Source organism: Pseudomonas sp. WHRI 8519 (assembly GCF_040224055.2).
In the GTDB taxonomy this organism is placed as follows: domain Bacteria; phylum Pseudomonadota; class Gammaproteobacteria; order Pseudomonadales; family Pseudomonadaceae; genus Aquipseudomonas; species Aquipseudomonas putida_X.
This window is the reverse complement of record NZ_CP167996.1, coordinates 1079462-1540834: the sequence shown is the minus strand read 5'-3', so window position 1 is coordinate 1540834 and position 461373 is coordinate 1079462. Positions and strand designations below refer to the sequence as shown.

At 60.9% G+C, this 461373-nt stretch carries 389 protein-coding genes, 7 tRNA genes, 3 rRNA genes, 2 pseudogenes and 1 riboswitch (2 of these 402 only partly in view); of the genes and pseudogenes, 208 read left to right on the top strand and 193 right to left on the bottom strand.

The features are described 5' to 3' along the window. The 9 genes from ABRP30_RS06975 to ABRP30_RS06935 form a co-directional block, all read left to right on the top strand. Nucleotides 1-1010, top strand: the 3' portion of a protein-coding gene (locus ABRP30_RS06975) for a nucleotide sugar dehydrogenase (protein ID WP_349976071.1). The gene continues 154 nt to the left of window position 1, outside the view; 1010 of the gene's 1164 nt are visible here — the last part of the coding sequence; the start codon falls outside the window, past its left edge; its stop codon occupies nucleotides 1008-1010. A gap of 73 nt (nucleotides 1011-1083) precedes the next feature. Continuing rightward, nucleotides 1084-1467, top strand: coding sequence for a hypothetical protein (locus ABRP30_RS06970; protein WP_349976070.1), 384 nt, complete (start codon nucleotides 1084-1086; stop codon nucleotides 1465-1467). Between the two features lie 77 nt (nucleotides 1468-1544). Further along, nucleotides 1545-4730 (top strand): glycosyltransferase, encoded by a 3186-nt coding sequence (locus ABRP30_RS06965; protein WP_349976068.1) that lies wholly within the window; start codon nucleotides 1545-1547, stop codon nucleotides 4728-4730. Between the two features lie 247 nt (nucleotides 4731-4977). Further along, the gene (gene rfbB / locus ABRP30_RS06960; RefSeq protein ID WP_349976067.1) at nucleotides 4978-6078 is read left to right on the top strand and encodes a dTDP-glucose 4,6-dehydratase; all 1101 of its coding nucleotides are present in this window, start codon (nucleotides 4978-4980) and stop codon (nucleotides 6076-6078) included. Beyond that, a complete protein-coding gene (gene rfbD / locus ABRP30_RS06955; protein ID WP_349976066.1) occupies nucleotides 6075-6980 on the top strand; it encodes a dTDP-4-dehydrorhamnose reductase in 906 nt (301 codons plus the stop codon). The genes rfbB and rfbD overlap by 4 nt, the downstream gene beginning before the upstream one ends. A 9-nt stretch (nucleotides 6981-6989) precedes the next feature. Further along, on the top strand, nucleotides 6990-7871 hold the full coding sequence (gene rfbA / locus ABRP30_RS06950; RefSeq protein WP_349976065.1) for a glucose-1-phosphate thymidylyltransferase RfbA: 882 nt from the start codon (nucleotides 6990-6992) through the stop codon (nucleotides 7869-7871). Next, nucleotides 7871-8419: a dTDP-4-dehydrorhamnose 3,5-epimerase gene (rfbC, locus tag ABRP30_RS06945; RefSeq protein WP_349976064.1), complete on the top strand. Its 549-nt coding sequence runs from the start codon at nucleotides 7871-7873 to the stop codon at nucleotides 8417-8419. The genes rfbA and rfbC overlap by 1 nt, the downstream gene beginning before the upstream one ends. 101 nt (nucleotides 8420-8520) lie before the next feature. Further along, complete coding sequence (locus ABRP30_RS06940) at nucleotides 8521-9630, top strand: acyltransferase (protein WP_349976063.1); 1110 nt, start codon at nucleotides 8521-8523, stop codon at nucleotides 9628-9630. Nucleotides 9631-9682: 52 nt separating this feature from the next. After that, nucleotides 9683-10627 carry an NAD-dependent epimerase/dehydratase family protein gene (locus tag ABRP30_RS06935; protein ID WP_012313303.1) on the top strand — a complete coding sequence of 315 codons (945 nt, stop codon included), beginning with the start codon at nucleotides 9683-9685 and terminating at the stop codon, nucleotides 10625-10627. Between the two features lie 43 nt (nucleotides 10628-10670). Here the strand turns inward: ABRP30_RS06935 and ABRP30_RS06930 are convergent, their stop codons facing one another. From ABRP30_RS06930 to mtnA, 18 genes are all read right to left on the bottom strand, one after another. Then, nucleotides 10671-12290 (bottom strand): glycosyltransferase family 4 protein, encoded by a 1620-nt coding sequence (locus tag ABRP30_RS06930; RefSeq protein ID WP_349976061.1) that lies wholly within the window; start codon nucleotides 12288-12290, stop codon nucleotides 10671-10673. Continuing rightward, on the bottom strand, nucleotides 12287-15172 hold the full coding sequence (locus tag ABRP30_RS06925; protein WP_349976060.1) for a glycosyltransferase: 2886 nt from the start codon (nucleotides 15170-15172) through the stop codon (nucleotides 12287-12289). The genes ABRP30_RS06930 and ABRP30_RS06925 overlap by 4 nt, the downstream gene beginning before the upstream one ends. 18 nt (nucleotides 15173-15190) lie before the next feature. Next, complete coding sequence (locus ABRP30_RS06920) at nucleotides 15191-16576, bottom strand: class I SAM-dependent methyltransferase (RefSeq protein WP_241802916.1); 1386 nt, start codon at nucleotides 16574-16576, stop codon at nucleotides 15191-15193. A 166-nt stretch (nucleotides 16577-16742) separates the two neighbouring features. Then, a complete protein-coding gene (locus tag ABRP30_RS06915) occupies nucleotides 16743-17951 on the bottom strand; it encodes an ABC transporter ATP-binding protein (protein ID WP_241802915.1) in 1209 nt (402 codons plus the stop codon). Nucleotide 17952: 1 nt separating this feature from the next. Next, the gene (locus ABRP30_RS06910; protein WP_012313298.1) at nucleotides 17953-18753 is read right to left on the bottom strand and encodes an ABC transporter permease; all 801 of its coding nucleotides are present in this window, start codon (nucleotides 18751-18753) and stop codon (nucleotides 17953-17955) included. Nucleotides 18754-18865: 112 nt separating this feature from the next. Continuing rightward, entirely contained in the window at nucleotides 18866-20062 is a 1197-nt protein-coding gene (locus tag ABRP30_RS06905) for a glycosyltransferase family 1 protein (RefSeq protein ID WP_241802914.1), read from the bottom strand. A gap of 124 nt (nucleotides 20063-20186) precedes the next feature. Continuing rightward, entirely contained in the window at nucleotides 20187-21548 is a 1362-nt protein-coding gene (locus tag ABRP30_RS06900) for a phosphomannomutase (RefSeq protein WP_349976059.1), read from the bottom strand. A 130-nt stretch (nucleotides 21549-21678) separates the two neighbouring features. Then, entirely contained in the window at nucleotides 21679-23121 is a 1443-nt protein-coding gene (locus ABRP30_RS06895; RefSeq protein ID WP_267821874.1) for a mannose-1-phosphate guanylyltransferase/mannose-6-phosphate isomerase, read from the bottom strand. 310 nt (nucleotides 23122-23431) lie between these two features. Next, on the bottom strand, nucleotides 23432-24880 hold the full coding sequence (locus ABRP30_RS06890) for an MBL fold metallo-hydrolase RNA specificity domain-containing protein (protein ID WP_267821872.1): 1449 nt from the start codon (nucleotides 24878-24880) through the stop codon (nucleotides 23432-23434). A gap of 101 nt (nucleotides 24881-24981) precedes the next feature. Further along, a complete protein-coding gene (locus ABRP30_RS06885; protein WP_241802910.1) occupies nucleotides 24982-25245 on the bottom strand; it encodes a lipopolysaccharide assembly protein LapA domain-containing protein in 264 nt (87 codons plus the stop codon). Between the two features lie 20 nt (nucleotides 25246-25265). Continuing rightward, nucleotides 25266-25562: an integration host factor subunit beta gene (ihfB, locus tag ABRP30_RS06880; RefSeq protein ID WP_012313292.1), complete on the bottom strand. Its 297-nt coding sequence runs from the start codon at nucleotides 25560-25562 to the stop codon at nucleotides 25266-25268. 423 nt (nucleotides 25563-25985) lie between these two features. After that, on the bottom strand, nucleotides 25986-27662 hold the full coding sequence (gene rpsA / locus ABRP30_RS06875) for a 30S ribosomal protein S1 (RefSeq protein ID WP_012313291.1): 1677 nt from the start codon (nucleotides 27660-27662) through the stop codon (nucleotides 25986-25988). Between the two features lie 123 nt (nucleotides 27663-27785). Continuing rightward, nucleotides 27786-28472 carry a (d)CMP kinase gene (cmk, locus tag ABRP30_RS06870; RefSeq protein WP_349976058.1) on the bottom strand — a complete coding sequence of 229 codons (687 nt, stop codon included), beginning with the start codon at nucleotides 28470-28472 and terminating at the stop codon, nucleotides 27786-27788. Then, nucleotides 28469-30709 carry a bifunctional prephenate dehydrogenase/3-phosphoshikimate 1-carboxyvinyltransferase gene (locus tag ABRP30_RS06865; protein WP_349976057.1) on the bottom strand — a complete coding sequence of 747 codons (2241 nt, stop codon included), beginning with the start codon at nucleotides 30707-30709 and terminating at the stop codon, nucleotides 28469-28471. The genes cmk and ABRP30_RS06865 overlap by 4 nt, the downstream gene beginning before the upstream one ends. Before the next feature lie 331 nt (nucleotides 30710-31040). Next, nucleotides 31041-32135 (bottom strand): prephenate dehydratase, encoded by a 1095-nt coding sequence (gene pheA / locus ABRP30_RS06860; protein WP_039604669.1) that lies wholly within the window; start codon nucleotides 32133-32135, stop codon nucleotides 31041-31043. Next, nucleotides 32135-33220, bottom strand: a complete 1086-nt coding sequence (gene serC, locus ABRP30_RS06855) for a 3-phosphoserine/phosphohydroxythreonine transaminase (RefSeq protein WP_241802904.1) — start codon at nucleotides 33218-33220, stop codon at nucleotides 32135-32137. The genes pheA and serC overlap by 1 nt, the downstream gene beginning before the upstream one ends. 175 nt (nucleotides 33221-33395) lie before the next feature. Beyond that, nucleotides 33396-36167 (bottom strand): DNA gyrase subunit A, encoded by a 2772-nt coding sequence (gene gyrA, locus ABRP30_RS06850; protein ID WP_241802903.1) that lies wholly within the window; start codon nucleotides 36165-36167, stop codon nucleotides 33396-33398. 314 nt (nucleotides 36168-36481) lie between these two features. Further along, nucleotides 36482-37558 carry an S-methyl-5-thioribose-1-phosphate isomerase gene (gene mtnA / locus ABRP30_RS06845; protein ID WP_241802902.1) on the bottom strand — a complete coding sequence of 359 codons (1077 nt, stop codon included), beginning with the start codon at nucleotides 37556-37558 and terminating at the stop codon, nucleotides 36482-36484. Between the two features lie 110 nt (nucleotides 37559-37668). Between mtnA and ubiG the strand changes: the two genes are divergently transcribed. The 3 genes from ubiG (at nucleotide 37669) to ABRP30_RS06830 (ending at nucleotide 39903) form a co-directional block, all read left to right on the top strand. Then, entirely contained in the window at nucleotides 37669-38367 is a 699-nt protein-coding gene (gene ubiG, locus ABRP30_RS06840; RefSeq protein ID WP_349976056.1) for a bifunctional 2-polyprenyl-6-hydroxyphenol methylase/3-demethylubiquinol 3-O-methyltransferase UbiG, read from the top strand. A gap of 2 nt (nucleotides 38368-38369) precedes the next feature. After that, nucleotides 38370-39041 carry an N-acetylmuramic acid 6-phosphate phosphatase MupP gene (mupP, locus tag ABRP30_RS06835; RefSeq protein WP_241802891.1) on the top strand — a complete coding sequence of 224 codons (672 nt, stop codon included), beginning with the start codon at nucleotides 38370-38372 and terminating at the stop codon, nucleotides 39039-39041. Between the two features lie 121 nt (nucleotides 39042-39162). Continuing rightward, nucleotides 39163-39903, top strand: a complete 741-nt coding sequence (locus ABRP30_RS06830) for a YciK family oxidoreductase (protein WP_349976055.1) — start codon at nucleotides 39163-39165, stop codon at nucleotides 39901-39903. A gap of 40 nt (nucleotides 39904-39943) precedes the next feature. On the opposite strand, the gene ABRP30_RS06825 is transcribed toward ABRP30_RS06830, so the two are convergent. The 7 genes from ABRP30_RS06825 to ABRP30_RS06795 all read right to left on the bottom strand — a co-directional run bounded on the left by ABRP30_RS06825 (nucleotide 39944) and on the right by ABRP30_RS06795 (nucleotide 48106). After that, nucleotides 39944-40729, bottom strand: a complete 786-nt coding sequence (locus ABRP30_RS06825; protein WP_241802884.1) for a TenA family transcriptional regulator — start codon at nucleotides 40727-40729, stop codon at nucleotides 39944-39946. A 39-nt stretch (nucleotides 40730-40768) separates the two neighbouring features. After that, the gene (locus ABRP30_RS06820; protein WP_349976054.1) at nucleotides 40769-43225 is read right to left on the bottom strand and encodes an EAL domain-containing protein; all 2457 of its coding nucleotides are present in this window, start codon (nucleotides 43223-43225) and stop codon (nucleotides 40769-40771) included. Nucleotides 43226-43535: 310 nt separating this feature from the next. Then, nucleotides 43536-45368: an ABC transporter ATP-binding protein gene (locus tag ABRP30_RS06815; protein ID WP_349976053.1), complete on the bottom strand. Its 1833-nt coding sequence runs from the start codon at nucleotides 45366-45368 to the stop codon at nucleotides 43536-43538. Then, nucleotides 45361-45993: a DsbA family protein gene (locus ABRP30_RS06810; protein ID WP_267821852.1), complete on the bottom strand. Its 633-nt coding sequence runs from the start codon at nucleotides 45991-45993 to the stop codon at nucleotides 45361-45363. Before ABRP30_RS06810 ends, ABRP30_RS06815 begins: the two co-directional genes overlap by 8 nt. A gap of 4 nt (nucleotides 45994-45997) precedes the next feature. After that, nucleotides 45998-46930: a rhodanese-related sulfurtransferase gene (locus tag ABRP30_RS06805; RefSeq protein WP_267821850.1), complete on the bottom strand. Its 933-nt coding sequence runs from the start codon at nucleotides 46928-46930 to the stop codon at nucleotides 45998-46000. A 341-nt stretch (nucleotides 46931-47271) separates the two neighbouring features. Beyond that, nucleotides 47272-47571 (bottom strand): BolA family transcriptional regulator, encoded by a 300-nt coding sequence (locus ABRP30_RS06800; RefSeq protein ID WP_241802871.1) that lies wholly within the window; start codon nucleotides 47569-47571, stop codon nucleotides 47272-47274. A gap of 10 nt (nucleotides 47572-47581) precedes the next feature. Further along, nucleotides 47582-48106: a DUF2059 domain-containing protein gene (locus ABRP30_RS06795; RefSeq protein ID WP_241802870.1), complete on the bottom strand. Its 525-nt coding sequence runs from the start codon at nucleotides 48104-48106 to the stop codon at nucleotides 47582-47584. Between the two features lie 155 nt (nucleotides 48107-48261). On the opposite strand from ABRP30_RS06795, the gene ABRP30_RS06790 reads away from it, so the two are divergent. Then, on the top strand, nucleotides 48262-49656 hold the full coding sequence (locus ABRP30_RS06790; protein ID WP_349976052.1) for a class II fumarate hydratase: 1395 nt from the start codon (nucleotides 48262-48264) through the stop codon (nucleotides 49654-49656). 306 nt (nucleotides 49657-49962) lie between these two features. On the opposite strand, the gene ABRP30_RS06785 is transcribed toward ABRP30_RS06790, so the two are convergent. After that, on the bottom strand, nucleotides 49963-50925 hold the full coding sequence (locus ABRP30_RS06785; protein ID WP_267821846.1) for a DMT family transporter: 963 nt from the start codon (nucleotides 50923-50925) through the stop codon (nucleotides 49963-49965). A gap of 119 nt (nucleotides 50926-51044) precedes the next feature. After that, nucleotides 51045-52538: a polyphosphate:AMP phosphotransferase gene (pap, locus tag ABRP30_RS06780; protein WP_267821843.1), complete on the bottom strand. Its 1494-nt coding sequence runs from the start codon at nucleotides 52536-52538 to the stop codon at nucleotides 51045-51047. A 191-nt stretch (nucleotides 52539-52729) separates the two neighbouring features. Here pap and mnmC point away from each other — a divergent pair, with 191 nt between their 5' ends. The 5 genes from mnmC to ABRP30_RS06755 all read left to right on the top strand — a co-directional run bounded on the left by mnmC (nucleotide 52730) and on the right by ABRP30_RS06755 (nucleotide 60135). Next, nucleotides 52730-54703, top strand: coding sequence for a bifunctional tRNA (5-methylaminomethyl-2-thiouridine)(34)-methyltransferase MnmD/FAD-dependent 5-carboxymethylaminomethyl-2-thiouridine(34) oxidoreductase MnmC (gene mnmC / locus ABRP30_RS06775; protein WP_349976051.1), 1974 nt, complete (start codon nucleotides 52730-52732; stop codon nucleotides 54701-54703). Nucleotides 54704-54980: 277 nt separating this feature from the next. Beyond that, complete coding sequence (locus ABRP30_RS06770) at nucleotides 54981-56768, top strand: N-acetylglutaminylglutamine amidotransferase (protein ID WP_349976050.1); 1788 nt, start codon at nucleotides 54981-54983, stop codon at nucleotides 56766-56768. Between the two features lie 3 nt (nucleotides 56769-56771). Further along, nucleotides 56772-58517: an N-acetylglutaminylglutamine synthetase gene (ngg, locus tag ABRP30_RS06765; RefSeq protein ID WP_349976049.1), complete on the top strand. Its 1746-nt coding sequence runs from the start codon at nucleotides 56772-56774 to the stop codon at nucleotides 58515-58517. 144 nt (nucleotides 58518-58661) lie between these two features. Beyond that, a complete protein-coding gene (locus tag ABRP30_RS06760; RefSeq protein WP_267821835.1) occupies nucleotides 58662-59846 on the top strand; it encodes an osmoprotectant NAGGN system M42 family peptidase in 1185 nt (394 codons plus the stop codon). Between the two features lie 61 nt (nucleotides 59847-59907). Beyond that, nucleotides 59908-60135, top strand: coding sequence for a YheU family protein (locus ABRP30_RS06755; RefSeq protein ID WP_039603187.1), 228 nt, complete (start codon nucleotides 59908-59910; stop codon nucleotides 60133-60135). Between the two features lie 54 nt (nucleotides 60136-60189). Here the strand turns inward: ABRP30_RS06755 and csrA are convergent, their stop codons facing one another. Then, nucleotides 60190-60378, bottom strand: coding sequence for a carbon storage regulator CsrA (gene csrA / locus ABRP30_RS06750; RefSeq protein WP_241802856.1), 189 nt, complete (start codon nucleotides 60376-60378; stop codon nucleotides 60190-60192). A 120-nt stretch (nucleotides 60379-60498) separates the two neighbouring features. Next, complete coding sequence (locus tag ABRP30_RS06745) at nucleotides 60499-61314, bottom strand: SDR family oxidoreductase (protein WP_349976048.1); 816 nt, start codon at nucleotides 61312-61314, stop codon at nucleotides 60499-60501. A 205-nt stretch (nucleotides 61315-61519) separates the two neighbouring features. On the opposite strand from ABRP30_RS06745, the gene ABRP30_RS06740 reads away from it, so the two are divergent. Beyond that, nucleotides 61520-61672, top strand: coding sequence for a DUF3309 family protein (locus ABRP30_RS06740; protein WP_003252624.1), 153 nt, complete (start codon nucleotides 61520-61522; stop codon nucleotides 61670-61672). A gap of 70 nt (nucleotides 61673-61742) precedes the next feature. On the opposite strand, the gene ABRP30_RS06735 is transcribed toward ABRP30_RS06740, so the two are convergent. The 3 genes from ABRP30_RS06735 to ABRP30_RS06725 all read right to left on the bottom strand — a co-directional run bounded on the left by ABRP30_RS06735 (nucleotide 61743) and on the right by ABRP30_RS06725 (nucleotide 64740). Then, nucleotides 61743-63407, bottom strand: coding sequence for a cation acetate symporter (locus tag ABRP30_RS06735; RefSeq protein WP_241802854.1), 1665 nt, complete (start codon nucleotides 63405-63407; stop codon nucleotides 61743-61745). After that, on the bottom strand, nucleotides 63404-63715 hold the full coding sequence (locus ABRP30_RS06730; protein ID WP_267821830.1) for a DUF485 domain-containing protein: 312 nt from the start codon (nucleotides 63713-63715) through the stop codon (nucleotides 63404-63406). The genes ABRP30_RS06735 and ABRP30_RS06730 overlap by 4 nt, the downstream gene beginning before the upstream one ends. Before the next feature lie 164 nt (nucleotides 63716-63879). Then, entirely contained in the window at nucleotides 63880-64740 is an 861-nt protein-coding gene (locus ABRP30_RS06725; protein WP_267821828.1) for a glycine betaine ABC transporter substrate-binding protein, read from the bottom strand. Between the two features lie 197 nt (nucleotides 64741-64937). Here ABRP30_RS06725 and ABRP30_RS06720 point away from each other — a divergent pair, with 197 nt between their 5' ends. Further along, nucleotides 64938-66503, top strand: a complete 1566-nt coding sequence (locus ABRP30_RS06720) for a beta (1-6) glucans synthase (protein WP_349976047.1) — start codon at nucleotides 64938-64940, stop codon at nucleotides 66501-66503. A gap of 51 nt (nucleotides 66504-66554) precedes the next feature. Here ABRP30_RS06720 and ABRP30_RS06715 read toward each other — a convergent pair whose 3' ends face one another. Beyond that, on the bottom strand, nucleotides 66555-66923 hold the full coding sequence (locus ABRP30_RS06715) for a hypothetical protein (RefSeq protein WP_267821824.1): 369 nt from the start codon (nucleotides 66921-66923) through the stop codon (nucleotides 66555-66557). A gap of 195 nt (nucleotides 66924-67118) precedes the next feature. Between ABRP30_RS06715 and ABRP30_RS06710 the strand changes: the two genes are divergently transcribed. Together ABRP30_RS06710 and ABRP30_RS06705 are read left to right on the top strand one after the other, a co-directional pair. Then, nucleotides 67119-68417, top strand: coding sequence for a serine/threonine protein kinase (locus tag ABRP30_RS06710; RefSeq protein ID WP_241802847.1), 1299 nt, complete (start codon nucleotides 67119-67121; stop codon nucleotides 68415-68417). Further along, nucleotides 68410-69234, top strand: a complete 825-nt coding sequence (locus tag ABRP30_RS06705) for a VacJ family lipoprotein (RefSeq protein WP_267821821.1) — start codon at nucleotides 68410-68412, stop codon at nucleotides 69232-69234. The genes ABRP30_RS06710 and ABRP30_RS06705 overlap by 8 nt, the downstream gene beginning before the upstream one ends. 56 nt (nucleotides 69235-69290) lie before the next feature. On the opposite strand, the gene ABRP30_RS06700 is transcribed toward ABRP30_RS06705, so the two are convergent. Both ABRP30_RS06700 and ABRP30_RS06695 read right to left on the bottom strand, forming a co-directional pair. Next, nucleotides 69291-70439, bottom strand: a complete 1149-nt coding sequence (locus ABRP30_RS06700) for a patatin-like phospholipase family protein (RefSeq protein WP_349976046.1) — start codon at nucleotides 70437-70439, stop codon at nucleotides 69291-69293. A 66-nt stretch (nucleotides 70440-70505) separates the two neighbouring features. Beyond that, the gene (locus tag ABRP30_RS06695; RefSeq protein WP_349976045.1) at nucleotides 70506-71441 is read right to left on the bottom strand and encodes a lipid A biosynthesis lauroyl acyltransferase; all 936 of its coding nucleotides are present in this window, start codon (nucleotides 71439-71441) and stop codon (nucleotides 70506-70508) included. Between the two features lie 111 nt (nucleotides 71442-71552). Between ABRP30_RS06695 and minC the strand changes: the two genes are divergently transcribed. From minC to ABRP30_RS06670, 5 genes are all read left to right on the top strand, one after another. Next, a complete protein-coding gene (minC, locus tag ABRP30_RS06690; RefSeq protein WP_349976044.1) occupies nucleotides 71553-72305 on the top strand; it encodes a septum site-determining protein MinC in 753 nt (250 codons plus the stop codon). Nucleotides 72306-72405: 100 nt separating this feature from the next. Next, the gene (gene minD / locus ABRP30_RS06685; protein ID WP_012313198.1) at nucleotides 72406-73218 is read left to right on the top strand and encodes a septum site-determining protein MinD; all 813 of its coding nucleotides are present in this window, start codon (nucleotides 72406-72408) and stop codon (nucleotides 73216-73218) included. Between the two features lie 3 nt (nucleotides 73219-73221). Then, nucleotides 73222-73476, top strand: a complete 255-nt coding sequence (gene minE, locus ABRP30_RS06680; RefSeq protein ID WP_241802832.1) for a cell division topological specificity factor MinE — start codon at nucleotides 73222-73224, stop codon at nucleotides 73474-73476. A 200-nt stretch (nucleotides 73477-73676) separates the two neighbouring features. Next, nucleotides 73677-74312, top strand: coding sequence for an RluA family pseudouridine synthase (locus tag ABRP30_RS06675; RefSeq protein WP_241802831.1), 636 nt, complete (start codon nucleotides 73677-73679; stop codon nucleotides 74310-74312). 304 nt (nucleotides 74313-74616) lie between these two features. Then, nucleotides 74617-75906 carry a M18 family aminopeptidase gene (locus tag ABRP30_RS06670; RefSeq protein WP_241802829.1) on the top strand — a complete coding sequence of 430 codons (1290 nt, stop codon included), beginning with the start codon at nucleotides 74617-74619 and terminating at the stop codon, nucleotides 75904-75906. Here ABRP30_RS06670 and ABRP30_RS06665 read toward each other — a convergent pair. Together ABRP30_RS06665 and ABRP30_RS06660 are read right to left on the bottom strand one after the other, a co-directional pair. Then, the gene (locus ABRP30_RS06665) at nucleotides 75882-76688 is read right to left on the bottom strand and encodes a hypothetical protein (protein ID WP_349976043.1); all 807 of its coding nucleotides are present in this window, start codon (nucleotides 76686-76688) and stop codon (nucleotides 75882-75884) included. The two genes, ABRP30_RS06670 and ABRP30_RS06665, sit on opposite strands and share 25 nt — an antisense overlap. 51 nt (nucleotides 76689-76739) lie before the next feature. Continuing rightward, a complete protein-coding gene (locus tag ABRP30_RS06660) occupies nucleotides 76740-77171 on the bottom strand; it encodes a hypothetical protein (protein ID WP_349976042.1) in 432 nt (143 codons plus the stop codon). Between the two features lie 210 nt (nucleotides 77172-77381). Between ABRP30_RS06660 and ABRP30_RS06655 the strand changes: the two genes are divergently transcribed. Together ABRP30_RS06655 and ABRP30_RS06650 are read left to right on the top strand one after the other, a co-directional pair. Beyond that, a complete protein-coding gene (locus ABRP30_RS06655) occupies nucleotides 77382-77549 on the top strand; it encodes a hypothetical protein (protein WP_012313193.1) in 168 nt (55 codons plus the stop codon). 44 nt (nucleotides 77550-77593) lie between these two features. After that, entirely contained in the window at nucleotides 77594-79750 is a 2157-nt protein-coding gene (locus ABRP30_RS06650; RefSeq protein ID WP_349976041.1) for a mechanosensitive ion channel family protein, read from the top strand. A gap of 27 nt (nucleotides 79751-79777) precedes the next feature. On the opposite strand, the gene ABRP30_RS06645 is transcribed toward ABRP30_RS06650, so the two are convergent. Next, complete coding sequence (locus tag ABRP30_RS06645) at nucleotides 79778-80491, bottom strand: UTRA domain-containing protein (protein ID WP_267821804.1); 714 nt, start codon at nucleotides 80489-80491, stop codon at nucleotides 79778-79780. A 340-nt stretch (nucleotides 80492-80831) separates the two neighbouring features. Between ABRP30_RS06645 and ABRP30_RS06640 the strand changes: the two genes are divergently transcribed. The 6 genes from ABRP30_RS06640 to ABRP30_RS06615 all read left to right on the top strand — a co-directional run bounded on the left by ABRP30_RS06640 (nucleotide 80832) and on the right by ABRP30_RS06615 (nucleotide 86102). Next, entirely contained in the window at nucleotides 80832-81896 is a 1065-nt protein-coding gene (locus ABRP30_RS06640; protein ID WP_349976040.1) for an ABC transporter substrate-binding protein, read from the top strand. 109 nt (nucleotides 81897-82005) lie between these two features. Continuing rightward, the gene (locus ABRP30_RS06635) at nucleotides 82006-82812 is read left to right on the top strand and encodes an alkaline phosphatase family protein (protein ID WP_046787413.1); all 807 of its coding nucleotides are present in this window, start codon (nucleotides 82006-82008) and stop codon (nucleotides 82810-82812) included. Continuing rightward, nucleotides 82809-83648, top strand: coding sequence for an ABC transporter permease subunit (locus ABRP30_RS06630; protein ID WP_267821799.1), 840 nt, complete (start codon nucleotides 82809-82811; stop codon nucleotides 83646-83648). The genes ABRP30_RS06635 and ABRP30_RS06630 overlap by 4 nt, the downstream gene beginning before the upstream one ends. After that, entirely contained in the window at nucleotides 83638-84444 is an 807-nt protein-coding gene (locus tag ABRP30_RS06625) for an ABC transporter permease (protein WP_267821797.1), read from the top strand. Before ABRP30_RS06630 ends, ABRP30_RS06625 begins: the two co-directional genes overlap by 11 nt. A gap of 1 nt (nucleotide 84445) precedes the next feature. After that, nucleotides 84446-85435, top strand: a complete 990-nt coding sequence (locus tag ABRP30_RS06620) for an ABC transporter ATP-binding protein (RefSeq protein ID WP_349976038.1) — start codon at nucleotides 84446-84448, stop codon at nucleotides 85433-85435. Between the two features lie 13 nt (nucleotides 85436-85448). After that, nucleotides 85449-86102: an HAD family hydrolase gene (locus ABRP30_RS06615; protein WP_349976037.1), complete on the top strand. Its 654-nt coding sequence runs from the start codon at nucleotides 85449-85451 to the stop codon at nucleotides 86100-86102. A 115-nt stretch (nucleotides 86103-86217) separates the two neighbouring features. On the opposite strand, the gene ABRP30_RS06610 is transcribed toward ABRP30_RS06615, so the two are convergent. After that, nucleotides 86218-87180, bottom strand: a complete 963-nt coding sequence (locus tag ABRP30_RS06610; protein WP_349976108.1) for an NAD(P)H-quinone oxidoreductase — start codon at nucleotides 87178-87180, stop codon at nucleotides 86218-86220. Between the two features lie 142 nt (nucleotides 87181-87322). Between ABRP30_RS06610 and ABRP30_RS06605 the strand changes: the two genes are divergently transcribed. Then, nucleotides 87323-89404 (top strand): carboxy terminal-processing peptidase, encoded by a 2082-nt coding sequence (locus ABRP30_RS06605; RefSeq protein WP_267821788.1) that lies wholly within the window; start codon nucleotides 87323-87325, stop codon nucleotides 89402-89404. Nucleotides 89405-89547: 143 nt separating this feature from the next. Here ABRP30_RS06605 and ABRP30_RS06600 read toward each other — a convergent pair whose 3' ends face one another. From ABRP30_RS06600 to ABRP30_RS06580, 5 genes are all read right to left on the bottom strand, one after another. Beyond that, complete coding sequence (locus ABRP30_RS06600; protein WP_012313182.1) at nucleotides 89548-89916, bottom strand: hypothetical protein; 369 nt, start codon at nucleotides 89914-89916, stop codon at nucleotides 89548-89550. Continuing rightward, nucleotides 89913-90251, bottom strand: a complete 339-nt coding sequence (locus tag ABRP30_RS06595; RefSeq protein WP_349976035.1) for a helix-turn-helix transcriptional regulator — start codon at nucleotides 90249-90251, stop codon at nucleotides 89913-89915. Before ABRP30_RS06595 ends, ABRP30_RS06600 begins: the two co-directional genes overlap by 4 nt. A gap of 490 nt (nucleotides 90252-90741) precedes the next feature. Continuing rightward, nucleotides 90742-90912, bottom strand: a complete 171-nt coding sequence (locus ABRP30_RS06590) for a YhfG family protein (RefSeq protein ID WP_241802805.1) — start codon at nucleotides 90910-90912, stop codon at nucleotides 90742-90744. A gap of 73 nt (nucleotides 90913-90985) precedes the next feature. Continuing rightward, complete coding sequence (locus tag ABRP30_RS06585; protein ID WP_267821782.1) at nucleotides 90986-91426, bottom strand: YkvA family protein; 441 nt, start codon at nucleotides 91424-91426, stop codon at nucleotides 90986-90988. A 279-nt stretch (nucleotides 91427-91705) separates the two neighbouring features. Next, on the bottom strand, nucleotides 91706-92458 hold the full coding sequence (locus tag ABRP30_RS06580; protein ID WP_241802803.1) for an FKBP-type peptidyl-prolyl cis-trans isomerase: 753 nt from the start codon (nucleotides 92456-92458) through the stop codon (nucleotides 91706-91708). Nucleotides 92459-92805: 347 nt separating this feature from the next. Here ABRP30_RS06580 and ABRP30_RS06575 point away from each other — a divergent pair, with 347 nt between their 5' ends. Then, nucleotides 92806-94122 carry a hypothetical protein gene (locus ABRP30_RS06575; protein WP_349976034.1) on the top strand — a complete coding sequence of 439 codons (1317 nt, stop codon included), beginning with the start codon at nucleotides 92806-92808 and terminating at the stop codon, nucleotides 94120-94122. Nucleotides 94123-94184: 62 nt separating this feature from the next. Here ABRP30_RS06575 and pcaQ read toward each other — a convergent pair whose 3' ends face one another. The 4 genes from pcaQ to ABRP30_RS06555 all read right to left on the bottom strand — a co-directional run bounded on the left by pcaQ (nucleotide 94185) and on the right by ABRP30_RS06555 (nucleotide 102449). Then, entirely contained in the window at nucleotides 94185-95117 is a 933-nt protein-coding gene (pcaQ, locus tag ABRP30_RS06570) for a pca operon transcription factor PcaQ (protein ID WP_267821777.1), read from the bottom strand. A gap of 126 nt (nucleotides 95118-95243) precedes the next feature. Then, complete coding sequence (gene nirD / locus ABRP30_RS06565; protein ID WP_349976033.1) at nucleotides 95244-95606, bottom strand: nitrite reductase small subunit NirD; 363 nt, start codon at nucleotides 95604-95606, stop codon at nucleotides 95244-95246. Continuing rightward, complete coding sequence (gene nirB / locus ABRP30_RS06560; RefSeq protein ID WP_349976032.1) at nucleotides 95606-98158, bottom strand: nitrite reductase large subunit NirB; 2553 nt, start codon at nucleotides 98156-98158, stop codon at nucleotides 95606-95608. Before nirB ends, nirD begins: the two co-directional genes overlap by 1 nt. Nucleotides 98159-98459: 301 nt before the next feature. Next, nucleotides 98460-102449 carry a bifunctional nitrate reductase/sulfite reductase flavoprotein subunit alpha gene (locus ABRP30_RS06555; RefSeq protein WP_349976031.1) on the bottom strand — a complete coding sequence of 1330 codons (3990 nt, stop codon included), beginning with the start codon at nucleotides 102447-102449 and terminating at the stop codon, nucleotides 98460-98462. 292 nt (nucleotides 102450-102741) lie between these two features. Between ABRP30_RS06555 and map the strand changes: the two genes are divergently transcribed. Continuing rightward, nucleotides 102742-103539: a type I methionyl aminopeptidase gene (gene map, locus ABRP30_RS06550; RefSeq protein WP_349976030.1), complete on the top strand. Its 798-nt coding sequence runs from the start codon at nucleotides 102742-102744 to the stop codon at nucleotides 103537-103539. 88 nt (nucleotides 103540-103627) lie between these two features. On the opposite strand, the gene ABRP30_RS06545 is transcribed toward map, so the two are convergent. The 4 genes from ABRP30_RS06545 to ABRP30_RS06530 form a co-directional block, all read right to left on the bottom strand. Next, nucleotides 103628-103704: transfer RNA gene (locus tag ABRP30_RS06545), tRNA-Asp, on the bottom strand. A gap of 13 nt (nucleotides 103705-103717) precedes the next feature. Continuing rightward, nucleotides 103718-103793, bottom strand: a tRNA-Val gene (locus tag ABRP30_RS06540). Nucleotides 103794-103962: 169 nt separating this feature from the next. Further along, nucleotides 103963-104039 (bottom strand) — tRNA-Asp (locus tag ABRP30_RS06535). A gap of 13 nt (nucleotides 104040-104052) precedes the next feature. After that, nucleotides 104053-104128, bottom strand: a tRNA-Val gene (locus ABRP30_RS06530). Between the two features lie 216 nt (nucleotides 104129-104344). On the opposite strand from ABRP30_RS06530, the gene rdgC reads away from it, so the two are divergent. Next, nucleotides 104345-105265, top strand: a complete 921-nt coding sequence (gene rdgC / locus ABRP30_RS06525; protein WP_008098477.1) for a recombination-associated protein RdgC — start codon at nucleotides 104345-104347, stop codon at nucleotides 105263-105265. Between the two features lie 212 nt (nucleotides 105266-105477). Further along, entirely contained in the window at nucleotides 105478-105795 is a 318-nt protein-coding gene (sugE, locus tag ABRP30_RS06520; protein WP_349976562.1) for a quaternary ammonium compound efflux SMR transporter SugE, read from the top strand. A gap of 10 nt (nucleotides 105796-105805) precedes the next feature. Here the strand turns inward: sugE and ABRP30_RS06515 are convergent, their stop codons facing one another. Beyond that, entirely contained in the window at nucleotides 105806-107683 is a 1878-nt protein-coding gene (locus ABRP30_RS06515; RefSeq protein WP_241802796.1) for a 1-acyl-sn-glycerol-3-phosphate acyltransferase, read from the bottom strand. 198 nt (nucleotides 107684-107881) lie between these two features. Between ABRP30_RS06515 and ABRP30_RS06510 the strand changes: the two are divergent. Both ABRP30_RS06510 and ABRP30_RS06505 read left to right on the top strand, forming a co-directional pair. Beyond that, nucleotides 107882-108967, top strand: a pseudogene (locus tag ABRP30_RS06510) (methyl-accepting chemotaxis protein); the annotation flags it as partial. A gap of 39 nt (nucleotides 108968-109006) precedes the next feature. Beyond that, nucleotides 109007-109870, top strand: a complete 864-nt coding sequence (locus tag ABRP30_RS06505) for a methyl-accepting chemotaxis protein (protein ID WP_372490476.1) — start codon at nucleotides 109007-109009, stop codon at nucleotides 109868-109870. 65 nt (nucleotides 109871-109935) lie between these two features. Here ABRP30_RS06505 and ABRP30_RS06500 read toward each other — a convergent pair whose 3' ends face one another. Continuing rightward, nucleotides 109936-111237 carry an SLC13 family permease gene (locus ABRP30_RS06500; RefSeq protein ID WP_267821761.1) on the bottom strand — a complete coding sequence of 434 codons (1302 nt, stop codon included), beginning with the start codon at nucleotides 111235-111237 and terminating at the stop codon, nucleotides 109936-109938. Nucleotides 111238-111269: 32 nt separating this feature from the next. Continuing rightward, nucleotides 111270-112103: an amidohydrolase family protein gene (locus ABRP30_RS06495; protein WP_349976564.1), complete on the bottom strand. Its 834-nt coding sequence runs from the start codon at nucleotides 112101-112103 to the stop codon at nucleotides 111270-111272. A 167-nt stretch (nucleotides 112104-112270) separates the two neighbouring features. Between ABRP30_RS06495 and ABRP30_RS06490 the strand changes: the two genes are divergently transcribed. Then, the gene (locus ABRP30_RS06490) at nucleotides 112271-113008 is read left to right on the top strand and encodes a GntR family transcriptional regulator (RefSeq protein ID WP_267821758.1); all 738 of its coding nucleotides are present in this window, start codon (nucleotides 112271-112273) and stop codon (nucleotides 113006-113008) included. Between the two features lie 144 nt (nucleotides 113009-113152). Further along, nucleotides 113153-116629, top strand: coding sequence for a hybrid sensor histidine kinase/response regulator (locus tag ABRP30_RS06485; protein WP_241802791.1), 3477 nt, complete (start codon nucleotides 113153-113155; stop codon nucleotides 116627-116629). On the opposite strand, the gene rmuC is transcribed toward ABRP30_RS06485, so the two are convergent. Next, nucleotides 116601-117974 carry a DNA recombination protein RmuC gene (rmuC, locus tag ABRP30_RS06480; RefSeq protein ID WP_241803389.1) on the bottom strand — a complete coding sequence of 458 codons (1374 nt, stop codon included), beginning with the start codon at nucleotides 117972-117974 and terminating at the stop codon, nucleotides 116601-116603. The genes ABRP30_RS06485 and rmuC overlap by 29 nt on opposite strands. A 169-nt stretch (nucleotides 117975-118143) precedes the next feature. Further along, nucleotides 118144-118488: pseudogene (locus ABRP30_RS06475) on the bottom strand (sel1 repeat family protein); the annotation flags it as partial. A gap of 953 nt (nucleotides 118489-119441) precedes the next feature. Between ABRP30_RS06475 and ABRP30_RS06470 the strand changes: the two are divergent. The 3 genes from ABRP30_RS06470 (at nucleotide 119442) to ABRP30_RS06460 (ending at nucleotide 121806) form a co-directional block, all read left to right on the top strand. Then, nucleotides 119442-119663: a hypothetical protein gene (locus tag ABRP30_RS06470; RefSeq protein WP_241802790.1), complete on the top strand. Its 222-nt coding sequence runs from the start codon at nucleotides 119442-119444 to the stop codon at nucleotides 119661-119663. A gap of 248 nt (nucleotides 119664-119911) precedes the next feature. Then, entirely contained in the window at nucleotides 119912-120394 is a 483-nt protein-coding gene (locus ABRP30_RS06465; RefSeq protein WP_349976565.1) for a hypothetical protein, read from the top strand. A 146-nt stretch (nucleotides 120395-120540) separates the two neighbouring features. Then, nucleotides 120541-121806: an OmpP1/FadL family transporter gene (locus ABRP30_RS06460; protein ID WP_267821755.1), complete on the top strand. Its 1266-nt coding sequence runs from the start codon at nucleotides 120541-120543 to the stop codon at nucleotides 121804-121806. Between the two features lie 202 nt (nucleotides 121807-122008). Here the strand turns inward: ABRP30_RS06460 and ABRP30_RS06455 are convergent, their stop codons facing one another. The 15 genes from ABRP30_RS06455 to cobO all read right to left on the bottom strand — a co-directional run bounded on the left by ABRP30_RS06455 (nucleotide 122009) and on the right by cobO (nucleotide 134492). Next, nucleotides 122009-122560, bottom strand: coding sequence for a glutathione peroxidase (locus ABRP30_RS06455; protein WP_267821753.1), 552 nt, complete (start codon nucleotides 122558-122560; stop codon nucleotides 122009-122011). 46 nt (nucleotides 122561-122606) lie between these two features. Further along, the gene (locus tag ABRP30_RS06450; protein ID WP_267821751.1) at nucleotides 122607-122729 is read right to left on the bottom strand and encodes a hypothetical protein; all 123 of its coding nucleotides are present in this window, start codon (nucleotides 122727-122729) and stop codon (nucleotides 122607-122609) included. After that, nucleotides 122726-123928 carry an MFS transporter gene (locus ABRP30_RS06445; protein ID WP_241802780.1) on the bottom strand — a complete coding sequence of 401 codons (1203 nt, stop codon included), beginning with the start codon at nucleotides 123926-123928 and terminating at the stop codon, nucleotides 122726-122728. The genes ABRP30_RS06450 and ABRP30_RS06445 overlap by 4 nt, the downstream gene beginning before the upstream one ends. Nucleotides 123929-123991: 63 nt before the next feature. Next, the gene (locus tag ABRP30_RS06440) at nucleotides 123992-124396 is read right to left on the bottom strand and encodes a MarR family winged helix-turn-helix transcriptional regulator (RefSeq protein WP_241802778.1); all 405 of its coding nucleotides are present in this window, start codon (nucleotides 124394-124396) and stop codon (nucleotides 123992-123994) included. 42 nt (nucleotides 124397-124438) lie between these two features. Then, complete coding sequence (locus ABRP30_RS06435) at nucleotides 124439-125560, bottom strand: glycoside hydrolase family 5 protein (protein ID WP_267823901.1); 1122 nt, start codon at nucleotides 125558-125560, stop codon at nucleotides 124439-124441. Between the two features lie 163 nt (nucleotides 125561-125723). Beyond that, nucleotides 125724-126458 carry an adenosylcobinamide-GDP ribazoletransferase gene (locus tag ABRP30_RS06430; RefSeq protein WP_267821748.1) on the bottom strand — a complete coding sequence of 245 codons (735 nt, stop codon included), beginning with the start codon at nucleotides 126456-126458 and terminating at the stop codon, nucleotides 125724-125726. Nucleotide 126459: 1 nt separating this feature from the next. Beyond that, nucleotides 126460-127029 (bottom strand): alpha-ribazole phosphatase family protein, encoded by a 570-nt coding sequence (gene cobC, locus ABRP30_RS06425; protein ID WP_267821746.1) that lies wholly within the window; start codon nucleotides 127027-127029, stop codon nucleotides 126460-126462. Further along, nucleotides 127026-128081 (bottom strand): nicotinate-nucleotide--dimethylbenzimidazole phosphoribosyltransferase, encoded by a 1056-nt coding sequence (cobT, locus tag ABRP30_RS06420; RefSeq protein ID WP_349976566.1) that lies wholly within the window; start codon nucleotides 128079-128081, stop codon nucleotides 127026-127028. The genes cobC and cobT overlap by 4 nt, the downstream gene beginning before the upstream one ends. Then, the gene (gene cobU, locus ABRP30_RS06415; protein ID WP_349976567.1) at nucleotides 128078-128599 is read right to left on the bottom strand and encodes a bifunctional adenosylcobinamide kinase/adenosylcobinamide-phosphate guanylyltransferase; all 522 of its coding nucleotides are present in this window, start codon (nucleotides 128597-128599) and stop codon (nucleotides 128078-128080) included. The genes cobT and cobU overlap by 4 nt, the downstream gene beginning before the upstream one ends. A 1-nt stretch (nucleotide 128600) precedes the next feature. After that, a complete protein-coding gene (locus ABRP30_RS06410) occupies nucleotides 128601-130055 on the bottom strand; it encodes a cobyric acid synthase (protein WP_349976568.1) in 1455 nt (484 codons plus the stop codon). After that, nucleotides 130052-131044: a threonine-phosphate decarboxylase CobD gene (gene cobD / locus ABRP30_RS06405; RefSeq protein ID WP_349976569.1), complete on the bottom strand. Its 993-nt coding sequence runs from the start codon at nucleotides 131042-131044 to the stop codon at nucleotides 130052-130054. The genes ABRP30_RS06410 and cobD overlap by 4 nt, the downstream gene beginning before the upstream one ends. After that, on the bottom strand, nucleotides 131037-131945 hold the full coding sequence (gene cbiB / locus ABRP30_RS06400) for an adenosylcobinamide-phosphate synthase CbiB (protein WP_349976570.1): 909 nt from the start codon (nucleotides 131943-131945) through the stop codon (nucleotides 131037-131039). Before cbiB ends, cobD begins: the two co-directional genes overlap by 8 nt. Beyond that, a complete protein-coding gene (gene bluB, locus ABRP30_RS06395) occupies nucleotides 131942-132592 on the bottom strand; it encodes a 5,6-dimethylbenzimidazole synthase (RefSeq protein WP_241802769.1) in 651 nt (216 codons plus the stop codon). The genes cbiB and bluB overlap by 4 nt, the downstream gene beginning before the upstream one ends. After that, nucleotides 132589-133884 carry a cobyrinate a,c-diamide synthase gene (locus ABRP30_RS06390; RefSeq protein ID WP_349976571.1) on the bottom strand — a complete coding sequence of 432 codons (1296 nt, stop codon included), beginning with the start codon at nucleotides 133882-133884 and terminating at the stop codon, nucleotides 132589-132591. The genes bluB and ABRP30_RS06390 overlap by 4 nt, the downstream gene beginning before the upstream one ends. Next, the gene (gene cobO, locus ABRP30_RS06385) at nucleotides 133881-134492 is read right to left on the bottom strand and encodes a cob(I)yrinic acid a,c-diamide adenosyltransferase (RefSeq protein ID WP_267821733.1); all 612 of its coding nucleotides are present in this window, start codon (nucleotides 134490-134492) and stop codon (nucleotides 133881-133883) included. Before cobO ends, ABRP30_RS06390 begins: the two co-directional genes overlap by 4 nt. A gap of 117 nt (nucleotides 134493-134609) precedes the next feature. Continuing rightward, a riboswitch (cobalamin riboswitch) is annotated at nucleotides 134610-134830 on the bottom strand. Between the two features lie 192 nt (nucleotides 134831-135022). Here cobO and ABRP30_RS06380 point away from each other — a divergent pair. Further along, nucleotides 135023-136339, top strand: a complete 1317-nt coding sequence (locus ABRP30_RS06380) for a sorbosone dehydrogenase family protein (RefSeq protein ID WP_267821731.1) — start codon at nucleotides 135023-135025, stop codon at nucleotides 136337-136339. 12 nt (nucleotides 136340-136351) lie between these two features. Here ABRP30_RS06380 and ABRP30_RS06375 read toward each other — a convergent pair whose 3' ends face one another. From ABRP30_RS06375 to ABRP30_RS06355, 5 genes are all read right to left on the bottom strand, one after another. Further along, nucleotides 136352-136885, bottom strand: a complete 534-nt coding sequence (locus ABRP30_RS06375) for a C40 family peptidase (RefSeq protein WP_267821729.1) — start codon at nucleotides 136883-136885, stop codon at nucleotides 136352-136354. Between the two features lie 135 nt (nucleotides 136886-137020). Beyond that, entirely contained in the window at nucleotides 137021-137665 is a 645-nt protein-coding gene (locus ABRP30_RS06370) for a C40 family peptidase (protein WP_267821727.1), read from the bottom strand. A 126-nt stretch (nucleotides 137666-137791) separates the two neighbouring features. After that, nucleotides 137792-138499: a DnaA regulatory inactivator Hda gene (gene hda / locus ABRP30_RS06365; RefSeq protein WP_039601502.1), complete on the bottom strand. Its 708-nt coding sequence runs from the start codon at nucleotides 138497-138499 to the stop codon at nucleotides 137792-137794. 689 nt (nucleotides 138500-139188) lie between these two features. Next, complete coding sequence (locus ABRP30_RS06360; RefSeq protein WP_241802762.1) at nucleotides 139189-140262, bottom strand: AI-2E family transporter; 1074 nt, start codon at nucleotides 140260-140262, stop codon at nucleotides 139189-139191. 12 nt (nucleotides 140263-140274) lie between these two features. Further along, on the bottom strand, nucleotides 140275-141342 hold the full coding sequence (locus ABRP30_RS06355) for a DUF2066 domain-containing protein (protein ID WP_349976572.1): 1068 nt from the start codon (nucleotides 141340-141342) through the stop codon (nucleotides 140275-140277). Between the two features lie 317 nt (nucleotides 141343-141659). Here ABRP30_RS06355 and purM point away from each other — a divergent pair, with 317 nt between their 5' ends. The 4 genes from purM to ABRP30_RS06335 all read left to right on the top strand — a co-directional run bounded on the left by purM (nucleotide 141660) and on the right by ABRP30_RS06335 (nucleotide 144438). Beyond that, entirely contained in the window at nucleotides 141660-142718 is a 1059-nt protein-coding gene (gene purM, locus ABRP30_RS06350; RefSeq protein ID WP_349976573.1) for a phosphoribosylformylglycinamidine cyclo-ligase, read from the top strand. After that, the gene (purN, locus tag ABRP30_RS06345; protein WP_349976574.1) at nucleotides 142718-143371 is read left to right on the top strand and encodes a phosphoribosylglycinamide formyltransferase; all 654 of its coding nucleotides are present in this window, start codon (nucleotides 142718-142720) and stop codon (nucleotides 143369-143371) included. Before purM ends, purN begins: the two co-directional genes overlap by 1 nt. A gap of 8 nt (nucleotides 143372-143379) precedes the next feature. Next, nucleotides 143380-144090 carry a DUF3108 domain-containing protein gene (locus ABRP30_RS06340; RefSeq protein WP_349976575.1) on the top strand — a complete coding sequence of 237 codons (711 nt, stop codon included), beginning with the start codon at nucleotides 143380-143382 and terminating at the stop codon, nucleotides 144088-144090. Between the two features lie 165 nt (nucleotides 144091-144255). Beyond that, complete coding sequence (locus tag ABRP30_RS06335; RefSeq protein WP_241802757.1) at nucleotides 144256-144438, top strand: hypothetical protein; 183 nt, start codon at nucleotides 144256-144258, stop codon at nucleotides 144436-144438. A gap of 275 nt (nucleotides 144439-144713) precedes the next feature. On the opposite strand, the gene ABRP30_RS06330 is transcribed toward ABRP30_RS06335, so the two are convergent. The 7 genes from ABRP30_RS06330 to ABRP30_RS06300 form a co-directional block, all read right to left on the bottom strand. After that, the gene (locus ABRP30_RS06330) at nucleotides 144714-145253 is read right to left on the bottom strand and encodes a DUF2058 domain-containing protein (protein ID WP_241802756.1); all 540 of its coding nucleotides are present in this window, start codon (nucleotides 145251-145253) and stop codon (nucleotides 144714-144716) included. Between the two features lie 26 nt (nucleotides 145254-145279). Then, the gene (gene mazG / locus ABRP30_RS06325; RefSeq protein ID WP_349976576.1) at nucleotides 145280-146113 is read right to left on the bottom strand and encodes a nucleoside triphosphate pyrophosphohydrolase; all 834 of its coding nucleotides are present in this window, start codon (nucleotides 146111-146113) and stop codon (nucleotides 145280-145282) included. 61 nt (nucleotides 146114-146174) lie between these two features. After that, nucleotides 146175-148415, bottom strand: a complete 2241-nt coding sequence (gene relA, locus ABRP30_RS06320; RefSeq protein ID WP_267821712.1) for a GTP diphosphokinase — start codon at nucleotides 148413-148415, stop codon at nucleotides 146175-146177. A 95-nt stretch (nucleotides 148416-148510) separates the two neighbouring features. After that, nucleotides 148511-149869, bottom strand: a complete 1359-nt coding sequence (rlmD, locus tag ABRP30_RS06315; RefSeq protein WP_267821710.1) for a 23S rRNA (uracil(1939)-C(5))-methyltransferase RlmD — start codon at nucleotides 149867-149869, stop codon at nucleotides 148511-148513. After that, nucleotides 149870-150769: a cysteine synthase CysM gene (cysM, locus tag ABRP30_RS06310; RefSeq protein ID WP_241802752.1), complete on the bottom strand. Its 900-nt coding sequence runs from the start codon at nucleotides 150767-150769 to the stop codon at nucleotides 149870-149872. 117 nt (nucleotides 150770-150886) lie between these two features. Continuing rightward, entirely contained in the window at nucleotides 150887-152278 is a 1392-nt protein-coding gene (locus tag ABRP30_RS06305) for a sensor histidine kinase (RefSeq protein WP_267821708.1), read from the bottom strand. A gap of 3 nt (nucleotides 152279-152281) precedes the next feature. Then, nucleotides 152282-152998: a response regulator transcription factor gene (locus ABRP30_RS06300; RefSeq protein WP_267821706.1), complete on the bottom strand. Its 717-nt coding sequence runs from the start codon at nucleotides 152996-152998 to the stop codon at nucleotides 152282-152284. Between the two features lie 194 nt (nucleotides 152999-153192). Here ABRP30_RS06300 and ABRP30_RS06295 point away from each other — a divergent pair, with 194 nt between their 5' ends. The 4 genes from ABRP30_RS06295 to ABRP30_RS06280 all read left to right on the top strand — a co-directional run bounded on the left by ABRP30_RS06295 (nucleotide 153193) and on the right by ABRP30_RS06280 (nucleotide 158027). Continuing rightward, nucleotides 153193-155952, top strand: a complete 2760-nt coding sequence (locus tag ABRP30_RS06295) for a response regulator (protein WP_241802749.1) — start codon at nucleotides 153193-153195, stop codon at nucleotides 155950-155952. A gap of 215 nt (nucleotides 155953-156167) precedes the next feature. After that, nucleotides 156168-157157, top strand: coding sequence for a 2-hydroxyacid dehydrogenase (locus ABRP30_RS06290; protein WP_349976577.1), 990 nt, complete (start codon nucleotides 156168-156170; stop codon nucleotides 157155-157157). Between the two features lie 31 nt (nucleotides 157158-157188). Next, on the top strand, nucleotides 157189-157626 hold the full coding sequence (locus ABRP30_RS06285; RefSeq protein ID WP_267821700.1) for a hypothetical protein: 438 nt from the start codon (nucleotides 157189-157191) through the stop codon (nucleotides 157624-157626). Further along, a complete protein-coding gene (locus ABRP30_RS06280) occupies nucleotides 157623-158027 on the top strand; it encodes an META domain-containing protein (protein WP_241802746.1) in 405 nt (134 codons plus the stop codon). Before ABRP30_RS06285 ends, ABRP30_RS06280 begins: the two co-directional genes overlap by 4 nt. A gap of 201 nt (nucleotides 158028-158228) precedes the next feature. Here the strand turns inward: ABRP30_RS06280 and ABRP30_RS06275 are convergent, their stop codons facing one another. Beyond that, nucleotides 158229-158693, bottom strand: coding sequence for a TlpA disulfide reductase family protein (locus ABRP30_RS06275; RefSeq protein ID WP_241802745.1), 465 nt, complete (start codon nucleotides 158691-158693; stop codon nucleotides 158229-158231). Nucleotides 158694-158778: 85 nt separating this feature from the next. On the opposite strand from ABRP30_RS06275, the gene arsC reads away from it, so the two are divergent. The 3 genes from arsC to ABRP30_RS06260 are packed head-to-tail and all read left to right on the top strand — an operon-like array spanning nucleotide 158779 to nucleotide 160140. Then, a complete protein-coding gene (arsC, locus tag ABRP30_RS06270) occupies nucleotides 158779-159132 on the top strand; it encodes an arsenate reductase (glutaredoxin) (protein WP_349976578.1) in 354 nt (117 codons plus the stop codon). Continuing rightward, nucleotides 159129-159734 (top strand): NAD(P)H:quinone oxidoreductase, encoded by a 606-nt coding sequence (gene wrbA, locus ABRP30_RS06265; RefSeq protein WP_012313121.1) that lies wholly within the window; start codon nucleotides 159129-159131, stop codon nucleotides 159732-159734. Before arsC ends, wrbA begins: the two co-directional genes overlap by 4 nt. Next, complete coding sequence (locus ABRP30_RS06260) at nucleotides 159727-160140, top strand: DUF2069 domain-containing protein (protein ID WP_267821694.1); 414 nt, start codon at nucleotides 159727-159729, stop codon at nucleotides 160138-160140. Before wrbA ends, ABRP30_RS06260 begins: the two co-directional genes overlap by 8 nt. Nucleotides 160141-160173: 33 nt before the next feature. Here the strand turns inward: ABRP30_RS06260 and ABRP30_RS06255 are convergent, their stop codons facing one another. Continuing rightward, on the bottom strand, nucleotides 160174-160845 hold the full coding sequence (locus ABRP30_RS06255; RefSeq protein WP_349976579.1) for a DNA-3-methyladenine glycosylase I: 672 nt from the start codon (nucleotides 160843-160845) through the stop codon (nucleotides 160174-160176). Nucleotides 160846-160848: 3 nt separating this feature from the next. Then, complete coding sequence (gene ttcA / locus ABRP30_RS06250) at nucleotides 160849-161673, bottom strand: tRNA 2-thiocytidine(32) synthetase TtcA (RefSeq protein ID WP_241802741.1); 825 nt, start codon at nucleotides 161671-161673, stop codon at nucleotides 160849-160851. Nucleotides 161674-161935: 262 nt separating this feature from the next. Here ttcA and ABRP30_RS06245 point away from each other — a divergent pair, with 262 nt between their 5' ends. Both ABRP30_RS06245 and ABRP30_RS06240 read left to right on the top strand, forming a co-directional pair. Further along, entirely contained in the window at nucleotides 161936-162535 is a 600-nt protein-coding gene (locus ABRP30_RS06245) for a Yip1 family protein (RefSeq protein ID WP_241802740.1), read from the top strand. Between the two features lie 139 nt (nucleotides 162536-162674). Further along, nucleotides 162675-163169, top strand: coding sequence for a SprT family zinc-dependent metalloprotease (locus ABRP30_RS06240; protein ID WP_241802739.1), 495 nt, complete (start codon nucleotides 162675-162677; stop codon nucleotides 163167-163169). A gap of 128 nt (nucleotides 163170-163297) precedes the next feature. Here the strand turns inward: ABRP30_RS06240 and ltrA are convergent, their stop codons facing one another. From ltrA to ABRP30_RS06215, 5 genes are all read right to left on the bottom strand, one after another. After that, nucleotides 163298-164719: a group II intron reverse transcriptase/maturase gene (ltrA, locus tag ABRP30_RS06235; RefSeq protein WP_372490413.1), complete on the bottom strand. Its 1422-nt coding sequence runs from the start codon at nucleotides 164717-164719 to the stop codon at nucleotides 163298-163300. A gap of 474 nt (nucleotides 164720-165193) precedes the next feature. Continuing rightward, a complete protein-coding gene (locus tag ABRP30_RS06230) occupies nucleotides 165194-166516 on the bottom strand; it encodes a dicarboxylate/amino acid:cation symporter (protein WP_241802738.1) in 1323 nt (440 codons plus the stop codon). Between the two features lie 314 nt (nucleotides 166517-166830). Next, nucleotides 166831-168177 carry an ATP-binding protein gene (locus tag ABRP30_RS06225; protein WP_349976469.1) on the bottom strand — a complete coding sequence of 449 codons (1347 nt, stop codon included), beginning with the start codon at nucleotides 168175-168177 and terminating at the stop codon, nucleotides 166831-166833. After that, nucleotides 168174-168851, bottom strand: a complete 678-nt coding sequence (locus tag ABRP30_RS06220) for a response regulator (protein WP_241802736.1) — start codon at nucleotides 168849-168851, stop codon at nucleotides 168174-168176. The genes ABRP30_RS06225 and ABRP30_RS06220 overlap by 4 nt, the downstream gene beginning before the upstream one ends. A 125-nt stretch (nucleotides 168852-168976) precedes the next feature. Continuing rightward, nucleotides 168977-169582, bottom strand: coding sequence for a porin family protein (locus ABRP30_RS06215; RefSeq protein WP_241802735.1), 606 nt, complete (start codon nucleotides 169580-169582; stop codon nucleotides 168977-168979). A 129-nt stretch (nucleotides 169583-169711) separates the two neighbouring features. On the opposite strand from ABRP30_RS06215, the gene ABRP30_RS06210 reads away from it, so the two are divergent. Both ABRP30_RS06210 and ABRP30_RS06205 read left to right on the top strand, forming a co-directional pair. Next, entirely contained in the window at nucleotides 169712-170503 is a 792-nt protein-coding gene (locus tag ABRP30_RS06210) for a dienelactone hydrolase family protein (protein ID WP_267821687.1), read from the top strand. 63 nt (nucleotides 170504-170566) lie between these two features. Next, nucleotides 170567-171268, top strand: a complete 702-nt coding sequence (locus ABRP30_RS06205; protein WP_349976468.1) for a 4'-phosphopantetheinyl transferase superfamily protein — start codon at nucleotides 170567-170569, stop codon at nucleotides 171266-171268. A gap of 3 nt (nucleotides 171269-171271) precedes the next feature. Here ABRP30_RS06205 and ABRP30_RS06200 read toward each other — a convergent pair whose 3' ends face one another. Together ABRP30_RS06200 and ABRP30_RS06195 are read right to left on the bottom strand one after the other, a co-directional pair. Then, a complete protein-coding gene (locus tag ABRP30_RS06200; protein ID WP_241802732.1) occupies nucleotides 171272-172879 on the bottom strand; it encodes an ATP-binding protein in 1608 nt (535 codons plus the stop codon). Then, nucleotides 172876-173574 (bottom strand): response regulator transcription factor, encoded by a 699-nt coding sequence (locus ABRP30_RS06195; protein ID WP_349976467.1) that lies wholly within the window; start codon nucleotides 173572-173574, stop codon nucleotides 172876-172878. Before ABRP30_RS06195 ends, ABRP30_RS06200 begins: the two co-directional genes overlap by 4 nt. A gap of 682 nt (nucleotides 173575-174256) precedes the next feature. On the opposite strand from ABRP30_RS06195, the gene ABRP30_RS06190 reads away from it, so the two are divergent. From ABRP30_RS06190 to ABRP30_RS06140, 11 genes are all read left to right on the top strand, one after another. Continuing rightward, entirely contained in the window at nucleotides 174257-177136 is a 2880-nt protein-coding gene (locus ABRP30_RS06190) for a ribonucleoside-diphosphate reductase subunit alpha (protein WP_241802730.1), read from the top strand. 547 nt (nucleotides 177137-177683) lie between these two features. Continuing rightward, on the top strand, nucleotides 177684-178934 hold the full coding sequence (locus ABRP30_RS06185; protein WP_267821680.1) for a ribonucleotide-diphosphate reductase subunit beta: 1251 nt from the start codon (nucleotides 177684-177686) through the stop codon (nucleotides 178932-178934). Between the two features lie 1511 nt (nucleotides 178935-180445). Then, the gene (locus ABRP30_RS06180; RefSeq protein ID WP_349976466.1) at nucleotides 180446-181753 is read left to right on the top strand and encodes a metallophosphoesterase; all 1308 of its coding nucleotides are present in this window, start codon (nucleotides 180446-180448) and stop codon (nucleotides 181751-181753) included. 15 nt (nucleotides 181754-181768) lie between these two features. Next, nucleotides 181769-182782 carry a GTPase-associated system all-helical protein GASH gene (locus tag ABRP30_RS06175; RefSeq protein WP_349976465.1) on the top strand — a complete coding sequence of 338 codons (1014 nt, stop codon included), beginning with the start codon at nucleotides 181769-181771 and terminating at the stop codon, nucleotides 182780-182782. Next, nucleotides 182779-183768 (top strand): hypothetical protein, encoded by a 990-nt coding sequence (locus ABRP30_RS06170; protein ID WP_349976464.1) that lies wholly within the window; start codon nucleotides 182779-182781, stop codon nucleotides 183766-183768. Before ABRP30_RS06175 ends, ABRP30_RS06170 begins: the two co-directional genes overlap by 4 nt. After that, nucleotides 183768-184613: a hypothetical protein gene (locus ABRP30_RS06165; protein ID WP_349976463.1), complete on the top strand. Its 846-nt coding sequence runs from the start codon at nucleotides 183768-183770 to the stop codon at nucleotides 184611-184613. The genes ABRP30_RS06170 and ABRP30_RS06165 overlap by 1 nt, the downstream gene beginning before the upstream one ends. 2 nt (nucleotides 184614-184615) lie before the next feature. Beyond that, entirely contained in the window at nucleotides 184616-187252 is a 2637-nt protein-coding gene (locus tag ABRP30_RS06160) for a hypothetical protein (protein ID WP_349976462.1), read from the top strand. 222 nt (nucleotides 187253-187474) lie between these two features. After that, entirely contained in the window at nucleotides 187475-188374 is a 900-nt protein-coding gene (locus tag ABRP30_RS06155) for a hypothetical protein (protein ID WP_349976461.1), read from the top strand. 1092 nt (nucleotides 188375-189466) lie between these two features. Then, a complete protein-coding gene (locus tag ABRP30_RS06150) occupies nucleotides 189467-190582 on the top strand; it encodes an alcohol dehydrogenase catalytic domain-containing protein (protein ID WP_349976460.1) in 1116 nt (371 codons plus the stop codon). Nucleotides 190583-190627: 45 nt separating this feature from the next. Then, nucleotides 190628-191167, top strand: coding sequence for a cupin domain-containing protein (locus ABRP30_RS06145; RefSeq protein WP_349976459.1), 540 nt, complete (start codon nucleotides 190628-190630; stop codon nucleotides 191165-191167). Between the two features lie 22 nt (nucleotides 191168-191189). After that, nucleotides 191190-192107 (top strand): transporter, encoded by a 918-nt coding sequence (locus tag ABRP30_RS06140; protein ID WP_349976458.1) that lies wholly within the window; start codon nucleotides 191190-191192, stop codon nucleotides 192105-192107. On the opposite strand, the gene ABRP30_RS06135 is transcribed toward ABRP30_RS06140, so the two are convergent. Then, nucleotides 192102-192767, bottom strand: a complete 666-nt coding sequence (locus ABRP30_RS06135) for a GntR family transcriptional regulator (protein ID WP_349976457.1) — start codon at nucleotides 192765-192767, stop codon at nucleotides 192102-192104. The two genes, ABRP30_RS06140 and ABRP30_RS06135, sit on opposite strands and share 6 nt — an antisense overlap. Before the next feature lie 327 nt (nucleotides 192768-193094). On the opposite strand from ABRP30_RS06135, the gene mhpB reads away from it, so the two are divergent. The 9 genes from mhpB to ABRP30_RS06090 all read left to right on the top strand — a co-directional run bounded on the left by mhpB (nucleotide 193095) and on the right by ABRP30_RS06090 (nucleotide 204493). Continuing rightward, the gene (gene mhpB / locus ABRP30_RS06130) at nucleotides 193095-194039 is read left to right on the top strand and encodes a 3-carboxyethylcatechol 2,3-dioxygenase (protein WP_349976456.1); all 945 of its coding nucleotides are present in this window, start codon (nucleotides 193095-193097) and stop codon (nucleotides 194037-194039) included. 23 nt (nucleotides 194040-194062) lie between these two features. Continuing rightward, on the top strand, nucleotides 194063-194920 hold the full coding sequence (locus ABRP30_RS06125; RefSeq protein ID WP_349976455.1) for an alpha/beta fold hydrolase: 858 nt from the start codon (nucleotides 194063-194065) through the stop codon (nucleotides 194918-194920). 11 nt (nucleotides 194921-194931) lie between these two features. Then, on the top strand, nucleotides 194932-195726 hold the full coding sequence (gene mhpD, locus ABRP30_RS06120; RefSeq protein WP_349976454.1) for a 2-keto-4-pentenoate hydratase: 795 nt from the start codon (nucleotides 194932-194934) through the stop codon (nucleotides 195724-195726). 13 nt (nucleotides 195727-195739) lie between these two features. Then, nucleotides 195740-196678 carry an acetaldehyde dehydrogenase (acetylating) gene (locus ABRP30_RS06115; RefSeq protein ID WP_156867044.1) on the top strand — a complete coding sequence of 313 codons (939 nt, stop codon included), beginning with the start codon at nucleotides 195740-195742 and terminating at the stop codon, nucleotides 196676-196678. Between the two features lie 11 nt (nucleotides 196679-196689). Continuing rightward, complete coding sequence (gene mhpE / locus ABRP30_RS06110) at nucleotides 196690-197700, top strand: 4-hydroxy-2-oxovalerate aldolase (RefSeq protein ID WP_139657518.1); 1011 nt, start codon at nucleotides 196690-196692, stop codon at nucleotides 197698-197700. A 264-nt stretch (nucleotides 197701-197964) separates the two neighbouring features. Then, nucleotides 197965-199182: a 3-(3-hydroxy-phenyl)propionate transporter MhpT gene (gene mhpT / locus ABRP30_RS06105; RefSeq protein ID WP_349976453.1), complete on the top strand. Its 1218-nt coding sequence runs from the start codon at nucleotides 197965-197967 to the stop codon at nucleotides 199180-199182. A gap of 41 nt (nucleotides 199183-199223) precedes the next feature. Continuing rightward, the gene (locus ABRP30_RS06100; protein ID WP_349976452.1) at nucleotides 199224-200492 is read left to right on the top strand and encodes an OprD family porin; all 1269 of its coding nucleotides are present in this window, start codon (nucleotides 199224-199226) and stop codon (nucleotides 200490-200492) included. Nucleotides 200493-200905: 413 nt separating this feature from the next. Continuing rightward, complete coding sequence (locus tag ABRP30_RS06095; protein ID WP_349976451.1) at nucleotides 200906-202654, top strand: FAD-dependent monooxygenase; 1749 nt, start codon at nucleotides 200906-200908, stop codon at nucleotides 202652-202654. Between the two features lie 195 nt (nucleotides 202655-202849). Beyond that, a complete protein-coding gene (locus ABRP30_RS06090) occupies nucleotides 202850-204493 on the top strand; it encodes an acetolactate synthase large subunit (protein ID WP_349976450.1) in 1644 nt (547 codons plus the stop codon). Between the two features lie 15 nt (nucleotides 204494-204508). On the opposite strand, the gene srpR is transcribed toward ABRP30_RS06090, so the two are convergent. Continuing rightward, nucleotides 204509-205150 carry a solvent efflux transporter antirepressor SrpR gene (srpR, locus tag ABRP30_RS06085; RefSeq protein ID WP_349976449.1) on the bottom strand — a complete coding sequence of 214 codons (642 nt, stop codon included), beginning with the start codon at nucleotides 205148-205150 and terminating at the stop codon, nucleotides 204509-204511. Nucleotides 205151-205155: 5 nt separating this feature from the next. Then, nucleotides 205156-205935, bottom strand: coding sequence for a solvent efflux transporter transcriptional repressor SrpS (srpS, locus tag ABRP30_RS06080; RefSeq protein ID WP_349976448.1), 780 nt, complete (start codon nucleotides 205933-205935; stop codon nucleotides 205156-205158). A gap of 223 nt (nucleotides 205936-206158) precedes the next feature. Between srpS and srpA the strand changes: the two genes are divergently transcribed. From srpA to ABRP30_RS06055, 5 genes are all read left to right on the top strand, one after another. Continuing rightward, nucleotides 206159-207307, top strand: a complete 1149-nt coding sequence (gene srpA, locus ABRP30_RS06075) for a solvent efflux RND transporter periplasmic adaptor subunit SrpA (RefSeq protein WP_349976447.1) — start codon at nucleotides 206159-206161, stop codon at nucleotides 207305-207307. Nucleotides 207308-207320: 13 nt separating this feature from the next. Beyond that, nucleotides 207321-210470, top strand: a complete 3150-nt coding sequence (srpB, locus tag ABRP30_RS06070; protein ID WP_349976446.1) for a solvent efflux RND transporter permease subunit SrpB — start codon at nucleotides 207321-207323, stop codon at nucleotides 210468-210470. Further along, nucleotides 210460-211872 (top strand): solvent efflux RND transporter outer membrane subunit SrpC, encoded by a 1413-nt coding sequence (gene srpC / locus ABRP30_RS06065; protein WP_349976445.1) that lies wholly within the window; start codon nucleotides 210460-210462, stop codon nucleotides 211870-211872. The genes srpB and srpC overlap by 11 nt, the downstream gene beginning before the upstream one ends. 108 nt (nucleotides 211873-211980) lie before the next feature. Continuing rightward, nucleotides 211981-212274: an antibiotic biosynthesis monooxygenase gene (locus ABRP30_RS06060; RefSeq protein ID WP_349976444.1), complete on the top strand. Its 294-nt coding sequence runs from the start codon at nucleotides 211981-211983 to the stop codon at nucleotides 212272-212274. 13 nt (nucleotides 212275-212287) lie between these two features. Beyond that, nucleotides 212288-212581, top strand: coding sequence for a LysR family transcriptional regulator (locus ABRP30_RS06055; protein ID WP_349976443.1), 294 nt, complete (start codon nucleotides 212288-212290; stop codon nucleotides 212579-212581). A 412-nt stretch (nucleotides 212582-212993) separates the two neighbouring features. On the opposite strand, the gene ABRP30_RS06050 is transcribed toward ABRP30_RS06055, so the two are convergent. The 3 genes from ABRP30_RS06050 to ABRP30_RS06040 all read right to left on the bottom strand — a co-directional run bounded on the left by ABRP30_RS06050 (nucleotide 212994) and on the right by ABRP30_RS06040 (nucleotide 216297). Continuing rightward, nucleotides 212994-213998 carry an AraC family transcriptional regulator gene (locus ABRP30_RS06050; protein WP_349976442.1) on the bottom strand — a complete coding sequence of 335 codons (1005 nt, stop codon included), beginning with the start codon at nucleotides 213996-213998 and terminating at the stop codon, nucleotides 212994-212996. Between the two features lie 105 nt (nucleotides 213999-214103). Continuing rightward, nucleotides 214104-215213: an alcohol dehydrogenase catalytic domain-containing protein gene (locus ABRP30_RS06045; protein WP_349976441.1), complete on the bottom strand. Its 1110-nt coding sequence runs from the start codon at nucleotides 215211-215213 to the stop codon at nucleotides 214104-214106. Nucleotides 215214-215361: 148 nt separating this feature from the next. Then, nucleotides 215362-216297, bottom strand: coding sequence for a LysR family transcriptional regulator (locus ABRP30_RS06040; protein WP_349976440.1), 936 nt, complete (start codon nucleotides 216295-216297; stop codon nucleotides 215362-215364). A gap of 102 nt (nucleotides 216298-216399) precedes the next feature. On the opposite strand from ABRP30_RS06040, the gene ABRP30_RS06035 reads away from it, so the two are divergent. From ABRP30_RS06035 to ABRP30_RS06015, 5 genes are all read left to right on the top strand, one after another. Further along, nucleotides 216400-217164, top strand: coding sequence for an SDR family oxidoreductase (locus ABRP30_RS06035; protein WP_349976439.1), 765 nt, complete (start codon nucleotides 216400-216402; stop codon nucleotides 217162-217164). Between the two features lie 42 nt (nucleotides 217165-217206). Continuing rightward, nucleotides 217207-217731, top strand: coding sequence for a lipocalin-like domain-containing protein (locus tag ABRP30_RS06030; RefSeq protein WP_349976438.1), 525 nt, complete (start codon nucleotides 217207-217209; stop codon nucleotides 217729-217731). 86 nt (nucleotides 217732-217817) lie between these two features. Beyond that, a complete protein-coding gene (locus ABRP30_RS06025; RefSeq protein WP_349976437.1) occupies nucleotides 217818-218582 on the top strand; it encodes an SDR family NAD(P)-dependent oxidoreductase in 765 nt (254 codons plus the stop codon). A gap of 98 nt (nucleotides 218583-218680) precedes the next feature. Beyond that, nucleotides 218681-219913: an ethanolamine utilization protein EutH gene (gene eutH, locus ABRP30_RS06020; RefSeq protein WP_349976436.1), complete on the top strand. Its 1233-nt coding sequence runs from the start codon at nucleotides 218681-218683 to the stop codon at nucleotides 219911-219913. 86 nt (nucleotides 219914-219999) lie between these two features. Next, nucleotides 220000-220803 carry a LuxR C-terminal-related transcriptional regulator gene (locus ABRP30_RS06015; protein ID WP_349976435.1) on the top strand — a complete coding sequence of 268 codons (804 nt, stop codon included), beginning with the start codon at nucleotides 220000-220002 and terminating at the stop codon, nucleotides 220801-220803. A gap of 120 nt (nucleotides 220804-220923) precedes the next feature. On the opposite strand, the gene ABRP30_RS06010 is transcribed toward ABRP30_RS06015, so the two are convergent. From ABRP30_RS06010 to ABRP30_RS05985, 6 genes are all read right to left on the bottom strand, one after another. Then, nucleotides 220924-222669, bottom strand: a complete 1746-nt coding sequence (locus ABRP30_RS06010) for an MOSC domain-containing protein (protein WP_349976434.1) — start codon at nucleotides 222667-222669, stop codon at nucleotides 220924-220926. A gap of 218 nt (nucleotides 222670-222887) precedes the next feature. Beyond that, complete coding sequence (locus ABRP30_RS06005; RefSeq protein WP_349976433.1) at nucleotides 222888-224378, bottom strand: aldehyde dehydrogenase; 1491 nt, start codon at nucleotides 224376-224378, stop codon at nucleotides 222888-222890. A 12-nt stretch (nucleotides 224379-224390) separates the two neighbouring features. After that, entirely contained in the window at nucleotides 224391-225284 is an 894-nt protein-coding gene (locus ABRP30_RS06000; RefSeq protein ID WP_349976432.1) for a dihydrodipicolinate synthase family protein, read from the bottom strand. 71 nt (nucleotides 225285-225355) lie between these two features. Then, nucleotides 225356-226684, bottom strand: a complete 1329-nt coding sequence (locus tag ABRP30_RS05995; RefSeq protein WP_349976471.1) for an MFS transporter — start codon at nucleotides 226682-226684, stop codon at nucleotides 225356-225358. Nucleotides 226685-226868: 184 nt separating this feature from the next. After that, the gene (locus tag ABRP30_RS05990; RefSeq protein ID WP_349976431.1) at nucleotides 226869-228188 is read right to left on the bottom strand and encodes an FAD-binding oxidoreductase; all 1320 of its coding nucleotides are present in this window, start codon (nucleotides 228186-228188) and stop codon (nucleotides 226869-226871) included. 94 nt (nucleotides 228189-228282) lie between these two features. Beyond that, a complete protein-coding gene (locus ABRP30_RS05985; protein WP_349976430.1) occupies nucleotides 228283-229005 on the bottom strand; it encodes a GntR family transcriptional regulator in 723 nt (240 codons plus the stop codon). Nucleotides 229006-229344: 339 nt separating this feature from the next. Between ABRP30_RS05985 and ABRP30_RS05980 the strand changes: the two genes are divergently transcribed. From ABRP30_RS05980 to ABRP30_RS05955, 6 genes are all read left to right on the top strand, one after another. Continuing rightward, the gene (locus ABRP30_RS05980; RefSeq protein WP_349976429.1) at nucleotides 229345-230037 is read left to right on the top strand and encodes a GntR family transcriptional regulator; all 693 of its coding nucleotides are present in this window, start codon (nucleotides 229345-229347) and stop codon (nucleotides 230035-230037) included. A 126-nt stretch (nucleotides 230038-230163) separates the two neighbouring features. Further along, nucleotides 230164-231015, top strand: coding sequence for a glycine betaine ABC transporter substrate-binding protein (locus ABRP30_RS05975; RefSeq protein ID WP_349976428.1), 852 nt, complete (start codon nucleotides 230164-230166; stop codon nucleotides 231013-231015). A 74-nt stretch (nucleotides 231016-231089) separates the two neighbouring features. Continuing rightward, nucleotides 231090-232202 (top strand): glycine betaine/L-proline ABC transporter ATP-binding protein, encoded by a 1113-nt coding sequence (locus ABRP30_RS05970; RefSeq protein WP_349976427.1) that lies wholly within the window; start codon nucleotides 231090-231092, stop codon nucleotides 232200-232202. After that, entirely contained in the window at nucleotides 232199-233056 is an 858-nt protein-coding gene (locus ABRP30_RS05965; protein WP_349976426.1) for an ABC transporter permease subunit, read from the top strand. Before ABRP30_RS05970 ends, ABRP30_RS05965 begins: the two co-directional genes overlap by 4 nt. Then, nucleotides 233043-233894 carry an ABC transporter permease subunit gene (locus ABRP30_RS05960; protein ID WP_349976425.1) on the top strand — a complete coding sequence of 284 codons (852 nt, stop codon included), beginning with the start codon at nucleotides 233043-233045 and terminating at the stop codon, nucleotides 233892-233894. Before ABRP30_RS05965 ends, ABRP30_RS05960 begins: the two co-directional genes overlap by 14 nt. 67 nt (nucleotides 233895-233961) lie before the next feature. Beyond that, nucleotides 233962-235002, top strand: coding sequence for a GlxA family transcriptional regulator (locus ABRP30_RS05955; protein WP_349976424.1), 1041 nt, complete (start codon nucleotides 233962-233964; stop codon nucleotides 235000-235002). A gap of 45 nt (nucleotides 235003-235047) precedes the next feature. Here the strand turns inward: ABRP30_RS05955 and gabP are convergent, their stop codons facing one another. From gabP to ABRP30_RS05920, 7 genes are all read right to left on the bottom strand, one after another. Beyond that, nucleotides 235048-236454: a GABA permease gene (gabP, locus tag ABRP30_RS05950; protein WP_349976423.1), complete on the bottom strand. Its 1407-nt coding sequence runs from the start codon at nucleotides 236452-236454 to the stop codon at nucleotides 235048-235050. A 146-nt stretch (nucleotides 236455-236600) separates the two neighbouring features. Further along, the gene (locus ABRP30_RS05945) at nucleotides 236601-237503 is read right to left on the bottom strand and encodes a DMT family transporter (protein WP_349976422.1); all 903 of its coding nucleotides are present in this window, start codon (nucleotides 237501-237503) and stop codon (nucleotides 236601-236603) included. Between the two features lie 2102 nt (nucleotides 237504-239605). After that, nucleotides 239606-240361, bottom strand: a complete 756-nt coding sequence (locus ABRP30_RS05940) for a YkgJ family cysteine cluster protein (protein ID WP_349976421.1) — start codon at nucleotides 240359-240361, stop codon at nucleotides 239606-239608. Between the two features lie 137 nt (nucleotides 240362-240498). After that, nucleotides 240499-241080 carry an NAD(P)H-dependent oxidoreductase gene (locus ABRP30_RS05935; RefSeq protein ID WP_349976420.1) on the bottom strand — a complete coding sequence of 194 codons (582 nt, stop codon included), beginning with the start codon at nucleotides 241078-241080 and terminating at the stop codon, nucleotides 240499-240501. A gap of 80 nt (nucleotides 241081-241160) precedes the next feature. Next, nucleotides 241161-241742 (bottom strand): TetR/AcrR family transcriptional regulator, encoded by a 582-nt coding sequence (locus ABRP30_RS05930; RefSeq protein ID WP_349976419.1) that lies wholly within the window; start codon nucleotides 241740-241742, stop codon nucleotides 241161-241163. Nucleotides 241743-242844: 1102 nt separating this feature from the next. Next, nucleotides 242845-243339, bottom strand: coding sequence for an antitoxin Xre/MbcA/ParS toxin-binding domain-containing protein (locus tag ABRP30_RS05925; protein ID WP_349976418.1), 495 nt, complete (start codon nucleotides 243337-243339; stop codon nucleotides 242845-242847). A gap of 116 nt (nucleotides 243340-243455) precedes the next feature. Further along, nucleotides 243456-244358, bottom strand: coding sequence for a site-specific integrase (locus tag ABRP30_RS05920; protein WP_349976417.1), 903 nt, complete (start codon nucleotides 244356-244358; stop codon nucleotides 243456-243458). Nucleotides 244359-244777: 419 nt separating this feature from the next. On the opposite strand from ABRP30_RS05920, the gene ABRP30_RS05915 reads away from it, so the two are divergent. From ABRP30_RS05915 to ABRP30_RS05905, 3 genes are all read left to right on the top strand, one after another. Beyond that, nucleotides 244778-245083: a hypothetical protein gene (locus ABRP30_RS05915; RefSeq protein WP_349976416.1), complete on the top strand. Its 306-nt coding sequence runs from the start codon at nucleotides 244778-244780 to the stop codon at nucleotides 245081-245083. A 99-nt stretch (nucleotides 245084-245182) separates the two neighbouring features. Then, the gene (locus ABRP30_RS05910; protein WP_372490475.1) at nucleotides 245183-245944 is read left to right on the top strand and encodes an NAD-dependent deacetylase; all 762 of its coding nucleotides are present in this window, start codon (nucleotides 245183-245185) and stop codon (nucleotides 245942-245944) included. 123 nt (nucleotides 245945-246067) lie between these two features. Then, on the top strand, nucleotides 246068-247075 hold the full coding sequence (locus tag ABRP30_RS05905; protein WP_349976414.1) for a DNA-binding protein: 1008 nt from the start codon (nucleotides 246068-246070) through the stop codon (nucleotides 247073-247075). A 74-nt stretch (nucleotides 247076-247149) separates the two neighbouring features. On the opposite strand, the gene ABRP30_RS05900 is transcribed toward ABRP30_RS05905, so the two are convergent. Beyond that, entirely contained in the window at nucleotides 247150-248001 is an 852-nt protein-coding gene (locus tag ABRP30_RS05900) for a hypothetical protein (RefSeq protein WP_349976413.1), read from the bottom strand. Between the two features lie 265 nt (nucleotides 248002-248266). Here ABRP30_RS05900 and ABRP30_RS05895 point away from each other — a divergent pair, with 265 nt between their 5' ends. From ABRP30_RS05895 to ABRP30_RS05865, 7 genes are all read left to right on the top strand, one after another. Continuing rightward, entirely contained in the window at nucleotides 248267-248926 is a 660-nt protein-coding gene (locus tag ABRP30_RS05895; RefSeq protein WP_349976412.1) for a hypothetical protein, read from the top strand. 856 nt (nucleotides 248927-249782) lie between these two features. After that, entirely contained in the window at nucleotides 249783-251708 is a 1926-nt protein-coding gene (locus tag ABRP30_RS05890; RefSeq protein ID WP_349976411.1) for a transposase, read from the top strand. Continuing rightward, nucleotides 251701-252666 carry an AAA family ATPase gene (locus ABRP30_RS05885; protein ID WP_349976410.1) on the top strand — a complete coding sequence of 322 codons (966 nt, stop codon included), beginning with the start codon at nucleotides 251701-251703 and terminating at the stop codon, nucleotides 252664-252666. The genes ABRP30_RS05890 and ABRP30_RS05885 overlap by 8 nt, the downstream gene beginning before the upstream one ends. Next, a complete protein-coding gene (locus tag ABRP30_RS05880) occupies nucleotides 252629-254926 on the top strand; it encodes a hypothetical protein (protein WP_349976409.1) in 2298 nt (765 codons plus the stop codon). The genes ABRP30_RS05885 and ABRP30_RS05880 overlap by 38 nt, the downstream gene beginning before the upstream one ends. A gap of 1795 nt (nucleotides 254927-256721) precedes the next feature. Beyond that, complete coding sequence (locus ABRP30_RS05875) at nucleotides 256722-257258, top strand: Bro-N domain-containing protein (RefSeq protein ID WP_267821537.1); 537 nt, start codon at nucleotides 256722-256724, stop codon at nucleotides 257256-257258. Between the two features lie 361 nt (nucleotides 257259-257619). Continuing rightward, nucleotides 257620-257841: a helix-turn-helix domain-containing protein gene (locus ABRP30_RS05870; RefSeq protein WP_372490412.1), complete on the top strand. Its 222-nt coding sequence runs from the start codon at nucleotides 257620-257622 to the stop codon at nucleotides 257839-257841. Then, nucleotides 257841-259061 carry a type II toxin-antitoxin system HipA family toxin gene (locus ABRP30_RS05865; RefSeq protein ID WP_349976408.1) on the top strand — a complete coding sequence of 407 codons (1221 nt, stop codon included), beginning with the start codon at nucleotides 257841-257843 and terminating at the stop codon, nucleotides 259059-259061. The genes ABRP30_RS05870 and ABRP30_RS05865 overlap by 1 nt, the downstream gene beginning before the upstream one ends. 236 nt (nucleotides 259062-259297) lie before the next feature. Here the strand turns inward: ABRP30_RS05865 and ABRP30_RS05860 are convergent, their stop codons facing one another. Next, nucleotides 259298-260146: a hypothetical protein gene (locus tag ABRP30_RS05860; RefSeq protein WP_349976407.1), complete on the bottom strand. Its 849-nt coding sequence runs from the start codon at nucleotides 260144-260146 to the stop codon at nucleotides 259298-259300. 617 nt (nucleotides 260147-260763) lie between these two features. Here ABRP30_RS05860 and ABRP30_RS05855 point away from each other — a divergent pair. From ABRP30_RS05855 to ABRP30_RS05820, 8 genes are all read left to right on the top strand, one after another. Continuing rightward, a complete protein-coding gene (locus ABRP30_RS05855) occupies nucleotides 260764-262002 on the top strand; it encodes an OprD family porin (RefSeq protein ID WP_349976406.1) in 1239 nt (412 codons plus the stop codon). A gap of 143 nt (nucleotides 262003-262145) precedes the next feature. Next, the gene (locus ABRP30_RS05850; RefSeq protein ID WP_267821528.1) at nucleotides 262146-262952 is read left to right on the top strand and encodes an NAD(P)-dependent oxidoreductase; all 807 of its coding nucleotides are present in this window, start codon (nucleotides 262146-262148) and stop codon (nucleotides 262950-262952) included. Between the two features lie 26 nt (nucleotides 262953-262978). After that, a complete protein-coding gene (locus ABRP30_RS05845; RefSeq protein WP_349976405.1) occupies nucleotides 262979-263857 on the top strand; it encodes an SMP-30/gluconolactonase/LRE family protein in 879 nt (292 codons plus the stop codon). Nucleotides 263858-263922: 65 nt separating this feature from the next. Then, nucleotides 263923-264894 (top strand): TRAP transporter substrate-binding protein, encoded by a 972-nt coding sequence (locus ABRP30_RS05840; protein WP_267821524.1) that lies wholly within the window; start codon nucleotides 263923-263925, stop codon nucleotides 264892-264894. A gap of 68 nt (nucleotides 264895-264962) precedes the next feature. Further along, a complete protein-coding gene (locus tag ABRP30_RS05835; RefSeq protein WP_241802720.1) occupies nucleotides 264963-265490 on the top strand; it encodes a TRAP transporter small permease in 528 nt (175 codons plus the stop codon). Continuing rightward, on the top strand, nucleotides 265491-266771 hold the full coding sequence (locus ABRP30_RS05830) for a TRAP transporter large permease (protein WP_267821522.1): 1281 nt from the start codon (nucleotides 265491-265493) through the stop codon (nucleotides 266769-266771). Nucleotides 266772-266927: 156 nt separating this feature from the next. After that, complete coding sequence (locus ABRP30_RS05825) at nucleotides 266928-267848, top strand: DMT family transporter (RefSeq protein WP_349976404.1); 921 nt, start codon at nucleotides 266928-266930, stop codon at nucleotides 267846-267848. A 24-nt stretch (nucleotides 267849-267872) separates the two neighbouring features. Next, nucleotides 267873-268790: an aldose 1-epimerase gene (locus tag ABRP30_RS05820; RefSeq protein WP_349976403.1), complete on the top strand. Its 918-nt coding sequence runs from the start codon at nucleotides 267873-267875 to the stop codon at nucleotides 268788-268790. 2 nt (nucleotides 268791-268792) lie between these two features. Here the strand turns inward: ABRP30_RS05820 and ABRP30_RS05815 are convergent, their stop codons facing one another. From ABRP30_RS05815 to ABRP30_RS05750, 14 genes are all read right to left on the bottom strand, one after another. Then, nucleotides 268793-269689 (bottom strand): LysR family transcriptional regulator, encoded by an 897-nt coding sequence (locus tag ABRP30_RS05815; RefSeq protein ID WP_267821515.1) that lies wholly within the window; start codon nucleotides 269687-269689, stop codon nucleotides 268793-268795. Nucleotides 269690-269741: 52 nt separating this feature from the next. Continuing rightward, nucleotides 269742-271772, bottom strand: a complete 2031-nt coding sequence (locus ABRP30_RS05810; protein WP_267821513.1) for a pyridoxamine 5'-phosphate oxidase family protein — start codon at nucleotides 271770-271772, stop codon at nucleotides 269742-269744. Nucleotides 271773-271799: 27 nt separating this feature from the next. After that, complete coding sequence (locus tag ABRP30_RS05805) at nucleotides 271800-272423, bottom strand: glutathione S-transferase family protein (protein WP_267821511.1); 624 nt, start codon at nucleotides 272421-272423, stop codon at nucleotides 271800-271802. A gap of 129 nt (nucleotides 272424-272552) precedes the next feature. Further along, nucleotides 272553-273107 carry a UPF0149 family protein gene (locus ABRP30_RS05800; protein WP_267821509.1) on the bottom strand — a complete coding sequence of 185 codons (555 nt, stop codon included), beginning with the start codon at nucleotides 273105-273107 and terminating at the stop codon, nucleotides 272553-272555. A 73-nt stretch (nucleotides 273108-273180) separates the two neighbouring features. Next, nucleotides 273181-274170, bottom strand: a complete 990-nt coding sequence (locus tag ABRP30_RS05795; RefSeq protein WP_349976402.1) for an asparaginase — start codon at nucleotides 274168-274170, stop codon at nucleotides 273181-273183. After that, nucleotides 274167-275321, bottom strand: coding sequence for a hypothetical protein (locus tag ABRP30_RS05790; protein ID WP_372490411.1), 1155 nt, complete (start codon nucleotides 275319-275321; stop codon nucleotides 274167-274169). The genes ABRP30_RS05795 and ABRP30_RS05790 overlap by 4 nt, the downstream gene beginning before the upstream one ends. Before the next feature lie 10 nt (nucleotides 275322-275331). After that, nucleotides 275332-276228, bottom strand: a complete 897-nt coding sequence (locus ABRP30_RS05785) for a nitrilase family protein (RefSeq protein ID WP_349976401.1) — start codon at nucleotides 276226-276228, stop codon at nucleotides 275332-275334. Between the two features lie 149 nt (nucleotides 276229-276377). Beyond that, nucleotides 276378-278312: an FAD-dependent oxidoreductase gene (locus ABRP30_RS05780; RefSeq protein ID WP_349976400.1), complete on the bottom strand. Its 1935-nt coding sequence runs from the start codon at nucleotides 278310-278312 to the stop codon at nucleotides 276378-276380. 204 nt (nucleotides 278313-278516) lie between these two features. Beyond that, on the bottom strand, nucleotides 278517-280160 hold the full coding sequence (locus ABRP30_RS05775; protein ID WP_012313089.1) for an acetolactate synthase large subunit: 1644 nt from the start codon (nucleotides 280158-280160) through the stop codon (nucleotides 278517-278519). Nucleotides 280161-280442: 282 nt separating this feature from the next. Then, nucleotides 280443-280558 (bottom strand): 5S ribosomal RNA (gene rrf, locus ABRP30_RS05770). A 134-nt stretch (nucleotides 280559-280692) separates the two neighbouring features. Next, a 23S ribosomal RNA gene (locus ABRP30_RS05765) occupies nucleotides 280693-283584 on the bottom strand. 242 nt (nucleotides 283585-283826) lie between these two features. Next, a tRNA-Ala gene (locus ABRP30_RS05760) sits at nucleotides 283827-283902 on the bottom strand. Nucleotides 283903-283928: 26 nt separating this feature from the next. Next, a tRNA-Ile gene (locus tag ABRP30_RS05755) sits at nucleotides 283929-284005 on the bottom strand. Nucleotides 284006-284091: 86 nt separating this feature from the next. Continuing rightward, a 16S ribosomal RNA gene (locus tag ABRP30_RS05750) occupies nucleotides 284092-285628 on the bottom strand. The 16S, 23S and 5S rRNA genes sit together here with 2 tRNA genes alongside, the layout of an rRNA operon. A 457-nt stretch (nucleotides 285629-286085) precedes the next feature. Here ABRP30_RS05750 and ABRP30_RS05745 point away from each other — a divergent pair. Next, entirely contained in the window at nucleotides 286086-286982 is an 897-nt protein-coding gene (locus tag ABRP30_RS05745; protein WP_349976644.1) for a formate/nitrite transporter family protein, read from the top strand. A 362-nt stretch (nucleotides 286983-287344) separates the two neighbouring features. On the opposite strand, the gene ABRP30_RS05740 is transcribed toward ABRP30_RS05745, so the two are convergent. Beyond that, the gene (locus tag ABRP30_RS05740; protein WP_349976643.1) at nucleotides 287345-287668 is read right to left on the bottom strand and encodes a DUF2025 family protein; all 324 of its coding nucleotides are present in this window, start codon (nucleotides 287666-287668) and stop codon (nucleotides 287345-287347) included. Nucleotides 287669-287853: 185 nt separating this feature from the next. Between ABRP30_RS05740 and ABRP30_RS05735 the strand changes: the two genes are divergently transcribed. Further along, nucleotides 287854-289071, top strand: coding sequence for a GAF domain-containing sensor histidine kinase (locus ABRP30_RS05735; protein ID WP_349976642.1), 1218 nt, complete (start codon nucleotides 287854-287856; stop codon nucleotides 289069-289071). A gap of 14 nt (nucleotides 289072-289085) precedes the next feature. Here ABRP30_RS05735 and ABRP30_RS05730 read toward each other — a convergent pair whose 3' ends face one another. The 7 genes from ABRP30_RS05730 to ABRP30_RS05700 form a co-directional block, all read right to left on the bottom strand. Further along, nucleotides 289086-289952, bottom strand: coding sequence for an HlyD family secretion protein (locus tag ABRP30_RS05730; protein WP_349976641.1), 867 nt, complete (start codon nucleotides 289950-289952; stop codon nucleotides 289086-289088). Nucleotides 289953-289963: 11 nt separating this feature from the next. Then, complete coding sequence (locus ABRP30_RS05725) at nucleotides 289964-290170, bottom strand: DUF1656 domain-containing protein (RefSeq protein ID WP_241804917.1); 207 nt, start codon at nucleotides 290168-290170, stop codon at nucleotides 289964-289966. Then, the gene (locus ABRP30_RS05720; RefSeq protein ID WP_267821492.1) at nucleotides 290157-292145 is read right to left on the bottom strand and encodes an FUSC family protein; all 1989 of its coding nucleotides are present in this window, start codon (nucleotides 292143-292145) and stop codon (nucleotides 290157-290159) included. The genes ABRP30_RS05725 and ABRP30_RS05720 overlap by 14 nt, the downstream gene beginning before the upstream one ends. Before the next feature lie 179 nt (nucleotides 292146-292324). Further along, nucleotides 292325-292441: a cytochrome c oxidase subunit CcoM gene (ccoM, locus tag ABRP30_RS05715; RefSeq protein ID WP_008097462.1), complete on the bottom strand. Its 117-nt coding sequence runs from the start codon at nucleotides 292439-292441 to the stop codon at nucleotides 292325-292327. A 135-nt stretch (nucleotides 292442-292576) separates the two neighbouring features. Then, nucleotides 292577-292738, bottom strand: a complete 162-nt coding sequence (locus ABRP30_RS05710; RefSeq protein WP_012313081.1) for a hypothetical protein — start codon at nucleotides 292736-292738, stop codon at nucleotides 292577-292579. A gap of 78 nt (nucleotides 292739-292816) precedes the next feature. After that, the gene (locus tag ABRP30_RS05705) at nucleotides 292817-293146 is read right to left on the bottom strand and encodes an aspartate-semialdehyde dehydrogenase (protein WP_241804915.1); all 330 of its coding nucleotides are present in this window, start codon (nucleotides 293144-293146) and stop codon (nucleotides 292817-292819) included. Nucleotides 293147-293254: 108 nt separating this feature from the next. After that, entirely contained in the window at nucleotides 293255-293950 is a 696-nt protein-coding gene (locus ABRP30_RS05700) for a M949_RS01915 family surface polysaccharide biosynthesis protein (protein ID WP_241804933.1), read from the bottom strand. A 130-nt stretch (nucleotides 293951-294080) separates the two neighbouring features. Between ABRP30_RS05700 and rapA the strand changes: the two genes are divergently transcribed. Both rapA and ABRP30_RS05690 read left to right on the top strand, forming a co-directional pair. Then, nucleotides 294081-296927: an RNA polymerase-associated protein RapA gene (gene rapA / locus ABRP30_RS05695; RefSeq protein ID WP_349976639.1), complete on the top strand. Its 2847-nt coding sequence runs from the start codon at nucleotides 294081-294083 to the stop codon at nucleotides 296925-296927. Between the two features lie 197 nt (nucleotides 296928-297124). Then, nucleotides 297125-299389 carry an EAL domain-containing protein gene (locus ABRP30_RS05690; RefSeq protein WP_349976638.1) on the top strand — a complete coding sequence of 755 codons (2265 nt, stop codon included), beginning with the start codon at nucleotides 297125-297127 and terminating at the stop codon, nucleotides 299387-299389. On the opposite strand, the gene ABRP30_RS05685 is transcribed toward ABRP30_RS05690, so the two are convergent. Next, the gene (locus ABRP30_RS05685; RefSeq protein ID WP_349976637.1) at nucleotides 299289-300176 is read right to left on the bottom strand and encodes an NAD(P)-dependent oxidoreductase; all 888 of its coding nucleotides are present in this window, start codon (nucleotides 300174-300176) and stop codon (nucleotides 299289-299291) included. The two genes, ABRP30_RS05690 and ABRP30_RS05685, sit on opposite strands and share 101 nt — an antisense overlap. A gap of 159 nt (nucleotides 300177-300335) precedes the next feature. Next, nucleotides 300336-300650, bottom strand: a complete 315-nt coding sequence (locus ABRP30_RS05680) for a DUF2288 domain-containing protein (protein ID WP_349976636.1) — start codon at nucleotides 300648-300650, stop codon at nucleotides 300336-300338. A gap of 359 nt (nucleotides 300651-301009) precedes the next feature. On the opposite strand from ABRP30_RS05680, the gene ABRP30_RS05675 reads away from it, so the two are divergent. The 8 genes from ABRP30_RS05675 (at nucleotide 301010) to ABRP30_RS05640 (ending at nucleotide 309845) form a co-directional block, all read left to right on the top strand. Beyond that, nucleotides 301010-302125 (top strand): branched-chain amino acid ABC transporter substrate-binding protein, encoded by a 1116-nt coding sequence (locus tag ABRP30_RS05675; protein WP_349976634.1) that lies wholly within the window; start codon nucleotides 301010-301012, stop codon nucleotides 302123-302125. Between the two features lie 186 nt (nucleotides 302126-302311). Next, entirely contained in the window at nucleotides 302312-303235 is a 924-nt protein-coding gene (gene livH, locus ABRP30_RS05670) for a high-affinity branched-chain amino acid ABC transporter permease LivH (protein WP_008097482.1), read from the top strand. Beyond that, complete coding sequence (locus ABRP30_RS05665; protein ID WP_267821479.1) at nucleotides 303232-304488, top strand: high-affinity branched-chain amino acid ABC transporter permease LivM; 1257 nt, start codon at nucleotides 303232-303234, stop codon at nucleotides 304486-304488. The genes livH and ABRP30_RS05665 overlap by 4 nt, the downstream gene beginning before the upstream one ends. After that, nucleotides 304485-305252: a high-affinity branched-chain amino acid ABC transporter ATP-binding protein LivG gene (gene livG / locus ABRP30_RS05660; RefSeq protein WP_267821477.1), complete on the top strand. Its 768-nt coding sequence runs from the start codon at nucleotides 304485-304487 to the stop codon at nucleotides 305250-305252. Before ABRP30_RS05665 ends, livG begins: the two co-directional genes overlap by 4 nt. After that, complete coding sequence (locus ABRP30_RS05655) at nucleotides 305253-305954, top strand: ABC transporter ATP-binding protein (protein WP_012313071.1); 702 nt, start codon at nucleotides 305253-305255, stop codon at nucleotides 305952-305954. A 258-nt stretch (nucleotides 305955-306212) separates the two neighbouring features. Next, nucleotides 306213-307166 (top strand): IS110 family transposase, encoded by a 954-nt coding sequence (locus ABRP30_RS05650; RefSeq protein WP_372490346.1) that lies wholly within the window; start codon nucleotides 306213-306215, stop codon nucleotides 307164-307166. Between the two features lie 293 nt (nucleotides 307167-307459). Then, a complete protein-coding gene (locus ABRP30_RS05645; protein ID WP_241804907.1) occupies nucleotides 307460-308134 on the top strand; it encodes a COG3650 family protein in 675 nt (224 codons plus the stop codon). A gap of 103 nt (nucleotides 308135-308237) precedes the next feature. Continuing rightward, nucleotides 308238-309845, top strand: coding sequence for an NAD(P)/FAD-dependent oxidoreductase (locus ABRP30_RS05640; protein ID WP_267821473.1), 1608 nt, complete (start codon nucleotides 308238-308240; stop codon nucleotides 309843-309845). A gap of 118 nt (nucleotides 309846-309963) precedes the next feature. Here ABRP30_RS05640 and ABRP30_RS05635 read toward each other — a convergent pair whose 3' ends face one another. The 6 genes from ABRP30_RS05635 to dinG all read right to left on the bottom strand — a co-directional run bounded on the left by ABRP30_RS05635 (nucleotide 309964) and on the right by dinG (nucleotide 318122). Continuing rightward, entirely contained in the window at nucleotides 309964-310428 is a 465-nt protein-coding gene (locus ABRP30_RS05635) for a glycine zipper 2TM domain-containing protein (RefSeq protein WP_267821471.1), read from the bottom strand. A gap of 198 nt (nucleotides 310429-310626) precedes the next feature. Then, nucleotides 310627-311274, bottom strand: a complete 648-nt coding sequence (gene pdxH, locus ABRP30_RS05630) for a pyridoxamine 5'-phosphate oxidase (RefSeq protein WP_241804904.1) — start codon at nucleotides 311272-311274, stop codon at nucleotides 310627-310629. A 19-nt stretch (nucleotides 311275-311293) separates the two neighbouring features. Next, nucleotides 311294-312277: an OmpA family protein gene (locus ABRP30_RS05625; RefSeq protein WP_267821468.1), complete on the bottom strand. Its 984-nt coding sequence runs from the start codon at nucleotides 312275-312277 to the stop codon at nucleotides 311294-311296. Between the two features lie 99 nt (nucleotides 312278-312376). Further along, nucleotides 312377-313522 (bottom strand): serine hydrolase domain-containing protein, encoded by a 1146-nt coding sequence (locus ABRP30_RS05620; protein ID WP_267821466.1) that lies wholly within the window; start codon nucleotides 313520-313522, stop codon nucleotides 312377-312379. Nucleotides 313523-313628: 106 nt separating this feature from the next. Next, entirely contained in the window at nucleotides 313629-315896 is a 2268-nt protein-coding gene (locus tag ABRP30_RS05615) for a beta-galactosidase (RefSeq protein ID WP_349976239.1), read from the bottom strand. Between the two features lie 81 nt (nucleotides 315897-315977). Then, on the bottom strand, nucleotides 315978-318122 hold the full coding sequence (dinG, locus tag ABRP30_RS05610; protein WP_349976238.1) for an ATP-dependent DNA helicase DinG: 2145 nt from the start codon (nucleotides 318120-318122) through the stop codon (nucleotides 315978-315980). Nucleotides 318123-318220: 98 nt separating this feature from the next. On the opposite strand from dinG, the gene ABRP30_RS05605 reads away from it, so the two are divergent. Next, a complete protein-coding gene (locus ABRP30_RS05605) occupies nucleotides 318221-318685 on the top strand; it encodes a CopD family protein (RefSeq protein WP_349976237.1) in 465 nt (154 codons plus the stop codon). On the opposite strand, the gene ABRP30_RS05600 is transcribed toward ABRP30_RS05605, so the two are convergent. The 3 genes from ABRP30_RS05600 to ABRP30_RS05590 form a co-directional block, all read right to left on the bottom strand. After that, on the bottom strand, nucleotides 318674-318946 hold the full coding sequence (locus ABRP30_RS05600) for a DUF1145 domain-containing protein (protein WP_349976236.1): 273 nt from the start codon (nucleotides 318944-318946) through the stop codon (nucleotides 318674-318676). The genes ABRP30_RS05605 and ABRP30_RS05600 overlap by 12 nt on opposite strands. Before the next feature lie 19 nt (nucleotides 318947-318965). Continuing rightward, on the bottom strand, nucleotides 318966-319679 hold the full coding sequence (locus tag ABRP30_RS05595) for an OmpA family protein (protein WP_349976235.1): 714 nt from the start codon (nucleotides 319677-319679) through the stop codon (nucleotides 318966-318968). A gap of 87 nt (nucleotides 319680-319766) precedes the next feature. After that, a complete protein-coding gene (locus ABRP30_RS05590; protein WP_241804896.1) occupies nucleotides 319767-320459 on the bottom strand; it encodes an OmpA family protein in 693 nt (230 codons plus the stop codon). A 159-nt stretch (nucleotides 320460-320618) separates the two neighbouring features. Here ABRP30_RS05590 and ABRP30_RS05585 point away from each other — a divergent pair, with 159 nt between their 5' ends. The 11 genes from ABRP30_RS05585 (at nucleotide 320619) to pdeM (ending at nucleotide 332515) form a co-directional block, all read left to right on the top strand. Continuing rightward, nucleotides 320619-321113: a DUF6231 family protein gene (locus ABRP30_RS05585; protein ID WP_267821455.1), complete on the top strand. Its 495-nt coding sequence runs from the start codon at nucleotides 320619-320621 to the stop codon at nucleotides 321111-321113. Between the two features lie 3 nt (nucleotides 321114-321116). Then, complete coding sequence (locus ABRP30_RS05580; RefSeq protein WP_241804894.1) at nucleotides 321117-321593, top strand: YchJ family protein; 477 nt, start codon at nucleotides 321117-321119, stop codon at nucleotides 321591-321593. A 2-nt stretch (nucleotides 321594-321595) separates the two neighbouring features. After that, nucleotides 321596-322072, top strand: coding sequence for an LEA type 2 family protein (locus tag ABRP30_RS05575; protein WP_267821452.1), 477 nt, complete (start codon nucleotides 321596-321598; stop codon nucleotides 322070-322072). A 7-nt stretch (nucleotides 322073-322079) separates the two neighbouring features. Beyond that, a complete protein-coding gene (locus tag ABRP30_RS05570) occupies nucleotides 322080-322283 on the top strand; it encodes an SEC-C metal-binding domain-containing protein (protein ID WP_012313055.1) in 204 nt (67 codons plus the stop codon). A gap of 172 nt (nucleotides 322284-322455) precedes the next feature. Continuing rightward, the gene (locus ABRP30_RS05565; protein ID WP_349976234.1) at nucleotides 322456-324897 is read left to right on the top strand and encodes a penicillin acylase family protein; all 2442 of its coding nucleotides are present in this window, start codon (nucleotides 322456-322458) and stop codon (nucleotides 324895-324897) included. Nucleotides 324898-325003: 106 nt separating this feature from the next. Continuing rightward, nucleotides 325004-325342, top strand: a complete 339-nt coding sequence (locus tag ABRP30_RS05560; RefSeq protein WP_241804891.1) for a hypothetical protein — start codon at nucleotides 325004-325006, stop codon at nucleotides 325340-325342. Nucleotides 325343-325449: 107 nt separating this feature from the next. After that, the gene (locus ABRP30_RS05555; protein ID WP_241804890.1) at nucleotides 325450-326466 is read left to right on the top strand and encodes a ligase-associated DNA damage response exonuclease; all 1017 of its coding nucleotides are present in this window, start codon (nucleotides 325450-325452) and stop codon (nucleotides 326464-326466) included. After that, nucleotides 326463-328124: an ATP-dependent DNA ligase gene (locus ABRP30_RS05550; protein WP_267821446.1), complete on the top strand. Its 1662-nt coding sequence runs from the start codon at nucleotides 326463-326465 to the stop codon at nucleotides 328122-328124. The genes ABRP30_RS05555 and ABRP30_RS05550 overlap by 4 nt, the downstream gene beginning before the upstream one ends. 97 nt (nucleotides 328125-328221) lie before the next feature. Further along, a complete protein-coding gene (locus ABRP30_RS05545) occupies nucleotides 328222-329337 on the top strand; it encodes a succinylglutamate desuccinylase/aspartoacylase family protein (protein WP_267821444.1) in 1116 nt (371 codons plus the stop codon). Between the two features lie 68 nt (nucleotides 329338-329405). After that, nucleotides 329406-331859, top strand: a complete 2454-nt coding sequence (locus tag ABRP30_RS05540; protein WP_349976233.1) for a ligase-associated DNA damage response DEXH box helicase — start codon at nucleotides 329406-329408, stop codon at nucleotides 331857-331859. Further along, complete coding sequence (pdeM, locus tag ABRP30_RS05535) at nucleotides 331856-332515, top strand: ligase-associated DNA damage response endonuclease PdeM (protein ID WP_241804886.1); 660 nt, start codon at nucleotides 331856-331858, stop codon at nucleotides 332513-332515. Before ABRP30_RS05540 ends, pdeM begins: the two co-directional genes overlap by 4 nt. Before the next feature lie 13 nt (nucleotides 332516-332528). On the opposite strand, the gene ABRP30_RS05530 is transcribed toward pdeM, so the two are convergent. Together ABRP30_RS05530 and dcd are read right to left on the bottom strand one after the other, a co-directional pair. After that, nucleotides 332529-332756, bottom strand: a complete 228-nt coding sequence (locus tag ABRP30_RS05530) for a hypothetical protein (RefSeq protein WP_012313047.1) — start codon at nucleotides 332754-332756, stop codon at nucleotides 332529-332531. A gap of 98 nt (nucleotides 332757-332854) precedes the next feature. Next, on the bottom strand, nucleotides 332855-333421 hold the full coding sequence (dcd, locus tag ABRP30_RS05525) for a dCTP deaminase (RefSeq protein ID WP_145187793.1): 567 nt from the start codon (nucleotides 333419-333421) through the stop codon (nucleotides 332855-332857). A gap of 328 nt (nucleotides 333422-333749) precedes the next feature. Between dcd and ABRP30_RS05520 the strand changes: the two genes are divergently transcribed. After that, the gene (locus tag ABRP30_RS05520) at nucleotides 333750-333959 is read left to right on the top strand and encodes a cold-shock protein (RefSeq protein WP_016488765.1); all 210 of its coding nucleotides are present in this window, start codon (nucleotides 333750-333752) and stop codon (nucleotides 333957-333959) included. Between the two features lie 156 nt (nucleotides 333960-334115). Here the strand turns inward: ABRP30_RS05520 and apbC are convergent, their stop codons facing one another. Next, nucleotides 334116-335210, bottom strand: coding sequence for an iron-sulfur cluster carrier protein ApbC (gene apbC, locus ABRP30_RS05515; protein ID WP_267821432.1), 1095 nt, complete (start codon nucleotides 335208-335210; stop codon nucleotides 334116-334118). Nucleotides 335211-335366: 156 nt separating this feature from the next. On the opposite strand from apbC, the gene metG reads away from it, so the two are divergent. The 7 genes from metG (at nucleotide 335367) to ABRP30_RS05480 (ending at nucleotide 341074) form a co-directional block, all read left to right on the top strand. Beyond that, the gene (gene metG / locus ABRP30_RS05510; protein ID WP_267821430.1) at nucleotides 335367-337412 is read left to right on the top strand and encodes a methionine--tRNA ligase; all 2046 of its coding nucleotides are present in this window, start codon (nucleotides 335367-335369) and stop codon (nucleotides 337410-337412) included. 93 nt (nucleotides 337413-337505) lie between these two features. Continuing rightward, nucleotides 337506-338054: an Rnf-Nqr domain containing protein gene (locus tag ABRP30_RS05505; RefSeq protein ID WP_349976230.1), complete on the top strand. Its 549-nt coding sequence runs from the start codon at nucleotides 337506-337508 to the stop codon at nucleotides 338052-338054. Beyond that, nucleotides 338051-339034 carry an RnfABCDGE type electron transport complex subunit D gene (locus tag ABRP30_RS05500; RefSeq protein ID WP_349976228.1) on the top strand — a complete coding sequence of 328 codons (984 nt, stop codon included), beginning with the start codon at nucleotides 338051-338053 and terminating at the stop codon, nucleotides 339032-339034. Before ABRP30_RS05505 ends, ABRP30_RS05500 begins: the two co-directional genes overlap by 4 nt. After that, entirely contained in the window at nucleotides 339031-339633 is a 603-nt protein-coding gene (locus tag ABRP30_RS05495) for an RnfABCDGE type electron transport complex subunit G (protein ID WP_267821423.1), read from the top strand. Before ABRP30_RS05500 ends, ABRP30_RS05495 begins: the two co-directional genes overlap by 4 nt. Beyond that, the gene (locus ABRP30_RS05490; RefSeq protein ID WP_267821421.1) at nucleotides 339626-340150 is read left to right on the top strand and encodes an Rnf-Nqr domain containing protein; all 525 of its coding nucleotides are present in this window, start codon (nucleotides 339626-339628) and stop codon (nucleotides 340148-340150) included. The genes ABRP30_RS05495 and ABRP30_RS05490 overlap by 8 nt, the downstream gene beginning before the upstream one ends. Before the next feature lie 4 nt (nucleotides 340151-340154). Further along, complete coding sequence (nth, locus tag ABRP30_RS05485) at nucleotides 340155-340793, top strand: endonuclease III (RefSeq protein ID WP_267821419.1); 639 nt, start codon at nucleotides 340155-340157, stop codon at nucleotides 340791-340793. 104 nt (nucleotides 340794-340897) lie between these two features. Beyond that, on the top strand, nucleotides 340898-341074 hold the full coding sequence (locus ABRP30_RS05480) for a PA3496 family putative envelope integrity protein (RefSeq protein ID WP_241804878.1): 177 nt from the start codon (nucleotides 340898-340900) through the stop codon (nucleotides 341072-341074). Nucleotides 341075-341120: 46 nt separating this feature from the next. On the opposite strand, the gene ABRP30_RS05475 is transcribed toward ABRP30_RS05480, so the two are convergent. Then, nucleotides 341121-341747 (bottom strand): response regulator transcription factor, encoded by a 627-nt coding sequence (locus ABRP30_RS05475; protein ID WP_241804877.1) that lies wholly within the window; start codon nucleotides 341745-341747, stop codon nucleotides 341121-341123. Nucleotides 341748-342111: 364 nt separating this feature from the next. Between ABRP30_RS05475 and ABRP30_RS05470 the strand changes: the two genes are divergently transcribed. Next, complete coding sequence (locus ABRP30_RS05470) at nucleotides 342112-342618, top strand: hypothetical protein (RefSeq protein ID WP_267821415.1); 507 nt, start codon at nucleotides 342112-342114, stop codon at nucleotides 342616-342618. A 164-nt stretch (nucleotides 342619-342782) separates the two neighbouring features. Here the strand turns inward: ABRP30_RS05470 and ABRP30_RS05465 are convergent, their stop codons facing one another. Then, nucleotides 342783-344000, bottom strand: a complete 1218-nt coding sequence (locus ABRP30_RS05465) for an argininosuccinate synthase (RefSeq protein ID WP_241804875.1) — start codon at nucleotides 343998-344000, stop codon at nucleotides 342783-342785. 127 nt (nucleotides 344001-344127) lie between these two features. Next, a complete protein-coding gene (locus ABRP30_RS05460) occupies nucleotides 344128-345102 on the bottom strand; it encodes an OmpA family protein (protein ID WP_267821413.1) in 975 nt (324 codons plus the stop codon). 130 nt (nucleotides 345103-345232) lie between these two features. On the opposite strand from ABRP30_RS05460, the gene pyrC reads away from it, so the two are divergent. Then, on the top strand, nucleotides 345233-346279 hold the full coding sequence (gene pyrC, locus ABRP30_RS05455) for a dihydroorotase (protein WP_267821412.1): 1047 nt from the start codon (nucleotides 345233-345235) through the stop codon (nucleotides 346277-346279). A 59-nt stretch (nucleotides 346280-346338) separates the two neighbouring features. Beyond that, on the top strand, nucleotides 346339-346950 hold the full coding sequence (gene rnt, locus ABRP30_RS05450; RefSeq protein ID WP_372490474.1) for a ribonuclease T: 612 nt from the start codon (nucleotides 346339-346341) through the stop codon (nucleotides 346948-346950). 177 nt (nucleotides 346951-347127) lie between these two features. On the opposite strand, the gene ABRP30_RS05445 is transcribed toward rnt, so the two are convergent. Further along, nucleotides 347128-347730, bottom strand: coding sequence for a peroxiredoxin (locus ABRP30_RS05445; protein WP_012273884.1), 603 nt, complete (start codon nucleotides 347728-347730; stop codon nucleotides 347128-347130). Between the two features lie 213 nt (nucleotides 347731-347943). Here ABRP30_RS05445 and ABRP30_RS05440 point away from each other — a divergent pair, with 213 nt between their 5' ends. Beyond that, nucleotides 347944-348165 (top strand): bacterioferritin-associated ferredoxin, encoded by a 222-nt coding sequence (locus ABRP30_RS05440; protein ID WP_039601808.1) that lies wholly within the window; start codon nucleotides 347944-347946, stop codon nucleotides 348163-348165. Between the two features lie 199 nt (nucleotides 348166-348364). Further along, on the top strand, nucleotides 348365-348838 hold the full coding sequence (gene bfr, locus ABRP30_RS05435; protein WP_012313030.1) for a bacterioferritin: 474 nt from the start codon (nucleotides 348365-348367) through the stop codon (nucleotides 348836-348838). Between the two features lie 59 nt (nucleotides 348839-348897). On the opposite strand, the gene grxD is transcribed toward bfr, so the two are convergent. Next, nucleotides 348898-349233 (bottom strand): Grx4 family monothiol glutaredoxin, encoded by a 336-nt coding sequence (grxD, locus tag ABRP30_RS05430; protein ID WP_241804870.1) that lies wholly within the window; start codon nucleotides 349231-349233, stop codon nucleotides 348898-348900. Between the two features lie 91 nt (nucleotides 349234-349324). Then, on the bottom strand, nucleotides 349325-351433 hold the full coding sequence (locus ABRP30_RS05425) for a molybdopterin oxidoreductase family protein (RefSeq protein ID WP_349976225.1): 2109 nt from the start codon (nucleotides 351431-351433) through the stop codon (nucleotides 349325-349327). A 362-nt stretch (nucleotides 351434-351795) separates the two neighbouring features. On the opposite strand from ABRP30_RS05425, the gene argF reads away from it, so the two are divergent. Next, entirely contained in the window at nucleotides 351796-352716 is a 921-nt protein-coding gene (gene argF / locus ABRP30_RS05420) for an ornithine carbamoyltransferase (protein ID WP_046787764.1), read from the top strand. Then, on the top strand, nucleotides 352713-353822 hold the full coding sequence (locus ABRP30_RS05415; RefSeq protein ID WP_349976224.1) for an ABC transporter ATP-binding protein: 1110 nt from the start codon (nucleotides 352713-352715) through the stop codon (nucleotides 353820-353822). Before argF ends, ABRP30_RS05415 begins: the two co-directional genes overlap by 4 nt. A gap of 45 nt (nucleotides 353823-353867) precedes the next feature. Here the strand turns inward: ABRP30_RS05415 and ybaK are convergent, their stop codons facing one another. Further along, nucleotides 353868-354338 carry a Cys-tRNA(Pro) deacylase gene (gene ybaK, locus ABRP30_RS05410; RefSeq protein ID WP_267821399.1) on the bottom strand — a complete coding sequence of 157 codons (471 nt, stop codon included), beginning with the start codon at nucleotides 354336-354338 and terminating at the stop codon, nucleotides 353868-353870. 300 nt (nucleotides 354339-354638) lie between these two features. Between ybaK and ABRP30_RS05405 the strand changes: the two genes are divergently transcribed. The 4 genes from ABRP30_RS05405 (at nucleotide 354639) to glpD (ending at nucleotide 359602) form a co-directional block, all read left to right on the top strand. Beyond that, entirely contained in the window at nucleotides 354639-355490 is an 852-nt protein-coding gene (locus ABRP30_RS05405) for an MIP/aquaporin family protein (RefSeq protein ID WP_349976223.1), read from the top strand. A gap of 41 nt (nucleotides 355491-355531) precedes the next feature. Next, nucleotides 355532-357031 (top strand): glycerol kinase GlpK, encoded by a 1500-nt coding sequence (gene glpK, locus ABRP30_RS05400; RefSeq protein ID WP_267821395.1) that lies wholly within the window; start codon nucleotides 355532-355534, stop codon nucleotides 357029-357031. Between the two features lie 112 nt (nucleotides 357032-357143). After that, on the top strand, nucleotides 357144-357899 hold the full coding sequence (gene glpR / locus ABRP30_RS05395) for a DNA-binding transcriptional repressor GlpR (protein ID WP_241804864.1): 756 nt from the start codon (nucleotides 357144-357146) through the stop codon (nucleotides 357897-357899). Nucleotides 357900-358072: 173 nt separating this feature from the next. Beyond that, nucleotides 358073-359602, top strand: coding sequence for a glycerol-3-phosphate dehydrogenase (gene glpD, locus ABRP30_RS05390; RefSeq protein ID WP_349976221.1), 1530 nt, complete (start codon nucleotides 358073-358075; stop codon nucleotides 359600-359602). Between the two features lie 35 nt (nucleotides 359603-359637). Here glpD and ABRP30_RS05385 read toward each other — a convergent pair whose 3' ends face one another. After that, nucleotides 359638-363768 carry an NEL-type E3 ubiquitin ligase domain-containing protein gene (locus ABRP30_RS05385; protein ID WP_349976220.1) on the bottom strand — a complete coding sequence of 1377 codons (4131 nt, stop codon included), beginning with the start codon at nucleotides 363766-363768 and terminating at the stop codon, nucleotides 359638-359640. Between the two features lie 337 nt (nucleotides 363769-364105). On the opposite strand from ABRP30_RS05385, the gene ABRP30_RS05380 reads away from it, so the two are divergent. The 6 genes from ABRP30_RS05380 to ABRP30_RS05355 all read left to right on the top strand — a co-directional run bounded on the left by ABRP30_RS05380 (nucleotide 364106) and on the right by ABRP30_RS05355 (nucleotide 370614). Continuing rightward, nucleotides 364106-365023 carry a glutamate/aspartate ABC transporter substrate-binding protein gene (locus tag ABRP30_RS05380; protein ID WP_349976219.1) on the top strand — a complete coding sequence of 306 codons (918 nt, stop codon included), beginning with the start codon at nucleotides 364106-364108 and terminating at the stop codon, nucleotides 365021-365023. A gap of 142 nt (nucleotides 365024-365165) precedes the next feature. Then, nucleotides 365166-365912 carry an amino acid ABC transporter permease gene (locus ABRP30_RS05375; protein WP_267821387.1) on the top strand — a complete coding sequence of 249 codons (747 nt, stop codon included), beginning with the start codon at nucleotides 365166-365168 and terminating at the stop codon, nucleotides 365910-365912. Continuing rightward, complete coding sequence (locus ABRP30_RS05370) at nucleotides 365913-366584, top strand: amino acid ABC transporter permease (RefSeq protein WP_267821385.1); 672 nt, start codon at nucleotides 365913-365915, stop codon at nucleotides 366582-366584. Continuing rightward, nucleotides 366581-367315, top strand: coding sequence for an amino acid ABC transporter ATP-binding protein (locus ABRP30_RS05365; RefSeq protein WP_241804858.1), 735 nt, complete (start codon nucleotides 366581-366583; stop codon nucleotides 367313-367315). Before ABRP30_RS05370 ends, ABRP30_RS05365 begins: the two co-directional genes overlap by 4 nt. 69 nt (nucleotides 367316-367384) lie before the next feature. Beyond that, on the top strand, nucleotides 367385-369289 hold the full coding sequence (locus tag ABRP30_RS05360) for an ATP-binding protein (RefSeq protein WP_267821383.1): 1905 nt from the start codon (nucleotides 367385-367387) through the stop codon (nucleotides 369287-369289). 47 nt (nucleotides 369290-369336) lie between these two features. After that, nucleotides 369337-370614: a sigma-54 dependent transcriptional regulator gene (locus ABRP30_RS05355; protein ID WP_241804932.1), complete on the top strand. Its 1278-nt coding sequence runs from the start codon at nucleotides 369337-369339 to the stop codon at nucleotides 370612-370614. Between the two features lie 27 nt (nucleotides 370615-370641). Here the strand turns inward: ABRP30_RS05355 and ABRP30_RS05350 are convergent, their stop codons facing one another. After that, nucleotides 370642-371637 carry an alpha/beta hydrolase gene (locus ABRP30_RS05350; RefSeq protein WP_349976218.1) on the bottom strand — a complete coding sequence of 332 codons (996 nt, stop codon included), beginning with the start codon at nucleotides 371635-371637 and terminating at the stop codon, nucleotides 370642-370644. Between the two features lie 196 nt (nucleotides 371638-371833). On the opposite strand from ABRP30_RS05350, the gene metR reads away from it, so the two are divergent. Next, nucleotides 371834-372751: a transcriptional regulator MetR gene (gene metR / locus ABRP30_RS05345; RefSeq protein WP_241804855.1), complete on the top strand. Its 918-nt coding sequence runs from the start codon at nucleotides 371834-371836 to the stop codon at nucleotides 372749-372751. Here the strand turns inward: metR and ABRP30_RS05340 are convergent. After that, nucleotides 372735-373148 carry an NUDIX domain-containing protein gene (locus ABRP30_RS05340; protein WP_349976217.1) on the bottom strand — a complete coding sequence of 138 codons (414 nt, stop codon included), beginning with the start codon at nucleotides 373146-373148 and terminating at the stop codon, nucleotides 372735-372737. The two genes, metR and ABRP30_RS05340, sit on opposite strands and share 17 nt — an antisense overlap. A 115-nt stretch (nucleotides 373149-373263) precedes the next feature. Between ABRP30_RS05340 and ABRP30_RS05335 the strand changes: the two genes are divergently transcribed. Then, nucleotides 373264-377538, top strand: coding sequence for a DEAD/DEAH box helicase (locus ABRP30_RS05335; protein WP_349976216.1), 4275 nt, complete (start codon nucleotides 373264-373266; stop codon nucleotides 377536-377538). A 100-nt stretch (nucleotides 377539-377638) separates the two neighbouring features. After that, entirely contained in the window at nucleotides 377639-379258 is a 1620-nt protein-coding gene (locus ABRP30_RS05330; RefSeq protein ID WP_267821374.1) for an FMN-binding glutamate synthase family protein, read from the top strand. 40 nt (nucleotides 379259-379298) lie between these two features. On the opposite strand, the gene ABRP30_RS05325 is transcribed toward ABRP30_RS05330, so the two are convergent. Next, nucleotides 379299-380717, bottom strand: a complete 1419-nt coding sequence (locus ABRP30_RS05325; protein WP_349976215.1) for an amino acid permease — start codon at nucleotides 380715-380717, stop codon at nucleotides 379299-379301. A gap of 393 nt (nucleotides 380718-381110) precedes the next feature. Between ABRP30_RS05325 and ABRP30_RS05320 the strand changes: the two genes are divergently transcribed. The 3 genes from ABRP30_RS05320 (at nucleotide 381111) to ABRP30_RS05310 (ending at nucleotide 385631) form a co-directional block, all read left to right on the top strand. Continuing rightward, complete coding sequence (locus ABRP30_RS05320; RefSeq protein WP_267821370.1) at nucleotides 381111-384248, top strand: transglycosylase domain-containing protein; 3138 nt, start codon at nucleotides 381111-381113, stop codon at nucleotides 384246-384248. A gap of 89 nt (nucleotides 384249-384337) precedes the next feature. Continuing rightward, on the top strand, nucleotides 384338-384880 hold the full coding sequence (locus ABRP30_RS05315) for a PadR family transcriptional regulator (protein ID WP_267821368.1): 543 nt from the start codon (nucleotides 384338-384340) through the stop codon (nucleotides 384878-384880). Continuing rightward, nucleotides 384873-385631 (top strand): siderophore-interacting protein, encoded by a 759-nt coding sequence (locus ABRP30_RS05310; RefSeq protein WP_267821366.1) that lies wholly within the window; start codon nucleotides 384873-384875, stop codon nucleotides 385629-385631. The genes ABRP30_RS05315 and ABRP30_RS05310 overlap by 8 nt, the downstream gene beginning before the upstream one ends. Before the next feature lie 9 nt (nucleotides 385632-385640). Here the strand turns inward: ABRP30_RS05310 and ABRP30_RS05305 are convergent, their stop codons facing one another. Next, nucleotides 385641-386321 (bottom strand): Pr6Pr family membrane protein, encoded by a 681-nt coding sequence (locus ABRP30_RS05305; RefSeq protein WP_349976214.1) that lies wholly within the window; start codon nucleotides 386319-386321, stop codon nucleotides 385641-385643. A gap of 1 nt (nucleotide 386322) precedes the next feature. Continuing rightward, nucleotides 386323-386544, bottom strand: coding sequence for a VF530 family DNA-binding protein (locus ABRP30_RS05300; protein WP_012313003.1), 222 nt, complete (start codon nucleotides 386542-386544; stop codon nucleotides 386323-386325). 168 nt (nucleotides 386545-386712) lie between these two features. On the opposite strand from ABRP30_RS05300, the gene ABRP30_RS05295 reads away from it, so the two are divergent. From ABRP30_RS05295 to cmoB, 7 genes are all read left to right on the top strand, one after another. Then, nucleotides 386713-388752: a TonB-dependent receptor gene (locus ABRP30_RS05295; protein ID WP_267821361.1), complete on the top strand. Its 2040-nt coding sequence runs from the start codon at nucleotides 386713-386715 to the stop codon at nucleotides 388750-388752. 215 nt (nucleotides 388753-388967) lie between these two features. Next, nucleotides 388968-390314, top strand: a complete 1347-nt coding sequence (locus ABRP30_RS05290) for a carbohydrate porin (protein ID WP_267821359.1) — start codon at nucleotides 388968-388970, stop codon at nucleotides 390312-390314. 28 nt (nucleotides 390315-390342) lie between these two features. Further along, nucleotides 390343-392754: a glucose/quinate/shikimate family membrane-bound PQQ-dependent dehydrogenase gene (locus tag ABRP30_RS05285; RefSeq protein WP_241804845.1), complete on the top strand. Its 2412-nt coding sequence runs from the start codon at nucleotides 390343-390345 to the stop codon at nucleotides 392752-392754. A gap of 183 nt (nucleotides 392755-392937) precedes the next feature. Next, nucleotides 392938-395364 carry an endopeptidase La gene (gene lon, locus ABRP30_RS05280; protein ID WP_267821357.1) on the top strand — a complete coding sequence of 809 codons (2427 nt, stop codon included), beginning with the start codon at nucleotides 392938-392940 and terminating at the stop codon, nucleotides 395362-395364. A 167-nt stretch (nucleotides 395365-395531) separates the two neighbouring features. Then, the gene (locus tag ABRP30_RS05275) at nucleotides 395532-395924 is read left to right on the top strand and encodes a protease inhibitor I42 family protein (RefSeq protein WP_267821355.1); all 393 of its coding nucleotides are present in this window, start codon (nucleotides 395532-395534) and stop codon (nucleotides 395922-395924) included. A gap of 89 nt (nucleotides 395925-396013) precedes the next feature. Beyond that, nucleotides 396014-396757 (top strand): carboxy-S-adenosyl-L-methionine synthase CmoA, encoded by a 744-nt coding sequence (gene cmoA / locus ABRP30_RS05270; RefSeq protein ID WP_241804842.1) that lies wholly within the window; start codon nucleotides 396014-396016, stop codon nucleotides 396755-396757. Beyond that, nucleotides 396754-397710: a tRNA 5-methoxyuridine(34)/uridine 5-oxyacetic acid(34) synthase CmoB gene (gene cmoB, locus ABRP30_RS05265; protein ID WP_267821353.1), complete on the top strand. Its 957-nt coding sequence runs from the start codon at nucleotides 396754-396756 to the stop codon at nucleotides 397708-397710. Before cmoA ends, cmoB begins: the two co-directional genes overlap by 4 nt. Before the next feature lie 202 nt (nucleotides 397711-397912). On the opposite strand, the gene pdxJ is transcribed toward cmoB, so the two are convergent. The 10 genes from pdxJ to rpoE all read right to left on the bottom strand — a co-directional run bounded on the left by pdxJ (nucleotide 397913) and on the right by rpoE (nucleotide 407818). Then, nucleotides 397913-398635: a pyridoxine 5'-phosphate synthase gene (pdxJ, locus tag ABRP30_RS05260; RefSeq protein ID WP_372490472.1), complete on the bottom strand. Its 723-nt coding sequence runs from the start codon at nucleotides 398633-398635 to the stop codon at nucleotides 397913-397915. Between the two features lie 61 nt (nucleotides 398636-398696). Next, nucleotides 398697-399380, bottom strand: coding sequence for a DNA repair protein RecO (gene recO / locus ABRP30_RS05255; RefSeq protein ID WP_267821349.1), 684 nt, complete (start codon nucleotides 399378-399380; stop codon nucleotides 398697-398699). A gap of 53 nt (nucleotides 399381-399433) precedes the next feature. Next, the gene (gene era, locus ABRP30_RS05250; protein WP_046787792.1) at nucleotides 399434-400336 is read right to left on the bottom strand and encodes a GTPase Era; all 903 of its coding nucleotides are present in this window, start codon (nucleotides 400334-400336) and stop codon (nucleotides 399434-399436) included. Further along, the gene (rnc, locus tag ABRP30_RS05245; protein WP_012312992.1) at nucleotides 400329-401018 is read right to left on the bottom strand and encodes a ribonuclease III; all 690 of its coding nucleotides are present in this window, start codon (nucleotides 401016-401018) and stop codon (nucleotides 400329-400331) included. Before rnc ends, era begins: the two co-directional genes overlap by 8 nt. A gap of 161 nt (nucleotides 401019-401179) precedes the next feature. Continuing rightward, nucleotides 401180-402034, bottom strand: a complete 855-nt coding sequence (gene lepB / locus ABRP30_RS05240; protein ID WP_241804838.1) for a signal peptidase I — start codon at nucleotides 402032-402034, stop codon at nucleotides 401180-401182. Nucleotides 402035-402039: 5 nt separating this feature from the next. After that, entirely contained in the window at nucleotides 402040-403839 is a 1800-nt protein-coding gene (lepA, locus tag ABRP30_RS05235) for a translation elongation factor 4 (RefSeq protein ID WP_267821346.1), read from the bottom strand. 182 nt (nucleotides 403840-404021) lie between these two features. Continuing rightward, a complete protein-coding gene (locus ABRP30_RS05230; protein WP_372490471.1) occupies nucleotides 404022-405428 on the bottom strand; it encodes a DegQ family serine endoprotease in 1407 nt (468 codons plus the stop codon). 208 nt (nucleotides 405429-405636) lie between these two features. Beyond that, complete coding sequence (locus ABRP30_RS05225) at nucleotides 405637-406602, bottom strand: MucB/RseB C-terminal domain-containing protein (protein ID WP_267821341.1); 966 nt, start codon at nucleotides 406600-406602, stop codon at nucleotides 405637-405639. Between the two features lie 12 nt (nucleotides 406603-406614). Further along, nucleotides 406615-407205, bottom strand: a complete 591-nt coding sequence (locus ABRP30_RS05220; RefSeq protein ID WP_267821339.1) for a sigma-E factor negative regulatory protein — start codon at nucleotides 407203-407205, stop codon at nucleotides 406615-406617. A gap of 31 nt (nucleotides 407206-407236) precedes the next feature. Then, on the bottom strand, nucleotides 407237-407818 hold the full coding sequence (rpoE, locus tag ABRP30_RS05215; protein ID WP_003252049.1) for an RNA polymerase sigma factor RpoE: 582 nt from the start codon (nucleotides 407816-407818) through the stop codon (nucleotides 407237-407239). A 435-nt stretch (nucleotides 407819-408253) separates the two neighbouring features. Between rpoE and nadB the strand changes: the two genes are divergently transcribed. Next, nucleotides 408254-409858 (top strand): L-aspartate oxidase, encoded by a 1605-nt coding sequence (gene nadB, locus ABRP30_RS05210; protein ID WP_267821337.1) that lies wholly within the window; start codon nucleotides 408254-408256, stop codon nucleotides 409856-409858. Between the two features lie 51 nt (nucleotides 409859-409909). Here the strand turns inward: nadB and ABRP30_RS05205 are convergent, their stop codons facing one another. Continuing rightward, entirely contained in the window at nucleotides 409910-410368 is a 459-nt protein-coding gene (locus ABRP30_RS05205; RefSeq protein WP_241804827.1) for a protein YgfX, read from the bottom strand. Further along, nucleotides 410352-410606 carry a succinate dehydrogenase assembly factor 2 gene (locus ABRP30_RS05200; protein WP_008094993.1) on the bottom strand — a complete coding sequence of 85 codons (255 nt, stop codon included), beginning with the start codon at nucleotides 410604-410606 and terminating at the stop codon, nucleotides 410352-410354. The genes ABRP30_RS05205 and ABRP30_RS05200 overlap by 17 nt, the downstream gene beginning before the upstream one ends. A gap of 133 nt (nucleotides 410607-410739) precedes the next feature. On the opposite strand from ABRP30_RS05200, the gene ABRP30_RS05195 reads away from it, so the two are divergent. Both ABRP30_RS05195 and ABRP30_RS05190 read left to right on the top strand, forming a co-directional pair. Continuing rightward, the gene (locus tag ABRP30_RS05195; RefSeq protein ID WP_267821334.1) at nucleotides 410740-411681 is read left to right on the top strand and encodes a folate-binding protein YgfZ; all 942 of its coding nucleotides are present in this window, start codon (nucleotides 410740-410742) and stop codon (nucleotides 411679-411681) included. Between the two features lie 31 nt (nucleotides 411682-411712). Then, nucleotides 411713-412519 carry an HDOD domain-containing protein gene (locus ABRP30_RS05190; RefSeq protein ID WP_267821332.1) on the top strand — a complete coding sequence of 269 codons (807 nt, stop codon included), beginning with the start codon at nucleotides 411713-411715 and terminating at the stop codon, nucleotides 412517-412519. A gap of 39 nt (nucleotides 412520-412558) precedes the next feature. On the opposite strand, the gene ABRP30_RS05185 is transcribed toward ABRP30_RS05190, so the two are convergent. Then, entirely contained in the window at nucleotides 412559-413938 is a 1380-nt protein-coding gene (locus ABRP30_RS05185) for a sensor histidine kinase (RefSeq protein ID WP_267821330.1), read from the bottom strand. Further along, on the bottom strand, nucleotides 413931-414602 hold the full coding sequence (locus tag ABRP30_RS05180) for a response regulator (RefSeq protein WP_267821328.1): 672 nt from the start codon (nucleotides 414600-414602) through the stop codon (nucleotides 413931-413933). The genes ABRP30_RS05185 and ABRP30_RS05180 overlap by 8 nt, the downstream gene beginning before the upstream one ends. A gap of 200 nt (nucleotides 414603-414802) precedes the next feature. Between ABRP30_RS05180 and ABRP30_RS05175 the strand changes: the two genes are divergently transcribed. The 5 genes from ABRP30_RS05175 (at nucleotide 414803) to ABRP30_RS05155 (ending at nucleotide 420224) form a co-directional block, all read left to right on the top strand. Continuing rightward, a complete protein-coding gene (locus ABRP30_RS05175; RefSeq protein WP_267821326.1) occupies nucleotides 414803-416092 on the top strand; it encodes an OprD family porin in 1290 nt (429 codons plus the stop codon). Between the two features lie 31 nt (nucleotides 416093-416123). Further along, on the top strand, nucleotides 416124-417104 hold the full coding sequence (locus ABRP30_RS05170; protein WP_267821324.1) for a tripartite tricarboxylate transporter substrate binding protein: 981 nt from the start codon (nucleotides 416124-416126) through the stop codon (nucleotides 417102-417104). 119 nt (nucleotides 417105-417223) lie between these two features. After that, nucleotides 417224-417682, top strand: coding sequence for a tripartite tricarboxylate transporter TctB family protein (locus tag ABRP30_RS05165; protein WP_267821321.1), 459 nt, complete (start codon nucleotides 417224-417226; stop codon nucleotides 417680-417682). 3 nt (nucleotides 417683-417685) lie between these two features. Further along, entirely contained in the window at nucleotides 417686-419200 is a 1515-nt protein-coding gene (locus ABRP30_RS05160; protein WP_267821319.1) for a tripartite tricarboxylate transporter permease, read from the top strand. Further along, nucleotides 419193-420224 (top strand): AbrB family transcriptional regulator, encoded by a 1032-nt coding sequence (locus ABRP30_RS05155; protein ID WP_267821317.1) that lies wholly within the window; start codon nucleotides 419193-419195, stop codon nucleotides 420222-420224. Before ABRP30_RS05160 ends, ABRP30_RS05155 begins: the two co-directional genes overlap by 8 nt. Before the next feature lie 329 nt (nucleotides 420225-420553). On the opposite strand, the gene ung is transcribed toward ABRP30_RS05155, so the two are convergent. After that, on the bottom strand, nucleotides 420554-421246 hold the full coding sequence (ung, locus tag ABRP30_RS05150; RefSeq protein WP_267821314.1) for a uracil-DNA glycosylase: 693 nt from the start codon (nucleotides 421244-421246) through the stop codon (nucleotides 420554-420556). A gap of 125 nt (nucleotides 421247-421371) precedes the next feature. Between ung and ABRP30_RS05145 the strand changes: the two genes are divergently transcribed. Next, complete coding sequence (locus tag ABRP30_RS05145; RefSeq protein WP_349976210.1) at nucleotides 421372-422478, top strand: enoyl-CoA hydratase/isomerase family protein; 1107 nt, start codon at nucleotides 421372-421374, stop codon at nucleotides 422476-422478. A 31-nt stretch (nucleotides 422479-422509) separates the two neighbouring features. Here the strand turns inward: ABRP30_RS05145 and ABRP30_RS05140 are convergent, their stop codons facing one another. Beyond that, a complete protein-coding gene (locus ABRP30_RS05140) occupies nucleotides 422510-422950 on the bottom strand; it encodes a hypothetical protein (protein WP_349976209.1) in 441 nt (146 codons plus the stop codon). 211 nt (nucleotides 422951-423161) lie between these two features. Here ABRP30_RS05140 and ABRP30_RS05135 point away from each other — a divergent pair, with 211 nt between their 5' ends. The 5 genes from ABRP30_RS05135 (at nucleotide 423162) to ABRP30_RS05115 (ending at nucleotide 427028) form a co-directional block, all read left to right on the top strand. Further along, on the top strand, nucleotides 423162-424652 hold the full coding sequence (locus tag ABRP30_RS05135) for a diguanylate cyclase (protein WP_349976208.1): 1491 nt from the start codon (nucleotides 423162-423164) through the stop codon (nucleotides 424650-424652). Beyond that, nucleotides 424645-424875, top strand: coding sequence for a cysteine-rich CWC family protein (locus ABRP30_RS05130; RefSeq protein WP_349976207.1), 231 nt, complete (start codon nucleotides 424645-424647; stop codon nucleotides 424873-424875). The genes ABRP30_RS05135 and ABRP30_RS05130 overlap by 8 nt, the downstream gene beginning before the upstream one ends. 33 nt (nucleotides 424876-424908) lie before the next feature. Further along, nucleotides 424909-425601 (top strand): pseudouridine synthase, encoded by a 693-nt coding sequence (locus tag ABRP30_RS05125; protein ID WP_349976206.1) that lies wholly within the window; start codon nucleotides 424909-424911, stop codon nucleotides 425599-425601. Between the two features lie 344 nt (nucleotides 425602-425945). Continuing rightward, nucleotides 425946-426836, top strand: coding sequence for an alpha/beta fold hydrolase (locus tag ABRP30_RS05120; protein ID WP_267821301.1), 891 nt, complete (start codon nucleotides 425946-425948; stop codon nucleotides 426834-426836). A 118-nt stretch (nucleotides 426837-426954) separates the two neighbouring features. Then, a tRNA-Gly gene (locus tag ABRP30_RS05115) sits at nucleotides 426955-427028 on the top strand. Between the two features lie 92 nt (nucleotides 427029-427120). Here the strand turns inward: ABRP30_RS05115 and ABRP30_RS05110 are convergent. After that, nucleotides 427121-428188 (bottom strand): glycerophosphodiester phosphodiesterase, encoded by a 1068-nt coding sequence (locus tag ABRP30_RS05110; RefSeq protein ID WP_372490408.1) that lies wholly within the window; start codon nucleotides 428186-428188, stop codon nucleotides 427121-427123. A 113-nt stretch (nucleotides 428189-428301) separates the two neighbouring features. Here ABRP30_RS05110 and ABRP30_RS05105 point away from each other — a divergent pair, with 113 nt between their 5' ends. Continuing rightward, nucleotides 428302-429315: a DUF4917 family protein gene (locus ABRP30_RS05105; protein WP_349976204.1), complete on the top strand. Its 1014-nt coding sequence runs from the start codon at nucleotides 428302-428304 to the stop codon at nucleotides 429313-429315. 31 nt (nucleotides 429316-429346) lie between these two features. Here ABRP30_RS05105 and ABRP30_RS05100 read toward each other — a convergent pair whose 3' ends face one another. Further along, the gene (locus ABRP30_RS05100; protein ID WP_349976203.1) at nucleotides 429347-430576 is read right to left on the bottom strand and encodes an SAM-dependent methyltransferase; all 1230 of its coding nucleotides are present in this window, start codon (nucleotides 430574-430576) and stop codon (nucleotides 429347-429349) included. 99 nt (nucleotides 430577-430675) lie between these two features. Further along, a complete protein-coding gene (locus tag ABRP30_RS05095; protein ID WP_349976202.1) occupies nucleotides 430676-431293 on the bottom strand; it encodes a hypothetical protein in 618 nt (205 codons plus the stop codon). Between the two features lie 186 nt (nucleotides 431294-431479). Between ABRP30_RS05095 and bglX the strand changes: the two genes are divergently transcribed. The 6 genes from bglX (at nucleotide 431480) to ABRP30_RS05065 (ending at nucleotide 440011) form a co-directional block, all read left to right on the top strand. Then, nucleotides 431480-433771: a beta-glucosidase BglX gene (gene bglX, locus ABRP30_RS05090; protein ID WP_241804804.1), complete on the top strand. Its 2292-nt coding sequence runs from the start codon at nucleotides 431480-431482 to the stop codon at nucleotides 433769-433771. 82 nt (nucleotides 433772-433853) lie between these two features. Next, nucleotides 433854-435611, top strand: coding sequence for an ATP-binding protein (locus ABRP30_RS05085; protein ID WP_349976201.1), 1758 nt, complete (start codon nucleotides 433854-433856; stop codon nucleotides 435609-435611). Next, nucleotides 435605-436939 (top strand): sigma-54 dependent transcriptional regulator, encoded by a 1335-nt coding sequence (locus tag ABRP30_RS05080; protein ID WP_349976200.1) that lies wholly within the window; start codon nucleotides 435605-435607, stop codon nucleotides 436937-436939. The genes ABRP30_RS05085 and ABRP30_RS05080 overlap by 7 nt, the downstream gene beginning before the upstream one ends. Before the next feature lie 276 nt (nucleotides 436940-437215). Next, nucleotides 437216-438535, top strand: a complete 1320-nt coding sequence (locus tag ABRP30_RS05075) for an MFS transporter (protein ID WP_241804801.1) — start codon at nucleotides 437216-437218, stop codon at nucleotides 438533-438535. 388 nt (nucleotides 438536-438923) lie between these two features. Beyond that, entirely contained in the window at nucleotides 438924-439289 is a 366-nt protein-coding gene (locus tag ABRP30_RS05070) for a heme utilization protein (RefSeq protein WP_349976199.1), read from the top strand. A gap of 116 nt (nucleotides 439290-439405) precedes the next feature. Then, nucleotides 439406-440011, top strand: a complete 606-nt coding sequence (locus ABRP30_RS05065) for a flavin reductase family protein (protein ID WP_349976198.1) — start codon at nucleotides 439406-439408, stop codon at nucleotides 440009-440011. Here ABRP30_RS05065 and ABRP30_RS05060 read toward each other — a convergent pair whose 3' ends face one another. Beyond that, nucleotides 440012-440245 carry a hypothetical protein gene (locus ABRP30_RS05060; RefSeq protein ID WP_349976197.1) on the bottom strand — a complete coding sequence of 78 codons (234 nt, stop codon included), beginning with the start codon at nucleotides 440243-440245 and terminating at the stop codon, nucleotides 440012-440014. It lies immediately after the preceding gene. A gap of 57 nt (nucleotides 440246-440302) precedes the next feature. Continuing rightward, nucleotides 440303-440596 (bottom strand): antibiotic biosynthesis monooxygenase family protein, encoded by a 294-nt coding sequence (locus tag ABRP30_RS05055; RefSeq protein WP_241804797.1) that lies wholly within the window; start codon nucleotides 440594-440596, stop codon nucleotides 440303-440305. 202 nt (nucleotides 440597-440798) lie between these two features. Here ABRP30_RS05055 and ABRP30_RS05050 point away from each other — a divergent pair, with 202 nt between their 5' ends. After that, a complete protein-coding gene (locus tag ABRP30_RS05050; protein WP_349976196.1) occupies nucleotides 440799-441719 on the top strand; it encodes an AraC family transcriptional regulator in 921 nt (306 codons plus the stop codon). 12 nt (nucleotides 441720-441731) lie between these two features. Here the strand turns inward: ABRP30_RS05050 and ABRP30_RS05045 are convergent, their stop codons facing one another. Then, complete coding sequence (locus ABRP30_RS05045; protein ID WP_349976195.1) at nucleotides 441732-443369, bottom strand: 5-guanidino-2-oxopentanoate decarboxylase; 1638 nt, start codon at nucleotides 443367-443369, stop codon at nucleotides 441732-441734. Nucleotides 443370-443480: 111 nt separating this feature from the next. Between ABRP30_RS05045 and ABRP30_RS05040 the strand changes: the two genes are divergently transcribed. Next, nucleotides 443481-444356, top strand: a complete 876-nt coding sequence (locus tag ABRP30_RS05040; protein ID WP_349976193.1) for a LysR substrate-binding domain-containing protein — start codon at nucleotides 443481-443483, stop codon at nucleotides 444354-444356. Between the two features lie 106 nt (nucleotides 444357-444462). Here ABRP30_RS05040 and ABRP30_RS05035 read toward each other — a convergent pair whose 3' ends face one another. After that, nucleotides 444463-445332 (bottom strand): oxaloacetate decarboxylase, encoded by an 870-nt coding sequence (locus ABRP30_RS05035; RefSeq protein WP_241804793.1) that lies wholly within the window; start codon nucleotides 445330-445332, stop codon nucleotides 444463-444465. A 394-nt stretch (nucleotides 445333-445726) separates the two neighbouring features. On the opposite strand from ABRP30_RS05035, the gene ABRP30_RS05030 reads away from it, so the two are divergent. Beyond that, entirely contained in the window at nucleotides 445727-447178 is a 1452-nt protein-coding gene (locus ABRP30_RS05030; protein ID WP_267821267.1) for an MDR family MFS transporter, read from the top strand. A gap of 73 nt (nucleotides 447179-447251) precedes the next feature. On the opposite strand, the gene ABRP30_RS05025 is transcribed toward ABRP30_RS05030, so the two are convergent. After that, complete coding sequence (locus ABRP30_RS05025; RefSeq protein WP_267821265.1) at nucleotides 447252-447884, bottom strand: TetR family transcriptional regulator; 633 nt, start codon at nucleotides 447882-447884, stop codon at nucleotides 447252-447254. Nucleotides 447885-448140: 256 nt separating this feature from the next. On the opposite strand from ABRP30_RS05025, the gene ttgA reads away from it, so the two are divergent. From ttgA to ABRP30_RS05000, 5 genes are all read left to right on the top strand, one after another. Next, nucleotides 448141-449295 carry a toluene efflux RND transporter periplasmic adaptor subunit TtgA gene (gene ttgA, locus ABRP30_RS05020; protein WP_267821263.1) on the top strand — a complete coding sequence of 385 codons (1155 nt, stop codon included), beginning with the start codon at nucleotides 448141-448143 and terminating at the stop codon, nucleotides 449293-449295. A 3-nt stretch (nucleotides 449296-449298) separates the two neighbouring features. Then, complete coding sequence (gene ttgB, locus ABRP30_RS05015) at nucleotides 449299-452451, top strand: multidrug efflux RND transporter permease subunit TtgB (protein WP_267821260.1); 3153 nt, start codon at nucleotides 449299-449301, stop codon at nucleotides 452449-452451. Then, nucleotides 452448-453902 (top strand): AdeC/AdeK/OprM family multidrug efflux complex outer membrane factor, encoded by a 1455-nt coding sequence (locus ABRP30_RS05010; protein WP_349976191.1) that lies wholly within the window; start codon nucleotides 452448-452450, stop codon nucleotides 453900-453902. The genes ttgB and ABRP30_RS05010 overlap by 4 nt, the downstream gene beginning before the upstream one ends. 457 nt (nucleotides 453903-454359) lie before the next feature. Continuing rightward, nucleotides 454360-455613, top strand: coding sequence for an OprD family porin (locus ABRP30_RS05005; RefSeq protein ID WP_349976190.1), 1254 nt, complete (start codon nucleotides 454360-454362; stop codon nucleotides 455611-455613). A gap of 152 nt (nucleotides 455614-455765) precedes the next feature. After that, nucleotides 455766-456278 (top strand): DUF962 domain-containing protein, encoded by a 513-nt coding sequence (locus ABRP30_RS05000; RefSeq protein WP_241804786.1) that lies wholly within the window; start codon nucleotides 455766-455768, stop codon nucleotides 456276-456278. Between the two features lie 34 nt (nucleotides 456279-456312). Here ABRP30_RS05000 and pcaC read toward each other — a convergent pair whose 3' ends face one another. From pcaC to pcaF, 5 genes are all read right to left on the bottom strand, one after another. Next, on the bottom strand, nucleotides 456313-456711 hold the full coding sequence (gene pcaC / locus ABRP30_RS04995; RefSeq protein WP_349976189.1) for a 4-carboxymuconolactone decarboxylase: 399 nt from the start codon (nucleotides 456709-456711) through the stop codon (nucleotides 456313-456315). Between the two features lie 10 nt (nucleotides 456712-456721). Then, nucleotides 456722-457513, bottom strand: coding sequence for a 3-oxoadipate enol-lactonase (gene pcaD, locus ABRP30_RS04990; RefSeq protein ID WP_241804784.1), 792 nt, complete (start codon nucleotides 457511-457513; stop codon nucleotides 456722-456724). Between the two features lie 11 nt (nucleotides 457514-457524). Continuing rightward, entirely contained in the window at nucleotides 457525-458877 is a 1353-nt protein-coding gene (locus ABRP30_RS04985) for a 3-carboxy-cis,cis-muconate cycloisomerase (RefSeq protein ID WP_267821250.1), read from the bottom strand. A 9-nt stretch (nucleotides 458878-458886) separates the two neighbouring features. Continuing rightward, entirely contained in the window at nucleotides 458887-460176 is a 1290-nt protein-coding gene (locus ABRP30_RS04980) for an MFS family transporter (protein WP_267821248.1), read from the bottom strand. 188 nt (nucleotides 460177-460364) lie between these two features. After that, nucleotides 460365-461373, bottom strand: partial view of a 3-oxoadipyl-CoA thiolase gene (gene pcaF / locus ABRP30_RS04975; RefSeq protein WP_267821246.1) — the 3' portion only. Its footprint extends 197 nt past the window's final position; 1009 of the gene's 1206 nt are visible here — the last part of the coding sequence; its start codon lies off the right edge, out of view; the stop codon is at nucleotides 460365-460367.

Sequence of the window (461373 nt, the reverse complement as noted above, 5' to 3'; positions counted from 1 at the left end):
ACTATCTAAAAAATAAAGATTTAAATTTTCGAGCAACAACCTGCAAACATGAAACCTACGAAAAAGCTCAATATGTTGTTGTTGCCACCCCTACTGACTATGATCCAGACACCAACTATTTTGACACTTCAACTGTCGAATCAGTTATCAATGATATAGTAAGCATTAATCCACACACAACCATTATCATAAAATCTACGATTCCGGTAGGATTCACTGAACGGATTCGAGAAAAATATAAAACTAAGATCATCTTCTCTCCCGAGTTCCTGCGAGAAGGCAAAGCGTTACATGACAACCTTTATCCAAGTCGAATAGTAATAGGCGATACAAGCGGCGAGGCAATAGTATTTGCGAAACTGCTACAACAGGGCGCGATAAAACAGGACGTTGCGACTGTATTTACAAACTCAACGGAAGCAGAGGCTATTAAGCTTTTTGCAAATACTTATCTTGCAATGCGTGTCGCTTATATTAATGAGCTAGATAGTTACGCAGAGTCTCACGGCCTAAGCAGTCGACAAATCATAGAAGGCGTGGGCCTAGACCCTCGCATCGGCACCCATTATAACAACCCATCATTTGGTTACGGCGGCTATTGCCTCCCGAAAGACACAAAGCAATTATTGGCCAATTACAAAGATGTACCACAACACTTAATCCAAGCTATCGTCGACTCTAACACGACAAGAAAAGATTTCATTGCAAATTCGATCATCAAGCGAGAGCCACAGGTAGTCGGCATATACCGTTTAGTGATGAAGGCAGGCTCTGATAACTTCCGCGCCTCCTCAATCCAAGGCATTATGAAACGAATTAAAGCAAGGGGCATTCAGGTAGTAGTCTATGAACCGACACTATCTGATGCAACTTTTTTCAACTCTAAAATCGTGAACGACTTTGACGAATTCGTCAATAAGTCGGATGTCATATTGGCAAATAGAATAACCGCTGAGCTTTCAGGATATACCGACAAGGTCTATACTCGTGACCTGTTTGGAAAAGATTAAGCCTAACGCTGGAGCATAGGTTAAATAGTTTGTATTTCGTCTATGCTAATCTCAAAACTCGCGAGAATGTGAAATGTCTATCATATCTCTTCAAGAATTACCCGAGCACAACACCTCTCATTCAGGCGAGAATTCTTATTTCGCCAATGCTCAAGAGATTTTCAAAGAAAATGAAATGCTTAGAAGTAGCCTCTTTCAGCTTCAAGAACAATTTGAAAACTCTATTTCCGTACATCCAAGTAAAAAAAATCAAGATCTGGCAATGCTTGATTGCTCCCACAGTGAATCCTTATCCCATGAACAGATTATCATTGACCAATTACTTCACGCGCAAGAGCAAATTGAAGCCTATCATAACTTCTGTGGTGAATTAATAGCGGCGCTAGCACGTACGGAGGGCCTTCTGGATCGGGCACGCGACTTGATGCAAGTAAACCATGATGGTCAACGGCCTTGAGTGTCGAGACCACAACCTATTAATGGGCTAGATATTATACACATCAAGACCAGCCATGCCAGACATTGAAAATTATCATGACAAGCTCCTCCCACTTTGATGCCGTGTGGTATTTGGAAAAATATCCGGATGTATTAGCAGCCGGAATTGATCCTCACGAACATTTTATAATGTATGGAAAACAAGAAGGACGCTCGCCTCATTACATCAAAGCGGTGGATCTCGAAGCTAAGGTATTTGGTGGTTTTTCTAATCATGCAATTGCTGAGTTAGAAATCCTGTATAGGTCTGAAAACACCTCACCGTATGAAACTAGCTACGCAGCTTGGGCGTTAGGACGGTGGTTTTCGTCCATCCAGAATTGGCATAAAGCGACACCATACTTAAACTCAGCTTATGATGCTTCAAGCACAACTCTTGACAAGCTTCAAGTAGGCGTTACTCTCATAAATTCATTATTACAACTTGGTGATATAGGTAAAGCAGAACGCATTTTAAGTTCACTCTATAAATCAAACCCTCATTCTCCGGAATTATATCTATCCGCCGCCAATATTTTGGCCTCAGCTAAGCCGGATAAAAACTTATTAAACCGAAGATTGGCATGTATTAATGCAATTTATCTAAAGGCAGGTTTGCTGCCAGTTTCATTGCGTGAAAGGTCTGAAGCCTTAAGCTTCGAAAACCTCACAGCACCTCCAATAACAAAACTATCTTTTCCACATAAAGTTAGTGTATTGGTACCCACCTTCAATGCTGCAGACCATCTAAGTACAACTTTATCTGGCATTCTTAATCAGACCTGGGACAACTTAGAAGTAATAGTCGTTGACGACTGCAGTACCGATGGAACTTTTGAGCTAGCGAAAGAATTTTCCAACTTTGATGATCGCGTCAAAGTAACTAGAAATGATTTGAACCGGGGAGCGTATGCTGCTCGTAATACCGGACTTTCCATAGTGAGTGGGGATTTCATCACTAATCACGATAGCGATGATTGGTCCCATCCACAGCGTATACAAATTTTGGTCGAAAGCCTGCTAGAACAGCCTGAAAAAATGGGTGTGATGGCTCATTGGGTACGTGCAGATGATAATCTGTTTTTTCAAGCATTGCGGTTAGAAGACAGATTGATTCATGCAAGTGTATCTACGCTATTGGTTAGGCGCCAGGTTTTTGAAAAGCTTGGAGGTTGGGATGTTAGCAGAGTCGCCGCAGACTCAGAGCTACTCGAGCGCATTAAATTATCTTTCGGTTTCTCCTCAGTATATTCGGCTTACCCAGGTGTACCGTTGGTTTTTGCGAGGCATCACTTAAATTCCTTGACCAACGCCTCAGCGACACACATAAAGTCTCAATACTGGGGTGTCCGAAAGCTGTACCGCATGATAGCAGAACGCTGGCGAGCCCGCACACCCCAAGACAATCTATATCTTAGTGCTAATAGCCTATTCAATACCTTCAAAGTCCCCAATGCACTGAGCAGTCTTAGAGGCGTGCCTACAACATTCGACATTGTAATTTACGGAAACTTGAGCTTAGATAGCAAAAATTTTGACATTGCAATACACTTCATTGAAACCCTTTTTGCTACAGGTCGGACGGTAGCTGTTTTCCATTGGCCCAATTATAAGGCTGCAAGACTAACAGATATCGCCGATTACTTTCTTGATCGAATGCTGGAGGGATCTCTCTACATTTTATCACCCGGTGAACGGGCTATAACGGACAACCTACTAATTATCGATCAAGACATTCTCGCGGAATCACCTGACACACTCCCTTGCGTTGAGTTTTTCGGGTGCGAGCTTCTTGACCTAACTCGTTTAGATGACACATATAACCACTTCACAAAAATCTCTCATTCTGATTACAAACTCGTTGAGAATTCTGATCTGTTCTCTTCTTCGTGGTATTTAGAGGCCTACGAAGATGTGGCTCGAGCTGGAATATCACCGTTGGAGCATTACATGTCCCATGGTGCATTCGAAGGCCGTATACCAAGTCCAGTCTTTAATGCCGAGCGTTACCTGAGCTACTTCAAAGGCTTAACTCCCATTGAGGTGCCGGCACTTCTTCACTACTTAAAGCTAGGCAAGTACATGAGCCTAGACGCTAGCAATCCCGTTTTCAAAGGAAAAGAAGATAATAATAATTATCCATTCATTATGGTTTGCGGCCACGCGGCTAATACTCAGCTATATGGTGCTGAACTGAGCTTGCTTGATCTTATTGACGCATACTCCGCTTGCGAAGTAAATTTAGTTGTAACCCTACCTTCATCGATGAATACAAGCTACATCGAATGCATCAGAAGTAAAGTTCATGCCATCCATATCGTCCCATGCCAGCTTTGGACCGAACGGACCAATCCAGACGTTTATTTTGTAAGGGTGTATGAAAGCCTCATTAAGCAATATAACCTAAAAGTTGTCCACGTTAACACTATTACGTTGCGAGAGCCTATTTTAGCAGCCCAGAACTTGAAAGCCTTTTCTTTCATACACGCACGAGAATCAGTGCAGCATGACCCCGAGCTATGCAAGCTAGTAGGCTTGCACCCAGCCGAAATCATTAGCTATGTCTGCAAATCGACTAACTTTATCATTGCGAATTCTGAATTCACTGCTGGCATTTTTAATAATGCGCGCTCAACCTTCACCCTACCAAACATCGTTGACACCTATAAGTTTGATATTCCAAATAACATATCTAAAGACTGCATCAACATTGCCCTTATAAGCAGCAATCTACCCAAAAAAGGTGTTCAAGACTTTATTGACATCGCTGGCATTCTGCAGGCATCTACTCCACAAGCACGGTTTTTGATAATAGGTCCAAGAAATAATTTTATAGCTAACTTGCAGTCTGAACTCAAGCCTATGCCTACGAATCTTAAATTCATGGATTACATATCAAACCCCGTAGAAGCAATAAAGCTTTCAAACATAGTTGTCAACTTATCACACTTTGAAGAAACTTTTGGGCGTACCATCCTTGAAGCACTAACTGCAAGCCGCCCCGTTGTTGCTTATGATCACGGAGCTGTTAGCGACCTAATCACGCACGGAAGTGATGGATACCTAATTCCGCCACTAGATAAATACGCCGCAGCAGAAGCACTGAAGAAGCTGTGTCAAGATCCAGAGTTTATTTTATCAATGGGCGAGGCTGGACGAAAAAAGGTCTTTGGCAATTTTACGCGCAAACACATGATCAAAAAACTGAAGCAAATTTATGCAAGAATTGATATAAGCATTTGACAAAAACATAGATCAAATCCGGCATATAGAAAGCCCAGCTTATGAGATGAAATTGAGAATGCGCTTTAATAGCAATGCAAATAAAAGCAAGGTTTTGTCCATTTAATACCTGGAGCTTCGGCAAGTCAATTCGGTATCGATTTCGTCATTAAGTGATTTCGATGCTTAATATACTTACCACAAGCCCAATTAGCAGGTATTATAAGCGGGAACACATAAAGCTCTTAAGCTAAAATGGGGAATTCGAATGATTTTAGTCACAGGTGGCGCAGGGTTCATTGGATCAAATTTTGTTATGCAGTGGTGTGCTCAGAGTGACGAACCAGTCGTCAACTTGGATGCACTCACCTACGCTGGCAACCTTTCAAACCTTAAATCACTTTCCGGGAATCTGAGGCACCACTTCGTTCACGGCAATGTATGCGATGGTCCATTGTTGCACCAGCTTTTGGCGGATCACCAGCCACGAGCCATAGTACACTTCGCAGCTGAGTCTCATGTAGACCGCTCCATCACGTCGCCTGATGCATTCATCGAAACCAATGTCGTAGGGACGTTTCGTCTCTTAGAGGCAGCGCGCAACTACTGGAATAGCCTGCTTGGTCCTCAAAAAGATGCTTTCAGATTACTCCACGTTTCTACTGATGAAGTCTATGGGACGCTGGACCCAACAGACCCCGCGTTTACGGAGGCCACTCCATATAGGCCAAACAGTCCGTATTCTGCTAGTAAGGCGGCGAGTGACCACCTTGTCCGCTCTTACTATCACACCTATGGAATGCCGGTCCTGACCACTAATTGCTCAAATAACTATGGACCTTTTCACTTTCCGGAAAAACTGATACCACTGATGATTGTCAATGCGCTGGCTGGTAAGCTCCTGCCTGTGTACGGTAACGGCCAGCAGATCCGGGATTGGCTGTACGTCGAGGACCATTGCGCAGGTATCTGTCGTGTCTTGGAGGCTGGTGCCTGTGGCGAAACCTACAATATAGGCGGCTGGAACGAGAAAGCGAATATTGATATTGTCCGTACCGTCTGTCACTTGCTAGATGAAATGGCTCCGGCCTCCGAGCGCAAGGTGATCAATCAGAGCACCGGAAAGGTAGTAAAAAGTTACGATGAATTGATTACTCATGTAGCCGATCGTCCAGGTCATGATCTACGTTATGCAATCGACGCAGGGAAAATTGAGCGCGAACTCGGCTGGAAGCCAGTTGAAACCTTCGAGTCCGGTATTCGTAAAACTGTCGCATGGTACTTGAGCAATCAGGAGTGGGTAACCGGCGTCATGGATGGTAGCTATCGTGATTGGGTAGCCAAGCAATATGAGATTGGCAAAAAGTGAAGATTCTGTTGCTAGGTAAAAGTGGCCAGGTCGGTTGGGAACTTCAACGCTCCCTCGCTCCGCTGGGTCAGCTGATCTCACTTGACCGCCATGGCGACTTCGGCTTGTGCGGCGACCTAACCGACCTTGAGGCTTTGGCGATAACCGTCCGCAAAGTAGCGCCGGATATCATTGTTAATGCCGCTGCCTATACAGCCGTTGACAAAGCAGAGTCCGAAGCAGCGCAGGCAACGTTGATCAATACTGAAGCCCCAGGGGTTCTATCACTTGAAGCTGCGGCCCTTGGTGCTTGGTTGATCCATTTTTCCACTGACTACGTATTCGATGGTAGCGGTGCGACCTCGTGGTCAGAAGATGCACGCACCGGCCCGCTTTCGGTCTATGGCCTTACCAAGCTTGAGGGTGAAAAAGCTATTGCAGCGAGCGGCGCTCCTGCCATTGTGCTGCGTACAAGCTGGGTTTACGCCGCCCGCGGTCAGAACTTTGCAAAAACCATGCTGCGTCTGGGCAAGGAACGCGATCCGCTCAAGGTGGTATCCGATCAATTCGGTGCCCCCACAGGCGCAGAGCTCATCGCTGATGTCACTGCGCACATCATTCGCCAGATCTTCAGCCTACCCGATGCTAGCAATCTTGCGGGTACCTACCACCTGGCAGCGGCGGGCGAAACCAGTTGGCACGGCTACGCACAGTTCGTATTTGATTACGCCAGCAAAATGGGCGCTGAACTCAAGGTACATGCCGACCAAGTAGGCGCGATACGTACTGAGGACTACCCTGTTCCCGCAACACGGCCGCGCAATTCGCGCCTGAATTTGGCTAAACTGGAAAAGACTTTCAACCTCAAGATGCCGCCTTGGCAGCAAGGTGTGCAACGAATGCTGGACGAGATCCAGCTTTAAGGACGCTCAATGGCCCGCAAAGGAATAATCTTGGCTGGAGGCTCGGGCACACGCCTGCATCCTGCCACCCTGTCGGTTTCAAAGCAGCTGCTACCGGTCTACGACAAGCCGATGATCTACTACCCGCTCAGCACCCTGCTGCTGGCGGGTATTCGCGATATCTTGATCATCTCGACCCCGCAGGACACTCCCCGCTTCGAGCAGCTGTTGGGGGACGGTAGCCAATGGGGCTTGAGTCTTTCCTATGCCGTGCAGCCTAGCCCTGACGGGTTGGCACAAGCCTTCACCATCGGCGCAGACTTCATCGGTAATGATCCTTCTGCACTCGTACTCGGCGACAACATTTTCTATGGGCATGACTTCCAGTCGCTGTTGCTCAATGCAGACAGCCGTACTACCGGCGCCTCTGTCTTTGCATACCACGTTCATGACCCTGAGCGTTACGGGGTGGCGGAATTCGACTCGAACGGGCGTGTTCTGTCGATCGAAGAAAAACCCAAAGCACCGAAGTCCAGCTATGCGGTCACCGGGCTTTATTTCTACGATAACCAGGTCACGGGCCTTGCCAAGCAGCTCAAGCCTTCAGCGCGTGGCGAATTGGAAATCACCGACCTCAACAACTTGTATCTAAAGCAGCAGCAACTGCAGGTTGAAATCATGGGGCGTGGCTACGCTTGGCTGGATACCGGCACCCACGACAGCCTGCTTGAGGCCAGCCAGTACATAGCTACCATGGAGCGCCGCCAAGGGCTCAAAGTGGCTTGCCCCGAAGAAATTGCGTACCGCGCAGGCTGGATCAGCGCTGAACAGGTCGAGCGCCTGGCGCAACCGCTGTTGAAGAACGGCTATGGGCAGTATCTGCGCAATTTGCTTGAGGTTAAGGTCTTCTGATGCACGCTATTGCTTTGGCCATCCCGGACGTCTACCTGTTCACCCCCAAAGTATTCGGTGATGAGCGTGGCTTTTTCTTCGAAAGCTTCAACGCCAATGTCTTCAAAGAGGTCACCGGCCTGCAACCAGACTTCGTTCAGGACAACCACTCCCGCTCTGTGAAAGGCGTGCTACGCGGCCTGCATTACCAGCTGCCGCCACATGCCCAGGGCAAACTGGTGCGTGTGGTACAAGGTGAAGTGTTCGACGTGGCGGTGGATATCCGCCGGTCCTCCCCTACTTTTGGCAAGTGGGTCGGTGCGGTGCTTTCTGCGGAGAACAAGAACCAGCTGTGGGTACCGCCAGGGTTTGCACACGGCTTCGTGACTTTGAGCGACACCGCCGAATTCCTCTACAAAACGACTGATTTCTACTCGCCCACCAGCGAGCGTTGCATTGCGTGGGATGACCCTGCTATCGCAATTGAGTGGCCGATGGACTTCGCGCCAAGCTTGTCGGGCAAAGACCAGCTGGGACTGGCACTGGCAGACGCTGAAGTATTCAGCTGATTGCCACGCGGGGCAGCGTCTTCTTGCGCAGCCCCGCTGCATTGACAGGCCCCCGCGAGCAGTGCCAGCATTTCCTTTTTTTCCCGCCAGTGACCTCTCGCATGTCTGCCGCCCCTCCTTCAGCCGAACGGCTGTACACCCTGGATACCCTCAGAGGTATCGCCGCGCTTTGTGTCGTGTTCTGGCATTGGCAACATTTCTTCTACGTCGGCGACAGCCCGGCGGGCTTCGAGGGCACACGCCAGCCTTTTTTCGCGGCACTGACACCGCTTTATCAATATGGCGGCCTGGCCGTGCAGCTATTTTTCTCGATCTCGGGGTTTGTGTTCTTCTGGCTGTTCGCCCAGGGCATCGCCACGGGTAAAGTGTCGCTGCGCAGTTTCGCTGTGGATCGCTTCAGCCGGCTCTACCCGCTGCATTTGCTTACGTTTGCCGGGGTGGCGGCGCTTCAGTGGGCCTATTGGGCTAGCCACGCCAGCTATTTTGTCTACCCCTTCAACGACAGCTATCACGCCCTGCTCAACTTGCTGCTTGCGCCAGCATGGGGCTTGGAGAAGGGCTGGTCGTTCAATGCGCCGATCTGGTCGGTCTCGGTAGAAGTACTGCTATATGCGTCATTCTTCGCCATCTGCCTGGCGGGCCGTTGGCGCTGGTTGCTGGCCGCTGCGGCCTGTACTTTGGGCCTGCTGCTCTACCCCGGCAGCTACAAGATTGGTAGTGGTTTATTGTGCTTCTATATCGGTGGCATCGCCTACGCTATGCTTTGGCAATTGCGGCGTTGGGCCGGTAGCGGCGTCGCACTGTTGGTGTGTACCAGCGTGGCACTGGGAGCTTGGGCGTTGCTACTGCTCGCCAAATCGGTGAACACTTACCTAGTCATGTGCCTCTGCTTGCCTGCCACCTTGGCCATGCTGGCCGCCGCTGGCCTGCACTGGCCAGGGTTGTTGCGCAGCACTGGGTGGGTGGGTGATATCAGCTATGCGTCCTATCTACTGCATTTCCCGCTGCAAATAGCCTTTGCCCTTACGTTCGACAGTCTGGGTTACTCCCGCGAAATTTTCTATCAGCCGTGGATGATGCTGCTGTTCTTCGCTTTGCTGATACCCATGAGCCTGGCCTGCCACCGGTGGTTCGAGCGGCCCGCTCAACGCTATTTGCGCGCCAGCCGGTTGTCAGGCACTGGACAATCGGGCATGCGCGCACCCGCCTGAGGCCGCGCCTGGCACCTATAACGCTTTCTCTCATTCGAGCCTGGAACCTAGTATGTCGACAACCTTGACGCCTGAAGCACCGATCCTGATCACGGGCGGTGCCGGTTTTATCGGCTCTCACCTGACCGATGAACTGCTTGCCAAAGGGTATGCAGTACGAGTGCTGGACAACCTGTCCACGGGCAAGCGCAGCAACCTGCCGCTGTCACACCCTAACCTGCAACTGATCGAAGGCGACGTGGCCGACGCCGCGCTGGTGGCCCACGCCGTAAAGGGCTGTGCGGGTGTCGTACACCTGGCGGCGGTCGCTTCAGTGCAGGCTTCTGTTGACGACCCGGTCCGTACTCATCAGAGCAACTTCATTGGCACCTTGAATGTGTGTGAAGCAATGCGCCTTTGCGGTGTGAAACGGGTGGTGTTCGCCTCCAGTGCCGCAGTGTATGGCAACAATGGTGAAGGGGCCTCCATCGATGAAGACACGCCCAAAGCGCCGTTGACGCCTTATGCCTCCGACAAGCTGGCCAGCGAGTACTACATGGACTTTTACCGCCGCGAGCACGGGCTGCTCCCTGTGGTATTCCGCTTCTTCAATATCTATGGCCCACGCCAGGACCCGTCCTCGCCTTACTCGGGCGTCATCAGCATTTTCGCCGAGCGCGCACAAAAAGGCCTGCCGATTACGGTATTCGGGGACGGCGAGCAGACCCGTGACTTCTTCTTCGTCAGCGATCTTGTGAAGCTGCTGGTACAAGGGCTGGAGTCGGGGCCGGTGGCCGAAGGGGCCATCAATGTCGGCTTGAACCAGGCGACTTCTTTGAATCAGATCCTGGCAGCATTGGCGCAGGTCCTGGGCAAGCTGCCAGAGGTCAGCTATCAGCCAGCACGCGCAGGCGACATTCGCCATTCAAGGGCCAATAATCAGCGTTTGCTCAGTGGGTTCGAAATGCCTCGGGCTACCGCCATCGAGGTGGGGCTGGCGCAACTGCTCAAAGGCTAGGCGGGGCCAGCGGAACGTGCCTGTTGGCACGTTCCGCATGGGGTCAGGCTTGGGTTGGGGCAGTTTGTGCCTCAGGATCCCTCGCGTACTCCAAGAGGTATTCCAAGCTTAACGCTACCTGCGCGCCGCCGCGCGCCAGCAAGGCTGACTCCGTGTTGCGCGCAACCAGCAGATGGCGCTCATCCACCACAACCTGTTTGCCCAAGGCGCGGTAAGCTTCGATGAGCTTCATCGCGGCGTCCGGGTCTTGGGCTGTTGGCCCCGCCACCCACAGTACATCTGCTTGCTCTGGCGCAATCCAGTTCGAGGGAATGCAGCAGGGCTGGCTGGCAGGCTGCGGCCGGTTGGCAGGAACCGGGCACAGCGCCTTGAGAACGCTGTGGAAGGTTTCAGCCGATGGAGCGCCATGGCATGCGATCAGTTGTGGGGCCTCGCTACGTTCGGCGCCAGGGCCGGCCAGCAAGGCTTCGATACGGTCGATCTGCAGCTCGAAGGCATAGGCCTGGATGCGCTCACGACCCGCCTTGCCATGGGCTTCCAACACCGCCGGCTCTTCGATGTAACGGAGCAAGCAGCGCGCCAGCGCTTGAGCGTCGCCGTGGTCGAACAACTGACCGGTCACGCCTTCATCCACCAGCTCGGGTATGCCGCCTATCCGTGAACCCACCACCGCCAGGCCACAGGACATCGCCTCGGTAATGGTCACAGGTTGGTTTTCCGGGCACACCGATGGCAGCACGAACACATGCGCCTGGGCGAAGCGCTCGGCGATACGCGCATTGGGCAGTCTGCCCCAGAACTTGGCAGAAACCTTCGGCGCATTGTTGCGCAGTTCGGCTTTGTAGGTTTCAAGCATATGGCCGTCACCGACCATGTCGACATGCACCCGCTCTGGCGGCAGCAATGCCAGCGCCTTGAGCAAGGTAGGTACGCCTTTATGGCCACCCATGTAGCCGGTGAACAGCACATTCAGGCGCGGCCCGGGCGGTGGCGGTGAGGTGTGGCTGAACCGCTCGAGTTCGATACCGTTGGCGATAACATTCATACGCGCGGCAGGCAGGCCGTTGGCGATGTAGGTGTCGGCCAGGTAACGGCTGGGTGAAATGAAATGATCAACAGCATCCAATTGCCAGCGCAGGTAATCCTGACGCATCCGTTGCGGCAGCAGCAGGTCACCGTTGTAGATGTGCGAATGACATTTGTGGCATTGGGTGCTGTCTTGGCACAAGGTGTCCTGGGTGGTGATGCGCGTGCTGTTCATGCAGAACCCCCAGTGGTCGTGCAAGGTCAGCGCAATGCGGATCCCATGCTCACGCGCCAACTGCAGGATGCCCAAGGACAACCCGGCCATGTGGTGCGCGTGGATCACATCGGGGCGCCATTGAGCGATCAGGCGCAGAAAGATACGTTCGACGCCAGGGTGCGCGACGTTGTTGCCGGTTGGGGCAAAGTCCAGATAGGTCAACGACACCCGGGTAACCGGCATGCCGTCGAAAACCTCCTGCTCCACTGGGTAGCCAGGCAGCCCACGGCTGTTGTCCCCTGCCAGCACGCGCACCTCATGGCCACGCGCAGCCAGCGCGCGGGCCTGGTGGTGAGCGATGATTTCTGCACCGCCGATCACATGGGGCGGGAAGAAATTGGATATGACAAGAACCTTCATTGAACAAACCCTGGCGCCGCAGGCGGGTAAGTATGGACATCGTAACCTGGTAGTTCAGTAGCAGGCTCTTCGGTCAGGCCCAGCGCTGTTAGCGTTGCGGCTGGGGCGCCCTGTTCAACCAGCAGCAGGCCTTCGACACGGCCATTGATCAGTGAACGCAACGCATCGATTGACGCTGGGTCAGCTGCCTGTGCTGCCGACAGCACGATGAGGTCGACGGCGATTTCGTTATCACGCAGCTCTGCCTGGAGGACGGGCACTGCAACACCTACCGGCGCATCGATGCGGCTGAGGTTGGCGTGGCGGCTCACCTCACCAGTCAGCTCACCCTCCGCGATTTGCCAGGCACGCGTGGCTTCGTGGCCTATCAGGTCACGCAACCAAGGCGCGTGCTCCCCCAACAGAAGTGCGCACTGAGCCGGGCGTTCCGCCAGCAGACAAGCCAGCGCAAGTTGGCCAGGCTCATCTACCAGCGCCACTTCGGGGTCGATAAGCAGGTGCTGCCACTGCCGCGGCAAGGGTTTGCCAGCATGGCGAGTGGTGTGGCTGGCCAACTGCCGCAACAAGGCACGGGCATAGCTGCGCCAGGTCAGGATAGGACGAGCAACCGCTTCAGCAGCCAGTTGCAGATAGCCTTGTGGGTCACTCGCCAGTGCGTGGATTTGCGCAGCCAGTGCATCGGGGTTGGTCATGTCCACTGTGCGGCAGCCACCTTCGGCTGCCAGCTCCGCCATCACGCCGCCGGCATGGCACACGCAAGGACGGGCATGCCAGAGCGACTCGACAATAGGCATGCCATAGCCTTCTACCAACGAGGCGTAAACGCTGACGTGGGCCTTGGCGTAGTAGTCATTGAGGGTGGCGTCGTCTACCACACCATGCCAGGCAATGCGCGGGTCGGCCGCACTGGCCGCGCGCACGGCCTCAACGATGTAGTCAGCACCGGCGTAGCGATTGCCGATGAGGTCCAGCTGCCAGTCGAGGTCCGGATAATCACGGGCCAATCGGGCAACGGCTTCAAGTAGCACTTTATGGTTCTTGCGCGGTTCCAGGGTAGATACACAGAGGATACGCAGCGGCTCGCCCGCACGCGGCACCGAGGCCGGGGTGGTGGCGCGCGGGGAAGCAGTCAGCTCACCCGGGATCCAGCAGGTTTTCACCTGCGCGTGAGGCGCGATGCCTTCACGCGCCCAGAATGCCTGCAACTGGGTGCCCGCATCGGGGGAAATCGGCAGCACGCGGTCGGTTTCGGCCAAGCCTCGCATGTAGGCTGCGTGGTTGTCCCGGATGATGGTATCGGCAACCCACTCAGGATGGGTGACCGGGATGGCATCATAGAATATCGCCGCAACGTTCAGCCCCGCCTGGCGGGCAGCGGCGCGGCGCGCCGGGCCTTGGCGTTCGAAGACGATTTCACTTTGCAGCAGCCAGCCACCGCGCAAGGTGCGAGCGCCAAGACTGGCCAAGGTCTGCCGGCGGTGAGCAGGCGAGCGCGGCAGCTCGTAGTGTTCTGGATAGGGCTTGGGCCCGCCATACAACGCCAGATTGTTGTATTCACCTTCGGTGGGCAGCACATACTCGCGCAGCGTCTCGTCCCAGGTCACGAACAGAGGTTCGCCAAAATCCTGCAGCTTGCGCGTCAAGCTGCGCACTACCCTGGCTACGCCGGTATTGGCGGTATCGCGCAGGCAGGCACTGGTGTCGATCACCAACCGGGGGGCAGGCAGGTCCCGGATCGGGCTCAACGTGCCGAGCAGGTCCTCGTAGGCCTTGATCGTACGTTGCCAAGTGAACGTCTGCTGGAAGGTGTCCAGGTGGCTTTCCCATTCGGGCCCTGCCAACGCTTCACCGGCCAGCACCTGCAGGGCCTTTTCGGCCATTTCCTGCTCGTCGACGCACAGTTGACGGGGGTCGGCGACCACTTCAGGGTGCGCACCGATGTTCAGCACCAGCACTGGCTTGCGAAGCTGTTGCATCTCGGCCAGGGGCAAGTTGAACCCTTCCCAGCGCGACACGCTAAGCCCCAACTGAGCGCTGGCCATCAACGCGGACAACTCGGCATCGCTGGGGTGGCCCAACGGCAGGATATGCTCAACCAGGTCTGCCGGCAGTTTCAGTTCGTCTGCGGTGGCCAAGACGCAGAAGCGCGCCTTGGGATGCTCAGCGATGATCTTCCGGGCGATGGGGTAAAGCCCTTCGCTGTTTTTATAGTTGCCCGTTTCCCAGCGACCAAGATTGATGATCACAGGGCCTTCAACCGCTTCGTCTGCGGTTTCAACACGCGCAACCTGGTGCCCCTGCTGCCAGAGGCTCTGGTTGACACCACCGGTCAGGTGATCTGCGCCCAGGTGAATCATGGCAATTTCCACATCCGGGCCGGCGTCGGGCAGGCTTTGGGTGCGGGACACGAAATGGCTGATCGGCGTGACCACCCGTGCTTCGGGCAGGTATTCGCGACGTTGGGCACGCAGCCGCTCTTGTACCAAGCGGGCCGGGCCAGTCATATCTTCATAAGGAACACCACCGCAATCGAGCGCCACCGTTGGCACGCCCCATTGGCGCAATACCGCGATGGATGCATAGAACGGCCAGCCGCCAATCAGGGCTACGGTCCCCGTCACGTCTCGCCCTGCGGGTGCGAACAGTTGGCGATTGTCGCGCATCCACTGGGCAGTTACTTGGTCGAGCTCTGTATACGGGCCCAGATGCTCAGGCGGCGTGTGGATGTCGTCGGTGATGCGGCGCAGCACGTCATGGTTGGCGCGCTGGGCCACGAAGGTAATGTGCCAGCCTGCGGCCTTGAGCCCTTGAGCCAGCAACAGCAATACACGGTCGACGCCGAACCGGAACAGCAGGCGCTCGTTACAAATAATCAGATGCATGGGAGCACTCCAGCCCTATCAAGGCGCATAACCAATGGCTGCGTAATCCTGCGGCCCGAACAGCAAGCCGTTGAGCGGGCCTGTGATGGCCTCGTCACTGCCCTTGAGCAGGAGCGAGGGGTCAGCTGGGTGTCGACGGTCGATTTCAACACGCTCAAAACCACGGGCCTTCAGCAGAAACGCCACCAGCGCCGGCGGCAGCGGGTTGCGGTGCGTTGGGTCGACATAGAAGTTGCAGGCCCCGGTGATCAGGTTTTCTGGGTTCGGGGTTTCGAACAGTACCGCGCCACCGGGGCGCACAACCCGAAGCGCTTCGTCGATCAGGCGGATGAAAACGTCAAGCGGCAGGTGCTCGATGATGTGGAAAGCTGTCAGCCCCGACAAACTGTGGGCAGGCATGGCAGCCAGATACTCCAAGGCATCGCCCATGTAAACTTCAAGGCCGGCCTGCTTGCAACTGTCGATCATGGCGCTGTTGGAATCGACGCCGATCGCAGGGATGCCCTGCTCTTTGAGCAGTTGCAGCCACTCACCGCGCCCGCAACCGAGGTCCAGCACAGGGTGCGTGAGCCATTGCGGGTCGACCGGGAAGTAAGTGAGGTTGTGTTTGAGCCGTTCGCGGATCATTTCCGGCGAGCCGCGGAAATTGGCTTCGAACTCCAGATAGAGCTCAGCCGGCATGCCCGGCGCTTCAGCCACCGCAGGCAACGCTGCACCGCTGGCACTGGCCTGTGGCCTCGCCTGCAGTTCAGCGATGGTCATGGTCTGCTGGCGCACCAGTTGCTCCAGGCGCCGCATGCGTTCGATCAGGTACTGCTCGTTCTGCTGAATGGCCAGGCCGTAGGTGTAAAGGCTCTGGTTGGTCTGGTCCTGTACCTGTACGCCGACATTGCGCAGGCGGGTATTACCGTCGGCAATGTGCCACTCCAGAGCATTCAGTCGCTCGGGCAGATGACGGGTGACGGCCAGCACATGCATGACGCGAAGCGCCCCGGGGATACGCACCACCACTGCGCGCGCCAGGGTGATGAAGAGGTTTTTCAAGGTAGCCCCACCCGGGCGCTGACGCGCACGGGTGAGGAAATTCATGACCCGCGGATGGCCGAAGTATCTGCCCACCACCGGTAAGGCGCGCAATTTGCGGTACAGGCTAGGAGGTGGCGTCTGGGCTTGCGGGGCCTCGTCATTGGCGGGAGCGGTGGCCGCGACTTCCGGCTCCACGGGCGCCTGGGGGCGAGCCGGCAGCACGCCTTCGAGGTCGATCAGTTCGAAGCTGCGCACGATGTCGGTGGGCACGTCACTGGGCAGGTTGGCACTGCCGGCACTGGCCGTGACACGCTCGTACTCCCGACGGTTGACTTCAGCTTGGATCGTTTTCTGCAGTTTTTTAAGATCGATAGTCATTATGCATACGTGTTCAAACGGGTGGAGTGGCCAGCACCAGCGGTTCACCGCCCGGCACTGGCTGCGTACGTTACGGGAACACCAGAGGCGGGCATTCTACGCAGGTCATCTTGCCACCGTCGACGGCGGCCAGTTCCTGACAGCGACGCGGCTGCCCTCTACTCGGTCAGTCGAGCTTGAACTCTGCCTGCATGGCACACACGCCGGCGAAGTGCTTGTAACTGCTGTTGGCGATCACATTGAATACCACCGCCTTGTCCCACCAGTCGAAGTTATCCTCGATATGGTCGGCGCCACCGTGCAGGGCCAACGTCAGGCTGTAGCTGCCAGGCCCTACGTTGAACGCCGGAATGGTAACGGTCAGGTGCTGCTCCTTACCGGCCTCGACGCCCAGGTCACGCAGCTCGCCACGCAGCCAAGTGTTGGTCCCGAAGATGTCGTAACCCGTGCGGTCTTTGAACATGAAGCCCAGCGACAAGTCGTAAATCGGCTCGTTAGCGCGGATTTTCAGGTTCAACGTCAACGGCGCACCCACTTCAAGCATGGTGGCTGCCCGGCCATTGCTGCTGAGGGTAAGCTCTTCGATACGCGCCTTTCCGTTGCCTGAGCGCCCTGCGTAAGGCGCATTGACAGCTTGGGCCTGTAAGGAACCCTCTTCTTTTTTGGCAATCAGCGCGTTGTAGTAGTCCAGCACTTCGTCCGGGCGGCCATCCATCAACATTTTGTGATCACCCAGCAGGATGGCACGGTCACACAGGCTCTTGATGGCGCCGGGGTCGTGGGAAACGAACAACAAGGTCGTACCCTGCTCGCGGAAGTCCCGGATACGGGCAAAAGACTTGTGTTGGAAGTAGGCATCGCCCACCGCCAAGGCCTCGTCCACGATCAACACTTCCGGGCGCACTGCAGTCGCCACACTGAACGCCAGGCGCACAAACATACCGGAAGAATACGTGCGCACGGGCATGTCGAAGTAATGACCGATCTCCGCGAAGGCTTCGATCTCGGGCATCAACGCGACAATTTCGGCCCGCTCCAGCCCCTGCATGCGGCCGGCCAGCGCGACGTTCTGGCGGCCAGTGAATTCGGGGTGAAAGCCCATACCCAGCTCCAGCAACGCGGCTATGCGCCCCGTGGTGGTAATGGTGCCTTCCGTCGGCATGGCGGTACCGGTAATCATCTTCAGCAGCGTACTCTTGCCTGCGCCGTTAACCCCGATGATACCGACCGACTCACCCTGCCCTACCTGGAAACTGACGTTGCGGATGATCCAGTTCTGATCGCGCTTGCACAGCCCAAGCCAAGTACCCAGTGCGTGCCAGCGACCTTTGAGTTTTGGATAGGCCTTGCCTACCTGTTCTACGAGAATAGTCATATCAGATCTGATCAAGCAGGTCGTTGTAGCTGCGCTGATAAAGCACCACAGCCAGAAGGAAAACGATGACGGCAAAGCCGAATGGATAGGCCAGTTGCGACAAGCCTACCGGCTCGCCCAGCAACGCCTTCTGCGCCGTCAGCACCAGAGGGAAGATCGGGTTCCACGAAAGCATTGCCTGTACGTGTTCGGACAGAATACTGAGTGGATAGACGATGGGCGTTGCCCAGAACAGCGCCTGGAAGATCACGTCACTCAGCTGACCGATATCACGGAAAAACACGTTCAGGGTGGCTAGAAAAGCACCCAGCGCGATTCCCAGCAGCACAGTGGTAAGCAATACCGGTATCAAAACCAAGGCAGTGGTCATCAGCGGGAAACCTGATATGACCATGAACAGCACTACCAATATCAGCAGGATCAGGCTGTTGAGCGCTGCCGTGGCGATGACTGGAATGAACAGGATGAACTTGGGGAAGCTTGATTTCTTGATCAGGTTGGCATGTTCTAGGAAAACCCCCTTGCCACGCTGCACCAGCTCCAACAGCAGGTTCCAGGTGATCAAGCCTGCGCACAGATAAATGCTGTAGGCGTACTGGTGTTCGATACCGGGCATACGAGCCTGCATCAGGCGCGAGAAGATTACGGTATAGATGAACACCATGAAAATAGGGGGCACCACCAGCCACAAGGCGCCGAAGGTCGACCCGGCATAGCGGCTTTTGATCTCCCTCAGGGTGATCGCGAATATCAGACCGCGGTAACGCAGTACATCTTTCATTAGCGACAGCGGCGTATTCATTGTTCTGGACTCACCATGTACATAAGGCTTCCTGGTTGAAACACCCTCGCGGTGCGTAAGCAATGCAGGGCATGGGACATAAGGGCTTGAGAAGGCATGTCTAACGCTCCTCTCACGGGCTGACGGCCCGATAGACTGCTAATGTTTCCTGCGCGCAGCGCTTCCATGAAAACGCTGTGGCGCGAAGCTGGCCGGCATTGGCCACCTTGCTGCGTAATGGCTCGTCATTCAGAAGCGCAGCCAGTTGCCCAGCCAACTGGTCAGCATTCCCACGTTCCACCAACAACGCACTACCTTGGCAAAACTCTGCCATGGACGTATCCGCGGTACATATCACCGGTACCCCGCACTGCATCGCCTCAAGCACCGGCAGGCCAAACCCTTCGTACAGCGATGGGTAGGAGAAAACCGCGGCACCAGCGTACAGCGTCGGCAGGTCATCGCCAGGGACAAAGGATAACTGACGCAGGCCATGAGTGACTGTCAATGTCTTGATACGTTCATTCAGCTCATGGTTATGCCACCCAGGCGCACCCGCCAAGACTAACGGATACTCTTCGCGTAACCCCTGCGGCAGCTGGCACCAGGCATCGATCAGGGTATCCACACCTTTGCGTGGCTCCAGGGTGCCGACAAACAACACATAACGACCGTGCTGCAAACCATGACGCTGCAGCGTTGCACTGGTCTGCTCGGGTGTCTGCGGGTAATAGCGCGCCGATGCACCGAGATAAACGGTTCGTACCTTGTCTGCACTGACGCCGAAATCACCAATCAGCTCATCGCGAATCAAATCCGAATCAGTGATCAGGAAATCAGCGCGTTTGAGGGTGTGCGGTAACTGCGCCGTCAGCCATTCGACACGTTTGCGTGGATGAAACTGCGGGTAGTGAAGGAACGATAAGTCATGAATCGTCGCGATGCTGGGGCCTGAGTGCGGTTTGAGGATGAAGTTGGGCTCGTGGTAAAGGTAATGTCGGCGCTCACCGGCATGATAGCGGCGCCTGGCATCGACCAAGGCTTCACGGGCTCGATAAGTGAACGTCCAGCGCTTCAACACCTCTCGCAATTGCAACGTCATCTGCTGGCCAGCACCTGGTTTAACGTCACCGTCATCTTTCTGCGAGTAGCGGGCACTGGCCTCGATGCAATTGGCCAGCGCCTGCTCGGCGCTGTAAAAACGTGCACCCAGGAAGCAATCGATAACCTCGATATCCTCAAGCAGCAGCTGCTCAAGCAAATTGAACGTGTAATTACCAATTCCGGTAAGTGGCGGTAAAAGCGATTGGGTGTTGAACAGGAGCTTCATCGAGTCGGAGTTACCTGGCTGCGCGGGTCGGCGCGCACGTTTTCGAGAGTGCCGTCAGAGCGCTGAAGTGCTCTGACGGGGGTGACCGCCGACAAATGCCGGCTACAGGCTGATCAGTACGAAATCAGCCTGTGATCAACCCGGCAATTTCCGCCACGCGCTTATCCACCAGCGCGGTATCGCCACGAGATTCCACATTCAGGCGCAGCAGCGGCTCAGTGTTAGAGCCCCGCAAGCTGAAACGCCAATCGGCGAATTCGACACTGATGCCGTCGGTACGGTCCACGTTCGGCTTGTGCGGCAGGTAGAACGCCAGGATCTTTTCGATGGAGCCCTTGACATCGGCCACTTCGTAGTTGATCTCGCCACTGCACGGGAATGCAGCAATACGCTCGTCCACCAGTTGGGCCAGGCTCTTGCCAGTGACGCTCATCAGCTCGGCAACCAGCAGCCATGGGATATTGCCGCTGTCGCAGTAGGCGAAATCGCGGAAATAGTGGTGCGCGCTCATCTCGCCGCCATACACGGCGTCTTCGGCACGCATGCGCTCCTTGACGAAGGCATGGCCGGTCTTGCTCTGGATGGCGATGCCGCCCGCCGCTTCGACTTGCTCGATGGTGTTCCAGGTCAGGCGCGGGTCGTGGATGATCTTGCTGCCGGGGTGCTTGGCCAGCAGCATTTCAGCCAGCAGGCCGACAACATAGTAGCCCTCGATGAAACGGCCCTGGTTGTCGAAGAAGAAGCAGCGGTCGAAGTCGCCGTCGAAAGCGATACCCATATCGGCGCCGGTGTCGAGCACGGCCTGACGGGTCAGCTCGCGGTTTTCTGGCAGCAGTGGGTTGGGAATGCCATTGGGGAAGTTGCCATCCGGCTCACCGTTGATGATGGTGATGTCCAGCGGCAGGCGGGCTTTGAGCAGCTCCAGTACCGGGCCAACGGCGCCATTGCCCGGGTCGGCCAGCACCTTGAGCGGCTTGAGGGCCGACAGGTTGACGTAGGTCAGCAGGTGGTCGATGTAAGCGGTCTTGTCGAACGCTTCGCGCACGCTGCCAGGTGTGGCGGCCAGGGAGCCGAGGTCGCCGGCTTCCACACGCTGGCGGATGTCGTTCAGACCGGTGTCGCCGCTGATCGGGCGCGACTGCTCGCGCACCAGTTTCATGCCGTTGTAACCCTTGGGGTTGTGGCTGGCGGTGACCATGATGCCGCCATCAGCCTGGTAATGGCTGGTGGCGAAGTAGACTTCTTCGGTCCCGCACAGGCCGATGTCGATCACGTCGGCGCCGCCTTCAGTCAGGCCCTTCATCAGGGCACGGGACAGGCCGGGGCTTTCCAGGCGCATGTCGCGGCCGACCACGTAGCTGCGCCCGCCCAGCTGTGCCACCAGGGCGCGGCCAATGCGGTAGGCAATGTCGTCGTTGAGGTCGGTCGGCACTTGGCCGCGGATGTCATAGGCTTTGAAACAGCGGGTCTGGATAGGTGCGTACATACATCTCTCTCGATGCGGCGCCGCCTGGGCAGCCACCGTCTGGAAGGGGATGGTCGGCGATTGAATTGCCGCATGAAAATCGGCCCGTGGCCTCGGCGAGGCGCTCACGGGCCGACGGGAAGGCCTGATATCAGGCGTTGCAACGACCGTATTTGTCCTCGAAGCGGACGATGTCGTCTTCGCCGAGGTAGTCACCGCTTTGCACTTCGATCAGGACCAGGTCTATGACACCTGGGTTTTCCAAACGGTGCTTGTGGCCGGCACGAATGAAGGTGGACTCATTGGTGTTGAGCATCAGCTCCTGGTCATCGTTGACCACTACCGCCATGCCGCTGACCACGATCCAGTGTTCGCTGCGGTGATGGTGCATCTGCAGCGAAAGCGACGCCTTAGGCTTGACCACGATGCGCTTGATCTTGAAGCGCTCGCCGTCTTCGAGCGTGGTGTAGGTGCCCCACGGGCGATGCACGGTCTGGTGCAGCAAGTGGGCAGCGTGGCCGTCGCTTTTCAGGCGCTTGACGATGTGTTTGACGTCCTGGGCGTGGTCCTTGTGCGCAATCAGCAGCGCATCGGGGGTATCGACCACCAGCAGGTCCTGAACGCCGACCAGGGCAGCCAGGCGGTCTTCGGTGCTGACGTAGTTGTTGCTTGCGCCATAGGCCATCACTTCGCCTTCGAAGCGGTTGCCGTGCTCGTCCGGGGGGGTCAGTTCGCTGACCGCGTTCCACGAGCCGATGTCGCTCCAGCCGATGTCGCACGGAATGGTTGCGACCTTCTGCGAGCGCTCCATCAGGGCATAGTCGATGGAGATGTCGGGCACATTGGCAAAGCTGTCGGCATCCAGAGCCAGGCAGCTGTAGCCCTTGGAGGTTGAGCGGCGGGAGGCTTCGAGGGTTTGCGCAACAGCGTCGAGCACGTCCGGGGCGTGAGCCTTGAACTCCTCGATGACAGCACCGACCTGGAAGCAGAACATGCCCGCATTCCAGAAATAGTTGCCGGCCTTTACATAGGACTCTGCGGTTTTCAGGTCAGGCTTCTCAACGAAGCGCTCGACCTTCAGGCCACCTTCCAGCGAGCCACCAGCGGCCGCCTCGATGTAGCCGAAGCCGGTCTCCGGATACTGAGGTTTGATACCGAAGGTCACCAGCCAGCCTTGCGAAGAAAGGTTGATCGCCTTGGCTACCGCTTCGGCGAAGGCTTCTTCGTTCTGGATCAGGTGGTCGGCAGCCAGGACCAGCATGTGGGCCTGCGGCCCATGACTCTGGTGCAACTGCAACGCTGCGGCAGCTACCGCAGCAGCAGTATTGCGGCCGAAAGGCTCAAGGATATAGCCTTGTGCAAGGGCTTGGGTATTGATGGTCCGGTATTCGTCTTCAGTTTTGAACAGCAGTTCACGATTGGTAACGGTGAGCACTTCAACCACGCCGTCTAGACGGGCGGCACGCAGAAAAGTCTTCTGAATAAGATTTTGCCCGTCGGGCAGCGTCATGAACGGCTTGGGGTGAGCCTCACGGGATACTGGCCACAGACGGCTGCCAACGCCACCGGATAAAATTACCGGGATCAATTCCATATTCGAGTCCTTAACGGCCACTTGAAGTTGTCAACCTCAGGCAACCTGCATGTGTCTTATTTCTGACCGCCGTCACGAATGAGCGCAACGGCGCTAAAATGTACGCCTAGCGTGTTAATTTCCTGGCCATCCATAGGCTCAAGACGCAAGCATTGGCCTGTAGAATACCAGAGATTTTTCTTTGTAGCTCCCCTTGGATCTTACGGGCCATCGGCTCTCGGAGCACATTGCCAGCACCTGCAAAGGCAAAGAAACACGCTGCGCTGCGGCATGAGACAACACATCCCGTCAATGTTTCGTGAAGGCTCGTTCATTCGGGGATAACCATATCGGGACAATGTATAAGGTTACTGAAATGGCGCTTTAATGCATAAGCCAGTGCATTTTTTGCGCGACTTTCTCCATGTACTAATACAATTCTTTGTGGGGCATCAGGTATGCCGGCAGCATATTGAATCAAACCTGCCTGATCCGCATGCCCTGAATACCCCCCAAGACTGAATACTTTTGCTCTGATATCGTACATGCTCCCATCCAGATCAACCTGAACAAACCCTTCAGCCCCTTCAGTGGCTTGCAATACCGCCCCAGGCGTACCCTTGGCCTGATACCCCACAAACACCACCTCATGCCGCGGATCACCGAGCATCGCCTTGAGGTAGTTGACGATCCGCCCACCAGAACACATACCATTCCCTGCAATGACAATGGCTGGCCGCCCTGTGCTCTTGAGGTAGTTGACCACCTGCTGATGCTTGGCATGGGTATCGACACACAGCAGCTGACCGAAGCCGAGGGGGTCCCTGCCCTCCCCGAGCCGCTGCCTGGCTTCGGCATTCCAGTATGCGTGCAACTCCGAATAGGCCTTGGTTATGCGCTGTGCCAGTGGCGAATCGAGAATGATCGGTAAGCGGGACCAGTTCACCCCCAGCTCTGGCACACCCGCCTCGCTCACCTTGCTTTCATTGAGCAGGGAGTTGCGATGGAGGATGTCTTCGATCTCGTAAAGCAGCTCTTGGGTGCGCCCCAGGCTGAATGCGGGGATGAGGATGGTGCCGTTGTCCGCCAGCGCGCGGTCGATAACCGCCTCCAGCCGCTGCTGCCTGGCGTCGCGGGGCGCATGCAACCTGTCGCCATAGGTGCTCTCCAGCACAAGCACGTCAGCGCGCTCTGGCGGTTGAACGGCGCGCAACAACGGATTGCAAGGGGCACCAAGGTCACCCGAGAACACCACCCGCGTGCTGGGCTCTACCCCGGGATAACGCACATCACATTCAACATACGCTGAACCGAGCAGGTGCCCAGCACGCTGAAGGCGCACGGAACAGGTCACGCCCTGGCCTTCGACCACGGGGTGCCACTGCTCGAAAGGCAAAGCAACCACAAGCCGCTGCAACAGGGCGAGGTAGCGGTCCACTTGAACCGGGTCCGAGCTGATACCGAGCTTGTAGGCATCCTCGAGCACCAGGGGCAGCAGCTTGGCCGAGGGTTCACTGCACAGGATTGGGCCGCGAAAGCCTGCGGCCAGCAAGGCGGGGATACGACCGACATGGTCGAGATGGACATGGGTGATGATCAGCGCCTGGATACCGCCGATATCAAAACCGATTGGTGCCAGTTCGGAGCCTGGTGCAGCATCTGCGCCTTGCTCTAAACCACAATCGACCAGGAGGCTTTGCGTTTGATCAAGGTGAAGCTGGTGACAAGAACCTGTTACACCGCGGGTGCCACCATGATGGGAAAGGGAAGGATATTCCATGCTGCACGCTCGCCTGGTCCGAGAAAATGAAGCAGCTATTACTTCATTTCTAAAGGCCCGCGCACAGGTGATGAAATCCTAGATAAGAGTAGGAATTTTCCTCACTTCCCTTCCAGCGCTGCCTGTCGGGCCGAGGCGCGAATCTTGCGCTTGCTGCGCTGTACGCCGTAGGCACCCAACAGGGGGCCAACTGCAAGGCCCACTACCAGGGCGGCCAGCACCGGTACCGCAACCGGCAACTCGGGCGCCGACCAACCGAACAGCACGAGTGCCACGGTTTGCTGGTTTTCCAGCACGAAGAACAACACCACCGCCGCCAATAGCAGTACGAACAACGCCGCCAAGGCGCGCTTGAGGTTACGCATCAAACTGGCTCCTTCATCAGTCAGGGGTGCTCGTGCTCTTCTTCATTGACGCGATCACGCAGCTCTTTGCCGGGTTTGAAGTGCGGAACGAACTTGCCTTCCAGTTCGACCGACTGGCCGGTCTTGGGGTTGCGCCCTACGCGTGGCGCGCGATAGTGCAGGGAGAAGCTGCCAAAACCGCGGATCTCGATACGATCTCCGGTGGCCAGGCATTGGGACATCTGTTCAAGCATGGTCTTGATGGCCAGCTCCACATCCTTGGACGAGAGTAGCCCTTGATGGGTGACAATACGTTCGATCAGCTCCGACTTCGTCATATTTTTCCCTTCGTTATCAAGCAGCTAGATCATTGCTTAATCAGGTTGTAGCACGCTCGGAAGGATTTGAACAGGGTGGTTCTTGACTTAATAAAAAAATTCAAGATTGGAGTGTTCGGAAATAAGGCTGGGGGAGCTTTGTGGGGGAGCGCGGCGGGCCGGGATCTACAGGGGATGGCGTTAGGCTGGTGGGATTTCGGGGTTGGAATGGGCGGGCCGGAGGGTAGGCTTTTTATGCTGGGCATACAGAGCTTGGTTGTGCATTGGGCGATGCTTTGCGCGGCGGTGTCGACGTGGTCGGGCCTGCTTTGCAGGGCACTGCCGGCAAGCTGAGCTCTACCGGAGTAGCGTTGGGGTGGGGAATTTTGGGTATAAAAAAAGGTGGCCCGAAGGCCACCTTTTTTCACACCGATCAAACAGAACTTAGTTCTGCTTGGCCATTGCTTCGCGCAGCAGCGCAGCCATGGTGGTATCGGCAGCCGCTTCCGGAGCGTTTTTCAGGCTCTGGATGGCTTCACGCTCTTCAGCGTCGTCTTTCGACTTGATCGACAGGCTGATGACGCGCGATTTGCGGTCAACGCTGATGATCTTGGCTTCGATCTCTTCGCCTTCCTTCAGAACGTTACGCGCGTCTTCAACGCGGTCACGGCTGATTTCGGAAGCTTTCAGAGTGGCTTCGATGTCGTCGGCCAGGGTGACGATGGCGCCTTTGGCGTCAACTTCTTTCACGATGCCCTTGACGATAGCGCCCTTGTCGTTGACAGCAACGAAGTTGGAGAACGGATCGTCTTCCAGCTGCTTGATGCCCAGGGAGATGCGCTCGCGCTCTGGATCAACCGACAGGATGACGGTTTCCAGCTCGTCGCCCTTCTTGAAACGACGTACGGCTTCTTCGCCGGTTTCGTTCCAGGAGATGTCGGACAGGTGAACCAGGCCGTCGATGCCGCCGTCCAGGCCGATGAAGATACCGAAGTCGGTGATCGACTTGATGGTACCGGTGATCTTGTCACCCTTGTTGAACTGGCCGGAGAAGTCTTCCCATGGGTTGGACTTGCACTGCTTGATGCCCAGGGAGATACGACGACGCTCTTCGTCGATGTCCAGAACCATGACTTCCACTTCGTCGCCAACCTGAACGACTTTCGACGGGTGGATGTTCTTGTTGGTCCAGTCCATTTCGGAAACGTGTACCAGACCTTCAACGCCTTCTTCCAGCTCAGCGAAGCAGCCGTAGTCGGTCAGGTTGGTAACGCGAGCCTGTACGCGGGTACCTTCTGGGTAGCGCGCAGTGATAGCAACCCACGGATCTTCGCCCATCTGCTTCAGACCCAGCGAAACGCGGTTACGCTCACGGTCGAACTTCAGAACGCGTACGTCGACTTCGTCGCCAACGTTAACGATTTCCGATGGGTGCTTGATGCGCTTCCAAGCCATGTCGGTGATGTGCAGCAGGCCGTCGATGCCGCCCAGGTCCACGAATGCGCCGTAGTCGGTGAGGTTCTTGACGATACCTTTGACTTGCTGGCCTTCCTGCAGGGTTTCCAGCAGGGCTTCGCGCTCGGCGGAGTTCTCGGCTTCCAGCACGCTGCGACGGGAAACGACAACGTTGTTGCGCTTCTGGTCCAGCTTGATGACCTTGAATTCCAGCTCTTTGCCTTCCAGGTGGGTGGTGTCGCGCACAGGGCGGACATCAACCAGGGAGCCCGGCAGGAACGCACGGATGCCGTTAACGTCGACAGTGAAGCCGCCCTTAACCTTACCGTTGATAACGCCCTTGACCACTTCTTCGGCGGCGAAAGCTGCTTCCAGAACAATCCAGCACTCGGCGCGCTTGGCTTTTTCACGGGACAGTTTGGTTTCGCCAAAGCCGTCTTCGACCGCGTCCAGCGCAACGTGAACTTCGTCACCGACCTTGATGGTCAGCTCGCCAGCTTCGTTGTAGAACTGCTCGAGCGGGATGACGCCCTCGGACTTCAGGCCAGCGTGTACGGTAACCCAGTCGCCGTCGATGTCGACAACGATACCGGAGATGATCGCACCCGGCTGAAGATTGAGGGTTTTCAGGCTTTCTTCAAAGAGTTCTGCAAAGCTTTCGCTCATTTTAATTCCTGTAGATTCGGGCGAAACAGACGCCCATCGCCACACTCCAGACAATGTGGGTTTCGTTAAGTAAAGGAAAACGGGCAGGACGTTGACTGGTGCCCCTGCCTGCTTTCCTGACGATCAGACCAAGTCGCGCTGGGCGAGCTCGCTCCTGATACGGTGCAGCACCTGCTCGATGGACAGCTCCGTGGAATCCAGCTGTATGGCATCGGCCGCCGGCTTGAGCGGGGCCACTGCGCGCTGGGTGTCGCGCTCATCGCGCGCACGAATCTCATCTAGCAGACTCGACAGACTAACATCTTCGCCTTTGCCCTTCAACTGCAGGTAGCGGCGGCGGGCACGTTCCTCGGCACTGGCGGTCAAAAACACCTTCAGTGGCGCGTCCGGGAACACCACGGTACCCATGTCGCGGCCATCGGCGATCAGGCCCGGCGCTTCGCGGAAAGCGCGCTGGCGCTGCAGCAGCGCTTCACGCACTGCCGGTAGGGAGGCGACCATCGACGCCCCGGCACCCACCGTCTCGGTGCGGATGACATTGCTGACGTCCTCACCTTCGAGAATGATTTTTTGCAGCTTACCCGGCTCGGCGGCGATGAATTGCACATCCAGATGGGCGGCCAGTTTTTTGAGCAGCTCTTCGTTGGTCAGGTCGACACCGTGGTTGCTGGCGTTGAACGCCAGCAGACGGTAAAGCGCGCCGGAATCCAGCAGCCGCCAGCCCAGTTCGCGCGCCAACAGGCCCGCGACCGTACCCTTGCCCGAGCCGCTCGGGCCATCGATGGTGATGACCGCCGCTTGGGAATTCACGACTTGCCCTCTTCTGCCACGCGAATACCCACTTCGGCGCACAGCGCGAGGAAGTTAGGGAACGAGGTGGCGACGTTGGCGCAATCATGGATGCGGATGGGTGCGCTGGCGCGCAGCGAGGCAACGCTGAAGGCCATGGCGATGCGGTGGTCGCCGTGGCCATGCACTTCGCCACCGCCAATCTGGCCACCGTCGATGATGATGCCGTCGGGGGTCGGCTCGCACTTCACGCCCAGGGCGATCAGGCCGTCGGCCATCACCTGGATGCGGTCAGACTCCTTCACCCGCAGCTCTTCGGCGCCACGCAGCACGGTGCGCCCTTCGGCGCAGGCGGCGGCCACGAACAGCACCGGGAATTCGTCGATGGCCAGCGGCACCAGGTGCTCAGGGATATCGATACCCTTGAGCTTGGCACCGCGCACCCGCAGGTCGGCCACCGGCTCACCGCCGACTTCGCGCTGGTTTTCCAGGGTGATGTCGCCGCCCATCAGGCGCAGGATGTCGATGACACCGGTGCGGGTCGGGTTGATGCCGACATGTTCGAGCACAAGCTCCGAGCCTTCGGCGATGGAGGCTGCCACCAGGAAGAACGCGGCCGACGAGATGTCTGCTGGCACTTCGATGCGGGTGGCAGTGAGTTTGCCGCCGGACTGCAGCGAAGCTACCGGGCCGTTGGACTCTACCGCATAGCCGAAGCCGCGCAGCATGCGCTCGGTGTGGTCACGGGTGGGCGCAGGCTCGGTAACGGTGGTTTTGCCCTCGGCGTAGAGGCCAGCCAGCAGCAAGCAGGATTTGACCTGGGCACTGGCCATCGGCAGCGTGTAGGTCAGCGCTTTGAGCGCGTGGCCACCGCGGATGGTCAGCGGTGGGCGGCCGTCCGGGCCGGTCTCAACCACAGCACCCATTTCACGCAGCGGGTTGGCCACGCGGTTCATCGGGCGCTTGGACAGCGACGCGTCGCCGGTCATGGTCAGGTCGAACGACTGGCCGGCCAGCAGGCCCGAGAGCAGGCGCATGGAGGTGCCGGAGTTGCCCACGTAGATCGGGCCGGGCGGTGGCTTGAGGCCATGCAGGCCCACGCCGTGAATGGTGACGCGGCCGTGGTTCGGGCCTTCGATGACCACCCCCATGTCACGGAAAGCCTGAAGGGTCGCCAGGGCGTCCTCACCTTCGAGGAAGCCTTCGACTTCGGTCGTGCCTTCGGCCAGGGAGCCGAGCATGATCGAACGGTGGGAAATCGACTTGTCGCCCGGTACGCGGATTCGCCCGGTCAGGCGGCCACCCGGTTGGGCCAGGAAAATCAGATCGTTGGCGTTCATAGCGTCCACATAGGCCCGGCGGGCCAAGATTTTACTGAAATGCTCGCGGGCAACCCGAGCGCGGGTGAATACACCCAGCAACTGGTGCCCGTCCCCTGCATCGACCGCGTCGCGCAAGGCGTCGAGGTCGCTGCGAAAAGTGTCCAGGGTGCGTAAGACAGCCTCGCGGTTGGCGAGGAATATGTCATGCCACATGGTCGGATCGCTGCCGGCGATTCTGGTGAAATCGCGGAAACCACCGGCAGCGTACCGGAAGATCTCAAGGTTTTCATTGCGCTTGGCCAACGAATCGACCAGGCCGAACGCCAGCAGGTGTGGCAAGTGGCTGGTGGCGGCCAGCACTTCGTCGTGGCGCTCGACCGGCATGTGCTCCACGTCGGCATCCAGCGCACGCCACAGGCGGTCGACCAGGGCCAGGGCGGCGGGGTCGGTTTCGGGCAGGGGCGTGAGGATGACCTTGTGGCGGCGGAACAGGGTGGCGTTGGAGGCCTCCACCCCGCTTTGTTCGGAGCCGGCGATGGGGTGGCCGGGCACGAAGTGGCGCAGGCGCTCGCCGAACACTTCACGCGCAGCACGCACCACGTTGCCTTTGGCGCTGCCGACGTCGGTGATGACGGCGTTGCCCAGCTCCAGTTGTGCCAGGCGGGCGAGGAGCTTTTCCATGGCCAGGATCGGCACCGCCAGCTGGATGACGTCGGCACCGACACAGGCGGCGGCGAGGTCTTCTTCGCAGCGGTCGACCACACCCAGGGCCACAGCCTGCTTGCGTGATGGGGCGTCCAGGTCGACGCCGACCACTTCGCGGCACAGGCCGCTTTCACGCAGGCCTTTGGCGAAGGAGCCGCCGATCAGACCCAGGCCTACCACGACGAGGCGGCCGATGAGTGGTGCGGGTTTGTTGTTTGCTGCAATTACCACTGGTGCGAACCCTGTTCAGAAATCAGGACAGTCTGTGAGACCGCAGGGGGCTGCTGTGCAGCCCATCGCCGGCAAGCCGGCTCCCACAGGTACGGCGCAAGTTTTACGGTTTGAGCTGTGCCTGAGGGATGCTTTGCTGGCAATCGCCGGCAAGCTGGGCCCTACAGGTACGGCGCAAGTTTTACGGTTTGGGCTGTGCCTGAGGGCTGCTTTGCTGGCCATCGCCGGCAAGCTGGGCCCTACAGGTACGGCGCGAATTTTGGGCCTGCGCTGTACCGGTGGGAGCCGGCTTGCCGGCGATGGGCCGTATCACGGCCCCGGCGAGCTTGGATCAAAGCACCGCCTTTGGATACGAACCCAACACCTTCAGCGCCACAGCCTCTTGGCTGATCTTCTCCAACACCGCCTTGATCAGCGGGTCGCGGTGGTGGCCAACGAAGTCGATGAAGAACACATAGGTCCACTTGCCACTGCGCGACGGGCGGGTCTCGATGCGGGTCAGGTCGATGCCATTGTCATGGAACGGCACCAGCAGCTCGTGCAAGGCACCTGGCTTGTTGCTCATCGAAACGATGATCGACGTCTTGTCGTCGCCAGTCGGCGGCACTTCCTGGTTGCCGATCATCAAGAAGCGCGTGGAGTTGTCCGGGCGGTCTTCGATCTTCTCGGCCAGGCGGGTCAACCCGTACAGGTTGGCCGCCATATCGCCGGCGATCGCCGCCGAATTCCACTCGCCCTTGACCCGCTTCGCCGCCTCGGCATTGCTCGACACCGCCACGCGCTCCACATTCGGGTAGTGCGCGTCCAGCCATTTGCGGCACTGGGCCAACGACTGGGCATGGGAGTAGATGCGGGTGATGCTGTCGGTCTTGGTGCTTTCGCCCACCAGCAGGTGATGGTGGATGCGCAGCTCCACTTCGCCGCAGATCACCATGTCGTGCTCAAGGAAGCTGTCCAGGGTGTGGCTGACCGCACCCTCCGTGGAGTTTTCCACCGGCACCACGCCGAAATTGACGGCGCCGGCAGCCACTTCACGGAACACTTCGTCGATGGCAGCCATCGGCCGGCTGATCACTGCGTGGCCGAAGTGCTTCATCGCCGCAGCCTGGGTGAAGGTGCCTTCAGGCCCCAGGTAGGCGATTTTCAGCGGTTCTTCCAGGGCCAGGCAGGACGACATGATCTCGCGGAACAACCGCGCCATCTCTTCGTTGCCCAGCGGCCCCTTGTTGCGCTCCATCACACGCTTGAGCACGGCAGCTTCACGCTCAGGGCGGTAGAACACCGGCTGCTCGCCCTCGGCCAGCGAGGCGGTCTTGACCTTGGCCACTTCCTGGGCGCAACGGGCGCGGTCGCTGATCAGCTCGAGGATTTTCTCGTCAAGGCTGTCGATGCGTACGCGCAGCGCCTTGAGCTCATGTTCGGACATCAGCCGTGCTCCTTCTCGAATTCGGCCATGTAGGCCACCAGCGCCTCGACAGCGTCCAGGCCCAGGGCGTTGTAGATGGAAGCGCGCATGCCGCCCACCGAGCGGTGGCCCTTGAGGTTGAGCAGGCCACGGGCGTCGGCGCCTGCCAGGAAGGCCTTGTCCAGGCGCTCATCGGCCAGGCGGAACGGCACGTTCATCCACGAACGGGCGTTGTGGCTGATCGGGTTGGTGTAGAACTCGCTGGCGTCGATGAACCCGTACAGGCGGTCTTTCTTGGCGCGGTTGCGTTGCTCCATGGCGTCGACGCCACCCTGCTCCTTGAGCCACTCGAAAACCAGGCCCGAGAGGTACCAGGAATAGGTGGCCGGGGTGTTGTACATCGAACCGTTGTCGGCCGAGACCTTGTAGTCGAGCATGGTCGGGCAGCTGCTGCGGGCGTGGCCCAGCAGGTCTTCACGGACGATCACCACCACCAGGCCGCTCGGGCCGATGTTCTTTTGCGCGCCGGCGTAGATCAGGCCGTACTGCGACACGTCGATCGGGCGCGAGAGGATGTCGGAGGACATGTCCACCACCAGCGGGACGTCACCGGTTTGCGGTACCCAGTCGAACTGCAGGCCGCCGATGGTCTCGTTGGATGCGTAGTGAACATAGGCTGCGTTCTTGGTCAGCTGCCACTCGTTCTGCCCAGGGATGGCCAGGTAGTCGTAAGGCTTGGCGCTGGCGGCGACGTTGACGTTGCCGAAACGGCGCGCTTCTTCGATGGCCTTTTTCGACCAGATACCGGTTTCGACGTAGTCGGCAGTCCCGTTCTCCGGCAGCAGGTTCAGCGGGATCTCGGCGAACTGCTGGCTGGCGCCGCCCTGCAGGAACAGGACCTTGTAGTTGGAGGGGACGGACAGCAGGTCACGCAGGTCCTGCTCGGCCTTTTCGGCGATGGCCACGTAATCGTCGCTGCGATGGCTCATTTCCATCACCGACAAGCCCTTGCCACCCCAGTCCAGCATTTCGGCCTGGGCGCGCTGCAGGACAGCTTCAGGAAGCGCGGCAGGGCCTGCGCAGAAGTTAAAGGCTCGTTTGCTCACATCCACTCTCGCTCTGCCAAATAGAACAAAATCGTAACTTGCAGCCCTGGCCCTGCAGGGAGACCCGGTGGTATCGCGGCCGCTACGCCGCCTATCGCCGGCAAACCGCCCCCACAGGCCCGTAATCAGTCAAACGGGGCGACCTTGGTCGCCCCGTTCGGGTTGTTGCACTTGCTTACTCTTGCGGTGCCTCTTCGGCGCCAGCATTGTCATCGTCCGCCGCTTCCGGCGCCTCGACCTCAACGCCCTCCTCGTCCGTCCCGAGCAGTTCGTCGAGCTCTTCCTCGGAAGGCTCCTGGATTCGCTCCAGGCCTACCAGCGTTTCGTCTGCAGCCAGCTTGATCAGGGTCACGCCCTGGGTGTTCCGGCTGAGGCTGGATACCTCGCCAACCCGTGTACGCACCAAGGTGCCCTGGTCGGAGATCAGCATGATCTCTTCACCTTCCTGCACCTGGATAGCACCGATCAGCAGGCCGTTGCGCCCCTTGGTACCCATGGCGATCACGCCCTGGCCACCACGCCCGCGGCGCGGGAACTTGGACAGCGGGGTACGCTTGCCGAAGCCACGCTCGGATGCAGTGAGGATCTGCGCGCCAGACTCCGGGATCAGCATCGAGATGATCTGCTGGCCCTTGCCCAGCTTCATGCCGCGCACACCACGGGCGGTACGGCCCATTTCGCGCACCACGCTCTCGGCGAAGCGGATCACCTTGCCGGCGTCGGAGAACATCATGACTTCCTTGGCGCCATCGGTGATGGCCGCGGCAATCAGGGTGTCACCTTCTTTGAGCTTCAAGGCGATCAGGCCATTGGAGCGCGGGCGGGCGAACTGCACCAGCGGGGTTTTCTTGACGGTACCGGAAGCGGTGGCCATGAAGATGTACGCGCCGGTCGGCTCAGCCACCCACTCAGGCGTGTCGCCGTCTTCTTCGTCGACTTCTTCAACCTCGACCACTTCACCTTCGATCACGCCCTCGTCGCCGTCCTCCAGCTCTTCGTCCGGGTCGGCGCTCTGCTGCAGGGCCTCGAGGTCGATCTGCAGCATGGCGGTGATGCGCTCACCCTCCTCCAGCGGCAGCAGGTTGACCAGCGGGCGGCCACGCGCAGCGCGGGATGCCTCAGGGATCTCGTAGGTCTTCTTCCAGTACACCTTGCCCTTGCTGGAGAACAGCAGCAGGGTGGCGTGGCTGTTGGCGACCAACAGGTGTTCGATGTAGTCCTCGTCCTTCACGCCGGTCGCCGACTTGCCTTTACCGCCACGGCGCTGGGCCTGGTAGGCGGACAACGGCTGGGTCTTGGCATAGCCACCGTGGGAGATGGTCACCACGCGCTCTTCTTCCGGGATCATGTCGCCGTAGTTGAGGTCGTGGCTGGCGTTGAGGATTTCGGTGCGGCGCGCATCGCCGTATTCGGCGCGGATCGCTTCGAGTTCTTCGCGGATCACTTCCATCAGGCGCTCGGCGCTGCTGAGGATGCGGATCAGTTCGCCGATCTGCTCGAGAATCTCCTGGTACTCGGCCAGCAGCTTCTCGTGCTCCAGGCCGGTCAGGCGGTGCAGGCGCAGGTCGAGGATCGCCTGGGCCTGTTCCGGCGACAGGTAATACTTGCCTTCGCGCAGGCCGTATTGTTCCGGCAGGTCTTCCGGGCGGCAGGAATCGGCGCCGGCGCGCTCGACCATGACCTGCACGGCGCTGGATTCCCAGGCAGTGGAAATCAGTGCTTCCTTGGCCTCGGACGGCGTCGGCGAAGCCTTGATCAGCGCGATGACCGGGTCGATGTTGGACAGCGCGACCGCCTGGCCTTCAAGGATGTGGCCACGTTCACGGGCCTTGCGCAGCTCGAACACGGTACGGCGCGTGACCACCTCACGGCGGTGGCGGACGAACGCTTCGAGCAGGTCCTTGAGGTTGAGCACACGTGGGCGGCCGTCGATCAGTGCCACCACGTTGATGCCGAACACGCTCTGCAGCTGGGTTTGCTGGTAGAGGTTGTTGAGCACCACCTCCGGCACCTCGCCGCGGCGCAGCTCGATGACGATGCGCATACCGTCCTTGTCGGACTCGTCGCGCAGCTCGGTGATGCCTTCGATCTTCTTCTCTTTGACCAGCTCGGCGATCTTTTCGATCAGACGCGCCTTGTTCAGCTGGTACGGCAGCTCGGTGACGACGATCTGCTGGCGGCCACCGACCTTGTCGATGTCTTCGATCTCGGAGCGCGCGCGCATGTAGATGCGGCCACGGCCGGTACGGTACGCCTCGATGATGCCCTGGCGGCCGTTGATGATGCCGGCAGTCGGGAAGTCGGGGCCGGGGATGAACTGCATCAGCTCGTCGACGGTGACTTCCGGGTTGTCGATCAGCGCCAGGCAGCCGTCGATGACTTCACCGAGGTTGTGCGGCGGAATGTTGGTCGCCATGCCCACGGCAATACCGCTGGAACCGTTGACCAGCAGGTTGGGGATGCGGGTAGGCATGACCGCCGGAATCTGCTCGGTGCCGTCGTAGTTGGGCACCCAGTCGACGGTTTCTTTGTGCAGGTCGGCCAGCAGCTCGTGGGCCAGCTTGGCCATGCGCACTTCGGTGTATCGCATCGCCGCGGCGTTGTCGCCGTCGACCGAACCGAAGTTGCCCTGGCCGTCGACCAGCAGGTAGCGCAGCGAGAAGGGCTGGGCCATACGCACGATGGTGTCGTAGACCGCAGTGTCGCCGTGCGGGTGGTACTTACCGATCACGTCACCGACCACGCGGGCGGATTTCTTGTACGGCTTGTTCCAGTCGTTGCCCAGTTCGCTCATCGCATAGAGAACGCGACGATGCACGGGCTTCAAGCCGTCACGTGCATCGGGCAGCGCTCGCCCGACAATCACGCTCATCGCGTAGTCGAGGTAAGACTGTCTCAGTTCGTCTTCGATATTGACCGGGAGGATTTCTTTGGCCAGTTCGCCCATGAGAAGCCTGATTCCTTTTTCTGGTGAAACTTCGCAGCTCCATCAAGGGCCGAACGAAGCTCGCCGCCGCAGCGCATAAGGGTGCGACGACTTACGACAAATCAATGAGTTGTGCCATGGATCTGCGCAATGAAGGCCGCCGTCATGGGCGGTCTTGGAAACTGCCGGATGTTATCACAAAGGCGGTAGCGGTGGGGAGATATGGCGCAGGGGGTACAGGGGGTTTTGTGGGGATTGTTGGCGCGATCGCCGCCGATACCGCATTGCCGGCGCCCGGCCATGCGCACCCCCTCTCCTGCCCCCACCCCAAACGCTCAATGCAGGCGCTTGCGACACATCAATTGCGCCAGTTTGGCGGTGTCCGGGCGCTCGACGACGCCTTTCTCGGTCACGATCACATCGATCAGGTCAGCCGGGGTCACATCGAACACCGGATTGAACACCTCCACCTGCGGTGCTACGCGGGTACCGGCGTAATCCAGCAATTCGTCGGCATCACGCTCTTCCAGCGGGATGTCTTCACCCGTGGCCAGGTTGAGGTCGATGCTGGTGCTGGGCGCCACCACCATGAACCGCACACCGTGGTGCATGGCGTTGACCGCCAGCTGGTAGGTGCCGATCTTGCTCGCCACGTCACCGTTGGCGGCAATGCAGTCGGCGCCGACCACCACCCAGGTGATGCCCTTGCTCTTCATCAGGTGGGCCAGCGCCGAATCGGCGCACAGGGTCACCGGGATGCCTTCGTTGGCCAGCTCCCAGGCGGTCAGGCGCGAACCCTGCAGCCAGGGCCGGGTTTCGCCGGCATAGACGCGCTCGACCATGCCTTCGAGAAAGCCCGCGCGGATCACCCCCAACGCCGTACCGAAACCACCACTGGCCAGGGCACCGGAGTTGCCATAGGTCAGCAGGGCCTGCTCGCTGCCCTGGTGGCGGCGGATCAGCTCGATGCCCTGCTGGGCCATGGTCAGGTTGGCCTCACGGTCGCTTTCATGAATGGCCACGGCCTCGGCCTCCAGCGCGGCCAGCACATCCTCGCCCGGGCGCAGGCGCTGCAGGCGTTCACGCATGCGGTTGAGCGCCCAGAACAGGTTGGCGGCCGTAGGGCGCGCCTCGGCCAGGCTGAGGAAATCCTCTTCCAGGTCCATTTCCCAGTCGCCGCCCTCGGCCAGGCGCTCTTCCAGGGCCAGCACCAGGCCATAGGCCGCCGCAATGCCGATGGCCGCCGCACCACGCACAGCCATGTCGCGGATCGCCGCCGCCACCTGCGCGACAGTGTCGCAGGCCAGCCAGCGTTCTTGCGAAGGCAGCAGGCGCTGGTCGAGCAGGTGCAAGGCGCCGTGGTGCCACCGGATACCGGTCACCTTCTCCGCCGCCATAAGTCGCTCGCGCATCACCTCTCCCTGACTTTCGCATATCAAAAGCGGACGATTATAGCGACCAACAGCCTCGGGCGCTCGGGTATACTCCGGCGCAATTCGTAGAAGTTTCAGAGGACTGTTCAATGAGCAACGTCGACCACGCCGAAATCGCCAAGTTTGAAGCCTTGGCGCACCGTTGGTGGGACCGCGAGAGCGAGTTCAAGCCGCTGCACGACATCAATCCGCTGCGCGTCAACTGGATCGACGAGCGCGTCAGCCTGGCGGGCAAGAAGGTGCTGGACGTCGGCTGCGGCGGTGGCATCCTCAGTGAAGCCATGGCCCTGCGTGGCGCTACCGTCACCGGCATCGACATGGGCGAAGCGCCCCTGGCCGTGGCCCAACTGCACCAGCTGGAGTCCGGCGTGCAGGTGGAGTACCGGCAGATCACCGCCGAGTCCCTGGCTGAAGAAATGCCCGAGCAGTTCGATGTGGTCACCTGCCTTGAAATGCTCGAGCACGTGCCCGACCCGTCCTCGGTCATCCGCGCCTGCTACCGCATGGTCAAGCCGGGTGGCCAGGTGTTCTTCTCGACCATCAACCGCAACCCCAAGGCCTACCTGCTGGCCATCATCGGCGCCGAGTACATCCTCAAGATGCTGCCGCGCGGTACCCATGACTTCAAGAAGTTCATCCGCCCCTCCGAGCTGGGTGCCTGGAGCCGCGTAGCGGGCCTTGAAGTCAAGGACATCATCGGCCTGACCTACAACCCGCTGACCAAGCACTACAAGCTCAGCAGCGATGTGGACGTCAACTACATGATCCAGACCCTGCGCGAGGAATGAGCATGCGTTTGCGAGCGGTACTCTTTGACATGGACGGCACCCTGCTCGACACGGCGCCGGACTTCATCGCCATTTGCCAAGCCATGCTCGCCGAGCGTGGCCTGCCGGCCATCGACGACAAGCTGATCCGTGACGTGATTTCTGGCGGCGCGCGGGCGATGGTCGCCGCGACCTTCGCCATGAGCCCGGAGGACGAGGGCTTCGAGGCCCTGCGCCTGGAGTTCCTCGAACGCTACCAGCGCGACTGCGCGGTGCACAGCAAGCTGTTCGACGGTATGGGCGAATTGCTGGCCGATATCGAGAGAGGCAACCTGCTGTGGGGGGTAGTGACCAACAAGCCGGTCCGCTTCGCCGAGCCGATCATGCAGCGCCTGGGCCTGGCCGAACGTTCGGCACTGCTGATCTGCCCGGATCACGTGAAAAACAGCAAGCCCGACCCTGAGCCGTTGATCCTGGCCTGCAAGACCCTGAACCTGGACCCGGCCAGCGTGCTGTTCGTCGGCGACGACCTGCGCGACATCGAGTCGGGCCGCGATGCCGGCACCCGCACGGCGGCTGTGCGCTACGGCTATATTCATCCAGAAGACAACCCGAACAACTGGGGCGCCGACGTGGTGGTGGACCACCCACTGGAACTGCGCAAGGTGCTCGACGCCGCACTCTGCGGGTGCTGACACTCAGCGGCAAGCTTCGAGCTGCAAGCTGCAAGAAAAAGCAGTCCGCGCGCTGCTCGCTTTCTCTTGCAGCTTGAAGCTTGCGGCTTGAAGCTTGCCGCTTCAAACCAAGGACAAACGCATGTTCGACTACACTGCCCGCCCCGACCTGCTTCAGGGTCGCGTCATCATGGTCACCGGCGCTGGCCGCGGCATCGGTGCAGCCGCCGCCAAGGCTTATGCCGCCTTGGGCGCCACTGTACTGCTGCTGGGCAAGACCGAAGCCAACCTGAACGAGGTCTACGATGAAATCGAGGCCGCCGGCCACCCACAGCCGGTGGTGATCCCGTTCAACCTGGAAACCGCCCTGCCCCACCAGTACAACGAACTGGCGGCGATGGTCGAGGACCAGTTCGGCCGCCTGGACGGCCTGCTCAACAACGCCTCGATCATCGGCCCACGCACCCCGCTGGAACAGCTTTCGGGCGACAACTTCATGCGGGTGATGCACATCAACGTCAATGCCACGTTCATGCTCACCAGCACCCTGCTACCGCTGCTCAAGCTCTCGGAAGACGCCTCGGTGGTGTTCACCTCCAGCAGCGTCGGGCGCAAGGGCCGGGCTTACTGGGGCGCTTATGGTGTGTCCAAATTCGCGACCGAAGGCCTGATGCAAACCTTGGCGGACGAACTGGAAGGTGTGGCACCGGTGCGCTCCAACAGCATCAACCCCGGGGCTACCCGCACGGCGATGCGGGCCCAGGCCTACCCGAGCGAAAACCCGCAGAACAACCCGCTGCCTGAAGAGATCATGCCGGTGTACCTGTACCTGATGGGGCCAGACAGTACCGGGGTGAACGGGCAAGCCTTCAACGCCCAGTAAGGCTTTATGCCTAGGGGGCCGCCGTGCGACCCCAGGCATTTCAGCCAGCTGCCAGGCTCGGGCGCATGCGCCCTTGCTGGCGGCCCTCCAGTTGCATGCACCGTTCCAGGAACAGGTACATGCAGTCATAACTTTTGCAGACCGCCTTGCGCAGCTCATTGCGCAGCCCCAGGGTCGGGTTTTCGCCAGCCAGCGTACAGATGATCTCCAGCGCCTCCCACGGGTGGGCGTCGTCATACTGCGCATGCATCTTCAACCACTTCATGGCGCGCTTGCGCTGGTCCTCCGGGAAGCCCATGGCGTAGGTGTCTTCAGCACAGACCACTGCCGACCACTCCCCCGTCGCCCCTTCGATCGCGTAGTTGGTGGCCGCCATGGCAATGGCCAGCGACTCGGTGGTACACACACGCCAGCACCAGTCATTCAGCCCATTGAGCTCGGCGGGCACTTCCTGCGACTGCAGTTCGTGCAGGTGAATGCCGTGGGCGTGGCACCAATGCACCCAGTAATCGGCATGGTTGAGCTCCACGCGGATGTTGCGCATCAGCCAGCGCCGCGCCATGTCTTCGCCCGGGTGGCGGGCATAGCGGGTCTTGGTCAGGTTGTGGGCCATGTACAAGGAAAACTGCTCAACCACCGGCCAGCCACCGATCAGGTACTGGCGAATGGTCGCTTGCCGCAACTGGCCATCGCGCAGGCGCTGGTAGAACTCATGTTCCACTACCCGGCGCTTGCTCTCGCGGCAGTCTTCGATCAGTTGCTGGGCCCATTGGGGGTAACTGGCCGGGTCCATCAAAGGCCCGATACGGACGAATGCATCGATCACTTTTCAGCTCCTTGATCCCTGTGATTTACCAACGCTACTTCAGCGAAAGGTTCCAGGCGCCCGATGCAGCAGGGGCCGTGCAGCAATCCGTTGGCGCTGCAGACTGTCGCAAGTGAAGACCTGCGGTCGTTCGATCAGATAGCCCTGGGCGTAGTCCACGCCGATCTCCTGCAAGGCCTGCTCGATCAACGGAGTTTCGACGAACTCGGCAATGGTGCGCTTACCCATGACGTGGCCGATGTGATTGATGACTTCGACCATGGCCCGATTGACCGGATCATCCAGCATATCTTTGACAAAACTTCCGTCGATCTTCAAGAAGTCGACAGGTAAATGTTTTAAATAAGCGAAGGACGACATTCCGGCACAAAAGTCATCCAACGAGAACTTGCAACCCAGCCCTTTCAATTCATTGATGAATCGTATGGCACTGCCGAGGTTGGCAATGGCACTGGTTTCGGTGATTTCGAAGCAGATCAGCCGTGGCGGAATCGAATATTCGACGAACAGCCGCTGCAGGTACTCCAGGAACTTGTCGTCACCGATACTCGACCCCGACAAGTTGATGGCACACATCGACAGCGGGCCCTCGCGCTCCTCGTCCAGGCAACGGCGAATGACCTGGAACACATTGCGCACCACCCAGCGGTCGATAGCGGTCATCAGGCCATAGCGCTCGGCCGCCGGAATGAAGCTATCAGGCAGGATGGTGCGGCCGCTTTCGTCTTGCAGGCGCAACAGGATCTCGACATGCCCCGGCCCTTCGAGGGCCGAGAGCGCAGCGATTTCCTGGGCATATAAACAGAAGCGGTTCTCCTCCAGGGCAACGTGCAGGCGCTGTATCCAGGCCATTTCGCCAAAACGCATCGACAGTTCGCTGTCATCGGCATGGTAGACCTGGATGCGGTTACGGCCCTTCTCCTTGGCCATGTAGCACGCCATGTCCGCTGCCCGCAGGGAGGCTTCCAGCGTGGCCGGGGCTTGGGCCATGTGCACCAGGCCGATACTCACAGTGGTAACGAACGGCCTGCCTTTCCACACGAAGTGCAGGCTTTGCACTGCCTGGCGCAAGCTTTCGGCAATCCGCTCGGCCTGTTCGCCCGGGCAGTTTTCCAGCAGCACGCCAAATTCATCGCCACCCAGCCGCGCCAGGGTATCGCCTTCGCGCAGCACCGATTGCAGCACGGCGCAGATGTGCCGCAGCAATTCGTCACCCGCGGCATGGCCACAGGTATCGTTCACCAGCTTGAACTGGTCCAGGTCCAGGAACATCAGCGAATGCCGCCCGCCCTGGCGCACCAGGTCGTTCAGGGCCTGCTCAAGGCGGTACTCGAATTCACGGCGGTTGGCCAGGCCGGTCAGGGCGTCATGGGTCGCCTGCCAGGACAGGTTGGCGATGTACTGGCGCTCCTGGGTCATGTCATGCAGCACCAGGACAATGCCAGCCACCTGGCCGTCACTGATGATGGGCGAACCTACCAGGTTGATCGAAACCGTGCTGCCGTCCAGGCGCTGGATCAACCGTGCATGTTCGGCGCCGCCCTTGAGGCTGCCGCTGAGCACCTGTTCGAACAGGGTGCTGCTGTCGCTCTGGGCGTGCTCATCCACCAGGCTGAACAGCGCTGTCAATGGCAGGCCCAGGGCCTGACCTGCCTGCCAATGGGTCAGTTGCTCGGCCGCCGGGTTCATGTAGCCGATGCTGCCATCGACATCGGTGGTGATCACCGCATCGCCGATCGCCAGCAGGGTAATCTGCGCGCGTTCCTTTTCTTCCTGCAGGGCGCTGGCGAAGGCCTGGCGCTGGGCCAGCAGCTTGCTCGACCGGCGCCAGGCGAAGCCAATGAGAAACAGCGCGGTGAGCAGGTTGGTGACCAGCAGCACCCGCAACAGCATGCGCGACCCTTCACCCAGGGCATCGCTGAAGGCTTTGGCCGCTGGCGTCACACCATCGTTGATAGCGACGATGCGAGCGCGCCATTGGCTGACCTGGCCCGGGCCCACCTGGCCTTTGGCGAAACCTTCACGTATCTCGTTGCCCAGCACATCCAGTTGTTTAAGGTAATCGTCACCGACATTCCAGTAGTCGATCGCCGCCTGCACGTAGCTGATCCGGCTGAAATTGCGGTAGAACCAGATGATGCGGTCGATGTCGTCGGGGTGGTTGCCGCCTTGCAGCACGGCCTGGCGCGCGACGTCAAGGTCTGGGTTTGGCTGGTCGAGCACCTCGCGCATCTGCCGGTCACCGTGGGGCACAGTGATGACTTGGCGATAGCGCTGATAATTGCGCTCATCGCCAGTTTCGGCATACAGGTTCAGGTAATAGATGGCGTCTTTCTGGGCCTTGGACCACAGGCTTTCGCCGGCGACGTAGGCACGCACCGCCGACAGCGCGTAAAGGCTGAGGCTGCCCAGCAGGACCTGGAAGACTACAACGGCGATGAAGGGCCAGATGATACCCAGCAGCCTTGGCGCCTCTAGTGTGCGATGTCCCTTCATGAAGTCCCTGTCACTGAGCAGATAAGGCTCGAACCAACCTAGACAAGCTCAGAGTAGGCCATCTGCCATCTATTTGGAGGGAAATTTGAGCGGCAAGCTGTAAGCTGCAAGCTGCAAGAAAAAGCAGATCCGCGCACGGACCGCTTGTAGCTGCAAGCCGCAAGCTTCAAGCCGCAAGAAAAAGCAGAGCCGCGCACGGTCCGCTTATAGCTACAAGCCGCAAGCTGCAAGAAAAAGCAGGGCCGCACACGGTCCGCTTGCAGCTTGCAGCTTGCAGCTTGCAGCTTGAAGCTTGCAGCTTGAAGCTTGCTCAGGTCTGCTGGAGGTGGCCGTACAGTTTGGCGTACAGGCCGCCTTCGGCGATCAACTGCTGGTGGCCGCCATCCTCGGCTACATGGCCGCCATCGAACACCAGCACACGGTCGGCCTGCTTCACCGCAGAAAGGCGGTGGGCGATGATCAGAGTGGTGCGGCCACTCAGGAAACGCGCCAGCGCCTGGTGCAGGTTGTACTCAGTGGCGGCGTCCAGCGCCGAGGTGGCCTCGTCAAGGATCACCACCTTCGGCTCCGCCAGGACCATACGGGCAATCGCCAGGCGCTGACGCTGGCCGCCAGACAGGCGCACACCAGAGCGGCCGACCACGCTGTCCAGCCCTTGCGGCAAGGCAGCGATGGTGGCGTCCAGCTGAGCGATGCGCAGCGCCTGCCAACAGGCCTCGTCCGTGCAGTCACGGCCCATGGTCAGGTTGGCGCGTACCGTGTCGTTGAACAGTGACGGGTGCTGCAGCACCACCGCCACATTTTCACGCAAGGTCTCCAGGCCGATTTCCTGCAGGCTGGCGCCACCGAAACGGATGGTCCCGGCCTGGGCGCTGTAAAGGCCCAGCAGCAATTGCACCAGGGTACTCTTGCCGCCGCCACTGGCGCCGACAATGGCGACCTTTTCGCCTGCGGCGATGGTCAGGTCCAGGTGCTCCAGCACCGGCTCGTCGGCATAGGCGAAACGCAGGTCGCGCACCTCGATGCCAACCGTTTCACGGCCGGCGAACGGGTCGCGGGCAGCCGGGTATTGAGGCTCGTCATCACGCGCCAGCAATTCGTTGAGCCGGCTCAGGGCACCGCCGGCGGCGTAGTAGGCATATTGCAGGTTCAGCAACTGCTCGACCGGGCCGATCATGAACCACAGGTAGCTGAACACGGCCAGCATCTGCCCGATCGACAGGTCGGAGAACAGCACCGTGAGCATGGCCGCCGCACGGAAAATATCGATACCGAACTGGAACAGCAGGCCACTGGCACGGCCACTGGCGTCGCTTTTCCATTGCGAATCCACGGCATAATCGCGCACTTCACGGGCGCGCAGGCCCAGGCGCCCGAGGAAGTAGCCCTGGCGGTTGCTGGCGCGGATTTCCTGGATGGCGTCCAGAGTTTCGGCCAGCGCCTGGGTGAACCGCGAGGTGCTGTCGTTTTCGAGCTTTTTGAGGTGTTTGACGCGCTTGCCCAACTGCACGGTGAAGTAGATCACCAGCGGGTTGAACAACAGGATCAGCAAGGCCAGCTGCCAGTGCATCCAGATCAGGATCGCCGCCGTGCCGGTCAGGGTCAGCATCGCCACCAGGAAGCGGCTCAGGGTTTCGCCGACGAACTTGTCGAGGGTCTCCAGGTCGGTGACCAGGTGTGTGGTCACGGTGCCGCTACCCAGGCTTTCGTATTCCTTGAGCGAAATACGCTTGAGCCGATCGATCAGGCGGATGCGCAGGCGATAGACCATGTCTTTGGCAAGGCCGGCGAACAGCTTGGCCTGCACCACGTTGAACCCCAGGGCGGCCACCCGCAGGCACAGGGTGGCGACCAGCATCAGGCCGATATACCCGGCCGCCACCTGCCAACCGCTGGGCAGCAGGTGGTTCATGAACTTCAGCGCGCCATCGCCGTGGCCCAGCAACACCTCGTCCACCAGCAAGGGCAGCAGCAATGGGATGGGCACGCTGCAGCAGGCCGCCAGCACGGCCACCAGGTTGGCGGCCCAGAGGTGTTTCTTGTGGTGCAGCGCCAAACGGCGGATTTGCGCCCAGCTCAGCCGGTCAGGCACAGGGGCGGGCTTCCCGGGCACCGGGTCGGGCGAGCCGGGCAGGTCAAGCACAGGCGGCCTGCTGTAGCCAGCGGGCAAGCAAGGGCTGCAGGCTTTGCAGCGGCTGGTAGCCATTGGTCAACAGGGCGAGCTGGCCGTTGCGCTCAGCCAGCAGCGTCGGAAAGCCAGCAATACCCAGGTCCTGCACCCAGCTGAAATCGGCTGCGGTGGCGGCGCGCACGTCCGCACCCTGCAGGGCCTCGGCGAAGGTTGTGCGATCGAACCCGGCCTGTTCGGCCAGCTCGACCAGCTGCGGCGCCCTGGTGACATCCAGGCCCTGCTGGTAGAACCCCCGCTGGATCAGCGCCAGCAGCGGCCAGACCTGCTCGGCATCCAGTTCGCGGGCGGCCACCAGGGCACGGCAGGCCGGTTCGGTGTCGTAGACGAAACCGTCGGGCATGGCATTGTCGAACGCGAACGGCTGCCCGGTAGCGTCGGCCACCGCCTGCCAATGCTCGAGGATGTACTTGCGGGTGGAGGCGTCCAGCGGGCTGGCACCGCGGCGCAACCCGCCCGGCACCACTCGGGTGGCCACGCCCGCCTCACGCGCCTGGGCGATCAGGGCCTGGGCCACCGGTGCAAAACCCCAGCACCAGGAGCACATCGGGTCCATCACATAGAGCAGGCGGGCAGTCATGCAATCAGGCCTCGGCTTTATAGTTGTAACCGATCGGGTGCGGCAGGTTGCGGGCCTTGGCCAGCTCGATCTGCTTTTGCCGGTCGATGGCGCTGCGCCGGGTCTTTTCGCTCAGGCTGTCCCAGCAGTGCGGGCAGCTCACGCCTGGCGAATAGTGCTCGGACGCGCGGTCCTGGGCGTCGATCGGGTGGCGGCAGGCATGGCACTGGTCGTACTCGCCCTCGCTCAGGTCATGGCGCACCGTGACGCGGTTGTCGAAGACAAAGCAGTCACCGTCCCACAGGCTTTCTTCCTGGGGTACTTCCTCGAAGTATTTCAGGATGCCGCCCTTAAGATGATAGACCGCCTCGAAGCCTTCACCGAGCATGTAGCTGGAGGCTTTTTCACAACGAATGCCGCCGGTGCAGAACATGGCGACCTTCTTGTGCTTGCTGGGGTCGAAGTTGGCCTTGATGTACTCGGGGAACTCGCGGAAGGTCTCGGTCTTGGGGTCGATTGCGCCCTTGAAGGTGCCGATGGCCACTTCGTAATCGTTGCGGGTGTCGATCAGCAGTACTTCCGGGTCGCTGATCAGGGCGTTCCAGTCTTTGGGCTCGACATAGGTGCCAACGGCGTTGTTCGGGTCCACGCCGGGTACGCCGAGGGTGACGATCTCTTTCTTGAGCTTGACCTTGGTGCGGTAGAACGGCTGCTCGTCGCAGTAGGACTCCTTGTGGTCGACATCGACCAGGCGCGGGTCGCTGCGCAGCCAGGCGAGCAGGCCATCGATGCCTTCGCGGGTGGCCGAAACGGTGCCGTTGATGCCCTCGTTGGCCAGCAGCAGAGTGCCTTTGACGCCATTGTCGAGCATGGCCTTCAGCAGGGGCTCGCGCAGTTCTACGTAGTCTTCAAGGGTGACGAACTTGTACAGCGCCGCCACGACGATCGGGTGGGTCATTGCGTTGAATCTCCAGGTGGTTGCCCTCGTAAGGGGCGGACCGGGTTTGGCAAAAAGCTGGGGGCTGCCCTGCAGCCCATCGCCGGCAAGCCGGCTCCCACAGGGCCGGCGCAATGCTCAAGGGCTGCGCTGTACCAGTGAGAGCCGGCAAGCCGGCTCCCATAAGGCCGGCGCAATGCTCAAGGGCTGCGCTGTACCAGTGAGAGCCGGCAAGCCGGCTCCCATAAGGCCGGCGCATGCTCAAGGGCTGCGCTGTACCTGTGGGAGCCGGCTTGCCGGCGATGGGCCGCCAAGCGGCCCCCTAGGAATGGTGCGGAGTGTACCAGAACGACAGAAAGGATTCAGTGCTTGCCGCCGCCTGCACACACCGGCGACGCAGGCGCGACGCCCACCTTCGCCCACTCCTCGTCGGTGTAGGTGTGGATGGCCAGGGCATGGATCTGGCCCATCAGCTCACCCATGGTGGCGTACACTTTCTGGTGGCGCTTGACGCTGTTGAGCCCGGCAAACTGCTCGCTGACGATCACCGCCTTGTAGTGGGTTTCCTGGCCACGGCTGTGCATGTGGCTTTCGTTGAGCACTTCAAGGTGCTGCGGCGCCAGGGCGGCAAGCTGCTGCTCAATGCGTTGCTGCATGGTCATCGCGCGTCACTCACTTCTTGGCAGGGGCGGCGGCCTTGCCGGCATTGGGGTCAAGCTCTTTGGTCATGTCTTCGAGCAGCTTGTTCACCACCGGCACTGCCGGCTCCAGGCTCTGCTGGGTCAGCTGGGCCGACTGCTGAGTGACCTTGGGCATCTGGGTGAGGACTTTCTTGCCCAGTGGCGACTGGTAGAACTTGACCAGGTCCTTGAGCTCTTGCTCGGTGAAGGTCTGGGTGTACAGGTCGACCATCTTTGGCTTGAGCTTGTTCCAGCCGATGGCGCTGTCCAGCGCGGCGTTGGCCTTGGCCTGGTAGCTCTCGAGCACCGACTGCTTGCTGGCCGGGGCCTTGGTCTGGGCGAAGCGCTGGGCGAACATCTGCTGGACTTGCATGTACACCGGGGTGCCCAGCTTGTCAGCGTTGGCCAGGGTCAGGAATTTCTCGGCGGCAGCGTTGTGGCTGGCAGTGGCAGCGAGCACCTGGCCGCTGGCACAGGCCAGGGCGACGGCAGCACAGAGGGCACGGAGACGGGTCATTGCATATCCTTCAAGGAGGGGGAGGCGTTACCTCAGAGATGAGCATTCTGCTCCCGCCAGGGGGCAGCGCTCAAGTGGCACGAAGCGCGATTGAACCGCGCGATCGCATGGGGGCCTAAACTGCTGATTCTGACTGACAGGGGAGTGAACGCAGCATGAGCCGTATCGAAACAGACAGCCTGGGCCCGGTCGAAGTTCCGGAGCACGCCTACTGGGGCGCACAGACCCAACGCTCGCTGATCAACTTTGCCATTGGCAAGGAACGCATGCCGCTACCGGTGCTGCACGCCCTGGCGCTGATCAAGAAGGCCGCGGCAAGGGTCAACGACCGCAATGGCGCCCTGCCCGCGGACATCGCCCGGCTGATCGAGCAGGCGGCCGACGAAGTGTTGGGCGGTGAGCACGACGACCAGTTCCCGCTGGTGGTGTGGCAGACCGGCAGCGGCACCCAGAGCAACATGAACGTCAACGAGGTGATCGCCGGGAGGGCCAACGAGCTCGCTGGCCAAGGCCGCGGCGGCAAGGCGCCGGTGCACCCTAACGACCACGTCAACCGTTCGCAGAGCTCCAACGACTGCTTCCCCACCGCCATGCACATCGCCGCAGCACAGGCGGTGCACGAGCAACTGCTACCGGCGATCGCCGAGCTGTCTTCGGGGCTGGCGGAGCTTGCGGCGCGCCACCACAAACTGGTCAAGACCGGCCGCACACACATGATGGACGCCACGCCCATCACCTTCGGCCAGGAGGTGTCGGCCTTCGTTGCCCAGCTGGACTACGCCCAGCGCGCCATCCGCGCCACCTTGCCGGCGGTGTGCGAGCTGGCCCAGGGCGGTACTGCCGTGGGTACCGGGCTCAATGCCCCGCAGGGGTTCGCCGAAGCCATCGCTGCTGAGCTGGCCGCCCTCTCCGGCCTGCCGTTCGTCACCGCGCCGAACAAGTTCGCCGCCTTGGCCGGCCACGAGCCGTTGACCAGCCTGGCCGGGGCACTGAAAACCTTGGCGGTCGCCTTGATGAAAATCGCCAACGACCTGCGTTTGCTCGGTTCCGGCCCCCGCGCCGGCTTGGCCGAGGTGCGCCTGCCGGCCAACGAGCCGGGCAGCTCGATCATGCCGGGCAAGGTCAACCCGACCCAGTGCGAGGCGCTGTCGATGCTGGCCTGCCAGGTGCTGGGCAATGACGCGGCCATCGGTTTCGCCGCCAGCCAGGGGCACCTGCAGTTGAATGTGTTCAAGCCGGTGATCATCCATAACCTGCTGCAGTCGATCGAACTGCTGGCCGATGGCTGTCGCAACTTCCAGCAGCATTGCGTGGCGGGGATCGAGCCGGATGCCGAGCAGATGGCGGCGCACCTGGAGCGTGGGCTGATGCTGGTCACCGCACTCAACCCGCATATCGGCTATGACAAAGCGGCGGAAATCGCCAAGAAGGCCTACAGCGAGGGCAAGACCCTGCGCGAGGCGGCGCTGGAGTTGCAATACCTGACCAACGAGCAGTTCGATGAGTGGGTAAGGCCGGAGAACATGCTGGCGCCCGGTGGCAAGGGCTGATTGATTGGCTGTTGCTTAGGGCCCTATCGCCGGCAAGCCGGCTCCCACCTGGGATGGCGCCAGCTTTTGAAATTTGAGGGGGACAGTTGCTCCGCACGCTTCGATAGAACGTGCGGGCGCCGGGTGGCCAGGGCTGATTGATTGGCGGGTACTTAGGGCCCTATCGCCGGCAAGCCGGCTCCCACCGGTACCCCACAGTCTTCAGGCTTGGTGGGGACCTGTGGGGCAACAGTCTTGCTCAACATCTAAAAGCTGGCGCGGTCCGTGTGGGAGCCGGCTTGCCGGCGATAGGGCCGGAACAGGCTCTCAACCAACCTGAGCCAAACGCGCCCTTCTCGCCCGCCACCCAGCCACCAGCGATGGTCCCAGGGCCACCAGTGTCGACCCCAGCACCACGGTCACCGCGCCAACATAGCCCAAGGCATTGATGTCCTCGGCCTGCACATAGTCCGGCCACAGCCAGGCCGCAATCGCCACCGCCACAAAGGTCACCAGTGGCGTCAGCGCCAGTGTGGCGCTGACCCGCGATGCCTCCCAGTGCGCCAGGGCCTCGGCAAAAGCCCCATACGCCACCAGCGTGTTCAGGCAGCACGCCAGCAGCAACCAGCCTTGCAGGGGGGTCAGCTGCAGCGCCTCCAGCGGGTGCACCCAAGGTGTCAGCAGCGCGGCGCAGCTCAGGTAGATCACCATCATCACCTGCTGCGAATGCCACACCGTCAGCAGCTGTTTCTGGCTCAGGGCATAGAACACCCAGATGCTGGTGGCCAGCAGGATGGTCAGCACGCCTGTGGTGTAGGCGCCCAGCGAGGTCAGCAGCTCTTCCAGGCGCTGGTTGAAGAACAGGCCGAAGCCGGCCAGCAGCACCATCAGCCCAAGCCCTTGGCCCAGGCTGAAGCGTTCCTTGAACACGAACACACTGGCCACCAGCAGCAGCACCGGGCCGATCTGCACCACCAATTGCGCTGTGCCGGGGCTCAGCAGATTGAGGCCGATCAGGTACAGCACGTAGTTGCCCATCAGCCCGCATACGGCCACCCCCACCAAGCCTTTGCCCTTGGCGCCGAGCTTGGCGAAAGAAGGCAAGCGGCGCTTGGCCGCCAGCCAGGCGAACAGCAGGCCGCCGGACACCAGCAGGCGGAACCAGGTGACGGTAATGGGGTCGACCACCTGCAACACCTGCTTGAGTTTGATCGGCAGGATGCCCCAGAGCAGTGCAGTCAAAAGCGCCAGAGCCAGTCCATAGCTCCGGCGCCCGGATGTGATGTGCATAAAGTCCTCGGTCGAGCCCGTTGTGGGGTGTCTCGATTCTAAAGGCTTGCTGCCTGCCACCGGGGAAAAAAGCCGGGAAAAGAATTCATCAGGTCATTCCCCCGCGGCATGCCGACAGGCTATTTCTTGTGCTTGGCAAACGCCGCTTCCAGGGCTTCATTGAGGGTGCGCAGCACCTTCACCCGCGCCCAGCGCTTGTCATTGGCCTCGACCAGGGTCCATGGCGCGATCTCGGTGCTGGTGCGGTCGACCATGTCGCCCACGGCATCCACGTACAGGTCCCACTTCTCGCGGTTGCGCCAATCGTCCTCGGTGATCTTGTAGCGCTTGAACGGGATCTGCTCGCGCTCTTCAAAACGCTCCAGCTGGGTTTGCTGGTCGATCGCCAGCCAGAACTTGACGACCACCACGCCGGCGTTCACCAGCTGCTCCTCGAAATCATTGATCTCGCCATACGCGCGCATCCAGTCGGCCGGGGTGCAAAAACCCTCGATGCGCTCGACCAGCACCCGGCCATACCAGGACCGGTCGAAGATGGTGAACTTGCCGCGCGCCGGGATATGCCGCCAGAACCGCCACAGGTACGGCTGAGCACGCTCATCCTCGGTAGGGGCGGCGATTGGCACGATACGGTACTGGCGCGGGTCCAGCGCAGCGGCCACGCGGCGGATCGCGCCCCCTTTGCCCGCCGCATCATTACCCTCGAAGACCGCCACCAGGGCATGCCGACGCATGTGTTTGTGGCGCAGCAGGCCGGCCAGGCGTGCCTGCTCGGTCACCAGTTGCTCCTGGTAGTCCTGCTTGTCCAGGCGCAGGGTCATGTCCAGCGCGCCCAGCAGGCTGCGCTGGTCGATGCTGCGGCCCAGCGGTGCAATGTTGCCCTGGTGCTTGCCTTTGGGGTTGACGGCCAGTGCGGCCTGCAGGCTTTCCAGCAGGATGCGTCCGACGGCCAGGCTGCGGTAGTTGGGGTCGACGCCTTCGACTACGTGCCAGGGTGCATAGTCACGGCTGGTACGGCGCAATACCCGCTCGCCAAAGCGCACGAAGCGGTCGTAGGTCTGGGACTGTTGCCAGTCCAGCGGGCTGATGCGCCAGCTGTGCAAGGGGTCGTCCTTGAGCGACTTGAGCCGCGCTTTCATCTGTTTCTTGGACAGGTGGAACCAGAACTTGATGATCAGCGCACCTTCGTCGCAAAGCATCTGCTCCAACCGCTCGGCGCCGGTGATGGCCTGGTCGAGCACGGCATCCTTGAACTGCCCGTGCACCCTGCCCTGCAGCATCTGGCTGTACCAATTGCCGAAAAACACGCCCATGCGCCCCTTCGGCGGCAGCGCCCGCCAATAGCGCCAGGCGGGCGGGCGGGCCAGCTCTTCGTCGGTCTGCTGGTCGAAGGTGAGCACGTCGATCATGCGCGGGTCCATCCACTCGTTGAGCAGTTTGACCGTCTCGCCCTTGCCAGCGCCTTCGATGCCATTGATCAGCACGATCACCGGGAAGCGTGCCTGCTGTTTGAGTTCGTACTGGGCTTCGAGCAAAGCCTCGCGCAGCGCGGGCACTTCTGCCTCGAAGGTATCGTCGTCGATGCTGTGACCAATTTCCGCGGATTCAAACATGCACTCGCTCCTTCAATGGATAAGCAAGACTAGCGGAATCTTGGGGGGAAGCTGCAAGCTGCAAGCCGCAAGCCGCAAGCCGCAAGCCGCAAGCTTCAAGCTGCAAGAAAAGCCAGGGCGTGCCACCATCTGCTTTTTCTTGCAGCTTGTAGCTTGAAGCTTGCAGCTACCCACTTCCAGCGAAACCAGCCATGCCCGCACCCACCCTCCTTCAGCATGCCCAGATCGACTGGGACGACCAGGGCCGCCCACATTCGCGGCAATACGGCGATGTCTACTTCGCCATCAACGAGGGCATTGCCGAAACCCAGCATGTGTTCCTCGAACAAACCCGCCTGCGCCAGCGCTTCGCCGACCTGGCGCCCCACGGCTGCCTGGTGATCGGTGAAACCGGCTTTGGCACCGGCATGAATTTTTTCTGTGCCTGGCAGCTGTTCGCCGAAACAGCCCACGCAGATGCCCGCTTGCACTTCATCAGCGTCGAGAAGTATCCCCTGGGCCATGCCGACATGGCCCGTGCAATGCGCCTGTGGCCGGAGCTGGCCGGGTTCACCGAACCCTTTCTGCAGCAATACGTCGCGGTGCATCAAGGCTTCCAGCAGTTCACCTTCGACCAGGGCCGAATCACCCTCACCCTGCTGATCGGCGATGTGCTGGAGCAGCTGCCGCAGCTGGACGCGCGTATCGACGTGTGGTTTCTCGACGGCTTCGCCCCGGCGAAAAACCCCGACATGTGGACACCCGAGCTGTTCAGGCAACTGGCCAGGTTGTCCCATGCCGGCACCGCACTGGGCACCTTCACCACTACCGGCTGGGTGCGTCGCAGCCTGATCGAAGCCGGCTTCACCATGAAAAAGGTGCCTGGCATCGGCAAGAAGTGGGAGGTGATGAGCGGTGAGTACACCGGCCCGCCCAACGCCCCCCTGTCGGCGCCCTGGTACGCGCGGCCACGAGCGCCCGAAGGCCCGCGCGAGGCCCTGGTGATCGGCGCAGGGCTCGCCGGCACTGCCAGCGCTGCCAGCCTGGCCGCACGGGGCTGGCAAGTAACGGTACTGGAGCGTCACGACGCCGCCGCCCGCGAAGCCTCCGGCAACCCCCAGGGCGTGCTGTACCTCAAGCTGTCCGCGCACGGCACGGTTTTGTCGCAGATGATCCTGTCCGGGTTCGGCTACACCCGGCGCCAGCTTCAACGCCTGCAGCGCGGCCAGGACTGGGATGCGTGCGGGGTTTTGCAACTGGCATTCGACCACAAGGAAGCCGAACGCCAGGGCAAGCTCGCCGACGCCTTCGAGGGCAGCTTGCTGCGAGCAGTGCAGCGCAGTGAAGCCGAAACGATCGCCGGGGTCGCGCTCCCGGCCGGCGGGTTGTACTACCCCGAAGGCGGCTGGGTGCATCCACCGGCACTGTGCCAGGCACAACTGCAGCACTCCAACATTCGCCTGCTGGCCCATCACGATGTACTCGCACTGCGCAAGGCCGATGGCCTGTGGCAAGCCTGGGCCGGCGACCGGTTACTGGCCAGCGCCCCTGTGGTGGTGCTGGCCGGGGCGGCTGATGTGAAGCGTTTCGAGCCTTGTGCCCAGCTACCGCTCAAGCGCATCCGCGGGCAGGTCACCCGCCTGCCGGCGACCGACGCCAGCCGGGCGCTGGCTACCGTGGTCTGCGCCGAGGGCTATGTAGCACCGCCCAGGGGGGAGGAGCACACGCTGGGGGCCAGCTTTGACTTCCATAGCGATGACCTGACGCCGACCGTGGCCGAACACCAGGGCAACCTGGCCATGCTCGATGAAATCTCTACCGACCTGGCCCGGCGGCTGGGTGCTGCGGCGCTTGACCCTGAGCAGTTGCAGGGGCGCGCGGCATTTCGATGCACCAGCCCGGATTACTTGCCGATCGTGGGGCCGGTTGCCGACCCTGCAGCCTTTGCCGAGGCCTACGCCATACTGGCCAAGGATGCGCGGCAGGTGCCCGATGTACCCTGCCCCTGGCTTGAGGGGCTGTATGTGAATAGTGGGCATGGGTCGCGGGGGCTGATCACAGCGCCGCTTTCGGGCGAGCTGATTGCGGCGTGGGTCAGTGGCGAGCCTTTGCCGCTGCCGCGGGCGGTGGCAGAGGCGTGCCACCCGAACCGGTTTGGCTTGCGCCGGTTGATTCGGGGGAAGTGAATGGGGCTGCTGTGCAGCCCAATCGCCGGCAAGCCGGCTCCCACCGGGATCGCGCCAGCTTTTAGAAGTTGAGTAAGACAGTTGCTGCCATAGATAAAGCGCAGGTCTGAAGAACTCCGAGGTCGCGGTGGGAGCCGGCTTGCCGGCGATTGGCCGTAACGCAGGGCACTACTTATAACAGATCGATCTAAAACTCTCACAAATCCCCCAGGTCAGTTCCTTACAGGCGCCCTAATCCGGGGCGCTGATTCCCCAACGGAAAAACCGGTAAGGACCTATGTGCGGATTAGCAGGAGAGTTGCGTTTCACCCCCATCGACCAAGCCCCTCGCCCGGCGGATCTCGCCGCGGTAGAGCGCATGACCCATCACCTGGCGCCCCGTGGCCCCGACGCCTGGGGCTTCCATAGCCTGGGCCCGATCGCCCTTGGCCATCGCCGGCTGAAAATCATGGACCTGTCCGACGGCTCGGCTCAGCCCATGGTCGACAACACCCTGGGCCTGTCTCTGGCCTTCAACGGTGCCATCTACAACTTCCCCGAACTACGCCAAGAGCTACAGGACCTGGGCTACACCTTCTGGTCCGACGGCGATACCGAGGTGCTGCTCAAGGGCTACCACGCCTGGGGCGCGGCCCTGCTGCCCAAGCTCAACGGCATGTTCGCCCTGGCCATCTGGGAGCGCGACAATCAGCGCCTGTTCCTGGCCCGCGACCGCCTGGGCGTCAAGCCTTTGTACCTGTCGCGCAACGGCGAACGCCTGCGCTTTGCCTCGACCCTGCCAGCGCTGCTCAAAGGTGGCGACATCGATCCGATGATCGACCCGGTAGCGCTCAACCACTACCTCAACTTCCACGCGGTGGTGCCGGCGCCACGCACCTTGCTGGCCAATGTGCAAAAGCTCGAACCCGGCACCTGGATGCGCATCGACCGCCATGGAGAAGTCGAGCGCCAGACCTGGTGGCAGCTGCACTACGGCCCCAACCCGGACGAGCGCGACCTGGACCTGGAAGGCTGGACCACCCGTGTGCTCGATGCTACCCGTGATGCCGTCGGCATCCGCCAGCGCGCCGCGGTAGACGTGGGTGTACTGCTGTCCGGCGGCGTCGACTCCAGCCTGTTGGTCGGTTTGCTGCGGGAAGTGGGCGTAGATGACCTGTCGACGTTCTCCATCGGCTTCGAAGATGCCGGCGGCGAGCGCGGTGACGAGTTCCAGTACTCCGACCTGATCGCCAAGCACTACGGCACCCGCCACCACCAGCTGCGCATCGCCGAAAGCGAAATCATCGAGCAATTGCCGGCCGCGTTCCGCGCCATGAGCGAGCCGATGGTCAGCCACGACTGCATCGCTTTCTACCTGCTGTCACGCGAGGTAGCCAAGCACTGCAAGGGCGTGCAGAGCGGCCAGGGTGCCGACGAGCTGTTCGCCGGCTACCACTGGTACCCGCAGGTGGACGGCGCCGATGACGCCTTTGGCGCCTACCGCGATGCGTTCTTCGACCGCAGCCATGCCGAGTACCGCGATACCGTGCAAGCCCCTTGGCTGCTGGAGACCGATGTTGCCGGCGACTTCGTGCGTGAACACTTCGCCCGCCCAGGCGCGCCCGACGCGGTGGACAAGGCGCTGCGCCTGGACAGCACGGTGATGCTGGTCGACGACCCGGTCAAACGGGTCGACAACATGACCATGGCCTGGGGCCTGGAAGCCCGTACGCCGTTCCTGGATTACCGCCTGGTCGAGTTGTCGGCACGTATCCCGGCGCGCTTCAAACTGCCCGATGGTGGCAAGCATGTGCTCAAGCAAGCCGCACGCCGGGTGATCCCCCATGAGGTGATCGACCGCAAGAAAGGCTACTTCCCGGTACCCGGCCTCAAGCACCTGCAAGGCGCCACCCTGGACTGGGTACGCGAGCTGCTCACCGACCCCAGCCAGGACCGCGGGCTGTTCAACCCGACCATGATCGACCGCCTGTTGAGCAACCCGCATGGCCAACTTACCCCGCTGCGCGGCTCCAAGCTGTGGCAGCTGGCGGCGCTGAACCTGTGGCTCAGCGAACAAGGAATCTGACCGATGAAAGCCCATGAAACTGCCTACGGTCAGCGCCTGTTGCGTGGCCAGACGCCGTCTTACGAGCGCCTCCAGGCGCGCCTGGCCGGCGATGGCAGCGAACCCCACGACCAGCCGCGTGCGCTGCACTGCGGCTGGGGCCGGCTGCTGATAGGTCACACCTACCCCGACCCGGCCAGCCTGGCCGAGGCACTGCAGCAGGAACGCCCCGGCGAACGTGACATCGCGCTGTATGTGGCGGCCCCTCAACAGCTGCTGGCGCAGGCACCGCAGCAGCTGTTTCTGGACCCGTCCGACACGCTGCGGCTGTGGTTCACCGACTACCGCCAGGCGCAACGCGTGTTTCGCGGTTTCCGCATCCGCCGTGCACAAAGCAGCAGTGACTGGCAGGCGATCAACACCCTGTACCAGGCACGCGGCATGCTGCCGGTCCAGCCGGAACTGCTGACGCCGCGCCACCAGGGCGGGCCGGTGTACTGGCTGGCCGAGGATGAAGACAGCGGCGCGGTGATCGGCAGCGTCATGGGCCTGAACCACAGCAAGGCGTTCGATGACCCCGAACACGGCAGCAGCCTGTGGTGCCTGGCCGTGGACCCGCATTGCACCCGCCCTGGCGTGGGTGAGGTGCTGGTGCGCCACCTGGTCGAGCACTTCATGAGCCGCGGCCTGGCCTACCTGGACTTGTCGGTGCTGCACGACAACCGTCAGGCCAAGCGGCTGTATGAGAAGCTCGGTTTCCGCAACCTGCCGACCTTCGCCGTCAAGCGCAAGAACGGCATCAACCAGCAATTGTTTCTTGGCCCCGGCCCTGAGGCGGGGTTGAATCCGTATGCACGGATCATCGTCGATGAGGCCTACCGCCGTGGCATCGAGGTGCAGGTGGACGACGCCGCAGGCGGGCTGTTCACCCTCAGCCTCGGCGGGCGCCGCGTGCGTTGCCGCGAATCGCTCAGCGACCTGACCAGTGCGGTCAGCATGACCCTCTGCCAGGACAAGCGCCTGACCCAGCAAACCTTGCACAACGCAGGCTTGCTGGTACCGGTGCAGCAACTGGCCGGCAATGCCGACGATAACCTGGCGTTTCTCGACGAGCACGGCGCGGTGGTGGTCAAACCGGTCGATGGTGAGCAGGGCCAAGGTGTGGCGGTGAACCTGACGACTTACGAGGAAGTTAGCCAGGCCATCGAACACGCCCGCCGCTTCGACAGCCGCGTGCTGCTGGAGAGTTTCCACCCGGGGCATGACCTGCGCATCGTGGTGATCGGTTTCGAGGTGGTTGCAGCGGCGGTTCGGCATCCGGCCCAGGTGGTCGGTGACGGCAAGCACAGCATCCATCAGTTGATCGAAGCCCAGAGCCGCCGCCGTCAGGCCGCTACCGGTGGTGAAAGCCGCATTCCGCTGGACGACGAGACCGAGCGCACCTTGCGTGACGCCGGTTTCGACTACACCAGCGTACTGCCCGCAGGCCAGCGCCTGGCTGTGCGCCGCACCGCCAACCTGCACACCGGCGGCACCCTGGAGGACGTTACCGAGCGCCTGCACCCGGTGCTGGCCGATGCCGCCGTGCGCGCTGCGCGGGCGCTGGAGATTCCAGTGGTGGGCCTGGACCTGATGGTGCGTGATGCCGAACAGCCGGACTACGTGATCATCGAGGCCAACGAGCGCGCCGGCTTGGCCAACCATGAGCCGCAGCCAACTGCAGAGCGCTTTGTCGACCTGCTGTTCCCGCACAGCCGGGCGTTGGCGTGAATCCATGACGGCCCTCTCGCCGGCAAGCCGGCTCCCACTGGTCTCTGGCGCAGTTTCCTGAACCTGTGCATCACCCCCTACCTGTGGGCGCCGGCTTGCCGGCGATAGGGCCTGCAAGAGCAAAGCAATACCTGAGGAGTACCCATGTCTGAACGATACCCCGAGCCGGACCTTGACTACCTCAAGCGCGTCTTGCTGGAGATGCTCGCCATCCCCAGCCCGACCGGCTTCACCGACACCATCGTGCGCTATGTCGCCGAACGCCTGGACGAACTGGGCATTCCCTTCGAACTGACCCGCCGCGGCACCATCCGCGCCACCCTCAAAGGCCGGCAAAGCTCCCCGGACCGCGCCGTCTCGGCCCACCTGGACACCATCGGCGCCAGCGTGCGCCAGCTGCAGGACAACGGCCGCCTGGCCCTGGCCCCGGTGGGGTGCTGGTCGAGCCGCTTCGCCGAGGGCAGCCGGGTCAGCGTCTTCACCGACACCGGGGTGTTCCGCGGCAGCGTATTGCCGCTGATGGCCAGCGGGCACGCCTTCAATACCGCCATCGACCAGATGCCCGTCAGCTGGGAACATGTCGAAGTGCGCCTGGACGCCTACTGCGCCACCCGCGCCGACTGCGAGTCCTTGGGGATTGCCATCGGCGACTTCGTGGCATTCGACCCGCTGCCGGAGTTCACCGAGAGCGGCCACATCAGTGCCCGCCATCTGGACGACAAGGCCGGCGTGGCTGCGCTGCTGGCAGCCCTCAAGGCAGTGGTGGAAAGTGGCCGCCAGCCGATGATCGACTGCCACCCGCTGTTCACCATCACCGAAGAAACCGGCTCAGGCGCTGCCGCTGCCCTGCCTTGGGACGTCAGCGAGTTCGTCGGCATCGACATCGCCCCGGTAGCACCCGGCCAGGCATCGAGCGAGCACGCGGTCAGTGTGGCCATGCAGGACTCGTCGGGGCCCTACGACTACCACCTGTCACGCCACCTGCTGAAACTGGCCGGCGACCAGGATGTGCCGGTGCGCCGTGACGTGTTCCGCTATTACTTCAGCGATGCCCATTCGGCGGTCACTGCCGGGCACGACATCCGCACCGCGCTGGTGGCCTTCGGTTGCGATGCCACCCACGGTTACGAGCGCACCCATATCGACAGCCTGGCCGCGCTCAGCCGCCTGTTGTCGGGCTACCTGCTCAGCCCACCGGTGTTCGCAAGCGATTCCAATCCGACCAATGCGTCCCTGGAGCGCTTCAGCCACCAGCTGGAGCACGATGCGCAGATGGAGAGCGACACGCGGGTGCCTGCAGTCGACAGCCTGGTGGGGAACAAGGAGTGAGCCGCAGCGGCCCGGTTTGGCGTAGCATGGGCGCATTCCGTTACCAAGCTGATTGCCGCCCATGCTGATCCCCTACGAACACCTGCAAGCCGAAACCCTGACGCGCCTGATCGAGGACTTCGTCACCCGCGACGGCACCGACAATGGCGACGACACGCCACTGGAAACCCGTGTGCTGCGGGTGCGCCAGGCGCTGGCCAAGGGCCAGGCGTTCATCCTGTTCGACCCGGAAAGCCAGCAGTGCCAACTGCTGGCCAAGCACGATGTGCCGCGTGAACTGCTCGACTGATCGATACCCACCGCTTCGCGGCACTCGCCCGCGAAGCGGTGGGTAACGTCGACATCAAGCCGATTTGCCCTTGCGCTTCTCCCCCGCCTTTATCCGCTTGTACACCTCTGCCCGGTGCACCGACACTTCACGCGGCGCGCTCACGCCAAAACGCACCATGCCATTGCGTGTTTCCACCACCTTGATCTGAATGTCGTCACCAATGTTGATGACTTCGCCGACTTCACGTCCAATGACCAACATGTTCCGGCCCTCCGGCAACAGGAAAAACCGGAGATTGCATGGGGAAATCCGCTGACTCAACGCCCCGGGAGCAATTCAGAGCAAGCCTACACTGGCTGGTAATTCGCCCTACAGACGGTACTACAATCCGCGCGCTTGGGCCTTGCTACGCATTTTCACCGCCATCTCTGCCATCTCGTCATACAGCCGCTGCGGCGCCTGCTGCTTGAGCTGCCAGGCCTGGCGCCCGGCCTCGTGGGGCAGGATCAGGAATTCACCGGCCTCGACCTGCTGGTGGATGTAGTCGGCAATGTCCGCTGCACTGATCGGCGAGCCCTCCAGCAGTTTGCCCACTTGGGCCTTCATGGCCGGGTTCGGGCCACGGAAGGAGTCCAGCAGGTTGGTCTGGAAGAACGACGGGCACACCACGTGCACCGCCACTTCCAACTGGCGCAGCTCTACCAGCAGGCTCTCCGACAGCGCCAGCACACCGGCCTTGGCAACGTTGTAGTTGCTCATGCCCGGCCCCTGCATCAGGGCCGCCATCGACGCCACATTGATGATGCGCCCCTTGCTGCGCTCGAGCAGTGGCAGGAAGGCCTTACAGCCCTTGACCACGCCCATCAGGTTGACCGCGATCTGCCAGTCCCAATCCTCCAACGACAGCTCGGCGAAGAAGCCGCCCGAGGCTACACCGGCGTTGTTGACGATCACGTCGATACCGTCGAACTTCTCTTCGCAGGCCTGGGCCAGGGCGGTCAGCTGGCTGTAGTCGCGCACGTCGCAGCGCTGGATGAAGCCCTCGCCACCGGCACCCCGCACCTGCTCAAGGGTTTCGCGCAGCCCTGGCTCGTTGACATCGGCCAGCGCCAGGCGCCAGCCCTCGCGCGCCCAGCGCAGGGCAATCTCGCGGCCGAGGCCGGAACCGGCGCCAGTGATCATGATGCGTTTGTGCATGGTGGCAGGCCTTGTACTGATGGGTGATGAGCCCAGTCTAATCAAGGCGTTGCCGTCAGGGAGGGTCCATCAGGGTAGTGAATGGGTGGGCATGACCCTACGGTCGTGCCAAGCAAATGGAATCTTTGCCAAGCGGCGCCGGTCCGAATTAACAAGAGGCCAGCTATTCGAGGCCCTTGACCCCTAACCACGCAAGGACTCCGTCATGACCACGATCCTCATCATCATCCTCATCCTGCTGTTGATTGGTGGCTTACCGGTCTTCCCGCACTCGCGCAGCTGGGGCTATGGCCCGTCCGGCATCATTGGCGTGGTGCTGGTGATACTGCTGGTGTTGTTGTTGCTTGGGATGATCTAGCGCTGTCAGCCGCTGCAAAAAAAACCGCGCTACGGCATCAGCCGCAGCGCGGTTTTTCATTGCGCGTCAATCAGTGCGACACGGCGCCCGAAGCCCCCAGGCCAGTCTGCGAGCGGACGAACTGCGGGAAGAACAGTGCACGTTCGCTTTCAGCTGCCTTGGACTTGTCGGTGACCGAGAAGAACCAGATACCGACGAAGGCAATCAGCATCGAGAACAGCGCCGGGTACTCGTACGGGTAGATAGGCTTCTCGTGGCCGAGGATCTGCACCCAGATGGTCGGGCCAAGGATCATCAGCGTCACTGCACTCACCAGGCCCAGCCAGCCGCCGATCATGGCGCCGCGGGTGGTCAGCTTCTTCCAGTACATCGAAAGCAGCAGGACTGGGAAGTTGCAGCTGGCGGCAATGGAGAACGCCAGGCCGACCATGAAGGCGATGTTCTGTTTCTCGAACAGAATGCCCAGGCCGATCGCCAGCACGCCAAGGGCGATGGTGGTGATCTTCGACACACGGATCTCGTCCTTGTCGTTGGCCTTGCCCTTGCGCCATACGCTGGCGTACAGGTCATGGGACACCGCCGAGGCACCGGCCAGGGTCAGGCCGGCAACCACCGCCAGGATGGTGGCGAACGCTACCGCCGAGATGAAGCCCAGGAAGATGCTGCCACCCACGGCATCGGCCAGGTGCACCGCCGCCATGTTGTTGCCGCCCAGCAGGGCGCCGGCGGCGTCCTTGAAGTCCGGGTTGGTGCTGACCAGCAGGATCGCGCCAAAGCCGATGATGAAGGTCAGGATGTAGAAGTAGCCGATGAAGCCGGTGGCGTAGAGCACGCTCTTGCGGGCTTCCTTGGCGTCACTGACGGTGAAGAAGCGCATCAGGATATGCGGCAGGCCGGCAGTACCGAACATCAGTGCCAGGCCCAGCGAGAACGCCGAGATCGGGTCCTTGACCAGGCCGCCCGGGCTCATGATCGCCTCACCCTTGCTGTGCACCTTGATCGCTTCGGAGAACAGGGTGTTGAAGTCGAAGCCCACGTGCTTCATCACCATCAGTGCCATGAAGCTGGCACCGGACAGCAGCAGTACGGCCTTGATGATCTGTACCCAGGTGGTGGCCAGCATGCCGCCGAACAGTACGTACAGGCACATCAGGATACCCACCAGGATCACCGCGACATGGTAGTCCAGGCCGAACAGCAGCTCGATCAGCTTGCCGGCGCCGACCATCTGCGCGATCAGGTAGAAGGCCACCACCACCAGTGAACCGGAGGCCGACAGGGTACGGATTTCCTTTTGCCCCAGGCGGTAGGAGGCTACGTCGGCAAAGGTGTATTTGCCCAGGTTGCGCAGGCGCTCGGCGATCAGGAACAGAATGATCGGCCAGCCGACCAGGAAGCCGATCGAGTAGATCAGGCCGTCGTAGCCGGAGGTGAACACCAGCGCGGAAATACCCAGGAACGACGCTGCCGACATGTAGTCGCCGGCAATCGCCAGACCGTTCTGAAAGCCGGTGATCTTGCCGCCGGCAGCGTAGTAGTCGGCTGCCGACTTGTTACGCTTGGAGGCCCAGTAGGTGATGCCCAAGGTAAAGGCGACGAAGGCCACGAACATGGCGATCGCTGCAACGTTCAGCGGCTGTTTCTGCACCTCGCCGGTCAGGGCATCGGCTGCCCACACGGCGGGTGCGAAAACGCCGCAGGCCAGTACGGCCAAGGCTTTGGTGTGGCGAATCATTGTTGCGCCTCCTTGAGGATGGCCTTGTTCAGCTCATCGAATTCGCCGTTGGCGCGGCGCACGTAGATGGCGGTCAGGACGAATGCCGAAACGATCAGGCCGACGCCCAGGGGGATGCCCCAGGTAATCGACGACTCAGGGCTGAGCTTGGCGCCCAGCAGATGAGGACCGTAGGCGATCAGGAGGATGAAGGCGCAGTACAGGCCGAGCATGATCGCCGAGAGAACCCAGGCGAACCGTTCGCGCTTGGTGACCAGCTCCTTGAAACGGGGGCTGTTTTGTATCGAGAGGTAAATGCTGTCGTTCATTGTTTTTGTCCTAGCAGCACAGATAGGGGATGGAACCCACACCGTCACTTTATGCTGCCTTTGAACGCCAACCAGACGACCTTAGTCTTAGATGCAAGGGTGTTTTGCAGAATCAGTAACAAAGCGGGGCCACTGTGTGGCCCCGGTCTGGAGAATCTGATCGGTTATTTGCCCGTCCACTCCTGGACACGATCCGGGTGCTTGGCTACCCAATCTTTCGCCGCAGCTTCAGGCTTGGCGCCTTCCTGAATCGCCAGCATCACCTCGCCAATCTCATCCTTGGACTTCCAGCTGAACTTCTTCAGGAACTCGGCCACTTCTGGCGCTTTGGTCGCCAACTCTTTGCTGCCGATGCTGTTGACCGTCTCGGCCGCGCCATAGACGCCTTTGGGGTCTTCAAGGAACTTCAGCTTCCATTTGGCGAACATCCAGTGCGGCACCCAGCCGGTCACGGCGATGGACTGCTTCTTGGCGTAGGCACGGCCCAGTTCTGCGGTCATCGCCGCGCCGGAGCTTGCCTGCAGCTTGTAGCCGGTAAGGTCGTAGTCCTTGATGGCCTGGTCGGTCTTGAGCATGACCCCGGAGCCTGCGTCGATGCCGACGATCTTCTGTTTGAAGCTTTCATCGGTCTTGAGGTCGGTGATGCTGTTGGCCTTGACGTACTCCGGCACGATCAGGCCGATCTTGGCATCTTTGAAGTTGGCGCCGTAATCGACCACGTTGTCCTTGTTCTTGGTCCAGTACTCACCATGGGTTACCGGCAGCCAGGCCGAGAGCATGGCGTCGAGTTTGCCGGTGGCTACACCCTGCCACATGATGCCGGTGGCCACGGCCTGCAGCTTCACGTCGTAGCCGAGCTTCTGCTTGATCACTTCGGCGGCCACGTTGGTGGTCGCCACGCTGTCGGCCCAGCCATCCACGTAACCGATGCTCACTTCTTTGGCCATGGCCTGTGCACCGCTCATGGCCAATACCAGGGCGGTGCCCGCCCCCAGGAGTCGTCGCATTTTTTTCAAAGTTGCCATCAAAGCATCCCCTCGTCAGGTCTCGGAGATTGCATCATGGTCCTGCAACGCTGCCCAACCTGCTCCAGCTGCGACCTGCACCCGAACCCTTTGCGACAGCACTGTGCCATTAGCGGCATCTGCCTGCGCCATTCTGCGCGATCCTTGCATGCCAAAGGTTTGGCGCCGGGCTACTATCTAACGCTTTGCGCCTGACGATGGACCGCCTGATGCCCAGCCCTGCCCGCCTGCTGCTCCCGCTGTACCTGCTCGCCTGCCTGCTTGCCCTCTCAGGGCTTGGGGCGCTCTGGTACACGCTCGGCAAGCCGATCCTGCTACCGGACGCGGCCAGCCCCACGCACAAATTGCAGTGCGCCTCCTACACGCCGTTCGACAAGGACCAGTCGCCGTTCGACCAGCCTTTTCGCTTGCGCCCGGCGGGCATGGACGCTGACCTGGCGCTGTTGGCTGAACGATTTCAGTGCATCCGCACCTATTCCATGACCGGACTGGAAGCGATCCCGGCACTGGCGCGCAAGCATGGCCTGAAGGTGATGCTCGGGGCCTGGGTCAATGGCAACCCGGTGGATACCGACAAGGAAGTGGATCTGCTGATTGCCGCCGCCAACGCCAACCCGGATGTGGTCAGTGCGGTGATCGTGGGCAACGAGGCGTTGCTGCGCAAGGAAGTGACCGGCGAGCGCCTGGCCGCGCTGATCGGCAACGTGAAGCGCCAGGTCAGGGTACCGGTGACCTATGCCGATGTCTGGGAGTTCTGGCTGCAGCACCCGCAGGTGGCGCCAGCGGTGGACTTTTTGACGATTCACCTGTTGCCCTACTGGGAGGACGACCCGCGTGGTATCGAAGATGCCCTGGCGCATGTCGCCGATGTGCGTCGGGTGTTCGGTACGCGCTTTGCGCCCAAGGATATCTTCATCGGCGAAACCGGCTGGCCCAGCGAAGGCCGCCAGCGCGAGACGGCCGTGCCCAGCCGGGCCAACGAGGCACGCTTCATCCGCGGTTTCGTCGCCATGGCCGAGGCCAATGGCTGGCACTACAACCTGATCGAAGCCTTCGACCAGCCGTGGAAGCGCGCCAGTGAAGGCGCGGTGGGCGGCTACTGGGGGCTGTACGATGCCGACCGGCAGGACAAAGGGGTACTCGAGGGCCCGGTGAGCAACCTGCATCACTGGCCGCAATGGTTGCTGGCAAGCGTGCTGTTGATGGCAACGATGCTGCTGTTCGCCGGGCGCCCCGGCACCGCGACCGGGGCTTTGCTGTTGCCCTTGCTGGCGGCGTTTGGGGCTGGCTGCCTGGGGCTGTGGGGCGAGTTGATGCGCACCCACGCACGGTTTGCCGGGGAATGGCTGTGGGCGGCGTTGCTGGCGGGGCTGAACCTGCTGGTGCTGGCCCATGCGGTGCTGGCGCTGGCGCGCCGGGCTGGCTGGCGGGAACGTTGGTTCGCCTGGTTCGAGGCGCGCGCAGGGTGGCTATTGCTGGCGGCAGGCTTTGCGGCGGCAGTGAGCATGCTGGCGATGGTGTTCGACCCGCGTTATCGCAGTTTCCCCACGGCGGCGCTGGCGTTGCCGGCTGTGGTTTACCTGTTGCGCCCGGTGGCGGCGGCACGGGCAGAGGTGGCGCTGCTGGCGTTCATCGTCGGGGCCGGGGTGATGCCTCAGCTGTACCGGGAAGGGCTGGAGAATCAGCAGGCCTGGGGTTGGGCGGTGGTCAGTGTGATGATGACTGCGGCGTTGTGGCGGAGTTTGCGCGTGCGCAAGGCGTGATCCTCCATCGCCGACAAGCCGGTAAGACAGTTGCCAACACAGCAATGGCAGTCAGCCGCGCCGCGCTTGCCGGACCAGCCGTAACCCCGCCAGCACCACAGCAAACACCGCAATGCTGGCGGTATACAGCACCAGCGCCGGGATGCCGAACACCAGCGCCAGCAACGCCAGCCACCAACCGTTGCGCCCGCCAACCACCTGCGCCAGCAACGCCAGCCCAAGCCCGGCCCAGGCCATCACCTGAAAGTGAATCCCCAACCCCAGCACCGAGCGCACCTGGCACTGCCAGTGTTCACCGGGCACGGCGCAAAGGCCGACCCACTGCGCATCCTCCATCAACCCGTAACGCACGCCGTAACTGGCAGCCAGCCACAAGGCGAGAAACAGCAACAGCAGCGCAGCCGGCAAGGTACGAGACATCCTGTTCTCCAATAGCAGTAATCGAAACGGTGCATGATCGCCCAAGGCCGGTTGTAAGGCAAAATCACAATCCTGCAGCTATGTTGCAGATAACAAGCACACCAAAGGCCACCGCACTTGGCAACTTTGCCAAGGCACTTGTGGTCCTAGCCTGCGTAGCGCAGTACCTTGCTCGCGTTCTTTCTGGGGGATTACATGCTTCGATATTGGCGCCTAGCCGCCCTTCTTGGCGGCCTGCTCATGGCTGTGGCCGCTTCTGCGCGCGACATCGACGCCGCGACCTACGGCTTCCCCTTGACCAACCCGTTCGAGGCGACGATCGCCACGACGCCGCCCGATCAGCGACCAACGCTGCCCAGCGACGACGAAATCGACCAGAGCGACTACAGCCTGAATTTGCGCCCGGAGCGTGAGTTCACCCTGCCAGACAACTTCTGGGCAGTGAAAAAGCTCAAGTACCGGCTGGCTCGCCAGGACCATGAAGCGCCGCTGATCTTCATCATCGCCGGCACCGGCGCGCCGTATTCGAGCACCATCAACGAATACCTGAAAAAACTGTTCTACCAGGCCGGTTACCACGTGGTTCAGCTGTCGTCGCCGACCAGCTACGACTTCATGAGCGCCGCCTCGCGCTTCGCCACCCCGGGCATCAGCCGGGAAGACGCCGAAGACATGTACCGGGTGATGCAAGCCGTACGTGCCCAGCACCCGCGCCTGCCGATCAGCGAGTACTACCTCACCGGTTACAGCCTGGGCGCGCTGGACGCAGCGTTCGTCAGCCACCTGGATGAAACCCGTCGCAGCTTCAACTTCAAGCGTGTGCTGCTGCTCAACCCGCCGGTCAACCTGTACACCTCGATCAACAACCTCGACAAACTGGTGCAGACCCAGGTCAAAGGCATCGACCGCAGCACCACGTTCTATGAGCTGATGCTGGAAAAGCTCACCCGCTATTTCCAGGACAAGGGCTACATCGACCTCAACGAAGCCCTGCTGTATGACTTCCAGCAGTCGCGTCAGCACCTGTCCAACGAACAGATGGCGATGCTGATCGGCACCTCGTTCCGCTTCTCGGCGGCCGATATCGCCTTCACTTCGGACCTGATCAACCGGCGCGGCCTGATCATCCCGCCGAAGTACCCGATCACCGAAGGCAGCAGCCTTACGCCGTTCTTCAAGCGTGCCCTGCAATGCGACTTCGACTGCTACATGACTGAGCAGGTGATCCCGATGTGGCGCGCCCGCACCGACGGCAATAGCATCCTGCAACTGGTCAACCAGGTGAGCCTGTACGCGCTGGAGGACTACCTGCGCAACAGCCCGAAAATCGCCGTGATGCACAATGCCGACGATGTCATCCTCGGCCCGGGCGATATCGGTTTCCTGCGCAAGGTGTTTGGTGATCGCCTGACCCTTTACCCCCATGGCGGCCATTGCGGCAACCTCAACTACCGCGTCAACAGCGACGCCATGCTGGAGTTCTTCCGTGGTTAACAAATTCCTCTTCGCCACCGCCCTGCTGTTTGCCGGCAATGCCCTGGCCGCGGAAACCGCGCCGCGCACCAGCGTGATCGAGTCCGACCCTCAGGTAACCGCCCAACCTTTGGCCCCTGAAGCGGACGGGTTCATCGACCCGCTGCGCGAACTGAAATTCAACCCAGGCCTGGACCAGCGCGAGTTCGAACGCTCCACCTTGGCGGCGCTCAACGTATACGACCCGCTGGAGTCGCTGAACCGGCGCATTTACCACTTCAACTACCGCCTGGACCAGTGGGTGCTGCTGCCGCTGGTGGACGGCTACCAGTACGTCACGCCCCGGTTCGTGCGCACCGGGGTGAGCAATTTCTTCAACAACCTGGGCGATGTGCCGAACCTGTTCAACAGCGTGCTGCAGCTCAAGGCCAAGCGTTCGGCAGAGATCACCGCGCGGCTGATGTTCAATACCATCATCGGTGTGGGTGGCCTCTGGGATCCGGCGACCAAGATGGGCCTGCCGCGCCAGAGCGAGGATTTTGGCCAGACGTTGGGCTTCTATGGCGTGCCTGATGGCCCGTACATCATGCTGCCGGTACTGGGGCCGTCGAACCTGCGCGATACCACCGGGGTGGTGGTGGATTACGCCGGCGAACAGGCGATCAATTACCTGAACATGGCCGAGGTAAGCACCGATCATCCGGAAATCTTCCTGCTGCGCGCGGTGGACAAACGCTACACCACCAAATTCCGCTATGGCCAGCTCAACTCGCCCTTCGAGTATGAGAAGGTCCGGTATGTGTATACCCAGTCGCGCAAGCTGCAGATTGCCGAGTAACGCGCTGCCGTAAAGGCGGCTTGGTGTCGCGATGGGCCGCACGGCGGCCCCATCGATTACAGCCCCAGAAACTGCTCCAGCTCCCGCCGCTTGGTCAGCGCATCCCGCCGCCCCAGCTCGATCAGCTCGCTGCAATAGCTGGCCTCGAACAGTAAGTAGCTCAACACCCCTGCCCCACTGGTCCGCGTCGCCCCCGGGCCGCGCAGGAACACCCGTAGCGCCGCCGGCAGCTCACGCCGATGCCGTGCGGCGATTTCGTCCAGCGGCTGGCTGGGCGCCACCACCAGCACCTCGATCGGCGCCAGCCCCAGGCGTCGCGCATCCAGGTGGGCCGGCAGCAGGCGGCTCAGGTGATTCAGGCGCTGCAACAGCTCGATATCGCCTTCCAGGCTGTCGATGAACGTGCTGTTGAGCATATGCCCTGCGATCTGCGCCAGGCTTGGCTGGTGCCCACTGAACACGCGCTGGGGCGGCAAAGGTGGTGCTGGCCGTTGCGGGTTGCCGCTGACGCCGACCACCAGCACGCGGCTGGCCCCCAGGTGCAGCGCCGGGCTGATCGGCGCCGACTGGCGTACCGCGCCGTCGCCGTAGTACTCGTCACCGAGCCGGACCGGGGCGAACAGCAGCGGGATAGCCGCGCTGGCCAGCAGGTGGTCAACGGTCAATGGCGTGGGCACGCCGAGGCGGCGGTGGCGTAGCCAGGCGTCGATGGTGCCGCGGCCCTGGTAGAAGGTCACCGCCTGGCCAGACTCGTAGCCGAATGCGGTGACCGCGACCGCGCGCAGCTGCTCGCTGGCCAGGGCATGGGTGATGCCATCCAGGTCGATGTGCGCCTGCAACAGGCCGCGCAGCGGGCTGCTGTCGAGCAGCGCAACCGGTGCCTGGCCGCCCAGCCCCAGCAGGCTGTGGCCGACAAAGCGGCTGGCTTGGCGGATCACACCCGGCCAGTCGCTGCGCACCACCAGGTGGCTGCCCAGGTTCTGCCAGAAGGCGGTGAGCCTTTGTACCGCCTCGTTGAAGCGCATGGCGCCACTGGCCAGGGTCACGGCATTGATGGCGCCGGCCGAGGTGCCGACGATCACCGGGAAGGGGTTGGCTGCGCCGGCAGGCAGCAGCTCGGCGATGCCGGCCAGAACACCGACCTGGTAGGCGGCGCGGGCGCCGCCGCCAGAGAGGATCAGGCCGGTGGTGGGGGGTGGGGCCATGTCTTGCTCCCAGGATCTTTGACTGCCAGCGCTGGCCTCATCGCCGGCAAGCCGGCTGCCACATGGTCAGCGCTTTTTCTTGTCATACAGCCGCGGCGCACCTTCAGGCCGCGACTTGAAGCGCCGGTGCGCCCACAGGTATTGCTCGGGGCACTCGCGCAACACGCCTTCGATCCACTGGTTGATGCGCAGGCAATCGGCCTCTTCGCTTTCACCGGGGAAGGCTTCCAGCGGCGGGTGGATCACCAGGCGATAGCCACTGCCATCCTCCAGGCGCTTCTGGGTGAAGGGAATGACCTGCGCCTTGCCCAGGCGGGCGAACTTGGTGGTGGCGGTGACCGTTGCCGCCTGGATGCCGAACAACGGCACGAACAGGCTCTGCTTGGCGCCGTAGTCCTGGTCGGGCGCATACCAGATGGCGCGCCCGGCACGCAGCAGTTTGAGCATGCCGCGCACGTCTTCACGCTCCACGGCCAGCGAATCGAGGTTGTGGCGCTCACGGCCGCTGCGCTGAATGAAGTCGAACAGCGCATTGCCATGCTCGCGGTACATGCCGTCGATGGTGTGCACCTGGCCGAGCAAGGCGGCGCCGATCTCCAGGGTGGTGAAATGCACGGCCATGAGGATCGCGCCCTGCCCGGCCTGTTGCGCGGCTTGCAGGTGCTCGAGGCCCTCGATGTGCGCCAGGCGCGCCAACCTGGCCTTGGGCCACCACCAGCTCATGGCCATTTCGAAGAAGGCGATGCCGGTGGAGGCGAAATTCGCCTTCAACAAACGGCGCCGTTCGTCGACGGACATCTCGCGGAAACACAGTTCCAGGTTGCGTGCAGCGATGCGTCGGCGCTCACCGGCCACCCGATACATCAGCGCGCCCAGGGCAGCGCCGAGCCACAGCAGGGCGCGGTAGGGCAACTGCACCGCCAGCCACAGCAGGCCCAGGCCCAGCCACAGGCCCCAGAACCTGGGGTGAAGGAAATAGGGACGAAAACGCGGGCGTTCCATTGAAGCTTCCGGTAAGTCAAAGGCCGAGCATTCTACATCGGATCGGCGCCGGTTGCGGCCAACCGGTCTTATCGTTATAAGTCAGGGCACTTTTTCCGCAACAAGCCGTCTATGCAGACCATGAGCCCAAACCACACACCCGACACCGCCTCCGTGTTCCAGCTCAAGGGCAGCATGCTCGCCATCACTGTGCTGGAGCTGGGGCGCAACGACCTTGAAGCCCTCGACCGCCAGTTGGCGGCGAAAGTGGCCCAGGCCCCTAATTTCTTCAGCAACACGCCGTTGGTGCTGGCGCTGGACAAGCTGCCAGCCGACGAAGGGGCGATCGACCTGCCCGGGCTGATGCGCATCTGCCGTCACCACGGCCTGCGGACCTTGGCGATCCGGGCCAGCCGCATCGAGGACATCGCTGCGGCGATCGCCATCGACCTGCCGGTACTGCCGCCCTCCGGCGCCCGTGAGCGGCCGCTGGAGCCAGAGCCGGAAGTGAAAAAGCCCGAGCCGGCACCGGCGCCCGCTGCAGAGCCGGAAATCCGCCCGACGCGGATCATCACTTCGCCTGTACGTGGCGGCCAGCAGATCTATGCTCAGGGTGGCGACCTGGTGGTCACAGGGTCGGTAAGCCCGGGTGCGGAACTTCTCGCCGATGGCAACATCCATGTGTACGGCGCCATGCGCGGCCGTGCCCTGGCCGGCATCAAAGGCAACACCAAGGCCCGTATCTTCTGCCAGCAGATGACCGCCGAAATGGTCTCCATCGCTGGCCAGTACAAGGTCTGCGAGGACCTGCGCCGCGACCCGCTGTGGGGCGGCGGCGTGCAAGTCAGCCTGTCTGGTGACGTGTTGAACATCACCCGTCTTTAACGGATACTTGCCGTCATTTTTAGAGCAACTTTTTTACCTGTTGCCGTTTTTTTGCATTTTGCTGGGACGCCTGTCCCGACTTATTTAGGGGTGAAACACCTTGGCCAAGATTCTCGTCGTTACTTCCGGCAAGGGGGGTGTGGGCAAGACCACCACCAGCGCCGCCATCGGCACCGGCCTCGCACTGCGCGGCCACAAGACGGTCATCGTCGACTTCGACGTGGGCCTGCGTAACCTCGACCTGATCATGGGCTGCGAGCGCCGCGTGGTTTACGACTTCGTCAACGTGGTCAACGGCGAAGCCAACCTGCAGCAGGCCCTGATCAAGGACAAGCGCCTGGAGAACCTGTACGTACTGGCCGCCAGCCAGACTCGCGACAAGGACGCGCTGACCCAGGAAGGCGTTGAAAAGGTTCTGATGGACCTCAAAGAACAGTTCGAGTACGTGATCTGCGACTCGCCGGCGGGTATCGAGAAAGGCGCGCACCTGGCCATGTACTTCGCCGACGAAGCCATCGTCGTGACCAACCCTGAAGTGTCTTCGGTACGTGACTCCGACCGTATGCTGGGCATTCTGTCGAGCAAGTCGCGCCGCTCCGAAAACGGGGAAGAGCCGATCAAGGAACACCTGCTGATCACGCGTTACCACCCGGAGCGCGTCGTCAAGGGCGAAATGCTGAGCGTGGCCGACGTGGAAGAGATTCTGTCGATCAAGCTCAAGGGCGTGATCCCGGAGTCGCAGGCGGTACTCAAGGCGTCCAACCAAGGTATCCCGGTCATTCTCGATGATCAGAGCGATGCCGGCCAGGCCTACAGCGATGCGGTCGACCGCCTGCTGGGCAAAGAGAAGCCGATGCGCTTCATCGATGTACAGAAGAAGGGATTCTTCGAGCGCATTTTCGGGAGCAAATAAACCATGAACCTTTTTGACTTCTTTCGTGGCAGACAGAAACAGACCAGTGCGTCGGTGGCGAAAGAGCGTCTACAGATCATCGTGGCGCATGAGCGCGGCCAGCGCAGCGAACCGGACTACCTGCCGGCGCTGCAAAAAGAGCTGCTCGAGGTGATCCGCAAGTATGTGAACATCGGTAGCGATGATGTGCACATCGAACTGGAAAACCAGGGCAGTTGCTCGATTCTGGAGCTGAACATCACGTTGCCTGAGCGCTGATACAGCGAACTGGCTCGATCATTGGGGCTGCGTTGCAGCCCATCGCCGGCAAGCCGGCTCCCACAGGGTCTGCGTTGTACCTCTGGAACCCGGTTTGCCGGCTTCTACGGGGCCTGCGCGGTACGTGTGGGAGCCGGCTTGCCGGCGATGGGCCGCAACGCGGCCCCAATGGTTTTCCCCGATTTGACCGAGAACCCGCAATGCCGCTGTCGAACGTCCAGATCCTTCATGAAGACGCCGCCATCCTGGTGGTCAACAAGCCGACCCTGCTGCTGTCGGTGCCAGGCCGCGCCGATGACAACAAGGATTGCTTGATCACTCGCCTGCAGGAAAACGGCTACCCGGATGCGCTGATCGTCCACCGCCTGGACTGGGAAACCTCCGGTATCATTCTGCTGGCCCGCGATGCAGACAGCCACCGCGAGCTGTCGCGCCAGTTCCACGACCGCGAGACGGAGAAGGCCTACACCGCGCTGTGCTGGGGTCAGCCGGTGCTGGACAGCGGCAGCATCGACCTGCCCCTGCGCTACGACCCGCCCACCAAGCCACGCCATGTGGTGGACCATGAGCAAGGCAAACATGCCCTGACCTTCTGGCGCATCCTTGAGCGTTGCGGCGACCACTGCCGGGTGGAGTTGACGCCAATCACCGGCCGTTCGCACCAGTTGAGGGTGCACATGCTGTCGATCGGGCACCCGCTGCTCGGTGACCGTTTGTATGCCAACCCCGAAGCCTTGGCGGCGCATGATCGCTTGTGCCTGCATGCAGCAATGCTGAGCTTCACCCACCCCGTTTCCGGCGAACGACTGACGTTCGAATGTCCTGCGCCTTTTTGAGCGGCAAGCTGCAAGCTACAAGCTGCAAGTAAAAGCAGATCGCGTTGGAGCTTACTCCGTGGTCTGCTCTTGCTTGCGGCTTGTGGCTTGAAGCCCAAGTGCCCTGCGCTGTTTAAGCGGTAAGCTTCAAGCTTCAAGCGAAAGCAGATCGCGTTGGAGCTTACACCGCGGTCTGCTCTTGCTTGCAGCTTGCAGCTTGAGGCTTGAGGCTTGAGGCTTGCGGCTTGCGGCTTGAGGCTTGAGGCTTGAGGCTTGCAGCTTGCGGCTTGAAGCTTCAAGCTTGCAGCTCGAATTGGAGTGAGTTATGCGTGAAGCACTGAACACCGGTCTGATTGATTTTCTCAAGGCCTCCCCTACGCCCTTTCACGCCACCGCCAGCCTGGCCCTGCGCCTGGAAGCGGCCGGCTACCAGCGCCTGGACGAGCGTGACAGTTGGGCCACGGTGCCTGGCGGCCGCTATTACGTCACCCGTAACGATTCTTCGATAATCGCCATCAACCTGGGCAAACAAGCACCGCTGCTCGGTGGCATTCGCATGGTCGGTGCGCACACCGACAGCCCGTGCCTGCGGGTCAAGCCGCAGCCAGAGCTGCAGCGCCAAGGTTTTCTGCAGCTGGGAGTGGAAGTGTACGGCGGCGCCCTGCTGGCGCCGTGGTTCGACCGTGACCTGTCGCTGGCCGGGCGCGTGACCTTCCGGCGTGATGGCAAGGTCGAAAGCCAGCTGATCGACTTCAAGCTGCCGATCGCCATCATTCCCAACCTGGCAATCCACCTCAACCGCACGGCCAACGAAGGCTGGCAGATCAACCCACAGAACGAACTGCCGCCGATCCTGGCCCAAGTGGCTGGCGACGAGCGCATCGACTTCCGCGCCCTGCTCACCGAGCAGCTGGCCCGTGAGCACCAGCTCAATGCCGATGTGGTGCTGGACTACGAGCTGAGCTTCTACGACACCCAGGACGCCGCATTGATCGGCCTGAACGGTGATTTCATCGCCGGGGCTCGCCTGGACAACCTGCTGTCGTGCTACGCCGGCCTGCAGGCGCTGCTGGCCGCTGACAGTGACGAAACCTGCGTGCTGGTGTGCAACGACCACGAAGAAGTCGGCAGTTGCTCGGCCTGCGGCGCCGACGGCCCGATGCTCGAGCAAACCCTGCAGCGCCTGCTGCCGGACGGCGACACCTACGTGCGCACCATCCAGCGCTCGCTCATGGTCTCGGCCGACAATGCCCACGGGGTGCACCCCAACTACGCCGACAAGCATGACGGCAACCACGGGCCCAAGCTCAACGCAGGGCCGGTGATCAAGGTCAACAACAACCAGCGCTATGCCACCAACAGCGAAACCGCCGGGTTCTTCCGCCACCTGTGCATGGCCGAAGAAGTACCGGTGCAAAGCTTCGTGGTGCGCAGCGACATGGGTTGCGGTTCGACCATCGGCCCGATCACCGCCAGCCACCTTGGCGTGCGCACGGTCGACATCGGCCTGCCGACCTTTGCCATGCACTCGATCCGTGAACTGTGCGGCAGCCATGACCTCGCGCACCTGGTGAAGGTGTTGACCGCGTTCTACCGCAGCCGCGAACTGCCCTGACTTACTGCATCGCCCGCCCCTTCAGTGGCGGCGGGCGGTGCCGACGAAGGCGCGAGGTTCAGCAGCGCGTCGAGGTCGAGGCGGCCTTCAGGGGCCCAGTTCATGTATTTCCAGAGGGAGAAGCCTTCGGGGAGGCTGCCAGATTCGCTTTGCGCACGAGCCAAACGGCCGGCTACCCGTTCACGTTCATCGGCTGGAAAATTAAGGCGTTCGACGTCGGTCAAGTTATCCAGATACTCAAGATACCCCTTGAACACGGGTCGTAGGTCGCCTGTGTTATAGGCATGGTCGCTGAGACGTGTGAAGAAAATATTGTCCAATGTTGTTTTTGCTCTGGCTGCCGCATAACGTTCCACTTCGGTATAACTGTTTTCATCTTGCTCGATAGCCACTAGATGAGCGCGGTCCAACCCCCAAAACGGGTTTTCCTCAAACTGAGTCTCTACCCCTGAGCGCTTTTCGATACCTACCAGATAATCCAGGGCTTGCCGGTGGCGGTCAGCCTGTTCAGGCGTGTAATTTTCTGGAGGCGGCTCATTCATGAATTTTTCTTCTCCCCGACTTCGATAGCTATAACTGATTCGATCCCCGAGCGACGGTGTTCCATAGATCCGTGCATGAAGTGCTCGAACCTCGTCCTTGTTTCTGGCGTCATTAAGGGCCTCATCGGACAAACTCACCTTGCACGCTGGTTGTGCAGTACCTTGCGCCGACTTTGTGGGCGGTGGCTGAACGTTTTCCTGACGCACGACAGGTGTGGCATTAACGCTGAAAATTTTCATGGGCGTTCCTCGGTGCTCATTGAGGGCACCTTCACTGGCGCCCCGCGAGGTTCATTGAATAGTGAACCTCACCGTGTAGTGATAAGGCATTTGCGTTCCTATCTTCTCCATCTTCACCGTACACGTTGCGCGCGAGGACCCGATCGAAACAGCATCCTTTTTCCAGGTAGGTATATAGGTGGGTGGAGGCGCAGTATGCGATACGGAGAAACGACACTTTTTACTGCCGGATGCGTACACAAAGCGCATGCCCGATATTGAATCAGCAAAGCTTGTCACTAAAAACACTCTATTCTGGCGGGCATTCACTTCACCCATCACCGGCTGTGACGTACCTGACATCTGCTCATAAGTGTAACTGGCTGGGGCACTTGTTTTATTATCGACAATCACCGTTGCCAAGTTATTCTCGGCATGGGCGGTAACGCTCAGCCCTGCCATCGCCAGCACCGATAAACTGTTGCGTACTGATAGTGCACTCATCGTAGAACCTTCTAAAAACCCCCACGCGCCGTGGTGAATCTTATATCGGCCAATGGATGCGTTCCTGTGTAGGAAACTGGTCCGATAGATGCGTAGGAAATATGAACTTTCAACCCCACCGATTAAACATTATGTGATACATGTCATTCCGCTTCGCCAGTTAGCCACTATGCTTAAAGCATCCCCACACGTGCAGAAGGATCGCCCGTCATGTCCCCTTTCCTGTCCCTGTTCGTCCCCGTGTTCGGTTTCCTGATGCTGCTGACCATCGGCTTCAGCCTGCGCGAGCGCGACGTCGGTGTGCTGATGATGTGGATCGGCACCTTGGGCATCTTCGGCCTCACCTGCTGGAAGATCCTGGAGAAACTCCCCACATAAACCTCTACACTCGGCCAATCGTTTGACCTGAGGTAGATTTCCCGGTGCCAGCCTTTCTGCGTTGCCTTGCCCTGCTGCTGTTTCTGTTCATCTCCCCGGTACAGGCGGCCGGCCTGCCCGGCCTGCTTGGTTCCAGTGCGCCGGCCCAGCCGGAAGCCACCGAGCCGTTGGGCAAATCGCTGGACGAGGTGATCAAGAACCTGGAGAACGACCAGCAACGCGCCAAGCTGCTGGCCGACCTGAAAAAGCTGCGTGACGCCACCAAGCAGTCGCAACCCACCGTCGAACAGGGCGTGCTGGGGCTGATAGGCGGTGCGCTGCATGATTTCGAAAAGCAGTTCAGCGGCGATGCCAGCCCGTTCCACCGCTGGACGCTGGAAATCGACCAGGCCCAGGCGGAGCTGGCGGCACTGGTGGTGCCCGTGCACCAATGGCCGGCGATCCTGTTCGGCTTTGCCGCGATCATCGCCGTGTGGAGCCTGCTGGCCTATGCGTTCAACTGGATCGGCCACCGTGTACGGGTGCGCTTCGGCCTGACCGAGGAGTTGCCACAGCACCCGCGCCCCTGGGACCTGGTGCGCTTCGCCCTGCGCAAGCTCGGGCCTTGGCTGGTGGCGCTGGTGTTCACGGTGTACCTGAGCTTTGCCCTGCCCTCCTCGCTCGGCAAGTCCATGGCCATGGTGCTGGCCTATGCGCTGGTGGTGGGCACCTGCTTCTCGGCCATCTGCGTGATCGCCTTCTCGCTGCTCGACGGCCCGCACCGCCACCGCGCGTTGCACATCCTGCGCCACCAGGCCTTCAGGCCGCTGTGGCTGATCGGCAGCTTCGCCGCCTTTGGCGAAGCGATGAGCGACCCGCGCCTGACCGTCGCCCTGGGCACGCACCTGGCGCACACCCTGGCCACCCTGGCCAATGTGATTGCCGCGCTGTGCACCGGGCTGTTCATCCTGCGCTTCCGCCGCCCGATCGCCCACCTGATCCGTAACCAGCCACTGTCGCGGCGCCTGACCCGACGCACCCTGAGCGACACCATCGAAATCCTCGGCAGCTTCTGGTACATACCGGCGATGATCCTGGTGGCGATCTCGCTGTTCGCCACCTTCGTGTCGGCCGGCGACACCAGCACCGCGCTGCGCCAGTCACTGATGTGCACGGTACTGGTGGTGCTGTGCATGGTGCTCAACGGCCTGGTGCGCCGCCACGCCGCCAACCCCAAGCGCGCCAGCAAGCGTCAGGCGGTGTACACCGAGCGCTTGCGCAACTTCGGGTATATGCTGGTGCACCTGTTCATCTGGCTGGTGTTCATCGAGCTGGGGCTGCGCGTGTGGGGCCAGTCGATGATCAGCTTTGCCGAAGGTGAGGGGCATGAAGTCAGCCTGCGCCTGCTTGGCCTGGCCGGCACGCTGATTGTCGCCTGGCTGGTGTGGATCCTGGCCGACACGGCCGTGCACCACGCGCTGGTGCGTTCACGCCGTGGCCTGGCCAATGCCCGCGCGCAAACCATGATGCCGCTGATCCGCAACGTGATGTTCGTGGTGATCTTCATCATTGCGCTGATCGTCGCCCTGGCGAACATGGGCATGAACGTCACGCCGCTGCTGGCCGGTGCCGGTGTGATCGGCCTGGCCATCGGTTTCGGCGCGCAGTCGCTGGTGGCCGACCTGATCACCGGCCTGTTCATCATCATCGAAGACTCCCTGGCCATCGACGACTATGTCGATGTGGGCGGCCACCTGGGCACCGTCGAAGGCCTGACCATCCGCACCGTGCGCCTGCGTGACATCGATGGCATCGTGCACACCATCCCGTTCAGCGAGATCAAGAGCATCAAGAACTACTCGCGCGAGTTCGGCTATGCGATCTTCCGGGTGGCCATCCCGCACAGCATGAACATCGACCAGGCCATCACGCTGATCCGCGAAGTGGGGCAGAAACTGCGCAACGATCCACTGATGCGCCGCAATATCTGGTCACCCTTGGAGCTGCAAGGTGTGGAGAGTTTCGAGTCGGGGTCGGCGATTCTGCGGGCGCGCTTCAAGACCGCGCCCATCAAGCAATGGGAAGTGTCGCGGGCGTTCAACCTGGCCTTGAAGCGCCAGCTGGATGCCGCAGGGCTGGACCTGGCCACGCCACGTTTGTCGGTGCAGGTAGTGACAGCGGGCGGCGGCGCGATGGCAGAGGCCGGCGGCGCTGCCAGTTAGCCCCTGCGCGGGCCTGCAGAGCAGCCGCTAGCCCGCCTGGGCGCGGATGCAGATCGCATCATGCCGCCAATACTCCAGGTCACAGTCGATCAGGTGCCCCTGCTGGTCACTGTTGACCCGGGTGATATGCAGCCCCGGGCTGCCGGTGGACACCTTCAAGGCCGCCGCCGCCGCCACGGGTAACGCCGTGGGCAGGATTTCAAAGCACACCTGCCCATAGCGGATGCCATAGACCCGCCCATAGATCTCGGTCAGCGACTGCGCCAGGTCATGTTCGAGGATTTCGGGAAAGTAGCGCGGGTTGAGGTAATGCTCGGCGTACAGCACCGCCCGCCCATCGATACGCCGCAAGCGGCAGATGCGGATCACGCTGGACAGCGCCGGCAGGTGCAGCCGCGCGCAAATGGCCGCCGATGCCGGTTGCAACCGGGCCGAAAGCAGTTCGGTACTGGCCACCCGCCCCTGGCTGCGCACCATCGCATGAAAATGGCTACGCTCGATCAGGTCGTAGGTCAGCCGCTCGGGGGCGACGAACCAGCCGCGCCGCTCTTCGCGGTAGATCAGCCCTTGGGCTTCCAGTTGCACCAGGGCCTCGCGCAGGGTGATACGGGTGGTATCGAACACCTCGCTGAGCTTGCGCTCGGACGGCAGCTTGCCGCCCGGCGCCAGCAGGCCGTGCTCGATCTGCTCCTGCAAGGCATGGCAGATGGCTGTTACCGCACGCGGTGGCGTCGACTGCATCAAGGGTTACCTATCTGGACTAGTCCAGCCCCAGAACAGGGCACTTGGAGAATAGTGCAAGCCTAGGCAGGGCTGATGAACATGCTGTGACAAAGCGCCGTTGCACGCTTGATCAGGGCACTGCCAGATTCGGGCCAAGCCTTGTGAATCGGGGCTTGCGATCTGGTCTACGCTGTATTCGCAGGAAGCGGCAGCACCGGGTTCACCCCTTCCCTTACATCAAATTGTCACGCAACCGGCCTACCTTGGCGCAAGGTTTGCTGACCTAGACCAAAGGTTTGCCAAGCAAGGCTTTACTCATAACAACGATCGCGCAAGGCACCCACCAAAGGAGCTTCGGATGAAAAAGTTGTTCATGGCGTCACTGCTGGGCTCGGCCATGGCCCTGTGTACCTCGGCCATGGCCGCCGGGACCGACCTCAAGGCCCTGGAAGACGCCGCCCGAAAGGAAGGCACGATCAATAGCGTGGGCATGCCCGATGCCTGGGCCAACTGGAAAGGCACCTGGGAAGATTTGGCCAGCAAGTACGGCCTCAAGCACACCGACACCGACATGAGCTCGGCCCAGGAAATCGCCAAGTTCGATGCCGAGAAGGACAACGCCAGCGCCGACATCGGTGACGTCGGGGCCGCCTTCGGCCCGATTGCGGTGGCCAAGGGTGTGAGCCAGCCGTACAAGCCAAGCACCTGGGACCAGGTGCCGGCGTGGGCCAAGGACAAGGATGGGCACTGGGCGCTGGCGTATACCGGCACCATCGCCTTCATCATCAACAAGGACCTGGTGAAGGAAGAAGAACGCCCTAAAACCTGGCACGACCTGGAAAAGGGCAAGTACAAGGTCGCCATCGGTGATGTCAGCACTGCCGCCCAGGCCGCCAATGGTGTGCTGGCCGCAGCCATCGCCTACAAGGGCGATGAGGGCAACGTCGCCCCGGGCCTTCAGCTGTTCACCAAGCTGGCCCAGCAGAAGCGACTGTCGCTGGCCAACCCAACCATCCAGACCCTGGAGAAAGGCGAGGTCGAGGTGGGCGTGGTATGGGACTTCAACGGCCTGAGCTACCGCGACCAGATCGACCCGAAACGCTTCGAAGTGCTGATCCCGTCGGACGGCTCGGTCATTTCCGGCTACACCACCATCATCAACAAGTACGCCAAGAACCCCAATGCGGCCAAGCTTGCGCGTGAGTACATCTTCAGCGATGCCGGGCAGATCAACCTGGCCAAGGGGCATGCCCGGCCGATCCGCGCCGAGCACCTGAAACTGCCGGCGGACGTGCAGGCCAAGCTGCTGCCTAATGAGCAGTACGGCGCTGCGCAGCCGATCAAGAACCCCGAGGTATGGGAAACGACCTCGAAAAAGCTGCCGCAGATGTGGCAGGAGCAAGTCATCATCGAGATGGAATGAAGAAGCTTCAGGCTTCAAGCCGCGAGCTGCAAGTACAAGCCGGTGATCGACATGCCGGCGTGTGCTTGCAGCTTGTAGCTTGAAACTTGCAGCTCCACTGGGAGCCACCATGCAACACAACGTCATCCTGGTCTTGCTCGACGGCCTCAACCACCAGGTCGCGCACCACGCCATGGGCCACCTGCACGCTTACGTCGAAGCCGACCGCGCCGCGCTGTACCGGGTGGAATGCGAGCTGCCCTCGCTGTCCCGGCCACTGTACGAGTGCATCCTCACCGGCGTGGCGCCGATCGACAGCGGCATCGTGCACAACAACGTCAACCGCCTGTCCAACCAGCGCAGCGTGTTCCACTACGCCCGCGAGGCCAACCTGGGCACCGCGGCGGCGGCCTATCACTGGATGAGCGAACTGTACAACCGCTCGCCTTTCGACCCGCAGCGCGACCGCCATACCCACGCGCCAAAGCTGCCGATCCAGCATGGCCTGTTCTATTGGGACGACCGTTACCCCGACTCGCACCTGCTGGCCGACGCCGAGTACCTGCGCCGCCGGCATGCGCCGAACTTTTTGCTGGTGCACCCGATGAGCATCGACGACACCGGCCACCGCCACGGCCTGGACAGCAGCCAGTACCGCAACGCTGCGCGCAGCGCCGACATCCTGCTGGCCGACTACCTGCCGCACTGGCTTGAAGAGGGCTACCAGGTATTGGTCACCGCCGACCACGGCATGAACAACGACCGTTCGCACAACGGCCTGCTGGCCGAGGAGCGTGAAGTACCGCTGTTCGTGTTTGGCGACGCCTTCAGCCTCGACCCGGCCGCCAAGCCGCTGCAGACCGAGCTGTGCGGCACCATCTGCGAGTTGCTTGGCGTTGCCCACGACAAGACGGTCTGCCGGGAGCTGCTCAAGTGAGTGGCGGCGCCCGCGGGCGCTACCTGGCCTTGCTCTGCCTGCTGCCGTTTGCCGTGTTCTTCGTCATCTTCCAGATCGCCCCGCTGGCCTGGGTGGCCATCAACAGCGTGCAGTCGGAGGCGGGCTGGGGGCTGGCCAACTTCAGCAAAGTGTTCGCTTCGAAGTTCTACCTGCAGGCACTGCAACGCAGCCTGGAAATCAGCTTCTGGTCGAGCCTGTTCGGCATCATCATCGCCACCCTCGGTGCCTACTCGCTGCGCCAGGTCGATTCGCGCCTGCGCGACTTCGTCAGCGCCTTCGCCAACATGACCAGCAACTTCGCCGGCGTGCCGCTGGCCTTCGCGTTCATCATCCTGCTGGGTTTCAATGGGGCGCTGACCCTGCTGCTCAAGCAGATTGGCCTGCTGGAAGACTTCAGCATCTACTCCAGCAACGGCCTGATCCTGGTCTACACCTACTTCCAGATCCCCCTGGGCGTGCTGCTGCTCTACCCGGCCTTCGATGCCCTGCGCGAAGACTGGCGCGAATCGGCCGCGTTGCTGGGCGCCAGCCACTGGCAATACTGGCGGCACATCGGCCTGCCGGTGCTGACACCGGCCCTGCTCGGCACCTTCGTCATCCTGCTGGCCAACGCGTTGGGCGCGTATGCCACGGTGTATGCGCTGACCACCGGCAATTTCAACGTGCTGCCGATCCGCATCGCCGGCCTGGTGGCCGGTGACATCAGCCTGGACCCCAACCTGGCCAGCGCGCTGGCCATGGTGCTGGTGGGCTTGATGACGGTGGTCACGCTCGTTCATCAATGGCTGCTGAAACGGAGCTACCATGCACGCTAACCGCTCAACCAGGCCGAGCGCCGGCAGCCTCTACCACCGCGTGGTGGTGTACCTGCTGTTTCTCATTTTGCTGCTACCACTGGCCGGCACCCTGCTCTACTCGCTGGCCACCAGCTGGTCAGCCAGCCTGCTGCCCAGCGGCCTGACCCTGAAGTGGTACGTGGCGCTGTGGGGCGAGCCGCGCTTTCTCGCGGCCTTCGGCCAGTCGCTGCTGGTGTGCCTGGGCGCGCTGCTACTGTCGGTGGTGCTGATCCTGCCGCTGCTGTTCGTGGTGCACTACCACTTCCCCAGGCTCGATGCACTGATGAACATCCTCATCCTGCTGCCCTTCGCGGTGCCACCAGTGGTGTCCTCGGTGGGCCTGCTGCAGTTGTACGGCAGCGGGCCGATGGCCATGGTCGGCACGCCGTGGATCCTGATCGGCTGCTACTTCACCATCGCCCTGCCGTTCATGTACCGGGCGATCACCAACAACCTGCAGGCGATCAACCTGCGCGACCTGATGGACGCCGCCCAGTTGCTCGGCGCCAGCACCTGGCAGGCGGCATTCCTGGTGGTGCTGCCCAACCTGCGCAAAGGCCTGATGGTGGCGCTGCTGCTGTCGTTCTCGTTCCTGTTCGGCGAATTCGTGTTCGCCAACCTGCTGGTCGGCACGCGCTACGAAACCCTGCAGGTGTACCTGAACAACATGCGCAACAGCAGCGGCCACTTCAACAGCGCGCTGGTGATCTCGTACTTCGCCTTCGTGCTGGTACTCACCTGGGTCGCCAACCGCCTGAACAAGGACAAGACCTGACATGAGCTTCGTCAGCGTACAGAAACTGCACAAACGCTATGCCGGGACCCCGGTGTTCGAACATATCGACTGCCACATCGAACGCGGCGAATTCGTCACCCTGCTCGGCCCCTCCGGCTGCGGCAAGTCCACCCTGCTGCGCTGCATCGCCGGGCTGACCCCGGTGGACGGCGGGCAGATCCTGCTCGATGGGCAGGATATCGTGCCGCTGAGCCCGCAAAAGCGCGGCATTGGCATGGTGTTCCAGAGCTATGCGCTGTTCCCCAACATGACCGTGGAACAGAACGTCGCCTTTGGCCTGCGCATGCAGAAGGTCAAGGCCAGTGACACGCAGGTACGGGTGCGCGAGGCGTTGGACCTGGTGGAGCTGGGCAGCTTTGCCGGGCGCTACCCGCACCAGCTGTCCGGCGGCCAGTGCCAGCGTGTGGCCCTGGCCCGCTCGCTGGTCACCCGCCCACGCCTGCTGCTGCTCGACGAGCCGCTGTCGGCGCTGGATGCACGTATTCGCAAGCACCTGCGCGAGCAGATCCGCGCCATTCAGCGCGAGTTGGGGCTGACCACCATCTTCGTTACCCATGACCAGGAAGAAGCGCTGACCATGTCTGATCGCATCTTCCTGATGAACCAGGGGCGTATCGTCCAGAGCGGCGATGCCGAAACCCTTTACACGGCACCGGTGGACCTGTTCGCCGCCGGCTTTATCGGCAACTACAACCTGCTCGACCCGCAAAGCGCCAGCCGCCTGCTGCAGCGCCCGGTGACCAGCCGCCTGGCGATTCGCCCCGAGTCGATCACCTTGAGCCTGGAGGGCGAACGGGACGGCGAAGTGCGCAGCCACAGCCTGCTCGGCAATGTCATCCGCTACCGGGTACGGGTGCGTGACGTGGAACTGGTGGTGGATGTGCTCAATCGCTCATCGGCCGATCTGCACGCGGACGGCCAACGGGTATCCTTGTCGATCGACCCCACGGCGCTACGGGAAGTGGCCTAAGGAGACTCAACGCATGGCACTGGCAATTTTCGATCTGGACGAAACCCTGATCCACGGCGACTGCGCGTCGCTATGGAGCGAGCAGATGGCGCGGCTGGGCTGGGTCGACGGCAAGGAGTTCCTGCGCCGCGACCATGACCTGATGGAGGCCTACAGCAACGGCGACCTGCGGATGGAGGAGTACATGGCCTTCAGCCTGGAGCCGATTGCCGGGCGCACCCTGGAAGAAGTCGAGCACCTGGTTGAGCCTTGGGTGGAGGACGTCATCGAGCCGATCATTTTCGGTGATGCCTGCCGCTGCATCGCCGAGCACCGCAAGCGTGGCGACCGCATCCTGATCATTTCTGCTTCCGGCACCCACCTGGTCGGGCCGATTGCGGCGCGGTTAGGCGTGGACGAGTACCTGGCGATCGAGCTGGAGGCTGTGAACGGGGTGTACACCGGCAAGACCCACGGCGTGCTGACTTACCGTGAGGGCAAGATCACCCGCTTGCTGGAGTGGCTGGACCAGGAGCAGGAAAACCTGGAGGGGGCGAGCTTCTATTCCGACTCGCGCAATGATCTGCCGTTGTTGCTGAAGGTGGATCACCCGCATGCAGTAAACCCTGATGCGGTGCTGCGCGAGCATGCCGAGAAGAATGGCTGGCCAATCTTGAGCTGGTCTTGAGGGCCGCGGGGGCGCCTTGCGCCCCAATCGCGACCCAAGGCGGCTGCAGGGGCTTGCACGCCCTTGCAGCAGCGGGCTGGTGTCGCGATTGGGCCGTAAAGCAGCCCCGGCAATCTCACGCCAGGCTAGGGTCGATCACCATCACCAGCTTGCCCGACACCTGATTGCTCTCGAGTTCGGCATACGCTGCCTGGGCGAACTCGACCGGGTAGGTGTCCACCAGCTGCGGCGACAAACGCTTTTCGCTGAACAACGGCCACACCTGCTGTTGCAGCTCGCGCAGCAGCTCGGCCTTGAACCCGTCGTCACGGTTGCGCAACGTGGAGCCGGTGATTTCCAGGCGCTTGCCCAGCACCTGCGCCAGGTCCAATTCAACCGTGCGCCCGCCCATCAGGCCGATGATCACCCAGCGCCCATCGCGTGCCAGCAGCTTGAGGTTGAGCTGCCCGTAGCTGGCGCCCACCGGGTCGAGAATCACGTCGAACGGGCCCATGCCCTCCAGCGCGTCCAGGTTTTCGTTGCGCACCACCCCGCCCGTCGCGCCCAGTGCCTGGCAGTACGCCAGGCGCTCCTGCGAGCCAACGCTGACGTACACCGGGTTGCCGAACGCCTTGCACAACTGGATGGCGGCCGAGCCGACGCCACTGGCACCGGCGTGTACCAACACCTTCTCGCCAGCTTTCACTGCGCCCAGCTGGAAAATGTTCAGCCACGCGGTGGCATAGACCTCGGGCAGCGCTGCGGCCTCGTGCAAGGTCAGGCCCTCGGGCACTGGCAGCACATGGCGGGCATCGACCACCACTTCTTCGGCCATGGCCCCGCTGGCCAGCAGCGCACACACTCGGTCGCCTACCCGCCAGTCGGCACCCGCGCCCACCTCTTCCACCACCCCGGCGCATTCCAGGCCCATGTAAGGGCTGGCACCGGGCGGTGGCGGATAAAGCCCCTTCATTTGCAGCAGATCGGCCCGATTCAGGCCCGCCGCAGCCACGCGAATGCGTACCTGGCCGGCATCCAGGGCCGGGCGCTCGGCCCCGACCCACTCCACATGTCCGTCTTCGCCTTGCAATGCCTTCACAGTGCCTCCATAGTTGATTGACATGACTGAGCCTGGGGTACCCACGCCCCTGGCTTTTTGCAGTATTTGTCCGGCTCCATGGAACCGGCAACGGAAAAGACGGCCTACTATGCGTGATCAATTGCCTCCACGTCGAATCAGCATGAAGCATTTCCTTCCAAGCACCGCCCTGGCCCTGATGATCGGGCTGGGTAGCCTCACGCTCGGCGGCAATGCGTCGGCCGCCAACAAATGGGACAGCCTGCAGCCGGACCGTGACGAAATCGTCGCCAGCCTCAATGTGGTTGAGTTGCTCAAACGCCACCATTACAGCAAGCCGCCGCTCGATGACGCCCGTTCGGTAATCATCTACGACAGCTACATCAAGCTGCTCGACCCTGCGCGCAGCTACTTCACTGCGGCTGACATCGCCGAGTTCGACAAGTGGAAGCGCCAGTTCGACGACTTCCTCAAAAGCGGCAACCTCGACCCTGGCTTCACCATCTACAAGCGCTACCTGGACCGCGTCAAGCAACGCCTGGACTTCGCCCTGGCCGAGCTGAACAAGGGCGTCGACAAGATGGACTTCACCACCAAGGAAACCTTGCTGATCGACCGCAAGGATGCGCCGTGGCTGAAGAACCAGGCTGAGCTGGACGACCTGTGGCGCAAACGCGTCAAGGACGAGGTGCTGCGCCAGAAAATCGCCGGCAAAGAGCCCAAGCAGATTCAGGAAACCCTGACCAAGCGTTACAAGAACCAGCTGTCGCGCCTGGACCAGACCCGTGCCGAAGACATCTTCCAGGCGTACATCAATACATTCGCCCAGTCCTACGACCCGCACACCAACTACCTGTCGCCGGACAACGCCGAGAACTTCGACATCAACATGAGCTTGTCGCTCGAAGGCATCGGCGCGGTGCTGCAAAGCGACAATGACCAGGTCAAGATCGTGCGCCTGGTCCCTGCAGGCCCTGCCGCCAAGACCAAGCAAGTGGCCCCGGCCGACAAGATCATCGGCGTTGCCCAGGGCAACAAGGAAATGGTCGACGTGGTCGGCTGGCGGCTGGACGAAGTGGTCAAGTTGATCCGTGGCCCGAAAGGCTCGGTCGTGCGCCTGGAAATCATCCCGGCCAGCAATGCCCCGAGCGACCAGACCAGCAAAGTGGTGTCGATCACCCGCGAGGCGGTCAAGCTTGAAGAGCAGGCGGCCAAGAAGTCGGTGCTCAAGCTCAAGCAGGCTGGCCGTGACTACAAGCTGGGGATCATTGAAATTCCGGCCTTCTACCTGGACTTCAAGGCGTATCGCGCCGGGGACCCGGAGTACAAGAGCACTACGCGTGACGTGAAAAAGCTGCTCACCGAACTGCAGAAGGAAAAAGTCGACGGCGTGGTCATCGACCTGCGCAACAACGGCGGCGGCTCCCTGCAAGAAGCCACCGAGCTGACCAGCCTGTTCATCGAGAAGGGCCCTACGGTGCTGGTTCGCAACAGCGATGGCCGGGTGGACGTGCTGGAAGACGAAAACCCTGGCGCCTTCTACAAAGGCCCGCTGGCGCTGCTGGTCAACCGCCTCTCGGCCTCGGCCTCGGAAATCTTCGCCGGCGCCATGCAGGATTATCACCGCGCGCTGATCATCGGCGGCCAGACCTTCGGTAAAGGCACCGTGCAGACCATTCAGCCGCTCAACCATGGCGAGCTGAAACTGACCCTGGCGAAGTTCTACCGAGTTTCCGGGCAGAGCACCCAGCATCAGGGCGTGCTGCCGGACATCGATTACCCGTCGATCATCGACACCAAGGAAATCGGTGAAAGCGCCCTGCCCGAGGCCATGCCGTGGGACACCATCCGCCCGGTGGTCAAGCCAGCCGCCGACCCGTTCAAGCCCTTCCTGGCGCAGCTCAAGGCGCAGCATGAAGCGCGCAGCGACAAGGACGCGGAGTTCACCTATATCCGTGACCGCCTGGCCCTGACCCAGAAGCTGATGAACGAGAAGACCGTCAGCCTCAACGAGCAGGACCGCCGCGCCCGCCACGATGAAATCGAGGCCAAGCAGCTCGCGCTGGAAAACATCCGCCGCAAGGCCAAGGGTGAAGAGCCGCTCAAGGAACTGAAGAAAGAGGACGAGGACGCCCTGCCGACCGAGGATGAAAACACCAAGCCCGAAGACGACGCTTACCTGTCCGAGACGGGTCGCATCCTGATCGATTACCTCAGTGCCAGCACCAAGGTAGCCAAGCAGTAGTCAGTCATCGCGCTGATTGAAACAAAAGGGGCCGGGCACGTAAGTGCTCGGCCCCTTCTACTTTCGGTGTGTACCATGGGTGGCAACAGTGCGGCGCACGTCTATCGGCCTACGACCGCATTCACAGTGCCGCCCTCAACCTGTCAGGCAATCTCCGGGTAGGCATACTCGAAGACCCGCACAACTTCCGAAGCATGCCACGACGCGGCCTCCATGCCGTCGACCGGCCCGGAGAAGCGCCCAAGGCGCTCAACGCATTCGAAAAAACCGGTGCGCGGCAGGCGGCTGGCGCCCTGGCTGATCACCAGTGAGCTGCGCAGCGGCTGCTCGGCACGGGCATCGAGCACCGCCAGGTACTCGAGCGCCGCAGTCAGCGTCTGCATGGCAGGGCTGGGCAATTGCAAACGCTCGATCAGCGCGCGGTAAGTCAGCAAATGCCGTTGGCGGCGGGCCAGGTCAAGCTCGTCCAGCAAGCTCTGCCAATGCTGACGGCTGATCCTGACCTGGCTCATGACGGCTCGCTCCAGCCCGCCACCCCCAGGTGCCAGGCCAGGGCACGGCGGATCGCTGCATCCGGCTGGCGTTCACCAGACTCGATCATCGCCAGGTAGGCGGGGCTTACCCCCACATTGCGCGCCAATTGCTCGGGTGCAATGCCTTTGGCCTGACGCAACTGCCCTACCTCGCTGAACGCGGGCAAACCGGCACTTGGCTCAGTGTGATCGCGGGTTTCGCTAACCGCCTCGGCAGGCGCCTGGCCGGCCGCCTTGAGCAGCGCCTGATACTGCTCCCAGGGAACGACGGCGTACTCGGGCTGACCGTCCCGGCTAATGACCTGAATACCCATAACAACCCCCTTACGTAGGATTACCGCATGTAATCCGCTCAACAGCCCCAGGCTTGCATCTCTCACAGGCCTGCCTTAACTGCGCGTGCTTGCCGATGCATAAAGCCGTCGTCGACCAATAGCGAAAGGCAATCGGGCTGCTCTTCTTCTGTTATATCTCATTGTAAGGGATTTCCACCTGCCGCGCGCTCTCGACAGTCAAGGAGGACAATCTCGCGAATGCGCTGGCGCCTATAGGCAGCGTTTAGTCATTTTCCAGGATTGGCTGACCGATACACCTAGATACGGGAAAACAGGGCACTGTGGATTTGCTTCAGCGAATCCAGGCTGTAAGGAGGCGGTAAGAACTCCAAACGGGAAGCCGCGAGCGCGCTGAGGTAGCGTTCGGCATCTTCGAGATCGTCAGGGTCGTGCAACTCGAGCAGGTTAATCAGAACGTCAGTACCCGGATAGCAGTCCGAGTCTTGTTCAGAACCGTACTTGTCCGAACTCAAGCCTTGATCAGCCGCACTGCTTTGAGGGCTGCGGCACGCGTTGGCAGCTTGATCTCACCCTCGCCATTCGACACCCATACACCTTCAAGGCGCAGGCTGGCCGCATAGTTGGCTTTGCGGTGCTTGGCGAACCAAGCTTTCTTGGCTTCCAAACTGAGCTTTTCCATCTCTATGACCCTTGGTTAGCATGCAGTGTGTGTATTGTAGCCGAACCCTTTGCACCATTGGAAAACGGTGCTTTTAGGGCGTTTTACGCTCCAGGCGCAACGCTTCAGGGGTGTCAGGCAAGCGCTCGACCACGCGCAAGCGCTCGGGTGCCTGGTTGTCGCGCCAAGCCTTGAACCGCGCCAGCTCATCGGAGACGGTTTTCAGCACCCAGCCGAGCACGGCGATGTCATCGAGAAAACCTACGCCCAGCAGCCAGTCGGGGATCGCATCGATGGGGCTGACGAAATACAGCAGGCCGGCGACGATGGTCACCAGCGCCTTCGGGCTGATCGCGCGGTACTCGCCACGCCACCAGGCCAGGCACAGCGACTGCAACAGCTTGATGTCTTCACGCAACTGGCCCAGGCGCGGGCCTTTGCGGGCCACCGCGAACAGCAAAGCCGGCAAGCGGCCACGGCTTAGCAGGCGCTCGGCCAAGGGCAGGAAGCGGGCGAAATTCCAGGGTGCGCTCATGTAGCCTCCAGCAGGGAGAGGTTATCCACATTTATTGTGGATAACCTTGTGAACAGGGCGAAGTTTCTGACGGCAGGTGCCTGTAAAGCAAGGGCCCCGGTCAGATCGGGCGTTTTTTACACAGTCGTTTCAAAACCGCAAACGATTTGCGTCAGAAGCCTCCTGCTTCTTCACGCTGCCCTTTCTCGGACAGTCTGCTGCCGCGGAGGTTCGGCCCGAGGCCTGCTGCACAAACGACAACGCCCCGTAGAACGGGGCGTTGTGCGCTACCAGCCGGTATTACTTGGCTGGTGCTTCAGCCGGAGCTTCAGCTTCAGGCGCGTCGCCTTGCAGCTGGGCCGGGTCCTTGATGGCGATCAGTTCCAGGTCGAACACCAGCACCGAGTTGGCCGGGATCAGCGGGCTTGGGCTCTGTGCGCCGTAGGCCAGTTCAGCCGGGATGAACAGCTTGTACTTCTCGCCAACGTGCATCAGCTGCAGGCCTTCGACCCAGCCTGGAATGACACCACTGACCGGCAGGTCGATCGGGCTGCCACGCTCGACCGAGCTGTCGAACACCTTGCCATCGATCAACTTGCCTTCGTAGTGGACAGTCACCACGTCGGTCGGCTTGGGCTGTGGGCCGTCGGCCTTCTTGACCACTTCGTACTGCAGGCCCGAGGCGGTAGTGACCACACCTGGCTTCTTGGCATTTTCTTCGAGGAACTTCTTGCCGGCGGAGGCGGCTTCTTCGCTGGCCTTGGCCAGGCGCTCCTCGGCGCGCTTCTGCAGCGCGGTGAAGGCTTCTACCAGCTCTTCGTCCTTGATGCGCTGTTCTTTCTTGCCAACGGCGTCTTCGATGCCGAGGGCGACGGCTTTGGAATCAAGGTCTTCCATGCCTTCCTGAGCCAGGCTCTTGCCCATGTTCAGGCCGATACCGTAGGAGGCTTTCTGTGCCGGAGTTTTCAGCTCGGGGCTGCTGGCTTGTTGATCACAGCCAGCCAGTACCAGGCCTACCAGGGCAACCGCAGCCGCCAAACGATGCTGTTTCATGCTATTTCCTTGTTCATGCGCCATGTGGGCAATCAGGGTAAAGCCGCGAGCTTATCAGGCGGCCATTACCAATGGCTACCGGCATAAGAGCGGGTTTCATGGAGTTAGTTCACTCGGTAGCGCGCTTGCACTCAACCTTAAGGGCCTTTGGCCAGTATTGACCATAAGCCCAGCAAACGCCCCTGCAAACTTGGCCCTTCCAGCGGCCGGCCCCAAGCTGGCATTTCTGCCAGTAGCGCCCTCCTTGAGCCTGGTTTCCAATGAGCCTGCAACGCACCTGACGCGCAATGGCTGATCACCCCCCTAAGCCGCACGGCCCCGCGTTTACTCATTACCGAGGAAGAGCCATGAACATTTCACCAAAGCCCAACCGCTCAACCCGTAAAGCCCATGCCGGGCCCCGCACATCCATCAAGCTGCCGCAGGCCCCCCTCGATTGTGATTACGGCATCCATGGGCTCGCCTACATCTTTGAAAAAATCGCCGGGTCACGGGCTAACACCTATGCAATCATCAACAGCACGGTGAGCGCTGGTCGCACTTATGTAATCGGTACAAGTCACAACCCCAAAACGAATGAAGCGAAGGTTTTCGTCGCTTGCCTGAAGGATAGAGGCACCCTGGACAACAGCTTTGGTGACGGTGGAATCTTCGATTTCAACAAGGCAGGGAGCACCGAATACTCAGCCCCCGAGTGCATCGTGGAGGATGCTAGGGGAAATTTGCTGATATCCATAACGATGCAGGAGCAATCAGCCAGCCACCTTTGGAAACTGAGTGCCGAGGGGCAACCGGACCGGGAATTTGGGAAGGGCAATGGGTACGTCGCCCCCCGCGACTTGATCGGCGAAGATTTGCTGCTGGAGCACCTGGCAGTGACGAAGGGCCTCATTTTCGCCACCGCTCGCAAGTCGGAGAACTTCGAGCCGGTGGTGCTGGGGCTGGACAATGACGGCGCATTGCGCGTGGATTTTGGTGCTGATGGCCTGGTCGATGTCGGCAAGCTAATACCCGATACCCGTTCACACTTCGTAGACGGCATTGCCAATTTCATGTCCCCCTCGAATGCGCAGCAGCTGGTATTGACCTGGTATCTGATGCGGGGGGAAGACGCCTACAGCGTTACCACAGCCATGACCCTTGACGGGATCGTGGATGATACCTTTGGCACCGAAGGTTTCCACTGGTCCGCCCCCTGGATCATCAATAATGGGTTTTCCGTAGACCCGGTCGCCAAGCGAATCACATTTTACGGGGAACTGTTCGACGTCGCTGAAAATATCAGCTACCCGACCGTTTACCGCATCGACTACTCGGGGGCGCCGGCCAGGGAGTTCAACGGCGGCGAAGCGTTGGTATTTGACAAGCCGGGCGGTTGGTTCGCCGGCGTAGAAACTGCCGGTGGCCTGGTGGGTTACGGTCATTTCTACGATTATATGCTTGCCTTCAGCTTGACCTCCGAGGGCACGTTCGACACCCGCTTCGTCCCGCCCTTCGGCTACGGCCAGTTCGGCGCAAAAGTACCAGAGGACGGCTTCTATGCCTCTGGATCGACGGTCTCGCTCGATGCAGGCAACCAGCGCTTGTTGATCAATGGCCGTGACGATGAGATCCGCGGCTCGACTGTTCCCTGTGTGGCAGCGGTGGCCTTGCCAAGCGCTTGACAGCAGTTGAGCATCAAGCCCACGAGCGTTCCTCGGCCAGGAACGCTCGGCTACGACGAAGCTTACGGGTACGACCGCTCGCGATATTGCCCCGCCACTTCCCGCAATACATCGCACACCCACTGCCCGGGCAGGCTCAGCGCCAAGGCGGCATTGCGGCAGATACCCACCGACCCACCCGGTTCCCGCACCCCTAGGTCGAGCTCGGCCAGTTCGCCGCGGCGCAGGTCGAGCAGCACCGCATCACGCGGCGCCACCCACACGGCGTCACTGCCTAGCAGGTAGCGGCGGCTCAAGGCCAGTGAGAGGGTCTCCAGGCGCTGGGCCGGCAGTTGAATGCCGCATTGCACGAACAGGCTGTCGGCGTGCTGGCGAATGGTCGTGCCCGGTGGCGGGAGCACCAGCGGGTATCGGCTGACGCGGGCTCGGTCTACTTGCGTGCTGGCCAGCAATGGGTGGCCGGGGCGCACGACCAAAGCCATCGACTCGCTGTACAGGTGTTCGAACGACAAACCCTGGATCTGCGGGCTGTCGGTCATGCGCCCCACCACCAATTCCAGTTCCCCCAGGCGCAACTGCCCGAGCAACTGTGCACTGGCCCCGGTCACCACGCTGATCAGCAACGCCTCGTGGCGTTGGTGCAGCCGGCACAGCACTTCGGGCATCAGCAGGCCTTCGACCGTGGACAGCACGCCGATGCGCACCTGCGACGGTGCCCGCGCTTCACCGCGCAAGCTGCTCACGCCGTCGCGCAGGGCCTGCACGCTGGGCCCGGCGTAATGCATGAAACGGGTGCCGGCCGGGGTCAGCTCGACCCCTTGGCGGCTGCGCTCGAAAAGTCGCGTTTCGAGCAGGTCCTCAAGCTCCTTGAGGGTCTTGGAAATCGCAGGCTGGCTGATCGCCAGAATGTCGGCGGCCCTGGCCAGGCTGCCCTGCCGGGCAATCTCCAGAAAGCACAGCAGGTGGCGGTACTTGATGCGGGTGTCGAGGTTCATGCGCCAAGCTTACCGCATCGCCACCGGTGGCGTACCCAGGGTTCCTCGCCCCGGTCTTTAGAAGTCGCAATCGGCGGCGCCCGCGCTATCGCTTGTTCAGAAGCACACGCAGAACCAGAGCCGGGATCAGGCCAGCGCCACTTCCACTGCCTCCCCGTTCAGCCGTACCGGCCAAACACGTAAGTGCTGGCTGGCATCTTCCAGACAGGCCCCGCTGTGCAGGCTGAAGTGCTGCTTGTACAGCGGGGCTGCCACCACCAGCTCACCCTGCAGGCTGCCCACCAGCCCGCGGCCAATGATGTTGGCCCCCGAGCGTGGGTCGCGGTTGTCCACCGCGTACAGGCTCTGCGCCTGCCCCGGCAGGTAGAACAGGGCGACCTGGATGCCATCGAGCCAGACCACCACACCGGAGTCGGCGACCAGGTCAGCGGTGTGGCACACCGCTTGCCAGTTGGGTTGCTTTGCCACAGCAGCATTGGACAGGTTCATCAGACAGCCTCCTCGACGGTAGGGATCAGGTGCAGGGGTGCAGCGGGGCGACGTTGTTCACGCTCGCGGACGAAGTGCACGTCCGGGTCGGCGCGTCGATCGTTGACGAAGGTACGGAAGCGCTTGAGCTTTTCCGGATCGTTGAGGGCATTGGCCCATTCGCACTCGTACTGCTCGACCACATGCTGCATCTGCGCTTCCAGCTCGGCAGCCAGGCCCAGGCGGTCTTCGAGGATCACCTGCTTGAGGTAGTCCAGGCCGCCGTCCAGGCTTTCACGCCACACCGACGTGCGCTGCAGCTTGTCGGCGGTGCGGATGTAGAACATCAGCACGCGGTCGATCAGGCGTACCAGGGTCTCGTCGTCCAGGTCGGTAGCGAACAGCTCGGCATGGCGTGGGCGCATGCCGCCATTGCCGCAGATGTAGAGGTTCCAGCCTTTGTCGGTGGCGATCACGCCGATGTCCTTGCTTTGCGCCTCGGCGCATTCGCGGGTGCAGCCAGAAACCGCGAACTTGAGCTTGTGCGGGCTGCGCAGGCCCTTGTAGCGGGCCTCCAGGCGCAGCGCCATGGCGACGCTGTCCTGCACACCGTAGCGGCACCAGGTGCTGCCTACGCAGGACTTCACCGTGCGGGTCGATTTGCCGTAGGCGTGGCCAGTCTCGAAGCCGGCCTCGATCAGCTCGCCCCAGATCAGCGGCAGCTCGTGCAACTGGGCGCCGAACAGGTCGATGCGTTGGCCGCCGGTGATCTTGGTGTAAAGGTCGTACTTCTTGGCCACCTGACCGATCACGATCAGTTTGTCCGGGGTGATTTCGCCGCCGGGAATGCGCGGCACCACCGAATAGGTACCGTTTTTCTGCATGTTGGCCATGAAGGTGTCGTTGGTGTCCTGCAGCGGCACCAGGGCAGGGTCCATGATCGGTTGGTTCCAGCACGAAGCGAGGATGTTGCCCACCGCCGGCTTGCAGATGTCGCAGCCGACATGGCCCTGGCCATGGCGCGCCAGCAAATCATTGAAGGTGCGTATGCCACCCACCCGCACCAGCCCGTACAGCTCCTGCCGGGTGTAGGCGAAGTGCTCGCACAGGCGCTTGTCCACGGCCACGCCACGGGCGGTGAGTTCATGCTCGAACACTTGCTTGAGCAGCGCCGCGCAGCCGCCACAGCCGGTGGCAGCCTTGGTGCAGCCCTTTACCGCAGCCAGGTCGGCGCAACCACTGTCAATCGCTGCGCAGACTGCGCCCTTGCTGACGTTGTGGCACGAGCAGAGGGTCGCGCTGTCAGGCAGCGCATCGGCGCCCAGGGCTGGTACGCCGCCGCTTTGCGGCAGGATCAAGGCCGCCGGGTCGGCAGGCAAGGCGATGCCGTTCTGGGCGTATTGCAGCAATGTATCGTAGTAGCTGTTGTCGCCCACCAGCACGGCACCGAGTACGTGCTTGCCGCTGGCATCGACCACCAGCCGGCGATAGGCGGCATTGGCCTCGTCGATGAAGCGGTAGCTGCGCGAGCCCGGCGTGGCGCCATGAGCATCGCCGATGGAGCCGACATCGACGCCCAGCAGCTTGAGCTTGGTCGACATGTCGGCCCCGGTGAATTCCTCAGCCGCTTCGCCCAACAACAGCGCCGCGACGTTGCGCGCCATGCTGTAGCCCGGCGCAACCAGGCCGAACACGCTGCCGTTCCACGAGGCGCATTCACCGATGGCGAAGATCCGGGGGTCGCTGGAGCGGCAGTGGTTGTCGACCACCACCCCGCCGCGGGCGGCGATCTCCAGGCCGCAGGCACGGCCCAGGGCATCCTGCGGGCGGATACCGGCAGAGAACACCACCAGGTCGGTTTCCAGGTGTTCGCCACCGTCGAAATTCATCCGATAGCGGTAGACCTCACCGTCGCTGATCGACTGGGTGGCGCGCGACAGGTGCACGCCTACGCCCAGCGCTTGGATCTGCGCCTTGAGCGCGGCGCCGCCTTCAGCATCCAGTTGCACCGGCATCAGCCGTGGCGCGAACTCCACCACGTGCGCTTCCAGGCCCAGGGACTTGAGGGCATTGGCCGCCTCAAGGCCCAGCAGCCCGCCGCCCACCACCACGCCACGGGTGGCATCGACGGCTGCGGCGCGTATCGCGTCGAGATCGTCGAGGGTGCGATAGACCAGGCGGGCGTTGCCGCTGGAGCCCTCGATTGGGGGCACGAAGGGGTAAGAGCCGGTGGCCAGGACCAGATGGTCGTACCCGTAGCGGCCTTCGGCGGTCACCACTTCACAGCGCTCGCGGTCGATCTGCAGCACCGCTTCACCCAGGTGCAGGTGCACCCCGTTGGCGCCATAGAAACCCTGCTCGCACAGGGCCAGGGTTTCGGCACAGCTGCCGCTGAAGTATTCAGACAGGTGCACGCGGTCGTAGGCGCGCTGGCGCTCCTCGCCGAACACGCGCAACTCGAAGCGCGCCAGCGCGCCGCGTTCGACCAGTTGCTCGACGCAATGGTGGCCCACCATGCCGTTGCCGACGATGACCAGTCGCTCTCGTTGCCCGCTGCTCGCTGTTGCCTTCATAAGCCGATCCTCGATCAAAAAAAAGCGCCTGGAGCCGAAGCTCCAGGCGCCTTTGCCTGTATTCATCACGGAGTGCCCCCGGTTGATCGCCGTTGATCAGTGGGGCTTGTTGTGCTGGAGATAAAGCAGGGAATGTGCCAGTTACCTCGCCTGTCGCGGCCCTCTCGCCGGCAACCCGGCGCATACAGGGGCTTCGCTGGCATTTGGCCCTGTGCTGCAGGAGTGAAAGCCGGCTTACCGACCTTCGAGCCAACCCGAACCACGCACATTCACGGTGCATTGCTCCCCATCCTGGAGCACTTCAATACACATCCCGGCGATAACGCCTGGCCTTGCTCAAGGCCTGCATATAGGCATCGGCATCCACACCACCGTGCTCGGCAATGATCTCGCGCAGCACTGCATCCACATCCTTGGCCATGCGCTGAGCATCACCGCACACATAGAAGTAGGCCCCCGCCTCCAGCCACTGCCACACCTGCGCACCCTGCTCACGCATCCGCTGCTGCACATAGATCTTTTCTGCCTGATCGCGGGAGAACGCGGTGTCCAGGCGCAGGTGGCCGCTGGCCTGCCAGGCCTGCAACTGCGCCTGGTAATAAAAATCCGTGGCTGCACATTGCTCGCCGAAGAACAGCCAGTTATGCCCTTTTGCCCCCCGCGCCTCACGCTCTTCGAGAAACGCACGAAACGGCGCGATGCCTGTACCGGGGCCCACCATGATCAGCGGCACGTCATCGTCTTCAGGCAGGTGGAAATGCCGGGATGCCTGGGGAAAGATCGCCACTTTCACAGCCTGCCCCCGGTCAGCGAGGAAGCTCGAACTCACCCCTTTTCGCTGGCCATAACGCACGGTAGAGACGGTCAGATGCACCTGGCCGGGGTGGGCCAATGGGCTGGAACTGATCGAGTACAGGCGCGGTTGCAGGGGTTTGAGCAACTCGAGCCAGGTTGCCAACGGCAGGTCTTGTGGAAACGCGCGCAGCACGTCGGCCAACTGCCGGCCCCATAGCCAATCCTGCAGGGCTGCCGTGCGTTCAGGGTGCAACAGGTGCCGGAGGTCTTCAGCCTGCTGGCTGAAGACCTGCAGTTGCTGAGGGGTGACCCTGGCAATTTCCAGGTGCGACGCCAAGGCCTGGGCCAACGGCATGGGCGGCTGGCCCTTGAGGTCGACCAGGGCCTGGCCGTCCTGCTGCATGAGCGCCAACAACTCCTCCACCAGCGCCGGGCAGTTGCGGGGCCACACGCCCAGCGCATCGCCCACCGCGTAGGTGAAGCCGCTGCCGGGAAGCTCGAACACCAGCTGGCGGGTTTCCTTGCTTGAACCGGGGCCACTGAGCAGGGTGTTTTCCAGCAGCGTCGCCGCCCACGGCCGTTGCTTGCTGTACGGCGCAGCGGCGTCGGCCTGATTGACCGGGCGCGCCACGGCAGCGCTGCCCAGCTGGGGCAACAGCGCGTCGAGCCAAGTGGCAAAGGCCTCATCGAAATCCGGTTCACAGTCGACCCGCGGCAGCAGGCGGCGCCCCCCAAGTTCGGCCAGGCGCTGATCGAGCTTGCGACCAAAGCCGCAGAACTGGGCGTAACTGGAGTCGCCAAGGGCCAGCACCGCATAAGGCAGCTCAGCGCAGTGGGCGCCCTCCTCGCTTTGCAGCGCCCGCCAGAACCCGGTGGCGCTGTCCGGCGCATCACCATCGCCAAAGGTGCTGGCAATCAGCAGCACACTCGCCGCGCCTTGCAACTGGCTTGGGCTGATCGCCTCCATGCAACTGAGCTGCACCTGCAGCCCTGCGCCGCGCAAACGCTCTGCGCAGCGCTCGGCCAGCGCCTCGCCGTTGCCGGTTTGCGAGGCCCACAGCACCTGATGCCGGGCCGTGGCGGGGAGCAGCGCCGCTGCTGCCGGCTGCTGGGCGTACAGGCCGGCCAGCAGCCCATCCACGAACGACCGGCGCGAGGCCGCCAAGGGCGCACTGGCCGGCAAACGGGGAACCCCTTCGGCTCGCGCCTGGTCCAGGCCGAGCAGAAAGCCCTGCAGGTAATGGCGTTCGTCTTCGGCCAGTACGGGGGCTGGGAGGGTGTCCAGACCAAGCAGGCGAGAGAGGATCGCGGTCGGCATACGGGCAGGCTCCGGTGCATGGGTGGTGGTGCCAAGGTCCAGGGCATCGATGCGTTCTCCAGCAACCCGCTCGAGGGCCACGGCGCAGTGCTTGAGGGCAGGCTGCAGCGACAGCGGATCGACCGCATCGCAGGTCACGGCATTGATTGCCAGTTGCTCGCCGATCACATCGTTCCAATGGAATGGCGCGAAGCAATTGCCCGGCATGACCCGGTCGCTGACCCGCGCCGGCAGCACGGCCTGGCCCCGGCGCGAGCGGATCGCCACCTGGTCCCGGCCCTGGATGCCCAGCCGGGCGGCATCCTCGGGATGCAGCTCGACGAAGGGGCCGGGCTCCAGCCTGTTCAGGGCCGGCACCTTGCCGGTCTTGGTCAGGGTGTGCCATTGGTGTTGCACGCGCCCGGTATTGAGCACCAGTGGGTAGTCGGCGTCGGGCAGCTCCGGCGCGGGCAGCCAGGGCCGGGCGAAGAAGCGGGCCCTGCCACTGGCGGTGGGGAACACCGGGGCAGCGCATGCGCCGTCGTCGATGTAACGCACCGGGCTGCGGTCGTCCACGCGGCCGGGCGGGCAAGGCCACTGGTACGGCTTGTCGCGCAGTTGCGGGTAGCCCACCCCACGCAGGTCGTAGCCGGTGAGCGGGTTGTAGAAACGACGGATTTCGTCGTACACCGCTTCAGCGTCGGCGTAGTCGAAGGCTTCGGCGTACCCCATGGCACAGGCGACCCGGGCGATGATCTGCCAGTCCGGCAAGCTCTGGCCCGGTGCCGGCACGGCGCGAGGCATCAGTGTGAGGTTGCGTTCGCTATTGATCATCACACCCTCGCCTTCAGCCCAGAGTGCCGCGGGCAGAAGAATGTCGGCGTATGGGTTGGTTTCGGTGTCGAGAAAGGCATCCTGGGTGATCACAAGCTGCGCCTGGCGCAGGCCATCGATCACCTGCTGGCGGTTGGCGACGCTGGCCACCGGGTTGCTGCAGATGATCCAGCAGGCTTTCACTTCGCCGGTTTTCATCTGCTCGAACAGGGCTACCGTGCCCTCGCCGCTTTCTGCCCGCAGGCTGCCGGGTGCCAGGCCCCATTGCGCTTCGACAAACCTACGGTCGGTGTCGACCAGCGCCGAGCGTTGGCCCGGCAGCCCCGGCCCCATATACCCCATCTCGCGGCCACCCATGGCATTGGGCTGGCCGGTCAGCGAGAACGGCCCGCTGCCGGGGCGGCAGATGGCGCCGGTGGCCAGGTGCAGGTTGCAGATTGCGTTGGTATGCCAGGTGCCGTGCACGCTCTGGTTCAGGCCCATGGTCCAGCAGCTCATCCACTCCCCTGCACTGCCGATCCATGCGGCAGCCTGGCGGATATCATCTTCTGCAAGGCCGGTGATGGCGGCGACGCGCTCAGGCGTGTAGTCCTCGAGGAAGGCCGGCAGCGCCTCCCAGCCCTCGGTGTGGCGAGCGATGAAGTCGGGGTTGGTCTGGCCATTGCGGTGCAGCAGATGCAACAGGCCGTTGAGCAGTGCCAGGTCGCTACCGGGGCGCACTTGCAGGAACAGGTCGGCCTTGTCGGCGGTGGCGGTGCGGCGTGGGTCGACCACGATCAGCTTCGCCCCCGCCTTGATCCGGTCGAGCAGGCGCAGGAAGAGGATCGGGTGGCAGTCGGCCATGTTGGCACCCAGCACCAGGAACACCTCGGCACGCTCGAAGTCCTGGTAGCTCCCGGGCGGGCCATCGGCTCCCAGCGAGAGTTTGTAGCCGCTGCCGGCGCTGGCCATGCACAGGCGTGAATTGGACTCGATATGACGGGTGCGGATAAAGCCCTTGGCCAGTTTGTTGGCCAGGTACTGGGCTTCCAGTGACATCTGCCCGGAAACGTAAAGCGCTACGGCGTCCGGGCCGTGCTGGTCGATGATGCCGCGCAGGCGCTCGGCAGCCTGGGCGATGGCCTGGTCCATGCTGCTGCGCGCCGGTTCATGGTCGCGTTGCTGGCGCACAAAGGCACTGTCCATGCGCCCGGCGGCGGTCAGGGGCAGGTGCGCGGTAAGACCTTTGGTGCACAGACGGCCGAAGTTGCTCGGGTGCTGCTTGTCACCGCTGATCTTGCTGACCTTGCCATCGGCCACGCTCATGACGATGCCGCAGCCTACGCCGCAATAGGGGCAGACGCTGCGTACTTCGGTGCTGGCCATGGGGCGGGTCTCCTGGTGCAAACGCAAAAGGCGCCGGCTGCCCCGGCTTGCTTGGCAAGCGAGGGCAACACGGCGCCTTTGTCGTGAAGGGTTGAAGGCAGTCGACGTTGACGGCCTTGATGGGGGTCTTTCAGCAATTGTCGGGCCAGCCCTACCGCGCCGTCGCCGGCAAGCCGGCCGCTGCAGGATCACCGGTATTTCAACGCGGGGGGAGCAGGCAAGGCCAGCAGGGCAACGCACCATGCGGTGGCACCCCAACGCCCCATGGCGCTATGCTGGGGCAAATCCCAGCATGAGTTACTGCGCCCCCCACATGTCACAAGTGATCCTCAAGACCCCTGCTCAACTCGACCTGATGCGCAACGCCGGCCGTTTACTGGCCCAGGTATTCGCCGACCTCGACACGTTCATTCGCCCCGGCGTGACCACGATGCAGATCAACGACCGCGCGGAGGCCTTCATCGTCAACACCCTCAAGGCACGCCCGGCGAGCAAGGGCCAGTACGGCTTCCCCTACTCGCTCAATACCTCGGTGGACCATGTGGTCTGCCACGGCATGCCCAAGGCCGATGAGGTATTGCGTGAAGGGTCGATCATCAACGTGGATATCACGCTGGAACAAGGCGGCTACATCGCCGACTCGTCGAAGATGTATTGCCTGGGCCCGATCAGCGATGAGGCACGGCGCCTGGTCGACACCACCTATGAGGCCCTGTGGAAGGGGATCGAGCAGGTGCGCCCGGGGGCGACGCTTGGCGACATCGGCCACGCCATCCAGGCCCATGCCGAAGCGGCGGGCTACAGCGTGGTGCGCGAGTACTGCGGCCATGGCATTGGCCAGCAGATGCACGAGGCGCCAGAGGTGCTGCATTACGGCCAGCGCGGCATGGGCATGAAGCTCAAGCCGGGCATGGTGTTTACCATCGAGCCGATGATCAACCAGGGCGGGCGTGGCACACGGACCTTGAAGGATGGGTGGACGGTGATTACCCGCGACCATACGCTGTCGGCGCAGTGGGAGCATACCGTGGCGGTGACCGAGGATGGGGTCGAGGTGCTGACGCTACGCAAGGAAGAACGCGTGGGTTGAAAGCACGGGATACAGACACAAAAAAAGCGACCCTAAGGTCGCTTTTTTTGTGACTTCCGGGTGTTCAGTGGGCCCTGGAAGTGGAATATGGCGCAGCGGACGGGACTCGAACCCGCGACCCCCGGCGTGACAGGCCGGTATTCTAACCGACTGAACTACCGCTGCGCTATTCAACGAGTGGTGGGTGATGACGGGATCGAACCGCCGACCCTCTGCTTGTAAGGCAGATGCTCTCCCGGCTGAGCTAATCACCCTTCGTCTCGGTGAGGCGCGCATTCTACGGAGCAAGCGCAAGCCTGGCAAGCCGTAGGGCTGTTTTTTTTGAAAAAAATCGAAACCCCAAACAGCAGGCACAAAAAAAGCGACCCTAAGGTCGCTTTCTTCGTTACTTCCGGGTGTTCAGTGGGCCCTGGAAGTGGAATATGGCGCAGCGGACGGGACTCGAACCCGCGACCCCCGGCGTGACAGGCCGGTATTCTAACCGACTGAACTACCGCTGCGCTATACATCGAGTGGTGGGTGATGACGGGATCGAACCGCCGACCCTCTGCTTGTAAGGCAGATGCTCTCCCGGCTGAGCTAATCACCCTTCGTCTCGGTGTGGCGCGCATTCTACGGATGGGCCGCCACCCTGGCAAGCACATTTTTCAACTTTTCTAAAAAAAATGTTCAGGCCTTTCAAAGACCTAGCGCGGTCCAGGGTTTCTTTCTTCCTATATAGCTGCTGGCCCAATGACAGGGCTGGCCTGGAACGGCTGCACGGAGAATAATGCCCCCCTTATGCATTAAGGAGAGACTCACCCTCATGTGGTTCAAGAACCTGCTGACCTACCGCCTGACCCAGGATGTCCCATTCGAGGCTGAAGCACTGGAGGCCGCCCTGGCCAGCAAGCCGGCCCGCCCCTGCGCTAGCCAGGAGCTGACCACTTACGGTTTCGTCGCTCCGTTCGGCAAGGGCGAAGACGCCCCACTGGTGCACGTCAGCGGCGAGTTCCTGCTGATTGCCGCGCGCAAGGAAGAACGCATTCTGCCAAGCAGCGTGGTAAACGATGCTGTGAAGGAGAAGGTCGAAGAGATCGAGACCGAGCAGATGCGCAAGGTCTATAAAAAGGAGCGCGACCAGATCAAGGACGAGATCATCCAGGCGTTCCTGCCGCGGGCGTTCATCCGCCGCTCGATGATCTTCGCCGCCATCGCCCCGCGCCTGGGCATGATCCTGGTCAACTCGGCGAGCGCCAAGCGCGCCGAAGACCTGCTGTCGACGCTGCGTGAGGTGATGGGTTCGTTGCCGGTGCGCCCGGCGACGGTAAAAATCGCACCGACCGCGACCATGACCGACTGGGTCAAGTCGCAGCAGGCTGCCGAAGGTTTCTATGTGCTGGATGAATGCGAGCTGCGCGACACGGCCGAAGATGGCGGCATCGTGCGTTGCAAACGCCAGGACCTGACTGGCGAGGAAATCCAGCTGCACCTGAGCACTGGCAAGGTGGTCACGCAACTGGCTCTGGCCTGGCAGGACAAGCTGTCGTTCGTGCTGGACGACAAGATGGTGATCAAGCGCCTGAAGTTCGAGGAGCTGCTGCAGGAGCAGGCCGAGCAGGATGGCGGCGATGAAGCGGCCCAGCAGTTCGATGCCAGCTTCCTGCTGATGATGATGACCTTCAGCGAATTCCTCCCGGTGCTGTTCGAAGCCCTCGGCGGCGAAGAGATCCCCCAAGGGGTCTGACAGCAGCTGCAAGCTGTGAGCTGCAAGCTACAAGAAAGATCAAAAGCGGGAGCGCGGTGCTCAATACACCGCCGTACTGCTTGTAGCTTGTAGCTTGTAGCTTGCAGCTTCAAGCTTGCAGCTGCATGATGGCCACTGTGAGGACGACCTCACGACGCACTGCGTGACCATTACGGGGACGGCCCCATCAGTCAAACGATGGAGACTTACTCATGTCCTGGATCATCCTGTTCTTCGCCGGCCTGTTCGAAGTCGGCTGGGCTGTCGGCCTCAAATACACCGACGGCTTCACCCGCCCGCTTCCCACCGTGCTTACCGTCGGCGCAATGGTCATCAGCCTCGGCCTGCTGGGCCTGGCCATGAAAGAGCCACCGCTGGGCACCGCCTATGCCATCTGGACCGGCGTGGGTGCCGTCGGCACCGTGATCGCCGGCATCATTCTGTTCGGTGAGTCCATGGCCCTGGTGCGGCTGGTCAGTGTGGCGCTGATCGTTACCGGCCTGATCGGCCTGAAAGTCAGCGCCAGCTGACCGCCTACGCCTAACGCAGGTCGCCGCGCAAGCGGCTGACCTGCTCACGCAGCAACTCAGGCTGCGCCACCTCCACCGGGATGGAAGCGCCAGCGACGATGGTCACCCGCGACCACAAGCGCTTGAAGAACCCCTTGCCCGGGTCGCGGCTGAAGAAGCTGCCCCACAGCCCCTGCAGCGCCAACGGAATCACCGGCACCGGGGTTTCTTGCAGAATGCGGCTGACACCGCCGCGGAACACATCGATCTCGCCATCGCCGGTCAGCTTGCCTTCCGGGAAAATGCACACCACCTCCCCCGCCGACAGGTACTCGGCGATACGGGCGAATGCGCGCTCGTAAATGGCCGGGTCCTCATTGCGCCCGGCAATCGGGATGGCACCGGCGGTGCGGAACACGAAATTGAGCACCGGCAGGTTGTAGATCTTGTAGTACATCACGAACCGGATCGGGCGGCGGATGGCACCGCCGAGCAGCAGCGCGTCAACGAATGACACATGGTTGCACACCAGCAGCGCTGCGCCTTCGTCGGGAATGCGCTCGAGGCCGCGGTGCTCCACCCGGTACATCGAGTGGCTCAACAGCCAGATCAAGAAGCGCATGGTGAACTCGGGCACGATCTTGAAGATATAAGCGTTGACCAGGATGTTGAGCAGCGACACCACCAGGAACAGCTGCGGAATGCTCAGGTCTGCAAGGCCCAGCAGGACGATGGTGAGGATGGCCGACACCACCATGAACAAAGCATTGAGAATATTGTTGGCGGCGATCACGCGCGCGCGCTGGTCCTCGGCGGTACGCGCCTGGATCAGCGCGTACAGCGGCACTATATAGAAGCCACCGAATACCCCAAGCCCGACGATCGACAGCAGGATCCACCAGGCCTGGCTCAGGCCCAGCAGTGCCAGCCAATCGTGGGGGGCTGCGCCGGCCGGCACATCACCGGAATGCCACCACCAAAGCAGCCCGAACAGCGTCAGGCCGAAAGAGCCGAAGGGCACCAGGCCGATCTCGACCTTGCGCCCACTGAGCCGCTCACACAATAACGAGCCCAGGGCGATACCCACCGAGAACAGTGTCAGTACCAGGGTCACCACCGTGCCGTCCCCGTGCAGCCAGTCCTTGGCATAGGCCGGGATCTGGGTCAGGTAGATGGCGCCGACGAACCAGAACCACGAGTTGCCGACGATGGAGCGCGACACCGCCGGCGGTTGCCCCAGCCCCATGCGCAGGATCACCCACGACTGCTTGAAGATGTTCCAGTCCAGCGCCATTTGCGGTGATATGGCCGCCGCGCGCGGGATCCAGCGGCTGGCCAGGTAGCCCAGCACTGCGGTACCCACTACCCCGCCCGCCACCACGGTGGCGTAGCTGTCGCTGGCCATCATCACACCGGCGCCGATGGTGCCGGCGAGAATGGCGAGAAAGGTGCCCATTTCCACCAGGCCGTTGCCGCCCACCAACTCTTCTTCACGCAGGGCCTGGGGCAGGATCGAGTACTTCACCGGGCCGAACAGCGCCGAATGGGTACCCATGCCGAACAGCGCCACCAGCATCAGCAGCAGGCTGTCGCTGACGAAGCCGAGCGCCCCGATGGCCATGATGGCAATTTCGGCCAGCTTGATCGCACGGATCAACGCGTCCTTGGCGAACTTCTCGCCAAACTGCCCGCCCAGCGCCGAAAACAGGAAGAACGGCAGGATGAACAGCAACGCGCACAGGTTGACCCAGATCGAGCGGTCCCCGTCGCCAAGGCTGAGCTTGAACAGGATGGCCAGGATCAGCGATTGCTTGAACAGGTTGTCGTTGAAGGCACCCAGCGACTGGGTGATGAAAAACGGCAGGAAGCGCCGCTTGCCGAGCAAGGTGAATTGCGAGGAATGACTCATCGTCCTTGTTCCCTGAGGGGCTTTAGTCATTTGAGGCACGCAGGCCGCAATAAGCCACAAATCTGCACGGTAAAGCCTGTTGCTGGCAAGCCAGTTACGTCGTGTAGACCGCCCGCCACCCCAAATGATGGCATTTTGACGCCAATCTTCTTGCTATCGGTGTTCAGATTTTGTTACATCTGCCGACTAAACATATAGATGACTGTATCTAACAGAAGGAATGGACCTCCGGTCTCCTCCAACGCACAAGAAAAGGAGCTCAGCAGCATGCTTACCTGGATAGGCGATCTCAGGATCGCCCACAAACTCTTCCTCGGTTTCGGCCTGGTGCTGGGCCTGACCTTGCTCCAGTCGCTGATCAGCTGGGAAGGCATGGGCAGCCTGGTGCGCCGCAGCGAGGTGGTCGGTGCGGTGGCGCGCCTCAACGATGCCTTGGGCGACCTGCGTGAGGCGCGCTTGAGCCATGCCATGGCCAATGGCGCAGAAGACCAGGCCAAGGCGTTGCAGGATGCGCTTGACGCGTTCAAGACGCCGCTGGCGAAACTGCGTGGGACATTGGTCAAGCCCCAGAACCTGGCGCTGCTCGACAAGGCCGAGCAGACCCTTGCAGGGTATGCTGCCAACCAGGCACAGAGCTTCCAGTCGTACCAGAAAATGCGGGCGGCACAGAAGGAAATGGGCGCCCTCGCCACCCGATCGTTCGCCAGCATCGAAACGATCCGCACCCAGGTACGCGCGCTGCCCGACGCCGAGCAACGCGTTGTCCGCGGCGAAGCGATCAATCAGATCCGCGAGAACCTGATCCTGCTCCGCTACCACGTACGCGGCTACACCGGTAACACCAACGCCGACACCGAAAAACTGATGAACGCACAGATCGCCACCACGGTGAACGACCTGCCTGGCCTGGTGGCGCGTTTCAATGGCGATTTCGACGCACAGTTCAGCACCCTGAACCAACAGGTTCGTGCCTATGCCGACGCGGTCGAAGCGTACCGGGGTGAAGTGAGCACGCTGATCGAGCGCCGCAACGCCATGGCCAGTGACATCGACACGCTCACAGGCCTGATCGGTGATTTGCTCGACGCCCAGGCAGTGTCGGTGGTCAACGACAGCCAGTTCGCCAAGAACCTGCAGATCTTCACCACGCTGCTGGCGCTGCTCATGGGCATCTTCGCCGCGCTCATCATCGCCCGCCAGATCAGTGCTCCACTGCAGCAGGCCTTGCGCGCCATGCAGCAAGTTGCAGCCGGGGACCTCAGCGAGCAACCGCCCAGCCGCCGCCGCGACGAAGTCGGCCAGTTGCAGAATGCCTTGCAGGGCATGACCGGCAACTTGCGCGACCTGATCGCGCAGGTGCGCGACGGTATTTCGCAGATTGCCAGTGCCACCGAAGAACTGTCGGCGATCACCGAGCAGACCAGTGCTGGCGCCAGCAGCCAGAAAGTTGAAACGGATCAGGTTGCCACGGCCATGCAGGAAATGGCCGCCACCGTACACGAAGTGGCGCGCAACGCCGGTGAGGCCTCGCAGGCTGCCAGTGCCACGGACGAAGAAGCGCGCGAAGGCGACCGCGTGGTCAACCGCGCCGTCGCGCAGATCGGCCGGCTGGCCAACCAGGTAGACGCCACTGGCCAAGCCATGGGCGCACTACGCAACGAGAGCCAGCGTATCGGCAAGGTGATGGACGTCATCAAGGCGGTGGCCGAGCAGACCAACCTGCTGGCGCTCAATGCCGCGATCGAAGCGGCCCGCGCTGGCGAGGCTGGCCGTGGCTTTGCCGTAGTGGCCGATGAAGTGCGCAGCCTGGCGCAGCGCACCCAGGCGTCCACCCTGGAGATCGAGTCGGCCATCGGTAGCCTGGAGGAAGGCACCCGTTCAGTGAGCGAACTGATGGACGAAAGCCAGAGCCTGACCCAGAGCAGCGTGGCGCTGGTGCGGGAAGCCGGGGTGGCGCTGGAAGGCATAACCCAGCGCGTTTCGGGAATCCAATCGATGAACCAGCAGATTGCCGCAGCTTCCGAGCAGCAGAGCGCGGTGGCCGAAGAGATCAGCCGTAGCGTGGTGACGGTGAGGGATATTTCCGAACAGACGGCGCAAGCCAGCCATCAGACGTCCGCCTCCAGTGTCGAACTGGCGCGGCTGGGTGGGCAGTTGCAGCAGATGATCAGCCGGTTCCGGTTCTAGTCACTGCAACCGCAGGCACAAAAAAACCGCAGCCAGGCTGCGGTTTTTTTTCATGCATTGGAACGTCAGAGCACGAAGGTCAGCAGCACATTGAACGCCAGCGCCGCCACGAAACCGATCGGCGCCGCCTTGAATAGCAACTGCGGGAATAGCGACATGCGGCTCTTCTCGTTGCTGCAGGAACCCAGAATCAGGCTGCCGCCGGAGGAGAACGGCGAGATGGAGGTGGCTTGAGCACCCGCGACAATGGCAATGAACAGGATCATGGGCTCGATACCCATGTTCTGCGCAATTGGCAGCACCATGGGGAACAAGGCTGGCGTCACGACGCCCAGGGTGCTGGAGAAAATGGACATGAATGCCGCCACCGCACCGAATACGACCGGCACCATGATTGGCGGGATGCTGGTGCCGATCCAGGAGGCGAGGATGTCGATGGTGCCGGCCTTGATCGCCACGGAAATCAGCATGCCCACACCGCAGATCATGATCAGCGTGCCCCAAGGCACGGTCGCCATGGCCTTGCGCTCGTCACCGAGTTTCAGCAACAGGGCAATCACCGAGAACAGGCTGGCGATCAGGCCGATATCCACCTTGGCGTTGATGAACGCCACCGTGGCATTGCCCGGCAGGGCGATGCTGGCCACAGGCGCAGCCAGCACCATCAGCATCATCGCCAGAGTCAGCCACAACGTGGTTCGCTGCTGGTTGTTGAGCGGCGCTGGCGCCTCGACAGCAACGACAGAGGCCTTCAACGCACGCCCATGGCTGGTAAGGAAGACGAATACTCCGATCACCAGCAGTGGGATGACCAAGGTGCTGACGAAGATACCGGCAGCATTGATGAAGGCCTGGTTGTCACTCACGCCGGCATTGGTCATCAGCCCACGGAAGATGATGCCGCTCTGGCTGGACATGAAGTTGGCCCCGCTGAGCGCGCCATAGTTCACGGCCATGCCGCCGACGATCAGGCTCATGCGGGTACGCTCGCACAGCAGCAGGGTGATAGGCGCCATGAACGCCAGTACGGTGTAATACCCGGCCCCCATCGCGGCGATCACGGTGGCGGCGAAGAACACCGCGAACGGCAGCAACTGCGGCACGGCACGGCAGCGGTAGATAAGGTGCTCGGCCAGCTTCTCCAGGGTGCCATTGACGGTGGCGAAGCTATAGAACAGGCAGACCGAGAAGATCACGAAGAAGATCTTCAGAGGCCACAGGCCGATGACCTCCGAGGGGCTCAGGCCCATGCCGAAACAACCGATCAGATAGGCAAAGGCGATGGCGAAAAGGCCGATGTTGATCTTGGTCTTGTAGCCGAGGGCCACGGCGGCGACGATGGCCGCGACGACTAGCATGCTCATCATGTTGAAAGTGTCCTGTTGTTATTGTGTAAGTATCAGCGCGAACGGTCGAAGCCGAACAGCTTCACCGGGTTGAGCCTCAGCACCTGGGCACGCTCGCCCGCATCGGGGAGCAGCGCTTCGAAGAAGGCATACTGGTCGGCGTAGCGGGTCTGGCGCTCGAACTGGGTGTTGGGCCAGTCGCTTCCCCACAGCAACCGATCCAGGCCACCCGCTGCCTGCCGTATCTGGGCCAGCAGCACCTGCGCTTTGGCCGGGTCGGTCTGGCTGCGATAACCGGCGGACAGCTTCAGCCACACCTTCGGTTCGCTGAGCAGGTGAAGGAAGGTGCGGTGGCTGTCCTTTTGCGGGTCGATCCCCTCGGCAGGCAGGCCAAAATGATCGACCACCACGTTTACGCCGCAGGCGAGGATCGCTGGCACGATCAAGGCCAAGTCATCGAAACAGCGCTGGATTTCCACTTGCCAGCCGCGCGCAGCCAAGCGTTTGAACAAGGCGGTCCACTCGGGCCCGGCATAATCTGCCAGGTGCTTGCCAACCAGGTTCAGGCGGATACCCACCACGCCGGCGTCACCCAGCGCATCGAGCTGCTGATCGCTGACCGTGGCATCGACGACCGCCACAGCACGCAAGCGCTCAGGAAAGCGGCGCAGAGCCTGGACCATGAAGCTGTTGTCGGTGCCCAGGAAACTGGGCTGGATGAGCACGCCATGGGACAGGCCATGCTGATCCAGATGATCGAGGTATTGCTCGATCAGCGCATCGTAGTCTGGGCTGTAGCGACGGTTGGGCACCATCGGCAGGTCTTGGCGAAAGATATGGGCATGGGTATCGACGCCGGTGATGGCGGGCAGATAGGGGTTGGTCATGAAGCGAACCCTGGTCGATTGTTATTGGCAGCTGGAGCGCTGCGTTGTTATACAAACATGCAGTCATATATATGAATATATGACCATATCTTCAGTCGACCGACTCTGTCAATCAAGCCCCGGGTGGTAAAGTAGTGCCAACTCGTCAGCCATGGACCCTTCGCATAATGAGTAACGGGATTCTCGGACAAGACCCGCGCCTACCGCTTTATCAGCAAGTACGGGAAGAAATCCTCGCCAGGATCGCCGCCGGGCAATGGCTACCCGGGGGAACGATCCCTACTGAAACGGAGCTGACCCGCCTCTACGGTGTCGCCATCGGCACAGTGCGCAAGGCGGTCGACACCTTGGTCAATGAAGGCCTGCTGTTGCGCAGCCAGGGCCGCGGCACCTTCGTCCGGCGCCCTGACTTCGAGGGATCACTGGTGCGGTTTTTCCGACAGGTGGATTCGACCGGCCAGCGGCTGGTGCCGATCAGCCGCATACTGGACAAGCAGCTGCGCGAGCCACCGGAGCAAGTCAGCGCAGCCCTTGGCCTGGGCGATGCAGAACAGGTCATCTGGCTAGAGCGCCTGCGCCTGGTGGACGGCCGCCCGCTGTTCCATGAGCAGATCTGGCTACCGGCCAAGCGTTTCATGGCCCTGCTGGATATTGACACAGAGGCCTTCGGCGACCTGCTCTACCCCTTCTACGAGTCCAGCTGTGGCCAGTGCGTCGCCTCTGCCAAGGAAACACTGACCGTGGGTACAGCCGATGCAGCCAGTGCCGGCCACCTGGCAATCAAGGAAGGTGCGCCCGTGGTGGTCATCCAGCGCACGGCACTGGGTTACGATCGCAGCCCGCTGGAGTACCGCGTGTCCCAGGCAGCAGCCGAAGGCTTCCGCTACCAGATCGATATTTCCTGAAGCGATGGCAGGCACTGGCGCAGCTCGATGTGCCAGCGCCTGCGACGACGCGCCACTGCGACCATCGTCGGCGCTGACGAACCCCCGCCTGCGTGCCAGACTGACTGATCGGGATCGCGTTACTTTTTTTGCTCCGGAGTCTTCATGTCGTTGTCCAGCGGGCTGATCGCTCTGGTCGCCCTGGCCTACATGGCCGTCATGTTCGCCATCGCCTTCTACGGCGACCGCCGCAGCACACCATTGCCGCCGCGGCTGCGCGCCTGGGTGTACAGCCTGTCACTGGCGGTGTACTGCACCAGCTGGACCTTCTTCGGTGCGGTCGGCCAGGCGGCCGAGCAGCTGTGGGCCTTCCTGCCAATCTACCTGGGCCCGATCCTGCTGCTGATCTTCGCGCCCTGGGTGCTGCAGAAGATGGTGCTGATCAGCAAGCAGCAGAACATCACCTCGATCGCCGACTTCATCGCGGCCCGCTACGGCAAGTCGCAGACCCTGGCCGTGGTGGTGGCGCTGATCTGCCTGGTCGGGGTGCTGCCCTACATCGCCTTGCAGCTCAAGGGCATCGTGCTCGGTGTCAACCTGCTGATCGGCGCGAATGCCGACGCCACCGGCACCCGTGTGCAGGACACCGCGCTGGTGGTGTCGCTGGTATTGGCGTTGTTCGCCATCGTCTTTGGCACGCGCAGCCTCGACGTCACCGAACACCACCGCGGCATGGTCCTGGCCATCGCGTTCGAGTCCCTGATCAAGCTGCTGGCCTTCCTCGCCGTGGGCGTGTTCGTGGTGTTCAACCTGTACGACGGGTTTGACGACCTGTTCACCCAGGCGCGCCAGTCGGTGCTGCTGGACAGCTACTGGCAGGAGACGATCAACTGGCCCTCGATGGTGGTGCAGACCGCCGTGGCGATGATGGCGATCATCTGCCTGCCCCGGCAGTTCCACGTCACCGTGGTGGAGAACATCGAGCCGCAGGACATGCGCCTGGCGCGCTGGGTGTTCCCGATGTACCTGGCCTTGGCCGCGTTGTTCGTGGTGCCCATTGCCCTGGCCGGGCAAATGCTGCTGCCAGGCACGGTGATTTCCGACTCCTTCGTGATCAGCCTGCCGTTGGCCGAAGCGCACCCGAGCCTGGCTCTGCTGGCCTTCATCGGCGGTGCCTCGGCCGCCACCGGCATGGTCATCGTCGAGGCCGTGGCGTTGTCGACCATGGTGTCCAATGACATGCTGCTGCCGTGGCTGTTGCGCCGCAACAACGCCGAACGGCCCTTCGAGGTGTTCCGCCACTGGATGCTGTCGGTGCGCCGGGTGACCATCGTGGTCATCCTGCTGCTGGCCTATGTCAGCTATCGCCTGCTTGGCTCTACGGCAAGCCTTGCAACCATCGGCCAGATCGCCTTCGCCGCCGTGACCCAACTCACCCCGGCCATGCTCGGTGCGCTGTACTGGAAGCAAGCCAACCGCCGTGGCGTGTTCGCCGGCCTCGCTGCAGGTATCTTCCTGTGGTTCTACACCCTGGTGCTGCCAATCACCGCCCACAGCCTGGGCTGGTCGCTGCAGCTGTTCCCGGGCCTGGCGTGGCTGCACGGCAACCCGCTGGGCCTGCCGATCACGCCGCTCACACAGGGGGTAGTGCTGTCACTGGCGGGCAACTTCACGTTGTTCGCCTGGGTCTCGATGCTGTCGCGCACGCGCGTGTCGGAGCATTGGCAGGCGGGGCGTTTCATTGGCCAGCAGACCAGTGCCCGCCCCAACGGCAAACCGCTGCTGGCGGTGCAGATCGATGACCTGCTGACGCTGGCCTCACGCTTTGTCGGTGAGGAGCGTGCCCGGCAAAGCTTCATCCGCTTTGCTTATCGCCAGGGCAAAGGCTTCAATCCCAACCAGAACGCTGACGGCGACTGGATCGAACACACCGAGCGCCTGCTCGCCGGGGTGCTTGGCAGCTCCTCGACCCGCGCCGTGGTCAAGGCGGCCATCGAAGGCCGCGACATGCAGCTTGAAGACGTGGTGCGCATCGCCGATGAAGCCAGCGAAGTGCTGCAGTTCAACCGCGCCCTGCTGCAAGGCGCCATCGAGAACATCAACCAGGGCATCAGTGTGGTCGACCAGAACCTGCACCTGGTGGCCTGGAACCGCCGCTACCTGGAGCTGTTCAACTACCCCGACGGATTGATCAGCGTCGGCCGGCCTATCGCCGACATCATCCGCTACAACGCCGAACGCGGCCTGTGCGGCCCGGGAGAGGCGCAGGTGCATGTGGCCCGGCGCCTGCACTGGATGCGCCAAGGCCGCGCGCATTCGTCCGAGCGGCTGTTCCCCAATGGCCGGGTGATCGAACTGATCGGCAACCCGATGCCCGGGGGCGGCTTCGTCATGAGCTTCACCGATATCACCCCGTTCCGCGAGGCCGAACAGGCGTTGCGCGACGCCAACGAGCGCCTTGAACAGCGGGTGGCCGAACGCACCCACGAGCTGTCGCAACTCAACCAGGCGCTGTCGGAGGCCAAAAGCCAGGCCGAGGCGGTCAGCAAGTCCAAGACCCGCTTCCTGGCGGCGGTCAGCCATGACCTGATGCAGCCGCTCAACGCCGCGCGCTTGTTCTCCGCCGCCTTGTCGCAGCAGGCCGGGGGCATGAACGAGGAAGCCCAACAGTTGGTGCAGCACATGGACAGCTCGCTGCGTTCAGCCGAAGAGCTGATCAGCGACCTGCTGGATATCTCGCGCCTGGAAAACGGCAAGATCACCCCAGACGCCAAGCCTTTTGCCCTGAATGAGCTGTTCGATACGCTGGGTGCCGAGTTCAAGGTCCTGGCCGCCGAAAAGGGGCTGGAGTTCCGCCTGCGCGGTAGCCGCCTGCGAATCGACAGTGACATGAAACTGCTGCGCCGGGTGCTGCAGAACTTCCTGACCAATGCCCTGCGTTATGGCAAGAGCCCGATCCTGCTGGGCGCCCGGCGCCAGGGCGAACGGCTGTGGCTGGAGGTCTGGGACCGCGGCCCGGGCATCGCCGACGACAAGCTGCAGGTGATCTTCCAGGAGTTCAAGCGCCTGGACAGCCACCAGACCCGCGCCGAAAAGGGCCTGGGGCTGGGGCTGGCGATTGCCGATGGCCTGTGCCGGGTGCTCGGCCACACGCTGCAAGTGCGTTCCTGGCCTGGCAAAGGCACGGTGTTCCGCGTCAATGTACCGATCGCCCGCCAGGCAGCGGCCGCGCCGAGCGCCCCGGTGGAGCAAGCCAGCCAACCGCTAGCCGGGCTGCAGGTGCTGTGCATCGACAACGAAGACAGCATTCTGATCGGCATGAACAGCCTGCTCAGCCGCTGGGGCTGCCAGGTATGGACGGCGCGCAACCGCGCCGATTGCGAGGCGTTGCTGGCGCAGGGCATGCGCCCGCACCTGGCGCTGGTGGACTATCACCTGGATGACGGCGAAACCGGAACCGGGCTGATGGGCTGGCTACGCGCGCGCCTGGGCGAGCCGGTGCCTGGGGTGGTGATCAGCGCCGACGGCAGCAAGGAAACCTTGGCCACGGTGCATGCCGCAGGCCTTGATTACCTGGCCAAGCCGGTCAAGCCTGCGGCCTTGCGCGCGCTGCTCAATCGCCATCTGAGCCTGGTTCAGTAACCGCCTGGTCCGCCAGCGTTTCATCCGTCAGTGCCCGCTCCAGCAAATCGGCCGGCAGGCTTTTGCTGGCACGGGCGCCGAGCAGCTTGAGCTGCTCGCTGCGGCTGACCAGGTTGCCACGCCCTTCACAGAGTTTGTTGCGCGCAGCGGCATAGGCCTTGTCGACCTGCTGCAGGCGATTGCCCAGCTCGTCCAGGTCCTGGATGAACAGCACGAACTTGTCATACAGCCAACCGGCGCGTTCGGCGATCTCGCGGGCGTTCTGCCCTTGGCGTTCTTGCTTCCACAGGCTGTCGATGACCCGCAGAGTGGCGAGCAAGGTGGTCGGGCTGACGATCACGATCTGCCGGTCGAAGGCCTCCTGGAACAGGTTCGGCTCGGCCTGCAGGGCTGCCGAAAACGCGGCCTCGATGGGCACGAACAACAACACGAAATCCAGGCTGTGCAAGCCGTCCAGGCGGCTGTAGTCCTTGCTCGACAGCCCTTTGACGTGGCTGCGCAGCGACTGTACGTGCTGTTTGAGCGCGCTCTCATCATTGCTGCTGACAAACTGCTGGTAGGCCGTGAGGCTGACCTTGGCATCGACCACCACCTGCTTGTCACCGGGCAGCATGATCAGTACGTCTGGCTGGAAGCGCTCACCGTCGGCGCTCTTGAGGCTGACCTGGGTCTGGTACTCGCGGCCCTTTTCCAGGCCGGCATGCTCGAGCACGCGCTCGAGAATCAGCTCACCCCAGTTGCCTTGGGTTTTCTGGCCCTTGAGCGCCTGGGTGAGGTTGGTGGCTTCGTCGGACAGGCGCAGGTTGAGTTGCTGCAGGCGCTCCAGTTCCTTGCCCAGGGAAAAGCGTTCACGGGCTTCTTGTTGGTAGCTCTCCTCGACACGCTTTTCGAAGGCCTGGATGCGCTCCTTGAGCGGGTCAAGCAACTGGCCCAAGTGCTGCTGGCTGGTCTGCGCGAAACGCTGCTCGCGTTCGTCGAAGATTTTCGTGGCCAGGTCGGCGAACTGCGCGCGAAGGGTATCGCGGGCTTCCTGCAGGTCTTCCAGGCGCTGCTGGTGGCTGTCCTGCTGCTCACGCAGCTCCGCTTCCAGGCGCGCTGCCTGGGCCTCCAGGCGACGCAGTTCGGCTTCCCGGTTGGCGCGCTCCAGGTGCCAGGCGTGGGCAGCGTCACGGGCATTGTCGCGGTCAATCTGCAGCAGCTCGAGTTCACGGCCCTGGGCGGCCAGTTGGGCCTGCTTGAGCGTGTTGGCTTCGCTGAGGTCGCTCACCTCGTCACGGCTGGCATCCAGTTGTGCTTGCAGGCCTGCCTGGGCCAGCAGGGCCCCATTGAGGCGTTCTTCGAGCAAGGCCCGCTCGCCTTGGCCGGCAGCCTGACGGCGCTGCACCTGCATGACCCACACCAGGCAAGGCAAGGCGCCTGCCACCAAGCCCAGCACGATGCTGGTCAGATCCACTGCCATGCTTACCCCGAACAGTCTGTCGCAAATGAGCTGCAGCTTAACAGTCAGTCCGTTTCTGCGCCTGCTCTGGCGCGTTGGCCTGGCACAGCCGCGCATATTCCAGTTGCGCCCGGCGGTCGCCGGCGCGCGCCGCCTGGCGCAGCAATTCGTGCCCAATACGCCTGTCACGCGCGTTGCCGCAGTCGCGGCAAAGCATCTGCCCCAATCGGCTCTGGGCAACCACCACGCCCTCCCGAGCCGGCTGCTTGAGCAGGCGCCCGGCCAGATGCTTGACCTGAGGCTTTTCGCCCAGGCGCGGGTTGTCCAACAGCCAAAGGGCCACTTTCAGGGAAAAACGTCTGGACGAAGGGGCTGATGGCGTAACAGCGGGTTCGGTGGAGGATCTACCGCGAAATTTCATGACGAACAGAGAAGGCAATTTGAAAAGCGCGCCACTCTACCCTTTTTTTCTTGCCGTGGCCCGACGATTTTCAACGCCTGGAAAAAATTCTCGATGATCGTTTCTTGACGTTCCCACGTGGATGACCGGCGGATCTGCAACTGACTGATAACTGTCGGACAGTTCTGTAATTTGCTGGCACTCCCGTCCTAGAGCAAGCGCTCGGGACAATCCACAGTTCCTGTGGATAACTCGGTGGACAACCCCCCAAACCACCCCGCAAACCCGCGTGAACCGGGGCTTTCAGTCAAACTGACGATTTTTTCACCAGTAAAAAATAGTGTTTTTTTTCATTGACTTAAGGCATCAGTCAAGGCATTGGCAGGGTCGATGGGGGGTGTTGCCAAGCTGTTACAAGTCACGCCCGGAATGTGAACAAGTGCACCGAAAACCTGCATTTGAATGCACGAAATTGGTACATCCGGCCGGTTATGGGCCATTTGCCCCCTCTTCACACAACGCAAAAGAAGCGCCATACTACCCGGCTTACCCGAAGAAACGTGGCAATGCTTGCAAAGCTTCTGAGCTTGCGGTAAGGTGCGCCTCGTTAGTACCAAGCTGAAAGTCAATTCTGGCCAGAAGCGTCCTTGCAGGCCTGCTCCCCCCAAGAGCACCACTGCTGAAACCAGGACCGGCCCTTTCGATGATTCACTCTCCAGCCTTGCGCTGTTCAGCACGAATCACGTGACAGATTGATCAGGATTCCATACCGATGGCCTAGAACCTTGGCCCCGGCATGCTGCCTGCCCTCTGAAGTACCTACCAGTCAGCCCAAGCGCCCACCTTATGATTGCGCCCCCTCTGGCTGCCCTGTTCCAGTCAGGTTCGTTCGTCCCTTAATAAAGGCGTCACTGGAACGTTTCTATCATGCACGGATCATAATCCCCGTGTTTAAAGCAGGAACATCCAACAATATGCAAACTCAACAAATTCAGGCTGCCATTGGCACCCTCTCCCAGGCCTTCTCGCCGTTGAAGTGCCTTATCACCGCCCCACGCAAGGGCAACTTCAGCTTCACCCTGGTGGACGAGCACGGCGTTGCCTGCCACACCGAACGCCTGTACCCCGAACAGTACAGCCGCTCGGAACCGCTGCAAGCCGTCATTGCCCGGACGCGCCAGTCGCTCACTGCGTGAGCGGCGAATACCGTGGCATTCAGTCGCTGAATGACGCACACGGTAAGCTACCTGATCGTTCTTGGCCTAATTGCCGCAAGGTATATAGCGCCGAACGACAGGCAGCAATCGATTTAAAAACAGCCCTTTACACCACGATTATCACACTACACTTCAACTCGAGCGGTCCTTGCCGCTTCCGGCGGGCCTGATCATTCACCAGCTGCCAAGCTCCCACGCCCGTCGGCCCCTTACTGCTCGAGGGCATCATGGGTATTGCGGCGAATGAATTGTGTCAGTATGTGATTCGACCAACCTTGGTCTACCTCAATCGTCATTGTGCCAGTGCCGAAGCCCTTTTGCTGGGCATCGCGGCCAGCCAGTCGGCACTCGGGTCGGCGCTGCATGATCGCCGTGGCCACGGGCTTTACCGTATCGGCGAGCATCGCCACCGCGCGGTCTGGGACGATTTTCTCGCCCGTGACCCTGAGCTGGCCAGCCTGGTCCGCGGCCTGGCGAGCCAACATGCGTTTCTGGGTGGCCCGCACCTGGAGCTTGCAGTCAACCTGCGCTACTCCACCGCCATCGCCTGGATGCTCATCGAAGCGCAAGCCACGCCCCTGCCTGCCGTCGACGACCTGCTAGGCCAGGCGCGAATCTGGCGTCAGATCTTTAACCCCCAGGGCCGTCTGCGCGACTTCACGCAGGCCTGGCATCTGTGTATTACTCAGAAATTGCCACAGGCATCTTAGGAAACGCCCTACAGCACTACCGGAAAAAATGGAATTTTGGTCGGATTGTCCTACAAAACCGCTCTATCTCCTGCGATACAGGCTATGGCGCGGCGCGTGAATTGTTGGTAGCTTTTCGCCCCGGAGATCCCAAGGAGTTTCTAATAATGAAAAAAGTAATGCTCAAAACCTCCCTCGGCTTGGCCGTGGCTTTCGCCTCCAGCCATCTGTTCGCTGCCGGCTTTGCCCTCAACGAACAGAGCATCAGCAGCATGGGGACAGGTTTCGCGGGACGTTCTTCTTCTGCCGAAGATGCCAGTACTGTGTTTGGCAACCCGGCAGGCATGTCACGCCTCAAGCGCGAACAATTCACCGTGGGCGGCGCTGCCGTCATTGCCAAAACCGATATCTCGGGCCCTGGAAGCAACCTCGGGGGGGAAACCGACGGTGACATGGTGCCTGTGGTCGGCGTACCGATGGGCTACTACGTCAAACCCCTCGACGATCACTGGAGCGTCGGTTTCGGCGTCTATGTACCGTTTGGCCTGGTCACCGACTACGGTAGCGACGATGCCGCGCGCTATTGGGGTAAAAAGAGCCACGTCGAAGTCATCACCTTCCAGCCAACCGTCAGCTACGCCTTCAACGATAAGGTGTCGATCGGTTTCGGCCCGACCATCAACCGCATCAAGGGCGAGTTGGGCTCAAGCCTGATCAACCCGTTCACGCCGGGCAGCAATGACGGTGAAGTGAAGATCAAGGGCGACGATACCGCTGTCGGTTACAACATCGGTATCCTGGTGCAGGCCACCGACCGTACTCGTGTCGGCCTGACCTACCACTCCATGGTCGACTACAAGCTCGAAGGCAAGACCCGTGTGAGCACTCCGCTGATCGGGCCTTTCAATGGCGACAAGTTCGACGCCAGCCTCAAGATCAAGACACCGGAATCGGTGGATCTTTCGGTCACCCACGAACTCGACGACCAATGGACCCTCTACGCGGGCAGCACCTGGACCCGTTGGAGCCGCCTCAAAGACATCACCGTGCAGAACGATGTGCCGGCACCGCTTGCAGGTTCGGCGTTTGAGACCATCAGCGAAGAGCAGAACTGGCACGACACCTGGGCCCACGCCATTGGCGCGTCCTACAAGGTGAACAAGGAGTGGGTGCTGCGCACCGGCTTTACCGTCGACCAATCGCCAACCAACAACCACGACCGTTCACCGCGCATCCCGACTGGCGACCGCAAGGTGTTCAGCCTGGGTGCGGGCTGGAGCCCGAACGACGACATGACCATCGACGTGGCCTACTCCTACCTGTGGGAAGAGGACACCAAGGTCAACCAGGTCAGCGCCACCAAAGGCAGCTACCAGGCCAAGTACGAGAACAGCGCTCACGGTGTAGGTGCCTCCCTCACCTACCGTTTCTGATCCGCACGGCTGTGTAAAAGCAGCCCGTGTGGCTGACGCCAGTCAGTCCGCGATATCAGGGCTGCTACGCAGCCCATCGCTGGCACGCCGGCGCTCACAGGGACCGCGCAGTGCTTTAGGTTCTGTGTTGTACCTGTAAGGGCCAGCTTGCCGGCGATGGGCTGCAAACCCCAAGCGAAAAAGGCAAAACAAGAGCGCGGGGTTAGGGCTGCGATGCAATCGCCTTCTCGATCGCCGCCGTGAACTCAGCATCATCCGGTTTGGTCAGGCTGGAGAAGTTGGCAATCACCTTGCCCCTGCGATCAATCACGTACTTGTAGAAATTCCACTTCGGAGCACTGCTCTGCTCCGCCAGCCCCACGAACAGCGGGATCGCATCCTTGCCGCGCACCGCCTGGGTCTTGGTCATGGTGAACGTCACGCCATAGTTGGCATAACAGACCTTGGCGGTCTTCTCGCTGTCGGCGTCTTCCTGCTTGAAATCGTTGGACGGCACGCCAAGCATCTCCAAGCCTTGCTCGTGATATTTCTTGTAGACACTCTCAAGCCCCTCGAACTGCGGCGCAAACCCGCAATAACTGGCCGTGTTGATCACCACCAGAGGCTTACCGGCAAAACGCTGGCAAAGGTCGACCTCACCCTTGCCACGCAACTCCGGCAAGCTGCCCTGCAACAATGCCGGGCAATCCGCCGCCCAGGCAGAACCGGCAGCGAACATGACCAGCAACGGCATCATCAACCCATATGCACGCATCGAAACACTCCTCTGCAAGACGACCCTCGAACTTGCAGGGTAGCGCTTAACACACACCTACGCCCAGTTGCATGAGGGCCATGCCGCCCCGATGCCAGCCCCACCACGCCAGCACCAGCAGCAGTGCCGCCCCCACGGCGAGCAACGCGCGGGCCAGGTAGCGGTTCATGCCGCCTGAGCCTGCAGGCGGGCGACCGGGCGTTCACTCACCGGCCAGTTGAGTGCGGCTGCCAGCAGGCTGAGCAGAATGGAGATCTGCCAGACCAGGTCGTAATTACCGGTACGGTCATACACCACCCCCCCCAGCCAGCCACCGAGGAAGGCACCCAACTGATGGAACAGGAAGACGATGCCGCCCAGCATCGACAGGTTACGCACGCCGAATACCGTGGCAACGGTGCCATTGGTCAAGGGCACGGTCGAAAGCCACAGCAAGCCCATGGCAATGCCGAAGAGGTAGGCGCTGAACTGGGTCACGGGTGCCCAGAGGAACAGCACGATCACCACCGCGCGCAACAGGTACAACGCCGTGAGCAGGCGCGGCTTGGACATGCGCCCACCCAACCAGCCCGCCGTGTAGGTGCCGACGATGTTGAACAGCCCGACCAGCGCCAGCACGGTGGTACCGGTGGTTGCCGCCAGGTGCTGGTCAACCAGATAGGCCGGCAAGTGCACGCCAATGAATACCACCTGGAAGCCGCAGACAAAAAAGCCCAGCGCCAGCAGCCAGAAACCCGAATGCGAGCAGGCTTCACGCAACGCCTGGCCCAGCGTTTGTTCGCCACCGAGGGCAGGCAACGGGCGGTCACGCAGCAGCCCGACAAAGGGCACGATCAATGCCACCAGCAGGCCGAGCACCAGCAGCGCTGCCGACCAGCCCAGCCATTCGATAAGGCCCAGCGTACCGGGCAGCATGGCAAACTGGCCGAACGAGCCTGCCGCGCTGGCAATGCCCATGGCCATGCTGCGCTTCTCAGCCGGCACCGCCCGGCCAACCACGCCAAGAATGACCGAGAACGAGGTGCCGGACAGGCCGATACCAATCAGCAGGCCGGCACTGAGTGACAGCGACCAGGCCGAGTCGGCCGTACTCATCAGCAGCAGGCCCGCGGTATACAAGATGCCGCCGATGATGACCACCCGCGCTGCGCCCAGGCGGTCTGCCAACGCACCGGCAAACGGCTGCGCCAAACCCCAGATCAGGTTCTGCAGGGCAATGGCGAACGCGAAAACTTCACGGCCCCAGCCAAAATCTGCGCTCATCGGCGCCAGGAACAAGCCGAAGCCGTGCCGCACACCCAGGGACAATGCCAGGATCAACGCAGCCCCCACCAGTACCCACCCGCTGGTTCGCCAAACCGAAGTCATTGTCGTTATCTCCAGCACATCACAAGGTTATGCGGGTATATACCCGCTTTAAGTCAAATTGGCTCAAGCCAGTTCTGCCAGCAAACGCACCAACTGGTCGCGCTGCCCCTCACCCAATCGCTGCACCAGTACTTGCTGCGCCAGCTCCCATGCTGGGTAGGCCGCTTGCAAGCGGCTCGCCCCCGCGTCAGTCAACAGCACGACACGGTTGCGCTGGTCATCCCCCTCAGCCAAAGCTACCAAGCCTTCGGCTTCCAGCACCCTCAGGTTGCGGCCAAGGGTGCTGCGCTCCAGGCCCATGGCTTCAGCCAGGGTGGTGATACTCGGCCGGTCGAGCCGCTGCAGGTGGCGCAATAGGGAAAATTGGGCGACGTTGATGCCGAAACCTTCGAGGGCTTCGTCGTAATGCCGGCTCACCCCACGGGCGGCACGACGCAGGTGGGTGCAGATGCATTCACTGGTCAACATGGTTACGTGTATATACCCGCGTTTGGCATGTTGCAAGAAGTTTCAGCGCTGCTGCGGGCTCAAACGTCGGCGGATCGGCTCGAATGCTTCGGTAGCGCTGCGCGCCAGCGGGTCCGGTGCCCCGTTATCGATGGCTTGCCAATAGCGCCAGGGCACCTTGGCCGAACCCAGCTCATAGTCCATGCCATCCCAGCTGTCCTCACGGAAGCTGTAGAAGGCCCAGTGCAACTGGTTGCGATCAAGCACGCTGAGCACGTCTTCAAGGTACTGCCTGCAGCCCGGCAAGCGGCGCATGCAACCGAACTCGCCAACGACCAGGCGCTCACGCGGCACGTTGTTGGCCGCCATCCACGCCAGCGGCTGCTCAAGGTACTGCTCTACCCGTTTGCCATCCCAGTGCCAGGTTTGCCCGGCAAAGGGTACCGGCCCTGGATAGGCATACGGTTTTTTGCGCGCCATGTTTGGCGCGCTGGTGGCGGCATAGGGCTCGTACATGTGAATGCTGTACAGCACCCGCTGATCCTTGAGCGGCTCGGGCCAGTAGCTCAAAGCATCGGCTGCTGCATACCAACCAGCGTCGAGCATGACTGGCATGAGCGTATCCACCTCACGGATCGCCAGCAGCAGTTGCCGGTAAAAGCCGGGCAGATCACGTGTACCGCCCTTTTCGCGCGCATACCACTGCTGCATGTGCCGCTCGGGCGCATGCTCGGCAAGGCCGCCCTCACGCTCCGGTGCAGGTTCGTTGATCAGGTTGTAGGCAGCGATGGCCGGGTGGCCCTTGAGCTCGCGCGCCAGGTCACGCCAGAAATCGGCCGCCTGGGCCCAGTACTGCTTGTCTTGCCACAGGCGGTCATCGAACTGGCCCTGGTTGTTTTGCGACCAGCGCATGCCCGGCAGCGAAAGTGGGGCAATCACGACCTTCAGGCCAGCCTCATGCGCACGATCAAGTGTTTCACGCAGTGTTTTGAGGTCCGTTTCGGCCAAGCCCCGGTAATGGTCGGCGCTACCCAACAGAAAGTCGCGCTGCGCAGGTTGCCATTTGTCATAGGACAACCGCACCCAGGTGGCGCCATAACCGCGCAAAGCGTCGAAGTAAGCCTGATCGGGTGGCAGGCGGTTGAAGCTGTTACCGCCGTGGCGCGGGGTGCTCCAGAAACCCATGAGGTCGGCGGCAAGGGCCGGTGGCAGGGCAAAGATGAACAAGCTGGCAAGGATCCAATGCCACATGAGGCCTCCTTGGCCAATTGAAAAAACCGAGGATACCCTTTCCGACCCACGAAGCATTTGCTGATGTATTGCCGGGCATTGCACCTGGCAGGTGCAGCTACATCCCCAAAGCGAGCCCCAGCACCACGGCCAGCTCCAGCAACTCCAGCACTGCCCCCGCGGTATCGCCAGTGGTCCCGCCCAAGCGCTGGCACATCAGCTGTCGTAACCAGCAGAACACCGCGAACGCCAGCAGGCCCACCCACAGCGCACTCCAGCCCCCCAGCAGCAGGCAGAACAGCAAACTGCCCACCAGCACCCAGCGCGCCGTGCGACGCGGCAGGTGCTCGGCCAGCGCTTGCCCAAGCCCGCCAGGGCGCACGTATGGCGTGCCCAGGAACAGCCCCAGCATCGCTGCCCGCCCAATCACAGGTGCCAGCACCAGCAGTGCACCCGCACCCCGCTCGACAAGCACCCACAGCGCACAGAACTTCAGCAACAACACCAGCACCAGGGTGACCACGGCAATCGGCCCGCTGCGCGGGTCCTTCATGATCTTGAGCGTGCGCTCGCGATCGCCGAACCCACCCAGCCACGCATCAGCGCTGTCTGCCAGGCCGTCCAGGTGCAGCGCACCACTGAGCAATACCCATAGGGCCAACAGCAACGCCGCGTGCAAAGGTGCCGGCGCGCCTTGCAACAGATGGCTGGCAAGCCACAGCAACAGCCCGAACAGCAATCCGACCAGCGGATAGCACAGCAGCGAGCGCCCCACCTCACGCGGTTCAGGCATACCGGGCAAGCGTACCGGCAGGCTGCTGAGAAACTGCAGGGCAATCCAAAAAGGCAGCATTTCAGTGCACCTCGGTCAATTGGCCGTCTCCGCCCAGGCTAAGACGTACAAGCGCGCCGTGGCCCACTTCGACCTGCAGCAACTGCTCCTTGGGCAAACCGCGCGCACGCGCCAGCAGCAGGCGCATGACGCCACCGTGGGTGACCAACAACACCTGCTTGCCGGCATGCTGCTGATGCAAGCGGGCGACAGCCCCCAGCACCCGCTGGGCGAACGCACTGACGGCCTCACCGCCGGGCGGCGTATAGCTGTAAGGATCGGCCCAGAAACGTCCCAGCTCATCCGCTTGCGTCTGCATGATCTGCAGGGCGCTGCGCCCTTCCCACTCACCGAAGTGCAGCTCTTGCAGATCGGCTTCGCGCTGCACCGTCAAACCCAGCCGTTCACCCAGCTCATCGGCAAACCGCGCACAACGCTGCAAGGGTGAGCTGACCACTACTTGCCAAGGGGCGCGATCCTCCACGGCACTGCGCATCTGCGCCCAGCCCAGTTCGGTGAGGGCATCGTCCAGGCTGCCACGCAAACCGCCACCCTGTTCGGTTTCACCGTGGCGCAACAAGTGCAGCATCATGCCGGCCGGTCCGCCACGGCTGCTTCGGCAAAGGTCGCCATCTGCCCATGCAGCACGCAGGCCATGCGCAACAGTGGCACCGCCAGCGCCGCACCGCTGCCCTCGCCCAGGCGCAGCCCCAGGGCCAGCAGCGGCTCGGCCTGCAGGGCCTCGAGCAACGCCTTGTGCCCAGGCTCGGCACCTTGGTGGGCAAACAGCAGCCAGGCCCGGCAGTGTGGGTTCAGGCGCACGGCTACCAGCGCGGCGACGCTGCAGATGAAGCCGTCCACCAACACCGCTATGCCCTGCTGTGCACAGGCCAGGTAGGCGCCGGCCAGGGCGGCGATCTCAAAACCACCCACACAGGCCAGCGCCTGCAGCGGGTCGTCGGCACGCAGGCCGTGCAGCACCAAAGCGCGCTCTATCACCTCAGCCTTGTGGCGGACCCCTGCGCTGTCCAGGCCAGTGCCTGGGCCACTGAGTTCGCGCGCCGGGCAGCCCAGCAGGGTGCTGGCCAGCGCTGCAGCAGCCGTGGTATTGCCAATGCCCATCTCGCCACCGATGAACAGCTGCGCGCCGTTCTGGGCTGCGCGCAGGGCGCTGTCACGGCCGGCTTGCAGGGCCGCCCGCAGTTGCACCTCGGTCATCGCCGGCTGGCGGGCGAAGTTGGCGGTGCCGGCACCCAGGCACAGGTGGCGAACACCAGGCAATTGCAGGTTCGGGTCGATGGTGCCGAGGTCGACCACGTCCAGGCTGGCCTGCAGTTGGCGCGCCAGCACGCTGATCGCTGCGCCGCCGGCGACGAAGTTGCGCAACATCTGCCCGGTGACCGCCTGCGGATAGGCCGAAATCCCCTCCTCGACCACGCCATGGTCACCGGCAAAGAGGGTGATGGCGACCTGATCCAGGCTCGGTCGCTCAACCCCCTGCAGCCCGGCCAGGTGCACAGCCAGGTGTTCCAGCTGGCCGAGCGACCCGGCAGGTTTGGTCAGCTGCTGCTGACGGGCGCGGGCCTGATCCATGGCGGCGGTGTCCAGAGGTTGGCAGGCATCAAGCCACCAGGTCGAATTCATAAAGCAGGTCCTTTAAGCATAAGGGGCAGGCCAGCGACGGTGAGTACCACCCGCTGGCAACGTTCGGCGACGGCCTGGTGCAGCCAGCCGGCCTGGTCGACATAACGCCGGGTCAGCTCGCCCATGGGCACTACACCCAGGCCGGTTTCATTGCTGACCAGAATGATCACGCCGGGCAATTGCTCCAGGCAGTCGAGCAGTGCATCGCGCTCTTGGGCCAGGCGCTGATCGTCGTCGAGCATCAACAGATTGGTCAGCCACAGGGTCAGGCAGTCCACCAGCAGGCAGCGCCCTTCGCCCGCTTCGGCGCGCAGCGCGGCAGCCAGGGCCAGCGGCTCTTCGATCAGTGCCCAATCGCTTGGCCGGCGCTGGCGGTGCAGGCGTACCCGTTCGTTCATTTCGCCATCGAGGGGTTCGCTGGTGGCGATATAGGTCACCGGCAGGCCGCTGTCGACTGCCAGTTGTTCGGCCAGGCGGCTTTTGCCCGAACGGGCACCGCCGAGGATCAGGTTGCGCATGTCAGGCGAGCCCACAAAGTTTGCGCAGTTGCGCGGTGTCCAGGTGCTTTTCCACCAGGTCGGCCAGGCGTTCGATATCCCGTTCGCGCAGGGCCTGGTAATCGATCTGCTGCACGTCCGCCAGGCCCGCCCAACGCAGCAGCGCTGCGCACGACTGGCTGCCCTCGAACAGGCCATGCAGGTAGGTGGCGAGGATCTGCCCGTCCGCGCTGATGGCTCCGTCGCTGCGGCCATCGGCCAGTTGCACGGCGGGGCGCTCCAGCGCGGGGCCTTGGGTGACGCCGGCATGGATCTCGTAACCGGCCACAGGCGACTGTTCGAGGTGCAAGGCCCCGGCTACGTTGCGCAGCTGCTTCTCGGCCTCAAGCACCGTGGCGTAATCGAGCAGGCCCAGCCCCGGGCTGGACCCGGCAGGCCCCTCGAGGCCAAGCGGATCATGCACCTCACGGCCCAGCATCTGCAGGCCGCCACAGATACCGATGAGCTTGCCGCCGTAGCGCAGATGGCGGGCGATGGCGGTATCCCAACCGCGCGCGCGCAGTTGCGCCAGATCGCCACGCACGCTTTTGGAGCCAGGCAGGATGATCAGGTCGGCAGGCGGAATCGGCTGGCCAGGGCCGATGAACTGCAGGTCCACCTGGGGATGCAGGCGCAATGGGTCGAAGTCGGTGTGGTTGCTGATGCGCGGCAGCACCGGCACGATCACCTTGAGCACGCGCTCATCCTTGGCCGCCTGGCGTACATCGATGCCGTCTTCGGCCTCCAGGTGCAGGTCGGTGACATACGGCAGCACACCCAGCACCGGCTTGCCCGTGCGCTGCTCCAGCCAGTCCAGGCCCGGCTGCAGCAGGGCGATGTCGCCACGGAAACGGTTGATGACGAAGCCCTTGACCCGGGCCTGCTCGGTCGGCGACAGCAGTTCCAGGGTACCGACCAGGTGGGCGAAAACGCCGCCGCGATTGATGTCGGCAACCAGAATCACCGGGCAGTCGACCGCTTCGGCGAACCCCATGTTGGCGATGTCACCCGCACGCAGGTTGATCTCGGCAGGCGAACCTGCACCTTCGACCATCACCACCGGGTACTGGCCGCTGAGGCGCTGGTGGGACGCCAGTACCGCCTGCATGGCGATGGCCTTGTAGTCGTGATAGGCCACCGCATTCATGCTGGTGACCGCGCGGCCATGGATGATGACCTGGGCGCCGGTGTCACTGTTGGGCTTGAGCAGCACCGGGTTCATGTCGGTGTGCGGCGCCAGGCGGCAAGCCTGGGCCTGCACCGCCTGGGCGCGGCCGATCTCACCGCCATCGGCAGTCACGGCACTGTTGAGTGCCATGTTCTGCGGCTTGAACGGCACCACGGCCACCCCCTGGCGCAGCAGCCACCGGCACAGGGCGGTCACCAGCGTGCTCTTGCCGGCGTCGGAGGTGGTGCCTTGCACCATGAGGGTGGTCATGCCATTTCCTTCTGATAATCGGCCAGGGCCTGGGCCAGCCGCTGCTCTTCAGCAGCGCAGGCGGGCAGGCCCAGGCGCACGGCAGGTGGCTGTTCGAACAGGCGCACCAGGATGCCGCGGCGGGCCAGAAAGTCATGCAGGTGCGCTGCGCGCTCGTAGCGTACGTACTGGAACAGGTCGCAACCACCTGCGGGGGCCAGGCCGGTGTTTTCCAGTAGCTGGGCAAGCCGTTGGCTGGCACGGGCACAACGCTCGATCTGCAGCGGGTGCGCTGCCAGGTCGGCGAAACACGCCTGGGCCAGCACCCGGGTCGGGCCGCTGATGGTCCACGGGCCCAGCAGGTCGGCCATGCGCCGCAACAGTGGCTGCTCGGCCGCCACGCAGCCCAAGCGCACACCGGCCAGGCCGAAGAACTTGCCGAACGAGCGCAGCACGATCAGCCCAGGGCGTTCGGCGCAACCGGCCACGCTGTGCTCGGGCGTGTTGTCCATGAAGGCTTCATCCACCACCAACCAGCCGCCGCGCTCGGCCAAGCGGGCATGCCATGCCAGCAGGCGATCGCGCGGCACGCGGTGGCCGGTGGGGTTGTTCGGGTTGACCAGCACCAGCACATCGAGGCTGTCCAGGCACGCCTGGGCCTCGCTTTCATCCAGTTCGATCACGTGATGCCCGGCGCGTCGCCAGGCCTGTGGATGCTCGGCATAGCACGGCGACAGCACCCCGACACGACCGCTCGGGCGCAGATGCGGAAGGGCCTGGATCGCCGCTTGCGAGCCCGCTACCGGCAACAACTGGCCAACACCGTAGTACTGGCGGGCCGCCTCTTCGAGGCCGTCTTGGGTCTCGGGTAGCCGCGCCCAGGCGTGCGCCGGGATCGGCGGCACCGGGTAGGCCCACGGCGCAATACCGCTGGACAGATCGAGCCAGGCCTCCCGGGCAATCCCGTATTGCCGCACTGCCCTGAGCAGTCGGCCGCCATGTTCAAGCATTGCAGTAGGCTCCCACGCAGATCACCAGCAACCACAACCACACGCCACGCTGCACCAGGGCCCAGCCGCGCTCGATGGCACCGGCATCGGCCACCGGGCCTTCGCCCAGGCGCGGGCGCTCGTGGCGCTCACCGTGATACACCGCCAGGCCACCGAGTTCGACACCCAGCGCACCGGCCCCCGCCGCCATCACCGGCCCGGCGTTGGGGCTGTCCCACAACGGGCCCTGGTTGCGCCAACAGGCCAGCGCCAGGCGGGTTTTGCCGAGCAAGGCGTAGGTCAGTGCCACCAGCCTGGCGGGAATATAGTTGAGTACATCGTCGATGCGCGCCGCGCACCACCCGAAGCGCTCAAAGCGTTCATTGCGGTAGCCCCACATGGCATCCAGCGTATTGCTCAGGCGGTACAGGACCACGCCCGGCGCTCCGGCCACGATGAACCAGAACAGCGCGGCGAACACGGCATCGCTGCCGTTCTCCAGCACCGATTCGGTTGCGGCCCTGGCCACGGCCGGCTCGTCGAGCTCGCGGGTCTCGCGGCTGACCAGGTAACCGACGCGGCGCCTCGCCTCCTCCAGATCACCCTGGCGCAAGGCGCTGGCGACCGGCAGCACATGCTCGCCAAGGCTGCGCAGGCCCAGGGCGCAGTACAGCGCCAGCACATCCACCAGCCAGCCAATGTAGGGCAGCCAGGAGAGGATCAGCGCCACCAGGGTCAAGGGCACCACGGCCAGGAACCAGGCACTCACGCCGTGGCTGCGCCAACCACGCCCACCGGCATTCAGGCGCTGCTCCAGGCTCGACGCCAGGTTACCGAAGGCCACCAGCGGATGGCGCCGCTGCGGCTCGCCGAACAATGCATCCAGGGCCACACCGGCCACGGTCAGCAAGGCGACACTCATGGGCGCTCTCCCCAGTGGTTCTCATACAGCATGTCGCTCAAAGGCCGTTCCTGGGCCCAGTTTTCCATCACCAGCATGGGGGCCGGATAGAACTCGGTGACAGGCCCCAGGCACAGCACCGCCACCGGTTTGGCGCCGGCAGGCATGCCCAGCAGCGCAGCCAATGCCTGCGGGTCGAACAACGATACCCAGCCCAGCCCCAGCCCTTCGGCACGGGCCGCCAGCCACAGGTTCTGAATGGCGCAGGCGAGCGAGGCGAGGTCCATTTCCGGCAAGGTCCGCCGGCCGAAAATATGTGGCTCGCGGTTGTCCATCAATGCCGCCACCAGGACTTCGGCGCAGTCGTTGATGCCTTCTACCTTGAGCTTCATGAAGGCGTCGCTGCGCTCGCCCAAGGCCTGGGCCGTGCGCACCCGCTCCTCCTCGACCAGCGCCTGGATCCGCCCGCGCAGATCCCCCTGGCTGATGCGGATGAACCGCCAAGGCTGCATCAGGCCAACGCTGGGGGCCTGGTGCGCCGCGCCGAGCAGGCGGCCGAGCACGTCAGGCGCAACGCTGCCGCCGGCGAAGTGGCGCATGTCGCGGCGCTCGCCGATTGCCCGGTAGACGGCCGCGCGCTCGGCATCGCTGAAGGCGTGCTCGCTCATGGCCGCAACAGCGCCGCCGCCGCCTCTGGGTTGGAGGGGAAATAGAAGTGCACATAGGATGCAGTGAGCCGCCCAAGGCGGTAGACCGCCTCGTTGCCGCGCCCGCCGTTGGGGCTCAGGCCGCGCGCGATGGGCTGCAGTTCGGTGCTGGTCAGGGAGTGGTGGTAGGTGTGGCCGCGCAGAGTGCCTTCGGGCAGCTCCACAGCTTGCAGGGCCAGCGCCGCCAAGCGTTTTTGCATGGTCGCCTCGCCGGGCAGCAGGCCGAGCAGCGCTGCACGTTCACCGGCTACGTCGGTCAGGGCATCGAGCAGGTAGAGCATGCCACCGCACTCGGCCAGCAACGGCTTGCCGGCGCCGTGGTGCGCACGGATCGCGGCGCACATCGGGGCGTTGGCGGCCAGCGCATGGTGGTACAGCTCCGGGTAGCCGCCCGGCAGGTACAGGCTGTCTACATCGGGCAACGCGCGGTCGTGCAGCGGCGAGAAGAACGCCAGCTGTGCCCCCAGGTTGCGCAGCAGGTCGAGGTTGGCGCCGTAGGTGAAGGCGAACGCTGCGTCCCGGGCGACGCCAATGCGCACACCCGCCAGCGAGGCGGTGCAGGGCACTTCCTGCGGCGCGGCGAATGCCACCGGCGGCGGCAATGCGGCATCGCAGCTGCTGCCCAGTGCCTGGGCGGCAGCGTCCAGGCGCGCATCCAGGTCATTCAGCTCGCTGGCCTGCACCAACCCCAGGTGGCGGCTGGGCAGCTCGATACCGCGCTCGCGCGACAACCCGCCGTACCAGCGCAGGCCTTCGGTCAGGCTGCCTTCGAGCAACTGCGCGTGGCGCAGGCTGCCGACACGGTTGGCGAGCACCCCAGCGAACGGCAGGTCGGGCTGGTAGCGCGCCAGCCCCAGGGCCAGTGCACCAAAGGTCTGGGCCATGGCCGTACCATCGATCACCGCCAACACCGGCACGCCGAAGTGGCGCGCCAGGTCGGCACTGGACGGGGTGCCGTCGAACAGCCCCATCACGCCCTCTATCAGGATAAGGTCGGCCTCACCCGCCGCGTCCCACAGCAGGCGGCGGCTTTCCTGCGCCCCGATCATCCACAGGTCGAGCTGGTACACCGGCGCCCCGCTGGCACGCTCGAGGATCATCGGGTCGAGAAAATCAGGCCCGCATTTGAACACACGGACCTTGCGCCCAAGGTTGCGGTGCAGGCGGGCCAGGGCTGCGGTCACGGTGGTCTTGCCCTGGCCAGATGCCGGTGCTGCGATCAGGACGGCTGGGCAGTGGCGCGTCTGACTCACAGTTCGACGCCCTTCTGTGCACGGATACCCGCCTGGAAGGCATGCTTGAGCATGCCCATCTCGGTAACGGTGTCGGCCAGTTCGATCATTTCGGCTTTGGCCGCGCGGCCAGTGACGATCACATGCTGCATGGGGGGGCGCGCCTGGATGTCGCCAAGCACCTGATCGAGGTCGAGGTAGCCGTGCTTGAGGGCGATGTTCAGCTCGTCGAGCACCACGAACTGGACGCTCGGGTCCTGCAGCAGCTGGCGTGATACCGCCCAGGCTGCCTCAGCGGCGGCAATGTCGCGCTGGCGGTCCTGGGTTTCCCAGGTGAAGCCTTCGCCCATCACGTGGTAACGCACCTGCTCGGGGAAGCGCCGGAAGAACAGCTCCTCGCCGGTACTGTTGCGGCCCTTGATGAACTGCACCACGCCACACTGCATGCCATGGCCCAAGGCGCGTGCGAGCATGCCGAACGCCGAACTGCTCTTGCCCTTGCCATTGCCGGTCAGCACCAGCAGCAGGCCGCACTCATTAGGGGAATTGGCGATGCGCTCGTCGATGATCGCCTTCTTGCGCTGCATGCGCGCCAGGTGACGTTCGTCGCGTTCGGTGGTTTCGCTCATGGGGGTCTCCGCAGGCTGTCGCCGCGTAAGACACGGCGACAGGTCGATAGGCGGGCAGACGGAGAGCGCGCAGGGCCGTGGCCAGACGCCACGGTGCACCGCGCATCACCCTCCGTGATGCCGTTGGCAGTGACAGGCCGGTCTCCGGGCTCGTGAGCGGGCGTTGGCCCGGGCCCGCGCGCCTTCCCGGATACTGGCATCCAGTGGCCGTGCGCGGTTTTTGACTCACCTACCGTTGCGGGGGCAGCGCCGGACTCGCACCTTATAGGCGCACACCGGCTTCCCAGTTTCACCCTGCCCAGACGGGCTTGCAGGGCACCTGAAACACGCGCGAAGGTTAGAGTGTTGCACCGGGAGCGTCAATCGAAGGGGGTGATTTGGCAGCGATCTGATGCCGATAAAGGCGCATGATCGATTGCTCATGGATCGCTGCGAGCGGATCGGCCGCTACGACCGGGAAGTGCTCAGCTGAACCACTGGCCGTTCTCCCGGCTCTGAATCTTCAAGAGCATCGTCACAGGGGTGCAGACATGAAACACATGCGTGTTGTCTTTCCTTGGGTACTGGGCGCTTGCCTGGCGGGCTGCACCGAGAGGGCCATGCTGGAGGTCAGTGAGGGCAGCGGCCCGTCTGTACAGCTGCCCCCACCGAAAAAGACGTTGATACCCACCGTCAATATCGCGCCCGCCATCGGCTGGCCAACGGGTGGAAAACCCAAGGCGGCAGCAGGCACACAGGTGAAAGCCTTCGCCGACAACCTCGACCACCCGCGTTGGCTTCATGTACTGCCCAACGGTGATGTGCTGGTGGCAGAGACCAATGCCCCGCCCAGGCCTGATGATGGCAAGGGCCTGCGTGGCTGGGCCATGGACAGGGCGATGAAGCGCGCCGGTGCCGCGGTGCCCAGCGCCAACCGCATCACCTTGCTGCGCGATGCCGACCATGACGGCGTTGCCGACACCCGCACGACCTTCATCGACGGGCTCAATTCGCCGTTTGGCATGGCACTGATCGGCCAGGATTTCTATGTCGCCGATACCGACAGGCTGCTGCGCTTTCGCTACACCTCGGGGGCTCTGCAGCTTCGCGAACCGCCGGAGCAGGTCATCGAGTTGCCAGCGGGGCCCCTGAACCATCACTGGACCAAGAACGTCATTGCCAGTGCCGATGGCAAGAAGCTGTATGTGACAGTCGGCTCCAACAGCAATGTCGGTGAGAACGGCATGGAACAGGAACAGGGACGCGCTGCGATCTGGGAGGTCGATGCGGCCAGCGGCGCGCACCGGATCTTTGCCTCTGGGCTGCGCAACCCCAACGGCCTGGCCTGGGAGCCGCGTACTGGTGCCTTGTGGACGGCAGTCAACGAGCGTGACGAGATCGGCAGTGACCTGGTGCCCGACTACATCACATCGGTGAAAGATGGCGGCTTTTATGGTTGGCCCTACAGCTATTACGGCCAGCACGTCGATGAGCGGGTCGTGCCGCCGAACCCGCAAAAAGTCGCGCAGGCACTTGTGCCGGACTATGCCGTGGGGCCCCATACCGCATCACTGGGGTTGGCGTTTGCAGAGCCCGGTGCGCTGCCTGCACCGTTCGACCAGGGTGCTTTCGTGGGCCAGCATGGCTCCTGGAATCGCCAACCGCACAGTGGCTACAAGGTGATCTTCGTGCCATTCGACACGGCTGGCAAACCTGTCGGCAAACCGATCGACCTGCTCAGCGGCTTTCTGGATGGCGATGGCAACGCCATGGGGCGACCGGTAGGCGTGGTCAACGACCATCGCGGCGGCGTGCTGGTGGCAGACGATGTGGGCAACGTGGTGTGGCGGGTAAGCAAGGCGCCGTAGCGCCTTGCGCGATCAAGGGTTATGCGCCAGATGCCCTTGAGTGATCACCCGTTTTGCCTGCAGGTAGGCTTTGGACCAGTAACTGTTGGACAGGTAATCCAGACGTACAGTGCCACCGGTGGACGGAGCATGCACGAAACGCCCTTCGCCCACGTAGATACCGGCGTGACTGACCTGCGAGCCACCGCTGGTGGCGAAGAACACCAGGTCGCCCGATTGCAGGGAGTGGACATCCACGGTCGGAGCACGCATGACGATCATCTCTCGGGTGGAGCGAGGCAGGCTGATACCCGCCGCATCCCGGTAGACGTAGTTGATCAAGCCACTGCAATCGAAACCGGAATCGGGTGTGTTACCGCCCCAGCGATACGGCGTACCCACCAGGCCGATCGCGCGCATCAGCACGTCGTTGGCAATCGGCGAAGCAGGAGGTTGGCTGTACGAGACCTGAGGCTGTGTCACAGGCGCCGGTGCCGGGGCACGGCTGGAGCAGGCGGCAAGCAATGCCACCAGGGAAAGGAGTGCGAAGCGCGCCATCATCACCATGGCAGAACATCCTGTCTGAGATCGCTGGGCTGCAACCGAAAAGTGTTGAGAATTTAGATTAGACGCATTCTGTAAATGCGCACGGCGACTAGCTTTTCAAGCATCGTCGCCGTGGCAGGGTACATCATTTTGATATCAGTTGCGTGCGAGATTGCTCGCCGGCGCCATGGCCAGGGCGCGCTTGGCCTCGATGAAGGTCTTGCTCCAGTAGCGATCACCGAGGTTGTCGATGCGCACACCACCGCTGCGGCGGCTGCTGGAGTGGATGAACTGGTTGTCACCCAGATAGATGCCGGCATGGCTGACACGGCCACGGCCATTGGTGCTGAAGAACAGCAGGTCACCCGGCTTGAGCTTGTTGCGGGCCACCTTGGGCGCATCGACGTTGATCATTTCGCGGGTCGAGCGCGGCAGGGTCATGCCGGCCTCTTCGCGGAACAGGTAGCCGATGAAACCGCTGCAATCGAAACCGGACGCCTGCGAGGTACCACCGAAGCGGTAACGGGTACCGATCAGCGACATGCCACGTTCGAGGATGCTGTCGGCCAAGGCTGGCAACTGATAAGGCTTGCTGGTGCTGGAGAACGCCTGAAGGTCATCTTCAGTGGCCACTTCGGGTTGCTCGCCGAACACGGACGATACCGAAGCTTTGGCCTTGGGCGCCGACTGAGCGGCGACCGGGGTGTGATCCTGGGGCTGGGAAACAGGGCCTTGGGCCGCGCAGCCAATCAGCAGGGTCACAAGTGCGAGGGGCACGAGGGGTGCGAAGCGCTTGAGCATGGGCACGACCGTGTCTGTAGTCCTTTAGAAGGGGGAAACTATGCCTTCTATCAGGCCCATTTGCAAATTTTATCGAAAAAGATGTGACTTTTTCGTTTTGCCTCTCAAAGCCCCGTATTCAAGGGCTTACCAGCCAAGGGTTTCTTTCAGGAACGGGATGGTCAGCTTGCGCTGTGCCTGCAAAGAAGCCTGATCGAGCCGCTCGAGCAGGTCGAACAGGGCACTCATGCTGCGCGTACCACGGGTCAGGATGAAGTGGCCGACTTCATCGGTCAGGTGCAGGCCACGGCGCGAAGCGCGTAATTGCAGGGCGCGCAGCTTGTCTTCATCAGACAGCCCGCGCATCTGGAATACCAGCGCCAGGGTCAGGCGGGACTTGAGGTCGGGCAGTTTGATCGGCAGTTCGCGCGGCGAGGCCGAGGCGGCCAGCAGCAGGCGCCGACCACTGTCGCGCAGGCGATTGAACAGATGGAACATCGCCTCTTCCCACTCTGCCTTGCCGGCAATCACGTGCAAGTCGTCGATGCACACCAGTTCGTACTGCGCCAGGTAATCGAGCAACCCGATGCCACGATCGAGCAACTGCGCCAGGGGCAGGTACACAGCGGCTTCGCCCCGCTGCTGGAAGCGGTGAGTGGCGGCTTGCAACAGGTGGCTACGGCCGACACCCTGCTTGCCCCACAGGTAGATGAGGCTCTCGGTCCAGCCGGCGTCGGCTTCGCACAGCCGCTCTACGTAGCCCAACGCCGCTGCATTGGCGCCCGGATAGTAGTTGATGAAGGTGGCGTCATCGCGCAGGCGCACACCCAGGGGCAACTGGATCGGTGGTTTCATGCTCGCGGGCGGTCGGGAGACCACAGGGGGCCTAGGGTGATCGGTGTGCAAAGTCTATACCCGCAACGCGGGTGGCACAATCGCGAAGGCACGTAGCACAAGCAAAATCAAAGAGTTGCAAGACAGTTTGGCGCCTACAGGGTTTGCGCCGGGTTTTAGAAATTGGGCAAGGCGGTTGCTTCCACCGGTAAAGCCCAGGCCTGAAGAACGGCACGGTCGTGGTGGGAGCCGGCTTGCCGGCGATGGGCTGCGTAGCAGCCACCATAGATGACCTGTAATAGCCCGAGCGTGCTCGACGGAACCAGCGAGCATCGGGGGCCGCTTTGCGGCCCATCGCCGGCAAGCCCGGCTCCCACATGGATTGCGCCTGCCTTTAGACATTGGGCAAGACAGTTGCTTCCACAGGTAAAGCGCAGGCCTGAAGAACTGCACGGTCGCGGTGGGAGCCGGCCTTAGAAGTTGGGCAAGACGGTTGCTTCCAAAGGTAAAGCGCAGGCCTGAAGAACGGTGCGGTCGTGGTGGGAGCCGGCTTGCCGGCGATGGGCTGCGTAGCAGCCCCCATAGCGGAGCTGTACTACCCCGAGCGCCCTCGACGGCACCAACGAGCATCTGGGGCCGCTTTGCGGCCCATCGCCGGCAGTCTCCCACTTGGATGGCGCCAGCTTTTAGAAGTAGAGCAAGACAGTAGCTTACAGATCAGGGTCGACCTCCCCCGCGTACATGTCCGACTCCTTGTACAGATCATGCACATGGCGCAGCAACACCATGATCACTGCAGCCACTGGCAAGGCCAGCAGCACGCCGGTAAAGCCGAACAGTTCGCCCCCGGCAAGGATGGCGAAGATCACCGCCACCGGATGCAGGCCGATACGGTCCCCCACCAGCAACGGTGTCAGCACCATGCCTTCCAGCGCCTGGCCGACCATGAACACTGCGACGATGCCCAGCATCGGGTACAGGTCGCCGCCAAACTGGAACAACCCGGCCACCAGCGCCGCACCGATGCCAATGATGAAGCCCATGTAGGGCACGATGGCCGCCAGGCCGGCCAGCATGCCGATCAGCAGCCCCAGCTCCAGCCCCACCAGCATCAGCCCGGCGGAATAGATCACCCCGAGCGCCAGCATGACCATCAACTGGCCCCGCACGAAGGCCCCCAACACCTCATGGCACTCTGCAGCCAGCCCCACCACCTGCGACTCGCGCTGGCGCGGCAGCAGGCTGCGCAGTTTGGCCATCATCAGGTCCCAGTCGCGCAACAGATAGAAGCCCACCACCGGGATCAGCACGAAGTTGGCCAGCCAGGCCAGCAGCGCCAGGCTCGAGGCAGTGGCTTGGGACAGCAGCATGCCAACGATGTCCGTGGTCTGGCCCATGTGTTCACTGACCGCGGCCTTGATCTTGTCGAACTTCCAGAACCCGTCGGCCAGGCCCAGGCGGCTCTGCACCCAGGGCAGCGCCACATGTTGCAACCAGTCGAGCATCTGCGGCGTCAGTTCATACAGCCGCACCAACTGTTTGGCCAGCATCGGGATCAGGATGAGCAGCAGTGCCAGCAGGATCAAGGTGAACAGGGTGAAGACCACCACCACTCCCCAGGTCCGCGACAACCCCATGCGCTCCAGGCGATCGACCAGCGGATCGGCCAGATAAGCCAGCAGGATCCCCACCAAAAAGGGTGAGAGGATGTTGTGCAGGCCATAAAGAAGCAGGGCGATCAGCAGGGCGACACCCACCCAGATCCAACGGCGCATATCAGTCATGGTCGCTTATCCTTACCAGCGAAAACGCAGGCCGTCGAACGGCTTGGGGGCTACAGCAGCCGTTGCCGGTTGCCCTGGCGTAGCTTCGGCTCCAGGCGCAGGCGTAGCCGGGGCGGCAGGCGCCTGCTCAGCGGGGACCTCCTGCAACTTGGCCAGCCCAAGCTGTGCACGCAACTGCTCAGGGTTGGCAGTGACGCCGTAGGTCAAGGTCTTGCCGTCGGCCAGTTGCAGGCGCGGGCCGTAAGGTTCGAGCACGCGGTTGAGCTCAGCGTAACGCTGCAGGTTCACGCCTTGCACCTGCACCTGCAACTGGCTGCTGGCGCCGGGCCGGGTCACGTAACGAGGGGCCAGGCGGTTGCTGACAGCCAGCATCACAGCATCGGCCAATGCGGCCTGGTCTGCGCCTTCGGCGCTGCCTTGCTCGCGCTTGTCGCCCAGCCACAGCTGCCATTTGCCTTGCCACTTGCCGTCAGCCTCCAGGGCGTGTACGGCCAACAGCGCATCGGCACCATAACGCTCGGAAGCTTCGCGCAGTGGCGCCGGGTCGTTGCCTTCGAGCTGTTTGGCGTTGGCCACCAGTTGCTCCTGCAGGTCGGCCAGCGGCAGGCGCAGTGGCAGGCCACGGTGCTGGGCGGCACGGCGCAGCGCCTGGGCGCTGGTCTGGCCATCGCCAACCAGGCTGCTGCCCTCGACACTGTCATTGAGCCACCAGCCGAGAATCGACGGCCGATTGCTGCCCCACAGCGCCAGCCCGGCCTTGCGCAAGGCCCGCTCGGTGCTACCAGGGTCGAACTCGACCATCACCGACTCAGGCGGGCCGGCCTCGGTACCGACCTGGTTGATGATCTGTTGCGGGTCTTTGCGCAGCTCGGCCAGCGCCGGGTTTTGCGGGGCCTTGGGGTCGCCGGTCAGGCGCAGCACCAACGTATCGAGCGCCTTGGTGGTGGCTGCAGTACGGGCTTCAGCGCCCTGCCCTTCGAGCGGTTCGCGCACCTGATAGAGCCCGGAAACGCTTTCGGCCTGGGCGGCGATACTGACCAAGGCAAGGCAGCCGGCTGACAGATAATTGAGAAGACGCATTGAGGATTCCTGTCCAGTCGAGCTTCAAGCTGCAAGCTTCAAGCTGTAAGAAAAAGCAGTCAGAACCCCAGCGCTTTGACTCGCGACTGGGGCTCGCTGATTGCAGCTTATACAGAAGGGGCTGCATCAACCAGCCGCGAGGCCTTTTCAGTAATTTACTGCCCTGCCCGTCGGCCTGAGGATGGCCGCTGCACCGCAACCCTGATAAAATCGCGCGCCTTCACAGACCACTGACGTTTCAGGCAGCCGCCGCTCCCAGCCGGCCTTGGCCGTCACGGTCGTTTTTACGAATCCCTCCCTCTTAAAGGCCTGGATCAATGAGCAAGCAACCCTCCCTGAGCTACAAGGACGCCGGTGTAGACATCGACGCCGGCGAAGCACTGGTCGAACGCATCAAGGGCGTGGCAAAACGCACCGCACGCCCTGAAGTCATGGGTGGCCTGGGTGGCTTCGGCGCCCTCTGCGAGATCCCGGCCGGCTACAAGCAGCCGGTGCTGGTCTCTGGCACCGACGGCGTCGGCACCAAGCTGCGCCTGGCGCTGAACCTGAACAAGCACGACAGCATCGGCCAGGACCTGGTCGCCATGTGCGTCAATGACCTGGTGGTCTGCGGCGCCGAGCCGCTGTTCTTCCTCGACTACTACGCCACCGGCAAGCTCAACGTCGACGTCGCCGCGACCGTGGTCACCGGCATCGGCGCCGGCTGTGAGCTGGCCGGCTGCTCCCTGGTTGGCGGCGAAACCGCAGAAATGCCGGGCATGTACGAAGGCGAAGATTACGACCTGGCCGGTTTCTGCGTCGGCGTGGTGGAAAAGGCCGAGATCATCGACGGCTCCAAGGTCGCTACCGGCGACGCGCTGATCGCCCTGCCGTCTTCCGGCCCGCACTCCAACGGTTACTCGCTGATCCGCAAGATTCTCGAGGTGTCGGCGACCGACATCGAGAACACCCAGCTCGACGGCAAGCCGCTGACCGACCTGCTGATGGCACCGACCCGCATCTACGTCAAGCCACTGCTGCAACTGATCAAGCAGACCGGCGCCGTCAAGGCCATGGCCCACATCACCGGTGGCGGCCTGCTGGACAACATCCCGCGCGTTCTGCCGAAAAACGCCCAGGCCGTGGTTGACGTGGCCAGCTGGCAGCGCCCTGCGGTATTCGACTTCCTGCAAGAGAAAGGCAACGTCGACGAGCATGAGATGCACCGTGTACTGAACTGCGGCGTGGGCATGGTCATCTGCGTGGCCCAGGAGCAGGTCGAGGCAGCACTGAATGTACTGCGTGCAGAAGGCGAGCAGCCTTGGGTCATCGGTCGCATCGAACAAGCCGCTGAAGGCGCTGCCCAGGTCGAGCTGCAGAACCTCAAGGCACACTGATGCCGAGCGAGCCCTGCAATGTAGTGGTACTGCTGTCGGGTTCGGGCAGCAACCTGCAAGCCTTGATCGATAGCAGCCATGGTGAAAACAGCCCGGTACGCATCGCTGCGGTGATTTCCAACCGCGCCGACGCCTACGGGCTGCAACGCGCGGCGGCGGCGGGTATCGCCACCGCCGTACTGGACCACACCGGCTTCGACGGCCGTGAAGCCTTCGATGCAGCGCTGATGGCGCGCATCGACGGCTTCGCGCCCGACCTGGTGGTGCTGGCCGGCTTCATGCGTATCCTCAGTGGCGGCTTCGTTCGCCACTATCAGGGCCGCCTGCTCAACATCCATCCGTCACTGCTGCCCAAATACAAGGGCCTGCATACTCACCGACGGGCCTTAGAGGCAGGCGACGCCGAGCACGGCTGCAGCGTACACTTCGTCACCGAGGAACTCGATGGCGGCCCTCTGGTCGTACAGGCTGTGGTACCGGTCGCGTCAGGCGATAGCGCTGAGAGCCTGGCCCAGCGAGTACACCAACAGGAACACCAGATCTACCCGCTGGCAGTGCACTGGTTTGCCGAGGGGCGCTTGCGCCTGGGCGAACAGGGTGCATTACTGGATGGCCAGCCACTGCCGGCCAGTGGTCATTTGATCCGACCCTAGGAGAATTTATGCGTCGCGCCCTGCTCTTGGCTCTCGCCGTGCTCGCCCTGCCCCTCCAGGCAGCCGATCTGAAACCCTTCTCGGCCAGTTACACCGCCGACTGGAAGCAACTTCCCATGAGCGGCACTGCCGAGCGCAGCCTGGTCAAGAATGCCAACGGTACCTGGGACCTTAATTTCAAGGCTTCCATGATGATCGCCAGCCTGACCGAGCAAAGCACCCTGCGCATGGACAACGACACCCTGCTGCCGCAGAAGTATCACTTCGAGCGTGGCGGCCTGGGCAAAGCCAAGAAAGTCGACCTCACCTTCGACTGGACCGGCAAGAAAGTCACCGGCAGCGACCGGGGTGACGCCGTCAGCCTGCCGCTCAACCGCGGCGTGCTGGACAAGTCCTCTTATCAGCTGGCGCTGCAGCATGATGTGGCCGCTGGCAAGAAAAGCATGACCTACCAGGTGGTCGATGGTGACGAGATCGACACCTACGACTTCCGCGTGCTCGGCACAGAGAAAGTCACCACCAAGACCGGCCAGGTCGAGGCGGTGAAGGTCGAGCGCGTGCGCGACCCAAGCCAGAGCAAGCGCATCACCGAGCTGTGGTTCGCCAAGGACTGGGACTACCTGCTGGTCCAACTGCGCCAGGTCGAAACCGATGGCAAGGAGTATGTGATCGTGCTGCAGGATGGTACGGTCGATGGCAAGTCGGTCAAAGGCAGCTAAGCCGCAGCCCGCAAGATCCGTAGCCCCGCCCTGTGCGGGGCTTCTTTTTGCCTGGGCAACATGAAACTTGTTTCATGGCTATTTTATTTACTTAGGCTGCTAACAAACTCTATAAAAGAGGTGCGCGACAGAATGTCGCAACCAACTGAACAGTGGAGTTTAACGATGACAGTCCAAGTAACTGAACGCGACGAATCGAAAATGTCCCACGAAGGCCTGGCCGCTGGCGTGCGGATCTGGGATGTGCACCAGCAAGGCGAATTGGTCGGGATGTTCCACAACGAACACGAAGCCCATCAATACCGGGCAGAGCTTGAAGTGCAGGAAAACCAGCGCACTTCGCAATGACCCGCACAGGTTTTTGATTTCGGGCCGCTGCGCGGCCCATCGCCGGCAAGCCGGCTCCCACCGGGATCGCGCCCGCTTTTAGAAGTTGTGCAAGACGGTTGCCCCACAGGATGGAGTACCACAAGACATTGGCTGGGTGTCCCACTTCCTGGGGGCAGCGCAGTACTCGAGGTGTGTGCTGTACCGGTGGGCGCTGGCTTGCCAGCGATGGGCCGCGCAGCGGCCCCACTAACGCTAACTGACTGACACTACCGCTAAGGCGGGGTGCTTGATGCTTACCACATCAAGTCGTCAGGGATCTTGTACGCCGCATACGGATCGTCCTCATCCGCTTCCTCGACATGGGTATTGAGCAGCAGGATGCGATGAGGGTCGCGCTCCTGGATCTTCACCGCTGCCTCGCGCGGAATGACTTCGTACCCCCCACCAAACGACACGATCGCTAGCGCGCCATTGCTCAGCTTGGTACGCATCAGGGCGTTTACCGCAATACGTTTGACCTTCTTGTCGTCGACGAAGTTGTAGTAGTCCTCGGTCGTGAGCTTGGGCAGGCGGGTCGCCTCGATCAACTGCTTGATCTGCGCGGCACGGGCCTTCTGTTCGGCCTTTTCCTGCTGCTGACGGTTCAGTTCCTGGTCACGCTTGGCCTTCTCGGCCATCGCTTCCTTGGCCAGGCGCTGCTGGGTGTCGTCGACTTCGACCTGGCCCTTGTGCTCCAGGCGTTTCTGTTTCTTTTGGGCCTTGTTGGCCTGGGAGACCTGCTTCTGGTTGACCAGACCGGCCTTGAGCAATTGATCGCGAAGGGAAAGACTCATGGATGTTCACTCACTTATGCAGCCACTCAGCCGCAGCTGGGCAGATTCTTTTCCTGACGTTTGGCTTCCCCCCAAAGGGCGTCCAGTTCGTCAAGGTTACACGATTCGATGGGGCGACCGCTGTCGCGCAATGCCTGTTCGATGAAGCGGAAACGCCGCTCGAACTTGCGGTTGGCACGACGCAGTGCATTTTCCGGGTCTTGCTTGAGGTGACGGGCCAGGTTGACAGCCGCGAACAGCAGGTCGCCGACTTCATCTTCGACGGACTCGGCATCCCCGTCGGCCATGGCCTGCAACACTTCGTCGAGCTCCTCACGGACCTTGTCCAGCACCGGCAATGCGTCTGGCCAGTCGAAACCGACAGTGGCGGCACGCTTTTGCAGTTTGGCGGCTCGGGACAGGGCAGGCAATGCCGCCGGCACGTCATCGAGCAGCGACAGCTGTTCAGGCTCGCTTTTCTCGGCACGTTCCTGGGCCTTGATCTCTTCCCAGCGCGACTTGACCTGTGCCTCGCTCAGGCTCGGCGTGTCCAGCGGCGCGTACAACTCGCCGGTGGGAAATACATGGGGGTGGCGGCGTATCAGCTTGCGGGTAATCGCATCGACCACACCGTCGAACTCGAAGCGCCCCTCCTCCCTTGCCAGCTGGCTGTAGTAGACCACCTGGAACAGCAGATCACCGAGTTCGCCCTGAAGGTGCTCGAAATCCCCGCGCTCGATGGTGTCGGCAACTTCGTAAGCCTCTTCGATGGTGTGCGCCACGATGCTGGCGTAGTTCTGCTTGAGGTCCCACGGGCAACCGTACTGCGGGTCGCGCAGCCGGGCCATGAGGTGCAGCAGGTCTTCGAGGGAATAGATCATGTAGCAGGTCCTTCGGCGGTGACTTCGTTGCGGGCAAGCCCACAAAGAAGCCACCGCAGGTTCAAGGGGTACGGTTACGCCGCGTCTCGATGATGTTCGGCAACTGCGAAATCCTGCCCAGCAGACGCCCCAGCGCATCCAGGCCCGGGATCTCGATGGTCAGCGACATCAGCGCGGTGTTGTCTTCCTTGTTCGAGCGGGTGTTGACTGCCAGCACGTTGATCTTCTCGTTGAGCAGCACCTGCGACACATCGCGCAGCAACCCTGGGCGGTCGTAGGCACGGATAACGATATCGACCGGGTAGGTCTGCACCGGTATCGGCCCCCAGCTGACCTGAATCATCCGCTCCGGCTCACGCCCTGCCAGTTGCAGCACCGAGGCACAGTCCTGGCGGTGAATGCTCACCCCGCGGCCCTGGGTGATGTAGCCGACAATGGCATCGCCCGGCAGCGGCTGGCAGCAGCCGGCCATCTGCGTGAGCAGGTTGCCGACGCCCTGGATCTGGATGTCGCCACGCTTGCCATTGCGCGGGCCGCTAGGCTTGCGCGGCACCAGTTCGATCTGCTCGATACGCTCGGGCTCGAGCAGTTGCTGAGCAGCGTTGACCAGGTGAGCCAGGCGCAGGTCACCGGCACCGAGCGAGGCGAACATGTCCTCGGCGGTCTTGACGTTGGTCTTCTCGGCCAGGCGTTCGAAGTCTACCTGCGGCAGGCCCAGGCGGCTGAGCTCGCGCTCGAGCAAGGTCTTGCCTGCGGCGACGTTCTGATCGCGGGCCTGCAGCTTGAACCAGTGGACGATCTTGGCCCGGGCCCGTGAAGTGGTGACGTACCCCAGGTTGGAGTTCAGCCAGTCCCGGCTCGGGTTGCCGTGCTTGCTGGTGATGATCTCCACCTGCTCGCCGGTCTGCAGGCTGTAGTTGAGCGGCACGATACGCCCGTTGATCTTGGCGCCACGGCAGTTGTGGCCGATCTCGGTGTGCACGCGATAGGCGAAGTCGAGCGGCGTGGCGCCCTTGGGCAGGTCGATGGCATGGCCGTCGGGGGTGAATACGTAGACCCGGTCCGGTTCGATATCGACCCGCAACTGCTCGGCCAGGCCACCGATGTCGCCCAGTTCCTCATGCCATTCGAGCACCTGGCGCAGCCAGGAGATCTTCTCTTCGTAGTGATTGGAGCTGGGCTTGACGTCGGTGCCCTTGTAACGCCAGTGGGCGCAAACGCCAAGTTCAGCCTCTTCGTGCATGCCGTGGGTACGGATCTGCACTTCCAGCACCTTGCCCTCGGGGCCGATCACGGCGGTGTGAAGCGAACGGTAGCCGTTCTCCTTGGGGTTGGCGATGTAGTCGTCAAACTCTTTGGGAATGTGCCGCCACAAGGTGTGGACGATACCGAGCGCCGTATAGCAGTCGCGCACTTCCGGTACCAGCACGCGCACCGCACGCACGTCGTAGATCTGGCTGAATTCCAGGCCTTTGCGCTGCATCTTGCGCCAGATCGAGTAGATGTGTTTCGCCCGCCCACTGATATCGGCGTTGACGCCGGTGGCCAGCAGCTCATTCTGCAGCTGGTTCATCACGTCACTGATGAAGCGCTCACGGTCCAGCCGGCGCTCGTGCAACAGCTTGGCGATCTGCTTGTACTGATCGGGCTCCAGGTAGCGGAAGGACAGGTCTTCCAGCTCCCACTTGATGTGGCCGATGCCAAGCCGATGGGCCAGCGGCGCATAGATGTCGAAGACCTCCCGCGCCACACGCAGACGCTTCTCGTCATCGGCGGACTTCACCGCACGGATCGCGCAGGTGCGCTCGGCCAGCTTGATCAGCGCCACGCGCACATCGTCGACCATCGCCACCAACATCTTGCGCAGGTTCTCGACCTGCGCCTGCGAGCCCAGCACCAGCGACTGGCGCGGGCTGAGGCTGGCACTGATGGCGGCCATGCGCAGCACGCCGTCGATCAGCTTGGACACCACAGGGCCGAAACGCTGCCCGACTTCGGCCAGGGTCACCTTACCCTCACGCACGGAGCGGTAGATCACCGCCGCCACCAGCGAATCCTGGTCGAGCTTGAGGTCGGCGAGGATTTCGGCGATTTCCAGGCCAGCCTGGAAACTGGAGGTTCCATCGGCCCAGGAATGCTTGGCAGGGTTGCCCTTTTTCTCGATTTCCTGGGCGAACTCGCAGGCCTCTTCGAGTGCCACGCGATCCAATGCCGAATCGACGCTCACCACATGATCCAGCCATGCTTCGAGATTGATACTGCCGTCCGTATTGACCGGCTGGTGCACTCTCACCTGTACCATCTTTGTTTTACCTTTCCATACAGCGCACCACTCGGAGCGCTGGCTATCACCGTGTGGCTCCCAGTCCATGGGAACCGCACCAAGGGGCCAGCCTGCTAGCCCGCTTCGAATAACGCCATGGCCTCGACATGCGCCGTCTGAGGAAACATGTCGAGAATCCCGGCCCTTTTTAACCGGTACCCCTGGCCGACCAGCACCTGGGCGTCTCGCGCCAGTGTGGCCGGGTTGCATGATACATAAACCAGCCGCGTGGCCTTGAGGCGTGCGATGCTTTGCACCACCTCGAAAGCACCGTCGCGCGGTGGATCCAAGAGTACCGCAGAAAAGCCCTCGGCGGCCCATCCGGCGCCCGCCAAAGGCTGGGATAAATCGGCCTGAAAAAACCGTGCGTTATGCACATTGTTGTTTCGGGCATTGGCCGCAGCCCGGTCCACCATCGCCTGCACACCCTCAACCGCCACCACTTCCCGTGCCTGGCGGGCCAGCGGCAGGGCGAAATTGCCCAGGCCACAGAACAGGTCGAGCACACGCTCGTCGGCCTGCGGAGCGAGCCAGGCCAGGGCCTGCTCGACCATTGCAGTATTGACCTGGGCGTTGACCTGAACGAAATCGCCCGGGCGCCAGGCCAGTTCCAGCTGCCACGGCTCCAAGGTGAAGCCTAGCTTCGCGCCAGCCTCCACCGACACCGGTTCGCCTTCGCCCTGCAGCCACAGCTGGGCCTTGGCCTCGTTGCAGAATGCCTGCAGACGCGCCAGGTCATCGGCCGGCAACGGTGCCACATGGCGTACCAGCAACGCTTCGGCCGTGCCGCTGAACAGCTCGACGTGGCCGATGGCCTGGGGCTTGCTCAACGAACGCAGCACCGTAGGCAAATGCCGCACGATGGACTGCAAAGGCTGTACCAGCACGGCGCAGTCGTCGATGGCGACGATGTCCTGACTGGCCTCGGCACGGAACCCTACTTCCAGCTGACGCGCTTTGACATCCCAGCGCACGGCCACACGCGCCCGCCTCCGATAGCCGAATTCCGGCCCGCTCAATGGCGCCGCCCATTCTTGCGGTTGCACCCCGGCCACCCGTTGCAGCTGTTCGGCCAGGGTTCGCTGCTTGAGCGCCAGCTGCGCCTGATGCGGCAGGTGCTGCAAGTTGCAGCCACCACAACGCTCGTAATGGCGGCACGGCGCCTGGCGGCGCTCGGCGCTGGCCTGCAGCACACGCTCCAGGCGCGCCTCGACCACCTTGCCACGGGCATTGAGCACCCGCGCCTCGACCGCCTCACCGGCCAGGGCGCCGCTGACGAACCAGGTCCGCCCGTCGTGGAAGGCGATGCCACGGCCGTCACCGGCAAGGCGCTCGATGTCCAGACGCTGCTTTTTGCCCACGGGTACCTGGGGCGTGCGGTTACCACCGGCTGGCTGGAAGCGCAGGCCGCTGTTGCTTTTCTTTCTGGACATTTAGCTCGGGTCGAACAGGCCGGTGGACAGGTAACGGTCGCCACGGTCGCAAATGATCGCGACCATTACCGCGTTTTCCACTTCCTGGGACAGGCGCAGCATGGCTGCCACCGCACCACCGGAAGACACGCCGCAGAAAATGCCCTCTTCGCGGGCAAGGCGGCGCATGGTGTCTTCAGCTTCTTGCTGGGACATGTCCATGACGCGGTCAACGCGGGTGGCATCGAAGATTTTCGGCAGGTACTGCTCGGGCCAGCGGCGGATGCCCGGAATGGCCGAGCCTTCCATCGGTTGCAGGCCAACGATCTGCACGGCCGGATTCTGCTCCTTGAGGTACTGCGAGCAACCCATGATGGTGCCGGTGGTGCCCATGGAGCTGACGAAATGCGTGATGGTGCCCTGGGTCTGCTGCCAGATTTCCGGGCCGGTGCTGTTGTAGTGAGCAATCGGGTTGTCGCCGTTGGCGAACTGGTCCAGCACAAGACCGCGGCCTTCGGCCTGCAGCTTCTCGGCCAGGTCGCGGGCACCTTCCATCCCCTCTTCCTTGGTCACAAGGATCAGCTCGGCACCGTAGGCAGTCATCGCTGCCTTGCGCTCCGCGGTGGAGTTGTCGGGCATGATCAGGATCATCTTGTAGCCCTTGATCGCTGCCGCCATGGCCAGGGCTATACCGGTATTTCCGGAGGTAGCTTCGATCAGGGTGTCGCCGGGCTTGATCTGGCCGCGCAGTTCGGCGCGCGCGATCATCGACAGTGCCGGGCGGTCCTTCACGGAGCCTGCTGGATTGTTACCCTCGAGCTTGAGCAGGAGGGTGTTGCTGGTTTCTCCAGCGATGCGCTGCAGGCGAACCAGGGGCGTATTGCCGACGCAATCGGCGATGGTTGGGTACTGCAAGGTCATGGTGTATTTCACAATCCGGACGGCAGGGGCGCCTATCATACCGGCAAACACTTCCCGGCCATATCACGCAATCTGTGGTGGGTATAGCTACAAGCTATAAGCGGCAAGCTGCAAGCTTCAAGCTGTGGGTAGCGTTTGTGGGGGCGGGGGTTGCAGAGATGGCGCGGGGAGGTGCAGCGGTAGGCGCATGCAGAGCTTTAGACCGCGTTTGCCGTTCTCTGCCCACAGGGTGCCGCCCTGACGCTGGATCGCACTGCGGGCGATGCTCAGGCCCAGGCCGAAACCGCCGTCGCCGGGGCGCGAGCCATCGAGCCGGGTGAAGGGGGCGAAGATGCGCTCCAGATCCTCGGTAGCCACACCACCGCCCTGATCTTCCAGCCACAGGCGCCAATGGCTACCTTCACGCTGCCCGGCCAGCTGCACCACGCCGTTTTCCGGGGAGTGGCGGATCGCATTGCGCAGCATGTTTTCCAACGCCTGAGCCAGATGATTCAGGTTGCCCTGCACCCAGCAGTCGGCTGGCAGTTCGCAGCGCAGGCGTTCGGGGGACCAGCCGCTTTCGTAACTGGCATCCTCTGCCAGCAGGTCCCACAGGGCCTGCACTTGGATAGGCTCAAGGTTCATCGGCGCACGCTCGGCATCCTGCCAGGCAAGCTGCAAGGTGTTCTCGACCAACTGCTGCATACAGTCCACCTCGCGCCCCAGGCGCTCGCGCAGGCGCTGAAGGTCGGTTTCACCGTCGCAGGCCACCCGCAACCGGCTCAGCGGTGTGCGCATTTCATGGGACAAATCACGCAGCAACTGCTGTTGCATGGCCACCGTGCCCTGCAGCCGTTCGGCCATCTGGTCGAAGGCGCGGGCCAGCTCGCCCAGTTCGTCATGCCGGGCGGTGGTGCGTGCGTCCAGCCGCGCCGACAGCTGGTCGGCACGCCAGGCATTGGCCTGCTCGCGCAACTGGTTGAGCGGCACGATCAGCATGCGGTACAGGCCGACACACAGCAGCAAGGTGAACAACCCGGGAATCACACCGTTGGTCAACACCCGCCACAGCACCCGGTACTGGCCAGGGTTGAAACGTTCGGGCAGCACCATCACCAGCATGCCCTGCTCCGGTGCCCCCGGAAACGGTATGCGCAGCCAGGGCTGGTCAGTACTGCGCCGGCTCATGGGCCAGTCGACACCGCGCAGGCGCGTGAGCCGCTGCATGATCTCGGGGCCGAGGGCGGTGCTGGCAAGGGGCTGCAGATTGCTATCGAGCACGCCTATCCAGCCGCGCTCACGCTGGTGCATGGCCGCAACCCACTGGTCCAGCCCGGTGCGGCCACCACTGCGCCAGGCCGCCTCGGCCTCCCCGGCATAGCTGCGCAGCACTTGGCGGGCAGGCTCATCGAGGTAGGCATTCTGGGTTTCCATATGCCGGCCCCAGGTGTAACTCAGACCGATCATCAGCAGGCAGAAACCTACCAGCAGGATGGCCAGCTTCCAGAACAGCGAGTGACGGTCCAGCATGGCCTACTCCGCTTCACCGGCACTGAGCACGTAACCCTTGCCCCACACGGTGCGGATCTGCCGCTCCAGGTAGCCGATGCCTTTGAGCTTGCGGCGGATCTGGCTGACGTGCATGTCCAGGCTACGGTCATGCCGCGAATAGCCCCGTTGCAGCACCTGCTGGTAGAGAAAAGGCTTGCTCAGCACCTCGTCGACGTTGCGGTTGAGGAGATCGAACAGGCGATACTCGCTAGGGGTGAGGCCTGCCTGCCGGCCACCGAAGCTGACATCGCAAACCGTCTCGTCGAACCACAGCTCGCCGCAGGCAATACCCGATGGCGGCTGATGACGACGCTCCAGCGCGACGCGGCGCAGGATGGCCTCGATGCGCACCTGCAGCTCGACCATGCTGAAAGGCTTGGGCAGGTAATCGTCGGCACCGCGCTGGAAGCCATTGATGCGGTCGGCCTCGGCACCTAACGCCGACATCAGGATAACCGGCGTGGCGCTGCGTCGACGCAGCTGGGCCAGGGCATCAAGACCGTTGAGCCCGGGCAGCAGAATATCCATCAGGACCACGTCGAAGTCCTGACGACCGGCGGTTTCCAGGCCTTCCAGGCCGTTGCGGCACCAGGTCACCGCAAAGCCGCCGCGCTGCAGTTCTTCGTGCAGGTAGGCACCCAGCACCGGGTCATCCTCGATGGCGAGGATGCTGGAAGTATTAATAGTTACGGGATTCATTGGCAACTGCCACATATTCTCAATTACGCGATTATTGAGCATGCGTCCGCCATAGGCAACCGCCCTGCGCTCAACGCCCGACTGCTGGGTGAAAACAGCCACATAAAGGGTGCATTAGGCAGGCAGGCGGAGTAACTTTCCGCTTTGCTCCGTTACGCCAGTAACGGCATCCAGGCACATCACAGGAGGCGAGTGTGCTCGATCGTTTGGGAATCAGAAGCCGGGTACTGCTGCTGGCACTGCTGCCTGCCAGCTTGATGGCTCTGGTGCTGGGCAGCTATTTCACGTGGCTGCAGCAAGACCAGTTGCGCACCCAACTGCTGCAACGCGGCAAGATGATTGCCGAACAACTGGCACCGTTGGCCGCGCCCGCCATGGCCCGGCAGGCGCCTGCGCAACTGGAGCGGATCGCTGCGCAAACGCTGGAGCAGGCCGATGTGCGTGCAGTGGCCTTCCTCGCCCCGGACCGCACCCGTCTGGCCCACGCTGGCCCCAGCATGATCAACCAGGCGCCCAGCGGCGGCACGGGTACTCAACTGTTGGAGCGCAGCGGCAACGATGCCACCCGCTACCTGATGCCGGTGTTCGGCCACCACCGCGACCTGGCCACCGAAGCCGTCCCGGCCGAAGCCGAGCGCCTGCTGGGTTGGGTCGAGATCGAACTGTCGCACGACGGTACGCTGCTGCGCGGCTACCGCAACCTGTTCACCAGCATGCTGCTGATACTCGCGTGCCTGGTGCTCAGCGGCCTGCTGGCAATGCGCATGAGCCGCACCATCAATGACCCGATCGCGCGCATCAAGCATGCCGTCAACCAGCTCAAAGACGGCCACCTGGAAGAACGTCTGCCCGCCATGGGCAGCCACGAGCTGGACGAACTGGCCAGGGGCATCAACCGCATGGCAGAAACCCTGCACAGCGCCCATGAAGAACTGCAGCACAGCATCGATCAGGCCACCGAGGATGTGCGCCAGAACCTGGAAACCATCGAAATCCAGAACATCGAGCTGGACATGGCGCGCAAGGAGGCCCTGGAGGCGAGCCGGATCAAATCGGAATTCCTGGCCAACATGAGTCACGAAATCCGCACGCCGCTCAACGGTATTCTCGGCTTCACCCACCTGTTGCAGAAAAGCGAGCTGACCCCGCGCCAGCTGGACTACCTGAACACCATCGAGAAATCGGCCGACAACCTGTTGGGGATCATCAACGAGATCCTCGACTTTTCCAAGATCGAGGCCGGCAAGCTGGTGCTCGACAGCATCCCTTTCAACCTGCGCGACCTGGTCCAGGACACCCTCACCATCCTGGCGCCCGCCGCCCACGCCAAGCAGCTGGAGTTGCTCAGCCTGATCTACCGCGACACACCCTCATCGCTGGTTGGCGACCCGCTGCGGCTCAAGCAGATCCTCACCAACTTGGTGAGCAATGCCATCAAGTTCACCCGCGAGGGCACCATCGTCGTGCGGGCAATGCTCGAGGACGAGCAACAAGACAGCGCGCAACTGCGCATCAGCGTGCAGGACACCGGTATCGGCCTGTCACCGCAGGATGTGCGCACGTTGTTTCAGGCGTTCAGCCAGGCCGACAATTCCCTGGCCCGCCAGCCGGGCGGCACCGGCCTTGGGCTGGTGATTTCCAAGCGCCTGATCGAGCAGATGGGCGGCGAGATCGGGGTCGACAGCACCCCAGGGGAGGGTTCGCAATTCTGGATCAGCCTGAGCCTGCCCAAGGCCCACGACGACAGCGAGACGCAGGCGTCGCAGCCGCTGCTGGGGCGTCGCGCGGCGATCGTCGACGGGCATGACCTGGCACGCCAGGCCCTGGAGCACCAGTTGCAGGATTGCGGCTTGAGCGTAAGCCTGTTCGCCTCGTATGAACACCTGCTGCAGGGGGTTCAGGCGGGCTTCCAGGCCGGCATGCCCTTCGAGTTTGCGGTGCTGGGTGCCAACCTGGGCAATCTCACGCCCGAACAGCTGGGCCAATACCACCAGCAACTGGAACGCTACCACTGCCATTGCGTGGTACTTTGCCCGACCACCGAGCAAGCGCTGTACCACCCTCACCTGCCTAATGGCCACGGCCAACTGCTGTCCAAGCCGACCTGCACGCGCAAGCTGCGCCGCCTGCTGCTGGAGCTGCTGCAACCGCGCCGTACGCGGGGCGAACTGGCCGCGCCAACGCGCGGCCAGCGCCAGCCTAAAATCCTCTGTGTCGACGACAATGCGGCCAACCTGCTGTTGGTACAAACCCTGCTGGAAGACCTCGGCGCCGATGTGCTGGCGCTCGACAACGGCCATGCTGCGGTCCAGGCGGTACAGAGCGAACACTTCGACCTGGTGCTGATGGACGTGCAGATGCCAGGCATGGATGGCCGTGCCTGCACCGAGCAGATCCGCTTGTGGGAAAACACCCAGAGCGGCAGCCCGCTGCCGATCGTCGCCCTCACTGCCCACGCCATGGCCAACGAGAAACGGGCACTGCTGCACAGCGGCATGGACGACTACCTGACCAAACCGATCAGCGAGCGCCAGCTGGCCCAGGTGGTGATGAAATGGACCGGCCTGAGCCTGGGTGTCGGGCCATTGGAGCGCCTGGAGGAACAGCAGGCCGAGGGCCAGGATCTACCGGTGCTCGACCCTGACGAAGGCTTGCGCCTCGCGGCAGGCAAGCCGGATCTGGCGGCAGACATGCTGACCATGTTGCTGGCGTCGCTGGCGTCGGACCGTGAAGCCATTCGTGCTGCACGGGAGGCGGACGATCATGGTGTGCTGATCGAGCAGGTGCATCGGCTCAACGGTGCCTCGCGCTATTGCGGCGTGCCGCAGTTGCGTGCCGCCTGCCAGCGCAGCGAGACCTTGCTGAAACAGGAGCATCCGCAAGCGCAGCAGGCGCTCGACGAGCTGGATGGCGCAATTGTCCGGCTGGCGGAGCAGGCCCGCCAGAACGCCTGACCTTCAAGGCCTCATCGCCGGCAAGCCGGCCACAGGGATTTGCGCCGGCTTTTATGAATGGGGCAAGACGGCGGCTTCCACAGGTAAAGCGCAGGCCTGAAGCAGTGCGCGGTTGCGGTGGGAGCCGGCTTGCCGGCGATGGGGGCGGCGCAGATCAACTTCCTTGTCGGCGCAGGTGGCTACAATCCCCCAACCACGATCAAGGAAGCCCGACCATGCGCGCTCTTTTGTTCAGCAGCCAGCACTACGACCAGGAAAGCTTCACCCAGGCCGCTTGCGATAGCGCTTTGGAGCTGCATTTCCAGCCCGCCCGCCTGACCCTCGACACAGCCGCCCTGGCTCAGGGCTTCGAGGTGGTGTGCGCATTCATCAACGATGAGCTCGACGCCCAGGTATTGCAACGCCTGGCGGCTGGCGGTACGCGCCTGATCGCCCTGCGCTCGGCCGGCTACAACCATGTCGACCTGGCTGCCGCCCAAAGGCTCGGCCTTGCGGTGGTGCGCGTACCCGCGTACTCACCGCACGCCGTGGCCGAGCATGCCGTGGCGCTTATCCTGGCCCTCAACCGACGCCTGCACCGGGCCTACAACCGCACCCGCGAGGGTGACTTCACCCTGCATGGCCTGACCGGCTTCGACCTGCACGGCAAGACCGTCGGCGTGGTCGGTACCGGCCAGATCGGCGCCGCCTTCGCCCAGATCATGGCAGGCTTCGGTTGCCAGCTGCTGGCTTATGACCCCTTCCCCAACCCCCAACTGCTGGCGCTTGGGGCGCGCTACGTCGAGCTGCCAGAACTGCTGCGCGAGGCGCGGATCATCAGCCTGCACTGCCCGCTCACAGAACACACCCGGCACCTGATCAACCCGCAAAGCCTGGCCCAACTGCAGCCCGGCGCCATGCTGATCAACACCGGCCGTGGTGCGTTGGTCGACACCCCGGCCCTGATCGAGGCCTTGAAAAGCGGCCAGCTCGGGTACCTGGGGCTGGATGTGTATGAAGAAGAAGCCCAGCTGTTTTTCGAGGACCGTTCTGACCTGCCGCTGCAGGATGATGTGCTGGCGCGGCTGCTGACGTTCCCCAATGTGATCGTCACCGCGCACCAGGCGTTCCTGACCCGCGAGGCGCTGGATGCCATTGCCGCGACCACGCTGGAAAACATCAACCGCTGGGCGGCGGGTAATGCGCAGAATCTGGTCACAGGTTGATGCTAGGATACGCGGCATTTCTGGAGGACCCATGGTCGAGCACGATTTCCGCTACACCCTTTTCAACCCGCAACACACCTTGATCGAGTGCCGCGCCCTGGTACCGGGCCGCTACCAGGTGACCGGCAACGGTGGTTCGATGCACAAGGGCGACACCCTGTTGGTCACCCTCAAGGGCAGCAAGGACTTGTCCATGCGCCTGACGGTCGAGAGCGTGCGCCACCTGATCAACCCGCGTGGCCAGTGGGTGGCCGTGGCCAGCGGCCCGCTGTTCCACGAGCTGGAAATCCTCAATTGGCAGGCTGAGTGTGACAGCTGCGATGCCGTGTTGGACTTCGAGTTCGCCGTGGACGCCAAGCTGGGCAAGAAGGCCCGCCAGCCGGCCGCTACGGCGCGTATCGCCGAGCTGGGCTGGGCCAGTCGTGGCGACAAGCACGTGTGCCCGCGTTGCCAGGAGAGCACCGAGTGAAGAATCTGCTGACCGGCGCCCTGATTGCCACCGGCCTGCTCGGCTGCGCAACCGAACCGTCGAAGCTGCAACTGGAGCGCAGCTATGTGCTGGAGTGGATCGGTGAACGGCCGCTGATCGACTACAGCCACCTGACACTGACGCTGGCCAGTGACGGCCGGGCCTATGGCAATGCGGGCTGCAACCATTGGTTCGCCCCGTACACGCTGGACGGCGAGCACCTGAGCTTCGGCAAGGTCGGCAAGACCCGCAAGCTTTGCGCGCCAGCGTTGATGGAGCAGGAAAAGCGCTTCCTGCAGGCGCTGGAGACGGTGCAGCGCTGGGATGTGTCCCCTGTCGAGCAGTTGCGCTTCTGGCCGGCCGAAGGCAAGCCCCTGCGGTTCTGGCCCGAAGAGGGCTAAGCTCTTGGAAGCTTTAAGCTGCAAGCTGCAAGCTGCAAGCAAAGGCGGATCGGCGCACGGCCTGCTTTTTCTTGCAGCTTGAGGCTTGCCGCTTTGAGGCCCCGTTGAGTGCTTTGAGCTGCAAGCTACAAGCTGCAAGCAAAGGCGGATCTATGCACGGCCCGCTTTTTCTTGCGGCTTGAAGCTTGAAGCTTGCCGCTCTCAGGCCCCCTTGAGCGCTTTGATCTTGGCCTGGAGCCCTTCCAGGGTCTGCTCACCCAGCAGTTGCTCGCGGACCTTGCCCTGGTCATCGATGATGTAGGTCACCGGCAACGCTTCGCTGCGTGGCAGGTCATAACGCTCGGCCGGGTCCTGGGCCAGCACGGTAAAGCCGATGCCCAAGGTATCGGCCGCCTGCTTCAACTCCTGCCCCTGCAGGCCATCGAAGTTCACCCCCACCACCTTGATGCCATCGGCCGCCCACTGCTTGGCCGCAGTGTTCAGCTCAGGCACCTCCGTACGGCACGGGCCGCACCATTCAGCCCAATAATTGAGCACCAGCCAGTGCCCGTCGATCTGTTCGGCCTTCACCGTGTTGCCATGCTGGTCCACACCGTAGTCGGCACCGCAGCCACTGAGCAAAAGGCCAGCGGTGATGGCCAATACTGCTGCCAAACGCCTTGCCATGGGTCAATCCTTCTCGAAGTTTCAAGCGAATAGGTCAGTTCCTGCGGTTAGAATAGCCGCCACACCCAGCTGGATGCGACCCGACATGACTGACTTGACGCTCTATCATAACCCGCGCTGCTCAAAATCCCGCGGCGCACTGGAACTGCTCGAACAACGCGGGCTGGCGCCGACCATCGTTCGTTACCTCGAAACCCCGCCCGACGCCGCCACCCTCAAGGCTCTGCTCGGCAAACTGGGCATCGGCCCACGCCAACTGCTGCGCACCGGTGAAGACGAATACAAGGCATTGGCGCTGGCCAACCCCGCCTTGAGCGATGCACAACTGATCGACGCCATGGCCCAGCACCCTAAGCTCATCGAACGCCCGATCCTGGTGGCCGGTGACAAGGCGGTGATCGGCCGACCACCAGAGAACGTGCTGGAGATCCTGCCGTGAGCGCGCCCTACATCCTGGTGCTGTACTACAGCCGACATGGCTCGACCAGCGAAATGGCCCGGCATATCGCCCGCGGTATCGAACTGGCCGGCATGGAAGCGCGCCTGCGCACGGTGCCGGCGATTTCCACCGAGTGCGAGGCCGTGGCGCCAGACATTCCGGCCAGCGGCGCGCTGTACGCCACGTTGGACGACTTGCGCCATTGCGCTGGCCTGGTGCTGGGCAGCCCGACCCGCTTCGGCAACATGGCCGCACCACTCAAATACTTCCTCGATGGCACCAGCAGCTTGTGGCTGGGGGGTGAACTGGTCGGCAAGCCGGCCGGCGTGTTCACCTCCACCGCCAGCCTGCACGGCGGGCAGGAAACCACCCTGCTGTCGATGATGCTGCCGCTGATGCACCACGGCATGCTGGTGATGGGCCTGCCCTACAGCGAATCGGCGCTGCTCGAAACCCGCGGCGGCGGCACGCCTTACGGCGCCAGCCACCATGCCGGCGCAGACGGCAAACGTGAGCTGGATCAACACGAGATCACCCTGTGCCGCGCGCTGGGCCAACGCCTGGCAACCACGGCCAAGGCCCTGGAGGCCTCGCGTGGCTAAGAAGCCAAAGGTGTTGCCACCACTGGAGTGGCTGGCACCGCGCCTGCGCCTCACCCGCGCCTTGAGCCTGGCATTCTTTTTTGGCCTGATCGCATTGCTGGTGGCGAACAACCTGTGGTTCGCCAACCTGCACGGGGCGCGGGTAGAAGTGATCCTGGCGATCGAGCTTGTGCCGCTGCTGTTGCTGCTGCCCGGCATGCTGCTGGGCAGCGCCCGGGCGCATGCCTGGACCTGCTTTGTGGTGAATATCTATTTCATCAAAGGGGTGCTGGCGGCGTTCGACCCGTCGCGGGCAGTGTTCGGCTGGGTCGAGGTGCTGCTGAGCCTGGGGCTGTTCATCAGCGGGTTGCTGTTCGTGCGCTGGAAATTCCAGCATGAACGGCGCATGGCAGGTGAAGGCCGTTGAATCCGCAGGGCTGCTGTTGCAGCCCCGGTTTTTTCAATGGTTGACGGTATGGGCCAGCATCACCGACAACTGGCACAGCGGCCGCCCGCTCTCGGCATGCCACTGGTTGAACGCCTGCTGCACCAGCGCCAGGTCGCGCTGGCTGGTCGGCTGCTTGTCGATCACCTTCTGGGCAATCAGCGCAGCGGCCATGTCATCGGTGGGGATGAACGTATCCTTGCCGACCATGCGCAAAAACCGTGGCGCTGACAACCCGCCCAACTGATTGCCATGCTTGGCCAGATACTTCCACAACCCGACGATATCGGTCACCGGCCAATCGGCGATGAACGCACCAAAGCTGCCCTTCTCCCTGGCCACATCAAGGATCATCTGTGCATTGCGCGGCACGCTCTTGAGCTTACCCAGGTGGCGGATGATGCGCTCGTCCTGCATCAACCGCTCCAGGTGCTCCGCGCCCATCAGTACGACCTTCTCCGGGTCGAAACCGAAGAACACCTGCTCGAATGCCGGCCATTTTGCATCGACCAGGCTGTGCTTGAGCCCTGCGCGGAACACGCGCAAGGCCAAGGTCGACAGGTAGCGGTCGTTGCTGATGTCGCGCAGCTGCGCCGGGGTGCGCGGCTGCGGCAGGAAGGCCTCCAGGGCCTGGGCCGAGCCGAAGCGGTTCAGGCAGTACTCATGCAACCACTGGTAATCGCGCATGGCTCAGATGTTCAGTACATCGAGGAAACGCGGGGTGGCGCTTTCGTCGATCTTGAGGCTGGTGAAGTCGAACAGGTTGCGGTCGGCCAACTGCGACGGGGCGACGTTCTGCAGGGCGCGGAAGATGCTCTCGGTACGGCCCGGGTGTTTGCGCTCCCACTCCACCAGCATGTCCTTGACCACCTGGCGCTGCAGGTTCTCCTGCGAACCGCACAGGTTGCACGGGATGATCGGGAATTCCTTCATGTCCGAGTAGGCCTGGATGTCCTTCTCGCTGCAGTACGCCAGCGGGCGGATCACCACGTTACGGCCGTCGTCGGCACGCAGCTTGGGCGGCATGCCCTTGAGCGAACCGTTGAAGAACATGTTGAGGAAGAAGGTCTCGACGATGTCGTCGCGATGGTGCCCAAGCGCCATCTTGGTTGCGCCGATTTCGTCAGCGAAGGTGTACAGGGTGCCACGGCGCAAGCGCGAGCACAGCGAGCAAGTGGTCTTGCCCTCCGGCACCAGTTCCTTGACGACCGAGTAGGTGTCCTTCTCGACGATGTGGTACTCGACGCCCAGCGCTTTCAGGTAGGCCGGCAGCACATGCTCGGGGAAGCCCGGCTGCTTCTGGTCCATGTTCACCGCGACGATCTGGAACGTGATCGGTGCCACCTTCTGCAGGTGCAACAGAACGTCGAGCATGGTGTAGCTGTCCTTGCCGCCGGACAGGCAGACCATGACCTTGTCGCCATCCTCGATCATGTTGTAGTCGGTGATGGCTTCGCCGGCGAGACGACGCAGGCGTTTTTGCAGTTTGTTCTGGTTGACCGAGAGGGTGCCCATAGCGCTTGGATCCGCGAGGTGTGACAAAAGCCGGCTATTTTACGCACAAACCACGCGCACCTGTAGGGATTCCGATAAAGACTTCAAGGGAATCAGCAGGCGGCCTTACAGCGCGATTTGCTCTAAAAAGCGCAGTTTGTGCGGGTAACGGCTTCCTATACTGCGACATAAGGCCACATTACCGCTTCCATCGGTGCCCTGGCCTCGGGCCGCTTGCGCTCCATCTGGGGGGCGATTGGCAACAACGAGAGGAGTGACCGGCATGATTCATCACGTTGTGGGGCTGTTTACCCACCCCGATCAGGAGTGGCGGGAGATACGCGGGGAAGAAGAAAGCATCAGCCACATGTACCTGACGCACACGCTGATACTGGCGGCGATACCCGCCGTTTCGGCATTCATCGGCACTACCCAGGTCGGCTGGGTGATCGGCGACCGGCCAGCGGTGATGCTGACGATGGAAAGCGCTCTATGGATGAGCATCATGTCCTACCTGGCGATGCTCGCCGGGGTTGCGGTCATGGGCGCGTTCATCCACTGGATGGCACGTACCTATGACGCCAGCCCGTCCATGGCGCAATGCATCGCCTTTGCCACCTACACCGCCACACCGCTGTTCCTCGGCGGCCTGGCAGCGCTTTACCCGCACCTGTGGCTGGGCATGCTGGTGGGTACCGCGGCCATTTGTTACACCGTCTACCTGCTGTACGTCGGCTTGCCGACCTTCATGAACATACCGACCGATGAAGGCTTCCTGTTCTCCAGCTCGGTGCTGGCAGTGGGCCTGGTGGTACTGGTAGCGATCATGGCTGCGACCGTGATCATCTGGGGACTGGGCGTGGGGCCCGTCTATACCAACTAGCTTCGAAAACACTTAGATCCAACACTGGGGCATCAAACCGGAAGCCGCCGCAAGGCGACTTCCGGCTGTCTGCTGACCGGTGGCTCGGCAGGCTGCCACTGCTTGCGGCATAATGCCCGGTCAGGAGAATTACCCCGCCATGCCCGAGCTGCTCAAACAACGCGTCGAAACCTGTTACCAGCAAGCCGAAACCTTTTTCAAGCGCCCCTTCCCGCGCCCGGAAGTCAGCTTCAAGCTGCGCGGCCAGAAGGCGGGCGTCGCCCACCTGCACGAAAACCTGTTGCGCTTCAACCTGCAGCTGTACCGCGAAAACCAGGAAGATTTCCTGCGCCAGACCGTGGCCCATGAAGTGGCGCACCTGGTGGCTCACCAACTGTTCGGCGACCGCATTCAGGCCCATGGCGAAGAGTGGCAACTGATCATGCGCGGGGTGTATGAACTGCCGCCCAATCGTTGCCACAATTATGAGGTGCGCCGGCGTGTGGCGACCCGCTACATCTACCGCTGCCCGTGCCCGCAGAGCGATTTCCCGTTCACGGCACAGCGGCACAAGTTGGTGCATCAGGGGCGGCGCTACCTGTGCAGGCGGTGTAAAGAAGTTCTGATCTACAGTGGCGAGACGCGGGTTGAATAAACCGGCCTATCGCCGGCAAGCCGGCCCCCGCAGATACTGCGCTGGCTTCATGGCAGAATCGAGTAGGAGGCGGGTTCACACCCGCCGTCCTCTCACACCACCGTGCGTACGGTTCCGTACACGGCGGTTCAGGCTATGCGGCTAAGCCGATTGATCGTATCCAGTATCGAGACCAGTCCGAGTCGATCCCATAGTTTCTTCGGCAGCGCCTGATTCATATGTGGCGCCCCCGAGTTCCACCACGGGCCTCGGCCGTTATAGGCCGATTTACAGGCACGCTCTTCGCTTAAGCCCAGACGCATCAGGTTGCGCGCCCTCGTAGAGGGCTGCTTCCATTGGCGCCAGATGGCACAGCGGAGTTTGTGCCTGACCCAGCCATCCAGTTCCTCAAGTGGCCGTTTGCTCTGGCTGAGCTTGAAGTAACCCGCCCAGCCTCGTAATACAGGGTTTATCCGCTCGATGGTATTTGCCATCTTGCGACCCCGTGCACCGCGTAGCAACTCTGCGAGCCGGTCGCGCAGGCGACCCAGGCTCATCGTTGCCACCCGCAGCCTTGGCTGCTGATGCCAGCTCATCCCAAAGCCCAAGTAGTCACACTTCCAGGCTCTCGCGACTCGACTCTTCTTCTGATTCACCGTCAGTTTCAAACGTTGGTTCAGGAAGCGCTCGACACTGACCAGTACTCGCTCGCCAGCCCGAGGACTGCGCACATAAATGTTCGCGTCATCGGCATAGCGCACGAAGCGATGGCCCCGCCGCTCCAGTTCGCGGTCAAATTCATCGAGCAGGATATTCGACAGCAGCGGCGAGAGCGGGCCGCCTTGCGGCGTCCCTTCCTGCCGTGGGCTAACGACACCACCTGACATGACTCCCGCTTCAAGGTAGCGACGGATAAGCCTAAGTACGCACTTATCTTTGACCCGGCACTCGATACAGGCCATGAGGATGTCGTGGTTGACTCGATCGAAGAACTTTTCCAGATCGATTTCCACGCACCACCGATGCCCCGATGCCACATGGGCACGGGCCATCTCGACAGCTTGATGTGTGCTTCTGCCCGGACGGAAGCCATAACTGTAGTCCGAGAACAGTGGGTCGAAGATGAGCGTGAGCTGTTGCTGCAAGGCTTGCTGGATCAAGCGGTCCACGACGCTGGGGATTCCCAGTTGCCGTGTGCCGCCCTGCGGCTTGGGAATTTCAACCGCTCGCACTGCTTGTGGATGGTATTCACCGGCCAGTAGCCTGGCCTTGAGGGTTGGCCAATACTGTTTCATGTAGCCCGCCAAGTCAGCGACCGTCATGCCATCGGCACCCGGCGCTCCCTTGTTGCTGACCACGCGTTGATACGCACGTCTGAGGTTGGCCGGTGCAAGCACCCGCTCCATCAGCGTGTCCGGCTCCGCGTTCGTCCACGTTACTGACGCCGTCGATACCTTTGCACTGTCATGCATCATCCTCAGCTTCTGGCCGGGACTCGGGATGACAGTTTCCACTGTGGGAAATTTCTGCATTACGGCTACCAACGAGACAGTGACGCCTACTGGCGGCATAACCTGTTCGGCCCTTGGTGGCGCGGTTAACCGCCACTTACTACGGCTTCGGCTGACTTCTGCATGCTCATCCCGTCGCCTTACGACGCTCGGTAGCACAAAGGCAAGCGTGCAGATCTCCCAGGGTAATTCGCGCGACCTTCCTGCTTATGCCTGTCGGATTTACGTCACAGCGTTCCGTGCAAGTATTGGGCTTTGAAGATTGTTGCCTTCTTACCCCGCTGCGCCGCCTAATCCGCTTCCTGTTCGTCAGGCCAGCATTTTGCCTCGGGCTTCCTTCAGATTCGCAGTCGCCCACGACACCCTTGCCTCTGGCTAACACTTCCCCTTGCCGGGTGTGTAGAGGACTTTCACCTCCAAGTCACCCACTCGGCCACCACAGCCAAGCGGGTTGCGCTGACGCGCAACGCGCCATGCCTGGCGCACAACGAGAAAGGCGACCCGAGGGTCGCCTTTCTCATGACGGCATCACACTCAACGAACCGGGACTTCAGCAACGCCCAGGTCATCGGTCGGGGTGTTCAGCTCGAGCGGCGCGCCACCCGAAGCCAGCTCCGATGCCAGCTTGTCGTCGTCCATTTCCTTGACCCACTTGGCCACCACCACGGTAGCGACGGCGTTGCCCACCAGGTTGGTCAGGGCGCGGGCTTCGGACATGAAGCGGTCGATGCCAAGGATCAGCGCGAGGCCGGCAACCGGCAGGTGGCCGACAGCCGACAGGGTCGCGGCGAGCACGATGAAGCCAGAGCCAGTAACACCGGCAGCCCCTTTGGACGCCACCAGCAGCACCAACAGCAGGGTGATCTGGTGAGTGATGTCCATGGTGGTGTCGGTGGCTTGAGCGATGAACACCGCGGCCATGGTCAGGTAGATCGAGGTGCCGTCCAGGTTGAAGGAATAACCGGTAGGGATCACCAGGCCAACCACCGACTTCTTGGCACCCAGGCGCTCCATCTTGGCCAGCATGCGTGGCAGCGCAGATTCCGAGGACGAGGTACCCAGTACGATCAGCAGTTCTTCACGGATGTAGCGGATCAGCTTGAGCACGCTGAAGCCGTGGGCGCGGCAGATACCGCCCAGCACGACCAGCACGAACAACAGGCAGGTGATGTAGAAGCAGGCCATCAGGTAGCCCAGCTGTACCAGCGAGCCAACGCCGTACTGGCCGATGGTGAAGGCCATGGCACCGAAGGCACCGACCGGAGCCAGCTTCATGATCATGTTGATGATGTTGAACATGACATGGGCGAAGCGGTCGATCAGGTCCAGCAGCGGTTTGCCGTAACTGCCCAGACGGTGCAGGGCAAAGCCGAAGATCACCGAGAACATCAGCACCTGCAGGATATCGCCGTTGGCGAAGGCACCTACCACGGTGTTAGGGATGATGTTGAGCAGGAAGCCAACGGTCGTCTGCTGAGCACCGGCGGCGGCGTAGGCGGCCACGCTGCTGGCGTTCAGAGTGCTGACGTCGATGTGCATACCAGCGCCTGGTTTGACCACGTTGACGACGACAAGGCCGATGATCAGGGCGATGGTGGAAACGATCTCGAAGTACAGAAGTGCGTAGCCGCCGGTCTTGCCGACCGACTTCATGCTCTGCATGCCAGCAATACCGCTGACCACGGTACAGAAGATGATGGGCGCGATGACCATCTTGATCAGTTTGACGAAACCATCACCCAACGGTTTGAGGGCGACGCCGGTTTCCGGGTAGAAGTGGCCGAGCAGGATGCCGATGGTGATGGCAACGATCACCTGGACATACAGGGATTTGTACAGCGGCTGACGTGTCGTCATGGCTAAATTTCCTCAAGTGTGCCGGCTTCATCCTTCCCAGGATGTCAGGGCACCTGAATCGCTAACCCTCCTGCACCCGGAGGGATTTGTCGTTGTGTTCGAGCTGCCTGGGCAGGCCTCTGCCAAGTCAGATAGCAAGGGCGATGCCAAAACGCCCACGAAGGGTGCAAAGGCCGTATTTGCTAGCGGGAAATGCCCAACGACAGGGCGAATTACCTGAGGAGAGATGGCGGATTTCCGCCCGATGGCGGGATTTGTACAGGGGCCTTGGCGGGAATCCGCCCGCAGGTGATGGGGCACCCTGCGCTTGAACGTCAATCAAGGTAGAAGGTGACCCGCAATGCCGCTCCGCCCAGCGGCGAGTCGTCCAGGCTCAATTCAGCGTCGTAGCTGTCGACGATATCTTTGACCACTGCAAGGCCGATTCCCTGCCCCGGATGCTGCCGGTCCAGCCGCTCGCCCCGTTCCAGAATCCGCTCACGCTGATCGGTCGGTACTCCCGGCCCGTCATCGTCGATGCTCAAGGTCAGCCGCCCAGGCGCCTCCTGCAGGCTCACCCGCACCTGCCCCAGGCACAGGCGGAAGGCGTTTTCCAAGAGGTTGCCCAACAGCTCCAGCAGCGCGCCCTGCTCCATCGGCACCTGTGCCTGCGCCGGCACCTCGAGCAGCACTTCGACGCGCTTGTCGCGGTACACCTTGGCCAGGGTGCTGCACAGGCTGTCCAGCACCGGAAGCAACTGCACGCTGTGGCGCACCAGGCCACTCTTGCGCAGGCTGGCGCGCTGCAACTGGTAGTCGATCTGCTGGCTCATGCGTTCGATCTGGCTCTGCAGCACCCGCGCCTGCTCACGCTCACCCGCGCGCTGCTGCATGCTCTCGCCCACGCCCTGCAGCACCGCCAGCGGCGTCTTGAGGCTGTGCGCCAGGTCCCCCAGCGAGTCGCGATAACGCTGGCGCTGTTCCCGCTCACTGCGCAGCAGACGGTTGAGCGAGCCGGTCAGGCGCAGCAGCTCACGGGGGTGCTCGGCACTTAGCCCATCGCGGGCACCCGCCTCCACCTCATCCAGCTCGCGGCTCAGCCGTCTCAGGGAACGCAGGCCCCAGGTCAGGCCGGCCCAAAGCAATACCAGCAACGCCAGCGAGGCCGCACCAAAGCCCAGGTAGAGCTTTTCACGCAGGCCATCGAGGGTTCGCTGGTACTCACGCACCGGCTGCAGGGCGACGATGCTATAGGCGGCGCTCTGGCCACCCAGCAGCTTTATTTCGACGTCGTAGACAAAGAATTCCTCACCGTCATCCTGGTGCATACGGGCGAACTCATTACCGCGTCCATCGTAGCGCGGCTGGTAGTTGATGTGCTGGTCGGCCGTGGCCCGGGAGCGCCAGACCAGCTCACCTTCGCGGTCGAAGATGTAACCAAGCAAACCGGTATACGGCAGGTTGTAACGCTCGTCCGGCAGCAGTGCGGGCATCTGCAACTGGCCATGCTCGATGCGCGCCGAAGAAATCAGCGTGGTCACATCCGACGCCAGGCGCTGCTCGATCGATTCCTGCAAGGCCAGGCTGAAGGCCTTCTGCAGCGCGGGCAGCAGCGCCAGCATGAACAGCACCGCCAGCACCGCTGCCGCGAGCATCAAGCGCACCCGCAGCGAACGAATCATCGGCAGCGCTCGGTGAACAGGTAGCCGAGGCCACGCACCGTGTCGATCGGTTTGAACCCGCGCTCACCTTCGAGCTTGCGACGCAAACGGCCGATCAGCACTTCGATGACGTTGGGGTCACGCTCCTCGTCGCCTGGATACAGCTGTTCCATCAGGCGCTCCTTGGCCACCACCTGCTGGTGATGACGCATCAGATATTCAAGGATGCGGTACTCGTAGGCGGTCAGCGCCAGCGGCTGCTCGTCAAGGGTCGCCTGCTTGCGGTTGAGGTCCAGCAGCAAGGGCCCTGCGGCGATGGTCGACTGGGTGAAGCCGCTGGAGCGGCGCAGCAGGGCATTGAGGCGTGCTTCAAGCTCTTCGAACTGGAAGGGCTTGACCAGGTAATCATCGGCACCGGCGGCCAGGCCTTCGACCTTGTCCTGCCAGTTGCCCCGGGCGGTGAGAATCAGAATGGGAAAGGTCTTGGCCTGGGCGCGCAGGCGGCCGATCAGCTCCAGGCCGCTGATGCCGGGCAGGCCGAGGTCGATCACGGCCAGGTCGAAGTGAAATTGCTCGGCCTGGTACAGCGCTTCTTCGGCATCAGCCACGGCCTGGACCACATGGCCGCTTTCGCTCAGGCGGGTATGGAGGTGGTGCCTTAGCAGGGCTTCGTCCTCGACCACCAGCAGTTTCATGTGACGCTCCTTCCTATGTTGGCTGTACCGGCCTGAGCGCCGGCAGGCCGGCTCCCGCACTCAATAGCCGTGGGGAACCCGGCTTGCAGACGATGAGGCCCGTAGAGGATAACTCGACTCGGGCATCAGAACGTGTAGTTCGCCGACAGGTAAGTCTGAGCACTGCTGGTCAGGCGCAAGGTACCCTCTTTCGGCCCGCCGCTCGCCCCTACCTCGGTCGCCGCATTGGTACGCAGATAGCGGTAGCCCAGCTCAACCGAAGCCCGGTCGGTGATTTCCTGGATTACGCCGGCCTGCAGGCCCACTGCATAGCCATAGTCGGTATCACGGCTGGCCCCTGGCGAGTCCTGGGTCAGCTTGGTCATGCCCAGGCTGCCGCCACCGAACAGTTTGGTGGTGTCGCCTACCGGCAGGAACAGATCATAGCTGCCCAGCAGGTTCTCCTGGCGCAGCTTCAGGCCGCTGTGGTCGCCCGAGACGTTGTCGTAGGTCATGTAGTAGCGACCCTGGTCGTTGATCTTGCCCAGGCGCACGCCCCAGGTGTCATCCTTGCCGATGATGCCGTCGGCGTTCAGGTGGTCGGTGTTGCGTTGCAGCAGCCCAGACTTGCGGACCTTGTCGCTGGTCTGGCCGTAGGTCAGGCTGGCGAAATTGTCGTCGGCGGCCTGGGCGGTGGTCATGCCAGCTGCACAGACGGCCATGGCAGCAAGTAAGGTATTGAAGGTTTTCATGGCGTTGTACTCCAGTTGAATGCGCTGTTTCGGTCTGGAAGCTAGAGTAAGCAGAACGCCCTGAACCGCGGCTGAACCCTGGCTGAACCAGGGCTGAACGATACGTTTGCAAAACAAGGAGTAGTGAACATGCGTGCCCTGCTGGCTTTGACCCTGATGTGCAGCGCCGCTCTTGCCCAGGCGGCAGTAGTGACCCGAGAGATCCCCTACCAGGACGACGATGGCAACCGCCTGGTCGGCTACTACGCCTATGACGATGCACTGGAGGGCAAACGCCCGGGCATCGTCGTAGTGCATGAATGGTGGGGGCTCAACGATTACGCCAAGCGTCGTGCCCGTGACCTCGCGGCACTGGGCTACAAAGCGCTGGCCATCGACATGTACGGTGACGGCAAGCACACCGAGCACCCGCAGGATGCCCAGGCATTCATGGCCCAAGCGCTGAAGGACCCGGCCGCGGCGGCCGCGCGCTTCGACGCGGGCCTTGAACTGCTGAAAAAGCAGCCGAACGTCAACAAGCATCAACTGGGCGCCGTAGGTTACTGCTTCGGCGGCAAGGTGGTGCTGGATGCGGCCCGGCGCGGCGAGAAACTGGACGGCGTGGTGAGCTTCCATGGTGCACTGGCTACCCAGACGCCGGCCAAGCCTGGTGTGGTCAGGGCCGACATCCTGGTGGAACACGGCGCGGCGGACAGCATGGTCACTGATGAACAAGTCGCCGCGTTCAAGGCCGAAATGGACGCGGCCAAGGTCAACTATCAGTTCGTCAGCATCCCCGGCGCCAAGCATGGCTTCACCAACCCGGATGCCGACCGCTTGAGCCACGGCGCCCATGGCGGGCCGGACATTGGTTACAACAAGGCTGCGGACGAGCGTTCATGGGCGGACATGCAGGCGTTCTTCAAGAAAGCGTTCGACTGAAGATTGCCGGGCCGCTTCGCGGCCCATCTCCCACACAGCCACAGCGGCTGGCACAATACCGCCATGAACAGATTGCCTTCCTGCTGTGACCCGCTCCAGCACCACTGGCCCCTGCCCCGCCCGTTGCCCGGCGCGGTGCTGGTCAGCTGTGCCTTCGACCCCAACCGCCTGGCCGCCGACGACTTCCAGCGTGCCGGTATCGAACCCAGCCCCAGCCTGCAACGCTCCGTGTCCAAGCGTCAGGCCGAGTACCTGGCCGGCCGGGTGTGCGCGCGCGCCGCGCTGCAACGCCTGGATGGCCGTGACCATGTGCCCGGCACCCACGAAGACCGTTCGCCGATCTGGCCCACGGGCATCCACGGCTCGATCACCCACGGCAAAGGCTGGGCTGCGGCCGTGGTTGCAGCGCACGGCAGTTGCCGCGGCCTGGGGCTGGACCAGGAAGCACTGCTGGACGACGAGCGAGCCGAACGGCTGATGGGCGAAATCCTCACCCCGGCAGAGCTCGAGCGCCTGGACCGCAGCCAGGTGGGCCTGGCGGTTACCCTGACCTTTTCACTCAAGGAAAGCCTGTTCAAGACCCTTTACCCACTGACCCGGCAGCGCTTCTACTTCGAGCACGCCGAGATACTGCACTGGTCACCGGAAGGCCTTGCACGCCTGCGCCTGCTCATCGACCTGTCGCCCGAATGGCGCCATGGCGTCGAGCTGGACGGCCAGTTCTGCGTGCAGGACGGTCACCTGCTCAGCCTGGTCAGCGTTTAAGCCTTACAGCGGCGCCTGCTCGCGTGGCCAGTTGAGGCTGAAGCAGGCACCGCCCAGCGCTTCACTTCGACCTACCGTGGCCCGGCCGGCGTGCCAGTAGATGATGCGCCGCACGATCGACAGGCCCAGGCCATGCCCTCCCGAAGCCCGGGTACGGCTGTCGTCGAGCCGGGTGAACGGCGTGAAGATGCGGTCCCAGTAACCTTCGGGGATGCCCGGCCCGTCATCTTCGACTTCGATGCGGCAGCGCTGCTGGCCCAACTCATAGCTCAACCGCACCTCTGCCCGGGCATGGCGCAGGGCATTGCTGACCAGGTTCTGCAGCGCCCGATGCAGATAGCGCGGTTCGGCCTCGACCCAGGCCTCTTCGCCACCCTGAAGCTGACAGGCACCGCGCACCAGCCTGACTTCGGTATTGAGCGGGGCCAGTTCGTCGATCACCCGGTCCAGCAAGGCGTCCAGGTCGACGCGCTGGAACTTCAGGGCCGGCGCGCCCTGCTCCAGGCGGGCGTAGGTCAGCATCTCGTCGACCAGCTTGTCCAGGTCCTGGATATCGCCGTCCATGCCCGCCAGGTGCTTGGCGCGGGCCTGATCGGTCGGCGCGCTTTCGATCATTTCCAGGCCAAAGCGCAAACGCGCCACGGGCGTGCGCAACTCATGGGACACCGCCCGCACCAGTTCGCGCTGCATGTTCAGCGAACGCTGCAGGTGTTCGGCCATGCCGTTGAACGCTGCCGCCAGGCGCCCGACCGAATCGGCATCGTCGGCCGGCACGCGGGTTTCCAGGCTGCCCTGGGCGATGCGCGTGGCGGCCATTTCCAGGCCCGAGACCCGCCGCTCCAACTGACGCACCAGCAGATAGACCACCAGGCCAATCAGGCACAGGCCGAGGAATGCGATCAGCACCAACAATTGCGGCGGATAGGGGTTGAGCTGGTACAACGGGCCAATTTCCAATACCCAGGGCGAGCCCGGCAAGCCTGCGAACACGCGGATCGAATCGCCATCCTTGCCCAGCGCCATGACCGTGTCGCCCTCCTCTACCCGGCGCCGCTGGTCATCGTCCAGGCCCACGCGCTCCAGGCGCTGCAGGGCAATACCAAACCCGAACCCCTTGCTCTGCTTGATCTGCGCCAGGCGCTGTTGCTGTTCGGTGACGGGGTAGCGCACCAGTTCATCGGCGAGCAAATAGAGCGTGGCCCGCGCCAACTGCTCGCTGACCTGCTTGACCTCGGCCACCAGCAGCAGGTCTTCCTGGCCCACCTTGCGCAGCACCTGCGCGGCGTGCGGGCCGGTCTTGTGCACCACCACCAGGGCGCGATTGAGCCGCGCGCGCTGGCCTCCATCAAGGGTGCGCGCTGACATCGGTTGCAAGTCCAGGGGCACGCCCAACAAGCGCTCCCACATCAACAACGAACGTTTGCGTTCGGTTTCATTCTGCTGGGCCAGGTTGTCTGCCATCAGGCTGAACGTGCCTTGGGCCAGACGCTCGCGGTGCTGGGCGGCGCGCACCTCGTTGACCAGGTGCAGGCTGAGCACGCCGAGCAGGGCCACCAGCACCAGGACCGCGAGCATGCCGCCATAAATACGCAGGAAGATCGAGTTGTTCATGGTGCATCGCCGACGAACAGGTAGCCCTTGCTGCGCAGGGTCTTGATAAGCCGGGGGTGGATAGGATCATCACCGATCTTGGGGCGGATCTTGGAGATGCGCACGTCGATGGAGCGGTCCTGGCCGTCGTAACCGACACCGCGCAGGGCGGTGAAGATCTGCTCGCGCGACAGCACCCGCCCGGCGTTGCTGGCCAGCAGCCAGAGCAGATCGAACTCGGCACCGGTCAGTTCGATCAGCTGTTCGCCAAGCCAGGCTTCGCGCAGGCGATTGTCGATGCGCAGGGCGCCAAAGGCCAGTTCTTGGGTTTTGCCTTGTGCCGGCTCGCTGCGCCGCAGCAGGGCCTGGATGCGTGCCAACAGCAGGCGCGGGCGCACTGGCTTGCACACGTAATCATCAGCACCCAGGTCCAGGCCCTGGACCTGGTCGAGTTCATCGCTGCGGGCGGTGAGCATGAGGATGGGGCCTGCGTACTGGCCACGTACCCGGCGGCAGATGCTCAGGCCATCTTCACCGGGCAGCATCAGGTCGAGGATGACCATGTCTGGCTGGCTGTCGACGATGCGCCGGGCGGCGCGCGCGCCATCGCCCTCCACTGCCACCTCGAAACCGTTGGCCTGCAGGTATTCAGCCGTGAGCTCGGCGAGGCGCTGGTCGTCTTCGACGATCAGGATGCGGGGTACGGGTTGGTCCATGGCGTTTGCCTTGATTGTTGTTTTTGCGTTGCCTGTGCCGGCGCTATCGCCGGCATCGCCGCCTTAACCAAAAGGCAACATCCCCTGCCGATACTACGTCCCGCACCCAGCACTGCCAACCTCACCCGAAACACCCCTGGACTGAAGCGTTTTTTGTGCTAGGGTTCGCGCCCTGAAAAATCTGCACTGGGGCAACGAGCTGCAGAAAAAAATACTGCAAACCACTTGGTACAAGGCCTACAGCGAATACCCACTATTCACTCACAAAGTACGCACAAGTTATCCACAGGCGCTCGCCTTGCAAAGCCCCCGATACCGCATTATCTTGTATCCCCAGCGCAGCGAACCACTAGATGTTGGGTTTCACGTACCAACCCCAAGCACGAGTCAGCAGAGAAACTCAAGCGATTTTTCTGCCTGAACTTATTGTGGTTTCAACAACCAAACCGCTCCAGCGGAGATGGAGAGCAACAGCTTTTGGGCTAGCCCCATAGCCTTTGACTTCGGCCAGGGAGCGGCATGTTCTTTGCCCCTTATTCCTGAGTCTGTCCCGAAGTCGGTACGCCCGAGCGGGCGGATGCGTGCGCATGACGCATCCCCGCCAGGGCCGTCGAACGAGTGGACAGAACGGTGGGCGCCCAAAAGGCGCCTGAACATATAGAAATTGTGGAGACACCCACCCATGCAAACCGACACAACTCGCGAGAACCCGCAGGCTTTGGCGCCGCAGGCTGCCGATTCCAACCAGGATCTGGCCGCGACCGCTCCGGGCCAGCTGCGCGTGATCAAGCGCAACGGCACTGTCGTCCCTTACACCGACGACAAGATCACCGTGGCCATCACCAAAGCGTTCCTCGCAGTTGAAGGCGGCACCGCCGCTGCCTCGTCGCGCATCCACGACACCGTCGCGCGCCTGACCGAACAGGTCACCGCCACGTTCAAGCGTCGCATGCCATCGGGTGGCACCATCCACATCGAAGAAATCCAGGACCAGGTCGAACTGGCCCTGATGCGTGCCGGCGAGCAGAAGGTCGCCCGTGACTACGTGATCTACCGCGACCAGCGTGCCAAAGAGCGCGCCACCCGCGCCAACACCGACGCCGCGATCGAGCCGCACCCAAGCATCCGCATCACGCTGGCCGACGGCAGCCTGGCGCCGCTGGACATGGCGCGCCTGAACACCATCATCAGCGAAGCCTGCGAAGGCCTGGCCGAAGTCGATGGCGACCTGATCCAGCGCGAAACCCTGAAGAACCTGTACGACGGCGTGGCCATCAAAGACGTCAACACCGCCCTGGTGATGACCGCCCGTACCCTGGTAGAGCGCGAGCCGAACTACTCGTTCGTCACCGCCCGCCTGCTGATGGACACCCTGCGTGCCGAAGGCCTGGGCTTCCTGAACGTCGCCGACAGCGCCACCCACCACGAGATGGCCGACCTGTACGCCAAGGCCCTGCCGGCCTACATCGCCAAGGGTGTCGAGTTCGAGCTGCTGAACCCGGCCCTGGCCGACTTCGACCTGGACAAACTGGGCAAGGCGATCAACCACGAGCGTGACCAGCAGTTCACCTACCTGGGCCTGCAGACCCTGTACGACCGCTACTTCATCCACAAGGATGGCGTACGCTTCGAGCTGCCGCAGGTGTTCTTCATGCGTGTGGCCATGGGCCTGGCGCTGGAAGAGAAAGACAAGGAAGCCCGTGCGATCGAGTTCTACAACCTGTTGTCGTCCTTCGACTACATGGCCTCGACCCCGACCCTGTTCAACGCCGGCACCCTGCGCCCGCAGCTGTCGAGCTGCTACCTGACCACCGTGCCGGACGACCTGTCGGGCATCTACCACGCGATCCACGACAACGCCATGCTGTCGAAATTCGCCGGTGGCCTGGGCAACGACTGGACCCCTGTGCGTGCACTGGGCTCCTACATCAAGGGCACCAACGGTAAATCCCAGGGCGTCGTACCCTTCCTGAAAGTGGTCAACGACACCGCCGTGGCCGTGAACCAGGGCGGCAAGCGCAAAGGCGCGGTGTGTGCCTACCTGGAAACCTGGCACCTGGACATCGAAGAATTCATCGAGTTGCGCAAGAACACCGGTGATGACCGTCGTCGTACCCACGACATGAACACCGCCAACTGGATCCCTGACCTGTTCATGAAGCGCGTCTTCGATGACGGCAAGTGGACCCTGTTCTCGCCATCGGAAGTGCCAGACCTGCACGACCTGACCGGCAAGGCCTTCGAAGAGCGCTACGAGTACTACGAAGCCCTGACCGAGTACAACAAGATCAAGGTGTTCAAGACCATCCAGGCCAAAGACCTGTGGCGCAAGATGCTGTCGATGCTGTTCGAGACCGGCCACCCATGGCTGACCTTCAAGGACCCGTGCAACCTGCGCTCGCCGCAGCAGCACGTGGGCGTGGTCCACAGCTCGAACCTGTGCACCGAGATCACCCTGAACACCAACAAGGACGAGATCGCGGTCTGCAACCTGGGCTCGATCAACCTGCCGAACCACATTGTCGATGGCAAGCTGGACACCGCCAAGCTGCAACGCACCGTGAACACCGCCGTGCGCATGCTCGACAACGTGATCGACATCAACTACTACTCGGTGCCGCAAGCACGCAACTCGAACTTCAAGCACCGCCCGGTCGGCCTGGGCATCATGGGCTTCCAGGACGCACTGTACCTGCAGCACATCCCTTACGGCTCCGACGCTGCCGTCGAGTTCGCCGACAAGTCGATGGAAGCGGTCAGCTACTTCGCGATCCAGGCGTCCTGCGACCTGGCCGATGAGCGCGGCGCATACGAGACCTTCCAGGGTTCGCTGTGGTCCAAAGGCATCCTGCCGCTGGATTCGCAGCAGATCCTGATCGAAGCCCGTGGCCAGAAGTACATCGACGTCAACCTGGAAGAAACCCTGGACTGGGCACCGGTACGTGCCCGCGTACAGAAAGGTATCCGTAACTCGAACATCATGGCCATCGCGCCGACCGCGACCATCGCCAACATCACCGGCGTATCGCAGTCCATCGAGCCGACCTACCAGAACCTGTACGTGAAATCGAACCTGTCGGGCGAGTTCACGGTGATCAACCCGTACCTGGTCCGCGACCTGAAAGCCCGCGGCCTGTGGGACTCGGTCATGATCAACGACCTGAAGTACTACGACGGTTCGGTGCAGCAGATCGAGCGTATCCCGCAGGAGCTCAAAGACCTGTACGCCACCGCGTTCGAAGTCGAGACCAAGTGGATCGTCGATGCCGCCTCCCGTCGCCAGAAGTGGATCGACCAGGCGCAATCGCTGAACCTGTACATCGCCGGCGCTTCGGGCAAGAAGCTGGACGTGACCTACCGCATGGCCTGGTACCGTGGTCTGAAGACCACCTACTACCTCCGTGCCCTGGCCGCGACCAGCACCGAGAAGTCGACCATCAACACCGGCAAGCTCAACGCTGTTTCCAGCGGTGGCGACAGCGCCCCGGTCCAGGCAGCCGGCCCAGCGCCAGTGCCTAAGGCCTGCGCGATCGACGAGCCTGACTGCGAAGCCTGCCAGTAAGGCCTGACTGCCGCGCGGGGTGCCTACGGGTGCCACGCGCGGCATTTTTGTATCCGCGCCTCACAGAAACCTTGGGCCTTGCCCGCCGCTCGCGCGGCTCGGTAGAAGTAGCCACCGCAGCTCGTGTTGCCTGACCCGGCCTCATCGCTGGGACGCGCGACACAATTCTCTCTAAACACTATATGGTGTGCCTTAAAATTTAAACTGGCACAAGATATAGGTTGGCGCTACACTCTCCCCCCGTAGAACAACACAGCCATTTCGTGAACGGACGCACGCAAAACCGGTCGAAAAAGTTACCCTCGCCCGCAAGACATGCGCCCCGATCGAAGGTGAATTCCGGTATACTTTGCGCCCTCTGAAAAGAGCGCCATTCAGTGTCCTGGCCCCTCCCCGAGGCCTGGCCAGGACAAGCCAGAACACATTCAGATGTAAACGAGAGTCAGCCTCTCGAGCTGTCCATTCGCCGTTACGGCCTTGCGTCAGGCATCACATTCTTAAAATCCAACCGGTTGCCCCATGGCGACCCTCAAGCAGGAGCCAAACCATGCTGAGCTGGGACGAATTCGACAAAGAAGACGGCGAAGTAGCCGCCAAAGGCAACACCCCTGCGCAGGCCACTGCCGCCGCCACCCTCGACAAGCTCGACAGCGCCGGTGGTGCCGCCGCCCTGGAAGCCCGTGCGGCCACCGCTTCTGACTCCGATGCCGTCAAACGTGCCAAGGCTGCCCTCGACGCCCTCGACGTTGCCGAAGGCCTGGCCGAGCTGGAAGGCTCCTCGGCCCGTGTTGCCGTTGACGAAAAGCGCATGATCAACTGCCGCGCCGACCTGAACCAGCTGGTACCGTTCAAGTACGACTGGGCCTGGCAGAAGTACCTCGACGGCTGCGCCAACCACTGGATGCCGCAAGAGGTCAACATGACCGCCGACATCGCCCTGTGGAAGAGCCAGGACGGCCTGACCGAAGACGAGCGCCGTATCGTGATGCGCAACCTCGGCTTCTTCTCCACCGCCGACTCGCTGGTTGCCAACAACCTGGCCCTGGCCGTGTACCGCCTGATCACCAACCCGGAGTGCCGCCAGTACATCCTGCGCCAAGCCTTCGAAGAGGCGATCCACACCCACGCCTACCAGTACTGCATCGAGTCGCTGGGCATGGATGAAGGCGAGATCTTCAACATGTACCACGAGATCCCGTCGGTCGCGAAGAAAGCCGCCTGGGGCCTGAAGTACACCCGCGCCATCTCCGACCCAGAGTTCAACACCGGCACCGTCGAAACCGACAAAGAGCTGCTGCGCAACCTGATCGCCTACTACTGCGTGCTGGAAGGCATCTTCTTCTATTGCGGCTTCACCCAGATCCTGTCCATGGGCCGCCGCAACAAGATGACCGGCGTTGCCGAGCAGTTCCAGTACATCCTGCGTGACGAGTCGATGCACCTGAACTTCGGTATCGACGTGATCAACCAGATCAAGATCGAGAACCCACACCTGTGGGACGCGGCGATGAAGGAAGAAGCGACCCAGATGATCCTGCAAGGGACCCAGCTGGAGATCGAATACGCCCGTGACACCATGCCACGCGGTGTATTGGGCATGAACGCTGCGATGATGGAGGACTACCTCAAGTTCATCGCCAACCGTCGTTTGACCCAGATTGGTCTGAAGGAAGAGTACCCAGGGACTACCAACCCGTTCCCATGGATGAGCGAGATCATGGACTTGAAGAAGGAGAAGAACTTCTTTGAGACGCGCGTGATCGAGTATCAGACGGGTGGGGCGTTGAGCTGGGATTGATATCCAAAGGGCGTAGGTTTTCACGGTCGACTGAACTTTTTTCAGATAAGTTGAACCCACCAAACCTTCAAGACCAAAGCCATCTCAGTGAAAGCTGAGATGGCTTTTTTCATTCGCGACTCACTATGAAACGCCTATCGCCCCATATCGCGAATGCCAATCAACATCGGGCCCGCGCTAGGTTCAGCATGTCGGCGCTACGCCTGGCGCAACCTCATTTCCTATACTGACAAGCTTATTAAGTCAGCAGACGGGTAGCTCGCCAGCTTCACCGCATAGAGGGGCCGTGGCTTTTCACCTCACTCAAGATTTTTTTCATCCAAGTTGGACCAGCGCACCAAAAACGAACACTGCCTCCTGCGGCCAAGGAACAGGACCGCGGCGATGACGTAAGAGCAGTTCTGATCCTGTAACGGATCTAGCTGAAAAATCGGATACGATCGCATCACCAAGCAACCCGGCGAGCTGGTATTGAACACGGCGCTGGTAGAGGCCAGTCGTCACCCGACCCAAGACACCCTAGAGAGGAGATGCCCGGCCCCCATAAACCTCTTGGACGAGCAAGATCATGGCTTAATAATGAGACGAGCTTATTTGAGGCTCTTGTGGTCGAACATCAGGCGTGGGATGCGTGGAGCAAGGACAGATCAGCAGGCCTTTTACTTTTTCTGGATCGGCTGATTATCTCGGGATCGGCTGAGGCCAAGCCCCATAAAGCTGAGCCACCTCAGCTGCAAGAAGGTAGAGTTTTTGCCCCATTTAAGCTCAGCCAAAAGGTTGGAGGGCACCGACAGGAGGACGTTCGGAAGCAACATCAGTCATAACACCGTACTCAGTACGTTTCAAATACTCTCTGACTGCCTGAAGACTCCACCAATTTTAGATCATCCTCAGCGGGACATCATCATCCAGGTGCTTACAGGACCGCCCAAGCCACTCCTCCCCTGCATGCTGGCTGCCGAACACCTCTATCGCGCACTCCAGTGCCTGCGCATACTGAAAAGCCAATGAACTCTGCCGTGCGTTGAGCCGAACGGTATATCCAGAATTCAGTTGTCGTAGCAAGCCTGGACCCGAGTCACCGAGAATTCCTCCAAAAATCTGTGCAGAGCCAAGCAATGGCGATGGCGAAACCATGGCCATAACGTGTTCAAGCAGGAAGCCTTCGCTCACCAACTCATAGAGGTCAAGGGAAGTGAGTGGAGATTCATGGGGCCTATCAGACGCCCAGTTAGCTGCAGGCTAGGCGCAGATCCGCCAGCCTCAACAGGTTTCGTACGATTCCCATAGGTCTATCGGCTCGACACACATGCCCGTATGACGGCCGATTGGCCGACCACGAGCCACCTTCTGGGCACATCCCAGTAAACACCTACCCTGTTGGCTGAGACGCTACTCCGTGCATGAACGGTATGGTTATACTGGCGCTACTAGCCACTTGCCAGCCGGTGCACGAAGGCTCGCTCAGCCTCCGATAAACCGAAGTGCCGATTCAACAATGGATGTTATCAATGAGTCTCGCATTTGTTCATCTTTCCGACATTCACTTTGGCCAAGAGAAAGGCGGCGATCTTTACATCAACAACGACGTCAAAGAGCGCCTTATCGACGATGTGCGTCAGCTGGTCGCCCAACTCCCCTCCAGAAAAGCCGCCGGCCTCATTGTCACCGGTGATATTGCTTACGCCGGTAAGGAGGCTGAGTACAAGGAGGCAGGTTTGTGGTTGGATAGAGTGGCACAAGCCGCTGGCTGCAAAAAAACAGATATTCAGTTGGTTCCGGGCAATCACGACATTGACCGAGACGAGATTACGAAAGCTACCGAACTGATGCTACAAAGCATCACTACGGAAGGACAGCAGGCTTTGGATGGGTTCTTAAGAAGCCCAGTCGATACTGCGCTGCTGTATCGGCGCTTTCTTGCCTACCAGCCATTCGCTCAAGCATATCGCTGCCCACTTGACGATCAGGGGGGGCAGCCCGAGGCTCATGTGGCTCATCTGGCCGAGGGTCGGTCCTTGCGTTTCATAAGGCTAAATTCGGCATTGATATGCTCAAAACGGGACACCCACGGAAAATTGATACTCGGGGCGCGACAACGGGTGATAGCTCAACGACCAGGTGAAGAAATTGTTGTGCTGTCCCATCACCCACTTGGATGGTTTCAGGACTCCGAAGATGCAACCCGTTACATTCGAAATCGGGCTCGCGTCTTCATTTCTGGCCATGAACACAATCCTTCCGTCCGCGTGGAGTCTGTCCGCCAGGGGCAAGATGTCATGATGCTCGCTGCTGGGGCAACCGTGCCACCGACGCAGCACGATACCTTTACCTATACCTACAATGTCATCGAGTTTGGGTGGGAGCCCGAAACTGACTCTCTTGAGGTAAAGGTGAGGCCACGTGCTTGGGATGATGAGCAGAAGCGCTTTGTAAACGATGCTGTCAGACTCGGTGGCCAGCAACCTCGTTTCGTCCTAGGATGCCCTAATTTCAGAGGCCCGAACCAGAGCGAGCAAGCTGAAACTGTCACTCCCGAGCTAAACGATGAACAGGTCGAGATTGTCATTTCTGCCCCAGAGCAAGCTCACGCTCAGGATGAAAAAATGACTGACGAATATTCGTTGCTTCTGCTGCGCTTTTTCAGGGATATAAGCCCAGATAACCGACTGAAAATTTTGGTCGATCTGGGTGCGATCCCTCCAGGCTGGACTGACGCTCTGAGCCAACCGAACGAGCGCAGGGCCTTGGACGCGCTGGTAAAGAAGGGAAGACTTCAAGATATCGTGCAAGCGGTTGATCAGGTAGAACAACAGTAACAACAAGGAATCGGCATGAGTGTAGCTAAGCATATTCGTCTAATTGATCCCGCTCCAACGGATGATTTTGTGTCAAAGCGCGAGGCCGCAATCAAAGCGCTTCGAATAAAATTCTTAAAAGTCAAAACCGTAAGTGACCTGCTTCGACTGGGCAGCACATTATCGCTCGGCTGCTTCGGTCAATCTGATATTCCAGAAGATATTCTCGAAAGCATTGCCAGCGCACTGGTAAAGGAAAGCCCTGCGTTTGATCCTGAGGAAAATCCACAGGAAATCAAGCTAATCGGCATTCTAGCGCTGCTCGATGCAATCGAAAATGGGGGGAATGCTGATAAATGGGCCATTGCCGATGTGCTCGCCGTTGCTGCTTGGTCCACCCTCAGCTTTATCCCCCCCTTAGAAGAGCCGAAGCTTGACGTACTTCGCTGTGAAGTCATTGAGAAAGCTCGAAATCGAGCACTAAAGACAGCTATTACGACGCGTGATCGGTCACCAGTACCAGATGTAGATAAATTGGTCGTAGATCCAGGGGCTACAGAACTCCCAGTTGTGTTGACCTCAACTATCGAAGCGCTGCGTCGTAATGCCGCGCTAGACAGAGAGGAGTTGGATTTGCTCTGGTGGGTAATCGCCGACGGAAGCGATATTCTTCAGAAACCGCTCAGCGCGGTACCGGGACAAACCAGGGCAATTATATCTGGTTTTGAAGTCGGCTCAATGCTTCGGCGCTTGCCAAGCCAAGCTCACAACCACCTTGTCCAACGTAACATTACTGCTACCGAAACGTTGTCCCTGATCGAAGTAATCGAGATCCTCGGTGATGACAGACTGAAAATTTCTCATAGCTTCGCGAATGCGGCAGCAGTAACTCAAGCACCTCACATGTTCCCCGTGCTGACCGCTATCCGTTCGGGAAAAGCACAAGGTATTGCAGCTGAAATGAAACGCTCTCTCAACGAATGGGCCCTACGCACGCTCTTAGAGAGTTCGGTACTGCGACTTCAATACTCAGATAATGGCAAGCTATGACCGAGTTCGTTTGCACTAATGAAAACTGCACCGTCTCGCAGACAGGCATTTGCCTGCTCAATAACGAGCCCGATGATTGCAGTAATAGTCAGCTCCTTGAGGCCGAGACTTCAGATGACTCACTAATAGGAGAGCCCTTACTTCCCTCTCCGATTGAGGCTCCTCGCTTTTCCGCAAGCGCTGCATTGGGGCTAGATGATGTCCGGGCGATGCTGGGAAAGAAATACGGGCATGTAGTAGGTATTCTTGGCGCCCCAGACTCAGGTAAAACGGCATTGCTAGTAAGCCTGTACCTGTTGATGGCCCATGACAGGCTAATTCATTTTTCTTTCGCCGGTAGCCGGTCGCTGCTGACCTTCGAGGATATAGCACGAGGAGCAAGAAGCTGGAATGAAGGTTCACCGCCTGAGCAGATGACGGCTCATACGGAGCTTGGAGATAGCCGGGCTGCGGGTCTGCTACACCTACGTCTCAAGAGTGTTTCGAAGAGCACTTGCATTGACCTCTTTATACCAGACTTGCCCGGCGAGTGGTCAACTAGCCTTATAGATACCAATGAGCACGAAAGACTAAGATTTTTACAAGGCTCAGAGGCAATTTGGCTCACCGTAGATGGCGCATCACTGTTAGCACCTGATACTCGTAACAATGCAATTCATCGAATGAAGTTATTAATCGATAGATTAGTAGATTTTTTCGAAGGCCAACCTCCTCGTCTATTTCTCGTAATCACTCGCTGTGATTTAGGCCGTCCAACAGAGGCAATCATTGACCGCATTGTTTCTCGTGCTTCGCACCACAAAATTGAACTACAAGTAATGCATGTCGCATCTTTTTCAAAAGAGCCGAGTATTCCTGCCGGAACTGGTATTCCTGAGTTGTTATCGGCCACCATCAAGACTGAACAGAAAAGCCTTGATTTTTGGGCATTCGCCGAGGCCTTTGGACATCGTCAAATTTTGCGCTTGCCGCCAGGAGAGCAGTAATGACAAACCGGACGATCGTTCTTGTCGGCGGTCCTGACTCAGGGAAGACCAATTACATGGCCAGATTGTGGGCAAGTATCTCCGATGGAAAGGGAGCGATGGGCGCCCCATCAAAGCGCACAAATATAAAGTATGTCGAAGATGCTGTTAATTATCTTCATGGCGGACGCTTTGCACCAAGGACTGACACAAACCTAGAAGCAGGCCAAGGCGCCCTAACGATTGCTATTAAGCGAGACAATGAAGCGGAAACAGCTAATTTAGTAATTCCAGACGTTTCTGGTGAAATATGGAAAGCCGCAGTTGAAACAGGCGAGTTCCCTCTAGAATGGATGGAGCTCTTGGAGTCAGCCGAGGGCGCACTACTATTCGTAAGAGTCCGCTCTGACCAGAACATCACCCCTTTGGATTGGGTTAATTCTGCTCAGCTGATGGAGTTGATTGGACAGGAGTTTGAGGGCTACCCTACTCAAGTTATGCTTTGCGAGCTTACACGGTTTCTCGAGGAGAAATTACTCAGATCATCTACGGGAAAAGTACCCCGCATAGCGGTAGTAGTCACAGCCTGGGATCTGCTCGATCAACAATTGGCAAAAGCCGGCCCCCGCGCCTACCTCGCTCGCGAGTATCCAATGTTCATCGGAAAACTAGACCATTTGGAAGGGATAGAGGTGGCTCTGTTCGGTATGAGCATTGTGGGCGGTGACCTTGGCGCAGACGCTGCCTTCCGTGAACAATTCCTCGAAAGCGAGTTCGAATCCACTGGATTCGTCGTCTCAGAGGGTTCGGTGGCTTTGGAGACGTCAAACGATCTAACATCACCGATCCTCTGGGCTGCTGGTTAGGCATGAATCCACGAATGATTCCTTCGATCCACCATCAACTGCACGGCTACCGTAGCGGTCACCAGTTGCTCCATAGCTCAGTCCGTCTGGACCGACGAGATCAGGATCTGATTGATCGACTCTCTGATATGGCAGGACCATTACGTCCAGGGGAATGCTTTTCGCCTTATCTGAGCTGCTATCCACTACCAAGCGAGGAGTACTATGTTCTCTCTCGCACACGCCAGGATGTAGAGGCGCCACGCGCAGGATGCGTGGTCACCCAAACCCTTCTGATACCCATGCCATACTGGGAGGCTAAAGCACATCTACCTGAACTCATTGAATTATTCGATGCTGAGATCCCTGATGAGGCGCCGATTGTTATAAATGAGCTTCAGCGCAGTCTTTTGCCAGACGTAAAAAGCAAGACAATTTCCGAACTTTTAGAAGCTCTTTTTCTAGAAAAGCGAGTGCCAATAGTTGTATTTGGGGCTGATGATGCGGAAGCATTAATCGTGCGCCTCATCACGGCGCTATGGCCAGCAATGCGTAGAAAATTCAGCGCTTGCACGCTCTCGCTAGCACCAAGAATGTTGTCGGGACGTCCATTCGACTTGCTTTTTGCACCCAAGGCAGCGCGCGCTCGGTTCTCAGAATGGCCTGGACGGCGGATCGATGCTTCGGGTAAAGAATCTCAGGCACGACATAGATGGACAAGTGCTCTGGTCCAACGGGTATTTGAAGGTCAGTCTCCAAGCTTGATGAGCCCAGATACTGAGCGGCTTCTTGCAAGCGGAAATGGCGATGAGAGTTCGCTCAGATTAAGCTTGCTCTGGGAAGAACTACTGGAAAAATCAAACTACTCACCTGCTGCCGCACTCGGCTTGCTGGATATAGCTAACTCAAAACGGATTCTGGCAGAAAGCTGGAAGGCTATAGCGCCAGGGTTGTTAAGGGCCTTAGATTCATTCCTTTATAACGGTGACGGAGAGTCGGCGTGGGCATTCATACGTGATATGTCTGCCAAGCTTGGCGCAGCCCCCGAGAGCGCGCTTGCCCCGATTCTTAGTAAAATAGCAACTTTAGCAAGTCATGATGTGAAGCCTGCTCTTACAAGCCTCGCAAAGGCTGCACCAAATAGCATCTTATTTTCTCCAAATTTGCTTCACGCGGTAGCGACAACCATCAATGCTGACAACCTAAAACACGTCGCGAACGATCTCGCTAACTTAGCACCCGCACGCTTAATATTTCTACTCAGCCTAAACCCTAAGCTCTTGCTTTTGACAAATCCGGACGTAAAAACCCCTCCACTTAAAATAATTAATGAAAATCTTTATAGAGCCACTACCGAACTAAGCACACAAAGACGCCAAGCGTACCTAAAGACCTTCCTTCCTTTCATTAAAAAGGAAGAACAAGCTGCATTGCTCGAAGAGCTACTAAAAGACTCCGATTCCGAAGCAGTAGTCGATACGGCGAAAGCGGCCTGGAATAACTCATTACCGACTGAGTTGCGAGTTGTTCTATGCCGTGCGGCACATTTTGCCGACACTCAGGAAGCAGTGCGAAACATTATCGCCGAGCGCTATTGCAACAATCGCGACATAAATTATATACTACAATTGCTTGACTACACCCAGCATGGAACTGAGTGGATACTTTCATCCCAAGCCACTGAACAGTACCGTTGCGACCTTCTTCGCGCATATATAGGAATGGCAACTCCTAATCAGCTCACTATCGCTTTCACGGATATGAAGCATATCGATACCGCTGTCAGCCTGTTGATAAGAGCAGCCAAGAGCAACGCCAAGCCCATCGCCTCACTCCTGAGTTCAAAAGCTGCTAGCGCAAAGACTGCGACAAAAGCCACGCCCAAAATTTATGCGTACTTGTCACATTCTGAGCGAGAGCATTTACTACGAAAAACCCTCGACAAGCTAATGAGCGATGACTCTTTGCTTCAAGAACACTTACCTATACTCGCCTCATCACTCCCAGACCAACTGAACCTTGATCTCATATTTCAGAGCGGCCGAAGCCACTCTACTCAGTACTTCCACATCCACGATTTGCTCAGCACCCTAGATAAAATTGACGACCTAGACCTCAAAATCTCAGAAGAAAATTTAGACATCCTGACAGACTGGATTACGTCGAGAGCCCATACGGATCTAAATTCTGAATCGGCGAGCATGATAGTAAAAATTCTAGATAAGCTGGAGCATGACAACCATCGTTTATTTGAACAAGTCGCACTTGAACTCCTTCCGAGCTTAATGATCAGCTACGAAGTTCCTGCCTCGATATTGATAGCAAAATCATTTCCAGCCGTATACGACATGCTGCGCGAAGAGGAAAGTGGCCTGAAGTTTAGCCGTATTTTTTCTTTCACTGACTGGGATAAGTGCAAAACTGCACGCAAAGGGCTCGTCAGATCTTTTCTAAAATCGAAATGGCATCCAGAGGACTTAGCAAAAACGGCATACTCTGCTCGTGACACTCGAAGAATATTTAAGGAGCTTGCCAGTGAACCTGGAGGCAAAAGCTACCTGAGGCTTATTGAACTAAATAGCAAAAGCCTTGAGCCTGGCTGTCGCCGTGAAGTCCTCAGTGAGATACATCGCATTGGGCCAAGTGAATTCCAGCCTTGATAAATCTACTCGACTAGCGCCGAATAAATTTCCAAGCCTATTCGGCGCTACCGCATGACATATTTTGGTAGCGAAGCCTGAAATGCCTCGCTACCAGCTTCATAGTTGATTCTACTTGATTTGCGACCTTCGCTGTCATGGTCTGATATCGGAGCTTTAAGCTAAGAACCCGAAGCACCTCCAAACTCAATCCATCTAGCACTGATAACTCAGGAGTCAGTTTTGCAGGGATCCAGCCGCTATGCCCGCACCCCGTTTGCTCAATGCACCCAGACGTCAATTCAAGACAGCCTACTAGAGGCACTCGTCAGAAATAACTGGGACGAAAAAAAATATCCGACAATCAACCCTATCGTCGCAAATGGACACGGCAGACGCTCAGAAGCTCGGCAGATACTAAGCTTCCTTGTGCGACGTGCTCTTGGAATATTCAGAATCCCTGGGGCTTACGACCTCCCCTTAATGAGCGAATACTTTGCTGATTTGACCATCAATGAGATCGAGAATGCTTGCAAAGACATTAAAAGAATCTACGATCACTCTCAGTCACAAATGCAACGTTTTGGTAGCACTATAAATTTAGTTCGCGGGATTGGTGGAATCGAAGCAAGTGCCTGCAAAAAGCTACTTGATGAGATACCTGGCGCGGAAATTCCTTTTTTCTTTCAGACAATCACTTTCTTCAATCATATCCGCGGCGGATTTAGCCGTAATATATCCGTAAATATCGAATGCCCAATTGAATGGGTTTGGGCTAGCGCTTACACTTTAAAAGACTTGGAGTTACCAGGGAGTGACGAGGAGGTCATGGTCATCTGTCGCTCCCTAGACGGTGTTTTAAACGTGCCAAAACAAAACTTTAAAATAACGCCAAGCCCCAACGAACTGGCTCCCCTGCCTCTTTTAAGCGGCCATAAAAGAGGATTACCCAATAAGCTTCCAGAGGCTCTTTCACATCTTATGCAGGAAGGCTTTGAGCCCGACAAGTACGCCGGACACGCAGCATCTTATCTGCCGGGCAAATGGGAGAATCGTTTAGCTCGATTAGGCCGGAGAATTGATGGCACGATAAACGCTCGTTCTCGAAGCACAGTGGAAATTAACACATTGGATAGTCATTAACTCTAAGACCCCCCTTGACCTGGCGGATATTTTTGCGCGCATATAGCCAGGTCACATATTACTTACGATTCAAGCCTGCTTGATGTGTACATCCCCAAAAAGCCGTAGCCCTTCATAAAAATTGATACTTTACAGCACAGCTTTGCGCTGAGTTTTCCCTGTGTTCCATGCATGATTGGCAAAAACTATGAGCAGATTCACCAGCGCTACTGATTGGCATCATGTCCGAGGGAGCAGGCTTTGCCGGTACCAAACACCAGCGAGATGATTTAATCGAGATAATTTGGATCAAATTCATCGCAGCTATTCATCAATTGACACTTGTTAACTGGCACCCAGGACGTGTTTTTAGTGGACCGGAGTGATAATCAAATCTCATGGCTGAGGTTGGAGCACACCTTGAACAACCGGCACCATTCTGGGCTGTCATAACCATGTGTCATCACAGGGCCTCCCAAGTGGCGAGCTGTCATATAACGCAGCACGACACCGAAATGCACACTGCGTGAAAGTGATATAGAAAGTTGGATAAAGCTCAAGCGTGCACACCTCCAGCATGGGCTATGGGCATCCCACAACAGCATCGCTTCGGAATCAAAGGACCACTGCCGTTCATGAGATGGCATCCGGAACGGCTAGCATGCGAGGAGCAGGCCCCATTCGGATGACGGCTAGTCACGAGAGTCCTTGGCCAAGCGGCACGTCTCCGGATGTGAGACGGCGGAATCACTCTGACACCTCAAATCAGCGAGGGTGATGACAACGCCTGATCGGGATCAGGGTCAAAAATGGATTGCGGTAGGCGCTCATCTCCGTCTATCGAAAGACGACTTGCATGCTAGCATTTTAGTGAGGCATTATGGATTCATAACTACAAACCAGCGGTGCCCATCATGGTCAGCATTGCGTGCAAAAACTCCTCGCCCTCCCCGTCACGCCGGTATGTGACGGAATCCTCTAGAGGCTGCCATCGAGGCAACCTTCTCCGACTCGTTTTCCCAGACAGATAAGTCCTTTCGCTCTCGCGAGCTAGAGGGTCCCCTCTGTTTAGTGCCCACGGCCTCCGGCCCAATGAAAATAAGGAAAATAGAAATGAGCATGATGAAAGCTGCCCGTCTGCATAAGGTTGGTCCGACCTTCCAGCTTGACTCGATCGATGTCCCGAAACCACGCGCACACGACGTAGTTGTTGAAGTGAAGGCTTGCAACTTGGTGCCTAATCTTCGCAATGTCATCGAGAGCTACTCCACCTGGTTCCCTTACCTTCCCCTCCCAAAGCTGCCGGCAGTCTATGGCTTGGACGCCGCAGGCATCGTCAAGGAAGTGGGTGAGGGCGTGCACGGCATCAAAGTCGGAGACCGCGTGTACGTGAACCCCGGCCGTAGCTGCGGCTCCTGTCATGCCTGCTTGCGCGGTCAGCACATAAACTGCACCGCATTCACCTTCCAGGGCTACTTCGGGTTTGGCCCAGGCTCTCAAGAAATCTTCGAAGATTACCCCTACGGCGGATTGTGCCAATACATGACCGCGCCAGCGTCGGGCTTGGTCAAGCTCCCTGAAGCGATATCCTTCGAGCAAGGATGTCGGTTTGGCTATCTCGGCACCGCCTATTCGGCCCTTCGAAAAGCAGGCGTGTGTTCTGGTCAGTCTGTGCTGATCAGTGGCGCCACCGGAACGCTAGGACTTGGGGCCGTCCTGCTTGCCCTAGCCATGGGTGCTACAAAAATCTTCGCGATGGCCCGAAACCGCCAATTGCTGGAGCGCGTACGCGCTCTCGCCCCAGACCGCATTTTCACGATTTCCGCCGGCGATGAGCCATTGGGTGATTGGGTTCGGAAGCACACCGATGAGCTCGGTGCTGACGTCTTCATCGATGCAGTTGGGCCGGGCGCTCCTCATGAACTTACCGTTGAGGCAATTGGTGCGCTTCGCCGCGGCGGTCGCATGGTGGATATCGGCGGTATGTCTGAGGATCTGCCGGTACCGATGTTCAAACTCATGTGCTTCCAGATCAGCGTGATCGGCTCCCTCTGGTTCACTGTGGCAGAAGGTCAGGACATGGCCGAAATGGCTGCCGCCGGCACCTTGGATCTTTCGGTATTCGACCAAGAGGTCTTCGCCATCGAACAGGTCAACGAGGCAATGGATGCAATAGCAGACCGCAAAGGCGGTTTCACCAACGTTGTAATCAATCCCAGCCTGGCCTGAACAGCAGCGCCGCTCGATCGAGCGGCGCTCAATCGGAGACCGAACATGAAAGTGAGACGAGTTGTTGCGGGTACGCAGAATGGTAAAGCTGTGTTCCTTTCCGACGGTTTGGCGCCTCAGACCTATGAATACAAAAAAATTCCAGGATTCGCTACCTCTTTAATCTGGCAAACGGTGGCGTCTCCGACCCTTCCTGAAGCATTTGACGACCCTGTTCAAGCCACCTCTTCACTGCTGCCTCAGCCTGGAGAAACCAAGTGTCTGGCGGTGAGCTTCCCGCCTGACTCAATCTTTCAGTCCTCGGATTTCAATCCCGAGGAGGCCCATGATGAGCAGCAACGCCACCTACTTGGGCTGTATGAATGCTTCGACCCTGCGCGACCAGGTATGCACGCCTCTCCGACAGTCGACTACGGCATTGTGGTCAAAGGTCCTCTCGTCCTCGAACTGGACGACGGCCAGATCAGGGAGCTCGCGAGCGGAGACATCGTGGTGCAGCAAGGCAACATTCATGCTTGGCGGAACCCTGGGACCGAAGCCGCATTGGTTACATTCGTTCTGATTGGTGCCCAGTCTCAGCGGTAAAAATTTACATAGGATAATAACAATGAAAAGTTATGTAACACGCGCTGGCGTTGTCAGCGCGCTCGGCTGCTCTTTGCTCGTTTCTTCGCTATGTTACGGTACTGAAAGTGGGGATACCGTTTGGCCGCTAGGCGTACAGACCGTTCTTCCAGCAATACTACCTCCCCCAGGTGAAACCTCTTTGTACAGTTATACCGCCTACTACAAGGCGGATAGCTTCAAAGACAACAGTGGCAAATCTTCTGTCCCGGGATTCAGCTTGGAGAACTTTGTTCAAGCTATTCGTGTGGTGCACACATGGGATGTGAAATTCGATAGCGGCGTTACAATCAGCAGCGGAATTATCGGATCTGCGAACAAGATCAAGGTTGAGGCATTCGGAAATAGCGATACAGACTCCGGTTTCAGGCAACTATATCTTACCCCTCTGTATGTCGGCTACTCGCCGTCAGAAAATTTGCATTTGCTAACGGGATTCAGCGCCTTCGTCCCGTTGGGAAACTATGACGGCAATAAGTTGGCGAATAGCACGACAGGCAATGCGAGCTATACGCAGGAATTCGACTTAACCTGGTTCCCCCACCCTAACTGGGAGGTCTCGATTGCTCCCACCTTCACCATCAATGCTAAGAACGACGAAACCGACTATCGCTCGGGCAACGTGTTCAACGTCGACTACCTGCTCGGCTACAGGCTGCAGTCGAATCCCAAGGTTCAGCTGGGCTTGGTGGGATATTACACCAAGCAGGTCACCGATGATCGCTACGACCACGGTGACCTAGATGATGGGAATCGGCTGAGTAAATTCGCCGTTGGCCCCCAGATCTTCTATGCGTTTGATCAGAAGTCAGGGGTCGTGCTGAAGTGGATGCGTGAGACTGCGGTCAAAAATGGCCCAAAAGGCGACTCGGTATGGCTTGAGTTCGCCTTCCCACTATGAGGCTAGCTTCGCATCCTCAGGCATTTTAGATACGACATCCTTAGCCACACTTTGAATATGGCTCGCAGCCGCATTGGCTGCGGCCTTTTTGTTTCTGGTTTTCAGCGCTGCAAGAATCTCATCGTGCTCATCAGTAGCAGCATCCAAATGCACTTGGAAGCCACAGGTCTGCACGATGAAAAAGTCGGACAGCTCAAAATTTGCCACTTGGCGCGCCGAGAGTATTGGCGATTTTGCCATTGCGTGCAGCAGGCGATGGAATTCGACGTTCAATGTTCGATAGCTGTCGGCGGCATCGCTGTGAGCTGGGTTGATGCTTCTAATTTTGTCGTTGATCTCAGACATACGCAGCACATCATCAGGGGACCCACGTTCAGCCGCAAGCCCTGCGATTAGCGCTTCGTTGTTCGCGAACATCTGGTAGAAGTCATCGACTTCCAAACGTGTAGGGTGCACAACCTCACATCCAACCTGGGCTGTGATCACAACAAAGCCCCTCTCCTGGAGGCTGTTCAGCGCGGTCATGATCGGCTGACGACTGACACCAGTCTCTTCGCCAATTTCCTTGACCAGGATTTTTTCACCGAACGCATACCTACGACTCAGTAGGCGTTCCAAAATGTGCTGATAGATAGCGGTCTTCTTGTTTGCCACTTGCATCGGTATGGTTTTCCTAGAACTGAGTGCACGGTTCAACATTTCGCTAACTGGCTTGCATACTAGCATTTCGGATAGTAAATCAGATTTTTGCACCCATCGCTTCGTCATACGTCGCGACCCATTGCCACGGGGAGGATCCATCCGACGATGAGCGGACATCGTCAAGCTTGCATGCTAGCATTCTAGCGTGCATGATGATTAGGCAGACAAAAACAAATCTACCTGCATGGCGTTGCCCCTCTACCCCTGTTGGGAGTTGAGGAGACGCTCATGCCGTCCCAGTGCGAGGCGGCCTGCACTGGGGCACGACGTGAAGGTTTCGTATCGATGAACGCTTACCTGCATTGCCTATCGCACACGCCCCTCATCGGGCATTTCGATCCGCCCAAGAACGTGCTCGATGAAGTGGATGGGGTGGTCCGCGCTGCCCGTGCACGCATCGCTGCTTTCGATCCTGAGCTCGTGGTGCTTTTCGCTCCAGACCATTACAACGGCTTCTTCTACGATGTCATGCCCCCTTTCTGCCTGGGCATGGCGGCTGAAGCCATAGGCGATTTTGGCTCGCTCGCCGGCACCCTCTCTGTGCCCAAATCTATCGCTGAAGCTTGCGCTGATTCTCTGCTCCGCAATGGCATCGACATGCCTGTTTCGTATCGCATGCAGGTCGACCACGGCTTCGCTCAACCGCTCGAATTTCTTCTTGGCGGTTTGGACAAGTATCCGGTCGTGCCGATCTTCGTGAACTGCGTGGCCCCGCCCCTGCCTACCTTCGAACGAGTCAGATTGATGGGTGATGCGGTCGGTCGATTCACCCGCACGCTGAACAAGCGGGTGCTGTTCCTTGGGTCGGGAGGCCTTTCACACCAACCGCCAGTTCCAGAGTTAGCCAAAGTCGATGCCCGGATGGCTGATCGGCTCATGGGAAGTGGCCGCAACCTGCCAGAAGACGAGCGTACCGCCCGCACTCAACGAGTGGTCATCGCAGCTGAGCGGTTTGTCGAAGACCAGAACACCCTGCATCCGCTGAACCCTGAGTGGGATCAGTACTTCCTCGACGTTGTTGAGCAGGACCTGCTAAGCGACCTGGATCAACTCCCTAACGCACATCTTTCCGAATTGGCCGGTAAATCCACGCATGAGGTCAAGGCCTGGGTCGCAGCGTTCTCAGCGCTCGCTGCCCACGGAGCATACACCGCGACAGATCGCTACTACCGAGAGATCCCTGAGTGGATCGCTGGCTTCGGCTCTATCAGTGCGCACTCTCAGCGCTAACACACCTTCACGGAGAATCAATCGTGACTGCAATTACTGAAAAAGACACCAGCAAATTCGTTCGCGTCCAAGACGGCGAGCTGGACCTGAATATTCATTACAACGACTGCGGTGAAGGCCAAGAAACGGTTGTCATGCTGCATGGTTCTGGCCCTGGCGCTAGCGGCTGGGCCAACTTCAATCGCAATATCGAGCCACTGGTAGAGGCTGGCTTCCGGGTCATCCTCATGGACTGCCCTGGCTGGAGCAAAAGTGATTCGATCGTCAGCACCGGTTCTCGCTCCGATCTTAACGCCCGCGTTCTGAAAGGGTTGGTCGATAAGCTGGACCTGGACAAAGTGCACCTGCTCGGCAACTCCATGGGCGGCCACACTGCCGTGGCGTTCACGCTGACCTGGCCTGAGCGGGTAGGGAAGCTCGTACTAATGGGCGGCGGTACCGGTGGGGTCAGCCCATTCGTATCAATGCCAACCGAAGGCATCAAATTGCTCAACGGTCTGTACCGCGAACCAACCATCGAAAACCTCAAGAAGATGATGAACATCTTCGTCTACGACACCAGCGACCTCACTGAAGAACTGTTCCAAGCGCGCCTGGACAACATGCTGGCTCGTAAAGACCACCTCGAAAACTTCACCGCGAGCCTCGCTGCGAACCTCAAGCAATTCCCTGACTTCGGTCATCGTCTCGGCGAGATTCAGGCCGAAACCCTCGTAGTTTGGGGTCGCAACGACCGCTTTGTCCCGATGGATACCGGCCTGCGTCTGGTTGCTGGCATTCCCAATTCTCAACTGCATGTCTTCAACAAATGCGGCCACTGGGCCCAATGGGAACACGCGGACAAGTTCAACCGCATGGTTCTCGACTTCCTCACCCACTGATCGAGGTCAGCATGAACATCACACAAGAGACCCTTGAGCGCTTGGCGACAGACCTGCGCAGAGCTGAAGGAAAGGGCGAGCCTGTTGGACCACTGCGTGACGTCATCGGCGCCACGAATGTGGAAAGTGCCTATGCGATTCAACGCCTGAACCAAGCCTACGCCATCGCCAATGGGCAACGCCTGGTGGGCCGCAAAATCGGCTTGACCAACCCTAAGGTCCAAGCGCAGCTGGGCGTAGACCAACCGGACTTCGGTTGCCTGTTTGCCGACATGGCGTACGGCGACAACGAAGTGGTTCCGTTCGAGCGTGTTCTTCAGCCCAAGATCGAGGCGGAAATTGCACTGGTTCTGGAGCGCGACCTGCCTAGCGCTTCTACAACTTTTGCAGACGTCATCGCCGCAACTGGCTGGGTACTCCCGGCGCTCGAAATTGTCGGCAGTCGCATCGAAGGCTGGAACATCAAGTTCGCCGACACCGTAGCTGACAACGCATCAAGCGGGTGCTTTGTACTCGGTGGCCCTGCGCAGCGCATTGATGGCCTGGACCTTCGCGGTGCAACGATGCGCCTCTCCAAAAATGGTGAGGTCGTGAGTTCCGGAAGTGGTGCTGAGTGCCTGGGCAACCCGCTGAATGCCGCCGTTTGGCTCGCCCGCACAATGGCTGAGTTTGGTGAACCTCTCAGAGCAGGCGACATCATCCTCACTGGCGCCCTGGGGCCAATGGTTGGCGTAAGTCCAGGTGATCATTTTGAAGCCGAAATTGAAGGCCTTGGCCGCGTCGGCGTGTCGTTCAGTGTCGAGTGATGGAGATCTAGAAATGACAACAAAACGCAAAGTCGCCATCGTCGGCTCCGGAAACATCGGCACCGACTTGATGATCAAGATCCTGCGCAATTCAAAGCATCTGGAAATGGCCGTGATGGTTGGTATCGACCCCGCTTCTGACGGCCTTGCCCGTGCAGGCCGAATGGGCGTCGCTACCACCCACGAGGGTGTCGCGGGCCTGGTCAAAATGCCAGAATTTGCTGACATCGATTTCGTCTTCGATGCAACCAGTGCCGGCGCTCATGTCAAAAACGACGCCATGCTGCGTGAGTGCAAGCCGGGCATCCGGGTAATCGACCTTACTCCGGCAGCTATCGGCCCTTACTGTGTGCCGGTCGTGAACCTTGAAGAACATGTCAACGCGCAGAACCTGAACATGGTTACGTGCGGCGGGCAGGCAACTATTCCGATGGTTGCTGCGGTATCGCGTGTTGCCAAAGTGCATTACGCAGAGATTGTCGCATCGATTGCATCCAAATCGGCAGGCCCGGGCACCCGGGCCAACATCGACGAATTCACCGAAACCACCTCGAAAGCCATCGAGGTGATCGGTGGTGCAGCCAAAGGTAAAGCCATCATCATCATGAACCCGGCTGAGCCTCCTCTGATGATGCGCGACACCGTCTACGTGCTGTCTGAAGCTGCGGACCAGGATCAGGTTGAGGCCTCCATTGAAGAAATGGTTGCCGCAGTGCATGCGTATGTCCCTGGCTACCGCCTCAAGCAGAAAGTGCAGTTTGAAGTCATCCCTGAGTCTGCCCCACTGAACATTCCTGGCCAAGGCAAATTCAGTGGCCTGAAGACCTCAGTTTTCCTTGAGGTCGAAGGTGCTGCCCATTACTTGCCAGCGTACGCAGGCAATCTCGACATCATGACTTCTGCCGCGCTGGCTACCGCCGAGCGCATGGCACAGTCGATGAGCCAGGCCTGAGGAGCGCGGATATGAACGGTAAGAAGCTCTACATCTCGGACGTGACCTTGCGTGATGGTATGCACGCCATTCGTCACCAGTACTCACTGGATCAGGTCCAGGCCATCGCTCGTGCACTGGATGCCGCCAAGGTCGACTCGATCGAGGTCGCGCATGGTGACGGTCTTCAAGGCTCCAGCTTCAACTACGGCTTTGGCGCGCACACCGATATCGAGTGGATCGAAGCTGCCGCCGACGCAGTGAAGCACGCCAAGATTGCAACGTTGCTGCTCCCAGGCATCGGTACTCTGCACGACCTCAAAGCAGCCTATACCGCGGGCGCTCGAGTTGTTCGTGTCGCCACCCATTGCACCGAGGCAGACGTCTCCAAGCAGCACATCGAATACGCCCGTGAGCTCGGCATGGACACGGTTGGCTTCCTGATGATGAGCCACATGCAGACCCCCGAAGGGCTCGCGCAACAGGCAAAACTGATGGAAAGCTACGGTGCCACCTGCATTTACGTCGTCGACTCCGGCGGCGCTATGAATATGGATGACATTCGTGCGCGCTTCCGCGCCGTAAAAGCGGTGCTCGATCCAGCGACTCACACCGGTATCCACGCGCATCACAACCTGAGCCTCGGCGTAGCCAACTCGATCGTCGCCGTCGAGGAAGGCTGTGACCGCATCGACGCGAGCCTGTCGGGCATGGGCGCCGGTGCTGGTAATGCGCCATTGGAAGTCTTCATTGCAGCCGCAGACAAGCTGGGCTGGAACCACGGCACTGATCTGTACGCTCTTATGGACGCAGCAGATGATCTGGTTCGCCCGCTCCAGGATCGCCCGGTACGTGTCGACCGAGAGACTCTCGCGCTCGGCTACGCCGGCGTTTATTCGAGTTTCCTTCGCCATGCCGAAGTCGCAGCTGCTCGCTACGGCATCAAGGCAGTAGACATCCTGGTCGAGCTGGGCAAACGCCGTATGGTCGGTGGCCAGGAAGACATGATCGTCGACGTCGCACTCGATTTGCTGAAGCGCTGAGTTCGCAGACAGCTCCACGCAAGCTGTCTGCAGCAATCCCCTCCCGTAAGGGAGGGGGTCTATGACACAACAATAAGAGAGACCACCAATATGAATGCCTCGCAGACTCCCTACGCGCAGCACCTCCGAACACGCAGTGATCAGCCCACCTCCTCACTTTTCTTGAGTGATGACTGAGCTGATGTAGCTCCAAACTACTGGCGTTACTAAAACCACAATCACGTGATTTCTGAAGACCTTCAAAGGACTTCGGAGGGGGTCGCTATGACTGACAAAACCGATAAGACAAAACTTTTCATCACCATCGCGCTTTGCTTCCTCGTTGCACTGATGGAAGGCCTGGATCTCCAAGCACCTGGGATTGCGGCTCACGGCATGTCTGCCGAATACAGCTTGGATAAACTGGAAATGGGCTGGGTCTTCAGTGTTGGCGTCCTGGGTATGCTTCCGGGCGCTTTCGTTGGCGGACGTCTGGCTGATCGCTATGGCCGGAAAAAAGTGCTCATCGCCTCTGTTGCACTGTTCGGCATTTTCTCACTCGTCACAACGGTAGCCTGGAGCTTCGGCGCGTTGCTATTCGCCCGGTTCCTGACAGGTGTGGGCCTGGGCGCATCGTTGCCCAACCTCATTGCACTCGCTTCTGAAGCTGCTGGTGAACGCATGCGAGGCACGGCAGTCAGCTTGATGTATTGCGGTGTACCACTGGGGGCCGCGTTGGCAGCCGCCATTGGTCTACTGGATTTCGGGGCTGGCTGGAAGCTCGTCTTCTATGTTGGCGGCATTGTTCCTCTGGTCATCGTCCCCCTGCTGCTTCTTTTTCTGCCTGACGTATACAAGCAAACAATTTCAGCTACCTCCACTATCGAAGTTCCATCCACCAAAGCCATTTTGGTTGAGGGCGGTGCGCTGAAGAAAACCCTGCTCCTGTGGGTCAGTTTCTTCTTCACGCTGATGGTCACCTACATCCTGATCAACTGGCTACCGAGCATTCTGATTGGACAGGGCTTCAAGCCGAGCGAGGCAAGCGTCGTCGTATTGGCCATGCAGCTTGGCGCGGCCATGGGTACGTTGATGCTCGGCGTTGCGATGGATCGACTGCCTATCTGGGCCATGTCGGCGCTGGTATATGGGGGCATCCTGATTTCTTTGGCCTGCCTCACAGTGGCGGCCTCACTCCCTACCATGATCGGTGCAGGATTCTTGGCAGGCATTTTCACAACGGGTGGCCAGTGCGTGCTTTACGCCCTCGCTCCACAGTTCTATCCCGCCAATGGCCGGGCTACCGGGACGGGTGCAGCACTCGCAGTCGGTCGTATTGGTGCCATGACCGGTCCACTCGTCGTAGGAAAAATGATGGTTCTGGGAGCCGGTGCGGGTGGTGTGATGTTGGCGTCAGCGCCGGGCATCGTTCTGGCGGCCATCTCGCTGCTTTATCTCTCGTCGCTGAAAAAACGCCCCGAGCTGAGTGCCTCACTGGTTTGACCGGCATTGCGTCATCACAAAAACAATAAAGAAGACACGACATGAGCAAATCAAGAAAAATTGCATTCGCAGGGCTGCTGGCTGCACATGCTGCTTCACTCCAGGCGGCAGGTTTCATAGAAGATTCGAAAGCCAAGGTAACATTGCGCAACTACTACTTTGATCGCAATTACATCAACCAGACACCGCAAGCTGCAGCGCGAGAGTGGGCCCAGGGTTTCATCGTCAACTTCAATTCGGGCTTTACCGAGGGGGTTGTCGGCTTTGGACTGGATGCCCAAGCCATGATGGGGTTGCGCCTTGACTCCTCACCAGATCGTGTCGGCACCGGCCTATTGCCGTTCTCTGCCGCCACTAGAGAGCCAGCTAAGGACTACTCCGAGCTAGGGCTGACAGCGAAGGTCAAGGTTTCCAAAACTGAGCTTCAGTACGGGACCGTAAGCACGTTTTTACCGATCGCATTCGCAAGTCCAACACGGCTACTACCCCAAACCTTCCGCGGCACTTACCTACGCTCGCAAGACATCACAGATCTTTCTCTGCACGCGGGTTGGCTGGACCGAATCAACCTGCGGGACTCGACTGACTACCAGAAGATGCGGGTTTCAGCTCCAAACGGACGCTTCAACGGGACCGCAGAGTCTGATGCGTTTTATTTCCTTGGTGGCGATTACGCCTGGTCGAAGAACCTCACGCTCAAGTATTACTACGCAGAGCTCGAAGACATCTACGACAAGAACTACTTCGGTTTCGTGGACGACCGTGAGCTGGGCCCAGGCCGGCTCACTTCCGACTTCCGCTTCTATGATTCCAAAGACAATGGATCCGCAAAAGCTGGGAAGGTTGATAACCGCAATACTGCCTTGATGTTGTCCTACCAGTTCGGCGTCCATCGTCTCGGCGCTGGCTACATGCAGCTGACCGGCGATACCGCGATGCCGTATCTGTTTGGGACCGAACCGCTGGTGATCACGGAAGGCACACTGAGCTCGGAGTTCCTGAACCCCAAGGAGAGAAGCTGGCAGGTCAAATACGACTATGACTTTGTTGGCGTTGGTGTTCCCGGCCTGAAGGGGATGTTGCGTTACGTCAGCGGGGACAACATTGACCTTCCGAATCTCGGCGGCAACAAGCTCAAAGAGTCGGAAAAAGACGTTGAGCTTTCCTATGTCATCCAAAGCGGCACGTTCAAGGACGTGGCATTCCGGGTCAGACACGCTTGGTACCGAAATGATTTCGGCCCTGGAGCAACGCACCGGGATGACAATGAGCTTCGTGTGAACATTGATTACACCTTTGCCCTTTGGTGAAGCCGACGTAGCTCCACTCCCTACGCGCTGCCCCCTTAGCCACGAACTCACCTCGTGGCTTTTTTTGGGCATGACGAAAGGCATTTCCAGATGATTGCGACCACCACTCTTGCATGCTAGCATGCAAGTACAAATTGAGTGATCTCGCCTGCCAGCTGATACCGCTGAACCAGACACTCTGATGGCCTGAAAAAAAATACAAGATCAGGAGGTACCATGAATCTCTTCCCCCTCATTCGCATCGCTCGCCCGAGCTGCGGGCCCCAGTAGAGCCCGCCGTTTCCTAAATTTTTTAATGTCTCGAACGCCGGGTCGGTGCTGTTTCGTGCTGGCTGGCTTTGGGACCTGTCGGACATGTTCCGGGCTTGCGTGCAAGTTCAGAGCATCAACAAGTAATGCCTGGAGAATAATAAATGACTACCTCCACTAGCTTCGATACCGACGTACTGGTGATCGGCACTGGCCCAGCTGGTGCAACTACTGCCTTGGCGCTCGCCACCTACGGTGTGCGGGTCAAAATGGTCACAATGTTCAATTGGCTTGCGAACTCGCCGCGAGCTCATATCACGAACCAGCGCGCCATGGAGGTCGTGCGTGATCTTGGGTTGGAAGAGGAAGTTATCAGAGCAGCCACACCTTGGGAGCAGATGGGCGATACGCTTTTCACCACCAGCCTAGCCGGTGAAGAAATCGCACGTATGCGCACCTGGGGTACTGGCGACAAACGCAAGGGCGATTACGTCCAAGGCAGTCCCTGCACCATGCTGGATCTCATCCAGCCCGAGATGGAATCGATCCTTCTGAAACATGCCGCGATCCGCGGTGCTCAACTGAGCTTCAACACCGAGTATCTGAGCCATGTGCAAGATGCCGAAGGTGTGACTGCTCGCATGAAAGACGTTCTGACCGGTGTCGAGTACGAAGTCCGAGCGAAGTACCTGGTGGGTGCCGATGGAGCTAACTCCAAGGTAGCCAAAGAGATCGATCTGCCGATTGTTGGCGAGATGGCCAGGGCCGGAACCGCTTACGTCATCTTCAACGCCGATCTAAGCAAGTACGTACAACATCGCCCGAGCATCCTTCAGTGGATCGCTACTCCAGAAGCTGGGTTTGGCGAGATCGGGATGGGCTTGCTGCGCGCCATTCGCCCGTGGGATCAGTGGATTGCAGGCTGGGGCTTCGACATGGCCAAAGGCGCTCCAGACCTGTCCCCAGAAGCTGTTTTGGAGAAAATCCGTCTCTTGGTCGGCGATCCAAAGTTGGAAGTCCAGGTTGAGCGCATGTCGACCTGGTATGTAAACCAGGCACATGCCACCGAGTACTCTCGTGGCCGCGTATTCTGCGCTGGCGACGCGGTTCATCGTCACCCGCCGTCCAGCGGTCTGGGCTCCAATACCTGCATGCAGGACGGTTTCAACCTCGCTTGGAAACTCGCTTATGTCCTTAAAGGATTCGCCGACCCGAATCTGCTGGAAAGTTACACCGCAGAGCGCGCCCCCGTGGGCAAGCAGATCGTGGCGCGTGCCAACCAGTCCCGCAAGGACTATGCCCTGCTGAAAGAGTGCTTCAACTTCGGCAATGGCGTGGACACTATCGCCAAGCTGCTTGATCGCATGCGCGACCCGAGCCCGGCTGGTGTAGAAGTTCGCATGAACCTGCAGAAGGCGCTGGAAATCAAGAGTCGAGAATTCAACGCTCAAGGCGTCGAGCTGAATCAGCGCTACGTATCCTCTGCCGTTAAGCCTGACCCAAGAGACGGTGTTGAGCTCTGGGCTCGAGACAAAGAACTGTACCTGCAGGCCACCACTCGCGCAGGTGCCAAACTTCCTCACGCCTGGCTGGTGAACGAGAACGGACACCGGATTTCGACGCTCGATGTCGTGGGTAAAGGGCAAATGACCGTTATCACTGGCCTTGCCGGTCAGGCCTGGGTAGCTGCTGCAGAGAGCTTGAACCTGCCGTTCTTGAATACCGTTGTCACAGGCGCAAAAGGTACTGCGGACCTTTACTGCGATTGGCAATCGGTTCGTGAAATTCACGAGGCCGGTGCCCTTCTGGTTCGGCCTGATGGATATATCGCCTGGCGGCACAGCAATGCTGTCTGGTCTGCCGATGAAGCTGCTTCAGAGTTGCAGCAGGCGCTCAAAAGCGTCCTCGGTTAAGTGTTACCTCAAAAGGCCCGGCCCGAAATGCCGGGCCTTCTTTTTATTTGCTCACATCCGCGCAGGAGGCCAACCGGCCCACTGCGCTGGAACGCTTGAAAAAAATCAACCTATAAGGGCCCGTGGGCACAGCGGCGAACCTGCTGCTACGCCTTACTTAGGGCCTCAACTGCCTTGAGTGCGATGAGGGTGACTATGGCTAAGGCCGCTGATGTCGTTGTGCAATGCCTGGAAAACGAAGGTGTCGAGTATGTGTTCGGCATCCCTGGTGAGGAAAACCTCGACCTGCTGGAATCCCTGCGCAAATCGAAGATCAAGCTGGTACTGACCCGACACGAGCAGTCCGCGGGCTTCATGGCCGCCACCTATGGCCGCCTAACTGGCAAGACCGGCGTCAGCCTGTCGACCCTGGGCCCTGGCGCGACGAACCTGGTGACCGCCAGTGCATACGCCTACCTAGGCGGCATGCCAATGATGATGATCACCGGCCAGAAGCCGATCAAGAAGTCCAAGCAGGGCCGCTTCCAGATCATCGATGTGTGCGGCATGATGGACCCCATCACCAAGTACACCCACCAGCTCGCCTCGGCCGACAACATCCCGGCCCGTATGCGCGAAGCGTTCCGCCTGGCGGAAGAAGAGAAGCCGGGCGCGGTACACCTGGAGCTGCCGGAGGACATCGCTGCCGAGCAGACCGATGCGCTTCCAATTCCACGCAGCCTGCACCGCCGTCCGCTCGCAGAGCACAGGTCGATTGAAGCCGCCGTTGAAAAGCTGCAGAACGCACGCAGCCCGATCCTAGTGATCGGCGCCGGCGCCAACCGCAAGATGACTGCCAAGGTCCTCAAGCAACTGATCGACAAGACCGGTATCCCGTTCATCACCACCCAGATGGGTAAAGGTGTGGTCGACGAACGCCACCCGCGCTTCCTCGGCAATGCCGCGCTGTCCTCCGGTGACTTCGTCCACCGCGCCATCGAAGCGGCCGACCTGATCATCAACATCGGCCACGACGTGATCGAGAAGCCGCCGTTCTTCATGGTCCGCGGCGGCACAGAGGTCATCCACATCAGCTTCCGTTCCGCCGAAGTCGACGCCGTTTACTTCCCACAAGTGGAAGTGATCGGTGACATCGCCAACTCTGTATGGCAGATCAGCGAAGCGCTGACCGACACCGCGCACTGGGACTTCACCCGCCTGATGTCCATCCGTGATGCCAACGAAGCGCAAATCGCCGAAGGTGCCGACGACGATCGCTTCCCGGTCTACCCTCAGCGTCTGGTCGCCGACATCCGTCGCGTGCTGCCGTCCGAAGGCATCGTTGCCCTGGACAACGGCATCTACAAGATCTGGTTCGCCCGTAACTACAAGGCGCACAAGCCGAACACCGTGCTGCTGGACAACGCCCTGGCGACCATGGGCGCCGGCCTGCCATCGGCCATGGCGGCGCACCTGGTGTACCCGGATCGCCCGGTGATCTCGGTATGTGGTGACGGCGGCTTCATGATGAACAGCCAAGAATTGGAAACCGCAGTACGCTTGAACATGCACATTACCGTGGTAATCCTGCGTGACGATGGCTACGGCATGATTCGCTGGAAACAGGCCAACATGGGCTTCACCGATTTCGGCCTGGACTACGGCAACCCGGACTTCGTCAAATATGCTGAAGCCTACGGTGCCCACGGCTATCGAGTAGAAAGCGCTGACGCCTTGCTGCCGCTGCTTGACCACTGTATCGCCAACCCTGGCGTACACGTGATTGACTGCCCTGTCGACTATAGCGAGAACGACCGCATCCTCAACAGCGAGCTTCGGGAACGAGCACTGGCGATATAACCGGCGCGTCACCCCTCACTCGAAGGATTTGGCTTGCTTAATCTGAGCCTCCGCGCACAACAACAAGCGAGGAGGCTCCCTGAGCAAAGCCAAAAACGATCCCAGCGCAACTTTGATTATCTGAGCCTGCTGGTCCTCGCTTCGTAATCCCTCATAGAGCAGTCCGGTGATCAGTCCTTTGAAGACGCCGATTGAGGTGTGAATATCCAGATTTATGGGTAATTCCCCTTGGGTAACCGCGTGCCCAAGAACCTGGTGAATGTACCGCAGGAACCGATCGCTCGCTTGCACCATTCGATTATGGATCAGGCCCGACTCATCAAGCCCTTGGTAAATCAAGATCTCCGAGAACTGCTTTGACTGGGGGCTATGCACGGCGTCCAGCATGGCGACAACCACCGCCTCCCAAGAGCGCTCAATCCCTAAGTCAGGAGTAAAGTCCAATTCGAGGGGATGCTGCCGAGATGCCAGCACCGCCTGGAGCACTTCCAGCTTCCCGTTAAAATGCCAATAGACAGCACCACGAGTGACGCCTGCCTTCCGTGCTATCTGATCTAGGGTCGCGTCGGGAACACCTTGGGCAACAAACACCTCAAGCGCCGCATCAATAATGCGCTGTCTTGTCTCCTCCGCCTCAGCTGCCGTCTTTCTGGCCATCTTATCTAGGGAGCTTTCTTCGACGCGCGGCCGATAGCACGCTCTATGTTCTGCTTGCTCTGCAGCAGAGCTTTTTTGATCACGTCTGACTGCTTGCTCGCTCTGGAACTCGGCATTACGACCGCGAGGGAGTAATAGCCAAGGTAGGTATCCAAAAGCGTTGCGAATGAGCACACGCCATCAATATGCTCGTCAAGATCGCTAGCGAAACCACTCTGCCTCACTTCGCTCAGTTGTTTGACAAGCGCCTTCCGCCCTAGGGTGTTAGATGTGAATGCTGGCAGCTGCTCGCCGAGTGCTGCTTTTAGGGTTTCGTCAGGTAAAGCTGCCAAGAGGACCTTGCCAGCTGCAGTCGCAGCGGCGGGCACGTTAATACCGATCGGAAACACCACCCGCAGCTCTCGCTCTGACACGATGCGGTCAAGCACGTAAATTTTGTCTCCGGCCAGAGAGGCCAGACATACGGACTCATCTAGCTCCTCAGCCAGTGAGCGCAAATACGGCTTCACCAAAGACAGAATGTCTGATTGCGCCTGGTTGATTAGCTGACCAAGCGCAGGGCCAAGTCGAAAACCTCCGGCAGGCCCTAAAGCCTCGACTAGAAACTCTTCTTCCAAAGCGTTGATGATTCGCTGAACGGTGGAGCGAGGCAACCCGACCAGCTGCGCAATGGCCGCCAAGCTCAAGCCATGCGGATGACTGCCAAGCGCTCGCATGATCGAGGCTGCTCTGGCGATGACCTGGATGCCCCCGGCCTTGCCAACATTTTCATCTGATTGGTTCATATCTTTCCTCTGCGCGTACGGCTGCGACCTATCACATTGGCCGCCACTGTAGAGCTCTCTGCCTCCGCTAGCCAGCCACATATCGCGAACGCCTCAATCGATAAACCTCGACCAACGGCGGCTCAAGCTTCCTTGCATCAAGAGTATCGCATAATGGTACACTCTACCGCATTACGATTCAGAAATAGCCCCCGTCATGCGGGCAGAGAGATGGAGCCAAACCGTGAGACAGATACGATCCCCGCGTGCATTACGCGTAATCCCTTTAACTGCGCTGATGCTGGTTACGGGATGTGGTGAGAAAGAACAGGTGAGCTCAGCAACTCCACCACCGGATGTGGGCGTGTACACCGTGCGTGCACAAGCTCTGACCCTGACAACTGACTTGCCTGGCCGGACTTCGGCATTCCGTGTAGCGGAAGTCCGCCCGCAGGTTTCGGGGATCCTTCAGAAGCGGTCGTTTGTTGAAGGCACTGAAGTCAAGCTGGGTCAGCAGCTTTATCAGATTGATCCGCGGACGTACGAAGCGCAGTTGCGTCGTGCGGAAGCGAATCGAACGAGCGCACAAAACCTGGCTCGTCGCTATGAAACGCTGTTGAAGACCAAGGCAGTCAGCAAGCAGCAGTACGACGATGCGCTTGCCGCATGGAAACAAGCAGAAGCCGATTACCAGGTTGCTCGCATCGACGTTCAATACACACGGGTGCTTTCCCCAATCTCCGGCCGCATTGGTCGCTCGACAGTCACCGAGGGGGCGCTCGTTACCAATGGCCAAGCTCAGTCGCTGGCCACCGTCACGCAGCTGGACCCCATTTATGTCGATGTCACTCAGCCAATCACGAAGCTTCTTGGTCTGCAAAAGGCGCTGGAGTCAGGCGGCCTTCAAAAGACAGGCGAGAACCAGGCTGAAGTCAGCCTGACGCTGGATGACGGAAGTGCTTACCCACTGCCAGGGACTCTGAAGTTTTCTGAAGTGAGCGTTGATCCCACAACAGGTTCTGTGACCCTTCGCGCCGAATTTCCCAATCCAAATCGCAAGCTGCTACCAGGCATGTTTGTGCATGCTCTGCTGAAAGAGGGCGTGCGAAACGCCGCAATCTTGGTACCGCAACAAGCCATCAGCCGCGACACGCGAGGTGTGCCAAGCGTCTGGGTCGTGAAGGCTGACAACACCGTCGAGTCCCGTGAGATTCAGACCCTCCGAACCGTGGGCAATGCTTGGTTGATCAGTAAAGGCGTGACCGAGGGAGAGCGAATCGTTACCGAAGGTGTTCAACGTGTTCGCAGCGGCATCGCTGTCAACGCGGTTGAGGCCAACAATGTGAATTTGGTAGACGGCTTCGCCGCTATCACAGAAGCCTCGGCTAACTGAGGGGGCACAACTGATGTCTCGTTTTTTCATCGACAGGCCGATTTTCGCCTGGGTTCTCGCTATCGTGACCATGCTTGCCGGCGCGCTGTCGCTGGCGAAGATGCCGATCAGCCAATATCCGAACATCGCGGCCCCAGCCGTTTCGATCCAGGTCAGCTACCCAGGCGCTTCTGCACAAACCGTACAGGACACGGTGGTCCAGGTGATTGAGCAACAGCTCAGTGGTCTGGATGGGTTCAGATATATGTCGGCTGAGAGCGCCTCTGACGGCAGCATGACCATCATCGTGACTTTTGAACAGGGAACCGATCCTGATATCGCTCAGGTTCAGGTGCAGAACAAGCTGCAGTTGGCGACACCACGTTTGCCGGAGGAAGTTCAGCGTCAGGGTCTTCGAGTAGTGAAGTATCAGATGAACTTCTTCCTGGTCATGAGCTTGGTGGACCGTTCGGGCAAGCTCGATAACTTCGACCTCGGTAACTTGATCGCTTCCCAGCTTCAGGATCCGATCTCGCGCATCCCTGGTGTCGGCGATTTCCAGCTGTTTGGCTCGCCATACGCAATGCGTATCTGGTTGGATCCTGGCAAGCTCAACAGCTATCAGCTGACGCCTACTGACGTCGCCAATGCTATCCGGGAGCAGAACGTCCAGGTGTCCTCGGGCCAGTTGGGTGGATTACCAACTCGTTCAGGCGTCCAGCTGAATGCAACCGTTCTTGGCAAGACGCGTATGACGACGCCTAGCCAGTTCGATGAGATTTTGGTCAAGGTAAACGCGGACGGCTCCCAGGTACGAGTGAAGGATGTCGGTCGCGCCGAGCTGGGGGCTGACAGCTTCGCCATTTCTGCACAGTACAAGGACTCGCCAACTGCAAGTCTGGCGCTGCGGTTGTCCACCGGTGGCAACTTGCTGGAGACCGTAGAGGCGGTCAAAAAGCTGATGGAGGAGCAAAAGGCCTACCTGCCTGACGGCGTGGAAGTGATTTACCCCTACGATACAACACCTGTCGTTGATGCCTCGATTGAATCGGTAGTACACACCATCTTTGAGGCAGTGGTACTGGTCTTCCTGGTCATGTTTCTGTTCCTGCAGAGCTTCAGGGCCACACTTATCCCCACTCTGGCAGTTCCTGTGGTGCTGCTCGCCACATTCGCCCTTCTGCCGTACTTCGGCCTGAATATCAACGTGCTCACCATGTACGCCATGGTGCTTGCTATCGGCTTGCTGGTTGACGATGCAATCGTCGTAGTCGAGAACGTTGAGCGGCTTATGCATGACGAGGGCTTGTCGCCTCTTGAGGCTACCCGCAAGTCGATGGATCAGATTTCCGGGGCCTTGGTGGGCATCGGAATGGTGCTGTCGGCTGTATTCGTACCAATGGCGTTCTTTGGTGGATCCGCTGGCATCATCTATCAACAGTTCGCGATCACGATCGTGGTCTGCATGGGGCTGTCGATCTTCGTCGCTCTTGTGTTCACCCCAGCACTTTGCGTGACCATCCTCAAAGCCCCGGAAGGTAATTCCCACCACGAGAAAAAGGGCTTCTTCGGCTGGTTTAACCGCGTTTTCGACCGCGGCACGGTGCGATTCGAGCGAGGCGTCGGCGCAATGCTGAAAGGCCGCGGTAGGTACCTTCTCGCATTCTTGTTCATCACGGGGGGAACTGGCTATTTATTCACTCAAATCCCGAAGGCATTCCTGCCCAACGAGGATCAGGGCTTGATGATGATCGAAGTGCGTACCCCGGCAAACGCTTCCGCAGAGCGTACCGAGGGTGTACTTCAAGAGGTGCGAGACTACTTGGCAAATGATGAGGGCGCGTTGGTTGAGCACTTCATGACGGTGAATGGCTTCAACTTTGCTGGTCGTGGTCAGAACTCGGGGCTGGTGCTGATCACCTTCAAGGATTGGAAGGAGCGTCACGGGGCCGGGCAAGACGTATTCAGCATCGCGCAGCGGGCTAATCAGCATTTTGCCAAGATCAAAGATGCAAGCGTGATGGCATTCGTGCCCCCTGCCATTTTGGAAATGGGCAATGCGATGGGCTTCAACTTGTACCTGCAGGACAACCTTGGTCTTGGCCATGAAGCATTGATGGCAGCTCGAAACCAGTTCCTGCAATTGGCTAGCGAGAACCCGACGCTCCAAGCAGTGCGTCCAAACGGCAAGGACGACGAGCCGCAATTCCAGGTGAACATTGATGACGAAAAGGCCCGTGCGCTGCAGGTAAGCATCGCGTCTATCAACGAAACGATGTCGGCAGCCTGGGGCTCGATGTATGTCAACGACTTCATCGATCGCGGCCGGGTCAAGCGAGTCTATGTCCAGGGCGAAGATATCTCGCGAATCGCACCTGAGGACTTCGATAAATGGTACGTGCGCAATAGCCTTGGCCAGATGGTTCCGTTCTCGGCGTTTGCAACCGGTGAGTGGGTAAGCGGCTCACCGAAGCTGGAGCGCTACGGTGGTATTTCTTCCCTGAACATCCTCGGCGAGCCAGCCCCTGGATACAGCACGGGTGACGCGATGATAGCCATCGCTGAAATCATGCAACAACTGCCTGCTGGCATTGGCCTGAGCTACACCGGCCTCTCATATGAAGAAATCCAAACTGGCGACCAGGCTCCGTTGCTCTACGCGTTGACTGTGCTGATCGTTTTCCTGTGCCTGGCCGCCCTGTATGAGAGCTGGTCGGTACCGGTCTCAGTGATCATGGTTGTTCCTCTGGGTATTTTGGGTGCGGTGCTGGCAACGCTTTGGCGCGACCTGACGGCGGATGTGTACTTCCAGGTGGGCTTGATGACCACGGTAGGCCTGTCCGCCAAGAACGCCATCCTGATCGTAGAGTTCGCCAAAGAGCTGTATGAGAAGGAGGGTTATCCGATCGTCAAAGCTGCGATAGAGGCAGCCAAGCTGCGTTTGCGTCCGATATTGATGACCTCGCTGGCATTCACCTTCGGTGTGCTGCCGATGGCCATTGCATCCGGGGCAGGCGCTGGCAGCCAGCACTCCATTGCTACGGGCGTCGTCGGCGGCATGATCACAGCAACCGTGCTGGCTGTTTTCTTTGTTCCGTTGTTCTACGTGGTAGTTGTCAAGCTGTTCGAGGGGCTCATGAAACGAAAGCCAAAAGCCGTCAAGGAGGTGACTCATGATGTTTAAGTCGCTCCCCGTGTTTGCATTGCTGATGCTCAGCGGATGCAGCTTGATCCCCGACTATGAGCAGCCAGCCGCCCCCGTGCAGGCGCTGTGGCCAACGGGCGAAGCCTACGGCGGGCAGGGAGATCAACGCAGTATCGGGGCGGCTCTCCCCGAGGCAAAAGAGTTCTTCAAAGATCCAGCGCTGGGCCGCCTCCTCGATGCGGCGCTAGAGAACAACAGAGATCTTCGAATCGCTGCCAAAAATGTTGAATCCTACAGAGCGCTTTACCGCATCCAACGAGCGGAGCGGTTTCCCACACTTGATGGCCAAGCCTCTGGAAATCGAACGCGCTTGCCTGACGATTTGTCCCCCACCGGCGTTTCTCGGATCGATAGCCAGTACCAAGTAGGCTTGGTGACTGCCTACGAGTTGGACTTGTTTGGCCGAATCCGTAGCTTGTCGAACCAAGCACTTGAAATATACCTCGCTACTGAAGAGGCGCAGCACAGCGTTCAGATCGCACTCATAGGCGATGTGGCGACGACCTATTTTCTGTGGCGAACCGACCAAGCGCTCTTGGAGCTGACCGAGGCGACGCTGACCAGCTACGTTGAAAGCTTGGCAATGATCGAGTCGAGTGCTTCGGCAGGAACCTCGTCGGAGCTAGATGTTCGACAGGCCAGGACTTTGGTGAACCAAGCCCAGGCCCAGCAGGCCTTGTATACCCGGCGAATAGCGCAGGATGTGAACGCACTGGAATTGTTGCTGGGCAGCAAGATTCCAACGGATTTGCCAAAAAACTCGCCACTGGCCATGAGCGCCCTAGGGAAGGTTCCAGCTGGGCTACCAGCTGATCTGCTGCTGAATAGACCGGACATCCGTTCTGCTGAACATCAACTTATGGCCGCGAACGCAAATATCGGCGCAGCTCGTGCGGCATTTTTTCCACGCATTAGCCTGACAGCTTCAGCGGGCTCAGCCAGCAGCGATCTTGATGGACTGTTCAACAGCGGATCTGAAAGCTGGAGCTTCGCTCCACAAATCAGCGTGCCGATTTTTAACGCAGGAAAGCTGCGAGCTAATCTCGATTACGCTGAACTTCAGAAGGATGTGGGCGTAGCGACCTACGAGAAGAGTATCCAAACCGCTTTCCGAGAGGTAGCCGATGGACTCGCTGCGAGGGGAACTTATGGCAAGCAGCTCAGTGCTCAAAGCGAGTTGGTTGAAAATTATAAAGCCTATTTTAGCTTGGCTCAGCAGCGCTATGACCAGGGCGTCGATAGCTATTTGACAGTGCTGGATGCTCAACGCGAACTGTTTTCCTCACAACAGAAGCTATTGAATGATCAGCTCGATCAAATCAATAGTGAAGTCCAGATTTACAAAGCTCTTGGGGGCGGCTGGAGCGTGAGTCAAAACTAAGATCCAGGGCAGTGACTAGCAGTAGCGCTGCCCTAGATTTCAAATATTGAAATATTTTTCGAACTGAAGTGGCGAATTATCGTCGATTTTAAATCGGGAGTATTAGCAATGGGGTTGATATCAGCAAGCGCGTTAGAGGTTCGCTTCGAAGACCGCCCTGACGATGATGTACTTTTAGCCGTGGACGACCTGGTTAACGTGCTTCGCACTGCGCCGGGGTGTATGAGCTATACGATAATCGCGCTGAACAAATACTTCAGCTCGATGATCATTAGCGGCTTCTGGGACAATGAAAAAGATATGATAGATCATTTTTCAAGCTCAAGTTTCGCAGCATTAACTGATTGCTTGACCTCCCATTGCCGAAGCATCTCCTTTAGAGCACTGTTTATGGACAATTAAATGCGGGGGCAACATGCAGAATCCTGAAAAAGCGCTACTGGATGCAGATTTACACAGCCTGATTACTTTCTTGGTGGTATATCAAGAAGGGGGAGTGACTCGGGCTTCTGAGCGCTTGGGGGTAAAACAACCAGCTATCAGCAATACCATAGCTAAGCTTCGCAAACGATTTGGTGATGAGCTCTTTTTGGGTAAGCGGGCTTGGACACCGACAGAACGCGCCAACCAGCTTGCAACCGCTCTAGGACCTGCCCTCAGCACTTTGCAGGAGGCGCTTGCTAGCGTGGATAACGAAGGCGTTCAGTGAGTTTCAAGGAAACATTTCTACCGCCTTTCCCCAGGCGTTTTTACTCTCTGCCTCAACCGAAACTAAAAAAACCATGGCCTGACGGCCATGGTAAAGGCAGGTTATTATCCCATCCCAAGGAGCCAAGAAGAGATCACTGCGTGCTCATTCCATACGCAATGACTGAAAGATTTTTGGTAAAAAAGCCGCCTGCAGGCAAGCGGCAACACCAAAGGGCAATGAAGGACACTCGGTTGGTACAAGGAGGGGTACCGCGCCTCGCTTCATTGAAAAACAAAGTAATGGAAAAACTAGCGCTGGCAAAATCAAACACGCTGATAGTCACTATTAATAGACTTCTCACCCTGTACGTTCAACACTGCTCTAATCCAATCATTCCTAGTTCTCGCCATCAACATTAGGCGACGCCCATCTATGCTCGTCGCCGTTTGATCGTCATGGAAGGTGATTCTCCGAATCGCTGCTTGTAGTCAGACGAAAACCGACCAAGATGGGTAAAACCCCATTTTAGTGCCGTGGACGAGACCTGAACGTCTGGATGCTGCTGGGTTTCGAGCTCTACACGAACGCGCCGCAGGCGAATCTCCTTCAAGAACTGCATCGGCGGTAGCCCACGGAATCGTTGAAAACTGAGTTGAACCGTACGAGCAGTCACGCCGGCGTGCCTTGCAATTTGCGAGATCGTGAGAGGCTCCTGAGCATGCTCTTCCATGAAATCCTCAATCATCCGAACAACCGCAGGGACCACTCTTTTTTCAGCCGACTCTCGCAGCGCCTGGCTGTAATTACTTACATGAAAGTCGAGCAAAGAAGAGGCCAGCACCTCCCCAATTTGGCTTTGTAGATGCGATGAAACTAATGACTTGGACGATAGCTGACTGTAAGCCCACCCCATTGTCTGTAGCCAATTCAGGCCTGCTGACGTATCCGTGGGCAGATGAGGCTGAAAGTAGATGTCTTGCTTAATACTTCTTCCCAGCTGACGTTGAAGCATGGTTTCCAAGAGCGTTCGATCAATGCAGACGAGCAGCTTGTCAGTGCCAGGGAAATGATTGAAGAAGGAGTGTCGATGGTAGTTGAAAACCGTAGCATGTCCGGGGTTGCAGTTGAGGCGCAACTGATCACTGATCGCGTGCTCATGTCCAGTAAGGACCGACTGAACCAGCACGATGTCATCCAGCTTCCCAGGGTTGATCGCTACCTCTCCCCCAAAGGACATTCTGGCAACCCCAGCCTCGCCGGCCGATCGATGAAAAAATCGAGCCTTGAAGTCGATTCCCTTTTTTTCAAGCCGGTTCTTGCAGAACATCCGCTCACCGCATAGCACCGCCTCCTCTAGGTCGGACGACTCGCATACGCTGAAATCCGCGAGTACCTGATCAGAGGGTATAAATGGGGAGACGTTGGGCCAGGCCATGGAAAGCCCTCCAAAACGGCGATGACTTATACCAGCAACCTACCAACATAAGAGAGCTGAGAACAACGTCAAGGCGACGATCTGTGTCGTCGCCTTGCTTCGCCGTTATGCGTGCACGATGTGATAGTTCAAGAAGCCGCTGGCATCGGTTTGGATATCTTCAAGGGCTTGGTTGAGCTGGTTCAGTGTGTAAGGACGGGGTGCCCACTGATTGGTGTCGAGTAATCCCGCTCTGATCAACGCCATCAGCTCCTGCGCTTCTGCTGTGGTAAACCACAGTGAGCCGATGTAATGAAGCTGGGTACACATGAACGGGTGAGGATCGATCGGAATAGGTCCGCTTACGCCGCCGATCTGTACGATCTTTCCTCCCGACGTGACGGCGTTCATAGCCGAAACAGAAAGCTCTGCTGGAGCTTTCGCGCCAAGCGTATCAACTACCGCGTGGACTCCTCCCGGAGCCATGTCACGAATGCTCGCGTGCAAGTCGGTACTCGTGATCTGTAGGGAGCGAATGCGTTTTGGGGCCAACTGGCGAAGTCGTTCGAGTGCGGTCCTATCTCGCGCTGCCACGATGATATCCGTCACGCCCATCGCTAATGCGGCAAGCGTGACTCCGATACCCAAGGTTCCTGAAGCCCCCAGTACTAGCAAGCTCTGACCGGGCGCGAGTTCAAGCTTTTTCAACGCAGAGTAAGCTGTGCCCAAGTATCCAAGACGTGTGGCAACCTCGAATGGCAGTTCGTCAGCCAAGGTGATCAGGTTACGCGCAGGCGCTCGAAGATACTGGGCGTACCCGGCATGGCGATACTCGCGAAATACCTCACTTGAAGACGGGCTGAATCCGAAATAGCCCATGAAGGTGTAGCTAGCGCACCGCGTCGGAAGGCCAGCCAGACACTGCTTACAGTTGCCGCAACTCAGTCCTGGATTGACATAGACCCGATCACCTTCTTTGAAATCTTTCACAGAGCGGCCAACCGATACCACAGTACCTGCGGCATCCAACCCGAACACAGCTGGCAGCTCCGGCAGAGGTAGGAACGGGTACCACTCAGGGAAATTTGTGACGACGTTACGCAAATTTGGGATAACACCGCAGGCGGCAGTTTTGATCAGGACATCATGCTCGCCAACATCTGGAAGCGGAATTTCGTCCACGGTAAATTTGCCACCAACTTCGTGTAGGCGAGCAGCCAACATCGTACCTGGCATGAAGCAAACCCTCTTTTTTTCGTTGTCAGGGCTGTGAGGCTCTTGAAAGCCGTTGAGGTATGACCGGCACATCGGCCACAGCTCCAATTATCCGCTCTGCTTCGAACGTGGCTATCCAGGCCCAGTAGCCGCTATCCAGATAGCGAAATTATTTGGTATCGCTCGATGAGGCTTGAATTGTTGCGGCAGGACTTTGAGCCAACTGACGCAGCCAGAGAATAGCCGCGTCAGCATCATCCCTCGGATGCCAAGCCATCATGAGTTGGAGAGGCTCGCTTTCGAACGGCAACTCAAACGTCTCGATGGCATCGTTCTGGGACTGAGTAAGCATGCGAGGCATCGTACAGACCAAGTCCGTCGACATCAGAATCCCGGGAACCATCCCAGCGGTGGGCACGGTAAGGTAGATTTTTCGGCTCATGCCAGCGGAGCGCAAATACTCATCCATATACCCCCTAAAGCTCTCCCGCTCAGGCGATACGACAAGATGATTGAGTTCACAGTACCCACCCAGGGTAAGAGGCTCACTTCCACGAGGGTGCCCTTTCCGCTGCGCCATGACGAACTCATCGGTCCTAAGTGCCGTGCATCTCATCCCCAGAGGAACGCCGCGGCTAGAGTCGATCAGCAGATCGAAAACACCTTCCTCCATCTGCCTTCCTATGAGCCCAGGATCAACGGCATTGAGAGACACCTGAATTTGGGTACCAGCGTGCTTGGCGATCGATGCAATCAACGGCTCACAAATGGTGCTTAAGGCGGTATCACAGGCGGCTATCCGGAAGACTCTCTTGTCGTTCCACGGATCGAATCCCAACTCACTCTGAATGACTGAACCGAGAGTTATCAGGGCTGCACGTAGAGGTCCCCGCAGCGCCAATGCCCGGGCGGTGGGGGTCATGCTCCGGCCTTTTTGAATCGGGACCAACAGCGGATCGCCCATCAGCTCGCGCAAGCGTGAAAGCTGTGCAGACATCGCGGGCTGGCTGATGTGAAGGCGCGAAGCTGCCTTGGTCACGTTCAACTCAGCCAGTAGCGTGTCCAGCGAAACCAAAAGGTTAAGATCAATACGCGACAGGTCCATACCAATCCATCCTGATGATAGGTCGCATAACGATAAACAATTTCATGGATAGCTTCGCAGGATTTTAATGTTTTGGAAGACCTACGCTATTGAGGATCGACCATGACTAAACAGAAAGTACTGATAACGGCGGGAGCATCTGGAATCGGGTATGCGATCGCTCTGGCCTTCAGCAGCCGCGGCGCTGACGTCACTGTAGTGGACATCGACACTGAAGGCTTGAACCGCCTTCATGCAGAGCATTCTAATATTCGCACCGCGGTATGCGATGTATCTGATCGCCGCAGTCTTGAGCTCGGTATTCCAGGCATTATCGAAGCCATGGGTGGTCTAGATGTACTCGTCAACAACGCCGGGGTAGCGGGCCCCACCGCTCCCGTTGAGCAACTTGATCCTGATGAGTGGGACAAGGTCATGCAGATAAATTTGAATGGTACCTTCAACGTTACGCGCCTGGCCGTTCCTGCGCTCAAGCGTTCATCTCACCCCTCCATCATTAACATGTCTTCTGTTGCGGGACGACTGGGCTACCCAGATCGCTCCCCCTACTCAACCAGTAAATGGGGATTGATTGGTTTCACTAAGAGCCTTTCACGTGAACTCGGCGCGTATGGGATTCGTGTTAACGCCATTCTGCCCGGAGCTGTCGAAGGGGAACGCTTTGAGAACGTGCTCAAAGGTAGGGCCGATCTCAGCGGAAACTCCGTGGAGGAGGAACGTAGCAAGGCGCTTTCTGTTCAATCCCTCCAACGCCTGGTGGACCCGAAGGACATTGCAGAACTAGCAGCCTTCCTAGCATCGGACGCAGGCAAGTCCATCTCTGGACAGCTTTTGCCAATCGACAACGACATGCAGCAGACGATGTGAGGTACAACCATGAGCATGCGTGAAAAACTGATTGGACCTTGAGTGCTCGAAGCCTACACAAATTACCCAGGGGACGGATATGGCCCTGTACATCACTTTGGTGAACATCCTGAAGGATTCATAATCTACACGGAAGATGGCTATATGTCGGCTCCGCTGAGGATGCCAAATCGGGCACCGTTTTCATCAAGTGACTGGTTTGAGGGCACCGATGCGGAGTACCGCGCTCAAGGCCTATCGTATAGCGCCTACAGTGGCCCCTTTAATGTGGACAGGCATTCGAGTGAGCTCACCCACACCATTGCGATTTCAATGTTCCCGAATTGGATTGGCCAGGTACAGCCGCGAACAGTGACGCTTGCAGGAGAAATCTTAGAGCTAGGTAATGCCAGTCAATATCGGTCTAGCGGACGAGCAATGAGCGCGCGAATTCTCTGCCGTAGGGCGAAGACGCCAGTTTCCCAATTGCCGCTGGTGATCTGGGTTAGCCTGAAACTGTGCTTTGAATCGCCCCTGGCTTCCCTACATGAGCGCATCGCTGCCTCAGGAGTAAGCCTAGCTAAGTAACCTGGCTATACCCTTAGGTATATTTACCGCACTCAACCTTGGTTCTAGTTTTGGGGACGCAACCACAGCAACCGAGGAACATATTGATGGATCGTTTGAAAGGCAAGGTAGCACTGATTACCGGCGGCGCAGGCGGGTGTGGCCTGGCTGCATCGGAGCTATTCGCCGCCGAGGGTGCCAAGGTGGTGATTCTCGACTTGCCGACGAGCCAGGGCGCAGCGGTGGCGGCGCGCATCAATGCGGAAGGCGGGCAGGCGTTGTTCGTTGCCGCCGATGTGTCGCAGGCCGACCAGGTGCACCGTGCCGTGGCCCAGGGCCAGGCGCATTTCGGCCCGATCACCGTACTGATGAACCACGCCGGGATCATCGCCGCCGGCCCGTTCCTGGAAACCAGCGAAGCTGACTGGGACCGGCTGATGAGCGTCAACGTGAAAAGCATGTTCCTGGTCACCAAGGCCGTGTTACCGGGCATGCTCGCCGCCGGCGGCGGCAGCGTGATCTGCACCTCGTCGATTTCCGCTGTGGTCGGCACGCCGATGGAGGTGCTGTATTGCACCACCAAGGGCGCCTGCCACATGTTCGCCCGCGCCCTGGCCGTGGAATACCGCGACCAGAACATCCGCAGCAACGCCATTTGCCCAGGCTTCATCGGCACCGCCCATGGTCGCCGCGAGCTCGACCTGCTGCGCGGTTATGGCGTGGATGCATCCGACGAGGCGATCAAGACCATGCAGGGGCGGCTGTGCGACCCGAGCGAAGTGGCCAATGCCGCGTTGTTCCTGGCCAGTGACGAGTCGAGCTTCGTCAGCGGCTCGCACCTGTTCGTCGACAACGCCTACACCGCCATGTGATGCCAGGCCGGCAGCCCCCTGCCGGCTTTGAACAACAACGATATGCAGCACCCTTCAATTCTGCCCCCAAGCCAATTCCAACAAGACAGAGGCAGCAGATGGAAAACATAGGCACTTACGTCATCTACGTGATTATGGTGTGCGCCGTGATTGGCGCGATCGCATCGATCGTCAACGCGGAATCCGAGCTAGCTAAAGAGTTCACCGCCGGGCTGCACAGCATCGGGCCGATCTTCATCCCGGTGGCCGGGATAATGGCCGCCATCCCATTCATTTCCAGTTTCATCAGCCAGTTCATCGGCCCACTGTTCCTGGCAATGGGTGCCGATGCCGGTATTGCCGGGCCGATCTTCATCGCCTCGGACCTCGGCGGTTACCAGTTGGCCCAGGCGCTGTCCCACAGCCCCGAAGGCTGGATCCTCGGCCTGATCACCGGCTTCCAGTGCGGTTCGACCGTGATATTCGTCATCCCGGTGGGCCTGGCCATGCTCAACAAGGCCGACCACAAGTACATGGCTCTGGGCATCATGGCGGGGTTGCTGAGCATCCCGATCAGCATCGTATTTATCGCCATGGGTATGCAGGCCATGGGCTTGGGCGTGCGCCCAGACATCGCTACGGCAGGCGCCGCGACCCAAGCCCTGCACTTCACCCTGCCGACCCTGCTGCGCAACCTGTCGCCGCTGATCTTGTTTTGCGTGGCGTTGGCAGCGGCACTGCGGTACTTCCCCAACCTGATGGTCGGTTTGTTCCTCAAGCTAGGGCAGTTGATGTACGCAGCGGTGACCCTTGTGCTGGTGGCCTCGATTGTCGAGTACTTCACCGGTGCGTTCACATCAATGTTTGGCGGCTGGGGCTTTGCGCCAATCATCGCCGACAAGGCCGACCAATTTCGCGCCCTGGAGATTGCCGGTTACGTGGGTATCATGCTCTGCGGTGCATTCCCGATGGTCTACCTGATCAAGCGCTTCCTGTCGCGGCCGATCGAGAAAGTGGCGTCGAAGCTGGGCCTGTCATCGGTGGGCGCCGCCGGCATCCTCGCCGCCTCGGCCAACATCCTGGCGATGTTCCGCTTGGTGGCCGACATGCCGCCGAAGGACAAGGTACTGGTGATCGCCTTTGCCGTGTGCGCGGCGTTCACCTTTGGTGACCACCTGGCGTACTCGGCCAACTTCCAGCCGACGCTGATCGGGCCATTGATCATCGGCAAGCTTGCGGGCGGCCTGTTGGGCATGGCGCTGGCTTACTGGCTGGCTGTGCCCAAGGCGTTGGAACTGGGTCGCCAGGATGAAAAGGGCGAACTGCTACCTGCCAGCCCGGCGTTGCACTGACAGGGCATGTCATCGTTCAATGCCGCTCGGGCTTTTACAGCCGGGCGGCATTCGCGCTTTCTTTCAACACCGCACAGGCCACTGCAATGAATAGCGACAACGCCCACCGTCTGGGCGCGGTTATCCGCAGTATCGGCAGCGACACCCTGGGATCTGCCCTCGACGCAGCGCTCAAGGGTGTGGTCGATTACGACATGAGCTGCGCCTACCTGTTTCGCTTCAACCAGCCGGCGCTGTTGATCCATGACGGCTACAACCAGCGCGTAGCCGAGCGCACGCTCAAGGCCTATCTCCGCGGTGGTTACCTGCTCGACCCGTTCTATGTCGCCTGCACTAACAACCATCCGTCCGGCCTGTGGCGCATGAGCGAACTGGCCCCAGACAGTTTCTTCGCTTCGGGCTTTTCCATCTCACACGATATCCACCCCTGTGTCTCCTCGCACCACGGCAGCCTTATCGAGGAGATTGGCTTCATCGTCCCGGTGCGGCCGCGTACCGCGCTGGTGTACTCACTGATGCGCGGCCTGGACAAGGGCGCATTCGAAGCGGAGGAAGCGCAGCGGCTGGCGGCACTGACGCCGCTGATTGACGCCATTTTCAGCCAGCACCTGCGCCTGGCCCATGCCGACGACCTAGCCGACCCACAGGAGTCGGACAGCCAGCTGGAAGACGCCTTCGTCGATATCCTTCAGGGGCAGCTCACCGAGACCCAACGGCACGTGGCCAAGCTAATCCTGCAGGGGCACAGCAGCCAGTCGATCTCCCGTGAGTTGGGGATCTCCGAGGGGACGGTTAAGGTGCATCGGCACAATATCTGGCAGCGGCTGGGGATTACCGGGAATGCGGAGTTGTTTCGTTTGTTTATCAGTTATCTCATCAAACACAGTTAGCCTGATCGGCAATCGATTTTCGCGTCTCAGGATGTTTGTTCCTTCGAAGTCGTCGAGCTAGACGCCTAGGAGAATTAAATCCGCTTTCAATCCGCGGCAGGCATATCCTTGGCCTCTGATTCAGCAATCGATGCTGATATCACTCCCAGGTACGGACGCGCACATGAGCGCATACCCAGACTTAGCTCTACAAGAATCAATCAGCGGAGTAATTTTTCCGTGCAATACGGCGCATTCACAGGTTTGACATATGCCAGCCCGACAATGGGCAGGCAATACCAGCCCCTTGGTTTCTGCGAAGCTAAGGAGGGTCCCATCTGTGGGTTGCCATGTTGCAGAGATACCTGACCTGCTGAACGTGACCTGGAACGGCCCACATTCAGGAATTTTGCGCATTTCAACTGGACTATCGGGGGTTGCGAAGCTGTCCATGTGCAGGCGATCGGCAGCGTCCGCCTGAATCACGCTGTTCTGTATCTGGCCCTGAAAGCCTTCAGGTCCGCAAACATGGATGGCAGCCCCACTATGGGCAGCAGCGGTAACCAGCGCGGATATGTCCGGCCTGTGTTCGATCGCGCCGTCAGTTCCATTCTTCCCCTGGGTCATATGCAAAGCGATAGAACCTTGGTTTAGCTGCCCAACCAGCTTGGTCACCTCATTCCACAGCGCTAAATCGTCGCTGCCTTTCACGGTATGCACGACACGTACAGGATGCGGGTAACCAGCTTCCACGAGTGCTTCCAGCTTGGTGATAGTCGGGGTGATGCCTATCCCCGCGGTGAGAAAGAGATTAGCTGGAGCGTCCAGTCTGAATGTATCTGGGCCGGATGGTCCTGTCAGATGTAGACGCTGCCCTGTTTCTAAAGTATGGATAGCTTGGGAGCCGGCACCACTCCCCTGCTTCACCGTGATGCGTAACCGATCATCCTTGATGCCTGACACGGTGTAGCGGCGCCACGTGCCATCTACTGCCAGGTGATGAACTGCAACATGCTGCCCAGCCACAAAGCTTTCCAGCGAGCCAAGCACGGCCAGGGGATCTCGGAGCCATACTGAGCGAATGCCCGGTGCTTCCTCAAAAATCTCAACGACTTCTACAGAACGCGGCCAAGAAACCAACGCAGGTGCTCTCGGAACCTTGGCAGCTATTGCCAGCCTTTCGGGGTAATGCGCCTGCGTCACTGAAATTCTATCGTTGGGTAACAGCGTTCCTGCTTGCTCGACCTGTGCATAGACACCGCAATACATGTGACCGAAATGGCGGTTCAGTTGGGCGGGAATGTTCACGTCCAATTCGCCCGTCTGGGGGTTTACCGACGTCGCTCGGCAGCGCTTGATTGGCCGAATAATCGAGAGACGGGACTGACCAAAATCCACACCTTTGCCAAGCCATCCGAATTCCGAAAATGGTGCTGCATCGATATAGATGTTGCCTCGAAAACGCATGGGATCGATCGTTACGCCCATTAGCGTAGACAGCACCTCTACTGTCCTTACATTGATGATGGAAAGTGCCGAGTCGTCAAAATCCCAGTGGCCGAGACAATCGTTTCGATGAACAACCCGTGCTTGCACACCAAAAAATTCGGCCAGTAGTTCTGGATCGGTCAGCAAATCTCCACGAGGCACCGGCAGCCTTTCATGGAGCGTCGCTGCGCCCCGGCTTTTGCCGGGTAGAAAATGAACAAGCGCCGAATTGGTCGTGAGCTGCTGATACGGTGCGGCGCCAGCCGCCGCTCCACTTCGTGTAATGGCTACCGCACGATCGCCTGGAAAACCTTTCCCGTATTCCAGTGAGACACTGTCCAGCTTTTCACCTTCGAAGCCCTTTATTGGATAGCAGAACAGCGAAACGACGTGAGCCATTTGACATGCCCTCTTCACGCATTCGTAGGAATTAATTGAAGCCCCGCGTAACCTGACGGGGCCGAATTTTTGGATGCATGCACTACCGATCACCCAGTCGCTCGCCACTGATGCAAAAAAGCCACTGCCCGGAAGGGCAGTGGCCGGGTCCGCACCGAACTCCGTCAGAACAGCGCGGGATCAGGACGCAGGCGATAGCACCACCCGCGTCCCACCAGTCACGAAGCGTTGATCCAAATGGTCTTCAGCTCCGTGTACTGATCATGGGCCCAGATGGACTTGTCCCGCCCACCGAAGCCAGACTCCTTGTAACCACCAAACGGCGTGGTCACATCTCCTTCACCGAAACAGTTGACCGTCACCACGCCCGCACGGATTTCACGCGACAGGCGCAGCGCATTGCGCAAGCTGCCGGTGTAGGCCGAAGCGGCCAGGCCGTAGACAGTATCGTTGGCCAGCTCGATCGCCTCGTCGATGGTCTCGAAGCTGGTCACGCTCAGCACCGGGCCAAAGATTTCCTCGACAAACAGCTTGTTGTCGCGGCCTACGTTGTCGACGATGGTCGGTTGCACGAACACGCCTTCTTCGGTTTCGCCGCCCTGAACGATGCTGAGTTTCTGCTCGGCCGCGTATTCCAGGTACGACTTTACCTTCTCGAAGTGCGATTTGCTGACCATGGCACCCAGGCGGTTGTCCGGGTCGAGCGGGTCGCCGAGCTTCCAGTCTTTGAGATGCTTGGCGATCAGGCCCAGCAGTTCGTCTTTCACGTCCTTGTGGACGATCAGGCGCGACGAGGCCGAGCAGTTTTCGCCCATGTTCCAGAACGCACCGGCGGTGACGAACTGGGCCACTTCGTCGAGGTCTTCGCAGTCGTTCATGACCACGGCCGGGTTCTTGCCACCCAGCTCCAGGACGATGCGCTTGAGGTTGGACTCGGCGGCGTATTTCAGGAACAGGCGGCCGGTGTCGGTCGAACCTGTGAAGCTGACCATCGGGATGTCCATATGACGACCTATGGCTTCGCCCACTTCACGGCCACCGCCTGGCACCAGGTTGAACACGCCTGCAGGAATGCCCGCCTCATGGGCCAGCTCGGCCACGCGCAGGGCGCTGAGGGTGGTTTCCTTGGCCGGCTTGACCACGATCGAGCAACCGGCGGCCAGCGACGGAGCGATCTTCCAGGCCAGCATCAGCAGCGGGAAGTTCCACGGCAGCACCAGGCCGACCACGCCAATGGCTTCGCGCACCACCATGGTCACGGCAGCGTTGCCGGTCGGTGCAGTGGCGTCGTAAATCTTGTCAATCAGCTCGGCATGCCAGCGGATGGTGTGGATCGTTTCCGGCACGTCGACGGTCTGGCACTCGCTGACCGGCTTGCCGCTGTCCAGCGCTTCCAATACCGCCAGCTCGTGGGCGTTATCTTCCAGCAGCTGGGCGAACTTCTGCAGCACGTGCTTTCGGTCGTTGGGCTGCATCTTCGACCAAGTGCCTGCTTCAAAAACGCGCTTGGCCGCGGCCACGGCAATGTTGACATCATCAACGTCGCAGGCCGCGACCTCGGCCAGCTGCTGACCGGTGGCCGGATTGGTGGTGACAAACGTGCGGCCAGAGATGGCGTCGCGGAACTCACCGTCGATAAACGCCTTGGTGCGCAATTGCAGGTCGGCAGCGATGGCCGCGTATTGTGCCTTGCTCAGCAATTCAGCCATGTTCCAGTCTCCTTATTTGATCTGGGCGATGGTGGCTTTCAGTTCTGTCACCACACGCTTGAGTTCTTGCTTCTCGGCGTCATCCAAGTCGTACAGCGGCTTGCGCACGCCACCGGTCTTCAGACCGTTCAAAGCAACACCGTTCTTGATGGCCTGCACAAATTTACCGCCTTCGAGGAAGTCCATCAGCGGCATCATGGCGGCCATGATCTTGCGGCCTTTGTCGAAGTCCTTTTCGATCACGCAGGCTTCGTACAGGGCCACGTGCTCGCGTGGGATGAAGTTGGAGCCGGCGCAAACCCAGCTCTTGGCGCCCCAGGCGAAAAATTCCAGGGCCTGATCGTCCCAGCCGCAGGACAGCTGGATTTTCGGGCGCTTGATGGCCAGGCGGTGGAGCTGGGCCATGTCACCAGAGCTTTCCTTGATAGCGACAATGTTCTTCACATCGGCGACGGCGTCGAAGAACTCCTCACCCATGCTGACACTCATGCGGCCTGGGTAGTTGTAAAGCATGATCGGCAGGTCGGCGGCGGCGTCGACCGCTTTGACGTGCAGTGCGATTTCCTGCTGGGTCGGCAACGCGTACGGCGGGGTACCGACCAGCAGCGCATCCGCCTTGATTTCCTTGGCGTGCTGGGCGAAAGCCACGGCGTCTTCGGTGCGAATGCCACCGGTACCAACGATCAGCGGCAAGCGACCATTGAGCACATCCTTGGCCTGGGCAGCCAGTTCGATGCGCTCTTGAGTAGTGTGGGCATAGTACTCACCGGTCGAGCCGCCGATGATCACGCCGTGAATCTTCGATTCGACCAAGTACTCGAGCACTTCGGAGAAGGCCGCTTTGTCGATCGAGCCGTCCGCTGCCAGTGGAGTGATTGCCGGGGTGTAGATGCCTTCAAATTTCACGGTAGGTTCTCCAGGGATACATTTGGTAGTGAAAGCCGCGACGCAACGCGCCGCGACGGCTGTGTTTCAGGTCAGGCGAGCGAGGCGGCCTGTTGCAGATTCATCGATCGGGTTTCGGGTGCCAACGCGTAGGAGAACGCCAGGCCGACGAAAGTCACTGCTGCGGCTGCATACATGGTGGCGCCGATTCCGTAGGTATCGAGGGCAATCGGGACCAACCAGGTACCGACCGCAGCGCCGACCCGCGACATAGAGGTGCCCACACCCACCGCGCCAGCGCGGATTTCGGTGGGGAAGAGTTCGTTGGGGTAAACAAGCTGCAGCACTTGGGCACCGCCGATAAACAGTGCATAGGCGCCGAACAAGGCCAGAATCAGCATTTCCGAACCGCTGCTGAATGCGCCCAGGCCCAGCAACGCCAGCCCCGACCACAGGAAGCTGTGCAGCAGCGTGGTCCGCCGGCCGAGGCCGTTGATCAGGCGCGTAGCAATGATGCAGCCGACTACGAACAGACAGGTGATGGCGACGGAGCCGATCGAGGCCCACTCGCCTTTGAGATTGAGTGCACCGAGTACCTTCGGGGCGAAGGCATAGACGGCAAACACCGGAATGACCGAGCACGTCCAGAACATGGTGACGAACAACATGCGCTTGCCATAGCCAGAGTGCAGCAGACTGAGGAAAGACAGTTTCCGGGTTTTAGGCTCTTCTGGCAGGTTACGCAGAGAGAACTCATGGCCATATACACGCTTGATAATCTGCTCAGCCTCGGCGCTGCGGCCCTTGCTGATAAGCCAGCGTGGTGATTCAGGCGTACCAAGGCGCAACATGAACAACACGCTACCGACTACTGCTGCGCTGGCCAGGACCATGCGCCAGGCATCATCGCCACCGTGGTAAAGAATCGCTTCCCCGACCATGTAGGCCACCGCTGCGCCTGCGAACCACAGTACAGTGAGGGTGGCCAGGCGAGGCCCTCGATTCTTCTTGGGCAGGAACTCGACCAGCAGCGAAGTGGCCACCGGATACTCAATGCCGACCGCGATGCCAATGGCAAAGCGCAACAAAAACAGCGCAAGCGCCGACTCAACCCAAAACTGGGCGACTGAGGACAGAACGAACAGGACCGGCCCCACGAAGAAAACGCGTTTGCGACCGAAACGATCAGTCAACCACCCGCCGAAGAAACCACCGAAAAAAATGCCGATCAGCGCCGAGGCCGCAATCATGCCCTGCCAGAAGCTGGACAGGCCAAGCCCTGCGGACATCTGTGCCATGGCCACACCAACGATGCTAAGCACATAGCCGTCAACAAACGATCCGCCGCCAGAGCGTACCGTCAGAAACTGATGAAAACGATTAATAGGTACGTCTTCGATTGATACATTGGAATTTGTCATTGTTTTCTCCTGCCACGACCAAAGTGCAACCTGTTTAAGGACGAACGAGTCCGCGAAGCTGAAAATCTTATTCAGCCCCGTTTTGTCGAAGTGCGCTTCGACCCTAAACAGCACGCAATAGAAACGCAGGCCAGGCAAATCGTTGCCCGGCAAATATCAATAAGTTATAGAACTCTAAATTAACTCAGCTTTCTTTTCCGGCGCGGTACTGTCCCCATTTCAGATTCAGATTCAAACCCAGCGACACCAAAGGCGCCGGTGGGTTCGCGCACGGTCCTGGTGCCTGGCGAACAAAATCGATCAGTTCATTCTTTTCACCGGCCAGCCAGTCAGCCAAAAGTTTTCCGGTAGCAGTGCCGCGCGTAACGCCCAAACCATTGCAGCAAAGGGCGCCATACACATTAGGTGCCAACTCTCCAAAATAGCCCATGTGGTTGCGCGACATTGCCAGAGCACCGCCCCAGGTGTATTCGAAGGGCATGTTTGGCAGCATCGGGAATCGACGTTCGAAGGCATCACGATGACGAACCACGAAGCGTTCGAGGTATTTGCGATTGGCACGGCCGTCGGGGTTGAAACTGAAACTGTTACGGATCAACAAACGGTTGTCTGGCGTGCGACGCACAGTGGTGCCGAATGGATCAGCGGGAATGACGCCCCAGTATGGCTTACCCCCTAGCCTCGCCTGCTCCTCTTCGTTCATCGGACGGGTCAGGCTGGCATAAGTGAACACCGGCAGCATACGGCCTTTGAGAAAGCCGAAACTCATACCGAAAGCGTTGGTAGTGAGCACCAGCTTGTCAGCCGTGATCGAGCCATTGGCATGCTTGAGCACGGTTTTTGCGCCGTATTCAATTTCAGTGATCGGCGTCTGCTCATAGAGCGTGACATTCGGCGGTAGATTATCTGCCAACCCTTTTACCAACGCCGAGGGCTGAATAAGAGAAGTACCCGGAGTGAACAGGGCCTTGCGGTAGAAATGGGTGCCGATATGGTCTGGAAGCTGATCGGCGTCAATCATCTCGTAAGGCTGATCGAGTTTGTCCAAGCCGCGCCGGTAGGCATCCAGGACGGCAATGCCGCGTGGCTCTACGGCAGCTTGGTACTTGCCGCAATGCTTCATCTGGCAATCGATCTGATAGCGTTCCACCAGTTCCTTGAGGAATGACTGTCCGCTGAGGTTGAGCTTCAGCGTGGTTCTGGCGATGGCGATGTCACCGATGTAGTCCTCGGCGCCGATGTCATGAGGCAGGTCGATGGCAAAACCAGCATTGCGCCCCGACGAACCGAACCCTACTTCCTGGGCTTCAAGCAGCACGACCTGGTCATCGGGAAAATTCAACGCCAGCTGGCGTGCAGCGGCCAACCCGGTAAAGCCAGCACCGACAACAACCCAACGTGCGGCGGTATGCCCACGGTGCGGTGCTTTGATCTGCCGTCCTTTGCTCAGGTGGTACCAACCACACGTAGTGTCGTCAGCGGGCAACGAGGTGATCTTTGTCATTTCAGGAACCAGATATTGTTGTTAGCGTCTGTTCCTCATCACGCCTCGCCATACCCGGCATCCTGCCGGATATTGGCGCGCGGTGAGCATTACTTCATAAGGCCAGTGCCACTTCCATCCCTTGGGGCGCCGCGTATTCGGCCATGCGGCGACGGGACAACTCGAAGTGCTCGCGCACAAGCTGTCCGGCAGTTTCAGGATCTCGACGCTCGATGGCCTCGATCATTTGATCGTGCTGCTGGCAGGCGAGATCTAGGTCGCGCTGCATGTCATCAGTGGTCGGATGTCGATAGAAGATCTTGCCCAGCCTTGTGTGGTCGATCAGAAGGCGCCGCAGGCTGGGCAACAAGTAGTCGTTATGCGCCATCCGGCCGATCTCCAGATGGAAGGCATCGTTGTAGAGCACACGGTTTTCCACGTCGCGCTCTTCAATGGCCTGGCGGAACATCGCCTGAATGGCCTTGAGCCCCTCGATCTCACGCGCAGTTGCATGTGTAGCCGCCAACTGCGTCGTCGCTATATAGATCAACGGCGCTGCCAAGAAAAAGCTGTGCAGGGAATCGTGGTTCATCGCAGCCACGCGAGGCGCGCGATTGGCCTCCAATTCGATGTAGCCCTCTGCTGCAATTTGTCTGAGCAACTCTCGAACCGGCGGGCGGGACAGGCCGAACTCTTCACTCAAGGCCAGCTCATCGACCACCGCGCCAGGTGCCAACTCCATGCTCAGGATGCGCCGGCGCAAGGCATCAGCGAGGACACCCTTGCGGTCCAGCGGCACTTCACCGATCAGAGGATGAGCCTCAGCGATTGCTTTCATGGCAGCTTTCTTGGTTTTCATAATGTTGTGTCTACAATTTGTATAATGAATATAGGGATCGTTAGACAATGTGTCTACTGGTTTTTCGACCATCGGTAAAGCGTGATCCCGACGATTCGAAGCGCACATTTCTGTCTGCGACAATATCATGCCAACCAACGACCATAGCGGTGCCAAACGCAGCGGTCGCAAACGCTGATGAGCACTGGGCTCGCTGTATTCTTTCTAAATTATCTAGGTATACACAAAGAATACAATCGCATTGACGGGGTTCTGATCCCGTGCCAGTCTGCATCAAACAGTGATCACTCCGGGGCTTGGTGAACGGTGGGAGATTCCATGAGAGGCGGCAAAAATGAGCTGTACGAGGATCTGAAAGGCCAGATTCTGACCATGGAACTCAGCCCCGACCAATTGCTGGACGAGCTGGGGCTAAGCGAACGATACGGGCTATCGCGTACCCCTGTCAGAGAGGTGTTTCGCCGCCTGGCGGGTGAAGGCTATCTGGACATACAGGAACATCGTGGCGCCCGGGTGGCACCGATGAACCACAACACCTTGCGCAACTTTTTCCTGGTGGCGCCCATGGTGTATGCCGCCGTCGGGCGACTTGCCGTTCAAAACTACAAGCCAGCTCAACTGCGCGACCTGCATGCCACCCAGGATCGTTTTCGCACAGCGAGCCAAAGTCGCGACCCTCGGGCGATGGTCGTTGAGAACAACCGCTTCCACGAGATCATGGGCGAGATGTCTGGCAACCCTTATCTCGAACCCAGTCTTGGTCGACTGTTAATCGACCACGCACGTATCGGCCACACCTTCTTCCGCCCACGCAACAGCGACATGGAGCGCCACCTGTGCTTGGCCGTCGAGCATCACGACAGCTTCATTGAAGCTTTCAGCCGGCATGACGAAGGCGCGGTAGTCGATTTGGTGTTCGAACACTGGGAGCTTTCGCGCTGCAACATGCAGCTGTTTATCGCCCCGCAAAGCCTGGTTGAAGACGTTGCACGCGATGTCAACAGCGGCTGACAAGCGCTCGTAAGACAGTTTTGCAGTACCCGCTATGGACGGACGTTGGCCGACCACGGATGCACGCAGGTGAATTTCGACAAAAACAGGGCTTAACGCCCAGCCACCACAAAGCAGGAGTTCAACATGAATCGTATCCGCAAGGCACTGTGCGCATTCGCAATGATCGGTATAGGGCTGTGTCAGGCCCATGCCGAAGAAAAGGTCATCAACATGGGCACCCTATCCTGGGAAGACCTCACGCCCATCACCGGGATCACCAAGAAAGTACTGGAGGACGCCGGCTACACCGTCAAGGTGACCTCGTTTTCGGAGTGGGGCATCGCTTACGCAGCCCTGAGCAAGGGTGATGTGCAGATCCTCGCCTCGCAGATCGATTACGTAGCTCAGGATTTCTGGAACCGTAACAAGAACCGCCTGGAAAAGATCTCGCCGGTTTCCCACGGGCTTTACCAGGCGATCGCTGTGCCCAAGTACGTGCCAATCGACTCGATCGAGCAGCTCAACGAAAACGCCGATAAGTTCGGCAACAAGATCGTCGGTATTGAACCCGGCTCGGGCTTGATGAGCGACGCAGCCAAGGCAGTTAAAGCTTATGACCTGAAACTCAACCTGCTCGAAGGCAGCACAGCGGCCATGACCGCCGCGCTCAAATCAGCGGTCGATCGCAAGGAATGGGTAGCCGTGACCCTCTGGGAGCCGACTTGGATGGCTCTCAAATACGACACCAAGTTCCTCAAGGATCCGAAAGGCGTATTCGCTCCAGCGCAAGGCTACTACTGGATTGGGCAGAAAGGCTTCTCGGCGGAGAACCCCCAGGCCCGTGAAGTAATCGCCAGCGTTTATGTACCGCTGGCGGACATCAGTGCAATCAACAGCGCAGTGAACGATGGCAAGAGCATGGACCAAGCCGTGAAGGATTGGACCGACAGTCATGCCGATCTGCTCAAGCGCTGGGAAAACATCAAAAAATACTGACAGCAGCGTTTTACTTTTGCCACTGCCGAACTTGAAACAAGAACACACCAGAAAACTCTGGTTCGGGTGCACACATGAATACCAATGACGTTGTTGAAACACTGGTGGATTGCCGCGGTGTCTGGAAGATCTTCGGCGACCGCGCGCCTGCCGCTATGCAGGCCTACCGCGAGCGCGGCCTAACAAAAACTCAGATTCTTCAGGACTACGGCTGCGTGGTGGGCGTCTCCAATGTCGACCTGCAAGTACGTCGAGGAGAGATCTTCTGCATCATGGGCCTTTCTGGCAGTGGCAAATCCACGCTGATTCGCCTGCTCAACCGCCTCATTGTCCCCACAAGTGGCGAAATTCTGGTTAAGGGCCGCGACATAGCACAACTGGACGCCGCAGCGCTGCGCGAAGTCCGTGCCAAACATATCGGCATGGTTTTTCAGAGCGTTGCCTTGCTGCCACATCGCACAGTGTTAGAAAACGCGGCCTTCGGCCTGGAAGTGCAAGGCCTGTCCAAGGGCAAACGCCATGAAGTGGCCGGGCGCGCTTTGGCCAAGGTTGGGCTGAGCGATTGGGCGAACCGCTACCCCGCTGAGTTGTCCGGCGGCATGCAACAGCGTGTCGGTCTTGCCCGGGCAATCGCTTCCGACCCTGAGGTAATACTCATGGACGAGCCGTTCAGCGCGCTGGACCCGCTCATCCGTCGACAGCTGCAGGACGAGTTCAGGGAACTCACCAAGTCCTTGGGCAAATCCGCTGTGTTCATCACCCACGACCTCGAAGAGGCCATTCGCATCGGCGACCGTATCGCCATCATGAAAGATGGGGTGATCATCCAGGAAGGCACCGCCGAAGATATCGTGCTCAATCCGGCCGATGACTATGTAGCCGAATTCGTTGCCGGGATTTCACGCCTGCACTTGGTCAAAGCTCATTCCATAATGCAACCGCTGGCGGAATACAGTGCCCGCCACCCGCACGAAAATCCGGAGCAATTGCAATGTGCCGCCCCGGAGAGTGACCTGGATTCCCTGATCAACCTGTTGATTCGCTCGGGGCACGATGCAGTCGGCGTGCGTGAGAATGGAGCGTTGCTGGGAGTGATAAGCCAGCGCGACTTGCTGCGCGCCGTTCAAGGTGTAAGAGATGACGAGGCCCCTATACAGGCGCGCACGTCCGTGGGGGGGCTCGCATGAACCCCGATGACTTTGCCTCTGCCTTCGATGAGCGCGTCGACAATGCCTTGATGTGGCTATCCGATAATGCCGCTGGTGTGTTCGACCTCTTCAACGACCTGCTCAAAGCACTGTACCAGGCTGTATACACGGTATTGGAGGTACCACCTTTCTATGCCGTGGCATTGGTGTTCGCCCTCCTGGCATGGCGCGTGGCCGGGTGGCGCTTTTCGCTTGGCACTCTCTTGGCACTACTAATGTGCGCGCTGATGGGCTTGTGGCCGCAAACCATGAGTACCCTGGCGTTGGTGCTTACCGCCACCAGCCTGGCGTTGATAATTGGTATTCCCTGTGGGGTAGCGGCCGGCCTTTCACCTGCAGTGAATCGCGTTTGTGACCCGGCCATGGACCTGATCCAGACATTACCGCCCTACATCTATCTGCTGCCTGCCATCGCACTGCTGGGCTACGGCACTGGTACAGCACTCGTGGCTACGGTCATCGTGGCCGTGCCGCCAGTGTTACGCCTCACCGCGCTAGGCATCCGCATGACACCAAAGGCGTTTCTGGAGTTGGGGAACGCAAGCGGTACTACCGGTTGGCAACAATTCGCCAAGATCCGCTTGCCGTTCGCCATGCCTAGCATTATGACAGGCATCAACCAAAGCCTGATGATGGCCTTCGGCATGGTGGTTATCGCAGGGATCGTCGGCTCTGGAGGGCTTGGAGAAGTAATCTACAGCGCCATCCGGACGCTGGACATCGCCCGCTCGATCAACGCCGCCATCGCCATCGTGATCCTCACCCTGATCCTCGATCGGCTGGCCCAGAGCGGCATCCGCACCGCCGAGGAGGCGCGTCATGGCGCTCACTGAAATGAACATCTCTCCCGGCGCCTACCTGGCGCCCCTGTTCGACTGGCTGAACACCAACATGCATGGGCTGTTCGCGGTCATAAGCCGCTTCGTCGAGACCATGCTAGGCGCGGTCGAGGCGCTGCTGTTATTGCCACCGGCTTACGCAATGATTGCGGGCGTATGCATTTTGACAGGGCTGTTCATCAACCTACGCACCGCTGGGCTTGCAGGTGTGCTGCTGGGCTTTTGCTGGCTCAGTGGTTTCTGGACCGCTTCCATGCAGACCATCGCCTTGGTGTCAGTGGCTGTACTGATTGCCGTTGCCGTGGCCTTCCCGCTGGGCATCCTTGCAGCTCGGGTAAAACGCTTCGACAACGCCTTGAGCCCGCTGCTGAACGTGATGCAGACCGTGCCGCCATGGGTGTACTTGATCCCGGCTGTGATCATCTTCAGCCTGGGCAAGGTGCCAGCTATCATGGCGACAATCATTTATGGCATTCCGCCAATGCTGCGTCTGACCACGCTCGGCTTCCGCCAGGTACCCAAAGACTTGCTGGAGCTCGGCCAGGCCACCGGTGCAAAACCCCGCACCATCTTGTTGAAGATCGAACTTCCCAGTGCCATGCCTACCCTGTTGGTTGGCCTCAATCAGTGCATCCTGATGTCGCTGGCCATGGTCGTTCTGGCCGGGTTGGTCGGTGCAGGCGGCTTGGGCGCTGAAGTTACCCGCGGCCTGACTCGCATGGAAATGGGGCTTGGCCTACGTGCGGGCTTGGCTATCGTCGCCGTAGCTCTATTGCTCGACCGGCTCTCGCGAGGGCTGCTCAGCCGACGGGCGGGGCCACAACCTCAGTAAGCCCTGGAAAACACGGCGGGCTGTTCTGGCCCGCCACTACTTCTTGCATGATCAAAGAGAAACACCGTTGCGTCCCACTCGTAGCTTCAGCAATGCCCTGAATGGGCACAATTCACGTTTTACCCACTCGGTCGAACAGCTCCCCCATAAGCAGACGCGCGTAGGCTTTCTCTTGCTTGAGCACTTTTCGCTGTTGGCGTTTACTCAGGCTCTGGACACCCTGGTTACTGCCAATCTGATTCAGCCAGAAAGCTGTGTAAGTACCACCTTCAGTTTGGACGGCCAGTCAGTAGTCAGTGACGTGGGTATCGATATTTCTCCTGCCGCGTCATTGGACAAAAGCCTCAAGATACCGCTGGATCTGCTGGTGATTTGCGGAGGCCTGCGTACCGAATTGGTAGCTTCCGTTGGCTTGAGCACATGCCTGCAAGGCCTGGCAAGAAAGGGAGTGGCATTGGCCGGGCTATGGAACGGGGCCTGGTTCTTGGGGCAATCGGGATTGCTGGACGGCTACCGCTGCGCTGTTCATCCGGAACACCGTGGGGCCGTAGCGGAAATCGCCCACCACAGTCACGTAAGCACAGAAAGCTTCGTCGTCGACCGTGACCGCTTGAGCGCGGCGAGCCCTGCAGGTGCATTCAACATGGTGCTTGAGTGGCTGGGGCAAAGAAGAGGCACGGCACTTACCGATGGCGTCACTGCCATCCTCGCTTTCGAGGCGTCCCGTTACCGGCGCACTGTCCCGGCCCCTCACACCAACATCAGTGAGCCGCTACGTGAAGCGATCAGCCTGATGGCCGCAAATATTGAAGAGCCCCTGAGCCAGGATCAGATAGCCGAATACGTTGGTCGCTCGAAGCGCCAGATCGGACGATTGTTCCAGCATCAGTTGGGGACAACCCCTGTGCGTTACTACCTAGAGCTGCGCATCACCGAAAGCCGACGACTGCTGCAGTATTCCGACCTGCCGCTATTGGGCGTGGCCGTGGCCTGCGGGTTCGTCTCTGCAAGCCACTTCAGCAAGTGTTATACCTCGTTCTTCGGATACAGTCCCTCGAAGGAAAAACGCTTTGCCTGCGTAAGAAGCATGCAGCGCGAACCCTGCTGACATGAAGCCCGCTCGCAGACGTTCTGCGAACGGGCTTTTTTCATATCACGCAGTCTTTATTGTCGGCAGCGTCATCCCTTGCCCATGGCGTCGGCTGTTGATCACACCTAATACCAGAATCACCAACGCCAAGCTGATGGTTAGCGACACCTCCAACCGATGTTGTGGCATCACGAACATCACGCCCAATGCAAAGATGATGAAGCTAATCACCCCATAGGTTAGCCATGGGTATAGCCACATCTTGAAGGCAATAGCTTGGTTCTGCTTCTCTAGCACGGCTCGCATGCGTAGCTGTGAGAAAGCGATGGCGAGATATACCAGCAGAGCAATCGACCCCGAACTGGCCAACAGAAACGCAAACACCTCGGACGGTGCGAAGTAGTTGATGATGGTGGTCACCATGCCAATCAGTGTGCTGCCTATCACTGCAGCCCGAGGTACACCGGCTCCCGAAGTACGGCCTATGGCAGCCGGTGCATCTCCGCGCTTAGCAAGGGAGAACAACATGCGCGAAGCGATGTAGATAGACGAGTTCAGGCAGCTGGCTACCGCCACTAGTACCACAATGTCTACCATCAGCTTCGCATAGGGAATGTTCATGATCTCCAATGCCCGTTGATAGGAACCATGAAGTGGCAGCAGCGGATCATTCCATGGCACCACCGATATGATGATGAAGATTGAAAGCAAGTAGAACACGCTTATCCGCCAGATCACCGACCGTGTCGCCTTGGCGATATTTCTGGCGGGGTCAGCAGACTCGGAAGCGGCGATAGTTACCGCTTCGGTGCCGAGGTAGCTGAACATGGTGGTGAGCAACGCGCCAATGATGGCCGTCCAGCCATTCGGCATGAAGCCGCCATGGGCGCTCATCAGACTTGCCAGACCGCTGACCTCGCGTGCCGGCAATACCCCTGTCAGAGCGAATCCGCCAAGTGCGATGAAGGCGACTATCGCAATCACTTTGAGCATGGCGAACCAGAATTCGAACTCACCGTACTTGGCTACGCTGAACAGGTTTGTAGCGGTGAGTAGCACTGTCATCGACAACGCGAAGCACCAAGGTTGAACCCCGGGAAACCAGTTGTTTAGCACGACGCCGGCAGCAATCGCCTCGATCGGAATCACCAGCACCCAGAACCACCAATACAGCCAGCCAATGGTGAAACCGGCCCAGCGGCCGATTGCACGATCTGCATAAGTGGAGAAGGAACCGGTGTCAGGACTCGCCACTGCCATCTCGCCGAGCATCCGCATCACCAGCACTACCAGGGCGCCAGCAAGCGCATACGCAACGATTGCTGCCGGACCTGCCGCGGCGATCGCTTGTCCGGAACCTACGAACAAACCCGCGCCAATCACACCAGCGATCGACAACATGGTCACATGTCGAGGTTTGAATCCCTGTGCCAACTGATCGCTGGCTTTCCCAGACGTCGTCATAGTCATTATGCTCCCTGCTTTTGCTCTTGTTATGGGTATGGTGCAGTGCCGAGGGCACTTCACCGCTTAACCATAGAGAGCGAAAACAGGGCTCAATTGACTGGTTCGGACATCAAATGGAGTGAGCCGGACATATCCCTAGCTACACAGCGTCAGTGAGATGATGGTTTGCAGCGGGCGCTCAGCACAGTGGCCAGCACCACCAGCACCGCTCCAGCACCCATGCGCAGCGAAGGCTGTTCTCCAAACAGCCACCAAGCACAGGCGATGGCATACACCGGCTCCAGCGCGATGATCATCCCAGCGGTGCGCGCCTGCAGCCCATCCAGACTCTTTACGAAAAGAAATTGTGAAAGCCCGGTGCAGAAAACGCCCAGAAGCGCCAGGTTTACCCAGTCATCTGCCCGAAGGCTGGCGTTGACGAGGTGGCTGAACGCAAATGGCACCATCAGCGCTGCCACCACCACGTTCTGCCAGAACGCGATCTGCAGGGCGTTCATACCCGCCGTGTGGCGACGGTTAGCGACCGCCAACAGAGCGAATGACAAGCCCGAAGCCAATCCCCAGACCAAACCGACTGTGCCCTTGTCGAGCAGGTCGAATGAAGGAACCACCAATACCAGCCCGGCTGTCACCAAAAGCAGCAGCAGGCCTTCGGTTTTACCGATACGCTCGCGAAACAGCAGCAAGTCTACGAGAGCGATGAAAGCAGGGAAGCTGGCGAAGCCGAGAGTAGCCACTGCTACGCCCCCAACCTTCACTGCAACGAAGAACGTAACCCAGTGGGCGGCCAATAAGGTGCCAGTGAGGCCAATGACAGGTAGGTTGCGCCAGCTGAGCGCGTCCAACAGGCGAGTGCCCTTGAGACCAGCAACAAACCCAAGGGCAATGAAGGCAAATGTCGCTCGGCCGAAAGTGATTACGCTGGCATCGGCGAGAATCAACGCCCCGAGGATACCGGTAAGCCCAAACAAAACCGCAGCGATGTGCGCGCAGAGCAAAGCATTACGAGGACCGGTGGATACACCGGTGCTGGAAGCAGAAGTAGCGATCATGGCAGTCAAGTCTTCAATAAGCGCGCGAGCGCGTTCCGCACGGCGCGGCGTTAGATATGTAATAGGTTCTATTTTTATAGGAGTGCTACCGGATTGCCGGTGCAAGGGGCGCCGCAGCATTGGAGTTTTAAGACGAGGCTGCTTACTCGAAAAACTGCAACAGCTGGCCTGTGGCGCGAGGCGAGCCGTTATGTGAATTATTGAGGGTTGAATGCTTGATCGACCGTTCGGGGAGGACAGGATCTTGTCCAAAAAAGACGTCGATCATGTCTTAAGTCGACATAGCGCAAGCGACGCATAGTCCTATCTGGAGCACCAAGGGGCACCTTGGTAGTGGTCGGACATGGCGATGGCATTTAGCCATCTGATGCACTGATCGCTAGAGCGCCGCGGGTAACACGTAAGCGTAACGGCAAGCTCAACTTTCGAACTCCAGCATTAAGGGCGATGGTGTCCGCGTATTTTTAAGCGGACGCGATCACCCTTATCGCTAGGATTTCCATGCGCCAACGAACCTTTTATCCGAAACCATTGAACCGTTTTAGGCGAGGCACTTGACGTCCATAGACTATTATAAAGGTAAAACACCGGATTGGAATCGGCTCCTCATGTAAGCCCAAAATGTTCTGATTGACGAAGGATACGTCCCACACGCCATTGGCTAGCTGAAAAATAGAATGGTGGGCCGCGTTGGTTTTGGCCTGGATGAACTGATGGCGCTGCCATAGATACCAGTTCCTCATTAGAGCCGGGTTCTCTGTGAAGGCTCCCGCTGTTTCAAGACGCTCAGGATCGTGCTTCGATTAAAGCCCGGTCACTTATCGCAAAAAGTCGGTCTACCGCTTTCAGTGGAGATGCCGCCGCCCGTGGAAAAGACAAATCTTAGGCCCGCGCAAAGCATCCGCACCTTTTTGCATATTGCTCACGCGACAACATACCTCAGCGCCGCGCAAGCTCCTAACATACGGTAAACACGCAAAGGGCCGCTCCTCCCAGGCAAAGCTTTCGCGGTTGATCGGAAAGCCAAGGGGCGGGGGCGGAGTGCTGCATACTGATAGCTCGATTTCAAAAAGCCAGGTGAAAATGAGCGGTCTCACCTGCAGCCGCCTGTGCCCTAGAGATCGCGGCTGTAACTGCGCCAGGGTACCATCAGCGATCCCACACTGATCCGCGCGAGCGGTTCGAAAAACGGCGCGAAAGCCCAAATTGGCTCCGAGAGAGAATCTAGCCTGGCACCTGGCCTAGAGGTGACGACAGTTAATAAAAGAACATCACTCATGCTGACTGACTGTTACGCGGCGACAAACACGTGGTGTGCTCCAATGCCTGCTGTACTGATGTCGAGAAGCGCCCCGAAACTTGAACATCGTGCCGTCATCTGGCAGATCGATCTTTGAGCGGCGCCAACAAGAAACACAGCAAGGGTGGTGCCTTGTAAAACACTGCACAAGATGGAGAAGTGGAAGGCCCAGACCTGTACCGAGGTCGTAAGCCCGTTTCACGTGATCAAACGGAAGTTTGGCTATACGAAGGCGCGCTTCTGAGGATGGCCAGACTACGCCGCAAATGGTGACGCTACCTGGCCAATCAATATGTGAATGGCCAGGTAGCGCAAGAGAAGTGCACCTGTAACGCGGAAAATGACTGCGTCGATATCCTGGCCGGAACAAAAAAAAACTAGAGAAGCGCAGCTAGTTTATCGTTTTTGTATAAGTTCGGTGTTTCTGAACTCAGCAGACGCTGAAGTCAGCAAGCGATACATGGCTAATTAATACCATGCCTAGCGTACAAGCAAACGGAAATAGCGTCGTAGCTAGGGGTGACGGTCACCTCGACAAAAATATCAACCCAAATTTCCCCTACTATCATTTGAACCGGGGAGATTTACAGGAATGTAACTCCGCCTCACAAACGTTCAGCTAACGAATTCTCGACCACAAGCGCCAAGAAAATTGGTATCGGATGTATCTAAGTGGCCGAAGCGGCTCCAATCGTCATGATGTCCATGCGAGATCTTGAAGTAAAACTTGTTAGCTTTGCACGCACCAAGAATTGAACGGCGCACCGCGAACCCGCCCTACTCCCATACAGCATTGAAGAATCTATATATCTTCTAGCGGATAGAATATGTAGTCAGCCTCCAAGTGATCATCCAATACTATACCCGTCTTAGTAATTTTTTTACGCAGCGAGGGCGTATCAGTTCGAACCCGCCAGTTAGTGCGCACGACTGAGCCTTTCATGATGTCGTAGAATACAATAGCGTCTAAAAGTTGCTCTCGATCAACCATATAAATTGTAAATGCGTTCCCTTTCCAAGCAGCAACGTTTAGCCCCAGGATTTCGCATAGTGCGATTTTAGCCTGAGCATCGCCCCTATCTGCCTTTCGAGAACGCTCAATCTGATCCGTAAGAATGGGGTCAATGATATTATCATTAAACAACACCTCTCCTCCCTCCCACACCTCAGGCGGACAAACTTTGCTTGCTGGAGTCAGGGTGATGAATGGGTTTACTTCAGCAGGATAGATTCGACATACCAATGGGCGGTCGTCATAAATGCCGCAACGGTTTTTATCATCCAGATTCTGACAGCCCGTCAGAGCATTGCCCGCGAATACTGCAATTACGTAGATAGGGACGCCACCACTGGTGACTTCCACCGCTCTTCCTTTTGCATGAGCTAACTCCTGACGAGTTGAACCCCATTGAAACTCATCGAAAGCCTCAAGTAAGATCGCTACCTCATGCCCTCTTTTCAGCCACAACTTAGTTTCTTCTAATGTCAGTGGAATGAGGCGACCTTTGCAGCAAGCTCCGCAACTGTTGCAGGAAAATCGAATCGCACGGTTATCCATGTCAGCACTCGAAAATATTGTTGGGTCGCGTTCTCGAGGCGAGCGCAACTAAATTATGGGCGGACTAAATTTAAGCACTCCAGATAAAGACAGCCCACAGTCGCACTGCTCACTTACGATTCGCTAATCTACGTTAATCAGAAGCAGGCAGACAGATGCGCATCGAAACGATTAAAGTCATTCTCGATATCGGGATTTTTAAAGACGTCGTAGGCCCAGAAGCATGGCGTTTTTTCGAGACCGATCCACTTAAAGTTCAAGTCAATCCACAACAAGAGATCATCTTCACTTCTACCAGCAAAGAATAGTTCATTAGGCTCGTTAAAGGCCTCACGCGGAGCGTTAGCTGTGACAGATATCATGTAGCGACCTTTTAAGAGCCCTCCTAGACCGTAGTTTTTCTTCGGTGCCTCTGGACTGCGGCCATCGTACATTGAAAGTTCGCCAGCCATCCCTGCACTCCATACCTCATCCGTGTATTTTTTGAGCGACCATGGCATACCCATCCAATTCAATGGCATCTGCAAAAGGACTACATCCGCCCATTTGAGCTTCTCGACCTCTGCCGCCACGTCGTAACCTTCTTCGACGACAGTCGTTTTTATGTTCCACCCCTTTTCTCGGAAATGTAACTCGGCGCGCTTAGCTAAGCTAGCGTTCAAGAGTCCGGGAGAGTATGAATACTTCAAGTGGCCATTAATTATCAATACATTCGACATTGCTACGCTCCAGATTAATGGTGACGCGCGAGGCGTAAGAAAAATTATGTAGTCAAAGCTACATAATTAAGCAAAAAAATTTACTCGAACTGTGCGATAAGCACTTCCACAGCTTCAAGCAGTTCACGCTTTGTAACACCGGACGCTGCTTGGGTGGCGATCCCGGTGATGACCATGCTGATGAGCCGTGCTACTGCGTAGGGCTCGCCTGGGAACGTTCTGTCGTTGGACTGAGCTGCTTGCAGGAGCCTTAGCGCAATTGCCGTTGTAGTCGCCTCGCGCTGTTCACTCAGGTAGTCCCGAAGATGAACGGAGCTGTTAGTAGTGGCCAGCGCCCCCTGAACAAGAAGGCATCCGCGGCCAGTTTCGTTAGCTGTTACGGCATTTACATACCCGATTAGCAAATGACGCACGGCTTCGCGGGCTGTTGGCTCTGCCATAGCTTCACGTATCGCTGTACGAGCCCCTGCGATGTACCGCCCTAGGACTTGACGAAATAACCCTTCCTTGTTGCCGAAAGCAGCATAGAAGCTTGGCGGGTTGATGCCGATGGCCTTAATCAGGTCGCCAAAGGAGGCTCCCTCATATCCCCTCTCCACGAAAAGGGGCAGCACCGCATCTATGGCGGCATCGATATCAAATTGTCGTGGTCTACCAGCCATAGCTGCTCCGAATCCAGGCCACTGAATACTGTAGCTGAGACTATATTATTCCTGGTAGGCTGAGTCAAGCTGGAATTCAGGCGCCTCACCGCCCGTAAGCAAGGCGTTCAGCTAGGCAAAATCAAGGTGCACTGTTTTTACAACTCCCCCGTTGAGAAAGGGATGAAACCAAGCTCAATCGAGCGGGAGCGGGAGCGTAGCTAGGCTGACCAACGCTCGTTCCGAAAATTTCGGGTTTTCCGTGGCTCTAGCATGTGTCTTTCGACCCATTCAAAGGGATCGGATCCCTAAGCAACTCATTAAGGGATGGTCTCAGCCCGCGATTAGCATTCTTCCCAGTTTTCGGCAGTCCAGGTGCGCCATGAGTAATCCAGATCCCCAATGGTTGCGCGACTACGCACAACAACTTGAGGATTATTAGGTATACAACCGATAGCAAAAAAAAGCCCGAGAGAATACCAAGGGAAAGCGCACTATAGTAACTCGAATAATCCTCATATAAAAAACTGCTGGACAAGCTGCACCAAACGTTTCTGAAAGAAGCGCGATACCTAGTAAAACGGCAGTTTAGCTTCATGAAGATGCGCTTCCCTAGAGGATATGCTGACGTCGTGTTTGATCCTGTATGCGGGGAGCACATGCAGCATTACTCTCGCTCTCTGGCTAAAAGCGGTCGACATTTGGTTCTCGGCTACGGGTGGCGCGATTCCTGCATTTCCGGCAAATCTACCACTGCTAAAGAGTTCTTCTCTAATCGGAGTGGACGTTCGATATTTTCATGACGAATGCAGAGATTAAGCATCCGCAGCTTGGACTTCTATTTTCCAAAAGCTTGAAGATGGCGAGTTCATGCCACCATCAATCAACCTATTCCCCCTCAGGAGTTCCGGAGCAGCTATAGACCTGACAAGCTCCCGGAACATGATCGGGAAGGTAGTAGTAAATCTTCAACGAGATGAGCAAGCCCCCTAGAACACGCTCGTTAAATCCGAGCGTGTTCGGGCCAGTAATCAAAACTGCTCCAAGCTCAATTTGTTGAACTTCAGCCAATAACTTCCATGATGCCGAACGCCAGCCACAGGCCTTTTGGTGAGGCCGAGCCTTATTGATAGACACCCATCTCTACCCTTTGCAGATACGACTCGACGACTTGGAAGCCAACTGTGTTTTCAACCATATCCAACGGCACGCAATCTTCAAGATGCCGGCATGGCCGCCCGAGCCATGCTTCTGCCTGTGGCTGGGAGCCGAAAACCACTATTGCATCCTCAAGTGCCCGGGCATATTGAAAAGCGACCGCGCTTTGCTGAGCGTTCAATCGGGCTTTTCCACTCTCCAGCGCTTTACGATGAGCCGTGCGAATAGCCCCTCCAACCACCCGCGCCAAGATGTCAGCACTGGAGTAGAGCACTGATGACGAAACCATAGCTTTCACATCCTTAAATGCGAAGCCAGCACGCACCAGTAGGAATACCTGCAGTGAGCTGGGCGGTACCGGCTGATTGCCGATCAAATAAGCCGTCGGCTTACAGCTCTGGCGCTCCGCCGAACTTGGCTGCGTCCCCGAACTAACAAAACCGCTCTGTTTCACTGCCATAGCCTCCTCGTTATTCTTCAAACGCTGCAATGTTCACCAGGTCTGTTCCTGCATGCTTACATGCTTAGTCGATGCGGTACGTGTGAAGCCCTGAGTGAACACATACCCGTGACCTCTTAGCGCAGCAGCGCTCCAAACGGGGTATCCGCGTCGACATAGCGCATGGCGGACTGCACATCGCGCCATCCCACGTAGTCCATCAGTGCTTTGGCACTCCACTGATTGGCACTGGCCCATGTGGCGAACCCCCTCCTCAGCGAATGTCCGCTGAAACCCAACGCCTCCAGCCCACTGCGCTGCAAGATCCGCCGCAGGATTCGGGACACGCTGTAACTATGTAGCCCCTCACCCAACCGCCCCCAACGGTCGACGTTGCGTAGCAATGGACCTTCACACAGCCCACTACAAATCAGCCAGTCTTCATAGGCTTGTACTGGGCACAGGTGGTTCAGCGCCGGCATACTCAGCTGTCGCCCCAGGTTAGAGCGATCAGTCTTGCTGCTGGGCAGAAACAATGTCAGCCCCTGCGCCGGTTCGAGCCGGGTGAACTCGATGCGCAAGCGGCACAGCTCGTCGCTGCGCAGCGCACGCCAAAAGCCCAATAACAGCAACAGCCGATCGCGACATGCACGTAAACGCATAGCAGGTTGCTCGCACTTCTCCTCACCTTTCAGTACCTGGATACAGGCTTCCAGTTCCCGCAGTTGCAACGGCTCGGCCTGTACGGCAGGCCGCGTGTGCAACGCTTGAATCCCTCGCAGCACCTCACGCACCGTCGGGGCCTTGGTCGGATCGACAAAGCCATGCTGCAAGTGCCAGTGGGCCAGAGCCGCCAGATGGGTCCGCAGCGTGCCGGGGGAAAAGTGCTCGGCATGCTCGGCGAGGTAGCGGCCGACGCTGGCGTGACTGGCCGGCAGCAGGCCGCCCCACTCCACCTCGAAATGCTCGATGACCCGCGCATAGCGGCGGGCGGTGCTCTCGCGTCGGGCCGCTTGCCGATAGCGCTCGGGATCGCTCATGCGCCGCCCTCCGTACCACTCATTTCTTCGCTGAGAGACCAATTCTCGCCTGGGGTTTGAGAATGCAGGCTTCTCACACCTCAGGATTGGAGGTTTGAGGCGCCCCCGGCGGTTGTTTGTACACCTGTAATTTCGTACCGCTTGAACAGTACGAAAAAATGCGGTGTAACAGCGCCTGCCCTGCTGTAACAGCCCTGCCGCGTGCTCGCGTCGAACACGCGCCGTAGGCACGGGATCACCGCCTGGAAGCGCTCGGCTCAGCCCACGCGGGGCGTCCGCTTCTCTCAGTGTAGCCAACGCAATTTATGCTCTGCGGCAAAGCCACTGCCCGCCATGCCCCGGTCATACGCGACCGATGGCCAACGCAGACATTCCCTGCGCTCTACGCTTAAAGAACGATGGCCAGCGAGGCAGGAACCATGAAAATCCTCGGACGCGTGGAATGCGAAGCGGTGACCGATGTCCGCTGTGACGTCTGCAGCGAATCCACCCGGCTGGCAAACGGCAACCTGCACTACGGCAGGCTGGAGGCGCAGTGGGGCTATCGGACGGCGCATGTTGGTGAGCGCTATGAAGTGCACCTGTGTGAGCGCTGCTTCTTTGCCACCCTCGCCTACCTCAAGCAGGAGCGGCGGACCCTCCATTTGTTCGAGGCTGACACCTGCCCCGGCGAGGACGAGTTGGGCTTGGTCAGCCGCCACGATTGGTTCCACGATGGTAGCTGACAGCCGCCCTCTTCCCGCCCAGCTGTCACCGCTGTGGGTAGGCGTGGCAGCTCCCGACTCCAGGGTGATCAAGGCTACAGCTGAGGAGACCAGCTTATGATCGACGGACTCGCAGTGGCCGCGACCGCCTTGCGGCAGTCGCGCCATATCGTGGTGTTCACCGGTGCAGGGATCTCCGCTGAAAGCGGCATCCCGACATTCCGCGATCAGCTGACCGGCTTGTGGTCACGCCACGATCCCCAGCGCCTGGAAACGGCAAAGGCCTTTCGCGCGAACCCGGCCTTGGTCTGGGGCTGGTACCTGTGGCGTCGCCAGCAAATGCTACAAGCCCAGCCCAATGCCGCGCACCATGCGATCGCCCGCCTGGCTGTCAGCGGACGGCAGGTCACCGTGATCACCCAGAACATTGATGACCTGCATGAGCGTGCCGGCAGCCAGGGCGTCGTGCACCTGCACGGCAGTCTGATGACCCCAAAGTGTTTCGCCTGCCATCGCGCCGCCGGCCTTAGCAGCGTTGAGCAGTCCGTCTCCGAGGAGGGCGAACTAGTCGAACCACCGCGCTGTACCCACTGCAATGGCCGGCTGCGTCCGGGTGTCGTGTGGTTCGGCGAAGACCTGCCGACGGGGGCCTGGAAAGCCGCCGTACAGGCGGCACGCCATTGTGACGTGCTGCTGTCGATCGGCACCTCCGGCGTGGTCATGCCAGCGGCCAGCCTGCCCGATCTTGCTCTGGCGAGCGGAGCTGTGGTCATTCACATCAACCCGATCGATGTCGGCATGGACAAGTCCAAGGAGGTGATGTTGATTGGCGATGCCGGACAGGTATTGCCCACCCTGCTCGAACGGGCGCTAGCCAGTTAGCTAATCCGCTCTCCACGGACCGTTAATCTACAGGAATTACCCTGCCCTCCCAGTGGCTGCGACCGGAGCAGCGCATTCGGTTTGCACCATACTGTGTAAGAACCTTCCTGTCGGATCAACGCCATGGCCCGTAGTGGAATCAACAAAGCGCTGGTGCAAGCTGCGCGAGATGCCCTCCTCGCCCGGGGTGAGGCGCCGAGCATTGACGCAGTGCGGGTCGAATTGGGCGACACGGGTTCGAAAACCACCATCAACCGCTATCTGCGCGAACTAGCGAGTGAAGAGCCGCGACCGCCTGCGGTGACTTTGAACGAGGAAGTCCAGGCCTATATCGAAGGTCTGGTTCAGCGTCTCGCGGCAGATGCACAAACCGCGGTCAGCGCCGACCGGGCACGCCTTGAGCGGCAGAAACTGGCTTACGAGCAGCAACGTCAGGTCGACAGCGCCCGCCATGATGAGTTGAAAAAAAACCATCAATTGCTTCTAGAGGAACGCGTGGAAGCTCGCAAGCAAGAGCGCAGCCTTGCCACGCGCATCGAACAGCTGGAGGGAGACCGGCAGCGACTGCTCGCCACTGAATCCCATCTCCAGCAAGCCGTGCGCGATCGCGACGAACAGCTTCGGTCGCTGGAAGAAAAGTACCAACAGGCGCGCGAGTCGTTGATGCACTTCCGCGAGCAAAGCCGTCAGCAACGAGAAGCTGACATCCAGCGCCATGAAGCACAGGTACAGCACCTCCAGCATGAGCAGCGGCGTCTGCAGGAGCAACTGACGAGCAAGCAGGAAGAGTTGACCCACCTATACCGTGATCTGGAGCGGCAAAACGCTGAACATAGCGCCCATCGCCTCGCCTTGCAGGCCGAGCAGAGACAGGTCCAGCAGCTTCAAGCGAGCCACGAGCAGCTGAACACAGTCCTCAGTCAATTGCGACAACGGGAGCAGTTGCTGCAGCTTGAAGAGGCCAGCTTACGGGAACGCGCTCATCGCTATTTGCTCGATCGTCGCCAGGATCGCCGCAATCTTCGCGATCTCTCGCGCCAATTGCAGCAGGTGCATCAACTATTGGCTCGCCTACCCAGCGCTACAGGTGGAGCCCGACAATGCCCTTCCCCGGATGACGCCATCCAGTGATTGGGCGGCGGGACTGCAATTGAGCTGCCTGTTCGAAGTACCCCTGCTACCCGCAGCGCTCTTACCCTGACCTTTTAGTGAGCATACTCGCAGCAGAACCCATTAAGTTGGACTGGATGATCCCGCCACTGCGCACATTTCCGGCACCACTTTTTCCGGAGGGAACGAGGCAATCCACTTTTGGTTTCGCTCAGCAGCCTATGGGGACCAATATCCAGTTCGCGCTGTAGCTCCTCGCGAAAGTTCCAGATAAGCAGCGCGAGCTGCTGATCATCGGCATGCAACCACTGCCCGCGCTGCAAATGATTAAAAAGTTCTTCAACTGGCATCCACCTCGCGAGGCAGGATTGACACTTGACGTGCGAGGCGGGACTTGTGCCAAAGAGTGCCGAAAAGAGAAGCGCGTCGAGCTCATGGCGGACGTTAGAAATGGGGCGTTGAAGTCGACATAAACCAGCCATGGCCACGAGATTTGCCTCCAGCCACATTCGATGAGCTTGAAAGCGGGTGCCCTGCGTCTGCAATAACACCAAGTGGACGGGTAGACATGGCCAATCTACACGGTCGCACAACAGTTCGCTGAGTTTGCCGTAATAACTACCGAGTGGCTTTCCACCGATGCAAATTGTCTCTGCCAAGTCATCCCACTCGTTCACCTTGGGATCGAGTGTGAACAGAGGATTTTCAAACAGCTGACGGAGCTGTGGGAAGTGGTCAAAAAGCAAGCTTTGATTTGCCGCTCCGAGCGGCAAACCGCGCCGCAGTCGCTTCCATAGTGACAGGCTATCGTTCCATTGCCGAATTTGATGCCATTGTTTTGCCATGCTGCATGGGGTAGGGGCGCACCCCATCGCTTCTGCTGTAGCGTAAAACAATGTCCTACTGCGCAACAGAGAGCCCGGCGATCGAATCTTCTGGGACGACATGATGTACACCTCCATTACGTACGCTGTGCGAACCTCCTTGCGCGGAATTTAAAATGCACAAAATTTCGATAGCCTCCCCGAGCTAGAGCCTTGCGCGGAAAATGAGCAACGCCCCTTCAGGGTCATATTTTGCCCCCAAGCCAAAAGCGATAATACACCTCATAATGACACCCATAGAAAGCATTACTTGAAAGTGTCGACACTCAGGATCCAGATCTCGACATTCTCCAAGAATTAATAATCTCTATTAGGCCGGAGGTTAAAAATGTCTTCTATTTATCATGAAAATATCAGGGCTCGGCTAGAGCACATTGCCACCCTCACCTCGAGCCGTCTGCCGCGACATGGTCGGCACGGTAGCCGTGTCACCATATTTCCATCAAAGAAAAACAATGCGCCGCTGATGTGTGAATCACTGCTCGAAGCAGCATTTTGCTTAGAGCTGGAACGTAGGGCCGACATTGTGCGGTATGAAATTCATCCATACACCCTGAACTTCAAGTGCTCAAAATTTCGCTACACGCCGGACTTCGAGGTGACCTACATCAGCGGTGCCCAACAGTTAGTTGAAGTAAAAAACGACGATAGCTTTGAGTGCGTGAGGATCAGGTCGAGACTGTGGCGAATTACTGATTTGCTGGCTAAACACGACTGTCTTTTGGAATGCCTGCCGATGCGCCACTTCTACCATCCAATTCGTGCCGTCAATCTGGATTACCTGTATCACCGTGGGTACAACAGCACTGGGCAGGCGGACGCATCGATCCAACGATATTTGGCCCAGCAGCACAAAGCAATTCCGCTGCATCAGCTATTGCACCACATCTATGAGGCAAAGGAGATTGCACACGCACTATTCTACAGGGCCATTGATTGCAATTTGCGCAAGCCTGTCACAGGCAGAACCATGGTATGGCTTAATTAACGATACTTCCTTGTGCATCACTTAGCATAAATCCAAGGTGATCCAAACATTTGGATCACCTTGGCACACTTCGCCCAAATTTTTCCGAGTACACATCATGAAAGATTGCATGAAACTCGAAGGAAACGTCAAAGGGCCAATTCCACATGCAGCCTACAGCGCACTTACTCGAACTTTACCTTTGTTATTTGCTCGTCTTAACATGATCGCAATGTCTATGCATTTGGCTCACAACCACTGCTACGAAATTAAAATCGCTCAAGGTGTAGATAGGCAAAATAAGGGGTTACGGACAATGCTGGATACGTTTGGAAGTCAGGTTCCTTCCCGCATCATTACCGGAAAACCTTGCACTGCGCTTCAGACATTGGACCATCTGCGGAAAACTTTTGAGCGTGGTAGCTTAGGATCTACTGTCATCGTATACCAAGGGCATAAAACAATGTATGCCCGCCGAGCCCTCAGCAAAGTTCAACGACGAGATCTCGATCGACGCTTCCAGTATATTCAATGGATACTGCATGAGTTAGGCGTTCGCTCGCGGCGTGCAACGCTTATATTGCTGATCTATGAGGGTGTCAAACAGATCGATCAACAGTCGCTCAGTTGGCACTCCGGTTGTAGCGGGCTAGAACAGCGACAACACGATAGAGGCTGCCTCGTTAACTCTATACGAAGGCAGCCTAAACCTGGGACTATCCCCCTACGTGTTCGTTTCGACAGTGAACGCCCCATTCGGCGTTATCACTAAATTTACGGGAGACAAGACTAGCAAAGAAAGATTTTATTCCAATGCTTAACGCAGTATTGACATGAATGTTTTCACGATCGTTTCTACAGCTATCGAGAGCAGATCATGGACACCAGCAATACTTTCAATATGCAGGTTGGTGAGCAGTGGCGGCTTTATACCGAGGTGTATGTCGTCATAGCAGTGGATGACAAGCGCGCACAATTGCGCAGTATGGCAAGGCGCACCCATATCGCGATTCACACGATTGACCGCCTGCGGCAAGCGTTTGAACGCGGCAATCTGTTCCGCATGCAAGATGCACCGCTGGAACATAACGTAAAGCGTATCATCGCCGACCTTACTGATGACCAACGGCGTGATCTCGATAAACGGCTTCACTATGTCCGTTCGGCTGAAGCCAAGCTCGGAGGTCGGTTGCCGCGCCCAGCGACCGTTTCGCTGATCCGTGAAACCGCTGAAGAACTCGGTGACCCGCATCCTCCTTGCTACGGTTCGGTGTACCGTTGGATGGTGCTCTATCGGCAATCCGGCGGTAGCCCTTTGGCATTGATTCGCTCGCCTTTGCAACGTCAACGTCGACTGCTCGACCGTCAGCCTAACGTAGTCGCTGAAATCATTGATTATTGGGTACGTGAACTCTATTTCATCGAGTTGCCACACAGCATCGTGGAAATCACCGATGTCATCCAATGCAGCCTGGAGGACTTGAACAGCAAGCGACCCGTTACGGACCAATTGAACGTGCCCAGCAATTCGACCATCTGGCGGATTATCCAGCAATATGACAAGTACGAGAAAGATCTGGCCCAACTGGGTCGGCAACGCGCAATCAAGAAGCAAAAATTCAGTAAGAAAACCCAACTACCACCCCAATTGCTGGATCGCGTTGAATGTGACACTCAGATGATTGACGTTGTGGTCGTCAACAGTCGTGGCACCGTCATAGGCCGGGCATGGCTCACAGTATTGCTCGATGTCCGCTCGCGCGTGGTTGTTGGATGGGACATTTCCATCAATCCACCCTGCATTGAAAAGACACTGCGCGCACTCAAAAACTCTCTCAGCCCCGAAGGCGCGACCACGGGCCTGGCGACTACCTACGTAATGGACAACGGTAGTGAATTCGCTGGTAAAAAAATCGGGTACATCATGCATTTGCTTGGTTCCAAGGTCGTTTATTGTGAACCCTATACGCCCGATCAGAAGCCTTTCGTTGAGCGCTGGTTCAAAACTCACAATATCCGCTTTGCTCATAAACTCAGCGGCACCACTTTTTCTGACCCTGACGAAAGGGGAGATTACAACTCAGAAAAAAATGCTACGTATACCATTGATGAATTGAAGGAAGGCTTCGTCAAATTTCTCGACACTTATCATCAGGATCTCCATCGCTCGCTCAATGACTCACCAATCAATACTTGGAATAAGCTGCTTGATCCTAGTTTCCCGCCGAAAAGGTACGATTCTGAGGATGTCCAGCGCTTGTTCTGGAGCAAAACAACGGCCCTCCCCACTAACGGCCGTATCGGATTCTCAAACCTTCAATGGACCGGGCCAGCAGTCCCAGCGCTGGCTACGCGAGGGCCCAAGAGGGTCCGGCTCGCGGTGTTCTTCGACATTAGCGATCTGGGTAACGTCTGGATCTCCCATCCGGACCGGCCTGAAGAACTTTTTCAAATCGAAGCCGTCGATCCGGACTATCAGAACGGCCTAACTATGCAGCTGCATCGTGTGGTGCTCAAGCAACTGCGCAGTGAGCGGAAGAGTTTTGACTTCAAGTCAGCCCGCGAGCGCCGAGTCAAATACATCCTTGAGTTGCGCAACGACCAAAGCAAAGCCGCACAAAAACGTTTGGCGCGCTTGGCTGAGAGCCAGAAGCCTGGCGTTCAGGAACCGGTAGACATTCCAGCCAGTGCCTCAGCGCTTGAGCAAACCAAGCTCACAGGCCTTACCCCCCTTCCACCGATCACACTGCTCGAAGGTGTCCCACTTACGTCCATCACTACAGTCCAGGTGCGCCATGAGTAATACAGATACCCAATGGTTGCGCGACTTCGCACAACAACTCGTCTTGTTCCCCTCCTACCTGCATGCCTACACCATGCTGCAAAAAAGCGTGGAGACCGCCCGACAACGGGGTATCCCCACGTCCGCCATGGTCGTAGGTCCGTCAGGCAGTGGCAAATCAACGCTGCTTAAACTGTTCCGGGATTCGTTCGGCGCTCCCTACGAACTCATTAAGCCGAATGGCATCATCACGGTTCGGCCTGCCTTTTACTGCAGCGTGCCGTCGCCTGTCACCGTAAAATCCTTTGCCAAAACACTCGTGCGTGAACTGGGCAGCTCGGATCTTCGAGGCGATACGGTGGAGCTGAATTACCGCCTCATGGCATTACTGAAAACCTGCCGAGTCTCAGTATGCGAATTGGATGAGTTCCATCACCTGGCCAGACCCGAAGCCGAAAAAACACGCGGTACTGTTATCGATTGGCTCATCACCCTGATGAACGAAACCATGACACCCTTCGTGCTGGCGGGTACGCCTGAATGCAAGGTTTTGTTGAATCAACGAGCTGCCTTGGCTCGACGCTTTCCTTTTCTTATTGAACTGAACTATCTAGCTTTCAGTGAGGATCGTAGTTCAGACTTCATGGTATTACTGAGCAGCCTTGACGAACAGCTTTATACCCGCGGGCTGCTTCGCTCCGGGGCCCACCTGACCGACTCAGACATCGCCGTCCGCCTGTATGTCGCATCATCGGGCAGCTTGGAATACATCAGGATGATCATCCATGGGGCAATCCAAAACATGCTTGCTCGTCAACGACTGTCGTTGGAGCTCAGTGACTTCATTCAAGCGTCTCGGTTAATAGACCTGAGGATTTGCATGAGCCCGAACCCTTTTGATCTGGCCTTGTCATCAGCCTATGAAAAAATTGGAAGAAAAAATGAAAACACTGAATTACATTCCTTTACCAATGCTTAACGAGAGCCCCAGCAGCATTATCCGACGGCTGGCTACCATGAACGGCTACAGCTCTGTCTCAAAATTAACTGCGGGATTTTTTGGTTACGGCTTTAATGCACATGGCAAATCCCTTGTTCAGGGTAACCGTTACGAATCGCTGATGCTTTCCCAGGTAGGGCCAAATTTACAAACCCGCATTCATAACGGGTTCTACTCATTAGCCAATGCGGATGAGCCAGGTGGTAGCTTTCTACTGGGAAAACTAAAAGTCGGCAGACGCCTACTACGATCTAATCATTTTCCAGCATGCAGTGACTGTCAGAAAGCTGAGTATTTTCATCATATAAATGACTTTTGCCTATGCAGCTACTGCCCAATACATCAACGTAAGCTGCTGGATACTTGCCCAAGCTGTAAACGCACTCTCAGGTTGAGACATCTTGGCCATCAAAGCTGTACTTGCGGTGCCACTTGGGAGTCTCCGACATGCTCGGAGGATGAATGCCTCCCCGAAAAGCGTTTGCTGGAAATACTTGAGCAACAAGACCAGAAAAAGCTTAATGAACTCCTTTCAGCAATCTCCATGCTTGGGATCCCAGGAAACAAAGTAAACCGTGCAAGCCACCTAATTTTCGATGCGGCCTCAGCAATAGTCTTTAATGACTCTTCAAGATTGGCGAAATTACTTCCCACTATTTTGGATTCGGTTGACTCCACGCAGGCCGAAGTCCTTGGTCTCAAGTTGAAGAAAAAACATCCTCATCTTGCACATCTCCTAGACAATCTTCCTGCAAAAAGTGTCATATCAAATGAAAACCTCCCGACCAAGCCGATCAGAGACAACGCTTTGAGAGTGATACTTGGTGTTGGTACAGTTCTATGGGCTCAATTTGTGAAAATGCATCCAGAGTACGACAAACATAGCTTTGACGGGATTGAAGTTACACAGATTACCATAGCACTTGATAAATTCAGAGCATACCTCAAAAAACAAAGAAACCAATTTGAGAGAACCATTATTTCAACCTGCTATCCATTAAAGTCCGCCGCCAAAATGCTTGGCCTGTCAGCCCATCATCTCCACGTCTTATCACGTCAGAAAATATTGATACCAACCACCACAATTCGCACATCCCCCTATTACAAGAAAGAGGACGTAACTGCCTTTCAAAAATCATACGTAAGCACTCGCGCACTTGCCTCCCAATTCAAAATATCTATCTATGCAATGATCACAGCGCTTAATCGTTGCGAAACCGTTAAGCCCGTTTTTTGCCGAAGAGACCATCCATTCCTCATCCGTTCCGAAGATGTCGAAGCAGTTTCTCTGGCGATTTCTACGATCCCCAAAAAAACCAACTCTCTGAAGGGAAAGAAAAAAGTTCGCCGCTGCTTCATGGCAAATCTTAGAACCTGTAATCTCGACCAAGCGGCTTCAATCCTCAATACGAATCGCAATACGGTCATCTTTTACCGAGACATTGGCTTGATTCAATGCTCATTTCAGAATACCCGTACGTTTTTATTAGATGACGTAAACAATTTTTATGACCGTTACGCCACTCCCCGTACTCTCAGCAAAGAATACGGCCTTCCACACAATAAATTGCATTGCATCCTAGAAGAACACAATGTGAGCGCTATATCAGGAAAGCTTGCAAATGGACACTCCATAACAGTTTATGACCGCAGCCAGCTTCCCAAAAATCTAAAAACACTGCTCAACCCCACAAATGACACTTTCGGAATCTGCGCCTTACAAAACAAACTAGTCACATTGCGGGATGCAGCTAAAGCAGTAGCAATTAAATACAGTGACATGCAGCGTATTGCCCGGGAAGAAATTCGACCAGCCAGAGCTAAACTGTATCGTCCATACATGAAGATTTCGCAAGATGAGATTACTGCTCTCAAAGCAAAGCTAGCCACTCTGACACCGCTGACTCAGCTCCTCGATAATTACAACCTTACCCGCATAAGCTTTTGCAGGCGTTTTATCGCAAAGGGCTTCGTCCACCCGCTTAAATTCAATAATCTTGAATTCCTAGATCAAGATGACGTTAAAAAAGTCAGTTTTTTCATGAGTGAATATTGCACCCTTTCTGATGCATCAAGAATGTTAGGATTGTCTGCTCCGTATGTCAGCTTTTTAGCGAAGCAAAAAAAGATTACCTTTTATCGGGTGACCGACTACGGTTTTTGCCATCCACTTCTGAAAAGAGAGGATGTTCAAGCAATACTAGATAACACAAATTCAACCACTCAACGCCGTAAGTAGGACAGCCCACCCGAACGTTAAGCGATTTTCATCTCCCTGCGCTCCATCTGCCCTCTCTGATTCTCAGGCAGGTAGCCTCGTCAACCCACAATCAATGCAGTGCTGATTGGAAATCCCATGACATCTTGACACTAGCATCTCTCCTTTCACATCCCTCCCTGACGCCTGTCTCAGCCATATTCATCACTGCAGATGGACAAGCGATTAGTTGAACGAACAAGGTCAATATCGCAGACCGCTTCAAGGTAATTAGGTGCCAAGCTATTCAACCCCGTTTATTTTGGCCTCCTATAAATCTAGGTAAATCTTCCGAAAGAATTACCGAACCTGGTGATATAGTCTAGTCGCGCTTCCCAGGCTTCCCAATAGACCAGGTGGTGCTGCAAAAGGGTTTGATTACCATGATCGAGCGTCACTTCCCTAGGGCAAAGGCTGTCGTCTGACCTCCATTGATTAGTATGTTTCACGTATATCCGATCCGGTAATAGCGATTACTCAATCACGAAGACGCGGTGCGAGACCTTAACCCCGCGCCAACTCACCGGAGTGAATTTTGAGCACGTTGCCAATAATTCGAAATCCCTCAATTTTCATCACCCGCTGGGTATATGCCGCCGTGATTCCGGTGATGATTGACTGTCACCTGGGCGAGGCGGCTTTTCGCAGCGCAAGTGAATCATTGTCGATCCCACGCTGTTTATGCGTTGAGTTTGATCAAGAATTAGAGCGCTAAGTACGACCCGAATGCGTCAGGCCAAAAAGTCAAGCGACGGCACTACGGCATGAAGGCGTGCATCGTTCCAGATGCCAGACAGCGCTTGCGGAGACGGCGCCCTACATGACCGATGTCACCGTTGACGACCATCTACCTCTAGGCGAGAAGAACTTAGTCTTGGCCGACAGCGGCCATTTGATATAAAGAAATGAAGAGTACGCAGGGCGCCAGGTCATTTTGGCAGGTCGCGACCGGCTGCAGTACCAACCGGAAAAATAGGCAAGGGCAGTGTACTGTAGAATGTCAAGCGCATGATCGAAATTGCCAAGACGCACGTACGGGCCGAAACGTGAAGCCTACGCTTCGAGTGACCTCATTTGGAGCTTGCCCTGTTCAGCACCAAACGAAATCCTACGTTCATTATTCAAGCTTCCAGAAAAATCAGTTCAAGCCAGCTGAAAAAATCTCCACGCTAGGCGCTCTAGAATCCAGCACCGGTTCACAGCACGATGAAAACCTACGAAGGGCTGCCAAGAGGCAGCCCTTTTTATTGAGGCAATACAGGCTACCTGAGCTCTTTTCGGCAATTGAGTTTGTTACCTATGGCAGATCAGGAGCTTTGATTAAGCACTCCGCAAGCTCAAACTTGGAAACTTAATCTTAAACCTACCCTCATATATCCCGGCAACCACAGCCAAAGCAAAAAAGCCTAACAAAGAAGTTCAGAAAAGGACTACAGCTTTTGAGTTTGACGGGCTCGTCTGATCGATTTACCTTTCTCCGCGGCGCCTAAGAAACGCCTCACGTAGCGGTCAATCCGCCCCGACAGATGCGGCATTTTTTTGCCTGTGGTTTAATCCTGCGCGCAGAAAACGTGTTATGTCGGGAGCGGACTAATACAAGACCCGCAAGGGGAATACGTCCGGTCCGCTACGTGGGATTTCTTAGCTCCCGACACCCAGCCCTAAGAAAGCTGAAATCACGTAGAGGTAAAGGAAATGCCTATCAGGCCTAGCAATACCGTACCTTCCCCACATGCACCACACCTGCTCGAGTCTTTAAAGATTGCGGAGGCCGGCCATGCCTGACCTTCACACCCCTATCCTCTTCACCCGCCACAACCGCCCCCTCCACTCGCTCTGGCTCGAATCCCAAGCTTGGTTCTGCGCTCACGAACTAGGCCGGCTGAGCGCTCGCTTCTTCGATGAACACTGCATTCGCAAACTCGACCCGGACCAGTACCGCAACGTGCAACTGCTGCGCTATGGGCAGTGTAAAGAGACCATGATGGTCAGCGAATCCGGGGCCTACACCTTATTGGCGCATCATCACATTCCGGAGAATCGCCACCTGCGCTGGTGGCTGACGCATGAGGTGGTGGCGGTTCTGCGCGATGGGCAGGCGGCAGCATTCGAGGATGTGCCGCGACTTGGACAGATGTGTTGGCCAGGCGGGCGTACGGCGACGCTGTTGTATTGGCAAAGTGAGCCCTGGGTTAGGATGCGGGATATGCCGGTAATGATGGCGGGGGAAGCGGCCGGACACTCGCCGATGGCGAAGCGCAAAATGAGCTGGCGCGAGTGCGCTCAGCGGGCATTGCGCATGCATGGCGTCTAAAGAGCTGCTGTGAGCACCACGTAGCGGATGCCGATCAACTCTCTTCATAAAAGCCTCTATAAGCATGCTTAAGCCACTTAAGCATGCTTATAGAGACGTTAAATGCTGAAGTCTTACGGGCTCGCCGCCTACCTCGAGTGCTCTGCCGAATCCAGTGGAAGACGTATGCTCCATGATTCGCCTGCCCGTACACTCGGGTCGGCACTCGGGTTTTCAGTACATATAAGCAGTGCTATAGTCATGCTTACCTTCGATAAAAACGCTTATAGAATATCTTAAAATGCTCGCCTTCCCCTTGATGTGTGCAGACCGGCTAACGAAAATCGGGCTTCTGGTCAAAACCAGACGGCTAGAACGTCGAATGCGTCAGAAAGATCTTGCAGCTCAATCCGGCCTGTCTACCACCACGCTGAGCAAAATCGAAGCAGGTACGCCGACTGTGGAAATGCGCAGCTATATGACCGCACTGTGGCATCTCGGCCTGCTTGACGATGTCTTCAAGGAAATCCCTGAGACCTCCCCCGCGCCCTACACCACCGAGCATCGCGTGCGTCTCAAGCGTATCTCCGAGGATGATTTCTGATGCCTTCACTGTACATTTACATCCAGCAACCTGGATCGCTTGAGATCACCACGCTCGGGCGCCTTACCGTGGAAAAGGGTGTTGGTGAGTTCGTCTACAGCCCTGACTATTACAAGGCAGGGGGCTGGGTGCCTGATCCACTGCACTACCCTCTGCGCGTGGAGCCCTATACCAACATTACCAAGAACGGCGGCCTTCCTGGCTTCATCAGGGATGCCGCGCCGGATGGCTGGGGCGAGCGGCTGGTCATCCGCGAGCATGGCGGCGAGATGGACGCTATCAGTTACCTGCAGAAGTCGCCCAACCATGATCGCGCCGGCAGCCTGATGGTGGGCAGCAGCAAAGTGCCACCTGAAGGCATCGGCCAGGCAGGTCTGGGCACACTCACTCAACTGGATGCGTTCATCCAGTTTGCAGACGGAGTCCAGGGCGGCTTCCCACCTGGCACGGATAGAGCGACCAAGGCTACGTTGCAGCAACGCTCCTCGCTCGGTGGTGCGCGCCCCAAATGTACCTTGGTCGAGGCAGGCAGATTCATCCTGGCCAAACCTCGGGATCGCCACGACAACTACGACATCCCTTCGCTTGAGTATGCGTGCATGGTATTCGCCGCCAACAAAGGCTTGAATGTTGCCAACGTTCGCTTGCACAAAGGGCGGGTCAACACATTGCTGGTCGACCGGTTTGACAGAGCGCCGGCAGCTAACGGCCAATACTCACGCGTTCCGATGCTAAGCGGCTTGACCTTGCTCGACAGCAACTGGCTCGGGCAGGGGGATTGGAAGAAATGGCATTACGGGGTGCTGGTAGACGAAATGAACCGCCGTGGCGTGCCGGAAGCGGACCGCCAGGAGCTGTTCAAGCGGATCTGTTTCAACATTCTTGTCGGTAACGATGATGACCATCCTAAGAATGTGGCAGTGGTGTTTACGAACGACTGCTGGCGATTGTCGCCGATGTATGACGTAGTGCCGACTACCGATGGGGCCCCGCCTTCACGCCTGGCAATGGCTATCGGGAGTTATGGGCATGAAATTTCACGACGAAACCTGTTGAGCCAAGTTGAACACTATGGGCTCTCCCAGGCGCAGGCCATCGAGATAATTGATGAAGTGGTGAGCTGGGCACCGGATCTCGAGGAGCATTATCGTCGCAGCCTCGAAGCGCCGGAGCGGGACCTTGCCATAATGGCCATGGGTGCAAGCAAACTGCTTGAATGACCTGCAAGCACAGCATTCGAGCGTGGACCGGGGGGGGGACAACTGGATAAGGGAGAGGCCTCGCCCACGCCGACAAGGGGCAGAAGTGTGCCCGACATGGAACAAGCCAGTCACGTGGTCGAGGGCGAGGCCGTGGACGAGTATAAGGCCGGTTGGCGGAGACACCAACCCCCTCGAAGCGCTTCAATTCAGGATTAACTCAATCAGGAGCCGCCAAGCGGCTCCGCTGCCTGTCCTCAGGCAGTGACGGCGTTGTCCGCCTGCGCTTGCGGTGCGTCTAGCAGGTTGTGCAGGGTATTGAGGAACAGATCGAAGCTCATGATCCCGTTACCGACGGTCGACAACAGTGTTTGACCGCTCTCGTCCTTGATAACGACCAACTCTGTCCACTGATTGAGGTCGACATCGGCCAGGCTGCTCAACGGGACCTTACGGCCATCGATGTCGAGCGCGTCGCGGGTGACGGTCAGGGGCTTGGTGGTGACGTTAAAGAAGTCGCCACTGATCCGCTTGCCCCATACCTGTTTGGTATCGAGATAGTTGAACTGGACCCCGCCACCGTTTTGAAGCGTGGCGTATACCGCTGGCAGCCGTTCGTTCAGATGCTGGTCGCGCACCTGTTCGATAAAGGCGAACAGGCCCTTGAGGTGCGGATTGACCCGGCGGAAAGGCTCGCTTGCATTGCGCCGATAAGCCAGGTTGTTGATGAGGCCTGCGAAGGCTGTCTGGCCAGAGGCGAACAGGTACACGTCATTCATCTCGCTGAAAGGCACGTAGTCACGTTCGCTGCCGATGATCTGGCAGATGCCTTTTTCGTAGACCTCGTAACGCGCTTTGCGCAGCTTTATCTGCCACAGGGCCAGCGCGAACATGCTCAGCCCGAGCACAGCCAACAAGGCGACGGTGAAGTAGAAGATGTGCTTGGGTCCGTTGAATTGCAGGTCGCTGGCGATACTTTGGTAGCCGACGAAAACGGCCAAGCCGAAGAAGATGCTGCCCAGGATGAGCATGCTGATGATCAGCGCCTTGCCGTAGCCATAGGCGCCCAGCAGCTTACCGGTGGATGTAGGTGGGGTGGATTGCATGATGGAGCCTCCTTGCGTGTGAAAATGACATCATGTCGATGGTGGCAGTAAGACATGTCCTGTTAGCAATGGTTCATGGGGAAGGGTCTGCTAGGTACGCACGCTTGCAGAGGCGCTCAACAATCTCGCCGGGTCATGAATTCAACATAACGCGTCTAACCGCCCTGATCCGGTCCGAATACACAAAATTCCAGGGTTACCGGCCAATCAACGCCCTTCCCACCGACTTTAGTCGTAGTATCTCTTTCAAGGCAGGGGGATGCCCGGTCTAGAGCTGCTGTTGATCAAAAATGCCTCTCAGAAAGCTACTACACCGGGCGTGATTGGCCTCGGTAGGCGTTGACATTACCGCCTGCGCTTGCTAAAAAATCGCCATAGTTGTACGACAACACATAACAAAAACAACAATCAGTGGACACTCTCCCCATGTCGACCCCCATCGCGCTACACCCAAGCCTCGCACCGCCCTCCATTGCATCACGCACGGCCACCTAGTGCCGTAAACCCGGTTCATCCTACCCGGCCTTCACCGGCCCGTACCCACCCGCTCCTGCCGCAGGCCGCTTTCGCGTGCCCGGTGGACGGGTTGCCTCACCCTTTTGTGGAGCACAACAATAATGAAAATCTGCCAAACCCTTCCCCTCGCCCTGCTGGGCGCCGGCATGATCGGGAGCTTGCCGGGCACCAGCGTGGCCGCAGGCTTCATCGAGGATTCCAAAGCCACGCTTGGCCTGCGCAACTTCTACATCAACCGCAACTTCACCAACCCCAGCAACCCGCAGAGCAAAGCCGAGGAGTGGACGCAGAGCTTCATCCTCGATGCTCGCTCAGGCTTCACCGAGGGGCCGATCGGTTTCGGTGTGGATGTGCTGGGGATGTGGTCGGTGAAGCTCGATGGCGGTGGCGGCACCTATGGCACCGCCCTGCTGCCACGGGATGACGATGGGCGGCCGGCGGATGACTTCGGGCGCCTGGCGGTGGCGGGCAAGGCGCGGATTTCCAAGACTGAGCTGAAGATCGGCGAGTGGATGCCGGTGCTGCCCATTCTGCGTTCCGACGATGGCCGCTCGCTGCCACAGACCTTCCGCGGTGGGCAGATCACGTCCAATGAAATCGCCGGGCTGACGCTGTACGGCGGGCAGTTCCGCGGCAACAGCCCGCGCAACGACGCCAGCATGGACGACATGAGCTACGCCGGCGCCCTGTCGGACCGTTTCAACTTCGTCGGTGGCGAATACAAGTTCAACCAGGACCGCACCCTGGTCGGGCTGTGGAACGCTGTGCTCAAGGACGTCTATGAGCAGCAGTATCTGCAGCTGAGCCACAGCCAGCCGGTGGGCAGCTGGACCTTCGGCGCCAACCTCGGCTACTTCCACGGCGGCGAAGACGGCTCCGAGAAGGCCGGGCAACTGGACAACAAGACGTATTCGGGGATGTTCTCGGCCAAATATGGCGGCAACACGTTCTGGGTGGGCCTGCAGAAGGTCGATGGCGATACCTGGATGCGGGTCAACGGTACCAGCGGCGGGACCCTGGCCAACGACAGCTACAACTCCAGTTTCGACAATGCCAACGAGCGCTCCTGGCAGGTGCGTCATGACTTCAACTTCGTCACCGTTGGCGTGCCGGGGCTGACGCTGATGAACCGCTACATCAGCGGCCAGGACGTGCACACCGCGTCGGTCAGCGACGGCAAGGAGTGGGTGCGGGAAACGGAGCTGGCCTATGTGATCCAGAGCGGGGCGTTCAAGGACCTGAGCGTTAAATGGCGCAACTCCTCGATTCGGCGCGACTACAGCAACAACGAATTCGATGAGAACCGGTTGATCTTCAATTACCCACTGTCGTTGCTGTAAAGGCAGGCACGTGGCGGCCCATCGCGCCGTGGCTCGCGATGGGCCGCAAGGTCACAGAAATAACATTGACAACCCCGGAAGTCACTGCCGATAATCCAGGCAAGTCATACGACAACCTACAACAATTAACAAAAGAGCCGGCCATGACCACTACCCCCCTCAAGCGCCTGCTGCTCACCGGAGCCGCAGGCGGCCTGGGCAAGGTCCTTCGCGAACGCCTGCAAGGCTACGCCGAGGTCCTGCGCCTTTCCGATATCAGCCCGATGGCACCTGCTGCGGGCCCGCATGAAGAGGTCGTGACCTGCGACCTGGCCGACAAGGCCGCCGTCCACGCGCTGGTAGAAGGTGTCGACGCCATCCTCCATTTCGGCGGCGTATCCACCGAACACTCCTTCGAAGACATCCTCGGCCCCAACATCTGCGGTGTGTTCCACGTTTACGAGGCGGCGCGCAAGCATGGGGTCAAGCGCATCATCTTCGCCAGCTCCAACCACACCATCGGTTTCTACCGCCAGGACGAACGCATCGACGCCCACGCCCCGCGCCGGCCCGACAGCTACTACGGGTTGTCCAAGTGCTACGGCGAGGATGTGGCCAGCTTCTACTTCGACCGCTATGGCATCGAGACCGTCAGCATCCGCATTGGCTCCTCCTTCCCCCAGCCACAGAACCTGCGGATGTTGTGCACCTGGCTGAGCTACGACGACCTGGTGCAGCTGATCGAACGCGGGCTGCACACCCCCAATGTGGGCCACACCATCGTCTACGGTGCCTCCGACAACCGCACCGTATGGTGGGACAACCGCTATGCCGCGCACCTGGGCTACGCGCCTAAAGACACCTCCGAGGTGTTTCGCGACGTGGTAGAGGCCCAGCCGGCCCCTGCCGCCGATGACCCGAGCATGGTCTATCAGGGCGGCGCCTTCGCCGTTGCCGGACCGTTCAACTGATACCCAGTGCTTCAGGAGGCCCGGCCATGAACTGCGAACTGATCGTCGACGCCCGCAACGGCACCGGCGAAAGCCCCGTGTGGCACCCCACCGAACAAGCCCTGTACTGGGTCGACATTCCTGCCCGCACGCTGCATCGCTGGCAGCCCGATGGTGCGCACCAGAGCTGGCAAGGCGACGAGATGATCGCCTGCATAGCGCGCACTGAGCAGGGCTGGATCGCCGGCATGGAAAGCGGCATCTTCCAGCTTGAAACCAAGGCCGATGGCAGCCTGGCCAGCCACTTGCTCAGCGCCGTCGACCATGCCCGCAGCGGTATGCGGTTCAACGATGGGCGCTGTGACCGCCAGGGCCGCTTCTGGGCCGGCACCATGCTGATGGACATGCAGCAAGGCGCCACGGTCGGCGCGCTGTACCGGCATGACGGCGAGGGCCGCTTGCACCTGCAGCAGGACGGCATGATCGTGCCCAATGGCCTGGCCTTCAGCCCCGACGGCACGCGCATGTACCTGTCGGACTCGCACCCTGACGTGCAGAAAATCTGGGTGTTCGACTACGACATTGACAGTGGCACACCCCACAACAAGCGGCTGTTCGTCGATATGCATGCCTTCCCCGGCCGCCCGGACGGCGCTGCCATCGACCAGGACGGCTGCTACTGGATTTGCGGCAACGATGCCGGTCAGGTCCATCGGTTCACACCGGATGGCCGCCTGGACCGCTCACTCAACGTGCCGGTCAAAAAGCCAGCGATGTGCGCTTTCGGCGGCTCCAACCTGGACACCCTGTTCGTCACCTCGATCCGCCCCGCAGGCATCGACCTCGGCGACCAGCCGCTGGCCGGGGGCGTTTTTGCTTTCGAACTCGGCGTCAAAGGCCTGGAGGAACCTGCCTGCCGGGGCTGAACACCCGTACTGCCAACCACACTCGCACGCCCGAAACCAGATAATAAAAACCACGGAGTTTCATCATGACGTTCAAACGCAAGCTGCTTCTTGCTGCACTCCCGTTCGCTTTCAGCCTCTCCCTGCCAGCCCACGCGCTGGACATCAAGTTCGCCGAGATCCACCCGGCCGGTTACCCGACCGTGGTCGCCGAGCAGAACATGGGCAAGAAGATCGAAGCGGCCAGCAATGGCGAGATCACTTTCAAGATGTTCCCTGGCGGCGTCCTGGGCTCGGAAAAGGAAGTCATCGAGCAGGCGCAGATCGGTGCCGTGCAGATGACCCGCGTCAGCCTGGGGATCGTCGGCCCGGTGGTGCCTGACGTGAATGTGTTCAACATGCCGTTCGTGTTCCGCGACCATGACCACATGCGCAAGATCATCGACGGCGATATCGGCCAGGAGATCCTCGACAAGATCACCAATTCCGAATTCAACCTGGTGGCCCTGGCCTGGATGGACGGCGGCTCGCGCAGCATCTACACCAAGAAGCCGGTGCGCAGCCTGGAAGACCTCAAGGGCATGAAGATCCGTGTGCAGGGCAACCCGCTGTTCATCGACATGATGAACGCCATGGGGGGCAACGGCATCGCCATGGATACTGGCGAGATCTTCAGCGCCCTGCAGACCGGGGTGATCGACGGCGCCGAAAACAACCCGCCAACCTTGCTCGAGCACAACCACTATCAGAGCGCCAAGTACTTCACCCTCACTGGCCATCTGATCCTGCCAGAGCCGGTGGTGATGTCCAAGACCACCTGGAACAAGCTCACCCCTGAGCAGCAGGCGCTGGTGAAGAAGGTCGCCCGCGAAGCGCAGATGGAAGAGCGTGCGCTGTGGGATGCCAAGACTGCCGCCAGTGAAGAGAAGCTCAAGGCCGCTGGCGTGGAGTTCATCACCGTCGACAAGAAACCGTTCTTCGACGCTACCGCTTCGGTACGCGAGAAATACGGTGCACCGTACGCCGACCTGATGAAGCGTATCGACGCCGTACAGTAATACCGGCCCCTTTCCAAGTTTGACCTCGGCAGTGCGACGCCCGTCGCCCTGCCGCTTTGGTGATACCTATGAAATCGCTTTTCCTGAGCGTCAACGACACGCTCTACCGCAGCTGTATCTGGGTCGCGGGCCTGTCGATCCTGGCCATGTCGCTGATCATCCCTTGGGGCATCTTCGCCCGCTATGTGCTGGGTACCGGCTCCAGCTGGCCGGAGCCGGTAGCGATCCTGCTGATGGTGGTGTTCACCTTTGTCGGCGCTGCCGCCAGCTACCGGGCCGGCGCGCACATGGCGGTGGGGATGATCACCGACCGTTTGCCACCACTGCAGCGCCAGCTGGTTGCACTGCTGGTTCAGGTGCTGATGATCCTGGTATGCGTGTTCATGACCTACTACGGCGTCAAGCTGTGCATCACCACGTGGAACCAGTCGCTGGCCTCGTTGCCTGGGGTGCGGGTGGGCATGACCTACGCGCCGATCCCCGTCGGTGGCCTGCTGACCCTGGTTTTTGTACTGGAAAAACTCCTGCTGGGCGATCAGAGCAACCGCAAGGTGGTTCGTTACGATCTGGCCGAAGAAAACGAAGGAGCTGCGTAAATGGATGCGTTCATTCTGTTGGGCAGCTTCATCGTGCTCATCCTGATCGGTATGCCGGTGGCCTTCGCTCTGGGCCTGTCGGCGCTGATCGGCGCCTGGTGGATCGACATCCCGCTGCAGGCGATGATGATTCAGATCGCCAGTGGGGTTAACAAGTTTTCGCTGCTCGCCATTCCGTTCTTCGTACTGGCTGGCGCAATCATGGCCGAAGGTGGCATGTCACGGCGTTTGGTGGCCTTCGCCGGCGTGCTGGTGGGCTTCGTACGGGGCGGTTTGTCGCTGGTCAATATCATGGCCTCGACCTTCTTCGGCGCCATTTCCGGCTCGTCGGTGGCGGACACCGCATCGGTAGGCTCGGTCCTGATCCCCGAGATGGAGCGCAAGGGCTACCCGCGTGAGTTCTCCACGGCGGTGACCGTCAGCGGCTCGGTGCAGGCATTGCTCACCCCACCCAGCCACAACTCGGTGCTGTACTCGCTGGCGGCGGGCGGCACGGTGTCGATTGGCTCGCTGTTCATTGCGGGGATCATGCCGGGCTTGCTGCTGAGCGCGGTGATGATGGGCCTGTGCCTGATGTTCGCCAAGAAGCGCAACTACCCCAAAGGCGAGGTGATCCCGCTGCGCCAAGCGCTGAAGATCGCCGGCGAAGCACTGTGGGGGCTGATGGCGATGGTGATCATCCTCGGCGGTATTCTCTCGGGTGTGTTCACCGCCACCGAATCAGCGGCCGTGGCAGTGGTCTGGTCGTTCTTCGTGACCATGTTCATCTACCGTGACTACAAATGGCGCGACCTGCCCAAGCTGATGCACCGTACGGTGCGGACCATCTCGATCGTGATGATCCTGATCGGCTTTGCCGCCAGCTTCGGCTACGTGATGACGCTGATGCAGATCCCGTCGAAGATCACCACCGTGTTCCTGACCCTGTCAGACAACCGCTATGTGATCCTGATGTGCATCAACTTCATGTTGTTGCTGCTGGGCACGGTGATGGACATGGCGCCGCTGATTCTGATCCTGACGCCGATCCTGCTGCCGGTCATCACCGGCATAGGTGTGGACCCGGTGCACTTCGGCATGATCATGCTGGTGAACCTGGGCATTGGGTTGATCACACCACCGGTCGGTGCGGTGCTGTTCGTCGGCTCGGCCATCGGCAAGGTGAGTATCGAATCGACGGTGAAGGCGCTGCTGCCGTTCTACATCGCGCTGTTCCTGGTGCTGATCGCGGTCACCTACATCCCGGCCATCTCGCTGTGGCTGCCGAGCGTCGTGCTGTAACCGACCTCATCCGGGGCCGCTGTGCGGCCCATCGCCGGCATGCCGGCTCCCAGGTACAGCGCCGATCTGATGGATCATGCGAAACCTGTGGGCGCTGGCGTGCCGGCGATGGGCTGCGCAGTAGCCCATGGACACTCCTGCAAATGGACCCTGCACATGGCTGTCGCTGTTTCTACCTCGCTTTTCCCACGCAAGCTGGCGGTCGCGCTACTGGCGCTGCTGGCCTGCTCGTTCGCCGGCAACCACATTGCCGCACGCATCGCCTTCGATGACGACACCGGCGTTCTGTTGGCCATCCTCTGTCGTTCCGGCATCACCTTCCTGGTGCTGGCCAGCCTGGTGCTATGGCAGCGCCAGCCACTGAGCCTGCCGGCTGGCACGCGGCATTGGCAACTGCTGTTGGGCCTGCTGATCGCCACCCAGAGCCTGTGCCTGTACTCGGCCGTGGCGCGCATCCCGGTTGCCTTGGCGCTGCTGGTAGGCAATACCTTCCCGATGCTGCTGGCGCTGCTGACCTGGGCGCTGGGCGGCGCTCGCCCGACCGGGCGCACCGTGCTGTTCATGGGGCTGATCCTGTTTGGCCTGGTGCTGGCGCTGGATGTACCTGGGCGCCTGAGCAATGAGGGTGAGGCCAACCCGCACTGGCTCCTGGGCGTGGGCCTTTCGTTCTGCGCCGCCTGCGTGTTCGCCTGCGCGTTGTGGATCACTGACCACAAACTGGCGGCGGTTCGCGGCCCGGTGCGTAGCTTGCTGACCCTGTTGATCGTGTTCGCCAGCATGCTGGTGGCCGGTGCCAGCGGGGTGATGCCATCCGGGTTGTCGCTGCCGGCCAGCGCCAGCGGCTGGGCAGCGTTGGCCAGCCTGGTGGTGCTGTATGGCGTGGCCTTCACCTTGCTATTCGTCTGCGTGCCACGGCTGAACATGGCGCAGAACGCGCCGGTGATGAATATCGAGCCCATCGCTACACTCCTGCTGGGTTGGGCTTTGCTGGATCAACGCCTGGGCACCTGGCAATTGATCGGCGCCGCCGTGGTGGTGTGCGGCATCGTGCTGCTGACCTACCGCCGGGCCAACTGACCCGCTTTGTGAAAGGAGCCGCTGATGGCTGTCACCGAACTGCAGCTGCAAGACCGCCTGACCCGCCTGACCCTGGCGCCCGAGCTGGGCGCCAGCCTGGTCAACTGGGAAGTGAAGGCGACCGGGCAGGCGCTGCTGCGTCATACCGACCCGGCGACGCTGGCCAGCGGTACACCGCGGCAGTTGGCGTGCTACCCCTTGGCGCCGTGGTCCAACCGCATCGGCGAAGGTGGTTTTGCAAGACCCGAAGGTTGGCTGGCCCTGGCGCCCAACACCCCACACGATCCGTATCCGATTCATGGCACTGCCTGGCAGCAGGCCTGGCAGGTGGCTCACCACACTGAGCGAAGTGCAAGGTTGACCCTTCAGAGCAGCGTGCCGTTCGCCTACCGGGCGGTACTGGATGTGCATGTGCATGAAGGCTGCCTGAGGCTTGACCTGCATTTGACGCATCTGGATGAGCCCGCTACCTGGTACGGGCTGGGCTTGCATCCTTACTTCCCGCGCTACCCAGACACCCGGCTGCGGGCAGCGGCGCAGCATGTGTGGCTGGCCGAAGAGGGGCGGTTGCCGTCGTACAAGGCAGCAGTGCCTGAAGCGTGGCGCTTCGATGCGCCGGCCGGCCTGCCGAGCACCGTGGTCGACCATGCCTTCGGCGGCTGGGCCGGGCACTGCGTGATCGAACAACCCGCGGCCGGTTATCGCCTGGCATGCAGCGCCAACGGCGCCGAGCATTTCTTGCTGTTCTGCCCCCAGGACAAACCGTTCTTCTGCTTTGAGCCGGTGAGCCATCCAATCAATGCCCATCACCTGCCGGGGCAACCGGGGCTGCGTTTGTTGCAGCAGGGTGAAGAAATGAGCCTGGGGTTCAGCCTGGAGTACCAGGCGATCCAGACGGTTGTCAGCGAGCAAGCTGAGCCGGGTGGCCCGAAAGCAGGATGACGTCAGTCCAGCCCTTGGGCCCGCAGCTCATGCGCCAGCATGTCGACGAACGCGCGCACCTTGGCCGAACCGTGCTTGCTTTCGCGGTGCAGCACATGGATCGGCCATGGGGCTTCTTCATAGTCGGCAAGGATCACCTGTAACTGCCCGCTGGCGATCTCGTCCACCACCTGATAGGACAGCAACCGGGCAATCCCCAGCCCACCCACCGCCGCGGCAATCGCACCGTCGTTGCTGGTCACGGTGAGCCTGGGTTGGATGCGCACCAGGGTCGGTTCGTCCGTCACGCCGAAGCGCCAGCCCGCGCGCGGTGACAGGTTGGTGGTGGCGATCACCGCATGCGCCGGCAAGTCCGAAGGGTGCTGCGGCAAGCCATGGCGCAGCAGGTATTCAGGCGAGGCGCAGAGCATGCGCCTGACCCTGCCCACGCGCAGGGCCTTGAGGCCGGAGTCAGGCAGCGGACCGATACGCACGGCAACGTCCATGCCCTCCTCGACCATGTTGACGATGCGGTCGAGGAAGTAGGCAGAGACGTTGACCTCGGGGTACTGCTGCAGATAACGCACGATGCTCGGCATGACGAATTTCTTGCCGAAAAGGATGGGCGCAGTGACCGCCAGCTCGCCTTTGGGCGTGGCGTTGATGCCGGCGGCGGCCTCGTTGGCCTCAAGGATGCTGGCAAGGATATGGCGGGTGTCCTCCAGATAGCGGCCACCCGCCTGGGTCAGGCGCACGCTGCGCGTGGTGCGTAGCAACAGTTTGACGCCGAGCATGTCCTCGAGCGCACTGACCGCGCGGGTTACGGCAGCGGGCGAGATATCCAGACGGCGGGCGGCGGCTGCGAAGCTTTCCAGCTCGCCTACCGCAACGAACACCTTCATCAGGTGAATCTGGTCCATGTCAGCTCCTGGGGACGGGTGTCGAGTGATTATCAGCCATCTGCAGGCGGCATCAAATGTCCAGTACCAACGCTTGCCCACCCTCCTGCGTTTTGCCCGGTACCGCGCAACAGATCAGCACTGTCCCCGCGTCCGGCATCTGCGCAGGCGGGTTCGGGTAATGCACCTGGCCGCTCACCACCTTGGTCTTGCAGGTGCCGCACGAACCGCCCCGGCAGCTGAAGTCCGGGGACAGCCCTCGGGCCTCGGCAAGTTCCAGCAAGGTACCACCGCCCGGCGCCCAGCGCGCCTCCTTGGCCGAGCTGGCGAAGTACACCGGCACCGGCTCGCTGGCAGCCGGTGGCTGCTGCAATGTCGGCTGGTTGTCATCGGTATGACGCTTCAGGGTCGACGGGCCGAAGGCTTCTGCATGGATGCGCTTGTCGGGTACATGAATGGCGCGCAGCCCTTCGTACAGCTCCTGGGTAAAACTGGCGGGCCCACACAGGTAGAAGTCGTAGTCATCCAGCGCCAGCTTCGCTTTGACCTGCTCGATCGCCAGGCGCCCGGCATGGTCGTAGTCGCGTCCTGGTAGTGCATCGTCCTCGGGCTGGCTAAGGAAACGATGCACACTCAACAGGCCGCCTGCCTGCTCGCCCAACGCCGCCAGTTCCTGCTGAAATGGCAAGTCGGCGAGGCGGCGGGCACTGTGGAACAGGTGGATTCGCCGCGCCTGCTGCCGGGCCAGCTGCTCGCGCAACATGGCGATCAGCGGGGTAATGCCCACGCCTGCCCCCATCAGCACGATGGGCCTTGCGCTGTCGCCATCCAAGGTGAAACTGCCCATGGGCAGCCGCACGCCGAGCAGATCGCCCACGCCGACCTGTTCGTGCAGATACCGCGAAGCCGCCCCCTGGGCCTTCACGCTGATGCGCAGGTAGCCGTCCGATGGCGCGCACGACAGGCTGTAGGTGCGAATCAACGGCGTCTCGCCTCCCAAGGCCAGGCGCACCGGAATGTGCTGCCCTGGGGCGAACGTTACCGGCCTATCTGGGGCGAGGTAGAACGAGCGGATGTCTCGGCTTTCCTGCTCCACCCGCTGCACACGCCAGGCCAGCCATTGGCGCTGCCGTTCGCGCTGCTGCAGGCGCTGCTCGGCCTCGGCCCAGGTGCCGGTCATCAGGCTGGTAGGTGCGTACTCCTGGAAGGCCCAGCGCAATGACACGCCAGCCCGGCGCAGCACGATCTGTTCGACCTGAAGCGTCCATAGCCGCTCGGCGCCTTCGAAGTCTTTGATCAGTGGGCTGTCGAGCACAATAGTGGTGCGGCCAGTCAGTTGCAGGACATCACCGTTGCTGAAATCGACGAACAACAACCCTGCCTGCGGATTTTCCAACAGGTTGCCGAGGGTATTGAAGTGCAGGTTGCCGGCATAGTCGGGGATGGTCAGGCGGTTGCCATCGACCTTGACGAACCCGGCCCGGCCGCCGCGGTGCGAGACGTCCACCGCGCGGTGGCCGTCTGGGTGGTCTATGTAGCTGGCCACGAAAAAGGTGTCGGCCTGCTCGATCATGGTCACCGCATGGGCATCCAGCACGCTTGAATCCAGCCGCCCCTGCGCCGGCTCATCGACACGCGTGTAAGCACGCATCTGGATGTACTGGGGGCAATTGCCGAAAGCATGCTCCACCGCCACCGCCAGCCGCCCATCGTTCCCTTGCTGGACAAGGCCGTTGATGCGATTGCGGCGGCGGCTGTGCAGCTCGATGCCCAGCAGGCCGACAGCACCACCTGGGCCCAGGCCTGGCGCTGCCGGGTCGTCACTGGCGAGCTGGGTGTCGATCAGCAACTGCCGAGGGTCGGGCGAGCTGACGAAGCCTTCGGGGCCTTCAAGCAGCGTCGCCCAGGGTTTACCGTGGGCGTCCACGGCACCTGCAACCAGAAACGGCAATTGCCGGTAGAAGTCGCGGTGCTGGTCGGGCATGTAGTCACGAATGACCTTCCGCCCGAACACCTCCATACGTTCCGCCACACCGGCCTGTTCCTGCAGCCGTTTCTCGCCAGCGTGCCAAGGGGAAGTACGAGGGTCTGGTAGTGCTTGCATGGCGGCGTTCCTCGGTAGGGTAGCGGCTCAGGCGCTGGCTTGCAGGCCCACGGCGGTACGTGGCATGGCAACGAAGCCAGGCAGCGCTTCGACACGCGCCAGCCAGGCACGCACGTTGGGGTACGGGTCCAGCGAGACATTGCCTTCGGGGGCATGGGCGATGTACGAATAGTTGGCGACGTCGGCGATGGTTGGCTCGCTGCCCACCAGGTACGGCGTCTTGGCCAGCTCGGCATCCATCACCTTGAGCAAGCTGTGGGCACGGCCGATGACTTCGTCGGTGTTGAACGAGGCGCCGAACACCGTGACCAGGCGAGCAGCAGCAGGGCCGAAAGCAACGGGCCCGGCAGCAACCGACAGCCAGCGCTGCACGCGGGCAGCGGCAAGCGGATCTTGGGGCAGCCACTGGCCACGTTTGTCATAAGTACCCGCGAGGTAGACGAGGATGGCGTTGGAGTCGGCGATGACAGTACCGTTGTCATCGATAACAGGCACTTGGCCGAACGGGTTGATGGCGAGAAATTCCGGCTGCTTGTGCGCCCCTTTGGCCAGGTCTACGAAGACCAGTTCGGTGGGCAGGTTCAGCAGTGACAGCATCAGCTCGATGCGGTGGGCATGGCCGGATTTGGGGAAGTTGTAGAGTTTGATCATGGTCTGCGCTCCAGGCGTGGCACCGGGGTGGTGCTGCTGGAACACATGCTGCGCTGATTCGGCGGGCAGCAGAATCAGCGCGCAGAGGAGATCATAATTTCGCCAGGCGAAATAATGACCCTGGGCAGATCAATGTCGTTGCTGCTTCTGATACCGATACAAGCCCTTGGCTGCAGCGACCACGTGGGGCACACAAGCCTGAAGCTCATCGAAGCTCATGGTATCAAGCAGCTCGAAGTTATCTTCCAGCCCGTGCAGCGAAATGGCCTTGAGCAGTTGATCCTGCTCTGGCGGAAGCTCGCCCCATTGCGCGACCTGGGTAGCGCGCATGTAGCCAAAGCACCACTCCTCCATGATGATCGCTGGCCCTTCCTCGCCTTCACTTTCTTCGAACACCGGCTCGAAGCCGTCGACATTCTCCGCAAGCTGTTCCGCCACCTGGTGGGCATAGCGCAGCATCAGTGCCGTGTAGGCTTCTTCATGGGCAGGCTTCTTGAACTTCGGCACCTTGCCACCGGCGACCGCAGGTAACCACTGCTCGGGGTTGACCCGACCCGGCGAGCTGGCCAGGCCGGTGAAAAAGCCGTTGAGCTCGGCAAGGTTGAGTACCGAATAGTCGTTACCGTAGGTGATCAGCAGGTCTTCAAGGCGGTTGAGCTCTTTTTCGCTGAGGGGAGGAAGCATGGGGGCACATCCTGAAAAGCCAAAGTGTGTGCACCCTATCACAGCGGCGGGGCAAGGGCTGCGGGCAGTTCCCCTAATGGGGTAGCCAGGTGCACAGCGACGACTGTTGCCCCGAGCCGAGTAGCAACCACAACAAAATTCGACACTTGCGCGGACACAGCTGCCCGGCCATATGTACACCCTTGGACTGCAAGTCGATCTCTGCCCCCGCAAAGCCATAGGTCGACCGAGCGGTGGTACCACTTCCGGTGCGGGTAGCGACAATTACTGGCAGATTCGGCGCGAGCTCACCCAGCATATCGGACCAGGCGCTGGAAACGTGCCCAGCACCGAAACCGGCTATGACCAGCCCCTCGAACCCAAAGGCCGCAACAGCCTGCAGCAAGGCGGTATCTGCATCGAGGCAGGCCTCCAGCAGTGCAACCCGATGATCAACGCGTTCGGGCAGCGGTAGCACGGCGCGCGGGCAAGGCATTTGACGATAAACCGCCATGCCTTCTACCAGCTCTCCAACGGCACCACTGCCAGGCGACTCGAACGCCGCCATCGCCAGGCTGGCTGTCTTGCGAACCCTCGTTGCGCAGTGGATCTGATCGTTGATCACCACCAGCGCACCTCGTCCCCTACTCTCCTGAGCCAGTGCTACCTGCGCCGCCGCCAGCAGATTGGCCGGCCCATCGCTCCCCGGCTGGCTGGCCGAGCGCATTGCACCGGTGAGCACCAGCGGCGCATCGTAAGGCCAGAGCAGGTCGAAGAAGTACGCCGTCTCCTCCAGCGTGTCGGTTCCCTGAGTCAGTATCACTGCCTGTGAGCCAGCTTCGATTTCAACACGGGCCCAGGCCAGCACCTCAAGAAGCATCACGAAACTCAGGGAGGCGCTAGGGACAAGGCACAGCGTGGCAACTTCAAGCTGCGCCATCTCACGTAATTGGGGTAGCAAGGCCAATTGCTTCTCACAATCGAGACTCGGCGTCACTCCCCGCCCAGGAGCATCGGCCTGCATGCTGACCGTTCCTCCCAGGCTGGCAATCGACAAGCGAGGCAAATTTTCAACTTCCGTCATATGCCAACTCCCGTAACAAGACCGACCAGCGGCACGATAGCGACTGTACTGATGGCCATGGACAGAACATTGCCGATGTAGCCATGCATATAGCTCGGTAATCGCTGGCTGATGGCCACAGCCAACGGCGGTGCGATCAGTGCGCCCGACACTGCACTGAGCATGACCACCTGCCAGCTACCGCCATGGGTCAGTATCGCGGCAGGAACGATGGACACGATGGGGATATAAGTGGGATACCAGCCACGTGCTTGCCATTGACGCCGCCAGATCACAACACCAATCAGCGAAGACAACCCCTGCCCGGCCAACAGTTGAACAACCAGTTGCGAGCCATAGGCGGGGGCGGCGGGCGCTAGCATGTAGGCGGCCAGCACCCCCAGCAAGAGCCCCAGACTGGCCAGTTCATTTCCGAAGAATGGGCCTTCGCTGAAATCGGCCAGCACGCGCCGGAGTGACCAGAGCACTCCATAGTCCGGATTTGGCGCAACGGCCGGCAACGTCGCGGGCCTGCGGCCGCCCTTGACCAACGATGGAAAACGCCTGCACAGCATGAAAGCCATCACGCTTGCTACAGCCATCCCGCTGACAGTGCCGATCACGGGAGGTAACTGCAGGGGGTAGCAGAGGTAATTGACCAGCAACAGACTGGCTGGTGCTACCAGCAGTGCACCCAGGACCGCACCAGTGACCGTTACCTGCCAGCCGCCACCAAACAGCAGCACCATGGCAGCCGGCAGCGAGACGAAGGCGACGAATGTGGGTTGCCAGGCGCCACTGGCCAGGGTCCAGCCCCACATGGCATGACTGAGCAGCAGCCCTAGCAGCGAGCTGGTGACAACCCAGGGCCACAAACCGCTGCCATAACAGACGGCGAAGCCCTGGCACCGGTAGCCTCGGATATAGGCCCAATGCGCCAGGCAAGCGCCGAGCAGCAAGCCGAGAGCGGGTAGTTCATGCTTGTAGAAAGTGACTTCGCTGATGTCTGCGACTATCCAGCGCAGGCGGCTTAGTGGCTGATCAAGGGTCGCAGTCCACTGTGCATAATCGGGCCATTGACCCAGTACCACACTGGCTGTCAGCAATGCTGTCAGGCCGGCAAGCATCAACGCAGGAAGCAATTGCTGGGAAGAAATGAACTTAACCTTCATTACCATCTCCTCAGCGTGGCATGGGTGCATGCATGCGGTAGCCGAGCGTGGCGTCGTAAAGATCTGTCCGCCGGTCTCGTGGCAAATCGTTGAGGCTGTTCCAGATTGGCGCCGAACGGGCCGCGCTGAGATCGACATCGGCATAGAGGATGGTTTCGTGATCTGCACTGGCCATTTCGCCGATAGGCCACCCATTGGTCCCAGCGATCAGCGAACAGCCCAGAAAACGGCCTCCCCGCTCGCTACCGATTCGATTGGCGGCGGCGATATAAACATTGTTGACGTGTGCTGCGGTCATGGTGAGGTACGAAGCCATGCAACGGCCGGCAACATCGAACAGCGGTGGTGGCGTCCATACCCAGTTGTTCAGGCTGCAGAGGATGTCGGCGCCTTGGGCCGCCATCAAGCGGGGGACCTCGGGAAACCAGATATCCCAACAGATCAACAAACCTATACGCCCGATGGGCGTTTCGAAAACAGGGAAACCCAAGTCGCCGGGGGTGAACCACAGCTTTTCCTGATTCCACAGGTGAGCCTTGCGGTAATGCCCAAGCATCCCTCCTGGCCCGAACAGTACTGCACTGTCATAGAGTTTCAGACCATCGCGTTCCGCGAAGCCTGCGGCCAGATAAACCTGTTGCTTCTGAGCAAAATCCGCCCACGCCTGGAGGCTGGGCCCGTCCTGTAACGTCTGGGCATGAGCATAGGCTTCGGCACGCGACTGAAAGGTATAACCGGTGTCTGCCAGTTCAGGCAGCACAATCAGGCCGGCGCCTTCACGGGCCGCTCGACGGGCCAGCGCCAACCCGCGTTTCAGGTTGGCATTGCGATTTTCTAGGCCGACCTGGGGGTCGAACTGAATGACGGCAACTTTTACCGGGCTTATCGGGAGGCATCGTTCGGACATGGCGGCTTCCTTTTATGGTTGTTGTGGAAGAGCGCCAGTAAAGCGGGGCCAGGCTGGGGAGCGACAGTCAGCCCGCTCCCACAGACCTGTAGGAAAAGTGAAGAGTTTTGGTAGGAAACGCCCTATTCGAAGACCTTCGAACGCTTTGTTTACCGAATTTGATAATGCGGATAGTGATCAAGGGTGAAGCCACCATGGAACTTGGCTGATGTGCGATCACAGATGTTTATGACCGTGTCGACTGCCGTACGCAGACATGGCTCCGTCCAACCCGCATCAACAGAGAAGCACTCCCCAGCCAGATAAAGTCCCGAGGATGCACTCAATTCACGGTTGTATTTCATCAAGCCAACAGCGTCGTAATAGGTGCCTGCTCGATAAAGTTTTGCGCAGCCGAGGGCGTTTCTATCAGTCATCCATCGCTGTATACGAATGTTTCGAGTATCGATGTAAGGCGATATGGCTTCACCGATATTGCTACAGCGCAACAGGATCCGATCAAGCTCATTGATGCACTTCTGTGCGAGCTCCTCATCAGAAAACGCCCCCAGTTTGGTGGCGTCGTCTTCCCAGGTGTAACTGAGGAGGATGCAATCATCGGTGTAGCTGTCGTTGTAGCGGTAGGCATACACGTCGTGGACAAAGCTGTCAGTGATCAGTATTTGTGGCAAAGGAAGTTGGCGATCGAGGAAGGATTTCTGGAGCGGCGCATAGACTTTGCAGCTGGTTTCCCAATGGGCATGCTTCCAGGCATCCATGATCGGTTGCGGCAAAGACTCCCGGCTGAAATCACTAAGCCGGATCTGAGTTTCAATCAACCAGGATGGCGTGGTCAGAACAACGCTGTCGAAATCATCGTGCAGCAACTGCTCTCGCTCTGAATTGCTCCACTGCCAACGGTATTGAACTCGAATACGACCATTCGGCAGTTTCTGCAGACCGCACACCGAACTGTCAGTCAGCAGGCCATCATCACGTTGAGCAAGATGGCTATACAATGACGTGCCCTGAGTATCAATATCCATGAACAGCAGGCAGTCATCCATCGCTGCCAGGCCAAGATAGGCAGGTGCCTGGAACATTACCCCCTTGCTGTCAGGCACCGTCTCGACTTCCAGATACGGTGCGGCGAAAGGTATGCCCTCCTCATCCACACGCCCGTGAACCAATTGCAAGTGGCTGCTGAAGCCGAAGATCGCAGTGCGCAGAGGGTACAGGCAGCAGACATCATAGAATGCACCCCAGCTGCCATCACCGATACCTATCGCATAGAAGATTGCCGACTCATCTCTATCCATGCCTAACCCGCCAAAGTCACCGGGGTTTGCTGGATCCCAGCGGTCAAGAACAGGCTGGTGAACCAGCTCCCGGAACGATAGCCGGTGATACCTTTCTACAATGGCAGACCACATCGATTCCCAGCTTTGCGTGCCGTAAATAGTGGCAACCTTTTCGGCGAACAGCTCTGCAAAGCGTGTCCATTTCCCGTGAATGCGCTGCAGGGTGTCCGTAGGAGGAGGAGTGTCTCCTTCTGGATTGCGCCAGATCAGAAGGGCCGGATCTTTACTTTCGTCAAGCTGGCCTTCTCGCAGGTAGATCCCTGTGGCATTCACCCAAGGTGTACCAGGGTTGGGAAAGTCGGAGAGGCGCAAGTCGAATAATTTGGCGTAGTAGGCCATCAGCGAACGTCCGTCCTTGGCAGGCTCCCCCGTTCTATTGAAGAAGGGCATGCGCATTGCCCCCATTTCAAAAGGGCTTTTAGGGTGCTTGTAATCGCCAAGGTTGTTCACCACTGTCAGGTGGCGGCCGCCAATACGCTGGGATTGCTCGATCAAAGTGATTTGTGTGAAGCCACAACGCAGCAGCTCACGGGCAGCGGTCAAACCGGTAACGCCAGCGCCGACGATGCAGATCCGATGCTCCGGTTGAACAGCACGCGCGATACCACCTTCTTGCTCGATCAGCCGGCGATAGTCAAAGCAAAGGTCTGGTGGATTCGGGAAGCGTGCAGCCCAAGGTTGCGTGGGTGAAGGAGGCTCAATGGCCAAGTTGGCGGGGTGATTGTATGACGATCCAATGGTCATGTTCTCGTGTTCTCCATGGGGGCTTGAGAACGTGAGAATGGTGAATCGTAAGACCTGAGCGGTGGTGGATATGTACGCCCATGAATGCAGGCTCTGCCGCGTGACCGCTGGAAAGCCGACACTGTTGCGATGCCTGGGCAGCCTGATCCCCGGTAAACCGTCTCCCCTGGGGGAGGCGGTTCACCAAGGATTGGACTTTACGGCTTACACCGCCAGCGCGCGCTCACGCAGCTCGCTGTTGAGGATGCGGTCGTTCTCGCTGTAATCGACCGGGCAGTCGATCACGTGCACGCCCGGGGTCTTGATGCAGTGCTCGAGCAGCGGCAGCAAACCTTCGGCGCTTTCTACGCGATGGCCATTGGCACCGTAGGCTTCGGCGTACTTGACGAAGTCCGGGTTGCCGTAGTCCAGGCCGAAATCGGTGAAGCCCATGTTGGCCTGCTTCCAGCGGATCATGCCGTAGCCGTCATCACGCAGGATCACCACGGTAACGTGCATGCCAAGACGGACTGCGGTTTCCAGCTCTTGGCTGTTCATCATGAAGCCACCGTCGCCACACACCGAGATCACCGGACGGTCCGGGTACACCAGGTGGGCTGCCATCGCCGACGGCAGGCCAGCCCCCATCGTCGCCAGGGCGTTGTCGAGCAGTACGGTGTTGGGCTTGTGAGCCTTGTAGTTACGGGCGAACCAGATTTTGTAGATGCCGTTGTCCAGGGCAACGATGCCTTCGGACGGCAGTACGCGGCGGATATCGGCAACCAGGCGCTGAGGGTAGACCGGGAAGCGGTCATCGTCGGCGCCTTCGGCGATCTGGGCTTCGTTGGCTTCACGAATCGCCATCAGGCGGGTGAAGTCCCAGTGCGAAGTGTCGCCCAGGCCTTCAGCGATCTGCCAGACGGCGTTGGCGATGTCGCCGATCACTTCAACCTGCGGGAAGTACACGGCGTCGACTTCGGCGGAACGGAAGTTGATATGGATGACTTCGGTGCCGCCACGGACCATGAAAAACGGCGGCTTCTCGATCACATCGTGGCCGATGTTGACGATGAGATCGGCCGCTTCGATCGCACGGTGCACGAAATCACCGGACGACAGCGCAGCGTTACCCAGGAAGCGCGGGCTGCGCTCGTCAACCACACCCTTGCCCAGCTGGGTGGTGACGAACGGGATACCGGTCTTGTCGACCAGTTGCTTGAGGACCTTGGCAGTCATCTTGCGGTTGGCGCCGGCACCGATCACCAGGATAGGGCTGCGTGCGGTGCGCAGTTTCTCGATGGCAGCTTCGATAGCCACATGTTCGGCCAGCGGACGGCGGTGCAGGCTGCGCGGGATCGGCATGGCATCGGTCTGCTCGGCGGCGATGTCTTCCGGCAGCTCCAGGTGCACGGCACCCGGTTTTTCTTCTTCGGCCAGGCGGAACGCTTCACGCATGCGCGAAGGGATGTTGTCGGCCGAGGCGAACTGGTGGGTGTACTTGGTGATGGGATCCATCATGCCGCACACATCGATGATCTGGAAGCGGCCCTGCTTGGACTTCTTGATCGGCTTCTGGCCGGTAATCATCATCATCGGCATGCCGCCCAGGTAGGCGTAAGCACTGGCGGTTACCAGGTTGGTAGCGCCGGGGCCCAGGGTCGACAGGCTGACGCCGGTCTTGCCGGTCAGGCGGCCATAGGTGGCTGCCATGAAGCCCGCAGACTGCTCGTGGCGGGTCAGTACCAGCTTGATCTTCGACTTGCGCAGGGATTCCAGCAGGTCGAGGTTTTCCTCACCAGGAATGCCGAACACATACTCGACACCTTCGTTTTCCAGGCATTGCACAACGACATCGGCGGCCTTGGCCATCTTGCTTGTAACCTCAGTTGTATAGGACGGTGAAGGTCCAGAAATGCGCAGCACGGCACGCTGGCATCGCTCTATCCGGGCGCGAGGGTGCCCCGAACCTAAGCCTTGACGCAGCTTGGGCAGGGCAAAGTCACGTAAACGAACAGGATTAATTGTCGCACCCTTCGGCGCGTTTGCGCAGGTGCGAGACGGACAAAACATCTTTGCCTGGAGAAAGGTGTGCGAATATCGGAAAGACAAAACCCCTACCTGCTCGCGCAGATAGGGGTTTTGCGAAATGAATCTTGACGATGACCTACTCTCACATGGGGAAACCCCACACTACCATCGGCGATGCATCGTTTCACTGCTGAGTTCGGGATGGGATCAGGTGGTTCCAATGCTCTATGGTCGTCAAGAAATTCTGTAGCCAGAATGTCCAGATGGACAGCCCAGCGAATCCGGATATGCGATATTTGTGGTTCGTTGCGAACTTTCGGTTCGTATCATCTTCACCACCACAATCTGCAGAAGCAAATTGCTTGGGTGTTATATGGTCAAGCCTCACGGGCAATTAGTATTGGTTAGCTCAACGCCTCACAGCGCTTACACACCCAACCTATCAACGTCGTAGTCTTCGACGGCCCTTTAGGGGATTCAAGATCCCAGTGAGATCTCATCTTGAGGCAAGTTTCCCGCTTAGATGCTTTCAGCGGTTATCTCTTCCGAACATAGCTACCCGGCAATGCCACTGGCGTGACAACCGGAACACCAGAGGTTCGTCCACTCCGGTCCTCTCGTACTAGGAGCAGCCCCTCTCAAATCTCAAACGTCCACGGCAGATAGGGACCGAACTGTCTCACGACGTTCTAAACCCAGCTCGCGTACCACTTTAAATGGCGAACAGCCATACCCTTGGGACCGGCTTCAGCCCCAGGATGTGATGAGCCGACATCGAGGTGCCAAACACCGCCGTCGATATGAACTCTTGGGCGGTATCAGCCTGTTATCCCCGGAGTACCTTTTATCCGTTGAGCGATGGCCCTTCCATACAGAACCACCGGATCACTAAGACCTACTTTCGTACCTGCTCGACGTGTTTGTCTCGCAGTCAAGCGCGCTTTTGCCTTTATACTCTACGACCGATTTCCGACCGGTCTGAGCGCACCTTCGTACTCCTCCGTTACTCTTTGGGAGGAGACCGCCCCAGTCAAACTACCCACCATACACTGTCCTCGATCCGGATAACGGACCTGAGTTAGAACCTCAAAGTTGCCAGGGTGGTATTTCAAGGATGGCTCCATGAGAACTGGCGTCCCCACTTCAAAGCCTCCCACCTATCCTACACAAGCAAATTCAAAGTCCAGTGCAAAGCTATAGTAAAGGTTCACGGGGTCTTTCCGTCTAGCCGCGGATACACTGCATCTTCACAGCGATTTCAATTTCACTGAGTCTCGGGTGGAGACAGCGCCGCCATCGTTACGCCATTCGTGCAGGTCGGAACTTACCCGACAAGGAATTTCGCTACCTTAGGACCGTTATAGTTACGGCCGCCGTTTACCGGGGCTTCGATCAAGAGCTTCGCTTGCGCTAACCCCATCAATTAACCTTCCGGCACCGGGCAGGCGTCACACCCTATACGTCCACTTTCGTGTTTGCAGAGTGCTGTGTTTTTAATAAACAGTCGCAGCGGCCTGGTATCTTCGACCGGCATGAGCTTACGGAGCAAGTCCTTCACCCTCACCGGCGCACCTTCTCCCGAAGTTACGGTGCCATTTTGCCTAGTTCCTTCACCCGAGTTCTCTCAAGCGCCTTGGTATTCTCTACCTAACCACCTGTGTCGGTTTGGGGTACGGTTCCCAGTTATCTGAAGCTTAGGAGCTTTTCTTGGAAGCATGGCATCAACCACTTCGTCGCCTAAAGGCAACTCGTCATCAGCTCTCGGCCTTGAGATCCCGGATTTGCCTAAGATCTCAGCCTACCACCTTAAACTTGGACAACCAACGCCAAGCTGGCCTAGCCTTCTCCGTCCCTCCATCGCAATAACTGGAAGTACAGGAATATTAACCTGTTTTCCATCGACTACGCTTTTCAGCCTCGCCTTAGGGACCGACTAACCCTGCGTCGATTAACGTTGCGCAGGAAACCTTGGTCTTTCGGCGTGCGAGTTTTTCACTCGCATTGTCGTTACTCATGTCAGCATTCGCACTTCTGATACCTCCAGCAAGCTTCTCAACTCACCTTCACAGGCTTACAGAACGCTCCTCTACCGCATCACCAGAGGTGATACCCGTAGCTTCGGTGCATGGTTTGAGCCCCGTTACATCTTCCGCGCAGGCCGACTCGACTAGTGAGCTATTACGCTTTCTTTAAAGGGTGGCTGCTTCTAAGCCAACCTCCTAGCTGTCTAAGCCTTCCCACATCGTTTCCCACTTAACCATGACTTTGGGACCTTAGCTGACGGTCTGGGTTGTTTCCCTTTTCACGACGGACGTTAGCACCCGCCGTGTGTCTCCCATGCTCGGCACTTGTAGGTATTCGGAGTTTGCATCGGTTTGGTAAGTCGGGATGACCCCCTAGCCGAAACAGTGCTCTACCCCCTACAGTGATACATGAGGCGCTACCTAAATAGCTTTCGAGGAGAACCAGCTATCTCCGAGCTTGATTAGCCTTTCACTCCGATCCACAGGTCATCCGCTAACTTTTCAACGGTAGTCGGTTCGGTCCTCCAGTCAGTGTTACCTAACCTTCAACCTGCCCATGGATAGATCGCCCGGTTTCGGGTCTATACCCAGCGACTAAACGCCCTATTAAGACTCGCTTTCGCTACGCCTCCCCTATTCGGTTAAGCTCGCCACTGAATATAAGTCGCTGACCCATTATACAAAAGGTACGCAGTCACCTAACAAAGTAGGCTCCCACTGCTTGTACGCATACGGTTTCAGGTTCTATTTCACTCCCCTCTCCGGGGTTCTTTTCGCCTTTCCCTCACGGTACTGGTTCACTATCGGTCAGTCAGTAGTATTTAGCCTTGGAGGATGGTCCCCCCATGTTCAGACAAAGTTTCTCGTGCTCCGTCCTACTCGATTTCATTGATAAGAGATTTTCGTGTACGGGGCTATCACCCACTATGGCCGCACTTTCCAGAGCGTTCCACTAATCTCAAATCAACTTAAGGGCTGGTCCCCGTTCGCTCGCCACTACTAAGGGAATCTCGGTTGATTTCTTTTCCTCAGGGTACTTAGATGTTTCAGTTCCCCTGGTTCGCCTCTTGCACCTATGTATTCAGTACAAGATACTCAGCTTATGCTGAGTGGGTTCCCCCATTCAGAGATCTCTGGATCACAGTCTGTTTGCCGACTCCCCAAAGCTTATCGCAGGCTACCACGTCTTTCATCGCCTCTGACTGCCAAGGCATCCACCGTATGCGCTTCTTCACTTGACCATATAACCCCAAGCAATCTGGTTATACTGTGAAGACGACATTCGCCGAAAATTCGCATGTTGCTCTTTCGAGCAGAACTCACAAATTTTACCTTAGCCTGATCCACCAGCAGTGAAACTGGTGTTCAGTCTATTTCTATCACATATCCGAATTTTTAAAGAACGATCTGACAAAAGCCAGAAATCAACATTCATCACCGAATGTTCATTTCTAAGTTCTGAAAGCTGTACAACCTGAAAGAGTGGTGGAGCCAAGCGGGATCGAACCGCTGACCTCCTGCGTGCAAGGCAGGCGCTCTCCCAGCTGAGCTATGGCCCCGTATTTTCTAGGCCGCACCAAGTAATTGGTAGGTCTGGGCAGATTTGAACTGCCGACCTCACCCTTATCAGGGGTGCGCTCTAACCAACTGAGCTACAGACCTATAACAGGGTCGCGTTACAGCATCGTCTTTATACAAAGAATCAAGCAATTCGTGTGGGAGCTCATCAGCAGGCTGATGTCGTCGATTAAGGAGGTGATCCAGCCGCAGGTTCCCCTACGGCTACCTTGTTACGACTTCACCCCAGTCATGAATCACACCGTGGTAACCGTCCTCCCGAAGGTTAGACTAGCTACTTCTGGTGCAACCCACTCCCATGGTGTGACGGGCGGTGTGTACAAGGCCCGGGAACGTATTCACCGCGACATTCTGATTCGCGATTACTAGCGATTCCGACTTCACGCAGTCGAGTTGCAGACTGCGATCCGGACTACGATCGGTTTTGTGAGATTAGCTCCACCTCGCGGCTTGGCAACCCTCTGTACCGACCATTGTAGCACGTGTGTAGCCCAGGCCGTAAGGGCCATGATGACTTGACGTCATCCCCACCTTCCTCCGGTTTGTCACCGGCAGTCTCCTTAGAGTGCCCACCATAACGTGCTGGTAACTAAGGACAAGGGTTGCGCTCGTTACGGGACTTAACCCAACATCTCACGACACGAGCTGACGACAGCCATGCAGCACCTGTGTCAGAGTTCCCGAAGGCACCAATCCATCTCTGGAAAGTTCTCTGCATGTCAAGGCCTGGTAAGGTTCTTCGCGTTGCTTCGAATTAAACCACATGCTCCACCGCTTGTGCGGGCCCCCGTCAATTCATTTGAGTTTTAACCTTGCGGCCGTACTCCCCAGGCGGTCAACTTAATGCGTTAGCTGCGCCACTAAAATCTCAAGGATTCCAACGGCTAGTTGACATCGTTTACGGCGTGGACTACCAGGGTATCTAATCCTGTTTGCTCCCCACGCTTTCGCACCTCAGTGTCAGTATCAGTCCAGGTGGTCGCCTTCGCCACTGGTGTTCCTTCCTATATCTACGCATTTCACCGCTACACAGGAAATTCCACCACCCTCTACCGTACTCTAGCTTGCCAGTTTTGGATGCAGTTCCCAGGTTGAGCCCGGGGCTTTCACATCCAACTTAACAAACCACCTACGCGCGCTTTACGCCCAGTAATTCCGATTAACGCTTGCACCCTCTGTATTACCGCGGCTGCTGGCACAGAGTTAGCCGGTGCTTATTCTGTCGGTAACGTCAAAACACTAACGTATTAGGTTAATGCCCTTCCTCCCAACTTAAAGTGCTTTACAATCCGAAGACCTTCTTCACACACGCGGCATGGCTGGATCAGGCTTTCGCCCATTGTCCAATATTCCCCACTGCTGCCTCCCGTAGGAGTCTGGACCGTGTCTCAGTTCCAGTGTGACTGATCATCCTCTCAGACCAGTTACGGATCGTCGCCTTGGTGAGCCATTACCCCACCAACTAGCTAATCCGACCTAGGCTCATCTGATAGCGCAAGGCCCGAAGGTCCCCTGCTTTCTCCCGTAGGACGTATGCGGTATTAGCGTTCCTTTCGAAACGTTGTCCCCCACTACCAGGCAGATTCCTAGGCATTACTCACCCGTCCGCCGCTGAATCAAGGAGCAAGCTCCCGTCATCCGCTCGACTTGCATGTGTTAGGCCTGCCGCCAGCGTTCAATCTGAGCCATGATCAAACTCTTCAGTTCAATACTGCTTGGGTTTTTAAGAAACCCTAAACTTGGCTCAGCAATCTCAAATGACTATGTGATTTCTCGCATGGTCACTTGTGATGCTGATAATCTTTTTGACTATCAGTCCGTACTCACAAGCACCCACACGAATTGCTTGATTCAATTTGTTAAAGAGCGTTTGGTTAAGAGCTTTTCGTCTCAACCGAGGCGCGCATTCTACGCTTTCCTCACTTGCTGTCAAGCGTTTGTTTTGAAGTTTTTTTGAATCCGCTTTCTTTCAAAAGCCTTGAACTTCAACAACTTACCGCCTGCCTCACCGCGTTCAACGCTGCGAGGAGGCGAATAATACGCGGTTTGAAATTTGAGTCAACACCTTGATCTAAAAAAACTTCGCCTCGCATTTTGCAGCCGCTGGGCAACTAAATGCATGAACCATCGCTCTGTAGATAAACACTCCGTGGAGGGCAATGGCATGAGCGATGCGCAGAGCGAGAAGACCCCTGGCCTGTCGGCTGACGAAGAGAAGGAAGTCAGCCATAACCAACCCCCGAGGGCGGCGGTTCTGCACGAAATCATTCGCTACCAGGGCGACCAGGAACTGGAGCGGACCCTGGCGGCGCTGTGGTGGTCGGCCTTGGCAGCTGGCCTGACCATGGGCCTTTCATTCATGGCCATGGGGCTTTTCTACGCCCGCCTGCCCGAAGGTGAGAGTGCACAGGTCATCGCCAGCATCGGCTACAGCGCGGGCTTTCTTGCGGTGATCCTGGCGCGTCAACAACTGTTTACGGAAAACACCCTCACAGCGGTATTGCCGGTAATGACGACACCAACCTTCGCCAACCTCGGGCGCCTGTTGCGCCTATGGGGCGTAGTACTGGTAGGAAACCTGGCAGGCACCTTGCTGGTTGCCTGGGTCATCCTCGAGCTGCCCATTTTCGACAGCAAGACGGATGTCGCCTTCCTTGAAATCGGCCGCAAGGTGATGGAGAACGATATCAGCCAGATGTTCGCCAAGGGCATCATATCGGGCTGGATGATAGCGACCATGGTGTGGATGATCCCATCCATGGAGAACGCCAAGATCTGGATCATCCTGATGATCACCTACCTGATGGCACTGGGCGACTTCACTCACATCGTCGTAGGTTCGGTCGAGGTGTCCTATCTGGTCTGGGCGGGTGACGAAAGCTGGCGCAGCTTCTGGCTGGAGTTTGCCTTGCCGACCTTGGCCGGGAATATCATTGGCGGCAGCTTCATTTTTGCCCTGATCAGCCACGCCCAGGTGCGCAGCGACAGCGGCAAGCCACCTTCGCAGCTATTGAAGGATGAAAAAAGGTCTGCGTTCGGCAAGCAGGACGACAAGCAATGATCCGAAGCGTGCAGTCGCTGCCGGTTCGGGCTCGCCAACGCAGTTCAACCTGGGAATTCTAGGCGGCCAGGCCCCTGGCAAAACACGCAGCTAACCAGGGGCCACATCAAGCTGCCAATGCTGACACTCTATCCACTGGTCCGGGCTAGGTGCGCTACCGCCTGGTGATCAAGCTTGCCGGACACAAGCGCCGGCCCCGGTACCTGAGCCGGATTGCTAGTCTGACCGGGCTGCTGGATCACTGTGGCTGGAAGCATTGGCTCCAGCTTCGCGTCCAAGCTTGCCAGAACCTGCAAACGCCATCAGTAATTGCTCTGATCGATATCGGCCATTTCAAGAGCATTATCACCGCCGCGGCACCGTCAGCAGCGCAAGGAGCGCTGCGCCAGAATTTCCGGCAGGTCCGTGCGCCGCATGTACTGGCGCAGCGGTTCGGCAATGTTCAGCCGATCGTCCACATGCTGCTCCAGCAGCAGCGACAGGCGCTGGCGGCACAGCGCCATGTGCGCGCCCTGCGCTGGCCGCCAGACGAACTCGCTGCACGGGATGATGCTCTCGTCGGCCACGTCCATACCGAACGCGTCTTCGCTGAACCGTACGATATGGACGCCGCGTTTGCCATGAAAGCCGACAAAGCCCTTGAGCTGGTCGGCTGCGCTGCAGATGTCCTGGGATGTGATGGCCATGTCGAAACCTCGCAATAACTGGAAGTGACGCACGCCAGGCGGGCAACGGTCGCCTCTGGTGGGCGACGCGCAAGGCCAGCCTAGCTCAATCGCTGGCCGTTTCGCCAAGGTTTTTCGCCATTGACCCAACCGCCCCGCTAGACTGATGGGCTAAATCTATTCCGTCGCCAATTTTGGGACCGTTCATGACCAACGCCATCAGCGCCGATATCGCCACCATCGGCCGCATCAGCGCCGTGCCCGCCATCCTTCAGGTCATCTGCGAATCCACCGGCATGCGTTTCGCCGCCGTGGCACGGGTTACCGAAAGCAACTGGACCGCCTGCGCCGTACTCGACAATCTGGGCTTTGGCCTCGAGGTGGGCGGCGAGCTCGAATTGGCAACCACGCTGTGCCACGAAATTCGCAGCTCTCACCAGACCATCGTGATCGATAAAGCCAGCGAAGATGAGCGCTACTGCCACCACCATACGCCGCAGCTCTATCGCTTCGAAAGCTACATATCCGTACCGGTGTTCCGTACAGATGGCAGCTTCTTCGGCACCATCTGCGCCCTGGACCCGAATCCGGCCTCGCTCAAAGGCCAGGCCATCCAGCCCATGATGGAGTCGTTCGCCCGCGTGCTCGCCATCCAGATCGAGAATGAAGAGAGCGTCCAGCACACCGAGCGCGCCCTGCGTGAGGAACGGGCGATGGCCGAAGTGCGCGAACAGTTCATCGCAGTGCTCGGCCACGACCTGCGCAACCCTCTGTTCGCCATCACCGCAGGCGCCGAACTGTTGATTCAGCGCCTGGATGACGACAAGCAGCGTGGGATCGCCCGCCACATCCACACTTGCGGGCAGCGCGCCGCACAGCTGGTACGCGACGTGCTGGATTTTGCCCGAGGCCGGCTTGGCAGCGGCATCCCCTTGAACCTCGAGGCCTGCCCGGACCTTGCCGAAGGCCTCATGCATGTCGCTGCAGAACTGCAGCACATCCACCCACAGCGGCACATCGTGCTTCAGATCGGAGATATCGGCGGCCTGTACTGTGATCGCGAACGGGTGGCCCAGCTGCTCTCCAACCTTATCGCCAACGCGCTGATCCATGGTGCGCCTGACGGGCCGGTGACGGTCAGGGCGGCGATCGCCGACGGGGAGTTCGCGCTTAGCGTGCACAACAATGGGCTCCCCATCGCCTCACAAACCCTGGACCAACTGTTCAAGCCCTTTACCAGGCCGCTGTCTGCGGGGCCAAGACAGGGGCTTGGGCTTGGCCTTTATATAGCCAACCAGATAGCCCTGGCCCACGGTGGACGCATGCAGGTCATCTCAGATGAGCTAACCGGCACGCTGTTCAGCTTTCACTTGCCGGCCACTGCACCGAGGCAGGTGCCGGGGCCGTCGACGGCCAGCCTGTAACGCATCGCGGAGGATCACTCAGGCGCATCCTCGTGCACCTGCACACTGGCCGTCATCCCCGCGCTGAGGTTCATGCCTTCGGGAATGTCGTCGAGCCGGATGCGCACCGGTATTCGCTGGGCCAGCCTTACCCAGTTGAAGGTTGGCTCAACCTCTGGCAACAACTGGCTGTCAGGGTTGCTGTTCTTGTCGGTGATACCCCGGCTGATGCTTTCCACATGCCCCTGCATGGCCTCTCCTGCCCCCATCAACCAGACCTTCACCGAATCGCCCACACGGATGCGCGGCAATTTGGTTTCCTCGAAATAAGCCTGGATATAAAAGGTCGAGTCATCCACCAGGGCCATTACCGACTGGCCGGTATTGACATAGTTGCCCTGAGCCAGGCGCAAGTTGGTGATGTGCCCGCTGCGCGGTGCTCGCACTTCGCTGCGGGCAAGGTTGATTTTCGCCACCTGTAACTGAGCTTGCGCCTCATGCAACTCACCGCGGGCAATGGCGGCATTGATTTGCGCGTTTTCGCGCAGCTCGGCACTGATCGCCTCCGGCCCCAGCGCCGTGCGCCGCGCAGCTTCGCGCTCACGCAGATGCAACTGCTGGGTGCGTGTCTCGGCCACGGCGCTGGCCTGGTCGAACGCGGCCTGGAAGCGCTCGCGGTCTATGCTCATCAACAGCTCGCCAGCCTTGACCCGCTGGTTGTCCTGCACCTTGAGCTCACGCACCCAGCCCGACACATCGGGCGCGATGACCACCACGTCGGCCCGCACCCGTGCATCACGTGTCCATGGGGTGAGCATGTAGTACTGCCAGAGTTTATAGCCGGCCAGAACGGCAATGGCGACCAAACAGAGGGTCACCAGGATACGGACGACAGCACGCATCGAATCACTCCTTACAAAGGCCCCAGCAGGCGGACTACCAGATAGAGCACACAAACGAACAACGCCGCGTCGAACAGCGCTTCATGCCAGATCCAGCGCGCCAATGGTGTGGCTTGCACGACAAAGCGCAACAACCCGGTAAGCACCAGCGCCATCAGCACGTAGATCAGAAAAGGGCTGAGCAGCACGCCGCCCAATGCCCACTCACGCAACCCCATGGGCTTCCTCCTGCCAGCGGCACCATTTGCCCCAGCTTTTCTGCAACTGCAACACTGCCCCTTCGGCCAGGCGTAACGGGTCACTCGCCGGCAAGCGTCGTAGCGCCGCGATGAATCGCTCGCTGGCGGCATCCAGCCACTGCCCTCGGCCGGCCGCCGGCCCACTGGCCAAGACTGTTTCCAGTTGCTGCAGATATTCCCGTTCGGCATCCCCAAGCGGCGCCTGGGCGACCGCCAGGCACATGCGCAAGTGCACCAGTTCGTCGCCGATGTCCAGACCATGCAGGCCATCGTCCCAACGCTTGCGTTCGGCTTCTTGCAGCTCGCCGGCGTGCCGTGCCAATTGCATCAGGCGGTCGGCCATGCGCCCACCAAACCAGCTGTCGGCACCGCGCAGGTCACGCCGGGTCAGGCGCACCAGGTCGCTTTGGGTCGCCGCGCGCAGACGCCGCCCAAGCCAGGCCGGGTGACGGAACACCAGCAGGCGAAACGCCATGACCGCCGCACCTACGCCCACCAGCATGGCCAGGGCACTGTTGAGCATGGTCGCCACACCGAACTGCATGGCATTGAGCGGCGACACCAATACGATGAAGTGCAAGCAATAAGAAGTCGCCGTGGCGCCGGTGCGCGGGTGAGCCATACCCAGAGCACCAAAGAACAGAGGCACGCCCATGCCCAGGCACAGCAGGGCGAAACTGCTCCATTGCGGCAAGATGATCTGCCCCACCAGCAATGCCGTCGGGATCGCCAGCAGGATGCCACGCAAGAAGCTGAGGCCGATCTGCGCACCATTTTCACGGCTGGCGAACAGGCTGCAGACCACACACGTCAGCACCAGGCCACCGGGCGCGGAAGGCCAGGCAGTGGCAAGCCAGAAACCACTCATCACCAAAAATGCCAGCGCACTGCGGGAGCCGAACAGCAACGCCAGCGACCAGTCGCGGTGGGCTGCCAGCCCCTGCGCGACATCCTTCGGCGCCCTGCCCGCTTCGACATCATCAAGTGCCTGTGAGGCAGCCATGGCGTAGTCCAGTAGCAGGGTCATGCGGGCCAGGCAAAAATGCTCGGCAGAGCTGATCTGCTCATCATGCGCGGCGTCCCAGATGCGCTGACGCAACACCAACAGGCTCGGCTGATCGGGCTTGACCAGCAGGGCGCGCACTTCTTCCAGCCACGGGCCAAGACGCAGGGCTTGCTGTTCATCCAGCTGCTGCCACTGGCGACGCACCGAACGTGAAATCCGTAGCAGTACCATCAGTTTCTGGCTCAGGCCACGAATGGCTCTGGCCCGCTGGCGCCCGCGCGGGCCCTCGAACCAGGCATGTTCGCGCTGGGTATCGATGGCAACGAGGCGCCCGAGGATCTCCAGCAGGCCTTCGCGCGCCTGGTCTTCACCGCCAAGCATGGCACTGGCGGCCTGGAACCCGCTGTGCCAGGCCTGGCGCGCCTGCCCGGCAAGCTGCTGCTCCACCCGCATCGGCCAGAGCAAGGCGCTGGTGGCCGTTGCGCAGAAGATTCCCAGGCAAATCTCGGTACAACGCGCTACCGCCTGATCGAACACTTGCAGGGGCTTGTCGATCGCGGGCAAGGCGATGATCGCTGCGGTGTAGCCGGCCAGTACGAAGGCATACGCCCAGGCGCTGCGCAGTTGGGTCGAGGCCGCGGTACACAGGGCCAGCCACAACGCCAGCGTAATGAGAAAAAGCCAGGGCGTCTGGGCGAACAGCGCCATGAACAGCACCGACATGAAGGTGCCGACCAATGTCCCGGCCAAGCGTGCAAGGCCCTTCTGTACCACCATGCCCGACAGGGGTTGAGCGACGATGAACGCGGTCATCAGCGCCCAGGAAGGCTGCTCCAGCCCCCAGCGCATGGCCAGCCACAGGGCAAGGCCGCCGCCAAGCAGGGTTTTGATGGCGAATTTGATGGCGAGGCTGCTGGGTGCGAACAGGGCCTGGAGGGTGATTGGCACGAAACGGACCTTGCGGGGGCTGATCTGGTAAACGATAGACAACGGAGGGAAGGATAATGCTGAAACGAATAATTAGCTAGCTAATCATCTTTAAAGTGCTGTCATCTCGACCATCAAGACAAAAAAAATGGGCGACCGAAGTCGCCCTAAATGCCTTGCGTGCCCGTGAAGCTGGAAGGTCAGCGCGGCTTGCGCTTGTTCGAGTCCTTCCAGATGAAAATGCCCAGACCGGCAAAGAACGCGAACATCAGCCCGACCGTTACCACACCAGCGATAACCACATTGTCGAAGAACATGTCGGCCTCCCGATTCATTTGCCGTTGTCCGATGGATGCAAGGTAACGAATAAGGGGCGCGGGGGAATTGATCGAAGTCAATGGTGCCCGGGGCCGGGCACGCGAGGCGGGTGCAGGGTTGACCTGCGTCAAGTTTCAGCGCTTCTTGGGCTTGCTCTTGGGCTTCTTTTTCTTCGCCTTGCCCAGCGGCATGGCTTGCTCGAACGCCTGACGCACTTCGTTCAGGCGCTTTTCCTTGAGGTCGTGCACGCGCTTGGCACGTTCGGCATCGAAGTCGATGAGGTTGTCTTGGCTCATGGGTGGGCTCGAGGATCAACAGAGACTTGCATGATGCAGCCAGGCGTGGGTCATGACCAGCCCCGCGGCACAGGGCCCCTAGATTTCGATATCGACCAGCAGCCCCTGGCGCGTCTGCTCGCCCATCAGCGGAGCTACCGGTACCGTGTTGTCGCCGTTGACTTCGTCACCCGGCAAGGCGCTGTAGCGCTCGTCGCCCCTCTGTTGATGACGCCGCTGCTGCCGGCGCTGCTCCTCGCGCAGCAACAGGACCTGCTCCTGCGGGTCGCGTTGCTGTTTGAGGTCGATGGCGCTCTCACCTGATGCAGGCTGCGTGGGGACTACCGGCTTGATGTCCGGGGTCGGCTTGACCGGGTCCTGTTGCGAGGTCACTGGGGCGGCACTGAGCGGAATGATCGGCGGCAGCATGAGAATTCTCCTGTGCCCACTGTATCGGCCGGTTGTCAGCCGCCTTGAGCGTTGGCGAGCAAGGTAATGCGGCCGGCGTCGGCCATGTCATGCCAGTATAGACAGCGGCTACGGCACTTCGTCATAAGGGTCTTGATCACTTGGCGGGCTGGCCTCGCTCCAGGGGCGCTTGAAGACCTGCTGCCAGACCGCGTCCATGTGCTCGCGCAGCACTGGCGCCGCGTTCTTCAGCGAGGCACTGTCCTGGCGAACGCCACCGATCGGCTCTTCGCCTGCCGGGGTGATCAGCGACTGCCCGGTGATGGTGTAACTGGTCTGGCCCTCGCGCATCTCGATGGCGATGTCGTGGGGATCGATACCACCGCCGCAGAACGCATGGCTGGCCACCGTCACCTCGGCGATGCCGTCTTTGTTCAGGTCGCCCACATCGCTGACATCGTTGTAAAAGTCGACATCCAGGTCCAGGCCAGGGCAGGTGGTTTCCTGCTCGATCTGCCAGCGCGGCTTGAACCCATCGCCCTCGGTGTTTCGCCCGTACAGCGTGGCCTTGAGCACCACCTTGTCGACTTCCTGCTCGGACTCGGCATCGACCGCCTGGCCATCGCTGCGGCTGAGCACCAGCAGGCCTTCACCGTCCCGGTCACGGAAATGCACGCTCTTGATCGGTGTCTGCACCCCCAGCACTTCGAGCTGCTCCACCGGGATTGCAGGCAGGCTTTCGAAGTTTTTCTGCTCGCAAGCGGCCAGCAGCACGAGGCTGCCCACGGCCAGAGAAGCGTTCAACCAGCGGTGCTTGAGCGGCATGGCGTGGGTTGCCCTCATCGGCAAGACGGTATTGTGCGATGAAACAGCTAGACTCTTGGACTTCAACTCTATGGTCCGCCGGGCCTATCCGTTAACATAGCCGGCTTTTCATCGCGGGAGTTCAGGCAGTATGGCGCAGCAGTATCAACCGGGGCAACGCTGGATCAGTGACAGCGAAGCGGAGCTCGGCCTGGGGACCATCCTGGCCCAGGATGGCCGCTTGCTGACCGTGCTCTACCCGGCCACTGGCGACACCCGCCAGTATTCCCTGCGCAATGCGCCGCTGACCCGCGTGCGCTTCTCGCCAGGTGATCAGATCACCCACTTCGAAGGCTGGAAACTGACGGTACGCGAAGTCGAGGACATCGACGGGCTGATGGTCTACCACGGCCTCGACGGCCAGAACCAGCCGCGCACCCTGCCGGAAACCCAGCTGTCGAATTTCATCCAGTTCCGCCTGGCCAGCGACCGGCTGTTCGCCGGCCAGATCGACCCATTGTCCTGGTTCAGCCTGCGCTACAACACGCTGCAGCACACCAGCAAGCAGGTCCAGTCGTCGCTGTGGGGCCTGGGTGGCTGCCGCGCGCAGCCGATCGCCCACCAGTTGCACATCGCCCGTGAAGTGGCGGACCGCAGCGCCCCGCGCGTACTGCTGGCCGACGAAGTGGGCCTGGGCAAAACCATTGAAGCGGGCCTGGTGATCCATCGCCAGTTGCTGACCGGGCGTGCCAACCGCGTGCTGATCCTGGTGCCGGAAAACCTCCAGCACCAATGGCTGGTGGAAATGCGTCGGCGCTTCAACCTGCAGGTGGCACTGTTCGACGCCGAACGTTTCATTGAAAGCGACGCCAGCAACCCGTTCGAAGACGCCCAGTTGGCGCTGGTCGCCCTGGAATGGCTGGTCGAGGATGAAAAAGCCCAGGATGCGCTGTTCGCTGCGGGCTGGGACCTGATGGTAGTCGATGAAGCCCACCACCTGGTGTGGCACGAAGACAAGGCCAGCACCGAATACAGCCTGGTCGAGCAACTGGCCCAGGTCATTCCGGGCGTACTGTTGCTCACCGCCACCCCGGAACAACTTGGTCAGGACAGTCACTTCGCGCGCCTGCGCCTGCTCGACCCCAATCGCTTCCATGACCTGGCAGCCTTCCGCGCCGAAAGCGAGCACTATCGCCCGGTGGCAGAAGCCGTCCAGGAACTGCTCGACGAAGGCCGCCTGTCGCCCAAGGCCCACGCCACCATTCAAGGTTTCCTGGGTGCCGAGGGCGACGCCCTGCTGGCCGCCGTCAGCGATGGCGACAGCCAGGCGAGCGCCCGCCTGATCCGCGAACTGCTTGACCGCCATGGCACGGGCCGCGTCCTGTTCCGTAACACCCGCGCGGCCATCCAGGGCTTCCCGGAGCGCGAACTGCACCCCTACCCGCTGCCAATGCCAGAACAATACCGCGACCTGCCAGCCGGCGAGCACGCCGAGCTGTACCCGGAAGTCGCGTTCCAGGCCCAAGGTGAAGTCGGCGACGACGAGCGCTGGTGGCGTTTCGACCCTCGCGTCGACTGGCTGATCGACACGCTGAAGATGCTCAAGCGCACCAAGGTCCTGGTGATCTGCGCCCACGCCGAAACCGCCATGGACCTGGAAGACGCCCTGCGCGTGCGCTCCGGCATTCCGGCCTCGGTTTTCCATGAAGGCATGAGCATCCTTGAGCGCGACCGCGCCGCAGCCTACTTCGCCGACGAAGAGTTCGGCGCCCAGGTGCTGATCTGCTCCGAGATCGGCAGTGAAGGGCGCAACTTCCAGTTCGCCCACCACCTGGTGATGTTCGACCTGCCGGCCCACCCCGACCTGCTTGAGCAGCGCATCGGCCGCCTCGACCGGATCGGTCAGAAGCACATCATCCAGCTGCACATCCCTTACCTGCAGGAAAGCCCGCAAGAGCGCCTGTTCCAGTGGTACCACGAAGCACTCAACGCCTTCCTCAACACCTGCCCGACCGGCAACGCCCTGCAGCACACGTTCGGCCCACGCCTGCTGCCGATGCTCGAAGGCGGGGACAGCAAGCAATGGGATGGCCTGGTAGCAGAAGCCAAAGGCGAGCGTGAACGCCTGGAAGCAGAACTGCACAGCGGCCGCGACCGCCTGCTGGAGCTCAACTCCGGCGGTGCTGGCGAAGGCCAGGCGCTGGTCCAGGACATCCTTGAGCAGGACGACCAGTTCGCACTGCCGATCTACATGGAAACCCTGTTCGACGCCTTCGGCATCGACAGCGAAGACCACTCGGAGAACGCCCTGATCCTCAAACCGAGCGAGAAGATGCTCGACGCCAGCTTCCCGCTGGGCGATGACGAAGGCGTCACCATCACGTACGACCGTGGCCAGGCGCTGTCGCGCGAAGACATGCAGTTCCTCACCTGGGAACACCCGATGGTGCAGGGCGGCATGGACCTGGTGCTGTCCGGCTCGATGGGCAACACCGCCGTCGCGCTGATCAAGAACAAGGCGCTCAAGCCTGGCACCGTGCTGCTGGAGCTGCTGTTCGTCAGCGAGGTGGTTGCGCCGCGCAGCCTGCAGTTGGGCCGCTACCTGCCGCCTGCGGCGCTGCGCTGCCTGCTCGATGCCAACGGCAACGACCTGGCCTCGCGCGTGGCCTTCGAAACGCTCAACGAGCAACTCGAAAGCGTGCCTCGGGCCAGTGCCAACAAGTTCGTGCAGGCCCAGCGCGACGTGCTGGCCAAGCGCATCAGTGGCGGTGAAGCCAAGATCATGCCGACCCACGTCGAGCGCGTGGCAGAGGCGCAACGCCGCTTGGCCGCCGAAGCGGACGAAGAACTGGCGCGTCTGACCGCTCTGAAAGCCGTGAACCCAAGCGTCCGCGACAGCGAAATCGACGCCCTGCGCAAGCAGCGTGAAGATGGCTTGGCGATGCTCGAAAAGGCAGCGCTGCGCCTGGAGGCCATCCGCGTGCTGGTGGCTGGCTAAGCCTGACCGCAGGGAGCGGGAGGTGCCAGCGCACCTCCCGCTCCTTTATACCTCTGCGTTATCAACCTCATAACCAAATCGTTGCAATCAAAGAGCCATTACCCCGGAAGGTTTAATCACCGGTTCCTATACTCCTTTGTGGATAGTCTCCTGGGGATTGAATGGAGACCCGTGCGAACTCGACCATGGGGCACGCAATGGAATGGCTGGGACTGCAACTGTTCTCCGATGTGCCGGCTAGCGGCAGCATCGTCATCGACTGCCGTCATGAACCACTACTGATCCTGATCGCCTTCGCGGTGGCCAGCGCTGCCTGTTTCGCCACCCTGGACATGGCCGAGCGCCAGTCACACAGCGAACAACCGGCTGCACAGAGGCAATGGCGCATGCTGGGTGCCTGCTGCCTGGCCGGGGGTATCTGGGCGATGCATTTCATCAGCATGCTGGCGTTCAGGGCGCCGCTGGAGCTGCACTACGATGCACCGCTGACCGGCCTTTCGCTGCTGATTGCCCTGGGTGCGGCCTGGATGGCGATGACCAGCCTCGATCGCGAGCGCATGGGCCCAGAGCATTACCTGCAAAGCGCCCTGCTGATCGGCCTGGGCATCCTGCTGATGCACTTCGTCGGCATGGCGGCGTTGCAGACCGGGGCCAAGCAGTACTACCAAACCGAGCTGTTGCTGGCCAGCACCGCCATCGCCCTGCTGACCAGCCTGGCCGCACTGCTGATGGCCCGCTACTTCCGCAACGGCAGCGGTACGGTGCACCAAGCCCTGAAATATGGCGCGAGCCTGCTCATGGCCGGCGGCATCGTGGCTACCCATTTCACCGCCATGGCCGCCATGACGCTGGTCATTCCTGCCGACACCGCCCTGCGCTTGCCATCCGCCGACAACAGCCTGCAACTGGGCCTGACGGTGGCTTTCATCACCCTGCTGATCAGCGCAAGCAGCATCAGCGCTGCCTTGGCCGACAAAAAGCTGCAGAGCAAGGAACACGACCTGCGCAGGGTGAATATGCTGCTCAGCCAATTGGACCAGGCGCGCGCTTCTTTGCAGCAGGCCGCTCACTACGATGCACTGACCAGCCTGGTCAACCGGCGAGGCTTCAATCAGGTGTTCGCCGAACGCCTGGCCGAACAGGACCCCGAAGAGCATCGCCTGGCGGTGATGTTCCTCGATATCGACCATTTCAAACGGATCAACGACAGCCTCGGCCATGACGCCGGCGACCAATTGCTCAAGGTGATCGCCAGCCATATCAAAGCAGCCACACGCAGCCACGACCTGGTGGCACGCTTCGGCGGCGACGAGTTCTGCGTGGTGACCAGCCTCAATGGGCCTGACGAAGCACGCCACCTGGCACAGCGCATCATGCAGCGCATGAAGGACCCCATCGACCTGGGCGGGCGGCGCATGGTCATGACCACCAGCATCGGTGTCAGCATTTACCCCGACGACGGCCTCACCGCTGAAGAGCTGCTCAAGCATGCCGACCTTGCCCTGTATCAATCCAAGGGCAGCGGGCGCAACAGCCTGCATTTTTTCAACAGCAGCCTGAAAAACCGCGCCACCCTTGAACTGCAACTGGAAGAAGAACTGCGCATCGCCTTGCTTGAAGAACGTGGGCTGCGCGTGCATTACCAGCCCATCTATCACCTGGGCACCGGCCAGGTCGCCAAGCTTGAAGCGCTGGTACGCTGGCAGCACCCGCAGCATGGGTTGCTGAGCCCGGACCGCTTCATCGGCATTGCCGAAGCCAACGGCCTGATCGTCGACCTGGATCTCTGGGTACTACGCCACGCCTGCGATGACCTGGCGCAGTTGCATCGCCATGGCTTCACCGACCTCAAGCTCACGGTCAACTGCTCAGCGGTGACCCTGGGCCATGACGGCTTGCCCAAAGAAGTGGAAATGGCCCTGTTCCAGGCGGGGCTGGCCCCTCGACACCTGGAACTCGAGGTCACCGAGAATGCCCTGATGGGCGACATACAGCGCACGCTCAGCCTGCTCAAGCGAATCCGTGGCCAGGGTGTCAGCCTTTCGATCGATGACTTCGGCACGGGGTACTCGTCACTGGCTTACCTCAAGCGCCTGCCTCTGGACGTCCTCAAGATCGACCGCAGCTTTCTTCAGGACGTGCCGGCCAGCCTGAAAGACCGTGAAATCGTACAGGCGATCATCGCCATGGCCCATACCCTGCATCTTCAGGTGGTCAGCGAGGGTGTAGAAACCGTCGAGCAGCACGAGTTTCTGGCCGCCAACGGCTGCGACTACCTGCAAGGCTACCTGCTCAGCCGGCCGGTACCGCTGGCCGAGCTGCGGCCGATCCTGGAGCGGCTCGACCGCCAGGAAGCCGCCGTCAGCGCGTGTTGCGATACAGCTCTACCAGGGTCGCCGGATCTTTTTGCAGATACCCCTGGCTACCGTGCAAGCGCATCAATTGCGCGGCGAGGGCACTGAGCGGGGTGGCCGCGCCCTGCTCCCGGGACAGCTTGACCGCCCCATCGAGGTCTTTGAGCAACGTGCGCACGTGCCATTTGACCGGTTCGAAGCGGCGCTCGGCCATCTGCGGTGCCAGGATCTGCAGCGGCCTGGAGTCGGCAAAACCACCGGCCAGGGCTTGGGCGATCAGCGTCGCGTCCACTCCTGACTGCTCGGCCAACGCCACCACTTCGGCAATCACCAAGGCGTTGCAGGCCACGATCATCTGATTGCAGGCTTTGGTCACCTGCCCCGCCCCCACCCCGCCCATGTGCGTGACCCGCTGGCCAAGGGTAAGCAATACCGGGCGCGCTCGCTCCAGGTCGGCAGCCTCGCCGCCGACCATGATCGCCAAAGTGCCGGCCTCGGCGCCCGGCGTGCCACCGGACACGGGTGCATCCAGCCAAGCCATGCCGCACAAGGCGGCCAGCTCGGCAGCCATCTCGCGGGTGGCGGTCGGCTCAAGGCTGGACAAGTCGATCAGCAGTTGCCCACTGCGCCCACCCTGGGCGATACCTCGCTCGCCGAAAACCACCTCGCGTACCACCGCCGTATCCGCCAGGCACAGCAGCACCATGTCACTGCCCCGGCACAACGCCGCAGGATCTGCAGCCAGCCGGGCGCCGGCTGCGACCAGCTCGGCACACTTCTCCGGGCTGCGGTTCCAGACGGTCAGCGGGTAACCTGCGGCCAACAGGCGCCGACACATGGGCAGCCCCATCAGACCGATCCCGGCGAATCCAAGCGAAGGCAGTTCAGTGCTCATAACGACTCCTGGCAAATCCAATGGTTATCCGGGCCTTATCAGGCCCCATTACGCATCCCGTAAACTGTTACCGCCACGCCGAATTGTTACCTACCTCTACCCCAGCTGAACGCTGTCGAGCACCATAATGGGGCGACTGCGCATTTTTACGCACCAAAATCAACCGAAAGATTTCGCGCTCTTCACCTGAATCAGGATGAACGGCGAAATCACCACTGCCCATATCTCTGGATCGCGGGTTTGCAGGTCGAGCGCCTGTTCGGCCGAGACAGGGCCCACAGTGCCATCATCCCGCCATTTGGCGAACATCTCGCTGCGATTCTCAGCCATCACTTCGGCAACCGCTATCAGGTCCAGGCCAGGGTCGACCCAAATCAGGTCACCCTTTGCCCAGAAACGCTCCAAAGCTTTCCACTCGATAGTTGCCGTCTCGCCGAGCAATTTGGCATAGAGGGTGCTTGTTTGATCAGTCATGGGTTTTTACCGCAAATATCAGCCAATAAAAAAGGTCGGCATTTTTGCAGAAAAACCCGGTTTCAAATATGTAATTTGGTCGATTGGCCCAGAACTTGTGGGGTTGGGCCAAAGATGCAGGCAATCTAGTGGCGCCTTTCTGTATCTTTGTGTCGACCATGCGACAACCCGCGAAACAGGCGCTTTTCGCCCGCTTTTCAAGCGCTCGGGCAGCGCTCTACACTGTACCGGTACAGTTCCGGGACATGTTCCGGGGGAAGGTGGGCATGCAGTATGGCGTGGCCATACCGCGAGTCCCGCCCGGTCTGTAGCCCTGGCCGCCAGGACTATAAGAATTACAACAGAATGAGTGGAGCACTATGATCAAGATTTCCAAGCTGTTCGCCGCAATGGTACTGGCCGGGGTAGCCAGCCATTCGTTTGCCGCCGATACCATCAAGATCGGCATCGCCGGTCCCAAGACGGGTCCTGTGACCCAATACGGCGACATGCAGTTCATCGGCGCGAAACAGGCCATCAAGGACATCAACGCCAAAGGTGGCGTCGATGGCAAAATGCTTGAAGCCATGGAATACGACGACGCTTGCGACCCTAAACAGGCCGTGGCCGTCGCCAACAAAGTGGTCAACGACGGCGTCAAGTTCGTCATCGGCCACCTGTGCTCCAGCTCCACCCAGCCAGCGTCCGACATCTACGAAGACGAAGGCGTGATCATGATCACCCCGGCCGCCACCTCGCCGGAAATCACCGCCCGTGGCTACAAGCTGATCTTCCGCACCATCGGCCTGGACAGCGCCCAAGGCCCGGCCGCCGGCAACTACATCGCCGATTACGTCAAGCCGAAGGTCGTTGCAGTGCTGCACGACAAGCAGCAATACGGCGAAGGTATCGCCACTGCGGTCAAACAAACCCTGGAGAAGAAAGGCACCAAGGTTGCCGTGTTCGAAGGCCTGAACGCTGGTGACAAGGACTTCTCCTCGATCATCCAGAAGCTCAAGCAGAACAACGTCGACTTCGTCTACTACGGCGGCTACCACCCAGAGCTGGGCCTGATCCTGCGCCAGGCGAAGGAAAAAGGCCTGGACGCCAAGTTCATGGGCCCAGAGGGCGTGGGTAACGACTCGATCTCGCAGATCGCCCAGAACGCCTCCGAAGGCCTGCTGGTCACCCTGCCGAAGTCGTTCGACGCCGACCCTGAGAACAAGGCCATCGTCGACGCCATCAAGGCTGACAAGAAGGACCCGAGCGGTCCATTCGTGTTCCCGGCCTACTCCGCCGTGGAGCTGATCGCCAAAGGCATCGAGGCCGCCAAGTCCGAAGACACCGACAAGGTGGCAGACGCCATCCACGCCGGCTCCTTCAAGACCCCGACCGGCACGCTGTCGTTCGACGAAAAAGGCGACCTGAAAGACTTCAAGTTCGTGGTCTACGAATGGCACTTCGGCAAGCCGAAGACCGAAGTCTCCCCTCAATAACTGCGTGACTAAATAGCTGACCGTAAAAGCCCACTGTGCGAGCAGTGGGCTTTGTTTTACGAGGTTCATGGACCTGACTCCCGCGATCCGGGGGCCGGTTCACCTGAAAATCTTAAAACCGTCACTCGCGGTTTCCTGGCCTACCCCTGCCAGCGAAATGCAAATCAGGTTTTTAGGAGCGCTGTAATGCCTGAGATCTACCATTTCTTCCAACAACTGGTTAATGGATTGACCATCGGCAGCACCTATGCCTTGATCGCCATCGGTTACACGATGGTGTACGGCATCATTGGCATGATCAACTTCGCCCATGGCGAGGTGTACATGATCGGGTCCTACGTGGCCTTCATCGCCCTCGCAGGGCTGGCCATGATGGGTATCCATTCGCTACCGATCCTGATGACCGTTGCCTTCGTCGCGACGATCTTCGTCACCAGCGCCTATGGCTACAGCATCGAACGGGTTGCCTACCGCCCCCTGCGCAACAGCAACCGTCTGATCCCGCTGATTTCCGCCATCGGCATGTCGATTTTCCTGCAGAACACTGTGCTGCTTTCGCAGGATTCCAAGGACAAATCCATCCCCAACCTGATCCCCGGGAGCTTCTCCTTCGGGCCGGGCGGTGCTGAAGAAGTCCTGATCAGCTACATGCAGATCCTGGTATTCGTGGTCACCCTGGTGGCCATGACCCTGCTGACCCTGTTCATCTCCCGCTCTCGCCTGGGACGCGCCTGCCGCGCCTGCGCCGAGGACATCAAGATGGCCAACCTGCTGGGCATCAACACCAACAACATCATCGCCCTGACCTTCGTCATCGGTGCCGCGCTGGCGGCGGTGGCGGCTGTGCTGCTGAGCATGCAGTACGGCGTGATCAACCCCAACGCCGGTTTCCTGGTGGGCCTGAAGGCCTTCACCGCGGCGGTACTGGGCGGCATCGGCAGCATTCCGGGCGCGATGCTCGGTGGCCTGGTGCTGGGCGTGGCCGAAGCCTTTGGCGCCGACATCTTTGGCGACCAGTACAAGGACGTGGTGGCATTCGGCTTGTTGGTTCTTGTCCTGCTGTTCCGGCCGACCGGCATCCTCGGCCGCCCGGAGGTTGAAAAAGTATGAACAGAAATCTCAAACAGGCGTTCTTCAGCGCCTTGCTGGTGTGGGCCGTGGCCTTCCCGGTGCTGGGCCTGAAACTGAGCATCGATGGCATCAGCCTGGTGGTGCATACCCAGGGCTCGTTCACCATCGGTATCATCGCCGCCTGCTCGGTGCTGATGTTCCTGCGTGTGCTGTTCGACAGGCAGTGGAGCTCGGTGATGGGCCGCCGCTCGGATCGCAAGCTGATCTCGCCGGCGGTAAGCAATTTCCTGACGTTGCCCAAGACGCAGCGCTGGATCATCATCGGCCTGATCGTGGTGGCGCTGGTGTGGCCGTTCTTCGGCTCGCGCGGAGCCGTCGACATCGCCACGCTGATCCTGATCTACGTGTTGCTGGGCCTGGGCCTGAACATCGTGGTCGGCCTGGCGGGCCTGCTGGACCTGGGTTACGTCGGCTTCTACGCTGTCGGCGCCTACAGCTACGCGATGCTGTCGCACTATCTGGGCTGGAGCTTCTGGGTATGCCTGCCGATCGCCGGCCTGATGGCCGCCACCTTCGGCTTCCTGCTCGGCTTCCCGGTGCTGCGCCTGCGCGGTGACTACCTGGCGATCGTGACCCTGGGCTTTGGCGAGATCATCCGCCTGTTCCTGCGCAACCTGACCGACTGGACCGGCGGCCCCAACGGCATCAGCAACATCCCCAAACCGGAACTCTTCGGCCTGACCTTCGAGCGCCGGGCCGCCGAGGGGATGCAGACCTTCCACGAGTACTTCGGGCTGCCGTACAACTCGATCAACAAGGTCATCTTCCTCTACCTGGTGGCACTGCTGCTGGCCCTGTTGGCGCTGTTCGTCATCAATCGCCTGCTGCGCATGCCGATCGGGCGGGCCTGGGAAGCATTGCGTGAAGACGAGATCGCCTGTCGTGCGTTGGGCCTGAACCCGACCGTGATCAAGCTCTCGGCATTCACCCTGGGCGCCTGCTTCGCCGGTTTCGCCGGCAGCTTCTTCGCCGCCCGCCAAGGGTTGGTGACACCTGAGTCGTTCACGTTCATCGAGTCGGCGATCATCCTCGCCATCGTCGTGCTTGGCGGCATGGGCTCACAACTGGGCGTGATCCTCGCGGCCATCGTGATGATCCTGCTGCCTGAGCTGATGCGTGAGTTCAGCGAATACCGGATGTTGATGTTCGGTGCGCTGATGGTGTTGATGATGATCTGGCGTCCGCAAGGCCTGCTGCCTATGCAACGTCCACACATGGAGCTGCGTCGATGAGCCGCGAAATTCTGCAAGTCAGCGGCCTGAGCATGCGCTTCGGCGGCTTGTTGGCGGTCAACGGCGTGGGCCTGACCGTCAAGGAAAAACAGGTGGTGGCGCTGATCGGCCCGAACGGCGCCGGCAAGACCACGGTGTTCAACTGCCTGACGGGTTTCTACAAACCCAGCGGCGGCACCATTCTGCTCGATGGCCAGCCGATCCAGGGGCTGGCCGGCCACCAGATCGCCCGCAAGGGCGTGGTGCGGACCTTCCAGAACGTGCGCCTGTTCAAAGAGATGACCGCGCTGGAAAACCTGCTGATCGCCCAGCACCGCCACCTCAACACCAACTTCTTGGCCGGCCTGTTCAAGACCCCAAGCTTCCGCCGCAGCGAGAAAGAGGCCTTGGAGCGTGCGCAGTACTGGCTGGAGAAGGTCAACCTGACCGAGTTCGCCAACCGTAGCGCCGGCACCCTCGCCTATGGCCAGCAACGCCGCCTGGAAATCGCCCGCTGCATGATGACCCAACCTCGGATCATCATGCTCGACGAGCCGGCAGCGGGCCTGAACCCCAAGGAAACCGAGGATCTCAAAGCGCTGATCGCTTATCTGCGAGAGTCACACGATGTCACCGTGCTGCTGATCGAACACGACATGAAGCTGGTGATGAGCATTTCCGACCATATTGTCGTCATCAACCAGGGCACGCCCCTGGCAAACGGCACACCGGAGGAAATTCGCGACAACCCTGACGTGATCAAAGCTTACCTGGGGGAAGCGTAAATGCTGAAGTTCGAGAACGTCTCCACCTTCTACGGCAAGATCCAGGCTTTGCATAGCGTCAACGTCGAGATCAATCAGGGTGAAATCGTCACCTTGATCGGTGCCAACGGCGCGGGCAAGTCGACCCTGCTGATGACCCTGTGCGGCTCGCCCCAGGCGCACAGCGGCAGCATCAAGTACCTGGGTGAGGAGCTGGTCGGCCAGCCTTCTTCGCACATCATGCGCAAGAGCATCGCCGTGGTCCCGGAAGGGCGCCGGGTGTTCGCCCGCCTGACCGTCGAGGAAAACCTCGCCATGGGTGGCTTCTTCACCGACAAGGGCGACTATCAGGAACAACTGGACAAAGTCCTGCAACTGTTCCCGAGGTTGAAAGAGCGTTATGTGCAGCGCGGCGGCACCATGTCCGGCGGCGAGCAGCAGATGCTGGCCATCGGCCGGGCGCTGATGAGCAAGCCCAAGCTGCTGCTGCTCGACGAGCCCTCGCTGGGCCTGGCGCCGATCATCATCCAGCAGATCTTCGACATCATCGAACAGTTGCGCCGCGATGGCGTGACGGTGTTTCTGGTGGAACAGAACGCCAACCAGGCGTTGAAAGTCGCTGATCGGGCCTATGTGCTGGAGAATGGCCGGGTTGTCATGCAGGGCACGGGAGAGGCGCTGCTGACCGACCCGAAAGTGCGTGACGCCTACCTCGGCGGTTGACGCTGTCAGTTAGCGTTTCAGGGCTGCTATGCAGCCCATCGCCGGCAAGCCGGCTTGTATGGTTAGACTTGAAGGGGTGGTGGGACTAAATGCCGGATTCTGACTGTTGACGCAGTACAGACTGTGGGAGACATCGCCCCACCCCTTCCACCAAAGCGCCGATAAAGAATGCATCGTTTGCAAACGACGATAGAAGCAAGCCAGCGCCTCTTGGTGAAAACCCTTCAAGCTCAAAAACCATAACGCGAGGAGCCGCCCATGGCAATGCAGGTAAACAAACTGATCGTGGGTGCGGATGTCGCAAAAGCCGAATTAGTGATTCATCACGATGATCGTGATGAAATTATCAGGCTGAAAAATACCAAGCCCGAAATCAAAAGCTGGCTAAAGCAACAGCCCCTCGGCACTGCAATCGCTGTTGAGGCGACCAATGTCTACCATCTGGACCTGGTTGAGCTAGCCCATGGCTTCGGTTTCGACGTTTATGTCATCGATGGTTTCCAACTGAGCAACTACAGGAAAAGTGTTGGAGGGCGGGTTAAAACTGACCCCTCTGATGCTCGGTTGCTGTCCCGATTTTTGAAAAACGAGGGCGACGATCTTCGTCCTTGGACCCCGCCTCCTGCTGTCTACGGCAAGCTTCAGAGCCTCCTTCGACGCAGAGCTGTCTTGGTGACTGCTCGCACTGCATTAGCTCAGAGCTGGACAAACGAAAGCCTGCTGAAGGCCGCCTTCAAAACCTTCGTAACATCGATAGATCGGCTGGATCAGCTGATACAAAAAAAGATTAAGGAAGTGCTACGAGAGGCTGGGCTGCACGAGCAAGTTGCCCGCTGTCAGGCGGTAGAGGGAATTGGGTTTCTTACCGCTACAGCCTTGGTAATGGCTTTTGTAAGGGGCGAGTTCAAGAACAGTGATTCGTACATCGCATTCCTGGGAATGGACTTACGGGTTAATGATTCTGGAGAGAAGAATGGACGTCGTCGGCTCACCAAGCGCGGCTGCTCGGAAATCCGTCGTTTGCTGCATAACGCAGCAATGGCGGCCAGCAGGTCGGCCGCTTGGAAAGGGGTATATGAGCAGTACAGAAACAGCGGTAAGGCAACGACCCAGGCGTTGGTAATTCTGGCCAGGAAGCTCGCACGAGTGGCATTCGCCCTGATGAGAAATCAGGACGAATACGTCACCAAAGGCGGGAAAATGGCTTGCTGAGAACCATAGAATCTCCCACCTCGACCGCGCAGTTCTTCAGGCCTGCGCGTTACCCGTTCAAGCCGGCTCCCGCAGTTACAGCGCAACGCTCGAAAATTGCGCGGTCCCAGTGGGAGCCGGCTTGCCGGCGATGGGCCGCAACGCGGCCCCAAATCGCTCACCTGAATGGCATCAGGGCCTCAAGCCATTTTCTGCCTGATGCAGACGCACCGCCCGTACCCACCTCTTGTGATCGGCGCCTGGCATGCGTACCGTGGCCTGCACTTCATGCAAGCATCCCGGAGCCCCGCCCCATGCGCCTCACCCCTTCCCTCGTACTCACCGCCCTGCTGCCACTGTTCGCCGGCTGCCAGATGCTGGCCGCGCCACCAAGCGACCCGAACATCGGCACTACACGCATGCAGGGCGAGTTGAGCGCCGGTGGCGGCCAGTTGCTGTTCAAGCCCTGCAACGAAGCCCGCCGGTTCGTGATCAAGGATGTCGCCGGCACCGGCATTTTGCAGGAAGCCGCGAACCTGGCAGACGACGCCGGTGACAAACTGTTCGCCGATGTGCGCGGGCGCCTCACCGGCAGCAAGCAGGCCGACAACGACGGTCAGCTCGAGGTGCGCACCCTGTACCGCCTGGATCCGTCCACCCGCGCCTGCGAAGACCCCAACTTCAAGCAACTGACCCTGCGCGCCAGCGGCCATGAGCCCGAGTGGGACGTCAAGGCCAGTGGCAAAGGCATGGTGATCAACCGCATTGGCAAGGAACCCTTGCCGCTGCCCTTCCTGGAAGAGGAAGTGCCCGGCGGCGGCCTGACCCTGACCAGCGAAGCCAACGGCCAGCATGTGGAACTGTGGGCTGCCCCGCAGCGTTGCGTCGATACTGCCACCGGTGCCGTGCACCACCTGCGTGCCGAGCTGCGCATCGATGGCCAGACCCTGCAGGGCTGCGGCTACTACGGCGGTGCACGCGACAACTGATCGCCGGGCACTTTTATCCTGCCAGTCAGGGCGGCGAACAGCTTATACTTGGCGGTTTGTGTAAAGCCGCCGGCCGCCCATGGCCGGGATACTGGACCCTGCCATGCTACGAATCACCGAACTGAAGCTGCCCCTGGACCATCCCGACGAAGCGCTGCGCGAAGCCATTGTTCAGCGCTTGGGCATCCGTGATGAGCAACTGCTCAGCTTCAACCTGTTCAAGCGCAGCTACGATGCGCGCAAGAAGAACAGCGAACTGCTGTTCATCTACACCATCGACCTTGAAACCAGCAACGAAGCGGAGCTGCTGGGCAAGTTCGCTGACGACCGCAACATCACCGTCGCACCGGATGTCACCTACAAGTTCGTTGGCCACGCACCGGCCGACCTGCAGGAGCGCCCGATCGTGGTCGGCTTCGGCCCGTGCGGCATCTTCGCCGGCCTGCTGCTGGCCCAGATGGGCTTCAAGCCGATCATCCTCGAGCGTGGCAAGGAAGTGCGCCAGCGCACCAAGGACACCTGGGGCCTGTGGCGCAAGAGCGTGCTCAACCCCGAGTCCAACGTACAATTCGGCGAAGGCGGTGCCGGGACCTTCTCCGACGGCAAGCTGTACAGCCAGATCAAGGACCCGCTTCACCATGGCCGCAAGGTACTGGAGGAGTTCGTCAAAGCCGGTGCGCCGGACGAAATCCTCTACATCAACAAGCCGCATATCGGTACTTTCCGCCTGACCGGCATGGTCGAGCAGATGCGCCAGGACATCATCGCTCTGGGCGGCGAAGTGCGCTTCCAGGAGAAGGTCACCGACCTGTTGCTCGACGATGGCCAACTGAGCGGCGTGGTGCTGGAGAGCGGCGAGCAGTTGCAGTCGCGCCATGTGGTGCTTGCCCTGGGCCACAGCGCCCGCGATACCTTCCGCATGCTTCACGGCAAAGGCGTGTTCATGGAGGCCAAGCCGTTCTCGGTGGGCTTCCGTATCGAGCACCCGCAAACACTGATCGACAAGGCGCGCCTTGGCAAATATGCCGGCCACCCGAAATTGGGTGCCGCTGACTACAAGCTGGTGTACCACGCCAAGAACGGCCGCTCTGTGTACAGCTTCTGCATGTGCCCCGGCGGCACCGTGGTCGCAGCCACCAGCGAACCAGGCCGCGTCGTTACCAATGGCATGAGCCAGTATTCGCGTAACGAGCGCAACGCCAACTCCGGCATCGTGGTCGGTATCGACCCTGAGCGCGATTACCCGGGCGGCCCGCTGGCCGGTATCGAGCTGCAGGAGCGCCTGGAAGCGCACGCCTACGTGATGGGCGGCAGCAACTATCAGGCACCGGCGCAGCTGGTCGGCGACTTCGTGGCAGGCAAACCCTCCACCGCGCTGGGTAGCGTCGAGCCGTCCTACAAGCCGGGCGTGACCTTGGGTGACCTGGCGCCAAGTTTGCCGGCTTTCGCCATCGAGGCAATCCGCGAGGCGCTGCCAGCCTTCGATCGACAGATCAAAGGCTACAACCTGCATGACGCTGTGCTCACCGGGATCGAGACACGTACCTCCTCGCCACTGCGCATTACCCGCGGCACGGATTACCAGAGCCTGAACGTGAAGGGGCTGTTCCCTGCAGGTGAGGGTGCCGGGTATGCCGGGGGCATCCTCTCGGCGGGCGTTGATGGCATTCGCATTGCCGAGGCCGTGGCGCGGGACATCCTCGGGCTGTAAGCCGCCAGCGCCTACCCAGCCTGAAGCCTGGAGCCGGATTGCCAGCGACAGGGCCAGGACAGGCCAATAAAAAACCCCGAACGGGCCTTGCCAGTTCGGGGTTTTGTTTTTGCCGCAATCAGTGCGTAACGCGGCTGGTACCGTCGACTGTCATGATGCGCACACGATCACCGACGCGGAAGATTTCGTTCTCCTGCACGGCCTGCACGTAGGCGCGCATGCTGCCATCGTCCTCACGCACGGTAATTTCGACACCTTGGGTGCGGGTGATACCTTCCTCGGCAGCGGAACCCGCCAGGCCACCCGCCACGGCGCCGATTACCGCAGCAACGATACTGCCACGGCCACCACCAATGGCACTGCCGGCAACACCACCGACGATTGCACCTGCACCGCCGCCGATTGGGGTTTTGGTGCCTTCGATCTTGACCGGACGCAGGGACTCGATGGTCCCCATGCGCACGGTCTGCACGCGACGGGCCTCATCACGGGAGTAGCTGTCGCCGGTCAGGCTGGAAGCACAGCCGCCCAACAGCAACGACAGGGTGGTGAACGTCGCCACCAGCAAAGCGGATTTACGCATGGGTAAAGTCTCCATAAGTCAGGTGTCCATTAGACGCTGCACTTCGACGGCTGTCACGGTAGCAAAGCCATAAAAAATATTTCCGTTCAGCTACGGTACAGCCTCCGAGCCGGGCCTGGACATCTAGACAGAAGATAGTCAGGGTTTACTGCATTGAAGTACTAACGGCATGCAGGGGCTGCGCGAGCCCCCCGCACCCTACGGCGCCAGGCGCTCGCGCAGCCACTGGCCATCGACCCACCGATAGTTCAGCCGATCATGCAGCCGGCTCGCCCGTCCCTGCCAGAACTCGATGCGCTCCGGCAGCACGCGGTAGCCTCCCCAATGCTCGGGGCAGTGTGGCTGGGTGTTGCAGAACCGCGCTTCAGTGGCCTTCACCAGCCCTTCTAGCGCCTCGCGGCTGGCGATCACCCGGCTTTGCGGTGAAGCCCATGCGCCAAGGCGGCTACCCAGCGGACGGACCTGGTAATAGTCATCCGACTCTTGGGGCGTAACCTTTTCCACACGCCCTTCGATGCGCACCTGACGCTCCAGCGCCGGCCAGAAAAAGGTCATGGCAGCGTAGGGGTTGGCCAGCAGTTGCTGGCCCTTGGCGCTGTCGTAGTTGGTAAAGAAGGTGAAGCCGCGGTCATCGAGCCCCTTGAGCAGCAATACACGGCAATGGGGACGGCCATCACCGTCGACCGTGGCGAGCGTCATGGCATTGGCCTCCACCGGGGGCTGCTCGGTCTTCACCGCATCGGCGAACCACTGGTGGAACAAAGCGAACGGCTCCCCTGGCGCCTGGGCTTCAGCCAGGCCATCACGGGTGTAGTCGCGGCGCATATCGGCCAGGGATTGGGTCATGGCTGCGTTTCCTTGACGATCAGTTGGTCTTCGCAGGGCTATTGGCGGCTACTTTTTTCTCGGCGGTAGCTTTCTTGGCCGCGGGCTTGGCCGGCGCGGCTTTCTTTTTAGCGGCGGTTTTGGTCGATGCCTTGGCTTTGGCTACAGGCTTCTTCGCAGCAGGTTTGGCCGCTGCCTTGGCGGCTGGCTTGGTCTCGGCTGGCTTGGTGGCAGGTGCCTTGGTGTCCTGGACAGCTACCATCGTGCTCGGTGCCGGCGCTGGCCGCTGATACTTGGCCATCAAGGCAAGCATGGTGTTCTGCGGGGTCAGCAGCATCTCCACGCGGCGGTTCAGGGCACGGCCTTCAACGCTGTCGTTCGCTGCCCGCGGCATTTCCGAACCCATGCCCTTGAGGGACAGGCGGTCACGGTTCAAACCGCTCAAGCGGAAAATCGCCGACACCGAAGCGGCGCGCTCCAGGCTGAGCTTCTGGTTGGTAGCCGCAGCACCGCTGGTGTCGGCGTGGCCAAGCACCAGCACGGCAGTCTTGGGATCGCCCTCGACAGCCTTGGCCACACGGGTAATCGGGCCCAGGCTCATGGGCAGCAGCATGTTCGGACGATCCGGGTTGTAGGAGCTGTCAGCCGGGAGAGTCACCACCAGCACATTCTCGCGGCGCTCCAACTCCAGCTTGCTGTCCTTGATCGCTTCACGCAGCTTTGGCTCGTACTGATCGAGCCAGGCCTGAGTGGCCTTTTCGTCAATTTTTGGCACAACCGGGCCCTTGGCCTGCTTGTCGTCACCGCCAAATGGCCACCACCAGCGGCTGGCGCTCTCGGACTTGGCATCGGCCTTGGCGACTTTTTCGGTAACGGCCTGCTTCACTTCCTGCTCGGCGACCTCGTCCGAACCGAATGGCCACCAGTTGCTGAGGCCGCCCTTGGAGGCATCCTGGGAATGGCTGGCGCAGCCGGTCATGGCGGTCAGGCACAGGGCGAGAGCTAAGGTTTTATGTGAAGACATCAGCGATACACCATGAAATAGAAAGAAATTTTGCCCACACACTCGAGGCGTTGGCATTGAGGATAGTCAAACGGAATGCGCAATACCCGCGTTACCCGATCAAAGGCAAGTGCCAAGGACACGCACCAGTTGCTGGGCCCTGGGATCCATGAGCACGTAAGGGCCGAGGGTATTGACCACGAAACCGAAAGCAACGTCGTGCTCGGGGTCGGCAAAACCGACCGAACCCCCTGCGCCGGGATGGCCAAAGGCCCGCGCCCCCAGGCCGAAAGTGGCGTTGGCCACGGCGGGCTGGTCCAGCATGCAGCCAAGGCCGAAGCGCGTCTTGGTCAGCAGGGTGCGATCCTCGCCGATGCTGTGTTCACGCGTCAGTTCATCGAGCAGCTCGGACTCGAGCAGGCTGCCGTCGAGCAGGCCGGCGTAGAAACCCGCCAGGCTACGGGCATTGCCGTGGCCATTGGCCGCCGGTTGCTGCATGCGGCGCCACTCAGGCTTGTTGGTACTGGTGAGGATGGCCGGCGGGTTGGTGAACGCACGGGTAGACAACGCCTCGGGCTCACGCATGGTCACCTGCAGCAGGCGCTGGGCGGCGGCATCGCCGGCGTTGCCCTTGCCGCGCGCAATATGCGCCACACGGTGGAATTCATCGTCCGCCAGGCCTACGTGGAAGTCGAGCCCCAGCGGCCGCGCGGTACGCGCCACGATCGACTCCCCTGGGCCACGGCCATCGGCGCGGCGGATCAACTCGCCGATCAGCCAGCCGTAGGTGATGGCGGCATAGCCATGCGCGGTACCCGGCGCCCACCAAGGCGTCTCGGCGGCCAGTGCATCGACCATGGTTTGCCAGTCATACAGGGCCTCTGCTGGCAGCAGCTCGCGGATAGCGGGCAAACCCGCCCTGTGGCTGAGCAGTTGGCGCAGGGTGACGCTCTCCTTGCCTGCCTGGGCAAACTCTGGCCAATAGCGCGCCACCGGTGCATCCAGCGCCAGCTTGCCCTCACCGACCAGCTGCAGCGCCGTGACGGCAGTGAACGTCTTGGTGCAGGAGAACAGATTGGCGAGGGTATCGCTGTGCCAGGCCTGCTGGCCGTCTTTGTCGGCACTGCCCGCCCAAAGGTCGATTACCGTCTCGCCACCGACTTGAATGCACAGCGCGGCGCCGCGCTCCTGAGGATCATCGAACAATGCCGCGAACGCTTCGCGCACTGCCTCGAACTTCAGCTCATAGTGACCCTGGATCTGCACCCGCTCGTTCTCCGTTCGACCTTGCCGAAAAAGGGGGCATTGTTTCAGTAGTTGGCGGTTTTGCCTACTGGGCAAGGCGGGTTGATCACGCAGAAAAGCACCCTTTTCAGGGCGCCTCTTCGGTTGCCGCGCCCGAGGTAGAGCCCTCTTCGTGCAACAGGCTGCTCAACTGACCAACGGCCTGCCGGTTACTCTTGCGCACCGCCTCGACAAAAGCCGGATACGGCATATCGGTGATCGCCACCAATCCAAGGTGCCCGTTCTCACCATCGAGCAAGCGCCCGCTGGCGGGCTGGTCGAGGTATTGGAACCAATGAGCACCGACGATCATCGGTTGCGCCAATGCCGCCTTGAGGAAGTTGCCGTAGGCCGGCCCCCGCTCCTCTTCACGTGCCACTTCCACCGGCCCCGGCCAGAAAGGCCCACGGTCACGCGAACCGAACTGGAATTCGGACACCAGCACGGGCTTGTCCAGCTCGGCCAGGCGGGCGAAGTCGTAGCCGTCGTCGGGTTTGAGGGTATAGAAGTTGAAGCTCAGCACGTCGCAGAACTCGGCGCAGGCCTTGACCGCTTCGGGTGTGCTGACGGCAAAGCGCCCGCCCAGCAGAAGGTGGTTGGGCGCATGCCAGTTCAGCGAATCGGCGATGGTCTTGAAATAGGTTTCAGCGAACACCTGCTGAAAGTGCTGGTAATCGCGTTCGATCTCAGGGTGCTCGGGGTTGGGCAGCGGCGCCTCGAAGCCCGGGTCTTCCATCAACTCCCAGGCTTGCAGGTCGATGCCCCAGGCCTTGGACAGCCCCTGCTGGTTACGGTACTTGTCGCGCAGCTGCTTAAGAAAAGCACGCTTGGCCGGCACATCGGTTGTCAGACGCAGGGTGCCATAGGCAAGGCCGTAACGGGCCTTCGGGTCGTTGCCAGGCGCAGCCCAGGCCAGCTCGTTGTCGGCGAAGTAACCGATCAGCCAGGGGTCATCCCGGTGGTCACGTGCGGCGATGGCCACGGCACGCTCGGTGGCCATGGCGAAACGCGGATCGAACGGGTCTGGCATGCGCCCCCACCAGTCCATGCCTGTGCTGATGCTGGCATAGTCACCGACGATCGACAGCGGCAGTGTATAAGGCATGCGCTTGGCCTGGCCGAGCTCGGGATCGCTCCAGTTGCCCAGGGTGTTGAAGCCCCAGGCCTGCAACCGGTCGAGCGTATGCGCCTGCCAACGAGCGCTGTCCAGCGCAGGCGGCGGGCAGGGCGTGGCAGGTTGCGATTCGCCCTCCGGTGGGCAAGGCTTGCCATGGGCGCGGTAAATGTTGGCCGCATAGAAGTCGAACCAACGCCCTTTCTTGAAGTTGCGCCCCTGCGACGAGGCATTGCCATCATCGTTGTTGCTCTCGCCATAAAAGGCGGCAAGTGCGTCACCTTCGCCCGGTAGCGCCTCGAACATGCCTTCGCGCCCTGCGACATAGGTACGCCCGCCATCGGCAGCCACGGCATTGACGCCCAACGAGTAGAACGGATGGCCATCGGGGGTTACCAGGTGCCAGCGGCCGTCACGCTTTTCGGTACGGAAGAAACCCTTGGCCTCGAACGCCGGCCCCGCCAGCAGGCCGCCGTAGATGTCCAGTTGTTGCCCGTGATGCTCGGCCAGCCAGGCCTTGAGCTGTTGCTGCTCGCGGCTGTCGGCAGCTTTCAGTTGTTCACCGTTGACCACCTTCTCGGGCCAGCGGCTGCGGGTGGACTGGCCGTAAGCGTCGATCAGTGCGTGGTAGGCGGCCTGGTAGGCAAGGTCATCGTCCTGGATACCGACCTTCTCGATCAGCAGGTTCTGAGCAACCTTGGGGCCGGGAATGCTCAAGCTGACGGAAACCACCTGCTTGAGATCGACCTCACCGGCGCTGCTGGTCAGCAGCAACCGTTGCCCCTCATGGTTCCAGGGCATCGGCGGGCCGGCGCGCATGCCCTGGCTAAGGGGGGAACTGGCCTTGAGCGGCACCATGACCGTCTGCGCAGGCCCTGCCGGCAGGTCGATGCGGCTGGTCAGAGTACGCCCGTCGCTGCCCAGCACTGTGACATCCACGGTCAGCGCCCAATCCATGGCACTTTGCAGGCGCAAGGTCAGAAACTGCCCAGCCGACCAATCCCATGCGCCACTCTGTGGGCTCAGGCGCAGGGTAGGCCGTTCAACCGGGTTGAACACCACCCGCCGCAACACCTCGCCTTCTGCGGTCTGTTCTGCGTTGTACTGCGGCATCCCCGCCCCTTCGGTCACCACATTGACGACCGAGGCCGGGCGCACGAAACTGAACAGCGTCTGCTGCCCGGCCAGTGCAGATGCGCTGAACAACAAGGTGAGAACAGCAGGCAAGGTGCGGCGAATCATAGGGCTCTGGCTCTCCTGTGAGGCCCTCATGGGCCCCCGACAGCGTGGTGGACAACGGGCCGGCACATCATGCTCCGGCCTTCAGGAAATCTCCCGCCGGAAGGGCGGTAGCGCATTGAGAATAGCCTTGCCGTAGCGTTGGGTGACCAAACGCCGGTCAAGCAAGGTAATCACGCCCCGGTCCTGTTCGGTACGTAGCAGGCGACCACAGGCCTGGATCAGCTTCAACGATGCATCGGGCACGGCAATTTCCATGAAGGGGTTGCCACCGCGGGCCTCGATCCACTCGGCCAGCGCCGCCTCGACCGGATCGTCAGGCACGGCGAAGGGGATCTTGGCGATCACCACATGCTCGCAATAGGCACCGGGCAGGTCGACGCCCTCGGCGAAGCTGGCCAGACCGAACAACACACTGTGCTGGCCATCATCGACCCGCGCCTTGTGCTTGTTCAGGGTCTCTTGCTTGGACAGGTTGCCCTGGATCAGCACCAGCTTGCGCCAGTCGCGGTCCAGGCCGTCGAACACTTCCTGCATCTGCTTGCGCGAGGAAAACAGCACCAGCGCACCGCGGGCATCTTCGACGATGTTCGGCAGCTCGCGGATGATCGCAGCGGTATGCGCTGCGGCATCACGCGGGTCGGCCTTGAGGTCGGGCACCCGCAGCAGGCCGGCATCGCCATGCACGAACGGGCTGGGCACCACGCAGGTCACCGCATCGCGCGGCAGGCCCGAGCGCATGCGGAAACGGTCGAACTTGCCCAGCGCGGTCAGCGTCGCCGAGGTGACCAGCGCGCCATGGGCAACGCTCCACAGGCTACGCCGCAGCATTTCGGCTGCCAGAATGGGGCTGGCGTTGACCTCGATGTCGAACAGCGCCCCGCTTTCGGCCAGGGTCAACCAGCGGGCCATGGGCGGGCTGTCCTCTGGGTCCTCGGCCGTGAAGGCGGTCCACAGCTCCCAGTTGCCCTGGGCGCGGGTGACCAGGCTGCCGAACAAGGGATACCACTCTTCAGCCTGGTGGCTGGCGATACCGATGTTGACCTCGCCGTCCATGCCTTCCTTGAGCAGGTCGGCCAGGCGGGTGAACAGATCGTTGAGGCGGGCGAAGCCCTTTTTCAGCTCGATGCCGACTTCGCGGATCTGTTCGGGCACCACGCCGCCTTCGAAGCGATAGCGCGGGCGCTCTCGCCCCTCCACGTCTTCGCTGGGGCGGAAGTCGGCGACTTGCTCGCACAAGGTGAACATGAACTGTTGCTGGGTGCGGATTTCCCGCGCCAGCTCCGGCACCTGCTCGATCAGCTTACCCAGATCGCCCGGCAAAGGGTGCTGGGCCAGCAGCTTGGTCAGGTTCTTGGCAGTCTGCTCCAGCCAGTCGGCAGTGGAACGCAAACGCGAAAAGTGGGCGAAATGGCCGATGGCCTTGTCGGGCAGGTGGTGGCCTTCGTCGAACACGTACATGGTGTCGCGCGGGTCAGGCAGCACCGCGCCGCCGCCCAGGGCCAGGTCGGCCAGGACCATGTCGTGGTTGGTGACGATCACGTCGACCTTACCCATGCCTTCGCGGGCCTTGTAGAACACGCACTGCTGGAAGTTCGGGCAGTGGCGGCCGGTACATTGGCTGTGGTCGGTGGTCAGCCGTGCCCAGTCCTGGTCTTCCAGGGCTTCGGGCCAGCTGTCACGGTCGCCGTCCCAACGATTGCCGGCGAGCTTCTCGATCATGCTGTTGAACAGCTTCTGGCTGCGCTCGTCGACCTCGATATGAAAGCCCTCTTCCTCGAACAGCTGTGCAGTGGCCGATTGCGCGTGGCCCTCCTGCAGCAGGATGTCGAGCTTGGACAGGCACAGGTAGCGGCCGCGGCCCTTGGCCAGGGCGAAGCTGAAGTTCAGACCGCTGCTGCGCGTGAGGTCGGGCAGGTCCTTGAAGACGATCTGTTCCTGCAGGGCCACGGTCGCGGTGGCGATCACCAGGCGCTTGCCAGCGGCCTTGGCGGCCGGGATTGCGGCCAGGCTGTAGGCGACTGTCTTGCCGGTACCGGTGCCCGCCTCCACCGCGACCACGGCAGGCTCGCCCGCGCGGCGGCCTTCGTCGTCGCAGGCAATGTCGCCCAGGACCTTGGCCACTTCGGCGATCATCAGGCGCTGGCCATAACGCGGCTTGAGGCTCTTGGCTTCGAGAAAACGCGAGTAGGCGCCCTGGATGGTGGCTTTGAGTTCGTTGCTGATCATGGTCTGCAGGCGCCCGAAGGGCTGGATATATTTTCAGTGTTTCGCATGGGGCGGCTATCATACCCCGCTATTGCCCATTGTGCCGCATGGAGATCCGGATGCTTGCCTTTGCCCTCCCCTACACACTGCATGTCCTGGCCGCCCTTGTGTGGGTCGGCGGCATGTTCTTCGCCTGGCTGGTGCTGCGCCCTGCCACGGTTGCAGCCCTTGAGGGGCCTGCCCGGCTTCGGCTCTGGGTGGACGTTTTCCGACGTTTCTTCAGATGGGTCTGGCTGGCGATCGCCATTCTGACGATAAGCGGTGTCGGCATGTTGCACCTGCGCTTCAACGGCTTCGAGACAGCCCCCAGGTATGTGCAGGTGATGATGGGGGGCGGGATCGCCATGTTCGCGCTGTTCATGCGGATCCAGGCGCTGTTGCTGCCTGAACTCAAGGCCGCGGTGCAAGCCGAAGACTGGGCCGCAGGCGCTGCGGCGCCAGGCCGGATCCGGCGCCTGGTGGGGGCCAACCTCCTGCTGGGGTTGGCGGTGGTGGCGGTAGCCAGTTCGCGGTTACCGGCGTAGCAACTCTGCCGGCCGCGGTATGGACATCACATGGAAAATGCCCGTCAGCAGTATCTGCAAACGATCGAACCAGCGGTGGCTGCGCCCACGCAAGCTGCCGTTGAAGAAAAGCACTTCCAGAAAGTGCAGGCCCAGCAAAGCAATGCCCGCAGCATTGATCAACAGGTTGAACGGCAGCGGCTGCGGCAGCATCAGGTTGAACATCACCACGCCCCAGAAAGCGATGGTGAGGGTCTTACCCAGGCCCAGAATGAATTTCATCTGCTGCTCCCCTCGCTGCTCAGTTAAGGTGCAGGTCCACCCGCCGGTTGTGCGCACGGCCTTCTTCGGTGTCGTTTTCTGCCACCGGCTCGCTCGCCCCACGCCCCTCGCTGGTCACCTTCTGCGGGGCCAGGCCCTGGCTGATCAGGTACTGTGCGACGCTGGCGGCACGCCGCTCGGAGAGGGCCTGGTTGTAACTGTCGGACCCGACATTGTCGGTATGGCCAACCACCTTGATCCGCGATACCCCCAGCTCGTTGAGCCTGGGTAACAGGCTTTGCAGCCGTTGCTGGCTGCCCGCCGTCAAATCGGCGGAGTCGAACGCGAACATCACCTGGCCCTGGTCGTCGAGGGAGATCACCTCGGGCTGCGGTTCGGGCGCAGGTTGGCTGGGCGGATACTGCGGCAGCGGGCAGCCCATATGGTCGACGGCGGTGCCGGCAGGCGTGTCGGGGCAACGGTCACGGCGATCGAACACGCCATCCTCATCTTCATCCCCATCCTGGGCGTAACAGATCAGGCCGCCGGCGATCGCACCCAGGGCGCCACCGCCTGCAGCCCAGCTCGAGCTTTCTATAGCGCCCAGGCCACCGCCCGCCAGCCCACCGAGCAGGCTGCAGATGGGCCAGGTCCGTTGATTGAGGGGCGCACTGCCGTCACTGTGGGTGGCGCAGCCTGCCAGCAGGCTGGAAACCACCAGCAACGGCAGCGCCGCCTTTGACATGACACTCATGATGAATGCTCCTGTGTCGTTGGCCGCAACCGGCCTACAGGAGTAAAGACGCGCCCGCGCCACTTCTCAAGGCGCAGGCGCACGCCGTCAGCGCTCGATCCTGATCTCGGTGCGACGGTTCATCGAACGCCCATCGGCTGTGGCGTTGTCCGCTACAGGCTGGGTTTCGCCGGCACCGACCACGGACACGAAGCTGGCGCGTGGCACCCCGCTCTCGACCAGGTAATCGGTCACCGAGTGGGCACGGCGCTCGGACAGGTTCTGGTTGTAACTGTCGGAGCCAACGCTGTCGGTATGACCGGTGACGCTCAGTCGAGCGCTCGGTGCTTCCTGCTTGAGGCGCGTGGCAATGGTGTTCAGGCGCTCCTTGTCGGCTGCGGTCAGGCGCGCAGAGTCGAACTCGAAGTGCACGTCACGGATGACGATGACTTCCTCTTTCTGCACCACGACTTCCTCGACCACGGGCGCCGGCTCGGGCGGGCAGCCATTGGCATCGACCTGCACACCACGAGGTGTGCCAGGGCACTTGTCACGGCTGTCCGGCACACCATCACCATCCTCGTCGCCATCGCCCTTGGCCCAGCAATAGCCAGCTGCCAGGCCGCCGCCCAACAATGCACCCCAGCCAGCCCAGCTGGAGCTTTCGATGGCACCCAGGGCAGCACCGCCCACGCCCCCGACGGCAGCACACTTCGGCCAGTCGGTTTTTTGCAAACCTGCACAACCAGTCAACACACTGGTGAGCAGTACCAGGGGTATCGCTGTGCGTACTATGCTCATTTCGTAGCTTCTCCTAGGGGGAATCGGCATAAGGCCGATCCATGGGAGTAAAGACCGCACATCTGATCCCTGCCAGCAATAAGCCACGACACGGTCATACGGCGCTTTGCCCACGGCCGACAGCCCGTTAGTCTTGGAAGACCTGAACGAGGATTGGCAATGACCGACGGTTTTTCCCAACGTACACCCCAGCAGGCCCTGGCGGCCCTGCTGGAGCGCTTCACCCCGCAACGTCTGCTGCTGGTAGGCACGCGCTTTCCTGCCCTGGAGGCCTTTGCCCAGGCACACCCACAGGTGACGATCGAGATCTGCCAGCCAGGCGCGCTTGCAGCGCCCGTGGCCGCACAACGCTTCGACCTGGCATTGCTGGTGGACTGCCTGGAGCACTTGCCCAAACGCACTGGCCTGGAGTTGTTGGGCGGCATCCGCAACCTCAACGCCAGCCGCGTCGCGGTGCTGGCCGACCTGCGCGCCTGTGGCTGGCAGGAAACCGATTTTTTTGCCCTGGCCCTGTCGGCCAGCGAGAAATTCCGCCGCGACGAGCAGGTCTTGAGCTTGTTCACCTATGATCTACATGACTACAAACAGGTCCCCGACTGGCTCAACGCCAGGTTCTGGGCCAACCCTGAAAACTTCGGCAAGTACTGGTGGTGATGAATGAGTGTCTCGGTTTGCCCCTGTGGCAGCGGTAACCTGCTGGACGCCTGCTGCGGGCACTACCATGCCGGCACCCCGGCGCCGGATGCCCAGGCACTGATGCGCTCGCGCTACAGCGCCTACGTGCTCGGCCTGATCGATTACCTGGTAGCCACCACCTTGCCAGCCCAGCGAAGCGGGCTGGATCGCAGCGCGATAGCGGCCTGGAGCGCACAGAGCACCTGGCTTGGCCTTGAAGTGGAAAACGCCGAGGTGCTCGGTGGCCAGCCCGAACATGCTTTTGTCACGTTCACTGCGCGCTGGCACGATCTGGAGGGTGATCACCAGCACCGCGAGCGCTCCGCCTTCGTGCAGCATGACGGGCGCTGGTACTTCATCGACCCGACCGTAGCGCTCAAGGCTGGCCGCAATGATCCCTGCCCCTGTAACAGCGGTCAGAAATTCAAGAAGTGCTGCGCCGGTTACGTGGGTAACTGAGGGTGATCGCCTTGGCCCGCCTGTTCCTGCTCAGCGCTGCGCTGACGTTGCTGGCGGGTTGCGCGATATGGGGCGACGATGACTGGCGCGACCCGCAGGTGCACCTGGTCAAGGTCGAGACAGTCAAGGCGCGCTTGCTGGAGCAGGAGTTCGTCTTGCACCTGCGTATCGACAACCCCAACGACAGCCGCCTGTTCATTCGCAACCTGGCGTATTCGGTCTGGCTCAACGACCTGATGCTGGTAGAGGATCAGGCCAGTATCTGGCGCAGTGTCGGCGGGCATGCCCGGCGCACCTTCAAGATCACCGCGCGGACCAACCTGTGGCGCCAGCTCAAGCCGTTGGCCAAGCTGCTCAAGAGCGAACAACCGCTGCACTACCGCTTGCAAGGCGACCTCGAGACCGGGCTGATCATCCACCGGGACCTGCACTTATCGCGCAGTGGTGAGATAATCCCCGGTGATTTCATACCGGAGTAACCCTGCAATGACCCAACAACCCCATGTTCATGGCCCCGACTGCAACCACGGACACGATCATCACCACGATCACGACCATGGCCATGTGCACGGCCCGCATTGCAATCACGGCCATCAGGAGCCGGTTCGCAATGCCCTGAAAGACGTCGGCCGCAACGATCCATGCCCGTGCGGCAGCGAGAAGAAATTCAAGAAGTGCCACGGGGCCTGATCAAGCGCTAAGCGGCAAGCTTCAAGCTGCTGGAAAAAGCAGGCCCGCACCTGGTGCAGCTTGAAGCGACCGACCGCTGGTAAATAAAGCGTCCCCGCACCTTGCACGGCGCCTGCGCGCTCACTACCTTAGCGCCATTCGACCCCCGCCACGCCTTGCAGGAGCCTTTGTCATGGCCGCCCCCGTCCTTCCGCCCTTCCGCCCACGGTTCGCCGCCGCTGCCACGCTGCTCGGCATGCTCGCGCTTGCCGGTTGCCAGTTGGGCGGCTATCAGGACAGTGTGCCACCGACCACCGGCGTGCAGCCGCTCAAAGGCCTGGCGCAGAATGTTTCGGTACGCCGTAACGCCATGGGCGCACCGCTGATCGAAAGCAGCAGCTTCCATGACGCCCTGTTCAGCCTCGGCTATGTGCACGCCGGCGACCGTATCGAGCAAATGCTCGCCATGCGCCTGCTGGCCCAGGGCCGCCTGGCGGAACTGGCCGGAAGCGAGGCGCTGGACATCGACCGCCTGATGCGTGCTGCCAACCTCAAGCACAACGCCGCCGAGCTGTACGCCGATGCTTCGCCCCGGCTCAAGCGCTTCTTCGAAGTCTACGCCCGCGGGGTCAATGCCTATCTGTTCCGCTACCGTGACAAATTACCGGCCAACCTCGCCAGCAGCGGCTACCGCCCCGAATACTGGAAGCCCGAGGATTCGGCGCTGGTCTTCAGCCTGTATGCCTTCAGCCAGTCAGTGAACCTGCAGGAAGAACTCAGTGCCCTGACCCTGGCGCAGAAGGTCGGCAGCGATAAGCTGCCCTGGCTGCTGCCTGGCGCGCCAGACGAACCCCTGGCTGACGCTGAGGTGGAAAAGCTGAAGGGGCTGAACCTGAGCAGCCAACTACCGGGCCTGGCCGCGCTCACAGCCGCCAGCCAGAAGCTCGCCGACCTCGACCTGCTCGGCAGCCCGGGGTCGGCCAACCTGGCCCTGGGCCCGCAACGCAGCCGCAGCGGCAAAAGCCTGTTGGCAAGCGACAGCCGCGCCGCCTGGGCCTTGAGCCCGGTGCAGATCCACACCGGCAAGTACCAGGTTGCAGGCCTGTCGCTGCCGGGCCTGCCCATCGTCCTGGCCGGCTACAACGGCAAGCTGGCCTGGAGCAGCAGCGCGGTAATGGCCGACAACCAGGACCTGTACCTGGAGCGGCTGCGCCATCAGGGCACCCAGGTCAGCTACCTGGCCGACGGCAAGTGGCTGCCCGCACGCACACGCAGCGAAACCTTCTTCATCCGCGGCCAACGCCCGCTGCGCGAAGTGATGTACGACACCCGCCATGGCACCCTGCTCGCCCAGCCCGGCAGCCCCAGCCTAGGCCTGGCCCTGAACTTGCCGCAGCTCAAGGGTGATCGCAGCCTGGATGCGCTGTTCGACCTGACCCGAGCGCAAACCGTGGAACGCGCGTTCGACAGCACCCGCGAGGTCACGGCGGTGGCACTCAACTTCGTGTTCGCCGAACCTGAGCATATTGGCTGGCAGGTCAGCGGCCGCTACCCGAACCGCCGTGAGGGCCAGGGCCTGCTGCCATCCCCGGGCTGGGAGGGTCGCTACGACTGGGACGGTTACGCCGACCCGATGCTGCACCCCTACGACCAGGATCCACCGAGCGGCTGGATCGCCCATGCCAACCAGCGCAGCTTGCCGCGCGGCTACGGCATGCAGCTGTCCAACACCTGGTATTACCCCGAACGCGCCGAGCGCCTTGGCGAGCTGGCCGGCAATGGCCGTCACGACAGCCGTAGCCTCATGGCCCTGCAGAACGACCAGCAGACGCTGCTGGCCGACAAGCTCAAGCAGATGTTCGACGCCCCAGGCATGGCCCAACCGCTCAAACAAGCGATCGACGCCCTGCCAGCCGCCCAGCGCGACAAGGCCCGCGACGCGCTGGCCCGCCTCAAAGCCTTCGATGGTCGCTTGAGCCCGGTCTCAGCGGATGCCGCGCTGTATGAACTGTTCCTCCAGGAAGTGGCGCGCCAGACCTTCCTCGACGACCTCGGTCCGCAATCCAGCACTGCCTGGCAGGCGTTCGTCAGCAATGCGCGCCTGTCCTACTCGGCCCAGGCCGACCACCTGCTTGGCCGCGAAGACAGCCCGTTCTGGGATGATCGCAGCACGGCGCAAAAAGAAGACAAACCGGCCATTTTGGCCCGCAGCCTGGCCGCTGCCGTGGATGCCGGCAATGCCCAGCTGGGTGCCGACCGCCGCGCCTGGCAATGGGGCAAATTGCACCAATACCGTTGGCCTGCCCCTGCGTACCACGGCCTGGGCGATGCGCTGAGCCGTTCGCCCCAGGCGGCCGGCGGTGACTTCAGCACCGTGGCCCTGACGCCCTATGCGTGGGGCAGCGATTTCGACACGCACCTGCCGGCCTCGGCGCGGATGATTGTCGACTTTGGCCAGGCAGAACCTCTACAGGTACTGACCAGTACTGGGCAATCCGGTAACCCGGCCAGCGCCCATTACAGCGACGGGCTCGATGCCTGGTTCAAGGGCCGGTTCATGAGCCTGCCACTCCAGCCGCAGCATTTTGCCCGGGCCTATGGCAACCAGCGGCTGACCCTGGTACCCGGACGATAGGTCCAGTTTCCATCTGCATCCCTGACGCCTGGGTACTTAGCATCCCTTCTTGCCGCGCTCGTTCACACAGCGAGTGCGGTCAACCCATCAAAGAAGGATGTTCAGCATGAGCAAAGAAACCCTGACGATCGAAGTGTCCTGGCCTGCATCGCTGGCCGTGCCGGAGGGCAGCACCATTGATCTTCAGCTGTGGGCCGGCAACGAGCAGGCAGGCTACAGCATGATCGACGGCGAGTTCTCGACGCCAGCGACCACGTCGCCGGCCACCCTTGAAATCTCTTACGACAGCCAAGACCTGCAGAGCCAGGACGGCACCACCACTTGGGAATACTTCCATACCTCCCCAAGACTGGTGCAGGGTGGCTTCATCAAGAACATTGCCCACGCCGAAAAAATCAGCGTGGCGCAGACCAAAGGCGCGGCCTGGAAAATGGCGCTGCGCTGAATAGCCCCACAGCCAGCCCTGCGCTGCAGGGTTGGCTACCAACACCACCCGAACTTCCACGTCCCGCTGATGCTCTGAGCCTGTAAGCCCTCTTGCCAGGCATCGCCATGGACCTCGTCATCGCCCGCCCCGAAGGCCTGTACTGCCCGCCCGGTGATTTCTACATCGACCCTTGGCGGCCGGTGGAGCGCGCCATCATCACCCACGGCCATGGCGATCATGCCCGTCGTGGCAATACCCATTACCTGACCGCCGCCCCGGGGGCCGGCATCCTGCGCAGCCGCCTGGGCCAGGATATCGACCTGCAGGCCCTGCCCTACGGCGAGCGCATCCGCCACCACGGCGTCACCCTGAGCTTGCACCCGGCCGGGCACGTGCTGGGCTCGGCACAGGTACGCCTGGAACATGACGGCGAAGTCTGGGTTGCCTCCGGGGACTACAAGGTCGAGCCGGATGCTACCTGTGCGCCGTTCGAGCCGGTGCGCTGCCACACCTTCATCACCGAGTCGACCTTCGGCCTGCCCATCTACCGCTGGCCCAGCCAGGCAGAGGTATTTGCGGGGGTGAATGAATGGTGGCGGGCCAATCGCGACCAAGGCAAGGCCAGCGTGTTGTTCTGCTATGCCTTCGGCAAGGCCCAGCGAATACTGCATGGCCTGGATCCGAGCATCGGGCCGATCCTGGTACACGGCGCAGTAGAGCCACTGAACCAGGTATACCGAGAGGGCGGTGTACACCTGCCACAAACCCTCTATGCCGGTGATGTTCCCCGTAATGACCCGCTCATGCGCCAGGCCATCGTCTTGGCGCCCCCTTCTGCTGCCGGCAGCAGCTGGATGCGTCGCTTCGGTGATTACAGCGACGCCTTCGCCAGTGGCTGGATGCTGCTGCGCGGCACGCGACGCCGGCGCGGCGTAGACCGCGGTTTCGTACTCTCCGACCATGCAGACTGGCCTGGGCTGCTATGGGCCATCGAACAGACAGGGGCCGAGCGGGTCATGGTCACCCATGGTTCGGTCAACGTGCTGGTGCGCTACCTCAGTGAGCGTGGCCTGGACGCGCGAGCGTTCGTTACCGAATACGGGGAAGAGGATGACACGCCAGCCACGGAAGCTGAGGCATGAAGGCCTTTGCCCAGCTGTACCTGCGCCTGGATGCCACGACCTCCAGCAATGCCAAGCTGCAAGCGTTGCGCGAGTACTTTGCCGCAGCGCCCGCCGAGGATGCCGCCTGGGCTGTGTATTTTCTTTCCGGTGGCCGGCCACGGCAGTTGGTCCCCACCCGGGTGCTGCGCGAACTGGCAACGGCATTGGCCGGGCTGCCGGGCTGGCTGTTCGAAGAAAGCTACCAGGCCGTGGGCGACCTGGCGGAGACCATCTCTTTGTTGCTGCCTGAAAACCAGCAAGGCAGCGACAGCGGGCTGGCCTACTGGGTCGAAGCCCATCTGCTGCCATTGCGTGGGCTGCCCGCCGAAGAGGTCCAACAGCGCCTACCGCCACTGTGGGCACAGTTGGATCGCCCCAGCCTGATGCTGTGCCTGAAGCTGATCACCGGCAGCTTTCGCGTGGGCGTGTCCAAGCTGCTGGTCACCCGGGCACTGGCGCAACTGGCCGGGCTGGATGCCAAACGCATAGCGCAGCGCTTGGTCGGCTATACCGACATCAGCCATCGCCCCACAGCCAACAGTTACCACACGCTGGTCGCCGCTGAATCGGCCGATGAACATCGCCAACGGGGTGGCCAACCTTACCCGTTCTTCCTGGCCCATGCCCTGCAGGCCCCGATCGAACAGTTCGACGCCCTGCTCGGCCCGCCCAGCGCCTGGCAGATCGAATGGAAGTGGGATGGCATCCGCGCCCAAGTGGTCAAGCGCGACGGCCATGTCTGGGTGTGGTCACGTGGCGAAGAGCTGGTCACCGAGCGCTTCCCGGAGCTGCACAGCCTGGCGCAGAACCTTCCCGACGGCGTTGTGCTCGACGGTGAGATCCTGGTCTGGAAGCCTGACGCCAGCAGCGACCAGGCACTGGCCGTGCAACCGTTCGCACTGCTGCAGCAGCGCATTGGCCGCAAGACGCTGGGCAAGAAGCTGCTGGCCGATGCTCCGGTGGTACTGCAAGCCTACGATTTGCTGGAGTGGCAAGGCGAGGACTGGCGAAACCGCCCCCAACACGAGCGCCGCCAGCAATTGCAGCGTCTGGTCGACGCCTACCCCTTGGCCCCGGTACTGCTTTCGCCTCTGCTCGAAGGGGCGGACTGGCACGCGCTTGCCATCCAGCGCGAACGATCGCGCAGCCTGGGCGTCGAGGGCCTGATGCTCAAGCAGCGCGATGCGCTGTACGGGGTGGGCCGGACCAAGGATATGGGGGTGTGGTGGAAGTGGAAGATCGACCCGCTCAGCGTGGATGCCGTGCTGATCTATGCCCAGCGCGGCCACGGCCGACGCGCCAGCCTTTACAGTGACTACACCTTCGCGGTGTGGAACGCACCACCCGGCGACCCTGAGCGTGCCCTGGTACCTTTTGCCAAGGCCTACTCGGGCCTGAGCGATGAAGAAATGCGCAAGGTCGATGCAATCATTCGCAAGACCACGGTGGAGACCTTCGGGCCGGTGCGCAGCGTCAAGCCAACGCTGGTGTTCGAACTGGGGTTCGAAGGCATCGCCCTGTCTAAACGGCACAAGAGCGGGATAGCCGTGCGTTTTCCGCGCATGCTGCGCTGGCGCCTGGATAAACCTGTGGATGAGGCCGATGACCTGGCGACCCTGCAAGCGCTGCTGGCCTGAAGAAGCCAACACGGTGAAGCATACTGGCTAAAATTATGCTTCTATCTTTGTGCCGACCCGTGTCGCAGACCGTTTTCGCCACGCAGCCAGGACCACCATGCACCATTCGACACACGACCTGCTCTCGCCCGTACCGGGCATCATTCGCCAACTCCACAGCTTCCACTTCGGCCCCCGCGGTGGCGCCAAGGTGTACATACAGGCCTCGCTGCATGCCGATGAGTTACCCGGCATGCTGGTGGCCTGGCACCTCAAGCGTCGCCTGGCCGAACTGGAGCAGCAAGGGCGCCTGCGCCGCGAAATCGTCCTGGTGCCGGTGGCCAACCCGGTAGGCCTGGAGCAAGTGATGCTTGACGCACCACTGGGTCGTTTCGAATTACAGAGCGGCGAGAACTTCAACCGCAACTTCGTCGACCTTTCCGACACCATCGGCGACCAGGTGGAGGGCCACCTGACCCAGGATGCCGACCACAACCGTACCTTGATTCGCGAGTACCTGCGCCGAGGCCTGGACGCACATCCGGCACACACACCGCTGCAGTCCCAGCGCCTGACCCTGCAGCGGCTGGCCTGCGATGCCGACCTGATCCTGGACCTGCACTGCGACTTCGAGGCGGTGGAACACCTCTACACCACCCCGGAAGCCTGGCCTCAAGTAGAGCCGCTGGCCCGCTACCTGGGTGCCCAGGCCAGCTTGCTGGCCACCGATTCCGGCGGGCAGTCGTTCGACGAATGCTTCAGCCTGGTCTGGTGGCAGTTGCAGCAACGCTTCGGCAAGCGTTTCCCGATCCCATTGGGTAGCGTGTCGGTAACGGTCGAGTTGCGTGGCCAGGCCGATGTCAGCCATGACCTGGCCAGCCATGACTGCCAGGCGATCCTCGATTACCTGATTCACGCCGAAGTCATCGAAAGCCCTGCAGCGCCCTTGCCCCCCCTGCCCCGAGCCGCGACGCCCCTGGCTGCCGTAGAACCGATCTCGGCCCCGCTCGGTGGGCTGCTGGTGTACCACGCCCGCCCCGGTCAGTACCTTGAGGCAGGGCAACTGGTCGCGGAGGTCATCGACCCGCTCAGCGACCGGGTGACGGCCGTGCGCAACCGCCAGCCTGGCCTGCTGTATGCCCGCAGCGTTCGGCGCATGGCCACGACGGGCATGGTCATCGCCCATGTCGCCGGTGAACAGGTGTGTCGCAGCGGTTACCTGCTGGCCAACTGACCCGGTAAAACCAAACCAGCGGGCCGATGGTCAGTAGAAGCACAACCTTCGAAGGACCCGACGGCCCGATGCCAAGCCCTCCCGACATTGCCAATGCCTGGTTTCGCATGCGCAACTGGACGCCCTTCGCCTTCCAGCGGCAAACCTGGGCGGCGGTCGAGCGTGGCGAGTCGGGGCTGCTGCATGCCTGTACCGGCGCCGGCAAGACCTACGCCCTGTGGCTGGCCGCACTGCGCGCCTTCGCCAAGCAGGGCGCAGGGCGGCAGCCGGCGCCATTGCAGGTCTTGTGGATTACCCCCATGCGCGCGCTGGCGGCCGATACCGCACGCGCCTTGCAAGCGCCGCTGGACGACCTTGGCCTGAACTGGAGTGTCGGCGTGCGCAGTGGCGACACCGGCAGCGCCGAGCGCGCCCGCCAGGCCCGGCGCCTGCCGAGTACATTGATCACCACCCCCGAGAGCCTGACCCTGCTATTGACGCGGGCCAAAGCCTGCGATGATTTCGCCAACCTGCGCATGGTCGTGGTGGATGAATGGCACGAACTGCTCGGCAACAAACGCGGCGTACAGCTGCAATTGGCCCTCGCCCGTTTGCGTCGCTGGCAACCGCAACTGGTGACCTGGGGGCTGTCTGCCACCTTGGGCAACCTGCCGCATGCACTCGAGGTCCTGGTGCCCAACGGCGGCCGGCTGATAAAGGGCCGCCAGGACAAGCGCCTGGTAGTCGACACACTCCTGCCCGAAGCCATCGAACGCTTTCCCTGGGCAGGGCACATGGGGCTGAAGATGCTCGCTCAGGTCGCCCGGGAGCTCGACACCAGCGCCAGCAGCCTGGTATTCACCAACACCCGTGCCCAAGCCGAGCTGTGGTACCAGGCCCTGCTTGACGCCCGTCCCGACTGGGCTGGGCAAATTGCCCTGCACCACGCCTCGCTGGCCCGCGCAACCCGCGACTGGGTGGAACTGAGCCTCAAGCAGGGCACGCTCAAGGCCGTGATCTGCACCTCCAGCCTGGACCTGGGTGTGGACTTCTTGCCCGTGGAACGGGTGTTGCAAATTGGCTCGGCCAAGGGCGTCGCCCGCCTGATGCAACGGGCTGGGCGCTCCGGGCACGCGCCGGGGCGCCAGTCACGGGTCACCCTGGTGCCGACGCACAGCCTGGAGCTGGTCGAGGCCGCAGCCGCACGCAGTGCAATTGCGGCAGGCCATATCGAGGCCCGTCGCTCCCCGCGGCTGTGCATGGATGTGCTGGTTCAGCACTTGGTCAGCATGGCGCTGGGCTGCGGCTTTCGCCCCGCTGAGCTACTCACCGAGGTACGCAGCACCTGGGCCTTCGGCGATTTACGCGACAGCCAGTGGCAGTGGGCATTGGATTTTGTCTGCCACGGCGGCAGCTCGCTCGGCGCCTACCCCGATTACCAGCGCGTCGAGGCCCACAGCGATGGTATCTGGCGGGTCGTCAGTGAGCGGCTGGCGCGGCGACACCGCATGGGCATCGGCACCATCGTCAGCGACGCCAGCCTGCAGCTCAAGTATTGGAGCAAAGGCGGCGGTGGCAAGCATCTGGGAAGTGTCGAGGAAGCCTTTATCGCCCGCCTGCGCCCGGGCGATACCCTGGTGTTCGCCGGGCGGATACTCGAGCTTGTCAGGGTGGAGAACATGACCGCCTATGTACGCCGCAGCACTGCCCGCAAAGCCGCCGTAGCGCGCTGGAATGGCGGGCGCATGCCGCTGTCCAGCGAGCTGGCCGATGCCCTGGTGGAAAAACTCGACGCCGCAGCCCACGGCCATTTCGACGACCCTGAAATGCGCACGGTGCGGCCCTTGCTCGCACTCCAAGGGCAATGGTCGGCCTTGCCCACCACGCAGACGCTGCTGGCCGAAACCCTTGCCACACGCCAAGGCTGGCACCTGTTCGTCTACCCGTTCGCCGGCCGCATGGCCAACCTTGGCCTGGCCAACCTGATTGCCTGGCGGGTCAGCCGCAACCAGCCGCTTTCGGTATCCATTGCCGTCAGCGACTACGGCTTCGAACTGCTTAGCCCAGCCCCTGTGGACTGGGCGAGCCACCTGCCCGCAGCGCTGTCCACAGAGCACCTGCTGGACGATGTACTGGCCAGCCTGAACGCCAGTGAAATGGCCTTGCGGCGCTTTCGCGAAATCGCCCAGATCTCCGGGCTGGTGTTCAGCGGGTACCCTGGCGCGCAGAAAAGCACCCGGCAGATCCAGGCTTCCAGCGGGCTGTTCTACGAGGTATTTCGCAAACATGACGCCGATAACCTGCTGCTTGGCCAGGCGCGCGATGAGGTACTGCGTGAAGAACTGGAGATCGAACGCTTGCAAGATCAATTGGCGAAAATGAGCAAGCTGCGCCTGGATGTGCGTGAGCTTCGACGGCCCGGGCCCTTGGCTTTCACCCTACTGGTCGAAGGTATGCGTGAGACCCTGAGCACAGAAAAGCTGGCCGATCGCATTGCGCGCATGGTGGCGGACCTCGAAAAAGCCGCAGGCACGAAAGCATGAGCAAGCACCTGACCATCGAGCATTGCGGGCAAACGCTGTGGCTGATGCCAGACCGCGCGCTCTATTGGCCGGCACGCCGCGCATTGCTGGTCGCGGACGTGCATATCGGCAAAGCCGCCAGCTACCGTGCGCTACACCAACCCGTGCCGCGCGGCACCACCGAAACCACACTCAAGCGCCTGAACGCGCTGCTGGCAGCCTGTGACTGCGAGCAGTTGATCATTCTTGGCGACTTCTTGCATGCCCGAACTGCCCAGGCGCCTGCCACCATGGCGCAGCTGAAGGCTTGGCGAGAACAGCACAGTGGTTTGCGCATCGTACTGGTACGCGGTAACCACGACCGCCATGCCGGTGATCCTCCAGCCGACCTGAATATCGAGGTAGCAGAAGAACCTTGGCTGCTGGCACCGTTCGCGCTTCAGCACGAACCGGTCGCCCACCCCGAACACCCCGTGCTGTGCGGCCATGTGCACCCGGTATTCGTCCTGCGCGGCCGCGCTCGCCAGCGGCTCAGGCTGCCCTGCTTCCTGATGGACCAGCAGGTCAGCCTGTTACCGGCGTTCGGCGAATTCACCGGGGGGTGGAATGTCGAACCCAGGCAAGAGAGCCGTATCTATCTTGCGGGCACAGACCAGGTCTGGGCCCTGCAAGGGTGATCTCATCGAGGGTTCATGCCACCGGCGCAGGCGGTGGTTCGTCGGGCAGGGTTGGCTCACCCGGCTCCATGGGCGGCGTGTCGCCAGGTTGAGCCGGTTGCGGGGTATCCGGGTCGGGCTGACCTGGCACTCCGCCCAGATGCATGGGAGCCGGGTGGGCCAGCAGGGACCACGCCAGCAAGCCGATCTGGTTGGGCTGCAGAACAGCCAGCTTCGCACTGATTGCGGGATCGAGTTTCATAGGCAACTCCTGACAAGGGCCGCCACGCTTCATGCATGGCGGCACTGTTCACTAGCTTGGAGTGCCCGAGCGAAAACTAATTCCCCGCGCTCGTCGGCTCAGGTGCGTGGCAGGGTGACGCCGCGCTGGCCCTGGTACTTGCCACCACGGTCTTTGTACGACACTTCGCATTCTTCGTCGGATTCGAGGAAGAGCATCTGCGCCACGCCTTCGTTGGCGTAGATCTTGGCCGGCAACGTGGTGGTGTTGGAGAACTCCAGCGTCACGTGGCCTTCCCACTCTGGCTCGAGCGGGGTGACGTTGACGATGATGCCGCAGCGGGCATAGGTGCTCTTGCCCAGACAGATGGTCAGGACATTGCGCGGAATGCGGAAGTATTCGACGGTGCGGGCCAGGGCAAAGGAGTTCGGCGGGATGATGCAGACATCGCTCTTGATGTCGACGAAGCTGCCGGCGTCGAAGTTTTTCGGGTCGACGGTGGCCGAGTTGATGTTGGTGAACACCTTGAATTCATCGGCGCAGCGCACGTCGTAACCGTAGCTGGAGACGCCGAACGAGATCACCCGGCTGTCGTGCTCGCCGCGCACCTGGCGCTCGACGAACGGCTCGATCATGCCGTGTTCCTGCGCCATGCGGCGAATCCACTTGTCCGATTTGATGCTCATGGCGGGGTGTCCTGAGAGTTGCGAGGTGAAAAAACGAGAAGCGCATATTACCGGTCCCGGCGCTCAGGTTAAAGTTCCATACCGTATCCCGCGCCAGACGGGGCTTGCGGCCGCCGCCGATCCGAATTTCATCAAAGGCTGTTTTGGAGATTGGCAGGTCGTGGAAAGTGGGTTAAGGTGACGCCACTGTGCTGCACGTGACACCGAGAATCTCTAGTTTGATGCACGATCCTGATCGCACCATCGCTGAATTTTCTGCTCTCTTTGCACTCAGTCCCGGCCAGGGTTTTTCCTGACCGTTATCTACTTTGTCCAAGGAGACAGAAAAATGTCCAACCGTCAATCCGGTACCGTTAAGTGGTTCAACGATGAGAAAGGCTACGGCTTCATCACCCCTCAGTCGGGCGACGATCTGTTCGTACACTTCAAAGCCATCCAAGCTGACGGCTTCAAAACCCTGAAAGAAGGCCAGGCTGTTACTTTCGTCGCTACCCGCGGCCAGAAAGGCATGCAGGCTGAAGAAGTTCAAATCGCCTAAGTCGATTTAGCTTCCTAGCTTTCAAAAGAACCCGCCATCAGGCGGGTTTTTTTATGCCTTGGAAAAGGCGCTGCCGGCCATCGTGACCGCAGGTCAGTGCCGCCAAAGGGCTGCAAGGCAGCCCTGCCAAATCGGCGGCAGCACTGTACCGGCGTATCAATCTTCGCTGATGGTAATGCTCGGCATCGCGGGCGCAGCCGCTTCCTGCAATACGATCCGCGCCCCAACCTGGCGCGCCAGTTCCTGGTAAACCATGGCGATCTGGCTTTGTGGCTCGGCAATCGCAGTCGGCTTGCCGCTGTCGGCCTGCTCACGGATCAGCATCGACAAGGGCAGTGAAGCCAACAGTTCCACCCCATACTGCGCCGCCAGCTTCTCGCCACCACCTTCACCGAACAGGTGCTCGGCATGGCCGCAATTGGAGCAGATGTGCACCGCCATGTTCTCGACCACGCCCAGCACCGGGATGTTGACCTTGCGGAACATCTCCACGCCTTTCTTCGCATCCAGCAGTGCCAGGTCCTGCGGCGTGGTAACGATCACCGAGCCTGCAACCGGAACCTTCTGCGCCAGCGTCAGCTGGATATCGCCGGTACCCGGCGGCATGTCGATCACCAGGTAATCGAGGTCATCCCAGGCAGTCTGGGTCACCAGTTGCAGCAGCGCACCAGAAACCATCGGGCCACGCCATACCATGGGTGTGTTGTCATCGGTGAGGAACGCCATCGACATGACTTCAACCCCATGCGCCTTGATCGGCACGAACCACTTCTGCTCGCGAATCTGCGGCCGCGTGCCTTCGGCGATACCGAACATCACGCCCTGGCTGGGGCCGTAGATATCGGCGTCGAGGATGCCGACTCGTGCCCCTTCGCGGGCCAGGGCCAAAGCCAGGTTGGCGGCGGTGGTCGACTTGCCGACACCGCCCTTGCCCGAGGCCACGGCGACGATGTTCTTGACGTTGGCCATGGCCGGCACCTGGGCCTGAGCCTTGTGCGCGGCGACCACGCAGTCGATCGTTACCTGGGCCGAGCTGACACCGTCAAGGTTCTCGATCGCGGTCTGCAGCACCTGCGCCCAGCCATTTTTGAACAAACCGGCGGCATACCCCAGCTGCAGCTGCACAGCGACCTGCCCGCCCTGGATGTCGATGGCACGCACACAGCCGGCGCTGACCGGGTCTTGGTTCAGATAAGGGTCGGTGTACTGACGAAGCACGCCTTCGACGGCGGCACGGGTGACGGCACTCATGGAGGCTCCCATTGGCATACGATTAGTCGAACAGGCGCCTATCCTAACCCGTCAATCGTCAGCCGTTGCGCCCATGGGGTGAAATATATTCGCCAGCCCTTTATAGTGGCCGATCACCTTCAATTTACCCCGAGCCAGATAAGTAGCCGAGCCACCATGTCCGAGCCACGTCAGATTCTCGTCACCAGCGCCCTGCCCTATGCCAATGGGTCCATCCACCTTGGCCATATGCTCGAGTACATCCAGACGGATATGTGGGTTCGCTTCCAGAAATTGCGCGGCAACCAGTGCATCTATGTCTGTGCCGATGACGCCCACGGTTCGGCCATCATGCTGCGCGCCGAAAAGGAAGGCATCACGCCAGAGCAACTGATTGCCAACGTCCAGGCCGAGCACAGCACCGACTTTGCCGACTTCCTGGTGGATTTCGACAATTTCCACTCCACCCACAGCGAAGAAAACCGCGAACTGTCGAGCCTGATCTACTCGCGCCTGCGCGACGCCGGTCACATTGCCACCCGCTCGGTCACCCAGTACTTCGACCCTGAAAAGGGCATGTTCCTGGCCGACCGCTTCATCAAGGGCACCTGCCCCAAGTGCGCGGCCGAGGATCAGTACGGCGACAACTGTGAAAAATGCGGCGCCACGTACGCCCCGACCGAGCTGAAAAACCCCAAGTCGGCCATCTCCGGGGCCACCCCGGTACTGCGCGACTCGCAGCATTTCTTCTTCAAGCTGCCGGACTTCCAGGCCATGCTGCAGCAGTGGACCCGCAGCGGCACCCTGCAGGATGCGGTGGCCAACAAGCTCGCCGAATGGCTGGATGCCGGCCTGCAGGAATGGGATATCTCGCGTGATGCGCCGTACTTCGGCTTCGAGATCCCCGGCGAGCCTGGCAAATACTTCTATGTCTGGCTGGATGCGCCGATCGGCTACATGGCCAGCTTCAAGAACCTCTGCGCGCGCCGCCCGGAGCTGGATTTCGATGCGTTCTGGAACAAGGACTCCAAGGCCGAGCTGTACCACTTCATCGGCAAGGACATCGTCAACTTCCACGCCCTGTTCTGGCCTGCCATGCTCGAAGGCGCAGGCCTGCGCAAGCCGACAGCGGTCAACGTGCACGGCTACCTGACCGTCAATGGCGCGAAGATGTCGAAATCGCGCGGCACCTTCATCAAGGCCCGCACCTACCTGGATCACCTGCAGCCCGAATACCTGCGCTACTACTACGCCGCCAAACTGGGGCGCGGCGTCGATGACCTGGACCTCAACCTTGAGGACTTCGTGCAGAAGGTCAACTCCGACCTGGTCGGCAAAGTGGTCAACATCGCCAGCCGCTGCGCAGGCTTCATCCACAAAGGCAACGACGGCGTGATGGTTGCCGGCGACGCCGCCCCGGAGCTGACCGAGGCCTTCCTGGCTGCGGCTCCGAGCATCGCTGACGCGTATGAAGCCCGCGACTTTGGCCGTGCCATGCGCGAAATCATGGCCCTGGCCGACCGCGCCAATGCATGGATCGCCGACAAAGCGCCCTGGTCGCTGGCCAAGCAGGAAGGCAAGCAGGACGAAGTGCAGGCGATCTGTGCCCAGGGCATCAACCTGTTCCGCCAGTTGGTGATCTTCCTCAAGCCGGTATTGCCGGTGCTGGCCGCCGACGCCGAGGCGTTCCTGAATGTCGCGCCGCTGGCCTGGGACGACCACCTGTCGCGCCTGGAAAACCACACGCTCAACCCGTTCAAACCCCTGATGAGCCGCATAGAACCTGCCAAGGTCGAAGCCATGATTGCCGCCAGCAAGGAAGACCTGCTGGCAGCCGAAGGCCAAGCCCAGGCGCCGGCCGGCAATGGCGAACTGGCCAAGGACCCGCTGTCGGCAGAGATCGAATTCGACACCTTCGCGGCCGTCGACCTGCGCGTGGCGCTGATCGTCAAGGCCGAAGCGGTGCCAGGTGCCGACAAGCTGCTGCAACTGACCCTGGACATCGGTGACGAGCGCCGCAACGTGTTCTCGGGTATCAAGTCGGCTTACCCTGACCCATCCCTGCTCGAAGGCCGGCTGACCATGATGGTTGCCAACCTCAAGCCGCGGAAAATGCGCTTTGGCATCTCCGAAGGCATGGTCATGGCAGCGGGCCCTGGCGGTGAAGAAATCTACCTGCTCAGCCCTGACAGTGGCGCAAAACCAGGCCAGCGTATCAAGTAATCTCCCCCAAGCCCCGGCCTCACCGCCGGGGCTTTTTCATCCCCCTTGCGCTTCGCCGGACAGCGCAGGTGATTCACGGCTATCGTCATTTGAATGAACGACTATGTCCTGATGCTGATCAGTGCCGCACTGGTCAGCCACCTGTTTTTGCGACGACAGCCTGCCTCCCGGCTGCGGGTCCATGTATGCGGCCTGGCCGGCGCGCTGTCGATCATGTTGGCAGTCACCGGCGGCCAATTGCTCGAACACCTGATCGTGGCGCCCTGGCAACTGCAGCACCTGCGTCTGTTCCTGCTGCTGCCCTGGCAGGCACTACTGGCGTGGGGCATCCCCCAGACGCTTGCCAGGCTGCGGCCGCAATGGCCCACAGAGGGCCTCGCGTGGCCGATATTGGGGAATGCCGTGGTGCTGGGCATGGCACTGCAGGTTGTAGGTGAACAGCGCGAATGGCAAGCCACGCTGAGCTGGGCAGTCCTGGCCGGGCTCGGCTTCTGGCTGGCCCTGGCGTTGTTTGACGACCTCAATCAGCGCAGCGAACACGCACAGGTGCCAGAGGCACTGCGCGGGTTACCCATCGCGCTGCTTGGTGCAGGTGTGATGGGCATGGCGCTCTCTGGCCTCAACGGGATGTTCACGCAATGAGCCCGACCCTGGCATCCCCTGACCCTCGCCTGCGCCATGCCATGGGCCTGGTCTTGTTGGCCTGCCTGCCTGGCCTGCTGGCTTCGCTCTGGCTACTGGGCTGGGGCCTGCTCTGGAGCCTGGCGCTGTGTGCAATCACCGCCGTTTGCTGCGAGGCGGTAGCGCTTGCGTTGCGCAACCAGCCGGTCACATCGGCGTTGAGTGACGGCAGCGCCCTGGTCACTGCAGTGCTGCTCGCCCTCGCCCTGCCCACCGGGGCGCCGTGGTGGTTGCCGATGGTTGCAGCGGGGATGGCCATAGGCCTGGGCAAGCAAGCGTTCGGCGGGGCCGGCCATAACGTGTTCAACCCGGCGATGGTTGGGTACGCCTTCGTGGTGCTGAGCTTTCCACTGCAGATGAACCACTGGCCAGCGCACGCACCAGGCTTCAGCGCCAGCCTGCAGCTGGTCTTCGCCCACGGCGAGCAGATCGACGCGTGGGCCGGCCCCACGGCACTCGACGGCCTCAGGCACAACCGCAGCCTGACCATCGATGAGCTGTTTGCCAGCCACCCAGGCTTCGGCAACGTTGGCGGCCATGGCAGCGAATGGGTCAATCTGGCGTTCTTGTTGGGTGGGCTATTTCTGTTGCAGCGCAAGGTATTCAGTTGGCATGCGCCAGTGGGTTTGCTGGCCGGATTGTCTCTGTTCAGCCTGCTGGCCTGGAATGGCTCCGGCTCGGACTCGAACGGCTCACCGCTGCTGCACCTGCTCAGCGGTTCGACCATGCTGGCAGCGTTTTTCATTGCCACGGAACCTGTTTCCGGCCCGAAGACCGAGCTCGCCCGACTGCTGTTCGGGCTGGGCGCCGGGGCACTGATCTACCTGATCAGGACTTGGGGTAGTTACCCCGATGGTAGCGCTTTCGCCATCCTGCTGATGAACCTTGCGGTACCCTCCCTGGACCGCCTGGCCTCAAGGTATCGGCAGGTGAGGCCATGAGGCGACCCGTGCGCAGTGTATTGATACTGCTGGTAGTGGCCGGCCTGGCACTGGCGAGCACGCTGGCCTGGCAACGCTGGACCCGCGCGCCCATCGCCGAGGCCGAGAAACAATTTTACGCACGCAGGTTCCTCTCGGTGCTGGCACCGCAGAGCTATGACAACCAGCCACTGAGCAACGCGGTGTCACTCCCGGCAGAGCAACCGCCGCATAGCCGCATAATGGCCGCCTACCGCGCCGAACGCGGCACGAGCCCCGTGGCCATCGTACTGATTAGCCAGGTCCAGGGTTACGCCGCCCCCATTCGGTTGACCATTGCCATAAGCGCGCAAGGCCGACTGATAGGCACGCAAGTCATCGAACAGCAGGAAAGCCCTGGGCTGGGAGGACGCATCAACGATCCCCAGGTGAACTGGCTGGGGCAGTTCGCCAACCGTCGCCTGGAGGATCGTTGGGCAATCAAGCGTGACCAAGGTGATTTCGACCAACTGGCCGGCGCAACGGTCACCTCGCGTGCGGTGATCCAGGCACAGCAGGAGGCCCTGCGCTACTTCGACCAACATCGCGCACGTCTACTCGGAACGCTCAACCATGACTAGGTACTGGCTGCTGGTAGCCGGCCTTGCGCCTGTCCTCGGCGCTACAGGTACGCTGCCTCAAGCCGCCGTCATCGGCGCCAGCATGCTGGTGCTTACGGTGCTTCACCAGGCCTTGCTGGCCGTTGTGCGCCCCAGGGTCGAAGGTCGCCTGTACACACTGGCAAGCCTGCTACTGCTAGCGGCCCTCGCCAGCTGCCTGCAGATGGCATTGCGAGCCTGGGCATTACCGCTTGCGCTGGCGATGGGTTACTTCCCGGCGCTGATTTGCCTGCAGTGCCTGGTTACGGACCACCTGTTGGTAGAGAAGGACCGGTGGCGTCAACTTTGCCTACAGATGGTCGGCCTGATGGGCCTGTGCCTGTTGCTCGGCGTTATCCGCCAATGGCTGACCGAGGGGCTGGGCATTGCGTCGGCCAGCCTGGCGCCCGGCGCACTGATACTGCTCGGTGTGCTGCTGGCCTTGTACAATCGTCTACGCCCGGGCCCCGCCCTCTCACGTCGTCAAGGAAAGCGTTGACCCCATGAATGCCGCAAAACGCCTGGAGATCTTTCGCAGGCTGCACGAAGACAATCCCGACCCCAAGACAGAGCTGGCTTACACCACGCCTTTCGAACTACTCGTGGCCGTGACACTGTCGGCACAGTCCACCGATGTCGGGGTCAACAAGGCCACCGCCCGCCTGTTCCCGGTCGCCAATACGCCCCACGCCATCTACGCACTCGGGGTCGAAGGCCTGAGCGAGTACATCAAGACCATCGGGCTGTATAACAGCAAGGCCAGGAATGTGATCGAAGCCTGTCGCTTGCTGATCGAACGGCATGGGGGCGAAGTTCCGCAAAACCGGGAGGCGCTGGAGGCGCTACCCGGTGTTGGCCGCAAGACCGCCAATGTGGTGCTCAATACCGCCTTCCGCCAGCCCACCATGGCGGTCGACACGCATATTTTCAGGGTCAGCAACCGCACCGGTATCGCACCGGGCAAGACCGTACTGGAAGTCGAGAAAAAGCTGCTCAAGTTCGTGCCCAAGGATTACCTGCTCGATGCCCATCACTGGCTCATCTTGCATGGGCGCTACGTGTGCCAGGCGCGCAAGCCACGCTGCGGCAGTTGCCGGATCGAGGACCTGTGCGAGTTCAAGCAGAAGACGTCTGACGATTGATTCGATAGCGAATTCATGCACGTCCCGATTGAAAAAATCTTTTTTACCAAACTTCGCTTTCTCGCTATAAGGACGGCCAATGGCCCCTTGGCTTGGAGCGACTCATGAGTAACGATAAAGACGAACTGTCGATCGAAGAAGACTTTGCCACCGCTGAAGACGACGCCGAACCTCTGGTTGAAACCGCAAAGACCAACCTGAGCAAGCGGCGTACTATCGACAACCTTCTGGAAGAGCGGCGCCTGCAACGGCAACTCGCCGATTTCGACTACGACCTGTAACCACGGGCGAGAAAGCCTCCTTCAAGGAGGCTGCCTGTACCCAGGGTCACGTCAGGCCATGGCGCCGGGCCAATTCGATCAAGTCCACCAGCGAGTGAGCATTGAGCTTGAGCAGCAGACGGGTCTTGTAGGTACTGACCGTCTTGTTGCTGAGGAACATGCTGTCGGCTATCTCCTTGTTGGACCTGCCCCGCGCCAGTTGCTGCAGCACCATCATCTCCCGCGCCGACAGGCGATCGACCATCTCCGTCTCGCTGCCCCCCCCAACCCGGCCGCGCGACTTGTGCAATGCCTGGTTGGGAAAATAGCTGTAACCAGACAGCACAGCCTTGATCGCACTGAGCAGTTCGGTGAGTTCCTGTTGCTTGCACACGTAGCCTGAAGCCCCCGCCTGCATACAACGCATCGAGAAATGCCCGGGTGCCTGCGAGGTAAGCACCAGCACCCGGCTGCCCGGGCTTGCCGAAGCCATGCGGGCGATGACTTCCAGCCCATCGAGCTTGGGAATGCCGATATCCAGTACCACGATATCGGGCAGGTACTCCCGGGTTAGCTGCAAAGCTGCCACGCCGTTGTCGGTTTCCGCGACCACATCGTATCCATGCCGCTCCATCAGCATTCGCACTGCCAAGCGTATGACAGGATGATCATCCACGATAAGGACTTTATTCATGCGATATCCATTCATTCATTATTTGCTTTGACTACACACCACCATAACCGAGCAGCAAGCATTATGGCGCGCCTATTTCCTTCGCAAACACATGAATAGATGAGCCTTACGTCGGTTTAGGAATTTTCCTACAACGCACAACTAATCATCCAATATAAACACCTGTCTAGACCCAAAAGCGCATGACCACTCTCTTAAAACAGAATTAAAGACTGCATTACCCAACAATCAAACCCGCCGCAAAACAAAAACCGTTTCAGATATTTCGAAACACCGGGATCCATTTCACTTTCCGGAAACGGTGCATAATTTGGTTGAGCGGCTCGGTAAGGTATTGATTGAAAAAACGCAGGAGGCCACTACCATGGCTGAAAACCAACCCACCGCCCCCATGACGATCATCGCCATCTTTGCAGGCATCATCGAGGCCTCTGCACTGGCGACACTTCCGTTTCTCAGCGAAAAAAGTCAGAGCCTCTATACCTGGTTTCTAGTGGGCTTTCCGTTCTTTCTGACCGGGCTGTTTTTCCTGACGCTGAACTTCAACTATAAATCACTGTACAAACCCGAAAGCACTTCCGCTGACGAGGCAACCAGTGCGCTGCAGCCAACGACGACTGTTTTACCTGTTATCCCCTCCTCGGCCAGTTCCGTGCAGAACGCTCGACAACCCTCACTCGAAGCGGAGCCTGTAACTGTCATGCTGTCAGGCCCTGATGCGCAAAGAATGATCGAGCAACATGTGCTGAGGACGCTTGCACAACCTCACGTCAATTCAGGCACCTGGGTTTACTGCAACCTGGACAAGCAACAATGTTTTCGCGTGTCGGTCTGTGAGTTGCCGGACAACGCGGCACACCTGAAGAATTGATCGGCCCACGGCCTTGCACGCCAGGTAAAACCTATTCGTGCATACAAAAACCCCGGCCGAGCCAGATGCCTGGCAGTTGAGCGAGAGGGGGCTGCTTTGCAGCCCGATGACGCTAACTGACTGGCATTAGCCCGAAACCGGGGTTCATGCAACAACAATGAGGCTTAGAGCAACGCGCGGCCCTTGTTGGCAGCGATACGCATGCGCAGTGCATTGAGCTTGATGAAGCCCGCAGCATCAGCCTGGTTGTACGCGCCACCATCTTCTTCGAAGGTCGCGATGTTGGCATCGAACAGCGAGTCGTCCGACTTGCGGCCGACCACGGTGACATTGCCTTTGTACAGCTTCAGGCGCACGACACCGTTCACGTTGACCTGCGAAGCGTCGATCATCTGCTGAAGCATCAGACGCTCCGGGCTCCACCAGTAGCCGGTGTAGATCAGGCTGGCGTACTTGGGCATCAGCTCGTCTTTCAGGTGTGCGACTTCGCGGTCGAGGGTGATCGACTCGATGGCACGGTGAGCCTTGAGCATGATGGTGCCGCCCGGGGTCTCGTAGCAGCCGCGCGACTTCATGCCCACGTAACGGTTTTCGACGATGTCCAGACGGCCGATACCGTTGGCACCACCAATGCGGTTCAGGTCGGCCAGGACGGTGGCCGGGGTCTTCTCGACGCCATCGATGGCGACGATGTCACCATTACGGTAGGTCAGTTCGAGGTAGGTCGCCTGGTCCGGCGCGTTCTCTGGCGAGACGCTCCAGCGCCACATGTCTTCTTCGTGCTCGGTCCAGGTATCTTCCAGCACACCGCCTTCATAGGAGATATGCAGCAGGTTGGCATCCATCGAGTACGGGGACTTCTTCTTGCCGTGGCGCTCGATCGGGATACCGTGCTTCTCGGCGTAGTCCATCAGCTTCTCGCGCGACAGCAGGTCCCACTCGCGCCATGGGGCGATGACCTTGACGCCCGGCTTGAGTGCATAGGCACCCAGCTCGAAACGCACCTGGTCGTTACCTTTGCCGGTAGCGCCGTGGGAAATGGCATCAGCGCCGGTTTCGTTGGCGATTTCGATCAGGCGCTTGGCGATCAGCGGACGGGCGATGGAAGTACCCAGCAGGTACTCGCCTTCGTAGACGGTGTTGGCGCGGAACATCGGGAAGACGAAGTCGCGCACGAATTCTTCGCGCAGGTCGTCGATATAGATCTCTTTGACGCCCATTGCCTGAGCTTTGGCGCGAGCCGGCTCGACTTCTTCGCCCTGACCCAGGTCAGCGGTGAACGTCACCACTTCGCAGTCGTAGGTATCCTGCAGCCACTTGAGAATCACCGAAGTATCAAGGCCGCCGGAATACGCCAGTACGACCTTTTTTACGTCCGCCATGCCATCACTCCACGGGGTTGTACGGAAAGGGGTCGATTCTACCGGCGTTGCGGATAAATTTACAGTGGCGCGACAGCTTCTGACGACAAAGCGACAGGAACTGTCGACGGGGCGACGCCCTGCAGCGTCAGGACGGTTTCGCGGCGGGCGGGGCAGCAGTAGCGCTGGCCGGGGCTGGCGCAGGCGCGGTCGCGGGTGCGGTCGCCGGGGCCGGGTGCTGGGCAGGTTGGGCGGCCGGCTTTTCCACCGGTGCAACACGATCCAGCTCGATATTGACGCGCCGGTTGCGTGCGCGGTTTGCGGCGCTGTTGTTCTTCACCAGGGGGTAACGTTCACCATGGAAGCGCACGGTGATCTGCTCCTCCGGCACCCCATGGGCTTTGAAGTAATCGGCAACCGCCAGCGCACGGCGCCGCGAGGTATCACGGTTGGTCAAGCGATTGCCGCTGTTGTCCGAGTGGCCATTGAGCTCGATATGGTTGACCGTCGGATCGGCCTTCAAATACTCCAGGACCACATCCAGTCGCGCGCGCGCCGCCGCATCCAGGTCGATGCCCCCCCCAGGGAACCCCACCTGCGTCTGACGCACCTGGTCATAGTTCATTGCCAGCATCTTGCCGGCGCAGGCCTGGTAATCACTCCACGCTTTGGCAAAACTGACCGGCAGCACACGCACTTCGATCGGCCGCCCCGCCTCCCCGGCGTAGCTTCGCACCACCGTGCTGCGGCCATCGAGCAGCCCGTTGATCAAGCGGCTGGCCTGGCCTTGGGAAGAACTGAACAGCACGCCAGTACGCGCCAGCCGCACCGCCCCCAGGTTGATATCGCCACGGCCAGGCTGCCAGGGGGCCGCAGCCGCCAGCAGCGTAGCGGAACCTGCGCCCAGCACAGTACTGCCGGAGCGCAGCTGGAACACTGGCTGCTCACCGGCCCGGCGCACGAACTCACCACTGCCGAAACCATCGATCGGCTGAATCAGGCGGCACTCGAACTGATCACCCTCGACTTTCCAGGCGATGTTTTCCATGCGGGTCTGGAAGGTCAATGCGCCGGCCGGCAGGCTGGCGAACAGGGTCAACAGGGCTAGGTAACGCTGGCGCACGGGAGGCTCCACTAATTCTGACGGCTTACAGGCAGGCTATCGGACGCTCGCCGGAAAACTTGATAGCCGTGCTCGGGCGAGGGTTTTCCGGTAGCATTGGGGCCTGAGTTCGACCCGCCTGGAATCCCCAATGTCCGATCGCCTGACCCTCCTGCGTCCCGACGACTGGCACATCCATCTGCGCGATGGTGCCGTCCTGCCCCATACCGTTGGCGATGTGGCGCGTACTTTCGCCCGTGCCATCATCATGCCCAACCTGGTTCCACCGGTACGCAATGCCGACGAAGCCGGGGCCTACCGTGAGCGCATCCTCAATGCCCGCCCGGCCGGTAGCCGCTTCGAGCCGTTGATGGTGCTGTACCTCACCGACCGCACCAGCCCCGAGGACATCCGCGCGGCCAAGGCCAGCGGCATCGTGTACGCCGCCAAGCTGTACCCGGCCGGCGCCACCACCAACTCCGATTCCGGCGTGACCAGCATCGACAATATCTTCCCGGCCATCGAAGCGCTGGCTGAGGTCGGCATGCCGTTGCTGGTGCATGGTGAAGTGACCCGCAGCGAGATCGACGTGTTCGACCGCGAAAAACGCTTCATCGACGAACACATGCGTCGCCTGGTCGAGCGCTTCCCCACGCTGAAAGTGGTGTTCGAGCACATCACCACGGCCGATGCAGCGCAATTCGTCACCGAGGCCCCCGCCAACGTCGGGGCGACCATCACCGCACAGCATCTGTTGTACAACCGCAACCACATGTTGGTCGGCGGCATTCGACCGCACTTCTACTGCCTGCCGATCCTCAAGCGCAACACCCATCAGGTGGCGCTGCTGGACGCGGCTACCAGTGGCAACCCGAAGTTCTTCCTCGGCACTGACTCGGCACCCCACGCCCGCCACGCCAAGGAAGCTGCCTGTGGTTGTGCCGGTTGCTACACCGCCTATGCGGCCATCGAGATGTACGCCGAAGCTTTCGAACAGCGTCATGCGCTGGACAAGCTGGAAGGTTTCGCCAGCCTGCATGGGCCGGCCTTCTATGGCCTGCCAGCGAATACCGACACCATTACCCTGGTCCGTGAAGAATGGACGGCCCCGGACAGCCTGCCGTTTGGCGATCAGACGGTGATCCCGCTGCGCGCCGGTGAAAAACTGCGTTGGCGCCTGCTGGAGGACAACGCGTGAGCGAAGACCTCTACGAAGACGACCAGGACGGGCAAGCCGGCAGCGGCTCCCGCCACCCGATGGCCGAGCGCTTCCGCGGCTACCTGCCGGTAGTGGTGGATGTGGAGACCGGCGGTTTCAACAGCGCCACCGATGCCCTGCTGGAAATCGCGGCGGTAACCATCGGTATGGACGAGAAAGGTTTCCTGTTTCCGGAGCACACCTACTTCTACCGTGTAGAGCCGTTCGAGGGGGCCAATATCGAGGCTGCCGCGCTGGAGTTCACCGGTATCAAGCTGGACCACCCGCTGCGCATGGCGGTGAGCGAAGACAGCGCGCTGACCGACATCTTTCGCGGCGTGCGCAAGGCATTGAAGGCCAATGGCTGCAAGCGGGCGATCCTGGTCGGCCACAACAGTAGCTTCGACCTGGGTTTCCTCAATGCCGCGGTAGCGCGCAACGATCTGAAGCGCAACCCGTTCCACCCGTTCTCCAGCTTCGACACCGCGACCCTGGCTGGCCTGGCGTACGGCCAGACCGTGCTGGCAAGGGCCTGCCAGAGCGCTGACATCGACTTCGACGGCCGTGAGGCGCACTCGGCACGTTACGACACCGAGAAGACCGCCGAACTCTTCTGCGGCATCGTCAACCGCTGGAAAGAGATGGGCGGCTGGCGCGATTTCAACGATTGAGGTGGAGCGGCAAGCTGCAAGCTGCAAGCTGCAAGAAAAAGCCAAAGCAGTACGCGGATCGCTCTTGCTTTAGCTTGAAGCTTGAAGCTTGAAGCTTGAAGCTTGAAGCTTGAAGCTTGCAGCTTGCAGCTAAAAAAAAACCGGCCACGAAGGCCGGTTTTTTTTGGCGCTCAGCAATTACAGCTTGCCAGCGTTCTCGCTCAGGTATGCAGCAACGCCTTCTGGCGAAGCGTTCATGCCCTTGTCGCCTTTTTTCCAGTTGGCCGGGCAGACTTCGCCGTGCTCTTCGTGGAATTGCAGGGCATCGACCAGACGCAGCAGCTCGTCCATGTTACGGCCCAGCGGCAGGTCATTGATGATCTGCGAACGGACGACACCGTTGGTATCGATCAGGAAAGCGCCACGGAAAGCCACGCCGCCTTCGGACTCAACGTCGTAGGCCTTGCAGATTTCGTGGGTCATGTCGGCTGCCAGGGTGTACTTGACCTGGCCGATACCGCCATTGTTGACCGGGGTGTTACGCCAGGCATTGTGGGTGAAGTGCGAATCGATCGAAACGCCGATCACTTCAACGTTGCGGGCCTGGAAGTCCGGAATGCGGTTGTCCAGGGCAATCAGCTCGGACGGGCATACGAAGGTGAAGTCCAGTGGGTAGAAGAACACCAGGCCGTACTTGCCCTTGATGGCCGAGGCCAGGTTGAAGCTGTCGACGATTTCGCCATTGCCCAGTACAGCCGGGACGGTGAAGTCGGGGGCTTTTTTGCCAACGAGTACGCTCATTGTAATCTCCAGATGAGGGTGAAGAACCGTTTGCCAGGCCAAGGCGGGCTTGCCCGACATCCAACAAAGGCCGACCATCATACACGGCTTCCGCTGACAGGCCGAATCCAACCGCCGGTCGCTCAAGCACGGCACTTACAGAAAGTGTTTTGACAAGCATTCTCATTACCATTACTCTCCACCCATCGACTCAACCAGCGATGGTCCGACTTTATGTATGTGTGTCTTTGTGTCGGCGTGACCGACGGACAGATCCGCGATGCGATCTATGAAGGATGCTGCAGCTACAAGGACGTCAGAGCCGCGACCAATGTCGCCAGCCAATGTGGCAAATGCGCCTGCCTGGCCAAGCAGGTCGTCCGCGAGACCCTGACCGAGCTTCAGGTGAGCCAGCAAGCCGCCCTGCCCTATCCGGTGGAATTTACCGCCGCCTGATATCGCCCAATTCGAAGAACCGGACCTCGCGTCCGGTTTTTTTATGCCTAAAATTCAATAAGTTAGCGCCCCAACGCGGTTCACAAACATTCTTATTCCTATTTATTTTCACTTATTATTCAATAACTTAGGTTTGACAGCCCTAAGTATCAGGCTCAAACTTCGCTGTATTGGCACACTTCTAGGGCAGGAACCCGCAATGAAAGGCGACGTAAGCGTCATCCAGCATCTCAACAAGATCCTCGGAAACGAGCTGGTCGCGATCAACCAGTACTTCCTGCACGCACGCATGTACGAAGATTGGGGCCTGAACAAGCTCGGCAAGCATGAGTACAAAGAATCCATCGACGAGATGAAACACGCTGACAAGTTGATCAAGCGTATTCTCTTCCTCGAAGGCATCCCTAACGTGCAGGACCTGGGCAAGCTGCTGATCGGCGAGCACACCAAGGAAATGCTCGAGTGCGACCTGAAGATCGAGCAGAAAGGCCTGATCGATCTCAAAGCCGCCATCGCCCACTGCGAAACCGTCGGTGACTTCGGCTCGCGTGAACTGCTTGAAGACATCCTCGAATCCGAGGAAGAACACATCGACTGGCTGGAAACTCAATTGAGCCTGATCGACAAGATCACCATCGAGAACTACCTGCAGTCGCAGATGGGCGAAGAATAAATTCCAACCCCATAAAAAAACCCGCCATGAGCGGGTTTTTTTTCATGCTTGCCGGAAGATCAGGCTTCAGAAGCCTTGGCCTTGGCAGCGGCGTCCTTGATCAGTGCTTGAAGCTCACCGTTCTCGAACATCTCCAACATGATGTCGCTGCCGCCGACCAGCTCGCCAGCTACCCACAGTTGCGGGAAAGTCGGCCAGTTGGCGTACTTGGGCAGGTTGGCGCGGATTTCCGGGTTCTGCAGGATATCCACGTAAGCAAACTTTTCGCCACAACCCATCACAGCTTGCGATGCCTTGGCCGAGAACCCGCATTGCGGGGCATTCGGCGAGCCCTTCATGTAAAGCAGAATGGTGTTGTTGGCAATCTGCTCTTTGATCGTTTCGATGATATCCATGGAACACCTCGTCTGAACTTTCCGACTCGATGGTCGGCACGGTGACGCATTGTATCGGAAACCTGAGCCTTGTGCTCGGCCTTGCCGGTGCTCAGGCGGCACTCACTTGCACGGGTACGCCATTGAGCGCCGCATTTCCGGACACAGCATCACGCAGGCGCTCATCGGTCAGGTCATTGGCACTGATGCCGGGTTGCGCCTGGGCGATCTGCAGATTGACGCCCTGGCGGCCATGACCGAAGCCATGGGGCAGGCTGACCACGCCAGGCATGATGTCCTCACAGGCCTGCACCTCGACTTCCAGGTCACCGGTGCGCGAGCGGATACGCACCCGCTGGCCATCCTCCAACTGCCGCTGACGCATGTCCTGGGGATGCATCAACAACTGATGGCGTGGCTTACCTTTGACCAGGCGATGGTAGTTGTGCATCCATGAGTTGTTGCTGCGTACATGACGACGGCCAATAAGCAGTAAATCACCCGCGGCCGTCGGCACGCATTCAGCCAACCGGCGCAAGTCATCCAGCACAACCTGGGGCGCCGCTTCCACGGCTTTGCTGGCCGTTGCCAGACGCCCTCGCAGGTTAGCGCCCAGGGGGCCCAGATCGAGGCCATGGGGATATTGATCGAGCGTTTCGAGGGAAAGCTTGCGGGGACTTTCGTCGCCATAGCGGCCCTTGCGCAACGCCAGGTCGATCATCTGCGCAGGTGCGAGGGTCGGTTTCAGCTCCTGGTCTGCACGCTTGGCAAAGGCTTGCGCCAGGCCTACGAATATTTCCCAGTCGTGCAACGCGCCTGCAGGCTTGGCCAGTATGGCCCGGTTGAAGCGGGTGACATTGCGCACAGCCAACAGGTTGAAGGTGCTGTCGTAATGGTCGTTTTCCAGTGCCGAGGTAGACGGCAGGATCAGGTCGGCGTGGCGGGTCGTCTCGTTGATGTACAGGTCGATGCTGAGCATGAACTCCAGCCCCTGCAGCGCCACGTCCAACTGCCTGCCATTGGGTGTGGACAGCACCGGGTTACCGGCCACGGTGACCAGGGCCCGCACCTGCCCCTCGCCCGGCGTGAGCATTTCCTCGGCCAAGGCCGCCACGGGCAGTTCACCACCGTACTCGGGCAACCCCGATACGCGGCTCTGCCAGGCATTGAAATGCCCGCCCGAGGTACTGGCCACCAGGTCCACGGCAGGCTCGGTGCACAGTGCACCACCTTGACGATCCAGGTTGCCGGTTACCAGATTGATCACTTGCACCAGCCAGTGGCACAGGGTGCCGAACGCCTGTGTCGATACCCCCATGCGGCCATAGCAGACCGCCTTGTCCGCAGCGGCGAAATCCCGCGCCAGCTGGCGAATGCTGACAGCGTCGATGCCGCACTGGGCGCTCATGACCTCGGCGGTGAACGGCTGGATCGCCGTGCGTACCTGCTCCAGGCCGTTGACTGGCAGATGCGAACCTCTCGCCAGGCCTTCGTCGAAGAGGGTGTTGAGCAAAGCGCAGAGCAACGCCGCATCGCCGCCGGGGCGCACGAACAGGTGCTGGCTTGCCATGGCCGCAGTTTCACTGCGCCGCGGGTCCACCACCACCAGTTGCCCGCCTCTGGCTTTCAAGGCCTTGAGGCGCTTCTCCACATCCGGCACGGTCATGATGCTGCCATTGGAGGCCAACGGGTTGCCACCGAGGATCAGCATGAAATCGGTGTGATCGATGTCCGGGACCGGCAACAGCAGGCCGTGGCCATACATCAGGTAACTGGTCAGGTGCTGCGGTAACTGGTCCACCGAAGTTGCGGAGAAACGGTTGCGTGTCTTGAGTAGCCCCAGAAAGTAGTTGCTGTGGGTCATCAAGCCATAGTTGTGCACGCTCGGGTTGCCTTGGTAAACCGCCACGGCGTTGCGCCCATGCGCCTGCTGTATCGACCACAGCTTGTCGGCGGCCAGGGCAAACGCCTCCTCCCAACTGATGGCCTGCCACTGGCCCCCCACCCGTCGATGCGGTTGGCGCAGGCGGTCCGGGTCATCCTGGATATCCTGCAGCGCCACGGCCTTTGGGCAGATGTGGCCACGGCTGAACGGGTCCAGGGGATCGCCCTTGATCGCGCTGATGCGCGCGCTCCCGTCGTGTTCGTGGCTCACCTCGATGTTCAGCCCACAGATCGCCTCACACAGGTGGCAGGCACGGTGGTGCAGGGTCTTGGTCATGGCGGCCTCTGCCTCGCAATTATCGAACCTCGACTATGGGCCCCCGCCCCGCACCCTGCCAGCGCGCTTCGCCGTGTGAATCTACCGACATCAGGCGCACGATTTGCGACAGCCATTTGCCAACTTGCCAGCAAGCCGTGTAAAACCTGTGTAGCAAATAAAAAACAGCGCAGGCTCAAGGGGTAATGACACCCTTTGCAACAGAGCCGCTGTTCCCCCTCTTGGTTTCAGGCGACATTTAATTATAGTATTGCGCCTTTCCCCATTTCGTCCGCCCCGTGCGGCTTACGCCGCAGGTCACTCCCGTTGTCAAAAAAACCATACGGTCGACCTGCATACCGTTGCAGATAAGGTAGTCAATCATGAGCGCTAGGCACTTTCTCTCCCTGCTGGATTTCACCACCGACGAATTGCTCGGTGTGATCCGCCGAGGCATCGAGCTGAAGGACCTGCGCAAGCGCGGCGTGCTGTTCGAACCGCTGAAAAATCGTGTGCTGGGCATGATCTTCGAGAAATCCTCCACCCGGACCCGGGTGTCGTTCGAAGCCGGCATGATCCAGCTCGGCGGCCAGGCCATCTTCCTGTCGCCACGCGACACCCAGCTGGGCCGGGGCGAGCCGATCAGCGACAGCGCCATCGTGCTGTCGAGCATGGTCGATGCGGTGATGATCCGCACCCACGCGCACAGCACCCTCACCGAATTCGCCGCCAACTCGCGTGTACCGCTGATCAATGGCCTGTCCGATGAGTCGCACCCGTGCCAATTGCTGGCCGACATGCAGACGTTCCACGAGCACCGTGGCGCCATCCAAGGCAAGACCGTGGCCTGGATCGGCGATGGTTTCAATATGTGCAACTCGTACATCGAGGCCGCCCGGCAGTTCGATTTCCAGTTGCGTATCGCCTGCCCAGAGGGTTATGACCCGGATCCACGCTTCATGGCACTGGGCGCAGATCGCGTGCAGATCATCCGAGATCCGCGTGAAGCCGTACGTGGCGCGCATCTGGTGACCACCGATGTCTGGACTTCCATGGGCCAAGAAGAGGAAACTGCACGGCGTCTGGCGCATTTCGCGCCTTACCAGGTCACCCGCGAACTGCTTGACCTGGCGGCACCCGATGCCCTGTTCATGCACTGCCTGCCCGCCCATCGCGGCGAGGAAATCAGCCATGACCTGCTCGACGACCCCCGTTCGGTCGCGTGGGACCAGGCTGAAAACCGCCTGCATGCACAGAAGGCCCTTCTCGAATTCCTTGTCGAACCGGCTTACCACCACGCATGAGTCAACCCCTACTGCTCAACCTGCGCAACCTCGCCTGCGGCTACGGCGACCAGCGCATCGTCCAGAACCTCAACCTGCACCTGAACGCAGGCGACATTGGTTGCCTGCTGGGTTCGTCGGGGTGCGGCAAGACCACCACCTTGCGCGCCATAGCCGGCTTCGAGCCGGTCCACGAAGGTGAGATCCAGCTGGCGGGCGAAGTGATTTCCCGCGCCGGTTTCACCCTGTCCCCGGAGAAGCGCCGCATAGGCATGGTGTTCCAGGACTACGCGCTGTTCCCCCACCTGACCGTGGCGCAAAACATTGCCTTCGGCATCGCCAAGCACCCCGCCCAGGGGCAGGTGGTCGAGGAAATGCTCGACCTGGTCAAGCTCGGTGGGCTCGGCGGGCGGTATCCACACGAGCTCTCTGGTGGCCAGCAACAGCGCGTGGCCCTGGCCCGCGCGCTGGCCCCCGAGCCGCAATTGCTGCTGCTCGATGAGCCGTTCTCCAACCTGGACGTCGAGTTGCGCAGGCGCCTGAGCCACGAGGTCCGTGACATCCTCAAAAGCCGCGGTACCAGCGCGATTCTGGTGACCCATGACCAGGAAGAAGCCTTCGCGGTCAGCGACCATGTGGGTGTGTTCAAGGAAGGCCGGCTGGAGCAGTGGGACACGCCCTACAACCTCTACCATGAGCCGCAGACGCCATTCGTCGCCAGTTTCATCGGCCAGGGTTATTTCATACGTGGCCAGATGAGCAGCCATGAGGCAGTCAACACCGAGCTCGGTGAGCTGCGGGGTAACCGCGCCTACATCATGGCGCCCGGCAGCTCGGTAGACGTGCTGCTGCGCCCCGACGATATCGTCCCGGACGCGAACAGCGCATTGCGCGCGAGCATCGTGGGCAAGAGCTTCCTGGGTGCATCGACGCTGTACCGGCTGCAGTTGCCGACAGGCAGCCAGCTGGAAGCGATCTTCCCCAGCCATATCGATCACCAGGTAGGCGAGCAGGTCGGCATAAGCGTGAAGGCTGACCATTTGGTGCTGTTCCCGGTCCCTGGCAGTGTCGCGGCGCAGTTGCCACGGCAGGAAAACGGGGTGCGTCGCTACAGCTCAGCGACCTGATTCGGCCATTCGGCCAAGGGGCTGCAAGGCGGCCCCTTGCGCTGGTCAACCCCGGCCGATACTGGCGAAGGTGCCTTGGGTGTGCTCGGCCAGTACAGCGGCAGCCAGTTCGACTTCCAACCCCCGCCGCCCCGCACTGACATGGATAGTTGCAAAACGCTGCGCCGATTCGTCGATGAAGGTGCGCAGACGCTTTTTCTGCCCCAGCGGGCTGATGCCACCCACCAGGTAGCCGGTGGCACGCTGAGCTGCCGTGGGGTCAGCCATCTCGCATTTTTTCACGCCGGCGGCGTGAGCTAGCGCCTTGAGGTCCAGCGTTCCCACCACAGGCACAACAGCCACCAGCAACTCACCCTTCTCACTGCTGGCCAACAAGGTCTTGAACACCTGCTGCGGTTCCAGCCCCAGTTTTTCAGCCGCCTCCAGCCCATAAGACGCCGACTTGGGATCGTGTTCGTAACTGTGCACGCGATGGGGCGCGCGCGTTTTTTTCAGAAGATCGAGGGCCGGGGTCATGCAGTGCTCCGCTCCGAGACAATTCGGCGGCTACTTTAGGGCAAATCCTACACTCCAGCCAGTTAGCAACTGACACGCCGCTCTAGCTTGGGATTCACGACCGCATTCAACGCTCAGATCGTGACTGACCGTTCACTTTCGACCTTTGACATAAGCGTTTCTTGTCTATATTTTTTCGTTTCTGAATAAATGGTGCACTTTTTAAGTGCATTCCTACCTGTGCCCGGGGTCAATGGGGATGGACGCCGGACTTTGCTGTCGAGCGCTTAGCGCCTCACAACAAAAACAAAGAGGTCATACATGACGACTGCTCTACGCGAACCCACGCTGTCCAGCCAATGCCTGGCCGAATTCCTCGGCACGGCACTGCTCATCTTTTTCGGCACAGGGTGCGTCGCCGCCCTCAAGGTCGCGGGCGCCAGCTTTGGCCTGTGGGAAATCAGCATCATCTGGGGCGTCGGCGTGAGCATGGCGATCTACTTCACCGCCGGCATCTCTGGTGCGCACCTGAACCCGGCCGTGAGCATCGCCCTTACCCTGTTCGCAAGCTTCGACAAACGCAAACTGCCGTTCTACATGCTGGCCCAGGTTTGTGGGGCCTTCTGCGGTGCAGCGCTGGTCTATACCCTGTACAGCAACCTGTTCTTCGATTTCGAACAAGCCCACGCCATGCTGCGCGGCAGTCGCGAAAGCCTGGAGCTGGCGGCGGTGTTCTCCACCTACCCGCACCCATCGCTTTCCACCGCACAAGCGTTTCTGGTCGAAGTGGTGATCACTGCAATCTTGATGGCGGTCATCATGGCCCTGACCGACGACAACAACGGCTTGCCCCGTGGTGCGATGGCACCGCTGCTGATCGGCCTGTTGATCGCCGTGATCGGTAGCGCCATGGGCCCGCTGACCGGCTTCGCGATGAACCCGGCCCGCGATTTCGGGCCCAAACTGATGACCTTCCTGGCCGGCTGGGGCGAAATCGCCTTCACTGGCGGTCGGGACATCCCTTATTTCCTGGTTCCGGTGTTCGCGCCGATCTTCGGTGCCTGCCTGGGTGCTGCGACCTATCGTGGCTTGATCGCCCGCAACCTGCCGACGGCTCAATGCGCGGACCCAGAGACAAACGGTAATCGCCAGGGCGATACTCAAGCCAACTGATGCTGGCGCCCTGACCTCCTCATTTTGCAAGGCCTATGACCATGACAGATACCCAGGACAAGAACTACATCATCGCCCTGGACCAGGGCACCACCAGCTCGCGGGCGATCATCTTCGACCGTGACGCCAATGTGGTTGGCACCTCCCAGCGCGAGTTCGCCCAGCATTATCCGCAAGCCGGCTGGGTCGAACATGACCCGATGGAGATCTTCGCCACACAGAGCGCGACCATGGTCGAAGCCCTGGCGCAGGCCGGCATCAGCCATGCCCAGGTCGCCGCATTGGGCATCACCAACCAACGTGAAACCACGGTGGTGTGGGACAAGGAAACCGGGCGCCCGGTGTACAACGCCATCGTCTGGCAGTGCCGCCGCAGCACAGAGATCTGCGCACAACTCAAGCGCGACGGGCATGAACAATACATTCGCGAAACCACTGGCCTGGTCACCGATCCGTACTTCTCCGGCACCAAGCTCAAGTGGATCCTCGACAATGTAGAGGGCGTACGTGAGCGGGCCGAACGCGGCGAGCTGTTGTTCGGCACCGTGGATACCTGGCTTATCTGGAAGTTTTCCGGTGGCAAGGTGCATGTCACCGACTACACCAACGCTTCGCGCACACTGATGTTCAACATCCACAGCCTGCAGTGGGATGACACGCTGCTCGAAATTCTCGGCATCCCGCGCCAGATGCTGCCTCAGGTGCGCCCGTCTTCCGAAGTCTACGGCCACACCAAGAGCGGCATCGCCATCGCCGGTATCGCCGGTGACCAGCAGTCAGCGCTGTTCGGCCAGATGTGCGTGGAACCCGGCCAGGCCAAGAACACCTATGGCACGGGTTGCTTCCTGCTGATGAACACCGGCGACAAAGCCGTAACCTCGTCCCACGGCCTGCTCACCACCATTGCCTGCGGACCACGAGGTGAAGTGGCCTATGCCCTGGAAGGCGCTGTGTTCAACGGCGGCTCCACCGTGCAATGGCTGCGCGACGAACTGAAGATCGTCAACGATGCCCTGGACACCGAGTACTTCGCCAGCAAGGTCAAGGACAGCAACGGGGTGTACCTGGTGCCCGCCTTCACGGGCCTGGGCGCACCGTACTGGGACCCTTACGCCCGCGGCGCGCTGTTCGGCCTGACCCGTGGGGTGAAAGTCGACCACATCATCCGCGCGGCATTGGAGTCGATCGCCTATCAGACCCGCGACGTGCTCGACGCCATGCAGCAGGACTGCGGCCAACGCCTTTCCGAGTTGCGCGTCGACGGTGGCGCGGTGGCCAACAATTTCCTCATGCAGTTTCAGGCCGACATCCTCGGCACCTGCGTAGAGCGCCCGAAAATGCGTGAAACCACGGCCCTTGGCGCCGCTTACCTGGCGGGCCTGGCCTGTGGTTTCTGGAGTGGCCTGGACGAGCTGCGTGACAAGGCAATCATCGAACGCGAATTCAGCCCGCAACTTGAGCAAGCGCAGAAGGAAAAACTCTACGCCGGCTGGCGCAAAGCCGTCGAGCGCACCCGCGACTGGGAAGATCACGAGGCCTGATCACCCTGGGCAGGGGCTGCTTCGCGGCCCCGCCATGCCATGGCCTACTGGCCGTAGTCTGTTTCCTACGGCATCATTGCAGAATTTGTCCGGCAGCCCATAAGGACCGCCCATGAATCTGCCCCCACGCCAACAACAAATCCTCGAGCTGGTCCGCGAACGCGGCTACGTCAGCATCGAGGAAATGGCGCAGTTATTCGTCGTCACTCCGCAAACCATCCGTCGCGACATCAATCAGCTCGCTGAGCTCAATCTGCTGCGCCGCTACCACGGTGGGGCAGCCTATGACTCGAGTATCGAGAACACTGCTTACGCCATGCGCGCCGACCAGATGCGTGACGAAAAACAGCGCATTGCCGACGCCGTGGCCCGGCAAATTCCCGATCATGCTTCGCTGTTCATCAATATCGGCACCACCACCGAGTCGATTGCCCGGGCGCTGCTCAACCACAGCCACTTGAAGGTCATCACCAATAACCTGCACGTGGCCGCGATCCTGGCAGCCAAGGATGATTTCGAAGTATTGGTCGCAGGTGGCACCGTACGCCGTGACGGTGGCGTGGTCGGCCAGGCCAGCGTCGACTTCATCAGCCAGTTCAAGGTCGACTTCGCTTTGGTCGGTATCAGCGGTATCGATGAAGACGGCAGCCTGCTGGATTTCGATTACCAAGAGGTACGCGTATCTCAGGCGATCATCGCCAACGCCCGTCAGGTCATCCTGGCGGCGGACTCCAGCAAATTCGGGCGTAACGCCATGGTCCGCCTGGGCTCGATCAGCCTGGTCGACTGCCTGGTGACCGACCAGCCGCCATCGCCTGCATTGAGTGAATTGCTCAACCAGAACAAGATCCGCCTCGACGTGGTGTGAAACGCAAGCGGGCCCGGAAGGGCTCGCCATTTTCGATATTGTTCACTTTCTTGCCATCCGATCAGTTTTTTCTATGAACAGTGACTGGCGATGGGCGTTCTGTTGCGCTAGTATTTTCGGAAACGAACATTAATGTTCATATTCGATGTGAACAGCCCCAGGAGGCCTTGCCCGTGTCCCAGCCCGTTTCGTCCCAGCCCCTACTTGCCGATTGCTATGACCTTGCCGTGATCGGCGGGGGCATCAACGGCGTGGGCATTGCTGCCGACGCCGCCGGGCGTGGCCTGAAGGTCTTCCTCTGCGAGAAGGACGACTTGGCCCAGCACACCTCGTCGGCCAGCAGCAAGCTGATCCATGGCGGCCTGCGTTACCTGGAACACTATGAATTCCGCCTTGTGCGGGAGGCCCTGGCCGAGCGCGAAGTGCTGTTGGCCAAGGCACCGCACATCGTCAAACCGATGCGCTTCGTGCTGCCGCACCGCCCGCACCTGCGCCCGGCATGGATGATCCGTGCCGGCCTGTTCCTTTACGATCACCTGGGCAAACGCAAGCGTCTGGGTGCCTCGCGCAGCCTGCGCTTCGGCCCGGGTTACCCGCTCAAGCCAGCCATCACCCGCGGTTTCGAATATGCCGACTGCGCGGTCGACGACGCCCGCCTGGTGGTGGTCAACGCCATGGCTGCACGCGAACATGGCGCGCACATTCGTACCCGCACCCGCTGCCTGCGCGCAGAACGTGTCGACGGCCTGTGGCAGGTAGAGCTGCAGCACGCCGACGGCAGCCTGCAGACCATTCGCGCGCGCGCCTTGGTCAACGCCGCCGGTCCGTGGGTCGCCCGGTTCATCAAGGATGACCTCAAGCTCACTGCGCCGTACGGCATTCGACTGATCCAGGGCAGCCACCTCATCGTGCCGCGCCTGTACGAAGGGGATCATGCCTACATCCTGCAGAACGAGGACCAACGGATTGTATTCTGCATCCCGTACCTGGACCGCTTCACCCTGGTCGGCACCACCGATCGCGAATACAGCGGCGATCCCGCCAAGGTGGCGATCACCGAGCAGGAAACCGGCTATCTGCTCGACGTGGTCAACGCTCATTTCAATCATCAGTTGAGCGCCAGCGATATCCTGCACACCTACTCTGGCGTGCGTCCGCTGTGCAACGACGAATCGGACAACCCGTCGGCAGTCACCCGTGACTACACCCTGGCGCTGTCGGCCACTCAGGGCGAGGCGCCGTTGCTGTCGGTGTTCGGCGGCAAACTGACCACGTACCGCAAGCTTGCCGAGTCGGCCATGGCAGAACTCAAGCCGTTCTTCAGCCAGATGGGCCAGAGCTGGACCGCCAGCTCAGCACTGCCCGGCGGGGAAGGCATGAGCACACCTCAGGTACTGGTCGACGAACTGCTCGCCCAGCATCCATGGCTTGCCGTGGATATCGCCAAGCGCTGGGCCGTGACCTATGGCAGCCGCACCTGGCAGGTGCTGGAGGGGGTCAACGGCCCTGACGATCTTGGCCAGGCGATCGGCGGTGGTTTGTTCGCCCGTGAAGTCGATTACCTGCGCGATAGCGAGTGGGCCATCAGTGCCCAGGACATCCTCTGGCGGCGGACCAAGCTGGGTTTGTTCACCAGCGAGAGCGAGCAACGCGCATTGGCCGATTATCTTGCGCAAGGTGACGCTCGCAGCGACGCCGCCTGAACTTTGCACGGCGACCGCCAGGCGGTCGCCGGTTCTCAGGCTTCCCGCTCGTATGCCTCCCTGGCCAGCTCCAGGTAAAGCGCACGCTCCTCGGCATTGAGCGCTGCCATCAATGCATCGGCACGCTCGAGGTAAAGCTGCTCGCCAGACTCGCCCGTCTCGCGCTCGAACGCCTCCAACTGCTCATGGTAAGGCGCAGCGAGCGCTTCGAACCGCTCGGGGTAGCGGTTGCGCACATAGCCTTGCCAAAACTCCCGCTGCGCCAGCGCATTGCTCAGTGCCTCGGTACTTTCACCGGCAACGACCTGTGCGCGGGCGCGCAGAATCCGTGTTCCCGTTACACCGCTGTGCTCGGGGTAATGCATGTGCTGTGGCTGGGCCGGCAAGCCCAGGGGGTCAGCCAGGTTGACCCGATAGGCAAGGTAAACCTCAATGTCATCCACCGACGCGTAAGGGTTCTGGCGCATCTCCTCGATGTGCCGGGTCGCGATACTGTCTACCTGATCCAGGCGATAGAGCGAGCGCCCCAGCCGTAGCAAGGTGGCTTCGGCGCGCGCTGTGCCAGCCTCCGCGCTGTGCAAGGCGATGTGGGCCCTGACTTCCAGTTGGCTGAGTATGAGCAGCAACTGATCCTCGCAGGTTCTGGGCCCTTGCACCTGCCAGAAAACGGCCTCACGCACATCGGTGTTGTCTGCACAAAGCTCAAGAATCCGCCATACCCTGGCACGGTAGTAGCGCGGGTGGTCACGGAAATCGTCAGACCTGGCAAAATCCGCCAGATACCTGAACAGGTCTGCCGATTGCGGTTCTTCGGCCAACCTCGCCCATAGCGCTCTGCGCTGTTCCAGCAAGTCCCCGGTAATGCTGCCCAACCACCGCTCTTGCAGGTTGGCATCGGCGATGGCGTGATGGTAAGAGCTGCGCCGATTCGCGGGGTAGTCACTGCTGGCACTGCGCGAAAGCAATGACTCACTGGCCTCATCCAGCGGGTTGTCGTGTAACGACAGGCGCTGCAATCGACCATTGAGGTTGCGTAGATCATCGGTGACTTGGCGGATCTGGTTTTCACGGAAATCGACAAGCCCCCTCCACGGCAACGCCGAAGCGTTGGGCAACGCTTGCAGCCCTGTGGCGCGCAACGATACTTCGCGCAAGTGGCGCAACCCGGAAAGGTCGGGGACCAGGCCCAGCGGGTTGTAGGTCAGATCCAGCTGCTGCAGCATGGAAAGGCTTGCCAGCCGGAGATTGCTCTGAGCATCGAAGGCAATCCGGTTCCCTGCCAGGTGCAGCCTGCGCAGAGCGGTCAGGCGCTCCAGGCCTGCCGGCAGGGTGACCAACTGATTGTCCCGCAGGTCGAGCTCACGAACGCCGGTGAACCTGAGCAGGAACTGTTCATCCATGTGGTCGAGGCTCATGTTACGCAACGTCAACCGCTGGACATGAGTGAATTCGACGCCTTCGGGGAGGATCGGCAGGCTGCCCACCAGTTCACCCTCGATATGCAGGCTGAAATCGTCACCTGCCAAGCCTGCCGTCTTGCGCCGCCAGGCCCGGCGGATCTGGCTGGCCACACGTTGTCGCCTGCGCCCATCCAAGAAGCTCACGCGCTCACGTTGCCAGGCATCCAGCGCGTCGCGCAAGCTATCCAGCTGCCGCTGCAGCGTGCTGAGGTGGTCCCAGAGCCCGATGCGGCGCTGCATCAGGTCACCCAGGTAGGCGTCAAGTTGTGCGTCGGTCAGGGTTGGGAAGATTTCATGTATCCCGCGGCGAATCGCCTGACGGCTACTTTCTCCCCTTCCACTGAGTGCATAACCGAAACGGCCGTCAGCGAAGCGCTGCGGCGGGCGAAAGCGTTCTCCGATCGGCCGCAAGCCCATCAACTGAGCTGTCTTTTGCCGGTCAGCGCTGGCCACTTGAGCAACCCTGTTGCCTAAAGCACGGGCGTCAACCGAGCCCTCCCCGAGCGCCACTTTCTGGCCCTCCTCAAGTGTCTGAATCAGGCAGGCCAACAACCCTTGGCCAATTATTGGCTGCGTGGCATCACTCAGCTGATAGCCCTGCTCGGTCTGCACAAGGCACCGCACGCGGGTCGCAGTGATGCTTCCCACCGATGCGAGCAGCCGCCCCTTCGCTTCGCCCAGGCGCAGTTCAATGCGAACCGAAGCCGGCCAGGGCGCGAGTTCGTTGACCCACTTGAGCACCAGGCGCTGAGTGGCATCGTTGACCGCGCCTTGGTGCTCGAACCCCAGCAACGCACGGTCCAGGCGGCTTTCGCGCAAGAGCCAACGGGCGCGCTCGGCCATTTCCAAGGGTATACGGCCAGTGGTGAGCAACGCCTTGACCTGCTCACCACTGGCCTGTTCGAGCACGCTTTCAGCGCCGCGAACGGACAGCCCAGGGAAGACCCTGATCAGCAATGCGCCAGCAGCGGAAGGCTGATCTTGCCGAGCTGCCAGTTCACGCTCCAGGGCGGCCCCCTGCAGGTGCGGCTCAAGGGTATGGAGTTCGTGGCGCTCCTGGGCATCGAGCAGGCGAGCAGGAGGAGCTTCGCCCTGCAGGTGCACGTGGCGCAGGTGATCCTGCTCAAGCCCGGTGACGCGTAGTAGCGTTTCGGCACTTTGGTCTGATATTTGCGCCCAGCGCCCACCTAAGCTGCGCAAAAGTGCCCCACCACCGTCGATGTGGTGAGCCGAAACGGGCCGGTCCGCCAGCCGGTATCGCCCCTCACCCTCATGCAAGGGGGTAAGCGCATCGACAAAAGGGATGCGCTCAAGCACCCGGCCTACACCTACCTGCGCGGCGCCGATCACCGTGCCGACCGCCAGGTTCTCTGCCACGCCAAACAGGTGATCCAGCGCCCCCTGGCGATCGCCAATGCGCCAGTCGGCGTAACCTTTGTACACCTCGCTGACAACGTCCACCGCTGCCACGGCCATCATCACCTCGCCCAACACCGGAACGAACAGCGCCGCCAGGTTGAGCAGATCGAAGCCAGCACTCTTGAGCACTTCCAGGCGCTGATGTCGCTCGATCGCAGTCTCGTCACCGGTGGGCACTGCCAGGACCCTTGCATCATCGAGTATCTTGTCCACCTGCTGGGCCCGCAGATAGGCGAACAAGGGCATATCGATCGAGAAATTGCGCCCATCCAGATCAACTGGCTGCTTGCCGTCGCTCGCCTGGATCAGGCGTTCGAGGGTTGCCGTGAAGGTCGGTTTATCACGCTCACTGATGAATCGACAGAAAAACGAACGGTAATGGGGTGCACGCAGGTGTTTGGCCAACGACTGATAGAGGGCGGCCCAGGTGGGGTACCTGGCGATCTGCCGGTAGGGATCCTGTGGTATCCAACTGATGATTCCCGAGAGCGGCCCTGCGGCACTGTCGCGCATCTCGAAGGCTACGGGGCCATGGATGCGTTTGCCCAACAGGTACAGCTGGCGAGGCGTGGCGATGCCTGATGCCGCCGGCACGATAGGTTTGCTTGCGCACACAGGCAACAGACGCAGGTAGTCGACATCGTCCAGCTCAGACTTGATCCTGGCCATGCGCACCGCGACTTCCATCTTCGCGCGCAGGTTCTCTTCGAGCACGCGCTCCACCGCTGCGCGGGCAAACCCCTCAGGCGCAGGGGGCCTGCTTTTCGGAAACAGCCGCGCGTGCAACATTTCCTGGTAGCGCCCCCCTATATCCAGCGTTCTGCAACAGCTGGCAAACGCTTCGAATGCCAGCGGCAGCTTGATGCCGTGAACGTCCTGCAGATGGGCACGGCGATGAACCGAGGAACGCGTCTCGGCCTCATGGAAGTTGTGCAACGCCGCCGTCAGCAAAGGCTGGTTGCTATGTAGCGTCGTCCACGGGGTATGCAGACGGGGCGCCGCACTGGGCAAAGGCACATCGTTCTCGATGTAGACCTTCATGTTGCGCACGTCTGCGTCGGCCAGGCCACTTTGCCCCAGCGCAGTCTCGAGCAACGGCGTGGCAAAGGCCTCGATGCTTGGCATCTGCGCCAATAGGTTTCTGACGCCTTCAGCAGCGGCCTGCTGATGACGCAACGCCCGGTGCAGGGTGAGAAGCAGATCGACATCGGCAGACTTCAACCAGCCTGGCAGCTGGCCGGCGATGAAGGCATCGACGGAATCGGAAGGAATCGCAATGGCGGACACGGTATGAGCTCCTGGTGGTTAGCCAGCGAGCTCATCATGTGTTTCGCGCCCTCAGGTGATACTTAAATCTGGGAGCGGAACGCGGTGCAAGTAATCGTTCGGATTGCCGAACGCGACTTATCAACTCATTCGGTGTTCCGACCAATCCGTGGTGCAGAAAAACCTTCACAGAGGGTTCATGCCCAGGCTTTGCGCGGGGTTATGATCTGTCACAGGGCTTGGCACGACTCATGCTCTACACTTGGTAGCCGAATGCACTCGCTTCTTGCTGTATTCGTTGAACGAAAGAGTCCGCCAACGGCTCCATAAAAAAAACAAACACGTCGAGGAAAATTTGATGCGTATCGTTCGTCAATTGCTGGGCGCCGCCATCGCGGCCGCTGTGATCGCTTCGCCGGCCATGGCCGAAGAACTGACTGGCACCCTGAAGAAGATCAAGGATTCGGGCACCATCACCCTGGGCCACCGCGACTCCTCCATCCCGTTTTCCTACCTGGCCGGTAAACCCGAGCCTGTGGGCTACTCCCACGACATCCAGATGGCCGTGGTCGACGCCCTGAAGAAGCGACTGGGCACCGACATCAAGGTCAGGTACAACCTCGTCACCTCCCAGACCCGCATCCCGCTGGTGCAGAACGGCACCGTCGACCTTGAGTGCGGCTCCACCACCAACAACGTCGAGCGCCAGCAGCAAGTCGCCTTCTCGGTGGGCATCTTCGAAGTCGGCACGCGCCTGCTGACCAAGGTCAAGGATGGCCAACCCTCCTATAAAGACTTTACCGACCTGGGCGGCAAGAACGTGGTGACCACCGCCGGCACCACCTCCGAGCGCATCCTCAAGGCGATGAACGCCGACAAGCAGATGAAGATGAACGTGATTTCCGCCAAGGACCACGGTGAAGCCTTCAACATGCTCGAAAGCGGCCGCGCCGTGGCCTTCATGATGGACGATGCCCTGCTGGCCGGTGAAATGGCCAAAGCGCGCAAGCCTGCGGACTGGGTCATCACCGGCACGCCGCAGTCTTACGAGATCTACGGCTGCATGATGCGCAAGGGTGACGAGAGCTTCAAGAAAGCCGTCGACGATGCCATCGTGGATTACTTCAAATCCGGCGAGGTCAACAAGAGCTACGAAAAGTGGTTCCAGCAGCCGATCCCGCCAAAAGGCCTGAACCTTGAGTTCCCGATGAGCGATGAACTGAAAAAGCTGATCGCCGAGCCGACTGACAAGGCCGCGGACGAGAAGAAATCCTGATCCTCAGTTAGTGGCCGGGTGCGCACGCGCACGAATCAATCCTGCAAGCCACTCATTAGTGTCTAACCTTTCCTCCGAGGGCGCCAAGCGCCCCCGGATGCTCGAAGGTGCCCGTGAAACAACCGTCTGAGGGGAAATCCCGATGAATTACAACTGGGACTGGGGCGTGTTCTTCAAGTCCACCGGCGTGGGCAGCGAAACCTATCTGGACTGGTACATCACCGGTCTGGGCTGGACCATCGCCATCGCCATCTCCGCCTGGATCATCGCGCTGCTGCTGGGCTCGTTGCTTGGCGTCATGCGTACCGTGCCGAACCGCCTGGTATCGGGTATCGCCACCGCCTACGTAGAGCTGTTCCGCAACGTACCGCTGCTGGTGCAACTGTTCATCTGGTACTTCCTGATACCAGACCTGCTGCCTGAAGGCCTGCAGGAGTGGTTCAAGCAGGACCTCAACCCGACCACCTCGGCATTGATCAGCGTGGTCATCTGCCTGGGCCTGTTCACCGCCGCCCGCGTGTGCGAACAGGTGCGCACCGGCATCCAGGCGCTGCCGCGCGGCCAGGAAGCTGCCGCCCGCGCCATGGGCTTCAGCCTGCCGCAGATCTACAACAACGTGCTCTTGCCGCAAGCGTACCGGATCATCATTCCGCCGCTCACCTCCGAGTTCCTCAACGTGTTCAAAAACTCTTCGGTGGCATCGCTGATCGGCCTGATGGAGCTGCTGGCACAGACCAAACAGACCGCAGAGTTTTCCGCCAACCTGTTCGAGGCGTTCACCCTGGCCACGCTGATCTACTTCACCCTGAACATGGGCCTGATGCTGCTGATGCGCCTGGTCGAGAAAAAAGTCGCCGTGCCTGGCCTGATTTCCGTGGGGGGCAAGTAAATGGAAATGGATTTCAGCGAAATCATCCCGGCCCTGCCCGCCCTCTGGGAGGGTATGGTCATGACCCTCAAGCTGATGGTCATGGGCGTGATCGGCGGTATCGTGCTGGGCACGCTTCTGGCATTGATGCGCTTGTCGTCGAACAAGCTGCTTTCGAACCTCGCCGGTGCCTACGTCAACTACTTCCGCTCGATCCCGCTGCTGCTGGTGATCACCTGGTTCTATCTGGCCGTGCCTTTCGTGCTGCGCTGGATCACCGGGGAGGACACCCCGGTGGGCGCCTTCACCTCGTGCGTGGTGGCCTTCATGATGTTCGAGGCCGCCTACTTCTGTGAAATCGTCCGCGCCGGCGTGCAGTCGATTTCCAAAGGCCAGATGGGCGCCGCGCAAGCACTGGGCATGAACTACGCCCAGACCATGCGCCTGATCATCCTGCCCCAGGCCTTCCGCAAGATGACCCCGCTGCTGCTGCAGCAGAGCATCATCCTGTTCCAGGACACCTCGCTGGTCTACACCGTGGGCCTGGTAGACTTCCTCAACTCAGCCCGTTCCAACGGCGACATCATTGGGCGCTCCCATGAGTTCCTGATCTTCGCCGGGGTCGTCTATTTCCTCATCAGCTTCTCCGCTTCGTGGCTGGTCAAGCGCCTGCAAAAAAGGATCACCGTATGATTTCCATCAAGAACGTCAACAAGTGGTACGGCGACTTCCAGGTACTGACCGACTGCAGCACCGAGGTCAAGAAAGGTGAAGTGGTGGTGGTGTGCGGCCCTTCGGGCTCGGGTAAATCCACACTGATCAAGTGCGTCAACGCCCTGGAACCGTTCCAGAAGGGCGACATCGTGGTCGATGGCACGTCGATTGCCGACCCCAAGACCAACCTGCCCAAGTTGCGCTCGCGCGTCGGCATGGTGTTCCAGCACTTCGAGCTGTTCCCGCACCTGACCATCACCGAGAACCTGACCATCGCTCAACGCAAGGTACTGGGCCGCAGTGAAGAGGAGGCCACCAAGAAGGGCCTGGCCCTGCTCGAGCGGGTCGGCCTCAGCGCCCACGCCAAGAAGCACCCAGGCCAACTCTCCGGTGGCCAGCAACAACGTGTGGCGATCGCCCGCGCCCTGGCCATGGACCCGATCGTCATGCTGTTCGACGAGCCGACCTCGGCGCTGGACCCGGAAATGGTCAGCGAAGTGCTGGATGTGATGGTGCAGTTGGCCAACGAAGGCATGACCATGATGTGCGTGACCCACGAGATGGGCTTTGCCCGCAAGGTCGCCAACCGGGTCATCTTCATGGACAAGGGCAGCATTATCGAGGACTGCACCAAGGAAGAGTTCTTCGGTGACCAAGGTACCCGCGACCAACGCACCCAGCATTTCCTCAGCAAGATCCTGCAACACTGAGCCGGCCACAGTGACCGCTGCCCAGGGCTCCACCGGGCAGCGGATGCTGGTCGTGACAAGGCCACTGTGATGAAATGCGACCCCTCGCTTCTTCTCCCTGCCAAGCCTGCCGTGAAATCCCGCCTGATCCGCCAATTGCTGCTGCCGCCCCTGATCATCCTGCTGATGGTCGGGCTGGGCCTGGCTGGCTACCTGATCAGCGAGAGCAACGGCATACGCGCCCTGAGTGAAAACGGCGAGCGCCAGCTGGAGTTGCATGCGCGTACGGTCGAAAGCGAAATCAGCAAGTACACCTACCTGCCGAGCCTGCTGGAGCTCGAAGACAGCGTCTCGCACCTGCTCACCGACCCCGACGGCGGCTCACGCCAGGCCGTCAACGAATACCTCGAAGGCCTCAACCGCCGCAGCCGCAGCCGGGCCATCTTCGTGCTCGATACCAATGGCCGGGTGCAGGCCACCAGCAACTGGCGCGATGCCGACTCGTTCCTCGGTGAAGACCTGTCTTTCCGCGCCTATTTCCAGACCGCCGTGCGCGGCGAGCCGGGCCGTTTCTACGGCATTGGCAGCACCACCGGCGAGGCCGGTTATTACCTGGCCCACGGCCTTGAAGAACACGGCAAGATCATTGGCGTAGCGGTGATCAAGGTACGCCTGGACACCCTGGAAGAGCGCTGGCAGCGCGCCCGCCTGGAAGCGTTCGTCAGCGACGAAAACGGCATTATCATCCTCTCCAGCGACCCGGCGCGGCGCTTGAAGTCGGTGCGCCCCATGACCCCGCAGATCAAGGAGCGCCTGGCGCGCAGCCTGCAATATTACTGGTGGCCGCTGAACGAGCTGCAGCCACTGGCCCGTGAGACGCTGGCCGATGGCGTAGAGAAACTGACGTTCCCGGCCAACAGCGAAACCGCCCACGGCAAACCGCATGAGGTGGCCTACCTGGCGCAAACCCGGCGCCTGGTGGATACCCCCTGGCATTTCACCCTGCTCACTCCCCTGCAGGACCTGCGCCGCGAGTCGATGGTGCAAGGCATTCTGGTAGGTGTGGCGTTCGCCCTGCTGGCGATCCTGGGTATCGCCTGGAACGAGCGGCGCAAGGTGATCGCCACCCGCCTGGCTGCACGCGAAGCGCTCGAGGAGGCCAACAGCCAGCTGGAGCGGCGCATCGCTGAGCGCACTGCCGACCTGCGCGCCAGCAACGAAAGGCTCAAGGGGCAGATCCGCGAACGCCGTCATGCCGAGCAGACCCTGCGCCACGCCCAGGACGAACTGGTCCAGGCCGGCAAATTGGCCGCCATTGGGCAGATGTCCACCAGCATCGCCCACGAGCTCAACCAGCCCCTGGCGGCGCTGCGCACACTGTCCGGCAACACCGTGCGCTTTCTCGAACGAGGTGCGCTGGACACCGCCAGTACCAACCTGCGCACCATGAACGAACTGATCGACCGCATGGGCCGCATCACCGCCAGCCTGCGTTCGTTCGCCCGCCGCGGTGACGACCGCGGCCAGGCCTCGCTGGCCAAGGCAGTGGAGGCCACCTTGCAGGTGCTGGCCACTCGCATCAGTGGCTGTCACCTGAAGCTGCACAGCCAGTTCGACGACCTGCAACTGGCCATTGACCAGACCCGCCTGGAGCAGATTCTGGTCAACCTGATCGGCAACGCCCTGGATGCCATGGCAACCCAGCCGGCACCTGAGCTGTGGCTGGAGGGCGAGTTGCAGGGCGACAAGTATCGCCTGCGGGTACGTGACAATGGCCACGGTATCGATGACGAGGCGCGCAAGCACCTGTTCGAACCCTTCTTCACCACCAAACCGGGCGAACACGGCCTGGGCCTGGGCCTGACCCTGTCGGCGAGCCTTGCTGCCGCCGCCAAGGGCAGCCTCAACGTCGAGCATCCTGTCAGTGGCGGAACGGCCTTCGTTCTCACCCTGCCACTGGTGTCCCCCCCTAATGAACCGGCAGAGCTCCCATGAACCAAGCGCCTCTTACCGTCCTGATCGTCGAAGACGACCCGCATGTGCTGCTCGGCTGCCAGCAGGCGCTGGCCCTGGAAGATATCGCCTGCGAGGGGGTCGGCAGCGCCGAACAGGCCCTGGAACGGATCGGCGATGACTTCGCCGGCATCGTCGTCAGTGACATCCGCCTGCCAGGGATCGACGGCCTGGAACTGCTCAACCGCCTCAAGGCGCGCGACCGCAGCCTGCCGGTGGTCCTGATTACCGGCCATGGCGATATCGACATGGCCGTGGGCGCCATGCGCAACGGTGCCTACGACTTCATGGAGAAGCCGTTTTCGCCGGAACGCCTGGTCGACGTGGTGCGCCGCGCACTCGAACAGCGCGGGCTCTCGCGCGAAGTGCTGGCCCTGCGCCGCCAACTGGCCGAAAAGAGCAGCCTGGAAGGCCGCATCATTGGCCGCTCCCCCGCCATGGAGCAACTGCGCGAGCTGATCGCCAACGTTGCCGACACTTCGGCCAACGTGCTGATCGAGGGCGAAACCGGCACCGGCAAAGAGCTGGTCGCACGTTGCCTGCACGATTTCAGCCGACGCCAGGGCCAACCTTTTGTGGCGCTCAACTGTGGCGGCCTGCCGGAAAACCTGTTCGAAAGCGAGATCTTCGGCCACGAGGCCAATGCGTTCACCGGCGCGGGCAAGCGTCGTATCGGCAAGATCGAGCACGCCAACGGCGGCACGCTGTTCCTCGATGAAGTCGAGAGCATGCCGATCAACCTGCAGATCAAACTGCTGCGGGTATTGCAGGAGCGCACCCTGGAGCGCCTGGGTTCGAACCAGAGCATTGCGGTGGACTGCCGCGTGATCGCTGCGACCAAGGCCGACCTCGATTCGCTTGGCAAAAGCGGGCAGTTTCGCAGCGACTTGTACTACCGCCTCAACGTGGTGACCCTGGAGTTACCACCGTTGCGCGAACGCCGTGAAGACGTGCTGCAGCTGTTCGAACACTTCCTGCAGCAATCGGCGCTGCGCTTCGACCGGGAAGTACCGACACTGGACAGCCAGACCCTGTCGCGCCTGATGGCCCACGACTGGCCCGGCAATGTGCGTGAACTGCGCAACGTTGCCGAGCGCTATGCCCTGGGCCTGCCGGCATTCAAGAAAGGCCCGAGCGGTGGCGCCAGCCAAGGGCTGGGCTTTGCCGAAGCGGTCGAGGCGTTCGAGCGCAATCTGCTCAGCGATGCCCTACAGCGCACCGGCGGCAACCTCAGCCAAGCCAGCCAGGAGCTGGGCATGGCCAAGACCACGCTGTTCGACAAAGTGAAAAAGTACGGGTTGGGCTGAAAGCCCACCTGAGGGGCCTGCGCACTGTCATAACCCGGCAAGGTGCGCCACGTCCTCACGATGTGACTGCAGATAAGGCAGCACGGCCCCCAGCAGCGGTGCCTTGAAGGGTTCCTGGAAACGATGTGCCAACCCCGGGATCAGCCGCAGCTGGCTACCACGGATATGCGCCGCCAGGTGCACCCCATGCATCACCGGCAATAACGGGTCAGCCGTACCGTGCACCACCAATGTCGGAACGCGCAGCTGGTTGAGTAGCGCTACCCGGCTTGGCTCGGCCAGGATCGCCATGATCTGGCGCTTGGCACCTTCAGGGTTGAACGCCCGATCATAAGCCGCCGCAGCCTGCTGCAACAAAGCGGCCCGGTCATCATGCACCCGCGGGCTGCCCAATGCCGCCAGCAAGTCAGCCTGCTGCTCGATGGCCACTTCCCGGTTCGGCGCACTGCGCCGGGCCAGCAACTGCACCAGGGCTGGCGCCGGCGCCGGCAGCCCCGCCGCACCAGAGCTGGACATGACCAGGGTCAGGCTGCGCACCCGCTGCGGCGCAATCGCAGCCATGTGCTGGGCGATCATCCCGCCCATGCTCACACCCAGCACATGGAATTGGCCAATCCCCAATGCGTCCATCAGGCGCAGCCCGTCACCGGCCATGTCGGTCAGCGTATAGGGCGCGGCAACCGGCAGGCCGAACTTGTAGCGCAACAGCTCGACCGTGAGGTTGGCCGAGGGCGGCTGTTGGTTCCAGCGCGACAGGCCAACGTCACGGTTGTCATAGCGAATGACCCGAAAGCCTTGCAGACACAAGGCCTGGACCACGTCATCGGGCCAGTGGATCAGCTGCCCACCCAGCCCCATGACCAGCAGCAACGCAGGGTCCTGCGGCGCGCCGACACTTTGGTAAACCAGGCTCAGATCGCCCGCCTCGGCCCGTTGGACCGGGACATGAGGGTCACAACGCTGATCGGCGAAGCTCGCTGGCACGCTGAGAAGGAACACGAAAAAAAGCAAAAAAGCCCGCATGAAAGAAACACCAGAATGCAGATCCCCAGTAGAGCGCGAGTCTGATGAAATTCATTCGGGCGCGCTGCCACAGTTGCGTGACAATTTGATGAACCCCGCCCAGTGGTGCGGCGCAAGGTCCAGTCGACAGCCAGCGCAACATGAGAGAAACTCAACTCATTCGCTGTTCACACAAATTATGCTCTCGGAGTCAGCCGTGCTGGAGATCCGCCACCTGAAAACCCTTCATGCCCTGCGCGAGGCCGATAGCCTGGTGGAGGCCGCAGAACGGCTGCACCTGACCCAGTCGGCACTGTCGCATCAGTTCAAGGAGCTTGAAGAACGCCTGGGCCTGCCGCTGTTCGCACGCAAGACCAAACCTATCCGCTTCACCAGCGCCGGCCTGCGCTTGCTGCAGCTGGCAGATGCCACCCTTCCGCTGCTGCGCAGCGCCGAGCGTGATATCGCCCGCCTGGCGGGGGGGACTGCCGGGCGCCTGCACATGGCCATCGAATGCCACAGCTGCTTCCAGTGGCTGATGCCCACCATCGACCAGTTCCGCGATGCCTGGCCGGAAGTGGAGCTGGACCTGGCGTCAGGCTTCGCATTCGCGCCACTGCCCGCCCTTGCCCGTGGCGACCTGGACCTGGTAGTGACCTCCGACCCACTGGACCTTGCCGGCATCACCTACGTACCGCTGTTCACCTATGAAGCCATGCTTGCCGTGGCCAACCAGCATCCGCTGGCCAACAAGCCTTACATCGTGCCCCAGGACCTGCTCGACCAGACGCTGATCACCTACCCGGTGGAGCGCGATCGGCTGGATATCTTCACCCGCTTCCTGGAACCGGCCGACATCGAGCCGGCGGCCGTGCGCACCTCGGAGCTGACCGTGATGATGATGCAACTGGTGGCCAGCGGCCGCGGGGTCTGCGGCATGCCGCACTGGGCGCTGCATGAGTACAGCTCGCGCGGCTATGTGAAGGGCAAACGCCTTGGCGAGAAAGGCCTGTTCGCCACGCTGTATGCGGCCGTGCGCACCGACATGCTCGATGCCCCCTACATGCGCGACTTCCTGCTCACCGCCAAGGACACCTCGTTCGCCACGCTCGATGGGGTCAGCGCGGTACGCTGAGGGCCTTGCGGTAGAGCGGCAGTATCAGGTCGCGGGTCAGCGGCGCCAGCTCAGGCATCGATTCCTGGTCTGCGGCCAACCAGAGCACTTCCTCGATTTCCGCCGCCGGGACCACGGCCTCGGCGCTGTCGACCCGGAACAGCTCGGCCTGCACCTCGTAGCCAGGTTCATTGGCGGCCGGTGCGCTGAAACGGCCCATCGGGATGGCCTGAGCAGGGTCAATGCGCACCCCTAATTCCTCCTGCAGTTCGCGCACCAGCGCCTGCAGCGGCGTTTCCCCCGCATCGATCTTGCCCCCAGGCTGCATGAACGCCTGGGTACCCCGTTTGCGTACCAGCAGGGTTCGACCCAAAGGGTCGATCAGCAGGGCAGCGGCAATGCGGATAACATTGGGCATGGTCAGGCTCGCTCTTGAAAACCGCTGAGGATCCCACAGGGCCCTGTTACCGGCAAGGCGGTGCACAGACGAACGGCCCCTTGCCAATCCGCCAGCGACCCTCCATAACCTTCTCATGAACCTGCCTGCCCAACAGCACCCCGTGCTGGAGCTTTTCCACCCCGCGATCGGCACCTGGTTCCGTCGCCATTTCGCCACGGTCACCGACGCCCAGGCCCGCGCCTGGCCGTTGATTCACGCGCGCCAATCGACGCTGCTGGCAGCGCCGACCGGGTCGGGCAAAACCTTGAGCGCCTTTCTCGCGGTGCTCGATGAACTGTTTCGCCAGGGCCTTGAACACGCGGGCGAACTGCCTGCGCGAACCCAGGTGGTGTACGTTTCGCCGCTCAAGGCACTGTCCAACGACATCCGCCTGAACCTGCAGGCACCGCTGGAGGGCATCAGCCAGGCACTGGTAGACCAGGGGCTGACGCCCCCTCGCATCACCACTGCCGTACGCACCGGCGACACGCCGCAAAAAGAGCGCGCGGCCATGCGCAAGTTGGCCCCACACATCCTCGTGACCACACCTGAGTCGCTGTACGTACTGATGGGGTCTGCCTCGGGCCGTGCTGGCCTGAGCGGCGTGCACACGGTGATCGTCGATGAGATTCACGCCTTGGCCGGCAACAAGCGCGGCGCGCATCTGGCCCTGACACTGGAGCGCCTTCAGGCGCTCACCGGGCGCGGGCTGCGGCGCATCGGGCTGTCTGCGACCCAGCGTCCGGTGGAGCGCGTGGCAGCCTTTCTGGTCGGCCACCAACGGCCTTGCGCGGTCGTCGATGTCGGCCACACCCGCCAGCGCGACCTTGCCCTTGAAGTGCCCCCTGTACCCTTGGGCGCGGTGATGGCCACGGATGTGTGGAACCTGGTCTATGATCGCCTGGCAGCGCTGGCCCGCGAACACCGCACCACGCTGGTCTTCGTCAACACCCGGCGCCTGGCCGAGCGCCTCACCCGCCACCTCAGCGACCGCCTTGGCCACGAGGCCGTGGCCGCACACCACGGCAGCCTGGCCAAGGAGCTGCGCCTGGATGCGGAGCAGCGCCTGAAAAACGGCCAGTTGCAGGTGCTGGTGGCCACCGCTTCCCTGGAGCTGGGCATCGATATCGGTGATGTCGACCTGGTTTGCCAGATCGCCTCGCCAGGCTCTATCGCCGGCTTTTTGCAGCGGGTCGGCCGCTCCGGGCATCAGGTCGACGGCATCCCCAAAGGGCGCCTGTTCGCCACCTCGCGGGATGACCTGATCGAGTGCACCGCCTTGCTCGACTGTGTGCGCCAGGGCGAGCTCGACCTGTTGCACATACCTCAAGCGCCACTGGACGTACTGGCTCAGCAGATCGTCGCCGAAACCAGCAACCAGCCGTGGCAGGAACAGGCATTGTTCGACTGCCTGCGCCAGGCAACGCCCTACACAGCGCTGGACAGCAAACATTACCAGGCCCTGCTGAGCATGCTCGCCGAGGGCTACAACGGACGCCAAGGCATCCGCAGCGCCTACCTGCACCGCGACGCAGTGACTGGCACCGTGCGCGGGCGCCGGGGTAGCCAGCTGGCCGCGCTCACCAGCGCCGGGACCATCCCCGAAACCGCCGACTACGCTGTGCTGCTGGAGCCGCAGGCGCTGAACATCGGCAGCGTCAACGAAGACTTTGCCGTGGAGAGCATCGCTGGCGACATCTTTCAGCTGGGCAATGCGTCCTACCGCATCCTGCGGGTGGAACCCGGCCGGGTAAGGGTCGAAGATGCTCAAGGCCTGCCGCCGACCATTCCGTTCTGGCTTGGCGAGGCGCCGGGACGCAGTGATGAACTGTCCGCCGCCGTTGCCCGCCTGCAGGCACGCATCGATGAGCAGCTGGGGCTGAGTCACGGCGTTTTCGCCCCAGTGCTGTCTTGGCTGCAGCGCGCCTATGCACTGGACGAGGCCTGCGCCAGCCAACTGCTCGATTACCTGGGCCGTACCCGTGAAGTGCTGGGCGCCCTGCCCTCGCAGAGCACACTGGTGATGGAGCGCTTCTTCGACGAGTCCGGCGGCACCCAGTTGATCATCCATTCGCCCTATGGCAGCCGCATCAACCGCGCCTGGGGCCTGGCCCTGCGCAAACGGTTCTGCCGCACGTTCAATTTCGAATTGCAGGCGGCAGCCAGCGAGGACGCCATCGTGCTGTCGCTGTCGACCAGCCACAGTTTCGAACTGGACGAAGTGTGGCGCTACCTGTCCAGTCGCAGCGCCGAACAGCTACTCATCCAGGCCCTGCTTGAGGCCCCTTTGTTCGGTGTGCGCTGGCGCTGGAACGCAGCCGTGGCGATGGCCTTGCCCCGCTACGTCGGGGGGCGCAAGGTCGCGCCACAGGTCCAGCGCATGAAAAGCGAAGACCTGATTGCCGCAGTCTTCCCCGACCAGATCGCCTGCCTGGAAAACATCGTCGGTGAACGGCAAATCCCGGATCACCCGCTGGTCGAGCAAACCCTCGACGACTGCCTGCACGAAGCCATGGACAGCGAGGGCTGGCTGGCCCTGTTGAGGCGCATGGAGAGTGGCCAGGTGCGCTTGCTGTGCCGCGACCTGCCGGCCCCCTCGCCGCTGGCCTCGGCCATCCTCAATGCCAGGCCTTATGCCTTCCTTGACGATGCCCCACTGGAGGAGCGCCGCACCCAGGCGGTACTCAACCGGCGCTGGAACGAGGTGCACAGTAGCGATGACCTGGGCGCGCTGGACGCCGATGCCATCAGCGCTGTCCAGGCAGAGGCCTGGCCGCAACCCGGCAGCGCCGACGAGATGCACGAAGCCTTGATGACCTTGGGCGCCGTCAGCCAGCACGAAGTCCAGGCCAACCCGGGCTGGGCCTTGCTGCTGCGGCAACTGGCCAAGGCAGGCCGAGCGTTACGCTTGCCCGACCAGCACCTGTGGCTGGCCCGCGAGCGACTGAGCCTGCTTCAAACTGTGTACCCGGATGCACGCCTGGAGCCCGAGCTCAACGTGCTCCCCGGCTTCGAGCAGGCCCTCGACCCGGACAGCGCTCTGAGCGAGCTGCTGCGCGCCCGCCTGAGCGGCCACGGCCCCCTGACCCTGGCGCAGACCGCCGCACCACTGGGCAAGCCACAGCCAGCCATCGAACAGGCACTGGCCCGCCTGGAAGCAGAAGGCTACGTGCTGCACGGCCAGTTCAGCCCGGGAGAGGTCCAGCGGCAATGGTGCGAGCGCCACCTGTTGGCGCGTATCCATCGCTATACCGTCAAACGCCTGCGCCGGGAGATCGAGCCGGTAAGTCTGCAGGACTTCATGCGCTTTCTGTTTGACTGGCAGCACCTGGCGGCCGACGAAAAACTGCGCGGGCCTCAAGCCGTGGCCGAGGTGCTCGACCAGTTGCAGGGCTTCCCCGGCGCGGCTGGCGCCTGGGAGGCAGAACTACTGCCGGCAAGAATCAAGGACTACAGCACGCACTGGCTCGACGAGGTGTGCCGCAGCGGGCAGTTCGCCTGGAGCCGCCTGGCGGGCAAGGTGTCGAGCAGTACGCTGGCGAGTACGCCGCTGGTGCTGCTGCCACGTCAACACCTGGGCTTGTGGCGCAGCCTGGTGCCAGCGCCGGCTCTGGATGAGCTGAGCCCGCGTGCCACACGTGTGCACGAAGTACTGCAGGCGCACGGCGCACTGTTCTTCGACGAATTGACCCAGCAAGCCCACTTGTTGCCCAGCGAGCTGGAAACAGCGTTACAGGAATTGGTCGGTTCCGGCCTGGCGAGTGCCGACAGCTTTACAGGGCTGCGTAGCCTGATCACCCCGGCGGCGAAACGCTCATCGCGCACCAGCCGGCGCGGCCATGCGCCGATTTCCACCAGCATGGCACACGCCGGGCGCTGGGCATTGTTACGCAGGAGCAATGCCGAAGATGACCACGGGCAACGGCTGGAACACATCGCTCGCACCCTGTTGAGGCGCTATGGCGTGATCTGTTGGCGGCTGCTGGCGCGCGAGAGTGATGTGCTGCCACCCTGGCGTGAGCTGCTGCGTTGCTACCACCGGCTTGAGGCGCGCGGCGAGATTCGCGGCGGGCGCTTCATCGCCGGCTTGGCCGGTGAGCAGTTCGCCCTGCCGGAGGCAGTCGGGCTGCTGCGCCAGGTGCGCCGACGCGAGATGGAGGGCGCGCTGGTGGTGGTCAGTGCCAGTGACCCGCTGAACCTGATCGGGTCGCTGCTGCCCGGAGCGAAGGTACCGGCGGCCGGCGGCAATCGTGTGTTGTACCGCGATGGCGTGCCGGTGGCCGCGCGAGTCGCCAATCGATACACCTACCTTGTGCAAACCACGGATGACGAGCAGCAACGGTGGCGGCAGATACTGCTGCGCGAATGATTTTCGATAAGCCGATTTTCATGTTCAGCGCTGCCCAACCGGGCTATGGTCGGGGTTTCCCCAGGCCCTGAGCCTGACCGCGCCATCGTAAGGACCCCGTATGAGCCTGTCACTTCTCAGTCGCTACGCAGTGTTTGCCGCCTGTGTTCTGTTCACCCTGGCGAGCCTGCCGCTGCTCCACCACCAATGGCTCTGGCCATTCACTCTGACCACGGCCGTGCTCAGCCTGATCGGCCTGTTCGACCTGCTGCAGCGACGCCACGCGGTACGCCGCAACTACCCGATACTGGGCAACATCCGCTACCTGGTCGAGGGTATTCGCCCGGAGATCCGCCAGTACCTGCTGGAAGCCGACAGCGATGCCCTGCCCTTTTCCCGCGCGCAACGCTCGCTGGTGTACGCGCGGGCCAAGAACGAGGCGTCGGACAAACCCTTCGGTACGCTGATCGACGTGTACGAGTCCGGCTTCGAGTTCATCGGCCACTCCATGCGCCCGGCGCCGCTGGCCGACCCTGCAAGCTTTCGCATCCACATTGGCGGACCGCAGTGCAGCCAGCCGTATTCGGCATCGATCTTCAACATTTCTGCCATGAGCTTTGGCTCGCTGAGCGCCAATGCCATCCGCGCGCTCAACCAAGGGGCCAAGCTGGGCAACTTCCACCATGACACCGGCGAAGGCAGCATCAGCCCCTACCACCGCGAACACGGCGGCGACCTGGTGTGGGAGCTGGGCAGCGGCTACTTCGGCTGCCGTACGGCAGACGGGCGCTTCGACCCCGAGCGCTTTGCCGCCCAGGCGCGCAGCCCGCAGGTGCGGATGATCGAGATCAAGATGAGCCAGGGCGCCAAGCCCGGCCACGGCGGCATCCTGCCCAAGCACAAGGTAACCCAGGAAATTGCCGAGACCCGCGGTATTCTCATGGGGGAGGACTGCATTTCGCCATCGCGCCACAGCGCCTTCTCCACCCCCATCGAAATGATGCAGTTCATCGCTCAACTGCGTGAGCTGTCCGGCGGCAAGCCGGTGGGCTTCAAATTCTGCCTGGGCCACCCCTGGGAATTCATGGGCATCGCCAAGGCCATGCTGGAAACCGGCATCCTCCCCGACTTCATCGTGGTCGATGGCAAGGAAGGCGGTACCGGGGCAGCCCCCGTGGAGTTCACCGACCATATCGGCGTGCCGCTGCGCGAAGGGCTGCTGTTCGTACACAACACCCTGGTGGGTCTGAACCTGCGCGACAAGATCAAGCTCGGCGCCAGCGGCAAGATCGTCAGCGCCTTCGACATCGCCAGCGTGCTGGCCATCGGTGCCGACTGGGCCAACTCAGCGCGCGGCTTCATGTTCGCCATCGGCTGCATTCAGTCGCAGAGCTGCCATACCAACAAGTGCCCCACTGGCGTCGCCACGCAAGACCCGTTGCGCCAGCGTGCGCTGGTGGTCCCGGACAAAGCCCAGCGGGTGTTGAATTTCCACCACAACACCTTGCGCGCCCTGGCAGAAATGCTCGCAGCGGCCGGCCTGGAACACCCGGCGCAACTGGAAGCCAAGCACTTGGTGCGGCGCACCTCTGCCACCGAAATCAAGCTGTTCTCACAAATGCATGTGTTCTTGAAACCGGGGGAGTTGCTCAATGGCGAGGTGAACGGGCAGTTCTATTCGCGGATGTGGCAACTGGCGCGGGCGGACAGTTTTGAGCCGCACGATGAGGTGGCGGCCTGAGGGAACGCGGGGGCCGCTTTGCAGCCCCTGCAGTTGCAGATCAGGAAACGGAACTGGCTACCCCGTGTACTGCTTTGGGCGCCAGGCGCAACGTGTAGTACAGCACCGTCAGCAGTGCCAGGAACGCCGGCCCGATGTACAGCGCCACACGGGTATCCTCGAAGTACGCCATCAGGCCCACCACCAGTACCAGGAAGGCCAGTGCCAGGTAGGAGCTCAGCGGCCAAAGCCACATGCGGTACTTCAAGCCCTTGCGCTCGGCGGCCGATAGCCCGGCGCGGAACCTGAGCTGCGCCAGCAGGATCATCACCCAGGTCCAGATCGCGCCGAAGGTGGCGATCGATGTCACCCAGACGAACACCTTTTCTGGTACCAGGTAGTTGGCCAGCACACCCAGCAGCAAGGCGCCGATGGACAGCAGCAACGCGTTGCGTGGCACACCGCTTTTTGAAGTGCGCGCGAAGACAGCCGGCGCCTGGCCATTTTGCGCCAGGCTGTAGAGCATGCGCCCGGTGCTGAAGATACCGCCGTTGCAGGACGAAAGGGCGGCGGTGATCACCACGAAATTGATGATGCCGGCGGCAGTCTTGATACCCAGGCGCTCGAAGGTCATGACGAACGGGCTGCCCTGGCTGCCGATTTCATTCCACGGGTAGATCGACAGGATCACGAACAGGGCACCGACGTAGAACAGCAGAATGCGCCAGAACACCGAGCCAATGGCCTGCGGGATGGTTTTTTGCGGGTTGCGGGCTTCGCCGGCCGTCAGGCCGATCATTTCCACGCCCAGATAGGCGAACATGACCATCTGCAACGACATCAGCACACCGGTCACGCCGTTGGGCATGAAGCCGCCGTTGCTCCACAGGTTGGAGATGCCGACTGCCACACCGTCGTTGCCCAGGCCGAAGGCGATGATGCCGATGCCGCCCAGGACCATGGCGATGATGGTGACGATCTTGATCAGGGCGAACCAGAATTCGAACTCGCCGAACGCCTTGACCGCGATCAGGTTCACCGCGCCCATGCTGCCCAGCGCCGCCAGGGCCCAGATCCAGCGCGGCACGTCCGGGAACCAGATGCCCATGTAGATCGCCACGGCGGTGATTTCCGCAACGCAGGTCACCAGCCACAGGAACCAGTAGTTCCAACCGGTCAGAAAGCCCGCCAACGGGCCAAGGTAGTCTTGGGCATAACGGCTGAAAGACCCGGCGACAGGGTTGTGCACGGCCATCTCGCCAAGGGCGCGCATGATCACCAGGATCGCCAGGCCCCCGATGATGTAGGACAGCATGATCGCAGGGCCGGCCATCTCAATGGCTTTGGCCGAACCGAGGAACAGACCGACGCCGATACAGGCGCCCAGCGCCATCAGGCGGATGTGCCGTTCGCCCAGTTCACGCTTGAGCGGGCCGCCTTGTGCGGTCTCGCCATGGGCAGGGTGGTTGCCGACTGGCATAGCAATACAACCTCATTTTGTTATTGGATTAGACCTTCGTGCAGCGCCGGCCATGCCGATAGGCGTGGCGTTGGCTTGCCAGGCTGGCCTTGTGGGCCGGCCCGTGTGCCGGTGTAGAGCGGCCCGGCAGGGCGAAGGGGCCGAGCAGTATAGGAAGCTCGCTGTAGGGCTTTTCACTATAAATAATCAAAAATTTGGAGAGAAACCCGCACGTCTACTGCAGCCTCCTGGCTCACCCCAGCTACCCTGGCAACAGGATTGTACGAACAAACCCACACCAAAGGCGCAGAGGGCGCATGAGGTTTCTGCACTTTCTACAAATTTTTCACCTACTGCCTTCAACGTCTAAGCTTCAGACAAGCAAGACGAAAATACCTGGCCGGATTGAAGACTATGGGCGCACTGTGGCAATCGGAACCATCCAGAACGGAAGCACCCGAAACACCTCTGGCCGAGACGCCGCAGCCAAAGTCCCCACGTCAGCGTCGGCTTTGGTGGCGGCTGATCCTGCTGATCCTGCTGGTCGCGATCATCGCCATCGGCTTCGCCGCCTATGACGAGTTCCGTACATCCGACCTGCAGTCCCGCGAATTCAGCAAGCTGGCCAGCACCCTGACCTATTCGCTGCAGCCCGGCCCCAGCGATGCCATCGTCTACCCCGGCGAGGGGCCGTTCGACAAACGCCTGGGCTATAGCGCGCTGGGCGAGTTCCTGCCCCGGCTGCTCAAGCGCGACTACCTGATCAGCGAGCAGGTACGGTTTTCGCCTGCGTTGATGAATTACGTGGATCACGGCCTGTTCGCCCCCTACATCGAGAAAATCCAGGCCGGATTGTCGATCACCGATTGCCGCGGCGAGACGCTGTACCAGTACAACTACCCGCAATACCTGTACCCGAACTTCGCCGCAATCCCACCCGTGATGGTCAACAGCCTGCTGTTCATCGAAAACCGCGACCTGCTGGACCCGAAAGACCCGCAAAACAACCCGGCAGTCGATTGGCCGCGCTTCGCCAAGGCCGCCTACAGCCAGGTGGCCAAATACCTGGCCTTGCCCGGCCAGTCCGCCGGTGGCAGCACCCTGGCCACGCAGCTGGAAAAATACCGCCACTCACCGGACGGCCTGACTGTCTCCGGTGCCGAGAAGATCCGCCAGATGATTTCCGCCAGCGTCCGTGCCTATCAGGGCGGGCCTGATACCACCGAAGCCCGCCAGCGCATCGTGCGCGACTACCTCAACAGCGTGCCGCTGTCGGCGGTGCCCGGCCATGGCGAAGTGCATGGCATGGCCGAAGGCCTGCGTGTCTGGTACGGCGCCGATTTCGACCAGGTCAACCAGGCCCTCACCTCGAGCGCAACAGACCCCGACAGCATGGCCGCACGCGGCTTGGCCCTGCGTCAGGTACTGTCGCTGATGATTGCCCAGCGCCGCCCCTCGCATTACCTGACCAAGGGCCGCGTCGAGCTGGCCGAACTCACCGATTCGCACATCCGCGTGCTCGCTGCCAACGGCATCATCGATCGCGCCCTGGCCGACGCAGCCTTGGCCAGCAAGGCGCTGTACCGGGACTGGGTGGCACAGCCAACCATCGTTCCGATCATCACCAACAAAGGCATCAGCCTGGCCCGGAACCGCCTGTCAGGCATGCTCAACCGCCCGCTGTATGACCTCGACCGCCTCGACCTCTCGGCAACGAGCACCTTGCAGGCCGACCTTCAGCTACAGGTCAGCCAGTACCTGAAGAACCTCTCCGACCCTGAATTCGCGGCGCAGATTGGCCTGATCGGCGAGCGCCTGCTCACCACCAAGACCACCGACCAGGTGCGCTACAGCTTCACCTTGTTCGAGCGCACTGCCGATGGCTCACGGGTGCGGGTGCAGACTGACAGCACCGACCAGCCCTTCGACATCAACGAAGGCAGCAAACTTGAGCTGGGCTCGACGGCCAAGCTGCGAGTGCTGACCACCTACCTGCAGATAATCGCCGAGTTGCACGACAAGTACGCCGGCATGCCAGCCGCCGAATTGAAGAAGGTCGAGGTCGCCGAACTCGATCGCATCAGCCAATGGTCGCTGGAATGGCTGGCGCAGAACAGCAAGAACCAGAGCCTGGATGCCATGCTCGACGCGGCGCTGGAGCGCAAGTACTCGGCCAACACCGGCGAAGCGTTCTTCACCGGCGGCGGCATGCACGTGTTCAACAACTTCCGCAAGGAGGACAACAGCCGCAACCCGACGCTCAAGGAAGCCCTGCGCGAGTCGATCAACCTGCCCTTCATTCGCCTGATGCGCGACCTGGTGCGCTACGTGACCTACCAACAGCCATTCAACCGCGTGCCACTGCTCAAGGACGATTCGGACCCGCGCCGCCAGGAATACCTGGCACGCTTCGCCGACAAGGAAGGCACCAGCTACCTGATGCGCTTCTGGCGCAAGTACCAGCGCAAAACCTCGCAGCAACGCCTGGATACCTTCCTCGACAGCATGCGCGTCACACCGCAGCGCCTGGCCGCAGTGCACCGCTATCTGTTCCCGGCAGCGGGCCAGGAAACATTCAATGCTTTCGTGCGCGCGCACCTCAAGGAAGACAAGCGTGCCCTGAGCAAACTTACCGATGGCCGCCTGGCAGAGATGTACGAGGCCTACGGCCCAGGCAAATATGACCTGCCCGACCAAGGCTACATCGCCAAGGTTCACCCGCTGGACCTGTGGCTGCTCGGCTACCTGCTGAAGAACCCTAGCGCCTCAATCACAGAGATGGTCAACGCCAGCCGCTTCGAGCGTCAGGAAGTCTATGGCTGGCTGTTCAAGAGCCGCCATCAGGGTGCCCGCGACAGCCGTATCCGCACCATGGTGGAAATCGAAGCCTTCCTCGATATTCACCGGCGCTGGAAGGGCGTGGGTTATCCGTTCGATCACCTGGTGCCGTCGCTGGCCACCGCCATCGGCAGCTCCGGCGACCGGCCGGCGGCGCTTTCCGAGCTGGTCGGCATCATTCAGAACGACGGTGTGCGCCTGCCCACACTGCGCATCGATACGCTGCACTTCGCCGCCGATACGCCTTATGAAACCAAGCTGAGCAGCGACCCCGACCGTGGCCAGCGAATTCTCCCCGTGGAAGTCGCCCGGGCACTCAAGGGTGCCATGTCGCAAGTGGTCGACGCAGGCACGGCGCGGCGTATTTCCGGCAGCTTCAAGCTGCATGACGGCACCCCGCTGGTGATGGGCGGCAAGACCGGCACCGGCGACAACCGCATCGAAAGCTTCGGCGCCGGTGGGCGGTTGATCGGCTCGCGTTCGCTGAACCGCACCGCCACGTTCGTCTTCTTCCTCGGTGACAACCACTTCGGCACGCTGACCGCATTCGTGCCCGGGCGCTCCGCGGAGGCGTTCAAGTTCACCTCGGCGCTGCCGGTGCAGGTGCTCAAGGGCATGGCGCCGATCCTCATGCCCTACCTTGAGCCTGGCAATCCGAACGCGTGCAAACCACCGAAGATTGCGATGCTCCCGAGTAACCCATCTAATATTTGAATGATAACCATCGGCATTTGACCGCTTGTGTTTAGATATATCTTGAGTAATATCTTGCGATATATCTAAACACACGGAGCCTCGCTGCCATGCGTGAACATTCCGCCCACGACCCTTTCGAGCGCCGGCCCGGCCGGGGTGAACGCGGCCCACGGGTATTCGCCCCCGGCGACCTGAAGCTGTTGATGCTGTCGCTGCTGGCCGAGCAACCTGGGCACGGCTATGACCTGATCCGCCAGATCGAGAACTTGTTCGACGGCAGCTACACGCCCAGCCCCGGGGTCATCTACCCCACCCTCAACTTTCTCGAGGAAGCGGAGCTGATCTGCGGCCAGGTGCAAGGCAGCAAACGCCTCTACGCCATTACCCCGGCCGGAAGCGCAGCCCTGGCTGACCAGGCCGTGGCGCTGGACGGCGTGCGCATGCGCATCGAAGTCGGCAAGCGCGCCCTGCGTGGTCACGACCGCCCACCAGAAATTCACGAAGCCGTCGGCAACCTGCGCCACGCCCTGCACATGCACAGCGGCCGCTGGACACCGGAAGAAATCGAGCGGGTCCGCGCCCTGCTCAACGACACTGCCAAGGCCATCGCCGACGGGCCGGCCCCTGCTACGGAGAACCTCCATGAGTGACACCATCCACCGCGTCAATCACGAAATCCGCCAGCGTCGCCTGCAGGTGCTGCGGGTCACCGACCTCACCCCGCGCATGCGCCGCATCACCCTCACCGGCCCCGAGCTGCAAGGCTTCACCAGCCTGGGCAGTGACGACCATATCAAGCTGCTGTTCGCCGAAAACACCGAACAACAGCAGGCCATCGACGCCCGCAACATGGGCCGCGACGGCGGAGCGCGGCCCACGATGCGTGAGTACACGCCGCGGCGCATCGACCTGGCCAACCAGGAACTGGACATCGATTTCGTCCTGCACGGCGATGGCCCTGCCTCCACCTGGGCCGCACAGGCTGAACCGGGGCAGACGCTGAACATTGCCGGGCCACGGGCGTCGATGGTGGTCCCGGATATCTTCGACAGCTACCTGCTCATTGGTGACGAAACAGCGATTCCGGCCATCGGCCGTCGCCTTGAAGAACTGCCGGCAGGCCGGCGGGTACTGGCGATCATCCAGATCGAAGATGAGCAGGAGCGCCAAGCGCTGCCGAGCAAGGCTGAGGTTGAAGTGATCTGGGTGAAGCGGGATGAGGATCTACTCGCGCTGGTGCAGGGGTTGAGCCTGCCTGAGGGCAAGCTGTACAGCTGGGTGGCACTGGAGAAAGCGCTGACCCGGCAGGCCAAGGCGCTGCTGCTGGAGAAGGGTGCCCCCGAAGATGCCCTCAAAGCGGCTGCCTATTGGCGGGCAGAAGGCACAGCGGACGACGAGTGACCTGTGGTGTCAGGCCCGGTCCTTTCGCGGTTTCACCCGCGAAGGGGCCTGCACCGGCCTGGCAAGCCAGCGCCCGCGCCAACAATCGAGCCCGAGCAGTACCAGTGCAATGGCCCAAAACCCGGCCAGCACGCCCAGAGCATTGAGCATGACCTGCCCGTAGCCAAGGCTTGCAACGTCTATGAACGGATACGGGTACACCCCGATCTCACTCCCCCGCCACAGTGCATAGCCAAAGTACACCGCCGGGTACAGCGCCCACGGCCCCAGGTGCCAGAGCCGCAAATGCCCCTTGGGCACGGCGAACCACCAGTACACAACGTAAAGCGCCGGCATCACATCGTGCAGCAGTTCGTCCGCCAGCCATTGCCAACCCTGGGGTTGCCACAGGTGCCGCAGCAGCACGCTGTAGGCCAGCGCCACCAGCACGATGCTGGCGGCCACAGCGGAACTTACCGAAGGTGAAAGGAAGAAGCGCTTGGCGCGCGATTCCCGCCCGAACGCCGCATAGCTGAGCACCGTCGCTACCAGGGTATTGGTCAACACCGTGAAATAGCCGAACACATTGATCAGCCCGCCGATCAGGCTCGCCGCTTCCTGCCAGCGCGCCAGCAGCACCAGGTAGACCTGCACAGCGAGGCCCAACCAGCCAAGCACTGCGGCCAGGGTCAGCCAGAGATGACGCGGCATCTCAGGCGTTGCGCTGCAGTTTCACGTACAGCTGCTCGACCTTCTCCCGGGCCCAGGGCGTCTTGCGCAGGAAGGTCAGGCTCGACTTGATGCTCGGGTCGCTCTTGAAGCAGCGCACATCCACGCGCTCGGCCAGGCCCTGCCATTGGTAGTGCGCCACCAGCTCAGTGAGGATCTGCTCGAGGGTCTTGCCGTGCAGCGCATTGTGGTTGGCCGTGCTCATGCCAGTACTCCCGCGGATAAAAAGATGCGCACATTACACGAGTGTAGTGATGAAGGGGACGCAGCACCGCCATTACAAAAACCACTGGCAAGCGGTGAAACCTCTGTGCTGAAATAGGTACGTTATATAGTAACAATATATTGCCTCTGCCAAGGACCGCTACTTCCCATGTTGTGCTCTCCCCTACGCCTCTCTCCGCTCGCCGTTGCGCTTTTGCTCGCCTCATCACCCAGCCAGGCTGTTGAGCTCGATCCCCAGGTCATCACTGCCAACCCTCTGGGTAACCGCGAACTGGCTGCTCCCACCACCGTGCTCGAAGGCGACGACCTGCTGCAGCAGCAGCACGGAAGTTTGGGCGAAACCCTCAACAAACAGCCCGGCGTCGCCTCCACCTGGTTTGGCCCAGGCGCCAGCCGCCCGGTGATTCGCGGCCTGGACGGTGACCGTATCCGCATCCTGCGCAACGGCGTCGGCGCCCTCGACGCTTCGGCATTGTCTTACGACCATGCCGTGCCACTGGACCCGGTCACCGTCGAGCGCGTCGAAATCGTCCGGGGCCCCGCCGCCCTGCTCTACGGCGGCAACGCCATCGGTGGGGTGGTCAATACCTTCGACAACCGCATCCCCGATGCGCCCATCGAGGGTATTCACGGTGCCGGCGAACTACGCTACGGCGGTGCCGATACCACGCGCAGCAGTGCCGGCAAACTGGAAGCCGGTGACGGCACCTTCGCCCTGCACCTGGATGCCAACAGCCGGCAGTTCAACGACCTGCGCATCCCGGGCTACGCCCGCAGTTCCAAGGTGCGTGACGCTGACGAGCCCGGCAGCAAGCACCGCCTGGAAAACAGCGACGGTCGCCAGGATGGCGGCGCAGTGGGCGGGGCCTACCACTGGGATCACGGCTATGCGGGCCTGTCCTACAGCCGCTACGACAGTAACTACGGCTCAGTGGCCGAGTCCGGCGTGCGCCTGGACATGAAGCAGGATCACTACGGCTTCGCCTCGGAACTGCGTGACCTCGAGGGCCCCTTCAGCTCGGTCAAGCTCGATGCCGGTTACACCGATTACGAGCACAGCGAAATCGAAGAAGGCGAAGTGCACACCACCTTCAAGAACAAGGGCTATGAGGCGCGGATCGAGGCCAGGCACCAACCGATCGGCCCTGTGGAAGGCGTGATCGGTGCCCAGGTCAGTCGCAACGAATTCTCGGCACTGGGTGAAGAAGCCTTCGTGCCGCACACCGATACCGATAGCCTGGCGTTGTTCATGCTCGAGCAATGGCAGGCCACCGAACGGCTCAACCTGAGCCTGGGTGCACGCCTGGAACACACCCGCGTCGACCCGGATGCCAAAGGCAATGAAAACTTCGTCGATGCCGACAGCGCCAGCAGCTTCAATGCCCTGAGCCTGTCGTCGGGGGCGGTGTATCAACTCGACCCGGTCTGGGCGCTCGCTGCAAACGTTGGTTACACCGAGCGGGCCCCGACCTTCTACGAGCTTTACGCAAACGGCGCCCACGTCGCCACCGGGGCTTATGAAGTCGGTGACGCCAGCCTGAACAAGGAAAAAGCCCTCTCCGCCGACCTGGCGCTGCGCTTCGACAATGGCACCCACAAGGGCAGCGTCGGGGTGTTCTACAGCCACTTTCGCAACTACATCGGCCTGATTGGCACGGGCACCCTGCGCGAGGGCCATGACCACGACGATGGCGACGACGACCATGATCACGACGATGGCGGCTTCCCTGAGTATCAGTACCAGGGCGTACGGGCGCGCTTCTACGGGGTCGAAGCCCAGGACCGCTGGCAGTTGGTCGAAAACCGCTACGGCAGTTTCGCCCTGGAGCTGTCGGGCGACTATACCCGCGCCAAGAACCTCGACAGCGGTGAGCCGCTGCCGCGCATCGCACCGTTGCGCCTGAACAGCGCACTGGTCTGGGAGCGGGACCGCTGGCAGGCGCGTGTGGATATGCAGCATGCCGCGTCGCAGCATCGCAAGCCGGCGAACGAGACCAGCACCGAGGGTTACACCACCCTGGGCGCGAGTGTCGGCTATCGCTTCGATATCGGCCAGAGCCAGTGGCTGGCGTTCGTGCGCGGTGAAAACCTGACGGATCAGACCGTGCGTTACGCCAGTTCGATTCTGCGCGATATCGCGCCGGCGCCGGGGCGCAGCGTCGAAGTGGGCCTGCGTACAACCTTCTGACCACCTAGGGGCGCGCTGCGCCCCTTTCCCTCACTGTTACCGCTGCGGCAATAATCCACTGCGACAATTTGTCTTTTTTTCTTACAAGTTCCCCTATATCCTCCCCGCCGCAAGCTGAATCGCTTCACTTACCTCACCTGTCGCCATTTCCATCGAAGAGTTCGCTCATCGGTGCGCTTGCCGTTTTTTCGACAATCAAAAGATAGCGCTATCTCATGTTCTCACTGCCCAATATTCGCTACACCGGCACCGCTCTGCTTGCCTTGACCGCCTGTTTTACGTCCACCACCAGCGCCAGTGAAATGTTCGCCAGCGACTCGCCATGGATGCTGGGTGACTGGGGCGGCACCCGCAGCGAACTGCTGGAAAAAGGCTACGACTTCAACCTCGGCTACACCGGCGAGATGGGCAGCAACCTGCACGGCGGCTACGACCATGATCGCACCGCGCGTTACAGCGACCAGTTCACCTTTGGCAGCCACCTGGACCTGGAAAAGATCCTCGGCTGGCAAGACACCGAACTGCAGCTGACCATCACCGAACGCCACGGGGACAACATCAGCAACGACCGCATCAACGACCCGCGGGTCGGCGGCTTCACTTCAGCCCAGGAAGTCTGGGGCCGCGGTGAAACCTGGCGGCTGACCCAGATGTGGATCAGGCAGAAATACTTCGATGGCGCCCTGGACGTGAAATTCGGCCGCTTCGGTGAAGGCGAGGACTTCAACAGCTTCCCGTGCGACTTCCAGAACCTGGCCTTCTGCGGCTCGCAGGTGGGCAACTGGGTTGGCGGCATCTGGTACAACTGGCCCGTCAGCCAGTGGGCGCTGCGCGTGCGCTACAACATCAACGACGCGCTCTACGCTCAGGTCGGCGTGTTCGAACAAAACCCCTCCAACCTGGAATCCGGCAACGGTTTCAAACTCAGCGGCAGCGGTACCCAGGGTGCCGTAATGCCGATCGAACTGGTGTGGAGCCCGCGGGTCAATGGCCTGAAAGGGGAATATCGCGCCGGGTACTACTACAGTAATGCCAAGGCACAGGATGTTCTGAAGGACAGCGACGGCCGGCCGGCCGCCATCAGTGGCGCCACCTACCGCAGCAGTTCGAGCAAGCACGGCCTGTGGATCGGTGCCCAGCAGCAGGTTACCTCGCTGGCCACTGACCAGTCGCGCGGCCTGAGCCTGTTCGCCAATGCCACAGTGCACGACAAGAAGACCAATGCCATCGACAACTATGTGCAGACAGGACTGGTATACAAGGGCCCCTTCGATGCCCGCGCCAAGGACGACATCGGTTTCGCCCTCGCCCGCGTGCACGTCAACCCCGCCTACCGCAAGAACGCCCGCCTGGCCAACCAGGCAGCCGGCCTTTACGACTACGACAATCCCGGTTACCTGCCCGTGCAGGACACCGAGTACAGCGCTGAACTCTATTACGGCATTCACTTGGCCGACTGGCTCACGGTGCGCCCGAACCTGCAGTACATCCGCCATCCGGGCGGGGTGTCGCAGGTGGACGATGCCCTGATCGGCGGCCTGAAGATCCAAAGCACTTTCTGACAACCCTTCACCTAACGGAGAACATACGATGAGCACTGACGGTGCCAAGAATGGAAGCCGCTGGCTACCGCGCCTGATAGGCGTACTGCTGCTATTGATGGGCCTGGCGTTGCTGGCGGGCGGTATCAAGCTCAGCCAGCTCGGCGGGTCGCTGTATTACCTGATCGCCGGTATCGGCTTCGCCGTGGCGGGCGCACTACTGCTGGCTCAGCGCCGGCTTGCCCTGGGCCTGTACGGCCTGGTGCTGCTGGGCAGCACGGCCTGGGCACTGCTGGAGGTGGGCCTGGACTGGTGGCAACTGGTGCCACGCCTGGCCATCTGGTTCGCCATCGGCGTTGTGCTGCTGCTGCCTTGGGCACGCCGCCCGCTGACCGGGCCGGGCAACAAGGCCAATACCGCCCTGCTCAGCGTTGCCGTGCTCGCCTCGGGCGCTTGCGCGCTGGGCAGCCAGTTCACCCACCCGGGTGAAGTGTTTGGCGAACTGGGCCGCGACAACAGCGAAATGGGCAGTGCCGCCCCCGCGATGCCCGACGGCGACTGGCAAGCCTATGGCCGCACCGAGCATGGTGACCGTTATTCGCCGCTGCGCCAGATCACCCCGCAAAATGCCTACCGCCTGGAAGAAGCCTGGCGCATCCGCACCGGTGACCTGCCAACGGACAACGACCCGGTCGAGTTGACCAACGAAAACACGCCGCTGAAGGCCAACGGCATGCTGTACGCCTGCACCGCCCACAGCAAGGTACTAGCCCTGGACCCGGACACCGGCGCCGAGATCTGGCGCTACGACCCGCAGATCAAGAGCCCGGTGGGCACCTTCAAGGGCTTCGCCCACATGACTTGCCGCGGCGTTTCGTATTATGACGAGAACAACTACGTCAGCCGCGATGGCAGCCCGGCGCCGAAAGTCTCCGACGCAGGCCAGGCTGTCGCTCAAGCCTGCCCGCGCCGCCTCTACCTGCCGACGGCCGACGCCCGCCTGATCGCCATCAATGCCGACAATGGCAAAGTCTGCGAAGGCTTCGCCAACCAGGGCGCGATCGACCTGACTACCGGTATCGGGCCGTTCACTGCCGGCGGTTATTACTCCACCTCGCCGGTGGCGATCACCCGCAGCCTGGTGATCATCGGCGGCCATGTCACCGACAACGAGTCGACCAACGAGCCCTCCGGCGTGATCCGCGCCTACGACGTGCACGATGGTCGCCTGGTCTGGAACTGGGACAGCAACAACCCCGAAGACACCCAGCCACTGGCCCCGGGCAAGACCTACAGCCGCAACTCGGCCAACATGTGGTCGCTGGCCAGCGTCGATGAAGACCTGGGCATGGTCTACCTGCCGCTGGGCAACCAGACACCCGACCAGTATGGCGCCAACCGCACCCCGGGTGCAGAGAAGTACAGCGCTGGCGTGGTGGCCCTGGACCTTGCCACCGGCAAGGCGCGCTGGAACTACCAGTTCACTCACCACGACCTGTGGGACATGGACGTCGGCAGCCAGCCAACCTTGGTTCACCTGAAGACCAAGGAAGGCGTCAAGCCCGCGATCATCGTACCGACCAAGCAGGGCAGCCTGTACGTGCTCGACCGTCGTGATGGAACCCCCATCGTGCCGATCCGTGAGATCCCGGTACCGCAAGGTGCGGTCAAGGGTGACCACACTGCACCGACCCAGGCCCGCTCCGACCTCAACCTGCTGGGCCCGGACCTGACTGAACAGGCCATGTGGGGCGCCACGCCGTTCGATCAGATGCTATGCCGTATCCAGTTCCGTGAACTGCGCTACGAGGGCCAGTACACGCCACCGTCCGAGCAAGGCTCGTTGGTATACCCAGGCAACGTCGGCGTGTTCAACTGGGGCAGCGTCTCGGTCGACCCGGTGCGCCAACTGCTGTTCACCTCGCCGAACTACATGGCCTTCGTGTCGAAGATGGTGCCGCGCGAACAGGTTGCCGCCGGCAGCAAGCGCGAAAGTGAAACCAGCGGCGTGCAGCCCAACACTGGCGCGCCTTACGCCGTGATCATGCACCCGTTCATGTCGCCGCTGGGCGTTCCGTGCCAGGCGCCGGCCTGGGGTTACGTGGCAGCCATCGATCTGTTCACCAACAAGGTGGTGTGGAAGCGCAAGAACGGCACCACCCGTGACAGCACGCCGATTCCGATCGGCCTGCCGGTGGGTGTACCGAGCATGGGTGGCTCGATCGTCACTGCCGGTGGTGTGGGCTTCCTCAGCGGCACGCTGGACCAGTACCTGCGTGCGTATGACGTGAACAATGGCAAGGAGCTGTGGAAAGCCCGTCTGCCAGCGGGTGGCCAGGCCACGCCGATGACGTACACCGGCAAGGACGGCAAGCAGTATGTGCTGATCGTCGCCGGCGGCCACGGTTCCCTGGGCACCAAAATGGGCGATTACATCATCGCTTACAAACTCGCCGAGTAAGCGGCAAGCTACAAGCTGCAAGCTACAAGCTACAAGCTACAAGCTACAAGCTACAAGCAAGAGCGGGGCCTGCGCGGTCCCGCTTTTTTCTTGCAGCTTGAAGCTTGAAGCTTGAAGCTTGAAGCTTGAAACCCATGAGCCAGCGCCCCATCTAAGCACCATAGCCATTCACGCAGGTGCCCCATGAGCGACCAGCAGGATTTTCCGGAACAACCCGACGAAAACAGCGAAATTGAACACCTTGAGGGTCAGGCCCAAAGCGCGCCTGGCCACGCACTTGCCCTGCCCGGCCAGCAATTGCCAGACAAGGTCTACGTGATTCCGATTCACAACCGCCCGTTCTTCCCCGCACAAGTACTGCCGGTCATCGTCAACGAAGAACCCTGGGCCGAAACCCTCGATCTGGTGGCCAAGACACCGGATCACTGCCTCGCCCTGTTCTTCATGGACACCCCGCCCGAAGATCACCGCCATTTCGACACCGCGGCCTTGCCCGAGTACGGCACCCTGGTCAAGGTGCACCATGCCAGCCGCGAAAACGGCAAACTGCAGTTCGTCGCCCAGGGCCTGACTCGCGTGCGCATCCGCACCTGGCTCAAGCACCATCGCCCGCCTTATCTGGTCGAAGTCGAATACCCACGCCAGCCAAGCGAGCCGACCGACGAGGTCAAGGCCTACGGTATGGCCCTGATCAACGCGATCAAGGAACTGCTGCCGCTCAACCCGCTGTACAGCGAAGAGCTGAAGAACTACCTCAACCGCTTCAGCCCCAACGACCCATCGCCTCTTACCGACTTTGCCGCCGCACTCACTTCCGCCACCGGCAACCAGTTGCAGGAAGTGCTCGATTGCGTGCCCATGCTCAAACGCATGGAAAAGGTCTTGCCGATGCTGCGCAAAGAGGTCGAGGTCGCACGCCTGCAGAATGAGATTTCGGCCGAGGTCAACCGGCAGATCGGCGAGCACCAGCGCGAATTCTTCCTCAAGGAACAGCTCAAGGTCATCCAGCAAGAGCTTGGCCTGACCAAGGACGACCGCAGTGCCGACCTCGAACAGTTCCAACAGCGCCTGCAAGGCAAGACCCTGCCAGAGCAGGCCAAAAAGCGCATCGATGAAGAAATGGCCAAGCTGGCCATCCTTGAAACCGGCTCCCCCGAGTACGCCGTCACCCGCAACTACCTTGATTGGGCCAGTGCCCTGCCCTGGGGCGTGTACGGCAAGGACAAGCTCGACCTCAAGCATGCGCGCAAGGTGCTCGACCAGCATCACGCGGGCCTCGATGACATCAAGGAACGCATTCTGGAGTTCCTCGCCGTGGGCGCCTGGAAGGGCGAGATCAGTGGTTCGATCGTCCTGCTGGTGGGCCCGCCTGGCGTGGGCAAGACCAGCGTCGGCAAATCCATCGCCGAATCGCTCGGCCGCCCGTTCTACCGGTTCAGTGTCGGCGGCATGCGCGACGAGGCCGAGATCAAGGGGCACCGGCGCACCTACATCGGCGCCCAGCCAGGCAAGCTGGTGCAGGCGCTGAAAGATGTCGAGGTGATGAACCCGGTAATCATGCTCGACGAAATCGACAAGATGGGCCAGAGCTATCAGGGCGACCCGGCCTCGGCGCTGCTCGAAACCCTGGACCCAGAACAGAATGTCGACTTCCTCGACCATTACCTGGACCTGCGCCTGGACCTGTCCAAGGTGTTGTTCGTGTGTACCGCCAACACGCTGGACTCGATCCCCGGCCCACTGCTCGACCGTATGGAAGTGATCCGCCTGTCCGGCTACATCACCGAAGAGAAGCTGGCCATCGCCAAGCGCCACCTTTGGCCCAAACAGCTGGAAAAGGCCGGCGTGGCCAAGACCAGCCTGACCATCAGCGATAGCGCCCTGCGCGCCGTGATCGAGGGCTATGCCCGCGAAGCCGGCGTTCGCCAGCTGGAAAAACAGCTGGGCAAACTGGTGCGCAAGGCGGTGATCAAGCTCTTGGATGCCCCGGATGCCAAGCTCAAGATCGGCACCAAGGACCTGGAGGCCGCACTCGGCATACCGGTGTTCCGCAGTGAGCAGGTGCTGGCAGGCAAAGGCGTGATTACCGGCCTTGCCTGGACCAGCATGGGTGGCGCGACACTGCCGATCGAGGCGACCCGCATCCACACGCTCAATCGCGGCTTCAAGCTCACCGGCAAGCTGGGTGATGTGATGAAGGAGTCTGCCGAGATCGCCTACAGCTACGTCAGCTCCAACCTCAAGCAATTCGGCGGCGATCCGGCGTTCTTCAACGAAGCCTTCGTTCACCTGCACGTGCCGGAAGGTGCCACGCCCAAGGATGGCCCGAGCGCCGGTATCACCATGGCCAGCGCACTGCTCTCGCTGGCCCGTGACCAGGCACCGAAAAAAGGTGTGGCCATGACCGGCGAGCTGACCCTCACCGGCCAGGTCCTGCCGATTGGTGGCGTACGCGAAAAGGTCATCGCGGCGCGGCGGCAGAAGATCTTCGAACTGATCCTGCCCGAGCCCAACCGCGGGGATTTCGAAGAATTGCCTGACTACCTGCGTGAAGGGCTGACCGTGCACTTCGCCAAGCGCTTTGCCGACGTGGCCAAAGTGCTGTTCTGACCCGCGACGGCCCCATCGCCTGCAAGGCCACCCCCGGTATTCCAATTGTTTGTGGTTCAGTGGAGTACCGGTGGGGGCCGGCGTGCAGGCGGTGAGGCCGGCACTGACAACACAAAACCCCTCTCTGTTCGGTTATCCTCAGGCCTTCGCCAGCCTCTGGAGCCACCATGACTGCCCCTCGTCTGCTCGTTCCCCTGAGCCTTGCCCTGCTCACCGCCTGCGCCCAGCAGCCCAGGCACACGGTCGAACTTGACGCTGAAAGTGAATGCCCCCAGCGCCTCAAGATCGGCCAGCCACTCACCCTGACCCTGCCCAGTAATCCCTCCACCGGCTACCGCTGGCTGGTGCAGAACCCGGCTTCGAACATCTTGCGCAGCCTCGGCCCCGAGGTTTACAGCGCGCCCGAGGACGCCGGCATCGTCGGCAGCGCGGGCTTATCCACCTGGCGCTTCGAAGCCCGCGCCGCCGGCGAAGGCCATCTGGTGCTGGTCTATCAGCAGCCCTGGGCCCCGGAAGTTCGGCCGGTGCAGACCTTCGATTGCGCGGTGCGGGTCGACTGAACGCACAGCGCTGGTCAGCCGACCATGCATCCTTGGCACGGTTTGGCTAGAATGCCGGCCCTGCCAATCGTCAGCCGCCTGGATTCACCGTGAGCAAACAACCCGACCGCCTTTTCTCCCAGCCTCTGGAGCAAGTTCCCGACTTCGTGTTCAACGAAGACGTGGTGCGTGTGTTCCCGGACATGATCAAGCGCTCGGTGCCCGGTTACCCGACCATCGTCGAGAACCTTGGTGTGCTGGCCGCGCGCTTCGCCCAGCCTGATACCGCCCTGTATGACCTCGGCGCATCGCTGGGCGCCGTTACCCAGGCGCTGCGCCGCCATGTGCGCAGCGAGGGCTGCCGGGTCATCGCCGTGGACAACTCCGCCGCCATGGTCGAGCGCTGCCGCCAGTACCTCACCGCGCAAGACTCGATGTTCCAGGAACTGCTGCCGGTTCAGGTACTGGAGGCCGACATACTGGCCCTGCCCTTCGAGCCCGCCTCGGTCGTAGCGATGAACTTCACCCTGCAGTTCATCGCCCCGGAACAGCGCCTGGCGTTGCTTGGCCGCATACGTCAGGCATTGCTGCCCGGTGGCGCACTGATCCTCTCGGAAAAGCTGCGTTTCGCCGATGACCAAGAGCAGGATCTGCTCAATGAACTGCACCTGGACTTCAAACGTGCCAATGGCTACAGCGAACTGGAAATCGCCCAGAAGCGCAGCGCCATCGAGAACGTGATGAAGCCCGACACCCTGCACACCCACACCGAGCGCCTGCACGCGGCAGGCTTCAGCAAGGTGGTGCCGTGGTTCCAATGCCTTAATTTCGCCTCGCTGATAGCCCTGCCATGATCGATCTGTCCCCTCTCGTCCGCCGCCTGGCGGGCACCCCACTGGCTTGTTGGTCGCAAGGCCTGCAAGCACAACTTCAAGCCAAGCTGGAGAAAGGCCACGGCGATCTCGAGCGCTGGCGCGGTGCGCTGGACGCCCTGCCGGCACTGCTGCCAAGCGAAATCGACCTGGTCGACGGCCTGCGGCTGGACTGTGACTGCGACGATGCCACCCGCGCGCAGATGCGCCACGCCCTGATGGGCCTGTCGCCTTGGCGCAAAGGGCCGTTCGACCTGTTCGGCGTGCATGTCGACACGGAGTGGCGCTCGGACTGGAAGTGGTCGCGCGTGGCTCCGCACCTGAACCTGCAGGGCAAGCGTGTGCTCGATGTGGGTTGCGGCAACGGCTATTACCAATGGCGCATGCTCGGCGCAGGCGCCGACATGGTCATCGGCGTTGACCCCAATTGGCTGTTTTTCTGCCAGTTCCAGGCCGTGCAGCGGTACCTGCCCGACTTGCCGGCTTGGCACCTGCCGTTTGCGCTGGAAGAGCTGCCAGCCAACCTGGAAGGTTTCGACACGGTCTTTTCCATGGGGGTGTTCTACCATCGCCGCTCCCCCATCGAGCACCTGCTGGCGCTCAAGGACTGCCTGGTCAAAGGGGGTGAGCTGGTACTGGAGACGCTGGTGGTCGAGGGCGACGAGCAGCAGGTACTGGTGCCTGAAGACCGCTATGCGCAGATGCGCAACGTCTGGTACCTGCCATCGGTACCGGCGTTGGAGCGCTGGTTGCGCCGTGCGGGTTTCAGCGATGTGCGCTGTGTGGATGTCAGTGTGACCAGTGTCGAGGAGCAGCGCAGCACCGAGTGGATGCGCTACCAGTCGCTGGGGGACTTCCTCGACCCGCACGACCATAGCAAGACCATTGAGGGATTGCCCGCCCCACGCCGCGCCACGCTGTTGGCGCGCAAATGAAGGCTTTGCGCAGCGTCATGCCAGTCAGTTGCTAACCGCCCTATCGCCGGCAAGCCGGCTCCCACAGGTAGGGCGCAAACCTCAAGAACTGCGCTGTACCTGTAGGAGTTGGCTTGCCGGCGATGGGCCGCAGAGCGGCCCCAAACTGCCTGACTGACGGCACTAACCCCTGCCCCGTCCGCAAACAGCCACGCAGCGATGATCAGCGCGAAGCTGCAACGATCAGCGCCTTCATCTCTGCCACCGCCGCCTTGAAACCTACGAACAGTGCATGGGCCACCAAGGCGTGGCCAATGTTCAATTCATTGATGCCCTTGATTGCCGCCACCGCCTCGACGTTGTGGTAATGCAGGCCATGGCCGGCATTGACGATCAGCCCCTGGCCGACGCCAAAAGCGACGCCATCGACGATCCTCTTGAGCTCCTCAGCAACCTCAGTCGGCGTTTGAGCATCGGCATAACGGCCGGTGTGCAATTCGATCGCCGGGGCCCCGACGCGGCGCGATGCCTCGATCTGCCGCTCGTCGGCATCGATGAACAGCGACACTTCAGCGCCAGTGCGCGACAGGCGCTCCACCGCTGCCTTGATCCGTGCCTCCTGGCCAGCCACGTCAAGGCCGCCCTCGGTGGTCAGTTCCTGGCGTGTTTCAGGCACCAGGCAGATGTGTGCCGGGCGAATCTTCTCGGCGAACGCCATCATCTCTTCAGTGACGCCCATCTCGAAATTCATGCGGGTTTGCAACACGTCCTTGAGCAACACCACATCGCGCTCCTGGATATGCCGGCGGTCTTCGCGCAGGTGCACGGTGATGCCATCGGCGCCTGCTTCTTCGGCATCCAGCGCAGCCTTGACCGGGTCCGGGTAGCGTGTGCCGCGGGCCTGGCGCAAGGTAGCCACGTGGTCGATGTTGACGCCGAGAAGCATACGGTTGCTGTGAGTCACGAAAGGCTCTCCTGAAGATTTAGCCCCACAGCATACGACGTGCTCAGCGCTTGCGAAACAGTTCCCGACTGACCAGCGGTTTTGGCCCCAGATGGACCGCCAGCGCCTGACGCATCAGGCGCTTGGCCGCGAGCAGAGCACCAGGTGCGTCCCAGTCCGCCTGAGCGAGGGCCAACAGCTGCGCGCCGTTGAACAAACCAGGCTGCACCAGGTAAACGCGCTCAAGGCCGGCATCGACCTGCAAGCGGTAAAGCCCCTCAGCCTCGATAGGCTCGTCGCTGACGTCGTGGTCAAGCGCAAAGGCGTAACCCAGGTCTTCCAGCAGGCGCCACTCGAAGGAGCGCAGCAGGGGCTCCAACGGCCGCCCGGCGGCCAGGGCCTGCAGGGTCAGTGCGTAGTGCTCGAAAAGTTCGGGTTGTGGTGCCTCGGCAGGCAGCAGGCGCATCAGCAGCTCATTGAGGTAGAGGCCGCTGAACAGTGCATCGCCATGCAGCCAGGCAGCGACGCCCATGCTGTCCAGGCGCCCGACGTTCTTGAGCTCACTGCGCCCGCGCAGTTCCACTTCCAGCGGCACGAACGGCCGCACCAGGCTGCCACCCTTGCCCCGTGCTCGGCGCAACACCGCGCGCACGCGCCCCTGCGGTGTGAAAAAGTCCACCAGCGCGCTGGTTTCCTTATAGGCACGGCTGTGCAGCACATAGGCCGGCTGGCCGACAGGTTGTTCCATGAAGTGTGGCCTGAAAGCAAAGCGGCCCGGAGAGATCCGGGCCGCTGGAAGGGTTACAGGTCGCCGTAGCCCAGCGAGCGCAGTGCGCGCTCGTCATCGGACCAGCCGCCTTTGACCTTGACCCAGAGGTTGAGCATGACCTTGGCGTCGAACAGGGTTTCCATGTCCTTGCGGGCGTCGGAGCCGATGCGTTTGATGCGCTCGCCCTTGTCGCCAATGATGATCTTCTTCTGGCCGTCCCGTTCAACCAGGATCAGCGCATGGATGTGCAGCACATGCCCTTGCTGCTTGAACTCCTCGATCTCCACGGTGATCTGGTAGGGCAACTCGGCACCCAGCTGGCGCATGATTTTCTCACGCACCAGTTCAGCGGCCAGGAAACGGCTGCTGCGGTCGGTGATCTGGTCTTCCGGGAAGAAGTGATCGTTTTCCGGCAGGTGCTTGGCGATCAGCGCCTCCAGTGCGTCGAGGTTGTGACCTTGCTGGGCAGAGATGGGTACCACCTCGGCATTGGGCAGTTGCTCCTGCAGCCACTGCAGGTGCGGGATCAGCTCGGCTTTCTCGTCCATGCGGTCGGTTTTGTTGACGGCAATGATCAGCGGGCCGGTCACGTACTGAACGCGTTCGAGCACCAGTTGGTCCTCATCGGTCCAGCGCGTACGGTCAACCACGAAGATCACCACATCGACGTCCTTGAGGGCCGCCGAGGCATTGCGGTTCATGTAGCGGTTCAAGGCCTTGTCGTTGGCCTTGTGCATGCCGGGGGTATCGACATAGATGGCCTGCACATCACCCTCGGTCTTGATGCCGAGCATGTTGTGGCGGGTAGTCTGTGGCTTGCGCGAGGTGATCGCCAGCTTCTGGCCGAGGATATGGTTGAGCAAGGTGGACTTGCCCACGTTGGGGCGGCCGACGATGGCCACGTAGCCGCAGCGGGTCGGATTGTTCTCAGTCATTGCCATTCTCCACGCCCAGGGCGATCAATGCGGCGGCGGCGGCGACTTGCTCGGCAATACGCCGGCTCACGCCCTGGCCACGGCTCTTGTTGTTCAGCAGCACCACTTCGCATTCGACGAAGAAGGTACGGCAGTGCGGTTCGCCCTGGATGTCCACCACCTCGTAGCGAGGCAGCTCACAGCTACGCGACTGCAGAAACTCCTGCAGGCGGGTTTTCGGGTCTTTGTTGGTATCGACCAGGGTCAGGCTTTCGAACTCGTCGGTCAGCCAGGCCAGCACGCGCTCGCGGGCGGTCTGCATGTCGGCATCAAGATAGATGGCGCCGATCAGGGCTTCGAGGGCGTCGGCCAGGATCGACTCGCGGCGGAAACCGCCGCTCTTGAGCTCACCGGAGCCCAGGCGCAGGTACTCACCCAGGTCGAAACCACGGGCCAGACGGGCCAGGGTCTCACCCTTGACCAGACGGGCACGCAAGCGCGACAACTGCCCTTCGCGGGCCTGCGGGAAGCGCTCGAACAGCGCCTCGCCGGCCACGAAGTTGAGAATGGCATCGCCAAGAAACTCCAGGCGCTCATTGTTGCGCCCGGCGTAGCTGCGATGGGTCAGGGCCAGCACCATCTGGTCCTGGTCTTTGAAGGTGTAACCGAGCTTGCGCTCGAGACGGGCAAGGGAAGCACTCATGCAGCCACCCGCTGGTTGTTCAACGCGTTGTTCAAATCAACATCCTGAAAGACTGTTTGGCTGTGGCCCGTCGCGGCGAGCAACGAATCTCTCGATCCCTGAGAACACAGCCTATGTCAGAAATGCATTCGGCGCTGTCTGCTGGACAGCGCCGAAGGGTATCAATGGATCAGGCCGACCCGCGACAGGTTGGGCAAGTGGCTGAGCTTTGGCTCTGGCCAGCTCATCCAGACCGCGAAGGCCTTGCCGACAATGTTCCGGTCCGGAACCATGCCGTGCAGTTCCTTGGGAATGTTCGGGTCATCCCAGTAACGGCTGTCGTTGGAGTTGTCGCGGTTGTCGCCCATCATGAAGTAATGGCCAGCCGGCACGGTCCACTGCTGGTCCGGCGGCATGCGATAACGGGTCATTTCCTTGCGGATCAAGTGCTCGGTTTCGCCAAGTTTTTCCTTGAACAGCTCGGCGCTGCCCAGGGTACCTGGCTCGGCACCGACCAATTGCTCGGCCACTGGCTGGCCATTGACGAACAGCCGCTTGTCGCTGGTGTAGCGGATCTGGTCGCCTGGCAGGCCCACCACACGCTTGATGTAATTGACGTTCGGGTCGCTTGGGTAGCGGAACACCATCACATCACCGCGTTGCGGGTCACCCACCTCGATGACCTTCTTGTCGATCACCGGCAGGCGAATGCCATACGAGAACTTGTTCACCAGGATGAAATCGCCCACTTCCAGGGTCGGTTTCATCGACCCCGAAGGAATCTGGAACGGCTCCACAAGGAAAGAGCGCAGCACCAGGACGATGAACAGCACCGGGAAGAACGACTTACCGTACTCGACCAGTAGCGGTTCCTTGTTCAGGCGCTCGACCACCGCCATTTCTGGCTGAGTGACACTACCCTGGTAGTTGGCGACCGCCGCCCGCCGGCGCGGAGCCAGGAACAGCAGGTCGATCAAGCCCAACAGACCGCAAACGGCAACGGCGATGACTAGCAACAGCGGGAAATTTAGCGACATAGGACCTAGCTATCCAACCTGAGCACGGCGAGGAAGGCTTCTTGTGGAATCTCCACGTTGCCCACCTGTTTCATGCGTTTCTTACCGGCCTTCTGCTTCTCCAGCAGCTTTTTCTTACGGCTGACGTCACCACCGTAGCACTTGGCCAGTACGTTCTTTCTGAGCGCCTTGACGGTTGTCCGCGCAATGATCTGGCCGCCAATGGCTGCCTGGATCGCCACATCGAACATCTGCCGCGGGATCAGTTCCTTCATCTTCTCGGTCAACGCACGGCCTTTGTAGGCCGCGTTGTCGCGGTGCACGATCAATGCCAGGGCATCGACCTTGTCGCCGTTGATCAGTACATCCAGCTTGACGAGGTTGGCCGATTGATAGCGATCGAAATGATAGTCCAGCGAAGCATAGCCGCGGCTGGTCGACTTGAGGCGGTCGAAGAAGTCCAGCACCACTTCGTTCATCGGCATGTCATAACGCACCTGAACCTGGCTGCCGAGGAACTGCATGTCGCGCTGTACGCCACGCTTCTCGATGCACAGGGTGATGACGTTGCCCAGATGCTCCTGCGGCACCAGGATGGTCGCGGTGACGATCGGCTCGCGGAAGTCGGTGACAGACGAAACATCAGGCAGCTTCGACGGGTTGTCGACCACGATGGTTTCGCCGGTCTTGAGTTCCAGCTCGTAGATCACGCTTGGCGCGGTGGTGATCAGGTCCAGGTCGTACTCGCGCTCCAGGCGCTCCTGGATGATCTCCATGTGCAGCATGCCCAGGAAGCCGCAACGGAAGCCGAAGCCCAGTGCGTCGGAGCTCTCAGGCATGTACTGCAGCGACGAGTCGTTCAGGGTCAGCTTCTGCAGGGCGTCGCGGAAGTCCTCGAAATCGTCGGAGCTGACCGGGAACAGGCCGGCATAAACCTGCGGCTGAATCTTCTTGAAGCCTGCCAGCATTTCGACCTCGGGGGTCGAGGACAGGGTCAGGGTGTCGCCGACCGGCGCACCATGGATGTCCTTGATGCTGGCAATGATGAAGCCAACTTCACCGGCTTTCAGGTCAGGGGTCTGGGTATGTTTCGGGGTGAACACACCCACGCTGTCGACCAGGTGCACCTTGCCGGTGGACTTGACCAGGATCTTGTCGCCCTTCTTGACGCGGCCCTGGCGCACGCGCACCAACGACACCACGCCCAGGTAGTTGTCGAACCAGGAGTCGATGATCAACGCCTGCAACGGGGCATCGATTTCGCCCACTGGCGCAGGGATGGTGTGGACCAGACGCTCGAGCACCTCGTCGACGCCCATGCCGCTCTTGGCACTGCACGCTACCGCATCGGTGGCGTCGATACCGATGATCTTCTCGATCTCGTCCTTGACCCGATCAGGGTCGGCCTGGGGCAGGTCCATCTTGTTCAGGACCGGCATGACCTCAAGGCCCTGCTCGATGGCGGTGTAGCAGTTGGCGACGGACTGGGCTTCGACGCCCTGGCCGGCGTCCACCACCAGCAGCGCACCCTCACACGCCGCCAGGGAACGCGAGACTTCATAGGTGAAGTCGACGTGGCCGGGGGTATCGATGAAGTTCAGCTGGTAGGTCTTGCCGTCCAGCGCCTTGTAGTGAAGCGTGACGCTGTGGGCTTTGATGGTGATCCCGCGTTCGCGCTCCAGGTCCATGGAGTCGAGAACCTGAGCTTCCATTTCGCGTGCCGTCAGGCCACCGCACAACTGGATGAAACGGTCGGCCAGCGTCGACTTGCCATGGTCGATGTGGGCGATGATGGAGAAATTGCGGATATGACTCAAATCACTCACGGGTCAACACTCGAAAAGGCTGCGAGCCGGACGCCCGCCGAAAAATAGCCGGGAATTGTACCTCAACCAGCAGGGATATGGGAGATTCCTCTGACGCACGATACAGGCTGAGTGCCCCCAATAATTGTGAACGTTCATGAAAAAGGGCAGCCGAAGCTGCCCTTTGCGACTGACAAGCCGGCTTATTCGGCCAGCTTGAAGGTGATGAAGCTGGCACGGCCCTGGCGCAGCACGCGCATGGATACCGAACGGTTCTTCGGCAGCTCCTTGGCAATTTCGGTGAACTGCTTGGCCGAGGCGATCGCCTGGTTGTTCAAGTGGCTGATCACGTCACCTGGACGCAGGCCAATCATGGCAGCCGGGCCGTCCTGGACTTCTTTGATGACCACGCCGCCCTTGAGCTCCAGGGACTTCTTCTGTTCGGCAGTCAGGTCGGAGACGGACACACCCAGGCGGTTGCTGCTGCGCTCTGCGCTGCCATCGGCACCCGTGCCGGTGCCGATATCGGCATCGTCATCAGGCATCGCACCAATGGTCACATCCAGGTTCTGGCGCTTGCCATTGCGGATGATTTCCAGTTTGGCCTTGGCGCCAGCTTTCAGGGTGCCGACCAAGTGTGGCAGGTCGGCCGACATGACAATCGGTTGGCCGTTCATGCTCAGGATTACGTCGCCCACCTGCAGGCCGCTCTTGGCTGCCGGGCCATCTTCCAGCACCTGCGCCACCAGGGCGCCGGCCGGCTTGTCGAGGCCGAAGGATTCAGCCAGGTCCTTGTTGACCTCCTGAATGACCACACCCAGCCAGCCGCGGCTGACCTTGCCGTCTTTCTTCAACTGATTGGAAACATCGAGCGCGACATCGATCGGGATGGCGAACGACAGCCCCATGAAACCACCCGAACGGGTGAAGATCTGCGAGTTGATACCCACGACTTCGCCATTCATGTTGAACAGCGGCCCACCGGAGTTGCCCGGGTTGATGGCCACGTCGGTCTGAATGAAGGGCACATAGGTGTCATTGGGCAGGGTGCGGCCTTTGGCGCTGACGATCCCTTTGGTCACCGAGTGATCGAAACCGAACGGCGAACCGATGGCCAGCACCCACTCACCCACCTTGAGCTTCTCGGAGTCGCCCAGTTTGACGGTGGGCAGGTTCTTGCCGTCGACCTTGAGCAGGGCCACGTCGGTGCGCGGGTCGGTGCCGACCAGCTTGGCCTGCAGCTCGCTGCGATCCGACAGACGGACGATGATCTCGTCGGCATCGGCAACCACGTGGTTGTTGGTCAGCACATAGCCGTCACTGGAAATGATGAAGCCTGAACCCAGCGACTGGGCCTCACGCTGACGGTCACCTCGGGGCGAACGCGGCTGCTGCGGTATGTTGCGCTCGAAGAACTCACGGAACATCGGCGGCAACCCTTCGAGGTCCGGCATCTGCCCGGCGGCAACACGGCGGTCCGGCAGCTTTTGCTTGGTACTGATGTTGACCACTGCCGGCGAGGCCTGTTCGACCAGGGTAGTGAAGTCAGGCAAGGCTTCCTCGGCCTGGGCAGTCAGCACCTGGCCGAGCATCAGCACGGCGGCGAACATCGATAGATAGGATTTCAAGCGTGGTATTGACATACGGCTCCCGTCACAACGAGCGTAGTTAACATAAGACCGCCTGCAAAGCAGGAAAGGTCAGACTCCAAGAAGCCTGACCTATAGAAAATTTACAGATGGATTGCAAATGACAATGCTTTAATTTCATTTCAGCTGCATGTCCGTGCGCCTTGGCATGCGCCGAAAAAGGGCGCCATTACTGGCGCGCCTGAGCATCCTGTGGCCGCATCGAGAGTGCGACGCGTTCTGCGGTACCCAGCGGAATTTCGCCGACCACGGTGACCATCACCTTGCCCTTGGGCGTGTTCAGGCGACGTGAAACGGCAGAGGTTGGGCCCAGTTGAGTGCGCACATCGGCACTGGCATCTTCGGTAACCGGCTCCAGAAACACCGAGAAGCGCGCCAGGCCATCGTCGTACATGAGACTGCTGACGGTGCTGTTGCGAGACGGGTCACGCCGCACGGCGCTGTTGATCAGCTCGAAACCCGGCGGCAGCCAGTCCGAGCGCCAGCCTGCGACCGCTTCGGTCTTGGTGCTGGCCACCCGTTCCACCGGTTTGCAGGCGGCGCTGGCCTTCAGATCGGCATCGGTTGGCAAGTCATCGGTATCCAGGCGCGTCATCTGGAAGCGTTCGAGCAACTGCCCCTTGTCGTTGAGCATCAACGAGCGCAGCGGCAGGCCGGTCTTGCTGTCCAGATGCAATTCGAATGCGTAGCGATGCTGGTCGCGCGGGGTCAGCGTGACGATGACCGCATCGCGCCCGGCGACACGAGCCTTGCCCGCTACAGCCAGATCGTACCAGCTCATCAATTTGAGGGGGTCGAGCATGCGCGGCGCGGCATCAGGCAAGTCGTTCACACCACTTGCCAAGGCACCGCCAATGCATTGCACCTTGCCATCCACCCGCACGATTTCCTGGGCGGTGCCGTCAAGCTGCAACAGCCGCTCGCTGACCTTGCCGTCATGCACTCGATGCCAGATATCGTGGGAGGAGAAGCTGCCATTTCGTTCGTAAACGAAGGAGCCCTGATAACTCTGCTTCTGTTCGGCTTGTGCCAGCTTGTTCAGCCATTCGCTTGCCTCAGGCGACGAATTGGCTGCCAACGCTGGCACCGTCATGCAACTGCCTACAAGCAGCGACAAGAGAGGTAGCGCGCGCATGATCCTCCTTACTTAGCGGTTTTCCAGGCTGGCGGCGCGGGCATACGGCAGGGCAGTTTCAGTACCCTTGAGCGCGGATTCCTGCGCATGCTGACGCAGGTAGCCCGGCAGACGCTGATCCCAGCCGGCCTGGTTCTGCAGCACGCCGTTGGCCATCGGCCCGGTCGGTTGCTCACTGCTCTCACTATAGCCTGCCAAAACGGCTGGGCCCTGAGTTTGTGGCATGCTCAGGCCCTGCTGGGCAGGTTGTTGCGCAGCCAGTTCGGCACCGGTGATCTCGTCCTGGTTGTACATGCGCACACCAGCCAGCACAGCGACAGTCACCGAGGCGGCAACGGCCAGACGGCCAATGCTGCGCCATGGGCCTTTGCTGACCTTGGCCGGCACGGCTTCGTCAGCCAGGGCGGCAGACACCGCCGAGGCGATATCCAGTTTCGGCAGCAACAGCTCCTTGTGCATCGCTGCGCGGGCAACCTGGTAACGCGACCAGGTGGCACGTGTTTCGGCATCGTCGACGGCGCTCAGCACCCGTCGCAATTCCAGTTCGTCCGCTTCGTTATCCATTACCGCGGACAGCGATTCCTGCAAAGCTTCACGACTCATGGCGGTTCCTCTCTTGGCTATCGCCGCTGTCTCAGGTTTCCTGCAACAAGGGCTGCAGGGCTTTGTCTATGGCCTCCCGAGCGCGGAAGATTCGAGAGCGCACGGTACCCACCGGACATTGCATGACACTGGCAATGTCTTCGTAACTCAACCCGTCGAACTCACGCAGGGTCAGTGCCGTGCGCAAATCTTCGGGCAGTTGCTGGATGGTGCGATGGACTGTGCCTTCGATTTCATCCCGCAACAGGGAGCGTTCTGGGGACTCGAGATCCTTGAGACCATGATCGCCGTCGTAAAACTCCGCATCCTCGGAGCTCACATCGCTGTCTGGCGGCCGTCTTCCACGGGACACCAGATAGTTCTTCGCCGTGTTGATGGCGATGCGGTACAGCCAGGTATAAAACGCGCTGTCACCGCGGAAATTGCCAAGCGCACGGTAGGCCTTGATAAAGGCTTCCTGCGCCACATCCTGGGCCTCGTGGGTATCGTGAACGAACCGCACGATCAACCCGAGAATCTTGTGCTGATACTTCAGCACCAACAGATCGAACGCTCGCCTGTCGCCGCGCTGTACGCGCTCTACAAGCTGCTGATCCTCTTCCTGGGTTAGCATGAACACTCCTCAGTGAACTCGAAGGAGCGTTGCATCAGCCATCGTTCAGGCTTGCAAACATAGACTCGGGCTTTTCGCAAAAGTTCTCTCCTCCAAGCAAGTTTCCTGCGGCCCTTGACTGGCTCGCACGGAAGACGCAGCGCGGGCACGGCCGGCAGCGTCGATAATCAGGTTTCGGATACGCAGGTGTCAGCCCGGATAGAGCCGCCGCCTCGCGTCGCCGCGCGAAATGATGGCGCACGGGCAGCCTTCTTAGGATTTCCAGCCATGTAGGAAAGTTCCCGGGAAGATTACCCTTACGTCGCAAGTGGCATGGAAATTGGCCACCACAGGCTGCTATAAAGGCAACCCGGCCGCTATTCACGATAGTTTCACAATGCCATCTACGCGTGACTATTGTGCCGTGCCCCCTCTGAAGATTACTAGTGTCCCGACATGAGCCAACAATTCCAACATGATGTCCTGGTGATCGGCAGCGGCGCAGCCGGTCTCAGCCTGGCACTCAACCTGCCCGCCCACCTGCGCATCGCCGTGCTGAGCAAGGGCGACCTGGCCAATGGCTCGACCTTCTGGGCGCAAGGCGGCGTGGCGGCGGTGCTGGACGATTCCGATACCGTGCAGTCCCATGTCGAGGACACCCTCAACGCCGGTGGCGGCCTGTGCCATGAAGAGGCGGTGCGATTCACCGTCGAGCACAGCCGCGAAGCCATCGAGTGGTTGATCGAGCAAGGCGTGCCTTTTACCCGCGATGAGCACGCCAGCGTTGACGATGGCGGTTTCGAATTTCACCTGACCCGCGAAGGCGGGCACAGTCACCGGCGCATCATCCATGCCGCCGACGCCACGGGCGCGGCCATTTTCACCACGTTGCTGGAGCAAGCCCGCAAACGCCCCAATATCGAACTGCTCGAGCAACGCGTAGCGGTCGACCTGATTACCGAGCGGCGCCTTGGCCTGCCCGGCGAGCGGTGCCTGGGCGCCTATGTGCTGAACCGCAACAGTGGTGAGGTGGATACCTTCGGCGCGCGTTTTACCGTGCTCGCTACCGGCGGTGCCGCCAAGGTCTACCTGTACACCAGCAACCCTGATGGCGCCTGCGGCGATGGCATCGCCATGGCCTGGCGCGCCGGCTGCCGGGTTGCCAATCTGGAATTCAACCAGTTCCATCCGACCTGCCTCTATCACCCGCAAGCCAAAAGCTTTCTGGTCACCGAAGCCCTGCGCGGCGAAGGCGCCCTGCTGCGCCTACCCAACGGTGAGCGCTTCATGCCGCGCTTCGACCCCCGCGAAGAACTGGCTCCGCGCGACATCGTGGCCCGGGCCATCGACCACGAGATGAAGCGCCTGGGTGTGGACTGCGTCTACCTGGACATCACACACAAACCGGCCGACTTCATCAAAAGCCACTTCCCGACCGTCTATGAGCGCTGCCTGACCTTCGGTATCGACATCACCCGCCAACCGATCCCGGTAGTGCCGGCCGCCCACTACACCTGTGGTGGGGTGGTGGTCGACGATCGCGGCCATACCGACGTTCCGGGCCTATACGCCATCGGCGAGACCAGCTTCACCGGCCTGCACGGCGCCAATCGCATGGCCAGCAACTCGCTGCTCGAGTGTTTCGTCTACGGCCGTTCGGCTGCCGCAGACATCGAGGACCGCCTGGCCCAGATCGCCATGCCCAAAGCCCTGCCCTGCTGGGATGCCAGCCAGGTCACCGACTCGGATGAGGATGTGATCATTGCCCACAACTGGGACGAACTGCGGCGGTTCATGTGGGACTATGTGGGCATCGTGCGCACCAGCAAGCGCCTGCAGCGTGCCGAGCACCGCGTGCGCCTGCTGCTGGACGAGATCGACGAGTTCTACAGCAACTACAAGGTCAGCCGCGACCTGATCGAGTTGCGCAACCTGGCACAGGTGGCGGAGTTGATGATCCGCTCGGCCATGCAGCGCAAGGAAAGCCGCGGGTTGCACTACACCCTGGACTACCCCGGGATGCTGGCTGAGGCCAAGGACACCATCCTGAGCCCCACCTGAGGGTCGATACCGCTTTGGCAGGCAAACTGCAAGGGCAGACGCGGCGCCTGCCTAGCGGGCCGCGACCTCTGCCCACCGGCGCCGGCTGAATTTCAGCCGTACCCGCAGACGCCGATGCTGATCAGCCGCCGTGGCATCGCCGACAACGCACTGGCTCTCGGCCAGCCAGCGCCCAGGCCTGGTGAACCGCAATACCACCAGGCCCGGCAGCGCCACGCTGTCGCGACACAGGCGCACCGCCTGCCAGCCCCCGGCACGACTGAAAAGCTGCCAGCCCGCTGCATCCCGGCGCAGGCCAGTGACGGCTTGAGCATGGGTCAGCAGTATGCGTCGAGGGATCACCCAGCGGGCGTGGGCCAGGCAAGCGCCTGAGACAGCGAGGGAAAACCACCAGGGCAGCGCACTCAGCCACAAGGCCAGCAACGCCAGCACCTGGCAGATCAGGTAGGCCGCCAGCAGCAGGCGCGAACCCTGCCAACGGCACTCGAAACATTCACTTGGGCTGGACACGGTCCAGAATGATGCGAACCATGCGCTGCAGCTCCGGGTCTTCGGACTCGGTACGCTCCATGAACCAGCCGAACATATCCTGATCCTCACAGCTCAACAGGCGAACGTAGAGTTCGCGATCGGCTTCGCTCAGGGTCGGGTAGACCTCCTGGGTGAAAGGCACCAGCAGTACGTCGAGTTCCAGCATGCCGCGACGGCTGTGCCAGAAAAGCCGGTTGAGTTCAGTTTGTTCGACCATGGGGCCCTCCTCAAATGGGCGGCCAGTATACAGCCAGGCGCACGAAGCGGCACGAGGCGTTGGTCTAGTCACCTACCTATTTTGTTACTGGCGTTCTATGATGGCCGCCAGTCTTTAGCCACCGCGATCCCCCATGGCCGATTCCGCTTTCTACTGCCCGCTGTCCCACGAGGGCATCCTCGCCGTCCGCGGCTCCGATGCCGGCAAGTTCCTGCAGGGCCAATTGACCTGCAACATCAACTACCTCAGCCCCGAGTACGCTAGCCTGGGCGCCCGCTGCATGGTCAAGGGGCGCATGCAGTCGAGCTTCCGCATCCTGCCCGAAGGCAACGGCTACCTGCTGGCCATGGCCAGCGAGCTGCTCGAGGCACAGCTGGCCGACCTGAAAAAGTACGCTGTGTTTTCCAAGGCCACGCTCAGCGACGAAAGCGCTGCCTGGGCGCGTTTCGGCCTGCAGGGCGGTGATGCGGCGCTGCTGGCCTTGGGTTTGAAGGTGCCGACCAACGCGGGCGCCACCGAACGCCATGAAGGCCTGATCGCCGTGGCCGTCTCCGAGGGGCGCGTGGAGCTTTGGGTACCGGCGGACACCGCCGCCAGCGTGCGCGAAAAACTGGCAGCCTCATTGCCTGAAGCACCGCTGAACGACTGGCTGCTGGGGCAGATTCGTGCCGGCATCGGCCAGGTCATGGGCCCGACCCGTGAGCTGTTCATCCCGCAGATGATCAATTTGCAGGCGGTCGATGGCGTGAGTTTCAAGAAGGGCTGCTACACCGGCCAGGAAATCGTCGCGCGCATGCAGTATCTGGGCAAGCTCAAGCGACGCCAGTACCGCCTGCTGCTGGACCAGCACGATAGTCCTGCCCCAGGGGCGCAGATCTTCTCGCCGACCCATGGCTCATCGGTTGGCGAAGTGGTCATTGCCGCTAGCACGGGCAAGGGCTGCGAACTGCTAGCGGTACTCAGTGCCGAGGCCGTGGAGGATGACAACCTGCACCTGGGCAGCCTGCAAGGCCCGCGCCTGCAGGTTTCGAGCCTACCCTACGAACTGGATCGCGACCGGGAAATCCAGCGCTGACCAGCCCGCCACCCCTGCTGTAGAGAAGTAAATGAACAAGCTGGCCGAGATGGTTCAAGCACAGTTGCTGGCTGCCATCGCCAACGATGACCTGGTCCTGCCGACGCTTCCGGAAGTTGCCCTGAGCATCCGTGAGGCCGCCGAGGACACGGAAATCAGCGTTGCTGCCCTGAGCAAGGTGATTGGCCGCGACGCGGCCCTCTCCGCCCGCCTGATCAAGGTAGTGAACAGCCCCCTGCTGCGGGCGGCGATCGAGGTCACTGACCTGCACACGGCCATCACTCGCCTGGGCATCAACTACAGCTGCAACCTGGCCATCGGCCTGGTGATCGAACAGATCTTCCACGCACGTTCATCGGCAGTCGAGCAAAAATTAAGGGATATCTGGGCCAACAGCCTTGAAGTGGCGGGCATCAGCTATGAAATCTGCCGCCGCTTCACTCACCTCAAGCCTGACCAGGCCACCCTCGGCGGCCTGGTCAACCAGATCGGCGCGCTGCCGGTACTGATCTACGCCGAAGAGCACAACGAACTGCTCTCGGACCCGGTATGCCTGCACTACGTGATCGAGCAGATCCAGCCTGTGCTGGGGGACAAGATCCTTTCGTCATGGGAATTCCCCGAGCAATTGGTCAACCTGCCAAGCCAGGTGCAGGACCTGGACCGGCGCACCGACAAAATCGACTACATCGACGTGGTGCAGATCGCCCGCTGCCTCAGCCAGCGCGGACGCAGCCGGCCTCTGGCTGCGTTGCCGGCCTATCGCCACCTGGGGTTGCCGTTTGGCACGGAGCTGGAGGTTGGCGAGCTGCTGGAAGCGCGGAGCATGCTGCGCTAGCCGTGCCTTGCCCGCCAACGGTGCCGCGCAGGCAAGACCTCAGTCAGCGATAAAACTCACGCGCACTTTCAGCCCGCCCTTCTCACCGTCGTGCAGGCTGATCTGCGCCAGGTGCGCGCGACAGATCTCACCGACGATCGCCAACCCCAAGCCAGTGCCTTGGGCGCTGCGTCGATAGAAGCGCTCGAACACCCGCTCGCGCTCATCTTCGGGGATACCGGGGCCATCATCCTCGACCTCCAGTACCGCTGGCGCCAGCACCCGCAAAATCACATTACCGCCCGCCGGGGTATGGGCCAGCGCATTGTCCATCAGGTTGCTGAGCAATTCGTTGAGCAAGGTCGGCTCACCTTTGAGCCACACCGGCGCCGCGGCCTCCAGCGCCAAGGCCACACCACGTTTATGCGCCAGCGGCGCCATGGCCATGCCCAGCTCGCGGGCCAGCTGGCTGAGGTCCAGGCGCTGAGCGCCACCCTCGGCGATTGCCCGGGCGCCATTTTCCACACGGGCCAACGACAACAGCTGGTTGGCCAGATGGGTCAGCCTGTCAGTGCCTTGGGCGGCAGACTCCAGCGTCTGGTGCCACTGTTCGGGCTGTTTCGCGCGCAAGCCCAGCTCGACCCGCGCCTTGAGGGCCGCCAACGGCGTGCGCAGTTCGTGGGCGGCCTCGGCAATGAATTGCGCCTGGCGCTCGAACTGCCCTCGCAAGCGTTCGGTGAAGTGATTCAAGGCACGCACCAGCGGGTCAAGCTCACGCTGCACCTGCACCAGCGGCAGCGCGCGCAGGTCATCCGGCTGGCGCTCCTCCACGGCTTTGCGCAGACGCTCCAGCGGGCGCAGCGCCGCACTCACCGCGAACCAGACCATCCCCAATGCCCCGAGCGCCAGCATGCCCAGGCGCAGCAGGGTGTCGGCCATCAGCCCACGGGCCATGCTCACCCGCGCCTCCTCGGTCTCGGCCACCCGGATTTCAGCCATGCCGTTCATGTTCGGCTCGCTTACAGCCTTGAGCAGGCTGACCACGCGCACGTCCTGCCCGAGGTAGGTGGCGTTGTAAAAGCGCGCCAGCGCTGGGTAATCGTCCGTACGCGGTGTGCCTGGCGGCGGGGGCGGCAGATTCTCGTAGCCCGAGATCAGTTTCTGGTTGATGTCCAGCACCTGGTAGTAGATGCGCCCGGCACTGTCGTAGGCAAAGGTGTCCAGCGCCACGTAGGGCACGTCCGCGCTAAGGGTGCCGTCGCGCTGGGACAAGCCGGCGGCGATGGTCCGCGCCGATGCCAGCAAGGTCCGGTCGTAGGCCGTATCGGCAGCCTCGCGCCCATTCCAGTAGGCGCTCAGGCCGCTGGCCAGCATCAGCACGACCAGCAGCAGCGCCAGGTTGCCCAGCAAGCGCCCGCGCAGGCTGCCATTGTCACGCATCGCGGTGCTCGAGCAGGTAGCCGAGGCCGCGGAATGTGACAATGGCCACCGGCTGGCCGTCGAGCTTCTTGCGCAGGCGGTGGATGTAGATTTCGATGGCGTCGGGGCTGGCCTCTTCGTCCAGGCCAAAGACCTGGGCGGCCAACTGCTCCTTGCTCATCACCCGGCCGGGCCGGGCGATCAGCGCCTCGAGTACGCTCTGCTCACGGGAGGTCAGGGTCAGGTGGTCCTCGCCCAGGGTGAACCGCCGGGTATCAAGGTCATACACCAGCGGACCGCAGCGTTGCTGGCGCTCGCCGCCCAGTACGCTGCGCCGCAGCAGCGCCTTGACCCGTGCTTCCAGCTCGGTCAGCTCAAAAGGTTTGGCCAGGTAGTCGTCGGCGCCCAGGTTCAGGCCATGCACCCGGTCCTTCACATCGCTGCGCGCAGTCAGCATCAGCACCGGCAGGGTCTTGCCGCGCCCACGCAGGCGGGCCAGCACCTCAAAGCCGTCCATGCGCGGCAAGCCCACGTCGAGCACGGCAACGGCGTACTCCTCGCTGGCCAGCGCCAGGTCGGCGGCCACGCCGTCATGCAGCACATCCACGGTCAAGCCATGGCTCTTCAGGGCCTGGGCCACGCTTTCGGCCAGTTGTACGTGGTCTTCGACCAGCAGCACACGCATCGAATTCTCCCTGCTCGGGTGGGGCGGTGGCGCGGAGTGTACCGCTGTAGCCCGGTCTGTGAAGCCCCTCGTAACAAACCTTTCAAGCTGAAAGGTTAGCGAAAGGTTCGTTACCTAGCATCGCACCACGGTCGCCCCATGCGCCGAAAAAAAGCACCAGCAAGGTGCAACCAATAAGAACAATAACGGAGTCATCCTCGATGCTGTCATCGCAGCCGCAGGCGTTCGCGCCTACCCGTTCCCTTTCCGCACGCCCATACGCCTACGCTTGTGCCTTCGCGCTTGCCGGCGTCGCCCCGATGAGCCAGGCCGCCTTCTTCGAAGACAGCACGGCAACCTTCGAAACCCGCAACATGTACTTCAACCGCGACTTTCGCGACGGCACCAGTGCGCAGCAGTCCAAGCGCGACGAGTGGGCCCAGGGCTTGATGCTCAACTTTGAGTCCGGCTACACCGACGGCACCGTGGGCTTTGGCCTGGACGCCTTGGGCATGCTCGGCATCAAGCTCGACTCAAGCCCCGACCGCGCAGGCTCTGGGCTGTTGCCGACCCACGATGATGGCAAGGCCGCCGATGAGTACTCCAAACTCGGCCTGACCGGCAAAGTGAAAGTGTCCCAGACCGAACTGAAAATCGGCTCGCTGATCCCCGAACTGCCGACCCTGCAGCCCAACGATGGCCGCATCCTGCCGCAAACCTTTGAGGGCGGCCTGGTCACCTCCAAGGAGATCAAGAACCTCACCTTCACCGGCGGGCGCTTGGAGAAGGCCAAGGATCGCAATGACACCAACTGGGAAGACCTGGCCCTGAACAACAAGAACGGCCGCTTCGGCGGCACGTTCTCGGCCGACAACCTCGACCTGGGGGGCGTCGACTACCAGTTCACCGATCGCATCACCGGCAGCTACCACTTCGCCCAGCTCGACGACATCTACCGCCAGCACTTCCTCGGCATGGTCGCCACCCAGCCTTGGGGCCCGGGCACCTTCGGTGCCGACCTGCGCCTGGCAGTGAGCGACGATCAGGGCCAGGCCAAGGCCGGTAGCATCGACAACACCACCGTCAACGGCATGTTCAGCTATGCCTTGGGCGGGCACAAGGTGAGCGCCGCCTACCAGCACCTGTCAGGTGACAGCGCCTTCCCTTATGTCGATGGTGCCGACCCATACTTGGTCAACTTCGTGCAGATCAACGACTTCGCCGGGGCCGACGAGCGCTCGTGGCAAGTTCGCTACGACTACAACTTCGCGGCGCTGGGCGTCCCGGGCCTGACCTTCATGACCCGCTACATCAACGGCGACAACGTCAGCCGCGCCGATGGCAGCGAGGGCAAGGAGTGGGAACGTAATACCGAGTTCAAGTACGTGGTACAAAGCGGCCCGTTGAAAAACGTCGCCGTGCGCCTGCGCAACGCTACCTTCCGCTCGAATTTCGCCCGCGATGCCGACGAAGTACGGCTGCTGGTGAGCTACAGCGTCGCCCTGTGGTAACCCATAACAACAACGCTCACGGAGATAGACGATGAACTTTTCACTGCGCCGCCTCGCCCTGGTTACCGGCTGCCTGCTGCTGGCCGGCCATGCCATCGCCGCCGAACCCAAACGCCCCGAATGCATCGCCCCGGCCTCGCCGGGTGGCGGCTTCGACCTGACCTGCAAGCTGGTGCAAAGCGCCCTGGTGCAGGAGAAGATCCTCAGCAAACCGATGCGCGTCACCTACATGCCAGGTGGTGTCGGCGCAGTGGCCTACAACGCGGTGGTAGCGCAGCGCCCAGCGGATGCCGGCACCTTGGTGGCATGGTCCAGCGGCTCCTTGCTCAACCTGGCCCAGGGCAAATTCGGCCGCTTCGACGAAAATGCCGTGAAATGGCTGGCGGCAGTCGGCACCAGCTACGGCGCCATCGCGGTGAAAAGCGATTCACCCTACAAGACCCTGGATGACTTGGTCGCAGCGCTGAAGAAAGACCCGAGCAAGGTGGTGATCGGCTCTGGCGGTACCGTCGGCAGCCAGGATTGGATGCAGACCGCCCTGATCGCCAAGGCCGCCGGCATCAACCCGCGCGACCTGCGCTACGTGGCCCTTGAAGGTGGCGGTGAGATCGCCACTGCGCTGCTCGGTGGCCATATCCAGGTCGGCTCCACCGATATCTCCGACTCCATGCCCCACATCCAGAGCGGCAACATGCGCATCCTCGCCGTGTTCTCGGAAAACCGTCTCGACGAGCCGGAGATGAAAAACATCCCCACCGCCAAGGAACAGGGCTACGACATCGTCTGGCCGGTGGTGCGCGGTTTCTACCTTGGGCCGAAAGTGAGCGACGAGGAGTATGCCTGGTGGAAGGATTCCTTCGACAAGATGCTTGCCTCTGAAGACTTCGCCAAGCTGCGTGACCAGCGCGAGCTGTTCCCGTTCGCAATGACCGGCGCAGAGCTGGACACCTATGTGAAGAAGCAAGTGGCGGACTACAAGGCACTGGCCAAGGAATTTGGCCTGGTTCAGTAAGCCCGGGCGCCTGTACGGGCCACATCACCGGCAAGCCGGCCCCCACGGCGACAGCGTAGGGAGCCAGCTAGCCGGCGAAAAGGCCTGCACGGCCACTGCAACCCCAATGAGGATTCCCAATGATCCTGCAACGCCTCTTCGCCCTGGCTCTGCTGGCGCTGTGCGCCGTCCTGGCCGTGATGGCCTGGCCGTACCAGGCGGCCTTTTCCTACGAACCGGTCGGCCCACGGGCCTACCCGCTGTTGATGCTTGGCCTGATGAGCCTTGGCCTGCTCTATCTCGCCATACGCCCCACGCCCATCGTGCACAAGGACGACGAGCCTGCGCTGGACCGCGCGACCCTGACCAAGGTTGCTGCCTGCGTCGGCCTGCTGCTGGTCTTCGCCAGCACCTTTGAAGCCTTGGGCTTCATCCTCAGCGCCATCCTGGTTGGCATCCCCATGGCGCGCTTGTACGGCGGCCGCTGGCTGCACAGCACCCTCGTGGTGGTAGGCATGAGCCTGTTCCTCTACTGGCTGTTCGACCGCGTGATGGATGTGCCCCTGCCCCTCGGCCTGCTGAGCGTACTGGAGAACTGACAGATGGATACCTTGAGCTACCTGGGCCAGGGCTTTGGCGTCGCCCTGACCCCCTACAACCTGGTTACCGCCCTTTCGGGCACCCTCATCGGCACCGTGGTCGGCTTGCTGCCGGGCCTGGGCCCGATCAACGGCGTGGCGTTGCTGATCCCGATCGCCTTCGCCCTCGGCCTGCCCCCAGAGTCGGCACTGATCCTGTTGGCAGCGGTTTACCTGGGCTGCGAATACGGCGGGCGGATCAGCTCGATCCTGTTGAACATCCCGGGCGAAGCCTCGACCGTGATGACCACCCTGGACGGCTACCCGATGGCCCGCAACGGCCTGGCTGGCGTTGCCCTGTCGCTGTCGGCGTGGAGTTCGTTCATCGGCGCACTCATCGCCACCTGCGGCATGGTGCTGTTCGCCCCGCTGCTGGCGAAATGGGCGATCGCCTTCGGGCCGGCGGAGTACTTCGTGCTGATGGTGTTCGCCATCGTTGCGTTGGGCGGCATGGCCGGGGACAAACCGCTGAAGACCTTCATCGCCGCACTGATCGGCCTGTTCCTGTCAGCGGTGGGCATCGACGCCAACAGCGGCGTGTACCGCTTTACCGGTGACAGCGTGCACCTTGCCGACGGTATCCAGTTCGTGGTGCTGGTGCTGGGCCTGTTCTCGATCAGCGAAATCCTGCTGCTGCTGGAGAAGACTCATCATGGCCACCAGGCGGTCAAAGCCACGGGGCGCATGCTGTTCAACTTCAAGGAAGCGGCCTCGGTGTTCGTCATCAATATTCGCTGTGGCGTGCTCGGTTTCATCATGGGCGTGCTGCCAGGTGCGGGTGCGACCCTGGCCAGCGCCGTGGCCTACATGACCGAGAAGCGTATCGCCGGCGAAAGTGGCAAGTTCGGCAAGGGCGATGCCCGTGGCCTGGCTGCCCCGGAAACGGCCATCGGCGCGTCCTGCTGCGGCGCCCTGGTGCCGATGCTGACCCTGGGCGTTCCCGGCTCGGGCACCACGGCGGTGATGATCGGTGCACTGACCCTGTACAACATCACCCCCGGCCCCCTGCTGTTCGAACAGCAACCTGACATTGTCTGGGGGCTGATCGCTTCGCTGTTCGTCGCCAACATCATGCTGGTGATCCTGAACATCCCGATGATCCGCATCTTCACGCGCATCCTCGCCGTACCGAACTGGGCGCTGGTGCCAGTAATCGCGATCATCACCGCGATCGGTGTATACGCCGTGCACGCCACCACCTTTGACCTGTTCCTGATGGTCGGCATCGGCATCATGGGCTACATCCTGCGCAAGCTGGACTTCCCGCTCTCGCCCATCCTGCTCGGTTTCATTCTGGGCGGCCTGATGGAGCAGAACCTGCGCCGTGCGCTGTCGATTTCCAATGGCGAACTGGGCATTCTGTGGTCGAGCTCGATCAGCATGGGCATCTGGGCACTGGTGGTGTTCATGCTCTGCCTGCCGCTGCTGCGTATCTGGCGCAAGCGCAGCCTGCAGCGCCGGGCGATGGCCGATGCCTGATCGGTCGTTACCGCTGTACTGGGCGACAGGGCTGGTCGGCCTGGCGGGCGGGTATCTCGCCAGCCTGGTCGGCTGGCCCTTGCCTTGGATGGTCGGCGCCTTGCTGGCGATCATCCTGGTGCGCTGCCTGACGCCCTGGCAACTCTCGGAAATCCCCAATGGCCGCAAATGCGGCCAATGCATCATCGGCCTGGGTATCGGCCTGCACTTCACCCCTGCCGTGATCGAACAGGTGGCCAGCCATTTCGTGCTGATCTTCTTTGCCGCGATGCTAACCACGGTTTCCAGCGGGGTGGGCGTCTGGTTGCTGCGGCGTACCGGCGAAGACCGTGCCACGGCATTTTTTGCCAGCATGCCCGGGGGTTCCGGGGAGATGGTCAACCTCGGCGCACGTAACGGCGCGGTGCTCAGCCAGGTGGCTGCGGCGCAAAGCCTGCGGGTGCTGGCGGTGGTGCTGTGCGTACCGGCGCTGTTCAAGTTCCTGATCGGTGACGGTGTGCCGCTCAATCATACCGCCAGTGTGAGCTGGGGCTGGCTGGCACTGATCGCACCGCTGGGTGTGGCGGTCGCTCTCGCCTGGCAGCGCTTGCGCCAGCCCAACCCCTGGCTGTTCGGGCCGCTGCTGGTGGCCGCCACGCTAAGCCTGGCGGGCAACCTGCAGATTGCCCTGCCCGACGGTGCCAGCCAGATCGGCCAATGGTTGATCGGCAGTGGCCTGGCCTGCCACTTCAGCCGCACGTTCTTCCGCCGTGCTCCGTCGTTCTTGCTGCGCACGTTGCTCGCCACCGCGCTGTGCATGTTGATCGCGGGCGCTGCCGCCTGGGGGTTGAGCGTGATGACTGCGCTGGATCTGCGCTCGCTGACGCTGGGCATGATGCCGGGCGGCATTGCCGAGATGAGCCTGACCGCAGAGACGTTGCAGTTGTCGGTGCCGTTGGTGACCGCGTTGCAAGTGATGCGCTTGCTGTTCGTGCTTTTTCTGGCCGAACCGCTGTTCAGATACTGGGTGAAAGGCCAGGACTGAAGCCAACGCAACGCCTGTGGGAGGTGACCTGAGGTTGATGTCAGGCAGTCAGTGTGATCAGGGCTGCTGCGCAGCCCATCGCCGGCAAGCCGGCTCCCACCCCAACCGCGCCAACTTTTAGAAGTTGAGCAAGAACAGTTACCCCCACCGCGACCGCGCAGTTCTTCAGGCCTGCGCATTACTGGGGGAGGCAACCATCCTCTAAAAGCCGGCGCAATCCATGTGGGAGCCGGCTTGCCGGCGATCACCGGCGAAGCCGGTGCCATGCAGCGCTGCATCGACAACCCAGGCAGGCAGCCGCTCACTGTCCCCTCAGAACCCCCTGCCCCTCAAAGCGGCGGCAACGCCCAGTTGATCGGCGCCAGGCCACGCTGTTCGAGGAAGCCATTGGCCCGGCTGAAATGCCCACAACCCAGGAACCCCCGGTACGCCGACAGTGGCGAGGGGTGCACCGACTTCAATACCAGATGCTTGGTGCCATCGATCAGCTTCTGCTTGCTCTGGGCATGCGCGCCCCACAGCAGGAACACCACGTTCGAACACTGCTCGCTGACCACCTGAATGATCCGGTCCGTAAAGAATTCCCAGCCTTTCTTGGCATGCGAAGCGGCATTGGCGCGCTCGACGGTCATGGTCGTGTTGAGCAGCAGCACCCCCTGCTCGGCCCAGCTTTGCAGGTAACCATGGCTGGCAATGGGGATGTTCAGGTCGCGCTGCAGTTCCTTGTAGATGTTGACCAACGAAGGCGGGGTCGGCACACCCGGCTGCACCGAGAAGCACAGGCCGTGAGCCTGGCCCGGGCCGTGATACGGGTCCTGGCCGAGGATGACGACTTTCACCTGATCGAGCGGGGTGGAGTTGAGCGCATTGAAGATCATCGGGCCGGGTGGGTAGATTTCCTTGCCGGCGGCGTGCTCTTGGCGCAGGAATTCACGCAGCTGGTGCATGTAGGGCTGGTCGAACTCGGCCCGCAGGGCGTTTTTCCAGCTGGGTTCGAGTTTGATGCGATCGTCGTCAGTCATGGGGCCATCCGTAAACAATGGCGCGACACTAGGTAAGCCATCTGCCCTTGTCAATCGGTCCGACCTGTGGCCTGCATGATCGCCCAGGCAAGCCATACTTGAGCGATGACTTGAACGAGGTAGCCATGACCATTCACTGCGAGGTACTTACCGGCGCCGATGGCGCCCGCATCGGCATTGCCACACTGGACGCGCCCAAGGCGCTCAATGCCCTGAGCCTGCCGATGATCGAAATGCTCGGCGAATACCTGCAGGACTGGGCACGCGATCCGGGCGTAGTCTGTGTATTGCTGCGTGGCAACGGCGCCAAGGCATTTTGCGCCGGCGGCGATGTACGGGCACTGGCCCAGGCCTGCCGCGACCACCCTGGCAGCGTGCCACCGCTGGCAGCCACCTTCTTCGCCGCCGAATACCGCCTCGACCATCTCCTGCACACCTACCCCAAGCCGTTGCTGTGCTGGGGCCACGGCCATGTACTGGGGGGTGGCATGGGGCTGTTGCAGGGGGCCGGCGTACGCATCGTTACGCCCAGCAGCCGCCTGGCTATGCCAGAAATCAGTATTGGCCTGTACCCCGACGTGGGCGCCAGTTGGTTTCTTGGGCGCCTGCCGGGCAGGCTTGGGCTGTTTCTGGGGCTGACCGGCGCCCCCATCAACGCCCGGGATGCCATCGACCTGGGCCTGGCGGACCGATTCTTTGGCGAGCATCAACAAGACGGGCTTATCGAAGAGCTGTTGCAACTCAACTGGCAAGAACAGACCGACCTGCAGTTGAACAGCCTGCTCAAGGCGGAGCAGCACCGTGCCTATGCCGAACTGCCGCAGGCGCAGTGGTTGCCGCGGCGCCAGCTGATCGATGCCCTGCTCGATGTTGCCGACCCGGCGGCCGCGTGGCGGGCACTGGAGGGGCTCAAGCAGCATGAAGATCCCTTGCTGGCCGCCGCTGGGCAACGCCTGCACGAGGGCTGCCCGCTCACGGCGCATCTGGTCTGGGAACAGATCAGTCGGGCCAGGCATCTGTCATTGGCCCAGGTGTTCCAGATGGAATACAGCATGAGCCTCAATTGCTGCCGTCACCCCGAATTCAGCGAAGGCGTGCGCGCCCGCCTGCTGGACAAGGACAACCAGCCACGCTGGCACTGGCCGGATGTTACGCAAGTGCCGGCGGCGGTGGTCGAGGCCCATTTTGAGAAGGTATGGGAGGGGCGCCATCCCTTGGCAGATCTTGCCTGACCGGGGCCGCTATACCCCTCCCGGTAAACCTTCACCGTTGCCAGTTGCGGTCACCTGAGCGCCTACCCTCCGGACGGCGATCACGATCACCCCGGCCATTGGAGTGCCACCGGTCGTTCTGATACCGCCGGCTGTCATTGCGGTAATCATGCCGGTCGCGATCACGGCCGTAGTCATAACGCTGGCGATTGCCATAGTCGTAACGCGGGTTGCCATGCCACTGCTTCACCCCGGGCTGAGGGTGCGCACGGTATTGCGGCAGGGGTGCAGGCCGGTAGTAGCGCGGCGCCGGCTGATAGTAGTAGCGCGGCTGGGGGGCGACGTAATAGCGGTCATGACGGTAATAGCCCGGCGAGACATACCGGTCAGCGGTGTAGTAATCGGTACGATAATAACGGCCACCCTCGTGGTAGGGCACGCACGCGCTTGTCATCAGGCCCAACAGGGCGATCAACAGAATTCGATAGGACATGGCGGCCTCCTGGACCGCTGGGGTGCCCGTACAGCGGCGCTGCCGAGCGTCGACGCCAAAGCGAACATCGACAAGGAATAAGACATTGTCGCCATCGTGCAGTGCCATTTCCGCAATAATTTGAAATAGCTTGGATACCCCCAATAAACCTGCAGTCTTTTCCCAGGCTTATCACTAGAATGATCGCCTCGGCACACATCACGGGATGATCATGCCCTCACGTTCCGCTCTGTTCGCGCACCGCTCGCTGATCCTCACCATTTTGATGCTGCTGGCCTGCGGTTTCATCGCCACCTCGCTGCTCAGCTATTTCGCCTCCCGCAGCGCGATCCGCGATGGCATCGTCAACACTGAACTGCCGCTGACCTCCGACACGGTCTATTCGGAAATCCAGAAAGACCTCATCCGCCCGGTACTGATCGCCTCGATGATGGCCCAGGACACTTTCCTGCGTGACTGGGTGCTCGCGGGCGAGCAGGACACTCAGCGCATCACGCGCTTCCTTGGCGAAGTCATGGGCAAGCAGGACACCTTCACTTCGTTCTTCGTCTCCGACCGCACCCTGACCTATTACCAGGCCAAAGGTGTGCTCAAGCAGGTCCAGCCCAACAGCTGGCGCGACGCTTGGTATTTCCGCCTGCGCGACCAGAAAGCACCCTATGAAATCAACGTCGACCTGGACATGGCCAACCAGGACAGCCTCACGGTGTTTATCAACTACCGGGTGCTGGACTACCAGCAGCGGTTCATCGGTGCGACCGGGGTGGGCCTGAGCGTGGACACGGTGGTCAAGCTGATCGACACCTACCAGCGGCGTTACCAGCGATCGGTGTTGTTCACCGATGCCAAGGGCAAAATCTTGCTCACCGGCTCCGACGGCGGCCCGCATGGCCTGCGGGTCGGCCAGCCACTGCGCGACAACCCGGAACTGGATGCCTTGCAGGCGCAGCAGCCGGTACCCGCCGAGGGCAGCCATGAATACAAAGACAGCGAGGGCCACAGCCACTTTCTCAACGTAAGGCACCTGCCCGAACTTGACTGGTACCTGTTGGTGGATAAACGCGAGGCCGGCGCTTTGGCGCGCATTCGCCACTCGCTCTACCTCAACCTGGCGATCTGCGCGATGATCAGCCTGGTGGTGGTGTCGCTGCTGCATGCCATGCTCAGGCGCCATCAGGCCAGTATCGAGTCCCTGGCCACGCTCGACAGCCTTACCGGGCTGCCCAACCGACGCAGCTTCGATCTGCTGGCGGCAAAAGCCTTGCAACAAGCCCAGCGCGATTGCGCCCCGCTGGTGGCGCTGTTGATCGACCTGGACCACTTCAAGACGCTCAACGACAACCACGGCCACCTGGCAGGCGACGAAGTGCTGCGCCAGTTTGCCAATGTGCTCCAGGGCAGCCTGCGCCAGTCGGATATACTGTGCCGCTGGGGCGGCGAGGAGTTCATCGTGCTGCTGCGTGAAACTCAAGGCCGGCAAGCGATCGACGTGGCGGAAAAGATCCGTCGGCGTACCGAGCAGCTGACCTTCAGCCATGACGAACAGCCGTTGCGCCTGACCACCAGCATAGGCCTCAGCGGCCTGCAGCCGGGCGATACCCTACAAGTCCTGCTGACCCGCGCCGACCGTGCGCTTTATCGTGCCAAGCAGGCCGGCCGCAACCGCGTCTGCAGTGAAAATCCCGGACTTGTGTATGAATGACAGCCAGCACTGCCCTGCCTGTGGCGCCCTCAACCAGTGCACCCTGGCCGACCCACGTACCGCAGCCGCAGCCTGCTGGTGCTATGCGGTGACAATCGACCCTGCCGTTCTGCAGGCTCTGCCAGATGAACTGCGCGACAAATCCTGCCTGTGCCCGCGCTGCGCCGCAGGCGCCGGCCTGGCCGAGGACGCGCCTGCACGGATCGCGGCAAAAAAGCGCTAGACTGCGCGTCCCTCCCTGGACCACCTCAACGCCATGCGCCTCGACCGCTTCCTTGCCAACCTGCCCAGCTACAACCGCCAGCAAGTACGCTTGCTGCTGGTACAGCGCCGCGTGCGGGTGGATGGCGAAACGGTAACCGACCCGCAGGCCGAAGTCCGTGTGTTCAGCCGCATCGAGGTGGATGATCAGCTGCTGCAGGCCGGGCGCCCGGCGCGCTACCTGATGCTGCACAAACCGCCCGGCTGCGTCAGCGCCACTCACGACCCACAGCACCGCACCGTACTCGACCTGCTGCCTGCGCCGTTGCGCGAGGACCTGCACATTGCCGGGCGGCTCGACTACAACACCACCGGCCTGATGATCCTGACCAACGACGGCCAGTGGTCCCGGCGCCTGACGCAGCCGGCGACGAAGCTGCCCAAGCGCTATCGGGTGGAAACGGAAGATGAAATCGGCGCGCACTACATCGACAAGTTTCGCGCAGGCTTTTACTTCGCCTTCGAAGACCTGACTACCCTCCCCGCTCACCTGGACATCCTTGGCCCGCGTACGGCGCAGCTGTCCATCACTGAAGGGCGTTATCACCAGGTCAAGCGCATGTTCGGCTACTTCGACAACAAGGTTGTGGGGCTGCACCGCGAAACCATGGGGGCGATACAGCTCGATCCAGGCTTGGCGCCGGGCGAATTCCGGGCGCTCACGGCTGCAGAAATCGCTTCGGTCTAGACCGGTTCAGGCACGGCCCACACGTCGTACGACCGCCCGGCGAGAAAAGTCACAATTTTATCCAGCCGGCACTTGCGGGATGCCAGACCCGATGCTTGACTCCTAACTTGTCGGTCCGCGCGTGACTCGTCGGTCACGCTGCGCGCCACGACATCTTTTTGTCGGCTACCCAAGGCCTCGATGCCTTGGAGCACGGCAGATTGCCCGCCAAAAACAATACCGTCGACACGTGTGCCAAGGATCGACACAGGGCCCGGTAATTCCTTCAGGCAAATGCCTACCTGTCATAAAGAACGTGCACCCTAGGTGACGCGAACACCCTTTTTGCGCCAGGAGTCGATGACATGAGGCCAGAAATCGCTGTACTTGATATCCAAGGTCAGTATCGGGTTTACACGGAGTTCTATCGCGCGGATGCAGCCGAAAAGACGATCATCCTGATCAATGGCTCGCTGGCCACCACGGCTTCGTTCGCCCAGACGGTGCGTAACCTGCACCCACAGTTCAATGTCGTGCTGTACGACCAGCCCTACTCGGGCAAGTCCAAGGCGCACAACCGCCAGGAACGCCTGATCAGCAAGGAAGACGAGGCGCATATCCTGCTTGAGCTGATCGAGCACTTCCAGGCCGACCACGTGATGTCGTTCTCCTGGGGCGGTGCCTGCACCCTGCTGGCGCTGGCGCACCAGCCGCGTATGGTGAAAAAGGCGGTGGTCAGCTCGTTCTCGCCGGTGATCAACGAACCAATGCGCGACTACCTGAACCGCGGTTGCCAGTACCTGGCTGCCTGCGATCGCTACCAGGTCGGCAACCTGGTCAACGACACCATCGGCAAGCACTTGCCATCGCTGTTCAAGCGCTTCAACTACCGGCACGTCAGCAGCCTGGACAGCCATGAATATGCGCAGATGCACTTCCACATCAATCAGGTACTGCAGCATGACCTGGAACGGGCACTGCGTGGCGCACGTAACATCGACATCCCGGTGCTGTTCATCAACGGCGACCGTGACGAGTACACCACAGCCGAAGACGCTCGCCAGTTCGGCAACCATGTCGACAAGAGTCACTTCACGGTGATCCGTGATGCCGGGCACTTCCTGGACATGGAAAACAAGACGGCCTGCGAAGCCACCCGCAGCGCGTTGCTCGGTTTCCTCAAGCCGACCGTGCGCCAGGTGCGGGCACGTACTGCGTACAACGCCAGCCAAGAGCAGCATGCATGGGCAATCTGAGTGCATCGGCGCCCTGTAGCCATGGCCTGCAGGCTATGGGCGCCGACAGTTTTTTTCACCGGTTTATAACGAGGGCTTCTAATTCCAGACAGGTTCTGGTAAAAAGTCGAGCGCAGACGCGGGTATAGTTTAATGGTAGAACAGTAGCTTCCCAAGCTTCCGACGAGGGTTCGATTCCCTCTACCCGCTCCACTCCGCATCCCCCGCATGGCGTTCCAGAACGTCATCGCTGCCCTCGAGGCGAAGATCACCCCCAAGCCGGCCGGCTTGACACCTTCAAACGCTCAGTACCCCAGCCTTTTCAGCACAGCCGTCTCACGTTCAGCCGCGCGATCATAAAAGCGCAATAGCGCACCCGCCCTGTTGGTAAAGATCCCGTCCACCCCCGCCTTCATGGCGGCGTCGAAGTCCTGCGCCTCGTCGAGCGTATAGACGTGCACCAACAGCCCACGCTCATGGCTGGCCTGGTTCATCCATGGCTCAATGAGATCGGCGTAGCTCTGTTCGCCCAGCTTGCCACGCTTGGCAGAAGGCCCGGTTCCAATTGCACCGCCCTGCTTGGCCAAGTCCAGCCAGCGCAGGAATTCAGCCCGGCTCTTGGGGTGCTGGCGGGCATAAAAAGCGGCCTTGTCGCTTTCGCCTGAACCCGCGAAATCGTGTCCCGAGGCCGGTGCGATGGCCTTGGTACCCACCCACAGCAGCAGAATCTTCGGTACCTGCGGCATCGTCTCGTGCAGCAGCGCCAGGCTGTTGCGGTCGAATGTCTGCAATACCACGCGCCCAGGCCGGTCGAGCCAGCCACGGGCCTTCAAGCGCTCCTTGAGCTCGCGCTCAATACCGGGGAACTGGCTGGGCACCTTGGTCTCGATGTACAACCCGGGCTGGCGCTGCGGGTTGCCTTCGGCAATATCGATGACTTCGTCGAGGGTGAGGATCGGCAGTTTGGCGAACGACGCCCGTGCACGTGGCGGATAGGCCTCGTTGAACCAGCTGCCGGCGTCCAGGGATTTGAGCTCGGCGAGGGTAAAGGCACTGACTGGGCTGTGTTTGCGCTCGGGGAAACGCTTGGCGACATCGCTGGTACGTGACAGCTCATCGTCGTGGACCACAACCAGCACGCCGTCGCGCGTGCGCTGCAGGTCCAGTTCCAGATAGTCGGCGCCCAACTCGCGGGCCAACAGGTAGGCGGGCTTGGTAGATTCCGGTGCATCATAGGAGGCGCCGCGGTGAGCGATCACTGCCGGGTAGGGTATGCCTTGGGCTGCGGCGAGGGCCTTGCCGTCCGTTGCCAATGCCACGCAGGCCGGCCCCAGCGCTGCCAAGGCCAGCATCCCGATCAAACAATTGCGCATCTGAAGTCCTCTTTCGTTCTGCGAACCTGGTCGTGGCTCTAGCGCAACCCTCGCACACATTGCATGACATGCTAAAGTCGCCCCCGTTTCCCGCTCCAGCGAATGGACCCATCATGCCCGCACTAGACGCCCACCTCGCCACCTGGCAGGAACTCGCCCACCGCCACCCCTGCGAAGCCCTGCTACTGGGCAACGGCGCCAGCCGTGTGCTGTGGAAACCATTCGGCTACTTTTCGCTGTTCGAAGAGGCCCAGCGCGCCGGCCGCAAAAAAGGGCTGGCGATCAGCGACCAAGCCTTGTTCAAGTCCTTGGGCACCGAACTGTTCGAACCGGTGCTCACTACACTGAACCAGACCGTGCGCGCCAATGCGGCGCTGGCGATCAACTCTACTGCGCCGCTGAACCGCTACTACTCGATCAAGGAAGCGCTGATCCACGCCGTGCGCACCGTGCACCTGCCATGGCCTAAGATGCCAGTGACGACCCTGGCGTCCATCAACCAAGCCTTACGCGGCTACCGTAGTGTCTACACCAGCAACTATGACCTGATCCTGCCTTGGGCAGTGCAGCATGCACCTCAGGGCTTCGCCACGCTGTTTGATGAGCAAGGTTTCTTTGACGTACGCCGCACCCGCAGCGAAGGAACGCGCGTGCTGCATGTGCACGGTGGCCTGCACCTGCTCAAGCTGCCAGACGGCACCACCCGTCAGCGCAGCGCCGAAAGCGCCGAACTGCTGGACGGCTTCGCCGTGAACATCCCGGGGGAAGTGCCGCTGTTCGTCAACGAAGACCGTAGCGACGAAAAACTGCGCGCCATTCGCAACTCGGACTACCTGGGCTGGTGCCTGGGCCAGTTGGCCCAGGAAAGCCAGGGCATATGCCTGTTCGGGCAGCATCTGGACAGCAGCGACCAGCATCTGCTCGACGCCATTCGCCAGGCGCGGCCGCGCCATCTTGCGATTGCCATACGGCCGTTGAGCGAGGCTTCGGTGATCAATCAGAAGCAGCACTTTGTGGAACGGTTTGGTGATCTGGCGGGCACAGCGCTGCATTTCTTCGATGCGGGTACGCATCCGCTGGGGGCTGCAGCGTTGGCGATAAAGGGACCAGCGCACGCCGAACACTGACAGGCGCTCGGTCACGAGCGCCACAGCCGACTTACGCTGAAATGGGTGGCATCAGCCCGTCATTGCGCAACAACGTCTCCAGGCAATGCTCCTGCACGCCATAAAACGCTTTCAGTTGCGCAATCTTCTCCAGCAACGCTTGCGCCGGTGCGGGCTGTTTGCGTTTCACGGCAAGAATCATCTTGTTCTTGTTGGTGTGCTCCAGCGAGATGAACTCGAACACCTTCGTCTCGTAACCACAGGCTTCCAGATACAGCGCGCGCAAGCTGTCAGTGAGCATCTCGGCCTGTTGCCCGAGATGCAGCCCATATTGCAGCATCGGCTGCAGCAAGCCTGGGCTTTGCAGTTGCGGGCGAATCTGCTTGTGGCAGCACGGTGAGCACATGATGATCGCGGCGTTGCAACGGATTCCGGTGTGGATCGCATAATCAGTTGCAATGTCGCAGGCATGCAGGGCGATCATCACCTCGATGGCCTCGGGTACGACGCTGCGCACATCGCCGCACTGAAACTCAAGGCCCGGATGCTCCAGGCGCGAAGCGGCTGCATTGCACAAATCGACCATGTCCGGACGCAGCTCCACCCCGGTCACCTGCGCCGTGCGGCCCAGGCTGTTGGTCAGGTAGTCGTGCATGGCGAAGGTCAGGTAGCCCTTGCCTGAGCCGAAGTCGGCCACCCGCAGCACCTGCTCAGCCGGCACCGGCGCATTGGCCAGGGCGTGATCGAACACTTCAACGAACTTGTTGATCTGCTTCCACTTGCGCGACATGGACGGGATCAGCGCCCCCTGTGCGTCGGTCACACCCAGATCACGCAGGAAGGGGCGCGACAGTTCCAGGTAACGCTTCTTCTCGCGGTCGTGGCCCGTGCTGGCAGCAGCGTCGCGCGGCGCCTGCGCACCGTGGCGCTGGAGCATCGGCTTGCCCTTTTTGCTGAAGGTCAGTTGCACTTCACCGTCAGCGTCGAACAAGTGGGCATTGCGAAAGCTTTCCGGCAGCAGCCCGGCAATCAATGCCTGGGCCTGCTCCAGCGGCACGTTACGGGTGATGTCGCGCGTTTGATGGCGGTAGACCAGCGACAGGTTGGCCTGCCCTTTGACCTGCACCGGCTTGGCGATGATCCGCTGCAGGGTCGGGTCGGCGCCGACATGGCGCGCCAGCACCAGCTTGACCAGGGTGTTGCCGTGCAGGGCAGCGCTCAGCAGGTCGAGAAACTGGGCGCGCGCATCCGGCGCGATGGAAGCGGAAGTACTGGCGGACATGGAAAACAGGTGCCTCGGATAGCGGTGAGTGCGTTGCACAATGCCGCGCATTCTACGTTGATGCCCGGCTCAGGCGAAGGTTTTCGCGATGGGCGTGGTTCACTCCAGAATCACCAGGCGGTTCGGCAGCTCGTTGCCTGCGTGGGTGCGTGGCACGTGCTCGCACAGCCGCTCACCGCAAGCCTCGATGCACTCGATGAAGCCCTGAAGGGTGTGGCCCTGGCGCACCTGCTCGGCAAAGCGGGCGCCGATCACCGCACGCGCACGGGCATCGAGGTGCCGATCGATACCTTGATCGACCAGAATCTCCACGTGCAGCTCAGCTTCGGCCACGAAGATCAGCACCCCAGCCCCCTTGGCCGTGCAATGCAGTCTCTGCTCGCGAAACTGTTGCCGGGCCAGGCGCGATGCCCGCCAGCGGCGCAGCGCAGGGGGCACCAACCAGGCGTTCAGGCGTGGGATGCGCAGCAGCGCGCACAGGCCAATGAACAGCAGCAGGTTGGCCACCAGCAGCGCGTGCCCAACCGGCCAGCCCAGCACCAGCTGCAGCAGGCCAGGCCCCGCCAGCGCCAGCACGGCGGCCCAAAACAGTGGAAGATAGGGGTAATCATCGGCGCGTCGGGCCAGCACGGTCACCAGCTCGGCATCGGTGCGCCGTTCCACGCGCGCTATGGCCTCAGCGATCTGGCGCTGCTGGTATTCGTCGAGGGGGGTCATGCCTTCGGTCTCTGATCGTTTTTATAGTTGTTGTCCCGGCACGCGGGCGATCCTCAGCGAGCGACATAATCAGGCATAATCCGCCGCTGGAATTAATGCCGGTAAATCGTACAACAATAGCCGCCTGAAAACTTCTGCCGCGCGCGTATCACTGTGGATACGGCACAGGCCTCGACAACGGGATTCATGATGAAACTGTCTTTGCTGGGCCTGGCCTTGGGCCTTGCCAGTCAGGCGGCCCTTGCCGCCCCCACCGCCCCGCCCCTGCAGGACAAGCAGGCATTCATCGAGCATCTGATCAGCCAGATGACCGAGGCAGAAAAGATCGGCCAGTTGCGCCTGATCAGCATCGGCCCGGAGATGCCACGGGAAAAGATCCGTGAGGAAATCGCCGCAGGCCGTATCGGCGGTACCTTCAACTCGCGCACCGCCCCCGAGAACCGGCCCATGCAGGACGCCGCCATGCGCAGCCGCCTGAAGATTCCGATGTTCTTCGCCTACGACACCATCCACGGCGAGCGCACCATTTTCCCGATCGGCCTGGGGCTGGCGGCCACCTGGGACATGGACGCCATCGCCAAGGTCGGCCGCACGTCGGCCATCGAAGCCGCCGCCGACGCCCTGGACATGACCTTTGCGCCCATGGTCGACATCGCCCGCGACCCTCGCTGGGGCCGCACCAGCGAGGGCTTCGGTGAAGACACCTACCTGACCTCGCGGATCGGCCAGGCGATGGTGCGCTCGTTCCAGGGCAGCAGCCCGGCCAACGCCGACAGCATCATGGCCATCGTCAAGCACTTCGCCCTGTATGGCGCGGTGGAAGGCGGGCGCGACTACAACACAGTCGATATGAGCCTGCCCAAGATGTACAACGACTACCTGCCGCCCTACCGCGCCGCGCTCGACGCCGGTGCCGGCGGGGTGATGGTGGCGCTGAACTCGATCAACGGCGTGCCGGCCACCTCCAATACCTGGCTGATGAACGACCTGCTGCGCAAGGAGTGGGGCTTCAAGGGCGTGACCATCAGTGACCATGGCGCCATCCAGGAGCTGATCCGCCATGGCGTTGCCCATGATGGTCGCGAAGCGGCCAAACTGGCGATCAAGGCCGGCATCGACATGAGCATGAACGACACCCTGTACGGCGAAGAGCTGCCAGGGCTGCTCAAGTCAGGCGAGGTGACCCAGGCCGAACTGGACCAGGCCGTGCGCGAAGTACTGGGCGCCAAGTATGAAATGGGCCTGTTCAAGGACCCGTACGTGCGTATCGGCAAAGCCGAAACCGACCTTAAGGATTACTACGGCGAGGACCGGCTGCACCGTGAGGCCGCGCGCGACGTGGCGCGCCGCAGCCTGGTGCTGCTGGAAAACCGCAAGCAGACTCTGCCGCTGAAAAAAACCGGCACCATTGCCCTGGTCGGCCCGCTGGCCGATGCGCCGATCGACATGATGGGCAGCTGGGCTGCCGACGGTAAGCCGATGCACTCGGTCACCGTGCGCGAAGGCCTGCGCCGCGCCGTCGAGGGCAAGGCCAAGCTGGTCTATGCCAAAGGCTCCAACGTTACCGGCGACAAGGCGATCGTCGATTACCTCAACTTCCTCAACTTCGATGCTCCGGAAATCGTTGACGATCCGCGCCCGGCCGCAGTGCTGATCGATGAAGCGGTCAAGGCAGCGAAACAATCCGATGTGGTGGTGGCGGTGGTGGGCGAGTCCCGCGGCATGTCCCACGAGTCGTCCAGCCGCACCACCCTGGAGATCCCGGCCAGCCAGCGCGAGCTGATCAAGGCCCTGAAAGCCACCGGCAAGCCGCTGGTGCTGGTGCTGATGAACGGCCGGCCGCTGTCGATCGCCTGGGAACGCGAACAGGCCGATGCCATCCTGGAAACCTGGTTCGCTGGCACCGAGGGCGGCAATGCCATCGCCGACGTGCTGTTCGGTGACTACAACCCGTCGGGCAAGCTGGCCATTACCTTCCCGCGCTCGGTCGGGCAGATCCCGATGTACTACAACCACACGCGCATTGGCCGCCCGTTCACCCCAGGCAAGCCGGGCAACTACACCTCACAGTACTTCGAAGAGCCAAACGGCCCGCTGTATCCATTCGGTTACGGCTTGAGCTACAGCACTTTCGAACTGTCGGGGCTGAACCTGTCGCACAAGGACCTCAAGCGCGGCGACACGCTGGAGGCCAAGGTGACGGTGAAGAACACCGGCAACGTCGATGGCGAGACCGTGGTCCAGTTGTACCTGCAGGATGTCGCGGCCTCCATGAGCCGTCCGGTCAAAGAGCTCAAGAACTTCCAGAAAGTGATGCTCAAGGCCGGAGAGTCGCGGACCTTGGCCTTCCGTATCAGCGAAGAAGACCTGAAGTTCTTCAATGGGCAGCTGCAGCGGGTCGCTGAGCCTGGCGCGTTCAATGTCCAGGTCGGCCTGGACTCAGAGGCGGTGCAACAAAAGGGCTTCAACCTGCTGTAACGGCCCTGCAAGCCTTACCGTCCTCTCGCTGGCTTGACGGCGACAGGACGGTACGGACAACCCCATCATCCGGACCTGCCCCATGCCATTTTCCCTTCGCGCCCTGCGTTTGGGGCTGATCACCCTGCTGATCCTGGCCGGCACTGCGCTCAGTGCCGGCTGGGCCATGCAACAGGCCAAGCGCCAAGCCATGGAGGAGGATGCCCGCCGCGCCAGCCAACAGTTGGGGCTGTACGCCACCTCGCTGCATACCTTGATCGAACGCTATCGCGCCCTGCCTGCGGTGCTGGCGCTGGACCCTGAACTGATCCAGGCACTGCGCGGCCCGATCAGCGAGCCGGTGCAGAACGCACTCAACCGCAAGCTCGAACGCATCAATGGTGCCGCCAATTCCTCCACCCTGGAACTGCTCGACAGCACCGGGCTGGCCGTGGCGGCCAGCAACTGGCGGCTGCCCACCACCTACGTAGGCTCCAACTACGGCTTTCGCCCGTATTTCAAGCAAACCCGCAGCCAGGGCAGCGGCCGCTTCTATGCCGTGGGCGTGACCAGCGGCGTGCCGGGGTATTTCCTGTCCAGTGCAGTCACCGATGAACAAGGGCGCTTTCTCGGGGCCATGGTGGTCAAGCTGGAGTTTCCCGAACTTGAACGCGAGTGGCGCCAGGGCAACGACATCCTACTGGTCAGCGACGCCCGCGGTATCACCTTCATCGCCAACCAGGACGGCTGGCGCTACCGCGAACTGCAACCGCTCAGCGGTCCCGATCGGGCAGAACTGGCCGAGACCCGCCAGTACGACAAGCAGCCGCTGGTAGCGCTGCAGCATCAGGTGCTGACCCGCTTCGCCAGCAACAGCACCCTCAGCCGCGTACAGGGGCCTGATGGGCCGGCCGAGTACCTGTGGGAAAGCCTGCCGCTGGAAAGTGAAGACTGGACCTTGCACCTGTTGCGCAAACCACAACTGGCCGCCGATGGCCGTAACGCAGCCCTGGGCGCAGCCGCCGCGTGGCTGAGCCTGGTGTTCGCCGCACTGTTGGTCAGCCAGCGGCTGCGCCTGGCCCGCTTGCGCCGGCGCAGCCGCGAAGAGCTCAAGCGCCAGGTGGAAGAGCGCACCCGCGAGCTGCGTACCGCCCAGGAGGGCCTGGTGCAGTCGGCCAAGCTGGCCGCACTGGGGCAGATGTCAGCCGCCATGGCCCACGAGATCAACCAGCCACTGACAACCCAGCGCATGCAACTGGAGACCCTGCGCCTGCTGCTCGATCACGGCCGCTACGAAGAGGCACGCCAGGCGCTGGAGCCGCTGGAGCAGATGCTCACGCGCATGGCTGCGCTGACCAGCCACCTGAAAACCTTCGCCCGTAACAGCCCGGTCGGCCTGCGCGAGCGGCTGGACCTGGCGACCGTCGTCGATCAGGCCTTGCACCTGCTGGACACACGCATCCGTAACGACGAGGTCGAAGTGGCGCTCTACCTGGCCCGCCCGGCATGGGTGCGCGGTGATGCGATCCGCCTGGAGCAGGTGCTGATAAACCTGCTGCGCAACGCCCTCGACGCCATGGCCGACAAACGTTACAAACGCCTGGAAATCCGCATCGAGCCCGAGCACGATCAATGGCGCCTGAGCGTGCTCGACTCTGGCGGCGGGATTGCCGAGCCCGACCTGGCCAAAGTGTTCGACCCTTTCTTCACCACGAAACCCGTGGGTGAGGGGCTCGGCCTGGGCCTGGCGATTTCCTATGGCATCATCCATGAGGCCGGCGGCCAGCTGCAGGCCGAAAACCTGCCAGGCGGTGCGCGCCTGAGCCTAACTCTGCCCCGCGACCTGGAGCCTGTATGTTGAATTCAGTGATCGTCGTCGATGATGAAGCCAGCATTCGAAGCGCCGTCGAGCAATGGTTGAACCTGTCAGGTTTCAACGTGCAGTTGTTCGCCCGCGCCGAGGACTGCCTGGCTCAGTTGCCCCGTCATTTTCCAGGGGTCGTGATCAGTGACGTGCGCATGCCGGGCATGGGTGGCTTGCAGCTGCTCGAGCGCGTGCAGGCCGATGACCCGGACCTGCCGATCATCCTGCTGACCGGGCATGGCGATGTGCCGATGGCGGTGGAAGCCATGCGCAACGGTGCCTATGACTTCCTGGAAAAACCTTTCACCCCACAGCACCTGCTCGGTAGCCTGCGCCGCGCGCTGGAGAAGCGCCAACTGGTGCTGGAGAATCGCCGCCTGCATGAGCAGGCAGACCTCAAGTCGCGCCTGGAATCCACGCTTCTGGGTATGTCCCAAGGCCTGCAACAATTGCGTCGGCAGGTGCTGGACCTGGCCAGCCTGCCGGTCAATGTGCTCATCCGCGGCGAAACCGGCAGTGGCAAGGAGCGCGTGGCGCGCTGCCTGCACGACTTCGGCCCGCGTGCCGGCAAACCCTTCGTGGCACTCAACTGCGCAGCCATTCCTGAGTCGCTGTTCGAAGCCGAGCTGTTCGGCCACGAAAGCGGTGCCTTTACCGGCGCCCAGGGCAAGCGCATCGGCAAGCTCGAATATGCCAACGGCGGCACGGTATTTCTCGATGAAATAGAAAGCATGCCACTGGCCCAGCAAGCCAAACTGCTGCGGGTGATCCAGGAGCAGAAGCTGGAAAGGCTGGGGGCCAATCAGAGCATCAGTGTGGACCTGCGAATCATCGCTGCAACCAAGCCTGACTTGCTTGAAGAAGCGCGGGCCGGGCGCTTTCGCGAAGACCTGGCCTACCGCCTGAATGTCGCCGAGCTGCGCCTGGCGCCGTTGCGCGAGCGGCGCGAGGACATCCCGCTGTTGTTCGAACATTTCGCCCATGCCGCAGCGCAGAAACTCGGCCGCTCAGCCCCGCCGCTGTCGGCTACGCAACTGGCGCAGCTGCTGTCACATGACTGGCCGGGCAACGTGCGGGAACTGGCCAATGCCGCCGAACGCCACGCCCTGGGTTTGGGTTCGCCGAGCCTGGACAGCTTGCCTGCAGGCCATTCCCTGGGAGCGCAGATGGAAGCGTTCGAGGCGCAATGCCTGCGCGCGGCACTGCGCTTGCACAAGGGCGAAATCAAAGGGGTGATGCACGACCTGCAACTGCCCAGGCGCACCCTCAACGAAAAAATGCAGCGCCATGGGCTGGTACGCGAGGATTTCATCGCAAGGGAATGAGCGGAAATCCGCCTATAGGCTTACCTCAATAAGCAAAAATCCGCTTACTGCTACGCATTTTCATAGGCCTGCCCTGCAGTTCCTCACCTGCGAGCTCGCGCCGATGCAACCGCGACGGGCCAGCAGCAGCGCGCCTCCCGTGGCCCCGGCACGCCCACGAACAGCGCGACGCGCCCTCAAATGAATCACCACGCACCCGTTTGGCACACCTTCTGCAATCTTGCTGGCAAGCTGCGCTTCGGCGCGCTCCACAAAAACAACGAGAAGGTATCCCTGATGGATAACGCCACCTCCCTGCCAACCGGGGCAGCTGTCGCGCCCGCCGCAGAAAGAACCACCGCCAGCCGCCTCAAGTCGATCTTCAGCGGCTCCATCGGCAACATGGTCGAATGGTACGACTGGTACGTCTACGCAGCATTCTCGCTGTATTTCGCCAAGGCCTTCTTCCCGGCCGGCGACTCCACCGCACAACTGCTCAACACTGCCGCGATCTTCGCCGTGGGCTTCCTCATGCGCCCGATCGGTGGCTGGCTGATGGGCCTTTACGCCGACCGCAAGGGGCGCAAGGCTGCGTTGATGGCGTCTGTGCTGCTGATGTGCGCCGGCTCCCTGGTTATCGCCCTGACGCCGGGTTACGAAACCATCGGCGTCGCCGCCCCCGTCCTGCTGGTCATCGCCCGCCTGCTGCAGGGCCTGTCGGTGGGTGGTGAATACGGCACCTCGGCTACCTACCTCAGCGAAATGGCCAGCAAGGACCGCCGTGGTTTCTTCTCCAGCTTCCAGTACGTCACCCTGATCTCCGGCCAGCTCATCGCCCTGGCGGTACTCATCGTTCTGCAGCAGACGCTGACCACCGAGCAACTGTATGCCTGGGGCTGGCGCGTGCCGTTCGTGATTGGCGCACTGTGCGCGGTGGTCGCGCTGTATCTGCGCCGTGGCATGGAAGAAACCGCCTCGTTCACCAAGAAGGAAAAGGCCAAGGAAAGCCTGATGCGCACCCTGATGCGCCACCCCAAGGAACTGATGACCGTGGTCGGCCTGACCATGGGCGGCACCTTGGCCTTCTATACCTACACCACCTACATGCAGAAGTACCTGGTCAACACCGTCGGCATGAGCATCAGTGATTCGACCACCATCTCGGCGGCCACGCTGTTCCTGTTCATGTGCCTCCAGCCAATCATTGGCGGCCTGTCCGACAAGATCGGCCGTCGCCCGATCCTGATTGCCTTTGGCGTGCTGGGCACCCTGTTCACCGTGCCGATCCTCAGCACCCTGCACACCATCCAGACCTGGTGGGGTGCGTTCTTCCTGATCATGGCCGCGTTGATCATCGTCAGCGGTTACACCTCGATCAACGCCGTGGTCAAGGCGGAACTGTTCCCGACCGAGATCCGCGCGCTGGGCGTCGGTCTGCCTTACGCCCTGACCGTCTCGATCTTCGGCGGCACCGCAGAATACGTAGCCCTGTGGTTCAAGAGCGCCGGGATGGAGAGCGGTTTCTACTGGTACGTCACAGCGTGCATCGCTTGTTCGTTGTTGGTGTACGCAACCATGAAGGACACCAAGCAGCATTCGCGGATTACTACTGACTGACCGTGATCCTGCGGTTTGAAAAGGGGCGCCCAAGTAACTGGGCGCCCCTTTTTTCGTTGTGCAAAAACGCATTTGTGATGCCGCTGAGTGCAGGGTTCGAGTGTTCTGCCGCCCGTGACACCTGCCCTTCAGCCAACCCAACACCCGCCTTAACTCCGCATTAATTCCGCTGCGCCATCCTGCAGACGCTGATAAGCCCATTGCACGCGAACTGCCTCACCGGCGTTCCGGTGGCTTCACCAAGTGCGATGTTCGCCATTGGCGGGCCCAAAAACATCTACTAATTCGATTTATTAGCGCGGATTTTTGCGCTTTTTAATCAAATTAATCGGCGTAGCATTGAACCCATAGAAACGAAACACCTCTTGAACCCAACGGAGCAACGACCATGAAAAACAAACTGATCCTTACCCTGGCCTTCTCGGTTTTCGCCACTGGCGCCTTTGCCGAAGATGGATTCGATCGCACCAACAGCCACAGCTTCGCAGCGGCCCACAGCCAAGCGGCCACTTACGCTGAAGACGGTTTCGACCGTACCGGTGCACAGCGCTTCGCCGAAGACGGCTTCGACCGCACTGGCGCACAACGCTTCGCCGAAGATGGCTTCGACCGCACTGGCGCTCAACGCTTTGCCGAAGACGGCTTCGACCGCACTGGCGCACAACGCTTCGCCGAAGATGGCTTCGACCGCACTGGCGCACAACGCTTCGCCGAAGACGGCTTCGACCGCACCAACGCCCACCGCATCAGCTGATCCCTGATGCGTGCCACCAGCCCGGCCTCGGTCGGGCTTGATCATTTCCAGGCGGGCACAAGCTTGGCACACTAGGCGCCTCGTCCCCTCTGGAGGTAGGGCCCCAAGCCCCGCAGATGTACTACTACGAACCCGCCAAAGGCCACGGCCTGCCCCACGACCCGTTCAATGCCATCGTCGGCCCACGTCCGATCGGCTGGATCTCCTCCCAGGACCGCGAAGGCCGCTTGAACCTCGCGCCCTACAGTTTCTTCAACGCCTTCAACTACATCCCGCCAATCATCGGTTTCTGCAGCGTCGGGCGCAAAGACAGCCTGAACAATATCGAGCAGACCGGCGAGTTCGTCTGGAACCTGGCCACCCGCCCGCTGGCCGAAGCCATGAACCAGAGCTGCGCAGCCGTACCGGCAGAGGTCAACGAATTCGACTTGAGCGGGTTGAGCGCAACCCCGTCGAGCCTGGTGAAGGTGCCCCGCGTGGGCGAAACCCCGGTGGCCTTCGAATGCAAGGTGAGCCAGATCGTCCAGCTCACGCGGGCCGACCAGGAGCCGGTGCCGAGCTGGCTGATACTGGGCGAAGTGGTGGCGGTGCACATCGCTGAGCACCTGCTCAAGGAGGGTATCTACGATACCGCGGCCGCCGAGCCGATCTTGCGAGGCGGAGGCCCGGCGGACTACTTCGAACTGGGCAACCTGTTCAAGATGAGAAGGCCACAGGTGTGATCACCAGAGCAATTCGCCTTCTTCACCCACGCCCTTGAGGCGATCAAGCTCAGCGCAGGCGGCCTCGTCGGCCGCCATGGCGCTCTTGAACACCTGGCCATCGAGCACCTTGTGGAAACGCGGCGCTCCCCCCATGCCCAAGGCCTTGACCGCGATAGCAGCGTGGTAACCGCCGCCCTCCACCGGGACCATCGCCGAAACCGCTTCGAAATGCGGGAATTCTTTACGTGCCATTGTTGCAATCCGCGTCGTTGATCAAGGGGCGGGATTCTACCCCGCGCGGCGTGGCATTCAACCAAAGGTATGCAGATCCAGGCTGCTGACCACCTGGGCTTGCACCAGCTCGCCGAACACCTGCAGGGCTGGCGACTCGAAATAACCTGTCATCGCCTGCTGGTCACGCCAGCTCCCGCTGAGCAGCCACAGATCGGCATCGGCCTGCGAGCGCTGTACGGTAAAGCTCAGGCAGCCAGGCGCGCTCAGCGAGGGTTCGAGCAGGTCCCGCAAACGCACGCCGAGCTCTGCCGAGCGACCACTGCTGGCACGGATGAAAGCCAAATGGGTGACCGGTTGTAGAAGGGCCATTGCACGATCTCCTTGGAGCAGATGGACGGGAAAACCAGGCTGCCAAGATTAGTGGCGCCCTCGCGCGGCGCGTTAGGCCATTACTGCACGCCGATTGCCTGATCCTGCCGCGCGGCAGGATCAGGCAATCGACGTGCAGCTTTGGACTAGCGCCCACCCTTGCCCAAACCTATGCTGCGTCGGTCAGCAGAGGAAAGCCATCATGACCACCGTCCCGTCCATTGATCCGACTCTGGAAGTGCAGCGCCAGGAACTGGCCGAGCTGATCGGACGACATGCAGGCGAGGCCCACGGCCCCGCGTCGGCCATCGACGACCTGTACCTGGTGCGCTACACCGAGAATGTGCGCTCGGTGCCGACCTTGGCCCAGCCGGCCCTGTGTGTCCTTGCCCAGGGCAGCAAGACGCTGTTTCTGGGCGACGAGCAGTATGCCTACGACCCGCTGCACTACATGGTGGTGTCGGTGACCCTGCCGCTCAGCGGCGCGAAGCTCGATGCCAGCCCGGAAAACCCCAGCCTGGGCCTGCGCCTGGACCTCGACCCGGCCGAGATCAGCCAGTTGATCGCCGAAAGCGGACCGATGCTGGTGCCCAACCTGCCCTCAGGCCGCGGCCTGTACGTGGAAAGGACCGACCCGCAACTGCTCGACGCGCTGCTGCGCCTGATTCGCCTGCTGGAAACGCCGCGTGACATCGCCATGCTCGCGCCGCTGATCCGCCGGGAAATCCTTTACCGACTGCTGCGCGGCCCTCAGGGCTACCGCCTGTATGAAATAGCCCTGGCCAACAGCCAGACGCACCGGGTGTGCCAAGCCATTACCTGGCTCAACCAGAACTTCCAGCAGCCGCTGCGCATCGAGGACCTGGCGCGTGAGGTCAACCTCAGCACGTCAACCTTGCACCACAGGTTCAAGGCCGTGACCTCCATGAGCCCGTTGCAATACCAGAAGCAATTGCGCCTGCAGGAGGCCCGCCGCCTGATGCTCAACGATGGCCTCGAGGCGGCAGTGGCAGGTTATCGGGTGGGCTACGAAAGCCCCTCGCAGTTCAGCCGCGAATACAGCCGGCTGTATGGCGCCCCGCCGATTCGGGATGTGGCACGGCTGCGGGCCAGTGCCGGGTGATGGTTTACGGGCTCAGCCTTTGACCGCTGCCTGCCACTGGTTCTGATCGACCTGGATCAACGTCGGCCCATTACGCTCCACGGCCCTCCCCAGGGCCGCCTGCAGCTGCTGCACATCGCCGACCTGTTCCGCTTCAGCCCCCAAGGCACGTGCCACGCCGATGAAATCAGGGGTATGGATATCCACCCCGACCGGCTCGATGGCACGGTTGACCATGTACTTCTTGATTTCCTCATAGCCCTGGTTGTTCCACAACAGCACGATAAGCGGCACCTGGGCCTCCACCGCACTGGCCAGCTCCGGCAAAGTGAACTGCAGCCCACCGTCCCCGATCAGGCACACTGCCGGGGCACGCGCGGCGGGTCGCTCGGCACTGCCCAGCCACGCCCCCATCGCCGCTGGCAGCGCATAACCCAAGGTGCCGTAGCCGGTCGAGGCATTGAACCAGCGGCGTGGCTGGTCCATATCCAGGGTCAGGTTGCCGCTGTACACAGGCTGCGTCGAATCGCCCACCAGGATGGCGTTGGGCAAACGTTCCAGGATGCTGGTCAGCAAACGGGTCTGGCTCAGGGTTGGCGAGTCCCATGTCGCGCTCAGTGACGCGCGCAGGCGCGCTACGCGTGCCGCCCCCCACGCGCCATCGCGAGCAGGCTGTGGCAGGTCGTGCAGGGCATCGAGCAGTGCCTGCGCTGCCAGCTCGGCATCGGCGACCAGCGCCAGCTCCGGCAAGTAGTTGCGTACGGTCTGGTCCGGATCGATGTCGATGCGCAGCAGTGCGCCAGGGATTTCAAAGCCGCCCTTGAATGTCACGTCGTAGTCGGTTTCAGCCAGCTCGGTGCCAATCGCCAGCACGACATCTGCCTCTGCCACCAGCGCACGGGTAGCGACCAGCGACTGGGTCGAACCGATCTGCAACGGATGGTCAGAGGGCAGCAGGCCCTTGGCATTGATGGTGAGTGCCACCGGTGCCTGCAGATACTCGGCCATGCGCGCCAACGCAGGGCCGGCAGCCAACGCACCGCCGCCGGCCAGGATCAATGGCTTGCGCGCCTTGCCCAGACGTTCGGCCATCCGTGCCACCGCCTGCGGCGCGGCGCCCGCTCGGCTACTGCGCACAGGGCGCCCCGGTAGCAAGTGGTCGGCAGGCTCGACCAGCACATCCAACGGAATCTCGATATGAACCGGGCGCGGCCGGGCGCCATCGAAGACGGCGAACGCGCGCGCCAGTACCTGCGGCAAGTCATCAGCGCTCATCAAGGTGTGCGAGAACGCGGCCACCCCAGCCACCAGGGCGCTCTGATTGGGCAGCTCGTGCAGCTTGCCACGCCCCCCGCCCAGCTGGCTGCGCGACTGCACGCTGGAAATCACCAGCATCGGGATCGAATCAGCGTAAGCCTGGCCCATCGCGGTGGTGATGTTGGTCATCCCGGGGCCGGTGATGATGAAACATACCCCCGGCGTGCCACGCGTTCGCGCATAGCCGTCAGCCATGAAGCCCGCGCCTTGCTCGTGGCGCGGTGTGACATGCCGGATCGACGAGCCCGCCAGGCCTCGGTAGAGTTCCACGGTATGCACGCCGGGAATGCCGAAAACATGGTCAACGCCATAGCTTTCGAGGAGTTTGACCAGTACTTCGCCGCAGGTAGCCATCACGTTTCACCTTGTATCCGTTGGAATCTGCGCTCATTGGACCCAACCGGGGCTATCGCGACAAGGCAAAAAAAAACATACTAGCCATGTCTTTAAATCATGGCTTGAGCGATGAAACGCCTACCACCGCTTTCCTCCCTGCACACCTTCCTGATCACCGCCCAGCACTGCAACTTCACCCGTGCCGCACAGCAGTTGCATATCACCCAGGGCGCCGTCAGCCGGCAGATCGCTGGGCTCGAAGAGCACCTGGGGTACGCCTTGTTCCAGCGCCAGGCCCGTGGCCTGAGCCTGACCCGTGAAGGGCAAGACTGGCTGCCGCGCGTGCAGCAGGTATTTGCCTTGATCGATCAGGGCGTGCGGGAAGTGGGCGGGCGCAGCGCGACCCTCCAGCTCAAGGCGCCGACCTGCGTGATGCGCTGGTTGCTGCCGCGCCTGATGGAATGGCAGGCGCTGCGCCCGGATGTGCCTGTGGAGCTGACCACCACAGTGCAGCATGGCGTGGATTTTCGTCGTGAAGGGTTCGATGCAGCGGTCGTCTACGGCGATGCGCCGAACCATGGGCTGCAGGTGTGCAAGCTGTTCGATGAACAGCTCACGCCGGTATGCGCCCCCTCGTTACTGGCAGGGCCGGTGCCACTGAAAGAGGTTGGGGACCTTCAGCGCCACATGCTGCTGCACCCCTCGCGTGATGAACATGACTGGCGCCTATGGCTACAAGCCGCTGGGGTCGCCTTCGACACTCAAGGGCCCAGGCAGCATTTCGAAACCTTGGACATGGCCATGGCAATGGCCTCCCAGGGCACCGGGGTGGCCATAGGTGATTGGGCGCTGATAGGTGACGACCTGAAAAGCGGCAGGCTGTGCATGCCGTTCGGGCTCAAGGTGATGACCGGCAAAGGCTATTACCTGGCCTGTCAGGCCAGGAATGTGCCGCCTGGGCTGGTCGAGTTGATGGCTTGGCTGCAAGCGCGCGCCAACCGCTGAACGGCTGGGCCCGAAGCGCGGCAGTATCGGCAAGCACCGGCCAACGAATGCCCTAGGGTGCTTGCCCGTTGAGCGCCGCCCGCCAAACGGAACGGCGCCATGCCGGTCACTCGTCGACGCTCATGTATTCCTTGGCCCAGCGGATGTAGTCCTCAGGCTGGGTGTAGGTGTGCGACAGCTCGGTGGCGGTGAGGTTTTCCGACTTGTTCTGCCGACCGCGCTGCAGGCGCAGGCAGTCATAAGTGGCCTTGATCGCGGCAAAATAGGCGGCATGGCCATCGACCACGATCCGCACGCCAAGGCGCGCCAGGCGCTCATCGTCGTGCAGGTTCGGGTTGGCATAGGTCACCAGCATCAGCGGCACGCTCAGGTGCTCGGCAATCTGCTCCAGTTGCTCGAAGTCTTTGACACCCACCATGCAGATGGCGTCGGCACCGGCCTTCTGGTAGCTCTGTGTGCGCACGATGATTTCTTCGGTACTGAGCACACCGGCGTTGGTCCGGGCAATGATCGACAGCGACGCGTCTACCCGTGCCTCCAGCGCCGCACGGATCTTGCCAACGCCCTCCTCGACCGGGATCAGGTCGGTGGACTTGCGCCCGAACTGGGCCGGCAGCAGCGTGTCTTCGATCGTCAGCGCAGCCACACCGGCGCGTTCCAGTTCGACGACCGTGCGCATGACGTTCAGCGCATTGCCATAACCGTGGTCGGCATCGGCGAGCACCGGCAGCTGGGCCACCCGGCCGATGCGGGTAGCCTGCTCGACGAACTCACTCAGCGTGATAAGGGCGAAGTCTGGTGCGGCCAGCACCTGCAGCGAGGCGACCGAGCCGCCGAGAATGCCGACTTCAAAGCCCAAGTCAGCGGCGATACGCGCCGACATCGGGTCGAACACGGACGCCGTGTGATAGCAGGAACCTGAAGCGAGCAGCTCGCGGAAGGCAAAACGCAGATCTTGATGGGAAGCCTTGGGCATGATCACTCCGCTTATACGTAAAAATGAACGGTTGCTACCGCCCCCTGAATCGGGTCTACCTGACCTGTTCCAACCGTCGCCATCTGGGCGGTCATGCTCGACATGCAGGCAGAGGAATAAAAGGTGTGGGAAACAGCGGCACTGGAAACCTGCGACATAATGTTGCACCACGCTGGTGCAGCCCAAGGTTTCAAGGCTCTGCGGCCTATGCACGATATCACGCGGCCATGCAGCACTGGATGAATGCGCCAATGCCGATCTTGCATAGGCGATGCAGATAGTGGATAGGTAGCTACCTAAGTCGGGTTACAATTGCACACTTGATTGCACACTTGATGCCGACCCGTTTCGCGGGCCGGCCAAGCCACCGCCGTCCTTCAAACAAGGTACCCCCGTGACCGCCGCCCTGCCTCCTGCTGGCCTGCGTAACGTGCTCAACGCGTTGATGCTGGCCATTTTCCTTGGCGCCCTGGACCAGACCATCGTCGCCGTCTCACTGCCCGCCATTTCGGCGCAGTTCAATGACGTCGGGCTGCTGGCCTGGGTGATTTCGGGCTACATGGTGGCGATGACCGTGGCGGTGCCGATCTACGGCAAGCTAGGGGACCTGTATGGGCGCCGGCGCATGATCCTTACCGGCATCAGTCTGTTCACCCTGGCCTCCATCGCCTGCGCCCTGGCCCAAGACATGCAGCAACTGGTGCTGGCGCGCGTACTGCAAGGCATCGGTGCGGGCGGAATGGTCTCGGTGAGCCAGGCGATCATCGGCGACTTCGTGCCGCCGCGCGAGCGTGGGCGCTACCAGGGCTATTTCAGCAGCATGTATGCCGCAGCGAGTGTGGCAGGGCCGGTGCTAGGTGGCTGGCTGACCGAATACCTGTCGTGGCGCTGGGTGTTCTGGATCAACCTGCCCTTGGGCATGGTCGCCCTCTGGGCCCTCCACCGCGCCCTACGGGGCATACCCGTGCAACGGCGGCGGGCCCAGGTGGACTATGTGGGGGCGGTTTTGTTGATCCTTGGCCTGGGCAGCCTGCTGCTGGGCATTACCCTGGTCGGCCAGGGCCATGCCTGGACTGCGCCCGCCGTGGTGGCCCTGTTCGCCTGCGCCGGGCTTGGCGCGGCCTTGTTCATCGGGCATGAACGTCGCTGCCAGGAGCCATTGCTGCCACTGGGGCTGTTCGGCAACCGGGTTGCCGTGCTGTGCTGGGCGGTGATTTTCTTCGCCAGCTTCCAATCGATCTCTCTGACCATGCTGATGCCCCTGCGTTACCAGGGCATCACCGGGGCCGGGGCCGACAGCGCGGCGCTACACCTGCTGCCTTTGGCCATCGGCTTGCCTATCGGTGCATTCACCGGCGGGCGCATGACCAGCTTCACTGGCCGCTACAAGCCGCAGATCCTCGCCGGTGCGTTGCTGATGCCGGTGGCAATCTTCGCCATGGCCATCACCCCACCACAGTCGGGCGTACTCAGCGCGCTCTTCATGTTGTTCACGGGGATCGCCTGCGGGCTGCAGTTCCCGACATCGCTGGTAGGCACACAGAGCGCCGTGGACAGCAAGGACATCGGCGTGGCCACCAGCACGACCAACCTGTTCCGCTCATTGGGCGGCGCGATGGGCGTGGCATGCATGTCCAGCGTACTGCTGGCATTGCTGCATCAGGGTGGGTTCGAGTTGCTGGGTAATCCGTTGCTGGGGAGCCTGCAGGCAGGCGAAGCGGACCCAGCAACCCAGGCACGATTACTGCAAACCTTCAGGTACCTGCTGCTGGGCAGCGCCGCAGTGGCGATGCTCGGGCTGATCGCGGCGGTGGCATTGCCAGACCGGCAGTTGCGTGGACGCTAGGGGCACACCTTGAAGGTATTAATCATCCCTTAATACTCAGGGAAAACACTCCCTCACACTCCTTAACAAAGTGTCATTTGCGCAACGCCGGGCTCCAGCGCAGCATATCCAGCCCGGTGTCCACCCATTGATCGGCATCGCGCAACAGATCGAAGCTGTCTGGCAGGAGCAACCAGCGCCCGATCAGGCCATCGACATAGGCAAACAGGGCCACGGCCGCTCGCTCCACATCCAGCCCGGCCGGCAACTGTTCACGGCGTACGGCATTGGCCAACGCCAAGGTAATGCCTTCGTGGCAATCCAGCACCGCGCCTTGGCGCTGCTGGCGAATTTCACACATGTCATCGGTGAACTCGCACTTGTGATGCAAGATCTCATTGATACGCCGGGTCCGGGCGTCGAGCACCAGCTCGTTGAACACTTGCAACAGCAGCTTGCGCATGCAGCCAAGAGGGTCCAGCTCGTCCTCGCTTTCACTGGCGCGCGCCAAGTGGTCATGGGTTTCGTGCAGGCTGTCGAGCAGCGCCTGCACCAACTCCGCCTTGTTGTTGAAATGCCAGTAGATGGCACCGCGGGTCACGCCCGCCAGCTCGGCGATGTCAGCAAGGGTGGTTCGTGCAACCCCACGCTTGTAGAAAGCCTTTTCCGCCGCCTCGATGATCTGAGTTCGGGTTTCCTGGGCTTCTTCTTTGGTTCGACGGACCATGGCAGTACAACCTCATCTGGGCCCACAGGCACGCTGCCGGTGGGGAATCCGCCGGGGTCACCTCTGAAGGGCGCCTCCGGATGGGCTAATCAAGGGGCCGGATAGTAGCCAAGTACCACCCTATGGTATTTACAAACAACCATGAATGTAAGTATATTCGTTAGTAAGCTATTTATCCAACCTGATAGCATTTTTTCTGACAAGACTCTTCCATTACTCTTGAGCGTCTCCCTGCTCTAGCGACCCGAGGATCCTCATGCAATTCAAGCCAGCCGTTACCGCTCTGGTTTCCGCCGTCGCCCTGGCAACTCTGCTAAGTGGCTGTAAGAAAGAAGAAGCCGCGCCCGCAGCACAGGCTCCTCTGGTCGGCGTCGTGACAATCCAGCCCCAGGCCTTCACCTTGACCTCCGAGCTGCCGGGGCGCACCAGCGCCTATCGCGTTGCCGAAGTGCGCCCACAGGTCAATGGCATCATTCTCAAGCGCCTGTTCAAGGAAGGCAGCGACGTCAAGGCCGGTCAGCAGCTGTACCAGATCGACCCTGCCGTCTACGAGGCGACCTTGGCCAACGCCCAGGCCAACCTGCAGGCCACCCGCTCGCTGGCCGAGCGCTACAAGCAGCTGATCGACGAACAGGCGGTGTCCAAGCAGGAATACGACGACGCCAATGCCAAACGATTGCAGGCCGAGGCCGCGCTCAAGAGCGCCCAGATCGATCTGCGCTATACCAAGGTACTGGCGCCGATCAGTGGCCGTATCGGTCGCTCGTCGTTCACCGAAGGTGCGCTGGTGAGCAATGGCCAGACCAATGCCATGGCTACCATCCAGCAACTCGACCCGATCTACGTCGATGTCACGCAGTCCACCGCCGAGTTGCTCAAACTGCGTCGTGACCTGGAAAGTGGCCAGCTGCAGAAGTCCGGCGACAACGCCGCCTCCGTCCAGTTGGTGCTTGAAGACGGCAGCCTGTTCAAGCAGGAAGGTCGCCTGGAGTTCTCCGAAGTGGCGGTCGACGAGACCACAGGTTCGGTGACGCTGCGCGCCATCTTCCCCAACCCTGACCACACCCTGCTGCCCGGCATGTTCGTGCACGCGCGGCTCAAGGCCGGGGTCAACAGCAATGCCATCCTGGCCCCGCAGCAAGGCGTGACCCGTGACCTCAAGGGTGAACCGACTGCGCTGGTAGTCAACCAGGAGAACAAGGTCGAACTGCGCCAGCTCAAGGCCAGCCGCACCCTGGGCAGCGATTGGCTGATCGAAGAAGGCCTGAACCCGGGCGACCGCCTGATCACCGAAGGCCTGCAGTACGTGCGCCCAGGTGTCGAGGTCAAGGTCGGCGATGCCACCAACGTCAAGAAACCGGGCAGCCCTGATCAGGCCAGCTCGGCCAAAGCAGACGCCAAAGCGGAGTAAACCATGTCGAAGTTCTTTATCGATCGCCCGATCTTCGCCTGGGTGATCGCCTTGGTGATCATGCTCGTCGGCGCTTTGTCGATCCTGAAGCTGCCGATCAACCAGTACCCGAGCATCGCGCCGCCGGCCATCGCCATCTCCGTGACCTACCCGGGCGCCTCGGCGCAAACCGTGCAGGACACCGTGGTGCAGGTGATCGAGCAGCAGCTCAACGGCATCGACAACCTGCGTTATGTGTCCTCGGAAAGCAACTCCGACGGCAGCATGACCATCACCGCCACCTTCGAGCAGGGCACCAACCCTGATACCGCGCAGGTTCAGGTACAGAACAAGCTGAACCTGGCCACCCCACTGCTGCCGCAGGAAGTGCAGCAGCAAGGTATCCGCGTCACCAAGGCAGTGAAGAACTTCCTGATGGTGATCGGCCTGGTGTCAGAAGACGGCACCATGACCAAGGATGACCTTGCCAACTACATCGTTTCCAACATGCAGGACTCGATTTCGCGTACGGCAGGTGTGGGTGACTTCCAGGTATTCGGTGCACAGTACGCAATGCGTATCTGGCTCGATCCGGCCAAGCTGAACAAATTCCAGCTGACCCCGGTCGACGTCAAGAACGCGGTCGCCGCGCAGAACGTGCAGGTCTCCTCCGGCCAGCTCGGTGGCCTGCCTGCCATGCCGGGCACCCAGCTGAACGCCACCATCATCGGCAAGACCCGCCTGCAGACCGCCGAGCAGTTCGAGAAGATCCTGCTCAAGGTCAACAGCGACGGTTCGCAGGTTCGCCTGAGTGATGTTGCCCAGGTCGGCCTGGGTGGCGAAAACTACGCCATCAGCGCCCAGTTCAACGGCAAGCCGGCCTCGGGCCTTGCGGTCAAGCTGGCAACCGGTGCCAACGCCCTGGATACCGCCACGGCCTTGCGCAACACCATCAGCGAGCTGGAGCCGTTCTTCCCGCCAGGGGTGAAAGCGGTATTCCCGTATGACACCACACCGGTGGTCACCGAATCGATCAGCGGGGTTATCCACACCCTGATCGAAGCCGTGGTCCTGGTATTCCTGGTGATGTACCTGTTCCTGCAGAACTTCCGCGCCACCATCATTACCACCATGACCGTACCGGTGGTATTGCTGGGCACCTTCGGCATCCTTGCCGCAGCGGGCTTCAGCATCAACACCCTGACCATGTTCGCCATGGTTCTGGCCATTGGCTTGTTGGTGGACGACGCCATCGTCGTGGTGGAGAACGTCGAACGGGTCATGTCCGAGGAAGGCTTGCCGCCCAAAGAGGCAACCAAGCGGTCGATGGAGCAGATCCAGGGCGCGCTGGTGGGCATCGCCCTGGTACTGTCGGCAGTACTGCTGCCGATGGCCTTCTTCGGTGGCTCCACGGGGGTGATCTACCGGCAATTCTCCATCACCATCGTCTCGGCCATGGGCCTGTCGGTGCTGGTGGCGCTGATCTTCACCCCGGCCCTGTGCGCCACCATGCTCAAGCCACTCAAAAAGGGCGAGCACCATGTAGCCAAAGGTGGCTTCTTCGGCTGGTTCAACCGTAACTTCGACCGCGGCGTGAACGGCTACGAGCGCAGCGTGGGCACCATCCTGCGCAACAAGGTGCCGTTCCTGCTGGGCTATGTCTTGATTGTCGTCGGCATGATCTGGCTGTTCACCCGCATCCCTACCGCGTTCCTGCCAGAGGAAGACCAGGGCGTACTGTTCGCCCAGGTACAGACCCCGGCCGGTTCCAGTGCCGAGCGCACCCAGGTGGTGATCGACAACATGCGTGATTACCTGCTCAAGGACGAAGCCGATACCGTGTCGTCGGTGTTCACCGTCAACGGCTTCAACTTTGCCGGTCGCGGGCAAAGCTCGGGCATGGCGTTCATCATGCTCAAGCCATGGGACGAGCGCACCAAGGAGAACAGCGTGTTCGGCCTGGCCGAGCGTGCCCAGCAGCACTTCTTCAGCTTCCGTGATGCGATGGTGTTCGCCTTCGCGCCGCCTGCGGTAATGGAACTGGGTAACGCCACCGGCTTCGACGTATTCCTTCAGGACCGTGGGGGCGTCGGCCATGCAAAACTGATGGAAGCGCGCAACCAGTTCCTGGCCAAGGCTGGCCAGAGCAAGGTGCTCAGCGGCGTGCGCCCGAACGGCCTGAACGATGAGCCGCAGTACCAGCTGACCATCGATGACGAACGTGCCAGCGCACTGGGCGTGACCATCTCCGACATCAACAACACCCTGTCGATTGCCTTGGGTGCCAGCTACGTCAACGACTTCATCGACCGCGGCCGGGTCAAGAAGGTGTACATCCAGGGCGAAGCGAACGCCCGGATGAGCCCGGAAGACCTGCAGAAGTGGTACGTGCGCAACGGCGAAGGCGAGATGGTGCCGTTCTCGTCCTTCGCCACCGGCGAGTGGACCTACGGTTCGCCCAAGCTCTCGCGCTACAACGGCGTCGAGGCGATGGAAATCCTCGGTGCCCCGGCCCCAGGCTACAGTACCGGTGAAGCCATGGCCGAGGTGGAACGTATCGCTGGCGAACTGCCGGACGGTATCGGCTACTCCTGGACCGGCATGTCCTACGAGGAAAAGCTCTCCGGCTCGCAGATGCCGGCACTGTTCGCCCTCTCGATCCTGTTCGTGTTCCTGTGCCTGGCTGCACTGTATGAAAGCTGGTCGATCCCGATCGCCGTCGTGCTTGTCGTTCCACTGGGCATCATCGGTGCGCTGATCGCCACCAGCCTGCGCGGCCTGTCCAATGACGTGTACTTCCTGGTCGGCCTGCTGACTACCATCGGCCTGGCGGCGAAGAACGCGATCCTGATCGTGGAATTCGCCAAGGAACTGCACGAGCAAGGCAAGAGCCTGTTTGACGCAGCGATCGAGGCATGCCGCATGCGTCTTCGCCCGATCATCATGACCTCGCTGGCATTCATCCTGGGCGTGGTACCGTTGACCATTTCCAGCGGCGCGGGCGCGGGCAGCCAGCATGCCATCGGTACTGGGGTAATTGGCGGCATGATCAGTGCGACCGTGCTGGCCATCTTCTGGGTACCGCTGTTCTTCGTCGCAGTGTCGTCGCTGTTCGGCAGCAAAAAGCCGGAAAAGGACGCCACCCCTGAAACTCCACGTTATGAGGCTGGGCAATGACCAAGTCTTTGTTGTCCCTTGCGGTAACCGCTTTCATTCTCGGCGGCTGCTCGCTGATCCCTGACTACCAGACCCCGGAAGCACCGGTGGCTGCGCAGTGGCCGCAAGGCCCTGCGTACTCGCCGACCGAGTCGGCCGATGTGGCCGCCGCCGAACAGGGCTGGCGCCAGTTCTTCCACGACCCAGCACTGCAGCAGTTGATCCAGACTTCGCTGGTCAACAACCGCGACCTGCGCGTGGCGGCGCTGAACCTCGATGCCTACCGTGCGCAGTACCGCATCCAGCGCGCTGACCTGTTCCCGGCGGTTTCGGCCACTGGCAGCGGCAGCCGCCAGCGCGTCCCGGCTGACCTGTCGACCACCGGCGAAGCCAACATCACCAGCCAGTACTCGGCCACCCTGGGTGTCAGCGCCTATGAGCTGGACCTGTTCGGCCGCGTACGCAGCCTGACCGAGCAGGCTCTGGAAACCTACCTGTCCAGTGAGCAGGCGCGGCGCTCCACGCAGATCGCCCTGGTGGCCAGCGTGGCCAACGCCTACTACACCTGGCAGGCCGACCAGGCGCTGTTCAAGCTGACCGAAGAAACGCTCAAGACCTACGAAGAAAGCTACAACCTGACCCGCCGCAGCAACGAAGTCGGTGTGGCGTCGGCGCTCGACCTCAGCCAGGCGCGCACCGCTGTGGAAGGGGCACGGGTCAAGTACTCGCAATACCAGCGCCTGGTAGCCCAGGACCTCAACAGCCTGGCTGTGCTGGTGGGTACCGGCATCCCGGCCGACCTGCCCAAGCCGCTGGGGCTCGATGCCGACCAGCTGGCGGAAGTGCCGGCTGGCCTGCCGTCGGACCTTCTTCAGCGCCGCCCGGACATTCAGGAAGCCGAACACCTGCTCAAGGCCGCCAATGCCAACATTGGCGCAGCGCGCGCAGCGTTCTTCCCGAGCATCAGCCTGACCGCCAACGCGGGCACCCTGAGCCCGGACATGGACGGGCTGTTCAAGGGTGGTTCGGGGACCTGGCTGTTCCAGCCGCAGATCAACCTGCCGATCTTCAACGCCGGCAGCCTGAAGGCCAGCCTGGACTATTCGAAGATCCAGAAGGACATCAACGTCGCCAAGTATGAAAAGACCATCCAGACCGCCTTCCAGGAAGTCTCCGATGGCCTGGCGGCGCGCAAGACCTTCGAAGAGCAGTTGCAGGCGCAACGTGACCTGGTGCAAGCGAACCAGGATTACTACCGCCTGGCCGAACGCCGTTACCGCATCGGCATCGACAGCAACCTGACCTTCCTCGATGCCCAGCGCAACCTGTTCAGTGCACAGCAGTCACTGATCACCGATCGCCTGTCGCAGCTGACCAGCGAGGTCAACCTGTATAAAGCGCTCGGCGGTGGCTGGTATGAGAAGACTGGCCAGGCCAATCAGCAGGCATCGGCGGCAATACCGAAGAGCTGAGTGCTCGGGTTGAAAGCACCAAGCCCATCCCTGGCGGTGCTGCCAGTCAGTCCGGCGTATTGGGGCCGCTTTGCGGCCCATCGCCGGCAAGCCGGCTCCCACAGAGATTTGGGCTGTACCCCAAAAGATGGAGGGATGTCCGCTATCTGAGGTGCACCCCAGAACTCTGTGTGTGGCTTGCCAGCGACGGGTGCGTAGCAGCCCTGAAAACGCTTACTGGCTGCCATGACTGCCAGGGATGTTTATACATCACCACGCTGCCTGACAAATAATTAACCACCTGGAACATTCCGTTCGATTATCGCCCGCTTCCGCTTGCGGCGAATTGCCTCACCGCTGCCCTCCCCCGCACCATCCTCCCCAGCAACACGTTGCCAATTTGACAGAAAAGACCCGCCCTGCAGGCCGCACGCTGCAGCGCACCGGTTCGCCAATAAAAACAAGAGATCCACGACAGATGAGCATTTCGCACCCCGCACGCCAGCTGCTGCCCGGCCTGTTGGCCATCTACTGCGCCCTCCCCGCATTGGCCGCCGAAGGCGGTTTCATGGAGGACGCCAAGGCCACCCTCAACCTGCGCAACTTTTACATCAACCGCAACTTCGTCGACCCGGCGCACTCCCAAGCCAAGGGCGAGGAATGGACGCAGAGTTTCATCCTCGATGCCCGCTCCGGCTTCACTCAGGGCGTCGTAGGCTTCGGCGTGGATGTGCTGGGCATGTACTCGGTCAAGCTCGACGGCGGCAAAGGCACCACCAACACCCACCTGCTACCGGTCCACGATGACGGCCGGCCTGCCGACGACTTCGGCCGCCTGGGCGTTGCGCTGAAAGCCAAGCTGTCGCAGACCGAGCTGAAAGTAGGCGAATGGATGCCCGTGCTGCCGATCCTGCGCTCGGATGACGGCCGGTCGCTGCCGCAGACCTTCCGTGGCGGCCAGCTCACCTCGAAAGAGATCGAGGGCCTGACCCTGTACGCAGGTCAGTTCCGCGCCAACAGCCCACGCAACGACGCAAGCATGGAAGACATGTCGCTCAACGGACGAGCGGCGTTCACCTCCGATCGTTTCAACTTTGGCGGTGGCGAATACACCTTCAACGACAAGCGCACGATGATCGGCGTGTGGGATGCCCAGCTCAAGGACATCTACCGTCAGCAATACATCAACCTGGTACATAGCCAGCCGCTGGGCGAATGGACCCTGGGCGCCAACCTCGGCTACTTCATCGGCAAGGAAGACGGCGCCGAACGTGCAGGCCAGCTCGACAACCGCACTGCCTCGGCGATGCTCTCTGCACGCTACAAGGGCAACACCTTCTACGTCGGCCTGCAGAAAGTCAGTGGCGACGATGCCTGGTTGCGGGTCAACGGCACCAGCGGTGGCACCCTGGCCAACGACAGCTACAACTCCAGCTTCGACAATGCCAAGGAACGGTCTTGGCAGGTGCGCCATGACTTCAACTTCGTCAGCGTCGGTATTCCGGGCCTGACCCTGATGAACCGCTACATCAAAGGTGACAATGTCACCTCTGGCAGCATCGACGACGGCAAGGAATGGGCGCGGGAAACCGAACTGGCCTACGTGGTGCAGTCGGGGTCATTCAAGGATCTTTCGGTGAAATGGCGCAACTCCACCATGCGCAGGGACTTCAGCACCAACGCGTTCGATGAGAACCGGTTGATCGTCAGCTACCCGTTGAACCTGTTGTGATCCCCCGGCCATCAGCCATGCGCAGTGCCACCATTCGCTAAGCTGATGATGGTGGTGCGCCACAGGCTATCCTGAGCATCATGAGTGGCCTGTGCCCCACCACGGCGGCACAGGCTACCCCATGCAGGCAGGCCACCGAGGGAGGAACGACAATGAAAAACCTCGTCGAACACCTGAGCCAGTACGCAAGCTACCACCGCGACCCACGCAATATCGCTACCCACTTCGTCGGCATTCCGCTGATCGTGCTGGCAGTGACCATCCTGCTGTCGCGCCCAGGCTGGGACGTGGCCGGGGTGTGGCTGTCCCCTGCCCTGCTGGCCGCTGCGGCGTCGGTGTGGTTCTACCTGCGCCTGGACCTGCGTTTCGGCTTGGTGATGGGCTTGCTGCTGGGGCTGTGCCTATGGGTTGGCCAGGCATTGGCGCTGCAAAGCACCGCGCTGTGGCTCAGTGCCGGGGCAGGAGCGTTCGTGCTGGGCTGGATCATCCAGTTCGTCGGGCATTACTACGAAGGCCGCAAGCCTGCCTTCGTCGACGATATCAGTGGGCTGATCATAGGGCCGCTGTTCGTGGTGGCAGAAGCGGCATTCATGCTGGGCATGTGCCCGGCGCTCAAGCAGGCTGTAGAGGCCAATGCCGGGCCGGTGGCGCTGCGCTCTGTGTAGGCGCGACCCAAGGCCGCCCCTACAGGCGTGAGCTTCACGGCTGTTGACGAGACTCTACACCCAGCTCATCCCACACCGACTCTGCCAGGTGGAAGGTGGCATTGGCCGCCGGGATACCACAGTAGATAGCGCTCTGCATCAGCACTTCCTTGATCTCATCACGGGTCACACCGTTGTTGGCCGCCGCGCGCAGGTGCAACCTGAGCTCATCGTTGCGGTTCATGCCGATCAGCATCGCGATGGTGATCAGGCTGCGCGTATGCCCTGGCAGGCCCGGGCGGGTCCAGATATCACCCCAGGCATGGCGAGTGATCATTTCCTGGAACTCGCCATTGAAGTCGTTGAGTTTTTCCAGGCTGCGATCCACATGGGCATCGCCCAGTACCGCGCGGCGTACTTGCATGCCGGCGTCGTAGCGTTGTTTCTCATCCATGGCAGAGTCCTCAGCGAGCCAGCAGGAAGTCAAGTACGCGAAGGCTGAACGCCTCGCCGATCTCGACGTTGGACAAGTGCGCTGCCGGGAATTCGGCATAGGTGGCACCGATGATCGCGGCCTGCATGAAGCGGCCATGTTCCGGCGTGGTCACCACGTCCTCGGTACCGGCGACAACCAGCGTAGGCACCTGGATACGGCCGAGTTGCTCACGGTAGTCGGCATCGCGTACTGCCGCGCAGTTGGCGGCATAGCCCTGTGGAGAGGTCTGCGCGAGCATCTGGCAGATGCGCTGCGCCTGCTCAGGTTGAGCCTGGGCAAAAGCGGGGGTGAACCAGCGAGCGATCGAGGCGTCGCGCAGGTCGGCCATGGCTTGCTGCCCGCCTTTGAGCACCATGTCGATGCGGGTATTCCACACCTCGTCATTGGCGATCTTGGCAGCGGTATTGCACAGGGTCAGGCTGTGCAGGCGCTCGCCTGCATTGATCCCCAGCCACTGGCCGATCAGGCCACCCATGGACAGGCCAACGAAGTGGGCATGGGCGATATCCAGCGCATCGAGCAGCGCCAGTACATCACCGCCCAGTTGCTCGATGCTGTAGGGGCCCTCGGTGACCAGCGAAGCGCCGTGACCGCGGGTGTCGTAACGCAGTACACGGAAATGCTCGCTCCACAGCGGAATCTGGCTGTCCCACATGCCCAGGTCGGTCCCCAGGGAGTTGGACAGCACCAGCACCGGGGCATCATCCGGGCCATCGAGTCGATAGTTCAGTACGCCATCGGCCAGTTGCAAATGCGCCACAGCGGTCTCCTTCAGGCAGTGAAACGTTGATGTTCAGCCACGGCGCGCGCCACCCAGACGCGGGCCTGACCAAGGTAATGGGCAGGGTCGAGCAGACGGTCGAGTTCCTGTTCGGTCAGTTCGGCAGTCACCTGCGGCTCGTCGCCCAGCACAGCGCGCAAATGGCGCTGTTCGGCGACTGCGCGCTGGCAGCATTGCTCGAGCAAGTGATGGGCGCGGTCGCGGCCAAGGCGCTGGGCCAGAACGATGCTCACCGCCTCGGCCAGCACCAGGCCCTGGGTCAGGTCGAGGTTACGGCGCATGCGCTCGGCGTCCACCTCCATGCCTTCGACGATCACCTGGGCCTGGCGCAAGGCGCCTGAAACCAGGCAGCAGATCTCCGGCAGTGTTTCCCACTCGGCATGCCACAGGCCGAGGCTGCGCTCGTGCTCCTGGGGCATGGCTGCGTAAAGCGTCGATAGCAGCCCCGGAACCCGGGTGGCAGCACCGATCAGGACAGCAGCGCCCACCGGGTTGCGCTTGTGCGGCATGGTCGACGACCCACCCTTGCCAGGCGCGGAAGGCTCGAACACCTCACCCGCCTCGGTCTGCATCAGCAGGCTGACATCGCGGCCCAGCTTGCCCAGGCTACCGGCCACAAGGCCCAGCACCGAGGCGAATTCCACCAGGCGGTCGCGCTGGGTGTGCCAGGGTTGCTCGGGCAAAGTCAGTTTCAACTGTGCAGCCAGGCCCTCGGCGACCGGCATCGCTTTGCTGCCCAAGGCCGCCAGGCTGCCGGAGGCGCCACCGAACTGCAGTACCAGCAAGCGCGGACGCAGCTCCTGCAGCCGTTGACGGTGGCGCGTAACGGCGCCCAGGATGCCGGCCAGTTTCATGCCCAGGGTCACCGGGGTGGCGTGCTGCAGCCAGGTACGCCCCACCAGTGGTGTGTCGGCGTGCTGCAGGGCCTGGCGCGACAAGGTTTCGGCCAGCGTGGCGAGGTCGGCCTCGATCAGCGCCAGTGCATCACGCAACTGCAGCACCAGCCCGGTGTCCATCGCATCCTGGCTGGTGGCGCCCAAGTGCACATAGCGCTCGGCCTCGGGAACACCACTGGCGACCACCTTGCCCAGCGCCTTGACCAGCGGGATTGCCGAGTTGCCTGCCGTGGCGATGGCATCGGCAAGCGCACGAACGTCATAGCGCTCGGCCTGGCAGGCTGTCTCGATGGCCGCAACCGCGCTGAGCGGCACCAGGCCAGCAGCGGCCTCGGCACGGGCCAGGGCAGCTTCGAAATCGAGCATGCCTTGCAGGCGGCCGCGGTCAGAGAAGATCTCGCGCATGGCCGGGGCGGTGAAATAGGCGTCGAACAGTAGGTTGCTCATGCAACGTCCTTAATCATCATGGTGCAGATACGCCGCCTGTTTCGGCAGACGCAGGCTGAACAGGAACGCGATGGCCATCATCGCCGTCACGTACCAGTAAAAGGTGTTCTCCATCCCGAGGCTTTTCAAGCCCAGGGCCACGTACTCGGCCGAGCCGCCGAACATCGCGTTGGCTACCGCGTAAGCCAGGCCCACACCCAGCGCACGCACCTGCGGCGGGAACATCTCGGCCTTCACCAGGCCACTGATCGAGGTGTAGAAACTGACGATGCACAGTGCCAGGGTCACCAGCACGAAGGCCATGAACGGGCTGCTGACGGTTTTCAGCGCCATCAGCAACGGCACGGTGAACAGCGTGCCCAAGGCACCGAACAGCAGCATCGAATTACGTCGGCCGATACGGTCGGAAAGCATGCCGAAGAACGGCTGCATCACCATGTACAGGAACAAGGCACCGGTCATCACGAAGCTGGCGCTCTTGGCGCTCATGCCCGCGGTGTTGACCAGGTACTTCTGCATGTACGTCGTGAAGGTATAGAAGATCAGCGAGCCACCGGCGGTATAGCCGAGCACGGTGATGAAGGCCGCCGTGTGGTTGCGGAACAGGCCTTTGATGGAACCTGCGTCCTTGTCCTTGCGGGTTTCGGCGTTGCTGGTCTCGTGCAGCGAGCGACGCAGCATCAGCGAGATCAGCGCGGCGATGGAGCCGACCACGAACGGGATGCGCCAGCCCCAGGCACGCAATTCTTCTTCGGTCAGCAATTGTTGAAGGATCACCACCACCAGCACGGCAAGCAGTTGGCCACCGATCAGCGTGACGTACTGGAACGATGCGAAGAAACCGCGCTGGCCACGCAGCGCCACCTCACTCATGTAGGTCGCGGTGGTGCCGTACTCGCCGCCGACCGACAGGCCCTGAATCAAACGGGCGAGCAGCAGCAATGCCGGAGCCCAGGTGCCAATGCTCGAGTAGGTCGGTAAACAGGCAATCATCAAGGAGCCGAAACACATCATCAGCACCGAGATCATCAGGGAATTCTTGCGGCCATGGCGGTCCGCCAGGCGACCGAAGATCCAGCCACCGATAGGCCGCATCAAGAAGCCAGCGGCGAACACACCCGCGGTATTGAGCAATTGAACGGTGGGGTCGTCAGAAGGGAAGAACGCCGGGGCAAAATAGATTGCACAGAAGGCGTAGACATAGAAGTCGAACCATTCCACCAGGTTGCCTGAAGAGGCACCGACGATGGCGAAGATGCGCTTGCTGCGCTCTTCACCGGTGTAGTAGGTTGAGGTCATGACGGCTTTACTCCTGGAGTGTCCTAGGTAGGTCTAGACATACTTAGTAACACACTCGTTCCGCTTCCGGGCTGGCTATTGGCCTTGTGTCGCATAAGTCCGGCCCCTTCGCGGGCCAAGCCCGCCCTCACGAGGGAGGCGTGGTCCCCTGTGAGAATGGGCTTGGCCCGCGAAGGGGCCGGAACAGGTCAAACCCGCTCGATGGCCAGCGCCAGGCCTTGGCCAACACCGACACACATGGTCGCCAAGCCCTTGCGCCCGCCGCTTTTTTCCAGCTGATGCAGCGCAGTCAGTACCAGGCGCGCACCGCTCATGCCCAGCGGGTGGCCCAGGGCAATGGCACCGCCGTTAGGGTTCACCTGCGGTGCATCATCGGCCACACCCAGCTCACGCAGCACCGCCAGGCCTTGGCTGGCGAAGGCTTCGTTGAGCTCGATGACGTCGAAATCGCTCATGGCCACACCCAGGCGCTCGGTCAGCTTGCGCACTGCGGGTACCGGGCCGATGCCCATCACCCGAGGCGCCACACCGCCGCTGGCCATGCCCAGAACACGGGCACGCGGGGTCAGGCCGTGCTTCTTCACCGCCTCAGCCGAGGCCAGGATCAGTGCAGCAGCACCGTCGTTGACGCCCGAGGCATTACCAGCGGTGACGGTCTTGTCCGGGCCGTTGACCGGCTTGAGCTTGGTCAGTGCCTCGAGGGTGGTTTCCGGGCGCAGGTGCTCGTCGCGCTCGACGATGGTTTCGCCCTTCTTGTGGGCGATACGCACAGGCACGATTTCTTCGGCGAAGAAGCCCGCCGCCTGGGCTGCAGCGGCCTTCTGCTGGCTGCGCAGGGCGAATGCATCCTGATCGGCACGCGAAACCTGGTAATCGTCTGCGACGTTATCAGCGGTTTCAGGCATGGAATCCACACCGTACTGGCTCTTCATCAACGGGTTGATGAAGCGCCAACCGATGGTGGTGTCCTCAAGCTTCATGTTGCGCGAGTAAGCGCTCTCGGCTTTGCCCATGACAAACGGCGCGCGCGACATGGACTCGACACCGCCGGCAATGGCCAGCTCCATCTCGCCGCTGGCGATGGCACGGAATGCAGTACCGATGGCGTCCATACCCGAGGCGCAAAGGCGGTTCAGGGTCACGCCCGGGATAGTCTCGGGAAGGCCCGCCAGCAGCAGGGCCATGCGTGCCACGTTG

What these genes read in the sequence shown, in the direction of transcription:
- ABRP30_RS05335 (WP_349976216.1), top strand. Translation starts at nt 373,264, where the DNA reads ATGAACCTGCCTGCCCAACAGCACCCCGTGCTGGAGCTTTTCCACCCC.
- ABRP30_RS05200 (WP_008094993.1), bottom strand. Translation starts at nt 410,606, where the DNA reads ATGGTCGAACAAACTGAACTCAACCGGCTTTTCTGGCACAGCCGTCGC.
- ABRP30_RS05960 (WP_349976425.1), top strand. Translation starts at nt 233,043, where the DNA reads ATGGCGCTCACTGAAATGAACATCTCTCCCGGCGCCTACCTGGCGCCC.
- minC (WP_349976044.1), top strand. Translation starts at nt 71,553, where the DNA reads ATGCAGACCATGAGCCCAAACCACACACCCGACACCGCCTCCGTGTTC.
- ABRP30_RS06060 (WP_349976444.1), top strand. Translation starts at nt 211,981, where the DNA reads ATGGGGTTGATATCAGCAAGCGCGTTAGAGGTTCGCTTCGAAGACCGC.
- ABRP30_RS06355 (WP_349976572.1), bottom strand. Translation starts at nt 141,342, where the DNA reads ATGCGTCTTCTCAATTATCTGTCAGCCGGCTGCCTTGCCTTGGTCAGT.
- ABRP30_RS05165 (WP_267821321.1), top strand. Translation starts at nt 417,224, where the DNA reads ATGATCCTGCAACGCCTCTTCGCCCTGGCTCTGCTGGCGCTGTGCGCC.
- ABRP30_RS05530 (WP_012313047.1), bottom strand. Translation starts at nt 332,756, where the DNA reads ATGAAACTCGATCCCGCAATCAGTGCGAAGCTGGCTGTTCTGCAGCCC.
- ABRP30_RS05095 (WP_349976202.1), bottom strand. Translation starts at nt 431,293, where the DNA reads ATGACCCCCCTCGACGAATACCAGCAGCGCCAGATCGCTGAGGCCATA.
- ABRP30_RS05365 (WP_241804858.1), top strand. Translation starts at nt 366,581, where the DNA reads ATGATTTCCATCAAGAACGTCAACAAGTGGTACGGCGACTTCCAGGTA.
- ABRP30_RS06710 (WP_241802847.1), top strand. Translation starts at nt 67,119, where the DNA reads ATGCTTCGATATTGGCGCCTAGCCGCCCTTCTTGGCGGCCTGCTCATG.
- ABRP30_RS05080 (WP_349976200.1), top strand. Translation starts at nt 435,605, where the DNA reads ATGTTGAATTCAGTGATCGTCGTCGATGATGAAGCCAGCATTCGAAGC.
- ABRP30_RS06715 (WP_267821824.1), bottom strand. Translation starts at nt 66,923, where the DNA reads ATGTCTCGTACCTTGCCGGCTGCGCTGCTGTTGCTGTTTCTCGCCTTG.
- ABRP30_RS06245 (WP_241802740.1), top strand. Translation starts at nt 161,936, where the DNA reads ATGATTCATCACGTTGTGGGGCTGTTTACCCACCCCGATCAGGAGTGG.
- ABRP30_RS06820 (WP_349976054.1), bottom strand. Translation starts at nt 43,225, where the DNA reads ATGAAGGGACATCGCACACTAGAGGCGCCAAGGCTGCTGGGTATCATC.
- ABRP30_RS05005 (WP_349976190.1), top strand. Translation starts at nt 454,360, where the DNA reads ATGAGCATTTCGCACCCCGCACGCCAGCTGCTGCCCGGCCTGTTGGCC.
- ABRP30_RS05100 (WP_349976203.1), bottom strand. Translation starts at nt 430,576, where the DNA reads ATGTCCGCCAGTACTTCCGCTTCCATCGCGCCGGATGCGCGCGCCCAG.
- ABRP30_RS06045 (WP_349976441.1), bottom strand. Translation starts at nt 215,213, where the DNA reads ATGCCAGGTACGATGTTGGCTGCTCGCCTACACGAAGTTGGTGGCAAA.
- pap (WP_267821843.1), bottom strand. Translation starts at nt 52,538, where the DNA reads ATGTTTGAATCCGCGGAAATTGGTCACAGCATCGACGACGATACCTTC.
- ABRP30_RS05490 (WP_267821421.1), top strand. Translation starts at nt 339,626, where the DNA reads ATGACTAGGTACTGGCTGCTGGTAGCCGGCCTTGCGCCTGTCCTCGGC.
- ABRP30_RS06185 (WP_267821680.1), top strand. Translation starts at nt 177,684, where the DNA reads ATGCTGAGCTGGGACGAATTCGACAAAGAAGACGGCGAAGTAGCCGCC.
- ABRP30_RS05690 (WP_349976638.1), top strand. Translation starts at nt 297,125, where the DNA reads ATGGAATGGCTGGGACTGCAACTGTTCTCCGATGTGCCGGCTAGCGGC.
- ABRP30_RS06440 (WP_241802778.1), bottom strand. Translation starts at nt 124,396, where the DNA reads ATGTTGACCAGTGAATGCATCTGCACCCACCTGCGTCGTGCCGCCCGT.
- ABRP30_RS06595 (WP_349976035.1), bottom strand. Translation starts at nt 90,251, where the DNA reads ATGGGTATTCAGGTCATTAGCCGGGACGGTCAGCCCGAGTACGCCGTC.
- ABRP30_RS05550 (WP_267821446.1), top strand. Translation starts at nt 326,463, where the DNA reads ATGAAGGCCTTTGCCCAGCTGTACCTGCGCCTGGATGCCACGACCTCC.
- ABRP30_RS05835 (WP_241802720.1), top strand. Translation starts at nt 264,963, where the DNA reads ATGAAATCGCTTTTCCTGAGCGTCAACGACACGCTCTACCGCAGCTGT.
- ABRP30_RS06605 (WP_267821788.1), top strand. Translation starts at nt 87,323, where the DNA reads ATGAAGCATTTCCTTCCAAGCACCGCCCTGGCCCTGATGATCGGGCTG.
- ABRP30_RS06935 (WP_012313303.1), top strand. Translation starts at nt 9,683, where the DNA reads ATGTCGACAACCTTGACGCCTGAAGCACCGATCCTGATCACGGGCGGT.
- cobT (WP_349976566.1), bottom strand. Translation starts at nt 128,081, where the DNA reads ATGAATTCGACCTGGTGGCTTGATGCCTGCCAACCTCTGGACACCGCC.
- mhpE (WP_139657518.1), top strand. Translation starts at nt 196,690, where the DNA reads ATGAACGGTAAGAAGCTCTACATCTCGGACGTGACCTTGCGTGATGGT.
- mnmC (WP_349976051.1), top strand. Translation starts at nt 52,730, where the DNA reads ATGCCCGCACCCACCCTCCTTCAGCATGCCCAGATCGACTGGGACGAC.
- mtnA (WP_241802902.1), bottom strand. Translation starts at nt 37,558, where the DNA reads ATGCGCGAGCGACTTATGGCGGCGGAGAAGGTGACCGGTATCCGGTGG.
- ABRP30_RS05190 (WP_267821332.1), top strand. Translation starts at nt 411,713, where the DNA reads ATGAACAAGCTGGCCGAGATGGTTCAAGCACAGTTGCTGGCTGCCATC.
- ABRP30_RS05170 (WP_267821324.1), top strand. Translation starts at nt 416,124, where the DNA reads ATGAACTTTTCACTGCGCCGCCTCGCCCTGGTTACCGGCTGCCTGCTG.
- ABRP30_RS06915 (WP_241802915.1), bottom strand. Translation starts at nt 17,951, where the DNA reads ATGACTATTCTCGTAGAACAGGTAGGCAAGGCCTATCCAAAACTCAAA.
- argF (WP_046787764.1), top strand. Translation starts at nt 351,796, where the DNA reads ATGAGCGCTAGGCACTTTCTCTCCCTGCTGGATTTCACCACCGACGAA.
- srpC (WP_349976445.1), top strand. Translation starts at nt 210,460, where the DNA reads ATGATGTTTAAGTCGCTCCCCGTGTTTGCATTGCTGATGCTCAGCGGA.
- ABRP30_RS05940 (WP_349976421.1), bottom strand. Translation starts at nt 240,361, where the DNA reads ATGGATAACCGTGCGATTCGATTTTCCTGCAACAGTTGCGGAGCTTGC.
- ABRP30_RS06090 (WP_349976450.1), top strand. Translation starts at nt 202,850, where the DNA reads ATGGCTAAGGCCGCTGATGTCGTTGTGCAATGCCTGGAAAACGAAGGT.
- ABRP30_RS05870 (WP_372490412.1), top strand. Translation starts at nt 257,620, where the DNA reads ATGCGTCAGAAAGATCTTGCAGCTCAATCCGGCCTGTCTACCACCACG.
- ABRP30_RS06745 (WP_349976048.1), bottom strand. Translation starts at nt 61,314, where the DNA reads ATGCACAAACGCATCATGATCACTGGCGCCGGTTCCGGCCTCGGCCGC.
- ABRP30_RS05810 (WP_267821513.1), bottom strand. Translation starts at nt 271,772, where the DNA reads ATGCAAGCACTACCAGACCCTCGTACTTCCCCTTGGCACGCTGGCGAG.
- ABRP30_RS06025 (WP_349976437.1), top strand. Translation starts at nt 217,818, where the DNA reads ATGGATCGTTTGAAAGGCAAGGTAGCACTGATTACCGGCGGCGCAGGC.
- ABRP30_RS06890 (WP_267821872.1), bottom strand. Translation starts at nt 24,880, where the DNA reads ATGGAATATCCTTCCCTTTCCCATCATGGTGGCACCCGCGGTGTAACA.
- ABRP30_RS06655 (WP_012313193.1), top strand. Translation starts at nt 77,382, where the DNA reads ATGTCCCCTTTCCTGTCCCTGTTCGTCCCCGTGTTCGGTTTCCTGATG.
- ABRP30_RS06910 (WP_012313298.1), bottom strand. Translation starts at nt 18,753, where the DNA reads ATGAATACGCCGCTGTCGCTAATGAAAGATGTACTGCGTTACCGCGGT.
- ABRP30_RS06590 (WP_241802805.1), bottom strand. Translation starts at nt 90,912, where the DNA reads ATGGAAAAGCTCAGTTTGGAAGCCAAGAAAGCTTGGTTCGCCAAGCAC.
- ABRP30_RS06100 (WP_349976452.1), top strand. Translation starts at nt 199,224, where the DNA reads ATGAGCAAATCAAGAAAAATTGCATTCGCAGGGCTGCTGGCTGCACAT.
- ABRP30_RS06015 (WP_349976435.1), top strand. Translation starts at nt 220,000, where the DNA reads ATGAATAGCGACAACGCCCACCGTCTGGGCGCGGTTATCCGCAGTATC.
- ABRP30_RS06225 (WP_349976469.1), bottom strand. Translation starts at nt 168,177, where the DNA reads ATGATTCGTTCGCTGCGGGTGCGCTTGATGCTCGCGGCAGCGGTGCTG.
- ABRP30_RS05860 (WP_349976407.1), bottom strand. Translation starts at nt 260,146, where the DNA reads ATGCAATCCACCCCACCTACATCCACCGGTAAGCTGCTGGGCGCCTAT.
- pheA (WP_039604669.1), bottom strand. Translation starts at nt 32,135, where the DNA reads ATGTCCGAACATGAGCTCAAGGCGCTGCGCGTACGCATCGACAGCCTT.
- ABRP30_RS05350 (WP_349976218.1), bottom strand. Translation starts at nt 371,637, where the DNA reads ATGCGGGCTTTTTTGCTTTTTTTCGTGTTCCTTCTCAGCGTGCCAGCG.
- ABRP30_RS06375 (WP_267821729.1), bottom strand. Translation starts at nt 136,885, where the DNA reads ATGGTGATGATGGCGCGCTTCGCACTCCTTTCCCTGGTGGCATTGCTT.
- ABRP30_RS05855 (WP_349976406.1), top strand. Translation starts at nt 260,764, where the DNA reads ATGAAAATCTGCCAAACCCTTCCCCTCGCCCTGCTGGGCGCCGGCATG.
- ABRP30_RS05180 (WP_267821328.1), bottom strand. Translation starts at nt 414,602, where the DNA reads ATGCGTGTGCTGCTGGTCGAAGACCACGTACAACTGGCCGAAAGCGTG.
- bglX (WP_241804804.1), top strand. Translation starts at nt 431,480, where the DNA reads ATGATGAAACTGTCTTTGCTGGGCCTGGCCTTGGGCCTTGCCAGTCAG.
- ABRP30_RS06255 (WP_349976579.1), bottom strand. Translation starts at nt 160,845, where the DNA reads ATGCGCGATTACCAGTGGTTGCATGAGTACTGCCTGAACCGCTTCGGC.
- rpsA (WP_012313291.1), bottom strand. Translation starts at nt 27,662, where the DNA reads ATGAGCGAAAGCTTTGCAGAACTCTTTGAAGAAAGCCTGAAAACCCTC.
- ABRP30_RS05965 (WP_349976426.1), top strand. Translation starts at nt 232,199, where the DNA reads ATGAACCCCGATGACTTTGCCTCTGCCTTCGATGAGCGCGTCGACAAT.
- bluB (WP_241802769.1), bottom strand. Translation starts at nt 132,592, where the DNA reads ATGAGCGAGCACGCCTTCAGCGATGCCGAGCGCGCGGCCGTCTACCGG.
- ABRP30_RS06445 (WP_241802780.1), bottom strand. Translation starts at nt 123,928, where the DNA reads ATGACTTCGGTTTGGCGAACCAGCGGGTGGGTACTGGTGGGGGCTGCG.
- minE (WP_241802832.1), top strand. Translation starts at nt 73,222, where the DNA reads ATGAACCTTTTTGACTTCTTTCGTGGCAGACAGAAACAGACCAGTGCG.
- ABRP30_RS06165 (WP_349976463.1), top strand. Translation starts at nt 183,768, where the DNA reads ATGACAAACCGGACGATCGTTCTTGTCGGCGGTCCTGACTCAGGGAAG.
- ABRP30_RS05570 (WP_012313055.1), top strand. Translation starts at nt 322,080, where the DNA reads ATGACCCAACAACCCCATGTTCATGGCCCCGACTGCAACCACGGACAC.
- ABRP30_RS05300 (WP_012313003.1), bottom strand. Translation starts at nt 386,544, where the DNA reads ATGAGCACGGCCAACCACAATGCGCTGCACGGCAAGACCCTCGAGCAG.
- ABRP30_RS05640 (WP_267821473.1), top strand. Translation starts at nt 308,238, where the DNA reads ATGCTACGAATCACCGAACTGAAGCTGCCCCTGGACCATCCCGACGAA.
- ABRP30_RS06285 (WP_267821700.1), top strand. Translation starts at nt 157,189, where the DNA reads ATGGTCGAGCACGATTTCCGCTACACCCTTTTCAACCCGCAACACACC.
- nirD (WP_349976033.1), bottom strand. Translation starts at nt 95,606, where the DNA reads ATGAACCTGTCCAATGCTGCTGTGGCAAAGCAACCCAACTGGCAAGCG.
- rapA (WP_349976639.1), top strand. Translation starts at nt 294,081, where the DNA reads ATGGCGCAGCAGTATCAACCGGGGCAACGCTGGATCAGTGACAGCGAA.
- ABRP30_RS06500 (WP_267821761.1), bottom strand. Translation starts at nt 111,237, where the DNA reads ATGATGAGCATGCTAGTCGTCGCGGCCATCGTCGCCGCCGTGGCCCTC.
- ABRP30_RS06505 (WP_372490476.1), top strand. Translation starts at nt 109,007, where the DNA reads ATGACCGGCAACTTGCGCGACCTGATCGCGCAGGTGCGCGACGGTATT.
- map (WP_349976030.1), top strand. Translation starts at nt 102,742, where the DNA reads ATGAGTTACTGCGCCCCCCACATGTCACAAGTGATCCTCAAGACCCCT.
- ABRP30_RS05655 (WP_012313071.1), top strand. Translation starts at nt 305,253, where the DNA reads ATGCTGAAGTTCGAGAACGTCTCCACCTTCTACGGCAAGATCCAGGCT.
- ABRP30_RS05830 (WP_267821522.1), top strand. Translation starts at nt 265,491, where the DNA reads ATGGATGCGTTCATTCTGTTGGGCAGCTTCATCGTGCTCATCCTGATC.
- ABRP30_RS06200 (WP_241802732.1), bottom strand. Translation starts at nt 172,879, where the DNA reads ATGAACAACTCGATCTTCCTGCGTATTTATGGCGGCATGCTCGCGGTC.
- ABRP30_RS05645 (WP_241804907.1), top strand. Translation starts at nt 307,460, where the DNA reads ATGCGCCTCACCCCTTCCCTCGTACTCACCGCCCTGCTGCCACTGTTC.
- ttgB (WP_267821260.1), top strand. Translation starts at nt 449,299, where the DNA reads ATGTCGAAGTTCTTTATCGATCGCCCGATCTTCGCCTGGGTGATCGCC.
- ABRP30_RS05545 (WP_267821444.1), top strand. Translation starts at nt 328,222, where the DNA reads ATGCACCATTCGACACACGACCTGCTCTCGCCCGTACCGGGCATCATT.
- cobU (WP_349976567.1), bottom strand. Translation starts at nt 128,599, where the DNA reads ATGCGCAACCTGATCCTCGGCGGTGCCCGTTCGGGCAAAAGCCGCCTG.
- ABRP30_RS06305 (WP_267821708.1), bottom strand. Translation starts at nt 152,278, where the DNA reads ATGCTGGACCGTCACTCGCTGTTCTGGAAGCTGGCCATCCTGCTGGTA.
- ABRP30_RS05990 (WP_349976431.1), bottom strand. Translation starts at nt 228,188, where the DNA reads ATGACAAAGATCACCTCGTTGCCCGCTGACGACACTACGTGTGGTTGG.
- ABRP30_RS05945 (WP_349976422.1), bottom strand. Translation starts at nt 237,503, where the DNA reads ATGATCGCTACTTCTGCTTCCAGCACCGGTGTATCCACCGGTCCTCGT.
- ubiG (WP_349976056.1), top strand. Translation starts at nt 37,669, where the DNA reads ATGAGCAACGTCGACCACGCCGAAATCGCCAAGTTTGAAGCCTTGGCG.
- ABRP30_RS05105 (WP_349976204.1), top strand. Translation starts at nt 428,302, where the DNA reads ATGCCCGCACTAGACGCCCACCTCGCCACCTGGCAGGAACTCGCCCAC.
- ABRP30_RS05560 (WP_241804891.1), top strand. Translation starts at nt 325,004, where the DNA reads ATGAGCAAAGAAACCCTGACGATCGAAGTGTCCTGGCCTGCATCGCTG.
- ABRP30_RS06430 (WP_267821748.1), bottom strand. Translation starts at nt 126,458, where the DNA reads ATGCTGCCTTTTTGGATTGCCCTGCAGTTTCTCAGCAGCCTGCCGGTA.
- ABRP30_RS06115 (WP_156867044.1), top strand. Translation starts at nt 195,740, where the DNA reads ATGACAACAAAACGCAAAGTCGCCATCGTCGGCTCCGGAAACATCGGC.
- ABRP30_RS06160 (WP_349976462.1), top strand. Translation starts at nt 184,616, where the DNA reads ATGAATCCACGAATGATTCCTTCGATCCACCATCAACTGCACGGCTAC.
- ABRP30_RS06805 (WP_267821850.1), bottom strand. Translation starts at nt 46,930, where the DNA reads ATGACCCACCCGATCGTCGTGGCGGCGCTGTACAAGTTCGTCACCCTT.
- pcaC (WP_349976189.1), bottom strand. Translation starts at nt 456,711, where the DNA reads ATGGATGAGAAACAACGCTACGACGCCGGCATGCAAGTACGCCGCGCG.
- ABRP30_RS04985 (WP_267821250.1), bottom strand. Translation starts at nt 458,877, where the DNA reads ATGAGCAACCTACTGTTCGACGCCTATTTCACCGCCCCGGCCATGCGC.
- ABRP30_RS05220 (WP_267821339.1), bottom strand. Translation starts at nt 407,205, where the DNA reads ATGAGTCGTGAAGCTTTGCAGGAATCGCTGTCCGCGGTAATGGATAAC.
- rnc (WP_012312992.1), bottom strand. Translation starts at nt 401,018, where the DNA reads ATGAGTGCTTCCCTTGCCCGTCTCGAGCGCAAGCTCGGTTACACCTTC.
- ABRP30_RS06700 (WP_349976046.1), bottom strand. Translation starts at nt 70,439, where the DNA reads ATGGCCCCACCCCCCACCACCGGCCTGATCCTCTCTGGCGGCGGCGCC.
- ABRP30_RS06035 (WP_349976439.1), top strand. Translation starts at nt 216,400, where the DNA reads ATGACTAAACAGAAAGTACTGATAACGGCGGGAGCATCTGGAATCGGG.
- ABRP30_RS06055 (WP_349976443.1), top strand. Translation starts at nt 212,288, where the DNA reads ATGCAGAATCCTGAAAAAGCGCTACTGGATGCAGATTTACACAGCCTG.
- livH (WP_008097482.1), top strand. Translation starts at nt 302,312, where the DNA reads ATGCCTGAGATCTACCATTTCTTCCAACAACTGGTTAATGGATTGACC.
- ABRP30_RS05070 (WP_349976199.1), top strand. Translation starts at nt 438,924, where the DNA reads ATGAAAAACAAACTGATCCTTACCCTGGCCTTCTCGGTTTTCGCCACT.
- rfbC (WP_349976064.1), top strand. Translation starts at nt 7,871, where the DNA reads ATGCACGCTATTGCTTTGGCCATCCCGGACGTCTACCTGTTCACCCCC.
- ABRP30_RS06720 (WP_349976047.1), top strand. Translation starts at nt 64,938, where the DNA reads ATGGACCGCCTGATGCCCAGCCCTGCCCGCCTGCTGCTCCCGCTGTAC.
- sugE (WP_349976562.1), top strand. Translation starts at nt 105,478, where the DNA reads ATGTCCTGGATCATCCTGTTCTTCGCCGGCCTGTTCGAAGTCGGCTGG.
- hda (WP_039601502.1), bottom strand. Translation starts at nt 138,499, where the DNA reads ATGAAACCACCGATCCAGTTGCCCCTGGGTGTGCGCCTGCGCGATGAC.
- mhpD (WP_349976454.1), top strand. Translation starts at nt 194,932, where the DNA reads ATGAACATCACACAAGAGACCCTTGAGCGCTTGGCGACAGACCTGCGC.
- ABRP30_RS05565 (WP_349976234.1), top strand. Translation starts at nt 322,456, where the DNA reads ATGGCCGCCCCCGTCCTTCCGCCCTTCCGCCCACGGTTCGCCGCCGCT.
- ABRP30_RS06180 (WP_349976466.1), top strand. Translation starts at nt 180,446, where the DNA reads ATGAGTCTCGCATTTGTTCATCTTTCCGACATTCACTTTGGCCAAGAG.
- ABRP30_RS06555 (WP_349976031.1), bottom strand. Translation starts at nt 102,449, where the DNA reads ATGGCCAGCACCGAAGTACGCAGCGTCTGCCCCTATTGCGGCGTAGGC.
- ABRP30_RS06800 (WP_241802871.1), bottom strand. Translation starts at nt 47,571, where the DNA reads ATGACCATGCAGCAACGCATTGAGCAGCAGCTTGCCGCCCTGGCGCCG.
- ABRP30_RS05935 (WP_349976420.1), bottom strand. Translation starts at nt 241,080, where the DNA reads ATGTCGAATGTATTGATAATTAATGGCCACTTGAAGTATTCATACTCT.
- ABRP30_RS05225 (WP_267821341.1), bottom strand. Translation starts at nt 406,602, where the DNA reads ATGCGCGCGCTACCTCTCTTGTCGCTGCTTGTAGGCAGTTGCATGACG.
- ABRP30_RS05785 (WP_349976401.1), bottom strand. Translation starts at nt 276,228, where the DNA reads ATGTCCGAACGATGCCTCCCGATAAGCCCGGTAAAAGTTGCCGTCATT.
- gyrA (WP_241802903.1), bottom strand. Translation starts at nt 36,167, where the DNA reads ATGGGCGAACTGGCCAAAGAAATCCTCCCGGTCAATATCGAAGACGAA.
- ABRP30_RS06730 (WP_267821830.1), bottom strand. Translation starts at nt 63,715, where the DNA reads ATGAACGACAGCATTTACCTCTCGATACAAAACAGCCCCCGTTTCAAG.
- ABRP30_RS05185 (WP_267821330.1), bottom strand. Translation starts at nt 413,938, where the DNA reads ATGCGTGACAATGGCAGCCTGCGCGGGCGCTTGCTGGGCAACCTGGCG.
- mupP (WP_241802891.1), top strand. Translation starts at nt 38,370, where the DNA reads ATGCGTTTGCGAGCGGTACTCTTTGACATGGACGGCACCCTGCTCGAC.
- ABRP30_RS06220 (WP_241802736.1), bottom strand. Translation starts at nt 168,851, where the DNA reads ATGAAACTGCTGGTGGTCGAGGACGAAGCCCTGCTAAGGCACCACCTC.
- ABRP30_RS05010 (WP_349976191.1), top strand. Translation starts at nt 452,448, where the DNA reads ATGACCAAGTCTTTGTTGTCCCTTGCGGTAACCGCTTTCATTCTCGGC.
- ABRP30_RS05000 (WP_241804786.1), top strand. Translation starts at nt 455,766, where the DNA reads ATGAAAAACCTCGTCGAACACCTGAGCCAGTACGCAAGCTACCACCGC.
- lepB (WP_241804838.1), bottom strand. Translation starts at nt 402,034, where the DNA reads ATGTCGCTAAATTTCCCGCTGTTGCTAGTCATCGCCGTTGCCGTTTGC.
- ABRP30_RS05055 (WP_241804797.1), bottom strand. Translation starts at nt 440,596, where the DNA reads ATGGCCCTTCTACAACCGGTCACCCATTTGGCTTTCATCCGTGCCAGC.
- cobD (WP_349976569.1), bottom strand. Translation starts at nt 131,044, where the DNA reads ATGCTTGAACATGGCGGCCGACTGCTCAGGGCAGTGCGGCAATACGGG.
- pdxJ (WP_372490472.1), bottom strand. Translation starts at nt 398,635, where the DNA reads ATGCTTCTCGGCGTCAACATCGACCACGTGGCTACCTTGCGCCAGGCC.
- ABRP30_RS06810 (WP_267821852.1), bottom strand. Translation starts at nt 45,993, where the DNA reads ATGACTGCCCGCCTGCTCTATGTGATGGACCCGATGTGCTCCTGGTGC.
- ABRP30_RS06495 (WP_349976564.1), bottom strand. Translation starts at nt 112,103, where the DNA reads ATGACCAACCCCTATCTGCCCGCCATCACCGGCGTCGATACCCATGCC.
- ABRP30_RS05130 (WP_349976207.1), top strand. Translation starts at nt 424,645, where the DNA reads ATGAATGACAGCCAGCACTGCCCTGCCTGTGGCGCCCTCAACCAGTGC.
- ABRP30_RS05340 (WP_349976217.1), bottom strand. Translation starts at nt 373,148, where the DNA reads ATGCCCAATGTTATCCGCATTGCCGCTGCCCTGCTGATCGACCCTTTG.
- ABRP30_RS06675 (WP_241802831.1), top strand. Translation starts at nt 73,677, where the DNA reads ATGCCGCTGTCGAACGTCCAGATCCTTCATGAAGACGCCGCCATCCTG.
- ABRP30_RS05155 (WP_267821317.1), top strand. Translation starts at nt 419,193, where the DNA reads ATGCCTGATCGGTCGTTACCGCTGTACTGGGCGACAGGGCTGGTCGGC.
- ABRP30_RS05730 (WP_349976641.1), bottom strand. Translation starts at nt 289,952, where the DNA reads ATGCGTGCTGTCGTCCGTATCCTGGTGACCCTCTGTTTGGTCGCCATT.
- ABRP30_RS06905 (WP_241802914.1), bottom strand. Translation starts at nt 20,062, where the DNA reads ATGAAGCTCCTGTTCAACACCCAATCGCTTTTACCGCCACTTACCGGA.
- ABRP30_RS06340 (WP_349976575.1), top strand. Translation starts at nt 143,380, where the DNA reads ATGCGTCGCGCCCTGCTCTTGGCTCTCGCCGTGCTCGCCCTGCCCCTC.
- pyrC (WP_267821412.1), top strand. Translation starts at nt 345,233, where the DNA reads ATGTCCGATCGCCTGACCCTCCTGCGTCCCGACGACTGGCACATCCAT.
- ABRP30_RS06230 (WP_241802738.1), bottom strand. Translation starts at nt 166,516, where the DNA reads ATGACGACACGTCAGCCGCTGTACAAATCCCTGTATGTCCAGGTGATC.
- grxD (WP_241804870.1), bottom strand. Translation starts at nt 349,233, where the DNA reads ATGGATATCATCGAAACGATCAAAGAGCAGATTGCCAACAACACCATT.
- ABRP30_RS05175 (WP_267821326.1), top strand. Translation starts at nt 414,803, where the DNA reads ATGCTGTCATCGCAGCCGCAGGCGTTCGCGCCTACCCGTTCCCTTTCC.
- ABRP30_RS06195 (WP_349976467.1), bottom strand. Translation starts at nt 173,574, where the DNA reads ATGGACCAACCCGTACCCCGCATCCTGATCGTCGAAGACGACCAGCGC.
- ABRP30_RS06300 (WP_267821706.1), bottom strand. Translation starts at nt 152,998, where the DNA reads ATGAATCCCGTAACTATTAATACTTCCAGCATCCTCGCCATCGAGGAT.
- ABRP30_RS05605 (WP_349976237.1), top strand. Translation starts at nt 318,221, where the DNA reads ATGCTTGCCTTTGCCCTCCCCTACACACTGCATGTCCTGGCCGCCCTT.
- ABRP30_RS05195 (WP_267821334.1), top strand. Translation starts at nt 410,740, where the DNA reads ATGGCCGATTCCGCTTTCTACTGCCCGCTGTCCCACGAGGGCATCCTC.
- ABRP30_RS06635 (WP_046787413.1), top strand. Translation starts at nt 82,006, where the DNA reads ATGCAACACAACGTCATCCTGGTCTTGCTCGACGGCCTCAACCACCAG.
- ngg (WP_349976049.1), top strand. Translation starts at nt 56,772, where the DNA reads ATGAAAGCCCATGAAACTGCCTACGGTCAGCGCCTGTTGCGTGGCCAG.
- ABRP30_RS05665 (WP_267821479.1), top strand. Translation starts at nt 303,232, where the DNA reads ATGAACAGAAATCTCAAACAGGCGTTCTTCAGCGCCTTGCTGGTGTGG.
- ABRP30_RS05975 (WP_349976428.1), top strand. Translation starts at nt 230,164, where the DNA reads ATGAATCGTATCCGCAAGGCACTGTGCGCATTCGCAATGATCGGTATA.
- ABRP30_RS05520 (WP_016488765.1), top strand. Translation starts at nt 333,750, where the DNA reads ATGTCCAACCGTCAATCCGGTACCGTTAAGTGGTTCAACGATGAGAAA.
- mazG (WP_349976576.1), bottom strand. Translation starts at nt 146,113, where the DNA reads ATGATCTATTCCCTCGAAGACCTGCTGCACCTCATGGCCCGGCTGCGC.
- ABRP30_RS06515 (WP_241802796.1), bottom strand. Translation starts at nt 107,683, where the DNA reads ATGAGTCATTCCTCGCAATTCACCTTGCTCGGCAAGCGGCGCTTCCTG.
- ABRP30_RS04980 (WP_267821248.1), bottom strand. Translation starts at nt 460,176, where the DNA reads ATGACCTCAACCTACTACACCGGTGAAGAGCGCAGCAAGCGCATCTTC.
- nth (WP_267821419.1), top strand. Translation starts at nt 340,155, where the DNA reads ATGAATGCCGCAAAACGCCTGGAGATCTTTCGCAGGCTGCACGAAGAC.
- ABRP30_RS05370 (WP_267821385.1), top strand. Translation starts at nt 365,913, where the DNA reads ATGGAAATGGATTTCAGCGAAATCATCCCGGCCCTGCCCGCCCTCTGG.
- nirB (WP_349976032.1), bottom strand. Translation starts at nt 98,158, where the DNA reads ATGAAGGCAACAGCGAGCAGCGGGCAACGAGAGCGACTGGTCATCGTC.
- ABRP30_RS06640 (WP_349976040.1), top strand. Translation starts at nt 80,832, where the DNA reads ATGAAAAAGTTGTTCATGGCGTCACTGCTGGGCTCGGCCATGGCCCTG.
- ABRP30_RS05735 (WP_349976642.1), top strand. Translation starts at nt 287,854, where the DNA reads ATGACCAACGCCATCAGCGCCGATATCGCCACCATCGGCCGCATCAGC.
- ABRP30_RS05120 (WP_267821301.1), top strand. Translation starts at nt 425,946, where the DNA reads ATGAGGCCAGAAATCGCTGTACTTGATATCCAAGGTCAGTATCGGGTT.
- ABRP30_RS06965 (WP_349976068.1), top strand. Translation starts at nt 1,545, where the DNA reads ATGACAAGCTCCTCCCACTTTGATGCCGTGTGGTATTTGGAAAAATAT.
- pdxH (WP_241804904.1), bottom strand. Translation starts at nt 311,274, where the DNA reads ATGACCCAATCCCTGGCCGATATGCGCCGCGACTACACCCGTGATGGC.
- ABRP30_RS06410 (WP_349976568.1), bottom strand. Translation starts at nt 130,055, where the DNA reads ATGACCACCCTCATGGTGCAAGGCACCACCTCCGACGCCGGCAAGAGC.
- ABRP30_RS06900 (WP_349976059.1), bottom strand. Translation starts at nt 21,548, where the DNA reads ATGTACGCACCTATCCAGACCCGCTGTTTCAAAGCCTATGACATCCGC.
- ABRP30_RS05505 (WP_349976230.1), top strand. Translation starts at nt 337,506, where the DNA reads ATGAACGACTATGTCCTGATGCTGATCAGTGCCGCACTGGTCAGCCAC.
- ABRP30_RS05480 (WP_241804878.1), top strand. Translation starts at nt 340,898, where the DNA reads ATGAGTAACGATAAAGACGAACTGTCGATCGAAGAAGACTTTGCCACC.
- ABRP30_RS06170 (WP_349976464.1), top strand. Translation starts at nt 182,779, where the DNA reads ATGACCGAGTTCGTTTGCACTAATGAAAACTGCACCGTCTCGCAGACA.
- ABRP30_RS05050 (WP_349976196.1), top strand. Translation starts at nt 440,799, where the DNA reads ATGACCACCGTCCCGTCCATTGATCCGACTCTGGAAGTGCAGCGCCAG.
- ABRP30_RS06940 (WP_349976063.1), top strand. Translation starts at nt 8,521, where the DNA reads ATGTCTGCCGCCCCTCCTTCAGCCGAACGGCTGTACACCCTGGATACC.
- dcd (WP_145187793.1), bottom strand. Translation starts at nt 333,421, where the DNA reads ATGAGCATCAAATCGGACAAGTGGATTCGCCGCATGGCGCAGGAACAC.
- ABRP30_RS05160 (WP_267821319.1), top strand. Translation starts at nt 417,686, where the DNA reads ATGGATACCTTGAGCTACCTGGGCCAGGGCTTTGGCGTCGCCCTGACC.
- rpoE (WP_003252049.1), bottom strand. Translation starts at nt 407,818, where the DNA reads ATGCTAACCCAGGAAGAGGATCAGCAGCTTGTAGAGCGCGTACAGCGC.
- ABRP30_RS05890 (WP_349976411.1), top strand. Translation starts at nt 249,783, where the DNA reads ATGGACACCAGCAATACTTTCAATATGCAGGTTGGTGAGCAGTGGCGG.
- csrA (WP_241802856.1), bottom strand. Translation starts at nt 60,378, where the DNA reads ATGTTGGTCATTGGACGTGAAGTCGGCGAAGTCATCAACATTGGTGAC.
- era (WP_046787792.1), bottom strand. Translation starts at nt 400,336, where the DNA reads ATGACTGAGAACAATCCGACCCGCTGCGGCTACGTGGCCATCGTCGGC.
- cobO (WP_267821733.1), bottom strand. Translation starts at nt 134,492, where the DNA reads ATGAGCGAAACCACCGAACGCGACGAACGTCACCTGGCGCGCATGCAG.
- ABRP30_RS06435 (WP_267823901.1), bottom strand. Translation starts at nt 125,560, where the DNA reads ATGGGTTTCTGGAGCACCCCGCGCCACGGCGGTAACAGCTTCAACCGC.
- ABRP30_RS06450 (WP_267821751.1), bottom strand. Translation starts at nt 122,729, where the DNA reads ATGAACCGCTACCTGGCCCGCGCGTTGCTCGCCGTGGGGGCGGCACTG.
- ABRP30_RS05895 (WP_349976412.1), top strand. Translation starts at nt 248,267, where the DNA reads ATGTCTTCTATTTATCATGAAAATATCAGGGCTCGGCTAGAGCACATT.
- ABRP30_RS06490 (WP_267821758.1), top strand. Translation starts at nt 112,271, where the DNA reads ATGAGTAACGGGATTCTCGGACAAGACCCGCGCCTACCGCTTTATCAG.
- ABRP30_RS06150 (WP_349976460.1), top strand. Translation starts at nt 189,467, where the DNA reads ATGAGCATGATGAAAGCTGCCCGTCTGCATAAGGTTGGTCCGACCTTC.
- ABRP30_RS05470 (WP_267821415.1), top strand. Translation starts at nt 342,112, where the DNA reads ATGGCTGAAAACCAACCCACCGCCCCCATGACGATCATCGCCATCTTT.
- ABRP30_RS05065 (WP_349976198.1), top strand. Translation starts at nt 439,406, where the DNA reads ATGTACTACTACGAACCCGCCAAAGGCCACGGCCTGCCCCACGACCCG.
- ABRP30_RS06485 (WP_241802791.1), top strand. Translation starts at nt 113,153, where the DNA reads ATGTCGTTGTCCAGCGGGCTGATCGCTCTGGTCGCCCTGGCCTACATG.
- ABRP30_RS05035 (WP_241804793.1), bottom strand. Translation starts at nt 445,332, where the DNA reads ATGCCCAAGGCTTCCCATCAAGATCTGCGTTTTGCCTTCCGCGAGCTG.
- ABRP30_RS06215 (WP_241802735.1), bottom strand. Translation starts at nt 169,582, where the DNA reads ATGAAAACCTTCAATACCTTACTTGCTGCCATGGCCGTCTGTGCAGCT.
- purN (WP_349976574.1), top strand. Translation starts at nt 142,718, where the DNA reads ATGCCGAGCGAGCCCTGCAATGTAGTGGTACTGCTGTCGGGTTCGGGC.
- livG (WP_267821477.1), top strand. Translation starts at nt 304,485, where the DNA reads ATGAGCCGCGAAATTCTGCAAGTCAGCGGCCTGAGCATGCGCTTCGGC.
- ABRP30_RS05360 (WP_267821383.1), top strand. Translation starts at nt 367,385, where the DNA reads ATGAAATGCGACCCCTCGCTTCTTCTCCCTGCCAAGCCTGCCGTGAAA.
- recO (WP_267821349.1), bottom strand. Translation starts at nt 399,380, where the DNA reads ATGGAACAACCTGTCGGCCAGCCGGCCTATGTGCTGCACAGCCGTGCC.
- ABRP30_RS05295 (WP_267821361.1), top strand. Translation starts at nt 386,713, where the DNA reads ATGTTGTGCTCTCCCCTACGCCTCTCTCCGCTCGCCGTTGCGCTTTTG.
- ABRP30_RS05680 (WP_349976636.1), bottom strand. Translation starts at nt 300,650, where the DNA reads ATGACTGATCAAACAAGCACCCTCTATGCCAAATTGCTCGGCGAGACG.
- ABRP30_RS05465 (WP_241804875.1), bottom strand. Translation starts at nt 344,000, where the DNA reads ATGGCGGACGTAAAAAAGGTCGTACTGGCGTATTCCGGCGGCCTTGAT.
- ABRP30_RS05970 (WP_349976427.1), top strand. Translation starts at nt 231,090, where the DNA reads ATGAATACCAATGACGTTGTTGAAACACTGGTGGATTGCCGCGGTGTC.
- bfr (WP_012313030.1), top strand. Translation starts at nt 348,365, where the DNA reads ATGAAAGGCGACGTAAGCGTCATCCAGCATCTCAACAAGATCCTCGGA.
- glpK (WP_267821395.1), top strand. Translation starts at nt 355,532, where the DNA reads ATGACAGATACCCAGGACAAGAACTACATCATCGCCCTGGACCAGGGC.
- ABRP30_RS05685 (WP_349976637.1), bottom strand. Translation starts at nt 300,176, where the DNA reads ATGAGCACTGAACTGCCTTCGCTTGGATTCGCCGGGATCGGTCTGATG.
- ABRP30_RS05290 (WP_267821359.1), top strand. Translation starts at nt 388,968, where the DNA reads ATGTTCTCACTGCCCAATATTCGCTACACCGGCACCGCTCTGCTTGCC.
- ABRP30_RS06290 (WP_349976577.1), top strand. Translation starts at nt 156,168, where the DNA reads ATGCGCGCTCTTTTGTTCAGCAGCCAGCACTACGACCAGGAAAGCTTC.
- ihfB (WP_012313292.1), bottom strand. Translation starts at nt 25,562, where the DNA reads ATGACGAAGTCGGAGCTGATCGAACGTATTGTCACCCATCAAGGGCTA.
- ung (WP_267821314.1), bottom strand. Translation starts at nt 421,246, where the DNA reads ATGACTGACGACGATCGCATCAAACTCGAACCCAGCTGGAAAAACGCC.
- ABRP30_RS05700 (WP_241804933.1), bottom strand. Translation starts at nt 293,950, where the DNA reads ATGCCGCTCAAGCACCGCTGGTTGAACGCTTCTCTGGCCGTGGGCAGC.
- relA (WP_267821712.1), bottom strand. Translation starts at nt 148,415, where the DNA reads ATGGTACAGGTGAGAGTGCACCAGCCGGTCAATACGGACGGCAGTATC.
- ABRP30_RS05925 (WP_349976418.1), bottom strand. Translation starts at nt 243,339, where the DNA reads ATGGCAGTGAAACAGAGCGGTTTTGTTAGTTCGGGGACGCAGCCAAGT.
- rlmD (WP_267821710.1), bottom strand. Translation starts at nt 149,869, where the DNA reads ATGTCCAGAAAGAAAAGCAACAGCGGCCTGCGCTTCCAGCCAGCCGGT.
- cmoB (WP_267821353.1), top strand. Translation starts at nt 396,754, where the DNA reads ATGATCGATCTGTCCCCTCTCGTCCGCCGCCTGGCGGGCACCCCACTG.
- cobC (WP_267821746.1), bottom strand. Translation starts at nt 127,029, where the DNA reads ATGATGCTGCACTTGTTGCGCCACGGTGAAACCGAACAGGGTGGCGGT.
- ABRP30_RS05840 (WP_267821524.1), top strand. Translation starts at nt 263,923, where the DNA reads ATGACGTTCAAACGCAAGCTGCTTCTTGCTGCACTCCCGTTCGCTTTC.
- ABRP30_RS06885 (WP_241802910.1), bottom strand. Translation starts at nt 25,245, where the DNA reads ATGCGTAACCTCAAGCGCGCCTTGGCGGCGTTGTTCGTACTGCTATTG.
- ABRP30_RS05625 (WP_267821468.1), bottom strand. Translation starts at nt 312,277, where the DNA reads ATGTCTTCACATAAAACCTTAGCTCTCGCCCTGTGCCTGACCGCCATG.
- ABRP30_RS06695 (WP_349976045.1), bottom strand. Translation starts at nt 71,441, where the DNA reads ATGGAACGCCCGCGTTTTCGTCCCTATTTCCTTCACCCCAGGTTCTGG.
- ABRP30_RS05125 (WP_349976206.1), top strand. Translation starts at nt 424,909, where the DNA reads ATGCGCCTCGACCGCTTCCTTGCCAACCTGCCCAGCTACAACCGCCAG.
- ABRP30_RS06925 (WP_349976060.1), bottom strand. Translation starts at nt 15,172, where the DNA reads ATGCATCTGATTATTTGTAACGAGCGCCTGCTGTTCCGGTTCGGCGTC.
- ABRP30_RS05145 (WP_349976210.1), top strand. Translation starts at nt 421,372, where the DNA reads ATGACCATTCACTGCGAGGTACTTACCGGCGCCGATGGCGCCCGCATC.
- ccoM (WP_008097462.1), bottom strand. Translation starts at nt 292,441, where the DNA reads ATGTTCTTCGACAATGTGGTTATCGCTGGTGTGGTAACGGTCGGGCTG.
- cbiB (WP_349976570.1), bottom strand. Translation starts at nt 131,945, where the DNA reads ATGAGTGTCGCCTTGCTGACCGTGGCCGGTGTGGCCCTGGATGCATTG.
- ABRP30_RS06600 (WP_012313182.1), bottom strand. Translation starts at nt 89,916, where the DNA reads ATGAGCCAGGTCAGGATCAGCCGTCAGCATTGGCAGAGCTTGCTGGAC.
- ABRP30_RS06380 (WP_267821731.1), top strand. Translation starts at nt 135,023, where the DNA reads ATGAAACACATGCGTGTTGTCTTTCCTTGGGTACTGGGCGCTTGCCTG.
- ABRP30_RS05310 (WP_267821366.1), top strand. Translation starts at nt 384,873, where the DNA reads ATGAGTGACACCATCCACCGCGTCAATCACGAAATCCGCCAGCGTCGC.
- ABRP30_RS06210 (WP_267821687.1), top strand. Translation starts at nt 169,712, where the DNA reads ATGCGTGCCCTGCTGGCTTTGACCCTGATGTGCAGCGCCGCTCTTGCC.
- ABRP30_RS06665 (WP_349976043.1), bottom strand. Translation starts at nt 76,688, where the DNA reads ATGAAAATTTTCAGCGTTAATGCCACACCTGTCGTGCGTCAGGAAAAC.
- ABRP30_RS06205 (WP_349976468.1), top strand. Translation starts at nt 170,567, where the DNA reads ATGAACAGATTGCCTTCCTGCTGTGACCCGCTCCAGCACCACTGGCCC.
- ABRP30_RS05740 (WP_349976643.1), bottom strand. Translation starts at nt 287,668, where the DNA reads ATGGCCATCACATCCCAGGACATCTGCAGCGCAGCCGACCAGCTCAAG.
- srpR (WP_349976449.1), bottom strand. Translation starts at nt 205,150, where the DNA reads ATGGCCAGAAAGACGGCAGCTGAGGCGGAGGAGACAAGACAGCGCATT.
- ABRP30_RS06585 (WP_267821782.1), bottom strand. Translation starts at nt 91,426, where the DNA reads ATGAGCGCACCCTGGAATTTCGCCCGCTTCCTGCCCTTGGCCGAGCGC.
- ABRP30_RS06895 (WP_267821874.1), bottom strand. Translation starts at nt 23,121, where the DNA reads ATGGAATTGATCCCGGTAATTTTATCCGGTGGCGTTGGCAGCCGTCTG.
- ABRP30_RS05920 (WP_349976417.1), bottom strand. Translation starts at nt 244,358, where the DNA reads ATGAGCGATCCCGAGCGCTATCGGCAAGCGGCCCGACGCGAGAGCACC.
- ABRP30_RS06145 (WP_349976459.1), top strand. Translation starts at nt 190,628, where the DNA reads ATGAAAGTGAGACGAGTTGTTGCGGGTACGCAGAATGGTAAAGCTGTG.
- ABRP30_RS05285 (WP_241804845.1), top strand. Translation starts at nt 390,343, where the DNA reads ATGAGCACTGACGGTGCCAAGAATGGAAGCCGCTGGCTACCGCGCCTG.
- ABRP30_RS05905 (WP_349976414.1), top strand. Translation starts at nt 246,068, where the DNA reads ATGGCCCGTAGTGGAATCAACAAAGCGCTGGTGCAAGCTGCGCGAGAT.
- pcaQ (WP_267821777.1), bottom strand. Translation starts at nt 95,117, where the DNA reads ATGAACCTCGACACCCGCATCAAGTACCGCCACCTGCTGTGCTTTCTG.
- ABRP30_RS05025 (WP_267821265.1), bottom strand. Translation starts at nt 447,884, where the DNA reads ATGGTCCGTCGAACCAAAGAAGAAGCCCAGGAAACCCGAACTCAGATC.
- ABRP30_RS06920 (WP_241802916.1), bottom strand. Translation starts at nt 16,576, where the DNA reads ATGACTATCGATCTTAAAAAACTGCAGAAAACGATCCAAGCTGAAGTC.
- ABRP30_RS05275 (WP_267821355.1), top strand. Translation starts at nt 395,532, where the DNA reads ATGACTGCCCCTCGTCTGCTCGTTCCCCTGAGCCTTGCCCTGCTCACC.
- metG (WP_267821430.1), top strand. Translation starts at nt 335,367, where the DNA reads ATGTCCGAGCCACGTCAGATTCTCGTCACCAGCGCCCTGCCCTATGCC.
- ABRP30_RS06785 (WP_267821846.1), bottom strand. Translation starts at nt 50,925, where the DNA reads ATGCACATCACATCCGGGCGCCGGAGCTATGGACTGGCTCTGGCGCTT.
- rnt (WP_372490474.1), top strand. Translation starts at nt 346,339, where the DNA reads ATGGCCGAGCGCTTCCGCGGCTACCTGCCGGTAGTGGTGGATGTGGAG.
- ABRP30_RS06760 (WP_267821835.1), top strand. Translation starts at nt 58,662, where the DNA reads ATGTCTGAACGATACCCCGAGCCGGACCTTGACTACCTCAAGCGCGTC.
- ABRP30_RS05475 (WP_241804877.1), bottom strand. Translation starts at nt 341,747, where the DNA reads ATGAATAAAGTCCTTATCGTGGATGATCATCCTGTCATACGCTTGGCA.
- ABRP30_RS05405 (WP_349976223.1), top strand. Translation starts at nt 354,639, where the DNA reads ATGACGACTGCTCTACGCGAACCCACGCTGTCCAGCCAATGCCTGGCC.
- ABRP30_RS05915 (WP_349976416.1), top strand. Translation starts at nt 244,778, where the DNA reads ATGAAAATCCTCGGACGCGTGGAATGCGAAGCGGTGACCGATGTCCGC.
- lon (WP_267821357.1), top strand. Translation starts at nt 392,938, where the DNA reads ATGAGCGACCAGCAGGATTTTCCGGAACAACCCGACGAAAACAGCGAA.
- ABRP30_RS06620 (WP_349976038.1), top strand. Translation starts at nt 84,446, where the DNA reads ATGAGCTTCGTCAGCGTACAGAAACTGCACAAACGCTATGCCGGGACC.
- ABRP30_RS06645 (WP_267821804.1), bottom strand. Translation starts at nt 80,491, where the DNA reads ATGCAGTCGACGCCACCGCGTGCGGTAACAGCCATCTGCCATGCCTTG.
- ABRP30_RS05850 (WP_267821528.1), top strand. Translation starts at nt 262,146, where the DNA reads ATGACCACTACCCCCCTCAAGCGCCTGCTGCTCACCGGAGCCGCAGGC.
- ABRP30_RS05930 (WP_349976419.1), bottom strand. Translation starts at nt 241,742, where the DNA reads ATGGCTGGTAGACCACGACAATTTGATATCGATGCCGCCATAGATGCG.
- ABRP30_RS05725 (WP_241804917.1), bottom strand. Translation starts at nt 290,170, where the DNA reads ATGGGGTTGCGTGAGTGGGCATTGGGCGGCGTGCTGCTCAGCCCTTTT.
- ABRP30_RS06330 (WP_241802756.1), bottom strand. Translation starts at nt 145,253, where the DNA reads ATGAGTCTTTCCCTTCGCGATCAATTGCTCAAGGCCGGTCTGGTCAAC.
- ABRP30_RS05315 (WP_267821368.1), top strand. Translation starts at nt 384,338, where the DNA reads ATGCGTGAACATTCCGCCCACGACCCTTTCGAGCGCCGGCCCGGCCGG.
- ABRP30_RS05230 (WP_372490471.1), bottom strand. Translation starts at nt 405,428, where the DNA reads ATGTTCGCCGCCGTGCTGATGCTCGGCCAGGTGCTGACTGCCCAGGCC.
- ABRP30_RS05825 (WP_349976404.1), top strand. Translation starts at nt 266,928, where the DNA reads ATGGCTGTCGCTGTTTCTACCTCGCTTTTCCCACGCAAGCTGGCGGTC.
- ABRP30_RS06470 (WP_241802790.1), top strand. Translation starts at nt 119,442, where the DNA reads ATGCAAACTCAACAAATTCAGGCTGCCATTGGCACCCTCTCCCAGGCC.
- ABRP30_RS05380 (WP_349976219.1), top strand. Translation starts at nt 364,106, where the DNA reads ATGCGTATCGTTCGTCAATTGCTGGGCGCCGCCATCGCGGCCGCTGTG.
- ABRP30_RS06050 (WP_349976442.1), bottom strand. Translation starts at nt 213,998, where the DNA reads ATGGCCTGGCCCAACGTCTCCCCATTTATACCCTCTGATCAGGTACTC.
- ABRP30_RS06010 (WP_349976434.1), bottom strand. Translation starts at nt 222,669, where the DNA reads ATGGCTCACGTCGTTTCGCTGTTCTGCTATCCAATAAAGGGCTTCGAA.
- srpB (WP_349976446.1), top strand. Translation starts at nt 207,321, where the DNA reads ATGTCTCGTTTTTTCATCGACAGGCCGATTTTCGCCTGGGTTCTCGCT.
- ABRP30_RS06770 (WP_349976050.1), top strand. Translation starts at nt 54,981, where the DNA reads ATGTGCGGATTAGCAGGAGAGTTGCGTTTCACCCCCATCGACCAAGCC.
- ABRP30_RS06970 (WP_349976070.1), top strand. Translation starts at nt 1,084, where the DNA reads ATGTCTATCATATCTCTTCAAGAATTACCCGAGCACAACACCTCTCAT.
- ABRP30_RS06175 (WP_349976465.1), top strand. Translation starts at nt 181,769, where the DNA reads ATGAGTGTAGCTAAGCATATTCGTCTAATTGATCCCGCTCCAACGGAT.
- ttcA (WP_241802741.1), bottom strand. Translation starts at nt 161,673, where the DNA reads ATGGGCACCCTCTCGGTCAACCAGAACAAACTGCAAAAACGCCTGCGT.
- ABRP30_RS06735 (WP_241802854.1), bottom strand. Translation starts at nt 63,407, where the DNA reads ATGATTCGCCACACCAAAGCCTTGGCCGTACTGGCCTGCGGCGTTTTC.
- ABRP30_RS05085 (WP_349976201.1), top strand. Translation starts at nt 433,854, where the DNA reads ATGCCATTTTCCCTTCGCGCCCTGCGTTTGGGGCTGATCACCCTGCTG.
- ABRP30_RS06725 (WP_267821828.1), bottom strand. Translation starts at nt 64,740, where the DNA reads ATGGCAACTTTGAAAAAAATGCGACGACTCCTGGGGGCGGGCACCGCC.
- ABRP30_RS06095 (WP_349976451.1), top strand. Translation starts at nt 200,906, where the DNA reads ATGACTACCTCCACTAGCTTCGATACCGACGTACTGGTGATCGGCACT.
- ABRP30_RS05425 (WP_349976225.1), bottom strand. Translation starts at nt 351,433, where the DNA reads ATGACCAAGACCCTGCACCACCGTGCCTGCCACCTGTGTGAGGCGATC.
- ABRP30_RS05710 (WP_012313081.1), bottom strand. Translation starts at nt 292,738, where the DNA reads ATGAGCCAAGACAACCTCATCGACTTCGATGCCGAACGTGCCAAGCGC.
- ABRP30_RS05635 (WP_267821471.1), bottom strand. Translation starts at nt 310,428, where the DNA reads ATGCGTAAATCCGCTTTGCTGGTGGCGACGTTCACCACCCTGTCGTTG.
- ABRP30_RS05580 (WP_241804894.1), top strand. Translation starts at nt 321,117, where the DNA reads ATGAGTGTCTCGGTTTGCCCCTGTGGCAGCGGTAACCTGCTGGACGCC.
- ABRP30_RS06795 (WP_241802870.1), bottom strand. Translation starts at nt 48,106, where the DNA reads ATGACCCGTCTCCGTGCCCTCTGTGCTGCCGTCGCCCTGGCCTGTGCC.
- ABRP30_RS05135 (WP_349976208.1), top strand. Translation starts at nt 423,162, where the DNA reads ATGCCCTCACGTTCCGCTCTGTTCGCGCACCGCTCGCTGATCCTCACC.
- ABRP30_RS06455 (WP_267821753.1), bottom strand. Translation starts at nt 122,560, where the DNA reads ATGCGTGCATATGGGTTGATGATGCCGTTGCTGGTCATGTTCGCTGCC.
- ltrA (WP_372490413.1), bottom strand. Translation starts at nt 164,719, where the DNA reads ATGCCGCCAGTAGGCGTCACTGTCTCGTTGGTAGCCGTAATGCAGAAA.
- ABRP30_RS06660 (WP_349976042.1), bottom strand. Translation starts at nt 77,171, where the DNA reads ATGAGTGCACTATCAGTACGCAACAGTTTATCGGTGCTGGCGATGGCA.
- pdeM (WP_241804886.1), top strand. Translation starts at nt 331,856, where the DNA reads ATGAGCAAGCACCTGACCATCGAGCATTGCGGGCAAACGCTGTGGCTG.
- ABRP30_RS05820 (WP_349976403.1), top strand. Translation starts at nt 267,873, where the DNA reads ATGGCTGTCACCGAACTGCAGCTGCAAGACCGCCTGACCCGCCTGACC.
- eutH (WP_349976436.1), top strand. Translation starts at nt 218,681, where the DNA reads ATGGAAAACATAGGCACTTACGTCATCTACGTGATTATGGTGTGCGCC.
- ABRP30_RS05040 (WP_349976193.1), top strand. Translation starts at nt 443,481, where the DNA reads ATGAAACGCCTACCACCGCTTTCCTCCCTGCACACCTTCCTGATCACC.
- ABRP30_RS05320 (WP_267821370.1), top strand. Translation starts at nt 381,111, where the DNA reads ATGGGCGCACTGTGGCAATCGGAACCATCCAGAACGGAAGCACCCGAA.
- purM (WP_349976573.1), top strand. Translation starts at nt 141,660, where the DNA reads ATGAGCAAGCAACCCTCCCTGAGCTACAAGGACGCCGGTGTAGACATC.
- ABRP30_RS06335 (WP_241802757.1), top strand. Translation starts at nt 144,256, where the DNA reads ATGACAGTCCAAGTAACTGAACGCGACGAATCGAAAATGTCCCACGAA.
- ABRP30_RS05995 (WP_349976471.1), bottom strand. Translation starts at nt 226,684, where the DNA reads ATGACAAATTCCAATGTATCAATCGAAGACGTACCTATTAATCGTTTT.
- rfbB (WP_349976067.1), top strand. Translation starts at nt 4,978, where the DNA reads ATGATTTTAGTCACAGGTGGCGCAGGGTTCATTGGATCAAATTTTGTT.
- ABRP30_RS06460 (WP_267821755.1), top strand. Translation starts at nt 120,541, where the DNA reads ATGAAAAAAGTAATGCTCAAAACCTCCCTCGGCTTGGCCGTGGCTTTC.
- dinG (WP_349976238.1), bottom strand. Translation starts at nt 318,122, where the DNA reads ATGATCAGCAACGAACTCAAAGCCACCATCCAGGGCGCCTACTCGCGT.
- rdgC (WP_008098477.1), top strand. Translation starts at nt 104,345, where the DNA reads ATGTGGTTCAAGAACCTGCTGACCTACCGCCTGACCCAGGATGTCCCA.
- ABRP30_RS05140 (WP_349976209.1), bottom strand. Translation starts at nt 422,950, where the DNA reads ATGTCCTATCGAATTCTGTTGATCGCCCTGTTGGGCCTGATGACAAGC.
- ABRP30_RS05900 (WP_349976413.1), bottom strand. Translation starts at nt 248,001, where the DNA reads ATGTCGTCCCAGAAGATTCGATCGCCGGGCTCTCTGTTGCGCAGTAGG.
- srpS (WP_349976448.1), bottom strand. Translation starts at nt 205,935, where the DNA reads ATGAACCAATCAGATGAAAATGTTGGCAAGGCCGGGGGCATCCAGGTC.
- ABRP30_RS05875 (WP_267821537.1), top strand. Translation starts at nt 256,722, where the DNA reads ATGCCTGACCTTCACACCCCTATCCTCTTCACCCGCCACAACCGCCCC.
- ABRP30_RS05500 (WP_349976228.1), top strand. Translation starts at nt 338,051, where the DNA reads ATGAGCCCGACCCTGGCATCCCCTGACCCTCGCCTGCGCCATGCCATG.
- ABRP30_RS06240 (WP_241802739.1), top strand. Translation starts at nt 162,675, where the DNA reads ATGCCCGAGCTGCTCAAACAACGCGTCGAAACCTGTTACCAGCAAGCC.
- apbC (WP_267821432.1), bottom strand. Translation starts at nt 335,210, where the DNA reads ATGAGTGCCGTCACCCGTGCCGCCGTCGAAGGCGTGCTTCGTCAGTAC.
- ABRP30_RS06040 (WP_349976440.1), bottom strand. Translation starts at nt 216,297, where the DNA reads ATGGACCTGTCGCGTATTGATCTTAACCTTTTGGTTTCGCTGGACACG.
- ABRP30_RS06670 (WP_241802829.1), top strand. Translation starts at nt 74,617, where the DNA reads ATGCGTGAAGCACTGAACACCGGTCTGATTGATTTTCTCAAGGCCTCC.
- ABRP30_RS05415 (WP_349976224.1), top strand. Translation starts at nt 352,713, where the DNA reads ATGAGTCAACCCCTACTGCTCAACCTGCGCAACCTCGCCTGCGGCTAC.
- ABRP30_RS05745 (WP_349976644.1), top strand. Translation starts at nt 286,086, where the DNA reads ATGAGCGATGCGCAGAGCGAGAAGACCCCTGGCCTGTCGGCTGACGAA.
- nadB (WP_267821337.1), top strand. Translation starts at nt 408,254, where the DNA reads ATGAGCCAACAATTCCAACATGATGTCCTGGTGATCGGCAGCGGCGCA.
- ABRP30_RS06625 (WP_267821797.1), top strand. Translation starts at nt 83,638, where the DNA reads ATGCACGCTAACCGCTCAACCAGGCCGAGCGCCGGCAGCCTCTACCAC.
- ABRP30_RS05305 (WP_349976214.1), bottom strand. Translation starts at nt 386,321, where the DNA reads ATGCCGCGTCATCTCTGGCTGACCCTGGCCGCAGTGCTTGGCTGGTTG.
- ABRP30_RS05585 (WP_267821455.1), top strand. Translation starts at nt 320,619, where the DNA reads ATGACCGACGGTTTTTCCCAACGTACACCCCAGCAGGCCCTGGCGGCC.
- ABRP30_RS05780 (WP_349976400.1), bottom strand. Translation starts at nt 278,312, where the DNA reads ATGACCATTGGATCGTCATACAATCACCCCGCCAACTTGGCCATTGAG.
- ABRP30_RS06135 (WP_349976457.1), bottom strand. Translation starts at nt 192,767, where the DNA reads ATGCAAGTGGCAAACAAGAAGACCGCTATCTATCAGCACATTTTGGAA.
- ABRP30_RS05985 (WP_349976430.1), bottom strand. Translation starts at nt 229,005, where the DNA reads ATGAAAGCAATCGCTGAGGCTCATCCTCTGATCGGTGAAGTGCCGCTG.
- ABRP30_RS06930 (WP_349976061.1), bottom strand. Translation starts at nt 12,290, where the DNA reads ATGAAGGTTCTTGTCATATCCAATTTCTTCCCGCCCCATGTGATCGGC.
- ABRP30_RS06140 (WP_349976458.1), top strand. Translation starts at nt 191,190, where the DNA reads ATGAAAAGTTATGTAACACGCGCTGGCGTTGTCAGCGCGCTCGGCTGC.
- cysM (WP_241802752.1), bottom strand. Translation starts at nt 150,769, where the DNA reads ATGACCTTGCAGTACCCAACCATCGCCGATTGCGTCGGCAATACGCCC.
- ABRP30_RS05075 (WP_241804801.1), top strand. Translation starts at nt 437,216, where the DNA reads ATGGATAACGCCACCTCCCTGCCAACCGGGGCAGCTGTCGCGCCCGCC.
- ABRP30_RS05705 (WP_241804915.1), bottom strand. Translation starts at nt 293,146, where the DNA reads ATGCTGCCGCCGATCATTCCGCTCAGTGCCGCCCCAGTGACCTCGCAA.
- arsC (WP_349976578.1), top strand. Translation starts at nt 158,779, where the DNA reads ATGACTGACTTGACGCTCTATCATAACCCGCGCTGCTCAAAATCCCGC.
- ABRP30_RS05375 (WP_267821387.1), top strand. Translation starts at nt 365,166, where the DNA reads ATGAATTACAACTGGGACTGGGGCGTGTTCTTCAAGTCCACCGGCGTG.
- ABRP30_RS05590 (WP_241804896.1), bottom strand. Translation starts at nt 320,459, where the DNA reads ATGAGCATAGTACGCACAGCGATACCCCTGGTACTGCTCACCAGTGTG.
- ABRP30_RS05445 (WP_012273884.1), bottom strand. Translation starts at nt 347,730, where the DNA reads ATGAGCGTACTCGTTGGCAAAAAAGCCCCCGACTTCACCGTCCCGGCT.
- ABRP30_RS05790 (WP_372490411.1), bottom strand. Translation starts at nt 275,321, where the DNA reads ATGAAGGTTAAGTTCATTTCTTCCCAGCAATTGCTTCCTGCGTTGATG.
- ABRP30_RS05885 (WP_349976410.1), top strand. Translation starts at nt 251,701, where the DNA reads ATGAGTAATACAGATACCCAATGGTTGCGCGACTTCGCACAACAACTC.
- ABRP30_RS06275 (WP_241802745.1), bottom strand. Translation starts at nt 158,693, where the DNA reads ATGGCAAGGCGTTTGGCAGCAGTATTGGCCATCACCGCTGGCCTTTTG.
- ABRP30_RS05495 (WP_267821423.1), top strand. Translation starts at nt 339,031, where the DNA reads ATGAGGCGACCCGTGCGCAGTGTATTGATACTGCTGGTAGTGGCCGGC.
- ABRP30_RS06575 (WP_349976034.1), top strand. Translation starts at nt 92,806, where the DNA reads ATGAACATTTCACCAAAGCCCAACCGCTCAACCCGTAAAGCCCATGCC.
- mhpB (WP_349976456.1), top strand. Translation starts at nt 193,095, where the DNA reads ATGAACGCTTACCTGCATTGCCTATCGCACACGCCCCTCATCGGGCAT.
- ABRP30_RS05440 (WP_039601808.1), top strand. Translation starts at nt 347,944, where the DNA reads ATGTATGTGTGTCTTTGTGTCGGCGTGACCGACGGACAGATCCGCGAT.
- ABRP30_RS06615 (WP_349976037.1), top strand. Translation starts at nt 85,449, where the DNA reads ATGGCACTGGCAATTTTCGATCTGGACGAAACCCTGATCCACGGCGAC.
- ABRP30_RS06830 (WP_349976055.1), top strand. Translation starts at nt 39,163, where the DNA reads ATGTTCGACTACACTGCCCGCCCCGACCTGCTTCAGGGTCGCGTCATC.
- gabP (WP_349976423.1), bottom strand. Translation starts at nt 236,454, where the DNA reads ATGACTATGACGACGTCTGGGAAAGCCAGCGATCAGTTGGCACAGGGA.
- ABRP30_RS05615 (WP_349976239.1), bottom strand. Translation starts at nt 315,896, where the DNA reads ATGATTCGCCGCACCTTGCCTGCTGTTCTCACCTTGTTGTTCAGCGCA.
- ABRP30_RS06005 (WP_349976433.1), bottom strand. Translation starts at nt 224,378, where the DNA reads ATGGCTGAATTGCTGAGCAAGGCACAATACGCGGCCATCGCTGCCGAC.
- ABRP30_RS05540 (WP_349976233.1), top strand. Translation starts at nt 329,406, where the DNA reads ATGCCAAGCCCTCCCGACATTGCCAATGCCTGGTTTCGCATGCGCAAC.
- glpR (WP_241804864.1), top strand. Translation starts at nt 357,144, where the DNA reads ATGAATCTGCCCCCACGCCAACAACAAATCCTCGAGCTGGTCCGCGAA.
- ABRP30_RS05045 (WP_349976195.1), bottom strand. Translation starts at nt 443,369, where the DNA reads ATGGCTACCTGCGGCGAAGTACTGGTCAAACTCCTCGAAAGCTATGGC.
- ABRP30_RS06740 (WP_003252624.1), top strand. Translation starts at nt 61,520, where the DNA reads ATGACCACGATCCTCATCATCATCCTCATCCTGCTGTTGATTGGTGGC.
- ABRP30_RS05595 (WP_349976235.1), bottom strand. Translation starts at nt 319,679, where the DNA reads ATGAGTGTCATGTCAAAGGCGGCGCTGCCGTTGCTGGTGGTTTCCAGC.
- ABRP30_RS05675 (WP_349976634.1), top strand. Translation starts at nt 301,010, where the DNA reads ATGATCAAGATTTCCAAGCTGTTCGCCGCAATGGTACTGGCCGGGGTA.
- ttgA (WP_267821263.1), top strand. Translation starts at nt 448,141, where the DNA reads ATGCAATTCAAGCCAGCCGTTACCGCTCTGGTTTCCGCCGTCGCCCTG.
- rfbA (WP_349976065.1), top strand. Translation starts at nt 6,990, where the DNA reads ATGGCCCGCAAAGGAATAATCTTGGCTGGAGGCTCGGGCACACGCCTG.
- ABRP30_RS05325 (WP_349976215.1), bottom strand. Translation starts at nt 380,717, where the DNA reads ATGCCAGTCGGCAACCACCCTGCCCATGGCGAGACCGCACAAGGCGGC.
- ABRP30_RS06465 (WP_349976565.1), top strand. Translation starts at nt 119,912, where the DNA reads ATGGGTATTGCGGCGAATGAATTGTGTCAGTATGTGATTCGACCAACC.
- ABRP30_RS05880 (WP_349976409.1), top strand. Translation starts at nt 252,629, where the DNA reads ATGAAAACACTGAATTACATTCCTTTACCAATGCTTAACGAGAGCCCC.
- ABRP30_RS05110 (WP_372490408.1), bottom strand. Translation starts at nt 428,188, where the DNA reads ATGCGCAATTGTTTGATCGGGATGCTGGCCTTGGCAGCGCTGGGGCCG.
- ABRP30_RS05865 (WP_349976408.1), top strand. Translation starts at nt 257,841, where the DNA reads ATGCCTTCACTGTACATTTACATCCAGCAACCTGGATCGCTTGAGATC.
- ABRP30_RS06580 (WP_241802803.1), bottom strand. Translation starts at nt 92,458, where the DNA reads ATGAAACAGCATCGTTTGGCGGCTGCGGTTGCCCTGGTAGGCCTGGTA.
- ABRP30_RS05600 (WP_349976236.1), bottom strand. Translation starts at nt 318,946, where the DNA reads ATGAAATTCATTCTGGGCCTGGGTAAGACCCTCACCATCGCTTTCTGG.
- ABRP30_RS06755 (WP_039603187.1), top strand. Translation starts at nt 59,908, where the DNA reads ATGCTGATCCCCTACGAACACCTGCAAGCCGAAACCCTGACGCGCCTG.
- ABRP30_RS06190 (WP_241802730.1), top strand. Translation starts at nt 174,257, where the DNA reads ATGCAAACCGACACAACTCGCGAGAACCCGCAGGCTTTGGCGCCGCAG.
- ABRP30_RS06790 (WP_349976052.1), top strand. Translation starts at nt 48,262, where the DNA reads ATGAGCCGTATCGAAACAGACAGCCTGGGCCCGGTCGAAGTTCCGGAG.
- ABRP30_RS06370 (WP_267821727.1), bottom strand. Translation starts at nt 137,665, where the DNA reads ATGCTCAAGCGCTTCGCACCCCTCGTGCCCCTCGCACTTGTGACCCTG.
- ABRP30_RS05815 (WP_267821515.1), bottom strand. Translation starts at nt 269,689, where the DNA reads ATGGACCAGATTCACCTGATGAAGGTGTTCGTTGCGGTAGGCGAGCTG.
- ABRP30_RS05795 (WP_349976402.1), bottom strand. Translation starts at nt 274,170, where the DNA reads ATGACGGAAGTTGAAAATTTGCCTCGCTTGTCGATTGCCAGCCTGGGA.
- ABRP30_RS05060 (WP_349976197.1), bottom strand. Translation starts at nt 440,245, where the DNA reads ATGGCACGTAAAGAATTCCCGCATTTCGAAGCGGTTTCGGCGATGGTC.
- ABRP30_RS05650 (WP_372490346.1), top strand. Translation starts at nt 306,213, where the DNA reads ATGGCAATGCAGGTAAACAAACTGATCGTGGGTGCGGATGTCGCAAAA.
- ybaK (WP_267821399.1), bottom strand. Translation starts at nt 354,338, where the DNA reads ATGACCCCGGCCCTCGATCTTCTGAAAAAAACGCGCGCGCCCCATCGC.
- ABRP30_RS05845 (WP_349976405.1), top strand. Translation starts at nt 262,979, where the DNA reads ATGAACTGCGAACTGATCGTCGACGCCCGCAACGGCACCGGCGAAAGC.
- ABRP30_RS05775 (WP_012313089.1), bottom strand. Translation starts at nt 280,160, where the DNA reads ATGGCCAAGGCCGCCGATGTCGTTGTGCAATGCCTGGAAAACGAAGGT.
- ABRP30_RS05800 (WP_267821509.1), bottom strand. Translation starts at nt 273,107, where the DNA reads ATGCTTCCTCCCCTCAGCGAAAAAGAGCTCAACCGCCTTGAAGACCTG.
- ABRP30_RS05555 (WP_241804890.1), top strand. Translation starts at nt 325,450, where the DNA reads ATGGACCTCGTCATCGCCCGCCCCGAAGGCCTGTACTGCCCGCCCGGT.
- ABRP30_RS05980 (WP_349976429.1), top strand. Translation starts at nt 229,345, where the DNA reads ATGAGAGGCGGCAAAAATGAGCTGTACGAGGATCTGAAAGGCCAGATT.
- ABRP30_RS05805 (WP_267821511.1), bottom strand. Translation starts at nt 272,423, where the DNA reads ATGATCAAACTCTACAACTTCCCCAAATCCGGCCATGCCCACCGCATC.
- ABRP30_RS05330 (WP_267821374.1), top strand. Translation starts at nt 377,639, where the DNA reads ATGAGCCTGTCACTTCTCAGTCGCTACGCAGTGTTTGCCGCCTGTGTT.
- ABRP30_RS06360 (WP_241802762.1), bottom strand. Translation starts at nt 140,262, where the DNA reads ATGACTGATATGCGCCGTTGGATCTGGGTGGGTGTCGCCCTGCTGATC.
- mhpT (WP_349976453.1), top strand. Translation starts at nt 197,965, where the DNA reads ATGACTGACAAAACCGATAAGACAAAACTTTTCATCACCATCGCGCTT.